Below are 369,875 nucleotides of genomic sequence, written 5' to 3' on the forward strand. Positions count from 1 at the left end.
ATCAAGCGATAAGCGATGCAACGTGAAAGAATCGGTGGAGCGGTAGTTCAGTTGGTTAGAATACCTGCCTGTCACGCAGGGGGTCGCGGGTTCGAGCCCCGTCCGTTCCGCCACTTAATTGATAAGCCCTGAGTCTCTGACTCAGGGCTTTTCATATTCAAATTACTCACTGCCTTAACTTGTTGTTCCTTCAGTATTACCGACGCTTATTAGCCTGTACTAGTGAGCGATTTTTCGATGCAGTGAGATGATCTCACGACCTATTTTCAGTAGCATAATCCCATTCATCAGGTGTTCTTGTGCATGTTACCATCACCGATATACCGGGATTTTACCGCTATCTTCGTCCATTTAGATTGAAATTTTGACAATATGGTTTGCTGAATTCACTGTTCCTTGATCACTTTAGTGATAGGGGGCTGATTTTCACATCATCAATTGTTTGAGCCAATATGCTTTATTCATTGCAACCAGCCTGTCTTTTCCTAATAACAAAGAGCGGGATAATCCCTAAAAGTCAGTACTGGTAGCAGGTATAGGCGTATACTGTACCTATACCCAAGCGCATTCGAACTCTGGGTCGGTTACAACGGCATGAGGAGTCAGAATCCTGGTCAATAATGGCTGAGGTAAGCGAGAGTCATCAAGACCTCTTGTAGCTTCAACGGCGGCGGGTATATCGTGGATAGTAATGCCGCTATCAGTTTAACCCGAATGGAAAATAGGCGAATAACGTGCCGAAAAGAACCTATGCAATGAGGTATGTTGCAGGGCAGCCAGCCGAGCGAATTTTCCCTGGTGCCATTAATCAGCCGTTACCACTTGGTGCTGCATTGCCAGCGACGGATGTATTACGCGTGATGGTATGGAATATCTTCAAGCAACAGCGGTCAGATTGGCTTTCGGTACTGAAGGGTTTTGGTAAAGAAGCGCAACTGGTATTACTACAAGAGGCACAGACAACGCCGGAACTGGTTAATTTTGCCACCTCTAATTATCTGGCGACTGATCAGGTCCCTGCCTTCGTGTTACCGCAACATCCTTCTGGTGTGATGACACTGGCCGCAGCACACCCCGTCTATTGCTGTCCATTGCGCGAACGTGAGCCACTATTGCGTCTGGCTAAGTCGGCATTGATCACGGTTTATCCACTTTATAATGATCAATTACTGATGGTGGTGAATATTCATGCTGTGAACTTTAGTCTTGGTGTTGAAGTTTACACTAAGCAGTTAGCCTCACTAGGGGAACAGATTGCTTATCATCAAGGCCCGGTGATTCTGGCTGGGGACTTCAATGCTTGGAGTCGTAAGCGTATTAATGCCTTATATCAGTTTGCTGGGGATATGGCATTGCGTGAGGTGAGTTTTACCCACGATCATCGGAGTAAGGCATTTGGCCGCCCCCTGGACTTTATCTTCTACCGTAATCTGCGGGTGGCTGACGCCTCGGTGTTGGTGACACAAGCCTCAGATCACAATCCGTTACTGGTAGAGTTCCGTCCCGAGTTGCACAAGTCACAGTGGTAACCCAATAGAAATAAAAAAAGCATCTCGAAAGATGCTTTTTTTGGGGGACTGAAAATTTAAGTCTCTGGTGAGCTATTATTGTTTACAAACAAGGTCAACTTAAGCCCTGGCTGCAGACTGTTATTTTTGCTGAGCGCTGAGTTCCAACGCTTTACGTCACTAATATCAACACCATGACGACGCGCTATACTGTCAAGGGAGTCACCTTTACGGACTTGATAGGTGATACTGCTGCTATTGTTGGCGACCTTCAATGTTTGTCCAACTTTTAGCGAGCTCTTGTCCGTCAAGTTGTTCCAAGTCTGTAAATCACGGGTTTGCACATACAGACGTTTGGCGATAGCCGCTAATGTATCACCTGGGCGAACCTTATACACATCACTGCCTGACAAACCAGCGTTATTCGTCGACTGACGACTTGGCGATATCGCAGTTACCTGTCCATCAGATAGCGAATCTTTCAACTGAGCCGCATTCTTTTGGGGGACCATAATGTAATGAGGTCCATTAGGTGCGGTGACACCTTTTTTGTAGCCAGGATTGTAAGCTTTCATCTTGGTGAGCGAAAGCCCGGCCATCTCAGCTGCCTGAGTGAGCTGAATTTGTTGCCCGACATCAATACGCGCCAATGCACGGGTTTCGTCAGGTTTTGGTAATTTGACACCGTACTTTTGGTTGTGCTTGATGATCTCGCTGAGTGCCAGCATTTTCGGCACATAGATTAACGTTTCACGTGGAAGCGACAATGACCAGAAATCAGTGGGCTTACCTTGGCGTTTGTTCGCCTTAACGGCTTGCATTACACGACCTTCACCACTGTTGTAAGCGGCAATGGTCAGTAACCAGTCCCCGTCAAACAGGCGGTTCAGCCGTTCCAGCATATCAAGCGCAGCGGTTGTTGAGGCTACAACATCACGACGTTCGTCATACCACTGATTGTTTTTCAAACCATAGTGGCGACCCGTTTTAGGCACAATCTGCCATAACCCCGCAGCATTGGCATGCGACGTGGCGTGAGGGTCAAAAGCGCTCTCCACTATGGGTAGCAGTACCAGTTCCATCGGCATATTACGTTTCTTAATCTGCTCGACTATCAAGTACATGTACGGCTCTGCCCGTAATGTTACATCGTGGAGATAGCTCTTATGTTTTAAATATTTACTCTTTTGTTCACGGATCCGGGAATTTTCCGGAACCTCCATCTTCAGCTCGTCGCTAATGAAGTTCCACAGGTCCTGTTGCGCGGCGCTATTGCTACCTAGCCACTGCGCTGAGCTTGCTGTGTACTTTCCTGCTTCACTTTCTTGACCTGCCGAAGACAGACTCTGTGCATGCTGTTTTGGGGCCAGCGTATCCTGCTTGGATGACTGGCAACCCACTAGCAAGACTGAGGCGAGAATTATCGCTTTAGTCTTCATATGTATGTCAATTTAGTTGCTCAAAAGACGAACAATGATACGTTATTTTACTAAAAAACGCAACTAAAAGGTTAGAAGGCATCCTTGCGCAGGCGTAATTCGGAAAAAACTTCATGAAGATGTGTCGGGGGCGAATCAAAGCCTATTTCTTTTTGTAAATCAGTATCATGGCAACGTAAGAATAGATTTATTTTACGTTCTAATTGCAACGTTGTGGGCACGCTGGGTTCTCCTTTTACCCGTAATATCTCAACTTGCTCCTGATATGTTCTAATTTGATCATCTCGTGGCAAAATCTTCCTGGCAAACTTAAGATTTGAGAGTGTATATTCGTGTGCGCAACAAATTAAGGTTTCATCAGGGAGTTGCGCGAGTCGTTGAAATGAAACATACATTTGCTCGGCCGTCCCTTCAAAAAGCCGTCCGCAACCGGCAGAGAAAATAGTATCCCCACAGAATAGGTAAGGGGAGCTGTAGAAAGCAATGTGTTCCAAGGTGTGTCCAGGAACCTCGATCACAGTAAATTGGCGCCCACCAATATTGAGAATATCCCCCGCACTGAGCAGATGATTAGCCCCTTTGTTGGCGGTTTCATGTGGACCATAGACAGCCAAACCGGGATAGCGTGAGATAATATCTGGCACGCCGGCGACATGATCGCGATGGTGATGGGTCAATAATATTGCATCTGGGGTTAGGTTCAGGTCGGAGAGCGCCTCAAGAACCGGATTAGCCTCACCAGGATCGACGATAACGCAATGTCTTTCTGAGTCGCACAATAACCAAATGTAATTGTCCTGAAAAGCAGGAATGCTGATAAGATTCATTGAGACCTCTCGTTGGCAACGGCTGAAGGAAGATAATAAAGCATGAAACCAGCCCATACTCTACAAAAGCTCACCAGCCCACAGACCTGGGCAGCGCTACCATGGGGGGAATACTATCGTGAGGCTCTAGAGCAGCAGTTGCAACCCTGGTGGTCAAAACTGTTTGGTTTTCATTTGTTGAAAATTGGTAACCTTAGTACCGAGTTAGATACCGAAAAGTGTGTTATCTCGCATCAGGTTAATGTGGGGTTGTCAGGCAATAACCTGCATGTGCTGGCAGATCCATACCAGTTACCCTTTGCCACGAAGGCAGTAGATGCCTGTTTGTTGGCTCATACTCTTTCCTATGCTGATGATCCACACCGCCTGTTACGTGAGGTTGACCGCGTGTTGATTGATGACGGTTGGCTGCTGATAAGTAGTTTTAACCCCTTCAGTGTACTGGGTATGGGCAAGTTGATCCCGGGAGTACGTCAGCGCCAGCCTTATGTCAGCCGCATGTTTACCCAAATGCGTTTGCTGGATTGGCTTAGTTTATTGAATTACGAAGTGTTGGAGCAGATGCGCTTTCATGTCGTACCTTGGCAGCGTAAAGGCGGGACTTTTTTGAGTACACATTTACCTGCCTTGGGTTGCATCAGCCTCATTGTGGCACGCAAGAGGACGCGGCCATTAACCCCAACGCTGCTGAAAATGGGGGTCAGGAACCCCTCTCTTAGTCGCGCAGTGGGCGCGACCAAGAGTTATCGTAAGTTGCCTTAAGTGTCGGGCTGATAACCCGTATCATCTTGAGTCGGGTTACCGGCTGCATCACGCGCCAGTTGGTCGCAACGTTCGTTTTCCGGATGCCCGGCATGCCCTTTGACCCATTGCCAGTGAATGGTATGACGAGTAATTGCCAAGTCTAAACGTTGCCAGAGATCGATATTTTTTACCGGTTTTTTATCACTGGTTTTCCAACCACGTTTTTTCCAGTTATGGATCCAGCCAGTGATCCCTTGGCGTACATATTGGCTATCAGTGCTTAAAACCACTTCGCAAGGGGAAGTGAGCGCTTCTAGCGCCACAATGGCTGCCATCAACTCCATACGATTATTGGTCGTCAGGTGATAACCGGCACTGAACATTTTTTCATGTTGTTTATAACGCAAGATTGCACCATAACCTCCGGGGCCCGGGTTACCGAGACAGGAACCGTCGGTGAAAATTTCTACCTGTTTGAGCATCTCTGGTAGACTCTTCCTATTAGTTTTATAAAAGCACAGTCTGACATAAACGAGCGCTATGAGCACTGCAATATGATCTCTACACCATCAACCAGACAAATCGTTCTTGATACCGAAACCACCGGTATGAACAAACTAGGGGTTCACTACGAAGGCCACCGTATCATTGAGATTGGTGCTGTTGAAGTGATTAACCGCCGCCTGACCGGCCGCCACTACCATGTTTACGTGAAACCAGACCGGTTAGTGGATCCTGAAGCTTATATGGTTCATGGCATCAGTGATGAGTTTTTGGCCGACAAACCGACTTTTGATCAGATCGCTGAAGAGTTTGTCGATTTTATTCGTGGCGGTGAGTTGGTTATCCATAATGCGTCGTTCGATATCGGCTTTATGGATCACGAATTCCGCATGTTACAGCGAGATATGCCGAAAACGGAAACATTCTGTACTATCACTGATAGCTTGTTGATGGCACGCCGCCTGTTTCCCGGCAAACGTAACAACCTTGATGCCTTATGCAGTCGTTATGAGATAGATAACAGTAAACGAATGCTACACGGGGCATTGCTCGATGCCGAGATCCTGGCGGAAGTCTATCTGGCAATGACGGGCGGTCAGACCTCGATGGCATTTCAGATGGAGGGGGATAGCCAGCAGATAGAGACCGCACAGGACATCCAACGTGTAACACGTCCGACGACGGCAATGAAAGTCATTTATGCCAGCGCTGAAGAAATTGCAGACCATGAGGCACGTCTGGACTTGGTGGCCAAGAAGGGGGGCAGTTGTCTGTGGCGGACAAAAGCTGAATAGTTGTTTTTTCAGTGAGAGAAATATCACCTTGGCCGCGTATCGTTGAAAAACTGTTCAACCGACTCTTTCTATAGGAAAAAATATTGACGGAGTCGAGCGCGGACCGTAATATTCGCTCATTCCCCACGGTATAGGGGAATGAAATGCGGAGCGGTAGTTCAGTTGGTTAGAATACCTGCCTGTCACGCAGGGGGTCGCGGGTTCGAGTCCCGTCCGTTCCGCCAAATCACCCCCCAAGCAATGAGCCATTAGATCTTCCATTTCTTATGGTGAAGATTTATGGTATTGAGCAAGCCCCTTCATCAAGCGTTGCCAGTTACTTCTTTACCCTGTAAAAATGCCAAGAACCATTTGGACTAGCCGAAAACTTCAGAGTTTGTTGCGGTAAGAGAAGCAACCATCCACTGTCGAGGATCGCCGTCAATGGCGTTGACGGCGAGGTCAGATTGCATTTTCTTTTACCACATTACTTTTGGTGAACTGCTGCGAAAAGATCGGCGGGTATGCCAGCAAGTTCATTAACCTCAGGCTGTCTGAGCTTTCCAGTGTGACTATGCCACTCCGCTATTTAAGCCTCGGGCTGCAGGATATGTTTTGTCTCTTCTCTTTGTTCCTCGGGTGATGGGTGATATTTATCCTGCAGATGGGTCTGGATTTTGTGTTGGAAATCCCCATTGAGTTTGTAAAAACGGAAGTAAATAAACAGTGTTATGCAGAAGAACAGTGCAGGAAGCGCAATCATAATTAGTTGCATCCCAATAATGGTCTCAGGGGTTTGAGTGGTATTGGGAACATAGCCTACCACGCTGAGAACCACCCCGATAAAGAAGGCAGATAAAGCAGAACCAGCCTTTACCACCAGAGTTTGCACTGAATAGGCAATACTCTCGCAGCGCACGTTGAGCTTGTATTCCCCGTAATCGACGGTATCCGCGACCATAATCACCTGCAATACCCAAAATAATCCAACACCGATATTGAATAATACCCCTGCCAGTGAGATCAATAACAGGTTATGACTGCCTACAGCAGCCAGGCCTAATAGCACGCCGCCAGCGAGAATAGGCATGATAGAGGCCCCTGCCCACAGAGTTCGGCGTGAAAGTGTTTTGACCAAACGAGGAAACAGGATCAAGGTGACCAGGTTAGCGGCACCGGCGTAAGACATGTAATAAGGGAACAGAGCGGCATCACCAATCACGTAGGTAAAATAGTAAATAGCAAAGCCGGTAATGACGTTGGAAGCAATATTATAAGATAACGCCATAGCCAGCAGACAGGAGAGTTGATCGTTTTTGTAGATTAACCCGATCATCGATCTCAGGCTGATACGGCTTAACTCTGTGGCTAAATTATCAGATGAATACACTTCTTTGACGTTACGCAGGGTAACAATGGTTGATAGGACGAAGAAAGCGATCAGTACCAGCGTAAACATCTGAAAACCATATCCACGATCAGCACCGCCGACATAATTGACAAAAGGCAGTGTCACGCCAGCAGTCACAAAACCAGCCAGACTGGCGAAAAAACGTGGGTAAGGCACCAACTTTTCACGTTCGCGTTTATCCAGCGTAATCGTCGGTACCAATGACCAGAAAGGGATATCCATCAAGGTATAGGTCATACCCCAGAGAATATAGGTGACGACAACAAATAACAGTTGTGCTTGGCCGGTAAAATGATGGGCACTGAACAGCAAAAAAAGCACAATAGAGTTAGCGATGGTACCGATGAGGATCCAGGGTTTGAATTTGCCCCAGCGGGTGCGGGTATTGCTGACAATCCAGCCCATAATCGGGTCGTTGAGGGCATCCCAGATACGAGCAACCAGGAACAGTGCACCGACGACACTCACCGACAATCCGACCACATCGGTGTAGTAGTACATCAGATACATGTAAACAATACCGATGGCGAAGTCTTTACCGAAAGCGCCAAAACCATAGCTGAGCTTTGTGGCTATTGAAACACTCATAGTATACAGGGTCACTGTTGCCAGCCACCCCCCTGTTATTGTAGTGATAGGGTCGAGCACGGTTGCGCCCGGCAATCGCAATAGGGCATCAGTGCAACCAGGTGGGTAACCAGTCACCGTGTGCGGCGATCAGTTCATCAACCAGCGCATAAATCTCTTCAATACCGAGTACGGCAGCGGTGTGCGGATCCATCATTGCTGCGTAATAAACATACTCTTTGTTTTCAGTCAGAATGGCTTCGGTCAGTAATGTTTGAACGTTAATGTTGGTCTGCATCAGAGCAGCAAGATGTGAGGGTAACTTACCCACTTTGGTCGGGCGGATCCCATTGGCATCAACCAGGCAGGCCACCTCGACACAGCATCCCTGTGGCAGGTTATCTATCAAACCATCGTTACGCACGTTGCCATAGATAACATCAGGCTCACCGGTCCATAAGGCATTCATGATGCTGCTGGCGTATTCATTGGATTGCTTGATTTCAATACGATCCGCTGCTTTGTATTCCTCTAATTCTTTTTGCCAGTTCGCCAATTGCTCTACACAACGTTTGGGATATTCGTCTAACGGAACCTGATAACGTTCAATCAGATCCTGACGTCCAGGTTTGATAAACCACGGGGTGTATTCGGCAAAATGTTCAGAGGATTCAGTCACAAAATAGCCCAGTTTTTTGAACATTTCATAACGTACAATGTTTCGACAGCGCGGGTTACCATGGATATTTTCTTTGGGTGCCTGCCCCGTGGCATAGGCTTCCAGTAAGTCGGGGTAGATACTGTGATAGTCCCCATTGGCATCTTTTTTCTCTAATTCGAGGTAGAAGGCCATATGGTTAATGCCAGCACAACGGTACCTTAACTGGTTAACATCAATATTCAGGTCTCGAGCCAGCTCTTCCGCCGTCCCCTGAACTGAGTGACACAACCCAACCTGTTTAATGTGTGGATAACGGGCAAACATCGCCCAGGTATTCATCGCCATCGGATTAACATAATTGAGCATGGTGGCGTTTGGGCACACTTGCGTCATATCGGCACAAATCTGCCACAGATGGGGAATGGTACGCAGTGCACGCATGATACCGCCAGGGCCCAGAGTATCAGCGATGGTTTGCTCCAGACCGTGGCGTTTACACACTTCAAAATCCGTGACAGTACAAGGTTCATAACCGCCAATCTGAAATGCGACAACCACAAAATCCGCAGCGTTCAGTGCTGCTTTCTGGTCGGTATGGCACGTGATATGCCCATGGGCACCTGCTGAATCCATCAATTTGCGCACCACAATGTGCGACTCTTCCAGGCGTGTTTCGTCAATATCCATCAGTGCGATATGAGCAGACTTAAACGCTTGGCGATGAAACACATCACCCAGAATGTTTTTAACAAAAATGGTGGAGCCAGCACCAATAAAAGTGATTTTTGGGATCGACATACATTTCTCCAGTAGCCTGTTGAAGTGCAGCCATGGTGACATGGTTGTGAATGGTAGCGCTTCCATGTTATTGACTGAGCATTCCCATAAACTCAGATCCGGTGTGTTAATCTTCTGAATCTGAGTTTATGGGATAAAAAGAACAGGAAAGCAGAGAATACGAGGAAGTTAAAATGATTATCTGGCTTGGGATGTGGCGTTGATCTCACCCGTGTTTCCCCTGTTGTGCCATTATTCTGATAATTCGGAACTGGAGGTGCAATGTTATGGATGATACAGCGGTAGCGGTTTTAGTCCCCGATCCTGATATGTGTAGCAGTACGGACCCTAAGACACGCAGCCCTTTGTCGCTCTACTCCGATTACCAACGGATGAATATTGAATTACGTGCCCCACAAGCCATGCCATCCAGCCACTGGCACGGTCAGGTCGAGGTTAATGTCCCTTTTGATGGTGATGTCGAGTATCTGATTAACGACAAAGTCGTGAAGATTAAACAAGGGCACATTGCGTTATTTTGGGCATGTATCCCTCACCAGTTAACTCACTCTGGCATTTGCCAGAACATGGCTATCCTGAATTTACCGATGCATCTATTTTTATCGTGGCCGCTGGACAGAGAATTGATCAACCATGTGACTCACGGCATGGTATTGGAATCGATTACATCGAATCAGGTCAGTGCGTTTGAAGTGCAACGTTGGCAGACGGATCTCATCAGTGACGATGAGCAAATTCGGCAGTTGGCGGTTGATGAGATAGGGTTGATGCTCAAGCGTTTTAGCCTTTCCGGCTGGCAGTCGATTCTAACCAGTAAAACATCGCGAACCCATAACAATGGCATTTCCAGACATGCGCAGTTTTACGTGAGCCAAATGCTGGGATTTATTGCCTCCAATTACGATCGGACTTTAACCATTAACCATGTCGCTGAACACGTGAAACTTAACTCCAATTATGCGATGGGGATTTTCCAGCACGTAATGCAATTGACCATGAAACAGTACATCACCGCAATGCGTATCAACCATGTCAGAGCATTGTTAAGTGATACCGATAACACTATCCTGGATATCGCACTAACAGCGGGGTTTGGTTCAATGAGTCGTTTCTACAGCACATTCCAGAAGTATGTCGGCATGTCCCCCCAGAAATACAGGAAACAGAGTCAACTACGGCGGGAAAACTTTCTCGTGTGAAGTTAATATCTATCAGGTAAAACGGTTAGTGGACCGGTTCAACGGGTTGAAAAGCAAAGGGCGATAGGAATCGCCCTTTTAGAACAATTGAGTTGAAAAATCACACCCACTCAGTTTGCGGGTGATGCTTTTCTTTCTTCGCCAATTTTTGACTGGCTAACGCATCAGGTGGAAAGTCATCAACGTTAATTGAACGTAGGCGGCTCTGTTCTGCTTTCACCAGGATTTCAGCTTCATCGGCGCTGATTTTCCCTTCCTTCAAGGCCTGTTGTGCCAGGTAATCTAAACGGGTGAAGGGAAGGCTTTCACCCGCCTGTTGGCTCAAACGTTGGTGGATGGGTTCAGCGGCCATCACATCCACCAGTGCCGCTTCTAGCAGACCGGCTGGATTATGCTCAGTGGCTGCCAAATATTGCCCACGCCCTAAACGGCTGCGGGTCGCCGAAGGTTGCTGGAGGATTTGCGCCAGTTGATGGTCAAGTTTGTCTGAAGGTGCCGCATGTACGCGCCCAAAGGGGAATACCAGCAGACGCATCGTCCCGGCGATAAAGCGCTGTGGGAAATTGCGCAACAAATCATCCAAGGCTTGTTCTGCTTGATAAAGGCAATCTTGCACGCCCCAATGAACCAATGGTAAGTCCTCTTGCTGACGCCCTTCATCCTCAAAACGTTTTAATGTGGCAGAAGCCAGATACATTTGACTGAGTACGTCACCCAAACGGGCAGATATACGCTCACGACGCTTCAGGCTACCGCCCAACACCCCCATAGAAACATCCGACAGCAAGGCAAGATTGGCACTCAGACGGTTGAGCTGTTGATAGTAACGGCGGGTGGCATCCTTTGTCGGGGTAAAACTGCTGCGCCCATTGGTCAGCCCAAGCCACAGGCTGCGTATTGTGTTGCTACCTACATGACCGAGGTGACCAAATAGCGCCTTATCGAAGGCAACAAGATCATTATTCTGCGCCGCTGCCATTTCGCTTAATACATAAGGATGGCAGCGAATCGCTCCCTGGCCGAAGATCATCATGGTACGGGTCAGGATATTGGCGCCTTCCACCGTAATGGCGATAGGGGCCCCCTGATAGGCACGAGCCAGAAAATTAGCGCTGCCCAGCATAATCCCTTTGCCAGCAGTAATATCCATGGCATCGATGATGGCGCGTTGACCTCTATGGGTACAGTGATATTTTACAATTGCCGACAGCACCGCGGGTTTCTCACCTTGCACCAAGGCGTAGGTGATCAGCGAGGCTGCAGCGTCCATCACATAAGTATTACCGGCAATGCGGGCCAATGGCTCTTCAATACCTTCCATCTTGCCAATGGAGATTTTGAATTGGCGGCGGATATGTGCATAAGCGCCGGTTGCCAAGGCGATGGATTTCAGGCTGCCAGTAGAATTGGAGGGTAAAGTGATCCCTCGGCCAACAGATAAACATTCAACCAGCATACGCCAGCCCTGGCCGGCCATTTTCGGGCCACCAATAATGTAATCGATAGGAACGAATACCTCTTGCCCACGCGTTGGACCATTCTGGAACGGCACGTTGAGTGGGAAATGGCGGTTACCAATCTCTACCCCAGGGGTGTTAGTCGGGATCAGGGCACAGGTAATACCTGGGGATTCGTTATCACTCAACAAATGCTCTGGATCATAGAGTTTGAAAGCCAACCCTAATACGGTGGCAATCGGTGCCAGCGTAATGTATCGCTTGTTCCAGGTGAGTCGCATACCAAGAATCTGCTGGCCTTGCCACTCTCCCATGCAGACGGTGCCGATATCTGGAATAGCGCCGGCATCAGAACCTGCCTCTGGGCTGGTGAGCGCAAAACAAGGGATTTCATCGCCACGGGCCAAGTCGGGTAAGTAGTGATTTTTTTGTTCTTCCGTACCGTAATGTTGCAGTAATTCACCGGGGCCGAGGGAATTAGGCACGCCGACGGTGATCGCCAAAATACCAGAAACCCCCGCCAGCTTTTGTAGCACAAGTGCTTGTGCATAAGCCGAAAAATCCAGGCCGCCATACTCTTTTTTGATGATCATGGCGAAGAATCGATGTTGCTTCAGATAAGCCCACAACTCAGGGGGGAGATCCGCGAGTTCGTGAGTGATTTGGAAGTCATTGGCCATGCGGCAAGCTTCTTCTACTGGCCCATCGATAAAAGCTTGTTCTTCTTCGGTCAACTTGGGTTGCGGATAGTGGTGCAGTTTTTTCCAGTCGGGTTTTCCGCGAAACAGTTCCCCTTCCCACCAAGTGGTTCCGGCATTAATCGCCTCTTTTTCGGTGGTGGACATCGGGGGCATGACTTTACGAAAGGCCTGTAACACAGGTGCGGAAAACAACGGGCGGCGTAGCAAGGTGATGTTTAATGGCAGCAAAATAAGTGCCAGTGGCAGCAGCATCCAGTAGCTCCACAAGCCGGTAGCCCCCATCAAGGCGGTATAAGCCAGTAGAATGACACTACTGAGCACCAGGTTGACTTGGCGGTAAAAAACGACACCAATGAGTGCGAGTAAAATAACGATGCTAGCAAACATCATAAGAAGCTCCGAAGTGGCATGTGGTCTGACCTGTTGGTGATATATTGTTTGTAGTACAACCCGCTGTTTTTATCAATCTATTTACACTTCAACTACAATTAGAGTCACAATCTAAGCGCATTAACCGTTAAAAATGATTATATCGTTCAGTACCGATAGAGATACCCGCTGCATGGCAATTTGCATTAATCATTAATTATGTCTTAAGTCATGATTTTGTGGGGTACCCCAAAGGGGCTGAACTTGTGAATAGTTTATTGCACAGGACTTCTCGGATTTTCTGCAATCCGTTACACTGCAAAATGACAAATGAATGATAAGACCCTATCCCGCCAGGTGTCGTTGGTATTGGTCAAAGACTTGATGGGATAGATTCTAAAACAGCACAACAAGAGGCTACCTCGATGTATCACGATTTAATTCGTAGTGAACTGAATGAAGCAGCTGATACTTTGGCAAAATTCGTGAGTGATGATGCCAATATTGCCAGCATTCAGCAGGCGGCAATCATGCTGGCGGATGCTTTTAAAGCGGGTGGTAAGGTGATCTCTTGCGGTAACGGCGGCTCTCATTGTGATGCGATGCATTTTGCCGAAGAGTTGACCGGTCGTTATCGAGAAAACCGCCCGGGCTATCCGGCGATTGCGATCTCTGACGTGAGCCACCTGTCCTGTGTCAGCAACGACTTTGGCTACGACTACGTGTTTTCGCGTTATGTGGAAGCGGTTGGTCGCGAAGGTGATGTGTTGTTGGGGATCTCGACTTCAGGTAACTCCGCCAACGTTATCAAAGCCATTGAGGCCGCTCGTGCTAAAGGGATGAAAGTGATCACCCTGACCGGCAAAGAGGGGGGCAAAATGGCGGGGAGTGCCGATGTGGAAATTCGTGTGCCACACTTTGGCTATGCTGACCGTATCCAGGAAATTCATATCAAAGCTATCCATATTTTGATGCTGTTGATCGAAAAAGAGATGGTGAAGGCTTAACCGTTCGAGGAAATGTGCCCCCATCACTTACAGAGCGTTGGGGTCGGGTTTCCTGATAGAAAGTGTTATTGAAGTTAAGGGTAGCGATTAAATGTGTGAACTGCTCGGGATGAGTGCGAATGTACCTACTGATATCTGTTTTAGTTTTACCGGGTTGGTACAGCGTGGTGGCCGCACTGGCCCACATAAGGATGGTTGGGGCATTACCTTCTATGAAGGCAATGGTTGCCGCACTTTCAAGGATCCACAACCCAGTTGCAATTCACCGATTGCTCACTTGGTGCAGGAATACCCGATCAAATCTTGTGCAGTCGTTTCCCATATTCGGCAGGCGAATCGTGGCGAAGTGGCACTGGAAAATACTCACCCGTTTACTCGTGAACTCTGGGGTCGTAATTGGACTTACGCTCACAACGGTCAACTGAAAGGCTATCGCCAATTGGCAACGGGCTATTTCCGCCCGGTAGGCCAGACTGACAGCGAACATGCCTTTTGCTGGTTGCTACACCAACTGTCGTTAAAATATCCACGCACTCCCAATAACTGGCCTGCGGCGTTCCGCTATATTGCATCGCTGGCAGAGCAATTGCGGCAAAAAGGCGTGTTCAATATGTTGCTGTCGGATGGGCGCTTTGTTATGGCTTACTGCTCAACTCACCTTTATTGGATTACGCGTCGTGCCCCCTTTGGTAAAGCGACATTGCTTGATCAGGATGTGGAGATTGATTTTCAACAGCAGACGACACCGAATGATGTCGTTACTATTATCGCCACCCAACCGCTGACGACCAATGAAACCTGGCACAAAATTGTGCCAGGGGAATTTGCTTTATTTTATTACGGTGAACGGATTGCCCTGAGTGGTAGGGTCGGTGTTGGTGGTTGATGCATATTGCGTCGGCTGTGCGTTGCCAGTTATCGGCTGAACTAAAGCATATTGGCCGTTTGACACATTGACTGCGGGTGGTCGGTGGTGTTTGACAAAATAGTCATAGCCGGGCTTCAACTGGCGCCAGAAAGCGATATGATCGGATGAACGATGGCGCTGCAGGTTTTCTTCAGTCATGCGGAACGGGTAAATATTGATATTTACCTGGCCCTGCCCATAAGCAAACGCGGCATCGACATAACGATAAATCTCATCCATATAAGTATTGGTCATTGCATAGCAACCAATAGACTTACATTCACCATGGATCATCAGATAGGCACCGGAATATCCCTGCGCTTTATCATAATCATTTGGGAAGCCAATATTAATGGCTCGATAAAATTTGCTGTTAGGCTTTAGATTACGCGCAGTGATGTTATAGAAGCCTTCTGGGCTTTTAAGGTCACCTTCACGGCGTTTGGGACCCAGGCCACCAGAAAAATTACAGATAGGGAAACTATTCATCAGGCGGAACTCATTGCCGACTTGTGTATATAATTCCAACCTGCGTTCTTCTTTGAATATCTGAATATAGACCGGTGAACCGAGAGTTTTCTGTTTCACAACCGGTTCTTGCGGTGGTGCCTGTTCACTAGCGCTACAGGCGGTGATTATCGGCATGCAAAATAGCATCGCAAACAACAGCGCGATTTTGCTCATTAATTATTCCTACTTATATTTATGTGTTGGCTCTACCCATTCTACCAACGTGCTACTGACGAGTGTTCTATTAGACCATATTCAGATTAGCAGTGGGTATAATTTTAGCAATACAAAATGTGTATAGAAAACCCACTAATATCGGAAAAAGTGAATTGACTGACAGATTTTAACGATTAGTGTAAGGACGGTACAGAGAATTAATTGCATTTGCTTGACTCAGGTCACTAGATAGTACGGAAAAATGTTGCCAAAAATGTTAGACTAAAAGTCTCAATTGCCCGTTGAGTATGCGTACTGCTAGTGGTTCAAAGAGTTAGCGCCTTCAGTACTTTTTGGTGATGTCAGGTTTGTATATTCAGGCTGGTGGTCACCAATCTGCAACTTGAATGGTGACGGGTATATACCCAAGATCAATGAAGTTGCAGGTAGGCGGCAAGCGAGTGAAGCCCTAGGAGCATAGATAACTATGTGACTAGGGTGAAAGAGCGTGGCCAACACCGCTGCAGCTTTATTGGCGACGGGTATAGATAGGGACGTTTTATGTTGGGTATGGCATCGCCATACACATCCGGAGGGGGCCAAGGCAACCTCATCATCCTGCATGATCTGTGCCTTTTTTGGGGCGAGTGATCATGTTAAAATTTAAAACATCTTGTAAATCATATGATTAAAATCAGAAAGGGTTTAGATCTGCCAATAGCCGGGGCACCTTCTCAGGTGATTCAAGATGGCCCGGTGATCACGACAGTGGCGGTACTCGGCCAAGACTATGTTGGTATGCGTCCCTCCATGCTCGTCCAGGAAGGTGATCGCGTTATAAAAGGTCAGGCGCTGTTTGAAGATAAAAAGAACCCTGGGGTTCTTTTTACTGCGCCTGCCAGCGGACAAATTGTGGCTATCAACCGTGGTGAACGCCGCCTATTGCAGTCGGTGGTTATTGACACCACGAATGCTGGCGATGAGCAGGTAGAGCTGGCTTATTATCAGCAAGCTGATCTGCCGATGCTGGAGCGTGAGCAGGTGGAAAGTGACCTGCTTGCCAGTGGTTTGTGGACGGCACTGCGTACCCGGCCATTTAGTAAAACTCCGCATCCAGGAACGTCACCGCGCGCTATTTTCGTCAGTGCTATGGACACTCAGCCGTTGGCGGCGGATCCGTTGGTGATTATTGCCGAGCAGCAAGCGGCGTTTAATGCGGGTCTAACCGTATTATCGCGGCTAACAGATGGCAAAGTGCATGTTTGCCATGCGGCTGGCGCACGGTTGGAGAGTGCTGCTGGAGCGCAAGTCACCTACAGCGAATTTGCTGGGCCGCATCCTGCCGGGTTGGTTGGCACACATATCCATTTCCTTGAGCCGGTGAGTTTGCAAAAAACGGTCTGGCATATCGGTTATCAGGATGTTATTGCCATTGGTACGCTATTTACTACCGGGCAGCTGGATACCCGTCGTGTCGTCGCCTTGGCCGGCCCACAGGTTGAACAGCCGGTTCTATTGCGTACCCGGTTAGGGGCTAGCTTGGAACAGCTGACCGCCGGCCGCCTTAAAGCGGGGGAGAACCGCGTGATTTCTGGCTCCGTGCTGAGTGGCACCCAAGCCTGTGGTCCTAATGCTTTTCTGGGGCGCTTTCATTCCCAGGTTTCAGTATTGCAAGAAGGGCGAGAAAAAGAGCTGTTTGGCTGGGTGACGCCGTCACCGGATAAGTTCTCCATTACCCGCACCACATTGGGTCATTTCCTGAAGAACAAGCTGTTTGCTTTCTCTACCGCTCTGAACGGTGGTGAACGTTCGATGGTACCGATTGGTAACTACGAGCGAATTATGCCGCTGGATATTCTGCCAACGCATCTTTTGCGTGACTTGTTGGCGGGTGATACAGACGGTGCGCAAACGCTGGGTTGTCTGGAGCTAGATGAAGAAGATCTGGCGTTGTGTACCTTCGTCTGCCCAGGCAAGTATGAATATGGCCCGGTGCTGCGTGAAGTGCTGACCAAGATTGAGCAGGAAGGTTAACCGATGGGCCTGAAGAATTTTTTTGAAAAGATAGAGCATCATTTCACGCCAGGCGGCAAGCTGGAAAAGTGGTATCCGCTGTTTGAAGCAACGTTTACGGTGTTTTATACCCCGGGAACGGTGACACGCGGAGCCTCGCATGTGCGTGATGCCATTGATCTCAAACGTATGATGATCCTGGTGTGGTTAGCCGTATTCCCCGCGATGTTTTGGGGCATGTATAACGTTGGTCAGCAGGCAATTCCTGCATTGCACCACCTATACAGCGGCGAACAGCTACAACAGGTGTTGGCAGGTGACTGGCATTATTGGTTGGCGCAAACCCTGGGGGCTTCACTGGATGCCGACGCTGGGTGGCTCAGCAAAATGGTGTTGGGAGCGACCTATTTTGTGCCGATCTATGCTGTGGTCTTTCTGGTGGGCGGTTTCTGGGAAGTGGTGTTTGCGGTGGTACGCAAACATGAAATCAACGAAGGGTTCTTCGTTACTTCCATTCTGTTTGCCTTGATTGTCCCACCAACCCTACCTCTCTGGCAGGCAGCGTTAGGTATCACTTTTGGCGTGGTCATTGCCAAGGAAATTTTTGGTGGTACCGGGCGTAATTTCCTTAACCCGGCATTGGCGGGGCGTGCTTTTCTCTTCTTTGCTTACCCGGCGCAGATTTCCGGTGACATGGTGTGGGTGTCGGCTGATGGTTTCTCTGGCGCGACACCGTTGGCACAGTGGAATGTGGGGGGGATGCATAGCCTGACCAATGAGATTACCGGCCAATCCATCAGTTGGATGGACGCATTTATCGGTAATATTCCTGGCTCGATTGGTGAAGTCTCTACATTGATGATCCTGATTGGTGGCGCGATTATTCTGTTTGGTCGCGTTGCTTCCTGGCGCATCGTGGCTGGCGTAATGATTGGTATGATTGCCACCGCTTCACTGTTTAATGCTATCGGTTCAGCCACCAACCCGATGTTTGCCATGCAATGGTATTGGCACCTGGTGCTAGGGGGCTTTGCGTTCGGCATGATCTTTATGGCTACTGACCCGGTTTCCGCCTCGTTTACTAACAAGGGGAAATGGTGGTACGGCATTTTGATTGGCACGATGTGTGTGCTGATTAGAGTGGTAAACCCAGCCTATCCTGAAGGCATGATGCTGGCGATCCTGTTCGCCAACTTGTTCGCACCGCTGTTTGACTATCTGGTGGTGCAGGCCAACATCAAGCGGAGAAAAGCCCGTGGCGAATGAATCTAAAAATGACAGTATGCGTAAAACGCTACTGGTAGTGTTTTTACTCTGTCTGGTGTGTTCAGTAGTAGTAGCGGGCTCAGCAGTGAGTCTGCGAGAGCAACAGCAAGTGCAGGTATTACTGGATAAGCAGCGCAACATTCTTGATGTTGCGGGGCTTATGACGCCGCGTATGCCCAGTAAACAAGTTAGAGAGACCTTTGCTAAATATATTGAAACACGCTTGCTGGATCTGAATAGCGGTGAATTTGTACCTGGGGACAATAGTAAATTTGATCTGGTAGCCGCATTACGTAGTGATACCAAGAGCATCAAGTTACCTGCTAGTGATGATATTGCAGGTATTCGACGCCGTAGCAACCAGGTGGAGATCTATCTGGTTCGTGATGATGCTGGGAAAGTGAGTAATATTATATTACCCGTCAATGGCTCTGGTGTGTGGGCGATGATGTATGCCTTTGTTGCATTGGATGCTGATGGCAATACGGTTAGAGGCTTGAGTTTTTACCGGCATGGGGAAACGCCGGGGTTAGGTGGGGAGATACAGAACCCTACTTGGCGAGCTCAATGGATAGGCAAGCAGTTATTTGATGAGAACGGAACACCAGCAATTCGCATTGTTAAAGGTGGGGCGCGCCCAGGTGATATACATGGTGTCGATGGCCTTTCTGGTGCAACTCTGACCTCTAATGCTGTGCAAAATACGTTTAATTTCTGGTTGGGTGAACACGGTTTTGGCCCATTCCTGCAAAGAGTTCGAGAGGGAGCGCTGAAAAATGGCTGATTCCAAAGAGATTAAGCGGGTTTTACTTGAACCGCTGTTAGATAATAACCCCATTGCTTTGCAGATCCTTGGCGTGTGCTCAGCGCTTGCGGTAACCACTAAGTTGGAAACTGCCTTGGTGATGACGTTGGCGCTCACAGTCGTGACTTCATTTTCTAGTTTGTTTATCTCACTGATACGCAATCATATTCCTAACAGTGTTCGGATCATTGTGCAGATGACCATCATTGCTTCGTTGGTGATTGTGGTTGATCAGTTTTTGCGGACTTATGCCTATGAGATATCTAAACAACTGTCAGTATTTGTTGGTTTGATTATTACTAACTGTATTGTCATGGGGCGTGCTGAAGCCTATGCCATGAAATCTCCACCATTAGAAAGCTTTATGGATGGGATCGGTAACGGGCTTGGTTATGGTGTGATCCTCATTCTGGTGGGCTTTTTGCGTGAATTAATTGGTTCGGGCAACCTGTTTGATATACCGATATTTGTGACGATACAAAATGGCGGTTGGTATCAGCCAAATGGTTTGTTCTTACTGGCACCCAGTGCATTCTTTATCATCGGCCTGCTGATCTGGGGTATTCGTACCTTGCGACCAGCGCAGATAGAAAAGGAGTAACCGCCGATGGAACATTATATTAGTCTGCTTGTTCGTGCGGTGTTTGTTGAGAACATGGCATTGGCGTTTTTCCTTGGCATGTGTACTTTCCTTGCCGTGTCGAAAAAGGTCTCCACCTCCTTTGGTTTAGGCATTGCCGTAACGGTAGTACTGGGTATTGCGGTACCCGTCAATAATCTGGTTTTTAACCTGATCCTGCGTGATGGTGCGCTGGTGGAAGGGGTGGATTTGAGTTTCCTCAATTTCATTGTCTTCATTGGGGTTATCGCCGCTCTGGTTCAGATCCTGGAGATGATCCTTGATCGTTTCTTCCCTGCCTTATACAACGCCTTGGGCATTTTCCTGCCATTGATTACGGTGAACTGTGCGATCTTCGGTGGTGTGTCATTTATGGTACAGCGCGATTATAACTTTGCTGAGTCGGTGGTTTATGGCATTGGTTCTGGAATCGGTTGGATGCTGGCGATTGTTGCTCTGGCAGGGATCCGCGAAAAGATGAAGTATTCGAATGTGCCTGCCGGGCTGCGTGGTTTGGGCATTACCTTTATTACCACTGGATTAATGGCACTGGGATTCATGTCATTTGCCGGCGTTCAGTTGTAAAGGCAGGAAGTATTTATGGAAATTATATTAGGCGTGTTGATGTTTACCGGCATCGTTATGGTGCTGGCGTTACTGATCCTGTTTGCAAAATCCAAGTTAGTGAATACCGGTGATATCACTATTGAAGTGAATGGTGATAAAGATAAAAGCTTTACTGCTCCGGCAGGGGATAAGCTGCTCAATATGCTATCCAGCCAAGGGGTTTTTATCTCCTCGGCTTGTGGCGGCGGCGGTTCCTGTGGGCAGTGCCGGGTGGTGATTAGTGAGGGGGGCGGTGATATTCTGCCGACCGAACTTTCCCATATCAGCAAGCGTGAAGCCAAAGAGGGCTGCCGTTTGGCCTGCCAGGTCAACGTGAAGCAGAGCATGAAAATCGAATTGCCGGAAGAGATTTTCGGCGTGAAGAAATGGGAATGTGAAGTTATCTCTAATGATAACAAAGCAACCTTTATCAAAGAGTTGAAACTGCAAATTCCTGATGGCGAGGATGTGCCTTTCCGTGCTGGTGGCTATATCCAGATTGAAGCACCAGCGCATGAAGTGGATTATGCGGATTTTGATGTGCCGCAGGAATACCGTGAAGATTGGGATAAATTCAATCTGTTCCGCTTCCGTTCGGTGGTCAAAGAGCATTCGGTGCGTGCCTATTCGATGGCAAACTACCCGGATGAGAAAGGCATCATTATGCTGAACGTGCGTATTGCACCGCCGCCGCCGAATAGTCCAGATGCCCCTCCGGGTATTATGTCGTCTTATATCTGGTCGCTGAAAGCGGGGGATAAGGTGACGATTTCTGGGCCATTCGGTGAATTCTATGCCAAAGAGACCGATGCTGAAATGGTGTTTATTGGTGGTGGGGCCGGTATGGCGCCGATGCGCTCGCATATTTTCGATCAGCTGAGACGCCTGAAATCCAAGCGTAAAATGAGTTTCTGGTATGGTGCTCGTTCGCTACGTGAAATGTTCTATCAGGATGACTTCAATCGTCTGCAAGAAGAGAATGAGAATTTCACCTGGAATGTGGCACTCTCTGATCCACTACCAGAAGATAATTGGACTGGCTATACCGGCTTTATTCATAACGTCTTGCTGGAAAATTATCTGAAAAATCACCCCGCACCGGAAGATTGCGAGTTCTATATGTGTGGACCACCGATGATGAACGCAGCAGTGATCAAAATGCTGAAAGATCTCGGCGTTGAAGATGAAAACATCATGCTTGATGATTTTGGCGGTTAATTTTTGTAGTTGGTGACACCAGAATGAAATTTTTCATCACTTTAGCGGCGCTTGGCGCCGCATTTTTGTTAACAGCTTGCGGGCCAAAGCAAGAAAATCTCGATGGTAAAACCATGGGGACCTATTACTCAGTCCGCTATATTCCTGGTGATGGAACACCTTCTGCAGAAAAGTTACAACAAGGGATCGACCAACAGCTGGAGCTGGTGAACCAACAGATGTCGACCTACCGGCCAGATTCCGAGTTGAGCCGTTTTAACCGTAGCCGCGAAATCAACAAACCTTTCCCGGTCTCTGCTGCCACTGCCAAAGTGGTAGTGGAGGCATTGCGCCTTAACCATGTCACTGAAGGTGCCTTGGATGTGACGGTGGGGCCGTTGGTCAACCTCTGGGGTTTTGGCCCTGAGGGGCGTCCAGATAAAGTGCCAAGCGATGAACAGTTGGCGTTACGCCGTAGCTGGACAGGGAGCGAGCATCTTGCGGTAGAAGGCAATGCGCTGGTGAAGCGTATTCCGGAACTGTATGTTGATCTCTCTGCCATCGCCAAAGGTTATGGTGTCGATGTGGTAGCAGAGTATCTGCAATCACAACATGTTGAAAACTATATGGTGGATATTGGCGGGGAAGTTCGTACTCGTGGCCACAATGGTGAAAACAAGGCATGGCGTATCGCTATTGAGCGGCCAACCGCGGGTGTAGAGCAAACGGCACATTTAGTGATTGAGCCGGGCGAGATGGCGATCGCGACATCAGGTGATTACCGTAATTATTTCGAAAAAGACGGTATGCGCTATTCTCATACTATTGACCCGCTTACTGGCAAACCGATCAGCCATAATCTGGTTTCAGTTTCGGTACTCAGTCCATCATGCATGACAGCAGACGGACTTGCCACTGGGTTGAATGTACTGGGGCCAGAACGAGGATTAGCATTGGCGAATCTGTTGGGTATCCCGGTATTTATGATAGTCAAAACAGATAAAGGGTTTGAAGAACGCTACTCCGATGCCTTTAAGCCTTATCTGAAGTCAGGTTCGTGAGGCGATTATGCTGATGACATTCGCTGTATCCTTTGTGCTGTTCCTGTTGGTGGTTGGGGGCATGTCGTTGGGTTATGTTTTCCGGCGCCGCGCCTTGCAGGGCAGTTGTGGTGGCATAACGGCGTTGGGGATAGAAAAGGTCTGTGATTGCCCAGAGCCTTGTGATGCCCGTAAAAAACGGCTGGCAAAAGAAGCAAAACGACGTGAACAGTTGGAAAAACATCGGATCCTATAAAACACCGGATCCTGTAAAAAACCGGATCTTGTGAAATAAGAACTAAGGGTGCTGTTTACAGCACCCTTATTTTATTTCACCAGTCCAAGCGGTAAAACAAGGGGATTGAGCTTTTAATAACAAGCTGTATACTTATACAGTATTATTGGGGGCGTGATGCGTAAAATTATTCATGTTGATATGGATTGCTTCTTCGCGGCGGTAGAGATGCGCGATGACCCTAGCCTGCGCGAAATTCCGCTGGCGATTGGCGGCAGTGCGGATCGGCGTGGTGTGATTAGCACAGCTAACTACCCCGCGCGCCGTTATGGTGTGCATAGCGCCATGGCGACGGCAACGGCACTGAAGTTATGCCCGCATTTGAAATTACTACCGGGGCGGATGGCGGTTTACAAAGAAGTCTCTCTGCATATTCGCGATATCTTTTCACGTTATACGTCGTTGATTGAACCCCTTTCTCTGGACGAAGCCTATCTGGATGTGACTCATAGCACTCACCACCACGGTTCTGCCACGCTGATTGCTCAAGAGATCCGCCAGGCTATTGCCGATGAACTTGAACTAACCGCCTCTGCGGGTATTGCTCCGATCAAATTTCTGGCCAAGATCGCCTCTGAATTGAATAAACCTAATGGCCAATATGTGATTACCCCCGCGCAAGTCCCGGCATTCTTGCAACAATTACCCCTTAGTAAGATCCCTGGTGTAGGGAAGGTCACCGCAAAACGGTTGGAAGAAGTGGGCTTAATCACCTGTGCGGATGTGCAGGGATATGATCTGGCGGCTTTATTAAAACGTTTCGGTAAATTTGGCCGCGTGTTATGGGAACGCTGTCAGGGTATTGATGATCGCGAAATTTCGCCTGATCGCTTACGGAAATCACTCGGTGTTGAACGGACGTTAGCCGTAGATATTCATCACTGGGAAGAGTGTGAAGCCTTGATCAACGAGAAGCTTTACCCTGAGCTTGAAATGCGCTTACGCAAAGTGAAACCCGACCTACATATTGCCCGGCAGGGGGTGAAGCTGAAATTCCACGATTTTCAACAAACAACCCAAGAGCATGTTTGGCCAGTGTTGAACAAAGAGGATTTGCTTAACGTTGCTCATCAGGTATGGCAAAGCCGGCGGGAAGGGCGTGGTGTTCGGTTGGTTGGCTTGCATGTCACTCTGCTCGACCCTCAATTAGAGCGGCAGTTAGTGCTGACGTGGTAATCAAAACCAAGCAGTAAATCATCATTTTTAATCATTAATTTTCAATGTGTTTCGCTCCCTTGTGGTGTGATCATTTCGTGGGAGCTTATCCTGTCGAATTTTTGAGTCAGCGCATGAAAGCTTGTATAAGCTTATTGTCGTTGTTAAAACTAGAAAATAGTTAAAACCAGAAAATAGCTAAAACTAGAAAAATCTTGTCTAGGTAGATATTCAAAAAAGAGGGATAAAGTAAATGGTAATCAGCCAAAAAACGCCAGTAAAAAAATGGACGTGGGCAGACCTGCAAAGCAGTTATCGATTTTGGGGATTAGTTTTTTATTTTGTTGCTTTTGGTTTTAGTCAGTACTTTTTCAGTACTGCTGGCTTGCTCTTTATCAAAGCCAATTCAGACTTGTCCATGACTGATATTGGCACGGTCCATGCAACTCAACAGGCTGGTTTATTCTTTGGCGCAATCCTTGCCTGGGTTGCCAGTCGGATCAAGAATTATTATATGCTTTACCTATTCAGTGGGTTAGTTTTATTGGGTTTTTCTTTGTTCAGTTCTAATCCTGGAAATGTTGAAGTCTTGGTTATAGCAGAATTTTTAATAGGCTTAGGCATCGGGGCGATGTTGCTTATTATTCCGGCCTTTATTGCTGGGGCGATTGGCAGTGTCGAAGCCTTTGTTCTCGCATTTGGTATGCTGGTAACGCTAAAGTTTGGGTTCAATATAGTTATGATGCCAATTTCTACCTATCTCTATACTGCTTCGTTACTTGAAGATCCAGTCGTCTTTTTTACCCTGGTCTCTACTCCCATCATTGTAGGGACTCTGCTTCTTATACCCGTAAAATCCTGTTTGTTTTATGAGTCTCCACCGTTAAGAGAAACACCCCCTCAGCCAGCTAAGTATCGCTCCCCAGTAATAACGTTTTTTCTGTTCGTGGTGCCGTTTTATTATATTTTCTGGTTTGTGAAAATTCATGCGGAAATCAGGACCTTTACCCAATCACCTACGTTATTAACCCCTAAATGTGCTGGGTGGTCGATGTTTTTGCTACCCTTCTTTGTTGCTCCAATTATTGTCTCTAGGCTAAGTGATAATCAATGCACCATAATTGAAAGTAATGGGCAAGTGCCAAGGTATAAAACCTGGTTGGTTGTCCTGTTTGCTTTTCTGTTGTTACCACTCAGCGCGGCATTGATTCAAGCGCAGATGAATGAAATCAGCGGTAACTTGGGGCAAAAGTCGGCGCAGTAATAAAATGGAAATAGGCCCAGATTTCTGGGCCTAAGAGACGTGCGGTATTTCGCGGGCCAAATACGTAGGAGATGACGCGCTTTCGGATACGATCATAGTAATAAAACAGCCAGCGCGGATTGCCTTTACTGCGGACATACGACCACAGCGCCTCGGCTTCACAGCAGATAACGACTTCTGCCCTTGGCTCAACGTTTTGCGTTACCTGATGCGGTGCGAGCAGGTTTGTCGCCAGAATTACATAACGAGCACACCGAAGCCGCCCTGTTCTATTTTGCCGAACTGTATATCGCCCCTTTGAATTGGCTCAATTTCGCCGTGCCTATAATGAACACTATAACAACCTGATGATCGCGCATCAGCACGAAGTAGATGAATGATTTTGACGCCATTCACTCGGGTTAACACCGTAAACACGTCTGAATTCGCGGTTAAAATTTGACTTGGTGTTAAACCCTGCATCCAGCATAACTTCAGTCACTGTACTCTCACTGTGTACAAGCCGCTGTGCAGCATATTGAATTCGCATCTTATTAATAAATTGGGACACGTTCATTCCTGTCTGTTGGTTAATTGCCTGTGATATTTTACGTGCAGGCAACCCCACCTTACGGGCCAAGAGCGCTAAATTAAGGTCGGCATCCAGATACAGATGTTCATGCAGCAAGCGTTGGTTGATTTGGTTGAACCAGTTTTCATAAAGCGCCACATCATGGGGTGAAGCGCTAGATAATTGCACTTCGTGGCCCACTTCTGTGCTTGATTGCCGCCAACTTATTGGCGACATCAACACGACGAGAATAAAAATGGTCACGTTAGCAAAGGTAATCAGTTTCCCTACATGTACACCCGACATGAGGGCAAAATCCATGACAATAAGCGACTCGATAACACCGCTCATGATGAGTAAAATCGCCGCTCCAAACCACAGCGGATGGCTGGTGCTGCTTTCCTTTGTGGTAAATAACTGATTGTTTTTATTGTGAAGTCTAAAATTACGAAGCACCGCGAAACCATACCCCAAGTAACTCACGATAATGATCCAATCCAATATCACTGGGATAACGTGTTGCGCGAACAAGACCAGAACAGATAAAACAAAAGTGTGCGAGGCAATTTTGCCTAATGAGCCTATTACACACTGCATGTAGGCGAAATGGCACAACAAGGGGATTAAAACAGCACCTATAGGTTGCAATTTGCCTACCCATGCCATTTGGTAGCCAAAACGCATACCTATCAACGCACTTTGCCAAACGCAAACAATTAGCAATAACTGTAATACCCAACGCCCCTTGGTTGGCCACTCCATTCGCAGTAGTAGCCCAAAGCACAATAAACTCAATAAAAATGATAGTGGGATTAGTAACACAAGTCCCTCATCCTTCCGGAAGTAAAAAAGGCGATTCTAGACGGTTAAAATTTTAATACCAGAATACCGACACACATTACCCAAAATGGGCAAGGTGAACAGTTGGCTGTCCCACTCCCCCCAGTCACCTATTTGTATAAGTTGTTCAAATCAGTCGCTGACCGATTTGTCGCTCAGTAAACTCGACGTATTTAGGGTATGGAGGACAGCCATTAAAACCACAATACAGCGAATGTTATTACGCAGAAGTCACCTGACTTAGCTCCCAGACTGCCTGGTTCAGCCTGGTTCTATGGGCACATGCTCGCCCGCTGCATCTGGGAGCAAAATTTTGAAGACCTAAAACACGATCAAGGTCGCGTATGACGTTCTCCGTCCTCATCCTTGAGTTTTCTATTCAAATCAGGATGAACAGCGATGAAAATAGTTACACTTTTATGGGTCTTTTTCTGCACAACAGCGATAGCATCGGATTGGCAAGTTGGCAGTAGGATACAGATTTTTCATAATGAAGAACGCCAACTGGTTTCGAGGATCTACTATCCAACCTCGTCTCATGAAAAACGACAGAAAATAAGCAATAATCCAGTATTTGTCAGTAGCGAGGCACAACTTAACGCCCCCCCTGCAGCAGGGCCTTTTCCTCTGGTGATATTAAGTCACGGCAGTGGCGGCAATAAAGAAAGTCTGTCTTGGTTAGCGTACGCGTTAGTACAACGCGGTATCATTGTTATCGCAACGGATCACCCTGGCAGCACTACTGGTAACTCCGTACCTGCGCAGTCGATTCGGTTATGGGAGCAGACACGCGATATTTCCGCGTTGCTTGACGATGTTCTCGTCGATCCTACCTGGCAGCCCCGGATCTCATCCCAAGCTATTGGGGTAATCGGCCATTCAAAAGGTGGGTACAGTGCTATTGCACTACTGGGCGGGCGAGTATCTCTGAGAGACTTTTCCGCCGGATGCCAACAGCAACCTGACTCACCAAACTGTATTTTTTACAAAGGGGTCCATTTAGAGCAGGTTCCAGCAACAAAATTTGATGCAGATTATCGAGACAATCGGATCCAGTTCGCGGTTGCGCTTGATCCGGGTATGGTGCCCTATCTCCAGCCATCCAGCTTGAAAACGTTGAGTGCCCCGCTACTGATCGTTGCTGTACAGCACTATATCCCTGGCAACCAAGCGGTCAACTTGCAAGGCAATATGTTGGCCGCTTACCAAGGCAAATACCCCATCATTGCAACACAACTCGCAGGAGCTAACCATTTCGACTTTTTACCTCTATGCAAACCTACAGCCACCGCACTCTTGGCAGAGGAGGGGGAAGCCTATATTTGTGGATCGCTGATGGCGCAACGTCAAAAAATCCATCACCAAACGATCAAACACATTCTGAAATTTATTGCCCCCTGGCTTAAGCACGCGGGTGCTTAAAGGTACAAGCCGTTATTGCGCCACTTGAAATGGGGTAAATATACCCATCAGACATCAATTTGCTTGAGTGTTGACTGCCATTAATCCTCAGGAGCATAGATAATGGTGTGACTTGGGTGATTGAGCGCGACTAACACCCAATGAACTTGAAGTATTAAGTGGTATAGGCCCAGATTTCTGGGCCTAAGAGACGTGGTATTAGCTACGCTCAGGAATCGCGTTTAGCAGTTCGGTTAGCAGTATCCAGTATTGACCCACACTGGCGATATGCACCTGCTCATCTGGGGAGTGAGGCCCGGTAATGGTTGGCCCAATGGAGACCATATCCATATTCGGATAGGGCTTTTTGAACAGACCACATTCCAACCCAGCGTGGATCACCATGATATTTGGCGTCTTGTTGAACAGCCTCTGGTAGGTTTCACGAACCAGTTGCATCACCGGTGAATGGGCATCCGGTTGCCAGCCAGGGTAACTACCCTTGGCAACACCTTTGGCGTTAGCCAGTTGGCCCAGCGCAGCCAGCATCCCGACAACATAGTCTTTGCCGCTGTCGATCAAAGAACGCACCAAACAGATGATTTGGGCTTCTTGTTCGCTGGTTGTCACCACGCCAACGTTCAGCGATGTTTCTACCACGCCTTGCACTTCATCACTCATGCGAATCACACCGTTAGGTGTTGCATTTAACAGCGACACTAAACGGTTCTGGCAATCGGCGGTCAATGCTTGTAGCGAGCTGTTAGCCGGTTCTAACATTACTGTGATGTTTTTCTCTTTGGCCGCCAGTTCGTTCTTCAGAATAGTCAGAAACTTTTGGCTTAAGGCTTTCAGCGCATCGGCTTGCTCGGCGGGCACGGCGACCACGGCAGCCGCTTCACGTGGAATGGCATTACGCAACGTCCCCCCATTGAGCTCCAACAGGCGCAGATTCAACTCTTGAGAATGAGCACACAGGAAACGTGCCAGCAGTTTATTGGCATTTCCCAGGCCAAGATGGATATCTCCACCGGAGTGGCCGCCCTTTAGCCCTTTGAGGATCAGTTTGAAGGTTTGGTAGCCAGCAGGCAGCGCTTCACGTTGCAGTGGCAGCGTAGTGATGAAATCAATACCCCCCGCGCAGCCCATGTAGATTTCGCCTTCTTCTTCTGAGTCGGTATTGATCAGAATATCGGCTTGCAACCAGTTGGGTTGTAAACCGAAAGCACCATCCATACCGGCTTCTTCGGTCATGGTGAGCAACACTTCCAGTGGGCCGTGTTCAACACTGTCGTCAGCCAGAACCGCCAGCGCAGAAGCCATGCCAATACCGTTATCGGCACCCAGCGTGGTACCACGTGCTTTAACCCATTCGCCATCGATATAAGGTTGTATTGGATCTTTGGCAAAGTCGTGAACGGTATCGTTATTTTTCTGTGGCACCATATCCAGGTGGGCTTGTAGCGCCACTGGTTTGCGGTTTTCCATACCTTTGGTTGCGGGTTTACGTAGCAGCAAGTTGCCAACCTGATCACGCTCGACATGCAGGTTCTTGGTTTTAGCCCAGTCCAGAATGTGCTGTGCCAGCGCTTCTTCATGATATGAAGGGTGTGGTATAGAACAGATTTTGGCGAAAATATCCCACAGCGGCTGTGGCGAAAGTTGAGACAATTCAGACACTATAAGTCTCCTGTAACAGCATTCTTATCAGCGAGTGAATGCCGTGCGGTTAGAGTGAGTGGTTATCTGTGCTTAGTGGCACGATGCTCAGAGAATATCACTTTATTCTGGCGTGTGCGCGTACCGCATTGAGCTGTTTTGCTCGCTGATCGTTCAAGCATCACAGACCTTTACTAGCCTGACATGCCGATGAAGGCTCAATGACAGCAAAGGTTATCAGACGAAATACCGATGAATCCTTGCACTTCAACTGGTATTCGGCGCTGGTAGTCTCTATAATCTCGCGCAACCTTTTTTCTCCTAATTATTTAGTTAAGCCGCATCTTGCGGACCTGGACACCATTCTATGAGCGAAAAATACGTTGTTACTTGGGATATGTTGCAAATGCATGCGCGCAAATTAGCACACCGCTTGCTGCCTGCAGAGCAATGGAAAGGCATTATTGCCGTTAGCCGTGGTGGTTTAGTACCCGCTTCGTTGCTGGCGCGTGAGCTGAGTATCCGTCATGTTGATACCGTTTGTATTTCCAGCTATGACCATGACAACCAACGTGAAATGAAAGTGCTCAAACGTGCTGAAGGTGACGGTGAAGGTTTTATCGTGGTTGATGACTTGGTAGATACCGGTGGTACTGCCCAAGCGATCCGCGAGATGTACCCTAAGGCGCATTTTGTCACCATCTTCGCCAAGCCTGCTGGTCGCCCATTGGTTGACGATTATGTGGTTGATATTCCGCAGGATACCTGGATCGAACAGCCATGGGATATGGCGGTCACTTTCGTCCCACCGATTAGCAGCCGCTAAGCAAATTATCCTATTTAGCATACCAACGCCTGGCTTAATCTATACCCTACGTGCATCACGACGGGATTAGGGGCTCTGGCGTTGGCTGATTGCGTTATTTTCTGTAAATCTCTGTATTTCACGAGTGGAACTTTGGTTTCTGTTGCCAGAGTTAGGTACACTATCCCTCTCTATTCCGGCTAGATAGACTCAAGTTTGTTCAAGTGGCAGGCAGTAATCACACAAAGCCAAACCATAGACTTCGTAAAGCCACTGATAGCCCGATACTTGAATAACACTGGATATCAAGCCTTGGTACAAGATTTTGAAGATGGTGATGACTATGGCACAAGCCAACCTTTCTGAAGTGCTGTTCAAACCCTCATTTAAGCATGTCGAAACCTCAGTGCTGGTCACTCGTGCTCACCATGTTGTTGGCGCGGATATGCACTCTACCCTAGAGGGGGATACTGATTGCAACTGGTATCGTATGCTCAACCATCTATTGTGGACGTGGCGCGGCATTGACCCACTGGAAGTGAGTGAAGTGTTAGCGCGTATTGCTGCTTCTAACGCTGAGCATAGCGATGATCATCTGCTTGATACGGTGGTAGGTTACCGTAACGGTAACTGGATCTACGAGTGGGTACGCCAAGGGATGCAATGGCAGCAACGGGCGCAGGAGCAGACAGATCCGCTGGTGGGGGGGGAGTATTGGTTGAAGGCGACCAATTTATACAGCCTGGCAGGTTATCCGCATCTGAAAGGGGATGAATTGGCGGAACAGGCAGAGGTACTCGCTAATCGTGCTTATGAAGAGGCCGCACTGCTGTTGCCGTATCAGTTAAAATCGCTGGAGTTCGCCATTGAAGGGGGGGGCTCTATCTCCGGTTTCCTGCATATGCCGGATAGCGGCCAGGCACCTTTCCCAACGGTTTTGATATGCGGCAGCCTGGATACACTGCAAACCGACTATCACCGTTTGTTCCGTGATTATCTTGCCCATAATGGTATTGCGATGCTGACTATCGACATGCCTTCTATTGGCTCATCCTATAAATGGAAACTGACCCAGGACTCCAGTTTCCTGCATCAGCAAGTATTACAGCAATTGCCATCCATACCTTGGATAGATCATACGCGTGTGTGCGCATTTGGTTTCCGCTTTGGTGCCAATGTGGCAGTGAGGTTGGCTTATCTGGAATCACAGCGCTTACGGGCTGTCGCCTGTGTCGGCCCAATGGTGCATAACGTATTGTGTCAAGTGCAATGCCAGGATCATGTGCCTGATATGTACATGGATGTATTGGCCAGCCGAATGGGGATGTCCAATGCTTCTGATGTGGCATTGAAAACGGAGCTCAATCGCTATTCCCTGAAAATTCAGGGTTTACTGGGTCGCCGTTGCCCAACGCCGATGCTCTCTGCTTATTGGGACGAGGATCCCCTCAGCCCGAAAGAAGAATCGCAATTAATTGTCTCTTCTTCTTTAAAAGGTAAGTTAATCCGCATCCCGCGTTCTCCGGCTTATCAGAGCTTTCATAAATCATTGCTGCGCATTTGTGATTGGTTGAAAGATAAAATGAACTAATGACTTGCTAATTTACAATAGTTTGTTAAAAAGGGTGGCCATACCCATATGTATTCCAATTGTCGCCAATATCTCCGTACCCTGAACAGGGTGGGGGATATATTGAGGAGGTTAAAGAATGACATTACCAAGTGGCCATCCTAAAAGCCGGCTAATGAAACGCTTCGCCAGTCTGGGGCCCTATTTGCGCGAAGAACAGTGCGAGAATGACTGTTTTTTCTTTGATTGCTTAGCGGTTTGTACCAATGTTAAACCCGCACCGGAAAACCGTGAATTTTGGGGCTGGTGGGTTGAGCTGCAAGCAGAGGGATGCCGTTTTATCTATAACTATCACATCGGTTTATTTGATAAAGCAGGTGATTGGCAAGCGGAGAAAATTAAAGATACTGAAGTTAGCGAAAAACTGGAAACCACGCTACGCGACTTCCATCGTCGTTTGGGTGAATTGTTGACCAGTATGGAGTTGCTCTTGGTTCCTGCTGATGATGGTAACGAACAACCAATCTAACTTTCGGCTTAACCTGTTCTGCTGTTATGTATAAGCGTATTCCATTTGCCGTCAAGCTGGCGACAAATGGAATAGTGCTGAGGAATGGTGCTGAGGATATTTACGCTGAAATTGCATTATGCCTGTTGGCATAACGCCCATCTCCTGCTACAACGTCTTTTGCGTTTCCTTCTTACTCCAATGGCAGAAATATTATGAATAGCAGCCAGACATTGGTTGTGAAATTGGGTACTAGCGTACTGACGGGTGGTTCACTACGCCTTAATCGTGCTCATATTGTTGAACTGGTGCGCCAATGCGCGCAGCAACATGCTGCTGGGCACCGTATTGTTATTGTGACTTCTGGGGCCATTGCCGCAGGGCGCGAGCACTTGGGCTACCCAGAACTACCGGCAACCATTGCCTCCAAACAGTTGCTGGCCGCAGTAGGGCAGAGCCGCCTGATTCAGTTATGGGAACAACTGTTCTCCATCTATGGTATCCATATCGGCCAGATGTTACTGACGCGTGCTGATTTAGAAGATCGTGAACGGTTCCTCAATGCCCGTGACACCATGAGCGCATTGCTCGATAACCGCATTGTGCCGGTCATTAACGAAAACGACGCAGTCGCGACGGCAGAAATCAAGGTGGGTGATAACGATAATCTGTCGGCTTTGGCTGCCATTCTGGCTGGTGCCGATAAGTTGTTACTGCTGACCGATCAGCAAGGCTTGTACACCGCCGATCCGCGTAATAACCCGTCGGCGGAACTGATCCGTGAAGTACATGGCATTGATGATGCGTTACGTGCCATCGCCGGTGACAGTGTTTCCGGGTTGGGAACAGGGGGTATGGGCACCAAGTTACAAGCGGCAGATGTTGCTTGTCGTGCCGGTATTGATGTGATCATTGCTGCAGGTAGCAAACCCGGTGTCGTGGCTGATGTGATAGCCGGCAACCCGGTAGGCACGCGCTTTCATGCCCTGCAAACCCCATTGGAGAACCGTAAACGCTGGATTTTTGGTGCCCCCCCTGCGGGTGAGGTCACTATTGATGATGGCGCAGCGGAAGCGATGATGGCCCGTGGTAGCTCATTGCTGCCGAAGGGGATCTGTGAGGTTAAAGGTGACTTCTCACGTGGCGAGGTGATCCGTATTCGTAACCAGGCGGGTCGCGACCTGGCTCATGGGGTCAGCCGTTATAATAGTGATGCGATGCGCATGATCGCCGGGCATCATTCACAGCAAATCAACGAGATCTTGGGTTACGAATATGGCCCTGTGGCAGTCCATCGTGACGATATGATTGTTAGTTAAGAGGTGAACATGCTCGAGCAGATGGGTAAAGCAGCCAAACAGGCATCTTGGCAATTGGCAGCGCTGAGTACCGCGCAAAAAAACCAGGTGTTGGCAGTGATGGCCGACATGTTGGAAGCGAATAGTGCCGCTATCCTACAGGCAAATGAACAAGATATGGTGCAAGCGCGCGCTGCCGGGATGAGTGATGCTCTGCAGGATCGCCTGTTACTGACGCCAGCCCGTTTGACTGCCATCGCTGATGATGTGCGTCAAGTATGTCGCTTGAGTGATCCCGTTGGTCATATTTTGGATGGCAGCTTGTTGGATAGCGGCTTAAAATTGGAGCGCCGCCGTGTGCCACTGGGTGTTATCGGTGTTATTTATGAAGCCCGCCCTAACGTGACCATTGATGTAGCCAGCCTATGCCTGAAAACCGGTAACGCGGTGATTTTGCGTGGTGGGAAAGAGACCCACCATACCAACCAGGCTATGGTGAAAGTGATCCAACTGGCTTTGGCAGAATGCCATTTGCCGCCAGCGGCGGTACAGGCGATTGAAAGCCCAGATCGTGAATGGGTGAATCAATTACTGCGTCTGGATCGCTATGTCGATATGTTGATCCCACGGGGTGGCCCGGGGCTGCATAAATTGTGCCGCGAGCAATCGACCATTCCGGTTATCACCGGGGGGATTGGCGTGTGTCATATCTATGTGGATGACAACGTCGATTATGACAAAGCTTTAACCGTGATTGAAAATGCCAAAGCCCAGCGCCCCAGTGCTTGCAACTCACTAGAAACCTTACTGGTTAACCGCTCCATTGCTGCGAGCTTTTTGCCCGCGCTGAGCGCCCGTATGGCGACCGCAGGGCTGACATTGCACGCCAGTGATAATGCCATGCGGCTGTTACAGGCGGGGCCTGCGAAGGTCGTCCCCGTTGCGGCAGAAGATTACGACGACGAATGGCTTTCCCTGGATCTGAATGTTGCGCTGGTGGACGATATCGATCAGGCCATTGAGCATATCCGTATCCACGGCACCAACCATTCAGACGCAATTCTGACCCGTTCATTAAGTCATGCTGAATACTTTGTGCGAGCGGTTGATTCCGCTGCCGTTTACGTCAATGCCAGCACGCGCTTTACCGATGGTGGTCAGTTTGGTCTGGGGGCAGAAGTGGCAGTCAGCACCCAAAAACTGCATGCCCGTGGCCCGATGGGGCTAGATGCCTTAACCACTTACAAATGGATTGGTTACGGCGACGATTTAGTGCGTAGCTAGCCCGTCGGCAAGCTGGTCTTGGTGGTTAACCGCCGGGGTGCAGGGGCTGTGTAATACGGTTACTGTGCCCTGGTGTGATACGCAAGTTCAATCAAGATGCAGGTAGGCGTAATACAAGGTATACAGTTGGCGTGAAATATAGCAGATGGTGAGTTAGCTATTGACTCATCCTCTGCTTTTGCATAATTTGGTCAACGCATTCCGGCATACATTGCTGTGCCAGATTCAATGCCGATATAGCTCAGTTGGTAGAGCAGCGCATTCGTAATGCGAAGGTCGTAGGTTCGACTCCTATTATCGGCACCATTCAAACTTTTCCCAAGTCTATCGAAGTTAACTAAAACCCCGTATAGCAAGGATTGCAGCTCGTTTCTTATCCCCCATTATCAATCCAGTTCAACGGAAATCAAGTAACAAATGGGGGCATGCTGTATTCGGTCTAGGGAGATGTCCCCATTAGCTCTTGTCTTTAAATCCGATACTAACGTGAGAGCCATCACAGAAAGGTTTATTACCGGAAGCACCGCAGCGGCAAAGCGCTAATCGATTACGTTGTTCGTAATCACCGGTTTCTGCTGAATCAAGAGCAACGTCTCCACGGACATAGAGGCCTGCGCTGACACCTTTTTCAGGATCTTCCACCACGCAAATCACCGCTTCGTATTCATCTTCCACCAGCTTGCTATCAACCAATGCAGTCAGACGCCCAGATGGACAGGCGCTGGCACCAATAATAGCCTCTGCTTTATTACTGGGGTTACTGGATTTTTCGGTCAGTGTCCAGACCTCAACGCCATGTTTTCTATGGCAAAAACGACCAAAGGCACAGCGGTTATCATCCAGAAGCTCAAACCCATCGCCTTGCTCAACTTGTACCCGGTCAAGATAAGGCGCTTTGTTGGCGGTTTCTGTACCATCAAAATGGGCGGTACTATGTGAGCCGTCACAGAAGGGTTTATTCTTTGAGTGGCCACAGCGGCACAGGCTATAATTATCTTGCGTCTCGAAGGTTTTAACCGTGTTTTGCTGCATAACACCATCTTTACCAGGGGAATTGATCACTCCAACGAGTTTGGTTTTTCCCGTAATCAGGTAAGGACCATTTTTGGCGATTGTAATTTTATTCATAAAAGCCTTCCATTATTTTAAAAAATCACTTTCTAGCCGCAAGCCAGCCCAAAAAATGAGCTGGTTTGCCAGTGGTTTATTAATTGCCGGTTACAGCGACATGACCAATACGTAATGCATTGACCGTCCCAAGAATTTCCAACTTGTTAATGTCCTTGCCATGGGCCATCACGCCACCATCTATTTCGATTTCTTGTACCGAGCCACCGGGCTTAACGCTGAGAGCAATGGCCGATAAGGTGACAACCACCCCTTTGACTAATGAGTCACCGGTACCCCCGAAGGTTTCAATGCCACGACGCACACACAGGCGGCCAATCGGTTTGCTGATCTGAATGCCGATGGCACCATCCGCATGCGTGGTGATACGATCGAATTCGGCGATATTCACACAGCCGTCATAGACGTTAAAACCGCGAGCCCCCTGACCGAAGGTTTCAATCGGGGCTCGCACATACAGCTCATTCACATTGCCGAAATTGACAAAACCGATGCCGCTAGGGCCATATGAAGTTAGTTTGGCCTCTGCCTCCCAAAGGTCAACGTTGCCCCAATTATCCAGCACCATATCGTTGACACCGTAGGTCACTACCGGGCCTTTGTTGCGGACAACATCGACGAAAGCGTTATATACCGTGAATACCCCACCAGTAATCTGGTTTGGCGTCCCTGGCACAATTTTGCCATCACTGTAGACGGCTCCGGTTTCAAGGAGGGGGGCACTGAGTTTGCCACCGTTCAAAGTACCACTAACAAAGATCCCGCTGCCAAACACTGGGGCGTTAGCTCTACCGGCAGAAAGGCCAACCAGGCTCGCGGTGATCATAACGCTTTGATCGCTCTGCGTGTTCCATAATGTAAATGCCCCTTGAGTCACATTGACTCCATAGCCATTGGGCTTTTCATTTAGCGCACGGGTATCCGCTGCAATCACATCCAACCCGTCGACCTCAACATGTCCAGCGCGGACTTTATCCTGTGCAAGAATTTGCACTTGCCCAATAGTAGAAATTTGGCTCAGTCTTAGTTGGCCTAAGTTATCAAGCTGGGTATCGTTAAAAATAGCCCGTTTATCAACCGATGTTTCCAGATAAAGCCCTGTAACCTGGTTGTCGCAAGTCAGTTGCAGGCCATCGACGCCTTGGGCAAACAACAACTTTGCTTCTTCATTCTCACCACTCAGTATCTTGCCCGGGGCCAAGCGGATGGAGGGCAGTTTGGAAAGGGCACCACGTACAATGATGTGCTGGCAGGTATTGTCTTCAAGTACTGTTTGTAATGCTTCGACGGTGGATACGATTTTCGATGAAACAGTCATAGTATTTTTGTCCCGGTATTCGGTATTGTTTGTCTGTAATGATCTCAAACCATGAAATCTCTGTTTATTTTTTAGCTATTGCAGCGTTGTAGCTGGCCATTACATTGCTGTAGTCTGGAATATGGTTGGCAAACAATGTTGCTATGCCCTCAATATCATTTCGCCAGTCGCGATGTAATTCGCAAGCAACGCCAAACCATGACATCAGTTGTGCACCAGCCTGCGACATGCGATCCCATGCGGCATTGCGGGTGATTTCGTTGAAAGTACCGGAAGCGTCGGTGACCACGAACACGTCATAACCTGCTTCTATAGCGGATAATACCGGGAATGTCACACAGACTTCGGTGACGACACCCGCAATAATCAGTTGTTTCTTACCTGTTGCTTTAACGGCATTAACGAAATCTTCGTTATCCCAAGCATTGATATTTCCGGGGCGAGCAATATAAGGGGCGTCAGGAAATAGTTTTTTAATTTCAGGGAGTATTGGGCCATTCGGTCCCACTTCGAAGCTGGTAGTAAGAACGCTGGGTAACTTGAAATACTTGGCCATATCAGCGAGAGCCAATACGTTATTTTTAAATTTATCGGGCTCGATATCACGGACTAAAGACATCAACCCTGCCTGATGGTCAATAAACAGAACGGCAGCGTCATTTTTATCAAGACGGATATAAGGTTTGCTCATTATATTCTCCTAAGGAATAATTAACTGATTGATTACATTTAACTCACCAAAATAAATACATAACTACATTTTATTGAAGTAAATACCATTGAAACAAATAATGTTTTATTGGTAATCGCACGCCCATTAATAAGAGCCGTACTGTGAAATATTGCCAACATGGCGTTCCCGCCTTCAGGTAACGTAAATGCGCTTAAACCAGTTTTTGATAGACCAAGATCTCAGACATTCATCGGGGTGAATTGAATTTTTTATGTCATATTCCCGCACTGGTTGCCTCCATTGCCTATCCCATGGGTTAATCACCCCAGATTCCTTGTCGAATATTGGTGAGCAAGTTGCCCTTGATAAAAGATAGAGATGTTCTCAAGGCCTCTATGTGGATATTATCCCACTTTCCCTAGGTGTTCCCGTCGGAAATAATAAAGTGGGAGCAGTGTCATCAAGCATCAGGAAAGGACGACTTTTTTTGCTACGGGCGATGTATGAAAACAGTGTCCGTACCGGGAAGATACCTCCTATCTAATGATGCCGAGGCGTACTGTGAATACTCAAATCCTTTTTCGTTTAGTGCTTGGTAACGGATATATCAGCAAACTATACAGAGAGTATAGATTTACACTTCATCCCTCGGTAGTATGCTAATTTAATTATCACTTTTCTATTTTTAGAATGATGAACAATATTATGCAGGATTTGAATGACCTCTATTACTTTGTACAAATCGTGAAATATGGTGGTTTAGCGCCAGCTAGCCGGGCATTGGGTATCCCTATCTCTAAGCTAAGTCGCCGCCTTGCCATGCTGGAAGAGCGGTTGCACGTTCGTCTGATTAAGCGTTCGACACGTCATTTCTTTGTGACGGAAATCGGCCAAACCTACTATGGACATTGCTTGGCGATGTTGACCGAAGCGGAAGCCGCACAACAATCTATTGAGGCGGTAAGGGCAGAGCCGTGTGGCAAGATCCGTATTACCTGCCCAGTGATGTTAGTTCAAGCCTATGTAGGCGTTATGCTGGCTGACTTTATGGCGCAGTACCCACTGCTGACAGTAGAATTGGAAGTAACCAGTCGGCAAGTGGATATGATCAGTGAAGGGGGGGACTTGTCTATCTACGTGCGCCCACCACCGCTGCAGGACAGTAATCTGGTTATGCGTATTTTAAGCGATTGCGGGCAATCGATGGTTGCCAGCCCAAAGTTGGTTCACCAGTATGGTGGGGTCCCCTTGCTACCCTGTGAACTTAATCGGCTACCCAGTCTCAGCCGGCCATCGCCACAAGCCAGTTGCTGGACACTTTACAACCAGGATGACATACAGGCTGTGGTGTACCACAACCCACGTTTTATCACTATGGACTGGATGGTACTAAGAGACGCAGCCATAGCCGGCATAGGGATTGTACAACTACCATTGATGGCCGTGAGGCAACAGCTTAACGAGGGCTCACTCATCAAGTTGGTACCTGAATGGGCACCTATTAGAGAGTTAATCCATATCGTATTCCCCTCAAAGCGTGGGTTATTACCTGCTGTCCGTCTATTGATCGACTATTTGGCCCAGCGTTTCGCGGAACTGCATCTCGATTAAAGTGGCAACTGTAATCATCCCTTAAATTGGCCTATTCACATTTATAGACCTTCTGGCATACATCTTTTGCCAAAAAAGGAGAGTATTATGCGCAAAGCACGATTTACTGAGCATCAGATCATTGCCGTGCTGAAGTCTGTCGAGGCTGGAGGCTCCGTGAAATATGCACGTATCTCTGGATGATTTTCATGTTAGTCAATGTTTAGCACTTCAACACTATGGCCATATAACGCTCTCATATCGTGAACAGGCTAGGTAATTATACGTAGCAAAACGAGTAGTCACCCGAGTGTTTTTTCACCATTTAGTGCCGTAACATAACCGCACCGTGATGAAATCACTTCACTAACAATAAGGATTTTATATGATCAAGCCTATTGCCCTAACATCCGCTATATTCATTGGCTTGATAGCTCAAGCCTCTGCTGCAGGTCTGAATACGGAACATAACATCTCTCAGGCGCTGGCCACCGATTTGGCAAGCCGTACTCTCGCTGCTTGTCAGGCTGATGGCTACAACGTGTCGGTAACTGTTGTTGATCGCGCGGGTATCATCAAAACTGTATTACGTGCTGATAATGCCGGCCCGCATACAGTTAAAGCCAGCGAGCAAAAAGCCTTTACGGCACTATCAACTAAAACCCCAAGCGGGCAAGTGATGGAAAACAGCCAAAAGACACCAGCGGCAAATAACCTGAAAGATATTCCAGGGTTCTTGCTGTTAGGTGGTGGTGTGCCAGTGAAAGCAGGGGATGAAGTTGTTGGTGCGGTCGGTGTTGCTGGTGCGCCAGGCGGGCACTTGGACGCACTATGTGCGACAAAGGCACTGGAACAAATCAGCGCTCAGTTAAAAGCATAAGATTATAACGAAAACGCCCCACCCTCAGTGTCGAAAGGGGGCGTTTTTGTGATCGACTCCCGATGATCGACCAAGGCAATTTTCAGCGCCAAAAGAAGTGCAACAATCTATTTGTGGGCTATTTCACGCCACGCTCAGTGACCAACTTCATCCAGCCGTTACCGTTATTTTTCATAGACACATAATTGATGTATTTTTTTTATGTACATTATAATGTATTCAACAAAACACAAATTTAGGTGTTCTATGGAACGTATCCTCGCAGAAAAATCTATCAACATCACCGAGTTAAGAAAAAACCCGGCGAAATACTTCATTGACGAGCCTGTCGCTGTGCTGTCGAACAACCGTCCCGCTGGCTACATGGTCAGTGCCAAGGTGTTTGAAGCGCTAATTGATCTATTAGAAGAAAAACAGGGCAGGGTTCATACCGTAGCGCGTTTCAGGCCAACGGCTGAGCGTTTAAGTGATATTGCGGATAGTGGGAAGAAACTGCTGCAAAATGCCTCTGGCAAGGATTTAACTGAGTTCACGGAATGAGCATCAGAGTATTCAAGTCAGCACTGATTAGCCAACAATTAAGTCAGCAAGAGCTTGATGATTTGGTGGCAGATTTTCTTTGTTATAAAAAAGACGGTATGTTGCCCGATACATTGGGTCGTGATGCATTCTATGATGATGACCGCACCTATCCTTTGGTAAAAGAAGAGCAAGTGGCCCACATTGATCTTGCCGATGCGGATGCCCCATTTCCTAAGTTTTTACGTCAGTTCAAACGAACCAGCGATCAGGCCCATCTGGTTTACTACCAAGGTGCCATTGATCCCGATGCCTACCTACTGATTATCATCCTGAAACCCGAAGCGCATAAAATGGCACGCAACAATAACCATATGCATAAGATTGGAAAAATAGCTGAAGCGTTCAGGATGAAATATTGAGGGGCAGCCGGATCCGCTATTGCCCCAAGTGGATAAGCGGTTTTATGTATTGTCGTTTATCGGCGGGGTTGGTCGCGAAGTTGCTTAAACACTAGGCACTGATAAAACAGCCACCAGAAAGTCGATAATATTGTGTATAAATCTTGTCCATAAGGGACATAGGTAACCTTTACTCAATCAGTAAACCACATCTTGCGGTAAGTGAATAACCTGGCAGCAGAGTTGACCAATAGCCATTAAACGATCATCATTACCCGTTGTCTGAGTGTTGTAACGCAATAGAGTCAAGTCTTTATGCGCTACAGGGGTTTGCTTAAAACGCATAAGAGTCGATATGAAGCGTTCACAAAGTTTCCAACTTTCCTTGCTACATCCACGCTATTGGCTGACTTGGTTTGGCCTTTGGGTGCTGTTTCTGCTGGTTCAACTCCCCTATCCGTTAATGCATAAACTCGGCATGTGGATGGGGCGCACCTCAATGCGTTTTCTGAAGCGTCGTGTAACAATCACCCGCCGTAATCTGGAATTATGCTTTCCTGATATGGATAGCGCACAACGTGAACGGCAAATTATTGGTAACTTTGAATCTCTTGGTATGGGATTACTGGAAACCGGCATGGCCTGGTTCTGGCCAGATAAACGCGTTAAGCGCTGGTTCAGCGTTTCAGGTCTTGAACACTTGAATCAGGCACAGCAGGGTGGTCGTGGTGCGCTGATGATTGGCGTACATTTTATGTCTCTAGAGCTTGGTGGCCGGGCGATGGGGTTATGTCAGCCGATGATGGCGATGTATCGCCCACACAATAACAAAGCCATGGAGTGGGCGCAGACCAAAGGCCGCTTGCGTTCCAACAAGTCGATGTTAGATCGTAAGGATCTGCGGGGCATGGTGCAATGCTTGAAAAGTGGTGAAGCAGTATGGTTTGCCCCTGATCAGGATTATGGCCCGCGCGGCAGTGTATTTGCCCCACTGTTTGCCGTGGAGCAGGCAGCCACCACCAATGGCACCTTTATGCTGGTGCGTATGGCTAAACCGGCACTGGTACCAGTTGTTTTGATTCGTCGCCCCAATGCTTTAGGTTATGACCTGCTTATTCAACCTGAACTGGAAGGCTACCCACTCACTGATGATGTGGCGGCGGCAACGTATATGAATAAAGTGGTAGAAAAGGAGATTATGCGAGCCCCAGAACAATATTTGTGGCTGCACCGCCGTTTCAAAACCCGCCCAGCAGGTTCACCTTCTCTCTATTAAATCATCGTTTGCTGGGCATGAGAGACAACATCATTGCCCATCATTCCAATGACCAGAGGGGCCAGCAGCGTCCCTTTGTCTACAGCCCCGACTTTAATTGCCCACCAGCACCACTTGAACGCCGCTTCTACGCAACCCTTCAAGGCTTTCTGGCGCAATCTCACTGTCGGTGATCACCATATGGATACGTTGGGTATCAATGATTTTATGCAGGCTGGAACGATTAAACTTGCTGGAGTCGGTGACGACGATGATACGTTCTGCCACTTCACACATACGACGATTGATACGCGCTTCATCTTCGTTGTGAGTGCTCACTCCACGTTCCAGATCGATGGCATCAACCCCTAAAAATAACATATCGAAATGGTAGTTCTGTAAAGACTGGTCGGCCTGTTCGCCATAAAATGACTGGGATTGACGGCGCAAATGCCCCCCTGTCATTAACAGTTCAACCCCCTTGGCTTCCAGCAATGCATTAGCAACGTTCATGCCATTGGTCATGACGATCACTTCTTGATGCTGGCGCATAAGGCGAGCGATCTCATAGGTGGTGGTGCCAGAGTCGAGTATCACGCGGTGACCCGGTTTAATCAGGTCTGCGGCGACACGGGCGATACTCCGTTTCAGTGAAGTATTCAGGGTGCTTTTATCCTCTACTGAAGGCTCTGATGCCGGATTCAATGGTTCACATACCAGAGCACCACCATAGGCACGTACTGCGATCCCCTGTTTTTCCAGAAAGGCCAGGTCGTTACGGATCGTCACTGTGGAAACAGAGAAATAAGCTGATAAATCATTAACCTGAACGCTACCTTGTTGGCGTAAACGTTGAATGATCTGCTCGCGCCTTTCACTGGTACCAATGATGCGTTTATCTGGGACAGGTTCGCTGTTGTTCATCTTCATAAAGTCCTTTTTTTCATTTCTCTTCATTTCGTTTCTCTATTAATACCTTTCTTTTAGTGGAAAGCAAGCCAAGCAGAAGCAGATACTTTCAACTTCTTTACTTTTTACCTTTCGTTGTGTATCTTTTGTGAAACGGATCTCAATTTCACTGTCTTTCTATTTATTTTTATTTATCGATAAAGCACTATCCGGCGACACAAATCGAAAGACAAAGCACGAATAAACTCATGCGGAGAAGAAAGTGAAACATTTAACCGAGTTTGTGGCCAATCATAAGCAAGACCCTCGTTACGGCATTTTTGCAGTCTGTTCCGCTCATCCATTAGTGCTCGAAGCTGCGATACAACATGCTAAGGTCACTGACTCCCTATTGCTGATTGAAGCTACTTCAAACCAGGTTGATCAATATGGTGGCTATACCGGAATGACGCCCGCTGATTTTTGCCATTTCGTTCAACAACTGGCAGATAAACAGCATTTCCCTGTCGAACGGTTGATCCTGGGTGGAGACCATCTCGGCCCCAACCGCTGGCAGCAGCAAAACGCCAGTGACGCCATGGCCAAGGCCGAGGTGCTGATCCAGAGCTATGTCACCGCCGGGTTCAAAAAAATCCATCTCGATTGCAGCATGTCCTGCGCTGATGACCCGGTGCCGTTAACCGACGCCATTGTTGCCGAACGCGCTGCCAGGTTAGCGGCAATTGCCGAACAAACCTGTATTGAGCAGTTTGGCGAGTCTGACCTGGTGTACATCATTGGTACCGAAGTTCCGGTGCCGGGTGGGGCCCATGAAACCTTGAGTACCTTGGCGGTGACGACACCACAAGCAGCAAGCGCCACGCTGGAAGCCCATCACCATGCCTTTGAACAACAGGGGCTCAATGATTTATGGCCACGTATTATAGGGCTAGTGGTACAACCAGGTGTTGAGTTTGATCATACACAGGTGATTGATTTTCAGCCACAGAACGCACTGGCGTTGAGCCAGATGATTGAGTCCTCAAGTACCATGGTGTTTGAAGCACACTCCACCGATTACCAAACCCCACTTGCCTTGCAACAACTGGTGCAACACCACTTTGCGATTCTGAAAGTGGGGCCAGCACTCACTTTTGCACTACGCGAAGCGCTGTTCTCACTGGCAGCGATCGAACAGGAACTGCGCCCGGCTCATCAATGCTCAGGTCTGCGTGATGTTTTAGAACATGTAATGCTGGAGCACCCTCAATACTGGCATCAGCACTATCACGGTGACCAGGGCACGTTACGTCTGGCTCGGAACTACAGCTACTCTGACCGCGTACGTTACTACTGGCCTGATCAGGATATTGAAGGAGCTTATACCCGGCTGATCAACAACCTGGCAAATGAGGCTATCCCGCTACCACTGATTAGCCAGTACCTGCCATTGCAGTATGCAAGGGTTCGTGAGGGGCTGCTTAGCCCAACGCCACATGAGCTGATTATCGATCATATTCAGGATGTGCTGCGCCAGTATCAAGCTGCCTGTATGAGTAACTAAGCATAGATTTAACACAATGATAATAAGGAAAAAAGATGCCAAACATTGTATTAAGCCGTATTGATGAGCGCCTGATCCATGGTCAGGTGGGGGTGCAGTGGGTCGGGTTTGCCGGGGCTAATCTGGTGCTCGTCGCCAACGATGAGGTTGCGGAAGATAGCGTGCAGCAAAACCTGATGGAGATGGTGCTTGCCGAAGGGATTGCCGTGCGTTTCTGGTCGCTGCAGAAGGTAATTGACAACATTCATCGTGCCGCCGACCGCCAGAAAATTTTGCTGGTGTGTAAAAACCCCCAAGATTTCCTCACGTTGGTCAACGGCAATGTGCCGATACCACGTATCAACGTCGGCAATATGCACTACGCCGACGGCAAACAGCAAATCGCCAAAACCGTTTCGGTAGATGAGCAGGACATTGCTGCGTTCAACGGCCTGAAAGAGGCTGGCGTAGGGTGTTTTGTCCAGGGCGTTCCCACTGAGCCGGCTCAGGATCTTTACAAACTTCTCTGAGGTATCTGTTATGGAAATCAGCTTATTACAAGCAGTAGCGCTAGGTGTTCTGGCCTTTATTGCCGGCTTGGATATGTTCAATGGTTTGACGCATATGCACCGTCCGGTGGTCTTGGGGCCCTTGGTTGGCCTGATTTTGGGGGACTTGCATACCGGTATTCTGACCGGGGGAACCTTGGAACTGGTGTGGATGGGGCTAGCACCGCTGGCGGGTGCACAACCGCCGAACGTGATTATCGGCACCATTGTGGGTACCGCCTTTGCCATCACCACTGGGGTAAAACCGGAAGTTGCCGTCGGGGTGGCGGTGCCATTTGCGGTTGCCGTACAGATGGGCATTACCTTCCTGTTCTCTATTATGTCGGGGGTGATGTCACGGGCTGATCGCATGGCGGCCAGTGCCGATACCAAAGGGATTGAGCGCATCAACTACTTGGCGCTCTTGGCGCTGGGTATTTTTTACTTCCTGTGCGCCTTTATGCCGATTTACTTCGGTGCTGAACACGCCAAGACGGCAATTGACGTACTGCCGGAACGCCTGATCGAAGGCCTCGGTGTTGCAGGTGGCATCATGCCAGCCATTGGTTTTGCCGTACTGCTGAAGATCATGATGAAAAATGCCTATATCCCCTATTTCATTCTCGGCTTTGTCGGGGCTGCCTGGCTGAATTTGCCAGTGCTGGCGATTGCCGCTGCGGCACTTGCCATGGCTCTGATGGAGTTAATGCGTAAGGACTCGGCTCCCGCGCAACCTTCCCGTATTCAGAAAGAGGAATTCGAAGATGGTATCTAATACTCAAACTTTGTCACAAGTCAGCGAACAACAATCCCTGAACAGTGGCGGTAAAGACGATATCTATGAAGATCAAACCATTGGCGTGGAATTAACCAAGCAGGATATCAACCGTGTCGCTTGGCGTTCCATGTTGTTGCAGGCCTCGTTCAACTATGAACGTATGCAGGCTTGCGGCTGGCTGTATGGCTTGCTTCCGGCGCTGAAAAAGATCCATACCAACCAACGTGACCTGGCTCGGTCCATGAAAGGCCACATGGGGTTCTTCAATACCCACCCATTCCTGGTCACCTTCGTGATTGGCATTATCCTGGCGATGGAGCGTTCCAAGCAGGATGTGAACAGTATCCAGAGTACCAAAATTGCTGTAGGGGCACCCCTTGGTGGGATTGGTGACGCCATGTTCTGGCTTACCCTGCTGCCAATTTGTGGCGGTATTGGTGCCAGCCTGGCACTGCAAGGTTCAATCCTTGGTGCGGTGGTGTTCTTGGTGATGTTTAACGTTGTCCATCTCGGGTTGCGTTTCGGCCTTGCTCATTATGCATATCGCAAAGGGGTGGCGGCGATCCCGCTGATTAAAGCCAACACCCGGAAAGTGGGTCACGCTGCCTCCATCATCGGGATGACGGTGATTGGCGCGCTGGTAGCCACTTATGTGCGTCTGTCCACCACGCTGGAAATTAAAGCTGGGGATGCCGTCGTGAAACTGCAGGCTGATGTAATCGACAAGCTGATGCCCGCCTTTTTGCCACTGGTCTACACCCTGATGATGTACGCCCTGGTGCGTCGTGGTTGGAGTCCGCTACGTCTGATTGCCATCACGGTGCTGTTGGCGATTGTCGGAAAGTTTGCCCACTTTCTGTAATGCCCTGAAAAAATAGGAGAGAAGATGTTAAGTATTATTTTGAGCGGTCACGGCGGGTTTGCCAGTGGCTTGGAAAAGGCGATGAATCAGATCCTCGGTGAGCAGCCACAGATTATCGCCATCGATTTTCCAGAAAGCTCAACCACGGCACTGCTGACCCGCCAGTTTGAAGAGGCACTAGCCCAGCTTGATGAGAGCGATGGAGTGATCTTTTTAACTGATTTACTGGGCGGTACCCCGTTCCGTGTGGCTTCAACCCTGGCGATGCAGAAACCTGGGCGTGAAGTGCTGACTGGCATCAATCTACAACTGTTGTTAGAGATGGCGCTGGAGCGAGATGGATTGAGCAGTAAAGCGTTTCGTGAGATGGCACTGGAGTGTGGGCACCGTGGTTTAACCAGCCTGGTGGATGAAATGGCTCGCCAACGTACAGCAGAAACGGTCGAAGAGGGGATATGAGTGTGCTGCTGCGAGCCAGAAGAGTCCTGACTGATCACGGCTGGTTGGACGACCATCAACTGCGTATCGAAGGCGGTATTATTACCACCATTGAGCCCATCCCCATCAATGTCACGCGGCGGGATGCCGAGTTGTTGTGTCCCGCTTATATCGATCTTCACGTGCATGGGGGCGCAGGTCTTGATGTCATGGATGATAAGCCCGGTGTACTGGATAAACTGGCGTTACACAAAGCGAGTGAAGGTGTCGGTTATTGGTTACCAACCACAGTAACCGCACCATTGGTAGAGATAGAAAACATACTGCGACGTATTGCTCATTATCGGCACAGCGATAATGCCGGTGCGGTGATATTGGGCAGCTATCTTGAAGGGCCTTACTTCACACCGCACAACCGGGGAGCTCATCCAGCGGAGTTATTTCGTGAACTGGATATCACCGAACTGGATCGGTTAATTGATATTTCACATAACACCTTACGAGTGGTCGCCTTGGCGGCAGAAAAACCGGGGGCGCTGGCGGCAATCAAACACCTGAAAAGCCGTGGTGTTCGCGTCATGCTTGGCCATAGCGCGGCCACTTATGACCAAACCATGAGTGCCTTTGCTGCTGGCGCCGACGGACTGGTGCACTGCTTTAATGGCATGAGTGGCCTGCACCACCGTGACCCCGGCATGGTGGGGGCGGGTTTGACTGACAAACAGGCCTGGTTGGAGCTGATTGCCGATGGTCATCATCTTCATCCGGCAGTGATGGACATCACCTGCCGCTGTGCCAAAAACCGCATTATCTTGATTACCGATGCGATGCGTGCCGCCGGAATGCCAGATGGTGATTACGCTATCTGTGGTTATCAAGTCACGATGCGTGATGGTGTGGTGCGAACCGCTTCCGGTAGTTTGGCAGGCAGTACCTTGGCGCTGGATGCTGCCGTGCGCAATCTGGTCGATCAGGCGGGTGTGTCGGCAGAAGATGCCATTCGCATGGCTTCGCTACATCCAGCCCGCCTATTGGGCCTGGATGACCGGATAGGTTCGATCTCTCCCGGCAAGCATGCCAGCGTGATAGCCCTTGATAGTCGGCTTCGGTTGCAAAATATTTGGCTTAATGGCGTGGCCGTTCCCCTTTAGTACTTTCGTTTGCTCCATGCTGTTCGGTGACATGCTGTTGCATGGGGCTTTCTTTTTGTTTTCTAATCATGATTTTGTTGATGTCTTAATAACAGGTCAGTGAAAAAGAAAGATAACGGAGCTGTTAATTTATCTTTGTGTTTTGTTTTCTTTCTTTTTGTGGTTGATCTTGCATTTCGTTTTGTGTAGCTTCTAGGGGTGTACTCAGTGAATCAAACAAAACGAAATGAAAGATGATTGCACTTTGCGATGATTACACTTTGCTTCGTGCTACCCCATTGAATATGCCTGACTAAGGACCGACTGATGAGTAAAACCTACGCAGCTAACACCTCGAGCTGGACCGAAAAAGAGATCCGTCAACAACCCGCGTGTTGGTTACAATCGTTAAAAAATATCGACAGTTTACGTGGTGCTATCGATGCTTTCCTGGCGCCGCTGTTGCAGAATCAGGCACTGAAAATTGTGCTGACGGGCGCCGGAACCTCGGCGTTTATCGGTGATATGATAGCCCCTTGGTTGGCCCGTCATACTGGTAACAACGTGGTTGCGATACCCACGACGGACTTGGTGAGCAACCCTGCCGATTATCTGTACGCTGACCAACCTACATTGCTGGTCTCTTTCGCCCGTTCAGGGAACAGCCCTGAAAGCGTTGCCGCCGTCGAGCTGGCTAACCAGATTGTGCGCAACTGTCACCATCTGGTGATTACCTGCAACGAAGCGGGAAGCCTGTATCAAAGCGCCACTGAAAGTGATAATGCATTGGCGTTACTGATGCCAGCCCAAACTCATGATCGTGGCTTCGCCATGACCAGCAGTATCACTACCATGATGGTGAGCTGTTTGGCGGTATTTGCCGCTGATGTGATCAATAGCCGCACTTTCAACGATGTTGCGGCGCGTAGTGAACAGATTATCGATTCCCAAGGGGATTTCAGTGAGATGATATTTGGCGATCTGCCATTTAAACGTATCGTCTACCTGGGGAGTGGTGGCCTACAGGGGGTCGCACGCGAAGCGGCACTGAAGGTGCTGGAGTTGACCGCCGGTAAACTGGCTGCATTTTACGATTCACCTACGGGCTTTCGGCATGGTCCTAAATCATTGGTTGACAAGGAAACACTGGTCGTGGTGTTGGTGTCCAACCATCCTTATACCCGTCAGTATGACCTGGATTTGCTGGCGGAATTGCGCCGTGAGCAACAGGCGATGCGTGTAGTGGCGATTTCTGCTACCACCAGCCCGGAAATTGACGCTGGCCCCTCTATTCTATTGCCTGCATCCCGCGATTTTCTCGACATTGAGCAGGCATTCTGCTTCCTGATCTATGCCCAAATCTTTGCACTGACCGAATCCATTAAAGCGGGGATTACCCCGGATACCCCTTCCGCCAGCGGTACGGTAAACCGTGTGGTGCAAGGTGTAGTTATTCATCCCTGGAAAGGCTAAGAGGATCATCCCATGAGCATTATTTCTACCAAATATCTGCTGCAAGACGCTCAGGCCAGAGGTTATGCGGTGCCTGCGTTCAATATTCACAATGCGGAAACCATCCAGGCAATTCTCGATGTCTGCCAAGAGATGCAATCACCGGTGATCTTGGCGGGCACGCCGGGTACCTTCAAACATATTGCGTTTAGTGAAATTTACGCACTGTGTGAAGCCTACTCGGAAAGCTACGATATGCCGCTGGCGCTGCACCTTGACCACCACGAATCTTTGGCTGATATCAGCAATAAAGTTAAGGCGGGCGTTCGTAGTGCGATGATTGATGGCAGCCACTTTCCATTTGCTGAGAACGTTAATCTGGTGAGTTCGGTTGTGGAGTTTTGCCATCGTTATGATTGCAGTGTTGAAGCTGAATTAGGCCGCTTGGGTGGGGTGGAAGACGATATGAGCGTTGACGCCGAAAGTACGTTTTTGACTGACCCGCAAGAAGCCAGCCGCTTTGTCACTTTAACCGGTGTTGATAGCTTGGCTGTAGCGATTGGCACCGCCCATGGCCTTTACACCCAACGCTTGAATATTGACTTTAAACGTCTGGCGGAAATTCGTGAAATGGTCTCTATTCCGTTGGTGCTTCATGGTGCTAGTGATGTCCCTGACGCCTTGGTGCGACGTGCGATTCAACTGGGAGTTTGTAAGGTTAATGTGGCTACTGAACTCAAAATTGCTTTCGCTGGCGCAGTGAAAGCGTGGTTTATCGATAACCCGCAAGGCAATGATCCACGCTATTACATGCGTGTTGGGATGGATGCGATGAAAGAGGTGGTTCGTAGCAAAATCACAGTTTGTGGTTCGGCTGACAAGCTGGTTCGGCAAACTGCCAATGCCTCTTGAGTATTCACTGCCATTGATTGATGGATGAAGCAGGTCTTCATTTGGGCATAACCAGAACAACATAATCAGAAGCAAGAAGAAAAAAGGATCCTTTGATGAAACCAGTGATAAAAAGCGTGTTATTGCTGCTGCTTGCCAGCAATGTCTCTTTAGCTACACAGTACCCACTGAATAACAATAATATCGCCATTTTGTTTGATGACAGTAACGCTGCGGTGTCGGTAACGGATACCGTGTCCCGTCATAAACTGGCGCCGAAGGAGCTCTTTTTTCTTACCCTGCCTAATGATCAAGTGATCCATGCCGCTGACTTTAAGATCAAAAAGGTTCATCTGAAGGAGGATGCCATTCAGGTAGACTTTGACCATCCCGATTTTGCTGTCAGCGTGGTGTTAAATGTTCTGAAAGGGAAATATGCCAGTATCGACTATACCTTGCAGGCCAAAGGTCAACCCCGTGATGTGGCAAAAATTACCTTCTTTCCCACCAAGGGGCAGTCACAAGCACCTTATGTTGATGGGGCAATTAACAGTTCCCCCATTATTGCCGACAGCTTTTTTATGATGCCGAGCAAGCCTATCGTCAATACTTTTGCCTATGAAGCCACCACGAATTTTAACGTTGAATTAAAAACCCCCATCAAACCCGATGCGCCCGTCAGTTATACCCTCTACTTCGGCACTTTCGAGGAGCAAAACCAACTACGCCGTAGTGTGAATCAGTTCATTAATGCTATGCGTCCTCGTCCGTACCAACCTTATCTGCACTACAACAGTTGGATGGATATTGGCTTTTTTACCCCCTATACCGAGCAAGATGTGCTTAGCCGAATAGAGAGTTATGGCGATGAGTTGATCAAAAAGCGGGGTGTAAAACTGGATGGTTTTCTGCTGGATGATGGTTGGGATGACCTGACGGGTAAGTGGTTATTTGGCCCGGCGTTTAAACAGGGTTTTGGGGCGATAAAAGCGAAAGCAGATGATTGGCACACCTCGGTTGGCTTGTGGCTTTCACCTTGGGGTGGCTATAACAAACCGCTTGATGTGCGGGTTTCCCATGCTAAAGAGAATGGTTTTGAAACCGTTGATGGCAAGTTTGCCCTCTCTGGGCCGAATTATTTCCATAACTTCAACCAGCAGATAGGTAACCTCATCAAAGATGAGCATATTACCTCATTTAAGCTGGACGGTATGGGTAATGCCAATTCCTATATTCCAGGCAGTCAATTTGCTTCCGACTTTGATGCTTCTATCGAGCTGATTAAAAACATGCGGGAGGTAAATAAAGACCTGTTTATCAACCTGACAACCGGCACCAATGCCAGCCCCTCGTGGTTGTTTTACGCGGATTCAATTTGGCGTCAGGGGGATGATATCAACCTGTATGGTCAAGGCTCAGCGGTACAGCAATGGATCACCTACCGTGATGCTGAAACTTACCGCTCTATTGTGCAAAAAGGCCCTCTTTTCCCGCTTAATTCACTGATGTATCACGGCATTGTCAGTGCGGAAAACGCCTACTATGGTTTAGAGAAAGTCCAAACTGACCATGATTTTGCAGACCAGGTGTGGAGCTACTTTGCCACAGGAACCCAGTTGCAGGAGATGTATATCACGCCATCCATGCTCAACAGCGTCAAATGGGATACGTTGGCCACAGCAGCGAAATGGTCGCGGGCTAACAGCGATGTGTTGGTGGATACCCACTGGATAGGTGGCAACCCGACTTTGTTGGAGCCATACGGTTGGGCATCATGGAGTAACAAAAAGGCGATCTTTGGTCTGCGTAATCCATCCGATAAGGAACAGGTCTACTATCTGGATCTCACCAAGAGTTTTGAAATACCGCAAGGGGAAACCAGCCGTTTCATGTTAAAAACGGTCTACGGTAGCAATGTGACACTCCCTACCAATTACATTAAACCGGTAGTGGTGACACTGAAACCACTGGAAATACTGGTTATCGAGGCTCGTCCAGTAAAATAAGCCGGAAATGCAGTAGGCCGTGAGGTAGCTTGGCCTTCTAACTAGCAAACCGTACCGACGCCCATGGCCCTTATTTGGCCGTGGGCGTTTTCATATTTGCTATCCCATCCCCACCCACTTGTACCACCATGGCTAGCAAAAGGATTCTCTTACCCCGAAAAAAGAGTGGTTAGAATTCAATCACTAGTGGTGGTATTTCATAAAAAATACTTAGGTATTGGGTTAATTTTGATAAGACTCGCAATATCATTAAGTAATCTGATTGATAATCAGTGCTACTGAGTATTTTTTTACCGCTAACTGGATCGGGGTGATGTGCGGACATTGGCGGTGATGCAAATGGTATTGGCAAAAATAAGGAGTTTGAAATGCACATGTTAGACGACAGGCACAAAGCCATGCTGGCAAGGCAACTCCCGAACAAAGCGGTAGCGCTGGTGCTGGCAGGAGGACGAGGTACCCGGCTTAAAGACCTGACGTCAGTTCGGGCTAAGCCTGCGGTACATTTTGGGGGAAAATACCGCATTATTGATTTTGCTCTTTCCAACTGTCTCAACTCGGGTATGCGCCGTATTGGTGTGATTACGCAATATCAATCTCACACCTTGTTGCAACATATTCAGCATGGCTGGTCATTTCTCAATGGAGAGATGAATGAGTTTGTTGACTTGTTACCGGCTCAACAGCGGGCAGGGATTGATCACTGGTACAGCGGTACCGCTGACGCTATTTTTCAGAATCTGGATATTGTCCGGCGTTATCGTGCTGAGTACATCGTGGTTTTAGCGGGTGATCATATTTACAAGATGGATTACTCGCGCATGTTACTGGAGCACGTATTGAGTGAAGCCCCTTGTACTGTTGCTTGCCTTGAGGTCTCCAAGCAGGATGCAACCGCCTTTGGGGTGATGGAAGTAGCTGAAGATTTGCGGGTAAAAGCATTCTGGGAGAAACCCGAAGTGCCGCCAACACTACCGGGTAAACCGGACCGCAGCCTGGCCAGTATGGGGATCTACATATTTAACGCGGATTTTCTTTTCCAACTATTGGAAAATGATCATCTCGATAACGACAGCAGTCATGATTTCGGCAAGGATATTTTGCCGAGGATCACGGCCAAAGGTCAGGTCTGGGCACATCCTTTCTCACTCTCCTGTGTCTCTTCAGCCCCTGGCGCACCTGATTATTGGCGTGATGTCGGCACCTTGGATTCCTACTGGCGCGCGAATCTGGACCAAGCGGTAGTGACCCCTGAACTGGATATGTATGACCGCAACTGGCCAATACGCACTTATGCCGAACCCTTGCCGCCTGCCAAGTTTGTGCAAGACCACTCTGGAAGTTATGGCATGACGATGAATACGCTGGTTTCCGGAGGTTGTATTATTTCCGGTTCAACCGTGGTGAATTCGGTCTTGTTCTCGCGGGTTAGGGTTAACTCGTTCTGCTCACTGGATTCTTGTGTCCTGTTGCCGGATGTTAATGTCGGGCGCTCTTGCCGGTTACGTCGCTGTGTTATTGACAGGGCGAGCCAGATCCCAGAAGGAATGGTGATCGGTGAAAATGCCGAGGAGGATAGCCGCCGATTTTATCGTTCTGAAAACGGCATTGTGCTGGTAACGAAAGAGATGTTGGCAAAGTTACAATAACCGAATAGCGATCCCCAACCAACGCATTCTGTAATAAGGGCAGACTCACCGGTCTGCCCCGCTATTTCGCTCGGTAAGTGCGGTTAGAATGCAGAGAGTAACTCGTTAAATAATGATTTCTCTGCGGTGACAATATCGGTACGCCGTTTATCATCGATCAGCCAGTTCAAACCCGCTTCGGATAAATCGATAGCGGTACCGTCCGGCGAAATGACTTTACCAGCAAAAATCATCTGCTGATTCAAATGAGCAATACTCCCTACCCGGGTATAGTCGGCGATAAAGCTTTGTTCAATCACCGCACCCTGTTCCAATAGGCAACCTGCACCAATAATCGTCGGCCCTTTAATGGTCACACCGGGTTGTATTTCGGTACTGCTGCCAATATAGACCGGTCCTTCAATATCCAGGGTGGAAAAATCAGCGTTAACATTTAAACCACACCAGATTTGCGGCGCGATTTGGATCCCCGGCATCGGATAATCAGGCAATTCCTGATTAAGGATCATCCGGTTAACGTGCCAGAAATCCTGCAACGAGCCAATGTCAACCCATTGGAATGGCAAAGAGATACCGTAGAAAGGAACCCCCATTTCAGCCAGTTTAGGGAACAACTGACTACCGATATCGTATTCAACACCATCAGGAATATAGTCAAAGATCTCAGGCTCAAAAACATAAATGCCGGTATTGGCGTTATTTGACAACGCATCTTGTGCTTTAGGCTTTTCCTGAAACTTATTAACGCGCCCTTGCTCATCGGTGACCACAATACCGTATTTACTGACCTGATCGACAGGAACTGGGCGCATAATCAGCGTCGCAACGCTTTTTCTGGCACGGTGGAAAGCCAACACCTTATCGAAATCCACATCAATTAATGCATCGCCACACACCACGACAAACGTATCATCAAAAAAGCCTGAAAAATTCTGGATGTGCTTCATGCCACCCGCTGAACCCAGCACATTATCGACAAAGGTATTGCCTTTCATCACCCCTTCATAGGAGTAGCCCATTTCCACGCCCCAGGCATGACCATCGCGGAAATAATTTTCTATATCACCAGACAGATAGCTGGTATTGACCATTAACTGATTAAAGCCATGCTTTTTTAAATGCTCAACAATGGATTCCATAATCGGTTTGCGAATTAATGGGATCATCGGTTTGGGCAGCACAGTGGTCAATGGTCTGGCTCTGGTTCCTTTTCCTGCGGCAAGGATCATGGCTTTCATAATGAGTCTTCCTTTAGTATTAATCTACTGCTGGGACATTTGTTGTAATGTAGTCTGCTGATCAACTCCGATAGTAAATATCTTATCCATCCGGGTTAATTTGAACATGCCTTGAATATTACTGTTCAATGAGCAAATGGCGAGTTGACCCTTACCCTGCAAGGTTTTCAATAGAGAGACCAATGCCCCTAAGCAACTACTATCAATAAAATCGACCTGACTAAAATCGAGTAAAATACGATTGCTCCCCTGTACGATCATGGCTTGTATCTCTTCTTTAAATTGCATTGACAGGGAGGCATCTAGTCGCCGGCTCAAGGGCGAGACCACCAAGACATTGCCAACTGACTGAGTTTCAAAATTCATTTTTTTATCCTTACTGTGCTGTTGGTGGGGAGGAACAGCGATTGTTCTACGTTCTGCAATTTCAAGTATCGTTTTAATGACTTGGGTATAAGCGTAGCACAGGGTTTCCGCCTTTCAATTGAACACCATGTAGCGGGTACTCACTCACCTTAACCAGACAACCGTGGGGGGATTTAACCCTCCAGCTTATTGATGGTCATACTGGCATTGCGCACCAGCGGTTTGGCAAGTTCTTTACGCCGTTGCATCAAGGCCAGGAAGATTAAATCGGTCAGCGTATTCTGCGCTGTCCGGGAAGAGATAGAAGAACTGCGCCACTCATTTTCATCTGAGACACTTTCCAGCACATAATTGGCTATCTTGGCTAACGAAGTCGATGGGTCACCGGTGATAACGATGACCTTTGCCCCTTTCTCTTTTGCCATGGTGGCGGCGAGGCGCATTTCTTTTCTTTTACCACTGAACGACAGAACAATTTGTACATCTTTTGGCGTCAGGGCCTGGGCCGTGGCAAGTTGCACATGAAGGTCGGCTTCTGCAAGGCTGAGAATACCTATCTTCTGCAATTTGTAACTGAGATCTTTTGCTGTCAGCCCTGACCCCCAAATCCCGACAATCTGTACACGATTAGCGTTATTGATAACATCGATAACTTTATGAAAAACAGAGAAATTAATTCTTTTGGTGGTTTCCAGGATAGCCATGGTTTTTTCATGGGCGAGTTTTTGCGCCATCACCATCAGTGAATCTTCCGATGAGATGGTGTTATGCAAAGCCTGGTGTGGATAAGATTTGAAGAGGTTATTTCTACCCAGTTCTTCACTGATGGCAATCTTCAGTGCCGGGAAGCCCTTCATGCCGATTTTTTGGCTGAATTTTACGATGGCAGACTGGCTGACTCCGGCTGCTTCAGCAAAGCGAGAAGAAGAGATATTCAGTATCGATTCAGGGTTATCTAAAATATATTTTGCAATTTTTTTTTGATTTTCAGCAAGTTCTGGTAATAACCAGGTGATTTGGGTTAGCACGGACATTGAAAATACTCCCCTGTGTGTATAAACACTTTAATTTATGCAAGTTGCCGCTATAGACTGCGTGCAGTGAAAGTTTGGAAAAATCGGGTATAGATTATTCCTATATTGACTATAACTATTCCATTTATATAGTTAACTGAATTTACTTGGAATGTTATTTTTGTCACTCTTTATACCCCCATTTATATTAGCAATTTATTCCTTACGTCTGGCTAAAAAGGAATCGATTTACCGTGACCTCCATCACATTTTAAGAATAAATAATTCCTTACCATGGCGGAAAACCGACACAGATGGAAGCACCATGAAGATTAATTTAAGCAAGATGATGACAGAAAGCCGCAACCCAGCCAGCGCTGAAATTGATACCCTGCCGACGCTCGATATGTTGGCGGTGATCAACAAAGAGGATCAAAAAGTTCCTCTTGCAGTGGAAGCGGTATTGCCAGAGGTTGCTAAAGTAGTTGATCGGGTGGTGGACGCTTTCGCTAACGGTGGCAGACTGATTTACTGTGGAGCTGGCACCTCAGGGCGCTTGGGGATTCTGGATGCGAGTGAATGCCCACCAACCTATGGCACGCCACGTGAGCTGGTTATCGGCCTGATTGCTGGTGGTCATACGGCCATTTTGCAAGCCGTTGAGAATGCGGAAGACAACCCGGAATTGGGCAAGCAGGATTTATGCAATCTTGATTTCAATGCCCGTGACGTATTGGTTGGCATTGCAGCGAGTGGCCGTACACCCTATGTGTTAGGGGCAATGGCTTATGCTCGTAGTGTTGGCGCCACCGTTGTTGCTATTTCCTGTAATCAAAACAGTGAAATGAGCAAAGCAGCCGATATCGCGATTGAACCCGTGGTTGGCCCGGAAGTGGTCACCGGCTCCTCACGCATGAAAGCGGGAACGGCTCAGAAGTTGATCCTTAATATGATCACTACGGGTGCGATGATCCGTAGTGGCAAAGTATATAGTAACTTGATGGTTGATGTTGAAGCCACTAACGCCAAGCTGGTTCAACGCCAGGTCAACATTGTGGTTGAAGCCACGGAGTGTAGCCCTGAAGAGGCTGAAAAAGCACTCAATGAATGCCATCGCCACTGTAAAACTGCGATTGTGATGGTCCTTGGTGGGCTATCTGCGCAACAAGCAGGGGAGATGCTGAGTAAAAACAAAGGGTTTATTCGTAAAACGCTGCAAGGGATACAGGCATAACATGGCTAAAATAACCGTTTCTATGATAGAGCAGATTTTACACTTGACGGGGGGCAGTAAAAATATCGTTATCTGCGGTAACTGCATGACCAGACTGCGTCTAACGTTAAAAGATCGTGAGTATATCCAGCTAGAGGAACTCAAAAAAATACCCGGAGTGATGGGGGTAGTGAATGGTGATGACCAATTGCAGATCATCCTCGGCCCGGGTAAAGCGCAGACCGCAAGTGAGATGATGAATGCCCTGCTGGCGGATGCACCACAGCAAGCGTCTGACAGTGAGCCACAGCTTGACTTACAAGCGCTGGCCAGTCAGAAAAAGCAGCAGATGAAGTCTAAGCAAAATAGCGCAGTACATAATTTCCTGACCAAATTTGCCACTATCTTTACACCACTGATCCCGGGGTTTATCGCCGCAGGCCTGTTACTGGGGATCTCCACACTGTTACAGCAAACGTTGGTGGTAGAGGGAGTCGCCCCAGCAGCCTGGTTAAAAGGGCTGATGGCTTACATGAAGGTGTTTAGCATCGGTCTGTTTACTTTCCTGAGCATTCTGATTGGCTTTAACACGCAAAAAGCCTTTGGTGGTACTGGCGTCAATGGGGCGATCATCGCTTCACTGTTTATTTTGCGCTACGTGCCGGAAGGTACGGTTGGCTACTATGCCGGCATGAGTGATTTTTTTGGGCTAACCATTGATCCTCGTGGCAATATTATTGGTGTGTTGCTGGCCTGTATCATGGGGGCGTGGATTGAACGGCAGGTACGCCGGTTTATTCCAGATAATCTGGATATGATCCTGACTTCAACCATTACCTTACTGATTACGGGTGCGATTACTTTTGTGGTCATCATGCCGATCGGTGGTGAACTGTTCAAAGGTATGTCCTGGTTGTTTATGCACCTGAACGGTAACCCGTTTGGAACGGCCATCCTGGCGGGTCTTTTCTTGATCGCGGTTGTTTTTGGTATCCATCAAGGCTTTGTACCGGTTTATTTCGCGTTAATGGATGCACAGGGCTTTAACTCACTGTTTCCAATCCTGGCGATGGCAGGGGCAGGGCAGGTTGGGGCTTCATTGGCCCTGTTCTTCCGTTCACCGAAAGGTTCTTTGTTGCGCACCCAGATTAAAGGGGCTATCTTCCCTGGGCTGTTAGGGATTGGCGAACCTCTGATTTATGGGGTGACGTTACCGCGTTTGAAGCCGTTTGTTACCGCTTGTTTAGGTGGTGCGGTTGGCGGGTTCTTTATTGGTCTGGTTGCCTGGATGGGGCTGCCGGTGGGGCTGAATACGGTATTTGGTCCATCGGGTCTGGTATCTATCCCCTTGATGACGTCAGCGAAAGGCATTTTTGCCGGCATGATGGTTTATATTGCTGGTCTGTTCATCTCTTACATCGCCGGTTTTATTTTAACTTGGCTTTTTGGCAGTAAAGATGTCGATTTAAGCTGATTCTTTAGTATTAATTTCATTCAAATTGCGGGGGAGAAAAGGTACCAACCCCCGCAACTTGAAACCGCTTGATTTGCTCATACTGAATTCAGTAAAATCCCCAGCTTTGTTATGACAGGGATTTCATAATGTTTTTTGGCAAGACCCTTTTAGCCTCTAGTTTGGTATTGATGTTTTCTGCACTACCTTCTTATGCCGAGGTTAGTTCCGAAAATAGCAACAGGGAAGCTCAACCAGAGTCTGGCTGGTGGGGGCGCTTTACCAGCAATGTAGCGGAAACCTGGAACAATTCACCGAATAAAGAGTTTTATCTGCCCGTCATTACTTGGCATAACCGTTGGACTTATGACCAGGAAAAACTTGACTCTTACAATGAACGTCCTTGGGGGGCGGGCTACGGCATTTCCCGTTTTGATCAAGATGGTGACTGGCACGCTATTTACTTTATGGCATTTAAGGACTCGTTCAATAAGTGGGAACCGATAGGCGGTTATGCCTATGAGAAAATCTGGCGCCCGGTGGCGGGAGAGGATTTTCGCTTAGGTCTCGGGTTTACCGCCAGTGTGACGGCGCGCGATAATTGGAGTTATATTCCGATTCCAGCTCCGTTACCATTGGCCTCTATCGGTTATCAGCAACTTACCTTCCAGGCGACCTATATTCCCGGCACCTACAATAATGGTAATGTTCTCTTCGGCTGGTTACGCTGGCAGTTCTGATTTTCTCTCTAAACAGCAAACTATTTTGCTGCTTCTATACTATTTTAACGCTTAAAATACAGGCGAATATCAATGCAAAAGTTGCTGATGCTTTCTCTGTTTGCTGGTGCTGTTTTACTGTCTGGGTGTACCACATCAAGTCATCCCGAGCAGGTGAACCCTGTGCAGAGCAATAGTGAGGCCCCATTACCACCGCAAGTGGATAAAAATGTCGGCATGGCAAACCCCGCGGATGTTTATTGTATCCAGATCGGCGGTAAGTTGAATGCCAAGCAGAACCCTCAAGGCCAGTATTCCACCTGTACCTTGCTAAATGGGCAGGAAATAGAGAGCTGGACGTTGTATCGCCGCGATCACCCGGTGAAAAAATAGCATTATCACCCCACAGCTTGGATGATGACGGGTATACAGCACCGTAAAGATTGAAATACGGCGCGAGGGCGGTATGATGCTGCAGCATTATTGATGTTCGGGCCGCCAGCCTCTTGCTGTGCAGGCCATGCCATGTACTCAGTTACTGCATAAGGGACAACCCGTCATGACACAAACCATTTTTATGGTAGGCGCTCGCGGAGCAGGTAAAACCACGGTTGGTCGTGCTTTGGCGCAGGCTCTGGGTTACCAGTTTGTTGATACCGATCTGTTTATGCAGCAAACTGCGCAAATGAGTATTGCGGAAATGGTGGCGCAGGAGGGGTGGCCCGGTTTCCGTCGTCGTGAAACGTTGGCACTGCAAGCGCTGAAACAACCGTCAACCATTGTTGCCACTGGCGGCGGGGCGATTCTGGCTGAAGAGAATCGGCGTTTTATGCGTCAGCATGGCATAGTGATTTATCTGCGTGCCCCAGCCAACGTGCTGGCCCAGCGGCTGGAAGAGTATCCGCAAGAAGGACAGCGCCCCACATTGACTGGGCGTCCCATTGCTGAAGAGATGCAGGAAGTGCTGGCAGCACGTGAAGCGCTTTATCAGGAAGTGGCCGATTATGTTATGGATGCCAGTGCCAACCCACAACAGGTTATTGCGCAGATCCTGGCCGTTTTGCAGCATCAAGCCATTCAATAACTCCCCGTTTATATACCGCATCAACCTGCGGTGCTTCCGCTGAGCATCGCCTACTGTTGTCAGTTTATTTGCATCACGCCACGGGTCTTTTAGTGGCAACTTGCATCAACTTGGGTAAATGATCGCATTTCCCGTGAAAAACCAGTGACAGACCCTGGCTTAATACCTCAATATGGGGATTCAACCAAGATGATTACGCGGGGTCAGTCATGCTGAAAGTAAATGAATATTTTGCTGGAAAAGTGAAGTCTATCGGTTTCGAAAGTAACAGCATTGGTCGTACCAGCGTTGGGGTAATGGAGAAGGGAGAGTACACCTTCAGTACCGCCCAGCCGGAAGAGATGACCGTTATTTCTGGTGCATTAAGAGTGTTAGTGCCAGGCGCGCCTGATTGGCAAGTGTTTACTTCCGGTGAAAAGTTCTTTGTGCCGGACCACAGTGAATTCAATTTGCAGGTTGCTGATACCACAGCCTATTTGTGCCGTTACCTGAGCAAATAATCGCTCGTTTAAGCTGCAGTTAACACCCCTGCAGCGTCATTGGTGAAGGGAATATTGGGCGCGCAGGCGCGCCCATAAGCCTGTAATTCAAATTGTGCCTTAGCGCTGAGCTTCTCCCCCCAGGGCCTCAATAGTATTGCTGATCAACGCCGCCAGCTCACTGGTCATCAGGATAAAGTCAGCATCGAAACGCTGGGCAAAATCATCACGATCAATATCATCGTTCTGGTCACGTAAGGTGTCGGCAAATTTCAGACGCTTGAATGAGCCATCATCCGCCAGGATCAGTTGAATGCGTTCTTGCCAGTCTACGGCCAGCTTAGTGACCAGTTTACCGGCTTCAATATGTACGGCTATCTCATCACTGACCAGGTTCTGTTTTTTGCAACGGATCACGCCACCTTCTTCCAGAATGGCTTTCAGTTCGGCTTCATCCTGAATATTAAAACCGGCAGGCAGTTCACCCGAACGTACCCATTCGGTTAGTGTCAGTTCAATCGGGCTTTCCATGGTTAATGGCACTACCGGCAGCGAACCAAGACTTTTGCGCAATAACGCCAGCGAGTCTTCGGCACGTTTGGCACTCGCGGCATCGACAATAATCAGGCTGTTAACCGTATCGATCCACATATTGGTTTGGTTAAAACGGCTGAAGGCACGGGGTAATAAGCTGTGTAACACTTCGTCTTTCAGCGAATCTTTCTCGGTTTTTTTCAACTTACGGTGTTGCTCACCTTCTAGTTTTTCGATCTTCGCCTGTAATTCTTGTTTGATCACCGGAGAGGGTAGGATCTTCTCTTCTTTACGCACAGAGATCATGATTTGGCCATTCACCGAATGTGTCAGCGCATCACTGTGAGACCCCATCGGCGAAACCCAGCCAGTTTTTGCCATATCCTGGCTGCCACAAGGAGTGAAGCTAAAGTTGCCAAGCTGTTTTTCCATCTCGTCAGCATTGAGTGCAACGTCACGGCTCAAGCGGTAAACCATCAAATTTTTAAACCATAGCATAATGTTCTTCCTGGCTAGGTGTGCATGGGTACCCATCGCTGCAACTTGAGTATAAATATGGGTAGCGCGCACGCTGATTCGTCAAAAGCAGAGCGGCATAATAACGAATTGATGCTGAAAAATCGCCTGTCGCGTGGTGATTCAGCTCGCAACTCATGGGCAAAGGAGTCCTGCTCAAGGTATGGGGCAGATAGATGGGGTAACGCAGGCACCTAGAGCCCCTGCAACGTGAATCAACTTGAGTCTATAATCAGCACCGAGTGACACGGTTATGGAACACACTGGGCCTAAGTTTGCCATCGTCGAATATTGAGGAGAGTCATAGTGCGTATTGGTATCGATCTGGGAGGGACTAAAATTGAGGTGATAGCACTGGCGAACGACGGGCAAGAACTATTCCGTCACCGCATTGCGACACCTCGTGATGATTATCAGCAGACATTGCAGGCGATTACTGGCTTGGTGAGGTTGGCAGAAGAAAAAACCGCGCAATCAGGGACCGTCGGGGTGGGTATTCCAGGGACACTATCGCCGTTTACCGGTTTAGTGAAAAATGCCAACTCAACCTGGTTAAATGGTAAACCGCTGGATAAAGACCTTTCCACTCTGCTACAGCGCGAAGTGCGGTTGGCTAACGATGCCAACTGTCTGGCGGTATCCGAAGCCACCGATGGGGCCGCTGCCGGTAAATCAACTGTTTTTGCGGTGATCATCGGTACTGGGTGTGGTGCCGGTGTGGCCATCAACGGCCAGGTACATGCCGGGGGAAATGGGATTTCTGGTGAGTGGGGCCATAATCCTCTCCCCTGGTTGGATGATGATGAACTGCGTTTTCGTGCTGAAGTGCCTTGCTACTGTGGCAAACAAGGGTGTATTGAAACTTTTATTTCCGGCACCGGGTTTGCCACAGATTACGCCCGGCTGAGTGGCCATCGGCTGAAAGGCGATGAGATTATGGCGTTGGTGGCGCAGCAGGATAAATTGGCGTTGTTGGCCATACAGCGTTACGAGTTACGGCTAGCAAAATCGTTAGCTCATGTGATCAACCTCTTTGACCCTGATGTGATCGTACTCGGCGGGGGAATGAGCAATATCGCGCGTTTGTATCAGACTGTACCGCCACAACTGAAATCCTGGGTATTTGGCGGGGAGTGTCAAACCCCGGTTCGCCAAGCGATGCACGGGGATTCCAGCGGTGTAAGGGGTGCGGCATGGTTGTGGCCACTCTAGCCTGGTTGTTGTTTACCTCTTGGCGATTGGGGCATTCTCACTGCGCACCCGCTCAATATGGATGGTCAAAAACATCATCTCCTCATGGGTTAACGAGTGCTGATAGTGTTGAGCGATATATTGGTTTATTTTGCCAACGCAGGCGAAGGATTCGCCATATTTATCCTTGACCACCTGATAGAGCGAATCATCATGGCTGTCGACGTAATTTTTACCTAACAAACGTTGGGCAAAGAATTTCAAATGAGTGAGAAAGCGGTGGTAACTCAGGGTTTCCTCATTATAGTCAAAGCGGAAATGGTATTTGACGATATTGAGGATCTCCTGCATTACCCGGGTGATATGCAGCGTATTGTGCATTTCGTCATTTAACTGGGCATTGACCAAGTGCAAGGCAATAAAACCGGCTTCGTCCTCCGGTAAGGTGACCGCCAATCGCTGAGTAATGATATTTAAAGCCTCCAGCCCAACAGCAAATTCGTTTGAATAGAGTTTCTTTATTTCCCATAACAAGACGTTCTTGATAGCCAGACCCTGTGCATGGCGTTGCAAGGCGAAATGGATGTGGTCAGTCAACGTAATGTATACAATATTGTGCAATTTGCCCGGTAAGCGTTCGCGGGCGAGGGTGATGATTTTATCCGCCGTAGTGATGCAGGTTAATGGGATCTCTGCCAACAGTTCTTTGTAGCGTTCACCGATTTCACCACTATTGAGAGTGAATACCTTTTCGATCAGGCTTTCATCCACCGGATCGCCGCTTTTCTTTTTAAAGCCGATGCCACGCCCCATAACGACCGTCTCTTCCTGGCGCTCGTTCAGCGTAATTATCACGTTGTTATTGAGGATCTTGGCGATGTTCATGGCGGTTCCCTGTCTGCTAAAAACAAAAAAACCTGACCCCAGAAGCACCGCTGAAGGTCAGGTTTTGCCTGTATTCACAGTGACAATCCTGTTATTTCAGACATGATAACGATTTTCATTCGTCGCTCAATGCTTTTCACTATGTACTGTCGCAGTGATCACACTATGGCCACTAAGGTGATTCAACACGGTACTGGGCATCTAAACGGCTCAACCCCAATCCATTGATTTTCTTTACCTTAATTTGCACGGGAATGCGCTCTTTCATGGCTTCAATATGACTGATGACACCGATGGTTTTACCCGTGGCGTTAAGGTTGTCTAGCGCATCCAAGGCGGTATCTAATGTTTCTGCATCCAAGGTACCGAAACCTTCATCCAGGAACAGTGAATCGATACTGGTTTTGTGGCTCACCAAGTCTGATAGCGCCAAGGCTAATGCCAGGCTGACCAGAAAGCTTTCCCCACCGGAAAGGGTACGAGTATCACGCAGAGCGTCCGCTTGCCAGGTATCGACAACCTGTAACTCCAGCGTATCCGTCGTTTTACGTTGTAGCAGGTAGCGGCCATGCAAACGGGCAAGCTGGATATTGGCCAGATAAACCAAATGATCAAGGGTCAAGCCTTGGGCGAACTTGCGGAACTTGTCCCCCTCTTTGGAACCAATGAGTTGATTGAGCAAACTCCAGTCGTCATGTTGCTGTTGGCAGAGGGTAATCTGGGTTAACAATGATTGCTGATGAAGACGACGTTCGGCATCGCTGCCCAATTGGTTACGGACCTCCCCTTGGCGCTGCTGCAATAGTTTTAACTGTTCCGCTACGCCATTCAGCGCAGTAGCCAGTTGCTCGGTACTGGTGAGTTGCTCATCCAAACCACTGGGTTGATTTTGGCGCTGCTGTTCTTGCATTTGTATCGCCTGAGCTAACAGGGTGGTGGCTTGCAACTGGCGTTGTTGTAACTGTTCTTTATAGTGTTGCAACTGCTGGCGCTGTTCATCACCAAGTAAGGCGGTGTTGAATGACGCTTCGTCGGCAAAGTCACTGTTAGCCAATGCGAGCTGCCATTGTTGCTCGGCCTGCTGTAGCCGCCCATGATGTTGTTGTTGCTGCTGTTGTAATGCCAGTTGTTGACCCTCCAGACGATCCCGCAGTACCAAGGCTTGCTGCAACTGTTCTGTGGCTTGCTGGCAGGCATTTTCCACCCGGTTTTGTGCGAGTCTCAGTTGTTCAGTTACCTCGGCCACCGACTGTTCGCCAAACAGCGCGATGCGTTCAGCGGTGAGGCTAGTCAGTTGTTGAACGCAGGTCTGACAATCATGTTGCCACTTGGCTAATTGCTGTTGAGTTGCAGCTTGCTGTTGCGTTAGCCGCTCAAAACGTTCATTCAAGAGTACCGCTTCCTGCTGAGAACCAAAGTGCTGGTTTTGCAGGGTGGTTAATTCCTCTTTGGTTTGTTGTATCGCGCGCGTGATTTGCTCATGTTGTTGCAGTAACTGTTGATTAGCCTGTTCTTCACTGTCGCAAGCGGTTAACCAGGTTGATAACTGCGTGTGGTCTTGCAGTGTAAAATTGCAAGCCAAGGGAGCGCTAATCTGTTGCCCGTTTTTGATCAGTTGTTCTTGTTGCTGTAACCCTTGGTTAACGGTGGTTTGCAGCTGTTGCTGCTGCTGTTTCAGGCTTTCACTTTGCGTGCGCAGTTTGGTGCCTAAGGTATGTAACTCGTCGGTTTTAGCTCGTAATTCAGTGGCTTGTTGTTCCGTCTCGCTCGGTTTCAGCGCCTGGTACTGCTTGATTGCCGGGTGCTGTGTCGAACCACATAATGGGCAAGGGGCATCAGTGAGCAAACGTGCTCGTTCGGCTTCCAGGCTGACGATACGTTTTTCAAACTCAAGGTTTTTCTCCACCGCCAACAAATGTGCCTTTTGCTGTTGGTACTGTTGGCGAGTCACTTCTAGTTGACGTTCCACCTCCATCAACTGTTGTTGTCGCTGGGTAAACTCCAACTGCTGTTGATCAAGGTGTTGCTGATTTTGTTGAAACAATACCGCCAGATGGGACAACTGTTGGCGAATAGGCCGCTGCCCATTCAGTTCGGCCTGACGGGCCCGCAGTTTTTCTAACGGTGATTGGGCTTCAAGTGCGGCTTGCTGTGGTAACTGTTGCTCCAGTACCGTATTCAGTGAGGCTTGCTTGTGCTGATATTGTGCCGCCCAGGTGGTGAGTTCAGCTCGTCTCAGGGTCAGTTTTTCCAGCGTTTGTTGTTGCTCCTGACTGAGCTTTTGCTGATCTTCCCCCTGTTTTGTTGCCTCGGCCAACTGGTGTTTCAGTTGGGCTATCTGCTGGTCTAATGGCGCTACTTTTTCAGCAATCAATGTTTGCTGTTGTTGCTGGTATGCCGTTTGCGTTTGCTTTGCCGCCTGCGCTTGATCGGATTGTTGCTGTAATGGGGTCAAGGCAGTGAGTTGCTGTTGTTGTTGCTGCGCCAATTGTTCGGCTTGTTGTTGCAAAGACCGCGTCTCTTGCTGGCAACGCTGGCGTTCATCAAGCAGTGGACGTAATTTTTCTGCGGGTTCACTGCGGGCCAACTGCTGTAATTGTGGTTCTGCTTGCTGATAGTCCTGTTGTACCCCAGCCAGTTGTTGCTGGTGGTGTTGCACTTGCTGCGCCGTGGTTTGCCACTGCTGTAGCCAGTTCAACTGATGTTGTAGCCGTTGCGTCTGTTGGTTTAAACCTTGCTCTTCACTATTGAGTTGGATGAGTTGATTTTCCAGCGTCTGGCGTAGCTCCTCATTGAGCAGTTCAATGCCGTTAGCTTGCTGATGCAATACATCCAGCTCGATTTTTGCCTGTTTATGTCGTTCAAACACCCGGGCCGACAGTTGCCCATAAATTTCGCTGCCGGTCAGTTCTTCCAGTAACTCGGCACGTTCGTTAGGTTTGGCATTGAGAAACGCGGCGAATTGCCCCTGAGATAACATCATCGATTTGGTGAAACGGCCAAAATCCAGGCCAGTAATGGAGGCAATCAGCTCTTTTTTATCGGAAATTTTATCCGCTAAAATTTTGCCATTTTCTCGTAGCGCCAGTTCGACTTTAGGCGCCTGCAGGCTGCCATCCGGTGAGTTTTTCGCTCGACGTTGGCTCCAGAAGGCACGATAACCGATCCCTTTTACTTCAAACTCCACCTCTGCCAGTGATTCAGCGGTGTGCCGAGTCATCAGTTCATTCTGGCTGGCGCTGACCTCCAGACGCGGCGTCTGGTGATATAACGCCAGGCAGATAGCGTCCAGTAACGTGGTTTTACCCGCACCGGTGGGGCCGGTGATGGCAAATAGACCATTGCTGGCGAAAGGTTCAGTGGTGAAGTCAATTTTCCATTCACCTTGTAGCGAATTGAGGTTTTTCAGCCTTAAGCTCAGGATTTTCATGCGCAGGGCTCCTCAGGATGATGCAAGTCATTCACCACGTGCTGAAACAGTTGGCGCATCTGTTGTTGGCGTGCCTCGTCCAGGTCTGTTTCCAAGGCTAATCGCCGCTGAAACACCTCTTCGACACTCAATTCATTCAAGGTCTCTCTCTCTTGCCGGTCAATCGCCTGTTGCCGTTGCTGTTTACCACGTCGTAATAACACCACTTCAACCGGCAGATCTTCCGCTAACTGTTGAATGCGGCGCTGGATATCACTGAGATAATCCTGCGTAGCAACTTCGATATCCAGCCACACCGGTAATGTCCCCTCATAGTGGGCAAATTGCTGTAATTGCGTCTCGATTTGTGGCAAATCACCCTTGATCAACTGCATCGGCTGGAAAACAGGTACCTCCAGCGGCGTGACTTGCTGTAGTTCACCGGCGGCGAAATCAACCATCAATACGCTCTTGGCGCTACCCAATTCATCAAAACTGAGCGGGATTGGCGAACCGCTGTAACGGATATGCTGGGTTTTAGCGACACATTGCGAACGATGAATATGGCCCAGCGCAATGTAGTCGGCGGGGGGGAATAACTGAGCAGGGAAGGCATCCAGCGTACCGATATAAATATCACGCACTGAATCTGAGGTGGTGACCCCCACGGTCGTTAGATGACCGCTGGCAATAATCGGCAAGGGTAGGCCCAGGGCATCGCGCCGTGCACAGGCCAACTGATAAAGCTCATGGTAATGATTAGCGATAGCTTGTTGTAAAACCTGCTGTTTCTGGTTGCCCGATTCACCCGCCTGGCTGGTGACTAAATCCCGTGGGCGCAAGAAAGGCACCGCACAGAGCACCGCCCCTGGCTGGCCATCACGCTGGTTGAGCACTCGAATTTGTTGATCAACTTCGGCTTGTGCATTGGCAATTACTGTGGTGTTCAGACAAGAGAGCAGTTCCCGTGATTCATTGAGTGTGGCCACTGAGTCATGATTGCCACCGAGTACCACCAACTGGCAACCGGTGTGTTGTAGTTGCACCACAAAACGGTTATACAGTTCCCGTGCGTAGCTAGGTGGGGAGCCGGTATCAAACAGATCACCGGCAACAATTAGCGCATCGACCTGATGCTGTTGCACCTGCTCAACCAGCCAACACAGAAAAGATTGATGTTCGGCGGCGCGGCTCTTGGTGAAAAAGTACTGGCCTAAATGCCAGTCAGAGGTATGGATCAGGCGCATGAATCTTCCAGGCTGACAACGATGATAGCACCAGAGTATATACCCAAGTTCCGTCAAGATGCAGGCAAGGGGCAAACGCTGAACAAGATGAATGGCGTTTTGTTAAGCAACTCGAAGTATTTTGTCTAGGATTGAAACAATCTCACTGCCAAGCGTCATCCCGGGGCGGTTTTATTCATATAACTGTCATAAAACTGACGCATAATGACCAGGCAGAGTGTAATAGGCCGCTAACACATTGGCAGGGTTGACGATGGCAATACGTATACTGGTGGTAGAAGACGAAGCGCCGATCCGTGAAATGGTGTGCTTTGTGTTGGAGCAGAATGGTTATCAAGCGTTGGAAGCTGAGGATTATGACAGCGCCGTAAAGAGCCTGTCTGAGCCGTTTCCTGATCTGGTGTTACTGGACTGGATGTTGCCTGGTGGGTCTGGAATACAGTTTATCAAGTATATGAAGCGTGAGGCGATGACACGGGATATTCCGGTGATGATGCTGACCGCACGCGGAGAAGAAGAAGATCGGGTTCGAGGGTTGGAAGTGGGCGCCGATGACTATATCATCAAGCCTTTCTCGCCCAAGGAGTTGGTGGCCCGGATCAAAGCGGTGATGCGCCGTATTTCACCGATGGCCGTAGAGGAATTGATTGAAATGCAGGGGTTAAGCCTGGACCCTTCCTCACATCGAGTGATGGCTGATGAGCTGGCACTGGATATGGGGCCGACCGAGTTCAAGCTGTTGCACTTCTTTATGACCCATCCCGAACGTGTTTACAGCCGCGAGCAGTTGCTGAACAACGTTTGGGGCACTAACGTTTATGTAGAAGACCGTACGGTTGATGTCCATATCCGCCGGTTGCGTAAGGCGCTAGAGAGCAGTGGTCATGATAGAATGGTGCAAACTGTTCGCGGTACCGGCTACCGTTTTTCAACGCGCTACTGACAGCCCTGTGCTGGAGAAAACACTATTGTGCTAGAACGCTTATCCTGGAAGAAACTGCTGCTGGAACTGGCCTTTTTTTGCTTCCCTGCTTTATTGCTTGGGTTGATTTTTGGTTATTTGTCTTGGTTGTTATTGGCATCGGTGTTGGTAGCCCTTGCCTGGAATTTCTATAACCAACTGAAACTTTCCCACTGGTTGTGGGTTGATCGTAGTATGACGCCGCCCCCGGGACATGGGAGCTGGGAACCGCTGTTTTATGGTTTGTATAAAATGCAGCAGCGTAACCGCCATCGCCGCCGCGAACTGGCCTTATTGATCAAACGTTTTCGTAGTGGTGCGGAGTCGTTACCCGATGCGGTAGTGATGACCACCGTAGAGGGTAATATCTTTTGGTGTAACGGCCTGGCGCAGCACTTGCTGGGTTTCCGCTGGCCGGAAGATAACGGTCAACATATTCTGAACCTGATACGTTATCCCGAATTTAGTCAATATCTGCAACAGCAGGCGTTCTTCAAACCTCTGACATTGCACTTGAATAACGAGCGCTTTGTTGAGTTCCGCATTATGCCTTATTCCGAAGGGCAATTGTTGATGGTGGCCCGTGATGTTACCCAGAAGCGTCAGTTGGAAGGGGCCCGGCGTAATTTTTTTGCCAATGTCAGCCATGAATTGCGCACACCATTAACGGTGTTGCAGGGCTATTTGGAGATGATGAGTGACGAAGCCCTTGAGGGCTCAGTGCGCGATAAAGCATTGAGTACCATGCAAGAACAGACCAAACGCATGGATGGCTTGGTGAAGCAGTTGCTCACGTTGTCACGTATTGAAACTGCGCCAAGTATCGCGATGAATCAAAAGGTGGATATTCCACGTATCCTGGGTGTATTGCAACGAGAGGCGCAATCCCTGAGTGCGGGGAATCACCAGATTAGCTTCCGGGTGAATGAAGATTTGCAGGTATTTGGTAACGAAGATCAACTACACAGTGCCGTATCGAACCTGGTGTATAACGCAGTGAATCACACGCCAAAGGGCACCCATATCGAGATAAGTTGGCAGCAGACGCCACTGGGTGCTCAGTTCCAGGTCAGTGATAATGGTCCAGGGATCGCTCCAGAACATATTCCGCGTTTGACCGAACGTTTCTACCGTGTTGATAAATCACGTTCACAGCAGACCGGCGGCAGTGGTTTGGGCTTGGCCATTGTTAAACATGCTCTGAGTCATCATGATTCACGCTTGGAGATTTTGAGTGACCCGGGCATAGGTACGCGCTTTATCTTTACGTTGCCGAAACGACTCATTGTGCCAGCCGCATCCATCGACAATAAGGTGAAAATGGGCGAGTAGTACTGCTGCGATTGTGCTATTTCTCCATATACAGTGGATGAGCCTGAGCCCACCGGTACATTGAAATGCTCAGCTCATCATTTATTCTATTTTTGGCAAAAAAAAGCACAACTTGCGCGCTTAAGACATCAATAGCGGTTTTTTAATGTACAAGGTGGTCATATTTGTCACATTCCGTGTGTTTTTTGTTTAAAAATTAAACAAATCATATGGTGTTTATTACGGAAAAATTGAGATTATCAACTGGTTGTAAAACTATTTCTGGTATAAAACTCTGCTTTTTGTTGTTCATCTTGCCTTTCAGGGCCATATCCTCTAAATAGCTTCGTCTGCAGATAGCTGATAATCGATAGAAGCTGCTGCAACTTGCATGAAGACGGGTATAAACGTTTAACTAAGCCTGCGTTGTTGGAGTAAACCTCCGCTTACTCTTCATCTTTAAGAATCAATCATTTATTCCATTTAACAGGCAGCGCAATATCCTATGAGCCATCGCTTAGCGTCAAAAGATATCCTGGCATTAGGTTTTATGACTTTTGCTTTATTCGTCGGGGCAGGAAACATTATCTTCCCACCGATGGTCGGTCTACAGTCCGGTGAACATGTTTGGACTGCAGCAATCGGTTTTCTGGTGACAGCGGTGGGGTTACCGGTAGTCACCGTGATTGCACTGGCTCGTGTTGGCGGGGGGGTTGATACCCTTAGCGCACCAATAGGCCGTCATGCAGGATTACTGCTGGCGACGGTCTGTTATCTCACCGTGGGGCCTCTGTTCGCTACGCCACGTACGGCGACCGTTTCATTTGAAGTGGGAATGGCTCCGTTGACCGGTGGTGGTGCCCTGCCACTATTTATCTATAGCCTGGTCTATTTTGTGCTGGTGATTGGCATCTCTTTATATCCGGGGCGTTTGCTCGATACTGTTGGCCATATTCTGGCACCGGTGAAAATTGTTGCCCTGGCGATGCTGGGTATCGCTGCGCTGCTCTGGCCTGCGGGGGCACCTATCCCAGCGGTTGAGGCTTATCAGAATGTGCCGTTCTCTTCTGGCTTTATAAATGGCTACCTGACCATGGATACCTTGGGGGCGATGGTGTTTGGTATTGTCATCGTCAATGCCGCACGTTCCCGTGGGGTAACAGATCGAGGATTGTTGACGCGTTATACCATCCTGGCGGGTCTGATTGCTGGCGTGGGATTGACATTGGTCTATCTGAGTCTGTTCAAGTTGGGGTCCGGTAGTGGTGTTCTGGTGCCAGAGGCCACCAATGGTGCGGTGATTTTGCATGCCTATGTACAAAATACATTCGGTACCATGGGCAGTTTCTTCCTGGCGGCATTGATCTTCATTGCCTGTATGGTGACCGCGGTTGGCCTGACCTGTGCTTGTGCTGAGTTTTTCGCACAATATTTACCGTTATCCTATAAAAAACTGGTATTTATCCTGGGTCTGTTCTCGATGCTGGTTTCCAATCTTGGCTTGAGCCACCTGATCCAGCTCTCTATACCGGTGCTGACGGCGATTTATCCCCCTTGCATTGTGTTGGTGGTGTTGAGTTTTACTCTGCGTTGGTGGAATAGTGCTACGCGTATTATCGCGCCAGTGATGTTAGTCAGCTTGTTGTTTGGTATTCTAGATGCGGTGAAGACATCCCCTTTTGTGGATTTGATGCCTGAATGGATTCATCACTTGCCGCTGGCAGCGCAGGGGTTGGCATGGTTGCCTCCTTCGTTGTTGATGCTGTTGCTGGTTGCCATTTATGATCGCGTTTTCGCTCGTAACCAAGTAGCAGTTCACTCTTAAATTGATGATCTATATCCCAAATAATTCGAGTTGCTGGTATGCGGCCCCGTAGGGGGCGAGGTCTCATGGATGAGGCGAGTAACCGCAGCTAACACTCATGCAGCTTGAAGGACGAAGGGTATAAAGATAGGACACGGACTTGTCCGTGTTTTTTATGTTAAACAAGGACTGGTCATTTTCATGCAACAACAATCATCCACTCTAACACCGGGCAATAAGCTGAAACGGGGTCTTAGTACGCGCCATATACGATTTATGGCGCTGGGTTCTGCCATTGGTACCGGTCTGTTTTACGGTTCGGCAGAGGCGATCAAAATGGCGGGGCCTAGTGTGTTGCTCGCCTATTTGCTCGGGGGTATCGTCGCCTTTATCATCATGCGTGCACTGGGGGAAATGTCGGTCAATAATCCGCAGGCCAGCTCCTTCTCTCGTTATGCTCAGGATTATCTCGGCCCGATGGCGGGTTATATCACTGGTTGGACTTACTGTTTTGAGATCTTGATTGTTGCCATTGCGGATGTAACGGCATTCGGCATCTATATGGGCGTCTGGTTCCCCGAAGTACCACACTGGATCTGGGTGTTGAGTATCGTACTGATTATCGGTGCCATCAATCTGTTGAGTGTCAAGGTGTTTGGCGAGCTGGAGTTCTGGTTCTCGTTCTTCAAAGTGGCCACCATTATTGTCATGATCGTCGCCGGTATCGGTATCATTGTCTGGGGTATCGGTAATGGCGGGCAACCGACCGGGATACACAATCTGTGGACCAACGGAGGCTTCTTCAGTAATGGCTTTATCGGTATGATCTTGTCGCTGCAATTGGTGATATTTGCCTATGGCGGCATTGAGATTATCGGTATCACCGCTGGTGAGGCCAAAGATCCGAAAGTTTCGATCCCTAAAGCTATCAACTCGGTGCCTTGGCGTATTCTGGTATTCTACGTCGGGACACTGTTTGTCATTATGTCCATTTACCCATGGAATCAGGTCGGCGTTAATGGCAGCCCATTTGTATTGACCTTCCAACATATAGGGATCACCATTGCGGCGGGGATCCTCAACTTTGTGGTGATCACCGCATCATTGTCCGCCATTAACAGTAATGTGTTTGGGGTGGGGCGGATGATGCACGGTCTGGCAGAGCAAGGTCATGCACCGCAAATATTCAGCAAGATCTCCAAGAATGGTATCCCTTGGGTGACCGTGGTGGTCATGATGGCGGCACTGCTGGTTGCGGTGTATCTCAACTACATCATACCGGAAAACGTATTCCTGGTGATTGCTTCATTGGCAACCTTTGCTACCGTGTGGGTGTGGATCATGATCCTGATTTCACAAATCGCTTTCCGCCGTAGTTTGAGCAAAGAGCAGGTCAGCAAACTGGCCTTCCCCCTGCGTGGTGGCGTAGTGACTTCAGTAATTGCCATTCTCTTTCTGGTCTTTGTTATCGGCCTGATTGGCTACTTCCCGGCAACACGTGTTTCACTGTATGCTGGCTTGGTGTGGGTAGCGGTGTTACTGCTGGGCTACTTTGCGATGATTAAGTACCAGAAGAAACAGCTGAAGCAGGCCGCTCAGCAGGATTGATTAAGGCTCTTTTCCTTCGGTATTAATCGGTATCCCCGCCGCCCTGCGGTTGGCTGTGCGGTGGGGATACGCGAATCATTTCAGGTAGAATCCCCGCTAATGTTTGCCCTCGCCATGGGGGCAATCTCTTGTTACTTTGCCTTCAATCCCCCGTTCGGGCTCTCCTCCCCTTCACTCAGCCCCAAAGTTTATTATCCAGAGAGGAGGGGAAATGCTATTGAGCGTGTCATGGTGTCCCACAGAGTGTAATACCGTTGCTTCTATTTGGTATATCAGGAGAGAAAAGTCATGCTCAATGCCTGGCATCAACCCGTTCCACCATTCATGACAAGAAAAAAACAACGTTTGCAGATTACGTTGTGGTTGCAGGGAGATGACTTGCCCGAACGGGTATTCCTGCGTGTTGAGCCCGATAATGAAGAGTGGTTACTGATAATGAAAGCGCAGCCAGAAGAGGGACTGTGGCGCTATCAGGCCAGTTTACCGCTAGATGAAGGGGAAGCGGTACGGCGCTATTGTTTCAAATTACTGTGGGCTGACCGCCAGCAGTGGTTTGGCCCGGAAGGTTGGTCATTGACACCGCCAGGACAATTAGCTCAGTTTGCGGTAGATGAACCCGACACCACGCCATCCTGGGTGGCGGATCAGATATTTTATCAAATATTTCCTGACCGCTTTGCCAGCAGTGGTGGTGAACATGGCATTAAGATGGGAAGTTATCGACACCATGCTGCAGGTTGCGATGTAGTGCGCAGTGAGTGGCAGCAGCCGTTGGTGGATAAATTTGCCGCCTCTACCTTTTACGGCGGGGATTTAGAGGGTATCTGCCAGAAACTGCCCTATTTGCAGCAACTGGGTATCACTGCACTCTATTTGAACCCGATTTTTACCTCGCCCAGTGTCCATAAATATGACACCGAAGATTATTACCAGGTTGACCCTTACCTGGGGGGTAATCCGGCGTTACTGCGCTTGCGGGCAATGACGAGTAATATCGGCGTTAAACTGGTGTTGGATGGGGTATTCAACCATATTGGCGACTCACATCCGTGGTTTGACCGTTATCAGCAGGGTAAGGAAGGGGCATGCCACAATACAGATTCCCCCTATCGCGGTTGGTTTAACTTCTACCCGGACGGTAATGTGCTGAGCTGGAAGGGGAATAGCACGCTGCCAAAACTCAACTTCGCAGAACCTCAGGTGGTGCAGGCCATTTATCAGGCGCAAGACAGTGTGGTGCGCCATTGGTTACGGCCACCCTACAGTATTGATGGCTGGCGACTGGATGTGGTGCATATGTTAGGGGAGAACGGTGGCGCAGAAGCTAATTTGCACCATGTGGGGGGGATTTATCAGGCGATCAAACAGGAAAACCCGCACGCCTATGTATTAGGCGAACATTTTGGCGACGCACGCCGTTGGCTGCATGCCGGGGTGGAAGATGCCGCGATGAATTACATGGGGTTCGCTTTACCGGTACGCGCCTTTTTGGCGGGGGTAGATGTTGCCTATCATCCAATACAACTTGATGCGGCGGCTTGCGCGCAATGGATGGAAAGTTACCGTGCCGGATTATCACATAATTGCCAACTGATTCAATTTAACCAGTTGGATAGCCATGATACCGCTCGTTTTCTGACACTGCTGGATAATAACCCGCGCCGTATGCAAATGGCGGCGGTGTGGCTGCTTAGCTGGATTGGCGTGCCTTGTTTATATTATGGCGATGAAATAGGTCTGGATGGCGGGAATGATCCTTTCTGTCGTAAGCCATTCCCCTGGGATGAAAACCAATGGGACCAGCCCTTGCTGGCGTTGTTTAGCCGTTTGATAGCATTGCGTAAGCAGAGCAAAGCATTACGGCGCGGTGCTTGCCAGGTACTCTATGCGCAGGGTGAAACGCTGGTGTTTGTGCGGTGTTACCAACAGGAGCGGGTGCTGATCGCTTTACAGCGAAGTGACGCAGGTGACGTGATGCTGCCTTATAATCCTTTGTTGCTAAAGGGGCAATGGCAACAGTTAGAGGGGGAAGGGGAGTTAAGTGCGCTTGGCACAGGCTTGCAACTGAAGCTAGCGGCTGAATCCGCCAATATATGGCGGTTGCCGGGCTGAAGCTGATAACCGTTTACCCGCCACGTGGAGTGGCGGGTAAACGACAGATTAATTAATATCCGATGGCAGCCCCAGCGGGTCGGCGTGCATCATTGGCACCGTAGATATAACCGACGCGTACCTTGCCAGAGACCGCCGAGTCATTGCCGGAGTCAGTGGAGCGAACCCCCGCCGCCCCCGGCAAGCCCACCTGGATCAGTTCTGCAGCCCCCCATGGTGTTTGTTCAACCATCTTGTAGCCCATGCCCTTGAGGACGTTCAGCGTGTCGGCAGAGAGCCCGCGCTGCTCGTAATAGACTTCATCCGGTAGCCATTGATGGTGAATCCTTGGTGCATCTACCGCTTCCTGCGGTGCCATACCATGATCAATGATGTTCAAGGCAGTTTGCAGCGTGATGGTGATAATACGTGATCCTCCAGGGGAACCGAGCACCATAAAGGTTTTATTGTCTTTGGTCACCAGGGTTGGGCTCATTGAAGAGAGTGGACGCTTATTGGGGGCAATGGCATTGGCGGTTCCTTGTACCAGGCCATAAAGATTTTTCTCACCCACCTTGACGGTAAAGTCATCCATCTCATCGTTAAGGAAGAACCCGGTACCTGGGGCGATCACCACTGCACCAAATCGGCCATTAACGGTATAGGTGGTCGATACCGCATTGCCTTCATGGTCGACAATTGAATAATGGGTCGTTTCCGGTTTTTCGTGTGGCGCTATGCCGGGTTGAACATCTTTCGATGGGGTTGCCTGATTGGCGATGATCTGGGTACGGATTTCATTGGCATAGCTTTTACTGGTCAGACGGTCAATCGGGTTTTTGATGAATTCGGGATCACCCAGATAGGTATTACGATCCATATAGGCATGGCGCATGGCTTCGCTCATGGTGTGGATCGCCGCCGCAGAATTAAACCCCATACTCTTCAGATCATAACCTTCAACAATATTAAGAATTTCGCACAAGGTCACGCCACCAGAACTGGGTGGTGGTGCGGAGATAAATTTATAACCGCGATAGCTGCAGGTAATCGGTGTCGTTTCGGTGACTTTGTAATGGGCAAAATCGGCAGCGGTAATGATACCACCCCCACGTTTAGCAGCAGCTTCTACCGCTTGTGGAATTTTGCCATGATAGAAAGCAGTCGGCCCCTCTTTGGCAATGGTTTCCAGGGTATTGGCCAGATCCGTTTGTATCAGACGATCCCCTGGCAATAGTGGTGAACCATCGCGACGCAGGAAAATTTTAGCCGATTCTGGATCTTGCTTGAAACGTGCAACTGTGGTGTCGAGAATGTCGGTATCGGCACGGGTCAGGATAAACCCTTCACGTGCTAATCTGATGGCGGGGGCCATGACTTGTGCACGGCTCAGCTTACCGTATTTCTCCCGTGCGGTTTCCATTCCCAATACTGTCCCTGGTACGCCTGCGGCTAGGTAGCCATACAGGCTGGCATCCTTTTTCACCTTGCCGTTGGCATCTAAATACATATCGGCACTGGCCGCAGCAGGGGCGGTTTCACGGAAGTTGATAAAGGTATCCGTACCATCGGCCAGGTGTAGCGTCATAAAGCCGCCACCACCAATATTACCGCAGCAAGGGTTGACCACCGCTTGTGCGTAACCTACCGCTACCGCGGCATCTACTGCGTTGCCCCCCATTTTGAGAATATCCACGCCCACTTGAGAGGCCAGATGTTGCGATGTCACCACCATGCCTTGTTGCGCTTCCACGGCTGGACTGGACGCAGCATGCAGGTGAGAGCTGACCAGTAAGGCAACCAAGGCGAGTGGCTTATTCCATTTTTGCAAAAACATAACGTCCCCTATTTATTCTGTCAGACTTTTTATAATGATCGAGAGACTCGTTATAGTTCAAGCTTTAATAGTTTGAATGGATTTGGTGATCATCGGTTTTGGCTGCTAATTGAGGGTGGGCCGCGTAAAAAATGCGAAGGAAACGGGTGAGTAAAGCAGTGAATCTGCTCAGTGGTGGTGACAGAAAAGATAAAAAAACGGCCAGCAGGGCTGGCCGATTATCATACTGCTGGAACGCTATTACAGCTTGGCTGCGTTTTCAGACAGGTATTTAGCTACGCCATCTGGAGAAGCGCCCATACCTGCTTTGCCTTTTTCCCACTGAGCTGGGCACACTTCGCCGTGCTCTTCGTGGAATTGCAGTGCATCAACAGTACGGAGCATTTCATCGATATTACGGCCGATTGGCAGGTCGTTGACAACCTGTGCACGCACGATACCATTTTTGTCGATCAGGAAAGAACCACGCAGAGCAACGCCCGCGTCTGGGTGTTCAATGCCGTAAGCTTGCTGAATTTCACGCTTAATGTCAGCAACCATGGCATATTTCACTTCACCGATGCCGCCTTTATCGATAGGGGTTTTACGCCATGCGTTGTGAACGAATTCAGAGTCGAAAGAGACGCCAACAACTTCAACGCCACGCTTTTTGAATTCTTCATAACGGTGATCGAAGGCAATCAATTCAGAAGGACATACGAAGGTGAAGTCCATCGGCCAGAAGAACAGAACAGCAGGTTTGCCGTTCAGGTGCTTCTTCAGGTTGAAGTTTCCGACGATTTCGCCGTTGCCAAGTACGGCTGCAGCAGTGAAGTCAGGGGCTTGACGAGTTACCAGGACCATAATTACTCCTGTAATAGTTGTTCAAAGGGTTGATGTAAAAGCAAGGGCCAGTATAGAGACCCTTATCTAATGAAGAAAGAGTAAAAGACCAATCAATGAGATAGCTTTAACCTATCAAAACCAATGATCGTGTTTAGCAAGGTTAAGGTAACCTTTTTGGATAAAAGGGCAAGGGGTAAAGGGTATATTCATTACAACTTGCCAAATTTAACGGGGGAGGTCTGCTCAAAATGCTTTGTCTTTGGCTTGTTGCACCATGCGTGGGTAAAACTGCCAGAAGTGGCTTTCAAGCAGATGATAATGGTGCTCCACATCAGCAAAAGAACCGGCCAGAGCTTGCAGCTTGGGGCGGCGGCTGGCCATGCCTTGCAGTACTTGGGCGATAAACGGCAGCTCGGCATAGCGCTCCAGCCATCGATCAGGCCAAAGGTAGTCATTCAGTCTCTGGAAGCGTTGCGGCGTTTGCGCCAGATGCGGCTCAATCAGATGACGTGCTTGCTGGGCAAAATGGGGCAAACTGCAATCGGGTTCAAACTGTTGCCAATGGCGAGCCAGAAAATGATCCCAGACGATATCCAGTGTAATCGGCGCGACGCGGCGGAAGGAGGGGCTGAAATAGTTATAACAGGCCCTGACTTCTGGCTGGCTATCAGTTAATACATCGATACGCCGATGCATCATGATGCCAGCAACCACCTCAGGAGCGTATTGATTCATCGGGTTGCCACGCACAAAGTCGGCGAGCAGGTTACCGAGTAGCGAGCTTTCTGCAAGCTGAGCCAAATGGAGATGAGCGAGAAAATTCATACCGCTATTATACGCGAAATTATTCCAGTTGCAGCTTTGTCCTATTCAACGTCGCTCAGCCTTAACGTTTATTTATTATTTCTGTTGATTCGAAATTGGCAAATTGACAAGTATCACCTATATTTTTCCATGTCTTTGTAGGAAAAGATAAAGATGTTCTTTGTAAACAAAGAGTTATTGATGTTAAATCAATACTTATTTATAGGGATGTAATATGAAAAAAATGCAAACATTGTTAGTTATTAAGTGGATTTTTTTCGTGATGACGACAGCTTTCACATCAATAGGGGCTTATGGTCAACCTCATCGTTTTGCATTTGGATTAACCTGACTTTTTCACAGCTGTTACACCGCTGATAATTCATTTTGCTTTGGCACTCAAGTCCCAAAAAGAAAACCCTATTTCGATTGCGCTATACCCAAGTGATTTTGAGATGTTTACAGTCACCCGCGAAGGGCAAAGTTATTGATATAGAATAATAAAGTCAACTTTTCGGTATCTCGAAAGGCGATGGGTATAACAGGTTCAATAATAAGATAAGGAAATTCAAGCCATGAAGCCTCTACCTACAGGTTGGTATAATAGAATAACAACCAAGATAAAATACCCGTTGCTAACCAGTTTAATCTGCCTATTACTGGCTGGCTGTAATCCAGATTCAACACAGAGTGCGAATTCTGGCGGGAGTGATCCTGTTGATCCTGTTAATCCCATCGACCCAGTTAACCCCGTCGACCCTGTTAATCCGGTAGACCCGGTCGATCCGGTCGAACCGGTGGATCCCGTTGATCCGGTTGTTCTTACGGCACAACAGGCCTGTGAGCAACTCAATGGTGTCACCTTCCCTGCGTCAGCGTTCACCTTAGCCACTGGCGGCGCTCAAGTGGTTTCAGCTTCACTGCTCCTGGCTGATGCGACTGGAAATACCTTGGGGGAATATTGCCAGGTGCGCGGTAAAATTTTTTCTGTCAGTGGTGGGGATACAAACATTAATTTCGCCGTTAATTTCCCGACTAAATGGAACAATAAAGCGATCCATTTTGGTGGTGGGGGTTTTGATGGCAAATTGATTGATGGCACGGAAACCGTTCGTTTTGGTTTGCCAAGTAACCCGGCACCGCTGGCACAGGGTTATGCGACCTGGGGGGATGACTCCGGCCATCAGAGCAGCAGTATTACCGATGGCAGTTTTGCGATGAACGATGAAGCGCTGACCAATTATGGCGGTGATACATTGAAAAAGACCCATGATGTTGCTTTGCTGCTGCTGAAACAGCGTTATGGGCAATTGCCAAAGTACAGCTATTTCCTTGGGACCTCTACCGGGGGGCGTGATGCACTGAGCTATATCCAGCGCTGGCCCCAAGACTATGATGGCGTGATTGCCAACGAACCGGCACTCAATTACACCGGCACTCGTCTGTCCAATGTGGCGTTAGGCCGCGCGTTGTATCTCGACAATGGTGCCGGTTGGTTGAATATCAATAAAACGCTGCTGGTACAACAGACCGCGATGACCGCCTGTGATGGCTTGGACGGCGTGTTAGACAAGGTTATCAGTAATGTTGAGGGGTGCCGGGCCGGGAGTGAGCAGGTACTGACTAGTCTGCGTTGCCCTAACGGACAAGATAGTGGTGATACCTGCCTCTCTGATGCGCAGATCGCTACCGTTAAGGTGATCGAATCGCCGTTGCAGTTGAATTATTCCTTAGCCAATGGTGTCAATGTGGCGGGGGGATACAATCTGCTGGAGGGGACTTTGGTCGCTGGTCCCTTTACTACGCGTAACTTGGGGACCCGCCCGGTTCCAGCGAATCCGGCGGTCAAGGGCGATGCCAATATGTATGTGACTGGCGATCAGTGGGTAAAATATTTTATTACCCGTGAGCCGACCTTTGACTCCTTGACCTTTAACCCGGTAGATCCTGGCAGTTACACCGCTAGAGTTCAGCAAGTATCGGCATTAACCGATGCCACCAATCCGGATATCTCCGAGTTTCTTGGTCAGCAACGCCGTCTGATTCTACTGCATGGCCTTGCAGACGAAGTGATTAGTCCAAACTCCACCATTTCCTGGTATCAGGCAGTGATTAATACCGTTGGGCAGGATGCTGTCGTTCAGGGCGTTCGCTTTTATACCGTACCAGGAATGGGGCATGGAACAGGCAGTTTTCTGCCAGCATGGAATTCATTAAGCGCGTTGGAAAACTGGGTTGAGCATGGCGTGGCACCCGGTAATCGTTGGGTGATGGATGTCAACGCACAAACCTACGGGCGAACCAGACCCCTTTGCCAATATCCTTCCTGGCCTAAATTTAAGGGGAGCGGTAGCCAAGATGCGGTCATTAACTACAGTTGTGTCGATAGCGGCAATCTCCCGCCGCAAGCCTGTAGCAATCTACCCACCGCAGCCACCACCTATAAAGGCGGTGATACCTTTGGTGAGGAGCTGACCATCAATTTCGATCCTGTCACCATGAGCTACACCATCACTATCGATGCCAGCTTGCAACGTTCTGCAGGTACGGTGCGTAGCGGTACGCTGTTGACGCAGAATGGTTGTACTTTCAATAGTGATGAGAATGGGGCGCAGTTTACCTTTATGGGGGGCGGTGTGTTATCTGGCGGGGTAGCCAAAGTCGCGGAAAATGCATTCCTGCCATTGTTGGCGTTCCAGAATATCAACAGTGATTATAAAGCGCTGGCGGATATTTATAATGTAACGGGTATCCAGCATAGCGTTAGCGATGGTCATGCGACTCTACAGAGTGGCTCTGCTCGCTTGCGTTCTTCGGCTGCCACTTGGCAAACCTGCCAAGCTTCCGCCACGCCGGGTTTTATCACCTACGATGCCAACTGTGCGCCCAGCACTAAAGGATATATTGCCTGGAACAGTAGCCATAATGCCTTTGATTACTTTGTCGGCGGCACCCCTAGCGCTAATGATGGCGTATTAAGCGGCTCCCTGATCAGCGGTATGGTTAATGGCAAACCGGTACCGTTGATTCTGACCCGTTCATCAACCATTTATGGCATGAGTTTCTATGCACCTCAGCCTTCTGCGCTGCCTTTGGCGACAGGCGCTGCAGATGGAAACTATTATGTCACCACCACCGAGGGTGAACAGTTTGATAGCGAATTGAGTGGCACCACGGTTTTCCAAGGGAGTAACTATGGCGTACTCAACTATAACCAACCGGTACTGGGCACGATAACCGCAACCGGTGCCATTAGTGGTAGTTACATCACCAATGGTGGCATTCTGTCTGTTATCACCGATGACAGCTTCGGGCTCGGTGTGTTGCATTAACCGATGATGGGGGATAAGCAGTATTATCCCCGGCGTGATTCAAGTTGCGAGGCCGCATCGTAACGCACCCATAGAGGGGCGTAGCGGGTAGCCTCTGCAGCTTGCATTAAGGGGAGGAGAGGTAATTTTTTGTTATTTCTTGCCGCTTGTGGCCCACGGCTTTAGACTGTAGCGCTTGTTTTAACCGATAGCCTGTATTTGAAGAAGTGGATACCCATGCGCGTCGCTGATTTTTCTTTTGATCTCCCCGATTCTTTGATTGCTCGTTACCCACAACCTGAGCGTAGTGCCTGCCGCTTGCTGCAATTGGATGGGCCGAGTGGGGCGTTGACCCATGGTGTGTTTACCGACCTGCTGGATATTCTGCAAGCGGGTGATCTGTTGGTCTTTAACAATACCCGAGTGATCCCGGCTCGTCTCTTTGGCCGCAAGGTGAGTGGTGGCAAGCTAGAAGTCCTGGTGGAACGCGTCTTGGACCAACACCGGGTACTGGCTCATGTGCGAGCATCCAAAGCGCCTAAACCGGGGGCTGAATTGCTACTGGGGGATGATGAGAGCATCGCAGCAACGATGGTGGCGCGTCATGACACGCTGTTCGAACTGCGCTTTAATGATGAGCGAGATGTGCTTACCCTCCTTAATGCGGCGGGGCATATGCCGTTACCTCCCTACATTGATCGCCCAGATGAAGCCGCCGACCGCGAGCTCTATCAGACGGTGTACAGCGAAAAGCCAGGGGCAGTGGCCGCCCCGACCGCGGGGTTGCACTTTGACCAAGCACTGCTTGCTGCATTGCGCGCCAAGGGCGTGGTCATGGCGTTTGTCACGTTGCACGTAGGCGCGGGGACTTTCCAACCGGTACGGGTGGAAACCATTGAAGATCATATTATGCATGCCGAATATGCTGAAGTGCCGCAGGATGTCGTCGATGCCGTATTGGCGTGTAAAGCACGGGGCAACCGGGTGGTGGCGGTAGGGACCACATCAGTACGTTCACTGGAAAGTGCGGCCAAGGCTTGTCAGCAGGGGGTGATTGCGCCTTTCTTTGGTGATACCCGTATTTTTATCTATCCGGGCTACCATTATGAGGTGGTTGATGCGCTGGTGACCAATTTCCATCTGCCTGAGTCAACCTTGATTATGCTGGTTTCGGCATTCGCTGGTTACCGTAATACCATCAATGCCTACCAACAGGCGGTGGCCGAGCAGTACCGGTTCTTCAGTTATGGTGATGCGATGTTTATCAGCCATAATGTCAAGGCAGAAACTGAATCTGTCGGTGGGTGAACAATCCGTCTGAGCAAATCGCTAATGCCGCCAACACGGTGGCAGTGGGCACCGTGATGGCTATATTTGTGGGTTACGCATCCTGCGTGGCTCTGTTTTAACAACACTGGACTGTTTCTCTGGTGCTGGAGGTTTTGTGAAGTACGAATTACAGACAACGGATGGGCGCGCTCGTCGTGGCCGCTTGATCTTTGACCTAGGTGTCGTAGAAACGCCCGCTTTTATGCCGGTTGGTACCTATGGCACGGTGAAAGGTATGACACCGGAAGAGGTGAAAGAGACCGGCGCGCAGATCTTGTTGGGTAACACCTTTCATTTATGGTTGCGCCCAGGGCAAGAAATCATGAAACTGCATGGTGACTTGCACGATTTTATGCAGTGGCACGGGCCGATTCTCACCGACTCAGGTGGTTTCCAGGTGTTTAGCCTCGGGGCAATGCGTAAGATTAAAGAAGAAGGCGTCTATTTCCGTAACCCTATCAACGGCGATAAAGTGTTCCTCAGCCCAGAAAAGTCCATGGAGATCCAGTATGATCTGGGGTCTGACATTGTGATGATTTTTGACGAATGCACACCTTATCCGGCAGATTGGGACTATGCTAAACGTTCGATGGAGATGTCACTGCGTTGGGCGCAGCGTAGCCGTCAGCGCTTTGATGAGCTGAATAACAAAAATGCGTTATTTGGTATTATTCAAGGGGGTATTTACCAAGATTTACGTGATGTTTCCGTAAAAGGGCTGGTGGATATCGGCTTTGATGGGTACGCTGTGGGCGGTTTAGCAGTCGGTGAGCCTAAAGAGGATATGCACCGTATTCTTGAACATGTTTGCCCACAAATTCCGCAGGATAAGCCTCGTTATCTGATGGGGGTTGGCAAACCGGAAGATCTGGTGGAAGGGGTGCGTCGTGGTATCGATATGTTCGATTGTGTGATGCCAACACGTAATGCCCGTAATGGTCATCTGTTTGTCACTGACGGTGTGGTGAAAATCCGTAATGCCAAGCATAAGGATGATACATCGACGCTGGATAAAGATTGTGATTGTTATACTTGTCGCCATTATAGTCGTGCCTACTTGCATCATCTTGACCGTTGCAACGAAATACTGGGTGCTCGGTTGAACACGATTCATAACCTGCGTTACTACCAACGTTTGATGGCGGGTTTACGTAAGGCTATTGAAGAGAGTAAATTAGAGCTGTTTGTTGCGGATTTTTACAGGCGGATCGGTAAGCCGGTTCCACCTTTAACTGTTTGAATTAATAATTAATACTTAGTGAGGGAATTTCAATGAGCTTTTTCATTTCTGACGCCGTTGCAGCCACTGGAGCCTCGGCCCAGGCAAGCCCGTACTCGCTGCCTATCATGCTGGTGGTGTTTGGCCTGATTTTCTATTTTATGATCCTGCGTCCGCAGCAAAAACGTGCTAAAGAGCATAAAAAACTGATGGAGTCCATCGGCAAAGGGGATGAAGTGCTGACCACGGGTGGGCTGATTGGCCGCGTCACCAAAGTGGCTGACACCGGTATTATTGCTATTGCGCTTAATGACACTACCGAAGTGATGATCAAGCGTGACTTTGTTGCGGCCGTTCTACCGAAAGGTACGATGAAGGCTCTATAATTTTGTTTTCCCTAAGGGAATTGCCGTGCTAAACCGTTATCCTTTGTGGAAGTATCTGATGCTGATCGTGGTGATCTTCGTCGGTCTGCTTTATGCACTTCCCAACATTTACGGTGAAGATCCTGCGGTACAAATCACTGGCGCGCGTGGTATCGCCGCCAGTGAGGCGACGCTGGATCAAGTCCGTAACGTATTAGAAAAAGATAATATTGTAAGCAAGTCGATTGCACTGGAAAACGGTGCCATCCTGGCTCGCTTTAAAGATACTGATGTCCAGTTACGTGCCCGTGAAGTTCTGATGGCGGAGTTGGGTGATAAATATGTTGTGGCGCTGAATCTGGCTCCAGCAACACCTGCCTGGCTCGCTAGAATCAATGCGGAACCAATGAAACTGGGGCTGGACTTACGTGGTGGTGTGCACTTCTTGATGGAAGTCGATATGGACACCGCGTTGAGCAAGTTGCAGGAACAGACGATGGACACCTTACGCACTGAACTGCGTGAGAAGGGCATCCCCTATGCAGCGATTCGCAAGTTGGAAAACAACGCTGTCGAAGTCCGTTTCCGTGATGATGCCACCCGCGATCAGGCCATCAGCTATATCACGCCACGTCAGCGTGATCTGGTGTTGTCTGCCAATGGCAGCAACACACTGAGAGCCGTCTTGACCGATGCCCGTTTGACTGAGGCCCGTGAATACGCGGTGCAACAGAACATCACTATCCTGCGTAACCGTGTTAACCAACTGGGTGTTGCTGAACCGTTGGTACAGCGCCAGGGAGCCGACCGCATCGTGGTTGAACTGCCTGGGATCCAGGATACGGCTCGCGCCAAAGAAATTTTGGGTGCGACGGCGACACTGGAATTCCGCTTGGTGAACACCAATGTGGATGCCTCTGCTGCGGCAAGTGGCCGTGTGCCGGGTGATTCAGAAGTCAAATTCACCCGTGATGGTCAGCCAATCGTACTTTACAAAAGGGTGATCCTGACCGGTGACCATATCACCGACTCCACCTCCGGTACCGATGAAATGGGTAGCCCACAGGTGAATATCTCCCTGGACGGCGCAGGTGGGACTATCATGTCCAACTTCACCAAGGATAACATTGGTAAACCTATGGCTACGCTGTTTGTCGAGTATAAAGACAGCGGCAAGAGAGATGCCAATGGACGCGCCATTCTGGTGAAGCAGGAAGAAGTGATCAACGTGGCCAATATTCAGTCGCGTCTGGGTAACAGTTTCCGTATCACCGGTATCGACAACCCGAATGAAGCTCGTCAACTGTCGTTGTTGTTGCGTGCTGGTGCGTTGATTGCGCCGATCCAGATTGTTGAAGAGCGGACCATTGGTCCGACACTGGGTCAGCAGAATATTACCCAGGGTCTGGAAGCCTGTCTGTGGGGCTTGGTTGCCTCCATCGTGTTTATGGTGGTTTGGTATCGCAAGTTTGGCCTGATCGCCTCAACGGCGCTGATGGCTAACCTGGTGCTGATTGTCGGTATAATGTCACTGTTGCCAGGGGCGACGCTCACCATGCCGGGTATTGCCGGTATCGTGCTGACACTGGCGGTAGCGGTCGATGCCAACGTCCTGATAAACGAGCGTATCAAGGAGGAACTGAAGAATGGGCGATCCGTTCAACAGGCCATCCATGAGGGCTATAAAGGCGCGTTCTCCAGTATTGTTGATGCCAACATCACCACCTTGATTACTGCAATTATTCTGTATGCAGTGGGTACAGGTTCGATCAAAGGCTTTGCAATTACCACCGCAATTGGCGTGGCAACGTCCATGTTCACTGCCATTGTTGGTACCCGTGCCATTGTCAACCTGCTTTACGGCGGCAAGCGCATTAACAAGCTGTCTATTTGAGGAGTGTGTTGTGGCACAGGATTATACTGTTGAACAACTTAACTACGGCCGTAAAGTCCATGACTTTATGCGTTGGGATTATCTGGCCTTCGCCATTTCAATAATATTATTGATTGCGTCTGTCACTATTATGTCGCTACGCGGTTTTAACTGGGGGCTGGATTTCACCGGTGGTACGGTGATTGAAATTAACCTGGAGCAACCCGCCAATCTTGACCTGCTGCGCGATACCTTGGAACAAGCCGGGTTTAAGGATCCGATTATCCAGAACTTTGGCAGCAGCCGTGACATTATGGTGCGTATGCCGCCAGTAGAGGGTAGCGTAGGTCAGGAACTGGGTAATAAAGTGATCAGCGTGATCAACGCATCCGTTGATAAAAATGCGACGGTCAAGCGTATTGAGTTCGTAGGCCCGAGTGTCGGGAGTGAACTGGCGCAAACCGGTGGTATGGCGTTGTTGGTGGCGTTGATCTGTATCCTGATCTATGTTGGGTTCCGGTTTGAATGGCGTCTGGCATTGGGTGCGGTTCTGGCACTGGCTCACGACGTGGTTATCACCATGGGGATATTGTCGCTCTTCCATATCGAGATTGACTTGACCATCGTCGCTTCATTGATGTCGGTTATCGGTTACTCGCTGAACGACAGTATTGTGGTTTCTGACCGTATCCGTGAGAACTTTCGCAAGATCCGCCGTGGTACACCTTACGAAATCGTGAACGTTTCGCTGACACAAACCCTGAGTCGTACCATTATGACTTCCGCCACGACATTGATGGTGGTTCTGATGCTGTACATCTTTGGTGGCGCGATGCTACATGGTTTCTCATTAACCATGTTGATTGGTGTGTCTATCGGTACCATCTCCTCTATCTACGTTGCTTCGGCACTGGCGTTGAAACTGGGGATGAAACGTGAGCACATGCTGCAACTGAAAGTGGAAAAAGAAGGGGCAGATCAGCCCTCTATTTTACCGTGATCAAGTGGCATCGTTTATTTAGGCTACCGCTTTCTGGAGCTTGAATAACCCTAGATATCAAGCTTGAATTAAATGCCAGTCAGTGGATCCTGACTGGCATTTTTGTTTGTTGCTGTTCCAGAGACTCGGCAGTGGCATGTTTATTGGGCAACCCTCGAGGCAATTCACAACAAATGCCCTGTGCGCTTTGTTGTAACCCAAGTTCGGGGTAAACTGTGCTTAACAATAAAATGCTTATCAGGATGAGTTATGCATTGCCCTTTTTGCGCTGCTGTTGATACCAAAGTGATTGATTCCCGCCTGGTGGGGGACGGTTCTCAGGTGCGCCGTCGTCGCCAATGTCTGGTCTGCAATGAGCGTTTTACCACGTTTGAAGTAGCCGAACTGGTGATGCCGCGGGTGATTAAAAGTGATGAAGTTCGTGAACCGTTCAATGAAGATAAATTGCGTCGTGGGATGCTGAAAGCGTTGGAAAAGCGCCCAGTCAGCTCAGACGATGTAGAAAACGCGATAAATCATATCAAATCCCAGTTGCGGGCCACGGGTGAACGCGAAGTACCGACCAAAATGGTGGGTAATCTGGTGATGGATGCCTTAAAAAAGCTGGATAAAGTGGCTTATATCCGTTTTGCATCGGTTTACCGTAGTTTTGAAGACATTCGTGAATTCGGCGAAGAAATCGCCAAACTGCAGGATTAAGCTGGTTGCTTATGCATAACGACCAATTTTACATGGCGCGTGCCTTTGAGCTGGCACGGCAGGGGCGTTTTACCACTACACCTAATCCGAATGTCGGTTGCGTGATTGTGCGCGAGGGTCAGATTGTTGGTGAAGGTTACCATTTGCGAGCCGGTGAGCCACATGCCGAAGTGCATGCGTTACGTATGGCGGGTGAACTGGCGCGTGGTGCCACCGTTTATGTCACGCTGGAACCTTGCAGCCACCAGGGTCGTACCCCACCTTGTGCTGATGCGCTGATTGGCGCGGGGGTTAGCCGCGTGGTGGCGGCAATGCAAGACCCTAACCCGCAAGTCGCCGGGCGTGGCCTGCATAAGCTACAGCAGGCGGGTATTGAGGTGTGCCACGGGGTGATGCTGGCGGATGCTGAAGCGGTCAATCGCGGTTTCCTCAAGCGGATGCGTACCGGTTTGCCTTATGTGCAGTTGAAACTGGGGGCCTCTTTGGATGGCCGAACTGCCATGGCCTCCGGTGAAAGCCAGTGGATCACCTCAGCGCAATCCCGGCAGGATGTACAGCGTTTGCGTGCCGAAAGTTCAGCCATCCTGAGCACGAGTGCCACGGTATTGGCCGACGATCCGTCACTGACAGTGCGCTGGGATGAATTGAGTGATGACATTCGCCAAATCTACCCGCGTGAAAATCTGCGGCAACCTGTGCGGGTTATTTTAGATAGTCAGAACCGGGTCACACCACAACATCGGGTGGTACAGCAGCCTGGGAACACTTGGTTGGCACGTTTGCAACCGGATACTCAATCTTGGCCAGCAGGTGTAGAACAATTGTTGCTACCTGAGTATGGGGGTGGGATTGATCTGGTTGCGATGATGATGCAACTGGCTAAACGCCAAGTGAACACGGTTTGGGTTGAGGCAGGTGCCCAGTTGGCGGGGAGCTTACTGCAAGCCGGGCTGGTTGATGAGCTGATAGTGTATGTGGCACCCAAGTTATTGGGTGATAATGGCCGGGGATTGTGTCAATTACCGGGTCTTGAACAGTTGTCTGAGGCACCAGAGTTTGTTTTCAGTGAAGTGCGCCAGATCGGTCCAGACTTGCGTTTGCGGCTAACTGCTAAATAACGAATACCACTTTTATCTCCCTGCTCCCTGGTGTTTTAAAAAACCGCCGCGCAGGTAGACAAAGAATATGATAGAATCCGCCCCCCTATGGGGTATTGAACCTATTCTTGAGGAAAGCCCATGAAAGTTATTGAAGGTGTTGTTGCCACTCCTAATGCCCGTGTGGCGATCGCAATTGCACGTTTTAACAATTTTATCAACGACAGCCTACTGCAAGGCGCCATTGATGCCCTGAAACGTGTGGGTCAGGTTGATGATGCCAACATCACCGTTGTTTGGGTTCCTGGGGCATACGAATTGCCATTAACGGCACGTGTATTGGCCAATACTGGCAAATATGACGCCGTGATTGCGCTGGGTACCGTGATCCGTGGTGGTACTGCGCACTTTGAATATGTGGCCGGTGAAGCCAGCTCTGGCCTGGGTCATGTCTCATTGACTACCGAGATCCCGGTTGCCTTTGGGGTACTGACCACTGAAAGTATTGAACAAGCGATTGAACGCGCTGGGACCAAAGCCGGTAATAAAGGCGCAGAAGCAGCACTGACCGCACTTGAAATGATTAATGTTATCAAGGCGATTAAAGCCTGAATTTAGTTTAAGGGGAATTCCGTGAAACCTGCTGCTCGTCGTCGCGCTCGTGAGTGCGCTGTTCAAGCGATCTATTCTTGGCAGTTGTCTAGAAATGACATTGCCGATGTTGAACATCAGTTCCTGACGGAGCAGGATGTCAAAGATGTTGACATCGCCTATTTTCGTGAGCTGCTTTCTGGTGTGGCAGTCAATGCGGGTATGCTGGATGGGCTGATGGCCCCCTATCTGTCTCGCCAACTCGAAGAGCTGGGCCAGGTGGAAAGAGCCGTACTGCGCATTGCGCTGTTTGAGCTAAAAATGCGTGAGGATGTTCCTTACAAAGTGGCTATCAACGAAGCGATCGAACTGGCGAAAACCTTTGGTGCTGAAGATAGTCACAAGTTTGTCAATGGTGTGTTGGACAAAGCTGCTCCCAGTATCCGTAAGAAAAAATAACGACAAAGGCCGGGAAACCGGCCTTGATTTCTTTGGAGGAAAGAGCATGGCATGCGGTGAGTTCGATCTTATTGCCCGTTATTTTAACCGTCCTGAGACTGTGCGCCGGGATGTTCAGTTGGGCATTGGTGATGACTGCGCACTCCTGACAGTGGCAGAAAAACAGCTTTTAGCCATCAGTACCGATACCTTGGTATCAGGCATCCATTTTTTGGCGGAGATAGATCCGGCCGATCTCGGTTACAAAGCGTTAGCCGTTAATCTGAGCGATCTGGCGGCAATGGGCGCTGATCCCGCTTGGCTTTCCTTGGCGTTGACACTCCCTAATGTGGATGAAGCCTGGCTGAAAGCGTTCAGTGACAGCCTATTCGAACAACTCAATTACTACGGCATGCAACTGATTGGTGGGGATACCACACGTGGCCCACTCAGCATGACGTTGACCATCAATGGCCTGGTACCTGCCGGGCGCGCATTAACACGCAGTGGTGCCAAGATCGGTGACTGGATTTATGTCACCGGAATGTTGGGTGACAGTGCCGCCGGGCTGGCTATTCTGCAACAACGCTTGCAGGTGAGCGACCCAGAAGCGCGTAACTATTTGCTTAAACGCCATTTACGGCCGACACCGCGCGTGTTGCAGGGTAAAGCGCTGCGTGATCTGGCCAGTTCGGCGATCGATATTTCCGATGGTTTAATCTCTGACTTGAAACATGTGCTCAAGGCTTCTAGGTGTGGGGCGCGCATTGAACTGGATGAACTGCCAATGTCACAAGCGATGACCCAGCATGCCGAGGTGGAACAGGCGTTGCGTTGGGCACTGACAGGCGGAGAAGACTACGAGCTGTGCTTTACCGTACCGGAGATCAATCGTGGCGCATTAGAAGTGGCGTTAAGCCATTTAGGTGCGGATTACACCTGCATCGGCCAGATTGTTTCGCCCGCTGATGGGGTGAAGTTCTATCGTGGTCATCAAGAGATTGAGTTACCGTGGCACGGCTACGATCATTTCAGCATTGAGTAAAAATCATGAAAGATGAAGCGAAGTCCCGGCTACGTATGAGCAACCCATGGCATCTGTTGGCGACCGGTTTTGGCAGTGGATTGTCGCCGATTATGCCAGGGACCATGGGGTCGATTGCTGCCATTCCGTTCTGGTTGTTGTTGATCCAGTTACCCTGGCCGCTTTATTTATTGGTGCTGATATTCAGTAGCGGCATCGGTATTTATCTGTGCCATAAAACCTCCAAAGATATGCAAGTGGATGATCATGGCAGCATCGTCTGGGATGAATTTGTCGGTATGTGGATCACCTTGATGATGTTACCGGTCCACAACTGGCAATGGGTCATTAGCGGGTTTGTGGTGTTCCGTATTCTTGATATCTGGAAGCCATGGCCGATTCGCTGGTTTGACCGCAATCTGCATGGCGGCTTGGGGATCATGATTGATGATATCATCGCTGGTGTGCTGGCTGCCGTGGTGATTTATCTGATGGGGTATTATTGGCCGAGCGGATGGTGGTGATAGCCTTGTTGCCATTCAAGCTGCGTCTCCAGTGAACCGAGATCGATAAAGGCGCACCTCAGTGTGCGCCTCTACAGGTCACTTTCGCTGACTCAAGATTGGCGGTTAGGCAAAACCTATTACTTATGCAAAACCGACCACCTGATGTGGTACATAAGCCGTTTCTAATTGGGCAATTTCTTGCACTGTCAGCTTCAGATCAATGGCGGCAACGGCATCCAACAGGTGTTCACTACGTGAAGCACCAATAATCGGTGCAGTCACCACAGATTTACTCAACAGCCAAGCCAGGGCGACCTGTGCTCGTGGAACGCCGCGTTGTTCTGCGATGTTGGCCACATGTCCGGCAATCTGGGCATCGACCTCTTCAGTGGCAACATACAAGGTTTTACCATACAGATCGGAATCTATTCGTTTGGTAGTTTCCCCCCAAGGGCGGGTTAATCTGCCACGCGCCAACGGGCTCCAAGGGAGCACCGCAATGCCTTCAGCGGCACATAAGGGATACATTTCCCGCTCTTCTTCCCGCTGGATTAGATTGTATTGATCCTGCATGCTGACAAAACGCGTCCAGCCATAGCGGTCGGCAGTGTATAGCGCTTTGGCAAATTGCCAAGCATACATTGAGGATGCCCCGATATAGCGTGCTTTACCGGCTTTCACCACGTCATGCAGTGCTTCCAACGTTTCTTCGATCGGTGTTTCGTAATCCCAACGGTGGATTTGCAGTAAATCCACATAGTCGGTTCCCAGACGCCGCAGGCTATCGTCAATGGATTGCATAATCTTGGGGCGCGATAGCCCGCGCTCCAGATTGCTCATGGCATTATAGACTTTGGTGGCAATCACCACGTCTTCGCGGCGGGTGTAGTCACGCAAGGCTCGGCCAACAATTTCTTCACTGCTGCCATCAGAATAACTATTGGCGGTATCAAAGAAGTTGATACCCATATCCAATGCCTGTCTGATCAGTGGGCGGCTGTTCTCTTCCGGTAGCGTCCATGGGTGGCTACCCCGTAAAGGTTCACCATAAGTCATACATCCCAGACAGATACGGGAAATGTTCAGGTCGGTATTACCCAGTTTTAGATATTCCATAATTCATAATCTCCTGTGTACCGAGCAAACCCAAGGGCATCACGCCAACCAGGCCTCGATCTGGCGTTGAATGCCGATGGCATCCAGACCAAGATCACTGCGGATCTCATCTTGATTACCTTGAGGAATGAAATAATCAGGTAAGCCAATATTTAGCACCGGCACCTGCTGGCGTTTTGCCATCAACAGCTCGTTTACGCCGCTGCCTGCGCCACCCATAATGGCATTCTCTTCCAATGTCACCAGGGCTGTATGACTGGCGGCCATCTCTAGCACCAGTTGTTGGTCCAGCGGTTTGACAAAACGCATATCCACTAACGTAGCATTGAGGGCTGCGGCGGCTTGTGCCGCTTCCGGTAATAGCGTGCCGAAGTTGAGGATGGCAATGTTTTCACCGGTGCGGCGTACCACACCTTTACCGATCGGCAGGCTTGCCAGCGGTTCCAGTACTGCGCCAGTACCATTACCACGCGGGTAACGGACTGCACTGGGGCCGTCGTTATAGTGATAACCGGTATACAACATTTGTCGACACTCGTTTTCATCACTTGGCGTCATGATCACCATATTGGGGATACAACGCAGGAACGAGAGGTCGAATGCGCCTTGGTGAGTTTGACCATCAGCACCGACAATCCCGCCACGATCAATGGCAAACATCACTGGTAAGTTGGGGATCGCCACATCGTGAATAACCTGGTCGTAAGCACGTTGCAGAAACGTGGAGTAGATCGCCACCACCGGCTTATAACCACCAATCGCCAAGCCAGCAGCAAAGGTCACCGCGTGCTGTTCGGCAATGGCGACATCGAAATACTGCTGAGGATAGTCACGGGAAAACTGAACCATGCCAGAACCTTCACGCATAGCGGGGGTGATGGCCATCAGTTGACTGTCAGCGGCGGCAGTTTCGCATAACCACTGACCAAAAATAGTCGAATAGGTTGGCAGCCCTCCGCCACTTTTCGGCAAGGTGCCGATGGCAGGATCGAACTTGGGCACCGCATGGAAGCTGATCGGATCCTTCTCTGCAGGGGCATAGCCACGTCCTTTTTTGGTCATGATATGCAGCAGTTGTGGCCCTTTCAGATCGCGCATGTTCTTCAGTGTGGCGATCAGCCCTTGAACATCGTGCCCATCTACCGGGCCGATGTAATTAAACCCCAGCTCTTCAAACAGTGTGCCGGGGACCACCATCCCTTTGAGGTGTTCTTCGGTACGTTTGAGCAGTTCTTTGATGGGGGGCAGGCCAGAGAGAACTTTCTTGCCACCTTCACGTAGTGTGGAGTAGAGCTTGCCTGAAAGCAGTTGTGCTAGATGATTATTCAGGGCTCCAACGTTTTCAGAGATCGACATTTCATTGTCGTTGAGTATCACCAGCATATCTGGGGTGATATCTCCGGCGTGATTCATGGCTTCAAATGCCATGCCCGCGGTGATGGCACCATCACCAATCACGCAGACGGTACGGCGATCTTTCCCTTCCCGCGCGGCGGCTACCGCCAAACCCAGACCAGCACTGATTGAGGTGGATGAGTGGCCGACACTGAGCACATCATATTCGCTTTCCCCACGCCATGGGAAAGGATGCAGCCCTTTTTTTTGCCGGATAGTGGCAATACGATCACGGCGACCCGTCAGGATTTTATGTGGATAGGCTTGATGGCCTACATCCCAGACCAGGTGATCAAACGGCGTGTTGTAAACGTAATGCAGCGCGACCGTCAGTTCGACAGTACCTAGCCCGGAAGCAAAATGACCACTGGAACGGCTAACGCTGTTCAGCAGATATTGCCGTAGCTCGTCACAGAGTTTTGGCAAACTTTCTTTTGGCAAGGAGCGCAACTCTTGTGGGGTGTCCGCTAGTGCCAAGGTCGGGTATTTGGTTATATCAATAGGCATTTGATACTCATATCAGAGATGTTTACCCTTTTTATTTCACGCTGTCATAGTGTATTCACGTTGTCATAGTATGAAACGCCCACTCTCTATGGGAGCGACTGAGCCATCCAACCCAGAAGATTGATGATGTTCAACCTCGAGTTTCACTTTGCGGCTATTTGCCGCTAAGTAGGCGTGTTTTTCACTCAATGACTGCCTGCTTACAACTTGAAAGAGCCAGGGTATATCACGCTATACGTTAATTGTCGCGTTCAATAATGAAGTTGGCTAACGCACGTAATGGCGCGGTGTCATAGTTTTTTGCGGCCAAAGTCTCTAAAGCCGTCAACGCTTCTTGATAGAGATCCCACGCTTTTAGTTTTGCGCTGTCAAGTCCCAGAAGGGCAGGATAGGTACTCTTTCCAAGTTGTTGATCGGAGCCTTGGCGTTTGCCGATCTTTGCTGTTTCTCCTACCACATCCAGAATGTCATCTTGCACTTGAAATGCCAGCCCTATTGCGGCCGCATAACGATCAAGTTGTGGCAAGGCGGCACGCCCTGACTCACCGGCTGCCAGTGCCCCCAGACGAACCGCCGCTCGGATGAGAGCACCGGTTTTATGGCGATGGATCTGTTCCAGCGCCAATAAATCAATTTGCTTGCCTTCCGCTTCCAGATCCAGCGACTGACCGCCACACATACCGGCAACTCCACTGGCACTGGCCAGTTCGGAGATCATCGCCAATCTGTCCTGCAATGATACATCGGGCATGGGGGCATCTGCCAGAATAGAAAATGCCAGGGTTTGTAGTGCATCACCCGCCAGGATGGCGTTAGCCTCACCAAACTTGATATGACAGGTGGGTTGGCCTCGGCGGAGGTCATCATCATCCATTGCGGGTAAGTCATCATGGATCAGTGAATAGGCATGAATACATTCCACAGCGGCGGCGGGGGCATCCAGATTATCCAGGCTCAGGCCAAACATCTGCCCGCTGGCATACACCAGAAATGGTCGTAACCGTTTGCCGCCCAGCAATGCACCGTGGCGCATTGCTGCCACCATGTTGCCCTCATTGAGCGGTAAGGGAGCAAGGTAAGCCAGCAGGGCGCGATCACTGCGCTGGCGTAAAGCTTGTAACTGATCTTGGAACTCAGACATCGTTATTACTCAGCGTCCGGATTAAAAGGAGCCAGTGCAGCATCGTCACTATTACCATTGAGCAGGATCTCTACCCGCTGCTCTGCCTGCTGCAGTTTTTGCTGGCCTTGGCGTGCCAGTTGTATGCCGCGCTCAAACTCATTGAGTGCATCTTCCAGTGATAATTCGCCGGACTCCAGGCGTGCGACAATACTTTCAAGTTCACTCAACGCGTTCTCAAAGCTGACGTTTTGCTCTTTACTGTCTGATTGTATCGGTTTTTTAGCCATAATTTCGTTTTTACATCATCATATGAAGCGTGGAGTCAGAGAGCCTATCCTAGCGGATCTTGTTCAGTAAATCATGGCGCTTCTTTTGCTAAATTGATTCCAGTGGTGGTGGAATATTGACGGATACCTTCGGTTTTGTGCACGTAGCATAATCAGATAGTGATATACTCCGCACCGCAATTATTCTTCCATTATCTAACGACCACCAGACAATCAAAAACCGCCATGAAGTTTATCATTAAATTGTTTCCAGAAATCACTATCAAGAGTCAATCTGTGCGCTTGCGCTTTATCAAGATCCTGACGACTAACATTCGTAATGTGCTTAAACAGTATGATGAAACGTTGGCGGTGGTAAGGCACTGGGATTTTATCGAAGTGCGTGCCAAAGATGAGGACCAACGCCCGGTGATTGCCGATGCGTTGATGCGCATTCCCGGTATTCACCATATCCTGGAAGTGGAAGATCGCACTTATACCGATATGCATAATATCTTTGAACAGGTGTTAGCGACTTATCGCGATCAACTGGAAGGTAAAACGTTTTGTGTGCGTGTCAAACGCCGTGGTAAGCATGAGTTTAGTTCGATTGATGTGGAACGTTATGTTGGCGGTGGGCTCAATCAGCATATTGAAACGGCACGGGTTAAGCTTTCTCATCCACAGGTAACGGTAAATCTGGAGATTGAAGACGATCGACTGATGCTGGTTAAGGCACGCCGTGAAGGGCTGGGTGGTTATCCGATTGGTACGCAGGAAGATGTGCTGTCACTGATTTCTGGTGGTTTTGATTCAGGCGTATCAAGCTATATGCTGATGCGTCGTGGCTGCCGTGTACATTACTGCTTCTTTAATCTCGGGGGCGCGGCCCACGAAATTGGCGTCAAGCAGGTGGCCTACTATTTATGGCAGCGCTTTGGTAGCTCGCACAAAGTGCGTTTTGTGGCGGTGGACTTCGAGCCGGTAGTGGGTGAGATTTTAGAAAAAGTCGATGACGGCCAGATGGGCGTTGTGCTCAAGCGTATGATGGTGCGCGCCGCTTCTCAGGTGGCTGAACGTTACGGCGTGCAGGCACTGGTTACCGGCGAAGCGCTGGGCCAGGTCTCCAGCCAGACCCTGACCAACCTGCGACTGATTGACAATGTCTCTGATACCTTGATCTTACGCCCGCTGATCTCCCATGATAAAGAGCACATTATTGATCTTGCACGGGAAATCGGTACCGAGGATTTTGCCAAAACCATGCCGGAATATTGTGGCGTGATTTCGAAGAGCCCAACGGTTAAAGCGGTGAAAAGCAAGATTGAAGCTGAAGAGGCAAACTTTGATTTTACCATTCTCGAGCGTGTGGTGCGTGAAGCGCGCAATGTGGATATTCGCACTATCGCTGAAGAAACACAGCAGCTGGTTACCGAGGTGGAGACGGTGGCTGAATTTACCGCTGATGAGGTGATTCTGGATATTCGTTCTGCCGACGAACAGGAAGAAAAACCCCTTGCTATCACCCAGGCAGAGGTAAAGACCCTGCCATTTTATAAGTTGAGTAGCCAATTTGCTGCGCTTGATCAGAGCAAAACCTACCTACTCTATTGTGATCGTGGAGTGATGAGTCGCCTGCAAGCGCTCTATCTGCTTGAGCAAGGCTATACCAATGTTAAGGTTTATCGTCCTTAGCTTTCCCTTAGCCTGAGTGGATAAGGGGGCTTCTGGTTTGGCACTCAATCACTAAAATCGTACATGCCAGGTAGCAGTACCAGTTGTGCTGCTACCTCTGCCGCTTTGCTCTTACCCAACAATAAATCAATCAGCTTTAAAGCAAATTCCATTGAGGTGCCGGGCCCTTGGCTGGTCAGCAGATTCACTCGCGCATCAAACACCACGCGCCGTTCCAGCCAGTTGGCCGGTGGGATCTGCTCTTTTAACCCTGGGAAGCCGGTCATATTGCTGATGGGGAACAGATTATGGTGTTGTAATACTAACGCTGGGGCAGCACAGATAGCCGCTACAATCTTCCCTTGTAGGTGCATTTGACGCACTTTCTCTACCAGCAAGGGGCTATCGCGGAAACACTCGGCCCCTTTGATGCCACCCGGCAGCACGATGGCATCAAAAGGGTCATCAACAATGGCCACCAGCGGTGCATCGGCCAGCAGTTTTACCCCACGGGAACAGGTAATGGTTAGGTTGCCGTCACCCGCGACGCTGGCGGTGGTCACGCTAACCCCGGCGCGCACCAACAAGTCAATGGTGGTAACGGCTTCGGTTTCTTCACTACCAGGAGCCAGACAGACCAGCGCCGATACGCTCATACTTGTTTTCCTTTTGTTTAATCATTTCAAACAACCGGGTATTTTCCGGCAGGGAGATACCATGCTTGCGGCCACGACGCAGTAAATAACCGGTGATATAGTCGACCTCGGTATGCCGTTGGCTACGGATATCCTGCAGCATAGAAGAGATATTGTCCGCTGTGTTCTCGATCACTTGCATCACATAGAGCATCAGACCTTCACATGAAGTATGGTACCCCTCTCTTTCCATCACCTCGGCAATTTCGTGGCAGATAAGCTCTATCTGTTGGGGATAGCGTTGCAGATCGCCATTGCGGCAGTTATACAGCACGGTGAGTGGGTTGATGACACAGTTCACGGCCAATTTGCGCCAGCAGGCAGCGGCGATATGGTTATGCCAAGCGACATCGGGCAATGCCTGATGCAGTACTTCTGCTAAATGACTCAGATGGGCGGCTTGTGATGTTGCCGGGCCGATATGGGTGATCCCATTGGCAACATGGATAATGGCATTACCATCATGGCGAGCCGCATGGGTCGTGGTCCCTTGCAACACCGGTTGGCTGTGCGGCGGTAATTCATCAACAGTACCCAGACCATTATGCAACAGTAAAATCGCACAATGTGGGTTGAGCTTGGGGAGTAGCAGGGTTAGCGCGCCAGAAATCTGCCAGGCTTTAAGCGTGACCAGCAGCAGCTCACTTTGCGATAAATGTTCAGGATCGTTAGTGGGTAAATTATGGTTAAATGAAGTACCGCCTGGCTCAATAATATTGACTGCACAAAATGGCGAGGGTACCCGTAACCATCCTTGTACATCGTGACCTTGTTGATAGAGTCTGGCGAGCCAGAGTTGCCCGAGGGCACCGCAACCAAGAATGGTTATTTTCATTCTATCTCCTTGGCGTCAAATGAGTTTAAACTGTTTTCTGGCTGCAGCTTGAATGAGTGCGATTATAAACCTCAGGCTCAGTACTGACATCGAAATTTTGCTTACTGTAACATTTTATCTACTGTAACAAAGCAGGTATGATTCAGGGCATCAAAATCATAGGTTACCCATTTTGGTGGAGGATATATGCCATCTTTCGACATCGTTTCCGAAATAGATATGCAGGAAGTGCGTAATGCGGTTGAGAACGCCAGCCGCGATCTCAGCACCCGTTGGGATTTTCGTAACGTACCAGCCAGTTTTGAGCTGAATGAAAAGAATGAAAGCATTAAAGTGGCCAGCGAGTCCGATTTTCAGGTACAACAATTGCTGGATATTTTGCGTGAGAAACTGAGTAAACGCAGTATTGATGGCGGTGCGCTGGAGATCCCGGACGAGCTGACGCATAGCGGCAAAACCTACAGCGTTGAAGCCAAGCTTAAGCAAGGTATTGAAACCAGTCTGGCGAAAAAAATCGTCAAGCTAATCAAAGACAGCAAGCTGAAGGTGCAGGTGCAAATTCAGGGTGACGAAGTGCGGGTGACCGGTAAATCCCGTGACGACCTGCAAGGCGTGATGGCACTGGTGCGTGGTGCCGACCTTGGTCAACCCTTCCAGTTTAAAAACTTCCGCGATTGAGTTATATCGGGCCGATGGATGGTCGGCCCAAATTTATCTTCGGTAGATATCAATATGCATTGACCAAGGCTTCTAATTGGCCCCGGTTGGTCTGTTTGGTATCAACCTTGATATAGGCACTGCGTTCTTCGGGTACCACGATGGCTTCAGTAACCCCAGGTTGCGCCATTAAACGGTGTTGCAAGGCCGAATCTTTCACTGCCAGTTCACAGAGCGTAATGCGCAAACTGCTGACATAAGGCGGCTCTTTCATGGTGCTACTGACGACAAACCAGATGGCGGCAAGCCCGGCTCCAGCAATAAATACCAACCCGGTACCTTGCAGGCTATATAGCCACCCCCCGACACTGCCGCCAATCGCCACACCAATAAATTGACTGGTGGAGTAAACCCCCATTGCAGTGCCTTTATAACCGGCTGGAGCTTCTTTACTGATCAGCGAAGGTAGAATAGCTTCCATCACATTGAAAGCAATAAAGAATAACTGTATGCCAGCGATGATGGCCCACAAATGCAGGCCAGAGCGCCAAAGCAACACTTCTGCGCAAAATAATACCGCCACACAGCCCATAAATACCTGTTTCATACGGCGGTATTTTTCGGCATAGATGATAAAAGGCACGATGGTGGCAAATGAGACCAGCATCGTCACCAGATAAACCTTCCAGTGATTACTGGCCGCTAAGCCCGCTTGTTGCATCGCCAGCGGTAAGGCGACAAAGCTCGACATCAACAAAATATGCAGGCACATGATGCCGAAGTTGAGTTTTAACATGCGCGGATTGTTCAGGACTTTGCTGAAGCTGCCCCGTACCATGCTGGATTCACGGTTTAATACATGGTCACTGGTGGATGGCACCACCGCCAGCGTAATGACGATCCCGGCTATGGCTAAGAGCGCAATCATCCAGAACAGTGCCTGTAACCCGAAAGCATGAGTCACGATAGGGCCAACCACCATCGCGCAAGCAAAGGTGAGCCCGAAACTGACCCCGATAAACGCCATTGCTTTGGTACGGTTCTGTTCGCGGGTTAAATCGGATAGCAGCGCCATTACTGCGGCGGCTATTGCCCCAGAACCTTGCAAAGCACGGCCAAGAATAATTCCCCAGATGGAGTCACTGAGCGCCGCGATGACACTCCCCAGGGCAAAAATCAGCAGACCACCGACGATCAATGGTTTACGGCCAATACGATCAGAAACCAGGCCGAAAGGGATCTGGAACAGGGCCTGTGCCAAGCCATAGATACCAATGGCGATGCCAATTAACGTCTCACTGGCACCCTGCAGTGCCATACCATAGGTGGTGAGCACCGGCAGCACCATAAACATGCCTAACATGCGCAGTGAAAACACCGCCCCTAATCCCCAGGTGGCCCGCCGTTCTTTGGGGGTCATGATATTGTCGTTCATTGGGACCTCAGTAAAACTCATACATCTGATCAGCTAAAGCAGCAAACCTGATGGAATAATTCGTCAAAGTGGCATCATTCTAGATGCGTGTATTCTAGAGCGTGTAGCGGGGGAGGGGGAAGTGAATGTTGTTTAACAGATGTTAATGTTATCCCCAGATTATTTTCGATCAGGGCTGATGGTCATTGGGTATATACCTTACCCTTGACGCTAACGGTTCAACTGACTGGCAACCGTTAGCTTCATAAGGGTTAAAAGTGCTGGTGACATGGATGGTGATAGGAATTATTGCCAACTATCTGCATTACCCAATATAGGTCAACAAGGTGCCTGGTGCAGTATTGGCATTGAAGTCAATAGACATCATCACACTGAGTGAGGTAATGGCAACAATCGAGAACACAAATAGTTTGCGTGCCCAGATACTGTCATTTTCCGCTTTATAACCACGTAGGGCCATGCCCAACCACCATACGCTCACCGCCGCAGCCACAATCAGATATTTGTAACCGGCATAACCAACCAAGGTCAGCATCAGCGTGGCAACCATAAACGCCAGGATATAGACTGTGATGTGGTTCTTGGCAACGGAAATGCCCTTCACCACCGGCAGTACCGGGATATTGGCTGCCTGATAATCTTTCAGCCGGAAGATGGCAATGGCATAAGAGTGGGGCATCTGCCACAGGCTGAATATGGCCAACAAGATCAAAGCACCAGCATCAAACTCGTTGGTGACCGCACAATAGCCAATCACCGGGGGCGCTGCACCCGACAGGCTGCCAATCAGTGTACCGTAGACTGAATGGCGCTTCATATAGAGGCTATAAACACCCACGTAAACCACAAAACCCATCACTGCCAGCCACATGGCCAGCGGGTTGGCCGCAATATAGAGCAGGGTGAAACCAGCAATACCCAACAGGGTCGCGTAAATCAGGCTGACATTCGGCGCAATCAGGCCTTTTACCAACACCCGGTTTTTGGTTCTCTCCATCTTTTTGTCGATGTCACGGTCGATGTAATTGTTAAATACACAGCCCGAGGCCACCACCAATGACACCCCTAACAGGGTAGAGAAAAACAGGGAGTAGTCGATACTCCCTTTGGAAGCGAGCAGAAATCCCCCAATCACCGAGATAAGATTGCCGAAAATAATGCCTGGCTTGGTTACTTGCAGGTATTGCTTAATCATCACACACCGCTCTGCTATTAATCGACCATCATATTGATATTGAGGTTGTACATAATCCAAAGTGAACCAACAACCACGATACCGATAATGACAGCGGTGAACACTAACGCCACCAGATTCCAACGCTCTTCTGAAGAGGTATTCATATGTAGGAAGTAAACCAGGTGAACGATCACCTGGATCACCGCCGTACCGACGACCACAGCCAGGATGGTGGAGGGAGCAGCGGAGCCACTCATCACCATTGCAAATGGAATGACCGTCAGGATGATCGACAGAATAAAGCCGATCATATATGACTTCACGCTGCCATGGCTTGCGCCACCGTGTGAGGTTTGATGGGATGAATGGCTCATTACATAACCCCCAGTAGGTAGACAACGGTAAATACACAGATCCAGACCACATCCAGGAAGTGCCAGAACAGGCTCAGACACATCAGACGGGTTTTATTGGTCGCTGTCAGGCCACGTCTGCTGACGTGGACCATCATAGTAATGATCCACACCAGACCGACGGTGACGTGCAAACCATGAGTACCCACCAGTGCAAAGAAACTGGAGAGGAACGCACTGCGGTCTGGGCCATAGCCTTCGGTGATCAGATGGTGGAATTCATAGATTTCCATTGCCATGAAGCCAAGGCCGAACAGGAAGGTGAGCAGTAACCAGATATTAACACTGCTAACCTTGCCCTTATTCATGCCGACCATGGCCATGCCAAAGGTGATGGAGCTGAACAGCAGCAAGAAAGTTTCAACCAGAACAAAATTCAGGTCGAAGATATCTTTACCAGAGGGACCACCGGCGGTCCCATTCACCAAGACTGCATAGGTTGCGAACAAACTTGCAAACAAAATACAGTCGCTCATCAGGTAGATCCAGAATCCGAAGACTTTGGTTTCCCCTGTATCGTGGTGCCCATGTGCGGCATGGGCAACGTTATGATGGTTCGTCAGAGTATCAGTTGACATGGTTTACGCCTGCTTTGCTGATTTGTTCATCGTGTTGGCTTTCAATGCGCTCGATTTCATCGACCGGGACATAGTAATCAACATCTTCATCGAAGCTCTTGGCAATCCAGGTAATGATTATGCCTGCAAAGCCAACAATCGCCATCCACCAGATATGCCAGATCATGGCGAAGCCAAACACCAGGCTAAAGGCGGAAATAACGACACCCGCACCGGTATTTCTCGGCATATGAATCGGTTCGTACTTGGCGGGTTTCTTGTAAGCCTCACCTTTCTCTTTCATGTCCCAGAACGCATCGCGATCATGAATTTCTGGTACCACGGCAAAGTTATAGAACGGTGGAGGTGAAGAGGTTGACCACTCCAAGGTACGAGCATCCCATGGGTCGCCAGTGAGGTCGCGGTTCTTCTCACGATCACGGATACTGACGATCACCTGCATGATTTGGCATAGCACACCACAGAAAATCAACACTGCACCACATGCCGCAATCAGCAGCATTGAGTGGAACTCAGGGTTGATATTCTGGCTCAGGCGGCGAGTCATGCCCATAAAGCCCAAGACATAAAGTGGCATGAAGGCAATAAAGAAGCCGATGATCCAGAACCAGAATGCGCGGATCCCCCAGGTTTCATTCAGGCGGAAACCGAAGGCTTTAGGGAACCAGTAAGTCAGACCCGCGAAGCAGCCAAACACCACACCACCAATGATCACATTATGGAAGTGGGCAATAAGGAACAGACTGTTATGCAGCACAAAGTTGGCACCGGGTACCGCCAGCAGTACACCGGTCATCCCACCAATGGAGAAGGTGATGATAAAACCGATGGTCCACAGCATGGGGGAGGTGTACTGAATGCGTCCCTGATACATGGTGAACAGCCAGTTGAAAATTTTCACCCCGGTCGGGATGGAAATGATCATTGTGGCGATACCAAAGAAGGCATTGACGTTGGCGCCACTGCCCATGGTAAAGAAGTGGTGTAGCCAGACAATAAATGACAGTAGGGTAATCACCACCGTTGCCCAGACCAGAGAGGTATAGCCGAACAAACGTTTTCTTGAGAAGGTCGCGGTCACTTCCGAGAAGATACCAAACACTGGCAGAACCAGGATATACACCTCTGGATGGCCCCAGGCCCAAATCAGGTTGATGTACATCATCATGTTGCCACCCATATCATTAGTGAAGAAATGGGTGCCCAGGTAGCGGTCCAGGGTTAACAGCGCGATAGTAACGGTCAAGATTGGGAATGAGATAATAATCAGTATGTTGGCGCACAATGCGGTCCAGGTGAACACTGGCATTTTCATCAGTGACATGCCAGGGGCGCGCATCTTGATGATCGTTGCGAAGAAGTTCACCCCAGTCAGCAGAGTACCCACACCAGATATTTGCAAACTCCAAATCCAGTAATCAACCCCGACGCCGGGACTGTACTCTATACCGGAAAGAGGGGGGTAAGCCAACCAGCCGGTTTGTGCAAATTCCCCAATGGCGAGTGAGAGATCAACCAGTATTACCCCGACAATAAACAACCAGAAGCTCAGGGAGTTGAGGAACGGATAGGCTACATCACGTGCACCGATTTGCAGTGGCACCACCAGGTTCATCAACCCGACCACCAGCGGCATCGCCACGAAGAAGATCATGATCACGCCGTGGGCGGTAAAAATCTGGTCATAGTGATGCGGTGGTAGAAAACCCGCTTCACCCGCAGAAGCAAGCGCCTGTTGGCCACGCATCATCACCGCATCAGCAAAACCACGTACCAGCATCACCAGTGCTACGATGATGTACATGATACCGATTTTTTTATGGTCAACTGACGTCAGCCATTCGCGCCATAGCCAGGTCCACTTGCCCAGATAGGTTATTAGTGCCAGCAGTCCCAGTCCACCAACGATAATTGCCGCAACGGTAACCATCACAATGGGTTCATGGAAAGGTACTGCATCAAGTGTTAATTTTCCCAACATCAGATTATTCCTCTGCTCCGGCGTGATGAGTATGCTCGCCCATGTCCTGGCTCATAGTCATCCCTTTATGTTCACTGTTCGCGCTACTTGCAGGCATATGCATATGGCCCATAAATTTGGCAATGGTTTCTTGGAACAAATTAGGTTTGACACTGGAGAAATACGTCACCGGATGGTTTTCAGTTTGTTCCGCCAGCTTATTGAAGTCACCGGTGGTATCGAGGGTTTTAGGTGAGGCTTTCACCTTGTCAACCCACTGGTTAAACTCGCCCTCGGTAGGGGTGACAATGGCGGTGAATTTCATGCCGGAGAAACCATGACCACTGTAGCTGCTGGAAATACCGTCGTATTTACCCGCAGTGTTGCCGATCAAGTGCAGTTTGGTTTGCATCCCAGGCATGGCATAAATCTGGCCGCCCAACTGAGGAATGAAGAACGAGTTCATGACCGAGTCTGCAGAAACTTTAAATTCCACAGGGACATCTTTCGGGAAAGCGATTTCATTAACTGTTGCAATCCCTTGTTCTGGATAGATAAACAACCATTTCCAATCCAACGATATCACTTGAATGGTCATTGGCTTCTTGTCGGTGACAATCGGCTTGTATGGATCCAGGGAGTGACTGGTTTTCCAGGTAATGGTCCCAAGAATCAGGATGATAATGATGGGAATAGTCCAGACGACCGCTTCAATCTTGTTGGAGTGCGACCAGTTCGGTGTGTATTTAGCCGATTGGTTGGAAGCGCGATACTTCCAGGCGAAGATTATCGTCATAAAAATCACGGGAACGACCACGATTAACATTAAGCCAATCGCAGTCAGGATCAGTGTCCGTTGTTCGACACCGATTGCTCCCTTGGGATCCATTAGAACCGTATCACAACCACTCAACATCAATGTGGTGGCGATTAAGGATAATATCCCAATACTTTTGCTGTATTTCTTAAGTCTCATCTAACGACCCCAATTACCAAGGTTCAATTGTCGTTTCATGTGTGCCGGGCATTTTACGGGAAGGTTACAGTACTGTAAATATACTTAAGGGATCGTCAGTGCTTTGCTGCCGCTTTCTGTTAAGAGGGTCACATCTATTACATTGTGTGGAAATTTGCCAATAGCAACAATATATTGGCGAGTCAAATAGCGAAAAATGGCACTATCTTAAGGAAAACCAAGGGAATAGAGAACAACTTGGAGGGTGGGGGTGAGGTTAAGTAGAAAATAAATGTTTATTTAATGTTAAATAACTGACTATTTATTGTGTTATTTATTTTATTCCCAAGTGCACAACTCAGGTAAAAATATTCCGAGTTGCTACACTTTTCGTCTCATAAAATAAATTTATTCTTTTTGATGTGCTTTAACTGAACAAAAAATAGTCAAGTTAATGGCGTGCGACGCAATGCCAGATAGTCTAACAGGCTACCCATGATAATCCCCACCAGGCTGAGTAGCGCGCCACTGCGTAGGAATACGGTTGCTATATCAGGCCACTGGCTTAACCCCAGCGCATTGAAAATCAGCAATATTAGCCATAAACCCAGTAACGAACAGCCCACACCGAGCAGACGTAACGCCCAGCGATAAGTGCCATTGAACAGTGTTCGTGGCATAAAGTCATCGGTACGTTGAGTGTATTCCAGGGTTTGTCGGCAAATGAGCAACAGTAGTAAACCGGGTAGCGCTGCCACAATAGAGAACAGGTAGAATAGCGGCCAGCCATGAAGTTCAACAAACCAACCTGCAATGGGGCCGACATAGACGCGGCCAACCGCCGAGAGTGCTGACAACAGGGCAAATTGGGTAGCAGAGAACGATTTATTACACAATGTCATCAGTAGGGCGACAAACGCAGCGGTACCCATACCACCACACAGGTTCTCAAGAAAAATAGCACTGCCCATGGAGAGGATGTTTTTATCGGTGATGGCTAACAACCAATAGCCGATGTTGGAAACCGCTTGCAGTATACCAAACAGCATCAAGGCCCGGAACAGGCTCAGGCGTTGCATTAACACCCCACCGAGCAAGGCACCAACAATGGTGGCAAACAGGCCAAGGGTTTTGTTGACCAACCCGACTTCACCCGCATCAAACCCGACACCCCGAATCAGAAAAGTGGTACTCAGGCTACCGGCAAAGGCATCCCCCATTTTATACATCACAATCAGCAGCAGGATCAGCCAGGCATTATTACGGCCGAAGAAGTCACGCAAGGGGGCGACTACCGCTTGTTCCATGGTGCGCGGTGCCGGGATACTGTCGTCCGGCTCGGGTGCCATTAGTGTGGCCACAATGCCGAACAGCATCAGCGCGGCCATTAACCAGTATGTGTGTTGCCAACCTAAATAGCGGTCTGCCAGCCACAGGGCCAATCCACCAGACACCAGCATCGCCAAGCGATAACCCAGCACAGAAATTGCGGCTCCAGACCCTCGTTCATTCGCTGGTAAGAGGTCAGTCTTATAAGCATCAAAAACAATATCCTGCGAAGCAGAACAGAAAGCCACTAATACGGCTAAGGCCGCCAGCCACCACAAATGTTGCGTCGGGTTCATAAACCCCATGCTTACAATGGCCACTACCAGCAAAATCTGGCTGATTAACAACCAACCGCGTCGCCGCCCAAGCAATGGCGGGGTGTAGCGGTCCATAAACGGCGACCAAAGAAACTTGAATACATAGGCTTGCCCCACCAGTGAGAAGAAACCGATGGTCTTCAGATCGATATTTTCGACGGTCATCCAGGCTTGCAGTGTCCCCGAGGTGAGGGCCAACGGCAGGCCAGAGGCAAAGCCCAGAACCAGAAGAATGATGGAGTTACGCTGGGTAAATAGATTGAGATACTGTTTTGCCATGAGGTCCTTGGTTGTGCTACCCAGTTGCCTGGGTAGCACAAAGCGTTTTGCCTCTTATACACCAGGTTGCAGACGCATGGTCATGTTTGCAACCCGAATGCTCCAGGGTAAAACGGATTAACGTGCGTTTTGCTTGATAAAATCATGGATACTGGTGTCTTTTGCCATATCGGCAATGACATCGCCCAATACCGTATTGACCGTCTTGGTAATCTTGTCGTTGGAGGCGACGAAAGCCCCCTGAACATTATAAGTCGCGCGGTAGTTTTTTACCTGTTTGCTGCCATTCTTCGCCTGGGCGATGATTGAGATATCCGCTTTGGCGGTAATGTTATAACGCAAGTTACCTTCAGAAACATCGGCAAACAGCGTATTAACAATGATCTGCAGATCAACCGCGCCATCTGGGCCAACCATATAGCCACGGGCGGTCATCTGTTTTTCCAGCACTTCTTGCAGCAGGAAACGCAGATCGCGAGAAGGCGTGAGGGTGACCAACTGACCATCGCGATTGACTTTAGCCAATGCTTGATCAGCGCGTTGGTCAGCACCATTAATGCTGACTGTGACGCCTTGCAGGGTGGGATCCTGCTGTGGCAGCACCATGGTTGGGGTAATATTTAGCGTATTGTTACTGGTGGCGCATCCAGCGAGCATTAATACGGCCAATAAAGGAACATAAAGTTTTTTTAACATATTGACTGTCTCATCAATCCTAATTTTATACTCGTCATTGTTCAAACCGCGGCTCTATACCCAAGTTCAATGAAGTTACAGCCAGGCGGCAAGCGAGCGAATCCCGATGAGCTTACTTAAGTAAGTGATTCGGGTGAACGAACGTAGCCAACACCGCTGCAGCTTCATTGGTGACGGGTATATAAGCTCAGCGGAATTTGCGTAGCACATACCCACGTAACCTGAAAAATGAAGAGTATAGCCAACAACAAATTGCCGCCATCATAACATTGCCGACAGCAGGGGGAAGTATTGAACGTCGTTGTAAGGTAAATTTTTATCGTGTAGTTAATTCAAGTTGATGTTGGCCTGCAGGCTGACGCTATACCGTGATGAGATAAGTAAATCCTCTGTTAGAACGATGCCGTCCTCTTTGCAGCTTGGATAACGATAGGTATATTGAGTTGCTAGGGCGGCTTGCCAGGGTGTGGAGGTTGTATGTTACGTAAGCAACAAATAGAAACTAAGTTGAACACGGCATTTGTGCCGGAGTACCTGGAGGTCGTTGATGAAAGTTATCGCCACCATGTCTTACCGGGGTCAGAAAGCCATTTCAATGTCGTGGTAGTCAGCGATCGTTTTGCTGGTGAGCGTATATTGGCACGCCATCGCGCCATTTATTCTTTGTTGGCAGATGAGTTGGCGAATGGCGTCCATGCGCTGGCGCTCCATACCTATACCCCTAAAGAGTGGGAAGCCTTAGAAGATAAGGTACTCACTTCACCTCCTTGCCGTGGTGGTGGAGGCGGTTTGGTGTAAAAAATAGCCCCAAGTTCAAGCAAGGCCAGTCAGGAGGAGCGCCGGAGACAACCCGCACTGTGTTTTGGCTGGCAACGAGAATTTTTTGGGCTATCGAGGTGAAAACCTGAAGACGTATCAATATTAACATGCGCGTATCTGCTCGCTATCCTCGACTAGCTACGTTTGCGCCGCTATAATGTCGCGTCTTATTTTTCCGGAATGGTTTCGGGACGCTCTTGATATCAGGGAACTCGGTTTTTAATCTAGCCGTCCTGGTTCTTGCAACGGAGTTGACCGAGCACTTTGATTTTTTTGAGGTAACAAGATGCAAGTTTCAGTAGAAACCACTCAAGGCCTTGGGCGCCGTCTCTCTATTACTGTTCCCGCTGATGTTATCAATCAGGCGGTTAAGAAAGAGCTGATCAATGCGGCGAAAAGCGTGCGTATCGACGGTTTCCGTAAAGGCAAAGTGCCGTTGAATATTGTTGAACAACGTTATGGTGCTTCTGTTCGTCAGGATGTGCTGGGCGATTTGATGCAACGTAACTTTGTTGACGCGATCATCAAAGAAAAAATTAACCCGGCTGGCGCACCTAACTACGTACCCGGTGAATATCAAGAAGGCGCAGATTTCGCTTTCGCCGTTGAGTTTGAAGTCTATCCAGAAGTTGAGTTGAAAGGTCTGGAAAGCATCGAGGTTGAAAAACCTGTTGTTGAAGTTAACGACGCAGATGTTGATACCATGCTGGAAACCCTGCGTAAGCAGCAAGCAACCTGGAAAGAAACGGATGCCGCAGTGACGGCGGAAGATCGTGCGACTGTTGACTTTACTGGTTCCATTGATGGTGAAGTGTTTGAAGGTGGCAAAGCCACCGATTTCGTTCTGGCGATGGGCCAGGGCCGCATGATCCCAGGTTTTGAAGAAGGTCTGGTGGGTCACAAAGCGGGTGACGAGTTTGTCATCGACGTCAATTTCCCTGAAGATTACCATGCTGAAAATCTGAAAGGTAAAGCGGCTAAATTTGCCATTGTGCTGAAGAAAGTCGAAGTTCGTGAACTACCGGAACTGACTGAAGAGTTTATCCAGCGTTTTGGTGTCGCTGATGGTTCTCTCGTGGGTTTGCGTGCTGAAGTGCGTAAAAACATGGAGCGCGAACTGAAAGGTGCGGTGCGTAATCGTATCAAGTCTCAGGCGATTGATGGCCTGGTGAAGGCTAATGAAATCGACGTGCCAGCAGCACTGATTGATGGTGAAGTTGACGTTCTGCGTCGCCAAGCTGCCCAGCGTTTCGGTGGCAATGAGAAGCAAGCGTTGGAATTACCACGTGAACTGTTTGCTGAGCAAGCTAAACGCCGTGTGGTTGTCGGTTTGCTGTTGGGTGAAGTGATCAGCCAGCACGAATTGAAAGCTGACGAAGACCGCGTTAAAGCCTTGATCGAAGAAATGGCTTCCGCCTACGAAGATCCAAGCGAAGTGATTGAGTTCTATAGCCAGAACAAAGAACTGATGAACAATATGCGTAACGTTGCTTTGGAAGAGCAAGCCGTTGAATGCTTGCTGGCTAAAGCAAAAGTCACTGAAAAAGCGACAACGTTCACCGAACTGATGAACCAGCCTCAACAGGGCTAATGCAGGTTTCAGACCAGAGAGGGGGCTCAAACGCTGTTTGAGTTCACCGTGACTGATTCTGGTCAAACAACCGAGCAACTGTCGCCAGCTATACTGTAGTGTGAAGGTGTAGTATGAAGGCGGGGAGTTATCGTTGGTTCCTTGAAAGAGCCTGTAGCCTTGGTTACGGGCTTTTTTTTTGCTGCCTAACTGATTATCTTAGAGCAATATATCTCAGAGCTATTTATCGCAGCACGATTTATCTCAGAACGATTTATTTCAGAACAAGAGTGACAATAAGCAGGTTGTGATATCGAAAAATCGGTGTGCAGTTTGTCAATAGTTTGAGTATAGCTTGAGCATAGTCATGAGGGCTGTTCTAAAGTAGAATCGACAGACAATAGCGCCAAGGCAATTTCTATTAGGAGACGGTAATGTCATACAGTGGCGAACGAGATCAATTTGTATCTAACATGGCACTGGTGCCAATGGTGGTAGAGCAGACTTCCCGCGGCGAGCGTTCTTACGATATCTATTCCCGCCTGCTGAAAGAGCGCATTATTTTCCTGACGGGTCAGGTTGAAGACTATATGGCGAATCTGATCGTGGCACAGATGCTGTTCCTTGAAGCAGAAAGCCCAGAGAAAGACATTTTTCTGTACATCAACTCGCCGGGCGGGGTGATTACGGCAGGTATGTCCATCTATGATACCATGCAGTTTATTAAGCCGGATGTCAGCACCATTTGTATGGGGCAGGCTTGTTCCATGGGGTCATTCCTGCTGACTGCAGGCACCAAAGGTAAGCGTTTCTGCCTGCCAAATTCCAAGGTCATGATCCACCAGCCGTTGGGCGGCTATCAGGGCCAAGCGACAGATATTGAAATCCATGCGCGTGAAATTCTGAAAGTGAAAGAACGGATGAATACACTGCTGGCACAGCATAGTGGAAAAACACTGGAGCAGATTGAAGCTGACACCGAACGTGATCGCTTTATGACGGCACAAGAGGCGAAAGACTATGGCCTGGTTGACGATATTTTGACCCACCGCAGTTAACCCCTAAGTGTAATACCAAAATAATTCGATTTGCTGGTAGGCGGCTAGCGATGGCATCCCCAGGAGCATAGATAACTATGTGACTGGGGTGACAGACAAATCAGCCAGGAGCGGATTTGAACGCTATTTACAGTGGCCCCGATAGGGGCGAGCCTCATGGCGGAGGCGAGTAATTGCAGCTAACACCCAAGCAACTTGAAGTATGAAGGGGATATACACTGGTTTATTCCGGTTGCAGCCAACTTGAATGACGATGGGTATAAGCTATAGTGTGCATAGCTTGCTATAAATTGCATTATCGGCATTGCCAATATAATGTTTGGGGATGCTGCCGCCGTGGAACCCTGCGGGGCAAAGACAAAAGAAGAGGTTTGACTCATGACAGATAAGCGCAAAGATGGTTCAGGCAAACTACTGTACTGCTCTTTCTGTGGCAAAAGCCAACACGAAGTGCGTAAGTTGATTGCTGGCCCGTCAGTGTATATCTGCGATGAATGTGTTGATTTGTGTAACGACATTATTCGCGAAGAGATTAAAGAGGTTGCCCCGCATCGCGAGCGCAACTCATTGCCAACACCGCACGAAATCCGTCACCATCTGGACGATTATGTTATTGGCCAGGAACCGGCAAAAAAAGTATTGGCTGTAGCCGTTTATAACCACTACAAACGCCTGCGTAACAGCGATGTCAGTGACGGTATAGAATTGGGAAAAAGTAATATTCTGTTGATTGGCCCGACGGGTAGCGGCAAAACCTTATTGGCGGAAACGTTGGCTCGTTTGCTGGATGTCCCTTTCACCATGGCTGATGCGACGACACTGACTGAAGCGGGCTACGTGGGGGAAGATGTCGAGAACATTATCCAGAAGCTGCTACAGAAATGTGACTACGACGTACAGAAAGCCCAGCGTGGTATTGTCTATATCGATGAAATCGACAAAATTTCACGTAAATCAGACAACCCATCCATTACCCGCGACGTTTCAGGGGAAGGTGTACAGCAGGCATTGCTGAAACTGATCGAAGGCACCATTGCTGCAGTACCGCCGCAAGGTGGGCGTAAGCATCCGCAGCAGGAGTTTTTACAGGTTGATACCTCGAAGATCCTGTTTATCTGTGGTGGTGCCTTTGCGGGTCTGGACAAAGTGATTGGTCAGCGGGTAAATACCAGTTCTGGTATCGGTTTCGGTGCCACCGTGAAGGGTGAGACAGAAAAAGCCACGGAAAGTGAACTGCTATTGCAGGTTGAGCCGGAGGATTTGATCAAATTTGGTCTGATTCCGGAATTTATTGGTCGCTTACCGGTGGTAGCGACACTCAGCGAGCTGAATGAAGAAGCCCTTATTCAGATCCTTAAAGAGCCGAAAAACGCCCTGACCAAGCAGTATCAGGCGCTGTTCAACCTTGAAGGGGTAGAGCTGGAATTCCGTGAGGAGGCGTTGACGGCCATTGCCAAGAAAGCCATGACGCGTAAGACCGGTGCTCGTGGTCTGCGCTCCATCGTTGAAGGGGCATTGCTGGATACCATGTATGACCTTCCTTCGTTGGAAAGCGTGGATAAAGTGGTGATTGACGAATCAGTCATTGATGGTCAATCCAAGCCGTTGTTGATTTATGGCAAACCGGAAGCACAAGCTTCTGGCGAATAATTGCTCAGCCAAGTCAGCGAGTTAATGGTAAAATGGGGGATTCTGTCCCCCATTTTTTTTCTCTGCATTCTGCCGTTGAATGTATGAAGATCATCCCCATATACTCTTGATTCAGGTTTTGTGACACGTTTGATGCTTGCGTCTCATGAGATTCCTAATCCTGGCGGAAAATAACCTAAGAGAGAGCTCTATGAACCTTGAGCGTTCCGAACGCATTGAAATCCCCGTTTTACCATTGCGCGATGTGGTGGTATATCCGCATATGGTGATCCCGTTATTTGTTGGCAGGGAAAAATCGATTCGGTGCCTCGAAGCCGCGATGGATCACGACAAAAAGATCATGCTGGTGGCACAGAAAGAGGCTTCGACGGATGAACCTGGCATTAATGATTTGTTCTCTGTGGGGACAGTAGCGTCGATTTTACAGATGCTGAAGTTGCCGGATGGCACAGTTAAAGTGCTGGTGGAGGGCCTACAGCGTGCGCGTATTACCACGCTTTCCGATAGCGGAGAACACTTTGCAGCACAAGCAGAATATCTTGTATCACCGCCGATTGATGAGCGCGAACAAGAAGTTTTGACGCGTACAGCAATTAATCAGTTTGAAGGCTATATCAAGCTGAACAAAAAAATTCCACCGGAGGTGCTGACATCATTGAACAGCATCGATGATGCTGACCGTCTGGCGGATACCATTGCCGCACATATGCCACTGAAGCTGAATGACAAACAGTCGGTGCTGGAAATGTCAGATATCAGTGAGCGCCTAGAGTATCTGATGGCGATGATGGAGTCGGAAATTGATCTGTTACAGGTCGAGAAACGCATCCGTAATCGCGTCAAGAAACAGATGGAAAAGAGCCAGCGGGAGTACTATCTGAATGAGCAAATGAAGGCCATTCAGAAAGAGCTGGGCGAGATGGATGATACGCCAGATGAACACGAAGCACTCAAGCGCAAGATAGAAGCGGCGAAAATGCCGAAAGAAGCGCGTGAGAAAACAGAAGCGGAACTGCAGAAGCTGAAAATGATGTCGCCGATGTCTGCGGAAGCGACTGTCGTCCGTGGCTATATTGATTGGATGTTGCAAGTACCCTGGAATGCGCGCAGTAAAGTGAAAAAAGATCTGGTCAAAGCGCAGGAAATACTGGATACCGACCATTATGGTCTGGAGCGCGTTAAAGATCGCATTCTTGAATATCTCGCGGTTCAAAGCCGGGTCAGCAAAATCAAGGGGCCGATCCTTTGTCTGGTTGGGCCTCCTGGTGTGGGTAAAACGTCACTGGGCCAATCTATAGCGCGTGCCACGGGGCGTGAATATGTGCGTATGGCTCTGGGCGGGGTACGTGATGAAGCGGAGATCCGTGGTCACCGCCGGACTTATATCGGTTCCATGCCAGGTAAACTGATCCAGAAAATGGCCAAGGTCGGGGTGAAAAACCCGCTATTCCTGCTTGATGAGATTGATAAAATGTCATCGGACATGCGTGGCGATCCGGCCTCTGCCTTGTTGGAGGTGTTGGATCCGGAACAAAATGTGGCGTTTAACGATCACTATCTGGAAGTGGATTACGATTTGTCTGATGTGATGTTTGTTGCAACGTCAAACTCGATGAATATCCCAGCACCACTGCTTGATCGTATGGAAGTGATTCGTCTTTCCGGTTATACCGAAGATGAAAAGCTGAACATCGCCAAGCAGCATCTGTTGCCCAAGCAGATTGAGCGTAATGCGCTTAAGAAAGGGGAGTTGACGGTTGATGACAGCGCTATCATCGGCATTATCCGCTATTACACCCGCGAAGCTGGGGTGCGTAGTCTGGAGCGTGAAATCTCCAAGCTGTGTCGTAAAGCAGTGAAATCGCTGTTGATGGACAAAAAGCTTAAGCATATTGAAATTAATGGTGAAAACCTGAAGGAGTATCTCGGTGTGCAGCGGGTTGATTATGGCCGTGCAGATACCGAGAACCGCGTTGGTCAGGTGACGGGGTTGGCCTGGACTGAGGTCGGTGGTGATCTGCTGACGATTGAAACTGCCTGTGTCCCCGGTAAAGGCAAACTGACTTATACCGGTTCCTTGGGGGAGGTAATGCAAGAGTCTATTCAGGCTGCATTGACCGTGGTACGCGCACGTGCAGAGAAGTTGGGTATTAATGCCGACTTTTATGAAAAGCGCGATATTCACGTTCATGTACCGGAAGGGGCAACGCCGAAAGATGGCCCGAGTGCCGGTATTGCCATGTGTACCGCGCTGGTGTCATGTTTAACGGGTAACCCAGTTCGTGCCGATGTGGCAATGACCGGCGAAATCACGTTGCGGGGTCAGGTGTTGCCGATTGGTGGTCTGAAAGAGAAACTGCTGGCGGCACATCGTGGTGGGATTAAAATCGTGCTGATCCCTTATGAGAACAAGCGTGATCTGGAAGAGATCCCAGATAACGTTATCGCTGATCTGGAGATCCATCCAGTACAGAAAATCGATGAGGTTTTCAGCATTGCATTGCAGAATCCGGCTTTCGGTATGCAACCTGTTGCGGCAAAATAGTGACGGATAGCAAAAACCATTGAGAAAACTTATGCTGGCAAGGCATTTCTCACTTGCCAGCATTTTTATGTGCCGCTAAGTTAGAACATCGTTGGGCCGTGTTTTGCCAGTCTACTCAAGTTCAATGAAGTTGCCGGATAAAACGCATCGCGTTTTGAACAGCGTTTGCGCCAACACCGCCGCAGCTTTATTGATGATGGGTGGATGTATTGATGGCTTGCCAAGGTTCGATGGGATTGATATAAAAGCTGCGCTGTCGTAACCGTAGGGATTCTTCGGTGCGACGTTTGAATTCTAGAGGGGATGATAGAGTGAATAAGTCACAATTGATCGACAAAATTGCTGCTGGTGCAAATATTTCCAAAGCGGCTGCTGGCCGTGCTTTAGATGCAATCATTGTATCTGTTACTGAATCCTTGAAAGAAGGGGATGATGTAGCTTTGGTAGGATTCGGTTCTTTCACCGTGCGTGAGCGTTCAGCTCGTACTGGCCGTAACCCGCAAACTGGCAAAGAGATTAAAATTGCGGCAGCCAAAGTTCCTGCTTTCCGTGCAGGGAAAGCGCTGAAAGATGCAGTAAACTGATTACCGTGTCCACCGGCTATTGAGTTCAGTAAAACAATCACCTGACGTAGCGGTATTGGTAAGGTAAGATATAAGGCGCATCAGTTGATGCGCTTTTTTATTTTTGTTGCAGGGAACGCGCCTGCACAAGGGTTGTTAATCTATATTCATACTCAATGAAGTTGCAGGTAGGCGGCGAAGCCCCAGAAACTTGGCTAACCAAGTGACTTGGGTGAAAAGCCAACACTTTTGCAGTTTCATTGACGACGGGTATACACCACAGCGGAGTGTTGTCACACTATGATGGACAATTTACGCGCGGCGGCTAATCACGTCGTGCTAAAAATCATCCTGGGCCTGATCATTTTGTCATTTGTTTTGACAGGGGTGGGTAACTACCTGATCGGCGGTTCCAGCGATTATGCAGCAAAAGTAAATAGCCAGGTGATTGAACGCGGCCAACTGGAACAAGCTTTCCAGAATGAACGTAACCGTATGCAACAGCAACTGGGGGATCAGTTCTCTGAGTTAGCGAGCAATGAGGGTTATATGCGTCAGCTACGTCACCAGGTATTGATGCAGTTGGTCGATAAAACGCTGCTTGATCAGTATGCCAAGAAATTAGGTCTGACTGTCAGTGACGAACAGGTGAAAGAAGCCATTCGTAAAGAGCCTTATTTCCAGACCAATGGCCAGTTCGATAACAGCAAGTACCTGGCTTTGATTAACCAGTCCGGTTTTAGCCCGGAAAGTTACGCGCAATCTATGCGCCAACAGTTAATCAATCAGCAGATGATCCAGGGCTTTGGCGGTTCTGATATTGTGTTGCCAAGTGAAGCTCAGGCGATGGTTGCGCTGATGCTGCAAGAGCGCGATGTTCGCTTGGCGACCATTGATCTGAAAGCCATTCAGGCTCAGCAGACAGTCAGCGACGAGGAGTTGAAAGCCTACTACGAGCAGAACAAGAACAGCTTTACTGCCCCCGAGCAGGTAAAAGTGAGCTATATCTTGCTGGATGCCACTGCCATGCAGGATAAAGTAACGGTGACTGAGGCCGATATCACGGCTTATTACGACAAGCACCAGAGTAACTTCGGCCAACCAGAACGTAAAAAATTCAGCATTATCCAACTGAAAACGGCAGCGGAAGCGAATACTGCGTTGGACGAGCTGAAAAAAGGCGCTGATTTTGCCACCCTGGCAAAGGAAAAATCGACCGATATTGTCTCTAGCCGTAACGGTGGCCAGATGGATTGGATGGAACCGGGTTCGATGCCAGATGAGCTGAAACAGGCAAACCTGACGGAGAAAGGGCAATTGTCCGGCGTGATAAAATCGTCTGTCGGTTACCTGATTGTTCGTTTGGATGACATTAAAGCCTCAAAGGTCAAACCATTGAGCGAGGTGCACGATGCTCTCGCCAAACAGGTGAAACTGGAAAAAGCGGTGGATGCTTTCTTTGCATTGCAACAGAAAGTGAGCGAAGCGGCGAGCAACGATAACGAATCCTTGGCTTCTGCAGAAGAAGCGGCCGGTATTAAAGCGACACATACTGATTGGTTTACCCGTGACAATCCTCCTGCGGAGTTGAATTCCAAGTCAGTGGTGCAAGCTATCTTCGGTGGTTCGTTGATTGGTGAAAATGGCACTCCGGGCAGTAACTCTGATGTCATCACCATAGACGGTGATCGCGCGGTAGTGGTGCGGGTTGCTGCCCACCAGCCTGAATCGATTAAACCGCTCGAGAAAGTGAAAGATGACATTGTTGCCATGGTCAAGCGCAATAAAGCGTTGCAAGCGGCAAAACTGCAGGCAGAAAAATTGCTGGTTGAGCTGAAACAGGGTAAGGGCGAAGAGGCGATGAAAGCCGCTGGTCTGAGCTTTGGCAGCGTACAGAAAATGGTACGTGCATCGCAGGGTAACCAACTGGTAGAAACGGTATTCTCATTGCCTCATCCGCAGGATGGCAAAGCCGTTTACGGTATGTCACAGGATCATCAGGATAACGTAGTATTGATTGCTCTGGATGCAGTAAGACCAGGTACGTTGTCAGCGGATGAGATGAAAGTGTTTATCAGCCGGATGGAGCAAGGGACTAGCAGTGTAGTCTTCGACTCCTTGTTGGCGAGTTTGCGTAAGCAAGCCTCGATCGAGCTGGGGGCGGCTGAGCAGTCGCAGCCTTAATCTCATTGTTGCTAATCAGGTCGGTGTCCTTTGTCGCATAAAAATTGACGCGATAGCAGGGCACCCTCCACGTACCCATCTATTGTGCGAGTGGCGACAAGCAACGCATTTCTTTGCAACAACCTGTAATGTTTTAAGGCCGCTTTCGCGGCCTTTTCCATAGTTAACTTTTGCTATTTGCTGATTATTTGCTGCTGCGGCAAGGTAGCCTTGCTGTTAAACACAAGGAGGATACAGCATGCAATTAAGCAAGCATCAAATAATCACCCGTTTTAATTTGGCCGTAAAACAGTTGTTCATCAAACAGTTGGTCGTGGCGGCACTGTTTAGCCTGATGGGCACTTCAGCTATCGCGGCAGAAAAACCGGCCTCTGGGCAACCCGCCTCCGCTTCGGTAGCAACAACGCCGAAATCAACCAGTGGCAGCACTGCACCGGTTGAAGAGGAACTCAAGGTTAGCATTAATCAGGCTGATGCAGAGGAGTTGGCGCGCGCATTAAATGGCGTCGGCTTGAAAAAGGCGGAAGCGATCATCCGTTATCGGGAACAGAACGGGCCCTTTACTCAGGTTGAACAACTACAAGAGGTGCCGGGCATTGGGCCTTCACTAGTGGAAAGAAATCGTAATCGGCTGAAAATGTGATGCCGTCAGCGGCTGCATGGTAGAGGGCCATTGCAGCCGCTTTTCTTTTGTTAATAACTTATGCTGCTAAAGCAGGCCCGTTTTTTGTTTCATGCTGGCCATCACCCCGGCTTTATCCTGCAGATAGTGCTGTAAACCTTTGGCACGTAGATGGCAGGCAGCACATTCACCACAACCATCACCCTGAATACCGTTATAACAGGTGAGCGTTTGGTGGCGAATAAGTGCTAACTGTTGGTAGTAATCTGCCAGAGCCCAGGTTTCAGCTTTGTCTAGCCACATCAGCGGGGTTTCGAAGCGAATATTACGGGCAATGCCCAAGACGATGGCTTGATTCAGCGCTTTAATAAACTCATCACGGCAATCTGGGTAGCCTGAAAAGTCAGTCTCACAAACCCCGCAGATCACCGCTTCTGCTTCCACTTGGTAAGCGTAAATAGCGGCCAAGGTCAGGAATAAAATATTGCGCCCGGGAACAAAGGTGTTGGGTATGGGACTTTGCAGCGAACTGTTATAGCTGGGGACGGGAATACTGTCGCGAGTCAGGCTACTGATAGCTAACTCGTTGAGCAATGTGGCATCTAATACTTTGTGAGCCTTGGCACCCAAGGTTTGAGATAAGGTGGCGGCAATGTCAATTTCAACGTGGTGACGCTGGCCATAATCAAATGTAATGCAGTGAACTTCATCATACTGTTGCAATGCCTGAATTAAGCAGGTCGTGGAGTCTTGTCCACCGCTAAAAACGACGACAGCGCGTTTCATAGAATCTACCTTCTGGAACTATTTTGGGTATAAATCAGGAACTATTTTTCAAATTGTTCACTATTACTTCCGTAAATACCACTTCATACTACAGCGATTGTAGTGATACTCATATTAACGAGGTTTTCATGTATCGGCTGGCGGCTTTTGATATGGATGGTACTTTATTGACCCCGGATCATCAGGTGGGTCCGGAAACCCTAGCGGTATTGAATCAATTGATTGAAAGGGAGATGGTCGTCACCTTTGCTACCGGGCGGCACAATCTTGATGTTCAGCCAATCATGGCGCAACTGGGTTTACAAGGATACTTGATCAGCGGTAACGGCACTCGTATCTATAATCATCAGGGGCAACAACTGGAGGCGATCAACTTATCGGCTGAAATCGCAGAAGAAGTATTGCGTACCCCCTGGGTAACCCCTGCCAGTATCCATGTATTCCGCGACGAAGGGTGGTTTACTGAATATGCAGTGCCGGAAATGTTGGCGGCACATCACCTGAGTGGTTTCCAGTTTCAACTGACTGAATTACAACAGCTACCCACACAGGGCAATAGCAAAGTGTGTTTCTGTGCATCACCTGAATCATTGTTCGAATTACAAGTGGAGTTACAACGGCATTTTGGCTCATCGGTTGATCTCTGCCTTTCCGCCGCCGACAGCTTGGAAGTATTGCCAAAAGGCTGTAATAAAGGGGCTGCATTGGCGAAACTGAGTCAACATCTAGGGGTGAGCCTGGCTGATTGCATCGCCTTTGGTGATGCGATGAACGACAAAGAGATGTTGGACAGTGTCGGGCATGGTGTGGTGATGGGGAATGCGTTGCCACAGTTGAAGTCTCAATTGCCTCATCTTCCGGTTATTGGTCGCTGCGAGCAACAGGCTGTGGCCCACTATTTACAACATTGGCTGGGTTTACCACCCCTCACTGATTCCCCCGAATAATGAGGTTTTTACAGCCAGCCGGGCAGGTTACCCGGCTTTTTTGTTGTCTGGGATATATCTAGGGTGATTGATAGGCAATGCCGTTCTTAAAGGTGGGCTAACTGTAACTGCCAGGGAGTTAAATCACCGATATTGCTGCTAACCCATTCAGGGTTGTAATAAGTATCCAGATAACGTTCACCACTGTCGCATAACAGGGTGACGATAGCGCCTTGCTCACCGGCTTCGCGCATTTGTTTGGCTAACTGCAAGGCTCCCCAGACGTTGGTTCCGGTAGAGGCCCCTACTTTACGCCCCAGTATATTTTCCAACCAATGGATAGTGGCGATACTGGCGGCATCTGGCACTCGTAACATCCTATCGATCACCGAAGGGATAAACGACGGTTCGGCGCGTGGCCGACCAATGCCTTCAATCCGGCTACCACAGTGGCCAGTAATCGTGTTATCCCCTTGTTGGAACCAGTCATAAAATACCGAGTTCTCCGGGTCGACGACCGTTAGTTGTGTATTATGTCCTTGATAGCGCAGATAACGACCCAATGTGGCGGAGGTACCGCCAGTGCCAGCACTCATCACAATATGTTTCGGTATCGGATGCGGTTCACGCGCCATCTGGCGAAAGATACTGTCTGCAATATTGTTGTTTCCCCGCCAGTCGGTTGCACGTTCAGCAAAGGTGAATTGATCCATATAATGGCCGTTCAACTCTTTAGCCAATGCTTCTGAGGTGGCATAAATTTGCGCAGAGTGATCAACAAAATGGCAGCGACCACCGTAAAAGGTGATCTGTTCTACTTTACGGCGAGCGGTGCAGGAAGGCATCACGGCAATAAATGGTAGACCAAGCAGGCGGGCAAAGTAGGCCTCTGATACTGCGGTACTGCCGGAAGACGCCTCGATAATGGGGGTGTTTTCAGTGATCCAGCCATTGCACAGGCCATAGAGAAACAGTGAACGTGCCAGGCGATGCTTTAAACTGCCTGTGGGGTGAGTACTTTCATCTTTTAGATAAAGGTAGATACCCGGAAATTCTGGCAGGTTAAGGCGTATCAAGTGGGTATCCGCAGAACGCTGGAAATCCGCTTCAATTTCACCGATAGCATATTTTACCCAATTATTTTTCATCGTCTGGCCTCTGTACGCAGTATGGGGGCATATTTATGGCGTAGCATAACGGTTTATAGAGGGAAAAAAGTTGCTATTTTCCCTTTAAAATCGCCTAATGGGAGAAATTTTTTCTACTGAATGACGATATGTTGGATAAAATAGACCGTAAGTTGTTATCCATGTTGCAACAAGACTGTACCCAACCGTTGCAGGTTTTAGCTGAGGCGGTCAATCTGACGTCGACACCTTGCTGGAAACGGCTGAAAAGGTTAGAGGATGAAGGGTATATTCGTGGGCGGGTAGCCTTGTTGGATAATGAAAAGCTTGGGCTTGGGTTAACGGCATTTGTACAGATAAAAACGCAGCAACATAGCAGCGAGTGGTATCAAAAATTTGTGGCACTGACCACTGATATGCCCGAAGTACTGGCGTTTTACCGTATGGCGGGGGAATACGATTACCTGATGCAGGTTGAGGTTGCGGATATGAAAAGTTATGACAACTTCTATAAACGCCTGGTGACGGGGGTTCCTGGGTTAATTGATGTGACTTCCAGCTTTGCTATGGAAAAAATCAAGTATACTACAGCGCTACCGGTGCCGGAGTAAGCCGTCTTATACCCAAAATAATTCGAGTTGCTTATAGGCGGCAAACGCTGGAGCCCTAGGAGCATAGCCCTGTAGGGTAAAACCACCGGGCGGTATTTATTATTTGCTGGAAAGCCATCTGGATAAAACTGCGTGAGATTATTTGCTCAAATCGGCTGGTATTTCCGCCGTGAGTGGCGTCGCTACCTGGGGGCAGTGCTGCTGCTGGTGATCATTGCTTTATTGCAACTGCTGCCACCGAAGTTGGTCGGCATTATTGTTGATGGTGTCACCCATCAACAGATGTCTACTCACACGTTGATGTCCTGGCTGGCACTCATGTGCGGGGTCGCGATCATAGTTTATCTACTGCGCTATGTGTGGCGGGTACTGCTATTTGGTGCCTCCTACCAACTGGCGATTGAACTCCGCGGAAATTTTTATCGTCAACTCAGTCAGCAAAATCCGGCATTTTATCTGCGCTACCGTACCGGCGATTTGATGGCATTAGCCACCAATGATGTGGACCGTGTGGTCTTTGCTGCAGGGGAAGGGGTGTTGACGCTGGTGGACTCATTGGTGATGGGGCTGGCGGTTTTGATTGTCATGAGTACTCAAATCAGTTGGCAATTGACCCTGCTGTCATTAATACCGATGCCTATCATGGCGGTCGCCATCAAATACTATGGTGAACAATTGCACCAGCGCTTTAAGTCTGCGCAGGAAGCCTTTTCCAGCCTTAATGATCAGGCGCAGGAAAACATGACCAGCATTCGCATGATCAAGGCATTTGGCCTGGAAGATCATCAATCCAATCAATTTGCTGAGGTGGCAGCCCAAACGGGGGCGAAGAACATGTATGTTGCCCGTGTTGATGCTCGTTTTGATCCGACGATTTATGGCGCTATTGCTGCGGCTAACCTGCTGGCGATCAGTGGCGGCAGTTGGATGGTGGTGAATGGGACACTCACATTAGGCCAATTGACCAGCTTTGTGATGTATCTTGGCTTAATGATTTGGCCGATGCTGGCACTCGCCTGGATGTTCAATATTGTTGAGCGCGGTAGTGCCGCCTATAGCCGCATTCGTCGCTTACTGGATGAAGTGCCCGCGGTAACGGATGGTGACCAGGATTTGCCTGCCGGGCGCGGTAGCTTGGTGGTGGATATCAACGAGTTTCATTATCCGGGCAACAGCAAGCTGGCACTGCATAATGTAGCACTGCAACTGCAACCAGGGCAGATGTTAGGGTTGTGTGGACCGACGGGCTCCGGTAAATCGACCCTATTGGCACTGATTCAACGCCAATTTGATATTGATGATGGGTTTATCAGTTACCACGGTTTGCCACTGACCGAGATCAAGCTTGATGCTTGGCGTTCTCGTTTGGCCATCGTCAGCCAAACGCCCTTTCTGTTCTCTGACAGCGTGGCGAACAACATCGCCTTGGGGAATCCTTCAGCCACTCGAGAGCAGATTGAACAAGCCGCACGATTGGCTTATGTCCATGACGATATTCTACGCCTGCCACAGGGATACGAAACCGAGGTAGGTGAGCGGGGTGTCATGCTTTCCGGGGGGCAGAAGCAGCGTATCTCCATTGCCAGAGCCTTGTTGCTGGATGCGGAAATCCTGATCCTGGATGATGCCCTGTCGGCGGTAGATGGGCGCACAGAGCATCAAATTCTGCATAATCTCCGCCAGTGGGGGCAACATCGCACCTTGGTTATTAGTGCGCACCGCCTTTCAGCCCTGACTGAGGCGGGGGAAATTCTAGTCATGCAACATGGCTCGGTGGCGCAGCGTGGGCGACACAGTGCTTTAGTGGCAGAGCCAGGCTGGTATCGCGATATGTTCCGTTATCAGCAATTGGAAGCCGCATTGGATGAAGTCCCAGAAAATACGCGGGAGGCATTGGCCGATGAATAAGCGACAAAATTTATGGCCAACCCTCAAACGCTTGCTGGCTTACGGTTCCCCTTACCGTAAACCTCTGGGGCTGGCCGTATTGATGTTGTGGATTGCGGCAGCAGCAGAGGTCACTGGCCCGGTGTTGGTCAGCTATTTTATCGATAACTATGTTGCCAGGAACCAGCTACCGGTGATGATGGTCAGTGGTTTGGCGCTTGCTTATATTCTGCTGCAACTATTGGCTGCAGTATTACATTATTTCCAGTCTTTGTTGTTTAATCAGACGGCGGTGGGGGTAGTGCAACGATTACGTACCGAAGTGATGGATGCGGCGCTGCGCCAGCCATTGAGCACCTTTGATACCCAACCGGTTGGGCAGTTGATCTCGCGAGTCACCAATGATACCGAAGTGATTAAAGATCTCTACGTCACGGTGGTCTCCACAGTGTTGAAAAGTGCTGCGTTGATTGGTGCCATGCTGGTGGCAATGTTCAGCCTTGATTGGCGTATGGCGTTAGTGGCGGTTTGCATCTTCCCTGCGGTGATGGTCGTGATGGTAATTTACCAATATTACAGCACCCCGATTGTCCGCCGTGTACGTAGCTATTTGGCGGATATTAATGATGGATTTAATGAAGTCATTGGTGGCATGGGGGTGATCCAACAGTTCCGCCAGCAGCGTCGTTTTGGTGAGCGTATGAGTGCTGCCAGTCACGCTCATTATATGGCGCGTATGCAGACACTACGGTTGGATGGTTTCTTACTGCGCCCTTTGCTCAGCCTGTTTTCTGCACTGATACTTTGCGGCTTACTGATGTTGTTTGGTTTTAGTGGTGAAGGGGTGATTAGCGTTGGGGTGCTGTATGCTTTTATCAACTATCTTGGTCGTCTGAATGAACCCTTAATTGAGCTGACTACCCAACAATCGATGTTACAGCAAGCCCTGGTGGCGGGAGAACGTATTTTTGAATTGATGGATGGTAGCCAACAACGTTATGGCAACGATGATCGCCCTTTATTAAGTGGCAGTATTGACATCAAGGACCTGAGTTTCGCTTACCATCATCAAGAGAAGGTATTGCACCATATCTCGCTGCAGGTGCCCTCGCGCGGTTTTCTTGCGTTGGTGGGGCATACGGGCAGTGGTAAGAGTACTCTGGCAAATCTGCTGATGGGCTATTACCCGCCAAATGAAGGTGAAATTCGTCTGGATGGCCGACTTTTATCTGATCTTTCACACCCTGTCTTGCGGCAAGGTATCGCGATGGTACAACAAGATCCGGTAGTCATGGCCGAAACGATGATGGCCAATGTGACATTGGGTCGCGATATCAGTGAAGAAGCCGTTTGGCAGGCACTGGAAACTGTACAACTGGACGAGCTGGTACGCACTTTTCCTCAGGGTATCCATACCTGTTTGGGGGAGCAGGGTAACAATTTGTCTGTTGGCCAAAAACAACTATTGGCTATCGCCCGCGTGTTGGTACATCCCCCTCAGATCCTGATCCTCGATGAAGCAACGGCGAATATTGACTCAGGAACAGAACAGGCGATCCAGCGTGCCTTGCGCCTGATCCGCCAGCAGACAACACTGGTGGTGATTGCCCATCGTCTTTCAACGATTGTGGAAGCGGATTCTATTGTGGTCTTGCATCGAGGTCATAAGGTAGAGCAGGGGAATCACCAACAATTGTTGGCGCAGCAGGGGCGTTATTACCAGATGTATCAGTTACAGTTGGTGGGTAAGGAGTTGGAAGCCGCGATTCGTGAAGAGACGCAACCCGCATAGATTCCTCTATTGAGCCCCACAAGAGGCTATCTGTGGTAGCCATTGTGGGTTTGCATATGCACTTTATCTAGGCGTGCTGCACCAATAGAGTGCAAATCAGTGAGCGATGACTCAGGCTGCTGCGCGCCGCACGTCTGTTTGTTTTCTTTTTCTATTATCAAGTGCTCTTAATCTCCCTCTTATCTGTCGTTTAAAGATATGGCATGCCCCTTGCTTTATCCGATGGGTACCAAGCGCTGTTTCTGAACCTGACCTGTGGAGAGACAATATGAAGCTGGTTACTGTGGTGATTAAACCGTTCAAACTAGAGGACGTGCGTGAAGCCTTATCATCTATAGGCGTTCAGGGGATGACTGTGACTGAAGTTAAAGGGTTCGGACGCCAGAAAGGTCACGCTGAGCTTTATCGGGGAGCAGAATATAGCGTCAACTTCTTACCTAAAGTCAAAATTGACATTGCCATTGCGGATGACCAGCTCGACGAAGTGGTGGATGTGATTAGCCAAGCGGCCTACACCGGCAAAATTGGCGATGGCAAAATTTTCGTTACCGAATTGCAACGTGTTATTCGTATCCGCACGGGTGAGACAGACGAATCTGCACTGTAATGACCGGGTTAGTCAATTGAATGGGGATGGGGTGATTATGAAAAGACTTTTATCCGTGTTAGGCCTAAGTGCGATAACGCTGATCCCTTCCTGGGCTCTGGCAGCACCGGCGATAGCAGACAAGGCTGATAACGCGTTTATGATGATTTGTACTGCGTTAGTGCTATTTATGACGTTGCCCGGTATTGCGCTATTTTATGGCGGTTTACTGCGTGGCAAGAATGTACTTTCACTGTTGACACAAGTTACCGTGACTTTCGCTTTGGTGTGCGTGTTATGGGTCATTTTTGGCTACACGCTGGCGTTCAGTGAAGGTAACGCCTTCTTTGGTGGTTTTCAGACGCTGATGCTCAGAGGTATTGGCTTGGACAGTGTGACCGGTACATTGAGCCAATTGATCCACGTTGCTTTTCAGGCTTCATTTGCCTGTATTACGGTGGCGCTGGTGGTTGGCGGCTTTGCTGAGCGTATTCGCTTTTCCGCTGTGATCATTTTCTCTGCCATCTGGTTCACGATTTCCTACTTGCCAATAGCCCATATGGTATGGGGGGGCGGATTACTGGCAACGGATGGTGCACTGGATTTTGCTGGCGGCACGGTGGTGCATATCAATGCCGCCAGTGCCGGGTTGGTGGGCGCTTACCTGCTGGGTAAACGCGCTGGTTTTGGCAAAGAGGCGTTCAAGCCACATAACTTACCGATGGTATTTACTGGCGCTTCTATTCTGTACATCGGTTGGTTTGGTTTTAATGCAGGTTCAGCTGGCGCGGCTAACGGTGTTGCGGCGCTGGCATTTCTCAACACCATGATAGCAACGGCGGGGGCGATTCTCTCTTGGACCTTTGCCGAGTGGATACTGCGAGGTAAGCCCTCACTATTAGGTGCCTGTTCTGGCTGTATTGCCGGTTTGGTTGCGGTTACCCCGGCTGCAGGGAGTGTGGGCATTGGTGGGGCATTGATCATTGGCCTGGTAGCCGGTGTATCTGGTTTGTGGGGGGTAGTGACGCTGAAGAAATGGCTGAAAGTGGACGATACCTGTGATGTATTTGGTGTTCATGGTGTTTGTGGCATTGTCGGGTGCTTGCTGACTGGCGTGTTTACCGCCTCATCACTGGGGGGAACCGGCTATGCAGCGGGTGTGACCATGGGCCAACAAATGTGGATACAGCTGTTGAGTGTTATTGTGACGTTAGTGTGGTCAAGTATTGCAGCCTTTATCGCTTTTAAAGTCGCGGATATGGCTGTTGGGCTGCGGGTACCAGAAGAACAAGAGCGTGAAGGATTGGATGTTAACAGCCATGGTGAAAATGCTTATAACCAGTAAATTGGTCTACGCTGTTTGATTGACGATGGGTGCCCGAGGCACCCATCGTTATTTAGGCATCATGCTGGCGCAGTACACCTTCTTGTATTGTGCTGGCAACCAGCACCCCATCACGAGTATAGAATTGACCACGTACAAAGCCACGGGCCCCGGAAGCGGAAGGGCTATCCACCACATAGAGCAACCAATCGTCCATGCGGAATGGGCGGTGGAACCACATTGAGTGATCAATAGTGGCAATCTGCATACCTGGCTCAAGGAAGCCAATACCATGGGGCTGTAGTGCTGTGGGTAAAAAATTGAAGTCAGAAGCATAGCCAAGCAGATATTGATGGATACGCAAGTCATCCGGCATTGTGCCATTGGCACGGAACCAGACCTGACGGGTGGGCTCTTCTATACTGCCCTTGAGTGGGTTATGGAATTTTACCGGGCGCATTTCAATTGGTTTTGGGGCGACAAATTTTTCGCGTACTTTTTCTGGCAACATATAGGCCAACTTCTGTGCGATGTCCGATTCCGACATTAACCCTTCCGGTGGTGGCACGTCCGGCATAGCGTTCTGGTGCTCAAAGCCTTGCTCGCCACTTTGGAAAGAAGCGGTCATATAGAAAATAGGTTTGCCATGTTGAATGGCACTGATGCGGCGTGCGCTAAAACTGTTACCGTCGCGCAGGTTTTCCACGTCATAAATGATCGGCTTGCTGCTGTCTCCTGGGCGCAGAAAGTAACTATGAAAGGAGTGAACGCTGCGTTCAACCGCAACGGTTTGCTTGGCGGCGTAGAGGGCTTGACCCACTACCTGACCACCAAAGACCTGACGCAACCCCAGATCTTCACTTTGGCCGCGAAATAAGCCTTCTTCAATTTTCTCCAGATCCAGCAGGGCAAGGAGATTTTGCAGTGCCTGGCTCATAATGTAGTGATCCTCTTGATGATTGGTAAGTGCACTGAATATAGGGATACCGCCGTCACCTATCCTATTATGGTTGAACTGAAAGATACCTACCAGTGCCAACCATAGTGCTGCAAATCAATAGTATGGCTGGGACCAAAAATGACTCCCTCGGCAAGCAATGCCTGTTTTTGGCGTTGAAAGTCGTCACCCTGTAATGAAATTTGCCCATAGCGGTTCACTACCCGGTGCCAGGGTAGGGTACTGCCTTCAGGCAAACGGCATAACACCCCACCGACCTGACGAGCTGCACGTGGTGAACCAGCCAATTGCGCGACTGCACCATAGGTGGTGACTTTACCGTAAGGAATAGCCGCGACGATATGAAATACTCGCTGACTGAAAGAGACACGTTCTGCGGTCATTGCTGTTGTTCCTGTTATCTCCCTGCTCATTGAGATTACAGTCAATCCCATGGTAGCGGGCGTAGGTATCCAGGAGGCAAGTGTGCCATAACCGGAATGGGTAAGAAAACAGCGGTTGGTCAGTGGATGGCTTGCTATTTAATGGGCCATCACCGATAATGCCCACCGCTTCGTAGTCAATGGCAGTGAAACTGTCATAGTGAATGAAGCCGTCAATGGGGGCCCTGTTGGTTCTCCCGCAACACTAACTTGTGAACTCGGTCAGGTCCGGAAGGAAGCAGCCGCAGCGAGTGACGTGTGTGCCGGGATGTAGCTGGCAGGGCCCCCACCAATTTGAGCCTTTACAGGCTGCATCATATCTACTGTCTACTTCCAGCTTATACCCAAAATAATTCGCGCAGATTCAATTTGCAGGAACAATATACGCTCGAAATAATTCGAGTTGCATCTAGGTGGCAAGTTCAATAGTTGCTAGGAGCATAGGCAACTATGTGACTGGTGCGAGCTAACGCAGCCAACACCCAAGCTACTTGAAGGATGACGAGTATATCGAAATCCATTCACGGAGTTTGTTCCGGTTCCTGCAATCAGAAAGCCAGCAGTTTATTATGCTTTAAAATTATTATCTTACGAATTTCCAAACCGCAACGGGGATTTTATCGTACAACTTGTTCATGGTCAGTTCGGCAAGACGGTGGTCTGCAGCAGAGTAAAACAGTTCCAACTCGTTGTTAGAGAGTTCGTATTTATTCTTTTCAATGACACGTTCTAGAGTGTCAATGGTCGTGCATTTACGTAGGCGCATCAGATAGTCAATTTTTGTCATGGTAACCTTTAATCTTAAAAACAACACAAATAATCGAAGCGAATTATCCCTAAGTTTTTATCGTGGTACAAATGCTTTCTCCTGCGAGCATTCTGAAAGTTCGCATTTTGGTTTCCTGCCAGCGATGCAGGTCGGCATTATTAATACTAAAGCTGCTGAACACGGTATAGGTATCATCCAGATACTCTTCAACCAATGCCGATAAATCATTTTCATCCATGTATTTAATTTTAAAACTTATTACAAAAGAAGCAATATGCTCAATCAAGTCATTAAGCTGAAGGTTGTCGCTAGACGTTGGATCATTAATCCAGCCATGCTGACTGTCACCCAAGGTGGCAATGCCCTCGTCATACAAGCTCTCACACAGGAATTTAAGCTGAGCAATATCATGCTGCTTAGTTGAATACTCATCCATATCGCCTCCCGTCAGCCTTAATTTCGGTGCCGATAACACGCTGTGAGTACATGAAGCTACATCATTTTTTGCAAAATTTAACACTGGGTCAATAATCGCTTAGTACCATAAATATAAACCATTACTTGCTATCTGGTTTGTTGATATTACGGAAATTTACAATTTACTCGCCGTTATTGTTTATGTGTCTCGCGCTGAGGTCATTGTTGGTTAGGCAGCGAGTTATTGTGTCGCTAATGTAACCTGACTACAGATATCCAAGCCAGTGTTGAAAATGATTTAATCATAATTATAACGCATAGCTGATTTTTATTGCAGAACTTTCTAATATCAAAAAAACTAATGTTATTTCAATGTGGTGAACATTTTTTGAATAGAACTTTAATCTATACCTGAAATAACTAGAGTGGTTTGCAGCGGCTACGAAAGGAGCGAAGCTGATGAAAGAGCCGAGTAACGTTGCGCGGCCATCGTCTTATCATCCACTGAGACCGCATGGGCGGCCTCAGTGGATTAACAACAAAAATGATTATTGACGATCAATAGGGTGGCTATGATCCAGGTCTTCGCTCTTTTTACTGAAACGGCGGCGAACCACCACAAAGAACACCGGAACAAAGAAGATGGCCAATACCGTTGCGGTAATCATCCCACCCATTACCCCGGTACCTACTGCATTCTGGGCACCGGAACCAGCTCCACTGCTAACAACCAGCGGCATAACACCGAGGATGAAGGCTAATGATGTCATCAGGATGGGGCGCAGACGCATACGTACCGCTTCCAACGTTGATTCAATGAGCCCCTTACCTTCTTTATCCATGAGGTCTTTCGCAAATTCTACAATCAATATGGCGTTCTTCGCGGAGAGCCCGATGGTCGTCAGCAAGCCAACCTTGAAATAGACATCATTTTCCAGCCCACGAAAGCTGGTGGCCAAGAGTGCACCTATCACCCCAAGAGGGACAACCAGCATTACCGAGAATGGAATTGACCAGCTTTCGTACAATGCCGCCAGACACAAGAACACCACGATCAGTGAGATAACATACAGTGAGGTGGACTGACTGCCGGACAAGCGTTCCTGATAGGACATACCTGTCCAGTCATAGCCGATACCGCTTGGCAGTTTGGACGCGAGTTGCTCCATCATATCCATTGCTTCACCGGTACTGCGCCCAGGTACTGCCTGCCCGATAATTTCCATTGATGGCAGGCCGTTATAGCGTTCAAGACGCGGCGAACCGAATGACCAATGGGCTGAAGCAAAGGCGGAGAAAGGTACCATCTGACCACTGCTACCGCGGACATACCATTTATTAATGTCTTCGGGCAACATACGGAATGGGGCATCAGCCTGTACATAAACGCGTTTTACACGACCTCGATCGAGAAAATCGTTAACATAAGCGCCGCCCAGCGCCGCACTGATGGTACTGTTGATATCGTTAAGGGAAACCCCTAATGCCTGCGCTTTCTCCTGGTCAATATCCAGTTTGAATTGCGGTGTGTCCTCCTGACCATTCGGGCGCATCCCGGTCAGTAGGTCTGGGTGCTGTGCTGCCATACCCAGTAACTGGTTACGCGCCTCTGTCAGCTTTTCATGACCTAGGTTAGCCTGATCGATCAGTTGGAAGTCAAAACCGCTGGCGGTACCCAGTTCGATGATCGCCGGCAGGTTAAAGGCAAACACCAAGCCATCTTTGATCTGAGAAAATGACCCCATAGCACGGCCAACAATAGCAGGTACTTTATTGGCGGCACCGCTGCGTTCAGACCAATCTTTCAAACTGACAAACGCCAAGCCAGTATTCTGCCCCTGGCCGCTGAAACCGAAACCGTTAACGGTAAATACCGAGTTAACGTTGTCTTTTTCTGCGGTCAGGAAGTAATGGTTCACTTCCTCCAATACTTTCTGTGTACGTTCCTGGGTGGCACCCACAGGCATTTGCACCATCGTTAACAACATTCCCTGGTCTTCTTCCGGCAGGAAGGAGGAGGGGAGGCGCATAAACAGAACAGCCAGACCTACGACGATCAGCAGGTAAACCATCAGGTAACGGCCAGTACTGCGCAGGATATTCGCCACACTATCAGTATAGTGATGGGTACTCTTTTCAAACAGGCGGTTGAACCAGCCAAAGAAGCCGGTGTTGATACCATGATCCCCTTTGGGGATCGGTTTAAGCATGGTGGCGCAAAGTGCCGGGGTCAGGATTAATGCCACCAAGACCGATAGCACCATGGCGGAAACAATGGTGATTGAGAATTGGCGATAAATGGCACCTGTTGACCCACCGAAGAAAGCCATGGGGATAAATACCGCAGACAACACCAAGGCGATGCCAACCAATGCCCCTTGGATCTGTTCCATTGATTTCTTGGTGGCTTCTTTGGGCGAAAGCCCCTCTTCAGCCATAATCCGCTCAACGTTTTCCACCACCACGATGGCGTCATCAACCAGCAAGCCGATTGCTAGCACCATACCAAACATTGTCAGGGTGTTTATCGAGTAACCAAAAGCAGCCAGAATCGCGAATGTTCCCAACAACACTACGGGCACGGCGATGGTAGGGATCAGCGTGGCCCGGAAGTTTTGCAGGAATAGATACATCACCAGGAATACCAGGATGATCGCTTCCACCAGGGTTTTTACTACTTCGTGTATGGATATTTTAACGAAAGGCGTCGTGTCATAAGGGTAAACAACCTGCAAGCTGGCAGGGAAGAACGGTTGCAGTTTACCCAGCTCTGCTTTAACCGCCGCCGCAGTATTGAGCGCATTAGCGCCCGTGGCCAGCTTAATACCGATACCTGATGCAGGTTTACCATTGTAACGAGCAATAACATTATAGCTTTCTCCCCCCAGTTCAACCTTGGCTACATCGCTCAGACGCACTTGCGAGCCATCTGCATTGACTTTCAGTTGGATTCTACTGAATTCTTCCGGTGAACTCAGGCGGGTTTGGGCAATAATAGAGGCGTTTAACTGCTGGCCTTTTACCGGAGGCGTACCACCAAGCTGGCCACCAGCAATCTGGTTGTTCTGAACTTTGATTGCCGCAATGACATCACTGGGCGTCAGCTGGAATTTGTTCAGTTTATTCGGGTCTAGCCAGATACGCATGGCGTACTGAGCACCAAAGAGCTGAACAGTACCCACCCCGGGTGTACGACTGATAGGATCTTTGATATTGGAGCCGACGTAGTCTGCGATATCTTCCTGAGTCATACTGCCGTCTTCAGAAATAAAGCCCGCTACCATCAAGAAACTACTGCTCGACTTTTCTACGCTAACCCCTTGCTGTTGAACTTCTTGTGGCAGCAATGGCATGGCCAGTTGTAGTTTGTTTTGTACTTGTACCTGAGCAATATCAGGATCGGCACCAGAGTCGAATGTCAAGGTAATCTGAACGTTGCCTGCCGAGTCACTGCTGGAGGACATATACAGCAGATTATCGACACCGTTCATATTTTGTTCAATAACCTGTGTGACGCTATCCTGCACGGTTTTAGCATCAGCACCGGGATAGTTTGCGGCTATCGTCACTGCGGGCGGCGCAATGGTAGGATATTGAGCAATAGGTAGCTTCACGATTGACAGGAGACCCGCCAGCATAATAATGATGGCGATGACCCAGGCAAAAATGGGGCGATCTATAAAGAACTTAGCCATGTGTTACCGGCTCCTTTTTATCACTTCTTAGCGGGTTCAGAGGGTGCCTGTGGTTGTGCGGCTGCCTGGCTATCAACTTCTTGTGCTTTCACCTCAACCCCGGGTTTGATCTTTTGTAGCCCGGTAACAATCACGCGGTCACCAGCTTTCAGGCCAGCGGTGACCAGCCATTTATCACCAATAGCTTGCTCGGCGGTCAAGATACGCTGCTCCACTTTATTATTCGCCCCAACAACCAGTGCGGTTGCCTCACCCCGTGGGTTACGGGTAACTCCCTGTTGTGGTACCAGTAAGGCATCGTTGCGCACCCCTTCATCCAGGCGGGCTCGTACAAACATACCGGGTAACAGTGTATTATCGGGGTTAGGAAAGATAGCGCGGATGGTGATAGAACCGGTGGTTTCATCCACAGTGACGTCGGAGAACTCCAGCGTGCCTTCTTGAGCATACGCTTGCCCGTTCTCAAACAGTAATCTTACTTTGGCTTTACCGTTCTCTTGTTGCAGGCTGCCTTCTGCCAGCTCTCGCTTTAAACGCAGGTAATCGTTACTTGATTGGGTGACATCCACATACATGGGATCCAACTGTTGTACGGTGGACAGTGCAGTTGCCTGACCACTGGTCACCAGCGCCCCTTCAGTCACGGTAGATAGCCCGATGCGCCCAGAAATCGGCGAGCTCACCTTGGTATAAGCCAGGTTAATACGCGCACTTTCCACCGCAGCTTTAGCCGCGACTACCGCAGCATTGGCCTGTAACTGGTTAGAAATGGCGGTATCGTAGTCCTGTTTACTGATGTAATTGGTGCCCAGCAACGGTTTATAACGGTTGACTGTCAGGCGGGCGATATCCGCAGCGGCTTGCGCTTTGGCCAGATCCCCCTTGGTGCTGTCATAGGCAGCCTGATAGGTGGCGGGATCAATTTGATACAGTGAAACACCTGCTTTGATATCACTACCTTCAACAAAGTTGCGCTTCAGAATAATGCCATTGACCTGAGGGCGAACTTCGGCAATGCGATAGGCGGCAGTACGGCCAGGTAGGTCTGTTGTGATATTGAGCGGCTCTCCTTTCAGTGTCACTACCCCTACAGAAGGCATTGGGCGTTGACCACCGGATTGGGCGTCTTTGTTGTCACATCCTGTAAGCACTAAGCTGCCTGAAAGCATGATAATTGCCGCCAGAGGCATTAACCCTCTGTTTTTGTTCATAGAAAAACCTCAAGTGTTCGATTTCAAAATGATCAATGGATCACAGCTTGAAAAACCCATTGCTGCGTTAATATTTTGTGGGTGCTATAATACATACATTCGCGAATGTATGTAAGTCACACACTCTTAAAAAAACAATGCTATGGCACGAAAAACTAAACAACAAGCACAAGAAACGCGACTACAGATCCTGGATGCCGCTGTGAGAGAGTTTTCTGAGCGCGGCGTTTCAGCCACCTCTTTGACCGATATTGCTACTGCGGCAGGGGTCACTCGCGGTGCAATTTATTGGCACTTCAAAAATAAGGTAGACCTATTTAACGAAATTTGGCAGCAATCAGATTCGAAAATAGGGGATTTAGAGTTAGAGTATCAAACAAAGTTTCCAGATAATCCACTACGTATTTTAAAGGAAATTTTGATTTACGTTTTGATTGCGACAGTCGATGACAGTCGTCGCCGCGCCTTAATGGAGATCATTTTTCACAAATGTGAGTTTATTGGTGAAATGGTGCCAGTGCATGATGCACGTAAGGTGCTTTATCTTGAAAGCTATGAACGTATCGAACGGGTCCTGCATAATAGCATCGCTCGTGGTCAGCTTCCTGCTGATCTGCATACGCGCCGAGCTGCGGTGGTACTACGTGCCTATATCACCGGGCTGATGGAAAATTGGTTATTTCTGCCAGAAAGTTTTGATCTGAAAGCTGATGCCAGCGCCTTTGTGGATGTTTTCCTTGAAATGGTGCAACTGTGCCCCTCTTTGCGGGTAAAATCATCTCTATCGGCAGACCTACAAACTGAATAAGGAGAACGTCTATGTCATCCCTGTTACTGATTGCCAATGGTGCAGCTTATGGTCAGGAATCACTGTTTAATGCACTGCGTTTGGCTATTACCTTAAAAGAGCAGCAACCTGAGCTGTGCCTGAAACTGTTTTTAATGTCCGATGCTGTTGTGGCCGGCATCGCTGGGCAACAGCCGCGTGAAGGGTATAATTTGCAACAAATGCTGGAAATACTTACCGCGCAACAGGTACCGGTGAAGTTATGTAAGACCTGTGCTGATGCGCGCGCGGTTAGCCAGTTATCCTTGGTTGATGGTGTTGAGATTGGCACATTGGTGGAGTTGGGGCAGTGGACCCTGGCTGCTGATAAGGTATTGACCTTCTGATTTCTGTTGGAATTTTAACCGGTCATCCCTCGCTACATTTTTATTATTCATTGTCAGCCTGTGATCATGCTAATCTTGAGACTTCATTGTTGAATGACATTAAGCCATGAGTTGCAGGCCAATCATCTATTACTACCAAGTTGCTTTTCGTTACGCCCGGGGTCCTGTTTTCCCTGGCCTGGTTCCTTTTCTGTTATTGCTGATAGCGCTGTGTTTGCCGCTAGGTGTTTTCGCGCAAACGAGTGAAATCCCTGCTCGCAGCGAAGTCCAGAGCCAACTTGATGCGTTGAACAAACAACAAAACCTGACTGAGGTGGATAAACTTTCCCAACAGGATTTGATCCGCACGCTAGAAATACTCGATACGCTGGAACGTACCAAGCAGGAGGGTAATCAGCTTAAGCAGCAACTTCAGCAAGCGCCGGCAAAGTTACAGTCGATACTTAAAGATCTCGACGCGCTGAAAAGTACCACCAATGATGAAGCGGCAACACGGGCAGAATTGGTGCCTCTTTCATTACGCGAGTTGGAGCAACGCCTGTATAAAACCCTGGATGACCTCCAGGGTGCGCAGCAAAACCTCTCGACCTATAGCAGCCAACTGGTTTCTTTGCAGACACAGCCTGAACGTGTACAAAGCAGTATGTATACGGCTTCTCAGCGCTTGCAGGAGATACGCAATCTTCTCAGTGCACAAACGCCAGGGCAGCAACCTTTACGTAACAGTCAGCAAGTGATGCTGATGACCGAACAATCGCTGATTAATGCGGAGTTGGAGTTACAACGCAGAAGGTTGGAGGCGAATACGACTTTACAGGATATTTTGCAGAAGCAGCGTGATTACACCACGTTAAGTATTGATGCTTTAGATCATCAGGTCCAGATATTGCAGGAAGTGGTGAATAGCAAGCGGTTGACGCTGTCAGAAAAAACGGCGAAAGAAGCGCAAGCCCCAGAAGATGCCACAGATACACAAAGCATTAAACTGGTTAGTAATCAACTGGATATCAACCGTAAAATCAGTCAGCGGCTGATTACAGCCACGGAAGAGAGTAATACACTGTTTCAGCAAAATATTCAGGTAAAAAACTGGCTGGATCGCGGCTTGCAATCAGCACAGAACCTGAAGGAACAGATCCAGGTATTACGGGGGAGTTTGGTACTGTCACGCATCCTGTATCAACAGCAGCAAAATCTGCCCCCTAAAACCTTGGTGGCAGATTTAAGTGCTCATATCGCAGATTTACGTCTGGAACAATTTGAAGTCAACCAGCAGCGTGATGCATTGTTCAAAGGGGATGACTTTGTCAACCAACTGCTGGCTAACAGCAAAGAAAAAGCCGATAGTGATGCGAGTGATGCGCTAAACGATATTATTGCTATGCGCCGTGAGTTGCTCGATCAACTCAATAAACAACTTAATAATCAGTTGTCGCTGGCTATCACCTTGCAGGTTAATCAACAGCAACTGACCAGTGTCTATACCGCGATGCAACATACCCTTACCCAACAGATTTTTTGGGTTAACAGCAATAAGCCGATTGATTTAGCCTGGCTGGAAGCGATGCCGGGGGCGCTAAAAGATCAGTTTGCCCGGCTGGATTTCAAGTTCGACACCGACCAAATGGTATTGGGAGCCGAAAAGTCAGCCGTTTTCCTGATTCCTATGGTGATAGTGATTGGCCTATTGCGTTGGCGTAATCGTGCTATTAATAACTATTTGAAAAAACTGACCAATGATATTGGGCAGTTAAAACGTGACAGCCAACTCCATACCCCAAAAGCCATTGCGCTGACATTATTACAAGTGTTGCCTGGGGTACTTTTGATACTGGGTACCGGGTTTTGGTTCTATTGTGCAGAGATTAGCATTAGTGACTTTATTTGGGCACTGTCACGACAGCTCGCGCTGCTATGGCTGGTATTTGCCTTGATTTTTCGCCTCTTGGCCCCGGGAGGTATTTATCAGCGCCATTTTAATGCCAAACTTGACCTTTGTAACCACTACCGTCGCCAGTGTATCAAGCTTGGCTTGACGTTATTACCGCTGATTTTCTGGTCCATACTGGGCGAAAAAAATCCCTCCAAACTGGTTGATGATGTTATTGGCCAGGTGGTGGTGATCCTGACTTTATCCCTGCTAACGGTATTGATGTTTCCTATTTGCCGTAACAGTTGGCGTGAAAAAAATAACCATGCAGTAAGATTGTTGGTAGTGACTGCATTGGCGGTGACCCCACTCATTCTGCTGGGGTTGATGTTTATGGGGTATTTTTATACCGCGTTGCAATTGGCTGGGCGTTGGATTGACAGCCTGTATCTATTCTTCTTGTGGAATATCGTCTATCAGGCTGTGATCCGTGGTTTGAGCGTCGCCGCCCGTCGTCTGGCTTATCGTCGCGCTGTTGCGCGCCGCCAGAATCTGGCGAAAGAGAAAGAGGGTGCCGAAGGGATTGAACCGGTTGAAGAAACGCCCTTAGCGTTGGAGCAAATCAACCAGCAATCTCTGCGCCTGAGTACCATGGTGTTATTTCTGATTTTCGCCAGTGCCTTCTATGGGATTTGGTCAGACCTGGTAACCGTTATTTCCTATCTCGACAGCATCAGTCTGTGGCATTACACCAGTAGTGTCGCTGGTAGCGTGATACCGAAAGCCGTGACCTTGGGGAATTTCATGGTGGCTATCATTGCGGTGATTGTTGCTTATGTCATGACGCGCAATTTACCCGGTTTGTTGGAAGTGCTGGTGCTATCACGGCTACAACTACGAACCGGCACCTCTTATGCGATTACCACGATGCTGACCTATCTGATTACGGCGGTGGGTACCATCACTGCTTTGGGGTCGTTAGGTGTATCATGGGACAAGTTACAATGGCTGGTGGCGGCACTTTCGGTGGGGTTGGGTTTTGGTTTACAGGAAATATTTGCCAACTTTGTTTCTGGCTTGATTATTCTGTTTGAGCGCCCGGTACGTATTGGTGACACCATCACCATCGGTACCTTCTCTGGCTCAGTTAGCAAGATCCGCATCCGTGCGACGACTATTGTCGATTTTGATCGCAAGGAAGTGATTATTCCCAATAAAGCGTTTGTCACCGAGAGGCTGATCAACTGGTCTCTATCAGATACGATTACTCGAGTACTGATCAAGGTCGGGGTAGCTTATGGTTCTGACCTGGATAAGGTTAAAGCGGTGCTGTTGCAAGCGGCGCAAGAAAACCCACTGGTTATGACGGATCCTGAGCCTGCCGTATTCTTCCTGAGTTTTGGCCCCAGTACCCTGGATCATGAGCTGCGTCTGTATGTGCGGGAATTGCGTGACCGTAGTTACACGGTGGATGAGCTGAACCGAGCCATTGATCGTTTGTGCCGAGAGAATGGTATTAATATTGCCTTTAACCAATTGGAAGTTTATTTACATAACCGCCAGGGTAATGAAGTGCAAGAAGTGAAACGTGGGCTGAGACCAGATCCAGAGAGTGATACTCAAACCGCCTCGTAGTCTGGCTGAGGCCTACGGGTCGGCAGATAAATACGGTTTCGCCCGGCGTGATTGCAGTATCTTCTGCTGGTAATCCTTTCTGACAATGTCCAGTGCAGCCAGTGCTGTGACCGGGTCTATCTCGTTGCATTCGAGCAGATAAATCAAATCTACCGCCAGTTGCAGTTCTGGCGAGGCATTTTCCAGTGGCATATATCCAACGTTTTCATGTGTCAAAGTGTCGTACTTCCCAACCTTAGGTTGGGAAGTACTGAGAATAATCTGTAGCAAAGTATAATAAACTTATGTTGCAGTGGGGGAGAATCATTAAATTAATGTGATAAATCTTCAAAAATTGTTTTCTTTACGCGCAATACTGCGCTCAATTCGTGTTAATGCCTGCCTGCAACGTAATAGTCTGCCTTCTATCGCTGCCACTTCCTGCTGCAATTTTTTCTGTGCCGCGAGGGTTGTCTGGGCACCTAACAGACTTTCGCGATCTTGGATCATACTCACCAGACGGCGTTCATAGTCCTGATGTTCTGCAAGTTTATGATAGATATCCACCTCACCCATCACTTTGGGCTGATTTTTACGCCGTAACACCAAGGTGGCCAGTTCACGTTGTAAAGCCGTGATCTGAGCGACCAATCTTTCAGCCAGAAAAGCCACTTGGGCGGTACGGTTATCTTTTACTGCCATTTGTAATTGGGCAAAGTTCTTCTGTATTTCGGCTAAATAATCACGCAGCCGGGTACCGCGATTGGAGAAAAGGGCAACATCAAATCGCGCCTGTGGAATCGGCATATCGCCTTGTGGCTGAATGTTGTTGGCTAAAGCGGTTATCTGCTGTTCAAGCGTTTGTAATAAGCGTTGTGTACTCACGGTGGCTCCTTATACCCAAGTGCCAGTTGCAAAAAAAGCCTATAAACACGGCTTGTTGCGCCATGATGGTGATTATCCTGATGCTTATTGACCTATCGCAACAAAAAACGTGCTGATTGTACGCTCTCAGTTGCATTTATCGCGTATTTTGCATAGATTTGGGCGTTTTCGTGTGCAGGTTTCCTGCCGCCATTTTGAGTTGATGGCAAGGCAGTTGAGAGCCTGTGTGGAAGTATACCCGTTGTCATGCCAGTTGCTTCAGTATTTCAGCAGAACGGGTATATCAGCATGTATTATCAGGCAATAACTATGGACAAGACTGCGCAGCAGCTTCAGTTTATTAAAGAGAGTATCAAAACCATACCTGACTATCCGAAGCCGGGTATTCTGTTCCGCGATGTGACCAGTTTATTGGAAAACCCGCTGGCCTATGCGTCCAGTATTGAGCTGTTGGTTGAGCGTTACCTTGATAAAGGGGTAACCAAAGTGGTGGGGACTGAAGCGCGTGGTTTCCTGTTTGGTGCACCGGTAGCATTGGCTCTGGGTGTCGGTTTTGTGCCCGTGCGTAAACCGGGTAAATTGCCACGAGCTACAATAAGTGAAAGTTATGAGCTCGAGTATGGTACCGATAAACTGGAAATCCACACCGATGCCATTACGGCTGGCGATAAGGTGCTGGTGATTGATGATCTGTTGGCGACCGGCGGTACCATTGAAGCCACGGCCACCTTGATTCGTCGCCTCGGTGGCATCGTGGAAGATGCAGCATTTATTATCAACTTACCGGATCTTGGCGGTGAAGCGCGCCTTAACAATCTGGGAATCGATTGTTACTGCCTGGTTGATTTCGCTGGTCACTGATTGATCTCCGACACCCGTCAAGTTGCAGACATCTAACCCTGCAGCTTGATGGGTAATGGCTCCAAAACAGAGCATTCCACATATAGAGGTTTAGCGCTTTCTCAGTCCGCATTAAGCCTGGCGAGCCACCGACAAAGGCTTCATAAGTCCCGATTCTAGCAACAGAGAGACTACTTTTTATGTAGTTTGACGGCATCGTCAAAGATCCTTATACTGGCATCACTAGCCCCGGGACTTGTTAGTTGGCAGCTTAGTTAGTAGCCATGCTTCCCCCCGAGGACGATCGATAGAGTTATACAGAAAAGGTTCGCAGAAATGCGGACCTTTTCTGTTTATGTTTCCTATTATTTAGGACTGAGCGAGTAAGAAATAACCGCATTCAACATCGCCAACCCGATAGTTTTAATGGTATCAGGTGTAACCTCTCTGATGCAGTCAAGCAACGGAGAACCTACGGTAAATTCGGGTGATTTTGCGACAATGTTCGCGCCATCGTCCTTCTTCGATCACCAATTTGCGTAATGTCTATGACGGCTGACCAATTCCCGAATGCGCTGTAGCCGATCAAGTTCTTTGTGACTCATGCTAATTATTTTTTTGCCATCAAATATTCTCCCGATAGGACAATGGGTGACATTTCAGATTTGCTCAAAGAGAACATGACCGCATAGTCCTGGCGCAGGTATAAACACCCTCGCCTATCAGTGTGGCCCTGTGTTAGCATAACCCCTCATATTACTCGACTTCTCCGGTGTTAATGAGCTATCAGGTTCTTGCCCGTAAGTGGCGCCCTCAAACATTTGCCGATGTCGTTGGACAAGAACATGTCCTGACGGCGCTGACTAATGGCCTCAAGCTTGGGAGGCTTCACCATGCTTATCTGTTCTCTGGTACCCGTGGTGTCGGTAAAACCACTATTGCCCGCATATTGGCCAAGTGCCTGAATTGCGAAACGGGCATCACGGCAACACCTTGTGGTCAATGTGATAATTGCCGTGAGATTGAGCAGGGCCGCTTTGTCGATTTGATCGAGATTGACGCCGCCTCCAGAACTAAAGTGGAAGACACCCGCGACTTGCTGGATAACGTACAATATGCCCCGGCGCGCGGTCGTTTTAAGGTTTACCTGATTGACGAAGTCCACATGCTTTCGCGTCATAGCTTCAACGCTTTGTTGAAAACGCTGGAAGAGCCACCGGCACATGTTAAATTTTTACTGGCCACCACGGATCCGCAGAAACTGCCAGTGACTATCTTGTCTCGTTGCTTGCAATTCCATTTGAAAGCGATGGACGTTGATCAGATCCGGACTCAATTGGAAACCATCCTGCAGGCAGAGCACATCACCAGTGACACTCGAGCGCTGCAACTGCTGGCTCGTGCTGCTGACGGCAGTATGCGTGATGCCCTCAGCCTGACTGACCAGGCCATTGCCATGGGGCAAGGGCAGGTGAGTAGTGATACCGTCAGCCAGATGCTAGGAACGTTGGATGATGAACAACCCTTGGCCATTCTGGAAGCCTTGGTTCATGCTGACGGTGAAAAAGTGATGGCCCAGGTGGCACAGGCTGCTTCGCGTGGTGTGGATTGGGAAAGTCTGCTGGTGGAAACCTTGGCGTTGCTGCATCGTATCGCCATGCTGCAATTGCTGCCATCGGTGTTGGACAACCACTATGCGGTTGTTGAACAGCGGTTGCGTGAATTGGCGCGCCTGCTACCCCCCACAGAAGTACAGCTTTACTACCAAACGTTGCTGATTGGCCGTAAAGAGCTGCCTTTAGCACCTGATCGCCGTATGGGGGTTGAAATGACCCTGTTACGTGCGTTGGCTTTTCACCCCAAGGCGGTAATCCCTGATCCTGTGAGCAGAGCGCCGACTGTTCCAGCGCCAGTATCGTCAGCACACACTGAAAATTATCGTGGGCCTGGGCAGCACGCCGAAGGGGGGGATATGCCTCCGCCGTTAGGGCAGGTGCAACCACCAGCGAACCCACAACAGACAAATTTACCGGATGCCACCGCGCAATTATTGAAAGCGCGCACCCAGTTGCTGCGGCAACAGGGGGCATCCACCGCAAAAAAGAGTGAGCCGGCTGCACCAATAAATGGGCGGCCGGCGAACTCAGCACTGGAGCGGTTGGCTGCAGTGACTGAGCGTAGTCAGCAGCGCCAGGCGGAAAAGCGGGTAGCAGAAAAACCTTCGAAGCCAGAAGCCTATCGCTGGCGCGCACAAACTGAACCGGAGGTTCCCCAGGAGCCGTTGGCGACACCAAAAGCCCTGCGTACCGCCCTGGAACATGAAAAGACCCCCGAGTTGTCAGCTAAACTGGTGGTTGAGTCGCTCAAGCGTGATCCTTGGGCGGCAGAAATTGAACAACTGAAGATACCTAAACTGGTGCAGCAACTGGCATTGAACTCCTTTAAACAACAGTTGGCTCCGGGTAGTATTTGTCTTCACTTACGTTCTACCCAACGCCATTTGAACTCTTCTACGGCGCAAAGAACGTTGGCGGATGCACTCAGTGAATTGCACGGTAGCACGGTTGAACTCACTGTAGTGGAAGACGATAATCCAGCAGAACGGACTCCGTTGGAGTGGCGGCAAGCCATTTATGAAGAAAAACTGGCGCAGGCTCGTCAGTCTATAATTGCGGATACCCATATTCAGACACTGTGTCGTTTTTTTGACGCTGATCTGGATGAAGAGAGTATTCGCCCCATTTAACACGGCGCCGAGTGTGCGCCCATGCAATGAGAGACGACTATGTTTGGTAAAGGTGGTTTGGGTAATCTGATGAAGCAAGCCCAGCAGATGCAGGAAAAAATGCAGCAGATGCAGGAAGAAGTTGCCCGGTTGGAAGTTACAGGTGAATCAGGTGCTGGCATGGTGAAAGTGACCATTAATGGTGCGCATAACTGTCGCCGTGTTGAGATCGACCCCAGCCTGCTGGAAGAAGACGACAAAGAGATGCTGGAAGATTTGATTGCCGCTGCATTCAATGATGCAGCACGCCGTGTAGAAGAAACGCAAAAAGAGAAGATGGCGTCAGTTTCTAACGGTATGCAGTTGCCACCAGGCTTTAAGATGCCGTTCTGATGCAAACAAGCCCGCTCCTTGAATCCTTGATGGAGGCGTTGCGTTGCCTACCCGGTGTGGGTCCTAAGTCGGCGCAGCGCATGGCATTTCAACTGTTGCAGCGTGATCGCAGTGGTGGCATGCGCTTGGCTCAGGCTTTGACCCGCGCAATGTCTGAGGTGGGGCACTGTGCTGACTGCCGCACCTTTACCGAACAGGATACCTGCACCATCTGCAATAACTCGCGCCGTCAGCAAAACGGCCAGATTTGCGTGGTAGAGAGCCCAGCGGATATTTATGCCATTGAGCAGACCGGGCAATTTGCCGGGCGCTACTTTGTGCTGATGGGGCATCTGTCACCGCTGGATGGTATTGGCCCTGGTGATATCGGCCTTGACCGGCTGGAGCAGCGGTTAGAGAAAGAGACCATCAGTGAAGTGATCCTGGCTACCAACCCGACGGTGGAAGGGGATGCCACGGCCAACTATATTGCCGAGATGTGTAGCCAATATGGCGTGGTTGCCAGCCGTATTGCTCATGGCGTTCCGGTTGGCGGAGAACTTGAAATGGTCGACGGTACCACGCTGTCCCACTCTCTGGCTGGGCGGCATGTGATCAAGTTTTGATATTTTCAGCCGGGCAGTGTGTAGCCCGGCTTAGCGATACCCCACAAAAAAAACCGTACAGTCGCTTGAAAAACCTCATGGTTAACCCCACTTAATCCTCATTGTTCGATTTGGTCATATTCCCTGCGTCTTTCAAGCGGTGATGGCGTTAATTGCTTCAGTTCACTTCAATCTTGGGTGGATCTAAGCATCAACAACGGCCATGAACCAATTGAAAGGTATCGGGTATAACACTATTGGCTATTGAGGTAATCAATGAGTATGAAAGGTCAAGAAACCCGCGGATTCCAGTCTGAAGTTAAACAACTGCTTCATTTGATGATTCATTCGCTCTACTCCAATAAAGAAATCTTCCTGCGTGAGCTGATTTCTAACGCCTCCGATGCGGCTGACAAGCTGCGTTTCCGGGCGCTTTCTCAGCCAGAACTGTATGAAGGTGATGGTGAACTGCGCGTGCGCGTCTCTTTTGACAAAGATAAGCATACCCTGACCATTGCTGATAACGGCATTGGTATGACCCGTGACGAGGTGATTGAGAACCTGGGAACCATTGCCAAGTCAGGGACTAAAGCTTTTCTGGAGTCGATCGGTTCCGAACAGGCGAAAGACAGTCAACTGATCGGCCAGTTTGGTGTCGGTTTTTATTCGTCATTTATCGTGGCAGATAAAGTCACTGTCCGTACTCGCGCTGCCGGGGATCGTTCGGATAAAGGGGTGTTCTGGGAGTCTGCAGGGGAAGGTGATTACACCATTGCCGATATCGACAAAGCTGAACGTGGTACTGAAATTACTCTACATCTGCGTCCTGGTGAAGAGGAATACCTTGATGGTTGGCGTTTGCGTTCGGTGATCGGCAAATATTCCGATCACATTGCGTTGCCGGTTGAAATCGAAACCAAGAATGAAGAAGACGATACGGTCACCTGGGAGAAGATCAACAAGGCGCAAGCGTTGTGGACCTGCAGCAAATCCGATGTGACGGATGAAGAGTACAAAGAGTTCTATAAGCACATTGCTCATGACTTCACTGATCCGCTGGTCTGGAGCCACAACCGGGTAGAAGGTAAGCAGGAATATACCAGCCTGCTGTATATCCCGGCTCGTGCACCTTGGGATATGTGGAATCGGGATCATAAGCACGGTCTGAAACTGTATGTTCAGCGTGTGTTTATTATGGATGATGCCGAGCAGTTTATGCCTAACTACCTGCGTTTTGTCCGTGGGCTGATAGACTCCAACGATTTGCCACTGAACATTTCCCGTGAGATTTTGCAGGATAACCGTGTTACCCAGAGCTTGCGTGCTGCGTTGACCAAACGTGTACTGCAGATGCTGGAAAAATTGGCAAAAGATGACGCCGAAGCCTATCAGACATTCTGGCAACAGTTTGGCTTGGTGATGAAAGAGGGGCCAGGGGAAGACAGCAACAATAAGGAAGCTATCGCTAAACTGTTGCGCTTTGCTTCTACGCATAACGACAGCTCGGCGCAAACCGTGTCGCTGGAAGAGTATATTGGCCGCATGATTGAAGGCCAAGAGAAGATTTACTACATCACCGCCGACAGCTATGCCGCCGCCAAGAGCAGCCCACACCTGGAACTGCTGCGTAAGAAAGGCATTGAAGTCCTGCTGCTTTCTGATCGCATTGACGAATGGATGATGAGCTATTTGACCGAGTTCGACGGTAAACAGTTCCAGTCTGTCAGCAAAGCGGATGAAGCGCTGGATAAACTGGCGGATGAAACCGAAGAGCAGAAAGAAGCCGAGAAACAACTGGAGCCGTTTATCGAGCGGGTCAAGACCTTGTTGGGTGAGAGGGTGAAAGAGGTGCGTTTGACACATCGCTTGACCGACACGCCAGCGATCGTCACCACCGATGCTGATGAAATGAGCACCCAGATGGCGAAACTGTTTGCTGCGGCTGGTCAACCTGCACCAGAGGTGAAGTATATCTTCGAATTGAACCCGGATCATGCCTTGGTCAAACGCGCAGCGGATATCGGCGATAACGCACTGTTTGCTGAGTGGATCGACTTGCTGCTGGATCAGGCACTGTTAGCAGAGCGTGGCACACTGGAAGATCCAAACCAGTTTATCCGCTTGATGAATAAACTCTTGTCGGCCTGATATTTATCTGCTTGGTAATGGTTCCCGCCGCTCTTTCAGTGAAATACGGTAATCTGAATAGCGGCGGGATATTTACCCGTCCGAATTCCTACCATCTCCTTGAGCCACCCCCACCAGAAATGATAAGGTTGAGCGTTTCCGCAATTTTATAAAAACTCAAGCCCGATAAACTTCAAGTTAACGCTTGCAAGGTCAAGGGAAAATACATAGTGAGGGGATTTACGCAATGCGTATCATTCTGCTGGGCGCTCCGGGCGCAGGTAAAGGTACTCAGGCTCAATTTATCATGGAAAAGTACGGTATCCCGCAAATTTCCACCGGTGATATGTTGCGTGCAGCCGTGAAGGCCGGCTCGGAACTGGGCAAGCAGGCGAAAGAAATTATGGATGCCGGTAAGCTGGTAACCGATGAACTGGTGATCGCGCTGGTCAAAGAGCGTATCACTCAACAGGATTGCCGTAATGGTTTTCTGTTGGACGGTTTCCCGCGCACTATTCCGCAGGCTGACGCGATGAAAGAGGCCGGTATTAAGGTGGATTATGTGCTGGAGTTTGATGTACCGGACGAACTGATCATTGATCGTATCGTGGGTCGCCGTGTACATGCGCCATCAGGTCGTGTTTATCACACCAAATTCAATCCACCGAAGGTGGAAGGAAAAGACGATGTGACTGGCGAAGAACTCACCACGCGCAAAGATGATCAAGAAGAAACGGTCCGTAAGCGTCTGGTTGAATATCACCAGATGACGGCACCGCTGGTCTCTTACTATCACCAAGAGGCTGATGCTGGCAACACCGCTTATCACAAAATTGATGGTACGCGCAAAGTCACCGAAGTGAGCAGTGAATTAGCGACCATTCTGGGCTAATTAATCTTTATCGGTTTCTTTGTTGGTCATGATTGCCTGACGCAATCATGACCCGTTTGATCAGGCGTGTGTGATCTGCCATAGCAAGCACTATACGCCTTTTCCCTCCACTAAAGCTTTTCTCAAAAACCTCAAGTGATGGCATATTGCGATATACCTAAGCCCCATCAAGTGCTTTTCTACTACAATAGGCCTAATTAACAAGATATTAGCCGGAAAGGGAAACTGTGATGAAACAAGAGAAACATGGGGTATTACTGGTGAATCTGGGGACAGCAGAAGCACCAACGCCTAAAGCGGTAAAGCGCTACCTGAAAGAGTTTCTCAGTGACCGGCGTGTCGTTGATACCTCACCGCTGCTCTGGTGGCCACTGCTTAATGGGGTAATTTTACCACTCCGTTCGGCGCGTGTAGCAAAGTTGTACCAATCCATCTGGATGGATGAGGGGTCACCACTGTTAGTGTATAGCCGCCGCCAACAGCAGCAACTGGCGGCGCGTATGCCCAATACGCCAGTGGAATTGGGCATGTGTTATGGCTCACCGAGCCTGGCATCAGCAATCGATAACCTACTGGCACAGGGGGTCACCAATTTGGTGGTATTGCCGTTGTATCCGCAATACTCCTGTTCTACCAGTGCAGCGGTTTGGGATGGCGTGGCGCGGGTATTGAAAAATTACCGCCGTCTGCCTTCGCTGACGTTTATCCGAGACTATGCTGAGCACCCGGCTTATATCCGTGCCCTGCAACAGAGTGTCGCTCAGGCGTTTGTCCAGCATGGGCAGCCTGATAGACTTGTGGTGTCATTTCATGGCATCCCGAAACGTTATGCACACTTGGGTGATGATTACCCGCAACGTTGTGAGGATACCTACCGTGCACTAGCGGCACGACTCTCTCTGGGCGCGGACCGCATGATGATGACTTATCAGTCACGTTTTGGTCGCGAGCCTTGGCTGACGCCCTATACGGATGAAACACTGAAAAGTCTGCCAGCTCAAGGGGTGAAACATATCCAAGTGATTTGCCCTGGCTTTTCTGTGGATTGTCTGGAAACCTTAGAGGAGATCAAAGAGCAGAACCGGGAGATATTCCTGGCAGCAGGCGGGGAGAAATTTGAATATATTCCAGCGCTTAATGATGATGCGGCGCATATTGATCTGCTGCAGGAGTTAGTCGCCAAAGGGCTGTGATTGGTTGCAAGTGGGTGCGTGCCCCGGCTTATCCTTAAGCCGGGGTATAACGGCAACTGGCTTACGCCTTGGCGGCCTCTGCAGTTATCGGTATCGCAAATTGGAAGCTATTTAACATGCTGCTGGCAACCTCGAATTCCCCCATGACTATCTGATTGGCACCCTGTTCAGCCAGATAATCGAGTTCATCATCATAATGCGCACGTACAATAATTTCGATATCCGGTTGTTTAAGTCGCGCGGCAGCCACTATCTCACCGGCTTCATAACTGTTGGGGATGGTCAGCAATAACCAACGGGCACAATCGAGCCTGGCCAGCTCCATGATTTCCGGATTGGCGGCATTACCGAGTACCGCTTTGAACCCTTGCTCACGCAGGGCCTCCACTTTACTGCGGCTATTTTCAACCACCACCAGAGGAATCCCTTCTTTAGTCAGTTTGTTGGCGAGCAAGTGCCCGACGCGATCACAACCGACGATCAACGCATGGCTACACATATCTACCGGGATCTGCTTCTCTTCTTCTACCGCTTCTTCGAGGCTCTGATCTTCGATGGTCTCGGTTTTAGCCAGGTAACGTTCTAATAAACTAAACATCAGCGGGTTAAGCATAATCGACAGAATTGCACCGGCTAGAACCAGATTGCGGCCATGGGGGTCCAGCATGCCGAGTGAAATCCCCAACCCGGCAAGGATAAAGGCAAACTCCCCGATTTGTGCCAAGCTGACAGAAATCGTCAGTGCAGTGCGCTTGGAGTGACCAAATATTCTCACCAGCGCAAAGGCTGCTATCGATTTGCCAAACAGGATAATGGTCAGCGTTGCCAGCACCGCCAACGGCTCCTGAATCAGGATCATCGGATCAAACAGCATACCGACAGAGACGAAGAACAGCACGGCAAAAGCATCGCGCAATGGCAAGGTATCATGGGCGGCTCGATGGCTCAGCTCTGATTCATTCAACACCATACCGGCAAAAAAGGCACCGAGTGCGAATGAGACATCGAAAAAACCGACCGCGCCGTAAGCAATACCCAATGCCAGGGCCAGAACAGCCAAGGTAAAAAGTTCACGAGAACCGGTACTGGCAGTTCTAGCCAGGATCCAGGGGACCAGTCGGCGGCCGACAATAATCATCAAAGCGATAAAAGCAACCACTTTGCCAATGGTGATCGCCAACTCGCTCAGTAATTGTGTGGTGCTGGCGGTATCGCTCTTAAGCATATTACTGAATGCCGGTAACAGCACTAGCGCCAACACCATGGCTAAATCTTCTACAATCAACCAGCCAATGGCAATTTGCCCTCGTTGGCTGTCAATCAGTTGCCGTTCTTCTAATGCCCGTAGCAGTACCACGGTACTGGCGGTGGATAGACACAAGCCAAAGACCAGGCCGGCAATTAGATCCCAGCCCATCAGTTTGGATAACCCGATCCCCAGCACAGTGGCCACAGCAATTTGTACGATGGCACCGGGAATGGCGATGGATTTTACCGCCAGAAGATCTTTAAGAGAGAAATGGAGGCCAACACCGAACATCAGCAGGATCACGCCTATTTCCGCCAGTTCTGGTGCCAGTGAGGTATCAGCGACAAACCCGGGGGTAAAAGGCCCCGCGAGCACCCCTGCGGCAAGGTAACCCACCAGGGGGGAGATGCGCAGACGGTTAGCTAGCATACCAAAGAGGAAGGCAAGTACTAATCCTCCAACAATGGTGGAGATCAAGGGGGTGGGATGATGCATCCAGACTCCTTTCGGTTGTATTACGCCAAAATAGATAAAGAAAGTGTATGAAAAAAATGAAACTATCGCCATTTAAGCGAGAGGGGCGGTGTACATGGAGCCCCCTACCGTTTGAATGGTGATGGAGAACTTATTATAGTGCGTTTACCTTGAAAATACTTGGTTAATTTCACGTTAGTGATATAAATAAGCATTTTATGCTATTTTAATCCCTTGGTTGTGATTTTTTATGGTTATCACGGATAAAAAATTGATTTTTATAGTGAATGACCCGGTTTGAATGGCTGTCTAAACCGGGTTTTTAGCGGGGATTTAGTGCTTGTGTTCAACATTTGGTAGTAATGCTGTGACAATCCCAATAAGGGGTAGAAATGAGCAGATTATGAAAACCAACTCGATGCTGGTAACATCCGCGATGAAACCAAGCACCGCAGCGCCTAAGCCACCAATACCAAAAGAAAAACCGAAGAATAAGCCCGAGATCATCCCCACTTTAGCTGGAACTAATTCTTGCGCATAAACCAGAATGGCCGAGAAAGCAGAGGCCAAAATCAGGCCAATAATAACGGTTAAAATCCCCGTCCAATAAAGAGAAGCGTAGGGTAAAGCGAGGGTAAAGGGTGCCACACCAAGGATTGACCCCCAAATAACATATTTACGCCCGATCTTATCCCCTAAAGGCCCGCCAATCAGCGTGCCCACCGCGACGGCAAATAGGAAGGCAAACAAATGTAACTGAGCATTTTGCACCGAAACATCAAACTTCTGTATCAAATAAAAGGTGTAATAGCTGGTGATGCTGGCTAAATAGAAAGATTTGGAAAAAACCAGCAGCAACAGGATGGATAGAGAAACGACGATAGTACGTCGTGGTAGCGCGGTGACCAAGGAAGCCGATTTAGGTTTGCTTTTCGCCATCCGGTGCTGATGTTGATACCATTTGCTTACTTGCAGCAGTACGACAATCGCCAGCAATGCCGCCAGAGAAAACCAGCCAACATTCCCTTTGCCATAGGGGGCTATCACCAGCGCCGCCAACAGCGGGCCAAGTGAACTGCCAAAATTCCCCCCTACCTGGAACAGTGACTGAGCCAGACCATAGCGCCCACCCGAGGCCATGCGCGCAACACGGGATGATTCAGGGTGAAATATCGATGATCCGGTGCCCACCAAAGCGGCAGCCAACAAGACGAGTGGGAAAGTATTGGCGTTTGCCAGCAGTAGCAAACCAGAGAGGGTGAACCCCATGCCGATGGGGAGCGAATAGGGCTGAGGATGCTTATCGGTGTAATGACCCACTAATGGCTGCAGCAGCGATGCGCTGAATTGATAGGTTAAGGTAATGATACCAATTTGCGTGAAACTGAGGTTGAAGTCTGCTTGCAGGATCGGATAAATCGCCATAATAAGCGATTGGAGCATATCGTTGAGCAGGTGAGAAACACTGATAGCACCAAGAATAGAGAAAGCAGTCCCGGTTCCCGCTTTGTTTTTTACCGGTGGCATGGCCGCTTCAGAACGATCAGTCATATTATACTTAGCCTGATAATTAATTGTGAGGTGGATAGTTTAACCCGTTGATCTTTCTTTCGACAACGTTGTCAATGTTACCTTCAGTGTAAATGACCAACAGTAATCGTATCAATTATCTCCAGTAAGTGAGATTACAGCGACACAATTTGACGTAAGTAGCAAAATTTTGAAACCCATATGGTCAATTTACGTTACAATTTTGACCTCACCGAGGTCGCCATTTTTTACAATGGAGAATTGCCATGCGTTTTTCACTTCAAACCACGACTTATGGGCTGCTGGTTTCCCTAGCGCTGTTTTGTGCAACGGCCAATGCCTGGGAAAAAGACAGAACTTACGATATCACTATCTTGCATACCAACGATCATCATGGCCATTTCTGGCAGAACGACTATGACGAATATGGTTTGGCCGCACAGAAAACGCTGGTGGATAGCATTCGCCAGGAAGTGGCCGCTAAAGGGGGGAGTGTTCTGTTATTATCCGGTGGCGATATCAATACCGGTGTACCGGAGTCTGATTTACAGGATGCTGAACCTGATTTTCGTGGTATGACGCTGATTGGTTATGACGCGATGGCGATTGGCAACCATGAATTTGATAATCCACTCAGTGTGTTGCGCCAGCAGCAAAAGTGGGCTTCCTTCCCGTTGTTATCCGCCAATATTTATCAGAAAAGTACTCAGCAGCGGTTGTTTGCACCTTATGCGCTATTCGACAAACAAGGGGTGAAGATTGCCGTTATTGGCCTTACCACTGATGACACCGCAAAAATCGGCAACCCAGAGTATTTTACCGATATTGAATTCCGCGTGCCTGCGCTGGAAGCTAAACAGGTGGTAGAGCAGTTACGCCAGGATGAAAAACCGGATGTGATTATCGCCGCAACCCATATGGGGCACTATGATAATGGCAATCATGGCTCCAATGCCCCGGGGGATGTGGAAATGGCCCGTAGCCTGCCCGCAGGTTACCTGGACTTGATTGTCGGCGGACATTCGCAGGACCCGCTCTGTATGGCGAGTGAAAATCATAAACAGGTGGATTACGTGCCCGGAACGCCTTGCGCGCCGGATCGCCAAAATGGGACCTGGATCGTACAGGCTCATGAATGGGGTAAGTACGTTGGCCGTGCTGATTTCCAGTTTCGCAATGGCGAACTGACACTGAAGCACTATCAGTTGATCCCGGTTAACTTGAAGAAAAAGGTCGAAAAAGCCGATGGCAGCAGCGAGCGTGTCTATTACACTCAGGAAATTACCAAAGATCCTGCCATGGTCAAGTTATTAACGCCTTTCCAGGATAAAGGCCAGACCCAACTGGAAGTGAAGATTGGCAGCGTTAATGGCCGGTTGGAAGGAGACCGCAGTAAAGTTCGTTTTGTACAGACCAACCTTTCCCGGGTGTTATTGGCGGCACAAATGGCAAGGGCCAATGCCGATTTTGCCGTAATGAGCGGCGGTGGTGTGCGTGATTCCATTGAGGCTGGCGATATTACCTATAAAAACGTGCTTAAGGTGCAGCCCTTCGGTAATACGCTGGTCTATGTGGATATGAAAGGCCGTGAAGTTGAGCAGTACTTGGCGGTGGTCGCCAATATGAAGGTCGACTCCGGTGCCTATGCGCAGTTTGCCAATGTGAGTTTGGTGGCTGACGGTAAAGGGGTCAGCAAGGTAAAAATCAAGGGAGAACCCCTACAGGCAGATAAAACCTATCGCATGGCAACTCTGAGTTTTAACGCATTGGGTGGTGATGGTTATCCGAAGGTTGATACCCTGCCAAGTTACGTCAATACCGGTTTTATCGATGCGGAAGTCTTGAAACAGTATATTGAGACTCACTCACCGCTGGATGCCGCCGCTTATGAGCCCAAGGGTGAAATAGTTTATAACTAAATTGAATGTAAGGCGTTTTTGCTTCAGATGGGCATGATGCAGGTTAGCCGACCGTGGAGCGCATGGATGCGCGATACGAGCCCCCAGGGAGGGGTTTACGGCGTGTCGGCGTTCCGTATCATGCCCAGTTGCATTACCCTCAATGTGTAATGGCGTTAGATGCGGTAATCTAGGATAACTTAACCTATTCAACAGATTGAGCGTCACTTTGCGCTGCTATTGCAGCCCTTTCAGTTTTAATCCCGCTTGGCGATCTCGGCAAAAGAGCCCGATAACAAACGGCAGAGGTCATTGGCCGCCAATTCAATATCCAGCCCACGCTTGCCCCCAGAAACAAAGATCGTAGCAAATTGCTGCGCTGGTGCGTCGATCACCGTAGGTAAACGCTTCTTTTGCCCTAATGGACTGATCCCCCCCACCAGATATCCCGTCACCCGTTGAGCCATTAGCGGGTCAGCCATTTCGGCTTTTTTGGCCCCTAAGGCTTTGGCGACCTTTTTCAGATCCAATTGAGTGGCTACCGGTGTGACGGCTACCGCCAGATTTTTGCTATCACCATTCAGGGAGACGAGCAGTGTTTTATAGACCTGTTGGGCATTTAGCCCCAGTTTTTTTACTACCTCGTCACCAAAATTGGTTTCTTCACTATCGTGATGATAGCTATGTAGCGTGAACGGGATTTTTTGTTTTTCAAGCAGAACCACTGCCGGTGTCATAATCTTATGCCCCAAAATAAAGAGAAATATCCCGTCACCAATGAAGCTGCAGCGGTGTTGGCCGCGTTACGAGGTCCGTCCGTGGACCTCGCCCCTATCGGGGCCGCTGCAAGCAGCGTTCAAATCCGCTCCAGGCGGATTTGTCACTCACCCCAGTCACTTACTTGTGTAAGCTCCTGGGGCTTCGCTCAGTTGCCGCCTACCTGCAATTTCATTGAACTTGGGTACAGAATATCAATACCAGTTATGCCAAGCCTTCCTGTAACAGTGCAGGCAAATTACCATCACCGTATAGATGCAAAGCCCCTACCGCCACCACATAGTTACCTGCTGGTAAGGCTTGCAACTTTTGTTGCCAGTGGCGATTACGGCAATGCATCAATAGGTCATATAACTCGGGACTAAAAGTAGCAGGTAGTGCTTCCGGTAAGGCATTTGGCTTGCTATCCAGCCACCAGCTCACCATGGTTTGTAGCAAACGGGCATTAGTACGCCAATGCTCCAACGTGTCTTGCAATAATCCTAGCCCACCTTGGGGTAATTGTTCCAGCATGGCCAGTTGCTCTGCGGCACCTTCAAGCTCAATCACCGCTATCTGCTGTGCTTTGGCGCTTTGCAATAGCTGGTAATCAATACCGTACTCGGCACGTAATCCTAATAATTGTGCTTGTTGCGCCTGCATCATCAACGCCACCTGCCAGGCAGGCAGCGTAGCAAAGGTAGTGGCATCGGCGCCGATCTCTTGACATAACGCCTGTAAACAATGGAATTCTTGCTGGGAAAGGCGCTGTTCTAGCGGTTGGCATACTTCACCACCACCAAAAGGGGATGGGGTATGGCTGCTGATATCGGCTTCAACGATCAACGCATCAGCCTGACGCAACTGCGTCATTAGGTAGGGGGGTAACGGTGACATATTGCTGGTCCCCATATGAATGCTACCAACCAGATGCAGTTGCCTTCCCCCGGGTAACGTCATATCCACCGCCGGATAGGTGTAGGCCCGGGGAGGGAGCAGACCAAGAAAGTTTTTGATGCGGTGCAGCCATTGCCCCATGCCGTATAGCTCCTGATTTTCCCTGCCCGAAAACCGGGCAGGGGGAAGACTTTTCTTATGCTAAACGCTAACGACCGAACAAGAAAGCTAAGGGGCGATACTACAAGAGACTTTTTCAGTCTATGCCTTGGGTTTAAAGCGTAATAACCGGTTGGCGTTACTGACCACAGTAATCGAAGAGAGCGCCATTGCCGCCCCAGCAATGACTGGGCTGAGCAATGTACCTGTCATGGGGTACAGGATACCGGCGGCAATGGGAATACCGAGCGTATTGTAGATAAATGCCCCCAGCAGATTCTGCTTCATATTACGCAGTGTGGCTTTTGATAACGCCAGAGCGTCAGCAACACCGTGCAAGCTATGACGCATCAACGTAATGGAGGCGGTTTCAATGGCGATATCACTGCCGCCACCCATGGCGATCCCCACGTCAGCTTGTGCCAGTGCCGGGGCATCGTTGATGCCATCCCCCACCATGGCTACCCGGTGACCTTGAGCTTGCAGTTGCTTGATAGCGTCTGCTTTGCCTTCTGGCATGACACCGGCAATCACCCGGTCAATGCCTGCTTCTTTGGCAATCGCATTGGCAGTGAGGGGGTTATCACCGGTTAACATCACCAACTGATAACCTTGCTGATGCAGACGCTGCAAGGCGCTAACGCTGTCAGCGCGCAACGGGTCGCGGATAGCAAACAAGGCCGCCGGTTTGCCATTAGCTGCTAGCAATACAGGGGTGATGCCACGCTCTGCTTGTTGTTGTATCTGTTGCTCAAAGGGGGACGTATTGATCTGGTTTTCCTGCAATAGCCGTGTATTGCCCAACAGCAATGTCACGCCAGCCACCTCACCGCTAACACCGGCACCACGCAAGGTACGGAACTGTTCGACAACCGGTAAACTCAGCCCTTTAGCCTGCTCCGTAATCGCGCGGGCCAACGGATGGTTTGCTCCCTGCTCTAACGCGGCGGCCCAACTCAGTGCTTGCTGTTGGTCCACTTGGTTAAAGGTAATGATCTCTACCACTCGCGGTTGGCCTTCCGTCAGCGTACCGGTTTTATCGAACACCAGCGTATCGAGATTGCTGGCTTGTTGCAGCGCATCAGCGTCACGCACCAGCACACCGAACTCTGCGGCACGGCCCACACCAGCGATGATCGACATGGGGGTAGCCAACCCCAAGGCACAAGGGCAGGCAATAATCAGCACGGTGGTGGCAATCACCAGGGTATAGACCACTTGAGGTTGCGGGCCAAAAAAGTACCAGATAGCGGCACTGAACAAGGCGATCACCACCACCGTTGGCACAAACACCGCCGAAATTTTGTCAGCCAACTGACCGATGGCTGGCTTGCTACTTTGCGCCTGACGCACCAGTTTAATAATCCGTGCTAGCGTGGTTTTGCTGCCGACTGCCTCGGCGTGGAACAGCACACTGCCATCATCCACCACGGTACCGGCATGTACCGTATCGCCCACACCTTTTTGCTGTGGAATCGCCTCCCCGGTCAACATCGCTTCATCCACCCACAGCTCCCCCTGAATGATTTTACCATCCACAGGAATGCGGTCACCGGTGGTTAGCCGCAATGTCATCCCCAACTGCACCTCTGTTAGCGGGATGCTTTTTTCCCCCTGTTCAGTGACCACTCGGGCGCTAGGGGGGGTGAGATCCAACAAGCGTTCCAGTGCTTGGGAAGATCGCTGCCGAGCCCGTTGTTCCATGGCGTGGCCCAGATTAATCAAGCCGATAATCATTGCACTGGCTTCATAATAGAGATGGCGGGCTTCCATGGGGAAGAACTCCGGCCAAATATTAACGCTAATGGAATATAGCCAGGCTGCACCGGTGCCTAAGGCGACCAGTGTATCCATGGTGGCGCTGCCATTTATCAGTGCGCGCCAGGCATTACGGTAAAAATGGCCACCCGCCAACACCATCACAACCAAGGTAATTATGCCGACTATCATCCACGGGCGCTGGGTTTCTGGTGTTAGCGACATACTGCCACCGAATACGCCCCAAGCCATCAGTGGAACGCCGAGTGCCAGCGCCAAGGCGGCCTGCCATCTGAAGCGCTTCATACTGGCTTGCGCCGTCTGCTGCTGGCGTTCTCGACGCTCAGTTTCGTCCTCGATCAGTTCTGCACCATAGCCGGCTTTTTCTACTGCCGCCACCAAGGCATTGGGCTCGGCATGGCCGCTAATCAGTGCACTGCGTTCTGCTAAATTAACCCGTGCTGTTGTCACCCCGGGGACATTCTGCAACGCCTGCTGGACTTTGTTGACACAACTGGCGCAGGTCATACCGCTGAGTAACAACTGAATACTGTCATCATCAGTATCCGTTACCGGAGGGGAAGAGGGAGCCGCTGCCAGGGATTCCGGCAATGTTGGGGTAGATTCAGTCAGCGGCTCAGTTTTTGGGTGATGTTTTTCTCCTGCCAGCTTTTCCCCCGCCAGAGTGGCGTGATACCCAGCCTGTTCAATGGCCGCGATGAGTTGTTCTGCGGTGGCATCACCGTAGATTTTAGCTGCTTCAAGAGTAACATCAGCGGCGATCACACCCGGAAGTGCTTCCAGTGCTTTACGAGCGCTACCCACACAGTGCATACAGGAGAGACCGGAGAGTTGTAGTTCGGTATCTGCTTGCGTGGCCACTTCAGCCTGATAACCAGCATCAACAACACTGTCGATTAATGCTGTTGCCGGGGCGCTCCCCGTTACTTTGGCATAGTGAACATTCACTTCTGCTTGTTCGACATCAGTGCGGCTTTCCAGGGCTGTTTTCACCCGTTGCGCACAATGCATACAGGAAAGGCCCTGTAACGCCAGTACGGTAATCTGTGACATAGACTGGTTCCTGATAACAAGATAACGGTATAGGGATAGACTCGTCATACGGTGAATAGGGCGAGTCGGTCAACTTAGGTGTATCATTGAAGAGAAGCTTAAACCTTCCCGCAAGGGTAAGGTCAAGGAGGAAAAATGAATATCAGTGATGTTGCCAAAAAAACCGGTTTGACCAGCAAGGCCATTCGTTTTTATGAAGAAAAAGGCTTGGTAACGGCACCGATCCGTACCGATAACGGTTATCGCAGTTACAGTACCAAACATGTTGAAGAGCTAACGCTGCTGCGCCAGGCACGTCTGGTGGGGTTCACTCTTGATGAATGCCGTGAACTGGTCACTTTATTCAATGATCCCGCCCGCCATAGCGCGGATGTAAAAGCACGCACGCTGCAGAAAGTGGCAGATATTGAGCGGCATATCACTGAACTGGAGGAGATGCGCCAACGATTATTGGCGCTAGCGGAACAATGCCCGGGCAACGAGGGCGCAGACTGCCCGATTATTAATAATCTGGCAGGCTGCTGTCACAATCATTAACGAGTTACAGCGCGAATCACCAGCGTCGCCCCTTCGACGGCAATGACTTCTACTTCAGTGCCTGCAGGGAGGTCTTCATTGGCTTGAGCACGCCAACTGCTGTCGCCGATATTGATGCGCCCAAAGCCATTCTGCATCGCTTCAGTAAGGGTCCCACGGGTGCCAATCAATTGGCGATTACGTTGGTTTAGCACCTGTGAACTGCCCGCGAACTTTGGCCGTCTGCGTAGCCAGTACCACCACAGGTAGGCAACGATAAGGGTCATCACGGCGAAGAGAACACCTTGCCACTCCCAGCCTAACTGCGGTAATAGCCAGACAATGATGCCAACCACCACCGCAGATACACCACTCCACAGCAGATAACCGGCAGCGCCCAGCATTTCTGCTGCCAGCAATAAGCCACCGAGAGTGATCCAGAACCATTGTGGGTTCGCTGTGATCTGTTCAAGCATGATTAGTTGCCTTTACTCTCTTTTAGCAATTCGGCAATGCCACCAATGGAACCCAGCAAGCTGCTAGCATCCAACGGCATCATAATGACTTTGCTGTTATCAGCTGAACCGATCTTCTGCAGTGCATCGGTATATTTCTGGGCCACAAAGTAGTTAACTGCCTGAATATTACCGCTGGCAATGGCGTCAGAAACCAGTTGGGTTGCTTTTGCTTCTGCTTCGGCGGCACGCTCACGGGCTTCAGCCTGCAGGAACGCAGATTGACGTTCCCCTTCCGCTTTCAGAATTTGTGACTGCTTTTCACCTTCGGCACGTAGAATGGCCGCCTGACGTACCCCTTCCGCTTCCAGAATATCGGCACGTTTGGTACGTTCGGCTTTCATCTGGGCGTTCATGGAGGCAATCAATTCAGCGGGTGGGCGAACATCGCGGATTTCAATCCGGGTGATTTTGACCCCCCAAGGGTTGGTGGCCTCATCGACGATATGCAACAGACGACTGTTGATGCTATCGCGCTGTGACAGCATTTCATCCAGTTCCATTGAACCGAGCACAGTACGGAAGTTGGTCATGGTTAAGTTAACGATCGCCAGTTCGAGGTTACTGACCTCATAGGCGGCACGTGCGGGATCAACAACCTGAATAAAACAGACCGCATCGATGGCCACGTTGGCATTATCACGTGAAATAATTTCTTGAGAAGGGATATCTAACACTTGCTCCATCATATTGATTTTACGGCCAATGCGATCAATAAAAGGCACCATCAGGTTCAAACCTGGCATCAGTGTTTTGGTATAGCGACCAAAACGCTCCACGGTCCATTGATAGCCTTGTGGCACAATCTTTACACTGGTAAAGGCGACAATTAACGCTATAACAATCAAAATTGGGATGATGGAAAAGGTAAAATCGAACATGGAACAACCTCCGGTTAGATAGTTAAATTAATATTACGCTAGTGGAGACAGAAAGCCTAATCTCTCCAGGCTAATCGCCCGATTAATCCAGAGGTAAAGTAAACCCTTCGATAAGAGGGTCATGGGATTGAAATAGCGCAATAATGCTTTTGACGACTTCCCCCCCTCGGTGATTTGACCACGCCAATGATAATGTGGATTGCTGGCGTGTGCGCAGCGGTTTTTTCTGCACCAGTTCCTCTCTGTCAAGGTATGGTTGGCATAAGGTTCGGGGTAAAAAACCGATACCGACACCGCGTAAATGACATTCCAGTTTGGTATGGAGATCCGGCACTTTTATTTCACGCTGACCGGAGAGTAACCAGGCAATGCGCTTGTCCAGATGGCGGGCAGTATCTTCAACATTGATTGCCGGGTAAAGCCGTAATTGATCCTCGGGTATTGGCTCAACGGCACCCACTAGCGGATGGTGTGGTGCAATGGCAAATACCCACTCTATCTTGCCCAGTGGCAGTACATTGATACTATTTTCCAGCGACTCATTGCCTGCCGCCCCAATGGCCAGGTGACAATCTTCGTTCAACAATGCATCCCATACCCCCATATAAACCTGGCGCGAGATATGGAACTGGGTAAAGGGGTAGCGTTGTTGCAGGTAGGCCAGTAATTGGGCCACCGTGGCAGGATTATAGAGCAGATTATTGATAACAATATTGACCTGATGTTCTATCCCATCATTAATTTGGCGCAGTTCATTGGGCATAGAATCAAGCCAATTGTGCCATTGGCTGCAACGTTCCAACAGGTATTCACCGGCCGGAGTCAGATTGACGCTTCGGGTGGTGCGAATGAAGAGTTGGGTACCGATACTTTCTTCCAGTGTTTTGATGCGATAACTGATGGTAGCGGTGGTCTTGTGGAGTAACTCTGCAGCGCGAGAAAAGCTCTGGCACTCTGCCACTTTAATAAATGATCGAATAGTTTCGTGATCCAGCATGTTATTTCCTTAACGCGGCAGCGATGGTTTCCATTCATTGAAAGAGAATTTACTTATCTTATCTTCCTTAGGTTAGCCATTACACATGATCCCGTGATTTTCAGCACTATTTATCAGTTTATTATGATAGATACAGCACAAAACAACTCAATTATTAATGTGCGCTGGGTGATTAAAATTCTTTAATAATATTTATATTATTAATAGACTAATTTAAATAGTGGCAAATTAATGTGCTGCTGGTCATATTGTGGAATAATTTTCCAATATTAACTTTTAAATTAATCATGACCTGTTTAGAGTGATCTCATTCGGTGGTGTTCCTTTTTGAAATGGTTTGGAGAAGAGATAGATGGATTTAATTGCTGTTGAACTCACACCTGGAGCCTTTGCACCTTATGGTGATGTATTACAGACTGATGATACCCCCTTTTACCATATCAATGATGGGAAAACGGAGCGCTATCATGATATTGCAAAAGTAGAGGTCACTGATGGGCACCGGGTACTGGTGAGTATCAATCGCTCGGAACCTTGTGATATGCCGATGACGTTCTCGCTACTGGAGAAACACCCGCTGTCATCCCAAGCCTTTATGCCGATGAAGGGGGAACGCTTTGTGGTCATTGTTGCGCAAGCGGGGGAACAGGGTGAAATATTAGTTAATACCTTACGTGCATTTATTACTAATGGTCGGCAAGGGGTGAATTATCATCGTAATGTCTGGCATCATCCTTTATTTGCTTTCGGAAAAGTAACTGACTTTTTCACAGTGGATCGTGGTGGTGCTGATAACTGTGTCGTCAGTCAATTACCTGAGCCTTATCGCGTGGTAATTAGCCAGTAGTCATTAGATAGTAGATTTTTTATTTCACCGGTTTCATTCAGGTAATTCAAATAATGCGAGATGAAAGGGTATAAATAACCATAAACCGTACATCAGCCAACATTGCTGCCACTGGAAAGAGGATGGGTATACTATATCGGGTAAACCTTAAGTTGAATTAAGAAAGGAAAGCCCGAATGAACGAACTACGCAGAAAAGGAAGACCAACGACAGATGCAGGAGCAACGAAAGGTGCCCAGGCATTGGACCGAGGGTTGGAGATCCTGCAGTTTCTGGCCAATGCAGGAGGAAGCTCGTCCGTTTCCGTGTTATCCGAAAAGTTAGGGTTACCGCTGTCAACGACATTCAGATTATTGAAAGTATTAGAAAAATCTGAATTTGTTTTTCAGGATCCGCAATTAGGTTGGTGGCATATTGGGATCCAGGCATTCACGGTAGGGGCGGCCTACATGAATGACCGGGACGTGGTTTCAGTGGCGGGTCCCCCTATGCGTCGTTTGATGCTGTTATCAGGTGAAACCGCTAACTTGGCCATCAGGAATAACTTTGATGCGGTATTGATCCGCCAATGTGAGTGCCAGGCCATGGTGCGAATGTGTGCTCCGCTGGGTAGCCGCTTACCGTTACACGCTTCCGGGGCAGGGAAAGCGCTCCTCTATCCCCTGATAGAAGAGGAAATGCTGGATCTGATTGTGCGTACAGGTTTGCACGCCTTTACCCCGAATACGCTGACGAGTGTGAATTTATTGCGCAAAGATTTAGCGCAATCGCTGGCCCGGGGGTACGCCATTGATGCTGAAGAGCATGCAGCAGGGCTCAATTGCTTGGCATCAGCGATTTTCGATCGTAGCAACAATGTGGTGGCGGCCATCTCTATTTCCGGGCCCAGTGAGCGTGTGAGTCGTGAGCGTTTTAAGGAACTGGGGGAGCTGGTGCGAGATGTTGCTAATGACATCAGTACGACATTAGGAGAATCACGCAGTCACCATTGAGTCATCTATGACAACACCTGTAGCCGTTGAATCAAGCCGCTGCAGGCTGAACTAGCCTTCCCGTTTGTTGAATGAACGGTTTTTTTTGAATTTAATTTAAATTTGGAAAATTTTTCCAAAAAAGCAGGAGAAGATGAGATGGCAATAATGCGAGCGGTAGATGCGGCAATGTATGTGCTGGAAAAAGAGGGAGTCAATACGGCATTCGGCGTACCTGGTGCGGCGATTAACCCTTTTTATAACGCGATGCGCAAGCACGGTGGAATCAAACATTACCTGGCGCGCCATGTGGAAGGTGCCTCTCATATGGCAGAAGGTTATACCCGCGCTAAACCGGGGAATATTGGCGTGTGTCTGGGGACTTCTGGGCCGGCAGGCACGGATATGATTACCGCGCTTTATTCAGCTTCAGCAGATTCTATTCCTATTCTTTGCATTACTGGGCAAGCACCACGGGCACGCTTGCATAAAGAAGATTTTCAAGCGGTCGATATTGAATCAATCGCCAAGCCTGTCACTAAAATGGCCGTGACGGTGTTGGAACCGGCTTTGGTTCCCCGGGTATTGCAACAAGCGTTCCATCTGATGCGTTCTGGCCGCCCTGGTCCAGTGCTGGTGGATTTACCTTATGACGTTCAAATGGCCGAGATCGAATTTGATCCGGAAACCTACTCCTCACTGGGAGCCTATAAACCCGCAGCCACTCAAGCGCAGATCGACAAAGCGTTGGACATGTTGTGTGCTGCTCACAAGCCATTGATTATTGCTGGTGGGGGTATCCTCAATGCGGATGCGGCCGATTTGCTGCAGGAATTGGCGGAGATTTGCAATACACCAGTGATCCCGACCTTGATGGGTTGGGGCTGTATTCCTGACGATCATACGCTGATGGCAGGGATGGCTGGGTTACAAACCTCCCATCGTTACGGTAATGCCAATCTGCTGGATTCAGATTTTCTATTAGGCATTGGTAATCGTTGGGCCAACCGCCATACCGGGTCCGTGGATAAATATACTGCGGGCCGCAAGATCGTTCATATTGATATTGAGCCGACGCAGATTGGTCGCGTTATTTGCCCTGACCTGGGTATTGTGTCCGATGCCAAAACGGCTTTGCAGATGTTGGTTGAGCGAGCTCGCGAGCGCTCAAAACAAGGGCTATTGCCAAACAGAACCGAGTGGGTGGAAACCTGCCTGCAACGTAAGCAGACACTATTACGCAAAACCCATTTCGACAATGTGCCGATCAAACCTCAGCGCGTCTACGAAGAAATGAACCGGGCATTCGGGCGTGATGCCTGTTATGTCACCACCATTGGGCTTTCGCAGATTGCTGCGGCGCAATTGTTACATGTATTCAAACCACGTCACTGGATCAATGCTGGGCAGGCTGGCCCATTGGGTTGGACCATTCCTTCGGCGCTGGGTGTCTGTGCCGCGGATCCACAACGCAAAGTAATCGCCTTATCCGGTGATTATGACTTCCAGTTTATGATCGAAGAACTGGCCGTCGGCGCTCAATTCAAACTGCCTTATATCCATGTATTAGTGAACAACGCCTATCTGGGGTTAATTCGCCAGTCTCAGCGCGGTTTTGATATGGATTATTGTGTTCAACTCGCTTTTGAAAATATCAATACCCCGGAAATCGGTGAGTATGGCGTTGACCACGTTAAAGTGGTTGAAGGGTTGGGCTGCAAGGCCATCCGTGTGACTAAACCTGAAAATATTGCCTCCGCATTCCAGCAGGCCGAGGAATTAATGCGCCTGCACCAGGTGCCAGTGGTGGTGGAAATTATTCTGGAGCGTGTGACTAACATTTCGATGGGAACCGAGCTGGATAACGTAACAGAGTTTGAACCTGTTGCCGAGTCGCCAGAAGATGCGCCGACGGCAGTCAGTTACTTCAAATACCAGTAGGGAAAAAATTATGCCAAAGTTTTCAGCTAATTTATCAATGCTCTTTAACGAAGTGGACTTTCTACAACGTTTTCGCTGTGCTAAAGAGCAAGGGTTCACGGCAATAGAGTATATGTTCCCTTACGATTATCCATTGCAGGCATTGAGAACGGCGTTGGAGGAAAACCAGTTAACACAGGTATTACAAAACCTCCCTGCAGGGGATTGGGCTGCTGGTGAGCGTGGTATCGCCTGTTTGCCTGGGCGAGAGTCTGAGTTCCGCGACGGTGTGGGCATGGCGGTGGAATATGCCCGTGGATTAGGTTGCACACAGATCAACTGTTTGATCGGTAACCCGGACAAATCACTGGCACAGCATAAGACTGATGAAATCGTGGTCGCTAACCTGAGCTATGCAGCAAAAGAGTTAGCTAAGGAAAACATTCGCTTATTGGTTGAGCCGATCAATAAATACGATATGCCAGCATTCTATTTGCAAACCACTCGCCAGGCTTTAGAACTGATGGAGTGGGTGGGTAATCCCAATCTGTTCATTCAATACGATATTTACCATATGCAGCGTATGGAGGGTGAACTGACCCAAACCATGGAAAATCTATTGAATAAAATAGCGCATATCCAGGTTGCTGATAATCCTGGCCGCCATGAGCCGGGAAGTGGGGAAATTAATTACGATTATATCTTCAGTGCACTGGACCAAATGGGTTATAGCGGCTGGATAGGTTGCGAATACAAACCGGCGACAACAACGGTTGCTGGTCTGTCATGGATTAAAAAATATCAACAGTGAGGGACGAATCATGAAACTAGGCTTTATTGGTTTGGGCATTATGGGAACACCAATGGCTGAAAAGCTGATCGAGGGTGGTCATCAGTTATATGCCAATACCTTGGGGCAGGTGCCAGCAGCATTGCTGCAAAAAGGGGCCATTGCCTGTGCAACGCCGAAGCAAGTAGCTGACCTGGCCGATGTTATTTTTATTATGGTGCCAGACACTCCCCAGGTTGAGCAGGTGCTATTTGCTGCCAATGGTTGTGCTGAAGCACAATTGAAAAACAAGATCCTGGTGGACATGAGTTCTATTTCACCACTGGATACCAAAAGTTTTGCTCGACGAATTAATGAATTGGGTGCGGATTATCTGGATGCCCCGGTATCAGGTGGTGAAGTGGGCGCTAAGCAGGGTTCATTAACCATCATGGTGGGGGGAGATGAAGCGGTGTTCGGGCGTGTCAAACCACTGCTCGCCTTGATGGGGAAAAACATCACCTTGGTTGGCGGTAATGGGGATGGCCAGACCTGTAAAGTTGCTAACCAGATTATTGTAGCGCTGACCATTGAAGCTGTTTCTGAAGCATTGATTTTTGCGTCTAAAGCGGGTGCCGATCCGGCGCGGGTGCGAGAAGCGTTAATGGGGGGCTTTGCTTCATCACGTATCCTGGAAGTGCATGGTGAGCGGATGATTAAGCGCACATTCGAGCCAGGTTTCCGTATTTCCTTGCATCAGAAGGATCTCAATTTGGCATTGCAGGGGGCAAAATCTTTAGCACTCAGTTTGCCCAATACCGCAACTTGCCAGGAGTTATTTAATCTTTGTGCTGCCCATGGTGCAAAAGATCTCGACCATTCTGCTTTGGTGCAAGCCTTGGAGATCATGGGTAACCATAAAGTATCTGATTAACCGGTAGTCATTGTCTCTATCAAGTTGCAGGTGTCTTTATTATTGACCTGCAACTTGGAGAGTATATTAATTATTTAAATGATTATTTTAGGTTTAGTAGATCCTGGTTGCCGGGCTATTTATTTATGATTCTGTTTTTATAGAGAATGGTTTAACAATTAATCAATGAAAATATTAAATTAATTATTTAATGTTAACATTTGTTTTTCTGAAGAATGAAAAGGAATACTTACCTATTTGTTAGATATATGTAAATTTAAATATCACACGAGTATTTTTTAATTTATGAACGAAGTTTGAGCTCAGACTGTGCGAGAAATCATGTTAACAAGATAAAATTATGAAATGTCATTTTATGATAAATTCATGAAAAGGAGAGTGTCATGAGTACAGAATACAAACCCAGTATGGATTACTGGAAAAAAATTGTAATGGTCATGAGTCTAGGTTGGGTTGCGATTTGGATTTATCGGACCGTCCTTACGCCAATTTACCCTGAAATACAAGCGTCAATGGGAAATGTGAGTAATGCTGAAATAGGTGCAATTGCGAGTTTTTATTTCTTTGCCTACTGTAGCATGCAAATTCCTTGTGGGATATTGGTCGATAAATTCGGTCAAAAAATAATGTTAATGTGCGGATTTACGCTTTTTATTTTAGGCACACTATGCATTGCAAAAGCGACTGGGATGACGATGATTTATGGTGGTTCACTGCTGGCGGGAGCCGGTTGTGCTTCTTTCTTTAGTTCCGCATACTCACTCTCTTCAGCTAATGTTCCGACAGAACGTAAAGCACTCGCTAACGCCATTATCAACAGTGGTTCTGCCATTGGTATGGGGATCGGTTTAATTGGTTCCAGTGTATTGGTGAAAAGTATGGGGTTGGCATGGCAAAATGTCTTGTTTATTGTTGCTGCTATTCTCACTGCAATGCTTTGTTTGTTTACTCTAGTTATTCGCAGTAAATCAAAAACTAACCTGGTGAAGCAGGAAGAAAAGAAAAGAGAACAAACTGTTAACGTGACAGAAGAGAAAGATTCCCCGCTATTTTCTGGCCTGTTATGCAGCATTTATTTTCTTTACTTCTGTACCTGCTATGGTTACTACCTGATTGTTACCTGGTTGCCATCCTATCTTCAGACAGAAAGAGGGTTTGATGGGGGTAAAATAGGATTGGCATCTGCTATGGTTGCGTTTGTCGGTGTACCCGGCGCACTGTTTTTTAGTTATCTATCAGATAAATATAGAGACAGTAAGGTCAAGATCATTATTGGCCTTGAGGTTGTGGCCGCGTCAATGTTGGTGTTTACAGTATTATCACCCAATACCACCATGCTTATGTTTAGCCTTATGTTATATGGACTACTGGGCAAAGTGGCTGTCGACCCGATTTTAATTTCTTATGTTTCCGAACTTGCTTCCGCCAAAAAATTGGGGCGAGCATTCAGCTTGTTTAATTTCTTTGGCATGAGCTCTGCAGTCGTGGCACCCACATTGACCGGTTTTATCTCTGATATCACAGGTTCAAAAGAGATAAGTTTTATCATCTCAGCCGGTTTAGTCGCGACGGGGACGCTAATTTTTGTCATCGTCGTGTTACAAAGAAAGAAAACCAAATACATTACTGAGCCAGCATAAGCTATAACAAAAAACTTGAAGTGATGTTGATATTTAAATGGTTAATTAACCTGGTTTTTGGTTGAGCCATTATCAATGCTGTGATTTGTTAATGGGGCACTTTGATTGATGGCTCTCGAACTTGCCACCTACATATAAATTAACTATTTGGAGCTTAATTTTTTAAAGTAATGCATTATGGTTTTCAGATAACAATTTCCCCCAATTAATGGTTTGAGTTGTTTTAAAGGTGGATAAAGAAAAATTACTCTATTTTCTTATTTGGTATAAGAAGGAATTGTCATGGAATCTATCAGTAGCAAGCAACGAGAGATTTACCAGCAACGTGGTTATCATGAGGATCTTTTGCCAAAGGAGGCAAATAAGAAAACTTGGAAAGCAATTAATTATTTCACCTTGTGGATGGGGTCAGTCCATAACGTCCCTAATTACGTGGCGGTCGGGGGCTTTTTTATTCTAGGGCTTTCTACAGTTAGCATTATGGCCGCTATTATTCTCAGCGCATTCGTTATTGCTTTTGTTATGGTCATGAATGGCGCGGCTGGTTCAAAATACGGTATTCCTTTTGCCATGATCCTTAGGGGATCTTATGGTGTACGTGGTGCATTATTCCCGGGGATCCTCAGAGGATGTGTGGCCGCCATCATGTGGTTTGGCTTGCAATGTTATGCGGGTTCACTGGCCTTCCTGATCCTGATTGGCAAACTATGGCCACAGTTTTTGACTTTAGGCGGGGAGTTTAATCTGTTAGGGATCAGCCTGCCAGGATTGATAGCCTTCCTGATTTTTTGGGCGGTTAACGTTGCAATAGGTCTCGGTGGTGGTGGCATCCTTAATAAATTTACCGCCATCCTTAACCCTTGCATTTATGTTGTATTTGGTGGCATGGCTATTTGGGCCATCTCGCTTGCAGGATTGGACAATATTATTGCTTATGTACCCGCGAATGCGGATGTCACGAGTAATAGTAGCTTCATGTTCTTGGTGGTTATCAATGCTGTCGTGGCTGTATGGGCAGCGCCAGCGGTCAGTGCTTCAGATTTTACCCAGAATGCCAGTAGTTTCAAGCAACAGGCATGGGGACAAACATTAGGGTTGGTAGTGGCCTATCTACTATTTGCGGTTGCTAGTGTCTGTATTTTGGCTGGGGCCAGTATTCATTACGGTGTTGATACCTGGAACGTATTGGATATCGTGCAGAAATGGGATAACATTTTTGCATCCGTTTTTGCGGTATTAGTTATCTTGATGACAACTATTTCAACTAATGCTACCGGTAATATTATCCCTGCTGGTTACCAGATTGCGGCAATTGCACCAAAAAAGTTGACCTACAAAAATGGTGTGGTTATCGCCAGCATCATTAGCCTATTAATATGCCCATGGAAATTAATGGAAAGTCAGGAAAGTATCTATCTATTTCTTGATGTTATTGGTGGGATTTTAGGGCCGGTTATTGGTGTTATGATGGCGCACTATTTTATTGTTGTACGCAGTGATATCGATCTTGATTCTTTATATACGAAGCCGGGCGACTATAAATATTACGACCATGGTTTTAATGGTGTTGCGTTTATTGTGACATTAATTTCCGTGGTTTTGTCTCTCGGGGGTAAGTTTATTGAAATACTGGAGCCATTATCCCGGGTTTCATGGTTTGTTGGTGTTATCAGTGCATTCTGCCTATATGCAATGCTTAAGAGTAAAGTGGTTGTTAATCAGCAAGAGTATACCTGAAGTAAATATTATAACGAAGTGAAAATAATGTGGTTATAAAACGTAATGAATTTATTTCACGAAGGAGATTTATTATGTCATACGATATGATTATAAAGAATGGTACTGTTGTTTTTGAACATCAAGCTATTATTACCGATATCGCCATAAAAGCAGGCAAGATAGCCGCTATTGGTAATGGTTTGTCAGGCGCCAAAACAGAAATTGATGCTACCGGAATGGTTGTGGCTCCGGGAATGGTCGACGCCCATGCGCATATGTCTGAGCCTGGTCGTACCCATTGGGAAGGCTATGAAACCGGTACGCGTGCTGCAGCAAAAGGTGGTATTACCACCATGATTGAAATGCCGCTCAACCAACTGCCTGCAACTGTCGATAGAGAGACGATAGAAATGAAGTTTTTTGCGGCAGAAGGCAAACTGACCATTGATGCGGCGCAATTTGGTGGCCTGGTTTCCTATAATCTCGATCGACTGCATGAATTGGATGAAGTCGGTGTCGTGGCTTATAAGTGTTTTGTCACCACTTGTGGTGACCGCAGTGTTAGTAATGACTTCCGTGATGTGAATGATTTCGAGTACTTCAAGGGATTACAGATACTGTCCAAGCTGGACCAATTGGTTGCTGTGCATGCAGAAAATGCCCTGATCTGTGATGCATTAGGGAAAGAAGCTAAAGAAGATGGACGGGTGACTGCGCATGATTATGTGGCTTCACGGCCGGTATTTACTGAAGTTGAAGCTATTCGCCGCGTGATCTACTTGGCGAAAGTCGCGGGTTGCCGACTGCATATTTGCCATGTCAGTAGCCCAGAAGGGGTGGCAGAAGTGACCCGGGCACGCCAGGAGGGGCAACAGGTTACCTGTGAGTCTTGTCCACACTATTTCGTGTTGGATACCGATCAGTTTGAAGAAATTGGTACCTTGGCTAAGTGTTCACCACCGATTCGTGATGCGAAAAATCAGCAGGGAATGTGGGACAAACTGTTCAATGGTGAAATAGATTGTCTGGTTTCCGACCATTCACCTTGCCCACCGGAGATGAAAGCAGGCAATATCATGCAAGCTTGGGGTGGGATTGCCGGGATCCAGAACTGTGTCGATGTGATGTTTGATGAAGCGGTACAAAAAAGAGGCATGTCGCTGCCTGAGTTTGGCAAGCTAATGGCCACTAACGCTGCCGATATTTTTGGTTTGAAACATAAGGGGCGTATTGCTGTGGGGAAAGATGCGGACCTGGTGTTTATTCAACCGAATAGCAGCTATGTGTTAACCACAGAGGATCTGGAATATCGTCATAAAGTCAGCCCGTATGTTGGGCGTAAAATCAACGCACGTGTAGCAAAAACTATTCTGCGTGGCGAGGTGATTTACGATATCAAGGCCGGCTTTGGTGTTCGTCCGAAGGGTAAATTCGTACTGAAACATCAACAATAAATGCCATTGGCATCGCGTTCATCAGAGGTGAACGCGATGTTCTTTATATTTTGTAATACACTGGTTGTTCCGCCAACGTTGCAGTCAGCATTTCAGCTATCACCTAGCGTGACTTTTTTATTATCGAATACACCTTTATTGCGACAGCGACTTCCAGCTTATTTCAAGTGATGCTTGGGTATCAGCATTCCGGTGAAGATATCGGTATTACTTGAGAATCTATTACCATGGCATCGTGATATACACTAAATAATGTTTTATAAAGTAAAGCTTTTTTGAATAGATTATTAAATTATCAATATGTTTTTATCTATCAATCCTTAGGAGAGTAATATCATGTTAAGTAAAAAACTATTGTCAGGTGTTTTTTTAATGACCACCTTGTTGTCAATCCCAGCATTTTCTGCAGAACGAGCTTTATATGTTAGTGAATTAAACTCAATGAGCCAGGCGCAATTTGAACAGGCATTGGGTAATGTTTTTGAAAAAGCGCCATGGGTGATTGAGCAAGCTGCTGAAAAACGCCCTTATAAGGGTTTCGTCGATTTATATGAGGGTATTATTGAACCATTGAAAGTGGCGAGTCCTGAGGTTCAGTTGGCCTTGATTAAAAGTCATCCTAATTTGGCTTGTAAGGGCATTCGCGCTGAGAATATTACTGCTCATTCGCAAAGTGAACAAAGTGGTGCTGGTTTGAACCAATGCACACAACAGGAGGCTGACCTGTTATTAAGCTTGAATCAGGCTTATCAGAAGAAATTTGGCTTCCCATTTATGTTGGCTATCAAAGGATATAATAAAGAGGAAATTATTGAGCAGCTAAAAATACGCATTAATAATGATAAACAGCAAGAATTTGATGGTGCATTACAGCAAGTTTATAAAGTGGTACTCTGGCGTATGCTTGATACGGTGAAGTAATAATTATTAAAAATACTCAGCCGATGGGTAAATATCGACTGAGTTATTCAAATAAATTCAGATATGATCAAATATCCACGTCTCGGTTACAATCTTTAGAGTAGATATAGCTAAAGCATTCTTTGCCCACGGCGTAACCGGCTTGTGGTACATACGCGGCCATAAAAATATAATCTCCCTTTTTCACCGGGATCCACTCATTATCCAAGTTGTAAACACCGCTGCCACTCAATATATAAGCACCATGCTCTTGAACATGCGTTTCAATATAACCATGGCTAGCACCCGGTTCGAAAGAAAGAATGTGCATATTCATATCAAAACCCAGATCTTTCGGCAGTAAGTCCTGCAGGATAACTTCACTCATCCCTTCATAGTGGATCTTTTCAAGGTTGTTTACATTATCGCAGACGATACGCGCTTCGTGACCAGCAATACGCTTATAGGTACGCTTATACAGGAATAACTGGCTGGATTTACCCGCATTATCGTTAGCCAACCGCAAGGTCACGCCGGCCGGGCAATAGAGATAACCACCACTGGTCAAGGTATGGGCGGTTGCATCGGCGGACGCCTTAACTTTGCCATCAATCACATAGACAAAGGTTTCAACATTTTCACCACCAAAACCCTGCTGATTGTTACCGTCAGCATGCAGAGTCACCACATAGTCGACAAAGCTGGCCCCTAATTTTGGGGTAGATAAAATAGTGACATCACAGTTTTCAAAGCCAGGAATGATATTGCGTACCAAGCCTTCCACTGGAAGAAGCGCATAATTGTCACGCTTGATCACCGCGCGAGAGGACAAAACATCTTTTGGATAGCCAATTTGATTGTTGAAGTAACCCACGTTAATTCTCCTGATTAATAAATCTGCCCCGTCGATTTGCTGTAACAGGGGCAGAACGATGACCGTTATTCCTGATAGGCCAATTGATAAAGGGTATGCGCCAGAATTTTGACGCCTTCAGACAGATCGCTAAGCGCGGTTTTTTCTGCTGGATTGTGGCTGATACCACCAATACTGGGAACAAACATCATCACGGTGGGGATCTTAGGTGCGAATATTTGCGCGTCATGGCCCGCCCCGCTGTGCATTAGACGGTAGTTGAGGCGCTCGGTTTCACACAGATGTACCACCTTTTGTACCAACTGCCGGTTCATCGGAATAGGGGCTTCATCCATCCACAAATCAATGGTGGGAATGATGCCCATCTCTGCACAGATGCGCTTGATATCAGACTCCAATTGTTGTGTAAAACGTAACAACGTTTTCTGATCAGTATGGCGGCAGTCAATGGTGAATTGTGCATAACCAGGCACCACGTTGACAACATTCGGCTTAGGTTCCACCTTACCGAAGGTTAATACTAACGGGTCACCTTCTGCCTGTGCTTTAGCGATAGACTCGCAGCAGATACGGCTAAAAGCATGAACAGCATCTTTACGATAACTCATCGGTGTTGTGCCAGCGTGATTGGCCTCACCTTGTAGTGTCACATTATAGCGGCGCTGCCCAACGATATCAGTGACGACACCAATGGTCTTCCCTTCGGTTTCCAGCACCTTGCCCTGCTCAATATGCAATTCGACAAAGGCAGCAATATCGCTACGCGGTAATTGATTTGGCAGAGGAAACTCAAAACCGGCGCTATGCATGGCATCAACAAAATTGACTCCCTTGGCATCGCAGATATTTTTTACATCTTCAGGACGGGCTAAGCCGACAATATTCTTGCTTCCCCAGAAAACGAACGGGAAACGGCTGCCTTCCTCTTCCGCCAAAGAGATCACTTCCAGCGTCCGTAGTGGCGTTCCATAGGTCTCTTTAAGGTGCTTAATCGCCAAATAAGCGGCTTCGATACCCAATTGCCCATCAAGGTTGCCACCATTGACCACGGTATCGATATGAGAACCAGACAGTATCACTTGTTCAGGATACATACTCCCCAGCAGACGACCAGACAAATTACCCACGGCATCATAGGAAACCGTCAAACCGGCGCTTTCGAAGGCCTGTTTCAATGCCTGTTGGGCGTCAATCCACTCTTTGGTATACAGCAACCGTGTCATGCCACCACTGGGGTCGGCACCTATTTTTGATAACCAGCCAGAAGTTTCACTAATTTCTTGTTGGAAATTTTTCATATCTATCTGCCTTTTTTTAGCTTTCCTGAGATATTTGCTAGCTAGATTGACACTGATAATCCATTAGCTCTGTTTTACCTGGGGTGAGAGATAATAAAAATCACGCAGGTGATGTCGCCAGCTCAAAAAAGAGCAACATCACCACACGGACTGATTACCTATTTTTTAACTGGCAAACGGGTCTTTATGATCGTAAGAACGTTGGTAAATATCGTCAGAAATCAGGTATTGATAAATCTCATCAACAATATCAATCCCATTCTTCTCACTTTCCAACTCACGCATATGGCTACCTTGACCCGGGTAGAGGACTTTTTCCACCCCAGGTGCAGGTTTGATGGCATTGAGTTCTTTCATTACCTGGCTGACATGCTGACGGAAAACACGTTCATTAGTGAAATAGCCAGGGTTGAGAACGATATGCAGTTGGCCCAATTCCCGCCCTACACTGAGGTCGTGATACATGGAGCTCACATGCTTGCCAAAAGGCAATCCCAGTAATACACCAGAAAGAATGTCCACCATCATCATCAGGCCATAGCCTTTTGGCCCGGCAATCGGCAGTAATCCGCTAACAGCGAAAGGGTCGGTAGTGTGCTTGCCTTCGCTGTCAACCGCCCAGGTATCCGGGATAGGCGCATTGCGGGAGCGGGCGTCCAGCACTTTGCCCCAGGCTTGAACCGTGGTGGCCATATCAAAGGTTAAAATATCTTTCCCTTCTGCGGGTGCCGAGAAAGCAATGGGGTTGGTGCCGTAATAGACTTCTGCCCCACCATAAGGGACCACCATCGGGTCTGACTGACACAGTGAAATCCCTATCATGCCGGCATGAGCCGCCTGCTGCACAAAATAAGACAAGGCACCACTGTGACCAATACGGCGAATGCCTACCACCGCGACACCGTTCTCTTTTGCCATTTCAATGGCATGATCCATGCTCAGTTTAGCTGCAACATGCCCGGCGCCATTATCGCCATCAAAAACGGCACTACAAGGGCCGGTTTTTTCATAAGTGAAGTGCGGATTATTGTTGGTACCCCCTTTGCTAATGCGTTCAGAATAATATTCTACCCTGACGGCACCGTGAGAGTGGATACCGCGAGCATCCGCATGGGCCAAAACATCGGCGACAATGCCGGCATGAACCAGGTTTAGCCCTGCTGCATGAATTTTATTTTGAATAAGTTGATGCAATTGTTGTTTAGAGACTTTCATAGACAGTCCTTTCGTTACTACAGTTTATTAAGCCACCTTTGGCTCATAATGTATAAAGCTGAGAGGAAAATAATGTGATCTAGATTAGCATTGTATTATTTATTTAAATTTTCATTGAATGCAAATAAATTTATTAAAATATTTTTAATAAATGGATTTTCTTTTTTTATTCTATTGTCAAGTGGTTATCAGATTTAATGATTTTTTCTAACAATGATTAAACTGTGATGGCTCTCACCTTTATGCTGGGCTTTTATTTGTAGCTTGAAAGGAGGAAATTAAATTTTTTGAAAGTAAATAGGCGAATAAAAATATTAGTGCTTACCTGTTATGAACAAATGAGGGTAAGGCTCACATGCTGTATTAAGGATATCACTATGGTCCATGCTTTTATAAAAAAAGGGAGCTTTCAGGATTCGGTTAGCCTGATGCTAATTTCCCGTAAACTCAGTGAATCACCTGACGTCGAAGAAATCTCCGTCATGATGGGGACACCAGCGAATAAGTCACTACTTGAAGCCACGGGCTTCTGGCATCCGCAATTTAGCGAAGCAACCCCGAATGATATTTGTGTGGCGATTAAAGCAGACTCCGCAGATAGCCATATTACTGAGCAGATCAGTGAATCGTTGGAGGCCGCATTGAAGGCGATTGCCCAAGGGCAGCAGGGGGGGAAACGCCTGCTCAAAGCCCGTAGTTGGCGTATGGCCAGGCAGAAGTTACCAGAGGCCAATATGGCGCTGATTTCCATTGCGGGTGAATATGCGGCGGGTTTGGCTGATCAAGCGTTGGAGGATGGCTGCAATGTGATGATGTTTTCTGACAACGTCAGTGTGGAACAGGAGGTGGCACTCAAAACCAAGGCGCGTAGCAAGGGGTTGATTGTTATGGGCCCTGACTGTGGCACCGCCAGCATCGCAGGGGCACCGCTGGCTTTCGCCAACGTCGCCCCGCAGGGAACCATCGGTATCATCGGTGCTTCGGGTACCGGCATTCAGGAACTGATGTCGCAAATTACCCTGGCTGGGCAGGGGATATCCCATGCAATCGGTTTAGGGGGGCGCGATTTAACCGCCGAGGTGGGGGGAATCAGTGCCATCAGTGCCTTGCGTATGCTGGCGGCGGATCCTCAGAGCCGGGTATTGGCATTTGTCTCCAAGCCACCTGCTGCAGAGGTACGCCAGCGGGTGATTGCAGAGATGAAAACACTGGGTAAGCCGGTGGTGGCATTATTCCTGGGTACCCGGGCAGCCAAGCAACAAGAAGATAATATTACCTTTGCTGCCACGCTGGATGAGGCGGCACGTCTGGCTGCCATGCTGGCCCATGTACAACAAATGGCTGCTCAGCAACCGGCTGTCTGTGGCAGCAAAATCTGCGGTTTCTATGCGGGTGGCACCCTGGCGGCTGAATGCGCCATGCTGCTGGGGGAACAACTGGGCCTTGAGGGGGACAGTAAACACCACCAGGGCTCAATGCTTAATGCCGACGGGCACCACATTATCGATATGGGTGATGATTTTTACACCCAGGGCAAGCCACACCCGATGATTGACCCTTCAACCCGTAATCAGGAAATTGCTCGTCTGGCTCAACAACCCCAGGTTGGTGTGTTGCTGCTGGATGTGGTGATTGGCTATGGCGCGCAGGAAGATCCTGCCGGGTCGCTGGTTAACGAGGTTAAACGCCTGCGTGAAAAGCGCGGCGAGGCTCATCCCTTGGCGGTTATTGCCACGGTGACCGGGACTGAACAGGATCCACAACAGCGCTCCAAACAGATTACCACCCTGAGTGAAGCGGGTATCGCGGTCATGAACTCACTGCCGGAAGCCGTGCAGTTAGCTTGCCAGCTCATTGCGCCCCCACGGCTTGGCGTTAGCGAACCAGTGCCTGCCATGTTGGCCGGTGTTGCGGTGATCAACGCAGGTCTACGCAGTTTTGCTGATGATCTGCAAACCAATGACATTTCAGTAGTCCACTACCAGTGGGCTCCGGTTGCCGGTGGCAATCAACGATTGGCTAATATACTGAAAAAATTAAAGTAAGGGATTGATATGTACGCATCTATTGAACAAGCAAATGCTGCCGTTATCGCCAGGATCCGTGAAGCTCGCCCTCATTGGCAAGATGTTGATTTGGCAAAAAATCTTATCCCACAACTGGCTCAGGGCAGAAAGCTGTTGCATGCTGGGCCGCCAGTGACCTGGCAAGAAATGAGTGGCCCGGTGCGCGGTGCTTGTATTGGTGCCTGCCTGTTTGAACAATGGGCAGATAACGAGCAACAGGCACAGTCTCTGCTCGAAAACGGCGAGATTGAATTTATTCCCTGCCACAACGTCAGTGCTGTTGGACCAATGGGGGGGATTACCTCGGCACATATGCCGATGGTGGTGGTAAAAGATAGCGTTCATGGTAACTATGCCTATTGCAACATGAACGAAGGGATCGGCAAGGTAATGCGTTTTGGTGCCTACGGGCCCGATGTGCAGGAGCGTCTGCGCTGGATGCGTGATTCATTGGCGCCGGTGTTGAAAGAGGCTCTGGCTAAATTTGATGGCGGCATCGACCTGACCGCCTTGATGGCTCAGGCGATCACCATGGGTGACGAGTTCCACCAGCGTAATATTGCCGCGTCAGCGTTGTTGATGCGCCAATTGGCCCCTCAAATCACTTTGCTGGATCGTGATAAAAGCGAACTAGGCAAGGTGATGCAGTTCCTCAGTATTACTGACCAATTCTTCCTCAACTTGGCGATGGCCTATTGCAAGGCGGCGATGGATGCGGGCGCTGAAATTAAACAGGGCAGCATCGTGACGGTTATGACGCGTAATGGCAAAAACTTTGGGGTTAAAATTAGTGGGATGGGTGACCAGTGGTTTACTGCACCGGTCAATATGCCTGAAGGGTTGTTCTTCTCTGGCTACAGCCAGGCGGATGCCAACCCAGATATTGGTGATAGCGCCATTACTGAGACTTTTGGTATCGGCGGTGCGGCCATGGTTGCGGCACCGGGTGTGACCCGCTTTGTTGGCGCAACGGGCGGTATGAGTGCGGCTATCGATATCTCAGAGGAAATGACAGAGATTTATCTGGAGCGCAATATGATGCTGCAAATACCTACCTGGGATTTCCAAGGGGCTTGTTTGGGGTTAGATGCGCGCCGGGTGGTAGAAACCGGTATCACGCCGTTAATTAATACCGGCATCGCACACCGGGAAGCGGGCGTTGGGCAGATTGGCGCGGGTACCGTGCGGGCACCACTAGGCTGTTTTGAAAAAGCTATCGAAGCCCTGGCTGAAAAATTAGGCATCCGTGAGTAACGATGGAGGTGCCCAGGGCAACCTGGGCACAGGGGAGTCGATGGATATCACTGCGTTAGCTGTCAGCCACCATGCCACCCAAGATTATGGTCCACTGCGTTGTGTCGGCCGCTTCAACAAGGCTATCAATTTTCTTTCACCCCATGGCCGGTTATTGACGTTGCACCGTGAAGGATGCGGATTGAGCCCGATGGGGTGGGAAATAGCAGCGAGTGATTTCGACGAGTTATCTGATAGCCTGCTAGCGGCTGATGATTGCCAGCTTTCTCAGGCTGGGATCCAGATAGATGATATCTGCATCTATCGTCATCATAAACGTCTGAACCTTTATCTGAATCTACGTGATGAAATCCCTCTGGCACCCTTGGCGATCCTACTGGCTGATGAACCAGCCAGTACTGGTCTGTTTGGTCGTTTGCAACAGATTGTTGAGCAACCACTGGTTGCCGAAACCCGGGAACTGCAGCAAAAATTTTGTGCCTGGTTGCAAGGGCAGGCCGTTGATTGGAGCGCTGTTGTTGGCAAAGGGCCGGGGTTAACACCAAGTAACGACGATACCTTGGTCGGGATGTTGTTGACTGCACATCTTGATAGCCGGGTGGATGTTGCCTGCTTACCGCCTTTTTTTGCGGCTAGCCAGCCACTGCATAAATTAACCACATTGGTCAGCGAGCATTATTTAAAATTTGCTGAACAAGGTATTTTCTCTACCGCGTTACAGCTATTGGCTCGGGCTTTAATTCAGCCCAGAGAATTAACGCAATCTATCCGTGATCTGTTAAAAATGGGGCATTTTTCTGGTGCCGATACGTTATTGGGTATTTGGCTAGGGGTAATGACCATTAATTACCTTCACTAACTTTAAATTAACTCAATTTACCCCGTGATGCAGTTTTAATCACGATGGCTATATTTTACTAAAAAATAGGTGTTGACATGGAAACATTAGTCATTGCTTTAGGGGGCAATGCCCTATTACAGCGCGGAGCGGTATTATCCGCAGAGAACCAGTACCAGAGCATTGCATTAATTGCTGATGTTATTGGCAAGCTGGCAAAGAAATATCGTATTGCTATTGTGCACGGTAACGGCCCGCAAGTGGGTCTATTGGCATTACAAAACCTCGCTTATCGTGATGTGCCCCCTTATCCCCTGGATATTCTGGTGGCTGAAAGCCAGGGGATGATTGGCTATATGCTGGCACAACAATTAGGCGCGTTTCATCCTGACCAACCGGTGTCTACATTATTGACACGGGTATTGGTGGATAGCCAGGATCCCGCATTCCAGCAGCCCAGCAAATTTATCGGGCCAGTGTATCAGCCTCAGCAACAGCGTGAGCTGGAGCAGCAATATGGCTGGAGCATGAAGTTGGACGGGAAATATCTGCGCCGCGTGGTTCCTTCACCTGAGCCTAAAAAAATTATTGATATAGCCGCGATTAAATTACTATTGGCCCAAAACCACATTGTGGTCTGTAGTGGTGGTGGCGGCATTCCTATGGTGGAAGCTGAGCATGGCCTGAGCGGTAGCGAGGCGGTGATTGATAAGGATCTGGCCTCGGCGCTGTTGGCGGAAGAACTGGCCGCAGACCACCTGCTGATCCTCACCGATGCGGATGCAGTTTATCGGCATTGGGGGAGCCCACAGCAACAAGCGATTCGTTCCGCCACTATCCAGGAATTGGCACCGCTCGCCGTAGCGGATGGCGCCATGGGGCCAAAGATCATGGCAGTCAGCCGCTTTGTGCAACGCAGTGGCAAAGTTGCTCATATTGGTGCCTTGAAAGATATTGAGTCAGTGCTGATAGGGACTGCCGGCACCTCTATTACGCCGTAAATAACCCATTGCGATAGATGGGTAGCATAAAATAGAGGGCCGGGTTAACCCAGCCCTCTTGCGTTATTGGTAACGGCATTAATGTTGTTCACGCTTGGTCGCCAGTAACTGCTGCATATTGGCATGATATTGCATTAGTGACGGGTGCTGCAGCGCGCTAGTTTTTAGCGGGCTATCGAGGCGACTGGTAACAATATTGTCGATAAAAGCGTACAACATCGCATCAAAAGAGGTTGGGATATCACTGACAGCAAACTGCGTTTGCGTTAGACAGGCGGCGATGGCGGCCAGATCCGCAGCCCCCAAGGCATAAATAGCTTCTTTACTATGGCGGCCATAACCTTGGCCCCAGAGTGCTTTACGAATACTGCGCCGCACCATGTAGGGCACAATATGGCGCACAATAGGGGGGAGTCTGGCGAACAACAGATTTTTCACTATTGGCCAGTAAACGTCATCCACCCAGCGCGAATAAGTCAGTGTGAAGAAAAGGCTCTCTTCACAGGTTCGGCGCAGTAAATGGCCTAGGCTGCGTTGCTGTTCGGTCAGTGAACTATCCAACGGGTCGCCGTAAGTGGCTTTCAGATAATCGATGATCGCACCACTGTCGGCGATGGTTTTATCCTGATCGATAATAAAGGGCAACTTCCCCAGTGGTGCCTTTTGCGGCATATCTGGCACTGCTTGATAAGCAATGCCAGCCAACTGGCAATAGAGCTCGACTTTGTAGCAGAACGGGCTGATGTTTTTGCCATTGACTAAGGCAAACTGGTGAAGTTGCAGCATAAGCGTTCCTTGTTTAGTACAGCAATGTTTAGTACAGCAATGTTTAGTACAACAATATTTAGTACAACAATATTTAGTACAGCAACGAATAGAGTCGCCGACGGTACTTGCTAGCCAGCGCATCGCTGGTTCCCAACGCGGCCAGAATATCCATCAGCATTTTGCGAGCATTGCCATTGGCTGCCGCTAAATCTTTCTGCAAATGCCCCATAAGCAGATCCAACGCCTCTTCATTACGGCCAACCTGATGCAATTGCAAAGCCAGTTGCACGGCCAGCTCGACATTTTCCGGCTGTTGTTGCACTTGCTGCTGCAACTGCTGGATTTCTGGTGTGTCAGCCGCCTGCTTCATCAGCTCAATTTCGGCCACCAACCCTTGATAACGGGTATCGCGATCTTGTAGCGGAATAGTCGCCAGTACGCTATTGGCCTCTTCCACCTTGTTGAGGGCAATTTGCGTTTCTGCCAACAGCAAGCCGATATCACTGCGCTGGTTACTGATTTGCCAAGCCTCTTTCAACAGTGGTAAAGCCTCTGTTGCCAGGCCTTCCCCCAGCAGGTGAGTGGCTTCTGTCAGTTTGAGGTCTTCCGCTTTTGGCAGGAAAGGCTGCAGGAAATCACGAATCACCTCTTCCGGTTGTGGCCCTTGAAAACCATCCACCGGTTGCCCATCTTTGAAGAGATAGACAGCTGGAATCGAGCGAAGCCCAAATTGCGAGGCGATCATCTGCTCTGCATCGCAGTCGACTTTAGCCAAAATAAACTGGCCGGGATATTCCGCTGCCAGCTTATCCAGTATTGGGGTGAGTTGCAGACAGTGCTGGCTGCGATCTGACCAGAAATAGAACAGCACCGGCGTGGACACTGACTGCTCCAGCATTTGGTGCAGATTGGTTTCATTAATATCAACGACAACAGCTTGAGCTAGCATAGGTTCTCTCTATTTTATCTGGTGGTACCATTTTTATGCTAAATGGGGCACCTAATCGCGCTACAGATGAGCAGGATGCAGGTTAGCCGACCGTGGAGCGCAGGGATGCGCGATACGAGCCCCCACGGATGGGTTCACGGCATGTCGGCGTTCCGCATCATGCCCATCATCTGATACTTAAAGTGGTTCGATATTAGGCACAGTTATGTAAATGGGGGCAAACGGCGGCGCTTCAACCGTTGCCCTATCAATCTATTAACCATTACTACGTAAAACCCAATCCATCGCTCGCCCCGGTAACAGACGGCGTAAAATCGAGATGCCATAAGTCAGCAACGTGACCGGGTAGCGTAGCTTGGCTCGGCGGCTTTCCAACGCATGGCGCAATTTTGGTAGCACTGCTTCGGGCGGCAAGGTCAGAAACCGGGCGATACCCGGGTTGTGCACCGGTTTATCGCTTTTTACTTGATTAACATTCTGGGTAAAGTGGGTAGTCAGTGGCCCCGGCTCAATCAGACTCACTTGAATGCCGCTGCCGTGCAGTTCCATACGCAACGCGTCTGACCAAGCTTCCAGGGCGAATTTGCTGGCGGCATAAGCACCACGGCCGGCACTGGAGATCAACCCCATCACCGAACTGGTCTGAATGATACGCCCTTCACCGTGAGGCAACATGGCGGGCAACAGCAATTGGGTCAATTGATGAGTGCCAAACAGATTAGCCGAGAATTGCTGCTCCAACTGTTGGCGTGAAACGGAACTCAGCGGGCCATAAACCCCAAACCCGGCATTGTTGAACAGGCCATACAGCCGCCCCTGGGTGAGCTCGATGACTTGTGCTGCCGCACGCTCAACGCTGGCGCTATCGTCCAAATCAAGCTCAATGCCTTCCAGCCCAAGTTCACGCATTGTTTCCACGTCCTGGGGTTTGCGGCAGGCGGCCAGCACGCGATAGCCACGGCGATGTAGATCTTGTGCGGCAATCAACCCAATCCCGCTGGAACAACCGGTTATCAAGACTGCTTTTTGCATAACTTTACCTAGTTAACAACGCTATTTAGGGAGACTCATGATTTACTAATGGTTCCAACTGTTGCGCCATCCAGTTGGCGATAAACGGTTGGGCATCCTGATTAGGATGTAATCCGTCATCCTGCATCCATTGCGGTTTTATCGCCACCTGTTCCATAAAAAAGGGTAATAATGGAATGCTGAACTGCTTGGCTAACGCCGGGTAGATGGCACTGAATGACTCGGTGTAGCGGCGGCCATAGTTGGGCGGAATATGAATTTGCATCAACAGGGGTTTAGCCCCGGCCTGTTGTACTTGTGTGATAATCTTGCCGAGATCCCGTTGAATATCGGGGGCCGGGAAGCCACGCAGGCCATCATTGGCCCCCAGTTCGATCAACACCCAGCGAGGTTGATGCTGTTGTAACAGCGCAGGCAAGCGTGCCAACCCCTGAGCAGCGGTATCACCACTGATACTGGCATTGATCACTTGCGGGTGGCCAGGTTGTTTCTGCCACTGATTCGCCAACCGGGTTGGCCATATTTCGGCCAGCGGTAAATTATAGCCAGCACTTAAACTGTCGCCCAAAATCAACAGCGTATTGGCGGCAGTAGCGGGTAAACTGAACAATCCCAACAGCAAAAGGAAGGGAAGATGCCAGCGGAAAACGTTCTTGAAGTCCATCATCTTAGTAAACACGTTGGTCAGGGTGAGAATCAGCTTACCATCCTTACCGGAGTCGAGCTGGTTGTCAAACCCGCGCAGACAATTGCCTTGATTGGCGAGTCCGGCTCCGGCAAATCAACCTTGCTGGGGATCCTTGCCGGGTTGGATGATGGTAGCGCCGGGGAGGTGCAGTTATTGGGGCAGTCGCTCCCCCAACTGGATGAAGAAGGGCGCGCAGCGCTGAGGGCCAAAGCCGTCGGTTTTGTTTTTCAATCTTTTATGTTAGTGCCCACCCTGAATGCCTTGGAGAACGTGCAATTGCCCGCACTGCTACGGGGTGAAAGTGACCGCCAAAGCCGTGAACAGGCAGTTCAACTGCTGCAACAGCTAGGGCTGGGTAAGCGCCTCCATCATTTGCCGGCGCAACTTTCTGGTGGTGAACAGCAGCGCGTGGCACTGGCTCGTGCCTTCAGTGGCCGCCCGAAAGTGCTGTTTGCTGATGAACCCACTGGCAACCTGGATCGCCAAACCGGTGAGCGCATTGCCGATCTGCTGTTCTCCCTCAACCGTGACTACGCCACCACCCTGATCCTGGTGACCCATGATGAAACCTTGGCGGCACGCTGCCAACGGCGGTTACGTTTGTCTGATGGCAAATTGTGGGAGGAAGCATGATCTGGCGTTGGTTCTGGCGTGAGTGGCGCTCACCGGCACTGCTAATTGTCTGGTTGGCCCTGACGCTGTCGGTGGCCTGTGTGTTGGCGCTGGGCAGTATCAGTGACCGTATGGATAAAGGGTTAAGCCAGCAAAGCCGTGATTATCTTGCGGGTGACCGGGTATTGCGCACCGTGCGTCCGGCACCAGAGGCGTGGTTACAGGCTGCCCGCCAGCAGGGGTTGCAGGTCAGCCGCCAGTTGTCTTTCACCACCATGACTTATGCGGGTGATACCCCGCAACTGGCGAATGTCAAAGCGACCGATAATCTCTATCCGCTGTATGGCAAACTGCAAACCCGCCCGGATAACCTTAAAGCGGAGCCGGGCAACGTGTTGGTGGCACCGCGTCTGTTGGCGTTGTTGGGGCTGAACGTGGGCGATAATCTCGATGTAGGGGATACCACCTTACGCATTGCCGGTGAAATCATTCAGGAGCCGGATGCCGGTTTTAACCCCTTCCGGACCGCGCCTACCATCATCATCAACCTGGCGGATGTGGATAAAACCGGCGCGGTGCAGCCCGGTAGCCGCCTGACTTACCGCTATATGTTTGCCGGTTCAGCGGCAGATATTCAACATTTTGAACAGTACCTGGAACCACAATTGAAACCTTCCCAGCGTTGGTACGGGCTGGAAGAGTCCGGCAGTGCGCTGGGGAAATCGTTGCAGCGCTCACAACAGTTCTTGCTGCTTTCGGCACTGTTGACGCTGTTATTGTCGGTTGCAGCGGTCGCGGTGGCCATGAGCCACTATTGTCGCAGCCGTTATGATCTGGTTGCGGTATTAAAAACCCTTGGGGCAGGGCGCAAGGCACTCAGCAAACTGATCGTTGGCCAGTGGCTGGCGGTGCTGCTGTTGGCCGGGGTCTGTGGCAGCTTGATTGGCCTGGGTTTTGAAACGCTGTTGATCCGGCTGTTGTCACCGGTGCTACCGGGGAAACTCCCCGCCGCCGGGGCCTGGCCATGGCTGTGGGCGCTGGGCGCGTTGGTAATGATTTCGTTACTGGTTGGTCTGCGGCCCTACCGGCAATTGTTGGCGACGCAACCGCTGCGTGTTTTGCGCCGAGATGTGGTAGCCAACGTTTGGCCACTGCGTTACTTCTTGCCGATTACGCTGCTGGTGGTGGTGTTGTCGCTGACGCTACTGATGGGGGCTAGCCAGTTACTGTGGGCTATTTTGGCTGGCATCGTGGTGTTGGCCCTGCTCTTGGGGGGGATTGGCTGGGGTAGCCTACTGCTGCTGCAGCGCATCACGCTGAAAAACTTGGCATTACGCTTGGCGGTGAATCGCCTGTTGCATCAACCTTGGGTGACAGTCAGCCAACTGGCGGCGTTTTCGCTGTCGTTTATGCTGTTGGCCTTGTTGCTGGTATTACGGGGTGACTTGCTTGACCGTTGGCAACAACAATTACCGCCGGGTAGCCCCAACTATTTCTTGATGAATATCACCACTGAGCAAGTGCCACAGGTAAAAACCTTCTTGCAGCAGCACCAACTGCCAGAGCAGGCTTTTTACCCCATCGTGCGGGTGCGTTTGACTGAGATTAACCAACAACTGGCAACGGACAGAGTTCGTGAGGAAGACCCCGGTTGGGAGGCCATCAACCGCGAGCTCAACCTCACCTGGCAAGCCACACAGCCAGACCACAACCCGCTTACTGCCGGTAGCTGGCCACCAAAGCCGGGTGAAGTATCAATGGATCAAGGGCTGGCTGAGCGGTTAAAGGTCAAACTGGGGGATACGTTAACCTTCAGCGGTGATACCCAGGCATTTAGCGCTAAAGTGACCAGCTTGCGCCAGGTGGATTGGGAAAGCCTGAAGCCGAATTTTTACTTTATCTTCCCGCCGGGCGGGCTGGATGGGCAACCACAAACCTGGCTGACCAGCTTCCGTTATCAGGGAGATGGCAAATTACTGACGCAACTTAATCGCCAGTTCCCCACCTTGAGCCTGATGGATATTGGCGCCATTCTGCACCAAATTGGTGGTGTGTTGCAGCAAGTCAGCCGCGCACTGGAAGTGATGGTGGTGCTGGTGGTGGTGTGTGGTGGCCTGTTGCTGATGGCACAAGTACAGGTGGGGATGCGCCAGCGCAGACAAGAACTGGTGGTCTACCGTACCTTGGGGGCGAGCAAACGCTTACTTCGCGGCACACTCTGGTGCGAGTTCGCCTTACTGGGGCTGGTGGCCGGTATTGCCGCCGCACTGGGGGCGGAAGCAGCGCTGTGGCTGTTGCAGACCAAGGTATTTGACTTCCCCTGGGCACCAACACCGGTTCTATGGTGGGCATTGCCACTACTCAGTGCGTTGTTGCTCTCCCTCTGCGGCGGTTGGTTAGGTGTGCGCTTACTACGCGGGAAGGCGCTGTTCCGCGGCTATGAGGAGTGATCCTCGAGCTTTCGTTGGCTAAATAATCAATCCGGCACAGTGTGAACTGTGCCGGTAGCCGAAGCTAACGGGCGGCAATAGTGCAAAAGGGGGCTGGAATCTTTAGTAAACACCATGCCTCAGTTTAAGCATTTCGATCTTGCGTTGATTGGTTGTTAATACTGGGGGCATGATGGCGAAAACAATAAGCGTTACACTTGATGAACAGTTTGATGCTTTGATCAATCGATTGATAGACAGTGGCCGTTACGGCTCGGCGAATGAAGTGATGCGCTCGGCTCTGCGATTGCTGGAACAACAGGACGCAAATCACGAAACTGCTCGCCCGGCGGTTATCGCCGGGCTGGCAAGTGGTGAAAGCCCATTATCGCTGCGGGAAATTGCCACACAAAGAAAGCTGAAACTGGGAGTATAAACTCACAGAGTCAGAATCTGCTGCGCCCAGGCCAAACCGCTTTGATATTCTGCGGGGAGCAGGGGGGCTAAGGCGTGTAAGGTGTGTTGCAGCGCCTGGGGCTCAGGATCATTCAGGTTCAGGTGACCGACTTTGCGCCCGTCACGCACCTCTTTGTCATACCAGTGCAGGTTTACCAACGGTAGCGACAACCATTGTGGATTAACTGCGGTACCAATCAGGTTCACCATCACTGACGGGGTATTCACCACCGGTTTCGGTAGCGGTAAGTTAAGGATGGCGCGCAAGTGCAGTTCAAACTGACTAATGGACGCGCCATTTTGTGTCCAGTGACCACTGTTGTGCACGCGGGGAGCCAGTTCGTTGATCAACAAGCGATCACCGACGATAAAGCACTCCATCGCCATCACACCCACATAGTTCAGCTCGTTAAGAATCGCCGCCAACATCTGCTCAGCTTGCTGCTGCAAGGCCGGGTTAGGGCGAGGTAACGCTACACTGGTACGCAGAATGCCTGCCTCATGCAGGTTGTGGGTCAGCGGATAAAACACCGTTTGACCCTGATGACCACGGGCCCCCACCAGCGAAACTTCGCCAGAGAAGTTAATCCCCTGCTCAACAATACATTCCCCATAAGCCTCTGCGGGTAATTCCCCTTGTTGCCCAGGGCGCAAACGCCACTGGCCACGGCCATCATAGCCACCCACGCGGCGTTTAACGATAGCCAGCTCCCCTAAGCTGGCAAACACCTGGGGCCATTCACTGGGGCTGGCCAGTAATTGCCAAGGGGCGGTCGCCAACTGGAGTTGGTCGAGCAGTTGTTTCTGCGTCAGGCGATCAGCCAAACGCGGGAAAATATCACGGTTGACGAAATTACTGTGGGTCGCCAACTCACGGGTCAACGGGGTCTCGGGCCAACGTTCGATTTCTGCGGTGATCACGCTATGGTGATAGGGCACTGCTTCTGGTTCGGCATCTAGCCCTACCGGATAAACTGCAATGCCTAACGGTTCACCAGCTTGGCGCAACATGCGCCCAAGCTGGCCATTACCCAGTACGCAAACCGGCTTCATGCTTCCTCCCGTGGGTCGGGATGGTTCAATACCTCGTCAGTTTGAGCCTGACGCCAGGCCGCCAACCGTTGCGCCAACACGCTATCATGCAGTGCCAGGATTTGTGCTGCCAGTAACCCAGCATTGGCTGCGCCCGCCTTACCGATGGCCAGGGTGCCCACCGGAATACCACGCGGCATCTGCACAATGGAATAGAGGCTATCAATACCGCTCAACGCCGCGCTTTGTACCGGTACACCCAGCACCGGAACCAGGGTTTTGGCCGCTAACATACCCGGTAGGTGTGCTGCACCACCGGCACCGGCGATGATCACCTCAAAACCATTGGCACTGGCTTGTTCGGCAAAGCTGAACAGTTTATCTGGCGTGCGGTGGGCAGAGACGACTTCAACATGGAATGGAACATTGAGCATGGTAAGAACGTCGGCCGCGTTTTGCATCGTGGCCCAGTCACTTTTTGATCCCATTACAATGGCGATTTTAACTTCAGCATGATTGGCTGAAGAGGCGTTGGCTCCCATGGGGTATGGCTCCTGTCAAGGTGCTGAGGGTGGCTTGGTAGCCCGATAAGGGCGTAAAGCATATCATGGCTATAGGCTGAGGAAAACGGTTGCGTGTGTGAAGTTCATGACTATACCCGTCGTCAATCAAGTTGCAGCGGTGTTGACTGCTCTTATTCACCCTAGTCACATAGTGGGCTATGCTCCTAGGGATTCATTCGATTGCCGCCTACCTGCAATCATGATTGAACTTGGGAATAAAGGGGGAATATTTTCTTGTTGACGGGTCAAAAAGGAAAGGTGATCAGCTCAACCGCTTCTGGTGTGACTTTCACCATTGAACCTTCAGTATGCCAAGCACCCAGTACCACGCGGTTGGCTTGACCACTGCCCAGCACCAACGAATGTACTGCTGGCCGATGAGTATGCCCATGGATCAGCCACTGCACCTTGTTGTGACTTATGGCTTGCTCAACGGCTTGTGGGTTGACATCCATAATGGCGACAGACTTTTGCTGATTGGTTTGTCGGCTGTGGGCGCGCATTTTGGCGGCGATTTTCAGGCGCCAGCGCAGTGGTAGTGCTAAAAACAGCTTTTGAATCCAGGTGTGGTGTACTTTACGGCGGAATTCCTGATACGCCTGGTCATCGGTACACAGGGTATCACCATGCATAATCAGTAGGCGGCGACCATACAGCTCGATGACTTGTTGCTCTGGCAGTAGAGTTAAACCACTCTGCTTGGCAAAACGTTCTCCGAGCAGAAAATCGCGGTTGCCGTGAATAAAGTAACAAGGTACGCCAGCTTGATGTAAGGCCTGCAATGCGGTGGCGATTTCCTGGTGCAAAGGAGCAGGATCATCATCACCAATCCAGGCTTCGAACAGATCGCCCAAAATATAGAGCGCGTCGGCGTGGATGGCTTCACGCTGCAAAAAACGCAGAAAACCGGCAGTGATTGCCGGTTCCTGGGTGCTGAGGTGCAGATCAGCAATAAACAGCGTGCTCATGCTGCGCTGATTACTCAGTGACAGTCACGCTGTTGATGATGACATCTTCAACAGGGACATCTTGATGCATACCGCTACGGCCGGTTTTCACCGCTTTGATCTTATCAACCACGTCCATACCTTCAGCCACTTCGGCAAACACGCAGTAGCCCCAGCCTTGGGAATTTTCGCCACGGAAGTTAAGGAAATCGTTATCCACTAAGTTGATAAAAAACTGTGCTGATGCGGAGTGTGGGTCATTAGTCCGCGCCATCGCCAGGGTACCACGGTTGTTTTTTAGACCGTTGTTGGCTTCGTTTTTGATCGTGGCTTTAGTCTCTTTTTGGTGCATCCCTGGCTCAAAACCACCACCCTGAACCATAAACCCATTGATCACACGATGGAAAATGGTGTTGTTGTAGAAGCCTTCACGGCAGTAGTTCAGGAAGTTTTCAACGGTAACCGGCGCTTTGTCGGCAAAGGTGTTGATAACAATATCGCCGTGATTAGTGTGGAAAGTAACCATAGTTTTTGTCCTAGCAAAATAAAGTGAGATGTCACATAAGAAAGGATGGTGAACAATCAAGGCGGCTTTATAGCATATTTTGCTTAATCAGTCAGTAGCCGAGCCTCTCGGTTATTCCTGGCAGATTATCGATCTGTGACGCAATGTTAACGCTCTTTTTTGGCAACGCACAATTTGGAAGGTACAGTGTACTCCTTTTTGGTGTACACTGTACTTGAAAGGGAGTAGATCCAGTGAGTCATGGAATGGTGTTTATCGAGACCTCGATGTTTACCCGACAGATAAAGCAGATTGCAACTGACGATGAGCTTAAGGAACTTCAGAAGGCGTTGATCGAATCCCCGAATAAAGGGGAATTAATACAGCAAACCGGCGGGTTACGAAAAGTCAGAATGGCCACCGGATTTCAGGGGGAAAGTAGTAGTGCTAGAGTGATTTATTTTCTGGCGACTCAAGAAATTATTTATTTTGTGATGGCTTACCCGAAAAGTACCAACGAGAATCTGACTGATGCGGAAAAGGCCGAACTGAGAAAATTAACCAAATTGCTTAAAGATGAGGCGTAAAATGAGCTTGTTTGATGACCTGAAAACCTCTCTGCAAGAGGCGGTAGAGATAAAGCAGGGTGTTAAAGCACCGGCCCGTGTTACCCGTTATGAGATTGCCGATGTCCGTGCCATAAGAGCGCAGCTCAGTGTCTCTCAGGCGGAAATGGCCAATGCACTGGGCACCAGCATTGATACTATAAAAAGTTGGGAAGCCAAACGGCGTAATCCGACCGGATTGGCGGCGAAGGTGTTGGCTACCATTCGGGATAATCCTGAATTTTTCCAGCAATTGGCCGCACATTAAGCACCTGGCCCCAATTGTTATCCCCGTAGCCACTTAAGTTTGCAGGAGCGGGGTCATTTTTGTACGGATTCTGGTCATACTGACTCTTGCAATAGCGGAGCCTTCGGGTTTCAATAGGTTGGGACTAACCTTCATTAATCACGCACACCACGGAATACCCCAATGCTAAAGATTTTTAATACCCTGACTCGTCAAAAAGAGGAATTCAAGCCTATTCATGCCGGTAAAGTGGGCATGTATGTGTGTGGGGTAACCATTTATGACCTGTGCCATATTGGGCACGGGCGTACCTTTGTGGCATTCGATGTGGTGGCGCGTTATCTGCGTTATCTGGGGTTTTCGCTGAATTACGTGCGTAACGTAACTGATGTGGATGACAAAATTATTCGCCGTGCAGCAGAAAACGGTGAAACCTGCGACCAACTCACCGCGCGCATGTTGGCAGAGATGCATGCTGATTTTGACGCCTTGCTGATTGAACGCCCAGACCTTGAACCGCGTGCGACTCATCATATCAGTGAGATTATCGAAATTACCCAGCAACTGCTGGCAAGAGATCATGCTTATGTGGCCAGCAATGGTGATGTGATGTTCGCCATCGACAGCGATCCGAATTATGGTCAATTATCACGCCAGGATCTGGATCAGTTGCAAGCGGGAGCGCGGGTAGAAATTGACGATGTAAAACGCAACCCGATGGATTTTGTGCTGTGGAAAATGTCCAAGCCCGGTGAACCAAGCTGGGAATCCCCTTGGGGGGCAGGCCGCCCAGGCTGGCATATTGAGTGTTCGGCGATGAACAGCAAACAACTGGGTACCCATTTCGATATTCATGGCGGCGGCTCAGACCTGATGTTCCCACACCATGAAAACGAGATAGCCCAGTCGAGCTGCGCGCACGATGGCCCTTACGTCAACTACTGGATGCACTCTGGTATGGTGATGATCGACAAAGAGAAGATGTCCAAGTCATTGAACAACTTCTTTACCATTCGTGATGTGCTAGCCCATTACGACGCGGAAAGTGTGCGTTACTTCCTGATGTCGGGTCACTACCGCAGCCAGTTGAACTACAGCGAAGAGAACCTGAAACAGGCACGTGCAGCACTGGAGCGTCTGTATACCGCCTTGCGTGGTACTGATGCCGAGGCAACACCGGCAGGCGGCGAGGCTTTCAGAGCCCGTTTTTGTGAAGCGATGGACGATGACTTCAACACCCCGGAAGCTTATTCAGCACTGTTTGATCTGGCCCGTGAAGTTAACCGCTTGAAGGGGGAAGATCTGGCCGCAGCTAACGGTTTGGCAGCAGAATTGCGCCAACTGGGTCAGGTGTTAGGGCTGTTGCAACAGCAACCTGAGCAGTTTCTGCAAAGTGGCGCACAAGTGGATGATAGCGAAGTGGCGGAGATTGAGCGGCTGATCAAGCAACGCAACGACGCTCGTGTTGCCAAAGAGTGGGCGTTGGCCGATGCCGCGCGCGATCGGTTAATTGAGATGAACATTGTGCTGGAAGATGGGCCGCAAGGTACCAGTTGGCGCCGTAAGTAACTCTCAAGCGTCTCTATAGCTTTTCATATTCTCACATTAAAAAAACAGGTTACCCAGCCAACGCTGGGTAACCTGTTTGTTTTTGTGCGGCTCACTCAATAATCGCGCCTAATACCGTTTACATTAAGCCGATGGAATGGTGGGCATGAGGTGGAACAGCGACATGCCGTAGACGCCTATACCCGTCATTCTTCAAATTGCTTGGGTGTTGGCTGTGCTCTATCACCCCAGTCACATAGTTAGCTATGCTCCTGGGGATTCCATCACTTGCCGCCTACAAGCAAATCGAATTATCTTGGGTATAAATGGATACTCCCCGGTTACGGGGCCTCTGATTTTTCCGGAGCATCGTTTGCACCATCAGTTTGTGGTGCTTCGCCACTATCCCCATTTTTGAAGGCATCGACCTGCTCTTTGGCTGAATCAAGCCACGATTGTGCCTGGTTGCTGACATCCCCTTTCAGCGTTTCGGTGTGTTTCAGCGCCTCTTCCTTTAGGCTTTGCGTGTGTTTCAGGGCATCTTCCTTTAGGCTTTGCGTATGTTTCAGCGCATCTTCCTTCAGGCTTTGTGTGTGTTTCAGGGCATCTTCTTTCAGGCTTTGTGTGTGTTCAACTGCATCCGCTTTTAACGCGTCTGCTTTTTCTTTCAACTCTTGTGCCTGGGTAGTGCCAGCCTCTTTAAGAGTACCGTTCTCACTTTGAGCTTTTTCGTTCTGCGTGCTGGCTTTCTCCTCTGTCGCTTCAGGGGTTGAATTGTCGTCGCACCCTGCAAGCAGTAAACCAAACAGGGAGGCCAGTAAAATTTTGTGCAATGGTTTGATCATTTTTCATCTCACTTCTGGTTTTTGAGGCTGTGTTTATACACTACTGTTAACGTATTGTAGTATAAACAGACCGGATGATGTTGATTAAGCCAATGGCTGGAGACTCGCTGTTTTGCTGCTTACCAGCAAATCGAATTATTTTGGGTATAACACTTAAGACAGCTGAAAACATCTTATTATCCCTAGAAGATCGTCTCGCGCGTCCCTGCGCTCGACGGTTAGCTAACCTGCACCATACCCACCTGTAGCATGACTAGGTGCAGCAGCTAGTTAGAACTTATATCTCACTCCAAGCATCGCTGACTTATCGTCATAGCTGTTCTGGCCGATCTGCTGGCTGACATTGCCCCAGACGCTGAAGTTTTTATTCAACTTACCTTCTACCCCCAGGCGGACCTCAACCAGATTGCGGTTGCCATTTTGTTTCATTTCCATGCCATCCATAGCAACCCCTGCCAGCTGAGAGTTATTGATGTAGTTGATATCCAGATAAGTGGTCAGGATGTTCTCCTGTTCTTTATTCCCACCCATCCGCGTGTCGTTAGAGAACTTGACCCCTACCCGAGTCTGCAGGTTATTGTTGCCAGACTGCTCCACCACCGTACCATTGGCTTCGGTCTGGTTGTTCATCTTGGCACCATTCACCGTCAGTTGTAACTCAGGGGTGATGTAGCCGCTATTGCTTTCCCCATCATAGATCTGGACCGGATAACCACCCTCTGCGGAAGCACTCAACCCATGGATTTGATAACTTTCATTAGCTAACTCTTGCCCCTTGACGGAGGCATCGAACCAATCATAGCGCAGCCAGGCATGCAGATAAGGGCTGTGGCGTTGCGCCGCATCCTGATACCAAGTGCCATAGACCCCGAGGCTGTAGCCATTTAAGCTCTGGTCGGCGTTATAAGGCGTTTGGTTAGATTCGCTGCTGCCACTGGCATAACCATAACCGGCCATCAGGCCAATACCCAAGTGGTCTTTTTCAGTGAGATGGGTTTCAAACACTTCCCCACCCAGTTGAATGACATAGCGGTTGGTTTCGCTGGAAATCTGCCCGCTGTCATCATTAAACTTATTACGACCGCCCACTTGGCGTAACCACAAACTGGTTTTTTCGCCGGTAAGATCGTTTGCCACACGGGTATCAATGTCATCAAGACGCGTATTAAACAGCGAGTTAGCGGTAGCAATATTGGCGATGTAGCTACCTGCTTCAGGACGGTAGATCACCTCCGGTTCCGGCGCTGGTGAGTAATTGGAACGCAGATACCAGTTACCATCACCAGGATTAGTTGGCGTGCCTTGTAAGAGGAAATATTCCAGCGCCCCGGCAACCGCACGCCCGTTCAGGCTGAATTGCCCGGCGGAAACCCCACCAACACGAATAATCTGAATGCCGTTAATATTTTGAGCACCTTGTCCGCCGAGGTTATTCACCGTGACTGAACTCTGGCCAGAGGTATTGCCGGTGATCACCAACCGGTCGGTAGGTGAACTGTCATCGCCCAGCACCGTATCAAAGAACAGATGACCGTTCTCGCCAATATAGTTACCGTTGATAGTAAAATCACTGTAACTCAAATCGGTGGCGCTGCGCCCAACCAGAATATTCCCTCGGTTGGTGATATTACCGACAATTTGCCCATCACCCCCTAATATACCGTTATCTTGTACAATCACATTACTGGTCAAGGTCGCGTTACTGCCCAGCGATTGAATAGCCGGGGCATTAGCCGATGGGGTACCAATCAGCAACTTGCCGTATTCCACCACTGTTGTCGCGGCACTGACAATGCTGTTGCTGATTTGCAGAGTACCATGCCCTTGTTTGATGAGGGTGCCTGGTCCACTGATGGCGGTGTTGAGCTGCCAGTAATCATCGAGCACATCCAACGCCAGCACGCTATTGTTGAGAACCGAACCACTACCAAAATTCTGCGCGTTGGTGGCGATTAGCATCGCATTACTATTGGTGGTAAAGGTGCCACTGAAGTCCGTGTTATTCCCGGTCAGGATCACTTTAGCGTTTTCATTAAACGATGCGCTGCCGTTGCCTTGCAGGTTATTCACTAAATTCCCTGTTGCACCATTAACCATTAAGTTGCCAGCCAAGACAATGTTGCCATGGCCCAGGGCTTCTGATTGGGTCAGTAGCGCCGTGGCACCGCTGTTAATGGTGGTGGTACCGGAATAGACCGGTGTATTAGTGTTCAGGGTCAAGGTACCCGCACTGAGTATCAAATTGCCGCTTCCTGTCAGCAGGCTACTGCTGTTGCCACCATTAGCCACGGTTAATTGCCCGGTGCCTAAATTGATTGTGGTACCCAGCGCACCATTTAATGTGCCGACGGTCTGTGTGAAGCCATTAATATCCACACCCGCCCCATTGGTTAATGACAGGTTAGAGGTGCGGCCTAGCGCGTTATTACTCCCAAGTTGCAAAATGCCGGAACGTATCAAGGTGGCGCCGGTGTAATTGCTGTCTTGGCCGATCAGGGTGACGATGGTTCCGTCGTTAGGGGAGTCGATAGCCAGATCGCCACTACCGGTAATCTGCACTTCCAGATTATTCGACGGTTTGCCATTGTTGGCGAGTGTCCCTATGAGGGTCAGTGCGTCGTTGCCGTTGGTCAGCAAGTCAAGCACCTTCAAACCATAGTTGATATAGAGGCCATCTAAAAGTTTACCGGTGCTGAGGCCGTAACGGAAACTGCCCATTGCCGCCACTGTGCTACTGTTTGGATTGGTAATTCCTTGATAATAGGTTGAATCAATGGGCACGCCTGCGGCATTGGTGAGCAACAGTGCATTGCCGCTGCCGGTTGCCGCGCCTTTGGCTAAATTAACTACCATCACGCCGGTATCTAAATCCAGCGTATTGATACCATCCAGGCTAGGTGAAAGGGTCGTCGGCAGATTGGCCCTCACGGTACCTCCGGCGGTGGTATCAATGGTGTTGGCAGTAATCGTCCCTGCCGACGTCACCACTGCGTTATTTTCTACCAGATTGTTATAAACCAGGGTGCCACCGTTCATCACCAGTGCGCCAATATTCTGCACACCATCATCGACGGTAGTGATATTACCCTGAGATATCATCACTAGGGCATTGGTGACGGCCAGGGTGTTATGCCCCCCCAATAAGAACGGCGTATTTTGCAGATTCAACGTACCGGTAAAGGCGGTACCCACATCAGCACCAAAGTTAAAGCCAGTATTGTTGGTGTTAACATTGATAACGCCGGAACCCATTAAATTGTTGTCGAAATTGAATGCCCCAGCACTGTTAATGTTCAGTGTGTCAATGGCTTGAGCCACATTAAGCGTCGCCAGTGGGTTCAGTATCTGGTCACTACTGAGGTTCAACCGGGATCCGTCGTCGATATTGATCAGCCCAACAAAGTTGGTGAGGTCAGTGGTATTGATACTGATGGCGCTGTCGGACATGGTAATGATGCCATCACCACTGATGGACTCGATGGTGTTCAAGTTGGCTGGGGTAGCAGAATTAAGGTTATCCAGCAACAGTTTGAGCTTGCTGCCGTAATCAATGGTAATGGTACCGGTGCCTAAATTCAGGTAATCCGGGACATTCAGCACACTGTTGTCCGTCAGGAGGAAGTGACCATCAAAGCCAGAGTTATTGGCCAATAACACCATATTGGCGTTATTATTGACGATAATGGTCGAATTCGACACACCCTGAATAGTATTGGCCACACTATCTTGCAGGCCAGAGAAAATCAGTTGGGCAGTGCTATCGGTTAAATTGATATTGGCACTGCTATCCCCGAGATTATTGGCGGCAGTCACTGTCAGTGTGCCGTTGGCATTGATACTTTGTGTCCCTCTGAAGGTATTGGCATGGGTGAGTTGTACATTGGCATTGGTATTAATCACCCCGGTGCCACTGAACAAATTGTTAAAACTGCCATTGCCATTAAAGTTCAGTGCACCCACCACCTCTACGGCACTGGTCCCCAGGTTTCCAGTATTACTCAGGCTGATAGCTGCGCCAGAAGCAATTAGGGTATTGGCACTTAAGGTGTTATTGGCAGCAGTTAAACTCAGGTTCCCCCCTTGTACATTTAACAGACCACCACCAGTCAAACCGCCTACCGAACTGGAGGTGCCACCGTCGGTAAGAATCAACGTACCACCAGCAAGATCAATGATACCGGTGTTATTCATTACACCTGCGGTTAACACGCTAGGATCCAAATTAATCAGGCCAGCATTATCTAACGCACCGACTGTTTGATTAAATCCGTTAGTCTTGAAAGTAGCGCCGTTGTTGACAGTTAATAATGAGGTCTGCCCCAATGAATTATTGTCACCCAGCAGCACTAGCCCCCCAGAGATGGTGGTTGTACCACGGTAATCATTGGCGCTGTTGGTAATGGTTAATGGTGCCGCTGCGGCATTGAAGACAATACCCCCGACCCCGGTCAGCCTGGCAGTTAGGGTGCGATTCGAAGCCGCATCAGCGCTGGTGGCGATCTCCAGTGCATCTTGGTCATCGGTTAACAAATTAAGCGTGTGCAACTCGTAATTCAGGTAGAGCCCCATGGCGCCGGTGACACTGGCGTTAGAAAGGTGATAATCGTAAATCCCTTCCGCGACATTGACCCCATTTTGTGTAATGACCGAGGTTATGCCTGCATCGGGTGCCACAGGCTGACCATTCAGTTGTAGTGTCAGATTATTGGCACCACTGGCCATATCGGCGGTAATTAAGGTCATCCCCGCCATACCCCGGTTTTGGTCCAGCAGCGACAAATCTGGCGGAATGGTCGGCACATTATTAGTCCAGGAGAGGTCCCCGGTGATATTGACCACGCCACCCGCTGCGGTGAAGGCTTCAGTCTGAATGATGCTATCCGCACTGACATCAGGAATGCCGGAAAAGAAATTCAGCGTACCGCCGTTCATGGTTAAGGCGTTGATCGCTTCGGTACTTGGGGTATTCGCAACGCCAACCTGAGTCACGCTGCCACTGTTCAGAGCCAGCGTCGCATTGGTCAATGCGGCGGTGTTGTCACCAGTGAGCAAGAAGTTGGTATTTTGCAGTGTCACTGTGCCGTTAAAGTCACTCCCTACGCTGCTACTAAAGTTAAACGCATTACCGCTGGCGTTAACATTCACCGCCCCTGACCCCCGCAGGACATTATTCAAGGTGAAATCAACATTGATATTAATATTCAACCTGTCGGTGGCATTGGCAACATTGAATATTGCCGCTGTATTTAAGGCGGTATCTTGGTCGATGGTGACACTGGAAGAGGTATTGATATCAACCAGGCCACTGAAGTCGACCAAGTTGCCGTTGCCAGACAAATCAATCTGGCTGTTATTCAATACCCAGCTCCCACCGCCGCTTAAACTGTTGTTCAGTTGCGTTAAGGCACCACCGGCAAAATTGTTGAAGATCAACTGGCTGGCGCTGGCAATATCAACCGTACTCGCCCCCAGGTTTTGCAAAGCAGCGACGCTCAAGGTGCTGTTGCCATCAATAGCAAACAGCCCGTTGAAGTTACTGTTATCGCCAATCAGTGACATATTGGCGTTATTAGTAATACTCACGGTGGAGTCCACGATACCTTGCAGGGTTTGTGCGACGCTGCCAATCAGGCCATCAAACACCAGGGTAGAGCTAGTGGTGGTTAAATCCACCGTGGCACTGTCGGCCCCCAGATTGCGGGCTTCGTTGACTGTTAGCGTACCGCCGCTATTGATAGCTTGAGTACCGCTAAAGTCGCTGTTGCCGGTCAGTTGGACGTTGGCGTTGGTATTTGCCACCCCATTACCACGGAGTCGGTTGGCGAAGCTGCCATCACGGTTAAAGTTCAGGGCCCCGGCGATGTTGATGTCACCGTTCCCGAGGGTACCGCTATTGGTTAAGGTGACGTCGGCACCTGCCGCTATAGTGGTGATAGCAGACAGGGTGCTGTTATCGGCACTCAGGGTTAAGCTGCCACCCTGAACATTCAGGCTGCCGGCACCCGCCAAGCCATCGGCTGCGGTAGAAGTGCCCCCTGCCAGCAGATTGAGGGTGCCGCCCGCCAAGTTAAGGGTACCGGTGTTGGTCAACAGGCCGTCATTGGTTAATGTGCCGCCATTGAGCGTCAGGGCACCGAGGTTATCCAGTGCGCCCACAGTCTGGGTAAAGCCGGCCATATTCAACAGGGCGTTACTATCCACCGTTAACAATCGGGTCTGCCCCAGGGCATTACTCGCCCCCAACAGCACGGTGCCACCGGTCGCCTGGGTGGTGCCGCTGTAGCTATTCCCGCCATTGGAGATAGTGAGTGGTGCTGCGGACGCATCCAGAACAATGCCCCCAGCGCCGGTCACCAGCACCGACAGGTCATGATTGCTGCCCGGGTTGGCATCGGTGGCCACCAGCAGGGCATTTGGCACATCTTCAATCAGGTTGAGTTGAATCAGGTTAAAATTGAGGAATAACCCATTGTCTGTACCCCGGGTATTCAACAGGCCGTAATCATAGAGCGCCTGGGCGACCGTTATGCTGTTTTGGATCAGATCAGACGCCACTGGCTGGTTAGTCACCGCCACGCCATTGAGGTGCAGCGTCAGGTTGTCGATATTGGTGGCATTGTTGGAGAAAATCAGCGCGGTACCGGCGTTATTGCCGATCTGATTGAGCAATGACCCACCGGTGTTTGGGGCAGACTGCGGCCCGACGACGTCAACAATCCCGCTATTGGCGGTGAATATGCCGGTGGTCAGGGTGCTTTCGGCGCTGGTGGCAGGAATGCCACTGTAAAACTGCAGTGTACTGCCGTTGAGGGTCAGGTTGCCGATAGTCTGGTTGCTGGCGGTACCGGATACCCCGACGGTGGTGGTGTTGCCGTTTTCCAGCACCAGCGTGGCAGCGGTGAGCGCAGCGGTATTGGCACCAGCCAGTGAGAAGGTGCTGCTGTTGAGGTGAACATCACCGCCAAACTGATCCCCCACCGTATTGCCGAAACTGAAAGCCTGTCCTGCAGTATCCACATTCACCGTACCGTTGCCGGTCAACACATAATTGAAGTTGAACAGCCCGGAGGTAGTGATATCCAGTTTATCGCCCGCTCCCTGCACATTAAACTGGGTAGCGGCATTGAGGCTGGTGAGTTCATCCAGGGTCAAACGGGCATTACCGTTGATGTCGATCAGGCCATCGAAGCCAGCCATCCGGGTGGTGTTGCCCGCCAGATTGATATTGCTGTTGTTGAGCCACCAGGTGCCGCTGCCGGTCAGGGTGTTGGCGAGTATCGACGGCACATTGCCAGCAAAGTTCAGGAACTGCAGGGTACTGCCACTGGCGATATCGACCGTGCCATTGCCCAGGTTTTGTTGCAAGCCGACGGTCAATTGGCTGTCGCCATCAATGGCAAACAGCCCGTTGAAGCTGCTGTTATCACCGGTCAGTGACATATCGGCGCTGTTATCAATACTGACGGTGGAGCCAGCGATCCCCTCCAGGGCTTGAGCCACGGTGCCAATCAGGCCATCAAACACCAAGGTAGAACTAGTTGTGGTTAAATCCACCGTGGCGCTGTCGGCCCCCAGATTATTGGCTTGGGTCACCGTCAGGGTGCCACCGGCATTGATAGCCTGGGTGCCGATAAAGTCGCTCTCGCCAGTCAGTTGGACGTTGGCGTTGGTATTAACCACCCCGTCACCACTGAGTTGGTTGCCGAAACTGCCGTCACGGTTGAAGTTCAGGGCGCCAGCAACGGTGATATCACTGGCACCGAGGGTACCGGCATTGGTCAAGGTGATGTCGGCACCACTGGCAATGGTAGTGATGGCAGAAAGGGTGCTGTTATCGGCACTCAGGGTTAAGCTGCCGCCCGACACATTCAGGGTTCCTGTACCCGCTAAGCCATCGGCAGCGGTGGAGGTGCCACCACCGAGCAGATTGAGGGTACCGCCCGCCAAGTCAAGGGTACCGTCGTTGGTTAACAGGCCGTCATTGGTTAATGTACCGCCATTGAGCGTCAGGGCACCGAGGTTATTCAGCTCACCCACGGTCTGGGTGAAACCGGCCATATCGAACAGGGCGTTGCTATCCACCGTCAACAACTGGGTTTGCCCCAGGGCATTGCTCGCCCCCAACAGCACGGTGCCACCGGCCGCCCGGGTGGTGCCGCCGTAGGTATTGCCCCCGTTGGAGATGGTGAGCGGTGCTGCGGATGCATCCAGAACGATGCCGCCATCCCCAGTCACCAGCACCGACAAGTCATGATTGCTGCCCGGGTTGGCATCGGTGGCTATCACCAGGGCATTCGGCGCATCTTCAATCAGGTTGAGCTGGATCAGCTCAAAATTGAGGAACAGCCCGTTGTCCGCCCCCCGGGTATTCGACAGGTCGTAGTTATAGACTCCCTGAGCGACAGTCATGCTGTTCTGGATCAAATCAGAAAGCACCGGCTGATTGTTTACCGCCACGCCATTAAGGTGCAGCGTCAGGTTGTCGATATTGGTGGCATTGTTGGAGAAAATCAGCGCAGTGCCAGCGTTATTGCCGATCTGATTGAGCAATGACCCACCGGTGTTTGGGGCAGACTGCGGCCCGACGACGTCAACGATCCCACTGTTGGCGGTGAATATGCCGGTGGTCAGGGTGCTTTCGGCGCTGGTGGCAGGAATGCCACTGTAAAACTGCAGGGTGCCGCCGTTGAGGGTCAGGTTGCCGATAGTCTGGTTGCTGGCAGTACCGGAGAGCCCCACTGTAGTGGTGTTGCCGTTTTCCAGCACCAGCGTGGCAGCGGTGAGTGCCGTGGTATTGCTGCCAGCCAGTGAGAAGGTGCTGCTGTTGAGGTGAACATCACCGCCAAACTGATCCCCCACCGTATTGCCGAAACTGAAGGCCTGGCCTGCAGTATCCACATTCACCGTACCGTTGCCGGTCAACGCATAATTGAAGTTGAACAGACCAGATGTGGTGATATCCAGGTTATCGCCCGCTCCCTGCACATTAAACTGGGTAGCGGCGTTGAGGCTGGTGAGTTCATCCAGGGTCAAACGGGCATTACCGTTGATGTCGATCAGGCCATCGAAGCCAGCCATCCGGGTGGTGTTGCCCGCCAGATTGATATTGCTGCTGTTGAGCCACCAGGTGCCGCTGCCGGTGAGGGTGTTGGCCAACTCTGCGGGTAGATTACCCGCGAAGTTCAGGAACTGCAGGGTGCTGCCGCTGGCGATATCTACCGCGCCATTGCCCAGGTTTTGTTGCAAGCCGACGGTCAATTGGCTATTGCCATCAATGGCAAACAGCCCGTTGAAGCTGCTGTTATCACCGGTCAGTGACATATCGGCAGTGTTATCAATACTGACGGTGGAGCCAGCGATACCTTGCAGGGTTTGAGCAACGATACCGGCAAGACCGTCAAACACCAGCGTAGAGCTGTTGGTGGTTAAATCCACCGTGGCGCTATCGGCCCCCAGATTGTTAGCTTGGGTCACCGTCAGGGTGCCACCGGCATTGATAGACTGGGTGCCGATAAAGTCGCTTTCGCCAGTCAGTTGGACGTTGGCGTTGGTATTAACCACCCCGTCACCACTGAGTTGGTTGCCGAAACTGCCGTCACGGTTGAAGTTCAGGGCCCCAGCAACGGTGATATCACTGTCACCGAGGGTACCGGCATTGGTCAAGGTGATGTCGGCACCGCTGGCAATAGTGGTGATAGCAGACAGGGTGCTGTTATCACCACTCAGGGCTAAGCTCCCCCCCAGCACATTCAGGTTGCCGGCACCCGCCAGGCCATTGGCAGCGGTGGAGGTGCCACCACCGAGCAGATTGAGGGTACCACTCGCCAAGTTAAGGGTACCGGTGTTGGTCAACAGGCCATCATTGGTTAAAGTACCGCCATTGATCGTCAGAGCACCGAGGTTATCCAACGCCCCCACGGTCTGGGTAAAGCCGGCCATATTCAACAGGGCGTTGCTATCTACCGTTAACAGTTGGGTCTGCCCCAGGGCATTGCTCGCCCCCAACAGCACCGTGCCACCGGTCGCCCGGGTGGTACCGCCGTAGGTGTTGCCACTGTTGCTGATAGTCAATGGATTATTGGTAGCATCTAAAACCAGACCACCATCCCCGAAGACCAGGGCAGTCAACTCTTTATTGGAGTTAACATCAGTATCGGTGGCGATGACCAAGGCATCCGCGTAGTCGGTTAATAATTCAATCGAATTGAGGCCAAAACTGAGGTAGAGCCCCTGCTGGTTAGACGCGTTGGAGTTGACCAGTTCATATTCATAACCCCCATTGGCGGCATGAACCGCACCCTGCATGATGGAGGCGAAAATACTATCGCCGATACCCACGGTCTGGCCATTGAGCTGTAAGGTTAAATTACCCGCACCACTGGCAAGCGCGGCGCTGATCAACATCATACTGACGTTGCCACGGTTTTGCTCAAGGATTGACAAGGAGTCAGACACATTACTGATATTGCCATTGCCAATCAGGTTGATGGTGCCACTATTGAGTGTGACGCTACCGAGGTTATCTAGAATGCTGCTAGCCCGGGGATTGGCGAAGTCACCGTAAAAAGTCAACAGCCCGCCATTCATGGTCAAGTTGCCAATGGCTTCATCACTGGGTGTACCCGAAATCCCCACCTTGGTGTCACTACCGTTCTCCAGCACCAACGTAGCATTGGTGAGCGCAGTGGTATTGGCTCCGGTGAGTAGGAAGGTGCTGCTGTTCAGGTGCACTTCACCGCCAAACAGATCCCCCACCGCATTGCCGAAACTGAAGTCCTGGCCGGCGGTATTGACATTTACCGCCCCATTACCCGTCAACGCATAATTAAAGTTGAACAGGCCGGCGGTGGTGATATCCAGGTTATCGCCTGTTCCCTGCACATTAAACCGGGTAGCGGCATCGAGGCTGGTGAGCTCATCCAGGGTCAAGCGGGCATTACCGTTGATGTCGATCAGGCCATCAAAGCCAGTCAACCGAGTAGTGTTACCCGCCAGATTGATATTGCTGTTATTGAGCCACCAGGTACCACTGCCGGTCAGCGTGTTGGCAAGTATCGATGGCACATTACCCGCATAGTTCAGGAACTGCAGGGTACTGCCACTGGCGATATCGACCGTGCCATTGCCCAGGTTTTGTTGCAAGCCGACGGTCAATTGGCTGTCGCCATCAATGGCAAACAGCCCGTTGAAGAGAGTGTTATCACCGGTCAGTGACATATCGGCGTTGTTATCAATACTGACGGTGGAGCCAGCGATACCTTGCAGAGTTTGAGCAACGATACCGGCAAGACCGTCAAACACCAGCGTAGAGCTAGTGGTGGTTAAATCCACCGTGGCGCTGTCGGCCCCCAGATTGTTGGCTTGGGTCACCGTCAGGGTGCCACCGGCATTGATAGCCTGGGTGCCGATAAAGTCGCTCTCGCCAGTCAGTTGGACATTGGCGTTGGTATTAACTACTCCGTCACCACTGAGTTGGTTGTCGAAGCTGCCGTCACGGTTGAAGTTCAGGGCGCCAGCAACGGTGATATCACTGTCACCGAGGGTACCAGCATTGGTTAAGGTGATGTCGGCACCCGCCGCTATAGTGGTGATAGCAGACAGGGTGCTGTTATCGGCGCTCAGGGTTAAGCTGCCGCCCTGAACATTCAGGCTGCCGGCACCGGCCAAGCCATCTGCAGCGGTAGAAGTGCCCCCTGCCAGCAGATTGAGGGTGCCACCCGCCAAGTTAAGGGTACCGGTGTTGGTCAACAGGCCGTCATTGGTTAATGTGCCGCCATTGAGCGTCAGGGCACCGAGGTTATCCAATGCGCCCACGGTTTGGGTGAAACCTGCCATATTGAACAGGGCGTCGCTATCCACCCTTAACAGTTGGGTCTGCCCGAGGGCATTGCTTGCCCCCAACAGCACCGTGCCGCCGGTCGCCCGGGTGGTACCGCTGTAAGAATTACCCCCGTTGGAGATGGTGAGTGGTGCTGCGGACGCATCCAGAACGATCCCCCCATCCCCAGTAACCAGCACCGACAGGTCATGATTGCTGCCAGGGTTGGCATCAGTGGCTACCACCAGAGCATTTGCCCCATCTTCAATCAGGTTGAGCTGGATCAGGCTAAAATTGAGGAACAACCCGTTGTCTGTGCCACGGGTATTCGACAGGCCGTAATCATAGATCCCCTGGGCGACGGTCAGGCTGTTCTGGGTCAGGTCAACAGCCAGTGGCTGATTGGGCACTGCTGCGCCATTGAGGTGCAGTGTCAGGTTGTCGATATTGGTGGCATTGTTGGAGAAAATCAGTGCTTTGCCAGAGTTATTACCGATCTGATTGAGTAACGACCCCCCAGTGTTCGGGGCAGACTGCGGCCCGAGTATGTCAATGATCCCGCTGTCGGCGGTGAACGTGTCGGTGGTCAGGGTACTCTCGGCGCTGGTAGCCGTGCCACTATAAAACTGCAGGGTGCCGCCGTTGAGGGTCAGGTTGCCGATAGTCTGGTTGCTGGCAGTACCGGATACCCCGACGGTGGTGGTGTTGCCGTTTTCCAGCACCAGCGTGGCAGAGGTAAGCGCAGCGGTATTGCTCCCGGTCAGTGAGAAGGTGCTGCTATTCAGGTGAACATCACCGCCAAACAGAGCCCCCACCGCATTGCCGAAACTGAAGGCCTGGCCGGCGGTATTAACATTCACCGTACCGTTGCCGGTCAACGCATAATTAAAGTTGAACAGGCCGGCGGTGGTGATATCCAGGTTATCGCCCGCTCCCTGCACATTAAACCGGGTAGCGGCATTGAGGCTGGTGAGCTCATTCAGGGTCAAGCGGGCATTGCCGTTGATGTCTATCAGGCCATCGAAGCCAGTCAACCGAGTAGTGTTATCTGCCAAGGTGATATTGCTATTGTTGATCCACCAAGTCCCGCTGCCGGTCAGGGTATTGGCGAGTATCGACGGAACATTGCCAGCATAGTTCAGGAACTGCAGGGTGCTGCCGTTGGCGATATCTACCGCGCCATTGCCCAGATTTTGTTGCAAGCCGACGGTCAATTGGCTGTCGCCATCAATAGCAAACAGCCCGTTGAAGGCGGTGTTATTGCCGGTTAGAGACATATCGGCGCTGTTATCAATACTGACGGTGGAGCCAGCGATACCTTCCAAAGTTTGTGCCACGATACCCTGCAGGCCATTAAACACCAAAGTGGAGGTATCGGTGGTTAAATCCACCGTGGCGCTGTCGGCCCCCAGATTGTGGGCATCGGTCACCGTCAGGGTACCGCCGGCATTGACCGACTGTGTGCCGATAAAGTCGCTGTTGCCGGTCAGTTGGACGTTGGCATTAGTATTGGCCACCCCGTCACCACGGAGTCGGTTGCCGAAGCTGCCATCACGGTTGAAGTTCAGGGCCCCGGCGATGTTGATGTCACCGTTCCCCAGGGTACCGGTATTGGTTAAGGTGACATCGGCACCCGCCGCTATAGTAGTGATAGCAGACAGGGTGCTGTTATCGGCACTCAGGGTTAAGCTGCCGCCCGACACATTCAGGTTGCCGGCACCGGCCAGGCCATCGGCGGCGGTGGAGGTGCCACCACCCAGCAGATTGAGGGTACCACCCGCCAAGTTAAGGGTACCGTCGTTGGTCAACAGGCCATCATTGGTTAAAGTGCCGCCATTGAGCGTCAGGGCACCGAGGTTATCCAGCGCTCCCACGGTTTGGGTGAAACCGGCCATATCGAACAGGGCGTCGCTATCCACCGTTAACAGTTGGGTCTGCCCCAGGGCGTTGCTCGCCCCCAATAGCACGGTGCCGCCGGTCGCCCGGGTGGTGCCGCTGTAAGAATTACCCCCGTTGGAGATGGTGAGCGGTGCTGCGGACGCATCCAGAACGATGCCCCCATCCCCAGTAACCAGCACTGACAAGTCATGATTGCTGCCCGGGTTGGCATCGGTGGCTATCACCAGGGCATTTTGCCCATCTTCAATCAGGTTGAGCTGGATCAGGTCAAAATTGAGGAACAGCCCGTTGTCTGCGCCCCGGGTATTCGACAGTGCATAGTTATAGAGCGCCTGGGCGACGGTCAGGTTGTTCTGGGTCAAATCAGAAAGCACTGGCTGGTTGTTTACCGCCACGCCATTAAGCTGCAGCGTCAGGTTGTCGATATTGGTGGCATTGTTGGAGAAAATCAGCGCGGTGCCGGCGTTATTACCGATCTGATTGAGCAGTGAACCCCCGGTGTTCGGGGCAGACTGCGGCCCGAGTATGTCAATGATCCCGCTGTCGGCGGTGAATATGCCGGTGGTCAGGGTGCTCTCGGCACTGGTGGCCGGAATGCTACTGTAAAACTGCAGTGTACCGCCGTTGAGGGTCAGGTTGCCGATAGTCTGGTTACTGGCAGTGCCGGATACCCCGACGGTGGTGGTGTTGCCGTTTTCCAGCACCAGCGTGGCAGCGGTGAGCGCCGCGGTATTGGCCCCAGCCAGTGAGAAGGTGCTGCTGTTGAGGTGTACATCACCGTTAAACAGAGCCCCCACCGCATTGCCAAAGCTGAAGGCCTGGCCGGCGGTATCCACATTCACTGTACCGCTGCCGGTCAGCGCATAATTGAAATTGAACAGACCAGATGTGGTGATATCGAGATTATCGCCCGTTCCCTGCACATTAAACTGGGTAGCGGCATTGAGGCTGGTGAGCTCATTCAGGGTCAAGCGGGCATTGCCGTTGATGTCTATCAGGCCATCGAAGCCAGTCAACCGAGTAGTGTTATCTGCCAAGGTGATATTGCTATTGTTGATCCACCAAGTCCCGCTGCCGGTCAGGGTATTGGCGAGTATCGACGGAACATTGCCAGCATAGTTCAGGAACTGCAGGGTGCTGCCGTTGGCGATATCTACCGCGCCATTGCCCAGGTTTTGTTGCAAGCCGACGGTCAATTGGCTGTCGCCATCAATAGCAAACAGCCCGTTGAAGGCGGTGTTATTGCCGGTTAGAGACATATCGGCGCTGTTATCAATACTGACGGTGGAGCCAGCGATCCCTTCCAAAGTTTGTGCCACGATACCCTGCAGGCCATTAAACACCAAAGTGGAGGTATCGGTGGTTAAATCCACCGTGGCGCTGTCGGCCCCCAGATTGTGGGCATCGGTCACCGTCAGGGTACCGCCGGCATTGACCGACTGGGTGCCGATAAAGTCGCTGTTGCCGGTCAGTTGGACGTTGGCATTAGTATTGGCCACCCCGTTACCACGGAGTCGATTGCCGAAACTGCCATCACGGTTAAAATTCAGGGCCCCGGCGATGTTGATGTCACCGTTCCCCAGGGTACCGCTATTGGTTAAGGTGACGTCGGCACCCGCCGCTATAGTGGTGATAGCAGACAGGGTACTGTTATCGGCACTCAGGGTTAAGCTCCCCCCAAGCACATTCAGGTTGCCGGCACCCGCCAGGCCATTGGTAGCGGTGGAGGTGCCACCACCTAGCAGATTAAGGGTGCCACCTGCCAAGTTAAGGGTACCAGCGTTGGTCAACAGGCCATCATTGGTTAATGTACCGCCATTGAGCGTCAGGGCACCGAGGTTATTCAGTTCACCCACGGTCTGGGTAAAGCCAGCCATATTCAACAGAGCGTTGCTATCCACCGTTAACAGTTGGGTCAGCCCCAGGGAATTGCTCGCCCCTAACAGCACCGTGCCGCCGGTCGCCCGGGTGGTACCGCTGTAGTTGTTGCCACTGTTGGAGATGGTGAGCGGTGCTGCGGACGCATCCAGAACGATGCCCCCAGCGCCGGTAACCAGCGCTAACAGGTCATGATTGCTGCCAGGGGCGGCATCGGTGGCCACCAGCAGGGCATCTTGCCCATCTTCAATCAGGTTGAGCTGGATCAGATTAAAATTGAGGAATAACCCGTTGTCTGCGCCCCGGGTATTCGACAGGGCGTAGTTATAGAGCCCTTGGGCCACCCTAAGGTTGTTCTGGATCAGGTCAGATGCTACCGATTGGTTAGTCACCTCAGTGTCATCAATATGCAGGGTCAGGTTATCGATGCCGGTCGCGATATTGGCATAAATCAGCGCCATTGAGGCGTTATTCGCCATTTGATTTAACAGGCTACTGCCGGCGTCATTCCACGTTATCCCACCAGCAATATTGATAATGCCACTACTGGCGAGCAGATTGTCGGTGGTAATGGTGCTTTCGTTGAGAAGATCACCGTAGAAATTGAGGGTGCCGCCGTTCAAGCTTAAATTGCCAATGGTCTCATTAGAGGCCACCCCGGTAACACCCACAGTAGTGTTACTGTCGGTATCCAGCGTTAAATCAGCATTAGTTAACGTGGATGTATTAAGACCGTTCAGGACAAATTGGGTGTTTTGCAACACCAGGTTGCCGGTGAATTGATTATTGCTATTAGTGAAATTAAATGACTGGCCATTGTTATCGACATAGACCCATCCGTTGCCAGTGAGTTGATTGGCCAGAGCAAAGGCAGCATTACCCTGAATATTGAGACTATCAAGGCCATTGACGACGTCAAAGATAGTATTGGCGTTGAGTGCGGTTTGATTGTCTAACGTGAGGGATGAGCCATCATTAATTCTCACCGTACCGCCGAACGTGGAGAGATGACTATTATTGGCAAGGTCGATATTGCTGCCGTTTAATAACCAAGTACCGGTGCCAGTGATATCGTTATTTAATGCAGAGAGCACACCGCTAAGGTAATTGTTAAAAATAAACTGCCCGCCGGTGGCAATATCAATGGTTGCAGTACCCAGCGGTTGATCACTGGCTACAATAAGTTGGCTGGTACCATCAATGGCAAACAGGCCATCAAACAGCGTATTGGTCCCGATCAAGGTGGTGTTTGAACCATTTTCCACGCTAACGGTAGCACCCGCTACGCCACTTAAGGTATTGGCGAGGTTGCCTTGTAAATTATCCAAAATCAGCTGCGATGACCCGGCGGTTAAATCAATGTCAGCGGTGCCGAGTTGGTTGGTTTGATCAATAGTCAGGCTTGAGTTGGCATTAATATCAATAGCACCCGAGAGTGCCTGATTATTCCCTGTGAACACCAGGTCATTGTTGATATTAACCAGGCCAGCACCAGACAAGGTGTTATCAAAGGCCGTATCAGCGCCATTGAGGTTAAGGGTGCCATCCACCACAATATTACTGTTGCCTAATGCATCTGCTGCGTTGAGTGTCGCATTGGCACCAGTGGCAATGGTTGTTTGCGCGGAGAATAAACTGTTAGCCCCATTAACGGTAAAGGTCCCGCCATTGATGTTTAGCGCACCACCGCCATTGAGCCCACCAACACTATTGCTACTTCCCCCGGAACGGAGAGTTAATGTGCCACCAGCAAAGTTAAAGCTACCGTCATTCACCAAGGAATCCACGGTTTGGCTGTATCCAGACAGGTTCAGGGTAGCTGTGTTGGCGACAGTGAGGGTATTGGTGTTACCCAACGCCTGGTTTGCCCCGACATTAAGAATACCGCCATTGACTGAGGTATTCCCCGTATAGTCATTCAGGGTGTTATTTAGCGTTAGTGCGATATTATCGCTGCCAATTGCCAAATTACCGCTGCCAGTTACCCGGGCGGATAGGGTGTTATCGGTTGCACCAACGGAACTGAGAGTGAGTGTCTGTGCAGTCTGAAGGTCGATTTGCGTGAGTGCATACGATAATTTCAGGCCAGGATCACTGGACAAGGCGAAATTATAGGTATTGATCGCCACCAGATTGCCATTTTGCAGGAAGTCAACCAGCGATCCGCTTGATAGGGCATTACCTGACAGATCCTGCAAATCAAGACTGTCCAGTTGGGCAGCACTGAGAGTATTGCTGCTATCAACCAGCGTGGTGAGGTTGCCAACATCCAGATCTAATAAATTACCGTCGGTGAGGGTAGCCGTATCCATTTGCACTACCGAAGCGGTTTCTACATTCAGCACATCAGTGGTGATGATGCCACCATCGGCAAACTGGATGGTGCCACCATTCAAACTGAGGTTACCTATTTGGCTGTTACCCGTTGGCACGGTAATCAGGCTGTTGGCGGATCCGCGCAATGTTGCATTAGAGAGAACTTGCGCATTGGCTGGCGTTAGGGCAAAGCTGCCGTTGTTCATGTCCATCAGGCCAGTAAAGCCTAAACCGACATTGGCACCAAAGCCAAAGCTGTTATTGTTGGCATCAACATGCAGTGTGCCGCTACCGATTAACTGTTTATTAAAGTTGCTGATGGTGGTTAAGTTCAACAGCCCAGCTAAATAAACTGAACCTGCACCTAATTGATCTTCCTGGCTGGCATTGAGTATGCCACCGTTGTCAACGGTCCAGTCACCGAGGAAGGGGCTGGCATTGACCAAGGTGACATTGGCCCCATTTTGTACTGTGGCGGCCCCAGTGCCCGCCAGAATGCCGCCGAATTGTCCATTGTAGGTATCGCCAAATAATAACTGACTGGTGGTGTCGGTTAAATTAACTTGGCTACCGCTACTAATATTGTTGCTATCGGCTAAGGTAATGATTGATGTGGCATCAATATTAATATTATTGAAATTTTCTAACCGGGTGGCAAGGTTAAGGGCTCGAATAGAATTAATAAAGTTAAGCGTGTTATTCCCAGCCCCGGCATCAAGGCCACCTAACATGGTGTTACTATTGGGCGTTAAATCAATGATATTGAAAATATCATCGCCACTGGCGGTATTAATTGAATTGACATAAGAGCCATCATAAATATTTACGGTGTTATTACCATCGCTAAGATCAATTAACCCCTGACTGATAGAATTAGGGTTGAAGGTTAAGGTATCATCACCGCTTCCGCTATCCAGCGAGTATAATGTGCCATTATTGATAATGGTATTACCACTGTTCCCCATGGAAACACTGCCATTGATCTCACCATAGTTTGTCAGGCTTTGTGAAATTCCGTTCTGAAAAACAATGGCACTGCCTGCGGTAGTGTTAATAACGCTATTGGTACCCACAATAATATTTGCATCACCATCCTGATCACCTGTGGTACTTAAACCGATGCTTCCCGCACCGTTAGCATTAATGGTTAAGTATTCATTAGTAAGATCGATACCACTAAAACTTTTGAAAATCCCCCTTCCTGCACCTGAAATGTTAAGAATATTGTTCCGGGTACCATAAAGGAAGTTTAACCCGCTTATTTCTTGAAATAATGTGCCGTCAATAATAGAGAAGGTATTATCATAAAGGTCAAAGGTAGATAGCGAACCTGAGGTGATCGCAGTAGCGTTGTTATTAATGTTAAAATTGACCCCCGTGATCGTATGAGTTCCAGCGTTATCTGGATTAACGTTAATGCCGGGATCAGTGCCATTAACATTAATATCCCCACCAAGCAAATCCAGATCAATATTGGCACTGCCAACATTAATTGCTGAGCCACTATTGGCATTGATAACCCCATCGGTATTATCAATACTCATTGCGATCCGCTCTGGTATATTGCTCAGCAAGTTAATACCTGCCACAGTGCTGGTGATAACTCCTTGGTTAATAATCTTACCCGTGCCAACCGTAGAGCTGATTCTTTGCAAAATACCGGTTGATTTAAGGATGGTGCCTTCGTTTTTGACTAAGATATTACCGGTTGCTGTTGTGGCGGTGGTTTCTGCTGTAATCCCAGTACCCAAAGAAACATTCGCGGTACCATCTGAAATCAGTGCACCAGAGCGAATATAAATATTCCCCGTTCCGGTTGTTTTTCGCGCGATAATACCAGAGACTTCAGTGTCATTGGCAGCAACAATAATTGACTCTGGTGCCAAATTATAAATAACATCATTCGGTGAGGTTGGCCCGTTGAATATAGCAGCGCTCTCATTTGTGCTAGGAAGATTACTGAGCTGATGGTTAATCGCTCGGGAGGGGGTGGTTGTATTACTCCAGTTATTGAGTATCAGCACAGCCCCTGGGCCAAAACCAGTGAGTGGATCATAAGAGCCAACTTCTACGCCAAAGTTAGAGATCCCCAGCACATTTTGCCCGGTAATATTAAGGTTAACTCTGGCACCATCATCAATAAAAAAATTATAGGTGGCATTATCTGGTGAGGTGCTATTAGCCGGTCCATTGGTTAAACGGACGTTGGCGTTGCCGGCAACGGAGCTCAGGAAACTGACATCAGCAGTATCAGTAAAATGAATGATACTATTTGCGGCGTTCGCGTTACTCCAAAATACCGCAGGGAAAGCGCCCGGTATAATGGTTAGGGCTAATGTACCGGTCAGTTCAACTTTACTGGCGACGCCCCATTGGCGGAACGCCCCCATATTCAGCACACTGGGGCCATTATCCCCCAAGCGTAGAATACTGTTGTTATTAGGGGTACCAGAGGGTGAATCAGGGCCAAATGCCACCAATTTATTATTCAGCAACAGACCGTTATTTTCCATAATCACGGTGAGATTGATCGCGGCTTCCTGCGCTGAAACTAAACGGGCATCTTGGGCAAGGGTTCTGGTGGTATTAATGCTACTAAAATTGGTGAAGGTGAGAGAGGCATTTTCACCGGCCCAGTTAGGGTTGTTAGTACGAGCAGCGGTCGTTTGGAAGGCCATAATGCCAAAGGTTAACGAATGGTTACCACCGTCAATAACGATGTTTTGCCGGTTAGACTGGTTTTGAAAAATATCGACTGCGGCGGCTGCGCCATAAGCGATATTATCAGTCAATAACAGCGTGGTGGCGGTGCCGGTTGGGCTTAGAGCTGCGAGTAAATCTGCCCGGTTATTTATCAAGGCACAAGCGGTGCCCATATCAAGACATTGCTGTTGTGTGATGGCATAAACCGGGCTGAAAGGCGCGAATACACTCAGTAATGTTGCGGTTATCGCACTTATTTTAAATAGCTTACTTTTTTTATTGTTGAGGGTGTGCAATCGCTGTGGGTTATCAGGCAATAGGCAGTTACCAGAAGAGGATTTTTTCTGTTTATTCTTGGCTAACTCGCTGGCAACCACAAAAATACGTAATACCGCGTTCCAGATCACCTTGTAAACTTTGTTCATACACAAGCCTCTTAGACATAATGGATTTATTTCTGATAACCATTTGTTTTTATATGTGAAATAAAGCCAACTATAAAAACCGCTTCCAGCGGAGCTATTTCACGTACTACCTTGATTTTGGTCTGAATCGACCCCTGACAAGTTGCGCGTACAGGTTGACTTCTGACCCTAACTGACTGTATTTATGACACTTATTGGGATAAACATTCAGTGAATAAAACCATTCAGTTAATAAAAACAACCAGTTAGAAAAAAAAGCAAGATTTTGCTCATCTTTGAACGGTGCTTACTCAGTAAGATCAATAAAAGTTGATGTATTGCGCATCATTAAGCGTAAGACAAGGTATAGAAAAGTAAATGAACGGGTTAATAAAAAAGCTCTTTTGCTATACAGGTCTGTTTTATGCGTAGTTCACCCGGGGTTTTTTCATTATCCCAATACAATTGACTAATATGATGTTGTTTAGTGATTTCTTCTGTAGCTGTTACCAGCGACGAGTAGGGTAAGACGGGGCAGGAACAAAGAAGTCAGCACGACGAGTGCCGCCGTTTTTTAGTTGCTGGCAGTGATATTGTCTGGGTTGGAAATCACCGCCACTACTTCTGCCAGGTTGCCAATTTTTACCTCGCTGGTGCGGTTGATTTTACTTTTGTCTAGCAGCAGCAAGGATTGCAGGGCGCGTTTAAGCAGTAGAGATTTGAATTCGGCATGATATCCCGTTAGTGGCTTTTATCAGGTGCCGATATATACCTGTTACTATTCAAGCTGTAGGCGGGCTATGTTCAGTACCTGACTTCTTTATCGGTTGGGTATTGCCCTACAGCTTGCCGTGCAATGCTCAGACATGCGCCTCGTTATGCAGACGCTGATTGATATAATCAATGGCCTGTTCTGGGCTCATCATTTGGTTCAGTACGTTAGTGATCCCTTGCCCGATAATGATCTCCGCATGGCGTAGATTGAACCGTTGCCCCTGCAATCCGCGAGATTCACGGATGCCAGTACCTGAGCTATCACGTAATAAGTTAAACCATGGGTAGTGATGCAAAATGCGCTGGTTCTGATAGATACAGCGGTGGGCGCTATTACCACCAAGCAGTACCAGATGTTCGGTGATTTCCGCTGAATATAACCAGTGAAAAAATTGCGCTGCTGGTTCCTTCTTTTTGCTAAAACGCGACATCCCTAAGGTTCCGCCCCCCATCTGTGGTTTATCACCGGGTACTGGCGCATAGCCAATGGCTGGAGATAGTGGGCTATGTGCCACGTCATTAAACAAATTCATATACATGATCAGCATCGCCAGTTGCCCTTGCTCAAATTGCGCCACTGAGCTATTCCACCATTCACTGTGCAGATTGCAAGTAACGGCAAGCTGTTGCAGATATTGCTGCAAAGCGCTAATGGCGAGCTTGGGTTCGAGTTGAATCGGACTGTTTTGCTGTACTAACCGCCCACCCAGCGCGTAATAACGCAACAGGTATTCGGTGGCGATCAAGCCTGAACTCCCTAATGTGGTTGATGACCCCATCGGTCGTTGTGGATCCCCCGGTTGATGAATGGCGCTGAAAAAGGCAGCAATAGCATCAAATTCTGCAAAGGTGGTGGGAACTTTCAGTTCCTTACCGGTTTTCTCATAGAACATGCGTTTGATGGTGGCGTCTTCAAACAGGTCACGGCGGTAGAACAACAGTTGTGTGCTGGCATCAAAGGGTAACGCGTAGGCCCCTTCGCCGATTAGGCTGAAGTGGTGGTTAACCTCCGCTGGAAAGCTTTCCAGTAAGCTAGGCAACTCAGGCGAAATGTCTGCCAGCGGTGTGAGTGCTTGTTGAGCAAACCAGGGGAAGCAGGCCATGTCGATACGCAGCAGATCGTAATAGGGGTGCAGATGCAGATTAGAAAGAATAGTAAACACTTCGTCATAGGGATAAATAGCCAGGTTTACCTTGATACCACTTTGGCGATAGAAGTGTGGCAGTAGCTTTTTTAACGCATCAGTTGAGGGACTTGGCAGAATGAGCATATTCAGCGTTTCCCCTGCAGCCGTCGTCCGTGGTTTTGGCTGAACATCAAGGGCGAATCCGCGGTTGGTCAGTACTTGTTCAGTTGAATGCGGGGCCGAATTTTCAAGATAGCGCGCGATTTCTTGCCCCAAGCGCGCGTAATCCATCTGATAGTTATATTGATTTACTATCACTGCCGGTTCACAGTCGCTCAATTGCCAGATGGGAGGGCAGGGGCCCGTACTACCCAAGTAGGCAGCTTGAGTCAGACAACGGCTTTTTTCGCTGTCTTGTGCCACCAGTATTGACGGTGGTTGACCATTAAAAAAGGCAAATGCAGCGGTGTGGCATTCACTGGCTGGTGACGGGATGGTGAGCAATTCGGTCGAAGGACTTAACCGCGCCAGTGTGATTTTCAGTGAATCGACAAACTGGTGGCTATGGGTATAAGTAAGAGGCTCGCAAAATATACCGACTTGTTGAGGATGTTGCTGGGCAATGGCGGTGGCAATGGCTGTTGCTGCTTGGCAAAAATCGAGGCTGAATCGGGTCTTGGCTTGCTGGGGATGTCGATAAACAAACAGGATCTGCTCGGCGGGTAAACGCAGCGTCTGATAATAGATTTCACTGTCGTTAAGGCAAGAAACAGTGACGATGCTTTGGTAGGATTTGGCCGCCAGTGTTTGCAGGATCTCAATTTCTTTAGTCGGCAGGTCGTTGCTGATATACAAGTCAAGCGTACCAACAACGGACAAAGTTAACGATTGTTGAAGACCGCGAAACAGCTGGTGATATTGTTCGCTGTTGATGTTAGGCAAGATCAAGGCAATACCGCTGTTTTTACTGGTGCGTAGTGATTGCGCCTGAGCATTGATCTGATAACCCATCTGTTGGGCGGCTTGCTTCACGGCTTCAATTTTTTCAACACTCACGTTGCCACGGTTGTTCAAGACGTTGGAGGCTGTGCCGTGGGAAACCCCTGCCAGCTTTGCTATGTCCTTGATTGTCGCCATTTTTATTATCACGCCTACCAATCTGTGTTGATGCTAATACTAGCAAGGTCACAGGGCTATCGCGATTTTTTTATCCCCACCACGTAAGTTCTTCAAATCGAATGCCTGATTTTGGATCGTTCCATAAAAATACGGTCACTACTTGTTCTTTTTACCGGCGGTACATGGGCTGTCACTACAATCTCCATAATTTGTAATATTTATTTAACAATATGATATTAAGCTATTTATTTAAATATTTTGAGTGCTGTCACCAAAATGTGTCAACGCTATTGTTTAATTTTTACCCTGATGTTTATTATTGACACGTTCCAAAATGCTTTGTGTGTTGGCCTGGGATGTAGCAAGCCACTGTCTGGCTGCATCTTGAAATAATGGGAATGAGAGTAATTAACTCACTGAATAAAAGGATAAAAAATGAAAATACACTTTTTGGGTTCGGCAGCATCTGAAGGTATCCCTAATCCATTTTGCCGCTGCGAGCATTGCCAGCAAGCTCGTATTCTAAAAGGGAAAGATATACGTACCCACTCTTCGGTGATGATTGATGAGGGGATGTTGATTGATATGGCGCCAGAGTTTAGTCAGCAATTGCTGCGTGATGGGCTGGATGCCAACGGGCTAACCGATCTGTTGTTTACCCATACTCATCCAGACCATTTCAATGTCGGTGAGTTGTTTAGCCGTATGGAAGGGTACGGCTTTAATATTGACCATCCGCTGGAGATTTTTGGTAATGATCGGGCCATCAATGGTTGTGCCTCAGTGCTGCCCGGTTATAGCAAACAACGTTTTGGTTTTCATTGCCTGGTACCGTTTGTCACTGTGGAAAGTCATGGCTATCGGATCACACCGCTGTTGGCGAACCACGCCAAGTGGGAGTTTTGCTATGTGTATGTGATCGAAAAGGGCGGGAAAACGATTTTCTATGGTCATGATTCTGGCTGGTTCCCAGAACTGACCTGGCAGTGGCTGCAGGGGAAAGTGTTGGATCTGGCGGTGCTGGAATGTACTTATGGTTTTAATGGCGATGACCGTACCGATAATCATATGAGCCTGGAGACGGTTTTTGCTGCACAAGAAAAGTTACGAACTATGGCGTGCCTGCATGCTGAAAGCCAGATTGTGGTGTCCCATATTTCCCACAGTGGCAAGTTACTGCACGATGAGCTGGTAGCCGCCTGTGCTGCTAAAAATATCACCGTTGCTTATGACGGTTTGACCATTAACCTTAAATAGGGGAGGTGTCCCATGGAATTAAATAAAACGCCTCGCCTGTTGATTATGATGTTTGTGCAGTATTTCATGCAGGGAGCTTGGAATATGACGTTGGGGCTGGTGCTGAGTACTTACGGCATGGCGACCATCATCGGTACTTCTTATGCGCTACTGGGGCTAGCGACCATTCTTTCGCCACTGTTTATCGGGATGGTGGCTGATCGTTTTTTTGCTTCGCAGAAAGTGATGGGTGTCCTGCATCTGATTAATGCCGGGGTACTGCTTTGTGTACCGCAGTTTATCGAAGCCCATAACTCGACTATGACGCTGGTGATGATTTTTCTGGTCGGGTTGTTGTTTTACCCGACGACTGCGCTGGCAAACAGTATCAGCTTCAGTCATATCAATGGCGTAAAATCTTTCCCTGTGATCCGTGTATTTGGCACCTTTGGTTTTATGGCCATTGGTTTCATTATTGGGCAGATGGGCTACTCGGGTAACACGATGACCTGGTATATCGCTTCGGCAGCTGGCGTGGCATTAGGTTTATATTGCTTTACTCTGCCTAATACCCCGCCGAAGGCCAAAGGCAGTGCATTTACCTGGCGTGATTTGTTGTGCCTGGATGCCTTGGCGCTATTTAAGGATCGCAATTTCACTATTTTGATGCTGAGCATCTTTGTGCTGATGATCCCCAAAACAGCCTATTCCGCCTATATTCCCGTGTTCCTTAAGGCGCTGAGTTTTGATAATGCAGCGACAATGATGCAGGTAGGAACCGCTTTTGAAGTGCTCTTTATGTTCCTGTTGTCATTCTTTTTACTGAAAGTGGGTTTCAAAGTCACCTTGATGATAGGGGTAGTGAGTTGGATTATTCGTTCGATGCTGTTTTCCCATGCGGCGGTGGATAGCAATGTCATGTTTGTGTTGATTGGCCTGATGTTACAGGGGTTCTGCTGGGATTTCTTCTTTACGGTGGGGGATATCTATGTGGACCGTAAAGCACGTCCAGAGATCAGAGCTCAGGCACAGAGCCTGCGTTTTATGGTTTCCAATGGTTTTGGGCTCTTGTTTGCCTCAACCATTTGTGGGCAAATTTTCAACCATACCGTAACTGAAAAAGGGCCGCAGGCATTACCACAGTGGGAAAACTTCTGGTTATTCTCGGCGATTATTGCTGCTGTTGTTTCACTGTTCTTCCTTGTTTTCTTTAAAGACGACCTTTCTAAAAAGAAAACATCGACAGAAATGGCAACAGCCAGATCATAGCCGTGCATGTCGGGTTGCAGAAAAAGGAAACAACATGGGGAGCTTGTTATCACTGATTGGCGAGTTTGCACCACTCCATCTGGCAACGGTCACCAAAATCGTTATGGCATTCGTTCTCGGCGGCGTGATTGGCTTGGAACGTGAGTTTAAAGGTAAGCCGGTTGGGTTTAAAACCTGTGTCATCATCGCCATTGCCAGTTGTGTGCTGACGATAGTGTCTATTCAGTCTGCTGAGTATTACGCTGAAATTTCGGCCAATATTCGCAGCGATCCGATGCGACTGGCTGCACAGATTATCAGTGGAGTCGGTTTTTTAGGCGCAGGGGTCATTTTACACCGCCGTGACGATGCCATTTCAGGCCTGACGACTGCGGCAATAATTTGGGCATCGGCTGGGGTGGGTATTGCCTGTGGAGCCAGTTTCTATCTGCACGCATTATTGGCGACGGCGCTGTTTTTATTGGCGATCAAGCTCAGCCCATACGTTGTTTTGCTGCAATCCAGATACCAGTATCTGGGCAAGGTTACAGCGCGTCTGATTCTGGATGAGACGGAGGGGTTACCTTTGTTGATGAGCAGGCTTAACCAGCAGAGAAACTTGATTGATGCGATGACCATCCGTGATCTGAAGAAAAACAAGATCGAAGTGAACCTTAAACTGACGATAAGAAAACCAACGACTCTGCATGATCTGTATAGCATGCTGCGCAGTATTGACCATGTCTGTTTCGTCGCGCTGGAACATTGAGTTTTTGATTAAAACCATGCCGGGCTACAGATTAGCTCGGCATGGTTTAGCGGGTAGGTAATATCAGGCTTTAACCATCACGTTCATGCCGCGGTAGCTGACCTTTTGGCCATCAACGATTTTGCAGCGTTTACGTGTTTCCACCTGGTCGTTAACTTTTACCAACCCTTCAGCGATCACTTCTTTAGCACCACCGCCGCTGTCACACCAGCCCTGTAACTTCAATAGATCACACAGTTCGACGTGAGGGTGATTTTCCAGATTAAAAATGTCCATACTGCCTTAACTTAGTTAGGTTGAATGTCGTGATATTCCTCGCAGGCTTGCAAGGTATTTTGGATCAGTGTTGCTACCGTCATTGGGCCGACACCACCCGGCACCGGCGTAATATAGGCTGCCCGTTGGCTGGCGGCTTCATAATCTACATCCCCGACGACTTTACCACTTTCCAGGCGGTTGATACCGACATCGATCACAATTGCACCCGGTTTGATCCACTCACCAGGAATAAACCCGGGTTTACCGACGGCGACAATCAGCAGATCCGCATGTTCCACATGGTGGCGCAGATTCTTGGTGAAACGATGGGTCACGGTGGTGGTACAGGCAGCCAGCAACAGCTCCATACTCATTGGGCGGCCGACAATGTTGGACGCGCCTACCACTACGGCATTCAGGCCATAGGTATCGATATTGTAGCGTTCCAGCAAGGTGACGATCCCCCGTGGGGTACAAGGGCGCAGTTTGGGGGCGCGTTGACACAACCGGCCAACATTGTAAGGGTGGAAACCGTCAACATCTTTATCCGGTAGGATGCGCTCCAACACCTTTACATTATCAATCCCTGCCGGTAAAGGCAGTTGCACCAGAATGCCATCGATCTCAGTATCAGCATTCAATTTATCGATCAGCGCCAACAGCTCTGGCTCGGTAGTAGACGCGGGGAGATCGTATGAGCGCGAGATAAAGCCCACTTCCTCACAGGCTTTGCGTTTGCTGGCGACATAAATCTGTGAAGCCGGGTTCTCGCCCACCAACACCACCGCCAGGCCTGGAGCCCGTTTGCCTGCGGCAAGGCGCTGTTTAACTTGTGCAGCCACTTCATTTCTAACCTGCTGCGCAATCGTTTTACCATCAATAATCTTTGCTGACATCAGTGAGGAAATCCATCATTTAACAAAAGCGGGGGGAATAGGCCTATTTTGTCAGAAGAGAGGCGCGCTGTCAGGCTTTGAATCGGCGTTAGTGCGAAAACCAACCAGAGAACCCTGGTATTTTCCTTTCTATACAATCAAAGATGGAGGGCGGCAACTTGAGTGAACATCGGTTATATCAGAATGTTATGCACGAAAAATCACCATAAAACACGCCTATTGCCGTCAGGTTATGAAAAGGCATTGACTCAATAACCACTGACCGTATAATCCCAACCCGCAACCTCGGTTGCCGCATCCATTTCTCAATGCGCCCTTAGCTCAGTTGGATAGAGCAACGGCCTTCTAAGCCGTAGGTCACAGGTTCGAGCCCTGTAGGGCGTACCATAAAAATCAATAGCTTACGATAAGTTTATCAACGGTAGTTACAAGCAATAAAATTTATGTAACGGCTGGTGTAAGTAAATTTTATCTACGCAAATCAACATTATCGTGAAGTAGCTAACATCCCTGGATAGTGTTTTGCGATGATATCGTTCATCTTATCAATCAACGTCGGTTTCTTAAATGTCAGGTGCGCCGAACCCTTCATAAAATATTTTATCTCAAAATACTCATCTTCATAAACTTCCGCCCTTTGCCGATGGGCGCTGATATGCTCACATAGCCGAGCGGTGACATCCCTCCGGTTGTCCGGGATCGCCTTGCCCTCCAGCAGGAACAACATCCGTTCAAGATCTGCCAGTTGATCCCGCCTGTAACTGTGATTTAGCGTAAATCCCCATTGGTTGTAACTCACCAGATTGGACACAATAATTTTTTTGCCAAACCGACAAGGGTGATTCGACTTGTAATCCCATGAAAGCGACTTGAATACGTTGATCACCCCACGCTCAAAGACCTCATCTTTGCTCTGATGCAGTTGCTCAAAGGTACTGAGTATGTTGGCTTCGCTAATGGTAGGGATAGTATCCCCTTCCAGGTTTCTATACCACTGGTCACGGGCTTGAGCGTCCATGATCGATAGCATTCCTGATTTTTTCATCAGGTCTCGCCATAGGTAGCGATCAAAATTGCGGGTGATCACTGGCATGGCGGTTTCTACTTTTTCCATCAGCCAGCAGCCGCAGCGGAAGTCTTGACGCATAGCCCAGTCTCTTGCTACTCCACCGCCAATACTGCTGGTCATGGTCGAGATATCTTCAAGTTGGTGGATAATAGACTCAATTTGCGCCAGAGCGGCATTACGCCCAACAACTATACGTTCAATATTGGTTGAACAAATCACTTCGGTATGGCCGGTTAAAACTTCGGGTTCAGCATGAATAAGTGTCGACATAATTTTGTTTTCTTTTATTTAAGATAGGGATAAAAACAAGACGCCACCCAGTGGGTAGCGTTGATGCTTGTGAAGGGATCGTGCGTTACGGGAGTTATTGCGTTGGCTGATTTTTCATGGTTTGAAGGGTTAATGAGCAAGGCGATACAACATTATCGTATTCAGGTTCACTGGCTTTTTGCAGGGAATAACCGTGGTTATTGACTGCCTTGATCAACGCTTCCAGCTCGATACCATCAACAGCAACGGCTATCTTCCCCATGTTCAGCCCCAGTACCTGGATACTGTCGACTTCAACATTCAGGTCGATCTTCACGGATGTGCCCCCTGTCGTTGGTTTTTACCGTTGGTGATATGAGTGATGGCCTTGTAACCTCGGCGTTTCATCAGACCCGTAGCCTGTCGGGCCCGGAGAAGATCGATAGGCGTAATAAACGGTGATTGTTCACGGATACTAAAACCGGTGCGATCAATACGGACCAGTTCATATTTTTCCACGATAAAATTCAGCGCATCCGCCAGGGAAATCCCTGCATTAAGATGCTCTTGGATCACACCCTCGTGACTAAAGGCGGTATCTTCCAGTGCCAGACCATAGTGTTGTTGCAATAGATGGGTCAGCAATACCTGCCAGATCGCGATGGGTGATGGGCAAGACGGTGCTGCCCGTTTCGGGGTAACCGATACAGTTTGCATGATTGTTATCCTGATAGAAGGTTGGAAAAAGCGTGAATACTTGGGTGAGGGAAAGCCGTTTTATGCAGTTGTAGCTGATGTTGGATAGATAGATATATACACGTACCCGCAGGAGCCCAACGTATCGGCTTCGAGTGTCAGTCCGCTCGCATGGAGTGTGACGCAGTGTTGTTGTCGGGGATTGAGTTCAGCAGACATCAGCATCGACTCCAACTGCTGAAGCCATAGCGGGAATACCTGGTCGAGATGACGCAACTCGGCATCACTGAACTTCCCCACGATATCGGCACGGTCTGCCAGGTAATGCAGTTGGTGGCCTTGCTGTACCAGGCGAGCACCAAACTGAGGTGTGATGATACGTTTTAGTCCCCAGGCTGGTGGGGTGATATCAGCACCCTGGGAGGGGGTATCAGGTTTACTATCGGTCATCGTTAAGTTTCCTTGAAATAGGCACTGTCCCGCAATAAGGCTGGTGTGTGTCGTGGATGAGAGAATGAGACAGGCTTTGGTGTGGCGAGTCATTACCAACTGAAGGTGGTAAAACCGGGCAAGACCTCACTCAGCGCATCAATATGTAGGTAGGTCAGTTGATAGCGTTTCATCAGAGTGGTGACCAGACGGCGGCAGGTTTTGGGGAGTCCCAACCGTTTGAGTTGCAATATCGGGTGGGTCCACGCATCCAACCTCAGCAGATAGCCAGTGCCCGAGAACGAGATCCACTCACCGTCACTAAACTCTTCGTGACAATGAGAAATCCGGTACAGCACTACGTTGTCGTCTTCGGTGATATGGGCCGAACTGCATTGCAGACCAAAACGCAAAAGCGGTGTAGTGGTGATCATTTTGTCCTCCTCACAGCCAGCCACGTTCGGCAAATGACACGATATCGAGCCCACCCACAACCAGGTGATCCACCACTCTCACATCAACCAATTCAAGGGCCGTCTTTATCCTGTCGGTGATTTGTCGATCAGCCTGACTGGGCTCGGCCAACTGGGACGGATGATTGTGCGCCAGTACGGCACTCGCCGCATTGTGCTTCATGGCAGACTTCACCAACTCACGGGGGTGAACGGTGGTACTGTTGATGGTGCCGGTAAACAACGTCTCCTGAGCTAGCAGACGGTTTTGATTGTCGAGCCACAGCACGACGAATATTTCACGCTCCAGCCCGGTCAGATGCAGGCGCAACCAGTCGCGGGTCACGCTGGTGGAGGTGAACGCCACTCCGGGCTCCCGCAACTGTTTTGCCAGCAGGTTCAGGGCGCGTCGGATGGTACGTTGTTCGCCAGGTGACATTTCAGCCGCAGTTGGGGATAACGTTATCTTCATGGTGAGAGTACCTTGTTGCTCAGTCAATCAGGGAGAAAATGGCGCGGCTGTCGGGGTGATGCAGTGCGTATTCCCGCAGGCGGTAGAAATGTTCGGTCATTGCTTCGCTCTCAGTGCGGCAAGCGTGGTGGCTGAAGGCCATCAGGCAGGTGGTGATCCCTGCAGCCTCAGCACTCATCTCGGCACCGTTACCATTCATACCGTTAAACAGTGACCACCGCTCATCGCCTTCTGGAGCCATAAAGGCCCCGCCGTTACTGAGCGTGTAAAAATCCCAGGAACCCCCGTGATAGTCGGCACACAGGCGATCCAGCCAGCCAAAGACATGAGGCTCCAGAATGAGCCATTGCGGTACGTTTCCAAAGTGCTGTGGCCAGAAACGGAGGCGCTGGCGGTTTGGCACAGCAGTGGCGGTCAGTGTGTTTGTCTGAGAGGAGGCTGTAGGCGGGGTAGAATGTGTGTTCATGAAAAATATCCTTATAAATGAAATAAATAACAAAACAGGCCCCACCGGAAAAACCGAGGGCCTGTACGTTCGAGGGAGGTAATAAAAGTCAGTGAGTGCTTATGGTGACGGTTCACGCGAGGTCTGGCTGGCGTAACACTACAAAGTCCTTATTCGGAGATTAAAAACGAAAGGCCATGCTTCCCGAAGGAGGCATGGCCCGTAAGATGATCGATTGGTTGCTGATAAAGAAAGTTAACCAGCGGTATTCCTGCACCCGCTAAGGTCATCCAGCTCTTTTTTCGTATTCTTAATACCGGGAGTAAAGCTCCCTACTTTTTTATCATTAACATAAACATCGAACGTTGCGGCGTGACCAAGGGCATCAATAAACTGGATCCAGGCGTTGTCCCCATTTCGCCACCCCAGCGAAGAGGGTAACGGAAACTGTTGGTCATCGGTCACAACCGTTATTGCAGTTTTATCATCGCGTGAATCTGCACCAGTACCGTCAGGCAGCTCAATGAGCACGTGATGTTGCAAGATATTTTGCTCATCTGGGTTCATAGTGCAGTTAAGGTTAAAAACGACATTTTCCGAATTGGTGATCAGGTATTCTGTTACACCCTGACCAAAACCACTGGTCCACATATTCGGTATGGCCTGAGCGGTTGTTGCTGACACCAGAGTTGACACCATCAGCACTGCGTGAGGTAGACGCATAATTCTGTCCTTAAATCAGTAAATTGAATTTTTTGCAATCTGCATTATTTGTAATAAGCCCATGTATCCTCTGATATATTCTTGTCAGACGTTAATCAACATCAGGTCAGAATGATCAGTACCAACATCACCAACCAGGCCCAGAAATACGTGGGTTTCTGCCCAAGCGTTTTAGCCCGCCGCCACAGATAAAATGGAACCAGCCAGGCCAGCTTGCCAAAAGCCGCAGTATCCACCCCGACTTTGCGAAAACATGATTTCCTTATCTGTGAAACCCCGGTGTCGCCCGGAGAAATTACTCAGTGGGATAGCTATCTGAAGCCCGGTCCGAAGACGTTACTGGTCTATTTACTCTTCTTTCGGGTACTGTCTCAGCAGTTGCCCGTCCGACGACACAATTCCGCCAGGCTTTGTTGCGCTACCCATTGCTGCAGTTTCCGATCCTCTTCTGAGCGTTTAGCCGCCAGCGCCGCTTGTTGCTGTTTATTCACACAGTTATCCGGCATGACCATGACGACTTTCGCGGCTATTTGCTGCCTGACGTTGGCAATTTTAGCCTTAAGAACATCATCAGTATCGTGAACTGCTGGCCATGTGGGGTAAATAAGGTCATCAATAGCCTTATCCCGAACAGAGGACTGGCTATCAATAATGGCAAAATAGCACCCTTCACCTTTATCTTCTCCCTGATAAACCGTTTCAATATCGTTGTAGGTTTCACCGACAGGATTCAGTTTTAGTTGGCGAATGGTGTGGGTTTTCTTGTCAGCCAGGAAAATGGCACCGCCGCCACGGACACGTAGCAGAAACTGTCTCGTCCACGGGTAGTTATCAATCACGCTGGCTTGATAGAGCATGTTGTGCAGCTTATTGTCGTCCATGCCATCGGCGGATTTCCAACCGTCAGCCTGCATGTATTGCCAGGCTTTGACTGTGCCGACAGTGTTTCCAGCGTCAGCCGGAAAAACAGCACCAAGGCAAAAACTGGCGGCCAGCACTGTAGTGGTAAGCAATTTCATCGTGATTATTCCTTCTGAGGTATAAGCCCGCCGTCAGTTGCGACAAGCAATGAATGGAAAAAGCGAAAGTGGGGTAAAGCCTGAAGAAAATCCGGGTGAGATAGGATATCGCGCATCGCTATATCTGGAGCGAAGCTGCCGTTGTGGAGCGTGACCGCCCGAATATCGGTCAGGGGAAAAACGGCAATCCGGGCCTGATGCTCACCCGTCAGATACCATTCTCTCTCACGCAGAACCAAGCGATAGGGAGCAAGGTCTGTGCAGCGACAACCGCTTCCCAGTAGCGTCACCTTCCGGTGTTCCGATACTGCGCTCACCAGTCGTGTGAACACGCCCAAGTCTGGGGATGACGCTTGGGCCACTCCCTGCCAGATAAGGCAGGGAGACTCACCAGGACCGCTCAACAGTGAAGCGACCAGATGGTTATCCATACCAGGAAACAGTGCTTCAACGCCCGACTGGCGGACAAATGTCATCACAGCCAGCTCTCTCTGGCGGCCGCCGGACAGCAAGCGACACTGACCCTTGCGATACTCTAGATCCAGATACATCAGCCGTTCCCGAAAGTCCCGGCGCAGGGTACGAACCGACACGCCAAATTCAGTTGCCAACGTTCGCAAATCTAGCGTTTCGCCCGCCACCAGACGGCTGATAATTAACGACAGCCTGACGGCAAGCCGGTCATGACGGCGTTCAGCCTGAGTCATGATACAGGTTCTCCAGTGAGATAATTAGCTGAAAATAAAACAGTTATTTTAACGAGGGGCAGGGACAGGGAATGGACACAAGAAGACGTATTTTTTACTGTTGCCGAAATCAACTGTGACGGGGCTTAGAGAGAAAACATACCAAATTCGATAGCTTATAAAACGTCATAACGGACAGGGTATGTCCCGAAGATAACGGCAGGTGCGCCAACTCAGAAGAAAATCCAGTCCCAAACGGCACGGGCAACGGATACCACGACCTCGCGGACGGTACGAATGACCGCTTTTAGTGATGCGGGAATAAATGATGCCACTTCCGCAGAATCAAACACTTCTCCAACCGCATGACCAAAACCCTCACGCGCCTGCTTTTTTACCGGTTCACTGCATAACCTCCCGTGCAGTTGCGTCGCCAGAGGGCTGGTGGCACGGTCAGGCAGGCAACGCATCATGGTTTCGACCATTGACGGTAGATTCCATTCTGTCCTAGCTGAGACGACAGATACCGGATGATGCGGTGAAAACAGCTGGCGAATGGAGTCCAGCTTGGCCTCAATATTCACTAACTGGTGCGGGGATGGCGCATTGCCGCTGACATGCCATTCATGACATGGTTCGATTTTGTCGGCTTGGTTAACAACAAACATTACCCGCTGCTGGTAACCCGTCATCACTCGCCGGTAGAAACGCTCATCTACAGAGAAGGCGCGATCGTCGGCTTTGATGACCCACAGGATTAAATCCAGCTCAGGGAGGATACGGCGATACAGAGATTCATATTCGCTGTCCCGTTGCTCGCTCTCACCCACGCCGGGCAGATCCACCAGTATCAGGCTATGGTCACCGCTGCTCAGTTGGAATCGCAGCGTGTCACGGGTACAGGCGTTGACATCACTGACGGGCGTGACCTCGCCCTGGAAAAGAGCATTGCACAGGCTGCTCTTGCCCGCTCCGGTTTTACCCATAATGCCAATTACTGGTTCGTACTGCGTGAGGTTGCGAAGGCGTTCGAGGATGTGGTTGCGGAGGCTATAAGGTAGTGACGCCAGCGGTTGTTCAAAGGCCTGGAGGCCGTCATGTTTATTCATTCGGAGATCTCAGCGTGAAAAATAAAAGCCCCGCGATCCAGTGCTGGATGCGGGTGGATTCACGGAGATAATATCTTTCTGAAATTATTTGGATTCAAAGCAGGTAGTTCGATTTACAAAATGTACTTCCAATAGAATTAATACAGAATCACGTTTTGAGCTAGAAATAGCTATTTGATTGGATCTAAATCATTTTTTTGGCAAAAGTGAAAAATGATGCCTCTGGCACATTGTCATAAGAAAGGTGTTGATATTATTGTAATTGTGGAGTACTGAATCAGTAATTATCGCTTCGCTTCATTCTAACAAATTCGTAGATTTCTGCGTGTCCGTAACAAAGCAAACAGTTAATGCCCGTTAACAGTGAGTCGAGAAGGATTACCGGGACATTAAAGTATTTTGGATGAAGCCCTCCACGTGGTCTTCTCAGAGTGACTTATATGATTTTGTAATATAAGGATATTTATGTATTTAGGTAAGCTGAAAGTTTCGCGGTTTCGGTCTTGTGATGATGTGACCGTTAGTCTCCGCCCAGATTTAACTGTATTGGTTGGTGAAAATAATGGTGGAAAATCCAATGTCGTAGACGCAATCAGATTGCTTACTTTGCCGTTGAGTGGACGCCGCGAACGATATCCAGAGGATGAGGATGTACGACGCTATTCGACCGTCCCAAGTTTTCAAATCGAAGGGGCTTTCCAAGGTCTAAGCGATACCCTCAAAGGTCTATTGATATCTGCAGTTCCCGATCCTACCAAGAGCGAGGCTACCTTCGGCTATCGATATGAATCGCGTTCTGAACATGCTCCCCGTGGTAAGACTACCGTGTGGGCTGGACGTTTCGACACTAATGGACCAGAGCTTGGTTCTTCTGAGTTGATTCGACACGTTTATCTCCCTCCTTTGAGGGACGCACATCAGGTGCTTGGTACTAGCAGTGGCGCTCGAGTGATGGCATTGCTGCGTAATTTCTTGCCAAAAGAGCGGGAACAGGATTTCCTCGCTGGTGTCAGGCGTGCGGATAATCGGCCTGAGATCTTAACTACAATCAATACGGATATCAGTACTGCTCTCGGACTACTCACTAATGGAGTACGTCCGCAGATAGCGGCATTGGATTTTGGTAGCGAAACCTTACTCGATGTAGCTCGTGATTTGAGATTTCGTATGGCCGATACAGGTTTGATACCCGAAGATATTCGGTCTTCTGGTCTGGGGTACTCAAATCTACTCTACATGGCCACTGTTGTTGTAGAGCTGACTAAGGCTAAAGAGGCTGACCTCACGATTTTCCTTGTTGAAGAACCTGAAGCGCATTTGCATCCGCAATTACAGGTACTTGTGCTTGAGTTCCTCTTGGATCAAGCGCGCCAATCAGCATCACGTATCGTAGAGCCAGGAAAGCCTGAAGGCCGCATCCAAATTGTTGTGACAACCCATTCCCCCAACCTGACCGCATGGGTTTCTCCACGTCACCTAGTGGTCATGCGTTCGCGGCATCGTGAACAAGATGGAATAGCCATCTCAGAATCAGTGAGTGTGCCCATTGCCGAAATAGGGCTAAAGCCAAAGACATTAGATAAAATTAGCCGATATCTTGACGTGACTCGTTCCGCTTTGCTGTTTGGTAACAGAGCTATATTGGTGGAAGGAATCGCGGAAGCACTATTGTTGCCCGTGCTAGCACAAAAGCTTGTGCTAGCCGATGATTTAGATGGGTGGCTTAGGTTCAAGGGGGCTGTAATTGTGCCTATTGAAGGTGTGGACTTCCGTCCATATGTAGAGGTGCTGCTACGGCCATATGGTGATGCACGCATTGCTGATAGGCTGATAGTGATCACTGATGCGGACCCAACCGTGTTGGGAAATAGGAAAGTTGATCTGGAAAATCTGGCTGCAACGCATGGAGCTCCAGATGCTCTGATCGTGCTGACCAATCAGCACACATTGGAGCACGAAATTTTTGGCGCTGGAAATGAAAGTTTCCTGAAAAGCGTGTTTCTTCGTTTGCATCGTAATTCACGTAGAGACTGGGAAACTCAGATAGAGGGCATTCCAGAACAAGATCGTCCCAATGCATTTCTTAAATTAATTGGGGCGAAAAAAACTCGTAAAGGCGATTTGGCACAAGCGATGGCTTCGCGCATTGAGGCGGGTGAACCATTTATTGTTCCGCCTTATCTCATTGATGCAATTCGTGGAGCTTCACGTATATGACTGGCATCCACAATCTAACCCCAGAGCAAGAGACATTTGCTTCTCACATTGGCGGAGCCTTCGTTAATGCTTGTCCTGGAGCCGGAAAAACGCGCACTATCATTGCTCGGCTAGCGAGGATCGCCGCTAAGTTGCCTTCTCGTCAGGGCATAGCGATACTTTCATTCACAAACTCCGCAGTAGACGAGTTCCGCGAACGATGCCTGGCTGCTGGGCTCGATACGCTTTTGAAGTATCCTAGTTTCATGGGAACACTTGATGCTTTCGTCAGGCATTTCGTTGTACTGCCAAGTTGCGCGGTATCGAGCCAAACTCGGCCAATTATTCTAGATAGTTGGGATACGCTTGGTGTAGAAATTCGTTTATCAGGTCAATTTGCCTTTCGAGGTGAACCGGTAAGCCTGGATTTGTTTGATCCAGAAACCAATATTATTGATCCTGATAGGATCGGACATGCGGGTTTGCAAAATCATGTACGTCAACATCAGATTCGATATCAACAAGCTGCAGCAAATCGGCGACGATCTTTGTTACAAGCTGGCTATATGAGTGCAGGGGACGCACGTGCTCAAACATTGCGGTTGATTAGAGATAATGTAATTGGTGAGTCACTTGCTCGCGCATTGGCGGCACGTTTTCAAGAAGTTATGGTTGATGAAGGGCAAGATTGCAATCCACTCGATCTGCAAATACTGACATGGCTCAGAGCACATGGGGTAAATATTACGTTCGTTTGTGATCCTGACCAAGCAATCTACGAATTTCGTAATGGCAATCCTCAAGGGATACAGATATTTAAGGATACATACCCTATTGCATCGCATAAGGGGTTGACGGGGAATTTTCGTAGTAGTCCCGCAATTTGCCAGTTAGCAGCCACTCTAAGGCGAGATGGTCAGGTTGATCGGTCGCTTGGTGAAAGTGCGAATGTTGACTATCCAATTTTACTTCTAACCTACGGTGGCCGGGGCCCAACGGAAATTATTGGTCAGGCATTCCTTGAACGGATTACGGAACTGGGGCTGGAGTCAACCAATGCGATTATTTTGGCTCATTCAAGCAAAGTTGCGTTGCGGGCATCTGGCGTCACTTCCAGCAATTCAACCGGAAACTCGCGAATTGAGTCGCTGGCTCGTAAAGTGTCAGAGTTCTGGTCACCTGCCGCAACCCCAAGAACGAAGGAGAATGTAGTCCAGTCAGTCGAAATATTGTTGCTGGATTTAATGGGGGGGCGTCAACCAAATGAGCATCTGATTAAAGCCATCGAACGTCTTGGAATGGACCGGCGTGCCCATCGGAGATGCGCCCTAAGTTTTCTCATTAACCTTCCAAAAACGTGCAGAGATTCCGATGAAGAGCGGCTTGCCTGGATAGCCTGTGTTCATGCGGAAATGGAGAAGCTGCATCTGCCACTCCCTGCTGGCGTAAGCGTACGTCGTTTCTTCCGACAGCCTACGAATGCGCAATGGTCAAAGCATCTTCAAGTGCCCGCTGCTCTCGGTTTCGCATGTGGCAACATACATGAAGTGAAAGGTCGTGAGTATGATGCAGTATGCGTGGTAGTCCCGCCGAATCGAGCCCCTGAAAACAGAATTGAAGCACTCTTCGAGTCATGGGAAGCGCGAGTGGATGCTGAGGCAAAGCGCGTACTCTACGTTGGCCTCACCCGTGCTCGTACTTTTGTTGCTCTTGCGATACCAAACGCCTTTGCAGGGCGCTGCGTTGATCTGCTGGCCACAGGCCAAGTGACCTACACAAGAGTGGATTTGTGAACCAGAAACCAACAGTTTTCATATCCTATTGATATAAATTAATTTTAAATGGATTTTTACTATGTGGCATGATAACGAGACAACTGTCGATTATTTGAATTTTGGTGTTGTTGCTGATGCATGTGCAAGCTTGCTGAAGCAGGCTAATGGGGAACCTATTTCTATAGGGGTGTCAGGTGGCTGGGGAGCAGGTAAATCTTCTCTGGTGAAAATGATTGCATCACGCTTGGAGAGCCCTTCATCAGAAGAGTTGCGGGGGGAAGAAAACAATCAAGAAAAGCATTCCTTTGTCGTACTTACTTTTAATCCATGGCTATACCAAGATTTTGAGTCGGCCAGGAGTGCGTTGTTACAAATAGTGGGGGACGAGATTGTTCGGCTTACAGATGAAAATAAAACTATCACAGACAAAGTATCTGAACTGTGGCGAAGGATAAATCTTCTCCGAGTCGCTCAATTAAGTGGCGAAGCAGCATTGACTTTAACTACTGGCATTCCTATCGGTTCTCTTGGAAAAACGGTCTGTAAATTGGCTGGTTGGTTTACGTCGGATGACAAATCGAGCAATGAATCATCAGATACAGATAGTCTCGAGCTAAGTACCAGCGGCCTTCTAAAACCGAGTGAGCCATTCTCGATGCCATCCCATATTCAGGCATTCAGGGATACTTTAGAGAGTATTCTCGAAGAGCTGAAAATTACGTTAGTAATATTTGTGGATGATTTAGACAGATGTTTGCCACAAACAGCAATTTCAACACTTGAATCAATTCGTTTGTTGCTATTTATTCGTCGTAGCGCTTTCGTTATTGCCGCAGATAATGATTTCATAAAAGCTGCGGTGAAGGTTCACTTTGATGGCGCGGGAATTACGGGCGATGTTGCAACAAACTATTTCGATAAATTAATACAGGTTCCACTCCATGTTCCTCGCCTTGGTTTGAATGAGGCGAAAGCGTATCTGGTGCTTTTGCTGCTTGAACGAGAGACCAACGCAGGTCATTTCAGCAAGGAAAGGTTCAATCATGCTCTTAGCGTTATCCCTGAGAAACTGCGTAATAGTTGGAAAGGTGAAACGATCAATCAAGAGTTTTTATATGAACTGGTAGAGCATGTTGATGCACTCAAAAGTTTAATGGATTTAGCCCAGGGTCTTGCGGCTCTTCTTCATAGTTCTTTAGCAGTAAACGCCAATCCCCGGCTAATGAAAAGATTTTTAAATACTGTTTATTTACGTGATGCTCTTTCTGCGCCTCAGGGAATAACGTTAGATATAGCCGCACTGGCAAAATGGCATCTCCTTGAAAGGTGCGACGAAAGCCTTGCTGAGGAACTTGCTAGTCGTGTTCATTCGGATAATGACGGTAGGGTACAAGTTTTGGCGGATGCTGAAGCTGCTGCAGCGGGTCAGAGTAGTTTACCTGAGCCTTTCAAGAATACGCCATTTACTCAGCAATGGCTCCAACTCCTGCCAGCTTTGGGAACCGAGGATCTACGCCCGCTTCTCCACCTCAGTCGTGACTCTGGAACTCGTGACTTCGGTGATGACAATATGACTCCTGATTCTAGAAAATTGAGAGACGCACTGAAAGTTGCAACTAATGGTCATGAATCCCTAGTTGAACTTATGAGGAAAATAGGACCTTCACAGACAGAGTTGGCGATGACTAAGGCCTGGCAGAGTAATAGTGCCTCACGTACCTGGAAGAGTAGCAAAGAAATTGTAATGCTGATTGAGTGCTGCAAGGTTTACACGGAAATTGGAAATAAAGCAGTCAGCTTGTTGGATCAGGCCCCTCTGAAACTTATTGGCCCGGGTTTAATCCCAACTCTGGGTGCTCAGCCATGGGCACAGCAACTTTTAGAACGATGGAAAGATCTTAACGAATTACCAAAAACGACTAGGAATGCAATTGTGAACCTTGGGAGGAGGCGCTAATGGGAACATCAACTTCTAGTGGGGGAGGCCGCGCAGGTTCACCGTTTGATCCTGAATGGTTAAAACCTGAAAGTGACTCTACAACAGGTGGAGGAGATACGCCTGATTCACCATCGGAGGAGAACGGTGGAAATGTAATTCCTGATGGTGCAATAGCACCAGAACGACGGTTTGGACCTGCTCGTTCGCTACTTGGGGGATATCTGCAAAATGGCAGCCACGATAATTTACGTGGTGCGACAAAAAGCATGGTCTCCAAAGGAATGGGGGGGGCGCGACGAGCTGCTGCTACTATGCGAGGTGTTGCTAGTGGTGTCGGTAGTCTTGGTGAGTTCCTGACGTCTGCTAGGGATGGAAACGACCAGCGAGTGATTGATTGGCTTACTCACGTTCGTCAAGAGAATCTTTCGGCAACAGATCTTACTCTTGAAATTTTGAAAGAGGTTATTCCTGGGACAGGAAGCGTTGATGACGAATCGCTCCGTAATGCTGGCGCGGAGGCTATGGCGCAACTCTATGAACTTTATCCGGACGTGGACATATTTAATCTCACGGATGCGCAAATAGCTGAAGTCATGGGGTTGACCATTGCGAATGAGATTTGTAATCGAATAGACCTCCAGCTTGGACAGACTTACGAAAAATTAAAATATGATCCTTTATTAATTCAGGAACGGCGTTCTGATATTCGCGAGTGGGTCGGTGCTGAGGTTAGAGTGGTATTGGAAAAACAAACTACAAAAAATACAGAACCGAAAAGCTTGGCTCAGTCTATTCTCTTGTCTGCCTTAGAGGTATTTTCAGAATGATTAAAGTTATGTGTGCTAAAGCAGAACTTATTCCAGCGCAGGTTCCTTCTGATGAGCGAGTATTCTCCTATTTTAAAGGCGCTAAGCGTGCAGGTGTTGGTACAATTGCGAATCGATGGCATGGTGCATTAAAACGGGGTGGGTTTCGACCTTCAACAGAGATTTGGGATTTTGTACAGTTTTGCCTCGCGGTATGTAGCGCGGATCTATCAAGCCCTAGAAGAACGAGTGCAGATGGCTGGACCCGGAATATTCAGCTTACGGTTGGATTGTGCAACCCAGATAAGTGGCTACCGCTAAAATCCGATCTTGAAGGTATGCTAAAAGTTCTAACTGGTGATTATTGGTTATTAAATTTCAATAATGCAGGCATGGAACCTCCTCAAGGAGATGGCGCTTTTCTCACTAATGATTGCGTATCTTTATTATCCGGAGGGCTGGATAGTCTAATAGGTGGAATTGATTTGGTGGCTAAGGGGCGAAAACCACTATTTGTTTCGCAGCTCGCACATAAAGATTCTGAGCGACAGAGGGCATATGCATCCATGCTGATGGGAAATGGTTCACATTATCAATGGAGTCATGGCATCAGTTTCAAAGGAGCGCGTGAGCCTTCGACACGTGGTCGCTCATTAGCTTTTTATGCATTTGCATTACTTGCCTCAACGAAAATAAACTTACCAAAACCAACAATATTTATTCCCGAAAATGGGGTGATCTCCATAAATCCTCCTTTGGTTCCGGGGCGCGTATCCAGTTTGAGTACTCGTACAACTCATCCTATGTTTATCGATATGTTGCAAAGAGTTCTGGATAATTTGGGCATTCATGTGCAGCTTGAGTTGCCGTACCGTTTCAAAACTAAGGGCGAAATGATGCGGGAATGCCTTGACCAAGACCTTTTGCAAAAATGGGCTGCTGATTCTACGAGTTGTGGCCGTTTTCGAACCTATAATCGTCAGCACTGTGGACGTTGTGTTCCTTGCTTGATCCGTCGGGCTGCATTCCTTGCATGGAAACCTGAGGGGGATACTACGTCTTACCGCTTTGAATCTGTTGTTGGCAGTGACAAGTCTAGTGCGCCAGATGATCCTATGGCTGTAGCACTTGCCATCCTTGATGTAAGGAAGAGAGGGCTTGACAGATTTCTTGGTGGTTCGTTGGTTTTTTCACCGATTAAAGAGCGACCAATGTATCGTAGAGTTTTGCAACAAGGTATAAAAGAGCTAGAAACTGTACTCATTCAGGATAAATTGCTTTGATTGATTTTCACTGTCACGTTGATTTGTATCCCGAGGCTAGAAATGTTTATGCCGGTGCGATTAAGCGTAATGTTTTCACTTGGTTAGTTACTACGAGCCCAAAGGCTTTTCAGGCTACAAGTCATGTTTTAGAAAAGCATGAATCTGTAATGATCAGTCCTGGACTTCATCCTGAAATTGTCGTTGATCGTTTCCAGGAATTGGAAATGCTTCTCGAGTTGATTCAAAACGTAGCTGCTGTAGGTGAGGTTGGGTTGGATGGTTCAAAACGATACTCCACCAGTTACGCGATGCAGCTTCGAGTGTTTTCCGAGGTGGTTAGGAAGTGCCACGATGTTGGGGGACGAGCACTGAGCATCCACTCAAGACAGGCCGTTCCGGATGTACTAGCTACGCTAAAAGCGTTCCCTTCTCACGGAGTTCCTATTTTACATTGGTTCACTGGAACTATTACGGAATTGAGGAATGCTTCAGCACAAGGATGCTGGTTCAGTATTGGTCCGGCAGCTTTCAACTCTGCCGCAGGGAAAGCTCTTGCTACTAAGCTTCCTAAAGACAGGGTTGTGCCAGAGAGCGACGGGCCATTTGCTCAATTTAACAATCGAACTGTGATGCCATGGGATTTCAATATTACAGTTCGATTGCTGGGCGAGGCGTGGTCAATGCCTGAAAATGATGTAAAGCTACAATTGTTAAACAATACGAAAACGTTGCTTGGGCAGATGGGGAACGATCGAATTGCTCTCAACTTTTAAACGAAATGGTATTCAATTGCCACAGGTTTAACAGATATTTCAGTCGGATGGTGTAAGTCTCAATACGCATGCCGTTTGTTGACATAGTGAGTAACCGCAACGTACATAAGCAAAGGAACCTCATAACTTTTAGGGGGAACTGGCAGCGAGAGATATCACCGACGAGGTTTATTGAGAATCATCTTTGTGCGCATTTGACTGTCAAAACTAGGTATGCTGGATTTTTATTCTACAAAAGGAAAGTGTGATGGAGTCTGCACGTGATAAACATACCCGTGAGATTGTAGAAGCAGAGGATCTATGGTTGCTTGATAGCGTTGATACTGAAGGCTATGTGTGCTGGGGGTGTGGTATAACCATGCATCCTGCTGCATGGGAAAAAGATAAAAAAGTCAGAGCCTATTTTAAAAAGAAACGCCATATTCAACATCATCATGATTGTGATGCTGATGCTGAAACCACTGTCATTCGGCAGGGCCAGAAGCAGAGTGTTCGCAACATACTTGACAGTGCCCCTGGTTTAATGCCCTCGGGATTAAAATTGATTGAACAACGTCCAGTGGTTGAGTCAAGTATCGCGGGTGGTGAAAACAACTCCAGTTCAACGCGTTCAGTATCTTCATCATCTGGCGAAGGCAGTTCACCCGAACGACAATCCCGCCGTCAAGTGAATGCTATCCGCAATATTTGTCGTGCCTTCATCCGCTTCCCATATGATCGAGAAATGTCGCTTAACGTTCCCGGTATCAGTGGTCAAATCTACATGACGGCGTTTAAAAGGCTCAGAAAAGAAGTTCAACCCTACCCGGAGCCGAAGATCTTTTATGCCCCCCTACTCTGGAATAAATTTTCAGAAAATGAAGAAAAACTTATTATTCCACTGTCTGGTGAATGGGGGGAAGATGAGTCAGGTAAACCTAAACCTACCCGAAGCTACCAGATCCACATCGATTGGGCTAGCTGGTCAAAAGCCAAGCGTACCGTGGTTCGTAAAGAGCTGGAGGCTGCCCGTACAGAGGCAATAGAAGCCAAAGGCAAGGGGCTGAAAGATAAAGCTTGGGTATTCTTTATCGGCGAGCAAGATACTGAAAATCCGGAGATCTTCTACGTTAGCGACTATCGGCTCATCTGCGCGATTGTAGGACATATCACTTATCCCTGACGTGAAAAAGGCCTTCCCGATTGGAAAGGCCTGTTCACATGATTATTATTTGTGACTACCGCCGAAATTGCGTTCACCTTCTTCGTAAATTTTGCTGTCAAGTTTGGTCAGATAGTCCAGACGATGGATCAGATCCCCGTACTCATAGATATAATCTGCTGAGTTTCGGTCCAAGATATACCGGCAGTTATCAGGGAAGTGAACCAGTCCTAGGTAGTCTTCCAGTTCCAGTCCTAATGCACTGTACCAGGCTCTGGTGATCATCATTCGTAAGCTGTTGTCGATATTATAATCTCCCAGCTTGTTGTAAGCCTGTTCGTTGAATATAAAGCAAACGTGGAAGTGACATTTCCCTGACTGGCTGAATTCTTTCGCCCATACGTCACGCAGAGTATTGGGATGAACTCTGACACCGTTACGTCTCCTACGAAGCTCACTATTTTTAAGTATCTCTTTTAGTGAGTTGATGGAGCGAGATATTGCTCCAGGTTCACGGTTAATGAAGCAGCCGACTGTATCTCCGTTATCAAGTATCGGAGGATAATGGAAATCAACACGCACAGCCATAACGCTGGTATATTGCTCGGTGGCATAGCTGAGTACCTCAAGTATGGTATCCAGATTGTCTGCATTGTGTAATCCATGCGATCCAATATATGTTTTCATAATATATACCTATGTGGTTGGCCCTACGGTCTGTCAGGGACCGTATTAGTTATTGCCGCACAGACAGGGCTATACTTGCTCAGAGTTAGGGGTATATACTGGTATCAGATCTTAGTACTGGAATACTATTATGATCTGACTGTTAACATATCTCTTAGCTAACTATTAACAGGTAGTAAGAGGATATAGCTATTATAATACCTTTTCCTACACCTAAATTTGAGATGAAGCCAGCCCCAGCCTGTGATGACTGTTTAAAAGTCACTCTGCAATTAGCTTGCTGAATTAACCGATAATTTCTTTATTCCAATTACGCTTAACAGTCGATATACTGATCCTCAATTTTTCAGCTGTTTGTGATTGTGTCAGTCCCATGGTCTTACATGTCCGAATATCATTGTAGTATTCACTTCCTTCTTTCCTCCCTAATGGTTTAGTAACATTCCTGGTCTTCAACGCCGATAAACTTACCTTCCTGCATTCATTTTGTATCTGCGGAAGTAATAAAGTAAAAACATACCCATCAGCAGTCGGGGTTAGCTTCCTTTGAGGGAAGTAACAATGAATGCGTATAGCCTTTTTAGCGCATCGTATTATGTTCTCCTGGATCTCCTCTGCGTTGATCCCCAAACTATTGAGTTCTAACACAACCAGATCGTCGCCTCTGCCCATCCCTCGGTTGATAAGGATTTCCAAAGAATTCAATTTGTTGGGTGTCGGCTGACTGTCAATCAGTGTCCGTTCCGAACTTATCGATAAAGCTTTGCGAACGTCTTCAATCTCCGACTTAAGATTCTGATCCTCAACCTCACCCACATTCCGGTATAAATGGTAAAAAAATCTAGACATTCTGCTTAACTCCGGTATCAGTTATTAATTAAAGCTACCTCTAGGTGCCTTAAAGCATCATGGTTTAGTTTCATGTTTGTTGTGTGATAATGTAAAAACCTGTTTAACAGATTTATTTGTTATGAGAAAAAGTCAGCGTCGTGTTTTATTGTATTAATTAATTTCATTTCTGATTGCGTCATCAAAAGGATTGATTATGATGATCTCACCCTCAGACTGAGCTAAAGATGAAACGTCACATCTACGAATGACAGGGATCATCACTGCCTTATCATTAATGTAATAAATAGGTATCCAGCAAATATGAGGAAACGAAAAATCTATGCAATTCTTTTCTAAAACACTATCTATTCTGTAAGCTATTAATTCAATGATAGGAATTAATACAGCCCTTTTTATATCAAAAAAAATGCCCTCATGAATTGTTTTTCTAAGTGATAGGATAGTGCTAATACCCGATCCAAATCTTTTTGCGTAACTGACTTTTCTTTCTATATAAATATAAATGGTGTTTTTTATTTCACTTTCATCCATTAACTTGTTAAGTTTCCCCATAATTTCACCTCTCTCAAGATGGCCCATTCTCTGTCCAATAATATTATTTTTAAAGTTCATTGCATCCAGAATATCATTAGACATCTGAATATGATTTTTCCATATATCTAGATAAAATTCTGAATCTGTTTTTTTTATGGCTCCACTAAGAAATGGTACTTGTTTTTTCAAAAGTGATGGTGCAGCTTCACGTAGTGTTTGACGAATAACGAAGGATACAGAACGTTTTTTGATTCGACTAACCTCTTTGTAAACGCTCATCGTAGAAATGTCATTTGTAGAAAATGTAACTTTCATTGGCATAATGATTTCCTTTATTTAATATCAAATCTACTATTCCACTGCTAACAGTGGAATAGCATGCAAATTAAAAACAAAAGGACAAGGTTATCTTAATTATCAATGGTTACCTCAGCCGAGAAACTTAATATAAAGTTTTCTACATCCTTATATAACCAATAATGGCGACCATTGATTTGTTTTGGCCGAGGCAACCCTTCAGGTAATCTATCTTGGCAAAGCCATTTGCGAATGGTTTGGGATTTATAGCTAATGATTTTAGCTAACTCAGTTGTTGAAATGAGTTGTGGCTGGGTGGTATCTGAGAGTTCGAATGCGTTCATTTTGCCACCTCATTGTTTAAGATGTGGGCAAAGAAAGCATTGGGTTGTATTAATTTTTGGAGGAGTTTTTTGAAAGAAGCTACTTTGAGCGAGGAGGAAACAGTTTCAGGATCGGGGTCACTACCATCACTTGATCCTGAAGGCGAAGTGCTTTTTACCGATTTTGTTGTACTTTGATGTGATCTTGATGTCTGGTTTTTGAACGGCACAATACGGGCAACAACATTATGCAGCGTAATGTTGCGCATTCTTTTCCTGAGCAATGAACATTTTTCTTTGGCACGCGCCACAGATTTATGAAAACCAAACCTAACGTCTTTCAGATGCTGGATAACTTGTTCCCAAGATTCTGAGATGTTGACAGTCTGATGTGACACTGTTGAATTGACCCCCCATCGAGCTCTGATAGCCTCCTGGCTGATTTCTGTGGACTCAATACTTGAATCTATCATCATGTTTATTTCCTGTTTTAAAAGTGGTCATGAAGGACACAGTTGGAATTCTCACCTGAAAATCCATTTCTGTCAATTCCTTCAAAAAAATCTAACCATTTGATTTTTAATTAAATCAACGCAGATCGACACTTATTTTTTCGCGAATTGTTGCTTGTTTTAAGATCCATGCCTCAATCTTTTCATGCCATTTTCGCAAAAGATCTAAAGGGCGTCGACGGTAATGCTTTTCCGCAAGCGCACTCGGTTTGTGCCCCATGATTTGAGCTACAACGCCTGTTGGTACTTCCACCCATTCTGACAGTGTTCCAAAGCTCCGACGTAAGCCGTGCAAACTGATATGGGGTAAGTTTGCCTGCTCTAATGCCTGGTTATGTGCCTTTCGAGGCTCGACAATTTTCCCACTCTTACTATTACTGGTGAAGACCCAGCGATCTTCACTAACATCACTTTTTGATGTTCTAGCCAGTTCAGCCAGAATAGTTGAGACATAAGGTGTCAATGGGATAATACGTTCGCCCTCAACCTTATCCTTGATCCGCATGCTGGACCATTTGAAATCAATGTCGGTCCAACGTAGAGATGCTATTTCCTCTCGCCGTGCCCCCGTGAGCAAAAGAACCTGGAGATAGGTTGAAATCACAGGATTGCTTAACCGTCTTACTTCAGTGAACCAGCTCTTCAACTGCTCTTTCTGAAGGCAGTCATCTGCTTTACTGGCAGATACTGGTACCATTTTTCTGACATTACGGTCTTGGGTGAGATCAACAGGAATAATCCTCTGAAACTGCTTGTGGTCCTCGACCCACTTCAAAAATGTTCGAAGGATGCGGTATGAGTTGGCTGTGACCGTCGGGCGGGTTTGTCTCTCCTTTGTCAGCCACTCAGTAATGAGCACTGGGGTGATTTCTGATAAAGGTAAATCAAGGAAACATGCTAATGGTGCGGCGATAGTTAAACCATCACCGACTTTTCTTGCCTTTCCCCCACGATCAGAAAGCCTGATATGGTCCGCAAGGTAGCGTGGTGAGTAAGGGCGTTTAGTTTTGGCGCTGATGCCCGTTTTCAGTTCTTTGAGATATTCTTCCCAGGCAGTAGAGAACATAACTTTCCCTCTGCGTGATTCAGCCTGTTGTGATTCTACGGCAGCAATTTTCTCTGCCCTAGCAATGCGGGGATCGATCCCTGTATCAATAAGCATCTGAAGTCTTCGTGCTTCAGTACGTGCATCATCGATTTTCCAGTCGCTAATCTTGCCAATCGTCATGCGCAGAGTTTTCCCTAGAAATACACTCTGGAAGATAAATGCTTTTGTCCCTTTAGTTGCACGGCAGGCCAGCATTGTTACGTCTGAATCCCAAAGAAACTCTTGCGATTTTCCTTCAGTTAGTTCAAATCTACGTAATCGTTCGAAGGTGAATTTTTGTCTCGAAGATGCCATTTGTAGCTCCTTATTGAATACTTACACCAGATGCTAATGTAACGGCTGGTGTAAGTAAATTGAGGCTATAAAGATCAACGCTCATCAATTTTCGTCAATGAGGTTTTTTATTTATCATATTGTTTTAATTGGATAATAATAAATATTATGCGATTATTTAGAGGCTTGGAAGTGTATTACCTACGCACTTCTAAGCCGTAGGTCACAGGTTCGAATCCTGTAGGGCGTACCATTTTGAAGTAAACAGATGTCAACAGACGTCTTTTTTTATGCCTAAAATTCAGTGAATTAGCTGATTCCTGCATGTCTAAATTCTACCTGATTCTACCCGGTTCAACCCACATCAAGTGCTATTTGTTGGTATACAGTAAGTTAAATCAAGGGATTCAAATGGTTCCTCTGCGAGCTAAATGGTGACTATGGATAACATTAATAATGCTAAACGCGTTTTAGATGAAAACACCAAAGTGCTGTACGGCATCTTTGGTGTCATTGATGATTGTGGCTATTTTCCACCGTTACCTTTCTTAAATGAATTCCTCATCGCTGGTAGTGATCCATGTGACCAAGATGGCAGGATGGATCGTTGGCATCCTTTTACACTCACGAGTTCTGAATATGAACAGGTGAAGGCATGGTGGTTTGCATCTCGTCCCGGCACTGTTGAATCTCCGCTTAACAGCGAGTGCTGGAGGGATTGGGTTCAAGAGATCCTGGAGCTATAAATCTCCTTGGTATCAATGTGAACTAGAGCCAGTTTTAGTTCAGTTAACAGATATTTTCACTGGTACAACAGTTACCCTGTTGTGCGGCTAAATGTAACGCAGGTCTATGTGTAATTGCAGAAAACTTCCAACTTGTGTGGCTGAAATCGAATACCGGGAGCGGGGCTTTCAGTTTTCGGGGGCTTCGATTAATAATCACTATTTCGAAACACCGGAGAGTGAGCATTTCGAACCACAGCTTGATCACTCGCAATCCATCTATCGCTGCATGGAATGTGGCCAGAAATGGTACATTGAGTGTTCTCCAGAGCAGACACCGCATCCAGAATTTGCTTTAAAGGTTAACGAGTTAGTACGGTTACCTTCAGTGAACGAGCTACATTATCAAAGAAATCATGAGGCCAAGGGGTTAACTTGTGGAAATATCTGAAAAAAAAATAACAAAGCGAAAGTTAGCCGAAGCTAAGATATCAAATATAAGCTACTACAACTGTATATTCGAACGTATACAGCTTGATAATGTAAACCTTCGCGACTGTGAGTTTGAAAAGTGCCGGTTCATAAATTGTTCGCTGAAGACCATAAAGCTTGATTTTTTTAGACTGATTGATTGCGAGTTCGAAAGTTGTTTATTGCAGGGAATTAATGCATCTGACATTATTTTTCCTTGTACATTCTCTCTTGACAGTTGTGAACTGAGGTTCATTGACTTTATCGGGTTGAGATTGCAGAAATCAAAATTTTTGTCTACCAATTTCAGAGATTGTTTATTCGAGGGAGTTGATCTTCGTAAATCAGATTTCTCTGGATCGGGGTTTTATAATACAGAATTCAGGCATTCTGATTTATCACGCTGTGATTTCTCCATGACTGAAGGTCTTGACATCAATCATGAAATAAACAAAATATCATCTATAAAAATCCCTCAGGATGCTGGTTCAAAAATTCTTAAAAGGATAGGAGTCATCATCTCATGATACTGTTAGAAATAAGTTTTCTACCCACTGTTATGGGAATTTTTTGAAATTTTGGTGAATAAATAAGGCTCCACAATGAAAACGTCTTTACTCGTCTGCACGCTCTTGTTGCTCAGCCTGACAACACAGGCACAAACGACTAATTTGCCAGAACCGATCAAGCAAATTGAGAAGCAAGGCATTGAGATTATTAAACCCTTTACCGCACCAGGTGGAGTGGAAGGCTGGCTTGGCAAGCATCAGGATACGGGGGTGACCTTGTATCTTACGCCAGATAAAAAGCATGTTATTGCCGGTTATCTTTATGATGATAAAGGTAATAATCTCAGTGAGAAAATTATCAATCAAGAAATTTATATCCCCGCTGGTCGTGAAATGTGGCAACGATTAGTGAATATGCCAGGTATTAAAGAAGGTAATGAAGGGGCTCTCTGCCATGCAGTGGTCTTTTCCGACGTTTTTTGTCCCTACTGCAAAAAATTCTGGCAACAGATACAGCCTCATCTGAAAGAGAATAAGATTAAAACCACCACGCTGCTGGTGGGCGTTATTCGCCCAGAGAGTGGTCAATATGCGGCTGCGGTGCTTGCGTCAGATAATCCACAAAAAACCTGGAGCGATTTAGAGAGTTCGAACGGCAAAATAATGCCGACACTGAAAAGTACGCCTCCGGAGGTCTTCAAACAAATTCAGGCTAATCAGCAAATTATGGAGCAGTTAGGGGCTAGTGGAACGCCAGCAATCTATTATCTGAATAAAGATAATGTGCTACAGCAAATCCTCGGCTTGCCTGATGCAGAGCAGATGGCAAATTTAGTAGCCTGCCAATAGTTAGTGTTTTTTACATCGGGCAACCGCCTTCAGGTGGCTGCCCGCCTAAAAAACTAGAGCGCTAACAATCTCTCTAATGCTGTTGTCGGTTGCTCTTGTTTGCTGAACCCTGCACGATACCAACTGGTACCGGTCTCGCTGGTTACTTCTTCCAGTGACCATGTTTGGCGTGCCACAGCGACCAATATTTTTCCTGTCTCAATGCACTTGAGAACTAGCCACACCGCAACAAATAGGCCGATGGGTAAGATCCACGGATTAGTGGTGCGGAAAAGTTGCGCAATCAGCATCAACAATGTAGCCCCCTGAATCAGCCCTTTAAGCATAAAAGCCCGAAAGAAAAATGCTTGCAGGTGTGTTTGAATAGCAAAACAGGGGTTAGTCAAGACACTGCGGTTTTCTTGTACCGGGATGCCCTGCACATAGACCGTCCATTGAGACAGTTCTTTGGGGATCACGACCAAACTTTTTTCTTTCAATTGGTGTAATCGAACGGAAATACCAACAGGTATGACCAATCCTACCAATAAAAAATAAAATATCGGGGCATTGATACCAAAAAAGGCCAAGCCAATGGCCACGACCACCAGCAACACAATTTTTCCTGAGTAGAACCACAGTGGTGCTATTTGATAATTCATTGATTCTCCTTACTAACAACCGTCAATAGTTAGCATCTAATTCGAGTGACTTGTAGACGGCAAGGGATGGAAGCCCTAGGAACCTAACCGATTAAACAGGGTGAGCCTCATTCATGGGCTCACCCTGCAGGTCAACATACGTTTTGTCAAACGACCATCGAATGATGTTGGTTGCATACCACGCTGCGAATCTCACTCACACGATCAAGAATATTGTGATGATTGCAGGCTAACGGGATAATATTCAATTGGTCACACACCGCTGCTATACCATTATCCTCAATACACTTTATCAGTTGATCTCCAGCCAAGGATTGATAGTAGGCAGACATTTGGGTGGCCTTGAACAGCGTAACCTGGGTATGCCGTAATCGCCCAGAAATCTCTCCTCGGCCAATGGCATTCTCCGCCTCTTCGGCGACCAACGCCCGTATCGCCGCCTCCCCATATACTCCTAACTCTGCCAGCATGTTTTTACGCAAGTCCGGTGTAGCCTGATAATCAACCTTGACCTGATAGAAACTGTCTAACAAGTAAAGCTGGATATTCCTGACGCCACGGGCCTCTAGCATGGCGGCAATCTCCAGGGCAATCACCCCACCCAAAGACCAACCCAACAGTTGAATCACGGGTTGTTCTAGCAGCCCTTGCTGTTCCATTTTAGCCAGGTAGTAGGCGGCTACGGTGGACAGTTCGGTCAATTGCTGCTCGCTGTGATAAAGGTTGTAGTTATCCACCCCAAAGCAGTTTACCTCCCCTTCCAACGCCTTGGCGAAATCGAGATAGGCTTCACACCCTACTAAAGCAGGATGAATCATCCACAGGTTGTCGGCCCCCCGCTGGTAACGGTTAATTCGCTGAACGGGCTGATAGTTTTCCACTGCCAACATGCCGCGGATAGTGCGGTATTTAAACAGTTTCACCACTGGTACGGTTTCAGACAATATGCTAGACATTTTCTGGCACAGCGAAATTGCCAGAATAGAACTCCCCCCGCAGGCAAAGAAATCATCGGTCACACCAATGACCTCTTGTTGCAATATCTCTTGCCACAAAACGCACAATTGCTGCTCTTGTTTTGTTTCTGGCGCTACATACTGACGACGAGTATCCATATCAACTGGCAAGGGCAGTTGTTTGCGGTCTATTTTCCCGTTGGCATTAAGCGGGAACTCAGCCATAAAAATAAACGCAGCAGGGACCATATACGTCGGCAGATGCCCCTGAATCTGAGTAAGCAAACGTGAGTGATCCAACGGTGCATCGCTTACGTAATAAGCAATTAAGCGCTCTTGCTCACCGGCATCTTTCAATACTAAGCATTGTTTGATGTTACTGACCGCCATTAGGGTATTTTCAATTTCGCCTAACTCAACCCGGTAACCATTAACTTTGACCTGATTATCAATCCGCCCACAGAATTCGATATTGCCATCGTGCAACCAGCGCCCGAGATCACCGGTGCTGTAAAGCCGTTCTCCAGTGATTGGATGATTGATAAAACTTTCTGCAGTTCTCTCTGGATCGTTAAAATAACCCAGAGCTAAGCCAGCACCACCAATAAACAGCGTGCCTATAACGTTGGGCGGCACCGGCGCTAGCTGCTCATCCAGGATATAAAAGCATTGATTGGTTAACGCTTTACCGTAAGGGATACTCTGCTGAAATAGCGCGCCTTTCTCCACTTCATAGATAATCGACCAGATGGACACTTCCGTCGCCCCACCAGCACTGATAAAGCGGCAGTCAGGCGCCCAACGATGACAGCGCTGTGGCAGGTTCACCGGGATCCAATCACCACTTAACATGACGCGGCTTAAAGCGTTATTGCGCGCCAGCCCTTCACGTTCAATATATTGCATCAAGAGCTCAAACAACGCTGGGGCAGACTGCCAGAGCGTTACTCGGTACTCTACCATCAGGTAGTACCAAGCCTCCGGCTGATAGCGTTGTTCTTCACTCGGGATGACCAAACGCCCTCCCGCCGATAACATGCCGAAAATATCATAGACCGACAGATCAAAACTCAGCGCACTGATGGCCAGCGTAGCATCACCAGGACCAACATTAAGACGATGATTGATATCGACAAGTGTGTTATTGGCCGCAGCATGTTGAATGGCCACCCCTTTCGGAACGCCAGTAGAGCCAGAGGTAAAAATAACGTAGGCCAATTGCGTAGGGGCCACAACTTCGGCAGGGAGAATCACCTCTGTGGCCGGTAATGTAAGCGCTCGCCCATCTGGCGCAAGGCAAATTGTCGAAAACTCCTCCCGCTGCCAAGGCTTATCGGTAAGCACCAGGCGGCAATTCGCATGCTGTATGATGCTCAGCCTGCGACTCTCTGGCCATGACGTATCCATTGGCAAATACGCTCGGCCAGCCATCAGCACGGCAAGCACCCCCACTATTTGCGCTCGCCCTTTATCTATCACAACCGCAATAAGGTCTGAATGGCCAAAATTGCCTTGGCGGATCTGATTAGAGAGCGTCAGTGACCATTGATACAATTCACCATAGGTACAACTTCCCTGTGAATCGATCAACGCAATATCGTTCGGGTGTTGTTTGGCCCATGACATAAAGCCATGATGAATCCCATAGGCATATTCAGCAGCGGGTCTGGCCTCCACAGCAGGTTGCAGTAACTCACGTTGTTTCGCTTCACTTAGCAGGCTCAGGCTGGCCACGTTTGCCGCTGGCGTTTGCACCATCGCGCGTAACAACTGCTGAAAATGCTGCATAAAACCGTCGATCGTTTCTGGGGAAAACAACGCGCAGGCGTAATTAATATTTGCGACGAGCTGTGGTTGCCCATCTTCAATCAGCAGGCCCAAATCGAATTTCGCAACCTGGTAGTATTGCATGAGGTCAAGCGGAGTAAATAGCGACCTTTCCCCCTGTGTCTCCATCGCCTGTTCGACGCTGAACACTACCTGAAACAGCGGTTGTCTGGACAGATCGCGCTCAACATGCAAACTTTCAACCAACTTCTCCAATGGCATGTCCTGATACTCTTGACTGGCCACGGTATTGTTGAACACTTGGCGAATCATTTCATCGACCCGTAATTCAGGGTTAATGGTATTACGTAATACCAGTGTGTTAACAAACAGACCAATCAACGGTTCTATTTGAGAATGGGGCCGGTTGGCTACTGGCGCACCAATAACAATATCCTGCTGATGGCTGTATTTACCCAGCAGCAGAGTGAACCCAGTCAGTAATACTGCGTGGAGCGTTACGCCAGTCGCTCGGGCCAGGTTACGCAACTGCTCACTCAGTTCCAGCTCGATGTTTAATGAAACCGTTGCTCCGCGATGATCAAACTCTTTAGGTCGAGGATAATCCGTGGGGAGCTCCAATGACTGGTATCCTTGCATTTTGTCCAACCAGAATTGTTGACGAGCCTGGTTGCGCTCACTTCCCTGTTGGCTCTCCAACCACAACGCATAGTCAGAATATTGGATAGTCAGCTCAGGTAACGTTAGCGGCGTATCCTTGGCAAAGAAGGCATAATGCCCTTCAAGTTCAGCCAACAGTAGGTTGGCCGACCAGCCATCAAAAGCGATGTGATGCACGTTGAGCAAGGAGAAACAGGTTACCCGCCCATCAGTCTCCCGGCGTTCGATCAATATATTGCGAATAGGATATTCTTTACGCAAATTGAATGGGCGATGAATGGCCGTTTCTAGAGTGGCTTCCCATTGGTCTGCAGCCACTTGCAAACGCTCCAGCGGTAACGGTTTCTGGTGCAGTAAAAACTCTGTGTCGCCCGACGCCGTATTTTGCACTATCGTGCTGCGCAGCAAATGATGGCGCGAGACCACCGCCTGCAATGCCTGCAGATAGGCGGTGATATTAATCTCTGCCCCCAGTTCGAACAGCACTGGAACCTGATAAAGATCACTGCCTTGCATCAGTTCATCAAGAAACCATAAACGCATTTGTGATGAGGATAGTGGATATTGCGTCTTCTTTTGTGCTGCGATTGGCCCTGCCGCATGCACCGCTGTCTGCTGTTTCAGGTGCTGGCAAAACTGTCGGATAGTGGGGTAAGCACTGAACATCGCGAAAGTCACTTCCCTTGCCAACGCTTGGCTCAGGCGGTTACAAAGGGTAATCGCCTGAATCGAATTGCCACCGCTACTATAAAAATTATCGTTGACGCCAACGCGTTCAGTACGCAATACCTCAGCCCATAAGTCGCAGCAAAGCATTTCCCACTCATCGCTTGGGGGAGTGTATTCTTTATGGCTCTCGCTCTGCCCAGGTATCGGCAGCGCTTTGCGATCAATCTTGCCACTGACGCTTAATGGAAAGCTCTCCAAGGCGATCACATCAGACGGACGCATATATTCTGGTAACGTCTGCGCCAACAGTTGGTGCAGGTAAGCGTTATCCATCACTTGGCTGGCGGTGTAATACAGCAAAATCCGAGGATTCGTCTCAGTCACCAGCGCCACACATTGGCTGATTTCTGGCATGACGGATAAGGTACGCTCTATTTCGCCCAGCTCGATGCGATAACCATTGAGTTTGATCTGATTGTCGATACGGCCGAGGAACTCGATATCGTTATCTTCAAGCACACGCCCCAAGTCCCCAGTGCGGTAGAGGCGCTCACCAGTGGTGGGATGGAAAATAAAGCGCTCGCTGGTTCGCTGCGGGTCATTGAAATAGCCTTGTGCTACTCCCGCGCCCCCGATATACAATTCACCCGCCATTCCCTGTGGCAAGGGCTTGAGTTGCTCATCCAGGACATAAAGCGACTGGTTGGCCAACGTGATCCCAAGCGGAATACTTTGCTGGAATTGCTCAGTTTGCGCCACTTCATACATTGTTGAACAAACAGCAGCTTCAGTTACCCCCCAACAGTTGAAGAAACGACACTGCTCAGCCCAGGTAAAACAGCGCTGAGCCAATGTAGGTGGCACCCAATCCCCCCCTAACATCACTGCACGTAACGGTGAATCAGAGTCGCTGGCATAGTGCTCCACATGCTGGAGCAACAGGTCAAACAAGGCGGGTGTCGAGAACCAGAGAGTCACCCGATGCTGTGATACCAACTGATACCAAGCTTGCGGCTGATAGCGTTGTGCTTCTGTAGGCAGCACCAAACGCCCCCCAGCAGATAGCACGCCAAACAGGTCATACACCGAGACATCAAAACTCAACGCGCTGACAGCAAAAATGGCATCGTCTGCGCCGACATTCAGTTGCCTATTCATCGCTATAACGGTATTGGTGATCGCCGCATGCGAAACTGCGACGCCTTTCGGCACGCCCGTGGAACCAGAGGTAAAAATGACATACGCCAACGCTTCAGGATCTACCGGCTCTGGGGGCAAGAGAGGCTGTGGTGACGCTATACCTTCTGCTTTACCGGTACTATCCAACACGAGAGAGGTGAAAGCAGCATGCTGCCAAGGTTCATCACATAGGACGATCTCGATATTGGCCTGTTCAACGATGGTCAAGCGGCGTTTTTCCGGCCATGACTTATCCATCGGCTGGTAGGCTTTACCCGCCATCAACGTAGCCAAGATGGCGATCACCTGGGCTCGTCCCTTATCCATCAGAATAGCGACCAATGCCGAATGACGCCCTGCGCACTGGCGTATCTGGTTTGATAATACCAACGCTGCCTGATACAGCTCGCCATAGCTGCAACTGCCCAATGCATCGATAACTGCAATATCGTCTGGGTGTTTCCGCGCCCAATCCATAAAATTCTGGTGTAGAGCGTGTTGATAGTCAAACGGCGAATTGGCTACCGGCATGGGTTGCTGAACCATCCCACTGACTGGCAATAGGGGTAATTTATAATGCGGTACATATAAATGAGTTGGCAGAGAGCTCAACAGCGTGACCAGCAAGGATAACAGCGTATCGGCTTTCTGTTCGGTCAGATAGGGGGTGGCATACGCCAAAGAAAGCATTAGTCCGTCTTCGGTAGTATGTGCCAACAGATTCAGGGGATAATCTGTTTTCTCGGCGGTAGCACGAATGCTCACCGGCATAGCCTGCATATCCACGCTTGGATAGTTTTCAAACACCAGCAACGTGTGGAATAGTGCCTCACCGCCATAGCTCAGTTCAGCCAGAGGTTGATAGCTGTATTCATCCAACTCATTCAACGAACGTTGAATGACCTGTAATTGCTGCAAACAGCTGTGATCGTTATCCCAATCCACCCTCAGCGGCAACGTATTGATATACAGACCAACGCTTTCCTCAATACCATCAATCGGCAGATTACGGCCAGATAGTGTAGTGCCAACCAAAGTGACTTCCTGCCGACTGTATATATGCAGAATTTTATGCCAGACAAACTGCAACATCACATTCAGCGTCACCCCCTGGTTCTGTGCAAGTTGCTGCAACGATGAAAATACAGCGGCAGGCAGCAGGCGCGTTAACAGGGTTTGTTCTACGCTGGTGATACTTTTTGGCTCATAAGGCACGCTAAGCAGATAAGAGATATCATTTGCCTGGCATTGGTTAAGCTGGCGCTGTTGCCAATAGGCTCGGCTGTTTTCAGCCTGCGCCATATAGTATCGCTGTGCTTGCAGGTAGGTAATTTCCTGTTGCCGCTCAGGTTTCAGCCCTGTTTGTAATTGTTGGTAGGCAAGATGTACGTATTTTAACAATAACTGGCCGCTCCACCCATCGGTGATGCTGTGATGCACGGTATAAACCAGGCAGTAATGCTGTTCGCTAATCTTCACCAGTCGTAAGCGGAACAAGCCTGGTTGTTGCAAATCAAACGGCTGAGTGAGCTGTTGTTCACATAACTGCTCAAGAGCCAATGGCCACTCAACCTGTTGTTGATAATCAACATATTGCCAATCCATTGCCGCTTCTGCACAAATCACCTGCAACGGTTGCCACTGCCAATTAAAACAAGTACGCAAAATAGGGAAGCGCGCCATGGCCATTTCCCATGCCTGCCGATAGGCAGTAGGGTTTAGCTCGATAAGATAATCCAACACCATTTGCACCCGATAACTCGGATCGTCCGGTTGGCTAACTGCATGATAGATAAACCCTTGTTGTAAACTATTACAAGGGAAAACCGCTTGCGGTGTATAGCGTTGCTGTAATTTCTCCCATAGCGTTGTGGGCAGTTTATCGCCCATTATGCACGGTAACTCGTTATGGTTACCAATCAACCGATTGATTTCAATGGTGAATCTATGGGCGACATCCCTTAAGACCGATGCCGTCAGCATACCATCCAAGCGGAAACACAACTGTTGGTTCGCCACCCAGCTATTCAATATCAGCAGCTCGCGGTTGGTATTGTCAGGATGGCTGTTTTTCCCTGCGGGTTCAGCCAGAAGTTGCCATTCACCACCCTGGTCGGTAAATTGCCCCAAAAAGTTGAAAACTATCCCTGGGTGGCGCAAGGCTAGCGCGGATTCGTTGCCGCGATTACGTAATACACCGTAGCCTATACCATGGTTCGGTACTGCTTCGAGAGCGGAACGTACTTGGGCGATATCCGCCTGTGGATTATCCGCTAAGGTAAAGTTTACTGGGTACATCGCGGTAAACCAGCCAAGCGTGCGCCCGACATCCATTTGCCCGCAGGGTAAATCGCGCCCGTGACTTTCTAGCATCAGCGTATGGCTATTGCTATGGCTGTAATGGCGCAAGGTGCGTAACCATGCGGTAAGCAGCAGGTCATTTACCTGATCGCTCATTTGCATCAGCCTGCCAGTCACCACCGTATCCAGTTGCTCATAATGCAGGTGAACCTGATGACTTAACGCAAAATCACTACGGTAATCGTGCTGGCGCTGACACTGTAAGTGCCAGTAATCCACTTCTTGCTTATCGACAGGTTTATAATCCAGTAAGGCATTCACCCACTGCCGATAGCTGGCAGACTTTAACACCAAGTCTTCGCCAAGATACAAACGACGTAAATCCTCGACCAGAATGCGCCAAGACACCGCATCAATAATCAAATGATGACAAGCGAAGAAAATACGCGCAGAGCCATCCTGATAGCCATCAACGTAACCGAATTGCCACAAAGGGCCCTGTTGATAATCAAAATCACTCTGCCACTGACTGAACAATGCCTCTAATTCAGCATCAGACAGCGTGGCTCGGTGAGCACACCGTAACGGATGAGGGGCTAATTCAGCCTGGTAATACTGATGGGAACCCTGCTGATCTAATGTAAAACGCGCTCGCAACATATCATGGTGAACCACCAACGTATTGATCGCCTGCTGTAAACGCCCCAAATCTAATTCAGGTACGCGGATCAGGAATGATTGATTCCAGTAATGACTCTGCTCAAACGCTTGATCGAAGAACCAGCGTTGGGTCGGTGACAAGGATATCGCTTGGCTAAGGTTACCCTGCTCAGGCAGCACAGCATCGGGCAAGGCCGCAGTGGTCAAATTATCCAGCAAAGCGGCAATAGAACGGTATTGATAAAGATCTTGCGTGCGGCATGCCAAGCCAATCCTGCGCATTTCCGACACCAAGCGGATCGCGGTAATAGAATCGCCACCTAATCGCAGGAAATCATCATTGAGCCCAATGTCTTCAAGACCCATCACCTGTTGCCAAACGGCTTGCAACTGTTTTTCCTGATAGGTAGTTGCCATGCGATAATCACCGCAAACTTGGCTGTAATCCGGTTCAGGCAGCGCCTGCGTATCCAGTTTTCCGTTGATGGTCAACGGTAGCGCCATTAACTGCACCAATACTGCTGGCACCATATAATCTGGCAACCGTTCAGCTAACTGACGTTTTACCAATTGATCATTGAGTGTGACCTCTGCGACATAGTAAGCAACGATACGTGGCGTCTCCTGCCCACGAACCACTACCGCACAATGCGCAACCGACGTCACGGCAACAAAGGCTTGTTCAATTTCACTCAGTTCAATCCGATGACCACGAATTTTCACCTGATCGTCGTTACGGCCAACATATTCCAGTTCACCATTCGGCAGCCAGCGCACCTTGTCGCCAGTACGGTAAAGCCGCTGAAATTCGCTTTCGTCCGCTTGTGCAAACGTATTGGCAATAAATTTTTCCTCCATCAGTTCGGGCTGGTTAAGATAACCCCGTGCCAACCCAAGCCCTGAGATACAAAGCTCCCCAGGTACGCCGATGGGTAAGGGTTGCTGCTGGCTATCCAACACGTACAAGCGCACACCCGGCAATGGGCGCCCGATATTATTCGCCCCGTTGTGGCGATAAAGGTTAATAGAGACACACACGCTCGCTTCTGAAGGGCCATAAGCATTAAACAACTGATGCCCTTGCTGCGTGAAGTGGTCAAGGCACGTGAGAGATGTCGCTTCCCCCGCCACCACAATTTGTGATAAACAAGCTGGAATGTTCGGTTGAAGCTTTAATAGTGCTGGCGGCAAATGGGCAAAATCAATGTGATGACGTTCAATCAGCGCCAATAAGGCTGGCAGATCATGACGTTGCTCCTCGGTCGCCACCACCAGCGTATGGCCGCCACACAGCGGGATGTAGGTTTCCGCCACATGGGCGTCAAACACTACGGAGGCAAATTGCAGGCAGTTGCGCGCTTTATCGGCACCGCCGATCATCGCCTGAAAACCACGCACCATATTGAGCACCCCTTGGTGTTCCAGCAAGGTGCCTTTGGGCTGCCCTGTTGTCCCAGAGGTATAAATGGCATAAGCCAACTGATGAGGTGAGTGCTCGACAGGCAAAGGTGCATCACTCACTGCCTTGCTATTGACCAATGCATCCGGTACCCACAAAGCTGCTGGTAACGCCATATCCTGTAGTTTTGCTTTTAAAGCCTGTTCAGTTATCAGCATTGGGCAATGACTATCCGCCAGAATATAGCTGATACGTTGCTTGGGCAGTTGAGGCTCTAAAGGAATATATGCGGCACCGGTTTTCATAATCGCCAGCATGGTAACGATCATCTCTACGCCACGGTTCAGGCAAAACGGGATCAAGGTGTCTGGGCTAATGCTTTTTTGCGCAATGCGCTGATAGTTTTCCGTGATACAGCGAGCAAGCTGGTTACTTTTTTGCTCCAACTCCAGGTAGGTTAGTTGTTGCTGCTCATCAACCAAGGCGATGCGTTGCGGGTATTTTTGCGCTTGTTCAGTGATTGCCTGGTGTAAAGTCCCTGTTGCCATCATCGCTTCCGGCTGCGGGGGATTCCAATCGATTAGCTGCTGGCGTTGTTGGGTTGGGGTCAGCAATGGAAAGCTCGCTAACGGTTTTTCGGGGTGCAACAGGACTTGGTTTAATAACTGCTGAAACTGCTCAGCCATCGCGGCAATCTGTTGTGGCGCAAAGCGTTCTGGCTCATAACGGATACGAAATGCGATATTATCGTTCTGTTCTTGATATTCCAAAACGAGCTCAGCGTTAGCCAGACTCTGGTCAAACCGATGATGACAGCGCGTTTGGCATCCCCTCAGCGACAGAGTCAACTCATTGAAATGTGCTTGGGCAAAACTGATGTTGGGTCGTATCCCTGTGCTTTTCAGCACTTCATATATCGGCCAGCGAGTAAAACGTAGCCCTGGCTTAGCTTTCAAATCGTGGTGGTGTGCCAAAGTCCGTTGATAAATATCAGCAAAAGTATCGTCTTGATGAACAAAAAAAGGGAATACCGCGGTATTCACCTGTGCGCCTAACCTCAGATGACTACCATTCTCCATCGAGACCGGGTAAGCAAGATGCACTGCCTCGCTTTGGCAATAACGGGCAATTAATAAAGCCCAAATAGTTTTAAACACCAAAAATGCATTAGTATGTTTTAAATTCGATTTAAGAACTTGCCATGTTTTAACTGGAAGATAGAACTTTACTTGTCGTTCAGTGGAATCTTCCCCAAAGTACTGGATATAAGGAATGTCGTTCGTTTTAGGCAATCCTGCCAACGCACTTTGCCAAAATTCTGTCGGATTGGCAGTGGAGAGGTTTTTTAATTTAAACAGATATTCCTGAACCTTCTCCGAAAAAAAATTATCATTAACAATATGATTTTCCGTCATCAAATTGTCATTGTAATAATCCGACATTTCAGCATAAGCGTCAGCCACTGAAAGCCCATCAATAATCACATGATGATAGACCACGACAAACTCGTACAGATCTTTGTCTTTATCATGATAATAACCATAGCTAAACAGTGGGCCATTATTGAGGTCGAAAGGGCGCGCGGCTAATGCTGCCAAAGCTTGTAGGCTATCGCATTTTTCTAACTCTGTGACCAGCGTATGCGCATTTTTACGCCATAAAAGCTGACCATCCTCTTCAACCAAATGACTGTCTAATACAGGATACTTATTAATCAGATATTTAACGGCGCGCTCAAGTTTATTGATATCCAGTGACCCAGTAATAGTTTGGTCCATTATCATATTGTATTTATTCGACAATGGATCAAGTTGCCATTCTGTCCAAAATATTCTGGTATACGGTGATGCTAACTGAATATTCATTTGTAGCTCCTTGCTTAAAATAACAAAATACTTTTTGTTACCCGGTGGTGAGGTTTACTCAGCCCGGGTGTTTTTTAATACTCGCTAACGTTAATTCGCTCACTGAGTCCGGCTGTGCAGATTGTCGTAACGGGTGTAACGAAAGCTGTAATCCGACGTTCAACCCCAAAGTCACCACGACGGAGAGCGGGATCCACAACAGACGAGAGTGCAGTAAGGTCGCACGAGCGGACTCATACTGGATGGTTTTTAATGTTGTCCAATAACCGGTTGCCCGCATCAAACGTAGAAAAAAACGAGCCTGGAGTGGCATTGCATGCCAGGTGGGATTGACCTCCTGGTTTAAATTGTTGATGGTGTGGCTACGGGGGAGGAATACGGTTTCATCCAGTAATGCACATTGCCCATAAGTGATGGCATCAATATGGCATTTTCTGACACCATGCTGAACCAACGCCGTCGGCTGGCGATACACCGCTTTACTGACAAATTCAGATGGATTATTTTTAACCACCAGCAACAACATCCATGTGCCCTGTAATAATGTATTGATAAGTACAACGGGATAGTCAGCAATACTATCTATGAATAAACTTAATCCCATCATAACAGAACCAATAGGTTACCATGTGACCAGAGAGGATAATATAAGAATGATTAATATTATTCCCAGATAATTGTTAAGATGAGGTAAATATCCGGGCAACTGTACTTGCTGAAGCTAATACTTCCCCTTCATCTTGCTACGTTTAGCTTCTCTATCGATAGACTGAATCTGCTATGATTCAACTCCATTAGCTTGATTTTTTAGTATTAATCTATGCGAGAAACTGTATGAAGCCTAAATCTGTCACGCTTAATGATGTCGCCGACTATGCGGGGGTGTCGTATCAGACTGTGTCACGGGTATTAAATCGGGCCGTACATGTTTCAGATAAAACTCGCGCTAAGGTCGAACAGGCAATGGCTGCGTTGAATTATGTGCCAAACCGTGTCGCACAACAGCTGGCGGGTAAACAGAGCTTTACGCTGGGGTTAGCCACCACCGAGTTGGCACTGCATGCACCTTCGCAAATCGCATCGGCAATTAAAACCCTGGCTAACCAGTTGGGTTTTAACGTGGTGATTTCCATGGTGGAAGATCTTGGCATTCAGGCCTGTCGCTCTGCGATGAATGAGCTGCTGTCACAACGGGTGGATGGTTTGTTGATTAACGTTCCCCTGACAACCGATGATGCTTATGCCATGGTGCAAACCTGTGGCGAGATCCCAGCACTGTTTTTAGACGTAGACCCCGATGCCGAGGTGTTTAGCATTTTGTTTGATCCCTATGAAGGTGCTCGGCGAGGCGTCGAACATGTTGTTGCTCTTGGGCATCGCGACATTGCGCTGATTACCGGGCCTCTGATCTCTATTTCCGGTCGTTTACGCTATCAGGGCTGGTTAGCGACGTTAGCCGAACATCAATTGGTACCTTGTTCTGTGTTTCACGGCGATTGGGATGCCGCTTCCGGTTACCAGCTTGCTGGGCAGATTTTAAGTTTGCCAAAACACCCGACGGCAATATTGGTGGCTAATGACCAAATGGCGTTAGGCGTACTGCGCGCATTACAGGAGTATGGGTTGCAAGTTCCGGCGCAAATGTCGGTGGTTGGCTACGATGACACCGAAGATAGTGCTTACTATTTCCCGCCGCTGACCACCATCAAGCAGGATTTCCGCTTGTTAGGGCAGGAAAGTGTGAAACGTTTGGTCCAGTGTCTGGAAGGGCAGCATCAGTCTCATGGGTGCTCTTTGCGTTTGGCAACCTCGCTGGTGCAAAGGCATACCACAGCGGCAGTGAATCAAAAAAATGTCTCGCCGAAAAGTTTATCTCAGGAGTTGCTGCGTATCGCTCGTCAAATCGCCACGTTGGACGAAAAATAAAATTCAACCTGAGGGGTTCAACCCTCACTCCTTTTGCTGAATATGTGACCGACATCTATTTCCCCATGATATTTGCTTTACACCTTTATGCTTGTTGTTCATTTTACAATTAATTGTGAGCGGATAACATTTTGGGGAATGTATGAGTTCATCTCAGTTAGGGAAATCACTCAGTGCTGTTTTATCTCGTCGAGACTGGGAGAATCCTGCCTGTACACACTACCATCGCTTGCCAGCACACCCGCCATTTCGCAGTTGGCGTAATGAGCAAGATGCCCGAGATGACCAGGCTTCATCACAGTCTATTTCATTAAATGGTGTTTGGCAGTTTAGCTACTTTAGCCAGCCAGAACAGGTGCCTGAAGCATGGCTACATGACGATCTGGACAGTGCGGATGAAATGCGGGTGCCTTCAAACTGGCAAATGGCAGGCTATGACGCACCAATTTATACCAATGTCACTTATCCTATTCCGGTTAACCCCCCTTTAGTGCCTGAACAAAATCCCACGGGGTGTTATTCGCTCACATTCGGTGTTGATGACGAGTGGATAACACAGGGGCAAACCCGGATTATTTTCGACGGTGTCAATTCGGCCTTTTATCTTTGGTGTAACGGTGAATGGATTGGTTATTCACAAGACAGCCGTTTACCTGCCGAGTTTGATATCAGCCACGCGCTGCAACCGGGTGAAAACCGCCTGGCGGTGATGGTATTACGCTGGTGCGATGGCAGTTATCTGGAAGATCAGGACATGTGGCGCATGAGCGGGATTTTCCGCGATGTTAGCCTATTACATAAACCAGCCAGCCATTTGAGTGATATCCATATCACTACGCCATTAAGCGACAGTTTCCGCCGGGGAGAGTTGGTTGTAACGGTAGTCGCCCAACAACCGCAGCAACACCGAGTGCAGGTGCAACTGTGGCGTAAAGAGAGGCTGATTGCCGAGAAAACCCAGTGCTTCGGCAGTGAAATCATCGATGAGCGGGGCGCTTATGACGACCGTACTACGCTGCGCTTGCCAGTGGAGCAACCGGCGTTATGGAGTGCGGAGACGCCAGAACTGTATCGTGCCGTAATCGTGCTGCTATCGCCCACCGGAGAGCTGGTAGAGGCAGAGGCTTATGACGTGGGTTTCCGCCAGGTTGAAATCAGCAACGGCTTGTTGAAGCTTAATGGTCAGCCGTTGTTGATCCGTGGTACCAATCGCCATGAACACCATCCCGAACTAGGGCAGGTGATGGATGAGGCCACAATGCGCCAGGATATCTTGCTGATGAAACAGCATAATTTCAATGCGGTACGCTGTTCCCATTATCCGAATCATCCGCGTTGGTATCAGCTTTGCGATCACTATGGCCTGTATGTGGTGGACGAAGCCAACATTGAAACCCACGGTTTACAGCCGATGAGCCGGATTGCCGATGATCCGGTTTGGTTGCCAGCCATGAGTGAACGCGTGACGCGTATGGTGCAACGCGACCGTAACCATGCTTGTATCATTATCTGGTCACTGGGTAACGAATCGGGTCATGGTAGCACCCATGATGCACTGTACCGCTGGGTTAAAAGCCAGGATCCTACCCGCCCGGTACAATATGAAGGTGGCGGGGCCAACACGGCAGCAACGGATATTCTTTGCCCGATGTATGCACGAGTGGAGCAGGATCAGCCCTTCCCAACTGTACCGAAATGGTCGCTCAAGAAATGGATCGGTTTACCTGATGAACCTCGCCCGTTGATCCTGTGTGAGTATGCTCATGCCATGGGGAACAGCTTTGGCGGTTTTGACCGTTATTGGCAAGCTTTTCGTCAACATCCCCGTTTGCAGGGGGGATTTATTTGGGATTGGGTCGACCAAGGCTTAACGCGCCTTGATGATAACGGTCAACCTTACTGGGCTTATGGGGGGGACTTCGGTGATACCCCCAATGATCGTCAATTTTGTTTGAACGGTGTGGTATTTCCCGATCGCAGTCCACACCCGGCTCTGTTCGAAGCGCAGCGCGCTCAGCAGTTTTTCCAGTTCCAGTTGCTTGAGCAGTTTCCGCTGACGGTTGAAGTGAGCAGTGAGTATTTGTTCCGTACCAGTGATAATGAACGGTTGTATTGGCACTTAACCCTGGATGGCAAACCGATTGCTGAGGGGGATGTCGAACTTGCATTACCGGCACAAGCCAGGCAGAAGATAGTGCTGGGTCACATTCCCGAACTGAATGGGGGAGGTGAGTTGTGGTTGAATGTGGAGGTTCGCCAAATAAAGGCCACAGCATGGTCTGCAGAACATCACCGTTGTGCCTGGGACCAGTGGCGTTTAACGCGGCCATTAATGTTGCCAAGGGAAAACAATCATCTGCAGGGGGAATTGCCACGGCTGAACCAGACCAATAATACCTTCAGCATTGAGTGGGGCACACAACGCTGGCAGTTCAATCGGCAAACTGGTTTGTTGGAGCAGTGGTGGCAGGATGGAAAAGCCACACTGTTGACGCCATTATGCGACAACTTTACCCGTGCACCGCTGGATAATGATATTGGCGTGAGTGAGACCACCCGCATCGATCCCAATGCTTGGGTTGAACGTTGGAAGAAAGCCGGGATGTATGCGCTAGAAACGAGCTTGCTGCAATGTGAAGTCGATTTGATAGCGCAAGGTGTGCAGATCTGCACAACGCATAGTTATAGCGGTCATAGTTATAGCGATGATAGTGATAGCGGCCAAAACATCATTCTGTTTATTAGCCGTAAGACCTATTTAATTGACCGTCTGGGTAAACTGCATCTTGATGTAAACGTTGATGTTAGCTACGGAATTCCATCACCAGCGCGCATCGGCTTGAGCTGTCAACTTGCCGAAGTTGCTGAACAGGCAACCTGGTTGGGGTTAGGCCCACATGAAAACTATCCTGACCGTCAGCTTTCTGCTCAACATGGGCGTTGGACACGACCGCTTTCAGCGTTACATACGCCATATATTTTCCCAACCGAGAATGGGCTGCGTTGCCATACGCGCCAATTGAATTTTGGCCGCTGGCAGTGGCTGGGGGATTTCCACTTTGGCCTCAGCCGTTATAGCCAACAGCAATTAACCGATACCTCGCATCAGCATTTGTTGCATGAGGAGCAGGGGGTGTGGGTCAATATTGATGGCTTCCATATGGGGGTTGGCGGCGATGACTCGTGGAGCCCGAGCGTAAGCCCTGATTTTATCTTGGATGCCGAACATTATCGTTATTCGTTGGTTTGGCAGTACGCTGAATAACATACAGCAGGGCTAAACAGTATTTATCACTAACATTATTCATAGATAAACCCTGCCGTGTATTTGAGGTTAGCTTCAACGCGCGGTAGGGTTGTTGCGTAAGGAATTCGCCATGTACTATTTGAAAAATACTAATTTTTGGATGTTTGGGCTGTTTTTCTTCTTCTACTTTTTTATCATGGGTGCTTATTTCCCCTTCTTCCCCATTTGGCTGCATGATATTAATAACATCAGCAAAGGGGACACTGGCATTATTTTTGCGACAATCTCTTTCTTTTCATTGCTGTTCCAGCCGGTTTTTGGTTTGCTGTCAGATAAGTTGGGGCTGAAAAAGCATTTGCTGTGGATTATCACCGGGATGTTGGTGTTATTCGCGCCGTTCTTTATCTATGTTTTTGGCCCACTTTTACGCACTAATATTATCTTGGGGTCCATTGCTGGTGGGATCTATCTCGGTTTTATTTATAATGGCGGTGCACCGGCTATTGAGGCGTATATAGAGAAAGTGAGCCGTCGCAGCTCATTTGAGTTCGGTCGTGCGCGTTTATTTGGTTGTGTGGGCTGGGCGTTGTGTGCATCAGTGGTGGGCATTATGTTTACCATCAACAACGAATTTGTCTTCTGGCTTGGCTCTGGTTGTGCAGTGATATTGGCGATTCTGTTATTTATTGCTAAACCTGAAGCAGCTAGCTCTGCCCAAGTTGCAGATAAATTGGGTGCCAACAGTAAACCGTTCAGTTTACGCTTGGCATTCGAATTACTGAAAAACCCTAAACTGTGGTTTTTGGCTCTGTATGTGGTGGGGGTTTCCTGCACTTATGATGTGTTTGATCAGCAGTTCGCCAATTTCTTTACCTCGTTCTTCTCTTCAGCCGAGCAGGGGACGCGTGTTTTTGGCTATGTTACCACGATGGGTGAATTGCTCAATGCATCGATCATGTTTTTTGCTCCGCTTATTGTGAACCGTATTGGCGGGAAAAATGCACTCTTGCTAGCCGGTTTCATTATGTCGATACGTATTATCGGTTCTTCATTTGCCTCTACACCATTAGAGGTGATTATTCTGAAAACCTTGCATATGTTTGAAGTGCCTTTCCTGATTGTCGGTTGTTTTAAATATATTACCACCGTATTTGAAGTGCGCTTCTCTGCCACTATTTATCTGGTTTGCTTCTGTTTCTTTAAACAACTAGCCACTATTTTTATGTCGATCTTGGCCGGGAATATGTATGAAAGAATCGGTTTTCATGGGGCTTATCTTATTCTGGGGATGGTTGCACTGTCGTTTACGCTGATATCGGTGTTTACTCTGAGCGGGCGGGGGCCACTATCAGCGTTTAAACCAGAACCTAGCGTAGTCAGGGATATGGCGTAATTAAGCGCCAGGATAACGTAATGATGACGCAACGAGAAAGATTAGCAGCTGGGTATTTATATACTGATCTTGATGAGGGCATGGCAGAGGAGCGCTTACGCGGAAAAGAGTTAATTTATGATTTTAATCATTCGCGGCCTTCTGAGCAGATAAAACGGGAAGCACTGATCCGTCAACTGATGGGGAAAATCGGCAAAAATTTTTGGATTGAGCCGCCACTGCATGTTGCTTATGGCAGCCAGATTATTGTTGGCGATAACTTTTATGCCAACTTTAATCTGGTGGTGGTGGATGACGGAAAGGTATTGATTGGTGATAACGTGATGATTGCGCCGAATGTCACGATATCCACCACCGGGCATCCGATAGATTCCTCGGTGCGTATTACCGGGCAGCAGTTTTCTTTAACCGTCACCATTGAGGATAATGTTTGGATAGGCAGTGGAGTAATAATTAATCCTGGAGTGACCATTGGCCGTAATAGCGTGATTGGAGCAGGGAGTGTAGTGACCCGAGATGTCCCCCCCGACGTGGTTGCCGTAGGTGTTCCATGCCGCGTGCTAAGGCCGATCGGTGAGCAAGATACTTGGGAGGGCAGCGCCAAGCGCACTGGGCTTTGAGCAAACGCCAAGGGGCGCTGCGGCGCTCCTTGGGTTTTAATGATGTTGACAGGGATTATTTAACCGGTTATCTACTTGGTTGCCATTCAAGCTGCCGCGGTATTAGTGACGCGAGATACTTGGCTCTTCCTACGCTTCGACCCTTATCGGGGCCGCTGCAAGCGTTTCCATAGTTCTGGTATGATCAGTTTGATAAATCAGGCAACCGCTGGAGTCAACTTTAGTTCAATAGGATTCAGTAAATTCCATGGCTTTATTGAGTAGAAAATCCATTTTAATACTGGCGCTAACGGTTAATCCTATGATTCCTACTTCTTGTTGAGGGTTAATTTCATCCAAGGCATTGAAGTAGGCTTCTTTATATTTAACCCACGCTTTTTGTTCCGTGATTAATGCAGACTTTATTGTTTCATCTTTTTGTTCTTTAAGGGAAAGTTTAAAGAGTCTATCGATCTCCTTTTCCCATGCATCAGCGGCATCATAATAACAGTTCATCATCCTGGTACTATAATTTTTCGCATCATCCTTGACACATTTATCAAATTCTTCCTCAATTTGATAATTTAACTCAAATTCGTCATCAGATGTTGCACTGAGTTCAGCGGCTCTGGCCGTGTTAATGAATATCAATAAAACGATAATAATCATTTTTTTTACCACAATTCTCTCCCTCGGTTTTATGACTTAATACATTGTATTTCTTAAAGATAATAGGGCGCATAACCCTAGCCAGTAGGGGCCTGGTGCGCTATCGAAAATAATTCTCGCTGAGTTGCCTTGCTTGTTTACTAAGGAAAATCATTTTAAAAAAAGCGTTTATTTCAGGCCCATCCGGCCATTGTTGCTGATCGGAAAAAATAACATCTAAAGCTTGAAAAGATGATTTTTTATACTCAACCCAAGCGGTTTGCATTTTTTTTAGTGCCGACAGTTCATTCTCGGTCCGATCTTGCATCATAAGTTGAAGTTGTTTATCAATTTCCGCTTGCCAAGCATCTACAGCAGTATTATAGCAGGCAGCCATCCCTGCACTCGAGCGTTGCGGAACGCTGTCAGTACACTTGGCCAATGTTTCATCAATATTTGTATCGAGTTCCTTAGCGTTCGCCAAGGGAGTCGATATCAGTAAGAGCAGCATAATAGCCATCTTTACCATTCTATCCATCTATCCCTCTCATTTTATGCTTTACCGTTATCGCTATATATCATACAGATGAGTTGGAAAAATTGCAGTCATTGGCATTGTAAGTGGCTGAGTCAAAGGATAGCGTTAAACAAGCTCAATGATATGGTGCTGTCTCAGCAAAGTGGGGGCCACCTACCGTACCATTGTTCTCGGAAAATGCTCCCAGGATAAGGCCTCCAGGATAAGGCAACCCTAAAGGGGGCCGTTTTGAATGAATCGTATCAACACCTTGGCACTGTGCCACAATCAGGCTTCAAGCAAGCTGAATCCAGCAAGTCAGTGTCACCTTATCCAAACAAATCGTATATCACGCTAATTATCTGAGGTGAATTTTTACTTTTTACTAATGAATGTTTTTACTCAAAATTATGGATCTAATCATTTGATTATTAATGATAATAAATATTCTTTAGTGATTTAATCCTGTTAGCTTTTAACATTCGAAAGATATAACTATGAATCCCTCATCAGTGTAAACGATATCATTACACTTCTTAATTCATGTATAATAGTTATGAATTGGATTTAAATTCTGTTTATTTTAACATTCAAAGCATGAAGTTCTATTTCGTTGGTTTTTTTGACAGGCTTACTTTAAAATTTAATTGATTGCCAAGGAGTTAACAAGTTATATAATCCGTCCGTCAGTGACGACTTGGTGCTTTTTTGATCAAAGAGAAACAGTGATCCGAGACATATATGGAAAGTAGACTTTATGGATTTTTGCTCAATGAAGACATTCAACTCGATATTATTAATAAAAGGCTTGTGTGTTACCGTGCTGAAACTGCTGAAAATGCAATGTTCTTTAAAGTGGTCACACTTAATGACGTGCAATTGAGATTATTGTTATTACTATTGGATAATGAACCAGGAACCATTATTTCCAAGAATGATATCATAGAAAATGTATGGAAAGAGAGTCAATCTTACTCTTCTAGCCAGCGGCTATGGTATTTAATAAAGGTATTGAGAAATAAATTAGCCTCCATTGGGCTACCAGAAGATTTTATTTCAAATGCCCACGGTGTTGGATATTTTATAGGCAGTTACAGCGTATTACCAATGTTTATCGGGTAATTCTACTCTGTTTTAACGGGGTGGATACCGTATATCCATATTGTATGGGTATGCGTCATATCATTCTAATGGATATTAGAATGGGTTAATAACACGATGAGTAGTAGGAATATATATGAAAAAGTTAGCAATTGCTGTCTCCCTGGCCACAGTATTGGGTTCTGTTAACCTTGCTCAGGCTGTCTCAACAGGTACCATTTACTTTAATGGTGAGTTGACCGCCAATACCTGTGATGTTTCGGTAAATGGTCAGGGAGCAAACGCAACTGTCGTATTGCCAACAGTAGGTACTAACCAGTTGACTGCTGCAGGTCAAACCGCTGGGCGTACTAACTTCAACATGGCTTTGACTAATTGTTCGGGTACGTTGCAAACCGCATCTGCCTACTTTGAAGCCGGTTCTTCTGTTGACTTGGTCAATGGCCGTCTGAAAAATACCACCGGTACTGCCACTTTAGTGGCTCTGCAACTGCGTGATGGTTCAAGTGCTTCTCAAGCCGTGATTAAGGTGGGTGATTCCAGCCAGAGAACCAATACCACTTATTTAAGTATTTCAAGCGGTAGTGCAGTTCTGCCGTACGAGGTTGAATATTACGCCAATGGGCTGACTACCGCTGGTACGGTAGTCAGCAGCGTTGTTTATTCAATTCAGTATATGTAACAGAACTTCGGGGGAGGCGGTGTCCTCTCCCAATCTTCAGGAAGATATCATGATATTTCCCTTGTGCAGTATTCGTCAATGGTGTGGGCTGGCTGTAGTTGCTTTATTCAGCACCAGCACGCTGGCCAGCGTGGTGATCAGTGGAACACGCGTAATCTATCCTTCTGATGCCAAGGAGGTCAGCGTTAAACTTAACAATGTCGGCCCTGCTCCTGTCCTGGTTCAGAGCTGGATTGATAAAGGGGACCCCAATGCCAAGCCATCAACTATCCAAGTGCCGTTTGTGTTAACCCCGCCGATGAATCGTGTTGACCCAAATAAAGGGCAGACACTACGGATAAGCTATACCGGGGAGCCTCTCCCCATGGATAAAGAATCCGTATTCTGGCTCAATGTGTTGGAAGTGCCCGCTAAAGATAGTGTCGTGGTGGCGGAAAACCGCCTGCAGATGGCCTTTCGCTCACGCATCAAGCTGTTTTACCGGCCGGTCGGGCTACAAGGCAATGCCCGCGATGCCGCCAAAGCGCTAACCTGGAGTTCACAGGGTAATCGTATTCAAGCTTCAAACCTCACGCCCTACCATGTCTCTTTGTTGAGTCTGACACTGAATGGTAAGAAAATTGAAGGTGCGATGATAGCACCTCGTGAAACCATGACGTTCAATTTATCGGGGCAGGCAGGAAATACACTTTCTGGCAATTTTGTCGATGATTATGGCGCAATCAATAAGTTCGAAAGCATTATTCATTAATGACAATCAATCCGGAATCTTTGATTTAAAATAGCACCGTTGTTATTTAAGGGATGCGTTTTTGAAGGGATGTCTTATGTCAAAAGATTTGTATTATAATATCCAAAATAGGTTATCTCCTTTGGTTATGGCTATCCTATCTGCTCTTTTTGCAGGTAGCGCCATGGCTGAAAATGAGCTCATCGACGCTAGTAAGCCAGTGAATGCCGCAAAGAATGTTGAGTTTGATCCCTCATTCCTGAACATTGATGATAATAAATCGGTTGATCTCAGCCGCTTTGCCCATGGCGCCGCGGTGTTACCCGGCGTGTATAAAACCATTGTCTATGTTAATAATCAATCGGTTAGCAATAGCAATGTTGAATTCAAAGCTCGGCCAGATAAATCGGTTTATCCCTGCCTGACCCGCGAGCTGATTAAGAATATCGCTTTTAATTACGAAAAATTACCTAAAGATTTTTTGCATACGTTAGACAACGCAGAGCAATGTTTAGATTTACAGCAGAAACTGCCAGAGGCACAGGTTAACTTCGACAGTAATGAACAGCGTCTGGATATTCTGATTCCCCAAGTCTATATGCTGAACACTGCCCGCGGTACCGTTAGCCCGGAATTATGGGATAGCGGCGTACCCGCATTGTTATTAGGTTATAACGTAAATGGCTACACCAGCGAATCGCAGGGGGATAGCTTTAACTCACTGTTTGCTGGGGTAAACGCGGGGCTGAATGTCGGAGCCTGGTATTTACGCCATAATGGTTCGTATAACCGGATAAGTGACGGTTCAAACAAATACAGTAATATTAATACCTATCTACAGCGTGATATTCCATCACTTAAGGGGCGGGTATTATTAGGGCAGTCAAATACCACTGGGCAACTGTTTGATACCCTGCCGTTTTTCGGTCTTCAACTGGCCAGTGATGAACGGATGTTGCCGGAATCTCAACGCGGTTATGCCCCGGATATCCGCGGCATTGCGCGCACCAACGCCCGTGTCACCGTGAGCCAAAGCGGCCTAGTGTTGTATGAAACCACGGTTCCGCCGGGAGAGTTTCTGATTAATGACTTGTACCCTACCGGTTTCGGTGGTGATCTTGATGTGACGGTGCGTGAATCGGATGGGACGGTGCAAACCTTCAGAGTCCCCTATACCTCGGTGGCGCAACTGTTACGTCCCGGATCATCCCGCTATTCCATCACAGCGGGGGAATTGCGCAGTGATAATCTGCGTGAAAAGCCAGCCCTGTACCAGGCCACTTATCAGCTTGGCTTGACTAACATCATTACGGGTTATGGGGGCCTGCAGGCCAGTAAAGACTATTACGCGTTGCAACTGGGTGTCGCGACAGGCACCCCGATTGGGGCGGTAGCCTTCGACGTGACTCAAGCGCAGACACGTCTCGAGGGTAATAGCAATGACAGTGGGCAATATTCATCGGGTAATAACTACAACGGTCAAAGTTATCAGGTGAGCTACAGTAAACTGATTAGCGAAACCAACAGTAACTTGTCGCTGGCAGCCTACCGCTTTTCCACTGATGGCTATATGGATTTTATGACCGCGATGCAAGTTCGTGATGCAGTGGCACAGGGAGATTCACCAAACTCAGTTTCAAGAGCCAAAAACCGGCTGACAGCGACTGCCAGCCAAGGCTTGCCAGAGGGATGGGGGCAGTTGTATATCACCGGTTCGGTGCAGAACTACTGGAACAAAGACGGCAACGATAAACAGTACCAGGTAGGATACAACAACCGTTACAAAAACCTTTCGTATGGTTTCAGTATCAGCCGTAGTTTTTCCAGCCTCGGCACGGCTCAAACTAACTATCTCTTGAGCTTCAGCATACCGTTGGGGAGTTATAGCCAGATCCACACGCCGCAACTGCGCCTGGATTTATCCCATGACAGTAGTGGTCGTTACGGTCAGCAGGCCAGTGTCTCTGGTACTAGCGGAGCGGACAACCAGTTCAGCTACGGTGTGACGGCGATGAACGCTAACCAAGGCATGGGAGCGAGTGGTTCACTGAGTGGCAACTACCGTTCACCGGCAACTGCACTGAGCGCGACTTATAGTACCGGTAAAGGCTACCATAGTGCTTCCGCCGGGATAAATGGGTCGGTGGTTGCCCATTCTGGTGGCGTGACCTTTACACCTTACAGCTCCGATACTTTTGCCTTGATTGAGGCTAAAGGGGAGGAAGGTGCCAAAGTATCCTCGTATCCGGGGGTGACTGTGGATTCGCATGGTTACGCTTTGGTGCCTTACCTGAATCCCTACCAGATGAATGAGATCAATATTGATCCTAAAGGTACGTCAAATAATGTCGAGCTAGAGAATACCAGCCAGCAAGTGGCACCTTATTTTGGGGCCGTTGTGAAGGTGAAGTACAACACCAAGCAAGGGACACCTATTTTGGTGAATGCTACCTATCAAGGGGAAGCGTTGCCCTTTGGCGCTAATGTTTTTGATGATCAGGGCAATAGTGTGGGCTCGGTAGGCCAAGGCGGGCAGTTATACGCGCGTGTAGCGGAAGATACAGGGCGACTGCAGGTGAAATGGGGTGATGGCAATGAGATGCAATGTAGCGTGGCCTATAGGCTACCATCAGGAACTGCCGGAAATCCAGCGAGCAAGTTAGTCCGTTTGACCCGCATCTGTACCAGAGAGAATCAATAGGGAGCGATAGAATGAAATTAGCATGGTTATCAAGTATTCCTCCGATACGATTACCTTGGGGAGGCCATACATTGGCGTTGGTCTTGTGCCTGTTGTTGGGTTCGGCGACAGCCGTGCAAGCGGCTGTCACCTGTAATATCAATAATCCACGCGCTGATGTAACGCCGCTGGCACCGGGCAATTTATCCATATCCGGCGGGTCAGAATTGCCGCTGGGGACTGTCCTCTATCGCTTTCGCTGGTCTTCATCGCCATTAACCATTACCTGTAGTGGTGGGGATGTCAATAGCACGGTACCAATACAGATAGTCGGGCAGGTGTTTTCTGCTCCGCGGCCACTGTCCCAATGGAATGGTTCGCCCTATGCGGGTGCGGTTTATAGCACCGATGTTGCTGGTGTGGGGGTTGCTACCTGGAAGGGCAGTAGGCCGATCGTTTATGGTTCACCCGTTGTTTTAGCCACATTTCTTGTTTCTCAAGAAGGAACTCTTAATGTGACCGGGACCTCGGTATCTCTCGATTCCAGCTTGATCAAAATAGGGAATGTAGCGCCAGGGAATTACACCATTAATGGGGCGGATTTACCCACGATTGGTGTTTCCATTGCTTCGCCGGATGGCAGTGCCAATATTTATCCCTCATCTAGCATTCAGACCAGTTTCACTGGTCAGTTGATGGTGACACAACCCACTTGCATCACGCCTGATGTGAATGTTTCCTTGGGAACGTACGATGTTAGCAACTTTAATGGTATTGGCTCTGCGACACCCTGGGTAAATGCCACCCTGACATTAATCAATTGCCCTATCTTTCAGGGTTATTATAGTCGTGATAATCCCGTGGATGTGAACCCAGTCAATGCGCCTGGCCCTGACAACAATGAGATAGGGCTCATGCTTACCCCCTTGAATGCGATTATTGATGCGAATAACGGGATTATGGCCGTAAGCTCTCTGACTGCAGACAGTGCAGCCAGCGGAGTGGGTATTCAAATTAGTCAAGGAGCGTCCGATAGACCTCAGGCACCGTTTAATTTTAACAGTGAAGTCACATATACACTGACTACGACAGGGAGCGGGCTGCTGACGATTCCGTTGTCAGCTCGTTACATTCAGACGGATAATACAGTGACGCCGGGGCGTGGCGATGGCAAGATGACATTTACGATTAATTATTATTAAGTAACAAGGGGCCTGATTCGCCCCTTGGTTTTTAATGAGATTGGCAGGGATTATTTCAACAGGTTATTAACCACCAATTCCTCAACATCTTTTATCCGCCCATGAAGTGTCGCTTTGGCGGCATACAGCACCATACCTGCCGCTTGACCGATTTCAATGGTCGGTGGCATGACCAATTCCATGGGGTTGGTATGGACATCCAATAATGCGGGGCCCGTGTGAGCGAGGAACGTTTGCACGGCCGATTCCAACTCTGACAACTGGGTCACTTGCTGGCCATAAAAACCAATCGCTTCAGCAACTTTGGCAAAATTCGGGTTTTGCAGATGGGTGTAATTATCTAATAGCCCTTCTGTTTTCTGTTCCAGCTCAACAAAGTTGAGGGAACTATTATTGATAACCACGATTTTTATCGGCAGTTTTTCCTGTATCGCGGTGAGCATATCGCCCATTAACATACTGAGCCCGCCATCACCGGAAAGCGAGATCACTTGACGGCCAGGGTAGGCTTTTTGCAAACCCAGCGCCTGCGGCATGGCATTCGCCATGGTACCGTGTAACAAACTGGTCAATGTGCGCCGCTGGCCATTACTGTGAATATGGCGTAACAACCACACCATGGCAGAACCTCCATCGGCAGTGAATAACGCATCTTCATTTGCGTATTTATCGATCAGGTGCACCAGATGTTGCGGATGGATCAGCGGGCCTTTACCGGCGCTTTCTTCCTTTTGCCGGCTTTCTAACGCACTTTGGCGATGTTTCAGACATCCTAGCAGAAACTGGTCATCGCTATTTTGCTTCAGCAGCGGTAACAGTGCCGATAAGGTCGGCACGATATCCCCGACGACGGCAACATCCACCGGGTGCCGGCGGCCAAGGTGGCAACCATCGCGGTCTATCTGAATTATCTTGGCATTGGCAGGATAAAACTGTGACCAGGAAAAATCGGCCCCCAGTAACAGCAGGGTTTCACAGCTATTGAGCATGTTAAAACCAGATTTAATGCCGAATATCCCAGTCATACCCATATTGAACGGGTTGTCATATTCAACAAAATCTTTGGCACGGGAGGTATGCGCGATGGGGGCATTCAGCTTTTTGGCTAGGCTGATTAATAGGTCATGGGCACCTTCACAACCCGCTCCGGCATAAATGCCGATTTTTTTGCCTTGATTAAGTAGCGCCGCAATTTCTTGTAATTCAGGTTCTGCAGGTAACAATACCGGGCTCGGGTGATGCACTGAAAAATGCAACGCCTCTTTGACCATGGCCTGGCTGATATCCACAGGCACTACCACAATAGCGACACCGCGTTTGTTGAGCGCTGTCTGGCAAGCTTGCGTCATGATCCGTCTTGCGGTTGCTGGGTTGATGATGGTTTCACAAAATACTGAACAAGATTGATAGACCGAGCTGAAGTTCACTTCCTGCGGGAATTCAGAGCCGATTTGCGTGCTAACAATTTGGCTGGCGATCAGCACCATCGGGGCTTTGTTACGTTGGGCCTCAAAAATGCCATTGATAAAATGCAGGCTACCCGGTCCACAAGAACCAGCACAGGCGGTGAGTCGGCCACTGATATAAGATTCTGCCCCAGCAGCAAATGCGGCAGCCTCTTCATGCCGCACATGTACCCATTCGATAGTGCTGCGCGATAGGGCATCAGTCACATAATTGAGTGTATCACCCACAATGCCATAACAGTTTTTGACTCCAGCTTCTTCAAGCACTTCAACAATAATTTCAGCAACTTTTTTTGTAGTCATCTCGAGCATCCCTATTATTTAAGCGAACATGCAGCGGGTTTGAGGACTTAGAGTGGTACAGCAACTTAGTTTCTATGAATGGTTACTATTATGGTCGATTTTCAGTGCAGGCGATAAGTCACATCGCCTGTACACCATGCACTCTTTTACACCGGTTGTCACTCAGGCCGCGCCGCGTAAGTGATACTCCTCTCGTGATAACAGCATGGCGAGCTTTCGGATATGGTGATAGGCATAAAACAGCCAGTGCTGATTGCCTTTACAGCGGACATAAGCCCACTGTTCATCGGTTTCACAGCAGATAACGATTTCTACCCCTAGCTCAACGTTTTGTGCTACCTGATGCGGTGCGAGTTTTTTAGATGACGGAGAACGGGGTTGAGATTTATTATCCGCAGTACCCTTGCCGTATCGCAGCATTCAGAGCCGAATAGTTTGAGGATATCGGGTTTAGCCCCGTAGTAGCGATAGTGGAGCTGAAAGGTCTCCAGACACGGGTTACAGGCCCCTGAATGGAATGACCGTTTCGGATAACGCCCTGAGTTTCAGAGCAACGGGGACAAACCACATCAATTTTTACCATCAATCATCCAAAGGGCAAAAATTACAAAAATACCAAGTCTGCATTACGAATCGATTTTCAATACGGTAATTCAATTGGTTACTGGTTTAATACGACAGAACCTCATCAGCTAACCCACGCCTTACCATCATGACTGAGCGTTGTACTTATTATCTGAATTTTCGAGATACCTATGGTATCACTCATAGATATTCCATATAATAATATAAATACCCATCACTATTTTTGAGGTATAAAATGAACAGCCTGTATTACTTGGATACATCGGGATTGAATTTCCTAGCAGATAAATCATGTGATTTCGAATTAATTGAAAAGTTAAAAGAAAATCTCGGCATTGAATTATATTTATCCCCAGTGACCTTATGGGAAATATTGCTTACTAGAGATGAGGGGCGTCGTGATTATTTGATATACTGGGCGCAATTCAACTGTGCCCCTAAATTAATAAAGTCACCTACAGAGATACTATTATCCTATATTTTATCTGGGTGCCCTAGTAGTGATAAATTATCATTCAGGAAACAACCGTATACCACCATCGATATGGGGAGAACATGGACAAACATCCATAAAGAAATCAGTAAAAATATCCCTATAGATTCCAAAGAGATAAGGTATATCACAGAGCAACATCGTCAATTATCAAAAAAATTAAAAAAAATAATAGGCGACATGTGTTGCATCAAAGATGACTCTTACGATTATGAAAAGGATATGTTCCACGTTGCGATGATTAATGTATCAAAAAAGTTAAATCTCAACAATGACACTATCAATGAGCATCAGCTAGTTTATAAAATTTCACTTGTTTTTATTTTCTTCTTTCTTTGTATTGGTTTTGATATCCAAAAACCTCCTCTTGTTTGTTTTTGGAAAGATAAAAAAATAGATGATATAGTCGAGCGTTTTGAACATATTCTAGAAGAATACCCTTCATTGATGATAAGAGGGCCGGTAGTTGAAATGGCATTAATGGCTAAAAATCAATTTTCCATGGAGAATAGTAATAGTAGGGGGCTTATCCATGACTGTATGCATGCTTTATACTGTTACTATATGGATTATTTGATTACTGGAGATCTGCATTTTTCAACGTTGCGTAATGAAGTGGGTAATGTTTTTTCTAATGTTTTACTAACCTCAGAGTTAGAGGTGTTATATAAAAAAACAATGAAAAAATTAATATTAAATAAGAGACTATCCCAATAGGTTTTTTCCGGACGATGATGCTGCAAGTACAATGCAGCATCGCCTCATAGTTCTAAACATTCTGGTAAAATATTCAATGTTTTGCTTCGTAATAAAAATAGCATCCATGCTCGATATCCTCTTCATACATTCCAGCTGGTCGCGGGTTATCAGGGGCCACGCCTTTGGCCCCTGATTCGGTCGCAGGCACAACCAGTTCATGGGATGAACCACATGAGGCGACCGAAATCTGCCACGATAAGAACAGATATATGGGGCTACCATATTCCATTAATCTTAACGTAAAGTTTATTAAATTCCAGACAATCAACTTATCCCACCCATCCCCCTTCGCAAACACGATTGTGACCCCGCTCTCTCTTTGGGGATTCTAGTGTTGACCTTTATATTCATTTTTATGAATATAAAATCAATACCGAGAAAAATGACAAAATGAACCATAAATTTATAAAAAAAGAGGGCATTGCCCAGTCGTTTCTGGCCCGTTATCTGTTAACCGAACAGCCAGGTAACCGGCTGAAAACCATCGATGCCTTGGCGAAAGAGAGCGACTTATCGGTCGGGCTGATGCAGGGCGCGTTAAAGAGCCTGGAGCAGGCGGGGGCGATTGGCATTGAACGCCGTGGGCGTAATGGCAGCTTTATTGTTACCGCTGACCAGAAGGTGCTGCTGAAACATGCCAATATCGGTAATGTGGTTTGTGCGATGCCGCTGCCTTATACCCGTATTTATGAAGGGTTGGCCAGCGGTTTGAAAGCCCAGTTTGCCGATATCTCTTTTTATTTTGCCCATATGCGTGGTTCGGATGTCCGTATCGAGTGTTTGCTGAATGGCCTTTACGATTTGGCGGTGACCTCCCGATTAGCCGCAGAAAGTTACGTTAAACGGCAACAGGTGCAGGTGGCGTTGTCCTTGGGGGAGCACAGTTACACTGAGCAGCACCAACTGATTTATCGGCGCGGTGAACGGGACACCATCCGCAAAGTGGGGATAGACAGCGCCTCTGCGGACCAGAAAATCATGACCGCCGCCTTTTTTGCCGGGCAGCCGATCACGCTGGTGGAGATCTCTTACCATGAGTGCCTGAAGCAGATTGTTAGCGGTGATATTGATGCTGCCATCTGGAACGTCGGCCATGATGATGATTTGACCCCACTGGGGTTGGTGACTGAATCCCTCCGTGGTGATGAGTGTTTTACCAGCGCGTCAGAGGCGGTGATCCTCACCCGGCCAAATGATGTGCAAATGCAGCAGTTGTTACACACCCTGGTGGATCGCAACCGGCTGTTACAACACCAGCAGCATGTGGTTGCTGGCGATATTAGACCTGTGTATTAAGAGATAACCATTATTGAGGAATAACCGTGGAACAAAGATTACAACTGCTCTGTCTGGGTGGGGTGATTGATAGTGAGGTGCGTGATGGCATGCTCAAAGTGCTGGATGCGCTGGAGAACCGCTGGTCAATTACGGTGCGCAATGATCAGGGGATTATGGCGCTGACCCATATGGCCAGTGCGTTAATGCGCTCCAAGCAAGATGTGGTGATTCAGGGCTTGGATGAAGAACTGCTGCAAGAGATCCGCGAGGCAGAATGTTATCCGCAACTGCGGTTAATCCATCAGGATCTGTTACAAGTTTCCGGTCATCAAGTACACCCTAATGAAGAAGGTTACTTGTTGGCTAATCTCTATAGTTTATTACAGCATAGTTTATTGCAGCGGCAGGAGCAGGGTGAGCACTAGCGCACTGTTTTGTGATTTAAATATTCACATTAATGAAAATTAAACAGTGACGACCATCAGGGCTGCAGAAGGGAAAATATGTTTATTAATGCACTGCAAAAACAAAACCCCCGGCTGATTGATGCCGCCAGGGCGTTATGGGCTCAGGGGCTGATTTCACCTGATACCTATATCATTGATGTTGATAGGGTTATCGCTAATGCCCGTCTGCTGCTGCAAACCGCTCAGGCCTGTGGCATGGAACTCTATCTAATGACCAAGCAGATTGGTCGTAACCCTTGGTTGGCGAAACGCTTGGTGGCATTGGGTTACCGTGGCGTGGTGGCGGTGGATTTCCGTGAGGCACAGCAGCTTGCTGCTGCCGGTGTGCCGCTGTGTCACGTTGGGCACCTGGTGCAGATCCCCGATAACTTGATCCCGCAAATATTGGCGCAGCGCCCAGAGGTGATCACGCTGTTCTCGCTGGAAAAAGCGGCCAAAATTTCGGCACATGCCCAGCAGTTAGGGATGGTTCAGCCGGTGATGTTGAAGGTCTTTGCCGAGGGAGATATGCTCTATCCGGGGCAGGAAGCGGGTTTTGCATTGGAACAATTGCCGGATGTCGCGGCACAAATCGCGGCGATGCCAGGGTTAGTATTGCAAGGGGTGACTCACTTCCCTTGTCTGTTGTGGGATCCGCAATTGCAGCAAACCTTACCCACTCATAATCTGCAAACGCTGCTGCGAGCCAGCCAGCAATTGCAGCAAAGCGGTGAGGACATCAAGCAGATCAACGCGCCTTCTGCCGCCAGTTGCACCACCTTGCCGCTGTTGGCACAACAGGGGGCGACCCATAGCGAACCGGGCCATGCGCTAACTGGCACCATCCCCGCCAATATTACTGGGGAACAGCCAGAGCAGATTGCCATGCTCTATCTCACCGAGGTTTCCCATCATTTTGCTGGTAACAGCTACTGCTATGGTGGCGGCTACTATCGCCGTGGGCATCTCCAGCAGGCATTAGTGGCCACTGATGAAAACGGTTTATGGCAGCGGGCAACAGTGCAACCGCCGGATGATTCAAGCATTGATTATCATATCGGTTTATCCGGGGTTTACCCCATCGGTAGCCCGGTGGTGATGTGCTTCCGTACCCAAATTTTTGTTACCCGCAGCGATGTGGCACTGGTGTCCGGTGTTGCCAGCGGCGAACTGAGGCTGGAAGGGATCTACGACAGCCTGGGCAATATGAAGAAGGGGAACGCCTGTGGCTAAGTTTCTGGTGCTGGTGATTGATAGTTTCGGTATTGGTGCCATGGACGATGTGGCACAGCAGCGGCCACAGGACCTGGGGGCCAATACCTGTGCGCATATTTTGCAGGCCAACCTGGATGTTCGTCTGCCGATGTTGGAGCGCTTGGGGTTGATTAATGCATTGGGTTTTCAAGCCAATGTGATGCAACCCAGTGCCAGTGCGTTGTTTGGCCGGGCCAACCTGCAGCATGAAGGGGGGGATACCTTTATGGGGCACCAGGAGATTATGGGTACCCGGCCGCAAGCGCCACTCTGTATTCCTTTTTCAGCGGTGATTGATCAGGTTGAAGCGGCGCTGCAACAGGCGGGCTATCAGGTGGAGCGCAAGGGGAACCCACTGCAATATCTGTGGGTGAATGATGCGGTGGCCGTGGGGGATAATATCGAAGCCGATCTGGGGCTGGTATTTAATCTCACCGCTAACCTGACGCTAATCCCGTTTGATCAAGTGAAAAAAATGGGCCGCATTGTGCGTGAGCAGGTCAAGGTTGCCCGGGTGATTGCCTTTGGTGGCTTGATTGGAGATAACCAGCGCATTCATCAGGCGGCGGAGAGCAAGCAGGGTCAATATATCGGCATCAATGCTCCGGCCTCCGGTGCCTATGAAAACGGCTTCCAAGTGCTGCATATGGGGTACGGCGTCAATGCGGCGGTGCAGGTGCCAGAAAAACTGCATCAGGTGGGTATCAGCACAGTATTGATTGGGAAAGTCGCCGATATTGTGGAAAACCCTCACGGCACCAATTATCTCGATCTGGTGGATAGCCAGACGATTTTAACCATCACGCTGGCGGAGCTGCAAAAGCCGGGGGATTGTTTTATCTGCACCAATATTCAGGAAACCGACCTTGCGGGGCATGCCCAGAGTGTCGAGCGTTATCTTGACCGTTTACAACTGGTGGATCGCTATCTGGCGGACATCTTACCGGCCATTGGCGAGGGCGACTGCCTGATAGTGACCGCCGATCATGGCAATGATCCGACCATTGGTCATAGCAAACACACCCGGGAAAGGGTACCGCTGCTGGTTTATTCCCCAGGGGCTCCCACGGGGGATTTTGGCTTGCGTAGCAGCTTGGCTGATATTGGTGCCACGGTGTGCGATTTCTTTCACGCCCCGGCACCACAACATGGCAGCTCATTCTTACCGCTGATCCAGCACGATGATTCACTCAGGAGCCCCTTATGAGCAGCACAACCTGGATTGATAGCAGCGGTTACACCTATGTGCATGAGCATCTGCATATTGACCTTTCTGGTGGCAAAAACGATATCGACTGCAAGTTGGATCAATATGAGCTGATTTGCCAGGAGATGCGTGAGCTGTTTGCCCTGGGGGTGCGCAATATTGTCGAAATGACCAACCGCTATATGGGGCGCGATGCCGAGTTTCTCCAGGCGCTGATGCGTGATAGCGGCATGAACATTGTCGCCTCCACCGGCTATTACCAGCAGGCGTTTTATCCCGCTCATCTGGCACAACTGAGTGTGGAGCAAATTGCCGCTGAGATGTGCGCTGAGATTGAGCAGGGGATTGATGGCACTAGCATGAAAGCCGGTGTGATTGCTGAAATTGGCACCAGCCGGGGGAAGATTACCGATGAGGAGCGGCGGGTGTTTGCCGCCGCAGCACTGGCCCACCAACAGACGGGCAGGCCGATCTCCACCCATACTACCCTCAGCACCATGGGTTATGAGCAGTTACAACTGCTGAAAAGTTTGGGGGTTGCCGCCCAGCATATTGTGATTGGGCATTGCGACCTGAGCGACAATCTCGCCACCATTTTGCCGATTCTTGACCAAGGTGCCTGGGTGCAATTCGACACCATTGGTAAAAATAACTATTACCCAGACAGTAAGCGGGTGGCGATGCTGCAAGCTATTGCCGAACGCGGTCAACTGGGGCAAGTGATGCTGTCTATGGATATTACCCGGCGCTCGCATCTCAAAGGTAATGGTGGGATTGGTTTTGCCTACCTGCTGCACACCTTTGTGCCGATGTTGCTTGAGGCTGGTTTTTCGCAACGAGATGTGGATTTGATGTTACGTGACAATCCGGCGCGGTTTTTTAACTGATCGCTACTTACGCTGAATAAAAAAAGGGAAAACAGATGAAATTTGTTATTGGTGGCCAGATTGAAAAAGAAAAAATTGCTGATACGGTGCGCCGTCTGGCAGGCGATAAAGCAACATCCGTCAGCATTATGAATGATATTGAAGCGGCGATGAGCCTCAAAAGTGGGCAGGCGGATATCTATCTGGGTGCCTGTAATACCGGCGGTGGCGGTGCACTGGCGATGGCGATTGCCATTGCGGGGATGGATAAATGTGTCACGGTGGGTATGCCCGGCAAGATCCTGTCTGAAGCGGAAATTGTCGCCCATATCAAGGCGGGTAAAGTCGCTTTCGGCTTTACCGGTCAGGATATTGATGTGGTGGTACCGGTGATCATTAACACGCTGTTCCCTAACTGAGGTTTTAGCTATGGATCACTCATTTTTAATGCGGTTGATTGAGATCGACCCGATGAAAGCGGGGTTGTTGGCCGTGATTGGTGCGATCTCCGCCATGATGGCTAACCGCGGGATTGCGGTATTCCATGATGGTCTGCGCCCACTGATACCAGAATATCTGGAAGGGCGCATGAGCCGTAAAGCGCTTGCCGCCACCAGTTTTGCCCTGAGCTTCGGGCTGATTATTGGCTTCGGGCTGCCATTTTCCCTGGCGGCACCGATTATTCTGGTGCATAGCCTGCTGCTGGGTACTGACGTGATCGGTGTTTGGTGTGCGGATAGCCGCAAGGGATTGATAGCATCCGGTATTATTGGTGCACTCTATGCTATCGCCCTGATGACGGGTTTGCGTTCGGTGGTGGAGCTGTTCAGCCATATGCCGGTTAACTTTATGGATAACCTGGGCAAAGTCGGTGACCCGATTGTCGCCTGCTTTGCGCTATTCCCGGCCATTGTGGTGGGTTATCAGTATGGTTACCGTAAAGGGATTTGGGTGCTGCTGGCAACGCTGGTGGGGTATCTGGCAACACAATCTATCGGTAGCCTGAGCTTTGGTGGCCTGATTGCCAAACCGGTGAAACTGGATCCTAACGGCACTGCGTTGCTGCTTTCCATGTTGGCGATGTTCTATTTCGCCATGAAAGAGCGCCCGGCGCAGGTCGAAGGGGGCACCCAGCAACCCGGTGCCAATGAGATGCTGGTGGGGCTGTTTTCCAGCCGTATCGCCCGTATTCAAAAGAACAAATGGTTGCTGGTGCTCAGTGGCGGTTTGACCGCAGTGGCGGCCACCATGTCATTTAGTCTGTTGGCGGAAGGGCCGGTGTCGTTGCAATTGATGGCCCATGGCGAACAACACAGTGCCATGTTGGTGGCATTGGCCCGTGCTATCAGTTTCGTGCCTTTGGTGGGGATGACGGCCATTGCCACCGGTGTTTACAGCCCGGATGGTATGAAGTTTGTGTTTGTTGCCGGTCTTGCTACTAATAACCCGTGGATCGCCTTTGTTGCCGGTTGCGTCATTATGTTGATGGAGATCCAACTGCTGACCAAAATCGCCATCGGCCTGGATAAATACCCGGGTGTTAAAGCCTGTGGTGACCATATTCGTACCGCCATCACGCGGATGCTGGAAGTGTCATTGTTGGTGGGGGGGATGATTGCCTCAAACGCCATCCTGCCGGGAATGGGCTTTATGGTGGTAGCGGGTCTGTACTTGCTGAACCGCACCTCGAAACGGCCACTGGTTGAGATGGCGATCGGCCCGATTGCCACCATTATCGTCGGGATATTGGCGAATGTTATTCATATTGTCGGTCTTGGCTGATAGTACGTTGGCTGATAGTACGACAGTGCACAGAGGTGAATCATGATCAGAACGTTTCCGCTCACCAGTATGGATATGGAGCAGGCACAGCAGGCTCAGTTCCGGCTGGTGGATACCATTTGCCGGCATTTCCCAGGGGCTGAGTTTTTGACTCAGGGTGATTTGGGGCTGGCGCCGGGGCTAAATCAGCCGCGGATTACCCGGCAGGTTGAAGCGGTGATTGCCGAGTTTTTTTCTGCCGAAGCGGCGGCCTTGGTGAGTGGTGCGGGGACTGGGGCGATTCGCTGTGGCTTGGCGGCGTTGCTGAAAACCGGTGATAGCCTGTTAGTTCATGATGCACCGGTTTACCCCACTAGTTTGGTGATTGCCGAACAAATGGGGTTAAAGTTGATTCGGGCTGATTTTAATCAAGCGGAGCAACTGGCGGCAGCGGTGTGCGAGCACCGCCCAGTGGCGGCATTGGTGCAACATACTCGTCAGAAAATTGACGATAGCTATGAGTTGGCGGCGGTGCTCAGTCAATTGGATCAACTGGCTATTCCCACGCTGGTGGATGATAACTACGCGGTGATGAAGGTGGCACAGATTGGCTGTGAGTTAGGGGCGACGGTGTCCACTTTCTCCAGTTTTAAGCTGTTTGGCCCGGAAGGGGTAGGTGTGGTGGTGGGTAAGCAATCGGTGATCACCGCTATCCGTAACAGCATGTACTCCGGCGGTAGTCAAATCCAGGGGCATCAGGCGATGGCGGTATTGCGTGGCTTGACCTTTGCCCCGGTGATGCATGCGGTTCAGGCGCGGGTGAATGAGGAGTTGGTGCGCCGTTTGAATCAGGGTGAAATTCCCCAGGTCAAACAGGCATTTCTGGCTAATGCACAATCCAAGGTGTTGCTGGTGGAATTTCACCAACCCATTGCGGCAGCGGTGCTGTCACATGCCCAGCTGTTGGGGGCGTTGCCTTATCCGGTAGGGGCTGAATCCAAATATGAGATCCCGCCGCTGTTTTATCGCGTCTCTGGCACTTTCCGCCAGTCAGACCCGACGCTGGAACAGCGGATGATCAGGATTAACCCCAATCGCAGTGGTGCGGATAGCATTATTCGTATTCTGCAGGAGAGTTGCCAAGTCGTCTGTTGAGATTCCCTATGCCATATATAGGGGCGCTAATTGTGCCCCTATAATCCAGAGATATCGGGCAATACTCAAAGAACCGAGCTCACTTCAAGCACTAGGGTGGTGGAAGTGATAGCACTCCGCCCTGCTTACTATTAAGAACAGCGAGCTAGATGATCTGCGGCATAATTTGCTGGCAGGTGATCGCGGTACGGTTGTTATCAATGATTTCAAATACCGCATCTAACATGGCCGGGACATCTTGCCTGACCATTTCAATTTCGTGATCCAGCAGTGCCACAAACGGGTCCCAGTCAAAGCAACCGATCAGCGGGTGTGGCGTACTGCTGCCTGATGCATCCAGCCATTTCACCACCCCTTCCAGCGAGATTGTCGAGTTGACGAATAAACCATAGATAGGCGTGGTGCTTTGCGCCATCCACTGGCTGAGGGCGGTTTCCGCTTTTTCAGCCGCATAACCGCAGGTGAGAATCTGCTGTTTATCGACCTCCAGATCTAACTCCCGGTGCGCATCGGTGAAGCCCCTGAGCCGCTCTTGAGTGTTGTGATCAGTGCCACGGCCACCAATAAAAACAAGCGGTTTGGCTGTGCCGTAGCGCTTGCGGCAGTGGGTGAGTGTGCGGCGTGTCAGCTCCTTGGCCCCAGCATAGTTATCAGAAATCACCGAGGGAGCCAGTTTGCCGGGTAAATCGAGGTTAATGGAGGGCACGCCAAGGGATGCGCAGAGTGTGGTGATCTTATCCGGGTCAGTGGCACCGGTGGCGATTAGCCAGTCCACCTGGTAAGAGAGCATGGTGCGAGCGGCGGCAATTTCTAATGCTGGGTCGCGTTGGGTACAGGTGATAATCGGGAATAATCCGCGTTCCCTGGCCATTACCTCAAAGCGTTCGGCAATAGAACCGAAGTAGCGGTTATCGTATTTGGGCACGATCATGCCGATAATCTTTGATTTCTCGCTACGCAGCAGGCTGGCTTGTTTATTCAGCGCATAGCCTTGTTCCTCAGCGGCACGGGTAATCTTTTCTGCCAACTGGGCACTGATACGGCGTTTTTTCCAGTTGCCGTTCAGCACGGAACTCACCGCTGTTGGCGATACCCCCAGCAGTTCAGCCAGATCATAAATAGTGGTTTTTTTGCTTTTTCCCCGTTGCGTCACGCTGTGTTCTCTTTTTAGTTCACTTGCGTTAGGTAGACTGACAGCAAAATCAAGGGGAGGCAACTTGATTGAATCAACAGAGATAATGGGCGGGTTTTGGTCGCAGGAACTAAATAACCGCAGCTTGCGCTGAAAGTGAGAGTGGTGCAGGTTAGCCGACCGTTGAGCGCAGGGATGCGCGATACGAGCCCCCAGGGAGGGGTTCACGGCGTGTCGGCGTTCCGCATCACTCTCACTGAACTAGAGCACGAAATTGAGCGGTATTAAGAGCAGTTATTTAACCTTCATAAGATAAAAAACATTGGGCGACCGAAACTTTCCACTGTCGGACCCGATATTAAGGGGTCATTGCCCATAATAAGCATTAGCCCCATGTTTACGTAGGAAATGCTTATCAAGCAGAGTACGGGGAAATGACACTGGCTGAGTGGCCAATTTAGTCGTCCACATATTCATATAGGCGATCTCTTCCAGCACCACGGCATTATGCACCGCGTTATCCGGGTTAGAACCCCAGGCGAAAGGGCCATGACCCTGCACCAGTGCGGCGGGGATCGCTAATGGGTCGATATTCATCTCGCGTAGCGTTTCAATAATTACCTGCCCGGTATTGGCCTCGTAATCCTGAGCGATCTCTTGGTCAGTCAACGGGCGCGTGCAGGGGATGTCACCATAAAAATAGTCGGCATGGGTGGTGCCCATGGCGGCCAATGGCAACCCCGCCTGGGCCCAAATGGTGGCGTGCCGCGAATGGGTATGGACAATTCCCCCCAGTGAAGGATAGGCGCGGTAGAGAGCCAAATGGGTGGCGGTATCTGATGAGGGTTTATAATCCCCTTCAACGACGTTGCCACTTTCCAGATCGACAATAACCATATCGTTCGCAGTCATTGTCGAATATTCAACTCCTGAGGGTTTTATGACGACCAACCCTTGTTGACGATCAATACCACTCACATTACCCCAGGTAAAAGTGACCAGGTGATGTTTTGGCAAAGCCAGGTTTGCCTCAAAAACAGCGTTTTTAAGTTCAGGTAACATGATAAATTCCAGAAATAAAATTTTTAATTTAAGAAAGCACGGTGATATTTATTCTCTAACCACGCTTTGGCTTGTTTAATACGATTAAAATCTGTGCCGTCATTTTTCGCCCACATTTCAATTAGCCAGGCACCGCGATAATTAAGCGCATGGAGTGTGCGGAATACCTGATCAAAATCGACGCAACCCTCACCAAAAGGGACATCACGGAATTGCCCTAAAGAAAAAGGGGAAACTTGTTGGGTATCTTTCAAATGAATAGCGGAAATTTTATCGATGCCTTTGCTTAATTCGGCGGCAACATCATTATTCCATGCGCTTAAGTTGCCGACATCCGGGTAGACACAAAACCATGGGCTGCGTATTTTGCTCTCTAAATCTAGCCAGCGTGAAATATTACTCATAAACACGGTATCCATGATTTCTACTGAAAGCATGATTTGTGCTTTTGCCGCTTCAGCCACTGCCCAGTGGATCCCTTCAATAAACAGTTCGCGAGTTTGTGGGCTACTGGGCTCATAATAGACATCGTACCCTGCAAGCTGAATATTGCGGATTCCCACCTGACTGGCAAATGCCAGTGCATCCAGCATTAAGCTACGGGCTTTTTCACGTGTTTCTGGGTTGATACTGCCGAACGGGTAGGCTCGATGGACCGATAAACAGAGGCTCGGTACATCCATGCCGCTATTGATTTTCGCTGCGACAAATTCCAGCCGCTCATTGCGGCTCCAGTGTAATCGGGCTTGCCGATGGGGTTTTTCATCCACTGACATTTCAACAAAATTAAAACCGAGGTTGGCAGCCTGGTCAAAACGCTCGGCCCAACTCAGGTCATCAGGGAGCGCTTTTTCATAAATACCTATTTTGGGTGTCATTTTACCGCTCCTACCTGTGATAAAGCGTCTGCCACTTGCAAGTAGCGGCTATAACCTTCGCGCAATTGCTGGTGGCGTTGCTGGTCAGGTTCAAATATCACCACTTCAGGTTGAGTTTGGGCGATCGCTTCACTGAAGCTGGCATAGACACCTTTGCCCACTGCGGCACATAACGCGGCTGCTCGGCAGCCAGCTTGTTCGATATCCACCACTTCGAGAGGCAGATTGGCGGCATCAGCGTACATCTGCGTCCATTTTTTCGACTGGCTGGGCCCACCGGTAAAACGGATTTTATTGATAGCCGGATTGAGGGCGATAATCCGGTCCTGGTGCACCAGATGAGAGAAGGTAATGCCGCGATAAATAGCGGCGAGCACATCTTTTTTGGTGTGATGACCACTTAAGCCAATTAACCCACCTTGCAGATCCATGGCTAAATTTGAACCAAACAGATAGGGCAGGAAGACCAGGTTGCTATCACTGCTTTCCCCAATCCACTGTTCAAATTCTTGATAGCAGTTGGCTTGGTCGCTAAAGAATTGTTTTACAAACCAGCTTAAATTGCTGGCAGAGGTTGGGCTGCCTTCATGAACAAAATATTTGTCCGGGATACAGTATTTCCCCCAAATATAGGGGTAGTCACTTTCGACAATACGGTCGGTAACTGAGGTGGCAATGCTCCAGGTTCCGGCTACCGCACTTAAGGTTTTATCATCATCAATGCCGGAGGCGATGGCTGATGAAACCACATCAAAGAAGCCACCAAAAACTGCGGTACCGGTGCATAATCCGCTCTCTTGTGCCGCACTCGGGGTTACATAGCCGACACAATCTGTGGAGTTGACCACCGGGGCGGTTTTATCCACCACTTCAGGGATGCCAAATAACGCCATCATGTCGCTGTCGTAACGCGAAGTGAGTTGATTATAAAAATTGCTGCCAGAAATATTGGTGATTTCTGCATTAACTTCGCCAGTAAATTTAAAGCGGATATAATCATGCACCATCAAAACAGCATCAATTTTATCGTAATTGGCGGGTTCATGATCTTTCAGCCAAGCTAGTAAAGAGACCGGGTGCCCGGTCCATAACTGCTGTAAACCTTTAGGGTAGGCCTGTTTATCGATGCCGGTCTGATACCATTTTTTTACATAATCAAGTGCCCGAGTATCGGAAGAGATAATACCGTTGCGCACTGGCGTGCCATGTTTATCAATGGAATATAATCCTTTGCCGTGAGAGGAGAAGCTAATGCCTTTAATACTGTCGGCAGCTACCTGGCTTTGTTCAATCACTGTTCTCACCACATGGCAGACCGTTTGCCACAGTTCATCCATATTGCGTTCGGTAAACCCAGGTTGTTCTGACAGAACCTCGGCGTACTGTGCGACCACATGCACCTCGTTACCTTTTTCGTCATAGATGCCCGCTTTGGTCACCGTGCCACCAATGTCGATCCCGATGAAATTCATTATTTTTTCCTTAATTGGATGCTGTTAGGAAAAAGCGTGATTAACGCCGACTGGAGCTAATAAAGGTCGCACCCCAAATAATCAGGCCTTTAACCAAATATTGAACATAAGGTGAAATACCTAACAGATTAAGGCCGTTGTTCAGTACACCGAGCATCATGGCACCAATCAAAGTACCAATAATCATGCCCCGACCACCGGCAATGGACGCTCCCCCTAATACCACGGCAGCAATCGCATCAAGCTCAAAGCCAACGCCAGCATTGGGCTGACCACTCATCACCCGGGAGGTAAAGATCAACCCGGCGAACCCGGCAGTAAAACCACTGATGACGTACACCATCAATTTATAATAATTAACCCGTAAGCCACTCAGCCTGGCGGCTTCTTCGTTGCCCCCCAGTGAGTAAACATAACGGCCAAAAGGCATATGGTTGAGTACGATATAGAAAATGATATACAGCAGTGCCATCAACACGATGGGAACCTGGATACCGAAAATATATTCCCGCCCCCAGAAGGCAAAGGAATCCGGCAGACCGGCGATGGGATAACCTCCGGTGTAAATCAGTGCTAACCCTTTGGCAATAATCATCGCCCCCAAGGTAACGATGATCGGGGGCATTTTCCCATAAGCAGTTAAAAAGCCATTGAGGAAACCAAATGCGACACCGGCCAGTAATCCAAGCGAAATGGCCATCCAAGGGTCAAGGCCATAGAACTTCATTAAGCCAGCCATTAATGTGCCACATAAGGCCATCACTGCACCCACTGACAGGTCAATCCCCCCAGTTAAAATGGCGAAGGTCATACCAATAGCAATAATCGCGTTAATCGACACTTGGCGTGCAACGGTAGATAAGTTTTCAATGGTAAGGAAATAGTCATTAAATATCGACATACAGCCGAATAACAGTACCAAGCCAATAAAAGGTAAGAAGGCCGGGGTTTTCATTAATCGAGCCATCACCCCAATTTGTTTATGGGGTTTGACGATATTCTCAGTAGAAACATTGATATTACTCATTTTTACTCCCTAAATAATATTACCGGCGGCATGTAACATGATGCATGTCGAATTGATATCATCGCCTTCCAGTTCAGCGGCGATACTGCCATCACGGAAAACCATTACCCGGTCGCTGACCCCAATAATTTCCGGTAACTCAGATGAAATCATGATGATAGAAATCCCTTGCTCCGTGAGTTTGCGCATGATCTGATATATTTCTGACTTGGCGCCAACATCAATACCCCGTGTGGGTTCATCGAAAACAAGAATGTTAATGTCATGATTGAGCCAGCGAGAGATCACCACTTTTTGCTGGTTACCACCACTTAATGTGCCGACCATGGTCCAGGCATCGGGGGTTTTCACCCCTACATGTGAGATTAATTTATTGGTGGTTGCTAACTCTTGTGAGTCGTTAATCAGTAAACGGTGCAGCGAATGTTTATTCAGCCAAATATTATCTTTAACTGAAAAGGGCAGAATGAGCCCCTGTGTTTTACGGCTTTCCGGTAATAGACCAATCCCCAGTTTTAATGCCTGGGCGGTGGAATTAATGGTGGTCGGTTTACCATACAAGGTAATGCTCTTATTAAAGCATTTATCGGCCCCGGTCATCGCCAGAATAGTTTCACTACGCCCTGAGCCGACCAACCCCGCCAGACCTAATATTTCCCCTTTGCGTAACGTCAGCCGGTTCTGCGGGCTGTCATTGGTGAGTTGAATTGCAGCATCCAGGATCACTTCCCGCGGCCCCAGGGTGCGTTTTTCTGGATAAATATTCGCAACCTCACGGCCCACCATCATTTGAATCATGGTGGCAATATCGACATTATCTACTTGGGCGGAACCAATATATTGGCCGTCACGCAGGATACTCAGGTTGTCGCAGATCTCATAAATCTCTTCCAGATGGTGTGAGATAAAGAACATCCCCACCCCTTTGGCTTTGAGATCTCGCATCACGCGGAACAGGTGTTCGGCTTCACTGGGGGTTAAGGTGGCGGTAGGTTCGTCAAGTACCAGAATGCGTGCCTCCAGTGACAAGGCTTTGGCTATTTCAACGAATTGCTGCTCGGCAACACTGAGATGACAGATTTGCTCATCGGGATTGAGCGTAACACCCAACTCATTAAAAATTCTTAGCGCTTCCTGACGCATTTTTTTACGATCAAGTAAACCAAAACTATTGGTTATTTCACGGTTCAAGAATATATTTTCGTAGGCATTCAAGTAAGGAATTAAAGAGAACTCCTGAAAAATAATCCCCACCCCGGCGCGAATAGCATCACGATAATTTTTAAAGTGTTGCTCTTCATCGTTGATAAAAATAGCGCCACTATCTGGTTGATAGATACCGCAAAGCACTTTCATTAATGTTGATTTACCGGCACCATTTTCACCGATCAGCGCATGAATTTCCCCACGCTTTAGCGTTATGTTGATATTATCAAGCGCTTTTACGCCGGGGAACGCTTTACTTACGTTCTTGATCTCCAGTAAATTCATGACACATATCACTCCGTCAGAATATACTCTTCATAATTCAAGTTTTAAGTTGCCCTGGTGTTGGCGATACTATTCACTTGAATTATTCAGAGTGTGGATTTTATTGCCTTAATCTAATTTTTTTATATAAGGCTGCGAGTGGCTCGCAACCTTATTGGGTATGACAGACAATGTATTAATTACCAGTGGAAATCTTTAGCATTGGTTTTGTCGATCAGTTTAACATCGACGGGAATAGTGGCTGGGATATTAGCACCCCAATATTTAGCCAGTGCAATGCCTAAACCAATGCGCACCTGATCACGTGGGAATTGCGCTGCGGTGGCAATAAACGGCGTGTTACCTTTGGCAATTTCAGCCACAGCTTCTGGTGAACCGTCAACACTCACCAGTTTCACATCACGGCCAGCAGACTGAATCGCTGCCAATGCGCCCAGAGAGCCGACATCGTTCACGCTGAAAATACCGTTCAGGGTAGGGTTGGATTGCAGCATGTTTTCGGTGACACTCATGGCGGTATCACGTTCTTGTTTGCCATTCAGCTTAGTCAGGATTTTGATATCGGGATGCTTTTTCATCGCCGCTTCAAACCCGCGCACACGCTCAAGGATCGGGACTACCGGGATGCCATCCAGAATGGCGACGTTACCTTTGTTACCTAATGCAGCAGCCAGGCTTTCACCGGCAATAAAGCCAGCATCGTAGTTTTTGGAACCGACAAAGGAATCAATCGGGCCGTTGGCTTGTGCATCAATGGCGACGACCACTACCCCGGCTTTTTTCGCGGCAAGGACGGCAGCTTCAGCGCCAACACTATCGGCAGGGTTAATTAACAGGATATCGATTTTTTTCTGAATCATATCTTCGATATCACTGATTTGCTTGGAGACATCGTGCGCCGCATCAGCCGTATATAATTTGGCATTGATATCGTTGGTGGCTGCCTCAAGGGACTGCTTCATGGTGACAAAGTATTCGTTGTTTAATTCTTGAAATGACATACCCACAGTTAATTGTTTGGCATTGACCCCTGAAATTAACCCCAGGGACATTAAGCCGACCAATAACGTTTTGCATTTAAATTTCTTGAACATGTAACTTCTCCTTATATCACTACGCGGTATTGAGTTTATTGTTGTCGCTCTCGATAAATGAGAGCTTGGTTGTGTACCCTTCCTTGGGCTGATTGAACAACTTACGGGTTTATAACGACTTTGATGGAATCCAGTGATTTGGCCATATCAAAGGCTTGCTGCCATTCATCAATCGGGTAGAAGTGAGTGACAATGCCTTCAGCGGTCGCCAAGCCACGGCTGAACAGGTCAATCGCCACGTCATAACTGTAAGGGCCCAGGTGAGCACCACGAATATCCAGCTCTTTACGGTCGCCGATAATTGACCAGTCAACGGTGGTTTCTTTACCAAATACGCTGAACTCAACGAAACGCCCTAACTTGCGGATCATTTCCAGCCCTTGGGTGACACCTATGGGGGCGCCAGTGGCCTCAATATAGACGTCACAGCCGTAGCCTTCGGTCATGGATTTGACCAGGCTGACGGCATCTTCTTTGGCTGCATTGATAACCACATCAGCACCAAACTTTTTCGCCAGTGCCAGGCGGTCTTCCATGGTGTCGATAACGATCAGCTTTTTCGGTGTTTTCAGGTGGGCGATCTGTACCATACACAGGCCCAGTGGCCCGGCACCGGCGATCACCACCACGTCGTTCAGGTCGATATCACCGCGACGCACGGTATGAATGGCGCAGGCCATCGGTTCGATCAGTGCCGCATCGGCTTCGGATAAGCTATCTGGAATGCGGTGAATAATGGCCCGCTCAGAGAAGCGCATATATTCCGCCATCGCACCGTCTGCCACGTCTTTCTGGAAACCGTAAATATCATGAACTTCACACATCCAATATTTACCGGTTTTACAGAAACGGCACTCATTGCAAGGCACAATCTGCTCAGCAAGAATACGGTCGCCAATTTTCAGTTTATGTTTTTCAGCAGCTCCTGGGCCTAATTCGGCCACGCGACCATAAAATTCGTGGCCAGGCACCACCGGGGTTTTTACCCAAGGATCATCCCCCCAAAACATCGGCGCGCCATCATTGGCTTTACAGTCACCGGCGCAAATCCCACAGCCATCGACTTTTATAACCACTTCTCTCTCTTTTGCCACTGGGCGGTTAATTTTTTCAAAGCGATAATCTTTTGGACCATGACATACAACCGCTTTCATATTTTCAGGTAATTTTTCCATAGCAAGCCTCTTGTCCACAGATGACATTTTATTTAGCGAATGAATGGGCTATATAGCGGGTAACACCATATCCTTACGAATATATGCTACTCGAATTATTCAGACTGCAATTTAGACTACAAGTAAATTAATCTATTTGGCTCAGTGATTAATCTGTTTCAATGGTTTCAATTTCTTTACATCGATACTTTTCCGCTGGTAGTTTATTGGTTATTAGCACATCAATATCACTCAGGTTGCAAATTTTATAAATTGAGTGTTGGTCAAATTTCCTGGAGTCAGCGAGCAATATTTTTTTATCTGTCACTTTTAACATTTCCTGTTTTAAACGGACATTGAGTTCACTGCCATCTCTAATGGCATATTCAGAGTCAATCCCCTGACAGGAAAAGAAAAATTTACTGACTTTAAAACTTTTAATTGTCATTTCTGCCACGGGCCCATGGAAGTCACCATGTCGTTCAGAGTACTCACCACCCACGCTGATGATCCTGACTTTCTTACGACAGGCTAATGTCTGCACGATATTCAATGAGTTAGTGATCACGGTGATATCAATATCCGGCATCTGTCGGGCGATAAACCAGCAGGTCGTACTATTATCCATCATGATACAATCATTTTCTTTAATAAGTTGCAGCGCTGCCTTGGCTATTTTAGTTTTAAAATCAGTTCCTTCATGGGTCCGTTTAAGAAAAGATTCGGCTTTATCAACAAAATGTTTAAGCCCTGTTGGATGGTCACCTTCAACAGTAAAAGCATTATTTTCAGGGAGTGCTGCTCCGCCGAAGCTACGAACAATTTTCTTATTGGCTGCTAATACGGTTAAATCTCTACGAATAGTCTCAATAGAAACGTTAAATATATTTGATAATTCTTTAACCTGTGCAAAACCATTTTTTTGTATATGGTTGAATATTAATATATGACGTTCAACCTGCAGCATTAGTGCTCTCGATTATTATATTTTGTGTACGACTACAATACCTAATTTTGTCCATACTGTTAAGTGACTGGCCTCATACAATATCATATCAATGATGTTGATCCCCTTTCATTTGAGACTGATCGTTTCTTCATGTTATTACCTTACAGTCCGTGTGCATTTTTTTGTGATTAGTATCTCAAATTATCCGGTTTTTAATGTTGCAAAAAATCGAGGTAAAACGGCTTCGGTCATAATCAGGCATATTTTTATGACCGATTGTGACCGAGTTGTTGGGTGTTTTGACGGTTTTTGAGCATCAATGCCCTAATTGCAGCTAAAAAACACATTTATACAGCAGGTTGAGCAATACACTATTGGCGCTGATTATGAAGTGAAATGTTGAGGGCGGTTACCCACCTTAGGGTGATCATTGGGGGCGCGAATTCAGATAATAAGTGCAACGAAGGGGGATGCCGCTGAGTTTGGCGCGGCACCCCTGAGGTACGCCAATTAGTGTGCTTTCCTCACTGATTTCGCACACTGTTGTAGCAGCTTGTAGGCTTGATAACGCTCAGCATGACAGTGTTTGAGTTGCTCTTCTGGATAATATTCACGGTCAAGATGGGTAAAGTGCTGCATGGCCTCGGCAACCGATGCGGATATTTTACCGGCAACCGCACCCAGGATCGCTGACCCCAGCAAAACAGGTTCGCTGCATTGGGTGGTCAACACCGGGCGGTCACAGGTATCGGCCAGAATTTGCCTGACCAACGGATGTTGACCCGCACCCCCACTGATAACCACATTTTCAGTCATCAGGCCCTGTTTGCTCTGCGCATCAATAATCTGCCGTAAGCCATAGCCGATTCCGCAAAGGCCAGCAACATACAGGGCGATCAGACTATCCAAATCCCGTTCCATGCCCAGACCGGCAATAATGGCGCGTGCATGAGGATCGGCAAACGGGGCTCGGTTGCCCAAAAACTCTGGGACAACATGGATACCCTCAGCCAGGTTAACCACCTCAGATGCCGAGGTGACTTTTTGCAATGCCAGGTCGGCGAGGAATACCGGCAAGGGTACCCCGGCATTTTTCGCCAGTATTGATGCCTCCGGGGTTGCCGGGTGCAGTGTCAACAACTGATCGATGGCGGCACCAGCGGCACTTTGCCCCCCTTCGTTTAGCCAATAACCCGGCACCATTGCGGAATAATAAGGCCCCCAAACCCCTGGGACGAAAATAGGATCCTGTGTGGTGGCCATGGTGCAAGAAGAAGTACCGAAAACATAGGCCAGATGGCTGGTGGCGCCAGCATTAACTCCAACGGTGCCAATGCCCCCGGCGTGCGCGTCGATCATGCCTACAGCAATGGGAGTACCTACGGGCAAACCCATTTCTTTGGCGGCTGCTGCCAACAAGCCCTGACCACAAGGGGTTCCGGGTTCAACGATATGCTGGCCGATGCGGGCGAAGTGTTCATCAGCCAACTCTTCGAGCCCAATGGTACGGAAGTAACTGTCATCCCAGCGTTTTTCATGCGCCAAATAGGTCCATTTGCAGGTGACGGTACAGATAGAACGTGCCAGATCGCCAGTGGCTCGCCAGGTTAAATAATCTGCTAGATCAAAAAATTGCCAGGCCTGGTCATAGATTTCCCGGCGGTGTTCTTTCAGCCAGGCTATTTTCGGGGTTTCCATCTCCGGGGAGATTTTGCCACCGACATATTGCAGCACGGGATGGTGGGTGGCGTTAATGTGTTCGGCTTGCTCAGTGGCTCGGTGATCCATCCAGACGATGATATTACGCTCAGCCTCTTCTGAAGGGCCGACCGCCAACGGTGTGCCATTTTCACCCACCACCACCAGAGAGCAGGTGGCGTCAAAGCCGACCCCGGCCACTGAAGAGGGCTCAATGCCGGAAGTGGCCACCGCTTGTTTGATACAGTGGCAAACCGCCTGCCAGATCTCCAGGCTTGACTGTTCGACGATATGGCCCGTATGGCGATATAGCGTGATCGGTTGGGTAGCATGGGCCAGTAAGGTACCTGCAAGGTCAAAAACACCGGCTCGGACACTTCCTGAACCCACATCCACGCCAATAATGGTTTTATTGTTATTAGTCATAACCCAGTTCCTCGGTAACGATATATACCCGTCGCCAATGAAACCGCAGCGGTGTTGGCTGCCTTTACTCACCCCAGTCACTTACTCTTGTAAGCTCCTGGGGCTTCGCTCAGTTGCCGCCTACCTGCAACTTCATTGAACTTGGGGATAGCGATAGGTCGCGTTAATTTTTATTGTGTAGCTCAATCGATGGAGCAGCATTATCACCGAGCAATGGCGATATCAAGGTCAGCGTCAGGAGGGGCGTTAAATTTGTGAATCAGCTCGAAGAAATAGAGCGTCTCTCGCGGCTACAACTTACATAGCGATGAGTATAGATCGACTCCTTTGATTAATGACAAGGTAACTGGATGCTTACCCTCACTATAATTGAGCCCATTTTCTTTTCACTGGTATGCAAGCATGGCTTATCAACTTAACCTCAATTGGCCGGAATTTTTAGAACAATATTGGCAGAAAAAGCCAGTGGTATTGAAGAATGCCTTTCCAAACTTCATTGACCCGATTACGCCGGATGAACTGGCTGGCCTGACGATGGAGCCTGAAGTTGATAGCCGTCTGGTGAGTCAGCACAACGGGGTGTGGCAGGCGAGTTATGGGCCGTTTGAGCAATTTGACCATCTGGGGGAAACCGGTTGGTCTCTGTTGGCGCAGGCCGTGAATCATTGGCATGCTCCATCAGCCGAATTAGTGCGTCCGTTTCGTGTCTTGCCGGATTGGCGGTTGGATGATCTGATGATCTCTTTTTCCGTGCCGGGTGGCGGGGTGGGGCCGCATATTGACCAGTATGATGTCTTTATTATCCAGGGGATGGGGAGCCGTCGCTGGCGTGTTGGCGATAAATTACCACTGAAGCAATTTTGCCCACATCCTGCCTTGCTGCATGTTGAGCCTTTCGAGCCGATCATTGATGAAGATCTTGAACCTGGTGATATTTTGTATATCCCACCGGGTTTCCCCCATGATGGTTTAACCCACACAACCGCCTTCAACTATTCTGTTGGCTTCCGTGGGCCGAATGGCAGGGATCTAATCAGTAGTTTTGCTGACTATGCCCTGGAAAATGACCTGGGTAGTGAGCATTACAGTGATCCAGATTTAACCTGCCGCGAACATCCGGGCCGGGTTGAGGATTACGAGTTGGATCGTCTGCGCCGCATGATGATCGATGTGATTAATCAGCCGGAAGATTTTAAGCAGTGGTTTGGCCGCTTTGCCACCACGCCACGCCATGAGTTGGATATTGCCCCCGCAGAACCTCCTTATCAACCCGATGAGATCCTCGGTGCTTTGATGGATGGCGAACGCTTGATGCGTCTTAGCGGGCTACGAGTGCTGCAAGTGGGAGATGGCTTCTTTATCAATAGTGAAAGATTGGCCACTGTTGATCCGATTGCTGCAGAGGCTTTGTGCCAATACACCACACTGGGTAAAAAAGAGTTAGCTGGGGCGCTACAAAATCCGGCCTTCGTGGCTGAGTTAACTGCGCTGGTTAATCAGGGTTATTGGTTCTTTGACGAGTAATCAGGGTTTAAGTCGCTTGAATAATCATGGGCAGGCCAATGGGCCTGCCCATGGCTTTTAGGGCACAGAGGGTCAACTAAATAATGACCACTCTTATTGCTTGGCGCTTTGTGGTGAGTGGTGGTTAGGTTAGAATCCACACCTCTTTTTTACCCTATCACCGTGAATACACCCTTTATGCCTTTTGATTGGTTTGATATTACCCCCTTTGGATGGAACCATATTTTTGCTTGTTTGATCTGTGGTTCATTTATTGGCCTGGAAAGGCAACTGCATGGCAAACCAGTGGGAATGAGAACCTCCACCTTGATTGTTTTGGGGAGTTACTGTTTTCTGGCAACTAGTACACATCTCAGTAGTCAAGCCGCAGATCAGGCCAGGGTTTTGGGGCAATTGATAACCGGTATTGGTTTTTTGGGAGCCGGTGTGATGATGACTCAGAATGGGCAAGTGACCGGGGTGACTTCTGCTGCGACGGTGTGGATGCTGGCAGCACTGGGGGCGATGATCGGCCTGGATATGCTGCGCCAGTCAATCGCCATGACGTTGATTACTCTGGCGGTATTGGTGGGTATCAACTGGTTGGAAACCAGCTTTAAATCGCTGCAGCGAGGAATTTACTATCAGCGAAAACATAAAACTGAGGAGCATGATGAGCATTGATCGAGGGCGCGTCTCATGGTTGCGAAGCAACGTCATACACAGAGCGTCACAATGACAGTAGAACGAGGTTTACTCAGTAGGGCGTGTGAGGGCGGTATCAATCTTAGCGCCACCCTCACAGCCACCGTTGATGCTGAGCAACGTCATCATGCAACGAGAAAATGGCAGGAAGAGAACCGAGAGGCTATTGAGGCGTTAAACGGTTTTCATGATGAGCACGGTTGCTTTAGCGATGAGTACAGGTCGTTTTAATGCTGCTATTCACTGTATACAGTAATACTGGAAAAAGCAGCACTATCCGCTGTTGCTTGATGTAACTAGCGATATTATCGGACAGTTAAACCGCCGACTGGTGATCCCGTTGTTGCCTGTTGAAAAATATCCGGGTGATAATCGCCCAGATCGAATGATCCCCCTTATACGATTTGATGACAGGTTAATTCTCGCGGTGGTTCAGTCATCTTCCGAAAATAACCACTGCCAGAACGCTACCCCTGACGAATAAAGCTCACAAGCTTGGGTTGGGCAATACGCTGATAATCATGAGTATTGAGGATTAATGAGCGTTCCAGTGTGCCCGCATTAAAGGCCAATTCATCAAAACGTTGGAACAGCAATGGGTCGGCAACCAGCATTAATTCGGCATGGAAACTGAAGGGGGGAATGGCCCCAAAAACACAATCGGTCAGTTGGGTGACTTCCACAGGGCTGGCTAATGAGGCCCGGCTACCACCGACTCCTTGTGCCAAGGCCACCAGGTCTGCTTGCTGGTCAGCAGGTAATACCGCCAGAACATGTTGTTTGATGCCGTTACCCTTGACATGGCACACCAACGCTTTTGCGCCTTGCCCCAATTGGGTGCCGCGGATTTTAGCGACTTCTTCAGACTTTCCCGCCATTGGGTGTTCAACGACACGGTAACGAGCCTGTTGTTGGTCGAGAAGGTTGGTTAAGAGGTTAAAGGTGGTAGTAGACACGCGCTATGCTCCTGATTATATCTACCCGTCGCCCTTCAAGCTGCAGGGTTGTTGGCTGCTCTTACTCACCCTGGTCACATAGTTGGCTATGCTCCCAGGGATTCACTCGATTGCCGCCTACCTGCAACTGGAATGAACTTGGGTATAAACCCGTCGTCCTTCAAGCTGCCGCGAAAAAAGCGGCAACTTGAGTAAACCAGGGTTGGAATCAGTTTAGAATACCATTTAACACCAACATGGTAATCATCCCCCCGACAGCCGGAATCAGTGTACGGCGGACGATCATAAAGGGTGAGCACTCACCCCTTGGGCTTAACGTGAAGTCGAATTTATTGAGCGATAAATTCGCGTAACAGCCTATTGTAATAATCTGGCGCCTGGAAATAAGGAGCATGGCCCAAGCCGGGCATTTCGACATGCCGGCTATAGGGCACCAGCGCTAATAGCTCGGCTTTCAACTGAGGCTGCACCACGCGGTCTTCTTCGCCGGTAAGGATCAAGGTTGGCATTTTGAGTTGTGGCAGTAGCGCGCGGTTGTCCGCCAGTTGCAGCATACGGGTTGCGCGCCTTAACCCTTCCAGATTGGTTTCTGCCGCAATTTCTGCGGCATAATCTAATACCGCAGTAGGGACATTGGCAAAGGGTAACAGGTCACGAGCACGGTTTTTGCCATAGGCTTCCCGGCCGATTTCTGCGAGCTCTTTCAGCCGTTTTTCCAGTTTTTCTGAGCTTGGGGCAGATTCTGGTGCGCCATAGCCCGGGTGGGTACAAGAGAGTACCAACGTTTTGACCTTATCCGGGTGGCGAGCGGCATAGCGGCTGGCGATGGTCCCGCCCATTGAATGCCCAACCAGGATAACTTTTCCAGTGGTACTGGCTTGAATCAGTTCATGCAGCATCTGCTCATAGGCGCTGATATCCGCAGGAACCAGGGCAGAGCTGGCATAACCGGGGGCATCCCAGGCGATAACGCGGTGACTCGGTGAGAAGGCGGCAAACTGGAATGCCCAGGCTTTGGAACTGCCTAGGATACCGTGCAAAAAGACAATGGTTTCACCTTCACCACCGGTGCGGAATGATAAATTCCCTTGGGTGGTCGCCATTATTTGTTGCTCTGGGCAGGCGGGGACGAGCTGGGATTCACTACTCATATTAAACCTCTTTACAACACCAATACTCAATGTTAGCCATTACATGGCGATATTATTTTTTATTAAAGACATTAAATGCCTCAAATAAAGACTCCATTACCTGGAAGTTAGCATTTAATTCATCCGCATTGACTTCACCCATATAATTAACCAAGGCTTCAATTAAGACAAACCCTGCGCTACGGCTGCTGAAGAGTCCGCTGTTTTGACTTTCCATCAACAGCATGGCAGTGGCAAAATGGCTGAATGGATTAACAGCATTGTCAGTGATAACCACGGTATCGCCACGGTTTTGATAAAACCATTTGATTAGCCGGGTGGTAACACTGGAAAAACGATAATAAGAAATGGCTAGCAGGACATCACCGGGTTGAGAGTCAATTAACTTATGGGGCAGGTTGGCAATATTGGCATCCAGTAATACAATGTCTTTCTTAATATAACGGCCAAGTAAATAAAAATACTCCGCGAGGGCATGTGCCGTTGTACTGCCGATAACATAAAGTTTCTTTTTGGGATCACCAATGAGTGCAATGGCTTTTACCAGCTCTTCCACATTGAGGTTTTTTAGCGTGTTATTGATATTTCTAATGGTATCGCTGCAGTGTTTCTCAATAAACGCGATATTGCTGTTTCTGCTTTTATGGTTATGAAAACGTTCAATGGGTGAGCGGTTTTTATGCAGATCCGGTTCAATGGCTGACTCTTTGAAATCACGAAAACCGCTGAAACCTATCTTTACCATAAATCTACCCAGGGTTGATTTGGCTATATTGATCTCATTGCAAATATCAATCACGGTACTGTAGGGGATGGATTCGAAATGCTTATTGAAGTAGTTGATGATTCGTTGGTCTGTTGCGGTCAGGCCAGTTAATGCGTTAATACGTTGAGAGAACTCTGCCCGATCCATGTCATCTTTCCCCCTGCGTAATTTGATTACCCATTAATAACCAAACCAAGAGGAGAGAAAAGGGGAATTCTCAGTTCCCTTACCAGAAATGGGAGTTACCCCACATTACGTTAAAGCCCCCAGGCAGATGACCATTGCCAGAGCGGCAACGGGCATCAGTGGGGGCAAATTCATGTTCTATGGCGATTAAGACTGCGCTTTGACATTATCCGCTTAAGCCAGGGGCTGTGAGCCATTCTGGCGTGCACTGTTGATCCAGGCAAATGACCCCATCAAGGCGATCGCCAGCAGTAAAATGTACTCCAGCGACATGGCATAGACCCCTTGAATGGCATAAATCACCACACTGATCACATTGATCACCACCCACAGTAACCAGTTTTCGACATATTTACGTGTCATCAAGATCATTGCAGCGATAGAGAGCACCAGCATCGTGGAATCCCACAATGGGAAGGCATCCGGCTGCAATTCAGGCATGACGACTGAGAGCCCAATAGCCTGCATGATGGAAATAGCAATACCGGTCAGCACCGAGAATACTGGGTCGATAAATTGGGTCATCAAGGCGATAGCGACCACACAGACCGCCAGCAACGTGAACGCTTTTTGCCGGGGCAACCAGCGAATTTTTAGTGCTGCTTCATGGTTTTCGTTTTGACGGCTCCAGGCATACCAGCCATACAAGTTGGCGACAAAGAAGAACACCTGGAGTAACAGGCTGGCATACAACTGGATCTGGAAGAAGATAGCCGCAAACAGGGTAACGTTGATCAACCCAAACAGATAATTGATGATTTTTTCTTTGCTGGCGAACCAGATGCACAACAGGCCAAAGATAGTACCGATAGCCTCAATCCAGGAGAGCGCATAACCCCCGGTACCCAAAGGGATATTGACCATAACGTTATTGATACTGAAGAAATCCATTATTGCGTCCTCTCAAGATGATCCTGATACATGGCTTCCAGTGCGAGTAAAATTTCATGCTCCTCGCCTTGTTGGCAACAGTGCTCTTGCTGTTGATAATCGTTAATGCTTTCCGTCAGACAACCTTCATGTTCTACCACGACGTTGAGGATGGAGGCGATACGCATGTTACGCAACGCGCCCACCACCATGAGTGGTGCTGTCTCCATATCGGCGGCAAGAATACCTTTGGCTGACCAATAATTGCAGATTTCCTGTTCCCGGTCAGTGTAGAAGCTGTCATGACTGCGAACATAACCGCAGTGAGTAGTGTAGCCTAATTTCCTGGCCTGTTGGCGTAGTAAATAGACCAGATCACTGTCAGCACTGGCGGGGTAGCTGGTGGGGACATAAGCCTTACCGGTACCGTCATCCCGCACTGCGGCACTGGCAATCACCAGATCGCCGAGTTTCATTGACGGCTGTAAAGCCCCACAACTGCCAATGCGCACTAGGCAGTCGACACCGATTTGGTGCAGTTCTTCTGCAGCAACAGCGGTAGAAGGCCCTCCCATCCCGGTGGATACGACCAACACTTCCATACCGCGGTACCATCCCCGCAAGGCGCGATACTCACGGTGTTGCCCAAAGTTTTCTACTTGTTGCAAAAACCGCGCGACATGTTCCACCCGCTGTGGATCACCGGGTAATAGTGCATAATACGCGTCGGTCATCTGCCGGCTCAGCCGGATATGGGGTTGAGGTGAGTTCATATTACTAACCTGTTTTATTAACCTATTGCGGTGAACCGTTAACATACCGCCTGTCGCTGTAAACGCCTAGGGTCAATGACCCTGATTTGCTCACCATTGACGGTAATAATCTGCTGTTCCCGTAGGTCAAACAGAATACGGTTAATACTGCGTTGGGCTACGGCAAATTGCTCACTGAGCTGTAGTTTATTGACGGTAATCTCTCCGTGATGTTGGGCTCCCTGGTGTTGGTAGCTTTCCCAGAGCACCAGACAAACACGCTGGTGCAAGGAATAGAGATTATCTTCGCCTGCTTTTTTAGATAATTGATAATACTGACTGCTAAACGTTTTAATAATTTTCTGATTGAAGTGGTTATCTACGCTCAACCAATGGCAAAAGTCGGTGCGTGACAACGTCAACAGCGTGACGTCACTAATTGCCTCAACGGAACAGATATAGGGCCGTTGTTCAAAAATTTCTAGCTCACCGAGCATATCGCCTGCGTGATAACGTGCCTGTAGATATTTTCGCCCATCATTGGCATTGATAAAAACATCCACATTCCCTTGAACGATCAAATGAAACTGATGACAAATTTCATTTTGCTGGCAAATCAATGAGCCACCTTTGACTTGCTCTAATTTCCACTGACGTAAAATCGCCAATGGGCAGTATTTCAGCAGGTCATACAGAAGGGTGTTGCCAGTAATCAGTTCAACGATCCGTAACCATTCGCTGTTGTTTGGTTCGTTCTGCATAGTGATAACTATAAGGTTCTCTGTAAAGAAAGGACAGGACATCGGTCCTGAGGCAACATCAAAGATAGTATAAAACTGTAAGCAGCTTCATACATTAGAAGATTGTGTGGGACATCTGTCCCACGGTGGCTTGATTTTTTGCAGTGGCATCATAGAAAGTAGAAATCCTGGTGATATATCCAGAGTTTCTTAACTTATTTAGGGCGTAGGGAGTTCAAGGTTTGCAGGGTACTGGTGATATCGACCTCATGTTCAGAGAAGGTGTAGACCTGCCCTTGAAAAGTGGTGATCGATATCATGTTGAGTGTTTCTGTCGCCTCAGGTGTTTGCGCCACTTGTGGCCGGATGCGGTTCATCAGTAACCCCACGGAAAGCACAGTATTTTCTTTATCTACTTCAGTTTTGAGTGGGACTTCTTTAGTGAAAGTCTGGTAAGACTTGATGCTGGTAATCCTGATTTTCTCATTGGCAATAATGATGTGCTTACTGATGGCTTGTACTTTTACTGCATAAGCGGAAGGGCCTTTCGTATTGTTGGTGGGCTCAAATGTCACCAGCGCATTTTTCTTAATCAGTTCTGGGTTTTGCACTTTGATCACGTGAAAATAACGATTTTCCCCGTTTTCATCGGTGATAAAGCCGAAGCCTTTGTCTGCAAAAAAAGTCGTTATCTTGCCGTTCATGGTCATTCTCATTAAGTCTTTGGTTACTGTGTTAATGATAGCGTGGAATGCGCTGCGGTGACAGGGCAAAGTCAATCAGACAGGGCGAAAGAGCAGCCAGAGTTCAGCTCGGTGGTTCGGGTTGGCAGGCTAAGGTTTGGCCGGGTGTCTGCGGTGATTGTGTTTGAGCAACAAACTTTTTTACTTTTTATCGCCTTTATGTGATCTCGACTATGGACAAAACTCCATCTAATTGCTGTACTGTATATGACACAGAGTTTGTGTCATACATTCACGTTAAAGGTAAGTTTGATGTCAAAGATTAAAGGTAGCGTTAAGTGGTTTAATGAATCTAAAGGTTTCGGTTTCATTACTCCTGAAGATGGTAGCAAAGATGTTTTCGTTCACTTCTCTGCCATCACCAGCAATGGTTTTAAAACTCTGGCTGAAGGTCAGCGCGTAGAGTTTGAAATCACCAATGGTGCCAAAGGGCCATCTGCTGCAAACGTTACTGCTATCTAAGCTACAGTAGCTTAAATTCTGAAACCCGCTCTATGAGCGGGTTTTTTTGTCTGTTTTTAATGCGGGGTCGTACAGGGAAAATGTGCTGTTGGGCGGCGGTTACTGCCCGCAGAACCACCAGACCAGCATAAAGGCCAGCAGGGTCATTGACAGTGAACCCGCCAAGTTGAGAAATATATTGGCGAGAGCCCAAGCAATGCGGCCATCTTGCAACAGATAAACTACCTCAAACGAAAAGGTAGAGAAGGTGGTCAACCCACCACAGAACCCAGTGGTAATCAGTATTTTCCAGGTGGGATCAAGCTGCGTCATGCGGCTTAATAGCGCCAGAGCGAGCCCGATAATAAAGCCCCCTACCAGGTTGACCGCTAAAGTACCCACAGGAATGTGCGGGTGCAGTGGGTTTAACCGTAGGCTGATTGCCCAACGCAGCACACTACCTAAGCCACCACCAATAAACACTGCCAGCAAAGAATTGAACATCAATGAAACCCTTTCATAAAAATGGGTAAAGACTCAGAAAGGTACAGGCATAAAGCTACGTTGCTCTCTGCGAGGTAGCGTAGACATCATCAGCCAAATGGGGCGGTTATGGAGGAATGTCATCTCCGTTTGTCAGCCAGTTTATCCCTGGCGTGCGGCGGAATTTTACACCTTACCGGTTTGATTTTGTAGTCTCACCGTTGATTTCCTCCGCTGTCACTAGCCAAGTGCATTCACGTTACAGGGAACGGCTAACTTTGAGGAACCGCGCGTTCCATGCGGTTACGACCATGGCTTTTAGCCAGATAGAGGGCATTGTCAGCGGCTTTCAGCCACTCCTGATAACTTTTCATTTCCGGTTGGTAATCGGCTACTCCCGCGCTGATATACAGCTTTAAGTCAGGGGCATCACGGAAGGTGACTTCCCTCAGGTGCTCCTGGATCCGGCTTAAAGCCTGGCTGGCTTGCTCTGGAGGGGTATTGGGTAGCAATGCACCAAATTCATCGCCCCCATAGCGGCCAACAATATCCATGGTGCGCAACCCGAGCACCAGTTCCTCTGCAAGCACAATGAGCGCTTCATCACCGAGGGCATGGCCGAATGTATCATTGATAACCTTAAAGCGGTCTATATCGATCAAGATCAGCGTTGCGGTGTGATTATAACGTCGGCAGCTGTCGAACTGATTGCGTAATAGGTGTTCCCAATGGCGGCGGTTATAAACACCCGTCAAGCCATCACGCATGCTGATACGAACCACTTCGCGTTTCTTTTCTACTAGGTGTTTGGCGGTACGATAGGTCACCAGACCAAACAGAACCGGATAAATAAACAGTACCGGCAGGTAGAAGTAGAGTTGCAGTGGTGTGGTTTGCGGGGTGAAAGGAAACCCTAATAGTGCACTGGTCAATATTGCCCCAACAATCTGCGCAACCCCCCCTTTGAGAAACAGGCTATAACTCCCAGCGGCAGTATTGTTCATGCCCATCATCGCCAGAAATACGATAGTGGGTAGTGCACTGAAGCCCATCACGGCTATCCAGACGCCAGCTAGCAAGGAATCAATCAATAGATTACGGGTTTCAGTTACTAATGGTTTTTCAGAATGGATTGACCATTGATAGGCGATATGTGGCCAGATCAAGGTATAAATAATCAGTAAACTCCAAATGAAAGGCGATGAATGCAGGGGATAAATCGTGGCGGATAGACCAAAGAGCCCAAGTCCCAGACCAACAATGCGTGGCAGGTAAGTACGCTTGGCGAAGCTAAGGCCTGCAAATTTGCTATCAATGATCAATGGGGTATAGGCCATCAAGTATCTCCCTTTGCGTCATGCGGTTGCGGAAAGTATCTTTCCTATCATCTAGCATAGAACATCCTGACAACTTCTTACTCTGTTACAAACTTGCGGTGTGTTTAAAATGCTAAAGTGGCATTCAATCTATAATAATAGGCAAGGTTTATTACCCGACTGTGCTTGGCTGCCATAGATAAATAATGAAGGCGAATATGCAGGTATCAGCATGACCAAGCTACTGGTTGTTGCGGTGTTGATAGTCTGTTTGATAAAAACGGGTGCTGTTTGGCACCCGTTTTTGCATTTGTTCGTTGAAGCGTAACAAAAGGTATTTTTTTATTTAACTTCAAGCCCTTTGGCCTGCAAGTCAGCATGGTAGGAAGAGCGGACAAACGGACCACAGGCGGCATGAGTGAACCCCATCGCCATGGCTTCTTGTTTCATTTCATCAAATTCTGCCGGGCTGACATAGCGTTGAACCGGTAGATGGTGGCGGCTGGGCTGTAGATATTGCCCTAACGTCAGCATGGTTACCCCATGGCGGCGCAAGTCGCGCATCACTTCGATGATCTCTGCATTGGTTTCCCCCAAGCCAACCATCAGGCCCGATTTGGTGGGGATATCGGGATGGGTTTGCTTAAAGCGTTCCAATAATTTCAGTGACCATCCGTAATCGGCCCCCGGACGCACCTGACGATAAAGGCGCGGGACGTTTTCCAAGTTGTGGTTAAAAACATCAGGTGGGGTAGCAGTCAAAATCTCCAGTGCGCGATCCATCCGGCCACGGAAATCAGGTACCAGGGTTTCAATTCTGATGGTTGGGCTTTTAGCACGAATGGCAGTAATGCAGTCAGCAAAATGTTGTGCGCCACCGTCACGTAGGTCATCACGGTCAACCGAGGTAATTACCACATAACGCAGAGCCATATCAGCAATGGTTTGTGCCAGTTTTTCTGGTTCGTTAGCATCGGGAGCCATAGGGCGGCCATGAGCAACATCACAGAACGGACAGCGCCGGGTACAGATTGCCCCGAGGATCATAAAGGTGGCGGTACCGTGGTTAAAACATTCAGCCAGGTTGGGGCAAGAAGCCTCTTCACATACCGAATGTAGACCATTTTTACGCATTGCCGCCTTGATACCTTGAATACGGGTAGAGTCGGCGGGGAGTTTTATTCTCATCCACTCGGGTTTGCGTAACAGCTCCTGCTGTTCGGCGACCACCGTTTTCACTGGGATCAACGCCATTTTGTCTGCATCGCGGTATTTGACGCCGCGTTCCATCTGAATTGGTTTACTCATAATTGTGCAGGTTCCAGTCACCAAGCTCGACTGTCTGGTAGCCGAGTAAATGAACAAATTGTTGTATCAGGATGGGGGATACATCGGTGATGCCGATTCCTGGGGCAAGTGTGCTCACTTGTGTCATTTTCATTCCCGCATAACCACAGGGGTTAATGCGTTGGAATGGGGAAAGATCCATGGCGACGTTCAAAGCCAGACCATGAAAGGAGCAACCTTTGCGGATGCGTAAACCCAGTGAGCAAATTTTCTCTTCGCCAACGTAAACACCGGGCGCATCAGGTCGGGCACGTGACTCAATGTTGAAGTGAGCCAGGGTATTGATCACCGTTTGTTCCAGCGCGGTAACCAATTGTCGAACGCCCATTTTATTGCGTTTTAGATCGATCATTACATAGAGCACTTGTTGGCCTGGGCCATGGTAGGTCACCTGCCCACCACGGTCACTCTGAATCACCTGAATGTCACCCGGTGTCAGGAGATGTTCTGTTTTACCTGCCTGGCCTTGGGTAAATACCGGGTGATGCTGAACCAGCCAGAGTTCGTCCAGCGTGGTGTCACTGCGATTATCAGTAAAGCAGTGCATGGCTTGGGATACCGGCTGATAGGGCTGTAACCCCAATTGGCGCAGAATGATCTTGTTATGTTGCAAACGTGGCATCATCAGGTTACACAAGTGGTAGAGCATTATAGCGGGCACACCGCTCCGCGACTAGCAGTTATCCCCATGGGGACGGTTGCCTATACCTATAAGGCGTGCGGTAAAGGCTGGTGGAGTCGAAGGGTTATAGCACCATGCGAACAATGTCAATGTTACCCAACTCTTCGTATAACGTTTCTACCTGCTCGATATGCGTGGCGTTAATGGTGATAGAAACCGAGTGATAATTGCCTTTGCTGCTGGGTTTAACTTGCGGGTTATAATCCCCCGGCGCATGGCGTTGTACCACTTCAACCACTTGGTCGACCAATTCAGGTTGGGCCAGCCCCATCACCTTATAGGTAAAGGAGCAGGGGAATTCGAGTAGTTCATTTAGTTTAGTCTTTTGCATTAGAAAGGCGCTCCAGGTGTGGTTATTGTATAAATCATAACTCCCGCCGGAGCGGGAGCTGATGTTAAATTAAATATGGGGCTGTAATACCCGGTTTCAAGGGTTAGCCGAACCAGTGATGGAACATCAAGCGGATATAATCAAATAGACGACTGAAGATACCTCCTTCTTTCACTTCCTTCAGAACCACTAAGGGGCGCTGATCGATGGTTTTGCCATCTAACTGGAAGTTGATAGTGCCCACCACCTGGTTTTTTGCCAGCGGAGCATGAATTTCCGGGGTGTTGAGTACATAGCTGGCTTTAAGGTCTTTCATGCGGCCGCGTGGGATGGTCAGGTAAGCATCTTTGTCGACACCCAACTCTACGCGGTCAGCATCACCGAACCAGACCGGCTCTGAAGCAAACTCTTTCCCTGCTTTTAATGGTGCAACCGTTTCAAAGAAGCGGAAGCCCCAGGTCAGCAATTTTTTACTTTCGGTCTCACGGCCTTTATAAGTACGCCCACCCAGCACGACAGAAATCAGCCGCATTTCACCTTCTGTTGCCGAAGCGACCAGGTTATAACCAGCGGCATCGGTATGGCCGGTTTTAATACCATCAACGTTCAGGCTGGTATCCCACAGCAGACCGTTACGGTTTAATTGGCGAATATTGTTAAAGGTGAACTCTTTTTCTTTGTAAATGGCATATTCATCCGGAACATCGCGGATCAAGGCTTGGCCGATCAACGCCATATCGCGGGCTGAACTGTATTGTCCCTGGGCATCCAGGCCATGCACTGTCTGGAAATGTGTATTCTGCAGACCGAATTGTTTGACGTAGGTATTCATCAGGTTAACGAACGCATCCTGGCTACCGGCGACGTAGTTAGCCATCGCCACGCAGGCATCATTACCGGACTGCAAGTTGATGCCGCGCGTCAGTTTGGAAACTGGCACACGATCACCGGGTTTCAGAAACATTAGCGAGGAGCCTTTGAACACCGGGTTGCCGGTTGCCCAAGCATCTGGGCCGATAGTAACCAGATCTTCCTGGCCAATCTTGCCAGATTTCAATGCCTGCCCGATGACATAGCTGGTCATCATTTTGGTCAGGCTGGCGGGATCACGGCGAGTGTCAGCGTTTGATTCCGCCAATACTTTACCGGAGTTGTAATCGATCAAGATGTAAGCTTCCGCATCAATTTGCGGTACACCGGGGATCATGGTTTGAATATTAGTATCATCAGCCTGGGCAACTGGCGCTGCACTTATCGCGATAACTGCGCCGAGGGTTAGGCTCTTGATTAAGCGGAAAGAAGTTACATGTTTCATGATCAGGACGACAACATCCGTAAAAGTAAGTGATAAAACGAGCCATACTATAGCAGATGGGACTCGGACAGGCATTAGACATTCATCTGGCAGCAGCGGGTTTACACACATTTACCTGCAAGAAAATGTTTCAGACATTGGTACGGCGGGCCTCTATCCAGGTTCATTCAAGCTGCTGACTGAGGGCAGCAACCGGAATGAACCTGACAATTGACTTAAGGCACGGCAGCAATAAAGGATTGCTGTTGCGCCTCGTTGGCCAGACGTTGTTGCAATTGTTCGGCCTGTTGGCGATTGCTGAATGGGCCTAATTGCACACGATAGACACTGCCATTGGCTTCGACTTTGCCGGGAACGCCAAACTGTTGGCTCAATTGTTGTTGCCAACTCTGTGCACGTTCCGCATTGCTCAGTGCCCCAACCTGTACGATAAAGTGGCCACTGGTGCTCGTTTCCGCGTGGGTTGCCACTGCAGGGGCAACGTTGGAAACACTGGTAGTAGGGGCGGCAGGTTGAGGTTCAGAACCTTCCAGCACGCCGGTCGGCAAGGGGCTAGGGGCACCAATAAAACCGCCCTGACGGGGGCTGCTGGCAGCCGATGGGGTTGGACTCGCCTCATCAATGTTTAGGCTGCTGTTGTCAATGGGCCTGACGTTAGCCTCCGGGGGGGCGGAAACATCCTTCTGTATGGGGGTGCCCATACTACCAGAGCTGAGCTCTGGGCGTGCGGGGAGTGCATAACTCTGTTTAGCCACCGTGGTACCTACCGTCCCCGGGCCGCTTAATGTGCCATCCTGAGCCACGCTGATAAAGTCCACTTGCACTTTGGTCTTATTCGACAGGTTGAGGCGGTCGGCGGCGGCTTTCGACAGATCGATAATGCGCCCTGGGGTATAAGGGCCACGATCATTAACACGTACCACCAGTTGCCGGCCATTAGCCAGGTTGGTGACGCGGACATAACTCGGAATTGGCAATGTAGGGTGCGCTGCCGTTAATGCATTGGGATCAAATTGCTCACCAATGGCGGTGGTATTACCACTGGCTTCTTCACCATACCAGGCCGCCAGACCGGTTTGTGAGAAATTTTGCGGATCTTTTACAATCTCATAGGTGGTGCCATTTACCGTATAATCTTGCATATTCCGCGGGTTATAAGGCTCATAATGCGGTTCGGCACCACCGATTTCAGTTACTTGGCCATTATAGGGCGCCTGTGTTGGTTCTGTTGTGGTGGTACAGGCTGAAAGTAATACTGCAACGGCAACAGCGCCACCCCAAAGCCACTCCTTACGCATTAACGACCCCCTATAAATTTTTAGACAGCATTTTTCGGTGTGTGTGGATCGACATGACAATGCCGAACCCAGCCATAAGGACAATCAGTGCTGACCCCCCATAACTCACTAAAGGCAAAGGTACGCCAACTACCGGTAAAATACCACTCACCATGCCAATGTTAACAAATACATAGACAAACAAGATCAGCATCAGCCCACCCACCATTACACGGCCGAAGGTGGTCTGTGCTTGTGCGGCGATCACCAGCCCACGGATAATGACCAGCAGATACAGCCCTATCAGTAGCAGAACCCCCATTAGCCCAAGTTCTTCGGCCAAGACTGCGAAGATGAAATCAGTATGGCGTTCAGGCAGAAACTCCAGTTGGGACTGGGTACCGTGCAACCAGCCTTTACCGAAAAGACCACCAGAACCAATGGCGATTTTCGATTGGATAATATGGTAGCCGGCCCCGAGAGGGTCGCTCTCTGGATCGAGTAGCATCATCACGCGGTCCCGCTGATAGTCATGCATCAGGAAAAACCACAGTACAGGAATAAAAGCGCCTACCAGGATCACTGCAACGCCAATCAGCTTCCAGCTCATCCCGGATAAAAACAGCACAAACAGACCTGAAGCGGCAATCAAAATTGACGTTCCCAGATCGGGTTGTGCGGCAACCAGTAAGGTAGGCAGGAAAATCAGCACTAACGCGATAGCGGTATGTTTTAAAGAAGGGGGGCAGACATCGCGGTTCATAAAGCGCGCCACCATTAATGGCACGGCAATTTTAGCAATCTCTGAAGGTTGGAAACGGATAAAACCGAGATCCAGCCAACGTTGTGCACCTTTACTGATCTGACCGAACGCATCCACTAGTATCAGTAGGATCACACTGAAAATATATAGATAAATCGCCCAATTTTCATAAACTCGTGGTGGGATCTGGGCCATCACGCCCATAATGACCAACCCCATCAGCATCTGACCGACTTTACGCTCCATCATCCCCATGTCCTGGCCACTAGCACTCCATATCACACAGGCACTGTAAACCAGCAAGGCCAGAATAAATAACAGCATTAGCGGGTCAATATGGATTTTGGTCCAGATAGAGTTTTTTTGTTGGCTTTCAGTCATGTTATACCTTAATCACCTTCTACACCCGGTGGCAGTGGCGCAGCATCGGGTAATTGCGTGTTATTGTCGCCCAACAAAATGTGGTCGAGGATCTGGCGAGTAATGGTCCCCACCGCTGGACCAGCTCCTCCATTTTCTAGGATGACGGCGACCGACACGGTTGGGTTATCGAATGGCGCAAAGGCGGTCATTAATTTATGGTCACGTAGATGCTCCGCGAGCTTGTGAGCATTATAGGTTTCATAGCCGAATACTTGTGCCGTACCGGATTTTGCTGCCGCTTTATAGGGGGCGCCTTCAAAGTATTTACGTGCCGTACCATTAGGCCGATTGGCGACGCCATACATACCATCTTTGACGATTTCCCAGTAACCAGAACGAACATCACCGATCTGTTTATGTTCTTCCTGACGGAACGGTACTAATGCACCATTGACTCTGGTGCTCTGTAACAGATGCGGAATAATGACATTACCATCGTTAATCAGGGTATTCAGTGCTTTTGACATCTGGATCGGGGTTGCCGTCCAGTAACCTTGACCAATCCCCACCGGAATGGTGTCACCCTGATACCAGGGTTTTTTAAATCGTTTGAGTTTCCACTCACGTGTTGGCATCAGGCCGGCGCGCTCTTCAGCAAGATCAATACCGGTGTAGTCACCGTAACCGAATTTGCTTAACCAGCTCGATAACCGATCAATGCCCATATCATAAGCCACCTGGTAGAAGAAGGTATCCGCAGATTCTTCGATGGCTTTGGTGACATTAAGGCGGCCATGCCCCCACTTTTTCCAGTCACGGAAACGTTTTTCTGAACCCGGTAATTGCCACCAACCAGGATCAAAAACCACGGTATTTTTGGTAATGACCCCAGCGCTGAGCGCTGAGACAGCAATATAAGGTTTCACTGTCGAAGCAGGGGGGTAGATACCTTGTGTGGTGCGGTTGATCAGTGGGCGGTTTGGATCATCGAGTAACCCCTGGTAATCCTTGCTGGAGATACCATCCACAAACAGGTTGGGATCATAGCTGGGGTTGGAAACCATCGCTAAAATACTGCCGGTACGTGGATCGCTAACCACCACCGCAGCACGGCTGCCTACCAGTAATTGTTCAATATAGCGCTGCAGGTTGAGATCCAGTGTCAGATAAATATCCTGACCAGCAACCGGCGGTTGTTCATGCAATTGACGGATCACTCGGCCACGGTTATTGACCTCGACTTCTTCATAGCCGGTTTTGCCGTGCAGGGTATCCTCATAGAAACGTTCAATACCCAATTTCCCGATATCATGGGTGGCGGCATAGTTAGCCAGTTTGCCGTCTTTATCCAGGCGTTCGACATCCCGGTCATTAATTTTTGATACGTAACCGATAACATGAGTGAGCGCGGAGCCATAAGGGTAGTAGCGGCGTTGATAGCCTTTGACTTCAACCCCTGGGAAACGGAATTGATTGACCGCAAAACGGGCGACCTGAACCTCACTAAGTGCTGTTTTTACCGGAATGGAGACGAAACGACGTGAACGCTTGCGCTCTTTTTCAAAGTTGGCGATATCCTCATCGGTCAGATCGACCACCGGGCGTAATTCCTGCAAGGTGGCTTTCAGATCGTCGATTTTCTCTGGCATTAGCTCCAACTGGTAAATGGTACGGTTCAGTGCCAGTGGAGTACCGTTGCGGTCATAAATCATGCCACGACTGGGAGCGATAGGGACCAGCTTGATGCGGTTTTCGTTGGAGCGAGTGCGATAATCCTCAAAGCGAACGATTTGCAGGTTATACATATTGGCAATCAGGATGCCTGTCATGATCAGAATAGCCAGCAGTGCCACCAAGGCACGGCGTACAAACAGGGCAGCTTCCGCGGTATAGTCGCGAAAAGGGTTACGTTCTATTTTCATCCCGTTGCTTTATTTCACTCTATGGCGGTCATTTTACTCGGTTACAGCCACCTGCGATCATTCGCGGTGGTAAGGATGATTGGTCGTAATACTCCAGGCACGGTAGAGACTTTCGGCAACCAGTATTCGTACTAAAGGATGTGGCAACGTCAATGGCGAGAGCGACCAGCTTTGTTCCGCCGCTGATTTACAGGCCGGTGACAATCCCTCAGGACCACCGATTAACAGGCTGACGTTACGGCCATCCTGCTTCCATCGTTCAAGCTGTTGCGCCAACTGAGGCGTTTCCCAGGGCGAACCTGGGATATCCAGCGTGACAATGCGGTTACCTTTACCGACTGCTGCTAGCATCTGCTCACCTTCCTTGTCCAAAATGCGTTTGATATCCGCATTTTTGCCGCGTTTACCTGCCGGGATTTCGGTCAGCTCAAGTGGCATATCTTTCGGGAAGCGAGACAGATAATCCATAAAACCAATCTGCACCCAGTCTGGCATTTTAGTACCGACTGCAACCAATTGCAGTTTCACCAGTTAACTCCAGAGCTTTTCCAGTTCGTATAGGCGGCGGCTCTCTTCTTGCATCACATGCACGATCACCTCACCCAGATCGACCACGACCCAGTCGGAAGCTTCCCGGCCTTTCATACCATACAATTCTATACCTGCAGCACGAGCTTCCTGCACGATATATTCGGCGATTGACATGACATGGCGGGTAGAAGTGCCCGTGCAAATGATCATGCAGTCGGTGATACTGGATTTGCCCTGGACATCCAGGGAGATAATATCCTGACCTTTTAGATCATCGATTTTATCAATCACGAAATCTTGGAGCGTTTTGCCTTGCAAAGGTTCCCCCTTGAGGATGTTCTGTTTATCCGGCTGCTTAATAATAGCGCGAATCATGGTGGTGTCGGCTGGATTTCACTGAAAACGGGTTGAGCATGACCTTGACAACGGTCTGCGGTGGTTTCAGTGGATACCCGAAAAATAGCGGGGCAGTATAGCATGTGGCCTAGCGATATAAACCCTGTAACTCGATATAACGCAGCACCGAGTGCGGTAATAGGTCATCACAACCCATGCCCTGATGAAGACGTTGGCGTATTTCGGTGGCAGATATCTCCAGTAATGGGGTATTCGCCCGGTAGATATAGCCACTGGGTTGCTCGCTGAGCAAGGTCGGATCACTAATCTGGTGTTGCTCCAACCAGCCTTGTAGCTCGGTACTGTCCATTTGCTGCTGGTAGCCAGGGCGAGCTAACACTAACAGATGGCAGACATTCAGCAGATCTTGCCAGCGATGCCACTTATGCAAAGACAGCAATGAATCCTGACCGATGATAAATGCCAGAGGTAATGCAGCACCACGTTCTTTACGTATCATTTCTAACGTATCGATGGTGTAAGAAGGTGTTGTACGCTGTAATTCGCGCTCATCCACGGTGAACAACGGGTGATTCGCTATCGCCAGCTTGACCATGGCTAACCGCTGTTGTGGGTTGGCTTCCGGCTGTGGGCGATGTGGCGGTACATGATTGGGTAGCAGAGTCACCTGCTGCAGTCCCACCTCGTTTGCCAAGGCTTCCACCGGGCGCAGATGGCCGTAGTGGATCGGGTCAAAAGTGCCACCAAACAGTGCATGTAAGGTCAGTGCATGTAAGGTCAGTGCGTGTAACGGCTGGTTAGTGGGCATCGGCGAAACTCGTGGGTAACGGTTTACCGCACAGCAACATCGACAAGGTCTCCAGCTCTGACCACACCGATTGGCTGTACTCTTGTTTAAGCAGAACTTCGATTTTTGCCAGCAGGTGCACAGCCTGCTGTAATTGCTGGCTAGACAGGCGTTGCAATGCTTGGGTGATCAGGTTACGGCGGTTTTGCCAGATTTTTTGCTGATCAAACAGGCTACGCAGTGGGGTGGTTGCCATCCGACGCTGCAACGTGAGTAATATTAATAGCTCCCGTTGCAAGGTTCGCAGCAGGATCACCGGCTCAATATCTTCTTGTTGCAATTGCTGGAGAATATGCCAGGCACGTTTACTTTTGCCCGCCAGCAGCGCATCCAGCCAGTGGAATGGGCTGAAATGAGCCGAATCGTTCACGGCCTGCTCCACTCGAGGCAAAGTCAGTTTGCCATCAGGGTGCAGTAACGCCAGTCTTTCCAACGCTTGAGCGAGTGCCAAAAGATTGCCTTCATAGCAGTAGCACAGCAGTTGATTCGCGGCATCATCCAGCTCAAGCGACATCGATTTGGCCCGCTGTGTTACCCAACGGGGGAGTTGTGCCTGTTCTGGCGTCTGGCAACTGACTAAAACCCCATTAGGGCTAACGGCTTTGAACCAGGCGCTGTTTTCTTGTGCTTTAGTCAAACGCGGGCCGCGTAGTACCAACAGGATATCCTGATGTAGCAAACTGGCCAGTTTGGTTAAATGTTCAGCCATCACCGCGGTTGGGCCGTTGTCTGGCAAGGTCAATTGCAGGGTTTGCCGGCTGGAAAACAGACTCATCGCTTGGCAGATACTGAAGATGGCATCCCAATCGGTTTGGGCGTCCAGAGTTATTGAGTAATGTTCGCTAAACTGCTGTTGTTGGGCAGCCTGGCGGACTAAATCCTGACTTTCCTGCAGCAGCAACGGTTCATTGCCACTCAATAAATAACAAGCGCGCAACCCCTCTCGGAGTTGCGCGGCAAGTTGTTCAGGATAGATACGCATCATGGTGCGTTAGCACTTACCGTATTTTTATCCATAGCCGTTTTTTTACTCATATCAACGGCCTTTTGCTGCTCGCTTAATTGAGCGGCTTGGATCACCGACTGGAATTTACGCAGAATTTGTTGCGCGGCCTGTCGGCGCATTTCCTGCAGGATTATCTCCTGCTCAGAATCTTTCGCCAGTGCGGTTAATGGGTTATCAAAGAACGTGCGGAAGACCTTGACGTTGATCGGATAGAGATCATGCCCAGGCAGCAACACTTGCGCCTGAACCGTCATCACCATTTGAAATTCCGCTGTTTTACCATCCTGAAAGATTGATACCGTGTCTTGGCTTTGTGCCGAACTCACGATACGTAAAGAAGGAACTTCTTTTTGGGCCGGATCATATTTGACCACATTAGTACCGCTAAGACGTAATTGCTCACGCACCGCCCGAGTCAGTGGACCAAAGGGATCGTAGCTGTCCAGGATCAGGGTATGCAATTCCGTGGGCACCTGGGTGTTGCCACGCAAATGAAACCCACAACCGGCGGTGACCAGCACCGCTAACCCCAGTAATAACGTTAGAATGCGATGTTGCACAAAGTCTCCTTGTGTTAACCCACAACCAGGTTAAGCAATTTGCCTGGAACATAAACCACTTTACGCACTGTAACCCCTTCCAGATACTTGGCCACCAAATGTTCCTGTGCGGCCTGTTCACGGACTTGATCTTCAGTGGCGTCAGCGGGTACGGTAATTTTCGCACGGACTTTGCCGTTAACTTGTACCACCACCAACTTGGAGTCTTCTACCATCGCGGCGTCTTCTGCTACCGGCCAGGGTGCAGTATCCACATCACCGGTACCGTTTAACGCTTGCCACAAGGTAAAGCAGATATGCGGGGTAAATGGATAGAGCATCCGCACTACCGCCAGCAACGCTTCCTGCAGCAAAGCACGATCCTGCGCGGTTTCTTGTGGTGCACGGCCCAGTTTATTCATTAACTCCATTACTGCGGCAATGGCGGTGTTAAAGGTCTGGCGGCGGCCAATATCATCCGTCACTTTTGCGATGGTTTTATGTACATCACGGCGTAACGCTTTCTGACCTTCATTCAGCTCTGCGACATTCAGTGGTTGAACCGCGCCTTGCTCCAGGTGATCGTAAGCCAGTTTCCATACGCGCTTCAGGAAGCGATTCGCCCCTTCTACACCTGACTCCTGCCATTCCAGGGTCATTTCAGCCGGAGAAGCGAACATCATAAACAGACGAACGGTATCCGCACCGTATTTTTCCACCATGACTTGTGGGTCGATGCCGTTATTTTTCGACTTCGACATTTTGCTCATGCCAGCATAAACCAATTGATGGCCTTGTGAGTCGGTGGCGTTGACAATACGCCCCTTGTCGTCACGTTCAACAATGGCGTCAACCGGGGAGACCCAAATGCGCTCACCATTACTGCCGCTGTAGTAAAAGGCATCAGCCAGCACCATACCTTGGCATAAGAGGCGCTTGGCTGGCTCGTCTGAATCCACCAGCCCTGCGTCACGCATTAACTTGTGGAAGAAACGGAAATACATCAGGTGCATGATGGCATGTTCGATGCCCCCCACATACTGATCCACTGGCAGCCAGTAGTTGGCGGCGGCAGGATCCAACATCCCTTGGTCATATTGTGGGCAGGTATAACGCGCGTAATACCAGGAAGACTCCATAAAGGTGTCGAAGGTGTCGGTTTCACGCAATGCGGGTTGACCGTTAACGGTGGTTTTCGCCCATTGCGGATCCGCTTTGATTGGGCTGGTAATACCATCCATCACCACATCTTCCGGCAGGATCACCGGCAGTTGGTCTTCTGGGGTTGGCATCACTGTACCATCTTCCAGTGTGACCATCGGGATCGGCGCTCCCCAGTAACGCTGGCGGGAAACGCCCCAATCGCGCAGGCGGTAGTTGACCTTACGTTGGCCGACTCCCTGCATCACCAGTTTATCTGCAATGGCATTAAACCCGGCCTGATGGTCCAGACCATCAAATTCACCTGAATTGAACAGAACGCCTTTCTCGGTCATTGCCTCGGTGCTGATATCGGGCTGGCTGCCATCGAGATTCAGTATCACCGGCTTGATCGGCAATTGGTATTTAGTGGCAAATTCCCAGTCGCGTTGATCGTGAGCGGGAACTGCCATCACGGCTCCGGTGCCATATTCCATCAACACAAAGTTGGCAACCCAGATCGGCAGCTTTTCACCGTTGAGAGGATGGATGGCAAACAGGCCCGTGGCCATGCCTTTTTTCTCCATCACTGCCATGTCCGCTTCGGCAACCTTAGTGTTACGGCATTCATCAATAAAGGCGTTCAGGGCGGGGTTATTTGTTGCACCTAGCTGTGCCAGTGGGTGGCCAGCAGCCACCGCCAAATAGGTTGCCCCGATAAACGTATCCGGGCGGGTGGTATAGACGGTCACTTTTTCATCGCTATCGGTGACGTCAAAGGTAATTTCCACCCCTTCAGAACGGCCAATCCAGTTGCGCTGCATGGTTTTTACCTGCTCAGGCCAACTTTCCAGTGTGTCCAGGTCGTTGAGCAGTTGATCAGCATAAGCGGTGATCTTGATAAACCATTGCGGGATCTCTTTACGTTCAACTTTGGTGTCGCAGCGCCAGCAGCAGCCGTCAATCACCTGCTCGTTGGCCAATACTGTGAGATCATGTGGGCACCAGTTCACTGCGGAGGTTTTTTTGTAAACCATGCCTTTTTCATACAGCTTGGTGAAGAACCACTGTTCCCAACGGTAATAGTCAGGCTTACAGGTGGCAATTTCACGATCCCAGTCATAGCCGAAGCCCAGCAATTTAAGCTGGTTCTTCATATATTCGATGTTGTCATAGGTCCAGGGTGCAGGCGCGGTATTATTTTTTACTGCGGCCCCTTCCGCGGGTAGACCAAAGGCATCCCAGCCAATCGGCTGCAGCACATTTTTACCCAGCATCCGCTGGTAACGGGAGATCACATCGCCGATGGTGTAGTTACGCACATGGCCCATATGCAAACGACCCGAAGGGTATGGCAACATGGATAGGCAGTAATACTTTTCCTTGCTTGCGTCTTCGGTAACTTTGAATGTCTGTTTCTGTTGCCAGTGAAGTTGTACAGTTGATTCTATCTCTTCGGGGCGATATTGCTCTTGCATGGTGGCCAGTGGTCCTGTAGGTGTTTAACAGCTACATCCGTAGCATTTATTTGTCTATGCTCGATGAAATTTGAAAGATAACGGGCATATCTGATAGATCCGCATAGCATAGCTGATAAGGCTGCTTGACAACAACACTAAGCGTTCCCGATTCAAGTATCTGCGATGGGATAGATAATATCCCTAGCACGCAATGACGACGGGTTTATTTTACTTGCCATGATATCACTCACAATCTGCAGATCTCGCAGCAGGTCAAATTGCAATCAGTGATTTACGGCTAGAATAATAACAGGTAGCTTAAGAGAACACGCTTGTCACAGTCATTGACCCGGGAGAGGCTATGAGCAAAGTTACTCAATACTATCGTGAGTTGGTTGCATCATTGACAGAACGCCTAAAGAATGGCGAACGTGATATTGATGAGTTGGTGGCCAGTGCCGAAAAATACCTCAATGAGGTGGAGGAGTTGACCCGTCATGAGGTGGATCAACTGGTTCTGGCAGTACGACGTGACTTGGAGGAGTTTGCCCGTAGTTATGAAGAGAGTCGTGAGGCTTTTACTGACAGTGTCTTTATGCGGGTGATCAAAGAGAGTCTATGGCAGGAACTGGCCGATATCACTGACAAAACGCAGTTGGAATGGCGTGAGGTGTTCAAGGATGTCAGCCACCATGGCGTCTATCACAGTGGTGAAGTGGTTGGGCTAGGCAATCTGGTTTGTGAGAAATGCCACTATCATCTTGCCTTCTATACCCCGGAGATTTTACCCCGCTGCCCTAAATGTGGGCATGACCAGTTCCAGCGCAAGCCCTTTGAACCTTGATGGTACGCCGGGCTTGCAGCAGTGGTGGGTAGCGGCATTAATGTAAAATTTTGGCCAGGAAGTCTCTGGCGCGTTCGGAGGTGGGGTTGTTGAAGAAGTCATCTTTATTGCGATCTTCGACAATCTTGCCTTCATCCATAAAGATCACCCGGTGAGCCACCTTACGAGCAAAGCCCATCTCGTGGGTAACCACCATCATGGTCATCCCTTCTTGCGCCAGTTCCACCATTACATCCAGCACTTCATTGATCATTTCAGGATCAAGGGCCGAGGTCGGTTCATCAAATAGCATGGCGATAGGGTCCATACATAGTGCGCGAGCAATGGCAACGCGCTGTTGTTGACCACCGGAAAGTTGACCAGGGAACTTATTGGCATGGGCGGACAGGCCGACTCGCTCCAGTAATTTCAGGCCTTTCTCACGGGATGCAGCTTTGTCTCGCTTGAGAACTTTGACTTGTGCCAGTGTCAGGTTTTCAATGATCGATAAGTGAGGGAACAGTTCGAAATGCTGGAATACCATGCCCACCTTGGAACGTAATTGTGCCAGATTGGTCTTCTTGTCGTTAACTTGTATGCCATTAACCAGAATATCCCCTTGTTGGATCAGTTCTAGCCCGTTAACTGTTTTAATCAGGGTGGATTTGCCTGAACCAGAAGGACCGCAAACCACCACCACTTCACCTTTTTTGACTTCAGTGGTGCAATCGGTCAACACCCGAAACTGACTGTACCACTTGGAAACATTTTTCAGGGATATCATCAAACTGTCCTTTTCTTCAAATAGCTTACCAGTGCCGAAGCGGCCAGACTGATAATAAAATAGACAAAACCGGCGAACAGCACCATTTCTACCCGCGTACCGTCACGCTCACCAATATTGGTGGCCGTGCGGAAGAAGTCAGCCAGGCTCAACACATAAACCAGTGAGGTATCCTGGAAAAGCACAATCCCTTGCGTCAAGAGTAAGGGGACCATGGCGCGGAAAGCTTGTGGCAAGATCACCAGTTGCATTGATTGCCAGCGGGTCATCCCCAACGCCAGTGAAGCCGCAGATTGGCCGCGTGAAACGCTTTCGATGCCTGCCCGAATAATTTCCGAGTAATAAGCCGCTTCAAACAACGAAAAGGCGACCATCGCCGAGATCAGGCGAATATCGTTTTTCGGTGATAAGCCAAGGACCTGCTGTAAGAAGCTGGGAACCACCAGGTAGAACCACAGCAATACCATCACTAGCGGGACAGAGCGAAACAGGTTGACATACAGCGCCGCAAACCAACTGAGGGGTTTGATCGGTGACAAGCGCATAACCGCGAGCACGGTACCCCAGAGAATGCCAAATACGATGGCGACCACGGTGATTTTCAGCGTGATCCCCAGGCCCTGCAGCAGGTAAGGGAGGTTTGGGACAATCGATCCCCAATCAAATTGATACATTACTTGCTCCCCATATTGCCAGGTAACTGCACTCTCTTCTCCACCAGACGCATCAACAGCATAATGACAGTGTTGATAGCGACATAGGCCAAGGTGATAGCAGTAAATGATTCATACGCATGAGCTGAGTAATCGAGCAGTTTGCCTGCTTGCGCCGCCATATCCACTAGACCGATAGTGGAGGCGATGGCAGAGTTTTTCACCAGGTTCAACATTTCGGAAGTCATCGGCGGCACAATGATCCGGTAAGCATTGGGCAATAGCACATAGCGATAGGTTTGTGGCAATGTCAGCCCCATGGCTAACCCCGCAGCCTGCTGGCCACGGGGCAGTGACTGAATGGCTGCTCGTACTTGTTCACAGACGCGTGCCGCAGTAAACAAGCCAAGGCACAGCATGGAGGAAACAAAGAACTGAACATTGGGATCCAGCTCCATTTTGAACCACATACCGATCTCTGTCGGCAGCAGTTCGGGGATCACCAGGTACCAGGTGAAAAATTGGACGATCAGCGGTACGTTACGAAATAGCTCTACATAACAGGTACCCAGCGAGGAAAGGAAACGGTTGGGCACGGTGCGCAAGATGCCAAACAGTGATCCCACAAAGAAAGCAATCATCCAGGCACACAGGGAGAGGGCGATCGTGACCTGAAAACCGGACCACATCCAGCCTAGATAGGTGGTATTGCCGAAGGGGGCCGGCTGCAAGAAGATACCCCAGTTCCAATCAATTGACATAACAAACTCCATTAAACATCGAGCATGATGGGGGTTCGGCGGTAGCTCACACGCACGGGTCAGGTTGTTTTTTGCGTATGAGACCCTGAACTTGTCTGGAGCAATGCGGGAGGGGAACTACCCCCCGCATTTCTGTCTGCTCTCAGTCAGCCATCAACATGGCCAGTGATATCCCGGTCACCAATGAAGCTGCAGGGTTGTTGACTACGCTCTTTCGCCCTAGTCACATAGTTATCTATGCTCCTAGGGACTCGCTCACTTGTCGCCTACCTGCCACTCCATTGAACTTGGGTATACTGGCCTTATTGTTATTAATTTAATGCTTTGTCATTCGGCTCTTTGAACAATTGCTTCATGTCATCAGACAGTGCGAAGTTCAAGTTGAGGTTTTTCGGTGGGATAGGTTGTTTGAACCAGGTATCAAACCATTGTATAGCCTGACCCGAGGTTTGAACTTGGCTGATGGTCTCATCAATCAATTGTTTAAATTGCGGGTCATCTTTGCGCATCATACAGCCATAGGCTTCTCTGGATTGCGCAGTGCCGGTGATTTCCCACTGGTCAGGCTGCTTGGCTTTGGCCCGTTCGCCTGCAAGTAGGGCGTCGTCCATCATAAATGCCACTGCACGGCCGCTTTCCAAGGTACGGAAAGAGTCACCATGATCTTTGGCACTGATGATGCGCATTTTCATCTGCCCGTTGTCATTGAGTTTGTTGAGCAGGACTTCAGACGTTGTCCCTGAAGTGACCACCACGGTTTTACCCGCCAGGTCTTTAAAGTCTTTGATATCGGAGTCTTTCTTCGCTAGCAGACGAGTACCGACAATAAAAATGGTGTTGGAGAATGTGGCTTGTTGTTGGCGCTCAAGGTTGTTGGTCGTCGAACCACACTCAAAGTCGTAAGTCCCGTTTTGCAACAATGGGATACGATTCTGCGAGGTGATGGGGATCATTTTCACCTGCAGATTGGGTTGGTTCAATTTCTTCTTGATGGCATCAATAATTTGGTTGGAATAGTCCTGGGAGTAGCCGACCACTTGCTGTTGATTATCATAGTAAGAGAAGGGGACCGAAGACTCTCGGTGGCCGACAACAATCACGCCGTTATCGTTGATCTTCTTTAGTGTACCGGTCAATTCTTCCGCGTGGGCTACGCTACCCGCCATACCGATAAACAGTAACGATAACGCCAATTTACGTAGTTGCATGGTTTAACTCCTTTGTTGTTGTAATAGTCCGTACTCAGGGAGTGTTGAGCTAAAGCGACTATTCTAGGTTTGAGTTATTTAGCGTATATACCCGTTGCCACTCAAGTTGCAGGGTTGTTGGCCGCCTACCTGTAACTTGATTGAACTTGGTTATGAAACCGCTAAAAAATAGCTCAATGTAAATATAATGTAATCAAATTGTTTTATTTTTTGCGACATCACACGCACCTAATTAATGCAATAAACCCACCGCACACCAGTAAAGTGCGCGCAATGCGCTGGAGTTGTGCATATATCCACGTTCTTTCGGGCTATTCAGGGGCTGTGCTGCTTGAACTTAGTGGCCACCAGGCCATAACCTGGGGTTGGATATGATTTTATTGGAGCAAGAGCGTGCCAGAAAATTGGCATCATGAAATGTTACGACGTGGTGAGAAAAGCACGGCAAGGCGCCGTGCTTAAGAGTGGAAGGTTATTTGCGGCGCCAACGAGCGACCAGGGCAATAGCACCTAACAGCGCACTGAACAGCCAAATGGGGGCTGAACCAAAACGCGCGTAAGGGGTGATCCCGCTGGTGGGGGTGACAGTCACTTCCAGCACGCTTCGGGTGAATTGTGGGATGGAAGCCTGTACTTCGCCTGTCGGCCCAATCGCTGCAGTAATGCCGTTATTGGTGGCGCGTAGCAACGGCCGGCCTAATTCCAGTGCTCGCATCCGCGCCATTTGGAAGTGCTGCCATGGGCCAATAGAGTTGCCGAACCAGGCATCATTCGAGATGGTCAGCAGGAAATGGGTATCTGGGTGGAAATTATCCCGTACTTGTTGACCCAGCACAATTTCATAGCAGATGGCCGCAGTCAGGTTGTAACCGCGCACACTCAACGGTGGCTGCACATAATTACCACGGCTGAATGAGGACATTGGCAAATCAAAAAGTGGCGCTAATGGCCGCAGCAGAGTTTCCAGCGGTACAAATTCACCAAAGGGCACCAGATGGTGTTTGTCGTAACGATTGCTGGCGGGGTAACGGTAGGGTTCCTCTTCCCCAAGGACGATCACACTGTTGAAGATCTCTCTGCCCTGTGGTGTGGCGCGGACATCAACAATCCCGGTGATCAGGCTGCTGTTGTTAGCTCGCATCATCTCATCAAGCATGGTGAGAAAACCATGTTGGTTGCTTTCCACATCCGGAATGGCGGACTCCGGCCAGATGATAATGGGGGCTTTACCGATATAGGGCCGGCTCTCATCCAGATAGGTTTGCAGCGTATTTTGCAACGCACTGGGGTCCCATTTCAGCGATTGTTCGATATTGCCTTGCACCATGGCGATATTCACCGCCTTCTCCGGCAGTGGGGTAAACCACTGCAACTGGCGCAGTGGCCAGGGCAGCAGTAACATTGCCAGCGCAATCACCCCAGGGGTAATGCGCCGCTGGTTAATGGCAAAAACCAATAACCCACTGAGAGACATTAAAATTAAGGTGATGGCGTCCACGCCCAGTAATGGCGCGATACCTTGCAGCGGACCATCAATCTGGCTATAGCCAAATTGCAACCAGGGGAAGCCAGTGAGCACCCAACCGCGCAGGAACTCGGTGAGTTGCCATACGGCTGGGGCGGCAATGGCCAGTTTCCACCAACTGGTCTGTGGCCAGATACGGGTCAAGAGCCCAGCGAATAGCCCGGTGTAGAGTGAGAGATAGGCGGCCAGCAGTACCACCAGAAAGAGATTGATGGCAAAGGGCATACCACCGAAATCAGCAATACTGACATAGACCCAGTTCACGCCAGTGCCAAACAGCCCCATGCCCCAGAAGAAGCCCAGCATAACAGACTGTTTAGTGGTGCGATTAAGCGTAATCGCCAATAGACCGACCAGGGAAACAATCGCCGCTGGCCAGATATCGTAAGGTGAGAATGCTAATGTGCCGCAGGCACCGGATAACAGCGCCAGCAGGGTACGAACCCACTGGCGTTCAAGTAAGGGGGCTTTAGCCATAAATGATTTATTCTTCCAGTTTCGGTGGTGGCGAGTCGTCCGGAATTTTGACATGAACCTGGATGATACGTCGACTGTCGGCCATGGTCACTTTAAACAAGTAACCTTCGATTTCGATGGTTTCCCCCCGCGCAGGCAGGTGACCGAAGGCTTGCATCACCAGACCACCAATAGTGTCAACTTCCTCATCACTGAAGTGAGTACCAAATGTTTCGTTAAAATCTTCGATAGGGGCCAGAGCGCGCACGGTAAACATGTGGCGATTCAGTTGGCGAACATCCAGATCTTCCTCATCGTCGTATTCGTCTTCGATTTCACCCACAATCAGTTCAAGAATATCCTCAATGGTGACCAGGCCAGAAACACCACCGAATTCATCAATGACAATGGCCATATGATAACGCTGGGAGCGGAACTCTTTCAGCATTCGGTCAACCCGTTTGCTCTCAGGGACCACAACGGCAGGGCGCAACACCTTGTCGATGCTGAATGGCTCGGAATCTGCGCGCATAAACGGCAATAAATCCTTGGCCATCAGAATCCCTTCGATGTGATCCTTGTCTTCACTGACTACCGGGAAGCGGGAGTGTGCAGATTCAATTATCACGTCCAGGCACTCTTCAAGGGTCTGGTTACGCTTTACGGTGACCATCTGGGAACGCGGGATCATGATGTCACGTACCCGTTGCCCAGCGATATCCATCACCCCTTCGAGCATGTCACGGGTATCGGGGTCAATCAGCTCGTTTTGCTCAGAATCGCGGATCAGCTCAACCAAATCGTCACGATTTTTAGGTTCACCATGGAACAAATGGTTAAGGATAAGAGTAAAAAACCCCTTTTTGGGACTGGGGCTGTCATTGCTTTGTGAATGGTCGTCGCTCATGGCGTTTTAGTTAATATCACTCAGGTCAGAGGGATCAAAATTAGCAACATACTCTTCATTCTTCAAGTTGATTGGGTGTTGGCTGCGTTCGTTCGCACCAGTCACATAGTTATCTATGCTCCTGGCGACTCTCGGACTTGCCGCCTGCAAGCAACTCGAATTATTTTGAGTACAGTTCCCCAGCAGGGCAAGGGTGTTTGCTAACATCAGATGGGATCTTTTTCCGCCAGGTAAGGGTCTGGGTAGCCCATCTCCTGCATAATCTCGGTTTCCAAAGATTCCATTTCTTCGGCTTGCTCATCTTCAATATGGTCATACCCTAGCAGATGAAGGCTACCGTGAACAACCATATGTGCCCAATGGGCCTCCAGCGTTTTTTGTTGTTCAACGGCTTCCCGTTCCACCACCTGACGGCAAATAATCAAGTCCCCCAACAGCGGTAATTCGATTCCCGCCGGGGCTTCAAACGGGAATGACAGCACATTGGTGGGTTGGTCTTTGCCGCGATAAGTGAGATTCAACTGCTGGCTTTCCGCTTCATCCACCAGGCGGATAGTGACTTCCGACTGTTCCTGAAACTGTGGCAAGACCGCATCCAGCCAACGCTGGAATTGGCTTTCAGGGGGTAGCCCTTCACTGTTGTCACAGGCCAGTTGTAAATCGAGGATCACTGGGCTCATGGCATCTCCTGCCCGGGGGCGGTTAACGCATCACGTTTGCGTTGCTCGGCGAGGGCATCTTTGCGTTTCTGTTCGGCGGCTTCCCAAGCTTCATAGGCGATCACCACGCGGGCGACCACCGGGTGCCGTACCACATCTTCACTGTGGAAAAAGTTGAAACTGATCTCTTCCACTTCAGAGAGCACTTCCACCGCATGGCGCAGGCCAGATTTCTGGTTACGTGGCAGATCGATTTGCGTCACATCACCAGTAATTACCGCTTTCGAGTTGAAACCGATACGCGTCAGGAACATTTTCATCTGTTCGATGCTGGTGTTCTGGCTTTCATCCAGAATGATAAAGGCATCATTCAATGTGCGGCCACGCATATAAGCTAGTGGGGCCACTTCGATCACATTCCGTTCGATCAGTTTTTCCACTCGTTCAAAGCCGAGCATTTCGAATAGGGCGTCATACAGGGGGCGCAGGTAGGGATCAACTTTCTGGCTGAGATCCCCAGGCAGGAAGCCAAGTTTTTCACCCGCTTCCACCGCTGGGCGAGTAAGCAGGATACGGCGGATCTCTTGACGCTCGAGGGCATCAACCGCGGCGGCAACCGCCAGATAGGTCTTCCCGGTACCGGCAGGGCCAATACCAAAAGTGATGTCATGAGCGAAAATATTGGCGACATATTGCGCCTGATTGGGGGTACGGGGTTTTACCATGCCACGTTTGGTCTTGATGGTAACCGCTTTACCATAATCTGGTACGCTTTCGGCAACCTGCTCCAGTACCCGGCTCTCTTTGATAGCCAAGTGTATCTGCTCTGGGTCGATATCTGGGGTCACGCCACGAATCGGGGCGGTATCCACATACAGATGGCGCAGAATATCCGCTGCGGCAGCAACACAAAGGTTTTTACCGACCAACTTGAAGCGGTTATCCCGCCGGTTGATTTCAATCCCCAACCGACGTTCGAGTTGTTTGATATTGTCATCAAACGGGCCACAGAGGCTCAACAAGCGTTGGTTATCTGCAGGCTCTAACAGGATTTCTTGTGTTGCGACGTTCAAACGATTCCTCAAGGCTCATTCTGGGCCTGGTTAATGTCATCTAATCTAATTTCAGTGTATATCCCCTTTGATGGGAATACCTTGAATTATTCATGCCGTGTGGCACAGGTGCAAGTCCTTACACCTGTGACACATGCAATCCGGGCAAATCGTTCGGCCCAGAAGAGCAGATTAGTTCTTTTTCACAAATTCCGATTTCAGCTTCATTGGGCCAAAACCATCAATTTTACAATCGATGTTGTGATCACCCTCCACCAGACGGATGTTTTTCACTTTGGTGCCAATTTTCAGCATGGAAGAGCTGCCTTTCACTTTCAGGTCTTTAATGACCGTCACAGCATCACCATCAGCGAGCAGATTGCCATTGGCATCTTTGACAATCAGGGTATCGGCATCTTCAGCGCTGGCGTTGTCGCTCCACTCATAGGCGCACTCGGGGCAGATGAACAGGTCGTTATCCTGATAGGTATATTCGGAGTTGCACTTCGGGCAGTGTGGCAGTTGCATTAGATTATTGCCTCTTTATTAAAATAAAAAAAATGACCAGGCAATATCTGCCTGGCAAAAAATAGCAAAGTGACGGTATTGGGCAGCAGCGTCTAGGTTGTCTATTCGTTTCACTGCCATTCAAGTTGCTGGCGCATTTGGCCGCCTAACGGCAACTTGAATCGGCGCGGCTATAGACGCCAATCCGCATCAAGGCTGATAGCTGCCCACACCCAGAGCATCTTCTTTACGGGTACGAGCGATCACCGATTGCGGGGATTCATGTACCCGTAACGCCATCTGTTGTTCAGTACGGACCAACGCGCCGCGCAGCGAGTTACTGCGTACCTCGGTAATTTCCACATCAACAAACTGGCCAATTAAATCCGGTGTTCCCTCAAAGTTGACCACCCGGTTACATTCGGTGCGGCCAGCCAGATCCATCACGCTCTTGCGGGAAACTCCCTCCACCAGAATGCGTTGCTCAGTGCCAAGCATACGGCGGCTGAACTGCAACGCCTGTTGGTTAATGCGCTCTTGCAGAATATAGAGCCGCTGCTTTTTCTCTTCCAGGGTGACATCGTCAACCATATCAGCGGCCGGTGTTCCGGGGCGTGAGGAGTAGATAAAGCTGTAGCTGAGATCAAAATTGACCTCGGCAATCAGGTTCATGGTTTGTTCAAAGTCGGCTGCAGTCTCCCCTGGGAAGCCAACGATGAAATCAGAACTGATCTGTATGTTGGGCCGGGCTTTACGCAGCTTGCGAATAATAGACTTATATTCCAACGCGGTGTGAGCACGTTTCATCATGGTCAAGATGCGGTCTGAACCACTTTGTACTGGCAGGTGCAGGAAGCTCACCAGCTCAGGGGTATCTTCATACACCGCAATAATATCGTCGGTGAATTCTATTGGGTGGCTGGTGGTAAAGCGCAGACGGTCAATACCGTCAATGGCCGCCACCAGACGCAGCAATTCAGCAAACGAACAGATATCGCCATCGTAAGTCGCACCACGATAAGCATTCACGTTCTGCCCCAGCAGGTTGACTTCGCGTACCCCTTGGGCCGCAAGTTGGGCGATTTCGAACAGGATGTCATCGCATGGGCGGCTGACTTCTTCACCACGGGTATAAGGTACAACACAAAAAGTGCAGTATTTATTGCAGCCTTCCATGATTGAGACAAATGCCGTAGGGCCGTCAGCGCGGGGTTCGGGTAACCGATCGAACTTTTCGATTTCCGGGAAGCTGATGTCGATAACCGGGCTACGGGTGCCAGTCACCTGTGCGATCATCTCTGGTAGACGATGCAAGGTCTGCGGGCCAAAGATAATATCGACACAGGGTGCGCGTTGGCGGATATGCGCGCCTTCTTGTGAAGCAACACAGCCACCCACGCCAATAATCAGGTCAGGTTTCTTCTCTTTCAGTCGCTTCCAGCGGCCTAACATATCGAAAACTTTCTCCTGCGCTTTTTCGCGAATAGAACAGGTATTCAGCAGCAACAGGTCCGCCTCTTCAACGTTTTCGGTTGGTTGGTAACCCAGTGTGCTACCCAGTAAATCCGCCATTTTTGATGAGTCATACTCATTCATCTGGCAGCCCCAGGTTTTGATATGTAGTTTTTTCGTCATTGACTTGTCATTACCCGTGGAGAGAGAAAAATGTGTTATGTGCCATAGATACTCAGATTGCTTCAATCTACAGCCGTGCTGGCTGCGATCTCAATAAATCAGAGTATATAGGTGGGGTATTGTAATCATTTGATGCGGCTGTGACCAGTGACGTGAAAGCAGCATGCGGCCCGAAGCCAGATCCGGTACACTAAAGTTCGCGTACCGCGATGACGCAGCCCCAGCAATACTCAGCTAGACAGCATGATGCGGGGGATTTTGGGCGGCATGGCACTCAACGAATCAATAAGCATAACGAAAATGAAAACTTCGCAAAAACAGGTTGATTTCCTGGTGGTGGGGGGCGGCATGGTAGGGGCGGCGGCCGCTCTAGGGCTGGCGAGAACCGGGTTATCGGTCGCCTTACTGGAGGCGCATACCCCTGAGGCCTTCGATGCACAAAGCCCTCCGGATCTACGTGTTTCGGCCATCAGTTGTACCTCGGTTGAACTGTTGCAGCAATTGGATGCCTGGCCGTTAGTTCAACAAATGAGGTCGGCACCTTACCGCCGGTTAGAAACCTGGGAATGGGATGCCTCGCGAGTGGTGTTTGATGCCGCCTCACTCGGCTTGCCTGAACTTGGCTTTATGGTTGAGAACCGTATTTTGCAACTCGCGTTGTGGCAGCAATTGGCACAATGCGAAAATTTGCAGCTCTATTGCCCCGCCATGCTGCAATCAATGCAACGTATCGATGACACTTGGCAAGTGACCTTAAACTCGTCACAGACGATACAGGCGCGTTTGCTGGTGGGGGCAGATGGTGCCGACTCACCGGTGCGTAAGCTGGCCGGTATTGGTATCAATGGTTGGCAATATCGCCAGAGCTGTATGCTGATTAGTGTTGAAACTGGCGCGCCACAGCAGGATGTCACCTGGCAGCAATTTTTCCCTTCTGGGCCGCGCGCATTTTTGCCGCTGTATGATCACTGGGCGTCGCTGGCTTGGTATGACAGCCCACAGCGTATCCGGCAATTGCAAGGCTTGCCGCTGGCGGCGCTTGAACGTGAAATCGTCGCCGCGTTTCCATCCCGTCTAGGGGCCGTGAAGGTTCATGGCGTGGGCGCTTTTCCTCTGGTACGCCGCCATGCACAACGTTATGTCAAACCGGGGTTGGCATTACTCGGTGATGCGGCACATACCATCAATCCGCTGGCTGGGCAGGGGGTGAATCTGGGCTACCGTGATGTTGGCGCGCTGTTGGCGGTGGTGGCGGATGCGGTGGCTCAGGGCGAGGATTGGGCGAGTGAAGCAGTGCTGATGCGCTATCAACGCCGTCGTCGTCGGGATAACCTGATGATGCAAAATGGTATGGATCTGTTTTACTCCACCTTCAGCAACGATCTGCCCCCGCTGAGAGTGGCACGCAATCTGGCCTTGATGGCCGCACAACATGCGGGCAAGTTGAAGGAACAAGCGCTGAAGTATGCGTTAGGTTTATGATTTCCTGCCAGAGAACACTGAAAAGCAAACAGCTCGCCGTAGCGAGCTGTTCTAAATTTGGCTGGGGTACCTGGATTCGAACCAGGGAATGCTGGTATCAAAAACCAGTGCCTTACCGCTTGGCGATACCCCAATTATCATTTTTTGAATGGTGGCTACGACGGGATTTGAACCTGTGACCCCATCATTATGAGTGATGTGCTCTAACCAACTGAGCTACGTAGCCATATCCACATACATTAACTGCCTACCTATTGGTCATTAAATCGAAAGTCACCAGATGTAGTGAAAAACGATATTACTGGTGCGAACGATGTCGCCAATTCGGTGCAGTTTGAGGTATGAGGAGACTATCTGGTGCTATAAATCAATGGTGTTGTATGGCTGGGGTACCTGGATTCGAACCAGGGAATGCTGGTATCAAAAACCAGTGCCTTACCGCTTGGCGATACCCCAATAACACAATTAATTTTTTACAGCTTCATCGGGAAAGATGGCTGGGGTACCTGGATTCGAACCAGGGAATGCCGGTATCAAAAACCGGTGCCTTACCGCTTGGCGATACCCCACCTGCTGTTTACACAACGACGAAAGAGATGGTGCGGGAGGCGAGACTTGAACTCGCACACCTTGCGGCGCTAGAACCTAAATCTAGTGCGTCTACCAATTTCGCCACTCCCGCAAAAAAAAGTGGTGGCTACGACGGGATTCGAACCTGTGACCCCATCATTATGAGTGATGTGCTCTAACCAACTGAGCTACGTAGCCATCTTTTTTGCGTTACCTTCATCGGCGTTGCGGGGCGCATTATGCGTATATGGTCGTTTTGCGTCAACTAATTTTTTCCCGAAAAAGCGACTGAGTGTGTTGTTTGTCTGGGTTGTGAACAGTCTGTCTATAAAATAGACAAATAAAAGAATTACTGCTGAAAAACATCAACAAAAGGGGGAGTCGTCTCCCCCATGAGATATCACTGATAGGCGGATTGGTGTACCCCTACCGCTCGGCCAGACGGGTCGTCCATCTTTTTGAAGGACTCATCCCATTCAATGGCTTTGGCCGATGAACAGGCGACGGAGGGGCCACCGGGAACACATTCGGCGGCGCTGGGCAGAGGGAATAACTGTTCGAAAATGTCACGATACAGGTAACCTTCTTTTGACGTCGGCGTATTGTATGGGAAGCGGAATTGAGCTGTTTCCAACTGTTGATCGCTGATCTGTTTGGCGGCCACTTCTTTTAAAGTATCAATCCAACTGTAGCCAACCCCATCAGAAAACTGCTCTTTCTGGCGCCAGGCGACGCTGGCTGGCAGATAAGACTCGAAACATTCACGGAGAATGTGTTTTTCCATTTTGCCGTTGCCGCACATTTTGTCTTTCGGGTTGATGCGCATGGCCACATCGAGAAATTTTTTGTCCAGGAAGGGAACACGGGCTTCGACTCCCCAGGCCGACATGGCTTTGTTGGCACGTGCACAGTCGTACATATGCAGTGCCAATAGCTTACGCACCGTCTCTTCATGGAACTCTTTAGCATTGGGGGCTTTATGGAAGTACAAATAACCGCCAAATACTTCATCGGCACCTTCCCCTGATAGCACCATTTTAATGCCCATCGCCTTGATTTTACGGGACATCAGGTACATCGGTGTTGAGGCGCGAATCGTGGTCACATCATAAGTTTCAATATGGTAAATCACATCACGGATGGCATCGAGCCCCTCTTGTACCGTGAAGTGAAGCTCATGGTGTACCGTGCCGAGGTGATTAGCCACCTGTTGTGCCGCTGCCAGATCCGGAGAACCCTCCAGGCCAACGGCAAAGGAGTGCAGTTGCGGCCACCAGGCTTCGCTACGCTCATCATCTTCCACACGACGGGCGGCATATTTTTTGGTAATGGCCGAGATCACGGAGGAATCCAGCCCGCCAGAAAGCAGCACCCCATAGGGGACATCGGACATCAGGTGGCTTTTCACTGACTCTTCCAATGCATCACGCAGTGCATCGGCGTCAGTGGTGTTATCGGCCACATTGGCAAAGTCGAACCAGTCGCGCTGATAATATTGGCGAATTTCTCCCTCTTGGCTCCAGAGATAGCTACCCGCCGGGAACTCTTTGATGCTGCGACATATCGGTACCAGCGCTTTCATTTCAGAAGCCACAAACAGGTTGCCATGTTCATCATGCCCCATATAGAGCGGGATGATACCCAGATGGTCACGACCAATCAGATAAGCATCTTTTTCTGCATCATAGAGGGCGAAGGCAAACATGCCCTGCAGTTCATCCAGAAAGGCCGGTCCTTGTTCCTGATACAGGGCCAGGATCACTTCACAGTCGGAAGCGGTTTGGAATGCATAACGGTCACTTAATTGCTGGCGCAATGCCTGGTGATTATAAATTTCCCCGTTAACTGCCAAAATATGGTTACCTGCCGCGTTGTAGAGCGGTTGAGCGCCATGATTCACATCAACAATCGACAGGCGTTCATGAGCAAGAATCGCTTTATCACTGGCATAGATACCGGACCAGTCAGGGCCGCGGTGGCGCATCAGGCGCGATAACTCCAACGCTTTTTTACGCAATTCAAGCGGATCAGACTTTAGATCGAGCACGCCAAAAATAGAACACATAATGACTCTCCTCATACTCTTGATAAATTGATACCTGATGTTATTCATCTGGCTGGGCCGTGGGCATGATGATCACCCCATGGCTTTACTGATGATGAAAATGCGGCTAAACCTGGGGTGAATGCAAGAGATTTAACTTTATGACGGAAAAAATTTAGCAGAGAGGATTTAAAATTAGCGAATATTCAGTTTTGAAGCTAAAAAACTATTGAATCGTTAATTTTTAAGTGGGGTGACCTGATTGCCTATGGTGCAGCCATGCCGCCATAAGCCATCAAGCCAGCCTGACTAAAAGATACTGATATCAGCGACGGAAGGGTAGATGTAGCTGGGGCGGAATGGCATGTTTTCAACATCGTTCAGTGTAGAAACACCCGATAACACCAGTACGGTGGCTAAACCCGCCTGGAAGCCAGCCAGAATATCGGTGCGCAGGTTATCGCCAATAATCACCGTGTCCTCTGAGTGCGCCTGCATTTTATTCAGTGCCGCACGGATAATCCACGGGCTGGGTTTACCCACGTAAAAAGGTTTACGTCCGGTGATCTTCTCAATAGGGGAGCAGAGTGCGCCGCAGGCAGGGACAAAACCGTGTCCATGGGTATCCGGATTGGTGGCAATAAAGCGCGCTCCATTACTGACGAAGTAGGCGGCTTTATGGATCATGTCCCAATTGTAAGAGCGAGTCTCACCAACGATAACAAAGTCCGGGTTGATGTCGGTAATGGTAAAACCGGCTTTGTAGAGTTCATGGATCAGCGCGCCTTCACCGACCACATAGGCTTTTTTACCTTCCTGACGGCGCAGAAAATCCGCCGTGGCCATGGCTGAAGTGTAAAACGCGCTTTCTGGTACTTCCAACCCGGCGGCGCTAAAACGGTTAGCGAGGTCTTGTGCGGTTTGCGAAGGGTAGTTAGTCAACACCACCAACGGCATTCCTTTTTCCTGAATGCGCGCCAGAAACAGATCGGCACCGGCAATCGGAGTATTGTCATGCAATAACACGCCGTCGATGTCACATATCACATTTTTAATCGTCATGGTGGCTGGTTCTCATAGTGATGGATCTTCCCCCGGCAACAGAGTTGCTATACCTATCGGCATTCAAGCTGTACGGTATTGGCCGCAACGTGGATGAACTTGGGTATACAAATATTGATGAGAAGCCATGCAGCGGTAGCCACAATAGCGGGTCATCAAGGCGGAAAGAGCAGAGCATAGCGGGTCTATATGCCCCCGACAATGGTTTAATCGATTTGTCGGCACGGGGCATGGCTGTAACCTGAATTAGTCATCGCAGATGGCGTGGCCTTCCAGTAATCGTTGTAGCAGTACGCCATTGAGCATTGCCCGTTTAACCAGGGCAAAAGCACCAATGGCGGAACGGTGATCGAGTGCTGAAGTGACCACCGGTAGATCCTTGCGGAACGCCTTTAGCACCTGGGTGTTGATACAGCGCTGAATAGCCGGTAGTAACACGTTCTTAGCTTCGATAATTTCGCCAGCAATCACCACTTTTTGCGGATTAAACAGGTTGATGGCGATGGCGACCGCTTTACCCAGGTAACGGCCAACATGTTCGATGACTTCACTGGCTAGGGGGTCACCCTGGTTGGCTGCTTTGCAGATAGCGCTGATACCGCAATCATCCGGCGTCAGTTTGCTGGGATAGCCCTGTGCCAGCAAGTGGCGCACGCGATGTTCGACAGCGGCATTGGCCGCGACAGTTTCCAGACAACCGAAATTACCGCAGTGGCAGCGCTCCCCCAACGGGTCGATTTGGATATGACCAATTTCACCCACGTTGCCATTGTTGCCGAGAAATATCTGGCCGTTAACGATGATCCCGGCCCCGGTACCCCGGTGCAGACGTACCAGAATGGAGTCTTCACAATCGCGAGTGGCGCCAAAATAGTGCTCGGCAAGGGCTAGGCTGCGGATATCGTGCCCGACAAAACTGGTGACGCTAAAACGCCGTTGCAGGCCGTCAACCAGTGCCCATTTGTTGACTGTGATATGTGGCATATAGTGAACGACGCCTAAAGCAGGGTCCACCAGACCGGGCAGAATAACCGCAATGGCGATCAGCTCGTGCAATTTGCGCTGATAACTAGCGAGAAACTGCTCAATGGCATGGAACAAGGCATTTTCCAGTGTTTCCTGTGTCCGTTCCGGCAAAGGATAGTGCTCCTCACCGAGGGACTTGCCGCTCATGTCATACAAGGTGATGGTGGCATCGTGCCGACCAAGACGGACCGCCACCGTATGAAAATGGCGGGTTTCAGTCACAATGGAAATAGCACGGCGTCCACCGGTAGAGGCTTGCTGTTCAACTTCTTTGATCAGCCCACGCTCCAATAGCTGGCGAGTAATTTTAGTGATGCTGGCGGGAGCAAGTTGGCTAAGTTCAGCAATCTGAATGCGTGAAATAGGGCCTTGCTGGTCAATCAGGCGATAAACTGCGGCGCCATTGAGTTGCTTAACTAAATCAATATTCCCTATCTGCGTCTGTCCGCCACTCTTCATCAATAGATTTGCTCGCTATTTGTCGCTGGATATCAATTATACCCGTCACCAATGAAGCTGAAGCGGTGTTGGCTACAGTTATTCGCCTCTTCCCTAAGGCCCACCCCGTTGTGGGGCCGCTGCAAGCAGCGTTAAAATCCGTTAGAAATCACTTCTCTGTGATTTTCTCTTCGGGCCTGGCTTTGCCGCGTTACTCGGCCTAAGCCAGGCCTCGCTCTAAAGAGCCAGCACAAGCGCGTTTTGTCTCGCAACTTCATTGGACTTGAGTATAAACCTCATGGCCGTTAACCCAGGTTTGCGTTACCTGGTAATCGCGGGTGAAGGCGGTCAGGTTGGCCACTTTGCCGGCGGTGATAGAACCCAAACGCCGCTCTACGCCAATGGCCCGTGCCGGATACAGTGTTGCCATACGCAGCGCTTCGTCCAGAGCGATACCCGCATGCTCCACGGTGTTACGCACCGCGTCGATCATCGTCAGAGCGGAACCACTTAGCGTACCGTTTTCATCAACACATAATCCATCACGATAGTATATGGTTTTGCCAGCAAAAATAAATTGGTCTATATCCGCTCCGGCAGGTGCGGTGGCATCTGTCACCAGCACCAATTTGTCACCTTTGAGCCGTTTGGCATTACGAATACTCGCCCAGGCGACATGGTAACCATCGGCTATGATACCGGTATAGACGTCTGGCGTATCAAAAATGGCCCCGACCAAGCCAGGTTCACGGCCAGTAATGTAGGGCATGGCATTGTAGAGGTGGGTGGCGAAGGTACACCCAGCCGCGAAGCCGTTACGCGCTTGCTGATAAGTGGCATTAGAGTGCCCGGAAGAAACTACAATACCGGCGTCCGCCAGTTGTTTAATCACTTGGGGCTCGACCATTTCCGGAGCCAAGGTCACTTTGGTGATGACATCGGCATTGGCCCACAGATAGTCGATCATCTCAGTGGTTGGCTGGCGGATAAACGCCGGGTTGTGCGTGCCTTTTTTTACCGGGCTCAGGTAGGGGCCTTCCAGGTGCAAACCCAGCGCTTGATTGGGATGCTTTTGCAGATAAGCACGCATAACATTGACGGCGTGCTTCATAAAATCGTCACTGCAGGTGATCAGCGTAGGCAGATAGCTGGTACAACCGGATTTCTCGTTGGCGCGCTGCATGATTTCCAGTGTTTCTTCTGAAATAGCGTCAAGGGAATCGTTAAATTGCACACCGCCACAGCCATTAAGCTGCACGTCAATAAAACCGGGGGCTAACATGGCACCACCCAGATCACGAGTTTCGATACCTTCCGGTAACTCAGCCAGTGGGCAGACCCGGTCAATCAGGCCACCAGCAACGACCACGGCATGGTCATCAAGTATATCGTGCCCAGTAAAGATCCGGCATTGGGTTAAAGCAAACATGTAGCCCCCTATAAAAATTTAAAGACTATTAACGCTTTCCGCTTCTAATTCGCGGAAGTATTTCACGGTTTTCACTTTCAGTTCCATAGTGGAAGGTTCATCACACACCACTACAGACTTAGGATGCAGTTGCAGGCAACTGATGGTCCACAGGTGGTTAATACAGCCTTCCACAGCAGCTTCCAGCGCCTGAGCTTTGCCACGGCCAGTCACCAGAATCATCACTTCTTCCGCATCCAACAGCGTACCCACACCCACCGTCAGGGCATACTTGGGTACCAGGCTGACATCACCGCCGAAGAAACGTGAGTTGGCAATACGCGTCTCTTCGGTCAGTGTTTTGATCCGGGTACGCGAAGCCAGAGAAGAAGCGGGTTCGTTAAAAGCAATGTGCCCATCAACCCCCACGCCCCCCATAAACAGGTTAACTTTACCGTAGGATTTCATTTTTTCTTCGTACAGACGGCACTCTTCGTTAACATCTGGCGCGTTACCGTCCAGCAGATTGATATTTTCATCTGGAATATCAATATGATCAAAGAAATTATTGTACATGAATGAGTGATAGCTTTCCGGGTGTTCCTGCGGCAGGCCGACATATTCATCCATATTAAAAGTGACCACGTGCTTGAAGCTGACTTCACCCGCTTTATGCATCGCAATCAGGTGTTTATAGGCTTCCAACGGGGTGCCACCAGTAGGTAGGCCAAGTACGAATGGGCGATCAGCCGTTGGGTTGAATGCATTAATCCGCTGGACGATGTGGCGTGCAGCCCATTTGCCGACGTGTGCGGTATCTTGTAGGGGGATCAGTCTCATTGTACACCTCTTGGTAGAATAAACCTTAGCCAGACCCGTGGTTATTCAAGTTGCAGCACCTGACTTTGCTATTGCCTTCCTGCAACGTGAATGAACTAGGGTATAATACTCTGTAAGCGTAACTTAGCTTTATGACGTTCGCGTAGGCATTACGCTCAGTGATTTTTTGTATGATAAAATAAGTTTTGTATTATGGCTAGCATTCTGCGGATTAAAGCGTGCTTTAAAGTGATTCAAATCACAAAAACAGCGGTTTTAATTTGCGATGCGAAATATTTTTTTTACACTCCATCATGCGTAATTAGCACCATACAAAATGATTTCTAAAAAGTAGTGAACTTGCTTAATAAACTACTAAATCAGGTCCGTTTGCGGACCAAATAGGGGGAAGGGTGAATATTCTTAGTTATCTACAAAAAATTGGCCGGGCCTTGATGGTTCCGGTGGCGACATTGCCAGCCGCCGCCATCTTGATGGGGGTGGGCTACTGGATTGATCCTGTCGGTTGGGGCGGTGACAACGCACTGGCTGCATTGCTGATCAAATCGGGTGCGGCGATTATCGACAATATGGCGGTGCTGTTTGCTGTGGGTGTGGCTTATGGCATGTCAAAAGATAAAGACGGGGCAGCGGCGCTGACCGGTTTTGTCGGCTTCCTGGTATTAACCACCCTGTGTTCACCGGCTGCGGTGTCGATGATCCAGAAAATCCCGGTTGATCAAGTACCGGTGGCATTTGGTAAAATTGAGAACCAGTTTGTGGGTATTCTGGTGGGGATCATCTCTGCTGAGGTTTATAACCGTTTCAGCGGTGTTGAACTGCCCAAAGCGCTGTCGTTCTTCAGTGGCCGCCGTTTAGTGCCTATTTTGATCTCCTTCCTGATGATTCTGGTTGCTTTTATCATGATGTACGTCTGGCCGGTAGTGTTTGGTGGCCTGGTGAACTTTGGTGAGCATATCCAGAAACTGGGTTCGGCGGGGGCGGGTATCTACGCCTTCTTTAACCGTTTATTAATTCCGGTTGGCTTACACCATGCCCTGAACTCGGTGTTCTGGTTTGATGTGGCTGGCATCAATGATATTCCTAACTTCCTGGGTGGTCAGCAATCCATTGAATCTGGCAAGGGCATTGTCGGAATTACTGGGCGTTATCAGGCTGGTTTCTTCCCGATCATGATGTTTGGTTTGCCGGGTGCCGCCTTGGCCATTTACCACTGTGCTCGCCCGGAGAATAAAGCCAAAGTGCTGGGGATTATGCTGGCAGGGGCGTTTGCTTCTTTCTTCACCGGTATCACCGAGCCGCTGGAGTTCTCCTTTATGTTTGTTGCCCCAGTACTGTATGTGATCCACGCAGTGCTAACGGGTATTTCGGTATTTATTGCCGCCAGTATGCAGTGGATTGCTGGTTTCGGATTCAGTGCGGGTCTGGTGGATATGTTCTTGTCAACACGCAATCCGCTGGCAACTCAGTGGTATATGCTGATACCGCAAGGTTTGGTGTTCTTTGCTATCTATTACGTGGTGTTCCGTTTCACTATCAGCAAGTTTAATCTGCTGACTCCAGGTCGTGAACTGGCGGTTGCCGGTGATGAGGCTGATGGTTATGACGTGGATACCAGCGTAAATAAAGATGAAAATGAAATCACCACTTTGGCACGCCGTTATGTGAGCGCCATTGGCGGCTCTGAAAACCTCACTGGCATTGATGCCTGTATTACTCGTCTGCGTCTGAATGTAAAAGATTCAGCACGGGTGAATGATGCCATGGCAAAACGTTTGGGTGCTTCGGGTGTGATTCGCCTGAATAAGCAAAGCGTGCAGATTATCGTCGGTACTCGTGCCGAACTGATCGCCAGCGCGATGCGTCAGGTGCTGGCAGCAGGCCCAGTTGCGGCAGCGGCTGACCCCGCAGTGGCTGCTGCTACGGCTGAAGTCAAACCGCAAGCGGTACTTAATACCAATAAAGTTCTGTTCCAAGCGCTGGTTGCCCCGGTTACCGGTGAAATTGTGGCACTGGACCAAGTGCCGGATGAGGCCTTCGCCAGTAAAGCGGTGGGTGACGGTGTGGCGATTCGCCCAACGGATAAAACCGTGGTGGCACCTGCAGATGGCACCGTGGTGAAGATTTTCAATACCAATCATGCCTTCTGCCTGGAAACTGAAAAAGGTGCAGAAATCGTGGTGCATATGGGTATCGACACCGTGGCGCTCAATGGTCAGGGCTTTAAACGCCTGGTCGAAGAAGGGGCGGTAGTGAAAGCCGGTCAGCCGATTCTGGAACTGGACCTGGATTACCTGAATGCCCATGCCCGCTCAATGATAAGCCCGGTGGTGGTCAGCAATGCTGATGATTATGCTGGGTTGACGGCCTTGGCCAGCGGCCATGTGGTTGCAGGTGAGACCAAACTGTTCGAAATCCAAAAATAAGTGGGTTAATCGTTTTGGGCACCTCATAAGGTGCCAATAACCTTGGCGGGAAAAGAGCGATCTTTTCCCGTTTTTTTATTTTTGATGCTGATAACCTGCTTTCTGGTGCAACAAACGGTTGTTTCCAACCGTGGCTTGTTGGAATATATGCGGTTATCAGTGGTGCGTTGTATTTGAGGAATCATGATATGAGTGAGGCAGAAGTCCGCCCAACCAATTTTATCCGTCAGATTATTGATGAAGATCTGGCGACCGGGAAGCACCAGTCGGTACATACTCGTTTCCCGCCAGAGCCGAATGGCTATTTGCATATCGGCCATGCTAAATCCATTTGCCTAAACTTTGGCATTGCCAAAGATTATCAAGGCCAATGTAATCTCCGTTTTGATGACACCAACCCGGTCAAAGAAGATATCGAGTTTGTTGACTCTATCAAGCAGGATGTCGAGTGGTTGGGCTTTAAATGGGACGGGGCGATTCGTTATTCCTCAGACTATTTCGATCAACTGCATCAGTATGCCGTTGAACTGATCAACAAGGGTTTAGCCTATGTTGATGAATTAACGCCAGAACAGATCCGTGAATATCGCGGTACCTTGACCGCACCGGGTAAAGACAGCCCCTATCGCAACCGTTCGGTTGCCGAGAACCTGGCGCTATTTGAAAAAATGCGCAATGGCGAGTTTGCCGAGGGCCAAGCCTGTTTGCGCGCGAAAATCGATATGGCATCGCCATTTATCGTGATGCGCGATCCGGTCATTTACCGTATCAAGTTTGCCCATCACCACCAGACCGCGAACAAGTGGTGTATCTATCCGATGTACGATTTCACCCACTGCATTTCCGATGCACTGGAGGAGATCACGCATTCGCTGTGTACACTGGAGTTCCAGGATAACCGCCGGCTGTACGACTGGGTGCTGGATAATATTTCTATCCCATGCCATCCGCGTCAGTATGAGTTCTCGCGACTCAATCTTGAGTACGCCATTATGTCCAAGCGCAAACTGAGCCAACTGGTATCAGAGAAGGTGGTGGAAGGTTGGGATGATCCCCGCATGCCGACCATTTCCGGGTTGCGCCGTCGTGGTTACACTGCCGCTTCTATTCGCGAGTTTTGCCTGCGTATTGGCGTAACCAAGCAGGATAATAACGTTGAGATGGCAGCACTGGAGTCCTGTATCCGTGAAGACCTCAATGAACATGCGCCGCGCGCCATGGCTGTGCTGGATCCGGTCAAAGTGGTGATTGAAAACATGTCGGATGCTGTGGAGACGCTGACCGTACCTAACCATCCGAACAAACCGGAAATGGGCTCACGGGAAGTGCCGTTCAGCCGTGAAGTTTATATTGATCGCGCTGACTTCCGTGAGGAAGCCAATAAGCAGTATAAGCGCCTGGTACTGGGGAAAGAGGTTCGCCTGCGTAACGCCTATGTCATCAAAGCGGAGCGTATAGAGAAAGATGCTGCGGGTGAGATCACCACCATTTTTTGTACCTACGACCCGCAAACCCTGGGTAAAGATCCTGCTGATGGCCGCAAGGTGAAAGGGGTGATTCATTGGGTTTCTGTAGCCCATGCCATACCCGCAGAAATTCGCCTGTATGATCGCTTGTTCAGTGTGGCTAACCCGGGGGCGGCAGAGGATTTCCTCTCTACCATTAATCCGCAATCACTGGTGATCAAGCCAGGTTTTGTTGAAGCCAGTCTGTGCACTGCCGAGCCAGAAAACGCCTATCAGTTTGAACGTGAAGGTTATTTCTGTGCTGATAGCCGCTATTCCTCAGCGGATCATCTGGTATTTAACCGGACGGTGGGTTTGCGTGATACCTGGGCCAAGATGGATATATAATCCGGCTGAAACGGGTAACAGCGCGGTCCCTTATGGGCTGCGCTGTCATTCAGTCAATAGGCTTGCGGTTTAAAGGACATCTTAAATGGAACAGCAAACAGCATCGCTGCTTGCTTAAAGGGAACAGCCTGATAGAGATCGGTTATTTCTCGCTGTGCAGTGCTTCATTGTTACGGCAATCACCGGTTTCACAATGACCATACAGGTATAAACTGTGGTTGGTGAGTTTAATATTATACCGTTTGGCGATATCCCGTTGGCGTGCCTCAATGGACTCGTCACTAAACTCGATCACTTTGCCGCAATCCAGGCAAATTAGGTGGTCGTGATGATGTTGCTGGGTTAATTCGAAGACTGACTTGCCACCTTCAAAACTGTGACGGGTGACAATACCGGCATCATCAAACTGATTGAGTACCCGATAAACCGTAGCCAGACCAATCTCTTCCCCGAGGTCGATCAGTTTTTTGTACAGGTCTTCAGCACTGACGTGATGACATTTTGGATCCTGCAGTATTTCAAGGATTTTAAGTCGTGGAAGCGTGACTTTTAAGCCGGCTTTTTTCAATGCGCTATTGTTATCAGTCATGCGGGTTCAGTCCTGTTATTATGCTAATCAAACACGGTACTAATCAATGCTGAGCAGTTCCCGCTTATGATGCCGGGCTGGCGCAAAGACGTAATTGCGTCTCATTATAGAACCGGTTGACGTAAATAGGAACCGCTGGTTGTTCACAAAGGTCTGGTTGTTCGCAAAGGCCTAGTTGTTCACCAATGTATTGTTCACCAAGGTATGGCTCACCCAGGCCTCTCTGCACGTGACTTGGTTGATTTAACCGACAAAGTGGTGGTTTTGGGCTTTATCGCAGCGGTCATCTTACGCCAAGAGGCCCTGTAGAGCCTCTTGCTGCGGTCAACGTATCAATTGTTGAACCGGTTTGGTGCAATCCAGGCTTAACCGATGATCTCCGCCAGGCTGAGTTCTTCACAGATCTGTTGGACCCAGGCTGCTACGCGCTCGTTGGTTAATTCAGGTTGACGATCTTCATCAATGGCTAGACCAATAAAGTGGTTGTCGTCTGCTAACCCCTTAGAGGCTTCGAAATGGTAACCCTTGGTTGGCCAGTTACCGACAATCACTGCACCGCGTGGTTCAATGATATCGCGCAGTGTCCCCATCGCATCGCAGAAATACTCTGCATAGTCTTCTTGATCACCGCAGCCGAATAGCGCCACCAACTTACCGTTGAAGTCAACCTCTTCCAGTGTGGGAAAGAAATCATCCCAGTCACATTGCGCTTCGCCGTAATACCAAGTGGGGATCCCGAACAGCAGAATATCAAATGCGGCCAGATCTTCTTTGCTGCTTTTGGCGATGTCGTGAAGTTCTGCAACATCGTTACCGTATTTTTGATGGAGGGTCTTCTGGATCATCTTGGCAATGTTTTCGGTATTGCCAGTATCGCTGCCAAAGAAAATACCTACATGAGCCATATTGCGAATAACCTTTTAATTCAATTTGTTGTGTTGCTTAAATGTGGTGTGAGATTTACCTGAGGCATCGTCTCCACCCGTAAATAGACCCCTATCATGCCAGAGATTTACCCTGCGGTTATATCACATTTATGTGATGCTCTGGGCTATAGGGGTACTGGCATCACCGTTCATGCTTCAGGCTGTTCTTCTGCCAGTTGTGTTAACAGCATTTGTTCAATTAACTCACTGCGGCTGATATTGCGCAGATCCGCCAGTTTATTCAACGCATCCACGGCCTCGGCGTTGATTTTCAGTTCTACACGCCGTAATCCCCGTACTTTGTCACGCCGTAGTTGATTGCGCTTATTGATCTTAAGCTGTTCATCACGGGAAAGCGGGTTGGTTTTCGGGCGTCCCGGGCGGCGTTCATCTGCAAACAGATCTAGCGTTGTACGGTCCGTATATTCTTTTGCCATTATTGCTTTACTGCAAAGGAGTTGGTATCAAAAAACGTTTTCACGCTTCCAGACGGTTTGGTTAACACCAATACCCTGGTCTATTCAACAAATTGAATTATACCTAGGATAGCGCGCCATCTTACCCTAGCAGGGGGAATGACGACAATGCTTAACTTGGCTTGCAACAGCCTAGTTCATTGGGCTGGAGAGATATCGTCATCGTCCTTCAGGGTTGGTCAATAAAACGGTGGATGGCCCTTAATACGGCTTCGGGTTTTTCTGCATGTACCCAATGGCCGCAACCCGCGACCACGTAAGAACGGGCCTGCGGAAACTGGCTGGCGATGTGGTCGCGATAGCTATCCTGAATATAAGGGGAGAGTGCACCACGGATAAACAGGATAGGATGCGGCCAGGTGGGCACCTCCTGCCAGCCGATAATTGAGGGATATTGCGCCATCAGTACCGGCAAATTGAAGCGCCAACTGCCAGCCTGGAAAGACTTTAGCAAGAACTGGATCACCCCTTCTTCCGGCAATATCTCGCGCATCCGCTGAGCCGCTTGTTGGCGCTGGGTTATCCCTGCCTCGCTGACGGCCTGTAGTGCATGGAACACTTTATCGTGGCGGCGGGTGTGCTGGTAGTCGACGGGTGCGATATCAATCACCACCAAGCGGTCAATTCGCTCAGGGGCAAGCGCCGTCAGTGCCATAGCCACCTTCCCCCCCATGGAGTGGCCGATGACAATGGCTTTCTCTATTTGCAAATCGTCTAACAGCGTGAGCAGATCTTGCGCCATGGCCTGATAAGTCATCTCTGCCGCGCGGGGAGAAAGCCCATGATTGCGTAGATCGACTTTAATGACGTTATGTTGATGATTGAGGTCACGTGCCAATATGCCAAGATTATCCAGGTTACCGAACAGGCCGTGCAGGAGTATCACTGGCAGATTGGTGGGGGTTGCCACCTCTGCCGTGAGCAATTGATAGTGTAATTTCATGGGAAAACCGGTGCATTAGAAATAGGGGGTCAGCTTATCATAACCTCACTCACAATTGCCGTGGGTAAAGTTGGATGTCAGTCTAGAGTCTGTTACTCTAATTCAAGTTGGTGAAACACTATAAAACCAGATGGTTACCAAATGGTAGGTTTTACGCCTTGGCATATTGCAATATGCGAGGTAACCACGTTGTGCTGCCACCCCGGCGGTTTGCAATAAAACGAACATGAAAAATTATAAAATCTAATAGAATCACTGTATTGGGTGAAAATGAAAACGATTGAAGTCGACGAGGATCTTTACCGCTATATTGCCAGCCATACGCAGCATATTGGGGAAAGTGCGTCTGATATTTTACGGCGTATGCTGAAGTTTACTGGCGAGCAGCCTGAGCCTATCGCTCCCATTACTGCAGGCCAACCGGTGGTGGTTGCCACTCAGAAGCAACGCTCGCTTGATCCGCTGCGTGTGATGCGCGAACTGTTGCGGTCAGAGGAATATGCACAACAACACAAAGCAGTAAATCGCTTTCTGCTACTACTGTCCACTTTGTACCGGTTGGATGCGGCTGATTTTTCCGCCGCAACGGAAGCCCTGCGCGGCCGTACCCGCACTTATTTTGCTGGCGATCAGCAAACTTTGCTGGCCAATGGTACGCATACCAAACCAAAACAGGTTCCAGGGACACCCTATTGGGTGATCACCAACACCAATACTGGCCGCAAACGCAGTATGATCGAACATATCATGCAAGCCATGCAGTTCCCGGTGGAGCTGATCGAAAAAGTTTGCGATACCATCTAATTTAGCAATCAGCCCGTCATGGTGGTCTGCAAGCGACTTATTGCCCGGCCACAGACTGGCATATTAGGGAGAGAGTCTATGGCGAATGACCCACGTGCTGGGCAACCAGCCCAACAAAGTGATTTGATCAACGTTGCCCAACTGACATCGCAATACTATGTGCTGCAACCGGAAGCCGGTAACCCAGCCCATGCGGTAAAATTTGGTACTTCAGGGCATCGTGGCAGTGCGTTACGTCAGAGTTTTAACGAAGCCCATATTTTGGCTATCGCCCAGGCGATTGCTGAAATGCGTAAGCAACTGGATATTCATGGCCCTTGCTATGTGGGCAAGGATACCCACGCTTTGTCTGAGCCAGCGTTTATTTCCGTGTTGGAAGTCTTAACCGCCAACGGTGTGGATGTGGTGGTGCAGGAAAATAATGGCTTTACCCCAACGCCAGCGGTGTCTCACGCCATTTTATGCTACAACCGCCAGGGCGGAGCGCAGGCTGATGGTATTGTCATCACGCCTTCGCACAATCCACCAGAAGATGGCGGCATTAAATATAATCCACCTAATGGTGGCCCAGCGGATACCAACCTGACGTCAGTGATCGAAAAACGTGCCAACGAGCTGTTAGCCCATCATTTGCAAGGTGTGCAGCGCCAATCGCTGGCAAAAGCCTGGAACAGTGGTCATCTGCATGCGCAGGATCTGGTACAGCCTTATGTCGCCGGGTTGGTGGATGTGGTTGATATGCCAGCGATTCAGCGTGCGGGTCTGAAGCTAGGAGTTGATCCATTAGGTGGTTCTGGAATCGCCTACTGGCAACGCATTGCTGAACACTACAAACTGGATCTCACGCTGGTTAATGACTCCATCGACCAGACATTCCGTTTTATGCATCTCGACCATGATGGCATCATCCGTATGGACTGTTCATCCGAGTCTGCCATGGCGGGTTTACTGGCCCTGCGCGATAAGTTTGAACTGGCGTTTGCCAATGATCCCGATTATGACCGCCACGGTATTGTCACCCCGGCTGGCTTGATGAACCCTAACCATTACCTGGCGGTTGCCATTAATTATCTGTTCCAGCACCGTCCACAGTGGGGAGCCGATGTTGCCGTGGGCAAAACCTTGGTTTCCAGCGCTATGATTGACCGCGTGGTGGCAGATCTGGGCCGTAAGCTGGTGGAAGTGCCAGTCGGCTTCAAATGGTTTGTTGATGGCTTGTTTGATGGCAGCTTTGGTTTTGGTGGTGAAGAGAGTGCCGGGGCTTCATTCTTGCGCTTTAACGGTACGCCTTGGTCGACAGATAAAGACGGCATTATCATGTGCTTACTAGCAGCAGAAATCACCGCCGTCACCGGTGAGAACCCGCAATATCATTATAACCAGTTAGCCAAACGCTTTGGTGCTCCGAGTTATAACCGTATTCAGGCACCGGCAACTGCCGCGCAGAAAGCGGCACTCTCCAAGTTGTCACCAGAAATGGTGCAAGCCAGCACCTTGGCGGGAGACCCTATTACCGCGCGCCTGACTACGGCACCGGGTAACGGTGCTTCCATTGGCGGCCTGAAAGTGATGACCGACAATGGCTGGTTTGCGGCTCGGCCTTCCGGCACAGAAGAGGCGTACAAAATCTACTGTGAAAGTTTCCTCGGTGCTCAGCATCGCGAGAAAATCGAACACGAAGCGGTTGAAATTGTTAGCGCAGTATTGGCCGGCGCGAAATAGAGTCTATCTTTCTGGCTATGCAGGTTGCAGCCCCACTGCTGCAACCTGTACCTCTCATACTTCAAGTTGCTTGGGTGTTGGCTGCCTTCGTTCACCCCAGTCACATAGTTATCTATGCTCCCGGGGATTCGCTCATTTGCCGCCTACAAGCAAATCGAATTATTTTGGGTATACATGAAATCAAAACACCTGAATCACCCCTGACTGGGGATGCCGCATCAGGCTGACTTCGATACCAAATACCGTCTTCACTGCCGCAGGCGTCAATACCTGTTCTGGAGAGCCCTCAGCATAACAGCGCCCCTGATGGAGAAGGATCAAGCGGTCAGCATAGCGGGCAGCCAGATTCAGATCATGCAGGATTACCAGCACGGCATGCCCCAGGCGCGCATAGTCGCTCACCTGTTGCAGTATCTGATGCTGGTATTTCAGATCGAGCGCGGAGGTCGGTTCATCCAGTAACAGTAAATTGGGCTGGCCGGTGGCGGTGTCATCCTGTAATTGCGCCAAGACCCGGGCTAAATGCACCCGTTGTTTTTCCCCTCCGGAAAGCGCGGGGTAAGGGCGCTCAGCCAGATGTGTGGCCCCAACTTGTGCCAGGCAATGATCGGCGATACGCCGGTCTGCTTGTTGTCCGCTACGGTGTGGCAGGCGCCCTAACTGCACCACTTCATGACACAAAAAATCGAAATTCAGCGAAGATGACTGGGGTAAAATAGCCAGCCGTTTGGCTAACGCAGCACGTTGCCAATGTTGGCGTGGTTGCCCGAGGATCTCGATGTCTCCCTCATAGGGCAACTCACCGCCAATGCTATTGAATAGACTCGACTTGCCAGCGCCGTTACTGCCGAGGATGGCACTTAGGGTACCAGCTTGTAACGTTAAGTTAATCTCTTGCAGGATTGGCCGGTTGCCACGACGCAGACTCAGATTACGCACGCTAAGTGCAGTGGTCATGGCAGGCTCCTTTTTTGTTGCAATAATAACCAGAGAAAGAAAGGTGCACCGAGTAGGGCGGTGATAATACCGATCGGAATTTCTGCCGGAGGTGCCAGCAAACGAGCACCCACATCAGCCAGTAACAACAAAATGGCGCCCCATAAGGCACTTAATGGCAGTAAGTGGCGGTAATCTGGGCCACAAACCAGACGGACCAGATGCGGGATAACCAGCCCGACAAACCCGATCATGCCTGCAACGGCAACACCGATACCGATGCCCATGGCACAACTGACGATCAGATACCGTTTCAGCGGTTCAACCGCAATGCCCAGATGGCGTGCTTCAGATTCCCCGAGCAGTAACGCATTTAATGCCGGTGCCTGCCGCTGAAAATAAACCAACAGCAGCAGCGCGGTGCTACCTGCAAGTGCGACCGAATGCCAACGAGCACCCGCCAGGGAGCCCATTTGCCACAAACTCAAATCACGCAGTTGCTGATCACTGGCGAGGTAACTCAACAGTCCTAGCCCGGCAAAGGCCATAGCACTGATAGCAATACCGGCCAGCAGGATCAGCGTCATGGAAGTACCAAAAGGCGAGCGCCCGATACGATAGACCAGCAAGGTGGTAAGCATACCGCAGATGAAGGCACTCAGTGCGTTGTAACCCAAGCTTACCCATTCAGGTAGCTGAGCAAGGGGGGGAAGTTTGCTACTAAACAGCGGCAATAACACAATAGCTACCCCAGCCCCCAGCGCGGCCCCACCACTGACCCCAATAATGCCCGGATCCGCTAACGGATTACGAAACAAGCCTTGCAGAACGGCACCACAGAGTGCCAGTAATGCCCCGACGCTGATGGCTAAGAGTGCCCGCGGCAGGCGGATGTTTTGTACGATCAGCGTTGCCATCTCATTTTCAGTACCGGAGGGCAGTAACGCCTGTAGGGCATCTTTCAGAGGGAGCACCACCGGGCCATACAATAGCGTGACAAACAGTACCACCACGAGCAGCGCCAATCCTGCCAGTAACAACAGTGGAGTAGAGGCGCGACGCATTATTGTGCCCCGACCACTTGCAGTAATTGCTCTTGCAGACGCTGGGCTTCATCAATGGTACTCAGCCCCGCGCCACCCAATAAGGCTTTACCATTGACGAGCATGACATTTTTATTTTTTCCGGCAGGAGTCGCTTCCAGCAGCGGATAGTGTTTGAACACCTCCGTGGCACCGTGGTTGCCATGACGCGCACTGATTAAAATCACATCCGGCTGCATCTGCAGTAAGTTTTCAGCGGAAATGGTCTGGTAATTGCGCAGGTGATGAGCCGGATTCACCCCGCCTGCCAGCGTGATTAACGTATTAGCAGTACTGCCTTGACCAGCGATCATTGCCGGGCGCCCTTCATGAATCAGCAGGAAAATAACCCGTGGCTGCTTTTTATTGGCCAGTTGTTGGGCCCTTGCTTTCAGGGTGTCGAGTTGTTGTTGGGTCTGTTGGTGCAGGCGTTCCCCCGCTGCGGGCTGATTGATCTGCAGGGCAATCAGATCAATGTTAGACAGAACACCATCAATGTTGTCACTGTCTGGTAACACCGTGACGGTCACGCCCGCCTGGCGGACGCTGTCCAGCGTGGAAGTCGGGGCCATTTCGCTACTGCCAATCAATAGGTCAGGGCGTAGTGCCAGAATACCTTCTGCCGGCAACTGGCGGATATAACCGAGTTTAGCGGCGGAGACTTCTTTGGGTAACACGCTGCTGTTATCGGTGCCGACAATCTCTTGTTGTGCCCCTAGCGCCACCACAATTTCAGTGATCGCCGGTCCGGCGGTGATCAGGCGCTGGGCATAAAGTGAACTGCTGAAAACGAAGGTTATGATTAAAATCAGTGAATGTCTCATGGTGTGCCTTTGGTTAAGATATGGGCGGCTGGAATTTGTTGCTGCTGTAATAGATTGAGCAGATTTAATAAATTTTCATTACGTGCATTACGGTCGGTGATAATCACGATTTCAGGCCGTGCCGTTGACGAGGCGGCGAGAGTGGTAATTTGTGAGCGAAACTGATCCCAGTCGCTGTAACGTTGTTCATCAATACCCCAGTAAGGTGGGTCAGCAAACAGGTTTAAGGTCATGGTGTGACTGGCGGGTGCCGTGGCAGGTTGGGCATTATCCACCTGGGGCAGATCGATATTCATCTGACGTAATGGCATATTGGCCGTCAGCAACAGAAACACCAGGACGATAAAAATGATGTCCAACAAGGCGGTCAGATCAATGGCGATGGGGTTTTGTTGCTGGGGGGAATGGGAGCGAATCATGCCATTGACTCCCCGTGCAGGGTAATCCCGTCCAGCCACAAATTATAGTGATTCATTTCCAGCTCGGTGGTGTGCATGATGCGGTCCACCCAGGCAGTGAGCAGATGAGCACCAATCAGTGCTGGCAACGCAATAAACAAACCCGCCGCAGTGGTATACATGGCGATACCGAGCCCATTGGCAAGTAATGCCGGTGTAACAGGCTGGATGCTGGTACTGAGATCCTGGAACATCTGAATCAGACCTAAAATGGTCCCCAGCAAACCTAATAATGGGCTGACTGCCCCCATTAACGACAAAATTTTAATGCCATGGGTTAATTGCTTACGTTGCTGCTGTAACCACAACCCGGCAATCTCCTCCCGCAATGCTTTGCCGGTACGACGGTGATTAATCAACAGGTAAATACCTTGCCATAGCAGCGAACGCCGGTAATTGGCGGATAAGGCTTGCAGCGTGCTTTCTTCCACCGGGCGGTTAAGTGCCAGTTGCTGATGCAATGCATGACGTTGCAAACGGCTGATCAGCAATAAGCGCCAAACCCGGTCAAGCAGGATCACACTGGTGACAAAAGAGCAGATGAGCAAAGGCCATGTCATCGCCCCTAGCTGTTGCTCAAGCTGAGAAAAGATCATATTGATTATCCTGCTACATCAGTTGGTTAAGTTAATTGGAAACGCACTGGAATGCGCACTTGGTGTGCCATACCAACGCCGTCGATTTGTTTGGGTAAAAATTGCCAGCGTTTAACCGCCTGGAGTGCGGCACGGTCCAATAAAGGAAAGCCACTGCTGCGGACCAGCGAAATACGTTCTGCGTTACCAGAGGCACTGAGTTCGACTTCAATAATGGCTGTTCCCTCCTGCTTGCGCTGACGTGCGGCGGCGGGATAAACCGGGGGCTCAGGGGGGCGCCGAAAGCGTGGTGCTGCATCATGGCTGTTTGTGGTTTGGCTGAGTATTGGCTGGGATGAACCACTTGGCTTGGTCGCAGCTGACGGTGTGTTTATTGCGGGTTCGGTAGCGGCTGGTTTGGCAGATGCTGCTTTGGCCGCAATTGAGGGACTTGCAGAGTCGCTGGAAGGTGCGGCAGGTCTTGCTCTGTTTTTTGTGATTACTCCCTCATTGACGGTGATGTCAGCCTTTTCTTTTGCCGCGCTTTCCTGCTTGGCTATTGAGCGAACCGGTTCTGCAACCGATTTGCTCTGCTCGGTTTTCTTTGCCAGCGGTGGGGCACTTTCTGCCACAGATTTATTCACCAGCGGCATCTGCGCGGTGGTGTCTAACGGTGTGCTGGCGGGCAAGTTCGTCAGTTTGACTCTTAAGCTGTAAGCCGGTGCGGGGGTTAATGTCAGCGCCTCCGCATGGCTACGCGCAACGGGGGAGGCCGACAGTAACAGCGCCAGATGAGCACTGAAACAGACAGTGCTGATAACTAGCAAGCGCTTTTGCTCGGCGTTAAGAGTAACAAGCAACATGATGATGTCTCTGCATTTCATCTGACCAACAATTAGCACGGACTATATCTTATCTCTCTTAATAAGATCAAATGAAAATCATTTGCATTCGCATTATCATTTAAGGTAGGATTTCGGCCCAAGGTTGAGTGATTAACTCACTCATTTACTCCGTTGGTATTTTGATTCCGACGTTTTTTATAAGGACATCATCATGGCGCAATATTGGCCCAAGTCCCGTTCTGCTGGTGCCTATAAGCAGAAGCGTTCAACCAGACACCATGCCGTGCGGTGGTGTTTGCTGTCATCGCTGGCTTTTCCTGCGTTGACATCAGCTGAGAATTTACGGCCGTCGGAATCAGCCAGTGACCTGGATGAAGTGGTGGTGACAGCAACCCGTGAACGTAAAGCGTTATCACAGGAAACACGCTCGGTGGCGGTGGTTGATCGTGCGCAGATCACCCGCCAGCAAGCCAGTAGTGTGGCTGAAGTCTTGCAACATATCCCGAATGTCGATGTCACTGGCGGGCCGCGTGCCAATGCCCAGTCCCCGGTGATCCGTGGGTTGGATGGCAATCGTATTTTGCAGGTCATTGATGGTGTACGCCAAAATACCCAGTCGGGTCATCGCAACAGCTATCTGATGGACCCCGAACTGCTGGCCAGCATTGAAGTGATTAAAGGGCCTGGTGGATCGTTATGGGGGAGTGGGGCGCTTGGCGGTGTGGTGGCACAACGCACATTATCAGCGGCTGATTTACTCACTGACAATCCCTTTGGTGGTTACCTGAAGCAGGGTTATGCCGGGGCAAATAATGAAACTAAAACCAGTGCAGGTGTGTATGGTTTGCTGGGGGATTCCGTTGACTTCTTGCTGAATGGTTATTATGCCGATGCCGCTAATTTAAGGCTGGGCAACGGCCAGCATCTGAGTGATTCAGCCTACCGCAATCAAGGGGGCATGGTGAAAGTCGGCTGGCAGTTTGATGAGGCGCAACGGGTGGAGTTGATCGCCCGTCAGGCAGAAAATAATCAGACGGCCCCCAGCAATCCGGCAGAAAATGTCAGTTCCTCAGTCCCCCTGATCAATCAGCACAGCCGTGATCGCAATGTTACGCTGGATTATCACCTTAACCCGCAGGGCAATGACTGGCTGGATGCCCGCCTTACCGCCTACATCAACCAGACCCGTTTCGATGAGTGGCGTATCCGTCAGCAACAGCATGATGCGGTAGATTATCAGACGGTGGGGTTTAATCTCAGCAATCATAGCCATATTGAGCGTGCTGCTTTTACTTATGGTGTCGATTTTTACCAAGATCGCTCCACAGGGGAACGTGAAGGGAAAAACCGCCCATTACCGCCAGATGGCCGCAGCCAAGTAACCGGTGCTTATTGGCAGGCCGATTTGCCATTGGCGCAACACTGGAACTTGTTACCGGGCGTTCGTTACGATCATTATACCACCCGTGATAACAGCATTGCCGACAGCCAACGAACCGAACAACGCTTATCTCCCTCAGTGGGATTACGCTGGCAGGCCAGTGACTGGTTGGTGCTGAGCTCCCGTTACGATGAAGCATTTCGTGCGCCATCAATGGAAGAAATGTATACCCGAGGCACGCATTTCTGCATGGGGCCGATGGGGTGTAACAGTTTCCTGCCTAATCCTGATTTACGCCCAGAAACCGCTAAAAACAGCAGTATCACGGCCCAGATGACCTTCGATGATTTGCTCGGTCATGACTCGCTGACCTTTGATGCCACTTATTTCCATAATCGGGTCAGTAACTATATTGATCAGCAGGTTAATCGCACCACCACCCAATACGTCAATGTGAGCAATGCCCGCTTGCAAGGGGTTGAACTTGCAACACGTTATCGTTGGCAAGCACTGGAAACAGCCTTGAGCTATGCGCAAACCGAGGGGAAAGACCGGCAGAGTGGTCAGGCCCTGCAAAATATTCCCGCTCGTAAATGGGTCGCAGATGTGGGCTATCACTGGTTCCACGACAGCCTGAAAACCGGTGCCACGCTACGCCACTATCAAACTCAAGATGATCTACCTGCCAACGTCACGGAACAGTATCCCGGTTATACCCTGGTTGACCTCTATACGACTTGGCATCCACAGCAAGCGGCATTGAAAGATGTTCAACTTGATTTTGCCGTCGATAACCTGACCGACCGCTATTATCGCCCCGCTTTTAGCCAGCTTTATGCCGCAGGGCGCAATGTCAAAGTGAGCCTGAAATACTCATTCTGATGGTAAGTATTTCAAGCAGGATGTCCCGATGCGCGGGTATTAGGCCGCGCAAAATAATTATTTTATGCCTTGTTATACCCAAAATAATTCGAGTTGCTTGTAGGCAGCAAGCGATGGAGTCCCCAGGAGCATAGCTAACTATGTGACTGGGGTGACAGAGTGTAGCTAACACCCAAGCAGCTTGAAGTATGAAGAGTATATGGAGAATGGCGATGACTGTTATATCAACTGAATCGATATCTAACCCTGAGTTAACTGTTCAGTTAGCCAATCTAAGTGCTGATGAGTTGGGAAAAACCACCCAAGAGTTGGCACAGCGCTTTGCCGTGACGGAATATCAGTTAGTGGCGGCCTTACCGGCAACGCTCGTCACTTTCCTGGCGGGCTCGCAGGCCCAGCCATTGCTAGAGCAGCTTGCTGAATGGGGCCCATTGACGACGATTGTGATGGCGGGTGACAGCATTTTTGAATTTAAAGGAGCCTTTCCCCCGGGGAAAATGGGCTATGGCTATTACAACCTCGCTAGCCCTGAACCGGAAGGATTACATGGGCATTTACGGTTATCGTCAATCACGCATATCGCGTTGCTGGATAAACCATTCCGTGGGCAGGCCAGTTACAGCATGTTGTTCTTTGCTGCTGATGGCCGTTGCCAATTTAAGATTTACTTGGGGCGTGATACGCAACGTCGCCTGTTCCCGGCACAGATAGACCGCTTTAATACCTTACGTCAGCAATGGGCGATGGCTTGATCACTCATTGTTTTGTTCTTATTTCACTGCTTATTTCGTAGCCAATTAATACTGAAGGATATCCACCATGACTACCCCTCGTCAGGAACGCTTGCAAACCCGTTTAGCGCCAGAAATTCAGCAATTTCGTCAAGACTGCCAATGTGTACTGTTGGCAACGGTGGACACGGCAGGTAGGCCGAATGTCAGTTATGCGCCTTTTGTGCTGGTGGATGGCCATTATTATGTGCTTATTTCAGAAATTGCCCGCCATGCGCGTAATTTGCAGCAAGTACCACGGGCATCAATGATGATGATCGCTGATGAAGCTGAAAGTCGTGAAATTTTTGCCCGTCAGCGTTTAACGTTTGATGTCACGGCTGACATAGTGGCGCGGGATGGTGCGCAGTGGCCGATCGTGGTCAGCGCTCTCAAGCAGCGTCATGGGGAACGGATTGTGGACTTAGCCCAAATGACCGACTTTATTTTATTCCGCTTGCACCCGGAACAAGGGTTATATGTCAAAGGATTTGGTCAGGCATTTCAGGTGAGCGGTGATGACCACATCGATATGGTGCATTTGCAAGATGGCCATAAAATGACCTCTGAGCCAGCATAAAGGTTATGTCTGCCAGTAGTCGCCGTGTTTAATGTAAGTGTGTCCCCAGACAGGGTTGAGCGACTGACTCTGGGGCTGCACTTTGCCAGAATTCACCCACAATTTAGCCAGAGTAAAACCAGCAACGCGCCACCAATAACCCTGAAACTCACGTGACACCGCCAGAAGCGTTATTTTTGATAGCCGAAGTCTAAATACCTGCGCCAAATAGTAGATCACTGAAGGGAACTCAATCCGGTTTGAGCGATCTGATCAATCGCCAAACATCACAAACCCTCACAACCGGACTGAGTTATGCCGATCATAGCACCAATATCCGATGCAGAAAAATCTCTGATGCGAAAAATCATCCATAGAACAGACGACAAGAACCACGCTCGCAGACTGACCGCTATGTTGATGCTTCACCGTGGTGACACGGTTAGCGATGTTGCCAAGTCGCTTTGTTGCGCGCGGTCATCGTTGGGTGCTGGGTTAATTGGTTTACGCTTTACGGTCTGGAAGGATTGAAATCATTACCTCCAGGGCGTGGACGACGCTGGCCGTTTAGAGCATATTTGTTCGCTGTTACGTCAACTGTTTAAGCATTCACCAAGCGATTTTGGTTATCAGCGTTCTCGGTGGAGCACAGAGTTGTTAGCAATAAAAATCAATGAGATAACAGGCTGCAATTTGCACGCTTCGACGGTTCGTCGCTGGCTCCCTCCGCGGGGTTGGTCTGGCGAAGAGCTGCACCAATACTGCGTATTCGAGACCCACATAAAGAAGAGAAAATGGCCGTTATCGCCAAGGCTCTTGCCCAGTGCAGCGCTGAACATCCTGTATTTTACGAGGATGAAGTGGATATCCATCTCAACCCCAAAATAGGGGCTGACTGGCAACTTAGGTCAACCTCAGGCTGTTACAGGGACGGTAACCGTTTTATCATTAATGCTTGCTAACTCAGTGAAACGTATTTTCTTTAAAGCTGTATTACGTTAACTGACAGCTAAGGCATTGTTATATTAAAATCAACACTGTCGGTCGATGATCTGGGTAAGTTTATTCGCCAGCACTACGCTGGTTTTCAGGGACCTTCGTGCCTCTTCAGCCACAGATTCAACCTATCTCACGCTTTTCCACACAACGAATCACTGATCGTGTGCCATGAATGACTAAAGTACTCCTAAATTAATTCTGTCAGTAAAAGTATGACACCAGCTACGTCAAGGAAAAGCGTCCATCACATCACAACAATATGTGTCGTTTGCATATTTCCGAAAGTTGGTAAAATTTCACTAAGCATGTTACCCTTGGAGACTAGAATTAGACCAAATGATAACTGTGGTTGAAAAATGCCTGCAAATGATGAAATAAAAATAAAAAATGCAACAGAAATAAAACTAATGAGAAACGCAGGGTATCTTACCTCTAAAGTTCTTCAAGCAGTACGAGATATTATAATTCCCGGAGTTACTACTCTAGAGATTGACCGATTTTGTCATGACTATATTGTTAACACACTGCAAGCTATTCCTGGTAGTTTAGGGCAGTATGATTATCCTCACACAGTAAATACTTCTGTCAATCATGTTGTGTGCCATGGATGGCCTTCAGAAAAGAAACTGAATAAAGGCGATATAGTAAATGTAGATGTCACTGTTAAAAAAGACGGATATTATGGTGACAGTTCCGTTACTTATTTGGTGGGAGAGGTTCCTTTTCACGCTAAACGCCTCGTTGATATTACACAGCAGTGCCTTTACAAAGCGATATCTATTATTAAGCCCGGAGTCACTTTAGGTGATGTGGGACATGCTATTCAAAAACATGCAGAGTTCAATGGCTATTCTGTGGTTAGGGAGTATTGCGGCCATGGTATTGGTCGTGCAATGCATGAGTCACCCCAAGTTCTTCATTACGGTGAGGCTGGTAAAGGTATTATTCTAAAAGAGGGAATGATTTTTACTATTGAGCCTATGATAAACCAAGGGAAAGCTCCAATCAAAGTATTAGGTGATGGTTGGACTGTTGTAACCAAAGATCGGCGTCTTTCTGCTCAATTTGAACACACAGTGTTAGTTACTCGCGATAGCTTTGAAGTGTTGACGTTAAGAGATGAGGAAAAATCTGAATTTAATGCATTTATTCGTTCAGTAATCATGGGCAGAGGTGTATAAACTGATCACATGGATAAGAGTGCTCAACAGCTTATCAGTCGCTGTTTAAACAGGATCATTTATGGGGCAGTATGAGAGGGAAAGCTTCTTTCATTAATTCACTGAAAGAGTGAATATATCCACGACGAACAGTTTAGCGGTCGGAAAGTGATGAAAATAGTGATATTTGATTATATTGAACGCGATTATAATCGTTGACGCCGTCACAGTGCCTGTAGTGGCCTCAGCCCAGAACAGTTTGAAAACTAAAATCTCGTTTAGGTATATACCCAGTTAACTTGAAGATGTATTTTCCAGCATCTGAAAGTTATTATTAATACGACGAGTCAATGTTCCTGCGATTGCAGGCATTGTATGACCAAAAAATTTATTTATTGCGGCCCTGAAGGCTTTTGCAGTGGCGAAGTAACGATTATTTCTTACCTCTTCGTTCTTCACCTTCCATAGCCGTTCTATTGGGTTCAGATTCGGGCTGTAAGGCTGTAAGGCTGTAAGGCTGTAAGGCTGTAAGGCTGTAAGGCTGCAAGTAATGAAGTTCAATATTCATCACATACGCCCACTCTTTCACTAAATAGCTGTTCCAAATAGTAGATCACCAGGAGGGAACTCAGTCCGATTTAAGCGATCTGATCAATCGCTGAATATCCCAAACCACCAACCGGGCTGAGTTATGCCGATCATAGCACCAATATCCGATGCAGAAAAATCTCCGATGCGAAAAATCATCCATAGAACAGACGACAAGAACCACGCTCGCAGACTGACCGCTATGTTGATGCTTCACCGTGGTGACACGGTTAGCGATGTTGCCAAGTCGCTTTGTTGCGCGCGGTCATCGTTGGGTGCTGGGTTAATTGGTTTACGCTTTACGGTCTGGAAGGATTGAAATCATTACCTCCAGGGCGTGGACGACGCTGGCCGTTTAGAGCATATTTGTTCGCTGTTACGTCAACTGTTTAAGCATTCACCAAGCGATTTTGGTTATCAGCGTTCTCGGTGGAGCACAGAGTTGTTAGCAATAAAAATCAATGAGATAACAGGCTGCAATTTGCACGCTTCGACGGTTCGTCGCTGGCTCCCTCCGCGGGGTTGGTCTGGCGAAGAGCTGCACCAATACTGCGTATTCG

At 49.1% G+C, this 369,875-nt stretch carries 304 protein-coding genes, 10 tRNA genes, 1 other RNA gene, 10 pseudogenes, 1 riboswitch and 1 other annotated feature; of the genes and pseudogenes, 163 read left to right on the plus strand and 162 right to left on the minus strand.

What is annotated here, in order from left to right; translation table 11 throughout:
• Positions 1-36: 36 nt before the first annotated feature.
• Positions 37-113: transfer RNA gene (locus tag AC2A06_RS00005), tRNA-Asp, on the plus strand.
• A gap of 621 nt (positions 114-734) precedes the next feature.
• Entirely contained in the window at positions 735-1,529 is a 795-nt protein-coding gene (locus tag AC2A06_RS00010) for an endonuclease/exonuclease/phosphatase family protein (RefSeq protein WP_484378952.1), read from the plus strand.
• Between the two features lie 56 nt (positions 1,530-1,585).
• Here AC2A06_RS00010 and mltD read toward each other — a convergent pair whose 3' ends face one another.
• Together mltD and gloB are read right to left on the minus strand one after the other, a co-directional pair.
• The gene (gene mltD / locus AC2A06_RS00015) at positions 1,586-2,947 is read right to left on the minus strand and encodes a murein transglycosylase D (protein ID WP_484378953.1); all 1,362 of its coding nucleotides are present in this window, start codon (positions 2,945-2,947) and stop codon (positions 1,586-1,588) included.
• 71 nt (positions 2,948-3,018) lie between these two features.
• The gene (gloB, locus tag AC2A06_RS00020; protein WP_484378954.1) at positions 3,019-3,774 is read right to left on the minus strand and encodes a hydroxyacylglutathione hydrolase; all 756 of its coding nucleotides are present in this window, start codon (positions 3,772-3,774) and stop codon (positions 3,019-3,021) included.
• Positions 3,775-3,816: 42 nt separating this feature from the next.
• Between gloB and AC2A06_RS00025 the strand changes: the two genes are divergently transcribed.
• A complete protein-coding gene (locus tag AC2A06_RS00025) occupies positions 3,817-4,536 on the plus strand; it encodes a class I SAM-dependent methyltransferase (protein WP_023491261.1) in 720 nt (239 codons plus the stop codon).
• Here the strand turns inward: AC2A06_RS00025 and rnhA are convergent.
• Positions 4,533-5,000, minus strand: a complete 468-nt coding sequence (rnhA, locus tag AC2A06_RS00030) for a ribonuclease HI (protein ID WP_023491262.1) — start codon at positions 4,998-5,000, stop codon at positions 4,533-4,535. The two genes, AC2A06_RS00025 and rnhA, sit on opposite strands and share 4 nt — an antisense overlap.
• Before the next feature lie 72 nt (positions 5,001-5,072).
• Here rnhA and dnaQ point away from each other — a divergent pair, with 72 nt between their 5' ends.
• Together dnaQ and AC2A06_RS00040 are read left to right on the plus strand one after the other, a co-directional pair.
• The gene (gene dnaQ, locus AC2A06_RS00035) at positions 5,073-5,816 is read left to right on the plus strand and encodes a DNA polymerase III subunit epsilon (protein WP_484378955.1); all 744 of its coding nucleotides are present in this window, start codon (positions 5,073-5,075) and stop codon (positions 5,814-5,816) included.
• A 147-nt stretch (positions 5,817-5,963) separates the two neighbouring features.
• Positions 5,964-6,040, plus strand: a tRNA-Asp gene (locus AC2A06_RS00040).
• Between the two features lie 344 nt (positions 6,041-6,384).
• On the opposite strand, the gene melB is transcribed toward AC2A06_RS00040, so the two are convergent.
• Together melB and melA are read right to left on the minus strand one after the other, a co-directional pair.
• Positions 6,385-7,794, minus strand: coding sequence for a melibiose:sodium transporter MelB (gene melB, locus AC2A06_RS00045; RefSeq protein WP_473195945.1), 1,410 nt, complete (start codon positions 7,792-7,794; stop codon positions 6,385-6,387).
• Between the two features lie 88 nt (positions 7,795-7,882).
• Positions 7,883-9,232: an alpha-galactosidase gene (gene melA, locus AC2A06_RS00050; protein ID WP_484378956.1), complete on the minus strand. Its 1,350-nt coding sequence runs from the start codon at positions 9,230-9,232 to the stop codon at positions 7,883-7,885.
• 266 nt (positions 9,233-9,498) lie between these two features.
• Between melA and melR the strand changes: the two genes are divergently transcribed.
• Complete coding sequence (gene melR, locus AC2A06_RS00055; RefSeq protein WP_023491527.1) at positions 9,499-10,431, plus strand: transcriptional regulator MelR; 933 nt, start codon at positions 9,499-9,501, stop codon at positions 10,429-10,431.
• 100 nt (positions 10,432-10,531) lie between these two features.
• Here the strand turns inward: melR and fadE are convergent, their stop codons facing one another.
• Positions 10,532-12,979 (minus strand): acyl-CoA dehydrogenase FadE, encoded by a 2,448-nt coding sequence (fadE, locus tag AC2A06_RS00060; RefSeq protein WP_484378957.1) that lies wholly within the window; start codon positions 12,977-12,979, stop codon positions 10,532-10,534.
• 404 nt (positions 12,980-13,383) lie between these two features.
• Between fadE and lpcA the strand changes: the two genes are divergently transcribed.
• Positions 13,384-13,965 (plus strand): D-sedoheptulose 7-phosphate isomerase, encoded by a 582-nt coding sequence (lpcA, locus tag AC2A06_RS00065; RefSeq protein WP_023491523.1) that lies wholly within the window; start codon positions 13,384-13,386, stop codon positions 13,963-13,965.
• A gap of 91 nt (positions 13,966-14,056) precedes the next feature.
• Positions 14,057-14,851, plus strand: coding sequence for a class II glutamine amidotransferase (locus AC2A06_RS00070; protein WP_484378958.1), 795 nt, complete (start codon positions 14,057-14,059; stop codon positions 14,849-14,851).
• Here AC2A06_RS00070 and dpaA read toward each other — a convergent pair.
• Positions 14,795-15,556: a peptidoglycan meso-diaminopimelic acid protein amidase gene (gene dpaA, locus AC2A06_RS00075; RefSeq protein WP_023491520.1), complete on the minus strand. Its 762-nt coding sequence runs from the start codon at positions 15,554-15,556 to the stop codon at positions 14,795-14,797. The genes AC2A06_RS00070 and dpaA overlap by 57 nt on opposite strands.
• A 666-nt stretch (positions 15,557-16,222) precedes the next feature.
• On the opposite strand from dpaA, the gene AC2A06_RS00080 reads away from it, so the two are divergent.
• The 10 genes from AC2A06_RS00080 (at position 16,223) to AC2A06_RS00125 (ending at position 25,798) form a co-directional block, all read left to right on the plus strand.
• Entirely contained in the window at positions 16,223-17,572 is a 1,350-nt protein-coding gene (locus AC2A06_RS00080) for a Na(+)-translocating NADH-quinone reductase subunit A (RefSeq protein WP_484378959.1), read from the plus strand.
• 3 nt (positions 17,573-17,575) lie between these two features.
• A complete protein-coding gene (locus AC2A06_RS00085) occupies positions 17,576-18,817 on the plus strand; it encodes an NADH:ubiquinone reductase (Na(+)-transporting) subunit B (RefSeq protein ID WP_473195939.1) in 1,242 nt (413 codons plus the stop codon).
• On the plus strand, positions 18,807-19,601 hold the full coding sequence (locus AC2A06_RS00090) for a Na(+)-translocating NADH-quinone reductase subunit C (protein WP_484378960.1): 795 nt from the start codon (positions 18,807-18,809) through the stop codon (positions 19,599-19,601). Before AC2A06_RS00085 ends, AC2A06_RS00090 begins: the two co-directional genes overlap by 11 nt.
• Positions 19,594-20,223 carry an NADH:ubiquinone reductase (Na(+)-transporting) subunit D gene (locus tag AC2A06_RS00095; protein ID WP_473195937.1) on the plus strand — a complete coding sequence of 210 codons (630 nt, stop codon included), beginning with the start codon at positions 19,594-19,596 and terminating at the stop codon, positions 20,221-20,223. The genes AC2A06_RS00090 and AC2A06_RS00095 overlap by 8 nt, the downstream gene beginning before the upstream one ends.
• A gap of 6 nt (positions 20,224-20,229) precedes the next feature.
• Positions 20,230-20,826, plus strand: a complete 597-nt coding sequence (nqrE, locus tag AC2A06_RS00100) for an NADH:ubiquinone reductase (Na(+)-transporting) subunit E (RefSeq protein WP_023490783.1) — start codon at positions 20,230-20,232, stop codon at positions 20,824-20,826.
• A gap of 15 nt (positions 20,827-20,841) precedes the next feature.
• A complete protein-coding gene (nqrF, locus tag AC2A06_RS00105) occupies positions 20,842-22,065 on the plus strand; it encodes an NADH:ubiquinone reductase (Na(+)-transporting) subunit F (RefSeq protein WP_484378961.1) in 1,224 nt (407 codons plus the stop codon).
• A gap of 23 nt (positions 22,066-22,088) precedes the next feature.
• Positions 22,089-23,105: an FAD:protein FMN transferase gene (locus AC2A06_RS00110; protein WP_484378962.1), complete on the plus strand. Its 1,017-nt coding sequence runs from the start codon at positions 22,089-22,091 to the stop codon at positions 23,103-23,105.
• 7 nt (positions 23,106-23,112) lie between these two features.
• On the plus strand, positions 23,113-23,340 hold the full coding sequence (gene nqrM / locus AC2A06_RS00115; protein WP_023490780.1) for a (Na+)-NQR maturation NqrM: 228 nt from the start codon (positions 23,113-23,115) through the stop codon (positions 23,338-23,340).
• Positions 23,341-23,496: 156 nt separating this feature from the next.
• Positions 23,497-24,555, plus strand: coding sequence for a DNA polymerase IV (gene dinB, locus AC2A06_RS00120; RefSeq protein WP_023490779.1), 1,059 nt, complete (start codon positions 23,497-23,499; stop codon positions 24,553-24,555).
• Positions 24,556-24,787: 232 nt separating this feature from the next.
• Positions 24,788-25,798: a hypothetical protein gene (locus AC2A06_RS00125; RefSeq protein ID WP_484378963.1), complete on the plus strand. Its 1,011-nt coding sequence runs from the start codon at positions 24,788-24,790 to the stop codon at positions 25,796-25,798.
• 34 nt (positions 25,799-25,832) lie between these two features.
• On the opposite strand, the pseudogene AC2A06_RS00130 reads toward AC2A06_RS00125, so the two are convergent.
• Positions 25,833-26,012: pseudogene (locus AC2A06_RS00130) on the minus strand (IS1 family transposase); the annotation flags it as partial.
• On the opposite strand from AC2A06_RS00130, the pseudogene AC2A06_RS00135 reads away from it, so the two are divergent.
• Positions 26,012-26,178 (plus strand): annotated as a pseudogene (locus AC2A06_RS00135) (DUF1198 family protein); the annotation flags it as partial. The pseudogenes AC2A06_RS00130 and AC2A06_RS00135 overlap by 1 nt on opposite strands.
• Here the strand turns inward: AC2A06_RS00135 and AC2A06_RS00140 are convergent.
• Entirely contained in the window at positions 26,157-27,110 is a 954-nt protein-coding gene (locus AC2A06_RS00140; RefSeq protein ID WP_484378964.1) for a helix-turn-helix domain-containing protein, read from the minus strand. The pseudogene AC2A06_RS00135 and the gene AC2A06_RS00140 overlap by 22 nt on opposite strands.
• A 477-nt stretch (positions 27,111-27,587) precedes the next feature.
• Here AC2A06_RS00140 and AC2A06_RS00145 point away from each other — a divergent pair, with 477 nt between their 5' ends.
• Positions 27,588-28,610 carry an alpha/beta hydrolase family protein gene (locus AC2A06_RS00145; protein ID WP_484378965.1) on the plus strand — a complete coding sequence of 341 codons (1,023 nt, stop codon included), beginning with the start codon at positions 27,588-27,590 and terminating at the stop codon, positions 28,608-28,610.
• 198 nt (positions 28,611-28,808) lie between these two features.
• On the opposite strand, the gene pepD is transcribed toward AC2A06_RS00145, so the two are convergent.
• Positions 28,809-30,269: a beta-Ala-His dipeptidase gene (gene pepD / locus AC2A06_RS00150; RefSeq protein WP_484378966.1), complete on the minus strand. Its 1,461-nt coding sequence runs from the start codon at positions 30,267-30,269 to the stop codon at positions 28,809-28,811.
• Positions 30,270-30,615: 346 nt separating this feature from the next.
• Here pepD and gpt point away from each other — a divergent pair, with 346 nt between their 5' ends.
• The 6 genes from gpt to AC2A06_RS00180 all read left to right on the plus strand — a co-directional run bounded on the left by gpt (position 30,616) and on the right by AC2A06_RS00180 (position 36,019).
• The gene (gene gpt, locus AC2A06_RS00155; protein ID WP_484378967.1) at positions 30,616-31,074 is read left to right on the plus strand and encodes a xanthine phosphoribosyltransferase; all 459 of its coding nucleotides are present in this window, start codon (positions 30,616-30,618) and stop codon (positions 31,072-31,074) included.
• A 322-nt stretch (positions 31,075-31,396) separates the two neighbouring features.
• Positions 31,397-32,644 carry an esterase FrsA gene (gene frsA / locus AC2A06_RS00160; protein ID WP_484378968.1) on the plus strand — a complete coding sequence of 416 codons (1,248 nt, stop codon included), beginning with the start codon at positions 31,397-31,399 and terminating at the stop codon, positions 32,642-32,644.
• 118 nt (positions 32,645-32,762) lie between these two features.
• Positions 32,763-33,152 carry a sigma factor-binding protein Crl gene (gene crl / locus AC2A06_RS00165; RefSeq protein ID WP_023490772.1) on the plus strand — a complete coding sequence of 130 codons (390 nt, stop codon included), beginning with the start codon at positions 32,763-32,765 and terminating at the stop codon, positions 33,150-33,152.
• A gap of 194 nt (positions 33,153-33,346) precedes the next feature.
• Positions 33,347-34,450, plus strand: coding sequence for a glutamate 5-kinase (proB, locus tag AC2A06_RS00170; RefSeq protein WP_484378969.1), 1,104 nt, complete (start codon positions 33,347-33,349; stop codon positions 34,448-34,450).
• 9 nt (positions 34,451-34,459) lie between these two features.
• Positions 34,460-35,713, plus strand: coding sequence for a glutamate-5-semialdehyde dehydrogenase (proA, locus tag AC2A06_RS00175; protein WP_484378970.1), 1,254 nt, complete (start codon positions 34,460-34,462; stop codon positions 35,711-35,713).
• Positions 35,714-35,943: 230 nt separating this feature from the next.
• Positions 35,944-36,019: transfer RNA gene (locus AC2A06_RS00180), tRNA-Thr, on the plus strand.
• 150 nt (positions 36,020-36,169) lie between these two features.
• On the opposite strand, the gene AC2A06_RS00185 is transcribed toward AC2A06_RS00180, so the two are convergent.
• The 3 genes from AC2A06_RS00185 to ycaC all read right to left on the minus strand — a co-directional run bounded on the left by AC2A06_RS00185 (position 36,170) and on the right by ycaC (position 38,850).
• Positions 36,170-36,841, minus strand: a complete 672-nt coding sequence (locus AC2A06_RS00185; RefSeq protein WP_484378971.1) for a CDGSH iron-sulfur domain-containing protein — start codon at positions 36,839-36,841, stop codon at positions 36,170-36,172.
• A gap of 79 nt (positions 36,842-36,920) precedes the next feature.
• Positions 36,921-38,159 carry a hypothetical protein gene (locus AC2A06_RS00190; RefSeq protein ID WP_484378972.1) on the minus strand — a complete coding sequence of 413 codons (1,239 nt, stop codon included), beginning with the start codon at positions 38,157-38,159 and terminating at the stop codon, positions 36,921-36,923.
• Positions 38,160-38,223: 64 nt separating this feature from the next.
• Positions 38,224-38,850 carry an isochorismate family cysteine hydrolase YcaC gene (gene ycaC, locus AC2A06_RS00195; protein WP_484378973.1) on the minus strand — a complete coding sequence of 209 codons (627 nt, stop codon included), beginning with the start codon at positions 38,848-38,850 and terminating at the stop codon, positions 38,224-38,226.
• Positions 38,851-39,537: 687 nt separating this feature from the next.
• On the opposite strand from ycaC, the gene AC2A06_RS00200 reads away from it, so the two are divergent.
• From AC2A06_RS00200 to lpxP, 5 genes are all read left to right on the plus strand, one after another.
• On the plus strand, positions 39,538-40,443 hold the full coding sequence (locus tag AC2A06_RS00200; protein ID WP_484378974.1) for a LysR substrate-binding domain-containing protein: 906 nt from the start codon (positions 39,538-39,540) through the stop codon (positions 40,441-40,443).
• Between the two features lie 364 nt (positions 40,444-40,807).
• Complete coding sequence (locus AC2A06_RS00205) at positions 40,808-41,302, plus strand: GlcG/HbpS family heme-binding protein (protein ID WP_484378975.1); 495 nt, start codon at positions 40,808-40,810, stop codon at positions 41,300-41,302.
• Between the two features lie 246 nt (positions 41,303-41,548).
• The gene (gene yafN, locus AC2A06_RS00210) at positions 41,549-41,842 is read left to right on the plus strand and encodes a type I toxin-antitoxin system antitoxin YafN (RefSeq protein WP_023490988.1); all 294 of its coding nucleotides are present in this window, start codon (positions 41,549-41,551) and stop codon (positions 41,840-41,842) included.
• On the plus strand, positions 41,839-42,243 hold the full coding sequence (locus AC2A06_RS00215) for a type II toxin-antitoxin system YafO family toxin (RefSeq protein ID WP_484378976.1): 405 nt from the start codon (positions 41,839-41,841) through the stop codon (positions 42,241-42,243). The genes yafN and AC2A06_RS00215 overlap by 4 nt, the downstream gene beginning before the upstream one ends.
• A 334-nt stretch (positions 42,244-42,577) precedes the next feature.
• Positions 42,578-43,498 carry a kdo(2)-lipid IV(A) palmitoleoyltransferase gene (lpxP, locus tag AC2A06_RS00220; RefSeq protein WP_484378977.1) on the plus strand — a complete coding sequence of 307 codons (921 nt, stop codon included), beginning with the start codon at positions 42,578-42,580 and terminating at the stop codon, positions 43,496-43,498.
• 93 nt (positions 43,499-43,591) lie between these two features.
• On the opposite strand, the gene AC2A06_RS00225 is transcribed toward lpxP, so the two are convergent.
• The gene (locus tag AC2A06_RS00225; RefSeq protein ID WP_473198040.1) at positions 43,592-44,401 is read right to left on the minus strand and encodes a DeoR family transcriptional regulator; all 810 of its coding nucleotides are present in this window, start codon (positions 44,399-44,401) and stop codon (positions 43,592-43,594) included.
• Positions 44,402-44,648: 247 nt separating this feature from the next.
• On the opposite strand from AC2A06_RS00225, the gene kbaZ reads away from it, so the two are divergent.
• The 10 genes from kbaZ (at position 44,649) to glgC (ending at position 55,662) form a co-directional block, all read left to right on the plus strand.
• Positions 44,649-45,929 carry a tagatose-bisphosphate aldolase subunit KbaZ gene (gene kbaZ / locus AC2A06_RS00230; protein ID WP_484378978.1) on the plus strand — a complete coding sequence of 427 codons (1,281 nt, stop codon included), beginning with the start codon at positions 44,649-44,651 and terminating at the stop codon, positions 45,927-45,929.
• Positions 45,930-45,964: 35 nt separating this feature from the next.
• Positions 45,965-46,438, plus strand: a complete 474-nt coding sequence (agaV, locus tag AC2A06_RS00235; protein WP_023490993.1) for a PTS N-acetylgalactosamine transporter subunit IIB — start codon at positions 45,965-45,967, stop codon at positions 46,436-46,438.
• Positions 46,439-46,448: 10 nt separating this feature from the next.
• Positions 46,449-47,231: a PTS N-acetylgalactosamine transporter subunit IIC gene (agaW, locus tag AC2A06_RS00240; protein ID WP_484378979.1), complete on the plus strand. Its 783-nt coding sequence runs from the start codon at positions 46,449-46,451 to the stop codon at positions 47,229-47,231.
• Positions 47,221-48,096, plus strand: coding sequence for a PTS N-acetylgalactosamine transporter subunit IID (agaE, locus tag AC2A06_RS00245; protein ID WP_484378980.1), 876 nt, complete (start codon positions 47,221-47,223; stop codon positions 48,094-48,096). Before agaW ends, agaE begins: the two co-directional genes overlap by 11 nt.
• 24 nt (positions 48,097-48,120) lie before the next feature.
• On the plus strand, positions 48,121-48,555 hold the full coding sequence (gene agaF, locus AC2A06_RS00250; RefSeq protein WP_484378981.1) for a PTS galactosamine/N-acetylgalactosamine transporter subunit IIA: 435 nt from the start codon (positions 48,121-48,123) through the stop codon (positions 48,553-48,555).
• A complete protein-coding gene (gene nagA, locus AC2A06_RS00255; RefSeq protein WP_484378982.1) occupies positions 48,552-49,685 on the plus strand; it encodes an N-acetylglucosamine-6-phosphate deacetylase in 1,134 nt (377 codons plus the stop codon). Before agaF ends, nagA (AC2A06_RS00255) begins: the two co-directional genes overlap by 4 nt.
• Positions 49,686-49,991: 306 nt before the next feature.
• Complete coding sequence (locus AC2A06_RS00260; protein ID WP_484378983.1) at positions 49,992-51,137, plus strand: SIS domain-containing protein; 1,146 nt, start codon at positions 49,992-49,994, stop codon at positions 51,135-51,137.
• Between the two features lie 12 nt (positions 51,138-51,149).
• Entirely contained in the window at positions 51,150-52,028 is an 879-nt protein-coding gene (kbaY, locus tag AC2A06_RS00265; RefSeq protein ID WP_484378984.1) for a tagatose-bisphosphate aldolase subunit KbaY, read from the plus strand.
• A gap of 95 nt (positions 52,029-52,123) precedes the next feature.
• On the plus strand, positions 52,124-54,013 hold the full coding sequence (locus AC2A06_RS00270; RefSeq protein WP_484378985.1) for an alpha-galactosidase: 1,890 nt from the start codon (positions 52,124-52,126) through the stop codon (positions 54,011-54,013).
• A gap of 368 nt (positions 54,014-54,381) precedes the next feature.
• Positions 54,382-55,662, plus strand: a complete 1,281-nt coding sequence (glgC, locus tag AC2A06_RS00275) for a glucose-1-phosphate adenylyltransferase (protein ID WP_484378986.1) — start codon at positions 54,382-54,384, stop codon at positions 55,660-55,662.
• Positions 55,663-55,745: 83 nt separating this feature from the next.
• On the opposite strand, the gene AC2A06_RS00280 is transcribed toward glgC, so the two are convergent.
• The 3 genes from AC2A06_RS00280 to AC2A06_RS00290 form a co-directional block, all read right to left on the minus strand.
• Positions 55,746-56,900: a nucleotidyltransferase family protein gene (locus AC2A06_RS00280; protein ID WP_484378987.1), complete on the minus strand. Its 1,155-nt coding sequence runs from the start codon at positions 56,898-56,900 to the stop codon at positions 55,746-55,748.
• A 24-nt stretch (positions 56,901-56,924) separates the two neighbouring features.
• Complete coding sequence (locus tag AC2A06_RS00285; protein ID WP_023489471.1) at positions 56,925-57,266, minus strand: STAS domain-containing protein; 342 nt, start codon at positions 57,264-57,266, stop codon at positions 56,925-56,927.
• A gap of 173 nt (positions 57,267-57,439) precedes the next feature.
• Positions 57,440-58,300 carry an SIS domain-containing protein gene (locus tag AC2A06_RS00290; protein WP_484378988.1) on the minus strand — a complete coding sequence of 287 codons (861 nt, stop codon included), beginning with the start codon at positions 58,298-58,300 and terminating at the stop codon, positions 57,440-57,442.
• A gap of 304 nt (positions 58,301-58,604) precedes the next feature.
• Here AC2A06_RS00290 and murQ point away from each other — a divergent pair, with 304 nt between their 5' ends.
• The 6 genes from murQ to ppnP all read left to right on the plus strand — a co-directional run bounded on the left by murQ (position 58,605) and on the right by ppnP (position 63,248).
• Entirely contained in the window at positions 58,605-59,513 is a 909-nt protein-coding gene (gene murQ, locus AC2A06_RS00295; protein ID WP_484378989.1) for an N-acetylmuramic acid 6-phosphate etherase, read from the plus strand.
• A 1-nt stretch (position 59,514) separates the two neighbouring features.
• Complete coding sequence (gene murP, locus AC2A06_RS00300; RefSeq protein WP_023489474.1) at positions 59,515-60,966, plus strand: PTS N-acetylmuramic acid transporter subunit IIBC; 1,452 nt, start codon at positions 59,515-59,517, stop codon at positions 60,964-60,966.
• 128 nt (positions 60,967-61,094) lie between these two features.
• A complete protein-coding gene (gene pagP, locus AC2A06_RS00305) occupies positions 61,095-61,685 on the plus strand; it encodes a lipid IV(A) palmitoyltransferase PagP (RefSeq protein WP_473195918.1) in 591 nt (196 codons plus the stop codon).
• Positions 61,686-61,757: 72 nt separating this feature from the next.
• Positions 61,758-62,057, plus strand: coding sequence for a putative hemolysin (locus AC2A06_RS00310; protein ID WP_484378990.1), 300 nt, complete (start codon positions 61,758-61,760; stop codon positions 62,055-62,057).
• A 166-nt stretch (positions 62,058-62,223) separates the two neighbouring features.
• Entirely contained in the window at positions 62,224-62,748 is a 525-nt protein-coding gene (gene aroL, locus AC2A06_RS00315) for a shikimate kinase AroL (protein ID WP_023489477.1), read from the plus strand.
• 209 nt (positions 62,749-62,957) lie between these two features.
• Complete coding sequence (gene ppnP / locus AC2A06_RS00320; protein WP_023489478.1) at positions 62,958-63,248, plus strand: pyrimidine/purine nucleoside phosphorylase; 291 nt, start codon at positions 62,958-62,960, stop codon at positions 63,246-63,248.
• A gap of 99 nt (positions 63,249-63,347) precedes the next feature.
• Here ppnP and rdgC read toward each other — a convergent pair whose 3' ends face one another.
• Entirely contained in the window at positions 63,348-64,259 is a 912-nt protein-coding gene (rdgC, locus tag AC2A06_RS00325) for a recombination-associated protein RdgC (protein WP_023489479.1), read from the minus strand.
• A 324-nt stretch (positions 64,260-64,583) separates the two neighbouring features.
• On the opposite strand from rdgC, the gene mak reads away from it, so the two are divergent.
• Entirely contained in the window at positions 64,584-65,489 is a 906-nt protein-coding gene (gene mak / locus AC2A06_RS00330) for a fructokinase (protein ID WP_023489481.1), read from the plus strand.
• A 12-nt stretch (positions 65,490-65,501) separates the two neighbouring features.
• Here mak and licT read toward each other — a convergent pair whose 3' ends face one another.
• The 3 genes from licT to sbcD all read right to left on the minus strand — a co-directional run bounded on the left by licT (position 65,502) and on the right by sbcD (position 71,009).
• Positions 65,502-66,353: a BglG family transcription antiterminator LicT gene (gene licT / locus AC2A06_RS00335; protein ID WP_484378991.1), complete on the minus strand. Its 852-nt coding sequence runs from the start codon at positions 66,351-66,353 to the stop codon at positions 65,502-65,504.
• A 172-nt stretch (positions 66,354-66,525) separates the two neighbouring features.
• A complete protein-coding gene (sbcC, locus tag AC2A06_RS00340) occupies positions 66,526-69,783 on the minus strand; it encodes an exonuclease subunit SbcC (protein ID WP_484378992.1) in 3,258 nt (1,085 codons plus the stop codon).
• On the minus strand, positions 69,780-71,009 hold the full coding sequence (gene sbcD / locus AC2A06_RS00345; RefSeq protein ID WP_023489484.1) for an exonuclease subunit SbcD: 1,230 nt from the start codon (positions 71,007-71,009) through the stop codon (positions 69,780-69,782). The genes sbcC and sbcD overlap by 4 nt, the downstream gene beginning before the upstream one ends.
• Before the next feature lie 253 nt (positions 71,010-71,262).
• Here sbcD and phoB point away from each other — a divergent pair, with 253 nt between their 5' ends.
• The 5 genes from phoB (at position 71,263) to malZ (ending at position 78,805) form a co-directional block, all read left to right on the plus strand.
• Positions 71,263-71,952: a phosphate response regulator transcription factor PhoB gene (gene phoB, locus AC2A06_RS00350; RefSeq protein WP_484378993.1), complete on the plus strand. Its 690-nt coding sequence runs from the start codon at positions 71,263-71,265 to the stop codon at positions 71,950-71,952.
• A gap of 27 nt (positions 71,953-71,979) precedes the next feature.
• A complete protein-coding gene (gene phoR, locus AC2A06_RS00355; protein ID WP_484378994.1) occupies positions 71,980-73,302 on the plus strand; it encodes a phosphate regulon sensor histidine kinase PhoR in 1,323 nt (440 codons plus the stop codon).
• Between the two features lie 484 nt (positions 73,303-73,786).
• Entirely contained in the window at positions 73,787-75,106 is a 1,320-nt protein-coding gene (gene brnQ, locus AC2A06_RS00360; protein WP_484378995.1) for a branched-chain amino acid transport system II carrier protein, read from the plus strand.
• A 180-nt stretch (positions 75,107-75,286) separates the two neighbouring features.
• On the plus strand, positions 75,287-76,693 hold the full coding sequence (gene proY / locus AC2A06_RS00365) for a proline-specific permease ProY (RefSeq protein ID WP_023489488.1): 1,407 nt from the start codon (positions 75,287-75,289) through the stop codon (positions 76,691-76,693).
• A 288-nt stretch (positions 76,694-76,981) separates the two neighbouring features.
• Positions 76,982-78,805 carry a maltodextrin glucosidase gene (gene malZ, locus AC2A06_RS00370; protein ID WP_484378996.1) on the plus strand — a complete coding sequence of 608 codons (1,824 nt, stop codon included), beginning with the start codon at positions 76,982-76,984 and terminating at the stop codon, positions 78,803-78,805.
• Between the two features lie 52 nt (positions 78,806-78,857).
• On the opposite strand, the gene ggt is transcribed toward malZ, so the two are convergent.
• The 3 genes from ggt to AC2A06_RS00385 form a co-directional block, all read right to left on the minus strand.
• Positions 78,858-80,621, minus strand: a complete 1,764-nt coding sequence (ggt, locus tag AC2A06_RS00375) for a gamma-glutamyltransferase (protein ID WP_484378997.1) — start codon at positions 80,619-80,621, stop codon at positions 78,858-78,860.
• A gap of 240 nt (positions 80,622-80,861) precedes the next feature.
• Positions 80,862-81,464, minus strand: coding sequence for a peroxiredoxin C (locus tag AC2A06_RS00380; protein ID WP_023489491.1), 603 nt, complete (start codon positions 81,462-81,464; stop codon positions 80,862-80,864).
• 225 nt (positions 81,465-81,689) lie between these two features.
• Positions 81,690-82,271 (minus strand): acyl carrier protein phosphodiesterase, encoded by a 582-nt coding sequence (locus AC2A06_RS00385; protein ID WP_484378998.1) that lies wholly within the window; start codon positions 82,269-82,271, stop codon positions 81,690-81,692.
• Between the two features lie 554 nt (positions 82,272-82,825).
• Between AC2A06_RS00385 and AC2A06_RS00390 the strand changes: the two genes are divergently transcribed.
• The 12 genes from AC2A06_RS00390 (at position 82,826) to pgpA (ending at position 95,720) form a co-directional block, all read left to right on the plus strand.
• Positions 82,826-85,582, plus strand: coding sequence for a tannase/feruloyl esterase family alpha/beta hydrolase (locus AC2A06_RS00390; protein WP_484378999.1), 2,757 nt, complete (start codon positions 82,826-82,828; stop codon positions 85,580-85,582).
• 216 nt (positions 85,583-85,798) lie between these two features.
• Positions 85,799-86,869: a tRNA preQ1(34) S-adenosylmethionine ribosyltransferase-isomerase QueA gene (queA, locus tag AC2A06_RS00395; protein ID WP_484379000.1), complete on the plus strand. Its 1,071-nt coding sequence runs from the start codon at positions 85,799-85,801 to the stop codon at positions 86,867-86,869.
• Between the two features lie 136 nt (positions 86,870-87,005).
• Positions 87,006-88,130: a tRNA guanosine(34) transglycosylase Tgt gene (gene tgt, locus AC2A06_RS00400; RefSeq protein WP_484379001.1), complete on the plus strand. Its 1,125-nt coding sequence runs from the start codon at positions 87,006-87,008 to the stop codon at positions 88,128-88,130.
• A gap of 32 nt (positions 88,131-88,162) precedes the next feature.
• The gene (yajC, locus tag AC2A06_RS00405; protein ID WP_484379002.1) at positions 88,163-88,495 is read left to right on the plus strand and encodes a preprotein translocase subunit YajC; all 333 of its coding nucleotides are present in this window, start codon (positions 88,163-88,165) and stop codon (positions 88,493-88,495) included.
• 25 nt (positions 88,496-88,520) lie between these two features.
• Positions 88,521-90,368 (plus strand): protein translocase subunit SecD, encoded by a 1,848-nt coding sequence (gene secD / locus AC2A06_RS00410; RefSeq protein WP_072011637.1) that lies wholly within the window; start codon positions 88,521-88,523, stop codon positions 90,366-90,368.
• Positions 90,369-90,378: 10 nt separating this feature from the next.
• Complete coding sequence (gene secF / locus AC2A06_RS00415) at positions 90,379-91,347, plus strand: protein translocase subunit SecF (protein ID WP_023489499.1); 969 nt, start codon at positions 90,379-90,381, stop codon at positions 91,345-91,347.
• A 249-nt stretch (positions 91,348-91,596) separates the two neighbouring features.
• The gene (gene nrdR / locus AC2A06_RS00420) at positions 91,597-92,046 is read left to right on the plus strand and encodes a transcriptional regulator NrdR (RefSeq protein WP_021180191.1); all 450 of its coding nucleotides are present in this window, start codon (positions 91,597-91,599) and stop codon (positions 92,044-92,046) included.
• A gap of 11 nt (positions 92,047-92,057) precedes the next feature.
• Complete coding sequence (ribD, locus tag AC2A06_RS00425) at positions 92,058-93,164, plus strand: bifunctional diaminohydroxyphosphoribosylaminopyrimidine deaminase/5-amino-6-(5-phosphoribosylamino)uracil reductase RibD (protein ID WP_484379003.1); 1,107 nt, start codon at positions 92,058-92,060, stop codon at positions 93,162-93,164.
• A 120-nt stretch (positions 93,165-93,284) separates the two neighbouring features.
• Positions 93,285-93,755 (plus strand): 6,7-dimethyl-8-ribityllumazine synthase, encoded by a 471-nt coding sequence (gene ribH, locus AC2A06_RS00430; RefSeq protein WP_023489501.1) that lies wholly within the window; start codon positions 93,285-93,287, stop codon positions 93,753-93,755.
• A gap of 21 nt (positions 93,756-93,776) precedes the next feature.
• A complete protein-coding gene (gene nusB, locus AC2A06_RS00435; protein ID WP_023489502.1) occupies positions 93,777-94,193 on the plus strand; it encodes a transcription antitermination factor NusB in 417 nt (138 codons plus the stop codon).
• A 46-nt stretch (positions 94,194-94,239) separates the two neighbouring features.
• Complete coding sequence (thiL, locus tag AC2A06_RS00440; protein ID WP_473195901.1) at positions 94,240-95,217, plus strand: thiamine-phosphate kinase; 978 nt, start codon at positions 94,240-94,242, stop codon at positions 95,215-95,217.
• Positions 95,218-95,222: 5 nt separating this feature from the next.
• A complete protein-coding gene (pgpA, locus tag AC2A06_RS00445; RefSeq protein WP_023489504.1) occupies positions 95,223-95,720 on the plus strand; it encodes a phosphatidylglycerophosphatase A in 498 nt (165 codons plus the stop codon).
• Between the two features lie 123 nt (positions 95,721-95,843).
• Here the strand turns inward: pgpA and AC2A06_RS00450 are convergent, their stop codons facing one another.
• The 4 genes from AC2A06_RS00450 to xseB form a co-directional block, all read right to left on the minus strand.
• Positions 95,844-96,818, minus strand: a complete 975-nt coding sequence (locus AC2A06_RS00450; protein WP_484379004.1) for an aldo/keto reductase — start codon at positions 96,816-96,818, stop codon at positions 95,844-95,846.
• Between the two features lie 39 nt (positions 96,819-96,857).
• The gene (dxs, locus tag AC2A06_RS00455) at positions 96,858-98,720 is read right to left on the minus strand and encodes a 1-deoxy-D-xylulose-5-phosphate synthase (RefSeq protein WP_484379005.1); all 1,863 of its coding nucleotides are present in this window, start codon (positions 98,718-98,720) and stop codon (positions 96,858-96,860) included.
• Between the two features lie 238 nt (positions 98,721-98,958).
• A complete protein-coding gene (gene ispA / locus AC2A06_RS00460) occupies positions 98,959-99,861 on the minus strand; it encodes a (2E,6E)-farnesyl diphosphate synthase (RefSeq protein ID WP_473195898.1) in 903 nt (300 codons plus the stop codon).
• A 5-nt stretch (positions 99,862-99,866) separates the two neighbouring features.
• On the minus strand, positions 99,867-100,130 hold the full coding sequence (gene xseB, locus AC2A06_RS00465; protein WP_023489508.1) for an exodeoxyribonuclease VII small subunit: 264 nt from the start codon (positions 100,128-100,130) through the stop codon (positions 99,867-99,869).
• Positions 100,131-100,355: 225 nt separating this feature from the next.
• Here xseB and thiI point away from each other — a divergent pair, with 225 nt between their 5' ends.
• Complete coding sequence (thiI, locus tag AC2A06_RS00470) at positions 100,356-101,804, plus strand: tRNA uracil 4-sulfurtransferase ThiI (RefSeq protein WP_484379006.1); 1,449 nt, start codon at positions 100,356-100,358, stop codon at positions 101,802-101,804.
• Positions 101,805-101,848: 44 nt separating this feature from the next.
• Here thiI and yajL read toward each other — a convergent pair whose 3' ends face one another.
• Positions 101,849-102,439 (minus strand): protein deglycase YajL, encoded by a 591-nt coding sequence (gene yajL, locus AC2A06_RS00475; protein ID WP_023489510.1) that lies wholly within the window; start codon positions 102,437-102,439, stop codon positions 101,849-101,851.
• Positions 102,402-103,313 carry a 2-dehydropantoate 2-reductase gene (gene panE / locus AC2A06_RS00480; RefSeq protein ID WP_484379007.1) on the minus strand — a complete coding sequence of 304 codons (912 nt, stop codon included), beginning with the start codon at positions 103,311-103,313 and terminating at the stop codon, positions 102,402-102,404. Before panE ends, yajL begins: the two co-directional genes overlap by 38 nt.
• 186 nt (positions 103,314-103,499) lie before the next feature.
• On the opposite strand from panE, the gene AC2A06_RS00485 reads away from it, so the two are divergent.
• Complete coding sequence (locus AC2A06_RS00485; protein ID WP_023489512.1) at positions 103,500-103,991, plus strand: YajQ family cyclic di-GMP-binding protein; 492 nt, start codon at positions 103,500-103,502, stop codon at positions 103,989-103,991.
• Positions 103,992-104,040: 49 nt separating this feature from the next.
• Here the strand turns inward: AC2A06_RS00485 and AC2A06_RS00490 are convergent, their stop codons facing one another.
• The 8 genes from AC2A06_RS00490 to AC2A06_RS00525 form a co-directional block, all read right to left on the minus strand.
• Positions 104,041-105,405 (minus strand): MFS transporter, encoded by a 1,365-nt coding sequence (locus AC2A06_RS00490; RefSeq protein WP_484379008.1) that lies wholly within the window; start codon positions 105,403-105,405, stop codon positions 104,041-104,043.
• Positions 105,406-105,709: 304 nt separating this feature from the next.
• A complete protein-coding gene (gene cyoE / locus AC2A06_RS00495) occupies positions 105,710-106,600 on the minus strand; it encodes a heme o synthase (protein ID WP_484379009.1) in 891 nt (296 codons plus the stop codon).
• 17 nt (positions 106,601-106,617) lie between these two features.
• The gene (locus AC2A06_RS00500; RefSeq protein ID WP_023490614.1) at positions 106,618-106,956 is read right to left on the minus strand and encodes a cytochrome o ubiquinol oxidase subunit IV; all 339 of its coding nucleotides are present in this window, start codon (positions 106,954-106,956) and stop codon (positions 106,618-106,620) included.
• Positions 106,956-107,573, minus strand: a complete 618-nt coding sequence (locus AC2A06_RS00505; RefSeq protein WP_484379010.1) for a cytochrome o ubiquinol oxidase subunit III — start codon at positions 107,571-107,573, stop codon at positions 106,956-106,958. Before AC2A06_RS00505 ends, AC2A06_RS00500 begins: the two co-directional genes overlap by 1 nt.
• Positions 107,563-109,554: a cytochrome o ubiquinol oxidase subunit I gene (gene cyoB, locus AC2A06_RS00510; protein WP_473195893.1), complete on the minus strand. Its 1,992-nt coding sequence runs from the start codon at positions 109,552-109,554 to the stop codon at positions 107,563-107,565. The genes AC2A06_RS00505 and cyoB overlap by 11 nt, the downstream gene beginning before the upstream one ends.
• A gap of 4 nt (positions 109,555-109,558) precedes the next feature.
• On the minus strand, positions 109,559-110,509 hold the full coding sequence (gene cyoA, locus AC2A06_RS00515; RefSeq protein ID WP_484379011.1) for a cytochrome o ubiquinol oxidase subunit II: 951 nt from the start codon (positions 110,507-110,509) through the stop codon (positions 109,559-109,561).
• A gap of 425 nt (positions 110,510-110,934) precedes the next feature.
• A complete protein-coding gene (ampG, locus tag AC2A06_RS00520) occupies positions 110,935-112,413 on the minus strand; it encodes a muropeptide MFS transporter AmpG (RefSeq protein ID WP_484379012.1) in 1,479 nt (492 codons plus the stop codon).
• 117 nt (positions 112,414-112,530) lie between these two features.
• The gene (locus tag AC2A06_RS00525; protein WP_473195890.1) at positions 112,531-113,109 is read right to left on the minus strand and encodes a lipoprotein; all 579 of its coding nucleotides are present in this window, start codon (positions 113,107-113,109) and stop codon (positions 112,531-112,533) included.
• Positions 113,110-113,586: 477 nt separating this feature from the next.
• On the opposite strand from AC2A06_RS00525, the gene bolA reads away from it, so the two are divergent.
• The 8 genes from bolA to AC2A06_RS00565 all read left to right on the plus strand — a co-directional run bounded on the left by bolA (position 113,587) and on the right by AC2A06_RS00565 (position 124,141).
• Positions 113,587-113,907 carry a transcriptional regulator BolA gene (gene bolA / locus AC2A06_RS00530; RefSeq protein WP_484379013.1) on the plus strand — a complete coding sequence of 107 codons (321 nt, stop codon included), beginning with the start codon at positions 113,587-113,589 and terminating at the stop codon, positions 113,905-113,907.
• A gap of 307 nt (positions 113,908-114,214) precedes the next feature.
• The gene (gene tig / locus AC2A06_RS00535; protein WP_484379014.1) at positions 114,215-115,519 is read left to right on the plus strand and encodes a trigger factor; all 1,305 of its coding nucleotides are present in this window, start codon (positions 114,215-114,217) and stop codon (positions 115,517-115,519) included.
• 413 nt (positions 115,520-115,932) lie between these two features.
• Positions 115,933-116,556 carry an ATP-dependent Clp endopeptidase proteolytic subunit ClpP gene (gene clpP, locus AC2A06_RS00540; RefSeq protein WP_484379015.1) on the plus strand — a complete coding sequence of 208 codons (624 nt, stop codon included), beginning with the start codon at positions 115,933-115,935 and terminating at the stop codon, positions 116,554-116,556.
• A 378-nt stretch (positions 116,557-116,934) separates the two neighbouring features.
• The gene (gene clpX / locus AC2A06_RS00545) at positions 116,935-118,206 is read left to right on the plus strand and encodes an ATP-dependent protease ATP-binding subunit ClpX (protein ID WP_023488973.1); all 1,272 of its coding nucleotides are present in this window, start codon (positions 116,935-116,937) and stop codon (positions 118,204-118,206) included.
• 190 nt (positions 118,207-118,396) lie between these two features.
• The gene (gene lon / locus AC2A06_RS00550) at positions 118,397-120,751 is read left to right on the plus strand and encodes an endopeptidase La (protein ID WP_023488974.1); all 2,355 of its coding nucleotides are present in this window, start codon (positions 118,397-118,399) and stop codon (positions 120,749-120,751) included.
• 311 nt (positions 120,752-121,062) lie between these two features.
• The gene (gene hupB / locus AC2A06_RS00555) at positions 121,063-121,335 is read left to right on the plus strand and encodes a nucleoid-associated protein HU-beta (protein ID WP_023488975.1); all 273 of its coding nucleotides are present in this window, start codon (positions 121,063-121,065) and stop codon (positions 121,333-121,335) included.
• A gap of 279 nt (positions 121,336-121,614) precedes the next feature.
• A complete protein-coding gene (gene ppiD / locus AC2A06_RS00560; RefSeq protein ID WP_484379016.1) occupies positions 121,615-123,498 on the plus strand; it encodes a peptidylprolyl isomerase in 1,884 nt (627 codons plus the stop codon).
• Positions 123,499-123,736: 238 nt separating this feature from the next.
• Positions 123,737-124,141: a ComEA family DNA-binding protein gene (locus tag AC2A06_RS00565; RefSeq protein ID WP_484379017.1), complete on the plus strand. Its 405-nt coding sequence runs from the start codon at positions 123,737-123,739 to the stop codon at positions 124,139-124,141.
• A gap of 66 nt (positions 124,142-124,207) precedes the next feature.
• On the opposite strand, the gene queC is transcribed toward AC2A06_RS00565, so the two are convergent.
• A complete protein-coding gene (gene queC / locus AC2A06_RS00570; RefSeq protein ID WP_484379018.1) occupies positions 124,208-124,906 on the minus strand; it encodes a 7-cyano-7-deazaguanine synthase QueC in 699 nt (232 codons plus the stop codon).
• Between the two features lie 128 nt (positions 124,907-125,034).
• Here queC and cof point away from each other — a divergent pair, with 128 nt between their 5' ends.
• On the plus strand, positions 125,035-125,853 hold the full coding sequence (gene cof, locus AC2A06_RS00575) for an HMP-PP phosphatase (RefSeq protein ID WP_023488979.1): 819 nt from the start codon (positions 125,035-125,037) through the stop codon (positions 125,851-125,853).
• Positions 125,854-125,939: 86 nt separating this feature from the next.
• On the opposite strand, the gene AC2A06_RS00580 is transcribed toward cof, so the two are convergent.
• A complete protein-coding gene (locus AC2A06_RS00580) occupies positions 125,940-126,980 on the minus strand; it encodes a PLP-dependent cysteine synthase family protein (protein WP_023488980.1) in 1,041 nt (346 codons plus the stop codon).
• 128 nt (positions 126,981-127,108) lie between these two features.
• Between AC2A06_RS00580 and AC2A06_RS00585 the strand changes: the two genes are divergently transcribed.
• The 5 genes from AC2A06_RS00585 to amtB all read left to right on the plus strand — a co-directional run bounded on the left by AC2A06_RS00585 (position 127,109) and on the right by amtB (position 133,180).
• Positions 127,109-127,570 carry an Lrp/AsnC family transcriptional regulator gene (locus AC2A06_RS00585; RefSeq protein WP_023488981.1) on the plus strand — a complete coding sequence of 154 codons (462 nt, stop codon included), beginning with the start codon at positions 127,109-127,111 and terminating at the stop codon, positions 127,568-127,570.
• A gap of 132 nt (positions 127,571-127,702) precedes the next feature.
• The gene (locus AC2A06_RS00590; RefSeq protein WP_484379019.1) at positions 127,703-129,478 is read left to right on the plus strand and encodes a SmdA family multidrug ABC transporter permease/ATP-binding protein; all 1,776 of its coding nucleotides are present in this window, start codon (positions 127,703-127,705) and stop codon (positions 129,476-129,478) included.
• Complete coding sequence (locus AC2A06_RS00595) at positions 129,471-131,249, plus strand: SmdB family multidrug efflux ABC transporter permease/ATP-binding protein (RefSeq protein ID WP_484379020.1); 1,779 nt, start codon at positions 129,471-129,473, stop codon at positions 131,247-131,249. Before AC2A06_RS00590 ends, AC2A06_RS00595 begins: the two co-directional genes overlap by 8 nt.
• Before the next feature lie 268 nt (positions 131,250-131,517).
• Positions 131,518-131,856, plus strand: coding sequence for a P-II family nitrogen regulator (gene glnK, locus AC2A06_RS00600; protein WP_023488984.1), 339 nt, complete (start codon positions 131,518-131,520; stop codon positions 131,854-131,856).
• Between the two features lie 37 nt (positions 131,857-131,893).
• Entirely contained in the window at positions 131,894-133,180 is a 1,287-nt protein-coding gene (gene amtB, locus AC2A06_RS00605) for an ammonium transporter AmtB (protein ID WP_484379021.1), read from the plus strand.
• Positions 133,181-133,232: 52 nt separating this feature from the next.
• Here the strand turns inward: amtB and tesB are convergent, their stop codons facing one another.
• Together tesB and AC2A06_RS00615 are read right to left on the minus strand one after the other, a co-directional pair.
• Entirely contained in the window at positions 133,233-134,096 is an 864-nt protein-coding gene (tesB, locus tag AC2A06_RS00610) for an acyl-CoA thioesterase II (protein ID WP_484379022.1), read from the minus strand.
• An 89-nt stretch (positions 134,097-134,185) separates the two neighbouring features.
• Positions 134,186-134,500 carry an MGMT family protein gene (locus tag AC2A06_RS00615; RefSeq protein ID WP_484379023.1) on the minus strand — a complete coding sequence of 105 codons (315 nt, stop codon included), beginning with the start codon at positions 134,498-134,500 and terminating at the stop codon, positions 134,186-134,188.
• Positions 134,501-134,725: 225 nt separating this feature from the next.
• Between AC2A06_RS00615 and ffs the strand changes: the two genes are divergently transcribed.
• An RNA gene (gene ffs, locus AC2A06_RS00620) (signal recognition particle sRNA small type) lies at positions 134,726-134,822 on the plus strand.
• Between the two features lie 300 nt (positions 134,823-135,122).
• Here ffs and AC2A06_RS00625 read toward each other — a convergent pair.
• From AC2A06_RS00625 to AC2A06_RS00640, 4 genes are all read right to left on the minus strand, one after another.
• On the minus strand, positions 135,123-135,326 hold the full coding sequence (locus AC2A06_RS00625) for an HHA domain-containing protein (RefSeq protein ID WP_023488988.1): 204 nt from the start codon (positions 135,324-135,326) through the stop codon (positions 135,123-135,125).
• A 49-nt stretch (positions 135,327-135,375) separates the two neighbouring features.
• Positions 135,376-135,744, minus strand: coding sequence for an Hha toxicity modulator TomB (tomB, locus tag AC2A06_RS00630; protein ID WP_473195878.1), 369 nt, complete (start codon positions 135,742-135,744; stop codon positions 135,376-135,378).
• Between the two features lie 529 nt (positions 135,745-136,273).
• A complete protein-coding gene (locus AC2A06_RS00635) occupies positions 136,274-139,420 on the minus strand; it encodes an efflux RND transporter permease subunit (RefSeq protein ID WP_484379024.1) in 3,147 nt (1,048 codons plus the stop codon).
• Positions 139,421-139,440: 20 nt separating this feature from the next.
• Positions 139,441-140,631 carry an efflux RND transporter periplasmic adaptor subunit gene (locus tag AC2A06_RS00640; RefSeq protein ID WP_484379025.1) on the minus strand — a complete coding sequence of 397 codons (1,191 nt, stop codon included), beginning with the start codon at positions 140,629-140,631 and terminating at the stop codon, positions 139,441-139,443.
• Between the two features lie 142 nt (positions 140,632-140,773).
• Between AC2A06_RS00640 and acrR the strand changes: the two genes are divergently transcribed.
• The 3 genes from acrR to mscK all read left to right on the plus strand — a co-directional run bounded on the left by acrR (position 140,774) and on the right by mscK (position 145,309).
• Positions 140,774-141,439, plus strand: coding sequence for a multidrug efflux transporter transcriptional repressor AcrR (gene acrR / locus AC2A06_RS00645; RefSeq protein ID WP_023491037.1), 666 nt, complete (start codon positions 140,774-140,776; stop codon positions 141,437-141,439).
• An 11-nt stretch (positions 141,440-141,450) separates the two neighbouring features.
• On the plus strand, positions 141,451-141,804 hold the full coding sequence (locus tag AC2A06_RS00650; protein WP_484379026.1) for a DsrE/DsrF/TusD sulfur relay family protein: 354 nt from the start codon (positions 141,451-141,453) through the stop codon (positions 141,802-141,804).
• A gap of 106 nt (positions 141,805-141,910) precedes the next feature.
• Entirely contained in the window at positions 141,911-145,309 is a 3,399-nt protein-coding gene (gene mscK, locus AC2A06_RS00655) for a mechanosensitive channel MscK (protein ID WP_484379027.1), read from the plus strand.
• A gap of 12 nt (positions 145,310-145,321) precedes the next feature.
• On the opposite strand, the gene rsmS is transcribed toward mscK, so the two are convergent.
• Entirely contained in the window at positions 145,322-145,501 is a 180-nt protein-coding gene (gene rsmS, locus AC2A06_RS00660; RefSeq protein ID WP_037383619.1) for a pleiotropic regulatory protein RsmS, read from the minus strand.
• A gap of 135 nt (positions 145,502-145,636) precedes the next feature.
• The gene (gene priC, locus AC2A06_RS00665) at positions 145,637-146,173 is read right to left on the minus strand and encodes a primosomal replication protein PriC (protein ID WP_473195873.1); all 537 of its coding nucleotides are present in this window, start codon (positions 146,171-146,173) and stop codon (positions 145,637-145,639) included.
• A 309-nt stretch (positions 146,174-146,482) separates the two neighbouring features.
• On the opposite strand from priC, the gene apt reads away from it, so the two are divergent.
• The 7 genes from apt (at position 146,483) to hemH (ending at position 154,927) form a co-directional block, all read left to right on the plus strand.
• Positions 146,483-147,034 carry an adenine phosphoribosyltransferase gene (apt, locus tag AC2A06_RS00670; protein ID WP_023491028.1) on the plus strand — a complete coding sequence of 184 codons (552 nt, stop codon included), beginning with the start codon at positions 146,483-146,485 and terminating at the stop codon, positions 147,032-147,034.
• A 757-nt stretch (positions 147,035-147,791) separates the two neighbouring features.
• Complete coding sequence (gene dnaX / locus AC2A06_RS00675; RefSeq protein ID WP_484379028.1) at positions 147,792-149,759, plus strand: DNA polymerase III subunit gamma/tau; 1,968 nt, start codon at positions 147,792-147,794, stop codon at positions 149,757-149,759.
• Positions 149,092-149,156: a sequence feature (DnaX frameshifting element), on the plus strand. (Overlaps the previous gene by 65 nt.)
• Before the next feature lie 39 nt (positions 149,760-149,798).
• The gene (locus AC2A06_RS00680) at positions 149,799-150,131 is read left to right on the plus strand and encodes a YbaB/EbfC family nucleoid-associated protein (RefSeq protein ID WP_023491023.1); all 333 of its coding nucleotides are present in this window, start codon (positions 149,799-149,801) and stop codon (positions 150,129-150,131) included.
• A complete protein-coding gene (recR, locus tag AC2A06_RS00685) occupies positions 150,131-150,736 on the plus strand; it encodes a recombination mediator RecR (RefSeq protein ID WP_023491022.1) in 606 nt (201 codons plus the stop codon). Before AC2A06_RS00680 ends, recR begins: the two co-directional genes overlap by 1 nt.
• A 261-nt stretch (positions 150,737-150,997) precedes the next feature.
• Complete coding sequence (gene htpG, locus AC2A06_RS00690; protein WP_037383679.1) at positions 150,998-152,863, plus strand: molecular chaperone HtpG; 1,866 nt, start codon at positions 150,998-151,000, stop codon at positions 152,861-152,863.
• A 226-nt stretch (positions 152,864-153,089) separates the two neighbouring features.
• Positions 153,090-153,734: an adenylate kinase gene (gene adk / locus AC2A06_RS00695; protein WP_023491019.1), complete on the plus strand. Its 645-nt coding sequence runs from the start codon at positions 153,090-153,092 to the stop codon at positions 153,732-153,734.
• Between the two features lie 230 nt (positions 153,735-153,964).
• Positions 153,965-154,927, plus strand: coding sequence for a ferrochelatase (hemH, locus tag AC2A06_RS00700; protein ID WP_473195871.1), 963 nt, complete (start codon positions 153,965-153,967; stop codon positions 154,925-154,927).
• Positions 154,928-154,988: 61 nt separating this feature from the next.
• Here the strand turns inward: hemH and ybaL are convergent, their stop codons facing one another.
• Positions 154,989-156,671, minus strand: a complete 1,683-nt coding sequence (gene ybaL / locus AC2A06_RS00705) for a YbaL family putative K(+) efflux transporter (protein WP_484379029.1) — start codon at positions 156,669-156,671, stop codon at positions 154,989-154,991.
• A 312-nt stretch (positions 156,672-156,983) separates the two neighbouring features.
• Positions 156,984-158,201: an MFS transporter gene (locus AC2A06_RS00710; protein ID WP_484379030.1), complete on the minus strand. Its 1,218-nt coding sequence runs from the start codon at positions 158,199-158,201 to the stop codon at positions 156,984-156,986.
• A gap of 245 nt (positions 158,202-158,446) precedes the next feature.
• Here AC2A06_RS00710 and ushA point away from each other — a divergent pair, with 245 nt between their 5' ends.
• Positions 158,447-160,099 carry a bifunctional UDP-sugar hydrolase/5'-nucleotidase UshA gene (gene ushA, locus AC2A06_RS00715; protein ID WP_023491015.1) on the plus strand — a complete coding sequence of 551 codons (1,653 nt, stop codon included), beginning with the start codon at positions 158,447-158,449 and terminating at the stop codon, positions 160,097-160,099.
• A gap of 236 nt (positions 160,100-160,335) precedes the next feature.
• On the opposite strand, the gene ybaK is transcribed toward ushA, so the two are convergent.
• From ybaK to copA, 3 genes are all read right to left on the minus strand, one after another.
• Positions 160,336-160,815, minus strand: coding sequence for a Cys-tRNA(Pro)/Cys-tRNA(Cys) deacylase YbaK (gene ybaK / locus AC2A06_RS00720; protein WP_484379031.1), 480 nt, complete (start codon positions 160,813-160,815; stop codon positions 160,336-160,338).
• Between the two features lie 244 nt (positions 160,816-161,059).
• Positions 161,060-161,872, minus strand: a complete 813-nt coding sequence (locus AC2A06_RS00725) for a TraB/GumN family protein (protein WP_484379032.1) — start codon at positions 161,870-161,872, stop codon at positions 161,060-161,062.
• Between the two features lie 120 nt (positions 161,873-161,992).
• Positions 161,993-164,722: a copper-exporting P-type ATPase CopA gene (copA, locus tag AC2A06_RS00730; protein WP_484379033.1), complete on the minus strand. Its 2,730-nt coding sequence runs from the start codon at positions 164,720-164,722 to the stop codon at positions 161,993-161,995.
• Between the two features lie 135 nt (positions 164,723-164,857).
• On the opposite strand from copA, the gene cueR reads away from it, so the two are divergent.
• Entirely contained in the window at positions 164,858-165,259 is a 402-nt protein-coding gene (cueR, locus tag AC2A06_RS00735) for a Cu(I)-responsive transcriptional regulator (protein WP_023491009.1), read from the plus strand.
• On the opposite strand, the gene AC2A06_RS00740 is transcribed toward cueR, so the two are convergent.
• From AC2A06_RS00740 to allS, 3 genes are all read right to left on the minus strand, one after another.
• A complete protein-coding gene (locus AC2A06_RS00740; RefSeq protein WP_023491008.1) occupies positions 165,256-165,714 on the minus strand; it encodes an NfeD family protein in 459 nt (152 codons plus the stop codon). The two genes, cueR and AC2A06_RS00740, sit on opposite strands and share 4 nt — an antisense overlap.
• A 2-nt stretch (positions 165,715-165,716) precedes the next feature.
• Positions 165,717-166,634: an SPFH domain-containing protein gene (locus AC2A06_RS00745; RefSeq protein ID WP_484379034.1), complete on the minus strand. Its 918-nt coding sequence runs from the start codon at positions 166,632-166,634 to the stop codon at positions 165,717-165,719.
• An 82-nt stretch (positions 166,635-166,716) separates the two neighbouring features.
• A complete protein-coding gene (allS, locus tag AC2A06_RS00750) occupies positions 166,717-167,631 on the minus strand; it encodes an HTH-type transcriptional activator AllS (RefSeq protein ID WP_484379035.1) in 915 nt (304 codons plus the stop codon).
• Positions 167,632-167,983: 352 nt separating this feature from the next.
• On the opposite strand from allS, the gene AC2A06_RS00755 reads away from it, so the two are divergent.
• From AC2A06_RS00755 to uraD, 9 genes are all read left to right on the plus strand, one after another.
• The gene (locus tag AC2A06_RS00755) at positions 167,984-168,478 is read left to right on the plus strand and encodes an ureidoglycolate lyase (RefSeq protein WP_037383612.1); all 495 of its coding nucleotides are present in this window, start codon (positions 167,984-167,986) and stop codon (positions 168,476-168,478) included.
• A gap of 176 nt (positions 168,479-168,654) precedes the next feature.
• Complete coding sequence (locus tag AC2A06_RS00760) at positions 168,655-169,470, plus strand: IclR family transcriptional regulator domain-containing protein (protein WP_484379036.1); 816 nt, start codon at positions 168,655-168,657, stop codon at positions 169,468-169,470.
• Between the two features lie 138 nt (positions 169,471-169,608).
• Positions 169,609-171,390, plus strand: coding sequence for a glyoxylate carboligase (gene gcl, locus AC2A06_RS00765; RefSeq protein WP_484379037.1), 1,782 nt, complete (start codon positions 169,609-169,611; stop codon positions 171,388-171,390).
• A gap of 10 nt (positions 171,391-171,400) precedes the next feature.
• On the plus strand, positions 171,401-172,180 hold the full coding sequence (gene hyi / locus AC2A06_RS00770; RefSeq protein WP_484379038.1) for a hydroxypyruvate isomerase: 780 nt from the start codon (positions 171,401-171,403) through the stop codon (positions 172,178-172,180).
• A 10-nt stretch (positions 172,181-172,190) separates the two neighbouring features.
• A complete protein-coding gene (gene glxR / locus AC2A06_RS00775) occupies positions 172,191-173,072 on the plus strand; it encodes a 2-hydroxy-3-oxopropionate reductase (protein ID WP_484379039.1) in 882 nt (293 codons plus the stop codon).
• A 383-nt stretch (positions 173,073-173,455) separates the two neighbouring features.
• On the plus strand, positions 173,456-174,712 hold the full coding sequence (locus tag AC2A06_RS00780) for an MFS transporter (protein WP_484379040.1): 1,257 nt from the start codon (positions 173,456-173,458) through the stop codon (positions 174,710-174,712).
• A gap of 282 nt (positions 174,713-174,994) precedes the next feature.
• On the plus strand, positions 174,995-176,449 hold the full coding sequence (locus AC2A06_RS00785) for an allantoin transporter (RefSeq protein ID WP_484379041.1): 1,455 nt from the start codon (positions 174,995-174,997) through the stop codon (positions 176,447-176,449).
• A gap of 74 nt (positions 176,450-176,523) precedes the next feature.
• Entirely contained in the window at positions 176,524-177,885 is a 1,362-nt protein-coding gene (allB, locus tag AC2A06_RS00790; RefSeq protein ID WP_484379042.1) for an allantoinase AllB, read from the plus strand.
• 336 nt (positions 177,886-178,221) lie between these two features.
• A complete protein-coding gene (gene uraD, locus AC2A06_RS00795; RefSeq protein ID WP_484379043.1) occupies positions 178,222-178,806 on the plus strand; it encodes a 2-oxo-4-hydroxy-4-carboxy-5-ureidoimidazoline decarboxylase in 585 nt (194 codons plus the stop codon).
• A 67-nt stretch (positions 178,807-178,873) separates the two neighbouring features.
• Here uraD and allE read toward each other — a convergent pair whose 3' ends face one another.
• The 3 genes from allE to allD all read right to left on the minus strand — a co-directional run bounded on the left by allE (position 178,874) and on the right by allD (position 182,172).
• A complete protein-coding gene (allE, locus tag AC2A06_RS00800) occupies positions 178,874-179,659 on the minus strand; it encodes a (S)-ureidoglycine aminohydrolase (RefSeq protein WP_484379044.1) in 786 nt (261 codons plus the stop codon).
• A gap of 65 nt (positions 179,660-179,724) precedes the next feature.
• On the minus strand, positions 179,725-180,957 hold the full coding sequence (allC, locus tag AC2A06_RS00805) for an allantoate deiminase (RefSeq protein ID WP_484379045.1): 1,233 nt from the start codon (positions 180,955-180,957) through the stop codon (positions 179,725-179,727).
• 165 nt (positions 180,958-181,122) lie between these two features.
• Positions 181,123-182,172 carry an ureidoglycolate dehydrogenase gene (allD, locus tag AC2A06_RS00810; protein ID WP_484379046.1) on the minus strand — a complete coding sequence of 350 codons (1,050 nt, stop codon included), beginning with the start codon at positions 182,170-182,172 and terminating at the stop codon, positions 181,123-181,125.
• 377 nt (positions 182,173-182,549) lie between these two features.
• Here allD and AC2A06_RS00815 point away from each other — a divergent pair, with 377 nt between their 5' ends.
• The 4 genes from AC2A06_RS00815 (at position 182,550) to AC2A06_RS00830 (ending at position 187,331) form a co-directional block, all read left to right on the plus strand.
• A complete protein-coding gene (locus tag AC2A06_RS00815; RefSeq protein ID WP_484379047.1) occupies positions 182,550-184,217 on the plus strand; it encodes an acyl-CoA synthetase FdrA in 1,668 nt (555 codons plus the stop codon).
• A 9-nt stretch (positions 184,218-184,226) separates the two neighbouring features.
• Positions 184,227-185,492: a YlbE family protein gene (locus AC2A06_RS00820; RefSeq protein WP_023492383.1), complete on the plus strand. Its 1,266-nt coding sequence runs from the start codon at positions 184,227-184,229 to the stop codon at positions 185,490-185,492.
• Positions 185,485-186,351, plus strand: coding sequence for an oxamate carbamoyltransferase subunit AllH family protein (locus AC2A06_RS00825; protein ID WP_484379048.1), 867 nt, complete (start codon positions 185,485-185,487; stop codon positions 186,349-186,351). The genes AC2A06_RS00820 and AC2A06_RS00825 overlap by 8 nt, the downstream gene beginning before the upstream one ends.
• 77 nt (positions 186,352-186,428) lie before the next feature.
• Positions 186,429-187,331, plus strand: a complete 903-nt coding sequence (locus tag AC2A06_RS00830) for a carbamate kinase (RefSeq protein ID WP_473195852.1) — start codon at positions 186,429-186,431, stop codon at positions 187,329-187,331.
• Positions 187,332-187,409: 78 nt separating this feature from the next.
• Here the strand turns inward: AC2A06_RS00830 and AC2A06_RS00835 are convergent, their stop codons facing one another.
• The 4 genes from AC2A06_RS00835 to tesA all read right to left on the minus strand — a co-directional run bounded on the left by AC2A06_RS00835 (position 187,410) and on the right by tesA (position 190,744).
• Positions 187,410-188,117 carry a glutathione S-transferase family protein gene (locus tag AC2A06_RS00835; protein ID WP_484379049.1) on the minus strand — a complete coding sequence of 236 codons (708 nt, stop codon included), beginning with the start codon at positions 188,115-188,117 and terminating at the stop codon, positions 187,410-187,412.
• Between the two features lie 73 nt (positions 188,118-188,190).
• Entirely contained in the window at positions 188,191-189,048 is an 858-nt protein-coding gene (locus AC2A06_RS00840) for a co-chaperone YbbN (protein ID WP_484379050.1), read from the minus strand.
• Between the two features lie 255 nt (positions 189,049-189,303).
• The gene (locus AC2A06_RS00845) at positions 189,304-190,080 is read right to left on the minus strand and encodes an SDR family oxidoreductase (RefSeq protein ID WP_023492376.1); all 777 of its coding nucleotides are present in this window, start codon (positions 190,078-190,080) and stop codon (positions 189,304-189,306) included.
• Positions 190,081-190,105: 25 nt separating this feature from the next.
• The gene (tesA, locus tag AC2A06_RS00850; protein WP_200874146.1) at positions 190,106-190,744 is read right to left on the minus strand and encodes a multifunctional acyl-CoA thioesterase I/protease I/lysophospholipase L1; all 639 of its coding nucleotides are present in this window, start codon (positions 190,742-190,744) and stop codon (positions 190,106-190,108) included.
• Between tesA and ybbA the strand changes: the two genes are divergently transcribed.
• The 3 genes from ybbA (at position 190,715) to AC2A06_RS00865 (ending at position 194,245) form a co-directional block, all read left to right on the plus strand.
• The gene (ybbA, locus tag AC2A06_RS00855) at positions 190,715-191,401 is read left to right on the plus strand and encodes a putative ABC transporter ATP-binding protein YbbA (protein ID WP_484379051.1); all 687 of its coding nucleotides are present in this window, start codon (positions 190,715-190,717) and stop codon (positions 191,399-191,401) included. The genes tesA and ybbA overlap by 30 nt on opposite strands.
• Complete coding sequence (gene ybbP / locus AC2A06_RS00860; protein ID WP_484379052.1) at positions 191,398-193,830, plus strand: putative ABC transporter permease subunit YbbP; 2,433 nt, start codon at positions 191,398-191,400, stop codon at positions 193,828-193,830. The genes ybbA and ybbP overlap by 4 nt, the downstream gene beginning before the upstream one ends.
• A 172-nt stretch (positions 193,831-194,002) precedes the next feature.
• On the plus strand, positions 194,003-194,245 hold the full coding sequence (locus AC2A06_RS00865; RefSeq protein WP_484379053.1) for a type II toxin-antitoxin system ParD family antitoxin: 243 nt from the start codon (positions 194,003-194,005) through the stop codon (positions 194,243-194,245).
• A gap of 2 nt (positions 194,246-194,247) precedes the next feature.
• Here the strand turns inward: AC2A06_RS00865 and purK are convergent, their stop codons facing one another.
• From purK to ppiB, 4 genes are all read right to left on the minus strand, one after another.
• Complete coding sequence (purK, locus tag AC2A06_RS00870) at positions 194,248-195,318, minus strand: 5-(carboxyamino)imidazole ribonucleotide synthase (RefSeq protein ID WP_484379054.1); 1,071 nt, start codon at positions 195,316-195,318, stop codon at positions 194,248-194,250.
• Entirely contained in the window at positions 195,315-195,839 is a 525-nt protein-coding gene (gene purE / locus AC2A06_RS00875; protein WP_484379055.1) for a 5-(carboxyamino)imidazole ribonucleotide mutase, read from the minus strand. The genes purK and purE overlap by 4 nt, the downstream gene beginning before the upstream one ends.
• Before the next feature lie 266 nt (positions 195,840-196,105).
• Positions 196,106-196,828: a UDP-2,3-diacylglucosamine diphosphatase gene (locus tag AC2A06_RS00880; RefSeq protein ID WP_484379056.1), complete on the minus strand. Its 723-nt coding sequence runs from the start codon at positions 196,826-196,828 to the stop codon at positions 196,106-196,108.
• Between the two features lie 10 nt (positions 196,829-196,838).
• Entirely contained in the window at positions 196,839-197,333 is a 495-nt protein-coding gene (ppiB, locus tag AC2A06_RS00885; RefSeq protein WP_484379057.1) for a peptidylprolyl isomerase B, read from the minus strand.
• A gap of 233 nt (positions 197,334-197,566) precedes the next feature.
• Here ppiB and AC2A06_RS00890 point away from each other — a divergent pair, with 233 nt between their 5' ends.
• The 3 genes from AC2A06_RS00890 (at position 197,567) to cysS (ending at position 199,733) form a co-directional block, all read left to right on the plus strand.
• Positions 197,567-197,899, plus strand: coding sequence for a type II toxin-antitoxin system RelE/ParE family toxin (locus AC2A06_RS00890; protein WP_484379058.1), 333 nt, complete (start codon positions 197,567-197,569; stop codon positions 197,897-197,899).
• Between the two features lies 1 nt (position 197,900).
• The gene (nadS, locus tag AC2A06_RS00895; protein ID WP_484379059.1) at positions 197,901-198,185 is read left to right on the plus strand and encodes a NadS family protein; all 285 of its coding nucleotides are present in this window, start codon (positions 197,901-197,903) and stop codon (positions 198,183-198,185) included.
• Between the two features lie 162 nt (positions 198,186-198,347).
• Positions 198,348-199,733 carry a cysteine--tRNA ligase gene (cysS, locus tag AC2A06_RS00900; protein ID WP_484379060.1) on the plus strand — a complete coding sequence of 462 codons (1,386 nt, stop codon included), beginning with the start codon at positions 198,348-198,350 and terminating at the stop codon, positions 199,731-199,733.
• 320 nt (positions 199,734-200,053) lie between these two features.
• Here cysS and AC2A06_RS00905 read toward each other — a convergent pair whose 3' ends face one another.
• The 4 genes and pseudogenes from AC2A06_RS00905 to AC2A06_RS00920 all read right to left on the minus strand — a co-directional run bounded on the left by AC2A06_RS00905 (position 200,054) and on the right by AC2A06_RS00920 (position 224,613).
• Positions 200,054-200,557 (minus strand): hypothetical protein, encoded by a 504-nt coding sequence (locus tag AC2A06_RS00905; protein WP_484379061.1) that lies wholly within the window; start codon positions 200,555-200,557, stop codon positions 200,054-200,056.
• 270 nt (positions 200,558-200,827) lie between these two features.
• Positions 200,828-221,596 (minus strand): ESPR-type extended signal peptide-containing protein, encoded by a 20,769-nt coding sequence (locus AC2A06_RS00910; RefSeq protein WP_484379062.1) that lies wholly within the window; start codon positions 221,594-221,596, stop codon positions 200,828-200,830.
• Positions 221,597-222,149: 553 nt separating this feature from the next.
• A pseudogene (locus AC2A06_RS00915) lies at positions 222,150-222,311 on the minus strand (L-fucose operon activator); the annotation flags it as partial.
• A 124-nt stretch (positions 222,312-222,435) separates the two neighbouring features.
• The gene (locus tag AC2A06_RS00920) at positions 222,436-224,613 is read right to left on the minus strand and encodes an extracellular solute-binding protein (protein WP_484379063.1); all 2,178 of its coding nucleotides are present in this window, start codon (positions 224,611-224,613) and stop codon (positions 222,436-222,438) included.
• A 417-nt stretch (positions 224,614-225,030) separates the two neighbouring features.
• Between AC2A06_RS00920 and AC2A06_RS00925 the strand changes: the two genes are divergently transcribed.
• Genes AC2A06_RS00925 through AC2A06_RS00935 form a run of 3 tightly spaced genes read left to right on the plus strand, consistent with a single transcriptional unit; the run spans position 225,031 to position 227,848 of the window.
• Positions 225,031-225,852: an MBL fold metallo-hydrolase gene (locus AC2A06_RS00925; protein WP_473195832.1), complete on the plus strand. Its 822-nt coding sequence runs from the start codon at positions 225,031-225,033 to the stop codon at positions 225,850-225,852.
• A gap of 12 nt (positions 225,853-225,864) precedes the next feature.
• The gene (locus tag AC2A06_RS00930) at positions 225,865-227,100 is read left to right on the plus strand and encodes an MFS transporter (protein WP_484379064.1); all 1,236 of its coding nucleotides are present in this window, start codon (positions 225,865-225,867) and stop codon (positions 227,098-227,100) included.
• A 34-nt stretch (positions 227,101-227,134) separates the two neighbouring features.
• A complete protein-coding gene (locus AC2A06_RS00935; RefSeq protein WP_473195830.1) occupies positions 227,135-227,848 on the plus strand; it encodes an MgtC/SapB family protein in 714 nt (237 codons plus the stop codon).
• A gap of 63 nt (positions 227,849-227,911) precedes the next feature.
• On the opposite strand, the gene ybcJ is transcribed toward AC2A06_RS00935, so the two are convergent.
• Complete coding sequence (gene ybcJ / locus AC2A06_RS00940; RefSeq protein WP_023489231.1) at positions 227,912-228,124, minus strand: ribosome-associated protein YbcJ; 213 nt, start codon at positions 228,122-228,124, stop codon at positions 227,912-227,914.
• 11 nt (positions 228,125-228,135) lie between these two features.
• Complete coding sequence (gene folD, locus AC2A06_RS00945) at positions 228,136-229,002, minus strand: bifunctional methylenetetrahydrofolate dehydrogenase/methenyltetrahydrofolate cyclohydrolase FolD (protein ID WP_023489232.1); 867 nt, start codon at positions 229,000-229,002, stop codon at positions 228,136-228,138.
• A 310-nt stretch (positions 229,003-229,312) separates the two neighbouring features.
• On the opposite strand from folD, the gene AC2A06_RS00950 reads away from it, so the two are divergent.
• Positions 229,313-229,389, plus strand: a tRNA-Arg gene (locus tag AC2A06_RS00950).
• Between the two features lie 100 nt (positions 229,390-229,489).
• On the opposite strand, the gene AC2A06_RS00955 is transcribed toward AC2A06_RS00950, so the two are convergent.
• The 12 genes and pseudogenes from AC2A06_RS00955 to AC2A06_RS01010 form a co-directional block, all read right to left on the minus strand.
• Positions 229,490-230,341: a DUF4942 domain-containing protein gene (locus tag AC2A06_RS00955; protein ID WP_484379065.1), complete on the minus strand. Its 852-nt coding sequence runs from the start codon at positions 230,339-230,341 to the stop codon at positions 229,490-229,492.
• A gap of 94 nt (positions 230,342-230,435) precedes the next feature.
• On the minus strand, positions 230,436-230,657 hold the full coding sequence (locus tag AC2A06_RS00960; protein ID WP_484379066.1) for a DUF5983 family protein: 222 nt from the start codon (positions 230,655-230,657) through the stop codon (positions 230,436-230,438).
• On the minus strand, positions 230,654-231,037 hold the full coding sequence (locus tag AC2A06_RS00965) for a TA system toxin CbtA family protein (RefSeq protein WP_223665188.1): 384 nt from the start codon (positions 231,035-231,037) through the stop codon (positions 230,654-230,656). Before AC2A06_RS00965 ends, AC2A06_RS00960 begins: the two co-directional genes overlap by 4 nt.
• Positions 231,038-231,097: 60 nt before the next feature.
• Positions 231,098-231,466, minus strand: coding sequence for a type IV toxin-antitoxin system YeeU family antitoxin (locus tag AC2A06_RS00970; protein WP_223665189.1), 369 nt, complete (start codon positions 231,464-231,466; stop codon positions 231,098-231,100).
• A 92-nt stretch (positions 231,467-231,558) separates the two neighbouring features.
• The gene (locus AC2A06_RS00975; RefSeq protein ID WP_484379067.1) at positions 231,559-231,879 is read right to left on the minus strand and encodes a DUF5983 family protein; all 321 of its coding nucleotides are present in this window, start codon (positions 231,877-231,879) and stop codon (positions 231,559-231,561) included.
• A 10-nt stretch (positions 231,880-231,889) separates the two neighbouring features.
• Positions 231,890-232,369 carry a RadC family protein gene (gene radC / locus AC2A06_RS00980; protein WP_115115199.1) on the minus strand — a complete coding sequence of 160 codons (480 nt, stop codon included), beginning with the start codon at positions 232,367-232,369 and terminating at the stop codon, positions 231,890-231,892.
• Between the two features lie 19 nt (positions 232,370-232,388).
• Positions 232,389-232,835, minus strand: a complete 447-nt coding sequence (locus AC2A06_RS00985) for an antirestriction protein (protein ID WP_368436836.1) — start codon at positions 232,833-232,835, stop codon at positions 232,389-232,391.
• 234 nt (positions 232,836-233,069) lie between these two features.
• A complete protein-coding gene (locus AC2A06_RS00990) occupies positions 233,070-233,537 on the minus strand; it encodes a hypothetical protein (RefSeq protein ID WP_227736115.1) in 468 nt (155 codons plus the stop codon).
• A 101-nt stretch (positions 233,538-233,638) separates the two neighbouring features.
• Positions 233,639-233,785: pseudogene (locus tag AC2A06_RS00995) on the minus strand (DUF4339 domain-containing protein); the annotation flags it as partial.
• A gap of 123 nt (positions 233,786-233,908) precedes the next feature.
• Entirely contained in the window at positions 233,909-234,556 is a 648-nt protein-coding gene (locus tag AC2A06_RS01000; protein ID WP_223536251.1) for a hypothetical protein, read from the minus strand.
• A 5-nt stretch (positions 234,557-234,561) separates the two neighbouring features.
• Positions 234,562-235,263, minus strand: a complete 702-nt coding sequence (locus tag AC2A06_RS01005) for a WYL domain-containing protein (protein ID WP_484379068.1) — start codon at positions 235,261-235,263, stop codon at positions 234,562-234,564.
• A gap of 212 nt (positions 235,264-235,475) precedes the next feature.
• Positions 235,476-236,351, minus strand: a complete 876-nt coding sequence (locus AC2A06_RS01010; protein WP_368436831.1) for a GTPase family protein — start codon at positions 236,349-236,351, stop codon at positions 235,476-235,478.
• 465 nt (positions 236,352-236,816) lie between these two features.
• Here AC2A06_RS01010 and AC2A06_RS01015 point away from each other — a divergent pair, with 465 nt between their 5' ends.
• From AC2A06_RS01015 to AC2A06_RS01045, 7 genes are all read left to right on the plus strand, one after another.
• Positions 236,817-238,568, plus strand: a complete 1,752-nt coding sequence (locus AC2A06_RS01015; RefSeq protein WP_368436829.1) for an ATP-dependent nuclease — start codon at positions 236,817-236,819, stop codon at positions 238,566-238,568.
• Positions 238,565-240,340: a UvrD-helicase domain-containing protein gene (locus AC2A06_RS01020; protein WP_368436827.1), complete on the plus strand. Its 1,776-nt coding sequence runs from the start codon at positions 238,565-238,567 to the stop codon at positions 240,338-240,340. Before AC2A06_RS01015 ends, AC2A06_RS01020 begins: the two co-directional genes overlap by 4 nt.
• 61 nt (positions 240,341-240,401) lie before the next feature.
• Positions 240,402-242,279 carry a KAP family P-loop NTPase fold protein gene (locus AC2A06_RS01025; protein WP_368436825.1) on the plus strand — a complete coding sequence of 626 codons (1,878 nt, stop codon included), beginning with the start codon at positions 240,402-240,404 and terminating at the stop codon, positions 242,277-242,279.
• Entirely contained in the window at positions 242,279-243,088 is an 810-nt protein-coding gene (locus AC2A06_RS01030) for a hypothetical protein (protein WP_484379069.1), read from the plus strand. Before AC2A06_RS01025 ends, AC2A06_RS01030 begins: the two co-directional genes overlap by 1 nt.
• On the plus strand, positions 243,085-244,350 hold the full coding sequence (qatC, locus tag AC2A06_RS01035) for a Qat anti-phage system QueC-like protein QatC (protein ID WP_484379070.1): 1,266 nt from the start codon (positions 243,085-243,087) through the stop codon (positions 244,348-244,350). Before AC2A06_RS01030 ends, qatC begins: the two co-directional genes overlap by 4 nt.
• The gene (gene qatD / locus AC2A06_RS01040) at positions 244,347-245,105 is read left to right on the plus strand and encodes a Qat anti-phage system TatD family nuclease QatD (protein WP_484379071.1); all 759 of its coding nucleotides are present in this window, start codon (positions 244,347-244,349) and stop codon (positions 245,103-245,105) included. The genes qatC and qatD overlap by 4 nt, the downstream gene beginning before the upstream one ends.
• A 247-nt stretch (positions 245,106-245,352) precedes the next feature.
• The gene (locus tag AC2A06_RS01045; RefSeq protein WP_368436819.1) at positions 245,353-246,267 is read left to right on the plus strand and encodes a hypothetical protein; all 915 of its coding nucleotides are present in this window, start codon (positions 245,353-245,355) and stop codon (positions 246,265-246,267) included.
• 45 nt (positions 246,268-246,312) lie between these two features.
• On the opposite strand, the gene AC2A06_RS01050 is transcribed toward AC2A06_RS01045, so the two are convergent.
• From AC2A06_RS01050 to AC2A06_RS01075, 6 genes are all read right to left on the minus strand, one after another.
• Positions 246,313-246,933 (minus strand): inovirus Gp2 family protein, encoded by a 621-nt coding sequence (locus AC2A06_RS01050; protein ID WP_368436817.1) that lies wholly within the window; start codon positions 246,931-246,933, stop codon positions 246,313-246,315.
• Between the two features lie 285 nt (positions 246,934-247,218).
• Positions 247,219-247,782 (minus strand): hypothetical protein, encoded by a 564-nt coding sequence (locus AC2A06_RS01055; protein WP_484379072.1) that lies wholly within the window; start codon positions 247,780-247,782, stop codon positions 247,219-247,221.
• Between the two features lie 153 nt (positions 247,783-247,935).
• Positions 247,936-248,640, minus strand: a complete 705-nt coding sequence (locus tag AC2A06_RS01060) for a hypothetical protein (protein WP_227736092.1) — start codon at positions 248,638-248,640, stop codon at positions 247,936-247,938.
• Between the two features lie 89 nt (positions 248,641-248,729).
• Positions 248,730-248,960, minus strand: a complete 231-nt coding sequence (locus tag AC2A06_RS01065) for a helix-turn-helix transcriptional regulator (protein WP_223665203.1) — start codon at positions 248,958-248,960, stop codon at positions 248,730-248,732.
• On the minus strand, positions 248,957-249,415 hold the full coding sequence (locus tag AC2A06_RS01070; protein WP_223665204.1) for a hypothetical protein: 459 nt from the start codon (positions 249,413-249,415) through the stop codon (positions 248,957-248,959). Before AC2A06_RS01070 ends, AC2A06_RS01065 begins: the two co-directional genes overlap by 4 nt.
• A gap of 112 nt (positions 249,416-249,527) precedes the next feature.
• On the minus strand, positions 249,528-250,853 hold the full coding sequence (locus AC2A06_RS01075; protein ID WP_227736088.1) for a tyrosine-type recombinase/integrase: 1,326 nt from the start codon (positions 250,851-250,853) through the stop codon (positions 249,528-249,530).
• A gap of 419 nt (positions 250,854-251,272) precedes the next feature.
• Here AC2A06_RS01075 and AC2A06_RS01080 point away from each other — a divergent pair, with 419 nt between their 5' ends.
• From AC2A06_RS01080 to dsbG, 3 genes are all read left to right on the plus strand, one after another.
• Positions 251,273-251,578, plus strand: coding sequence for a hypothetical protein (locus AC2A06_RS01080; protein ID WP_484379073.1), 306 nt, complete (start codon positions 251,273-251,275; stop codon positions 251,576-251,578).
• A 416-nt stretch (positions 251,579-251,994) separates the two neighbouring features.
• Positions 251,995-252,555, plus strand: coding sequence for a pentapeptide repeat-containing protein (locus AC2A06_RS01085; protein WP_484379074.1), 561 nt, complete (start codon positions 251,995-251,997; stop codon positions 252,553-252,555).
• 75 nt (positions 252,556-252,630) lie between these two features.
• Positions 252,631-253,386, plus strand: a complete 756-nt coding sequence (gene dsbG, locus AC2A06_RS01090) for a thiol:disulfide interchange protein DsbG (protein WP_484379075.1) — start codon at positions 252,631-252,633, stop codon at positions 253,384-253,386.
• 53 nt (positions 253,387-253,439) lie between these two features.
• On the opposite strand, the gene AC2A06_RS01095 is transcribed toward dsbG, so the two are convergent.
• The 3 genes from AC2A06_RS01095 to AC2A06_RS01105 all read right to left on the minus strand — a co-directional run bounded on the left by AC2A06_RS01095 (position 253,440) and on the right by AC2A06_RS01105 (position 266,111).
• The gene (locus tag AC2A06_RS01095) at positions 253,440-254,027 is read right to left on the minus strand and encodes a hypothetical protein (RefSeq protein WP_484379076.1); all 588 of its coding nucleotides are present in this window, start codon (positions 254,025-254,027) and stop codon (positions 253,440-253,442) included.
• 146 nt (positions 254,028-254,173) lie between these two features.
• Positions 254,174-265,504, minus strand: a complete 11,331-nt coding sequence (locus tag AC2A06_RS01100; RefSeq protein ID WP_484379077.1) for an amino acid adenylation domain-containing protein — start codon at positions 265,502-265,504, stop codon at positions 254,174-254,176.
• A gap of 58 nt (positions 265,505-265,562) precedes the next feature.
• The gene (locus tag AC2A06_RS01105; RefSeq protein WP_484379078.1) at positions 265,563-266,111 is read right to left on the minus strand and encodes a hypothetical protein; all 549 of its coding nucleotides are present in this window, start codon (positions 266,109-266,111) and stop codon (positions 265,563-265,565) included.
• Between the two features lie 227 nt (positions 266,112-266,338).
• On the opposite strand from AC2A06_RS01105, the gene AC2A06_RS01110 reads away from it, so the two are divergent.
• The 4 genes from AC2A06_RS01110 (at position 266,339) to AC2A06_RS01125 (ending at position 272,690) form a co-directional block, all read left to right on the plus strand.
• A complete protein-coding gene (locus AC2A06_RS01110) occupies positions 266,339-267,430 on the plus strand; it encodes a LacI family DNA-binding transcriptional regulator (RefSeq protein ID WP_484379079.1) in 1,092 nt (363 codons plus the stop codon).
• A gap of 142 nt (positions 267,431-267,572) precedes the next feature.
• Positions 267,573-270,695: a beta-galactosidase gene (locus tag AC2A06_RS01115; RefSeq protein ID WP_484379080.1), complete on the plus strand. Its 3,123-nt coding sequence runs from the start codon at positions 267,573-267,575 to the stop codon at positions 270,693-270,695.
• A 112-nt stretch (positions 270,696-270,807) separates the two neighbouring features.
• Positions 270,808-272,070 carry an MFS transporter gene (locus AC2A06_RS01120; RefSeq protein WP_473195797.1) on the plus strand — a complete coding sequence of 421 codons (1,263 nt, stop codon included), beginning with the start codon at positions 270,808-270,810 and terminating at the stop codon, positions 272,068-272,070.
• Positions 272,071-272,093: 23 nt separating this feature from the next.
• The gene (locus AC2A06_RS01125; RefSeq protein WP_484379135.1) at positions 272,094-272,690 is read left to right on the plus strand and encodes a maltose acetyltransferase domain-containing protein; all 597 of its coding nucleotides are present in this window, start codon (positions 272,094-272,096) and stop codon (positions 272,688-272,690) included.
• 225 nt (positions 272,691-272,915) lie between these two features.
• Here AC2A06_RS01125 and AC2A06_RS01130 read toward each other — a convergent pair whose 3' ends face one another.
• Positions 272,916-273,350, minus strand: coding sequence for a lysozyme inhibitor LprI family protein (locus AC2A06_RS01130; RefSeq protein ID WP_484379081.1), 435 nt, complete (start codon positions 273,348-273,350; stop codon positions 272,916-272,918).
• Between the two features lie 88 nt (positions 273,351-273,438).
• Positions 273,439-273,855 carry a lysozyme inhibitor LprI family protein gene (locus AC2A06_RS01135; RefSeq protein ID WP_484379082.1) on the minus strand — a complete coding sequence of 139 codons (417 nt, stop codon included), beginning with the start codon at positions 273,853-273,855 and terminating at the stop codon, positions 273,439-273,441.
• 720 nt (positions 273,856-274,575) lie between these two features.
• On the opposite strand from AC2A06_RS01135, the gene AC2A06_RS01140 reads away from it, so the two are divergent.
• From AC2A06_RS01140 to AC2A06_RS01160, 5 genes are all read left to right on the plus strand, one after another.
• On the plus strand, positions 274,576-274,956 hold the full coding sequence (locus tag AC2A06_RS01140; RefSeq protein ID WP_484379083.1) for a winged helix-turn-helix domain-containing protein: 381 nt from the start codon (positions 274,576-274,578) through the stop codon (positions 274,954-274,956).
• Between the two features lie 115 nt (positions 274,957-275,071).
• Positions 275,072-275,617, plus strand: a complete 546-nt coding sequence (locus AC2A06_RS01145; RefSeq protein ID WP_473195793.1) for a fimbrial protein — start codon at positions 275,072-275,074, stop codon at positions 275,615-275,617.
• A gap of 49 nt (positions 275,618-275,666) precedes the next feature.
• Positions 275,667-276,368: a fimbria/pilus periplasmic chaperone gene (locus AC2A06_RS01150; RefSeq protein ID WP_484379084.1), complete on the plus strand. Its 702-nt coding sequence runs from the start codon at positions 275,667-275,669 to the stop codon at positions 276,366-276,368.
• Between the two features lie 163 nt (positions 276,369-276,531).
• Positions 276,532-279,048 (plus strand): fimbria/pilus outer membrane usher protein, encoded by a 2,517-nt coding sequence (locus AC2A06_RS01155; protein ID WP_484379085.1) that lies wholly within the window; start codon positions 276,532-276,534, stop codon positions 279,046-279,048.
• A gap of 11 nt (positions 279,049-279,059) precedes the next feature.
• Positions 279,060-280,229 (plus strand): fimbrial protein, encoded by a 1,170-nt coding sequence (locus AC2A06_RS01160; RefSeq protein ID WP_484379086.1) that lies wholly within the window; start codon positions 279,060-279,062, stop codon positions 280,227-280,229.
• A gap of 50 nt (positions 280,230-280,279) precedes the next feature.
• Here AC2A06_RS01160 and AC2A06_RS01165 read toward each other — a convergent pair whose 3' ends face one another.
• Both AC2A06_RS01165 and AC2A06_RS01170 read right to left on the minus strand, forming a co-directional pair.
• Complete coding sequence (locus tag AC2A06_RS01165; RefSeq protein WP_484379087.1) at positions 280,280-281,998, minus strand: thiamine pyrophosphate-dependent enzyme; 1,719 nt, start codon at positions 281,996-281,998, stop codon at positions 280,280-280,282.
• Between the two features lie 213 nt (positions 281,999-282,211).
• Positions 282,212-282,581, minus strand: a pseudogene (locus tag AC2A06_RS01170) (IS1 family transposase); the annotation flags it as partial.
• Between the two features lie 237 nt (positions 282,582-282,818).
• Here AC2A06_RS01170 and AC2A06_RS01175 point away from each other — a divergent pair.
• The 9 genes from AC2A06_RS01175 (at position 282,819) to AC2A06_RS01215 (ending at position 291,802) form a co-directional block, all read left to right on the plus strand.
• Positions 282,819-283,793 (plus strand): hypothetical protein, encoded by a 975-nt coding sequence (locus AC2A06_RS01175; protein WP_484379088.1) that lies wholly within the window; start codon positions 282,819-282,821, stop codon positions 283,791-283,793.
• 432 nt (positions 283,794-284,225) lie between these two features.
• Positions 284,226-285,131: a GntR family transcriptional regulator YhfZ gene (gene yhfZ / locus AC2A06_RS01180; RefSeq protein WP_484379089.1), complete on the plus strand. Its 906-nt coding sequence runs from the start codon at positions 284,226-284,228 to the stop codon at positions 285,129-285,131.
• A gap of 26 nt (positions 285,132-285,157) precedes the next feature.
• Positions 285,158-285,538, plus strand: coding sequence for a PRD domain-containing protein (locus AC2A06_RS01185; protein WP_484379090.1), 381 nt, complete (start codon positions 285,158-285,160; stop codon positions 285,536-285,538).
• 78 nt (positions 285,539-285,616) lie between these two features.
• On the plus strand, positions 285,617-286,792 hold the full coding sequence (locus AC2A06_RS01190; protein WP_484379091.1) for a YhfX family PLP-dependent enzyme: 1,176 nt from the start codon (positions 285,617-285,619) through the stop codon (positions 286,790-286,792).
• Complete coding sequence (locus tag AC2A06_RS01195; protein WP_484379092.1) at positions 286,785-288,020, plus strand: phosphopentomutase; 1,236 nt, start codon at positions 286,785-286,787, stop codon at positions 288,018-288,020. Before AC2A06_RS01190 ends, AC2A06_RS01195 begins: the two co-directional genes overlap by 8 nt.
• Positions 288,017-288,907 (plus strand): phosphotriesterase-related protein, encoded by an 891-nt coding sequence (locus AC2A06_RS01200; RefSeq protein WP_473195763.1) that lies wholly within the window; start codon positions 288,017-288,019, stop codon positions 288,905-288,907. The genes AC2A06_RS01195 and AC2A06_RS01200 overlap by 4 nt, the downstream gene beginning before the upstream one ends.
• Before the next feature lie 35 nt (positions 288,908-288,942).
• A complete protein-coding gene (locus tag AC2A06_RS01205) occupies positions 288,943-289,305 on the plus strand; it encodes a DUF2620 domain-containing protein (protein WP_473195762.1) in 363 nt (120 codons plus the stop codon).
• Positions 289,306-289,315: 10 nt separating this feature from the next.
• Positions 289,316-290,668 (plus strand): YhfT family protein, encoded by a 1,353-nt coding sequence (locus AC2A06_RS01210; protein ID WP_484379093.1) that lies wholly within the window; start codon positions 289,316-289,318, stop codon positions 290,666-290,668.
• Positions 290,669-290,713: 45 nt separating this feature from the next.
• Positions 290,714-291,802: an aminotransferase class V-fold PLP-dependent enzyme gene (locus AC2A06_RS01215; protein ID WP_484379136.1), complete on the plus strand. Its 1,089-nt coding sequence runs from the start codon at positions 290,714-290,716 to the stop codon at positions 291,800-291,802.
• 145 nt (positions 291,803-291,947) lie between these two features.
• Here AC2A06_RS01215 and AC2A06_RS01220 read toward each other — a convergent pair whose 3' ends face one another.
• The 10 genes from AC2A06_RS01220 to AC2A06_RS01265 all read right to left on the minus strand — a co-directional run bounded on the left by AC2A06_RS01220 (position 291,948) and on the right by AC2A06_RS01265 (position 304,185).
• On the minus strand, positions 291,948-292,955 hold the full coding sequence (locus AC2A06_RS01220) for a LacI family DNA-binding transcriptional regulator (protein ID WP_484379094.1): 1,008 nt from the start codon (positions 292,953-292,955) through the stop codon (positions 291,948-291,950).
• 345 nt (positions 292,956-293,300) lie between these two features.
• A complete protein-coding gene (gene araD / locus AC2A06_RS01225; RefSeq protein ID WP_484379095.1) occupies positions 293,301-293,996 on the minus strand; it encodes an L-ribulose-5-phosphate 4-epimerase in 696 nt (231 codons plus the stop codon).
• A gap of 23 nt (positions 293,997-294,019) precedes the next feature.
• Positions 294,020-294,874: an L-ribulose-5-phosphate 3-epimerase gene (locus AC2A06_RS01230; protein WP_484379096.1), complete on the minus strand. Its 855-nt coding sequence runs from the start codon at positions 294,872-294,874 to the stop codon at positions 294,020-294,022.
• Positions 294,871-296,346 carry an FGGY-family carbohydrate kinase gene (locus AC2A06_RS01235; RefSeq protein ID WP_484379097.1) on the minus strand — a complete coding sequence of 492 codons (1,476 nt, stop codon included), beginning with the start codon at positions 296,344-296,346 and terminating at the stop codon, positions 294,871-294,873. Before AC2A06_RS01235 ends, AC2A06_RS01230 begins: the two co-directional genes overlap by 4 nt.
• A gap of 40 nt (positions 296,347-296,386) precedes the next feature.
• The gene (locus tag AC2A06_RS01240) at positions 296,387-297,313 is read right to left on the minus strand and encodes an ABC transporter permease (protein ID WP_051791322.1); all 927 of its coding nucleotides are present in this window, start codon (positions 297,311-297,313) and stop codon (positions 296,387-296,389) included.
• A gap of 69 nt (positions 297,314-297,382) precedes the next feature.
• Positions 297,383-298,864 carry a sugar ABC transporter ATP-binding protein gene (locus AC2A06_RS01245; protein ID WP_484379098.1) on the minus strand — a complete coding sequence of 494 codons (1,482 nt, stop codon included), beginning with the start codon at positions 298,862-298,864 and terminating at the stop codon, positions 297,383-297,385.
• A 179-nt stretch (positions 298,865-299,043) separates the two neighbouring features.
• The gene (locus tag AC2A06_RS01250) at positions 299,044-299,958 is read right to left on the minus strand and encodes an ABC transporter substrate-binding protein (RefSeq protein ID WP_484379099.1); all 915 of its coding nucleotides are present in this window, start codon (positions 299,956-299,958) and stop codon (positions 299,044-299,046) included.
• A gap of 101 nt (positions 299,959-300,059) precedes the next feature.
• The gene (locus tag AC2A06_RS01255; RefSeq protein ID WP_023492630.1) at positions 300,060-301,133 is read right to left on the minus strand and encodes a zinc-binding dehydrogenase; all 1,074 of its coding nucleotides are present in this window, start codon (positions 301,131-301,133) and stop codon (positions 300,060-300,062) included.
• A gap of 148 nt (positions 301,134-301,281) precedes the next feature.
• Positions 301,282-302,079 carry a DeoR/GlpR family DNA-binding transcription regulator gene (locus tag AC2A06_RS01260; RefSeq protein WP_037387047.1) on the minus strand — a complete coding sequence of 266 codons (798 nt, stop codon included), beginning with the start codon at positions 302,077-302,079 and terminating at the stop codon, positions 301,282-301,284.
• A gap of 492 nt (positions 302,080-302,571) precedes the next feature.
• Positions 302,572-304,185 (minus strand): FGGY-family carbohydrate kinase, encoded by a 1,614-nt coding sequence (locus tag AC2A06_RS01265; RefSeq protein ID WP_484379100.1) that lies wholly within the window; start codon positions 304,183-304,185, stop codon positions 302,572-302,574.
• Positions 304,186-304,587: 402 nt separating this feature from the next.
• On the opposite strand from AC2A06_RS01265, the gene AC2A06_RS01270 reads away from it, so the two are divergent.
• From AC2A06_RS01270 to AC2A06_RS01285, 4 genes and pseudogenes are all read left to right on the plus strand, one after another.
• On the plus strand, positions 304,588-305,709 hold the full coding sequence (locus AC2A06_RS01270; RefSeq protein WP_473195753.1) for a ribosomal protein uL16 3-hydroxylase: 1,122 nt from the start codon (positions 304,588-304,590) through the stop codon (positions 305,707-305,709).
• 177 nt (positions 305,710-305,886) lie between these two features.
• Positions 305,887-306,372 (plus strand): MgtC/SapB family protein, encoded by a 486-nt coding sequence (locus AC2A06_RS01275; RefSeq protein WP_473195752.1) that lies wholly within the window; start codon positions 305,887-305,889, stop codon positions 306,370-306,372.
• Between the two features lie 15 nt (positions 306,373-306,387).
• Positions 306,388-306,624 (plus strand): type II toxin-antitoxin system CcdA family antitoxin, encoded by a 237-nt coding sequence (locus AC2A06_RS01280; RefSeq protein ID WP_484379101.1) that lies wholly within the window; start codon positions 306,388-306,390, stop codon positions 306,622-306,624.
• Positions 306,625-306,626: 2 nt separating this feature from the next.
• Positions 306,627-306,826, plus strand: a pseudogene (locus AC2A06_RS01285) (CcdB family protein); the annotation flags it as partial.
• 34 nt (positions 306,827-306,860) lie between these two features.
• On the opposite strand, the gene AC2A06_RS01290 reads toward AC2A06_RS01285, so the two are convergent.
• The 7 genes from AC2A06_RS01290 to AC2A06_RS01320 form a co-directional block, all read right to left on the minus strand.
• The gene (locus AC2A06_RS01290) at positions 306,861-307,349 is read right to left on the minus strand and encodes a YbaK/prolyl-tRNA synthetase associated domain-containing protein (protein WP_484379102.1); all 489 of its coding nucleotides are present in this window, start codon (positions 307,347-307,349) and stop codon (positions 306,861-306,863) included.
• Positions 307,350-307,678: 329 nt separating this feature from the next.
• Complete coding sequence (locus AC2A06_RS01295) at positions 307,679-308,500, minus strand: alpha/beta fold hydrolase (protein ID WP_484379103.1); 822 nt, start codon at positions 308,498-308,500, stop codon at positions 307,679-307,681.
• Between the two features lie 52 nt (positions 308,501-308,552).
• Positions 308,553-309,413, minus strand: a complete 861-nt coding sequence (locus AC2A06_RS01300) for a MurR/RpiR family transcriptional regulator (protein WP_484379104.1) — start codon at positions 309,411-309,413, stop codon at positions 308,553-308,555.
• Between the two features lie 213 nt (positions 309,414-309,626).
• Complete coding sequence (gene pnuC / locus AC2A06_RS01305) at positions 309,627-310,343, minus strand: nicotinamide riboside transporter PnuC (protein WP_484379105.1); 717 nt, start codon at positions 310,341-310,343, stop codon at positions 309,627-309,629.
• The gene (locus AC2A06_RS01310) at positions 310,343-311,095 is read right to left on the minus strand and encodes a nucleoside phosphorylase (protein WP_473195747.1); all 753 of its coding nucleotides are present in this window, start codon (positions 311,093-311,095) and stop codon (positions 310,343-310,345) included. The genes pnuC and AC2A06_RS01310 overlap by 1 nt, the downstream gene beginning before the upstream one ends.
• A gap of 38 nt (positions 311,096-311,133) precedes the next feature.
• Positions 311,134-311,835, minus strand: a complete 702-nt coding sequence (locus AC2A06_RS01315; RefSeq protein WP_037387042.1) for a Crp/Fnr family transcriptional regulator — start codon at positions 311,833-311,835, stop codon at positions 311,134-311,136.
• A gap of 194 nt (positions 311,836-312,029) precedes the next feature.
• Positions 312,030-312,518, minus strand: a complete 489-nt coding sequence (locus AC2A06_RS01320; protein ID WP_473195745.1) for a cold-shock protein — start codon at positions 312,516-312,518, stop codon at positions 312,030-312,032.
• A 291-nt stretch (positions 312,519-312,809) separates the two neighbouring features.
• On the opposite strand from AC2A06_RS01320, the gene cspE reads away from it, so the two are divergent.
• Positions 312,810-313,019 (plus strand): transcription antiterminator/RNA stability regulator CspE, encoded by a 210-nt coding sequence (gene cspE / locus AC2A06_RS01325; protein WP_023490239.1) that lies wholly within the window; start codon positions 312,810-312,812, stop codon positions 313,017-313,019.
• A gap of 99 nt (positions 313,020-313,118) precedes the next feature.
• On the opposite strand, the gene crcB is transcribed toward cspE, so the two are convergent.
• The 15 genes from crcB to leuS form a co-directional block, all read right to left on the minus strand.
• On the minus strand, positions 313,119-313,502 hold the full coding sequence (gene crcB / locus AC2A06_RS01330; protein WP_023490238.1) for a fluoride efflux transporter CrcB: 384 nt from the start codon (positions 313,500-313,502) through the stop codon (positions 313,119-313,121).
• Positions 313,503-313,575: 73 nt separating this feature from the next.
• Positions 313,576-313,638, minus strand: a riboswitch (Fluoride riboswitch).
• A 115-nt stretch (positions 313,639-313,753) separates the two neighbouring features.
• The gene (locus tag AC2A06_RS01335; RefSeq protein ID WP_484379106.1) at positions 313,754-314,818 is read right to left on the minus strand and encodes a diguanylate cyclase; all 1,065 of its coding nucleotides are present in this window, start codon (positions 314,816-314,818) and stop codon (positions 313,754-313,756) included.
• A gap of 321 nt (positions 314,819-315,139) precedes the next feature.
• Positions 315,140-316,105 carry a lipoyl synthase gene (lipA, locus tag AC2A06_RS01340; protein WP_484379107.1) on the minus strand — a complete coding sequence of 322 codons (966 nt, stop codon included), beginning with the start codon at positions 316,103-316,105 and terminating at the stop codon, positions 315,140-315,142.
• Positions 316,098-316,769, minus strand: coding sequence for a lipoyl(octanoyl) transferase LipB (lipB, locus tag AC2A06_RS01345; RefSeq protein ID WP_484379137.1), 672 nt, complete (start codon positions 316,767-316,769; stop codon positions 316,098-316,100). Before lipB ends, lipA begins: the two co-directional genes overlap by 8 nt.
• A 121-nt stretch (positions 316,770-316,890) precedes the next feature.
• Positions 316,891-317,157: a DUF493 family protein YbeD gene (gene ybeD / locus AC2A06_RS01350; RefSeq protein WP_023490234.1), complete on the minus strand. Its 267-nt coding sequence runs from the start codon at positions 317,155-317,157 to the stop codon at positions 316,891-316,893.
• Positions 317,158-317,260: 103 nt separating this feature from the next.
• Positions 317,261-318,472, minus strand: a complete 1,212-nt coding sequence (gene dacA / locus AC2A06_RS01355; RefSeq protein WP_484379108.1) for a D-alanyl-D-alanine carboxypeptidase DacA — start codon at positions 318,470-318,472, stop codon at positions 317,261-317,263.
• A gap of 215 nt (positions 318,473-318,687) precedes the next feature.
• Positions 318,688-319,770, minus strand: coding sequence for an endolytic peptidoglycan transglycosylase RlpA (gene rlpA / locus AC2A06_RS01360; protein WP_484379109.1), 1,083 nt, complete (start codon positions 319,768-319,770; stop codon positions 318,688-318,690).
• Positions 319,771-319,780: 10 nt separating this feature from the next.
• On the minus strand, positions 319,781-320,893 hold the full coding sequence (gene mrdB, locus AC2A06_RS01365; protein WP_484379110.1) for a peptidoglycan glycosyltransferase MrdB: 1,113 nt from the start codon (positions 320,891-320,893) through the stop codon (positions 319,781-319,783).
• Between the two features lie 8 nt (positions 320,894-320,901).
• Positions 320,902-322,797 (minus strand): peptidoglycan DD-transpeptidase MrdA, encoded by a 1,896-nt coding sequence (gene mrdA, locus AC2A06_RS01370; protein WP_023490230.1) that lies wholly within the window; start codon positions 322,795-322,797, stop codon positions 320,902-320,904.
• A gap of 57 nt (positions 322,798-322,854) precedes the next feature.
• Positions 322,855-323,325, minus strand: a complete 471-nt coding sequence (gene rlmH, locus AC2A06_RS01375) for a 23S rRNA (pseudouridine(1915)-N(3))-methyltransferase RlmH (RefSeq protein WP_023490229.1) — start codon at positions 323,323-323,325, stop codon at positions 322,855-322,857.
• Positions 323,326-323,328: 3 nt separating this feature from the next.
• Positions 323,329-323,646 (minus strand): ribosome silencing factor, encoded by a 318-nt coding sequence (rsfS, locus tag AC2A06_RS01380; RefSeq protein ID WP_037387077.1) that lies wholly within the window; start codon positions 323,644-323,646, stop codon positions 323,329-323,331.
• A 166-nt stretch (positions 323,647-323,812) separates the two neighbouring features.
• A complete protein-coding gene (gene nadD, locus AC2A06_RS01385; protein WP_484379111.1) occupies positions 323,813-324,493 on the minus strand; it encodes a nicotinate-nucleotide adenylyltransferase in 681 nt (226 codons plus the stop codon).
• Complete coding sequence (holA, locus tag AC2A06_RS01390; protein WP_484379112.1) at positions 324,483-325,517, minus strand: DNA polymerase III subunit delta; 1,035 nt, start codon at positions 325,515-325,517, stop codon at positions 324,483-324,485. The genes nadD and holA overlap by 11 nt, the downstream gene beginning before the upstream one ends.
• The gene (lptE, locus tag AC2A06_RS01395; protein ID WP_484379113.1) at positions 325,514-326,098 is read right to left on the minus strand and encodes an LPS assembly lipoprotein LptE; all 585 of its coding nucleotides are present in this window, start codon (positions 326,096-326,098) and stop codon (positions 325,514-325,516) included. The genes holA and lptE overlap by 4 nt, the downstream gene beginning before the upstream one ends.
• 14 nt (positions 326,099-326,112) lie before the next feature.
• Positions 326,113-328,695 carry a leucine--tRNA ligase gene (gene leuS, locus AC2A06_RS01400; protein WP_484379114.1) on the minus strand — a complete coding sequence of 861 codons (2,583 nt, stop codon included), beginning with the start codon at positions 328,693-328,695 and terminating at the stop codon, positions 326,113-326,115.
• A 343-nt stretch (positions 328,696-329,038) separates the two neighbouring features.
• On the opposite strand from leuS, the gene AC2A06_RS01405 reads away from it, so the two are divergent.
• On the plus strand, positions 329,039-329,521 hold the full coding sequence (locus tag AC2A06_RS01405) for a zinc ribbon-containing protein (protein WP_023490615.1): 483 nt from the start codon (positions 329,039-329,041) through the stop codon (positions 329,519-329,521).
• Positions 329,522-329,558: 37 nt separating this feature from the next.
• Here AC2A06_RS01405 and AC2A06_RS01410 read toward each other — a convergent pair whose 3' ends face one another.
• The 10 genes from AC2A06_RS01410 to miaB all read right to left on the minus strand — a co-directional run bounded on the left by AC2A06_RS01410 (position 329,559) and on the right by miaB (position 339,647).
• Positions 329,559-330,284: an amino acid ABC transporter ATP-binding protein gene (locus AC2A06_RS01410; RefSeq protein ID WP_484379115.1), complete on the minus strand. Its 726-nt coding sequence runs from the start codon at positions 330,282-330,284 to the stop codon at positions 329,559-329,561.
• On the minus strand, positions 330,284-330,958 hold the full coding sequence (gene gltK / locus AC2A06_RS01415) for a glutamate/aspartate ABC transporter permease GltK (protein WP_023490617.1): 675 nt from the start codon (positions 330,956-330,958) through the stop codon (positions 330,284-330,286). The genes AC2A06_RS01410 and gltK overlap by 1 nt, the downstream gene beginning before the upstream one ends.
• On the minus strand, positions 330,958-331,698 hold the full coding sequence (locus AC2A06_RS01420; RefSeq protein ID WP_484379116.1) for an amino acid ABC transporter permease: 741 nt from the start codon (positions 331,696-331,698) through the stop codon (positions 330,958-330,960). Before AC2A06_RS01420 ends, gltK begins: the two co-directional genes overlap by 1 nt.
• A gap of 311 nt (positions 331,699-332,009) precedes the next feature.
• Positions 332,010-332,906, minus strand: a complete 897-nt coding sequence (locus AC2A06_RS01425) for an amino acid ABC transporter substrate-binding protein (protein WP_023490619.1) — start codon at positions 332,904-332,906, stop codon at positions 332,010-332,012.
• Between the two features lie 472 nt (positions 332,907-333,378).
• Positions 333,379-334,908 carry an apolipoprotein N-acyltransferase gene (gene lnt / locus AC2A06_RS01430; RefSeq protein WP_473195732.1) on the minus strand — a complete coding sequence of 510 codons (1,530 nt, stop codon included), beginning with the start codon at positions 334,906-334,908 and terminating at the stop codon, positions 333,379-333,381.
• A gap of 7 nt (positions 334,909-334,915) precedes the next feature.
• Positions 334,916-335,794 (minus strand): CNNM family magnesium/cobalt transport protein CorC, encoded by an 879-nt coding sequence (gene corC, locus AC2A06_RS01435; RefSeq protein ID WP_023490621.1) that lies wholly within the window; start codon positions 335,792-335,794, stop codon positions 334,916-334,918.
• A gap of 206 nt (positions 335,795-336,000) precedes the next feature.
• The gene (gene ybeY, locus AC2A06_RS01440) at positions 336,001-336,474 is read right to left on the minus strand and encodes an rRNA maturation RNase YbeY (protein WP_484379117.1); all 474 of its coding nucleotides are present in this window, start codon (positions 336,472-336,474) and stop codon (positions 336,001-336,003) included.
• Positions 336,471-337,526, minus strand: a complete 1,056-nt coding sequence (locus tag AC2A06_RS01445; protein WP_023490623.1) for a PhoH family protein — start codon at positions 337,524-337,526, stop codon at positions 336,471-336,473. The genes ybeY and AC2A06_RS01445 overlap by 4 nt, the downstream gene beginning before the upstream one ends.
• Before the next feature lie 171 nt (positions 337,527-337,697).
• Positions 337,698-338,033 (minus strand): zinc ribbon domain-containing protein YjdM, encoded by a 336-nt coding sequence (locus tag AC2A06_RS01450; RefSeq protein WP_023490624.1) that lies wholly within the window; start codon positions 338,031-338,033, stop codon positions 337,698-337,700.
• A 189-nt stretch (positions 338,034-338,222) separates the two neighbouring features.
• On the minus strand, positions 338,223-339,647 hold the full coding sequence (gene miaB / locus AC2A06_RS01455; protein ID WP_484379118.1) for a tRNA (N6-isopentenyl adenosine(37)-C2)-methylthiotransferase MiaB: 1,425 nt from the start codon (positions 339,645-339,647) through the stop codon (positions 338,223-338,225).
• Positions 339,648-339,947: 300 nt separating this feature from the next.
• Between miaB and ubiF the strand changes: the two genes are divergently transcribed.
• Positions 339,948-341,129, plus strand: a complete 1,182-nt coding sequence (gene ubiF / locus AC2A06_RS01460) for a 3-demethoxyubiquinol 3-hydroxylase (RefSeq protein ID WP_484379119.1) — start codon at positions 339,948-339,950, stop codon at positions 341,127-341,129.
• A gap of 58 nt (positions 341,130-341,187) precedes the next feature.
• Here the strand turns inward: ubiF and AC2A06_RS01465 are convergent.
• The 11 genes from AC2A06_RS01465 to nagB form a co-directional block, all read right to left on the minus strand.
• Positions 341,188-341,262 (minus strand) — tRNA-Gln (locus AC2A06_RS01465).
• Positions 341,263-341,278: 16 nt separating this feature from the next.
• Positions 341,279-341,355 (minus strand) — tRNA-Met (locus AC2A06_RS01470).
• Positions 341,356-341,510: 155 nt separating this feature from the next.
• Positions 341,511-341,585: transfer RNA gene (locus AC2A06_RS01475), tRNA-Gln, on the minus strand.
• Positions 341,586-341,623: 38 nt separating this feature from the next.
• A tRNA-Gln gene (locus tag AC2A06_RS01480) sits at positions 341,624-341,698 on the minus strand.
• Positions 341,699-341,726: 28 nt separating this feature from the next.
• Positions 341,727-341,811 (minus strand) — tRNA-Leu (locus AC2A06_RS01485).
• Positions 341,812-341,820: 9 nt separating this feature from the next.
• Positions 341,821-341,897 (minus strand) — tRNA-Met (locus AC2A06_RS01490).
• A gap of 202 nt (positions 341,898-342,099) precedes the next feature.
• Positions 342,100-343,764: an asparagine synthase B gene (asnB, locus tag AC2A06_RS01495; protein WP_484379120.1), complete on the minus strand. Its 1,665-nt coding sequence runs from the start codon at positions 343,762-343,764 to the stop codon at positions 342,100-342,102.
• A gap of 288 nt (positions 343,765-344,052) precedes the next feature.
• Positions 344,053-344,805, minus strand: a complete 753-nt coding sequence (locus AC2A06_RS01500; RefSeq protein ID WP_484379121.1) for an HAD-IIA family hydrolase — start codon at positions 344,803-344,805, stop codon at positions 344,053-344,055.
• A 246-nt stretch (positions 344,806-345,051) separates the two neighbouring features.
• Complete coding sequence (gene nagC, locus AC2A06_RS01505; protein ID WP_484379122.1) at positions 345,052-346,290, minus strand: DNA-binding transcriptional regulator NagC; 1,239 nt, start codon at positions 346,288-346,290, stop codon at positions 345,052-345,054.
• Between the two features lie 253 nt (positions 346,291-346,543).
• The gene (gene nagA / locus AC2A06_RS01510; RefSeq protein ID WP_484379123.1) at positions 346,544-347,698 is read right to left on the minus strand and encodes an N-acetylglucosamine-6-phosphate deacetylase; all 1,155 of its coding nucleotides are present in this window, start codon (positions 347,696-347,698) and stop codon (positions 346,544-346,546) included.
• Between the two features lie 18 nt (positions 347,699-347,716).
• Positions 347,717-348,517, minus strand: coding sequence for a glucosamine-6-phosphate deaminase (gene nagB / locus AC2A06_RS01515; protein ID WP_023490631.1), 801 nt, complete (start codon positions 348,515-348,517; stop codon positions 347,717-347,719).
• Between the two features lie 392 nt (positions 348,518-348,909).
• On the opposite strand from nagB, the gene nagE reads away from it, so the two are divergent.
• Both nagE and glnS read left to right on the plus strand, forming a co-directional pair.
• Positions 348,910-350,943, plus strand: a complete 2,034-nt coding sequence (gene nagE, locus AC2A06_RS01520) for an N-acetylglucosamine-specific PTS transporter subunit IIBC (protein ID WP_484379124.1) — start codon at positions 348,910-348,912, stop codon at positions 350,941-350,943.
• Between the two features lie 188 nt (positions 350,944-351,131).
• Complete coding sequence (glnS, locus tag AC2A06_RS01525; RefSeq protein WP_484379125.1) at positions 351,132-352,796, plus strand: glutamine--tRNA ligase; 1,665 nt, start codon at positions 351,132-351,134, stop codon at positions 352,794-352,796.
• A gap of 142 nt (positions 352,797-352,938) precedes the next feature.
• On the opposite strand, the gene fur is transcribed toward glnS, so the two are convergent.
• The 4 genes from fur to ybfF form a co-directional block, all read right to left on the minus strand.
• Positions 352,939-353,385, minus strand: a complete 447-nt coding sequence (gene fur, locus AC2A06_RS01530; protein ID WP_023490634.1) for a ferric iron uptake transcriptional regulator — start codon at positions 353,383-353,385, stop codon at positions 352,939-352,941.
• A gap of 365 nt (positions 353,386-353,750) precedes the next feature.
• On the minus strand, positions 353,751-354,290 hold the full coding sequence (gene fldA / locus AC2A06_RS01535; RefSeq protein ID WP_023490635.1) for a flavodoxin FldA: 540 nt from the start codon (positions 354,288-354,290) through the stop codon (positions 353,751-353,753).
• Positions 354,291-354,460: 170 nt separating this feature from the next.
• Positions 354,461-354,748: a LexA regulated protein gene (gene ybfE / locus AC2A06_RS01540; RefSeq protein ID WP_473195722.1), complete on the minus strand. Its 288-nt coding sequence runs from the start codon at positions 354,746-354,748 to the stop codon at positions 354,461-354,463.
• 208 nt (positions 354,749-354,956) lie between these two features.
• Entirely contained in the window at positions 354,957-355,730 is a 774-nt protein-coding gene (gene ybfF, locus AC2A06_RS01545; protein WP_484379126.1) for an esterase, read from the minus strand.
• Positions 355,731-356,000: 270 nt separating this feature from the next.
• On the opposite strand from ybfF, the gene seqA reads away from it, so the two are divergent.
• Together seqA and pgm are read left to right on the plus strand one after the other, a co-directional pair.
• Positions 356,001-356,534, plus strand: a complete 534-nt coding sequence (gene seqA / locus AC2A06_RS01550) for a replication initiation negative regulator SeqA (RefSeq protein ID WP_473195720.1) — start codon at positions 356,001-356,003, stop codon at positions 356,532-356,534.
• Between the two features lie 78 nt (positions 356,535-356,612).
• On the plus strand, positions 356,613-358,256 hold the full coding sequence (gene pgm / locus AC2A06_RS01555; RefSeq protein ID WP_473195719.1) for a phosphoglucomutase (alpha-D-glucose-1,6-bisphosphate-dependent): 1,644 nt from the start codon (positions 356,613-356,615) through the stop codon (positions 358,254-358,256).
• 180 nt (positions 358,257-358,436) lie between these two features.
• Here the strand turns inward: pgm and AC2A06_RS01560 are convergent, their stop codons facing one another.
• Genes AC2A06_RS01560 through AC2A06_RS01585 form a run of 6 tightly spaced genes read right to left on the minus strand, consistent with a single transcriptional unit; the run spans position 358,437 to position 362,994 of the window.
• Positions 358,437-359,213, minus strand: a complete 777-nt coding sequence (locus AC2A06_RS01560) for a heme ABC transporter ATP-binding protein (protein WP_484379127.1) — start codon at positions 359,211-359,213, stop codon at positions 358,437-358,439.
• Positions 359,210-360,256, minus strand: a complete 1,047-nt coding sequence (locus AC2A06_RS01565; protein WP_473195717.1) for a FecCD family ABC transporter permease — start codon at positions 360,254-360,256, stop codon at positions 359,210-359,212. Before AC2A06_RS01565 ends, AC2A06_RS01560 begins: the two co-directional genes overlap by 4 nt.
• Positions 360,256-361,098: a heme/hemin ABC transporter substrate-binding protein gene (locus AC2A06_RS01570; protein ID WP_484379128.1), complete on the minus strand. Its 843-nt coding sequence runs from the start codon at positions 361,096-361,098 to the stop codon at positions 360,256-360,258. Before AC2A06_RS01570 ends, AC2A06_RS01565 begins: the two co-directional genes overlap by 1 nt.
• Positions 361,095-361,517, minus strand: a complete 423-nt coding sequence (locus AC2A06_RS01575; protein WP_484379129.1) for an ExbD/TolR family protein — start codon at positions 361,515-361,517, stop codon at positions 361,095-361,097. The genes AC2A06_RS01570 and AC2A06_RS01575 overlap by 4 nt, the downstream gene beginning before the upstream one ends.
• Positions 361,514-362,152, minus strand: a complete 639-nt coding sequence (locus AC2A06_RS01580; RefSeq protein ID WP_484379130.1) for a MotA/TolQ/ExbB proton channel family protein — start codon at positions 362,150-362,152, stop codon at positions 361,514-361,516. The genes AC2A06_RS01575 and AC2A06_RS01580 overlap by 4 nt, the downstream gene beginning before the upstream one ends.
• A 26-nt stretch (positions 362,153-362,178) precedes the next feature.
• Positions 362,179-362,994, minus strand: coding sequence for an energy transducer TonB (locus tag AC2A06_RS01585; RefSeq protein WP_484379131.1), 816 nt, complete (start codon positions 362,992-362,994; stop codon positions 362,179-362,181).
• 193 nt (positions 362,995-363,187) lie between these two features.
• Between AC2A06_RS01585 and AC2A06_RS01590 the strand changes: the two genes are divergently transcribed.
• The 6 genes and pseudogenes from AC2A06_RS01590 to AC2A06_RS01615 all read left to right on the plus strand — a co-directional run.
• The gene (locus tag AC2A06_RS01590) at positions 363,188-365,239 is read left to right on the plus strand and encodes a TonB-dependent hemoglobin/transferrin/lactoferrin family receptor (protein ID WP_484379132.1); all 2,052 of its coding nucleotides are present in this window, start codon (positions 363,188-363,190) and stop codon (positions 365,237-365,239) included.
• Positions 365,240-365,451: 212 nt separating this feature from the next.
• Complete coding sequence (gene hutX, locus AC2A06_RS01595) at positions 365,452-365,991, plus strand: heme utilization cystosolic carrier protein HutX (protein ID WP_484379133.1); 540 nt, start codon at positions 365,452-365,454, stop codon at positions 365,989-365,991.
• Positions 365,992-366,058: 67 nt separating this feature from the next.
• Positions 366,059-366,589 carry a heme utilization protein HutZ gene (gene hutZ / locus AC2A06_RS01600; RefSeq protein ID WP_023490648.1) on the plus strand — a complete coding sequence of 177 codons (531 nt, stop codon included), beginning with the start codon at positions 366,059-366,061 and terminating at the stop codon, positions 366,587-366,589.
• Positions 366,590-366,883: 294 nt separating this feature from the next.
• Positions 366,884-367,476, plus strand: a pseudogene (locus AC2A06_RS01605) (IS630 family transposase); the annotation flags it as partial.
• 447 nt (positions 367,477-367,923) lie between these two features.
• Entirely contained in the window at positions 367,924-368,748 is an 825-nt protein-coding gene (gene map / locus AC2A06_RS01610; RefSeq protein WP_484379134.1) for a type I methionyl aminopeptidase, read from the plus strand.
• Positions 368,749-368,768: 20 nt separating this feature from the next.
• Positions 368,769-368,943 (plus strand): annotated as a pseudogene (locus AC2A06_RS01615) (IS3 family transposase); the annotation flags it as partial.
• A gap of 78 nt (positions 368,944-369,021) precedes the next feature.
• Here AC2A06_RS01615 and AC2A06_RS01620 read toward each other — a convergent pair.
• Positions 369,022-369,325, minus strand: a pseudogene (locus AC2A06_RS01620) (transposase); the annotation flags it as partial.
• Positions 369,326-369,418: 93 nt separating this feature from the next.
• On the opposite strand from AC2A06_RS01620, the pseudogene AC2A06_RS01625 reads away from it, so the two are divergent.
• Positions 369,419-369,875: pseudogene (locus AC2A06_RS01625) on the plus strand (helix-turn-helix domain-containing protein); the annotation flags it as partial.

Source organism: Serratia sp. HNCC26DJ244, from assembly GCF_057180565.1.

Excerpts from the sequence above, each read along its gene's own strand:
- rsmS (WP_037383619.1), bottom strand. The coding sequence starts at position 145,501 with ATGCCACTGGAAAATGCCTCGCCAGAACTGCAACTGGCGGTAGATTTG.
- AC2A06_RS00760 (WP_484379036.1), top strand. The coding sequence starts at position 168,655 with ATGAACGAACTACGCAGAAAAGGAAGACCAACGACAGATGCAGGAGCA.
- queA (WP_484379000.1), top strand. The coding sequence starts at position 85,799 with ATGCGCGTCGCTGATTTTTCTTTTGATCTCCCCGATTCTTTGATTGCT.
- ribD (WP_484379003.1), top strand. The coding sequence starts at position 92,058 with ATGCATAACGACCAATTTTACATGGCGCGTGCCTTTGAGCTGGCACGG.
- murQ (WP_484378989.1), top strand. The coding sequence starts at position 58,605 with ATGAAGATTAATTTAAGCAAGATGATGACAGAAAGCCGCAACCCAGCC.
- AC2A06_RS01070 (WP_223665204.1), bottom strand. The coding sequence starts at position 249,415 with ATGATGATAGATTCAAGTATTGAGTCCACAGAAATCAGCCAGGAGGCT.
- AC2A06_RS00205 (WP_484378975.1), top strand. The coding sequence starts at position 40,808 with ATGATCAAGCCTATTGCCCTAACATCCGCTATATTCATTGGCTTGATA.
- htpG (WP_037383679.1), top strand. The coding sequence starts at position 150,998 with ATGAAAGGTCAAGAAACCCGCGGATTCCAGTCTGAAGTTAAACAACTG.
- amtB (WP_484379021.1), top strand. The coding sequence starts at position 131,894 with ATGAAAAGACTTTTATCCGTGTTAGGCCTAAGTGCGATAACGCTGATC.
- AC2A06_RS01275 (WP_473195752.1), top strand. The coding sequence starts at position 305,887 with ATGCCTTTTGATTGGTTTGATATTACCCCCTTTGGATGGAACCATATT.
- cueR (WP_023491009.1), top strand. The coding sequence starts at position 164,858 with ATGAATATCAGTGATGTTGCCAAAAAAACCGGTTTGACCAGCAAGGCC.
- allS (WP_484379035.1), bottom strand. The coding sequence starts at position 167,631 with ATGCTGGATCACGAAACTATTCGATCATTTATTAAAGTGGCAGAGTGC.
- tesB (WP_484379022.1), bottom strand. The coding sequence starts at position 134,096 with ATGAGCCAGGCACTGCAAAATCTCCTTGCCCTGCTGGATCTGGAGAAA.
- AC2A06_RS01015 (WP_368436829.1), top strand. The coding sequence starts at position 236,817 with ATGTATTTAGGTAAGCTGAAAGTTTCGCGGTTTCGGTCTTGTGATGAT.
- ppiB (WP_484379057.1), bottom strand. The coding sequence starts at position 197,333 with ATGGTTACTTTCCACACTAATCACGGCGATATTGTTATCAACACCTTT.
- AC2A06_RS01175 (WP_484379088.1), top strand. The coding sequence starts at position 282,819 with ATGAACAGCCTGTATTACTTGGATACATCGGGATTGAATTTCCTAGCA.
- lon (WP_023488974.1), top strand. The coding sequence starts at position 118,397 with ATGAACCTTGAGCGTTCCGAACGCATTGAAATCCCCGTTTTACCATTG.
- apt (WP_023491028.1), top strand. The coding sequence starts at position 146,483 with ATGGACAAGACTGCGCAGCAGCTTCAGTTTATTAAAGAGAGTATCAAA.
- proY (WP_023489488.1), top strand. The coding sequence starts at position 75,287 with ATGCAACAACAATCATCCACTCTAACACCGGGCAATAAGCTGAAACGG.
- glxR (WP_484379039.1), top strand. The coding sequence starts at position 172,191 with ATGAAACTAGGCTTTATTGGTTTGGGCATTATGGGAACACCAATGGCT.
- AC2A06_RS00815 (WP_484379047.1), top strand. The coding sequence starts at position 182,550 with ATGGTCCATGCTTTTATAAAAAAAGGGAGCTTTCAGGATTCGGTTAGC.
- glgC (WP_484378986.1), top strand. The coding sequence starts at position 54,382 with ATGCACATGTTAGACGACAGGCACAAAGCCATGCTGGCAAGGCAACTC.
- dnaX (WP_484379028.1), top strand. The coding sequence starts at position 147,792 with ATGAGCTATCAGGTTCTTGCCCGTAAGTGGCGCCCTCAAACATTTGCC.
- AC2A06_RS00740 (WP_023491008.1), bottom strand. The coding sequence starts at position 165,714 with ATGCTTGAACAGATCACAGCGAACCCACAATGGTTCTGGATCACTCTC.
- ispA (WP_473195898.1), bottom strand. The coding sequence starts at position 99,861 with ATGTCTGAGTTCCAAGATCAGTTACAAGCTTTACGCCAGCGCAGTGAT.
- AC2A06_RS01010 (WP_368436831.1), bottom strand. The coding sequence starts at position 236,351 with ATGAATAAACATGACGGCCTCCAGGCCTTTGAACAACCGCTGGCGTCA.
- AC2A06_RS01570 (WP_484379128.1), bottom strand. The coding sequence starts at position 361,098 with ATGAGACATTCACTGATTTTAATCATAACCTTCGTTTTCAGCAGTTCA.
- cyoA (WP_484379011.1), bottom strand. The coding sequence starts at position 110,509 with ATGAGACTTAAGAAATACAGCAAAAGTATTGGGATATTATCCTTAATC.
- AC2A06_RS01020 (WP_368436827.1), top strand. The coding sequence starts at position 238,565 with ATGACTGGCATCCACAATCTAACCCCAGAGCAAGAGACATTTGCTTCT.
- kbaY (WP_484378984.1), top strand. The coding sequence starts at position 51,150 with ATGAGCATTATTTCTACCAAATATCTGCTGCAAGACGCTCAGGCCAGA.
- qatC (WP_484379070.1), top strand. The coding sequence starts at position 243,085 with ATGATTAAAGTTATGTGTGCTAAAGCAGAACTTATTCCAGCGCAGGTT.
- mscK (WP_484379027.1), top strand. The coding sequence starts at position 141,911 with ATGAGTTGCAGGCCAATCATCTATTACTACCAAGTTGCTTTTCGTTAC.
- AC2A06_RS00140 (WP_484378964.1), bottom strand. The coding sequence starts at position 27,110 with ATGGAGTGGCCAACCAAGGGGCGTTGGGTATTACAGTTATTGCTAATT.
- AC2A06_RS01100 (WP_484379077.1), bottom strand. The coding sequence starts at position 265,504 with ATGAATATTCAGTTAGCATCACCGTATACCAGAATATTTTGGACAGAA.
- AC2A06_RS00835 (WP_484379049.1), bottom strand. The coding sequence starts at position 188,117 with ATGCTGCAACTTCACCAGTTTGCCTTAGTCAATGGCAAAAACATCAGC.
- map (WP_484379134.1), top strand. The coding sequence starts at position 367,924 with ATGCCTGCAAATGATGAAATAAAAATAAAAAATGCAACAGAAATAAAA.
- AC2A06_RS00625 (WP_023488988.1), bottom strand. The coding sequence starts at position 135,326 with ATGACAAAAATTGACTATCTGATGCGCCTACGTAAATGCACGACCATT.
- ampG (WP_484379012.1), bottom strand. The coding sequence starts at position 112,413 with ATGGCAAAACAGTATCTCAATCTATTTACCCAGCGTAACTCCATCATT.
- yhfZ (WP_484379089.1), top strand. The coding sequence starts at position 284,226 with ATGAACCATAAATTTATAAAAAAAGAGGGCATTGCCCAGTCGTTTCTG.
- clpX (WP_023488973.1), top strand. The coding sequence starts at position 116,935 with ATGACAGATAAGCGCAAAGATGGTTCAGGCAAACTACTGTACTGCTCT.
- AC2A06_RS01005 (WP_484379068.1), bottom strand. The coding sequence starts at position 235,263 with ATGACTCAGGCTGAACGCCGTCATGACCGGCTTGCCGTCAGGCTGTCG.
- AC2A06_RS00225 (WP_473198040.1), bottom strand. The coding sequence starts at position 44,401 with ATGAACAACAGCGAACCTGTCCCAGATAAACGCATCATTGGTACCAGT.
- glnK (WP_023488984.1), top strand. The coding sequence starts at position 131,518 with ATGAAGCTGGTTACTGTGGTGATTAAACCGTTCAAACTAGAGGACGTG.
- glnS (WP_484379125.1), top strand. The coding sequence starts at position 351,132 with ATGAGTGAGGCAGAAGTCCGCCCAACCAATTTTATCCGTCAGATTATT.
- AC2A06_RS00745 (WP_484379034.1), bottom strand. The coding sequence starts at position 166,634 with ATGTTCGATTTTACCTTTTCCATCATCCCAATTTTGATTGTTATAGCG.
- xseB (WP_023489508.1), bottom strand. The coding sequence starts at position 100,130 with ATGGCTAAAAAACCGATACAATCAGACAGTAAAGAGCAAAACGTCAGC.
- AC2A06_RS01030 (WP_484379069.1), top strand. The coding sequence starts at position 242,279 with ATGGGAACATCAACTTCTAGTGGGGGAGGCCGCGCAGGTTCACCGTTT.
- yajC (WP_484379002.1), top strand. The coding sequence starts at position 88,163 with ATGAGCTTTTTCATTTCTGACGCCGTTGCAGCCACTGGAGCCTCGGCC.
- AC2A06_RS00910 (WP_484379062.1), bottom strand. The coding sequence starts at position 221,596 with ATGAACAAAGTTTACAAGGTGATCTGGAACGCGGTATTACGTATTTTT.
- AC2A06_RS00830 (WP_473195852.1), top strand. The coding sequence starts at position 186,429 with ATGGAAACATTAGTCATTGCTTTAGGGGGCAATGCCCTATTACAGCGC.
- AC2A06_RS00935 (WP_473195830.1), top strand. The coding sequence starts at position 227,135 with ATGGGGAGCTTGTTATCACTGATTGGCGAGTTTGCACCACTCCATCTG.
- AC2A06_RS00485 (WP_023489512.1), top strand. The coding sequence starts at position 103,500 with ATGCCATCTTTCGACATCGTTTCCGAAATAGATATGCAGGAAGTGCGT.
- leuS (WP_484379114.1), bottom strand. The coding sequence starts at position 328,695 with ATGCAAGAGCAATATCGCCCCGAAGAGATAGAATCAACTGTACAACTT.
- AC2A06_RS01060 (WP_227736092.1), bottom strand. The coding sequence starts at position 248,640 with ATGCCAATGAAAGTTACATTTTCTACAAATGACATTTCTACGATGAGC.
- melB (WP_473195945.1), bottom strand. The coding sequence starts at position 7,794 with ATGAGTGTTTCAATAGCCACAAAGCTCAGCTATGGTTTTGGCGCTTTC.
- AC2A06_RS01450 (WP_023490624.1), bottom strand. The coding sequence starts at position 338,033 with ATGCAACTGCCACACTGCCCGAAGTGCAACTCCGAATATACCTATCAG.
- corC (WP_023490621.1), bottom strand. The coding sequence starts at position 335,794 with ATGAGCGACGACCATTCACAAAGCAATGACAGCCCCAGTCCCAAAAAG.
- nqrM (WP_023490780.1), top strand. The coding sequence starts at position 23,113 with ATGCTGATGACATTCGCTGTATCCTTTGTGCTGTTCCTGTTGGTGGTT.
- AC2A06_RS01310 (WP_473195747.1), bottom strand. The coding sequence starts at position 311,095 with ATGAACTCACCTCAACCCCATATCCGGCTGAGCCGGCAGATGACCGAC.
- ycaC (WP_484378973.1), bottom strand. The coding sequence starts at position 38,850 with ATGAGCAAACCTTATATCCGTCTTGATAAAAATGACGCTGCCGTTCTG.
- cyoE (WP_484379009.1), bottom strand. The coding sequence starts at position 106,600 with ATGATTAAGCAATACCTGCAAGTAACCAAGCCAGGCATTATTTTCGGC.
- AC2A06_RS00270 (WP_484378985.1), top strand. The coding sequence starts at position 52,124 with ATGAAACCAGTGATAAAAAGCGTGTTATTGCTGCTGCTTGCCAGCAAT.
- AC2A06_RS00380 (WP_023489491.1), bottom strand. The coding sequence starts at position 81,464 with ATGGTCCTGGTAACTCGTCAAGCCCCTGACTTCACTGCTGCAGCCGTA.
- AC2A06_RS00450 (WP_484379004.1), bottom strand. The coding sequence starts at position 96,818 with ATGGAATATCTAAAACTGGGTAATACCGACCTGAACATTTCCCGTATC.
- cspE (WP_023490239.1), top strand. The coding sequence starts at position 312,810 with ATGTCAAAGATTAAAGGTAGCGTTAAGTGGTTTAATGAATCTAAAGGT.
- AC2A06_RS00490 (WP_484379008.1), bottom strand. The coding sequence starts at position 105,405 with ATGAACGACAATATCATGACCCCCAAAGAACGGCGGGCCACCTGGGGA.
- AC2A06_RS00780 (WP_484379040.1), top strand. The coding sequence starts at position 173,456 with ATGAGTACAGAATACAAACCCAGTATGGATTACTGGAAAAAAATTGTA.
- miaB (WP_484379118.1), bottom strand. The coding sequence starts at position 339,647 with ATGACGAAAAAACTACATATCAAAACCTGGGGCTGCCAGATGAATGAG.
- ppnP (WP_023489478.1), top strand. The coding sequence starts at position 62,958 with ATGCTGAAAGTAAATGAATATTTTGCTGGAAAAGTGAAGTCTATCGGT.
- allD (WP_484379046.1), bottom strand. The coding sequence starts at position 182,172 with ATGAAAGTCTCTAAACAACAATTGCATCAACTTATTCAAAATAAAATT.
- lipB (WP_484379137.1), bottom strand. The coding sequence starts at position 316,769 with ATGATGCCACGTTTGCAACATAACAAGATCATTCTGCGCCAATTGGGG.
- ybcJ (WP_023489231.1), bottom strand. The coding sequence starts at position 228,124 with ATGGACATTTTTAATCTGGAAAATCACCCTCACGTCGAACTGTGTGAT.
- AC2A06_RS01280 (WP_484379101.1), top strand. The coding sequence starts at position 306,388 with ATGGTTGCGAAGCAACGTCATACACAGAGCGTCACAATGACAGTAGAA.
- ggt (WP_484378997.1), bottom strand. The coding sequence starts at position 80,621 with ATGTTTTTGCAAAAATGGAATAAGCCACTCGCCTTGGTTGCCTTACTG.
- AC2A06_RS01580 (WP_484379130.1), bottom strand. The coding sequence starts at position 362,152 with ATGATCTTTTCTCAGCTTGAGCAACAGCTAGGGGCGATGACATGGCCT.
- AC2A06_RS00070 (WP_484378958.1), top strand. The coding sequence starts at position 14,057 with ATGTGTGAACTGCTCGGGATGAGTGCGAATGTACCTACTGATATCTGT.
- radC (WP_115115199.1), bottom strand. The coding sequence starts at position 232,369 with ATGAAGATAACGTTATCCCCAACTGCGGCTGAAATGTCACCTGGCGAA.
- AC2A06_RS01150 (WP_484379084.1), top strand. The coding sequence starts at position 275,667 with ATGATATTTCCCTTGTGCAGTATTCGTCAATGGTGTGGGCTGGCTGTA.
- AC2A06_RS00920 (WP_484379063.1), bottom strand. The coding sequence starts at position 224,613 with ATGGCGACAATCAAGGACATAGCAAAGCTGGCAGGGGTTTCCCACGGC.
- rlpA (WP_484379109.1), bottom strand. The coding sequence starts at position 319,770 with ATGCGTAAGGAGTGGCTTTGGGGTGGCGCTGTTGCCGTTGCAGTATTA.
- AC2A06_RS01125 (WP_484379135.1), top strand. The coding sequence starts at position 272,094 with ATGACGCAACGAGAAAGATTAGCAGCTGGGTATTTATATACTGATCTT.
- AC2A06_RS00640 (WP_484379025.1), bottom strand. The coding sequence starts at position 140,631 with ATGAACAAAAACAGAGGGTTAATGCCTCTGGCGGCAATTATCATGCTT.
- agaV (WP_023490993.1), top strand. The coding sequence starts at position 45,965 with ATGCCAAACATTGTATTAAGCCGTATTGATGAGCGCCTGATCCATGGT.
- AC2A06_RS00390 (WP_484378999.1), top strand. The coding sequence starts at position 82,826 with ATGAAGCCTCTACCTACAGGTTGGTATAATAGAATAACAACCAAGATA.
- thiL (WP_473195901.1), top strand. The coding sequence starts at position 94,240 with ATGGCATGCGGTGAGTTCGATCTTATTGCCCGTTATTTTAACCGTCCT.
- AC2A06_RS00025 (WP_023491261.1), top strand. The coding sequence starts at position 3,817 with ATGAAACCAGCCCATACTCTACAAAAGCTCACCAGCCCACAGACCTGG.
- araD (WP_484379095.1), bottom strand. The coding sequence starts at position 293,996 with ATGTTACCTGAACTTAAAAACGCTGTTTTTGAGGCAAACCTGGCTTTG.
- pgpA (WP_023489504.1), top strand. The coding sequence starts at position 95,223 with ATGAAAGATGAAGCGAAGTCCCGGCTACGTATGAGCAACCCATGGCAT.
- AC2A06_RS00755 (WP_037383612.1), top strand. The coding sequence starts at position 167,984 with ATGGATTTAATTGCTGTTGAACTCACACCTGGAGCCTTTGCACCTTAT.
- hutZ (WP_023490648.1), top strand. The coding sequence starts at position 366,059 with ATGACTACCCCTCGTCAGGAACGCTTGCAAACCCGTTTAGCGCCAGAA.
- ribH (WP_023489501.1), top strand. The coding sequence starts at position 93,285 with ATGAAAGTTATTGAAGGTGTTGTTGCCACTCCTAATGCCCGTGTGGCG.
- dacA (WP_484379108.1), bottom strand. The coding sequence starts at position 318,472 with ATGAAACATGTAACTTCTTTCCGCTTAATCAAGAGCCTAACCCTCGGC.
- dinB (WP_023490779.1), top strand. The coding sequence starts at position 23,497 with ATGCGTAAAATTATTCATGTTGATATGGATTGCTTCTTCGCGGCGGTA.
- AC2A06_RS00905 (WP_484379061.1), bottom strand. The coding sequence starts at position 200,557 with ATGATCAAACCATTGCACAAAATTTTACTGGCCTCCCTGTTTGGTTTA.
- proA (WP_484378970.1), top strand. The coding sequence starts at position 34,460 with ATGCTCGAGCAGATGGGTAAAGCAGCCAAACAGGCATCTTGGCAATTG.
- AC2A06_RS00930 (WP_484379064.1), top strand. The coding sequence starts at position 225,865 with ATGGAATTAAATAAAACGCCTCGCCTGTTGATTATGATGTTTGTGCAG.
- AC2A06_RS00990 (WP_227736115.1), bottom strand. The coding sequence starts at position 233,537 with ATGCGTCTACCTCACGCAGTGCTGATGGTGTCAACTCTGGTGTCAGCA.
- murP (WP_023489474.1), top strand. The coding sequence starts at position 59,515 with ATGGCTAAAATAACCGTTTCTATGATAGAGCAGATTTTACACTTGACG.
- AC2A06_RS00565 (WP_484379017.1), top strand. The coding sequence starts at position 123,737 with ATGCAATTAAGCAAGCATCAAATAATCACCCGTTTTAATTTGGCCGTA.
- AC2A06_RS00525 (WP_473195890.1), bottom strand. The coding sequence starts at position 113,109 with ATGTTAAAAAAACTTTATGTTCCTTTATTGGCCGTATTAATGCTCGCT.
- AC2A06_RS00385 (WP_484378998.1), bottom strand. The coding sequence starts at position 82,271 with ATGAATTTTCTCGCTCATCTCCATTTGGCTCAGCTTGCAGAAAGCTCG.
- phoB (WP_484378993.1), top strand. The coding sequence starts at position 71,263 with ATGGCAATACGTATACTGGTGGTAGAAGACGAAGCGCCGATCCGTGAA.
- AC2A06_RS01500 (WP_484379121.1), bottom strand. The coding sequence starts at position 344,805 with ATGACGATTAAAAATGTGATATGTGACATCGACGGCGTGTTATTGCAT.
- AC2A06_RS01140 (WP_484379083.1), top strand. The coding sequence starts at position 274,576 with ATGGAAAGTAGACTTTATGGATTTTTGCTCAATGAAGACATTCAACTC.
- holA (WP_484379112.1), bottom strand. The coding sequence starts at position 325,517 with ATGATGCGTATCTATCCTGAACAACTTGCCGCGCAACTCCGAGAGGGG.
- asnB (WP_484379120.1), bottom strand. The coding sequence starts at position 343,764 with ATGTGTTCTATTTTTGGCGTGCTCGATCTAAAGTCTGATCCGCTTGAA.
- brnQ (WP_484378995.1), top strand. The coding sequence starts at position 73,787 with ATGAGCCATCGCTTAGCGTCAAAAGATATCCTGGCATTAGGTTTTATG.
- nagA (WP_484378982.1), top strand. The coding sequence starts at position 48,552 with ATGAGTGTGCTGCTGCGAGCCAGAAGAGTCCTGACTGATCACGGCTGG.
- nadS (WP_484379059.1), top strand. The coding sequence starts at position 197,901 with ATGAGCTTGTTTGATGACCTGAAAACCTCTCTGCAAGAGGCGGTAGAG.
- AC2A06_RS01565 (WP_473195717.1), bottom strand. The coding sequence starts at position 360,256 with ATGCGTCGCGCCTCTACTCCACTGTTGTTACTGGCAGGATTGGCGCTG.
- seqA (WP_473195720.1), top strand. The coding sequence starts at position 356,001 with ATGAAAACGATTGAAGTCGACGAGGATCTTTACCGCTATATTGCCAGC.
- AC2A06_RS01065 (WP_223665203.1), bottom strand. The coding sequence starts at position 248,960 with ATGAACGCATTCGAACTCTCAGATACCACCCAGCCACAACTCATTTCA.
- AC2A06_RS01105 (WP_484379078.1), bottom strand. The coding sequence starts at position 266,111 with ATGATGGGATTAAGTTTATTCATAGATAGTATTGCTGACTATCCCGTT.
- AC2A06_RS01190 (WP_484379091.1), top strand. The coding sequence starts at position 285,617 with ATGTTTATTAATGCACTGCAAAAACAAAACCCCCGGCTGATTGATGCC.
- rnhA (WP_023491262.1), bottom strand. The coding sequence starts at position 5,000 with ATGCTCAAACAGGTAGAAATTTTCACCGACGGTTCCTGTCTCGGTAAC.
- nagA (WP_484379123.1), bottom strand. The coding sequence starts at position 347,698 with ATGTTTGCTTTAACCCAATGCCGGATCTTTACTGGGCACGATATACTT.
- AC2A06_RS01025 (WP_368436825.1), top strand. The coding sequence starts at position 240,402 with ATGTGGCATGATAACGAGACAACTGTCGATTATTTGAATTTTGGTGTT.
- hutX (WP_484379133.1), top strand. The coding sequence starts at position 365,452 with ATGACTGTTATATCAACTGAATCGATATCTAACCCTGAGTTAACTGTT.
- AC2A06_RS00260 (WP_484378983.1), top strand. The coding sequence starts at position 49,992 with ATGAGTAAAACCTACGCAGCTAACACCTCGAGCTGGACCGAAAAAGAG.
- mrdA (WP_023490230.1), bottom strand. The coding sequence starts at position 322,797 with ATGAAAATAGAACGTAACCCTTTTCGCGACTATACCGCGGAAGCTGCC.
- AC2A06_RS00975 (WP_484379067.1), bottom strand. The coding sequence starts at position 231,879 with ATGATCACCACTACACCGCTTTTGCGTTTTGGTCTGCAATGCAGTTCG.
- ybfF (WP_484379126.1), bottom strand. The coding sequence starts at position 355,730 with ATGAAATTACACTATCAATTGCTCACGGCAGAGGTGGCAACCCCCACC.
- AC2A06_RS00185 (WP_484378971.1), bottom strand. The coding sequence starts at position 36,841 with ATGAATAAAATTACAATCGCCAAAAATGGTCCTTACCTGATTACGGGA.
- nadD (WP_484379111.1), bottom strand. The coding sequence starts at position 324,493 with ATGCCCACTAACCAGCCGTTACACGCACTGACCTTACATGCACTGACC.
- AC2A06_RS00710 (WP_484379030.1), bottom strand. The coding sequence starts at position 158,201 with ATGACTGATCGTTCTGAAGCGGCCATGCCACCGGTAAAAAACAAAGCG.
- cyoB (WP_473195893.1), bottom strand. The coding sequence starts at position 109,554 with ATGTTGGGAAAATTAACACTTGATGCAGTACCTTTCCATGAACCCATT.
- dsbG (WP_484379075.1), top strand. The coding sequence starts at position 252,631 with ATGAAAACGTCTTTACTCGTCTGCACGCTCTTGTTGCTCAGCCTGACA.
- ppiD (WP_484379016.1), top strand. The coding sequence starts at position 121,615 with ATGATGGACAATTTACGCGCGGCGGCTAATCACGTCGTGCTAAAAATC.
- AC2A06_RS01045 (WP_368436819.1), top strand. The coding sequence starts at position 245,353 with ATGGAGTCTGCACGTGATAAACATACCCGTGAGATTGTAGAAGCAGAG.
- ushA (WP_023491015.1), top strand. The coding sequence starts at position 158,447 with ATGCGTTTTTCACTTCAAACCACGACTTATGGGCTGCTGGTTTCCCTA.
- aroL (WP_023489477.1), top strand. The coding sequence starts at position 62,224 with ATGACACAAACCATTTTTATGGTAGGCGCTCGCGGAGCAGGTAAAACC.
- AC2A06_RS01110 (WP_484379079.1), top strand. The coding sequence starts at position 266,339 with ATGAAGCCTAAATCTGTCACGCTTAATGATGTCGCCGACTATGCGGGG.
- gltK (WP_023490617.1), bottom strand. The coding sequence starts at position 330,958 with ATGTATCAATTTGATTGGGGATCGATTGTCCCAAACCTCCCTTACCTG.
- tesA (WP_200874146.1), bottom strand. The coding sequence starts at position 190,744 with ATGGACTTCAAGAACGTTTTCCGCTGGCATCTTCCCTTCCTTTTGCTG.
- malZ (WP_484378996.1), top strand. The coding sequence starts at position 76,982 with ATGCTCAATGCCTGGCATCAACCCGTTCCACCATTCATGACAAGAAAA.
- tomB (WP_473195878.1), bottom strand. The coding sequence starts at position 135,744 with ATGGATGAGTATTCAACTAAGCAGCATGATATTGCTCAGCTTAAATTC.
- AC2A06_RS00955 (WP_484379065.1), bottom strand. The coding sequence starts at position 230,341 with ATGTCGACACTTATTCATGCTGAACCCGAAGTTTTAACCGGCCATACC.
- mrdB (WP_484379110.1), bottom strand. The coding sequence starts at position 320,893 with ATGACTGAAAGCCAACAAAAAAACTCTATCTGGACCAAAATCCATATT.
- AC2A06_RS00580 (WP_023488980.1), bottom strand. The coding sequence starts at position 126,980 with ATGAAAAATAATTGGGTAAAATATGCTATCGGTGAAATTGAAGCGGAT.
- fadE (WP_484378957.1), bottom strand. The coding sequence starts at position 12,979 with ATGATGTTTGCTAGCATCGTTATTTTACTCGCACTCATTGGTGTCGTT.
- AC2A06_RS00215 (WP_484378976.1), top strand. The coding sequence starts at position 41,839 with ATGAGCATCAGAGTATTCAAGTCAGCACTGATTAGCCAACAATTAAGT.
- frsA (WP_484378968.1), top strand. The coding sequence starts at position 31,397 with ATGGCACAAGCCAACCTTTCTGAAGTGCTGTTCAAACCCTCATTTAAG.
- nqrE (WP_023490783.1), top strand. The coding sequence starts at position 20,230 with ATGGAACATTATATTAGTCTGCTTGTTCGTGCGGTGTTTGTTGAGAAC.
- AC2A06_RS01145 (WP_473195793.1), top strand. The coding sequence starts at position 275,072 with ATGAAAAAGTTAGCAATTGCTGTCTCCCTGGCCACAGTATTGGGTTCT.
- AC2A06_RS00595 (WP_484379020.1), top strand. The coding sequence starts at position 129,471 with ATGAATAAGCGACAAAATTTATGGCCAACCCTCAAACGCTTGCTGGCT.
- AC2A06_RS00095 (WP_473195937.1), top strand. The coding sequence starts at position 19,594 with ATGGCTGATTCCAAAGAGATTAAGCGGGTTTTACTTGAACCGCTGTTA.
- AC2A06_RS00725 (WP_484379032.1), bottom strand. The coding sequence starts at position 161,872 with ATGGGGCAATGGCTGCACCGCATCAAAAACTTTCTTGGTCTGCTCCCT.
- AC2A06_RS01315 (WP_037387042.1), bottom strand. The coding sequence starts at position 311,835 with ATGCAGAACGAACCAAACAACAGCGAATGGTTACGGATCGTTGAACTG.
- ybaK (WP_484379031.1), bottom strand. The coding sequence starts at position 160,815 with ATGACACCGGCAGTGGTTCTGCTTGAAAAACAAAAAATCCCGTTCACG.
- bolA (WP_484379013.1), top strand. The coding sequence starts at position 113,587 with ATGTTACGTAAGCAACAAATAGAAACTAAGTTGAACACGGCATTTGTG.
- crl (WP_023490772.1), top strand. The coding sequence starts at position 32,763 with ATGACATTACCAAGTGGCCATCCTAAAAGCCGGCTAATGAAACGCTTC.
- proB (WP_484378969.1), top strand. The coding sequence starts at position 33,347 with ATGAATAGCAGCCAGACATTGGTTGTGAAATTGGGTACTAGCGTACTG.
- AC2A06_RS01240 (WP_051791322.1), bottom strand. The coding sequence starts at position 297,313 with ATGGCTCGATTAATGAAAACCCCGGCCTTCTTACCTTTTATTGGCTTG.
- AC2A06_RS01235 (WP_484379097.1), bottom strand. The coding sequence starts at position 296,346 with ATGAATTTCATCGGGATCGACATTGGTGGCACGGTGACCAAAGCGGGC.
- nqrF (WP_484378961.1), top strand. The coding sequence starts at position 20,842 with ATGGAAATTATATTAGGCGTGTTGATGTTTACCGGCATCGTTATGGTG.
- ybfE (WP_473195722.1), bottom strand. The coding sequence starts at position 354,748 with ATGGCAAAAGAATATACGGACCGTACAACGCTAGATCTGTTTGCAGAT.
- dnaQ (WP_484378955.1), top strand. The coding sequence starts at position 5,073 with ATGATCTCTACACCATCAACCAGACAAATCGTTCTTGATACCGAAACC.
- AC2A06_RS01270 (WP_473195753.1), top strand. The coding sequence starts at position 304,588 with ATGGCTTATCAACTTAACCTCAATTGGCCGGAATTTTTAGAACAATAT.
- AC2A06_RS00190 (WP_484378972.1), bottom strand. The coding sequence starts at position 38,159 with ATGACTGTTTCATCGAAAATCGTATCCACCGTCGAAGCATTACAAACA.
- agaF (WP_484378981.1), top strand. The coding sequence starts at position 48,121 with ATGTTAAGTATTATTTTGAGCGGTCACGGCGGGTTTGCCAGTGGCTTG.
- nagC (WP_484379122.1), bottom strand. The coding sequence starts at position 346,290 with ATGAAGAGTGGCGGACAGACGCAGATAGGGAATATTGATTTAGTTAAG.
- gpt (WP_484378967.1), top strand. The coding sequence starts at position 30,616 with ATGAGCGAAAAATACGTTGTTACTTGGGATATGTTGCAAATGCATGCG.
- agaE (WP_484378980.1), top strand. The coding sequence starts at position 47,221 with ATGGTATCTAATACTCAAACTTTGTCACAAGTCAGCGAACAACAATCC.
- AC2A06_RS01120 (WP_473195797.1), top strand. The coding sequence starts at position 270,808 with ATGTACTATTTGAAAAATACTAATTTTTGGATGTTTGGGCTGTTTTTC.
- AC2A06_RS01080 (WP_484379073.1), top strand. The coding sequence starts at position 251,273 with ATGGATAACATTAATAATGCTAAACGCGTTTTAGATGAAAACACCAAA.
- clpP (WP_484379015.1), top strand. The coding sequence starts at position 115,933 with ATGTCATACAGTGGCGAACGAGATCAATTTGTATCTAACATGGCACTG.
- AC2A06_RS00290 (WP_484378988.1), bottom strand. The coding sequence starts at position 58,300 with ATGTCCGTGCTAACCCAAATCACCTGGTTATTACCAGAACTTGCTGAA.
- lipA (WP_484379107.1), bottom strand. The coding sequence starts at position 316,105 with ATGAGTAAACCAATTCAGATGGAACGCGGCGTCAAATACCGCGATGCA.
- dxs (WP_484379005.1), bottom strand. The coding sequence starts at position 98,720 with ATGCCTATTGATATAACCAAATACCCGACCTTGGCACTAGCGGACACC.
- AC2A06_RS00985 (WP_368436836.1), bottom strand. The coding sequence starts at position 232,835 with ATGAACACACATTCTACCCCGCCTACAGCCTCCTCTCAGACAAACACA.
- pagP (WP_473195918.1), top strand. The coding sequence starts at position 61,095 with ATGTTTTTTGGCAAGACCCTTTTAGCCTCTAGTTTGGTATTGATGTTT.
- AC2A06_RS01420 (WP_484379116.1), bottom strand. The coding sequence starts at position 331,698 with ATGTCAATTGATTGGAACTGGGGTATCTTCTTGCAGCCGGCCCCCTTC.
- hemH (WP_473195871.1), top strand. The coding sequence starts at position 153,965 with ATGAAACAAGAGAAACATGGGGTATTACTGGTGAATCTGGGGACAGCA.
- nagB (WP_023490631.1), bottom strand. The coding sequence starts at position 348,517 with ATGAGACTGATCCCCCTACAAGATACCGCACACGTCGGCAAATGGGCT.
- ybaL (WP_484379029.1), bottom strand. The coding sequence starts at position 156,671 with ATGCATCATCCCACCCCCTTGATCTCCACCATTGTTGGAGGATTAGTA.
- lnt (WP_473195732.1), bottom strand. The coding sequence starts at position 334,908 with ATGGCTAAAGCCCCCTTACTTGAACGCCAGTGGGTTCGTACCCTGCTG.
- lpcA (WP_023491523.1), top strand. The coding sequence starts at position 13,384 with ATGTATCACGATTTAATTCGTAGTGAACTGAATGAAGCAGCTGATACT.
- thiI (WP_484379006.1), top strand. The coding sequence starts at position 100,356 with ATGAAGTTTATCATTAAATTGTTTCCAGAAATCACTATCAAGAGTCAA.
- AC2A06_RS01425 (WP_023490619.1), bottom strand. The coding sequence starts at position 332,906 with ATGCAACTACGTAAATTGGCGTTATCGTTACTGTTTATCGGTATGGCG.
- AC2A06_RS01210 (WP_484379093.1), top strand. The coding sequence starts at position 289,316 with ATGGATCACTCATTTTTAATGCGGTTGATTGAGATCGACCCGATGAAA.
- AC2A06_RS01000 (WP_223536251.1), bottom strand. The coding sequence starts at position 234,556 with ATGAAATTGCTTACCACTACAGTGCTGGCCGCCAGTTTTTGCCTTGGT.
- AC2A06_RS00865 (WP_484379053.1), top strand. The coding sequence starts at position 194,003 with ATGGCGAAAACAATAAGCGTTACACTTGATGAACAGTTTGATGCTTTG.
- AC2A06_RS00110 (WP_484378962.1), top strand. The coding sequence starts at position 22,089 with ATGAAATTTTTCATCACTTTAGCGGCGCTTGGCGCCGCATTTTTGTTA.
- allB (WP_484379042.1), top strand. The coding sequence starts at position 176,524 with ATGTCATACGATATGATTATAAAGAATGGTACTGTTGTTTTTGAACAT.
- AC2A06_RS01560 (WP_484379127.1), bottom strand. The coding sequence starts at position 359,213 with ATGACCACTGCACTTAGCGTGCGTAATCTGAGTCTGCGTCGTGGCAAC.
- licT (WP_484378991.1), bottom strand. The coding sequence starts at position 66,353 with ATGAACATCGCCAAGATCCTCAATAACAACGTGATAATTACGCTGAAC.
- ubiF (WP_484379119.1), top strand. The coding sequence starts at position 339,948 with ATGAAAACTTCGCAAAAACAGGTTGATTTCCTGGTGGTGGGGGGCGGC.
- AC2A06_RS01165 (WP_484379087.1), bottom strand. The coding sequence starts at position 281,998 with ATGACTACAAAAAAAGTTGCTGAAATTATTGTTGAAGTGCTTGAAGAA.
- AC2A06_RS00820 (WP_023492383.1), top strand. The coding sequence starts at position 184,227 with ATGTACGCATCTATTGAACAAGCAAATGCTGCCGTTATCGCCAGGATC.
- AC2A06_RS00880 (WP_484379056.1), bottom strand. The coding sequence starts at position 196,828 with ATGAGCACGCTGTTTATTGCTGATCTGCACCTCAGCACCCAGGAACCG.
- panE (WP_484379007.1), bottom strand. The coding sequence starts at position 103,313 with ATGAAAATAACCATTCTTGGTTGCGGTGCCCTCGGGCAACTCTGGCTC.
- ybeD (WP_023490234.1), bottom strand. The coding sequence starts at position 317,157 with ATGCAAAAGACTAAACTAAATGAACTACTCGAATTCCCCTGCTCCTTT.
- acrR (WP_023491037.1), top strand. The coding sequence starts at position 140,774 with ATGGCACGAAAAACTAAACAACAAGCACAAGAAACGCGACTACAGATC.
- cysS (WP_484379060.1), top strand. The coding sequence starts at position 198,348 with ATGCTAAAGATTTTTAATACCCTGACTCGTCAAAAAGAGGAATTCAAG.
- gloB (WP_484378954.1), bottom strand. The coding sequence starts at position 3,774 with ATGAATCTTATCAGCATTCCTGCTTTTCAGGACAATTACATTTGGTTA.
- AC2A06_RS01050 (WP_368436817.1), bottom strand. The coding sequence starts at position 246,933 with ATGAAAACATATATTGGATCGCATGGATTACACAATGCAGACAATCTG.
- AC2A06_RS00965 (WP_223665188.1), bottom strand. The coding sequence starts at position 231,037 with ATGCAAACTGTATCGGTTACCCCGAAACGGGCAGCACCGTCTTGCCCA.
- sbcC (WP_484378992.1), bottom strand. The coding sequence starts at position 69,783 with ATGAAAATCCTGAGCTTAAGGCTGAAAAACCTCAATTCGCTACAAGGT.
- AC2A06_RS01115 (WP_484379080.1), top strand. The coding sequence starts at position 267,573 with ATGAGTTCATCTCAGTTAGGGAAATCACTCAGTGCTGTTTTATCTCGT.
- AC2A06_RS01585 (WP_484379131.1), bottom strand. The coding sequence starts at position 362,994 with ATGTTGCTTGTTACTCTTAACGCCGAGCAAAAGCGCTTGCTAGTTATC.
- AC2A06_RS01265 (WP_484379100.1), bottom strand. The coding sequence starts at position 304,185 with ATGACTAATAACAATAAAACCATTATTGGCGTGGATGTGGGTTCAGGA.
- AC2A06_RS01405 (WP_023490615.1), top strand. The coding sequence starts at position 329,039 with ATGAGCAAAGTTACTCAATACTATCGTGAGTTGGTTGCATCATTGACA.
- AC2A06_RS00310 (WP_484378990.1), top strand. The coding sequence starts at position 61,758 with ATGCAAAAGTTGCTGATGCTTTCTCTGTTTGCTGGTGCTGTTTTACTG.
- ybeY (WP_484379117.1), bottom strand. The coding sequence starts at position 336,474 with ATGAGCCCAGTGATCCTCGATTTACAACTGGCCTGTGACAACAGTGAA.
- AC2A06_RS00635 (WP_484379024.1), bottom strand. The coding sequence starts at position 139,420 with ATGGCTAAGTTCTTTATAGATCGCCCCATTTTTGCCTGGGTCATCGCC.
- pgm (WP_473195719.1), top strand. The coding sequence starts at position 356,613 with ATGGCGAATGACCCACGTGCTGGGCAACCAGCCCAACAAAGTGATTTG.
- AC2A06_RS01075 (WP_227736088.1), bottom strand. The coding sequence starts at position 250,853 with ATGGCATCTTCGAGACAAAAATTCACCTTCGAACGATTACGTAGATTT.
- AC2A06_RS00845 (WP_023492376.1), bottom strand. The coding sequence starts at position 190,080 with ATGCAAAAAGCAGTCTTGATAACCGGTTGTTCCAGCGGGATTGGGTTG.
- AC2A06_RS00080 (WP_484378959.1), top strand. The coding sequence starts at position 16,223 with ATGATTAAAATCAGAAAGGGTTTAGATCTGCCAATAGCCGGGGCACCT.
- AC2A06_RS00200 (WP_484378974.1), top strand. The coding sequence starts at position 39,538 with ATGCAGGATTTGAATGACCTCTATTACTTTGTACAAATCGTGAAATAT.
- queC (WP_484379018.1), bottom strand. The coding sequence starts at position 124,906 with ATGAAACGCGCTGTCGTCGTTTTTAGCGGTGGACAAGACTCCACGACC.
- yajL (WP_023489510.1), bottom strand. The coding sequence starts at position 102,439 with ATGAGCGTATCGGCGCTGGTCTGTCTGGCTCCTGGTAGTGAAGAAACC.
- AC2A06_RS00125 (WP_484378963.1), top strand. The coding sequence starts at position 24,788 with ATGGTAATCAGCCAAAAAACGCCAGTAAAAAAATGGACGTGGGCAGAC.
- cof (WP_023488979.1), top strand. The coding sequence starts at position 125,035 with ATGTATCGGCTGGCGGCTTTTGATATGGATGGTACTTTATTGACCCCG.
- AC2A06_RS01230 (WP_484379096.1), bottom strand. The coding sequence starts at position 294,874 with ATGACACCCAAAATAGGTATTTATGAAAAAGCGCTCCCTGATGACCTG.
- AC2A06_RS01095 (WP_484379076.1), bottom strand. The coding sequence starts at position 254,027 with ATGAATTATCAAATAGCACCACTGTGGTTCTACTCAGGAAAAATTGTG.
- AC2A06_RS01320 (WP_473195745.1), bottom strand. The coding sequence starts at position 312,518 with ATGAACGGCAAGATAACGACTTTTTTTGCAGACAAAGGCTTCGGCTTT.
- AC2A06_RS01205 (WP_473195762.1), top strand. The coding sequence starts at position 288,943 with ATGAAATTTGTTATTGGTGGCCAGATTGAAAAAGAAAAAATTGCTGAT.
- ybbP (WP_484379052.1), top strand. The coding sequence starts at position 191,398 with ATGATCTGGCGTTGGTTCTGGCGTGAGTGGCGCTCACCGGCACTGCTA.
- adk (WP_023491019.1), top strand. The coding sequence starts at position 153,090 with ATGCGTATCATTCTGCTGGGCGCTCCGGGCGCAGGTAAAGGTACTCAG.
- crcB (WP_023490238.1), bottom strand. The coding sequence starts at position 313,502 with ATGTTCAATTCTTTGCTGGCAGTGTTTATTGGTGGTGGCTTAGGTAGT.
- AC2A06_RS00500 (WP_023490614.1), bottom strand. The coding sequence starts at position 106,956 with ATGAGCCATTCATCCCATCAAACCTCACACGGTGGCGCAAGCCATGGC.
- AC2A06_RS01160 (WP_484379086.1), top strand. The coding sequence starts at position 279,060 with ATGAAATTAGCATGGTTATCAAGTATTCCTCCGATACGATTACCTTGG.
- pnuC (WP_484379105.1), bottom strand. The coding sequence starts at position 310,343 with ATGGATTTCTTCAGTATCAATAACGTTATGGTCAATATCCCTTTGGGT.
- fur (WP_023490634.1), bottom strand. The coding sequence starts at position 353,385 with ATGACTGATAACAATAGCGCATTGAAAAAAGCCGGCTTAAAAGTCACG.
- allC (WP_484379045.1), bottom strand. The coding sequence starts at position 180,957 with ATGAAAAATTTCCAACAAGAAATTAGTGAAACTTCTGGCTGGTTATCA.
- tig (WP_484379014.1), top strand. The coding sequence starts at position 114,215 with ATGCAAGTTTCAGTAGAAACCACTCAAGGCCTTGGGCGCCGTCTCTCT.
- AC2A06_RS00650 (WP_484379026.1), top strand. The coding sequence starts at position 141,451 with ATGTCATCCCTGTTACTGATTGCCAATGGTGCAGCTTATGGTCAGGAA.
- mltD (WP_484378953.1), bottom strand. The coding sequence starts at position 2,947 with ATGAAGACTAAAGCGATAATTCTCGCCTCAGTCTTGCTAGTGGGTTGC.
- AC2A06_RS00970 (WP_223665189.1), bottom strand. The coding sequence starts at position 231,466 with ATGACCGATAGTAAACCTGATACCCCCTCCCAGGGTGCTGATATCACC.
- AC2A06_RS00505 (WP_484379010.1), bottom strand. The coding sequence starts at position 107,573 with ATGTCAACTGATACTCTGACGAACCATCATAACGTTGCCCATGCCGCA.
- AC2A06_RS00840 (WP_484379050.1), bottom strand. The coding sequence starts at position 189,048 with ATGCTAGCTCAAGCTGTTGTCGTTGATATTAATGAAACCAATCTGCAC.
- hyi (WP_484379038.1), top strand. The coding sequence starts at position 171,401 with ATGCCAAAGTTTTCAGCTAATTTATCAATGCTCTTTAACGAAGTGGAC.
- yafN (WP_023490988.1), top strand. The coding sequence starts at position 41,549 with ATGGAACGTATCCTCGCAGAAAAATCTATCAACATCACCGAGTTAAGA.
- AC2A06_RS01245 (WP_484379098.1), bottom strand. The coding sequence starts at position 298,864 with ATGAATTTACTGGAGATCAAGAACGTAAGTAAAGCGTTCCCCGGCGTA.
- melA (WP_484378956.1), bottom strand. The coding sequence starts at position 9,232 with ATGTCGATCCCAAAAATCACTTTTATTGGTGCTGGCTCCACCATTTTT.
- AC2A06_RS00085 (WP_473195939.1), top strand. The coding sequence starts at position 17,576 with ATGGGCCTGAAGAATTTTTTTGAAAAGATAGAGCATCATTTCACGCCA.
- AC2A06_RS01250 (WP_484379099.1), bottom strand. The coding sequence starts at position 299,958 with ATGTTCAAGAAATTTAAATGCAAAACGTTATTGGTCGGCTTAATGTCC.
- dpaA (WP_023491520.1), bottom strand. The coding sequence starts at position 15,556 with ATGAGCAAAATCGCGCTGTTGTTTGCGATGCTATTTTGCATGCCGATA.
- AC2A06_RS00680 (WP_023491023.1), top strand. The coding sequence starts at position 149,799 with ATGTTTGGTAAAGGTGGTTTGGGTAATCTGATGAAGCAAGCCCAGCAG.
- AC2A06_RS01300 (WP_484379104.1), bottom strand. The coding sequence starts at position 309,413 with ATGGATCGGGCAGAGTTCTCTCAACGTATTAACGCATTAACTGGCCTG.
- AC2A06_RS01055 (WP_484379072.1), bottom strand. The coding sequence starts at position 247,782 with ATGTCTAGATTTTTTTACCATTTATACCGGAATGTGGGTGAGGTTGAG.
- AC2A06_RS01575 (WP_484379129.1), bottom strand. The coding sequence starts at position 361,517 with ATGATTCGCTCCCATTCCCCCCAGCAACAAAACCCCATCGCCATTGAT.
- agaW (WP_484378979.1), top strand. The coding sequence starts at position 46,449 with ATGGAAATCAGCTTATTACAAGCAGTAGCGCTAGGTGTTCTGGCCTTT.
- AC2A06_RS00145 (WP_484378965.1), top strand. The coding sequence starts at position 27,588 with ATGAAAATAGTTACACTTTTATGGGTCTTTTTCTGCACAACAGCGATA.
- AC2A06_RS01200 (WP_473195763.1), top strand. The coding sequence starts at position 288,017 with ATGAGCAGCACAACCTGGATTGATAGCAGCGGTTACACCTATGTGCAT.
- AC2A06_RS01410 (WP_484379115.1), bottom strand. The coding sequence starts at position 330,284 with ATGATATCCCTGAAAAATGTTTCCAAGTGGTACAGTCAGTTTCGGGTG.
- rdgC (WP_023489479.1), bottom strand. The coding sequence starts at position 64,259 with ATGCTATGGTTTAAAAATTTGATGGTTTACCGCTTGAGCCGTGACGTT.
- AC2A06_RS01155 (WP_484379085.1), top strand. The coding sequence starts at position 276,532 with ATGGCTGAAAATGAGCTCATCGACGCTAGTAAGCCAGTGAATGCCGCA.
- AC2A06_RS00785 (WP_484379041.1), top strand. The coding sequence starts at position 174,995 with ATGGAATCTATCAGTAGCAAGCAACGAGAGATTTACCAGCAACGTGGT.
- folD (WP_023489232.1), bottom strand. The coding sequence starts at position 229,002 with ATGTCAGCAAAGATTATTGATGGTAAAACGATTGCGCAGCAGGTTAGA.
- uraD (WP_484379043.1), top strand. The coding sequence starts at position 178,222 with ATGTTAAGTAAAAAACTATTGTCAGGTGTTTTTTTAATGACCACCTTG.
- purE (WP_484379055.1), bottom strand. The coding sequence starts at position 195,839 with ATGGGAGCCAACGCCTCTTCAGCCAATCATGCTGAAGTTAAAATCGCC.
- AC2A06_RS01135 (WP_484379082.1), bottom strand. The coding sequence starts at position 273,855 with ATGGATAGAATGGTAAAGATGGCTATTATGCTGCTCTTACTGATATCG.
- lpxP (WP_484378977.1), top strand. The coding sequence starts at position 42,578 with ATGAAGCGTTCACAAAGTTTCCAACTTTCCTTGCTACATCCACGCTAT.
- AC2A06_RS01590 (WP_484379132.1), top strand. The coding sequence starts at position 363,188 with ATGGCGCAATATTGGCCCAAGTCCCGTTCTGCTGGTGCCTATAAGCAG.
- recR (WP_023491022.1), top strand. The coding sequence starts at position 150,131 with ATGCAAACAAGCCCGCTCCTTGAATCCTTGATGGAGGCGTTGCGTTGC.
- ybbA (WP_484379051.1), top strand. The coding sequence starts at position 190,715 with ATGCCAGCGGAAAACGTTCTTGAAGTCCATCATCTTAGTAAACACGTT.
- AC2A06_RS00280 (WP_484378987.1), bottom strand. The coding sequence starts at position 56,900 with ATGAAAGCCATGATCCTTGCCGCAGGAAAAGGAACCAGAGCCAGACCA.
- AC2A06_RS00585 (WP_023488981.1), top strand. The coding sequence starts at position 127,109 with ATGTTGGATAAAATAGACCGTAAGTTGTTATCCATGTTGCAACAAGAC.
- gcl (WP_484379037.1), top strand. The coding sequence starts at position 169,609 with ATGGCAATAATGCGAGCGGTAGATGCGGCAATGTATGTGCTGGAAAAA.
- sbcD (WP_023489484.1), bottom strand. The coding sequence starts at position 71,009 with ATGCGCCTGATCCATACCTCTGACTGGCATTTAGGCCAGTACTTTTTC.
- AC2A06_RS00285 (WP_023489471.1), bottom strand. The coding sequence starts at position 57,266 with ATGAATTTTGAAACTCAGTCAGTTGGCAATGTCTTGGTGGTCTCGCCC.
- AC2A06_RS00615 (WP_484379023.1), bottom strand. The coding sequence starts at position 134,500 with ATGACCGCAGAACGTGTCTCTTTCAGTCAGCGAGTATTTCATATCGTC.
- copA (WP_484379033.1), bottom strand. The coding sequence starts at position 164,722 with ATGTCACAGATTACCGTACTGGCGTTACAGGGCCTTTCCTGTATGCAT.
- AC2A06_RS00925 (WP_473195832.1), top strand. The coding sequence starts at position 225,031 with ATGAAAATACACTTTTTGGGTTCGGCAGCATCTGAAGGTATCCCTAAT.
- AC2A06_RS01335 (WP_484379106.1), bottom strand. The coding sequence starts at position 314,818 with ATGGCCTATACCCCATTGATCATTGATAGCAAATTTGCAGGCCTTAGC.
- purK (WP_484379054.1), bottom strand. The coding sequence starts at position 195,318 with ATGAAGCCGGTTTGCGTACTGGGTAATGGCCAGCTTGGGCGCATGTTG.
- AC2A06_RS01295 (WP_484379103.1), bottom strand. The coding sequence starts at position 308,500 with ATGAGTAGTGAATCCCAGCTCGTCCCCGCCTGCCCAGAGCAACAAATA.
- AC2A06_RS01255 (WP_023492630.1), bottom strand. The coding sequence starts at position 301,133 with ATGGAAAAATTACCTGAAAATATGAAAGCGGTTGTATGTCATGGTCCA.
- melR (WP_023491527.1), top strand. The coding sequence starts at position 9,499 with ATGGATGATACAGCGGTAGCGGTTTTAGTCCCCGATCCTGATATGTGT.
- fldA (WP_023490635.1), bottom strand. The coding sequence starts at position 354,290 with ATGGCTCATGTAGGTATTTTCTTTGGCAGCGATACTGGCAATACCGAA.
- AC2A06_RS01260 (WP_037387047.1), bottom strand. The coding sequence starts at position 302,079 with ATGCTGCAGGTTGAACGTCATATATTAATATTCAACCATATACAAAAA.
- nrdR (WP_021180191.1), top strand. The coding sequence starts at position 91,597 with ATGCATTGCCCTTTTTGCGCTGCTGTTGATACCAAAGTGATTGATTCC.